General features: G+C 64.0%; 328 protein-coding genes and 4 tRNA genes (1 of these 332 only partly in view). 187 read left to right on the top strand and 145 right to left on the bottom strand.

Translation table 11 applies throughout. From position 1 onward, the window contains the following. Positions 1–373 precede the first annotated feature (373 nt). On the bottom strand, positions 374–1,198 hold the full coding sequence (locus tag ACYVKQ_RS14535; protein WP_460676072.1) for a DUF3667 domain-containing protein: 825 nt from the start codon (positions 1,196–1,198) through the stop codon (positions 374–376). A gap of 79 nt (positions 1,199–1,277) precedes the next feature. Between ACYVKQ_RS14535 and ACYVKQ_RS14530 the strand changes: the two genes are divergently transcribed. The 5 genes from ACYVKQ_RS14530 to ACYVKQ_RS14510 all read left to right on the top strand — a co-directional run bounded on the left by ACYVKQ_RS14530 (position 1,278) and on the right by ACYVKQ_RS14510 (position 5,374). Then, positions 1,278–2,099, top strand: a complete 822-nt coding sequence (locus tag ACYVKQ_RS14530; protein ID WP_460676071.1) for an MOSC domain-containing protein — start codon at positions 1,278–1,280, stop codon at positions 2,097–2,099. 11 nt (positions 2,100–2,110) lie between these two features. Further along, positions 2,111–3,175, top strand: a complete 1,065-nt coding sequence (locus ACYVKQ_RS14525; RefSeq protein ID WP_460676070.1) for a hypothetical protein — start codon at positions 2,111–2,113, stop codon at positions 3,173–3,175. A 1-nt stretch (position 3,176) separates the two neighbouring features. Beyond that, entirely contained in the window at positions 3,177–3,644 is a 468-nt protein-coding gene (locus ACYVKQ_RS14520) for a nucleoside-triphosphatase (protein WP_460676069.1), read from the top strand. Positions 3,645–3,803: 159 nt separating this feature from the next. Then, the gene (locus tag ACYVKQ_RS14515) at positions 3,804–4,607 is read left to right on the top strand and encodes a DUF547 domain-containing protein (protein WP_460676068.1); all 804 of its coding nucleotides are present in this window, start codon (positions 3,804–3,806) and stop codon (positions 4,605–4,607) included. Positions 4,608–4,699: 92 nt separating this feature from the next. Further along, positions 4,700–5,374, top strand: a complete 675-nt coding sequence (locus tag ACYVKQ_RS14510; RefSeq protein ID WP_460676067.1) for a DUF2461 domain-containing protein — start codon at positions 4,700–4,702, stop codon at positions 5,372–5,374. A 206-nt stretch (positions 5,375–5,580) separates the two neighbouring features. Here ACYVKQ_RS14510 and ACYVKQ_RS14505 read toward each other — a convergent pair whose 3' ends face one another. Next, entirely contained in the window at positions 5,581–6,204 is a 624-nt protein-coding gene (locus ACYVKQ_RS14505) for a deoxynucleoside kinase (RefSeq protein ID WP_460676066.1), read from the bottom strand. 161 nt (positions 6,205–6,365) lie between these two features. Here ACYVKQ_RS14505 and ACYVKQ_RS14500 point away from each other — a divergent pair, with 161 nt between their 5' ends. Beyond that, the gene (locus ACYVKQ_RS14500) at positions 6,366–6,806 is read left to right on the top strand and encodes a hypothetical protein (RefSeq protein WP_460676065.1); all 441 of its coding nucleotides are present in this window, start codon (positions 6,366–6,368) and stop codon (positions 6,804–6,806) included. Between the two features lie 103 nt (positions 6,807–6,909). Here the strand turns inward: ACYVKQ_RS14500 and ACYVKQ_RS14495 are convergent, their stop codons facing one another. Further along, a complete protein-coding gene (locus tag ACYVKQ_RS14495) occupies positions 6,910–7,620 on the bottom strand; it encodes a hypothetical protein (protein WP_460676064.1) in 711 nt (236 codons plus the stop codon). Positions 7,621–7,770: 150 nt separating this feature from the next. Here ACYVKQ_RS14495 and ACYVKQ_RS14490 point away from each other — a divergent pair, with 150 nt between their 5' ends. Together ACYVKQ_RS14490 and ACYVKQ_RS14485 are read left to right on the top strand one after the other, a co-directional pair. After that, the gene (locus ACYVKQ_RS14490; RefSeq protein WP_460676063.1) at positions 7,771–8,292 is read left to right on the top strand and encodes a GNAT family N-acetyltransferase; all 522 of its coding nucleotides are present in this window, start codon (positions 7,771–7,773) and stop codon (positions 8,290–8,292) included. 96 nt (positions 8,293–8,388) lie between these two features. Further along, on the top strand, positions 8,389–8,613 hold the full coding sequence (locus ACYVKQ_RS14485) for a CDGSH iron-sulfur domain-containing protein (RefSeq protein WP_460676062.1): 225 nt from the start codon (positions 8,389–8,391) through the stop codon (positions 8,611–8,613). A 106-nt stretch (positions 8,614–8,719) separates the two neighbouring features. On the opposite strand, the gene ACYVKQ_RS14480 is transcribed toward ACYVKQ_RS14485, so the two are convergent. Then, a complete protein-coding gene (locus ACYVKQ_RS14480; RefSeq protein ID WP_460676061.1) occupies positions 8,720–8,980 on the bottom strand; it encodes an acyl-CoA-binding protein in 261 nt (86 codons plus the stop codon). Positions 8,981–9,137: 157 nt separating this feature from the next. Between ACYVKQ_RS14480 and ACYVKQ_RS14475 the strand changes: the two genes are divergently transcribed. The 3 genes from ACYVKQ_RS14475 to ACYVKQ_RS14465 all read left to right on the top strand — a co-directional run bounded on the left by ACYVKQ_RS14475 (position 9,138) and on the right by ACYVKQ_RS14465 (position 11,837). Beyond that, positions 9,138–10,430 (top strand): metal-dependent hydrolase family protein, encoded by a 1,293-nt coding sequence (locus ACYVKQ_RS14475; protein ID WP_460676060.1) that lies wholly within the window; start codon positions 9,138–9,140, stop codon positions 10,428–10,430. A gap of 147 nt (positions 10,431–10,577) precedes the next feature. Then, entirely contained in the window at positions 10,578–11,093 is a 516-nt protein-coding gene (locus tag ACYVKQ_RS14470) for a CinA family protein (RefSeq protein WP_460676059.1), read from the top strand. Between the two features lie 78 nt (positions 11,094–11,171). Next, positions 11,172–11,837 carry a hypothetical protein gene (locus tag ACYVKQ_RS14465; RefSeq protein ID WP_460676058.1) on the top strand — a complete coding sequence of 222 codons (666 nt, stop codon included), beginning with the start codon at positions 11,172–11,174 and terminating at the stop codon, positions 11,835–11,837. Between the two features lie 137 nt (positions 11,838–11,974). Here ACYVKQ_RS14465 and ACYVKQ_RS14460 read toward each other — a convergent pair whose 3' ends face one another. Then, a complete protein-coding gene (locus ACYVKQ_RS14460) occupies positions 11,975–13,012 on the bottom strand; it encodes a hypothetical protein (RefSeq protein WP_460676057.1) in 1,038 nt (345 codons plus the stop codon). Between the two features lie 219 nt (positions 13,013–13,231). On the opposite strand from ACYVKQ_RS14460, the gene ACYVKQ_RS14455 reads away from it, so the two are divergent. The 3 genes from ACYVKQ_RS14455 to ACYVKQ_RS14445 all read left to right on the top strand — a co-directional run bounded on the left by ACYVKQ_RS14455 (position 13,232) and on the right by ACYVKQ_RS14445 (position 16,339). Next, positions 13,232–14,449, top strand: a complete 1,218-nt coding sequence (locus ACYVKQ_RS14455) for a zinc dependent phospholipase C family protein (protein ID WP_460676056.1) — start codon at positions 13,232–13,234, stop codon at positions 14,447–14,449. A 154-nt stretch (positions 14,450–14,603) separates the two neighbouring features. Then, on the top strand, positions 14,604–15,506 hold the full coding sequence (locus ACYVKQ_RS14450) for a manganese catalase family protein (RefSeq protein WP_460676055.1): 903 nt from the start codon (positions 14,604–14,606) through the stop codon (positions 15,504–15,506). 68 nt (positions 15,507–15,574) lie between these two features. Beyond that, entirely contained in the window at positions 15,575–16,339 is a 765-nt protein-coding gene (locus ACYVKQ_RS14445; protein WP_460676054.1) for a peptidylprolyl isomerase, read from the top strand. A gap of 74 nt (positions 16,340–16,413) precedes the next feature. Here ACYVKQ_RS14445 and ACYVKQ_RS14440 read toward each other — a convergent pair whose 3' ends face one another. Continuing rightward, the gene (locus tag ACYVKQ_RS14440; protein WP_460676053.1) at positions 16,414–16,827 is read right to left on the bottom strand and encodes a hypothetical protein; all 414 of its coding nucleotides are present in this window, start codon (positions 16,825–16,827) and stop codon (positions 16,414–16,416) included. A gap of 114 nt (positions 16,828–16,941) precedes the next feature. Here ACYVKQ_RS14440 and ACYVKQ_RS14435 point away from each other — a divergent pair, with 114 nt between their 5' ends. Continuing rightward, positions 16,942–17,367 carry a hypothetical protein gene (locus tag ACYVKQ_RS14435; protein WP_460676052.1) on the top strand — a complete coding sequence of 142 codons (426 nt, stop codon included), beginning with the start codon at positions 16,942–16,944 and terminating at the stop codon, positions 17,365–17,367. Positions 17,368–17,452: 85 nt separating this feature from the next. Here the strand turns inward: ACYVKQ_RS14435 and ACYVKQ_RS14430 are convergent, their stop codons facing one another. Further along, a complete protein-coding gene (locus ACYVKQ_RS14430; RefSeq protein WP_460676051.1) occupies positions 17,453–19,573 on the bottom strand; it encodes a M13 family metallopeptidase in 2,121 nt (706 codons plus the stop codon). A 148-nt stretch (positions 19,574–19,721) separates the two neighbouring features. Here ACYVKQ_RS14430 and ACYVKQ_RS14425 point away from each other — a divergent pair, with 148 nt between their 5' ends. Further along, positions 19,722–20,078, top strand: coding sequence for an MGMT family protein (locus tag ACYVKQ_RS14425; protein WP_460676050.1), 357 nt, complete (start codon positions 19,722–19,724; stop codon positions 20,076–20,078). A gap of 21 nt (positions 20,079–20,099) precedes the next feature. On the opposite strand, the gene ACYVKQ_RS14420 is transcribed toward ACYVKQ_RS14425, so the two are convergent. The 8 genes from ACYVKQ_RS14420 to xseA all read right to left on the bottom strand — a co-directional run bounded on the left by ACYVKQ_RS14420 (position 20,100) and on the right by xseA (position 26,755). Further along, positions 20,100–21,512: a hypothetical protein gene (locus tag ACYVKQ_RS14420; RefSeq protein WP_460676049.1), complete on the bottom strand. Its 1,413-nt coding sequence runs from the start codon at positions 21,510–21,512 to the stop codon at positions 20,100–20,102. Positions 21,513–21,583: 71 nt separating this feature from the next. Then, the gene (locus ACYVKQ_RS14415; protein WP_460676048.1) at positions 21,584–21,997 is read right to left on the bottom strand and encodes a response regulator; all 414 of its coding nucleotides are present in this window, start codon (positions 21,995–21,997) and stop codon (positions 21,584–21,586) included. Next, complete coding sequence (locus ACYVKQ_RS14410; protein WP_460676047.1) at positions 21,994–22,812, bottom strand: sensor histidine kinase; 819 nt, start codon at positions 22,810–22,812, stop codon at positions 21,994–21,996. Before ACYVKQ_RS14410 ends, ACYVKQ_RS14415 begins: the two co-directional genes overlap by 4 nt. Before the next feature lie 235 nt (positions 22,813–23,047). After that, a complete protein-coding gene (locus ACYVKQ_RS14405; RefSeq protein ID WP_460676046.1) occupies positions 23,048–23,752 on the bottom strand; it encodes a hypothetical protein in 705 nt (234 codons plus the stop codon). Between the two features lie 17 nt (positions 23,753–23,769). Further along, a complete protein-coding gene (locus ACYVKQ_RS14400) occupies positions 23,770–24,078 on the bottom strand; it encodes a hypothetical protein (RefSeq protein ID WP_460676045.1) in 309 nt (102 codons plus the stop codon). A gap of 148 nt (positions 24,079–24,226) precedes the next feature. After that, positions 24,227–24,991 (bottom strand): hypothetical protein, encoded by a 765-nt coding sequence (locus ACYVKQ_RS14395; protein ID WP_460676044.1) that lies wholly within the window; start codon positions 24,989–24,991, stop codon positions 24,227–24,229. 21 nt (positions 24,992–25,012) lie between these two features. Continuing rightward, on the bottom strand, positions 25,013–25,249 hold the full coding sequence (gene xseB, locus ACYVKQ_RS14390; RefSeq protein WP_460676043.1) for an exodeoxyribonuclease VII small subunit: 237 nt from the start codon (positions 25,247–25,249) through the stop codon (positions 25,013–25,015). 3 nt (positions 25,250–25,252) lie between these two features. Further along, entirely contained in the window at positions 25,253–26,755 is a 1,503-nt protein-coding gene (gene xseA, locus ACYVKQ_RS14385; protein WP_460676042.1) for an exodeoxyribonuclease VII large subunit, read from the bottom strand. Positions 26,756–26,932: 177 nt separating this feature from the next. On the opposite strand from xseA, the gene ACYVKQ_RS14380 reads away from it, so the two are divergent. The 5 genes from ACYVKQ_RS14380 (at position 26,933) to ACYVKQ_RS14360 (ending at position 34,041) form a co-directional block, all read left to right on the top strand. After that, on the top strand, positions 26,933–27,436 hold the full coding sequence (locus tag ACYVKQ_RS14380; protein ID WP_460676041.1) for a YciE/YciF ferroxidase family protein: 504 nt from the start codon (positions 26,933–26,935) through the stop codon (positions 27,434–27,436). Between the two features lie 206 nt (positions 27,437–27,642). Beyond that, positions 27,643–28,827, top strand: a complete 1,185-nt coding sequence (locus ACYVKQ_RS14375) for an efflux RND transporter periplasmic adaptor subunit (RefSeq protein WP_460676040.1) — start codon at positions 27,643–27,645, stop codon at positions 28,825–28,827. A 47-nt stretch (positions 28,828–28,874) separates the two neighbouring features. Further along, complete coding sequence (locus tag ACYVKQ_RS14370; protein ID WP_460676039.1) at positions 28,875–29,231, top strand: four helix bundle protein; 357 nt, start codon at positions 28,875–28,877, stop codon at positions 29,229–29,231. Positions 29,232–29,279: 48 nt separating this feature from the next. Further along, positions 29,280–32,399 carry an efflux RND transporter permease subunit gene (locus tag ACYVKQ_RS14365; RefSeq protein ID WP_460676038.1) on the top strand — a complete coding sequence of 1,040 codons (3,120 nt, stop codon included), beginning with the start codon at positions 29,280–29,282 and terminating at the stop codon, positions 32,397–32,399. 214 nt (positions 32,400–32,613) lie between these two features. Continuing rightward, entirely contained in the window at positions 32,614–34,041 is a 1,428-nt protein-coding gene (locus tag ACYVKQ_RS14360) for a TolC family protein (RefSeq protein ID WP_460676037.1), read from the top strand. A gap of 111 nt (positions 34,042–34,152) precedes the next feature. Here the strand turns inward: ACYVKQ_RS14360 and ACYVKQ_RS14355 are convergent, their stop codons facing one another. Genes ACYVKQ_RS14355 through ACYVKQ_RS14335 form a run of 5 tightly spaced genes read right to left on the bottom strand, consistent with a single transcriptional unit; the run spans position 34,153 to position 35,536 of the window. After that, complete coding sequence (locus ACYVKQ_RS14355; protein WP_460676036.1) at positions 34,153–34,362, bottom strand: hypothetical protein; 210 nt, start codon at positions 34,360–34,362, stop codon at positions 34,153–34,155. Positions 34,363–34,397: 35 nt separating this feature from the next. Further along, the gene (locus ACYVKQ_RS14350) at positions 34,398–34,670 is read right to left on the bottom strand and encodes a hypothetical protein (protein ID WP_460676035.1); all 273 of its coding nucleotides are present in this window, start codon (positions 34,668–34,670) and stop codon (positions 34,398–34,400) included. Positions 34,671–34,725: 55 nt separating this feature from the next. Continuing rightward, positions 34,726–35,076, bottom strand: a complete 351-nt coding sequence (locus ACYVKQ_RS14345) for a hypothetical protein (protein ID WP_460676034.1) — start codon at positions 35,074–35,076, stop codon at positions 34,726–34,728. A 53-nt stretch (positions 35,077–35,129) separates the two neighbouring features. Continuing rightward, positions 35,130–35,276: a hypothetical protein gene (locus ACYVKQ_RS14340; protein WP_460676033.1), complete on the bottom strand. Its 147-nt coding sequence runs from the start codon at positions 35,274–35,276 to the stop codon at positions 35,130–35,132. After that, entirely contained in the window at positions 35,264–35,536 is a 273-nt protein-coding gene (locus ACYVKQ_RS14335; protein WP_460676032.1) for a hypothetical protein, read from the bottom strand. Before ACYVKQ_RS14335 ends, ACYVKQ_RS14340 begins: the two co-directional genes overlap by 13 nt. Positions 35,537–36,007: 471 nt before the next feature. Here ACYVKQ_RS14335 and ACYVKQ_RS14330 point away from each other — a divergent pair, with 471 nt between their 5' ends. Genes ACYVKQ_RS14330 through ACYVKQ_RS14320 form a run of 3 tightly spaced genes read left to right on the top strand, consistent with a single transcriptional unit; the run spans position 36,008 to position 36,885 of the window. Next, positions 36,008–36,415: a hypothetical protein gene (locus tag ACYVKQ_RS14330; RefSeq protein WP_460676031.1), complete on the top strand. Its 408-nt coding sequence runs from the start codon at positions 36,008–36,010 to the stop codon at positions 36,413–36,415. Positions 36,416–36,468: 53 nt separating this feature from the next. Beyond that, a complete protein-coding gene (locus ACYVKQ_RS14325; RefSeq protein ID WP_460676030.1) occupies positions 36,469–36,693 on the top strand; it encodes a hypothetical protein in 225 nt (74 codons plus the stop codon). Between the two features lie 18 nt (positions 36,694–36,711). Continuing rightward, complete coding sequence (locus tag ACYVKQ_RS14320; RefSeq protein ID WP_460676029.1) at positions 36,712–36,885, top strand: hypothetical protein; 174 nt, start codon at positions 36,712–36,714, stop codon at positions 36,883–36,885. 138 nt (positions 36,886–37,023) lie between these two features. On the opposite strand, the gene ACYVKQ_RS14315 is transcribed toward ACYVKQ_RS14320, so the two are convergent. Then, the gene (locus tag ACYVKQ_RS14315) at positions 37,024–38,559 is read right to left on the bottom strand and encodes a zinc metalloprotease (protein ID WP_460676028.1); all 1,536 of its coding nucleotides are present in this window, start codon (positions 38,557–38,559) and stop codon (positions 37,024–37,026) included. A 406-nt stretch (positions 38,560–38,965) separates the two neighbouring features. Here ACYVKQ_RS14315 and ACYVKQ_RS14310 point away from each other — a divergent pair, with 406 nt between their 5' ends. After that, positions 38,966–40,699 (top strand): T9SS type A sorting domain-containing protein, encoded by a 1,734-nt coding sequence (locus ACYVKQ_RS14310; protein WP_460676027.1) that lies wholly within the window; start codon positions 38,966–38,968, stop codon positions 40,697–40,699. A 120-nt stretch (positions 40,700–40,819) separates the two neighbouring features. Here the strand turns inward: ACYVKQ_RS14310 and ACYVKQ_RS14305 are convergent, their stop codons facing one another. Beyond that, on the bottom strand, positions 40,820–42,097 hold the full coding sequence (locus ACYVKQ_RS14305) for a zinc dependent phospholipase C family protein (RefSeq protein ID WP_460676026.1): 1,278 nt from the start codon (positions 42,095–42,097) through the stop codon (positions 40,820–40,822). 93 nt (positions 42,098–42,190) lie between these two features. On the opposite strand from ACYVKQ_RS14305, the gene ACYVKQ_RS14300 reads away from it, so the two are divergent. After that, positions 42,191–42,943 (top strand): TVP38/TMEM64 family protein, encoded by a 753-nt coding sequence (locus tag ACYVKQ_RS14300; RefSeq protein ID WP_460676025.1) that lies wholly within the window; start codon positions 42,191–42,193, stop codon positions 42,941–42,943. Positions 42,944–43,039: 96 nt separating this feature from the next. Here ACYVKQ_RS14300 and ACYVKQ_RS14295 read toward each other — a convergent pair whose 3' ends face one another. Further along, the gene (locus tag ACYVKQ_RS14295; protein WP_460676024.1) at positions 43,040–43,249 is read right to left on the bottom strand and encodes a heavy-metal-associated domain-containing protein; all 210 of its coding nucleotides are present in this window, start codon (positions 43,247–43,249) and stop codon (positions 43,040–43,042) included. Positions 43,250–43,551: 302 nt separating this feature from the next. Here ACYVKQ_RS14295 and ACYVKQ_RS14290 point away from each other — a divergent pair, with 302 nt between their 5' ends. Next, positions 43,552–44,901, top strand: coding sequence for a hypothetical protein (locus ACYVKQ_RS14290; RefSeq protein WP_460676023.1), 1,350 nt, complete (start codon positions 43,552–43,554; stop codon positions 44,899–44,901). A gap of 75 nt (positions 44,902–44,976) precedes the next feature. Here the strand turns inward: ACYVKQ_RS14290 and ACYVKQ_RS14285 are convergent, their stop codons facing one another. The 7 genes from ACYVKQ_RS14285 to ACYVKQ_RS14255 form a co-directional block, all read right to left on the bottom strand. Then, on the bottom strand, positions 44,977–45,306 hold the full coding sequence (locus ACYVKQ_RS14285; protein ID WP_460676022.1) for a four-helix bundle copper-binding protein: 330 nt from the start codon (positions 45,304–45,306) through the stop codon (positions 44,977–44,979). Between the two features lie 96 nt (positions 45,307–45,402). Beyond that, entirely contained in the window at positions 45,403–45,696 is a 294-nt protein-coding gene (locus ACYVKQ_RS14280; RefSeq protein ID WP_460676021.1) for a heavy metal-binding domain-containing protein, read from the bottom strand. A gap of 224 nt (positions 45,697–45,920) precedes the next feature. Then, on the bottom strand, positions 45,921–46,550 hold the full coding sequence (locus tag ACYVKQ_RS14275; protein ID WP_460676020.1) for a thioredoxin family protein: 630 nt from the start codon (positions 46,548–46,550) through the stop codon (positions 45,921–45,923). Between the two features lie 37 nt (positions 46,551–46,587). After that, on the bottom strand, positions 46,588–47,082 hold the full coding sequence (locus tag ACYVKQ_RS14270; protein WP_460676019.1) for a TlpA disulfide reductase family protein: 495 nt from the start codon (positions 47,080–47,082) through the stop codon (positions 46,588–46,590). Positions 47,083–47,145: 63 nt separating this feature from the next. After that, positions 47,146–47,901 (bottom strand): LOG family protein, encoded by a 756-nt coding sequence (locus ACYVKQ_RS14265; protein WP_460676018.1) that lies wholly within the window; start codon positions 47,899–47,901, stop codon positions 47,146–47,148. A gap of 83 nt (positions 47,902–47,984) precedes the next feature. Continuing rightward, positions 47,985–49,622: a PAS domain-containing protein gene (locus ACYVKQ_RS14260; protein ID WP_460676017.1), complete on the bottom strand. Its 1,638-nt coding sequence runs from the start codon at positions 49,620–49,622 to the stop codon at positions 47,985–47,987. A gap of 31 nt (positions 49,623–49,653) precedes the next feature. Then, a complete protein-coding gene (locus ACYVKQ_RS14255; protein WP_460676016.1) occupies positions 49,654–50,019 on the bottom strand; it encodes a hypothetical protein in 366 nt (121 codons plus the stop codon). A 255-nt stretch (positions 50,020–50,274) separates the two neighbouring features. Here ACYVKQ_RS14255 and ACYVKQ_RS14250 point away from each other — a divergent pair, with 255 nt between their 5' ends. Next, complete coding sequence (locus ACYVKQ_RS14250; protein WP_460676015.1) at positions 50,275–51,117, top strand: DNA/RNA non-specific endonuclease; 843 nt, start codon at positions 50,275–50,277, stop codon at positions 51,115–51,117. A gap of 172 nt (positions 51,118–51,289) precedes the next feature. Here the strand turns inward: ACYVKQ_RS14250 and ACYVKQ_RS14245 are convergent, their stop codons facing one another. Further along, positions 51,290–52,021, bottom strand: coding sequence for a helix-turn-helix domain-containing protein (locus ACYVKQ_RS14245; RefSeq protein ID WP_460676014.1), 732 nt, complete (start codon positions 52,019–52,021; stop codon positions 51,290–51,292). Between the two features lie 164 nt (positions 52,022–52,185). On the opposite strand from ACYVKQ_RS14245, the gene ACYVKQ_RS14240 reads away from it, so the two are divergent. From ACYVKQ_RS14240 to ACYVKQ_RS14005, 48 genes are all read left to right on the top strand, one after another. After that, complete coding sequence (locus ACYVKQ_RS14240) at positions 52,186–52,428, top strand: hypothetical protein (RefSeq protein WP_460676013.1); 243 nt, start codon at positions 52,186–52,188, stop codon at positions 52,426–52,428. After that, complete coding sequence (locus tag ACYVKQ_RS14235; RefSeq protein ID WP_460676012.1) at positions 52,425–52,709, top strand: hypothetical protein; 285 nt, start codon at positions 52,425–52,427, stop codon at positions 52,707–52,709. The genes ACYVKQ_RS14240 and ACYVKQ_RS14235 overlap by 4 nt, the downstream gene beginning before the upstream one ends. A 1-nt stretch (position 52,710) precedes the next feature. Further along, positions 52,711–53,448, top strand: coding sequence for a phage antirepressor KilAC domain-containing protein (locus ACYVKQ_RS14230; RefSeq protein ID WP_460676011.1), 738 nt, complete (start codon positions 52,711–52,713; stop codon positions 53,446–53,448). A gap of 121 nt (positions 53,449–53,569) precedes the next feature. Next, positions 53,570–53,848, top strand: coding sequence for a hypothetical protein (locus ACYVKQ_RS14225; protein ID WP_460676010.1), 279 nt, complete (start codon positions 53,570–53,572; stop codon positions 53,846–53,848). Between the two features lie 51 nt (positions 53,849–53,899). Further along, positions 53,900–54,064 (top strand): hypothetical protein, encoded by a 165-nt coding sequence (locus ACYVKQ_RS14220; protein ID WP_460676009.1) that lies wholly within the window; start codon positions 53,900–53,902, stop codon positions 54,062–54,064. A gap of 65 nt (positions 54,065–54,129) precedes the next feature. Then, complete coding sequence (locus ACYVKQ_RS14215; protein WP_460676008.1) at positions 54,130–54,792, top strand: hypothetical protein; 663 nt, start codon at positions 54,130–54,132, stop codon at positions 54,790–54,792. Between the two features lie 72 nt (positions 54,793–54,864). After that, positions 54,865–55,122 (top strand): hypothetical protein, encoded by a 258-nt coding sequence (locus tag ACYVKQ_RS14210; RefSeq protein ID WP_460676007.1) that lies wholly within the window; start codon positions 54,865–54,867, stop codon positions 55,120–55,122. A gap of 12 nt (positions 55,123–55,134) precedes the next feature. Then, a complete protein-coding gene (locus tag ACYVKQ_RS14205) occupies positions 55,135–55,602 on the top strand; it encodes a hypothetical protein (protein WP_460676006.1) in 468 nt (155 codons plus the stop codon). A gap of 4 nt (positions 55,603–55,606) precedes the next feature. After that, the gene (locus ACYVKQ_RS14200; RefSeq protein WP_460676005.1) at positions 55,607–55,858 is read left to right on the top strand and encodes a hypothetical protein; all 252 of its coding nucleotides are present in this window, start codon (positions 55,607–55,609) and stop codon (positions 55,856–55,858) included. Between the two features lie 187 nt (positions 55,859–56,045). After that, a complete protein-coding gene (locus tag ACYVKQ_RS14195) occupies positions 56,046–56,234 on the top strand; it encodes a hypothetical protein (protein ID WP_460676004.1) in 189 nt (62 codons plus the stop codon). A gap of 3 nt (positions 56,235–56,237) precedes the next feature. Further along, positions 56,238–56,711 carry a hypothetical protein gene (locus tag ACYVKQ_RS14190; RefSeq protein ID WP_460676003.1) on the top strand — a complete coding sequence of 158 codons (474 nt, stop codon included), beginning with the start codon at positions 56,238–56,240 and terminating at the stop codon, positions 56,709–56,711. 74 nt (positions 56,712–56,785) lie between these two features. After that, positions 56,786–58,228: a hypothetical protein gene (locus tag ACYVKQ_RS14185; protein ID WP_460676002.1), complete on the top strand. Its 1,443-nt coding sequence runs from the start codon at positions 56,786–56,788 to the stop codon at positions 58,226–58,228. Beyond that, positions 58,221–58,478, top strand: a complete 258-nt coding sequence (locus ACYVKQ_RS14180; protein WP_460676001.1) for a hypothetical protein — start codon at positions 58,221–58,223, stop codon at positions 58,476–58,478. The genes ACYVKQ_RS14185 and ACYVKQ_RS14180 overlap by 8 nt, the downstream gene beginning before the upstream one ends. Before the next feature lie 4 nt (positions 58,479–58,482). Further along, a complete protein-coding gene (locus tag ACYVKQ_RS14175; protein WP_460676000.1) occupies positions 58,483–59,151 on the top strand; it encodes a hypothetical protein in 669 nt (222 codons plus the stop codon). A gap of 44 nt (positions 59,152–59,195) precedes the next feature. After that, positions 59,196–59,471, top strand: coding sequence for a hypothetical protein (locus ACYVKQ_RS14170; protein WP_460675999.1), 276 nt, complete (start codon positions 59,196–59,198; stop codon positions 59,469–59,471). A 13-nt stretch (positions 59,472–59,484) separates the two neighbouring features. Beyond that, positions 59,485–60,537, top strand: a complete 1,053-nt coding sequence (locus tag ACYVKQ_RS14165) for a hypothetical protein (protein WP_460675998.1) — start codon at positions 59,485–59,487, stop codon at positions 60,535–60,537. Between the two features lie 2 nt (positions 60,538–60,539). Next, positions 60,540–60,707, top strand: a complete 168-nt coding sequence (locus tag ACYVKQ_RS14160; RefSeq protein ID WP_460675997.1) for a hypothetical protein — start codon at positions 60,540–60,542, stop codon at positions 60,705–60,707. A 451-nt stretch (positions 60,708–61,158) separates the two neighbouring features. Further along, on the top strand, positions 61,159–61,794 hold the full coding sequence (locus tag ACYVKQ_RS14155) for a hypothetical protein (protein WP_460675996.1): 636 nt from the start codon (positions 61,159–61,161) through the stop codon (positions 61,792–61,794). Continuing rightward, positions 61,787–62,788 (top strand): Lin1244/Lin1753 domain-containing protein, encoded by a 1,002-nt coding sequence (locus tag ACYVKQ_RS14150; protein WP_460676078.1) that lies wholly within the window; start codon positions 61,787–61,789, stop codon positions 62,786–62,788. The genes ACYVKQ_RS14155 and ACYVKQ_RS14150 overlap by 8 nt, the downstream gene beginning before the upstream one ends. Continuing rightward, the gene (locus ACYVKQ_RS14145) at positions 62,775–63,527 is read left to right on the top strand and encodes a P-loop NTPase family protein (RefSeq protein WP_460675995.1); all 753 of its coding nucleotides are present in this window, start codon (positions 62,775–62,777) and stop codon (positions 63,525–63,527) included. The genes ACYVKQ_RS14150 and ACYVKQ_RS14145 overlap by 14 nt, the downstream gene beginning before the upstream one ends. A 34-nt stretch (positions 63,528–63,561) precedes the next feature. Continuing rightward, positions 63,562–63,759 carry a hypothetical protein gene (locus ACYVKQ_RS14140; RefSeq protein ID WP_460675994.1) on the top strand — a complete coding sequence of 66 codons (198 nt, stop codon included), beginning with the start codon at positions 63,562–63,564 and terminating at the stop codon, positions 63,757–63,759. Positions 63,760–63,798: 39 nt separating this feature from the next. Continuing rightward, positions 63,799–64,179: a DUF4326 domain-containing protein gene (locus ACYVKQ_RS14135; RefSeq protein WP_460675993.1), complete on the top strand. Its 381-nt coding sequence runs from the start codon at positions 63,799–63,801 to the stop codon at positions 64,177–64,179. Positions 64,180–64,216: 37 nt separating this feature from the next. Further along, a complete protein-coding gene (locus tag ACYVKQ_RS14130; protein WP_460675992.1) occupies positions 64,217–64,390 on the top strand; it encodes a hypothetical protein in 174 nt (57 codons plus the stop codon). An 11-nt stretch (positions 64,391–64,401) separates the two neighbouring features. Continuing rightward, entirely contained in the window at positions 64,402–64,689 is a 288-nt protein-coding gene (locus tag ACYVKQ_RS14125; RefSeq protein WP_460675991.1) for a hypothetical protein, read from the top strand. Positions 64,690–64,720: 31 nt separating this feature from the next. Then, on the top strand, positions 64,721–64,897 hold the full coding sequence (locus ACYVKQ_RS14120) for a hypothetical protein (RefSeq protein WP_460675990.1): 177 nt from the start codon (positions 64,721–64,723) through the stop codon (positions 64,895–64,897). Positions 64,898–64,910: 13 nt separating this feature from the next. After that, positions 64,911–65,399 carry a hypothetical protein gene (locus ACYVKQ_RS14115; RefSeq protein ID WP_460675989.1) on the top strand — a complete coding sequence of 163 codons (489 nt, stop codon included), beginning with the start codon at positions 64,911–64,913 and terminating at the stop codon, positions 65,397–65,399. Between the two features lie 12 nt (positions 65,400–65,411). Beyond that, positions 65,412–65,606 (top strand): hypothetical protein, encoded by a 195-nt coding sequence (locus ACYVKQ_RS14110; protein ID WP_460675988.1) that lies wholly within the window; start codon positions 65,412–65,414, stop codon positions 65,604–65,606. Then, positions 65,594–65,854 (top strand): hypothetical protein, encoded by a 261-nt coding sequence (locus ACYVKQ_RS14105; protein WP_460675987.1) that lies wholly within the window; start codon positions 65,594–65,596, stop codon positions 65,852–65,854. The genes ACYVKQ_RS14110 and ACYVKQ_RS14105 overlap by 13 nt, the downstream gene beginning before the upstream one ends. A 305-nt stretch (positions 65,855–66,159) precedes the next feature. Continuing rightward, positions 66,160–66,645 carry a hypothetical protein gene (locus ACYVKQ_RS14100; protein WP_460675986.1) on the top strand — a complete coding sequence of 162 codons (486 nt, stop codon included), beginning with the start codon at positions 66,160–66,162 and terminating at the stop codon, positions 66,643–66,645. Between the two features lie 71 nt (positions 66,646–66,716). Beyond that, positions 66,717–67,178 (top strand): terminase small subunit-like protein, encoded by a 462-nt coding sequence (locus tag ACYVKQ_RS14095; RefSeq protein ID WP_460675985.1) that lies wholly within the window; start codon positions 66,717–66,719, stop codon positions 67,176–67,178. Then, positions 67,147–68,565, top strand: a complete 1,419-nt coding sequence (locus ACYVKQ_RS14090; protein ID WP_460675984.1) for a terminase large subunit domain-containing protein — start codon at positions 67,147–67,149, stop codon at positions 68,563–68,565. The genes ACYVKQ_RS14095 and ACYVKQ_RS14090 overlap by 32 nt, the downstream gene beginning before the upstream one ends. Beyond that, positions 68,553–69,917 carry a phage portal protein gene (locus ACYVKQ_RS14085; RefSeq protein WP_460675983.1) on the top strand — a complete coding sequence of 455 codons (1,365 nt, stop codon included), beginning with the start codon at positions 68,553–68,555 and terminating at the stop codon, positions 69,915–69,917. Before ACYVKQ_RS14090 ends, ACYVKQ_RS14085 begins: the two co-directional genes overlap by 13 nt. Before the next feature lies 1 nt (position 69,918). Beyond that, positions 69,919–70,662 (top strand): phage minor head protein, encoded by a 744-nt coding sequence (locus ACYVKQ_RS14080; RefSeq protein WP_460675982.1) that lies wholly within the window; start codon positions 69,919–69,921, stop codon positions 70,660–70,662. 160 nt (positions 70,663–70,822) lie between these two features. After that, positions 70,823–70,945: a hypothetical protein gene (locus ACYVKQ_RS14075; protein ID WP_460675981.1), complete on the top strand. Its 123-nt coding sequence runs from the start codon at positions 70,823–70,825 to the stop codon at positions 70,943–70,945. A gap of 137 nt (positions 70,946–71,082) precedes the next feature. Continuing rightward, positions 71,083–71,280 (top strand): hypothetical protein, encoded by a 198-nt coding sequence (locus ACYVKQ_RS14070; RefSeq protein WP_460675980.1) that lies wholly within the window; start codon positions 71,083–71,085, stop codon positions 71,278–71,280. Between the two features lie 2 nt (positions 71,281–71,282). Further along, positions 71,283–71,432, top strand: a complete 150-nt coding sequence (locus tag ACYVKQ_RS14065) for a hypothetical protein (RefSeq protein WP_460675979.1) — start codon at positions 71,283–71,285, stop codon at positions 71,430–71,432. A 34-nt stretch (positions 71,433–71,466) separates the two neighbouring features. Then, entirely contained in the window at positions 71,467–71,646 is a 180-nt protein-coding gene (locus ACYVKQ_RS14060) for a hypothetical protein (protein ID WP_460675978.1), read from the top strand. Between the two features lie 139 nt (positions 71,647–71,785). Next, a complete protein-coding gene (locus ACYVKQ_RS14055; RefSeq protein WP_460675977.1) occupies positions 71,786–72,547 on the top strand; it encodes an HK97 family phage prohead protease in 762 nt (253 codons plus the stop codon). Positions 72,548–72,561: 14 nt separating this feature from the next. Further along, a complete protein-coding gene (locus tag ACYVKQ_RS14050) occupies positions 72,562–73,815 on the top strand; it encodes a phage major capsid protein (protein ID WP_460675976.1) in 1,254 nt (417 codons plus the stop codon). Between the two features lie 2 nt (positions 73,816–73,817). Then, complete coding sequence (locus ACYVKQ_RS14045; protein ID WP_460675975.1) at positions 73,818–74,072, top strand: hypothetical protein; 255 nt, start codon at positions 73,818–73,820, stop codon at positions 74,070–74,072. A gap of 2 nt (positions 74,073–74,074) precedes the next feature. After that, entirely contained in the window at positions 74,075–74,677 is a 603-nt protein-coding gene (locus tag ACYVKQ_RS14040; RefSeq protein WP_460675974.1) for a head-tail connector protein, read from the top strand. Then, the gene (locus ACYVKQ_RS14035) at positions 74,677–75,009 is read left to right on the top strand and encodes a head-tail adaptor protein (protein WP_460675973.1); all 333 of its coding nucleotides are present in this window, start codon (positions 74,677–74,679) and stop codon (positions 75,007–75,009) included. The genes ACYVKQ_RS14040 and ACYVKQ_RS14035 overlap by 1 nt, the downstream gene beginning before the upstream one ends. Next, positions 74,999–75,355, top strand: a complete 357-nt coding sequence (locus ACYVKQ_RS14030; RefSeq protein WP_460675972.1) for an HK97-gp10 family putative phage morphogenesis protein — start codon at positions 74,999–75,001, stop codon at positions 75,353–75,355. The genes ACYVKQ_RS14035 and ACYVKQ_RS14030 overlap by 11 nt, the downstream gene beginning before the upstream one ends. Next, positions 75,356–75,856, top strand: coding sequence for a hypothetical protein (locus ACYVKQ_RS14025; protein WP_460675971.1), 501 nt, complete (start codon positions 75,356–75,358; stop codon positions 75,854–75,856). A gap of 27 nt (positions 75,857–75,883) precedes the next feature. After that, positions 75,884–76,324 (top strand): hypothetical protein, encoded by a 441-nt coding sequence (locus ACYVKQ_RS14020; protein ID WP_460675970.1) that lies wholly within the window; start codon positions 75,884–75,886, stop codon positions 76,322–76,324. Between the two features lie 3 nt (positions 76,325–76,327). Continuing rightward, positions 76,328–76,723: a hypothetical protein gene (locus ACYVKQ_RS14015; protein ID WP_460675969.1), complete on the top strand. Its 396-nt coding sequence runs from the start codon at positions 76,328–76,330 to the stop codon at positions 76,721–76,723. A 47-nt stretch (positions 76,724–76,770) separates the two neighbouring features. After that, positions 76,771–77,076, top strand: a complete 306-nt coding sequence (locus ACYVKQ_RS14010; protein WP_460675968.1) for a hypothetical protein — start codon at positions 76,771–76,773, stop codon at positions 77,074–77,076. Continuing rightward, positions 77,054–79,708, top strand: a complete 2,655-nt coding sequence (locus ACYVKQ_RS14005; protein WP_460675967.1) for a tape measure protein — start codon at positions 77,054–77,056, stop codon at positions 79,706–79,708. Before ACYVKQ_RS14010 ends, ACYVKQ_RS14005 begins: the two co-directional genes overlap by 23 nt. Before the next feature lie 2 nt (positions 79,709–79,710). Here the strand turns inward: ACYVKQ_RS14005 and ACYVKQ_RS14000 are convergent, their stop codons facing one another. Further along, the gene (locus tag ACYVKQ_RS14000; RefSeq protein WP_460675966.1) at positions 79,711–80,178 is read right to left on the bottom strand and encodes a hypothetical protein; all 468 of its coding nucleotides are present in this window, start codon (positions 80,176–80,178) and stop codon (positions 79,711–79,713) included. 23 nt (positions 80,179–80,201) lie between these two features. On the opposite strand from ACYVKQ_RS14000, the gene ACYVKQ_RS13995 reads away from it, so the two are divergent. The 14 genes from ACYVKQ_RS13995 to ACYVKQ_RS13930 all read left to right on the top strand — a co-directional run bounded on the left by ACYVKQ_RS13995 (position 80,202) and on the right by ACYVKQ_RS13930 (position 90,411). Then, complete coding sequence (locus ACYVKQ_RS13995) at positions 80,202–83,399, top strand: hypothetical protein (RefSeq protein ID WP_460675965.1); 3,198 nt, start codon at positions 80,202–80,204, stop codon at positions 83,397–83,399. A gap of 70 nt (positions 83,400–83,469) precedes the next feature. Continuing rightward, positions 83,470–85,155, top strand: coding sequence for a hypothetical protein (locus ACYVKQ_RS13990; protein WP_460675964.1), 1,686 nt, complete (start codon positions 83,470–83,472; stop codon positions 85,153–85,155). Positions 85,156–85,158: 3 nt separating this feature from the next. Then, on the top strand, positions 85,159–85,653 hold the full coding sequence (locus tag ACYVKQ_RS13985) for a hypothetical protein (protein WP_460675963.1): 495 nt from the start codon (positions 85,159–85,161) through the stop codon (positions 85,651–85,653). Between the two features lie 4 nt (positions 85,654–85,657). Next, a complete protein-coding gene (locus ACYVKQ_RS13980) occupies positions 85,658–86,050 on the top strand; it encodes a hypothetical protein (protein WP_460675962.1) in 393 nt (130 codons plus the stop codon). After that, on the top strand, positions 86,050–86,745 hold the full coding sequence (locus tag ACYVKQ_RS13975; protein ID WP_460675961.1) for a hypothetical protein: 696 nt from the start codon (positions 86,050–86,052) through the stop codon (positions 86,743–86,745). Before ACYVKQ_RS13980 ends, ACYVKQ_RS13975 begins: the two co-directional genes overlap by 1 nt. 23 nt (positions 86,746–86,768) lie before the next feature. Beyond that, a complete protein-coding gene (locus ACYVKQ_RS13970) occupies positions 86,769–87,047 on the top strand; it encodes a hypothetical protein (RefSeq protein WP_460675960.1) in 279 nt (92 codons plus the stop codon). 105 nt (positions 87,048–87,152) lie between these two features. After that, positions 87,153–87,608 (top strand): hypothetical protein, encoded by a 456-nt coding sequence (locus tag ACYVKQ_RS13965; protein WP_460675959.1) that lies wholly within the window; start codon positions 87,153–87,155, stop codon positions 87,606–87,608. After that, on the top strand, positions 87,598–88,071 hold the full coding sequence (locus ACYVKQ_RS13960; protein WP_460675958.1) for a hypothetical protein: 474 nt from the start codon (positions 87,598–87,600) through the stop codon (positions 88,069–88,071). The genes ACYVKQ_RS13965 and ACYVKQ_RS13960 overlap by 11 nt, the downstream gene beginning before the upstream one ends. Further along, positions 88,068–88,430 carry a hypothetical protein gene (locus ACYVKQ_RS13955; protein WP_460675957.1) on the top strand — a complete coding sequence of 121 codons (363 nt, stop codon included), beginning with the start codon at positions 88,068–88,070 and terminating at the stop codon, positions 88,428–88,430. The genes ACYVKQ_RS13960 and ACYVKQ_RS13955 overlap by 4 nt, the downstream gene beginning before the upstream one ends. Continuing rightward, the gene (locus ACYVKQ_RS13950; protein ID WP_460675956.1) at positions 88,427–88,657 is read left to right on the top strand and encodes a hypothetical protein; all 231 of its coding nucleotides are present in this window, start codon (positions 88,427–88,429) and stop codon (positions 88,655–88,657) included. Before ACYVKQ_RS13955 ends, ACYVKQ_RS13950 begins: the two co-directional genes overlap by 4 nt. Then, the gene (locus ACYVKQ_RS13945; RefSeq protein ID WP_460675955.1) at positions 88,654–89,292 is read left to right on the top strand and encodes a hypothetical protein; all 639 of its coding nucleotides are present in this window, start codon (positions 88,654–88,656) and stop codon (positions 89,290–89,292) included. The genes ACYVKQ_RS13950 and ACYVKQ_RS13945 overlap by 4 nt, the downstream gene beginning before the upstream one ends. A 3-nt stretch (positions 89,293–89,295) precedes the next feature. Next, entirely contained in the window at positions 89,296–89,781 is a 486-nt protein-coding gene (locus ACYVKQ_RS13940) for a M15 family metallopeptidase (RefSeq protein WP_460675954.1), read from the top strand. A gap of 16 nt (positions 89,782–89,797) precedes the next feature. Further along, complete coding sequence (locus tag ACYVKQ_RS13935) at positions 89,798–89,983, top strand: hypothetical protein (protein ID WP_460675953.1); 186 nt, start codon at positions 89,798–89,800, stop codon at positions 89,981–89,983. Continuing rightward, on the top strand, positions 89,983–90,411 hold the full coding sequence (locus ACYVKQ_RS13930; protein ID WP_460675952.1) for a hypothetical protein: 429 nt from the start codon (positions 89,983–89,985) through the stop codon (positions 90,409–90,411). Before ACYVKQ_RS13935 ends, ACYVKQ_RS13930 begins: the two co-directional genes overlap by 1 nt. A 131-nt stretch (positions 90,412–90,542) precedes the next feature. Here the strand turns inward: ACYVKQ_RS13930 and ACYVKQ_RS13925 are convergent, their stop codons facing one another. Next, positions 90,543–90,746, bottom strand: coding sequence for a helix-turn-helix transcriptional regulator (locus tag ACYVKQ_RS13925; protein ID WP_460675951.1), 204 nt, complete (start codon positions 90,744–90,746; stop codon positions 90,543–90,545). Positions 90,747–90,874: 128 nt separating this feature from the next. Between ACYVKQ_RS13925 and ACYVKQ_RS13920 the strand changes: the two genes are divergently transcribed. Continuing rightward, positions 90,875–91,156: a hypothetical protein gene (locus tag ACYVKQ_RS13920; protein WP_460675950.1), complete on the top strand. Its 282-nt coding sequence runs from the start codon at positions 90,875–90,877 to the stop codon at positions 91,154–91,156. Positions 91,157–91,195: 39 nt separating this feature from the next. Next, positions 91,196–91,357 (top strand): hypothetical protein, encoded by a 162-nt coding sequence (locus ACYVKQ_RS13915; RefSeq protein WP_460675949.1) that lies wholly within the window; start codon positions 91,196–91,198, stop codon positions 91,355–91,357. On the opposite strand, the gene ACYVKQ_RS13910 is transcribed toward ACYVKQ_RS13915, so the two are convergent. From ACYVKQ_RS13910 to ACYVKQ_RS13895, 4 genes are all read right to left on the bottom strand, one after another. Continuing rightward, complete coding sequence (locus ACYVKQ_RS13910; RefSeq protein WP_460675948.1) at positions 91,354–91,515, bottom strand: hypothetical protein; 162 nt, start codon at positions 91,513–91,515, stop codon at positions 91,354–91,356. The genes ACYVKQ_RS13915 and ACYVKQ_RS13910 overlap by 4 nt on opposite strands. Positions 91,516–91,530: 15 nt before the next feature. After that, positions 91,531–92,778, bottom strand: a complete 1,248-nt coding sequence (locus ACYVKQ_RS13905; RefSeq protein WP_460675947.1) for a tyrosine-type recombinase/integrase — start codon at positions 92,776–92,778, stop codon at positions 91,531–91,533. A gap of 265 nt (positions 92,779–93,043) precedes the next feature. After that, a tRNA-Ser gene (locus ACYVKQ_RS13900) sits at positions 93,044–93,128 on the bottom strand. Between the two features lie 53 nt (positions 93,129–93,181). Further along, a tRNA-Ser gene (locus ACYVKQ_RS13895) sits at positions 93,182–93,268 on the bottom strand. Between the two features lie 573 nt (positions 93,269–93,841). Here ACYVKQ_RS13895 and ACYVKQ_RS13890 point away from each other — a divergent pair. Both ACYVKQ_RS13890 and ACYVKQ_RS13885 read left to right on the top strand, forming a co-directional pair. Beyond that, positions 93,842–94,330 carry a hypothetical protein gene (locus ACYVKQ_RS13890; RefSeq protein WP_460675946.1) on the top strand — a complete coding sequence of 163 codons (489 nt, stop codon included), beginning with the start codon at positions 93,842–93,844 and terminating at the stop codon, positions 94,328–94,330. Continuing rightward, the gene (locus ACYVKQ_RS13885; RefSeq protein WP_460675945.1) at positions 94,267–100,734 is read left to right on the top strand and encodes a LamG-like jellyroll fold domain-containing protein; all 6,468 of its coding nucleotides are present in this window, start codon (positions 94,267–94,269) and stop codon (positions 100,732–100,734) included. The genes ACYVKQ_RS13890 and ACYVKQ_RS13885 overlap by 64 nt, the downstream gene beginning before the upstream one ends. Positions 100,735–100,824: 90 nt before the next feature. On the opposite strand, the gene ACYVKQ_RS13880 is transcribed toward ACYVKQ_RS13885, so the two are convergent. From ACYVKQ_RS13880 to mltG, 3 genes are all read right to left on the bottom strand, one after another. Next, positions 100,825–101,799 carry a YihY/virulence factor BrkB family protein gene (locus tag ACYVKQ_RS13880; protein ID WP_460675944.1) on the bottom strand — a complete coding sequence of 325 codons (975 nt, stop codon included), beginning with the start codon at positions 101,797–101,799 and terminating at the stop codon, positions 100,825–100,827. 55 nt (positions 101,800–101,854) lie between these two features. Next, the gene (locus tag ACYVKQ_RS13875; RefSeq protein ID WP_460675943.1) at positions 101,855–102,289 is read right to left on the bottom strand and encodes an acyl-CoA thioesterase; all 435 of its coding nucleotides are present in this window, start codon (positions 102,287–102,289) and stop codon (positions 101,855–101,857) included. Positions 102,290–102,370: 81 nt separating this feature from the next. Further along, positions 102,371–103,444 (bottom strand): endolytic transglycosylase MltG, encoded by a 1,074-nt coding sequence (gene mltG / locus ACYVKQ_RS13870; RefSeq protein WP_460675942.1) that lies wholly within the window; start codon positions 103,442–103,444, stop codon positions 102,371–102,373. A gap of 321 nt (positions 103,445–103,765) precedes the next feature. Here mltG and ACYVKQ_RS13865 point away from each other — a divergent pair, with 321 nt between their 5' ends. Beyond that, positions 103,766–104,395 carry an L-threonylcarbamoyladenylate synthase gene (locus ACYVKQ_RS13865; RefSeq protein ID WP_460675941.1) on the top strand — a complete coding sequence of 210 codons (630 nt, stop codon included), beginning with the start codon at positions 103,766–103,768 and terminating at the stop codon, positions 104,393–104,395. A gap of 78 nt (positions 104,396–104,473) precedes the next feature. Here the strand turns inward: ACYVKQ_RS13865 and ACYVKQ_RS13860 are convergent, their stop codons facing one another. Further along, complete coding sequence (locus tag ACYVKQ_RS13860) at positions 104,474–105,394, bottom strand: lysophospholipid acyltransferase family protein (protein WP_460675940.1); 921 nt, start codon at positions 105,392–105,394, stop codon at positions 104,474–104,476. Then, positions 105,391–106,266, bottom strand: a complete 876-nt coding sequence (locus ACYVKQ_RS13855) for a hypothetical protein (RefSeq protein WP_460675939.1) — start codon at positions 106,264–106,266, stop codon at positions 105,391–105,393. The genes ACYVKQ_RS13860 and ACYVKQ_RS13855 overlap by 4 nt, the downstream gene beginning before the upstream one ends. Positions 106,267–106,500: 234 nt before the next feature. Here ACYVKQ_RS13855 and ACYVKQ_RS13850 point away from each other — a divergent pair, with 234 nt between their 5' ends. From ACYVKQ_RS13850 to ACYVKQ_RS13825, 6 genes are all read left to right on the top strand, one after another. Continuing rightward, positions 106,501–107,187 carry a WbqC family protein gene (locus tag ACYVKQ_RS13850; protein WP_460675938.1) on the top strand — a complete coding sequence of 229 codons (687 nt, stop codon included), beginning with the start codon at positions 106,501–106,503 and terminating at the stop codon, positions 107,185–107,187. Between the two features lie 43 nt (positions 107,188–107,230). Then, positions 107,231–109,831: an ATP-dependent Clp protease ATP-binding subunit gene (locus ACYVKQ_RS13845; RefSeq protein ID WP_460675937.1), complete on the top strand. Its 2,601-nt coding sequence runs from the start codon at positions 107,231–107,233 to the stop codon at positions 109,829–109,831. 795 nt (positions 109,832–110,626) lie between these two features. Beyond that, positions 110,627–112,195, top strand: coding sequence for an acyl-CoA carboxylase subunit beta (locus tag ACYVKQ_RS13840; RefSeq protein WP_460675936.1), 1,569 nt, complete (start codon positions 110,627–110,629; stop codon positions 112,193–112,195). Positions 112,196–112,413: 218 nt separating this feature from the next. After that, complete coding sequence (locus tag ACYVKQ_RS13835; protein WP_460675935.1) at positions 112,414–113,484, top strand: M42 family metallopeptidase; 1,071 nt, start codon at positions 112,414–112,416, stop codon at positions 113,482–113,484. A gap of 174 nt (positions 113,485–113,658) precedes the next feature. Continuing rightward, positions 113,659–114,531: a glycosyltransferase family protein gene (locus ACYVKQ_RS13830; protein ID WP_460675934.1), complete on the top strand. Its 873-nt coding sequence runs from the start codon at positions 113,659–113,661 to the stop codon at positions 114,529–114,531. Positions 114,532–114,534: 3 nt separating this feature from the next. After that, positions 114,535–115,347 (top strand): ABC transporter substrate-binding protein, encoded by an 813-nt coding sequence (locus ACYVKQ_RS13825; protein ID WP_460675933.1) that lies wholly within the window; start codon positions 114,535–114,537, stop codon positions 115,345–115,347. A gap of 49 nt (positions 115,348–115,396) precedes the next feature. On the opposite strand, the gene ACYVKQ_RS13820 is transcribed toward ACYVKQ_RS13825, so the two are convergent. Together ACYVKQ_RS13820 and aroB are read right to left on the bottom strand one after the other, a co-directional pair. Then, a complete protein-coding gene (locus tag ACYVKQ_RS13820) occupies positions 115,397–116,641 on the bottom strand; it encodes a 3-phosphoshikimate 1-carboxyvinyltransferase (protein ID WP_460675932.1) in 1,245 nt (414 codons plus the stop codon). 60 nt (positions 116,642–116,701) lie between these two features. Then, positions 116,702–117,739, bottom strand: coding sequence for a 3-dehydroquinate synthase (gene aroB, locus ACYVKQ_RS13815; RefSeq protein ID WP_460675931.1), 1,038 nt, complete (start codon positions 117,737–117,739; stop codon positions 116,702–116,704). Positions 117,740–117,960: 221 nt separating this feature from the next. Between aroB and ACYVKQ_RS13810 the strand changes: the two genes are divergently transcribed. The 3 genes from ACYVKQ_RS13810 (at position 117,961) to ACYVKQ_RS13800 (ending at position 119,422) form a co-directional block, all read left to right on the top strand. Further along, the gene (locus ACYVKQ_RS13810; RefSeq protein WP_460675930.1) at positions 117,961–118,380 is read left to right on the top strand and encodes a hypothetical protein; all 420 of its coding nucleotides are present in this window, start codon (positions 117,961–117,963) and stop codon (positions 118,378–118,380) included. A 30-nt stretch (positions 118,381–118,410) separates the two neighbouring features. Further along, positions 118,411–118,854, top strand: coding sequence for a hypothetical protein (locus tag ACYVKQ_RS13805; protein WP_460675929.1), 444 nt, complete (start codon positions 118,411–118,413; stop codon positions 118,852–118,854). An 85-nt stretch (positions 118,855–118,939) separates the two neighbouring features. Continuing rightward, positions 118,940–119,422: a YdeI/OmpD-associated family protein gene (locus ACYVKQ_RS13800; RefSeq protein ID WP_460675928.1), complete on the top strand. Its 483-nt coding sequence runs from the start codon at positions 118,940–118,942 to the stop codon at positions 119,420–119,422. Between the two features lie 14 nt (positions 119,423–119,436). Here ACYVKQ_RS13800 and ACYVKQ_RS13795 read toward each other — a convergent pair whose 3' ends face one another. Next, a complete protein-coding gene (locus ACYVKQ_RS13795; protein WP_460675927.1) occupies positions 119,437–120,519 on the bottom strand; it encodes a chorismate mutase in 1,083 nt (360 codons plus the stop codon). Positions 120,520–120,677: 158 nt separating this feature from the next. Between ACYVKQ_RS13795 and ACYVKQ_RS13790 the strand changes: the two genes are divergently transcribed. The 6 genes from ACYVKQ_RS13790 to lysS all read left to right on the top strand — a co-directional run bounded on the left by ACYVKQ_RS13790 (position 120,678) and on the right by lysS (position 129,098). After that, positions 120,678–121,877: a proline dehydrogenase family protein gene (locus tag ACYVKQ_RS13790; RefSeq protein ID WP_460675926.1), complete on the top strand. Its 1,200-nt coding sequence runs from the start codon at positions 120,678–120,680 to the stop codon at positions 121,875–121,877. Between the two features lie 106 nt (positions 121,878–121,983). Continuing rightward, positions 121,984–122,352 carry a hypothetical protein gene (locus ACYVKQ_RS13785; RefSeq protein WP_460675925.1) on the top strand — a complete coding sequence of 123 codons (369 nt, stop codon included), beginning with the start codon at positions 121,984–121,986 and terminating at the stop codon, positions 122,350–122,352. Between the two features lie 167 nt (positions 122,353–122,519). Then, positions 122,520–123,488 carry a hypothetical protein gene (locus ACYVKQ_RS13780; protein WP_460675924.1) on the top strand — a complete coding sequence of 323 codons (969 nt, stop codon included), beginning with the start codon at positions 122,520–122,522 and terminating at the stop codon, positions 123,486–123,488. A gap of 221 nt (positions 123,489–123,709) precedes the next feature. Further along, positions 123,710–125,848 (top strand): carboxy terminal-processing peptidase, encoded by a 2,139-nt coding sequence (locus ACYVKQ_RS13775; RefSeq protein ID WP_460675923.1) that lies wholly within the window; start codon positions 123,710–123,712, stop codon positions 125,846–125,848. 246 nt (positions 125,849–126,094) lie between these two features. Next, positions 126,095–127,144, top strand: coding sequence for a hypothetical protein (locus ACYVKQ_RS13770; RefSeq protein ID WP_460675922.1), 1,050 nt, complete (start codon positions 126,095–126,097; stop codon positions 127,142–127,144). A 391-nt stretch (positions 127,145–127,535) separates the two neighbouring features. Further along, entirely contained in the window at positions 127,536–129,098 is a 1,563-nt protein-coding gene (gene lysS / locus ACYVKQ_RS13765; RefSeq protein ID WP_460675921.1) for a lysine--tRNA ligase, read from the top strand. A 649-nt stretch (positions 129,099–129,747) separates the two neighbouring features. Here the strand turns inward: lysS and ACYVKQ_RS13760 are convergent. After that, positions 129,748–130,314, bottom strand: a complete 567-nt coding sequence (locus ACYVKQ_RS13760) for a YtxH domain-containing protein (protein WP_460675920.1) — start codon at positions 130,312–130,314, stop codon at positions 129,748–129,750. Positions 130,315–130,470: 156 nt separating this feature from the next. After that, positions 130,471–130,905 carry a YtxH domain-containing protein gene (locus ACYVKQ_RS13755; RefSeq protein ID WP_460675919.1) on the bottom strand — a complete coding sequence of 145 codons (435 nt, stop codon included), beginning with the start codon at positions 130,903–130,905 and terminating at the stop codon, positions 130,471–130,473. Between the two features lie 264 nt (positions 130,906–131,169). On the opposite strand from ACYVKQ_RS13755, the gene ACYVKQ_RS13750 reads away from it, so the two are divergent. The 4 genes from ACYVKQ_RS13750 (at position 131,170) to ACYVKQ_RS13735 (ending at position 133,261) form a co-directional block, all read left to right on the top strand. Continuing rightward, on the top strand, positions 131,170–131,418 hold the full coding sequence (locus ACYVKQ_RS13750) for a Kazal-type serine protease inhibitor family protein (protein WP_460675918.1): 249 nt from the start codon (positions 131,170–131,172) through the stop codon (positions 131,416–131,418). A 10-nt stretch (positions 131,419–131,428) separates the two neighbouring features. Next, positions 131,429–131,800 (top strand): cupin domain-containing protein, encoded by a 372-nt coding sequence (locus ACYVKQ_RS13745; RefSeq protein ID WP_460675917.1) that lies wholly within the window; start codon positions 131,429–131,431, stop codon positions 131,798–131,800. A 149-nt stretch (positions 131,801–131,949) separates the two neighbouring features. Continuing rightward, positions 131,950–132,807 carry a dienelactone hydrolase family protein gene (locus tag ACYVKQ_RS13740; RefSeq protein WP_460675916.1) on the top strand — a complete coding sequence of 286 codons (858 nt, stop codon included), beginning with the start codon at positions 131,950–131,952 and terminating at the stop codon, positions 132,805–132,807. 1 nt (position 132,808) lies between these two features. After that, positions 132,809–133,261, top strand: a complete 453-nt coding sequence (locus ACYVKQ_RS13735) for an SRPBCC family protein (RefSeq protein ID WP_460675915.1) — start codon at positions 132,809–132,811, stop codon at positions 133,259–133,261. A 63-nt stretch (positions 133,262–133,324) separates the two neighbouring features. Here ACYVKQ_RS13735 and ACYVKQ_RS13730 read toward each other — a convergent pair whose 3' ends face one another. Continuing rightward, positions 133,325–134,899 (bottom strand): M28 family metallopeptidase, encoded by a 1,575-nt coding sequence (locus ACYVKQ_RS13730; RefSeq protein WP_460675914.1) that lies wholly within the window; start codon positions 134,897–134,899, stop codon positions 133,325–133,327. Positions 134,900–135,195: 296 nt separating this feature from the next. Here ACYVKQ_RS13730 and ACYVKQ_RS13725 point away from each other — a divergent pair, with 296 nt between their 5' ends. The 5 genes from ACYVKQ_RS13725 to ACYVKQ_RS13705 all read left to right on the top strand — a co-directional run bounded on the left by ACYVKQ_RS13725 (position 135,196) and on the right by ACYVKQ_RS13705 (position 141,344). Further along, positions 135,196–135,927, top strand: coding sequence for an alpha/beta fold hydrolase (locus tag ACYVKQ_RS13725; RefSeq protein WP_460675913.1), 732 nt, complete (start codon positions 135,196–135,198; stop codon positions 135,925–135,927). Positions 135,928–136,012: 85 nt separating this feature from the next. Then, entirely contained in the window at positions 136,013–136,462 is a 450-nt protein-coding gene (locus ACYVKQ_RS13720; protein ID WP_460675912.1) for a carboxypeptidase-like regulatory domain-containing protein, read from the top strand. A gap of 75 nt (positions 136,463–136,537) precedes the next feature. Next, positions 136,538–138,349: an ABC transporter ATP-binding protein gene (locus ACYVKQ_RS13715; protein WP_460675911.1), complete on the top strand. Its 1,812-nt coding sequence runs from the start codon at positions 136,538–136,540 to the stop codon at positions 138,347–138,349. 340 nt (positions 138,350–138,689) lie between these two features. Further along, positions 138,690–140,027, top strand: coding sequence for a hypothetical protein (locus tag ACYVKQ_RS13710; protein WP_460675910.1), 1,338 nt, complete (start codon positions 138,690–138,692; stop codon positions 140,025–140,027). Between the two features lie 72 nt (positions 140,028–140,099). Beyond that, the gene (locus ACYVKQ_RS13705) at positions 140,100–141,344 is read left to right on the top strand and encodes an adenine nucleotide alpha hydrolase family protein (protein ID WP_460675909.1); all 1,245 of its coding nucleotides are present in this window, start codon (positions 140,100–140,102) and stop codon (positions 141,342–141,344) included. Between the two features lie 170 nt (positions 141,345–141,514). Here the strand turns inward: ACYVKQ_RS13705 and ACYVKQ_RS13700 are convergent, their stop codons facing one another. Further along, entirely contained in the window at positions 141,515–141,940 is a 426-nt protein-coding gene (locus tag ACYVKQ_RS13700) for a tellurite resistance TerB family protein (protein ID WP_460675908.1), read from the bottom strand. A gap of 206 nt (positions 141,941–142,146) precedes the next feature. Here ACYVKQ_RS13700 and yiaA point away from each other — a divergent pair, with 206 nt between their 5' ends. Beyond that, the gene (gene yiaA / locus ACYVKQ_RS13695) at positions 142,147–142,587 is read left to right on the top strand and encodes an inner membrane protein YiaA (protein WP_460675907.1); all 441 of its coding nucleotides are present in this window, start codon (positions 142,147–142,149) and stop codon (positions 142,585–142,587) included. A 105-nt stretch (positions 142,588–142,692) separates the two neighbouring features. Here the strand turns inward: yiaA and ACYVKQ_RS13690 are convergent, their stop codons facing one another. Continuing rightward, entirely contained in the window at positions 142,693–144,831 is a 2,139-nt protein-coding gene (locus tag ACYVKQ_RS13690) for a carboxy terminal-processing peptidase (RefSeq protein ID WP_460675906.1), read from the bottom strand. A gap of 592 nt (positions 144,832–145,423) precedes the next feature. On the opposite strand from ACYVKQ_RS13690, the gene ACYVKQ_RS13685 reads away from it, so the two are divergent. The 6 genes from ACYVKQ_RS13685 to ACYVKQ_RS13660 all read left to right on the top strand — a co-directional run bounded on the left by ACYVKQ_RS13685 (position 145,424) and on the right by ACYVKQ_RS13660 (position 154,544). Continuing rightward, positions 145,424–148,453, top strand: coding sequence for a SusC/RagA family TonB-linked outer membrane protein (locus ACYVKQ_RS13685; RefSeq protein WP_460675905.1), 3,030 nt, complete (start codon positions 145,424–145,426; stop codon positions 148,451–148,453). A 14-nt stretch (positions 148,454–148,467) separates the two neighbouring features. Next, entirely contained in the window at positions 148,468–149,862 is a 1,395-nt protein-coding gene (locus ACYVKQ_RS13680; protein ID WP_460675904.1) for a RagB/SusD family nutrient uptake outer membrane protein, read from the top strand. 159 nt (positions 149,863–150,021) lie between these two features. Further along, positions 150,022–150,705: a hypothetical protein gene (locus ACYVKQ_RS13675; protein WP_460675903.1), complete on the top strand. Its 684-nt coding sequence runs from the start codon at positions 150,022–150,024 to the stop codon at positions 150,703–150,705. Positions 150,706–150,998: 293 nt separating this feature from the next. Then, positions 150,999–152,669 carry an FAD-binding dehydrogenase gene (locus tag ACYVKQ_RS13670; RefSeq protein WP_460675902.1) on the top strand — a complete coding sequence of 557 codons (1,671 nt, stop codon included), beginning with the start codon at positions 150,999–151,001 and terminating at the stop codon, positions 152,667–152,669. Positions 152,670–152,723: 54 nt separating this feature from the next. After that, a complete protein-coding gene (locus ACYVKQ_RS13665) occupies positions 152,724–153,326 on the top strand; it encodes a hypothetical protein (protein WP_460675901.1) in 603 nt (200 codons plus the stop codon). 123 nt (positions 153,327–153,449) lie between these two features. Further along, the gene (locus ACYVKQ_RS13660) at positions 153,450–154,544 is read left to right on the top strand and encodes a lipase family protein (protein ID WP_460675900.1); all 1,095 of its coding nucleotides are present in this window, start codon (positions 153,450–153,452) and stop codon (positions 154,542–154,544) included. A gap of 31 nt (positions 154,545–154,575) precedes the next feature. Here the strand turns inward: ACYVKQ_RS13660 and ACYVKQ_RS13655 are convergent, their stop codons facing one another. Further along, positions 154,576–156,681 carry a sensor histidine kinase gene (locus ACYVKQ_RS13655; protein ID WP_460675899.1) on the bottom strand — a complete coding sequence of 702 codons (2,106 nt, stop codon included), beginning with the start codon at positions 156,679–156,681 and terminating at the stop codon, positions 154,576–154,578. Positions 156,682–156,977: 296 nt separating this feature from the next. Here ACYVKQ_RS13655 and ACYVKQ_RS13650 point away from each other — a divergent pair, with 296 nt between their 5' ends. The 3 genes from ACYVKQ_RS13650 to ACYVKQ_RS13640 all read left to right on the top strand — a co-directional run bounded on the left by ACYVKQ_RS13650 (position 156,978) and on the right by ACYVKQ_RS13640 (position 159,109). Further along, positions 156,978–157,916: a D-2-hydroxyacid dehydrogenase gene (locus ACYVKQ_RS13650; RefSeq protein ID WP_460675898.1), complete on the top strand. Its 939-nt coding sequence runs from the start codon at positions 156,978–156,980 to the stop codon at positions 157,914–157,916. A 107-nt stretch (positions 157,917–158,023) separates the two neighbouring features. Continuing rightward, positions 158,024–158,671, top strand: a complete 648-nt coding sequence (locus tag ACYVKQ_RS13645; protein WP_460675897.1) for a YARHG domain-containing protein — start codon at positions 158,024–158,026, stop codon at positions 158,669–158,671. Positions 158,672–158,845: 174 nt separating this feature from the next. Further along, complete coding sequence (locus tag ACYVKQ_RS13640; RefSeq protein WP_460675896.1) at positions 158,846–159,109, top strand: Kazal-type serine protease inhibitor family protein; 264 nt, start codon at positions 158,846–158,848, stop codon at positions 159,107–159,109. 83 nt (positions 159,110–159,192) lie between these two features. Here ACYVKQ_RS13640 and ACYVKQ_RS13635 read toward each other — a convergent pair whose 3' ends face one another. From ACYVKQ_RS13635 to ACYVKQ_RS13595, 9 genes are all read right to left on the bottom strand, one after another. Then, complete coding sequence (locus tag ACYVKQ_RS13635) at positions 159,193–160,020, bottom strand: enoyl-ACP reductase FabI (protein WP_460676077.1); 828 nt, start codon at positions 160,018–160,020, stop codon at positions 159,193–159,195. A 232-nt stretch (positions 160,021–160,252) separates the two neighbouring features. Next, a complete protein-coding gene (gene recN, locus ACYVKQ_RS13630) occupies positions 160,253–161,932 on the bottom strand; it encodes a DNA repair protein RecN (RefSeq protein WP_460675895.1) in 1,680 nt (559 codons plus the stop codon). Between the two features lie 298 nt (positions 161,933–162,230). Next, a complete protein-coding gene (porD, locus tag ACYVKQ_RS13625) occupies positions 162,231–163,166 on the bottom strand; it encodes a type IX secretion system protein PorD (RefSeq protein WP_460675894.1) in 936 nt (311 codons plus the stop codon). After that, positions 163,156–163,815 (bottom strand): phosphopantothenoylcysteine decarboxylase domain-containing protein, encoded by a 660-nt coding sequence (locus tag ACYVKQ_RS13620; RefSeq protein WP_460675893.1) that lies wholly within the window; start codon positions 163,813–163,815, stop codon positions 163,156–163,158. Before ACYVKQ_RS13620 ends, porD begins: the two co-directional genes overlap by 11 nt. A gap of 142 nt (positions 163,816–163,957) precedes the next feature. Beyond that, positions 163,958–164,506, bottom strand: a complete 549-nt coding sequence (locus tag ACYVKQ_RS13615) for a flavoprotein (protein ID WP_460675892.1) — start codon at positions 164,504–164,506, stop codon at positions 163,958–163,960. Between the two features lie 24 nt (positions 164,507–164,530). Further along, the gene (locus ACYVKQ_RS13610) at positions 164,531–164,872 is read right to left on the bottom strand and encodes a DNA-directed RNA polymerase subunit omega (RefSeq protein ID WP_078014631.1); all 342 of its coding nucleotides are present in this window, start codon (positions 164,870–164,872) and stop codon (positions 164,531–164,533) included. A 116-nt stretch (positions 164,873–164,988) separates the two neighbouring features. Beyond that, entirely contained in the window at positions 164,989–165,840 is an 852-nt protein-coding gene (locus ACYVKQ_RS13605; protein WP_460675891.1) for an outer membrane protein assembly factor BamD, read from the bottom strand. Positions 165,841–165,987: 147 nt separating this feature from the next. Beyond that, complete coding sequence (locus tag ACYVKQ_RS13600; protein ID WP_460675890.1) at positions 165,988–167,721, bottom strand: OstA-like protein; 1,734 nt, start codon at positions 167,719–167,721, stop codon at positions 165,988–165,990. 28 nt (positions 167,722–167,749) lie between these two features. Next, positions 167,750–168,706, bottom strand: a complete 957-nt coding sequence (locus ACYVKQ_RS13595) for a glycerophosphodiester phosphodiesterase (RefSeq protein ID WP_460675889.1) — start codon at positions 168,704–168,706, stop codon at positions 167,750–167,752. A 159-nt stretch (positions 168,707–168,865) separates the two neighbouring features. Between ACYVKQ_RS13595 and tilS the strand changes: the two genes are divergently transcribed. The 4 genes from tilS to ACYVKQ_RS13575 all read left to right on the top strand — a co-directional run bounded on the left by tilS (position 168,866) and on the right by ACYVKQ_RS13575 (position 173,052). Next, positions 168,866–170,200 (top strand): tRNA lysidine(34) synthetase TilS, encoded by a 1,335-nt coding sequence (tilS, locus tag ACYVKQ_RS13590; RefSeq protein WP_460675888.1) that lies wholly within the window; start codon positions 168,866–168,868, stop codon positions 170,198–170,200. Between the two features lie 289 nt (positions 170,201–170,489). After that, positions 170,490–170,912 carry a hypothetical protein gene (locus tag ACYVKQ_RS13585; RefSeq protein ID WP_460675887.1) on the top strand — a complete coding sequence of 141 codons (423 nt, stop codon included), beginning with the start codon at positions 170,490–170,492 and terminating at the stop codon, positions 170,910–170,912. A gap of 346 nt (positions 170,913–171,258) precedes the next feature. After that, the gene (gene mdh, locus ACYVKQ_RS13580) at positions 171,259–172,209 is read left to right on the top strand and encodes a malate dehydrogenase (protein WP_460675886.1); all 951 of its coding nucleotides are present in this window, start codon (positions 171,259–171,261) and stop codon (positions 172,207–172,209) included. Between the two features lie 132 nt (positions 172,210–172,341). After that, the gene (locus tag ACYVKQ_RS13575; RefSeq protein WP_460675885.1) at positions 172,342–173,052 is read left to right on the top strand and encodes a DNA alkylation repair protein; all 711 of its coding nucleotides are present in this window, start codon (positions 172,342–172,344) and stop codon (positions 173,050–173,052) included. A 58-nt stretch (positions 173,053–173,110) separates the two neighbouring features. Here ACYVKQ_RS13575 and ACYVKQ_RS13570 read toward each other — a convergent pair whose 3' ends face one another. The 3 genes from ACYVKQ_RS13570 to mutL all read right to left on the bottom strand — a co-directional run bounded on the left by ACYVKQ_RS13570 (position 173,111) and on the right by mutL (position 177,072). Further along, the gene (locus ACYVKQ_RS13570; RefSeq protein WP_460675884.1) at positions 173,111–174,004 is read right to left on the bottom strand and encodes a rhomboid family intramembrane serine protease; all 894 of its coding nucleotides are present in this window, start codon (positions 174,002–174,004) and stop codon (positions 173,111–173,113) included. A gap of 15 nt (positions 174,005–174,019) precedes the next feature. Then, the gene (locus ACYVKQ_RS13565) at positions 174,020–174,802 is read right to left on the bottom strand and encodes a rhomboid family intramembrane serine protease (RefSeq protein ID WP_460675883.1); all 783 of its coding nucleotides are present in this window, start codon (positions 174,800–174,802) and stop codon (positions 174,020–174,022) included. Between the two features lie 230 nt (positions 174,803–175,032). Continuing rightward, positions 175,033–177,072, bottom strand: a complete 2,040-nt coding sequence (gene mutL, locus ACYVKQ_RS13560) for a DNA mismatch repair endonuclease MutL (protein WP_460675882.1) — start codon at positions 177,070–177,072, stop codon at positions 175,033–175,035. 461 nt (positions 177,073–177,533) lie between these two features. On the opposite strand from mutL, the gene ACYVKQ_RS13555 reads away from it, so the two are divergent. Next, positions 177,534–180,509 carry a glycoside hydrolase family 3 N-terminal domain-containing protein gene (locus tag ACYVKQ_RS13555; RefSeq protein ID WP_460675881.1) on the top strand — a complete coding sequence of 992 codons (2,976 nt, stop codon included), beginning with the start codon at positions 177,534–177,536 and terminating at the stop codon, positions 180,507–180,509. Between the two features lie 263 nt (positions 180,510–180,772). Further along, positions 180,773–181,909, top strand: a complete 1,137-nt coding sequence (gene bshA / locus ACYVKQ_RS13550) for an N-acetyl-alpha-D-glucosaminyl L-malate synthase BshA (RefSeq protein ID WP_460675880.1) — start codon at positions 180,773–180,775, stop codon at positions 181,907–181,909. A gap of 152 nt (positions 181,910–182,061) precedes the next feature. On the opposite strand, the gene ACYVKQ_RS13545 is transcribed toward bshA, so the two are convergent. Further along, positions 182,062–182,595, bottom strand: coding sequence for a DUF7935 family protein (locus ACYVKQ_RS13545; RefSeq protein WP_460675879.1), 534 nt, complete (start codon positions 182,593–182,595; stop codon positions 182,062–182,064). Positions 182,596–182,833: 238 nt separating this feature from the next. Between ACYVKQ_RS13545 and ACYVKQ_RS13540 the strand changes: the two genes are divergently transcribed. Both ACYVKQ_RS13540 and ACYVKQ_RS13535 read left to right on the top strand, forming a co-directional pair. Then, entirely contained in the window at positions 182,834–183,190 is a 357-nt protein-coding gene (locus tag ACYVKQ_RS13540) for a HesB/IscA family protein (RefSeq protein WP_460675878.1), read from the top strand. A 197-nt stretch (positions 183,191–183,387) separates the two neighbouring features. Then, complete coding sequence (locus ACYVKQ_RS13535; RefSeq protein WP_460675877.1) at positions 183,388–184,275, top strand: hypothetical protein; 888 nt, start codon at positions 183,388–183,390, stop codon at positions 184,273–184,275. A 16-nt stretch (positions 184,276–184,291) separates the two neighbouring features. Here ACYVKQ_RS13535 and ACYVKQ_RS13530 read toward each other — a convergent pair whose 3' ends face one another. The 10 genes from ACYVKQ_RS13530 to ACYVKQ_RS13485 form a co-directional block, all read right to left on the bottom strand. Further along, positions 184,292–184,939: a hypothetical protein gene (locus ACYVKQ_RS13530; RefSeq protein ID WP_460675876.1), complete on the bottom strand. Its 648-nt coding sequence runs from the start codon at positions 184,937–184,939 to the stop codon at positions 184,292–184,294. A 92-nt stretch (positions 184,940–185,031) separates the two neighbouring features. Next, positions 185,032–185,511, bottom strand: a complete 480-nt coding sequence (locus ACYVKQ_RS13525; protein WP_460675875.1) for a hypothetical protein — start codon at positions 185,509–185,511, stop codon at positions 185,032–185,034. A gap of 186 nt (positions 185,512–185,697) precedes the next feature. Then, positions 185,698–186,594, bottom strand: coding sequence for a ChaN family lipoprotein (locus ACYVKQ_RS13520; protein ID WP_460675874.1), 897 nt, complete (start codon positions 186,592–186,594; stop codon positions 185,698–185,700). A gap of 132 nt (positions 186,595–186,726) precedes the next feature. Continuing rightward, the gene (locus ACYVKQ_RS13515) at positions 186,727–187,221 is read right to left on the bottom strand and encodes a hypothetical protein (RefSeq protein WP_460675873.1); all 495 of its coding nucleotides are present in this window, start codon (positions 187,219–187,221) and stop codon (positions 186,727–186,729) included. A 95-nt stretch (positions 187,222–187,316) separates the two neighbouring features. Next, positions 187,317–188,651, bottom strand: coding sequence for an ABC transporter permease (locus tag ACYVKQ_RS13510; protein WP_460675872.1), 1,335 nt, complete (start codon positions 188,649–188,651; stop codon positions 187,317–187,319). A 44-nt stretch (positions 188,652–188,695) separates the two neighbouring features. Next, complete coding sequence (locus ACYVKQ_RS13505; protein WP_460675871.1) at positions 188,696–189,646, bottom strand: ABC transporter ATP-binding protein; 951 nt, start codon at positions 189,644–189,646, stop codon at positions 188,696–188,698. Positions 189,647–189,775: 129 nt separating this feature from the next. Next, positions 189,776–190,423: a hypothetical protein gene (locus ACYVKQ_RS13500; protein WP_460675870.1), complete on the bottom strand. Its 648-nt coding sequence runs from the start codon at positions 190,421–190,423 to the stop codon at positions 189,776–189,778. Continuing rightward, a complete protein-coding gene (locus ACYVKQ_RS13495; RefSeq protein WP_460675869.1) occupies positions 190,423–190,932 on the bottom strand; it encodes an RNA polymerase sigma factor in 510 nt (169 codons plus the stop codon). The genes ACYVKQ_RS13500 and ACYVKQ_RS13495 overlap by 1 nt, the downstream gene beginning before the upstream one ends. 143 nt (positions 190,933–191,075) lie before the next feature. Then, positions 191,076–192,227: a molecular chaperone DnaJ gene (gene dnaJ, locus ACYVKQ_RS13490; RefSeq protein ID WP_460675868.1), complete on the bottom strand. Its 1,152-nt coding sequence runs from the start codon at positions 192,225–192,227 to the stop codon at positions 191,076–191,078. A gap of 129 nt (positions 192,228–192,356) precedes the next feature. Further along, on the bottom strand, positions 192,357–192,944 hold the full coding sequence (locus ACYVKQ_RS13485; protein WP_460675867.1) for a nucleotide exchange factor GrpE: 588 nt from the start codon (positions 192,942–192,944) through the stop codon (positions 192,357–192,359). A 241-nt stretch (positions 192,945–193,185) separates the two neighbouring features. Here ACYVKQ_RS13485 and ACYVKQ_RS13480 point away from each other — a divergent pair, with 241 nt between their 5' ends. Further along, positions 193,186–193,533: a hypothetical protein gene (locus ACYVKQ_RS13480; RefSeq protein WP_460675866.1), complete on the top strand. Its 348-nt coding sequence runs from the start codon at positions 193,186–193,188 to the stop codon at positions 193,531–193,533. Positions 193,534–193,548: 15 nt separating this feature from the next. Here ACYVKQ_RS13480 and obgE read toward each other — a convergent pair whose 3' ends face one another. The 5 genes from obgE to ACYVKQ_RS13455 all read right to left on the bottom strand — a co-directional run bounded on the left by obgE (position 193,549) and on the right by ACYVKQ_RS13455 (position 199,625). Further along, positions 193,549–194,658 (bottom strand): GTPase ObgE, encoded by a 1,110-nt coding sequence (gene obgE / locus ACYVKQ_RS13475; RefSeq protein WP_460675865.1) that lies wholly within the window; start codon positions 194,656–194,658, stop codon positions 193,549–193,551. Positions 194,659–194,868: 210 nt separating this feature from the next. Beyond that, positions 194,869–195,492: an adenylate kinase gene (locus ACYVKQ_RS13470; protein WP_460675864.1), complete on the bottom strand. Its 624-nt coding sequence runs from the start codon at positions 195,490–195,492 to the stop codon at positions 194,869–194,871. 80 nt (positions 195,493–195,572) lie between these two features. Beyond that, positions 195,573–196,112: a hypoxanthine phosphoribosyltransferase gene (hpt, locus tag ACYVKQ_RS13465; protein WP_460675863.1), complete on the bottom strand. Its 540-nt coding sequence runs from the start codon at positions 196,110–196,112 to the stop codon at positions 195,573–195,575. A 209-nt stretch (positions 196,113–196,321) separates the two neighbouring features. After that, positions 196,322–198,580: a sodium-translocating pyrophosphatase gene (locus tag ACYVKQ_RS13460; protein WP_460675862.1), complete on the bottom strand. Its 2,259-nt coding sequence runs from the start codon at positions 198,578–198,580 to the stop codon at positions 196,322–196,324. A gap of 130 nt (positions 198,581–198,710) precedes the next feature. Then, entirely contained in the window at positions 198,711–199,625 is a 915-nt protein-coding gene (locus ACYVKQ_RS13455) for a M20/M25/M40 family metallo-hydrolase (protein WP_460675861.1), read from the bottom strand. Positions 199,626–199,799: 174 nt separating this feature from the next. On the opposite strand from ACYVKQ_RS13455, the gene ACYVKQ_RS13450 reads away from it, so the two are divergent. Then, a complete protein-coding gene (locus ACYVKQ_RS13450; RefSeq protein WP_460675860.1) occupies positions 199,800–201,182 on the top strand; it encodes a hypothetical protein in 1,383 nt (460 codons plus the stop codon). A gap of 87 nt (positions 201,183–201,269) precedes the next feature. Here ACYVKQ_RS13450 and ACYVKQ_RS13445 read toward each other — a convergent pair whose 3' ends face one another. From ACYVKQ_RS13445 to asnB, 23 genes are all read right to left on the bottom strand, one after another. After that, on the bottom strand, positions 201,270–202,346 hold the full coding sequence (locus ACYVKQ_RS13445) for a glycosyltransferase family 4 protein (RefSeq protein WP_460675859.1): 1,077 nt from the start codon (positions 202,344–202,346) through the stop codon (positions 201,270–201,272). Positions 202,347–202,394: 48 nt separating this feature from the next. Continuing rightward, positions 202,395–203,537 carry a dTDP-4-amino-4,6-dideoxygalactose transaminase gene (gene rffA, locus ACYVKQ_RS13440; protein ID WP_460675858.1) on the bottom strand — a complete coding sequence of 381 codons (1,143 nt, stop codon included), beginning with the start codon at positions 203,535–203,537 and terminating at the stop codon, positions 202,395–202,397. Between the two features lie 76 nt (positions 203,538–203,613). Continuing rightward, on the bottom strand, positions 203,614–204,360 hold the full coding sequence (locus tag ACYVKQ_RS13435; protein WP_460675857.1) for a GNAT family N-acetyltransferase: 747 nt from the start codon (positions 204,358–204,360) through the stop codon (positions 203,614–203,616). Continuing rightward, positions 204,357–205,307, bottom strand: coding sequence for a glycosyltransferase family 2 protein (locus ACYVKQ_RS13430; protein WP_460675856.1), 951 nt, complete (start codon positions 205,305–205,307; stop codon positions 204,357–204,359). The genes ACYVKQ_RS13435 and ACYVKQ_RS13430 overlap by 4 nt, the downstream gene beginning before the upstream one ends. A 50-nt stretch (positions 205,308–205,357) precedes the next feature. Beyond that, the gene (locus tag ACYVKQ_RS13425; RefSeq protein ID WP_460675855.1) at positions 205,358–206,953 is read right to left on the bottom strand and encodes an ArnT family glycosyltransferase; all 1,596 of its coding nucleotides are present in this window, start codon (positions 206,951–206,953) and stop codon (positions 205,358–205,360) included. Between the two features lie 111 nt (positions 206,954–207,064). After that, positions 207,065–208,270, bottom strand: coding sequence for a glycosyltransferase (locus ACYVKQ_RS13420; RefSeq protein ID WP_460675854.1), 1,206 nt, complete (start codon positions 208,268–208,270; stop codon positions 207,065–207,067). Positions 208,271–208,308: 38 nt separating this feature from the next. Then, positions 208,309–209,208, bottom strand: a complete 900-nt coding sequence (locus ACYVKQ_RS13415) for a glycosyltransferase family 2 protein (RefSeq protein ID WP_460675853.1) — start codon at positions 209,206–209,208, stop codon at positions 208,309–208,311. 31 nt (positions 209,209–209,239) lie between these two features. Then, complete coding sequence (locus tag ACYVKQ_RS13410) at positions 209,240–210,637, bottom strand: lipopolysaccharide biosynthesis protein (protein ID WP_460675852.1); 1,398 nt, start codon at positions 210,635–210,637, stop codon at positions 209,240–209,242. A 24-nt stretch (positions 210,638–210,661) separates the two neighbouring features. Beyond that, a complete protein-coding gene (locus tag ACYVKQ_RS13405; RefSeq protein ID WP_460675851.1) occupies positions 210,662–211,639 on the bottom strand; it encodes a glycosyltransferase family A protein in 978 nt (325 codons plus the stop codon). A gap of 32 nt (positions 211,640–211,671) precedes the next feature. Next, complete coding sequence (locus tag ACYVKQ_RS13400) at positions 211,672–212,823, bottom strand: glycosyltransferase family 61 protein (protein ID WP_460675850.1); 1,152 nt, start codon at positions 212,821–212,823, stop codon at positions 211,672–211,674. A gap of 103 nt (positions 212,824–212,926) precedes the next feature. Continuing rightward, positions 212,927–214,051, bottom strand: a complete 1,125-nt coding sequence (gene gmd / locus ACYVKQ_RS13395; RefSeq protein ID WP_460675849.1) for a GDP-mannose 4,6-dehydratase — start codon at positions 214,049–214,051, stop codon at positions 212,927–212,929. A gap of 188 nt (positions 214,052–214,239) precedes the next feature. After that, the gene (locus tag ACYVKQ_RS13390; protein WP_460675848.1) at positions 214,240–215,241 is read right to left on the bottom strand and encodes a glycosyltransferase family A protein; all 1,002 of its coding nucleotides are present in this window, start codon (positions 215,239–215,241) and stop codon (positions 214,240–214,242) included. A 5-nt stretch (positions 215,242–215,246) separates the two neighbouring features. Next, positions 215,247–215,816 (bottom strand): acyltransferase, encoded by a 570-nt coding sequence (locus tag ACYVKQ_RS13385; protein ID WP_460675847.1) that lies wholly within the window; start codon positions 215,814–215,816, stop codon positions 215,247–215,249. 101 nt (positions 215,817–215,917) lie between these two features. Further along, positions 215,918–216,850 (bottom strand): NAD-dependent epimerase/dehydratase family protein, encoded by a 933-nt coding sequence (locus tag ACYVKQ_RS13380; protein ID WP_460675846.1) that lies wholly within the window; start codon positions 216,848–216,850, stop codon positions 215,918–215,920. Positions 216,851–216,859: 9 nt separating this feature from the next. Then, the gene (locus ACYVKQ_RS13375) at positions 216,860–217,999 is read right to left on the bottom strand and encodes a DegT/DnrJ/EryC1/StrS family aminotransferase (RefSeq protein ID WP_460675845.1); all 1,140 of its coding nucleotides are present in this window, start codon (positions 217,997–217,999) and stop codon (positions 216,860–216,862) included. A 214-nt stretch (positions 218,000–218,213) separates the two neighbouring features. Then, positions 218,214–219,185 carry a glycosyltransferase family 2 protein gene (locus ACYVKQ_RS13370; RefSeq protein WP_460675844.1) on the bottom strand — a complete coding sequence of 324 codons (972 nt, stop codon included), beginning with the start codon at positions 219,183–219,185 and terminating at the stop codon, positions 218,214–218,216. A gap of 38 nt (positions 219,186–219,223) precedes the next feature. Then, on the bottom strand, positions 219,224–220,327 hold the full coding sequence (locus ACYVKQ_RS13365; RefSeq protein ID WP_460675843.1) for a DegT/DnrJ/EryC1/StrS family aminotransferase: 1,104 nt from the start codon (positions 220,325–220,327) through the stop codon (positions 219,224–219,226). A 10-nt stretch (positions 220,328–220,337) separates the two neighbouring features. Further along, positions 220,338–221,309, bottom strand: coding sequence for a GNAT family protein (locus tag ACYVKQ_RS13360; protein ID WP_460675842.1), 972 nt, complete (start codon positions 221,307–221,309; stop codon positions 220,338–220,340). Beyond that, the gene (locus ACYVKQ_RS13355; RefSeq protein WP_460675841.1) at positions 221,291–221,707 is read right to left on the bottom strand and encodes a sugar 3,4-ketoisomerase; all 417 of its coding nucleotides are present in this window, start codon (positions 221,705–221,707) and stop codon (positions 221,291–221,293) included. Before ACYVKQ_RS13355 ends, ACYVKQ_RS13360 begins: the two co-directional genes overlap by 19 nt. Then, on the bottom strand, positions 221,704–223,425 hold the full coding sequence (locus tag ACYVKQ_RS13350) for a hypothetical protein (protein WP_460675840.1): 1,722 nt from the start codon (positions 223,423–223,425) through the stop codon (positions 221,704–221,706). The genes ACYVKQ_RS13355 and ACYVKQ_RS13350 overlap by 4 nt, the downstream gene beginning before the upstream one ends. Positions 223,426–223,571: 146 nt before the next feature. Then, positions 223,572–224,531: a UDP-glucuronic acid decarboxylase family protein gene (locus tag ACYVKQ_RS13345; RefSeq protein WP_460675839.1), complete on the bottom strand. Its 960-nt coding sequence runs from the start codon at positions 224,529–224,531 to the stop codon at positions 223,572–223,574. 50 nt (positions 224,532–224,581) lie between these two features. Continuing rightward, positions 224,582–225,925: a UDP-glucose dehydrogenase family protein gene (locus ACYVKQ_RS13340; RefSeq protein WP_460675838.1), complete on the bottom strand. Its 1,344-nt coding sequence runs from the start codon at positions 225,923–225,925 to the stop codon at positions 224,582–224,584. Between the two features lie 34 nt (positions 225,926–225,959). Beyond that, positions 225,960–227,918: an asparagine synthase (glutamine-hydrolyzing) gene (asnB, locus tag ACYVKQ_RS13335; protein WP_460675837.1), complete on the bottom strand. Its 1,959-nt coding sequence runs from the start codon at positions 227,916–227,918 to the stop codon at positions 225,960–225,962. A 154-nt stretch (positions 227,919–228,072) separates the two neighbouring features. On the opposite strand from asnB, the gene ACYVKQ_RS13330 reads away from it, so the two are divergent. Further along, entirely contained in the window at positions 228,073–228,612 is a 540-nt protein-coding gene (locus ACYVKQ_RS13330; protein ID WP_460675836.1) for an acyl-CoA-binding protein, read from the top strand. 63 nt (positions 228,613–228,675) lie between these two features. Here ACYVKQ_RS13330 and ACYVKQ_RS13325 read toward each other — a convergent pair whose 3' ends face one another. Beyond that, positions 228,676–230,106, bottom strand: coding sequence for an FAD-binding oxidoreductase (locus ACYVKQ_RS13325; protein ID WP_460675835.1), 1,431 nt, complete (start codon positions 230,104–230,106; stop codon positions 228,676–228,678). A gap of 93 nt (positions 230,107–230,199) precedes the next feature. On the opposite strand from ACYVKQ_RS13325, the gene ACYVKQ_RS13320 reads away from it, so the two are divergent. The 4 genes from ACYVKQ_RS13320 to ACYVKQ_RS13305 all read left to right on the top strand — a co-directional run bounded on the left by ACYVKQ_RS13320 (position 230,200) and on the right by ACYVKQ_RS13305 (position 238,260). Further along, positions 230,200–230,805, top strand: a complete 606-nt coding sequence (locus ACYVKQ_RS13320) for a C40 family peptidase (RefSeq protein ID WP_460675834.1) — start codon at positions 230,200–230,202, stop codon at positions 230,803–230,805. Positions 230,806–231,080: 275 nt separating this feature from the next. Then, on the top strand, positions 231,081–234,269 hold the full coding sequence (locus tag ACYVKQ_RS13315; protein WP_460675833.1) for a TonB-dependent receptor: 3,189 nt from the start codon (positions 231,081–231,083) through the stop codon (positions 234,267–234,269). A gap of 208 nt (positions 234,270–234,477) precedes the next feature. Next, positions 234,478–238,020, top strand: coding sequence for a TonB-dependent receptor domain-containing protein (locus ACYVKQ_RS13310; protein WP_460675832.1), 3,543 nt, complete (start codon positions 234,478–234,480; stop codon positions 238,018–238,020). Positions 238,021–238,186: 166 nt separating this feature from the next. Continuing rightward, positions 238,187–238,260, top strand: a tRNA-Ala gene (locus ACYVKQ_RS13305). A gap of 169 nt (positions 238,261–238,429) precedes the next feature. Here the strand turns inward: ACYVKQ_RS13305 and cysK are convergent. Together cysK and epsC are read right to left on the bottom strand one after the other, a co-directional pair. After that, the gene (gene cysK / locus ACYVKQ_RS13300; RefSeq protein ID WP_460675831.1) at positions 238,430–239,353 is read right to left on the bottom strand and encodes a cysteine synthase A; all 924 of its coding nucleotides are present in this window, start codon (positions 239,351–239,353) and stop codon (positions 238,430–238,432) included. A gap of 97 nt (positions 239,354–239,450) precedes the next feature. Then, on the bottom strand, positions 239,451–240,281 hold the full coding sequence (gene epsC / locus ACYVKQ_RS13295) for a serine O-acetyltransferase EpsC (RefSeq protein WP_460675830.1): 831 nt from the start codon (positions 240,279–240,281) through the stop codon (positions 239,451–239,453). Between the two features lie 151 nt (positions 240,282–240,432). On the opposite strand from epsC, the gene ACYVKQ_RS13290 reads away from it, so the two are divergent. Together ACYVKQ_RS13290 and ACYVKQ_RS13285 are read left to right on the top strand one after the other, a co-directional pair. Then, on the top strand, positions 240,433–240,771 hold the full coding sequence (locus ACYVKQ_RS13290) for a cupin domain-containing protein (RefSeq protein WP_460675829.1): 339 nt from the start codon (positions 240,433–240,435) through the stop codon (positions 240,769–240,771). 250 nt (positions 240,772–241,021) lie between these two features. Further along, positions 241,022–243,949: a right-handed parallel beta-helix repeat-containing protein gene (locus ACYVKQ_RS13285; protein WP_460675828.1), complete on the top strand. Its 2,928-nt coding sequence runs from the start codon at positions 241,022–241,024 to the stop codon at positions 243,947–243,949. 115 nt (positions 243,950–244,064) lie between these two features. Here ACYVKQ_RS13285 and ACYVKQ_RS13280 read toward each other — a convergent pair whose 3' ends face one another. The 3 genes from ACYVKQ_RS13280 to ACYVKQ_RS13270 all read right to left on the bottom strand — a co-directional run bounded on the left by ACYVKQ_RS13280 (position 244,065) and on the right by ACYVKQ_RS13270 (position 249,085). After that, positions 244,065–246,056, bottom strand: a complete 1,992-nt coding sequence (locus ACYVKQ_RS13280; protein ID WP_460675827.1) for a peptidylprolyl isomerase — start codon at positions 246,054–246,056, stop codon at positions 244,065–244,067. A 141-nt stretch (positions 246,057–246,197) separates the two neighbouring features. Continuing rightward, the gene (locus ACYVKQ_RS13275) at positions 246,198–247,265 is read right to left on the bottom strand and encodes an MJ1255/VC2487 family glycosyltransferase (protein ID WP_460675826.1); all 1,068 of its coding nucleotides are present in this window, start codon (positions 247,263–247,265) and stop codon (positions 246,198–246,200) included. A gap of 119 nt (positions 247,266–247,384) precedes the next feature. Further along, complete coding sequence (locus tag ACYVKQ_RS13270) at positions 247,385–249,085, bottom strand: LIC_10190 family membrane protein (RefSeq protein ID WP_460675825.1); 1,701 nt, start codon at positions 249,083–249,085, stop codon at positions 247,385–247,387. A gap of 112 nt (positions 249,086–249,197) precedes the next feature. On the opposite strand from ACYVKQ_RS13270, the gene ACYVKQ_RS13265 reads away from it, so the two are divergent. Beyond that, positions 249,198–250,127, top strand: coding sequence for a hypothetical protein (locus ACYVKQ_RS13265; RefSeq protein ID WP_460675824.1), 930 nt, complete (start codon positions 249,198–249,200; stop codon positions 250,125–250,127). 92 nt (positions 250,128–250,219) lie between these two features. Here the strand turns inward: ACYVKQ_RS13265 and ACYVKQ_RS13260 are convergent, their stop codons facing one another. Further along, positions 250,220–250,822 (bottom strand): DUF4136 domain-containing protein, encoded by a 603-nt coding sequence (locus ACYVKQ_RS13260; protein WP_460675823.1) that lies wholly within the window; start codon positions 250,820–250,822, stop codon positions 250,220–250,222. 163 nt (positions 250,823–250,985) lie between these two features. Here ACYVKQ_RS13260 and ACYVKQ_RS13255 point away from each other — a divergent pair, with 163 nt between their 5' ends. Then, on the top strand, positions 250,986–252,449 hold the full coding sequence (locus tag ACYVKQ_RS13255; protein WP_460675822.1) for an FAD binding domain-containing protein: 1,464 nt from the start codon (positions 250,986–250,988) through the stop codon (positions 252,447–252,449). A gap of 158 nt (positions 252,450–252,607) precedes the next feature. Then, the gene (locus ACYVKQ_RS13250) at positions 252,608–254,911 is read left to right on the top strand and encodes a xanthine dehydrogenase molybdopterin binding subunit (RefSeq protein ID WP_460675821.1); all 2,304 of its coding nucleotides are present in this window, start codon (positions 252,608–252,610) and stop codon (positions 254,909–254,911) included. Between the two features lie 187 nt (positions 254,912–255,098). On the opposite strand, the gene ACYVKQ_RS13245 is transcribed toward ACYVKQ_RS13250, so the two are convergent. Next, positions 255,099–256,064 (bottom strand): hypothetical protein, encoded by a 966-nt coding sequence (locus ACYVKQ_RS13245; RefSeq protein WP_460675820.1) that lies wholly within the window; start codon positions 256,062–256,064, stop codon positions 255,099–255,101. A gap of 237 nt (positions 256,065–256,301) precedes the next feature. Here ACYVKQ_RS13245 and ACYVKQ_RS13240 point away from each other — a divergent pair, with 237 nt between their 5' ends. Beyond that, a complete protein-coding gene (locus ACYVKQ_RS13240) occupies positions 256,302–257,267 on the top strand; it encodes an XdhC family protein (protein ID WP_460675819.1) in 966 nt (321 codons plus the stop codon). On the opposite strand, the gene ACYVKQ_RS13235 is transcribed toward ACYVKQ_RS13240, so the two are convergent. The 4 genes from ACYVKQ_RS13235 to ACYVKQ_RS13220 all read right to left on the bottom strand — a co-directional run bounded on the left by ACYVKQ_RS13235 (position 257,264) and on the right by ACYVKQ_RS13220 (position 261,091). After that, positions 257,264–257,782: a hypothetical protein gene (locus ACYVKQ_RS13235; RefSeq protein WP_460675818.1), complete on the bottom strand. Its 519-nt coding sequence runs from the start codon at positions 257,780–257,782 to the stop codon at positions 257,264–257,266. The genes ACYVKQ_RS13240 and ACYVKQ_RS13235 overlap by 4 nt on opposite strands. A gap of 140 nt (positions 257,783–257,922) precedes the next feature. Continuing rightward, positions 257,923–258,465 carry a hypothetical protein gene (locus ACYVKQ_RS13230; RefSeq protein WP_460675817.1) on the bottom strand — a complete coding sequence of 181 codons (543 nt, stop codon included), beginning with the start codon at positions 258,463–258,465 and terminating at the stop codon, positions 257,923–257,925. A gap of 63 nt (positions 258,466–258,528) precedes the next feature. Continuing rightward, a complete protein-coding gene (locus ACYVKQ_RS13225; protein WP_460675816.1) occupies positions 258,529–259,140 on the bottom strand; it encodes a hypothetical protein in 612 nt (203 codons plus the stop codon). 70 nt (positions 259,141–259,210) lie between these two features. Then, the gene (locus ACYVKQ_RS13220; RefSeq protein WP_460675815.1) at positions 259,211–261,091 is read right to left on the bottom strand and encodes an ABC transporter ATP-binding protein; all 1,881 of its coding nucleotides are present in this window, start codon (positions 261,089–261,091) and stop codon (positions 259,211–259,213) included. A 2-nt stretch (positions 261,092–261,093) separates the two neighbouring features. Here ACYVKQ_RS13220 and ACYVKQ_RS13215 point away from each other — a divergent pair, with 2 nt between their 5' ends. From ACYVKQ_RS13215 to ACYVKQ_RS13185, 7 genes are all read left to right on the top strand, one after another. After that, on the top strand, positions 261,094–262,416 hold the full coding sequence (locus ACYVKQ_RS13215) for an MFS transporter (protein WP_460675814.1): 1,323 nt from the start codon (positions 261,094–261,096) through the stop codon (positions 262,414–262,416). Positions 262,417–262,672: 256 nt separating this feature from the next. Next, positions 262,673–263,911 carry a hypothetical protein gene (locus ACYVKQ_RS13210; protein ID WP_460675813.1) on the top strand — a complete coding sequence of 413 codons (1,239 nt, stop codon included), beginning with the start codon at positions 262,673–262,675 and terminating at the stop codon, positions 263,909–263,911. A 9-nt stretch (positions 263,912–263,920) separates the two neighbouring features. Beyond that, complete coding sequence (locus ACYVKQ_RS13205; RefSeq protein ID WP_460675812.1) at positions 263,921–264,703, top strand: hypothetical protein; 783 nt, start codon at positions 263,921–263,923, stop codon at positions 264,701–264,703. Positions 264,704–264,747: 44 nt separating this feature from the next. Beyond that, entirely contained in the window at positions 264,748–266,787 is a 2,040-nt protein-coding gene (locus tag ACYVKQ_RS13200) for a DUF3857 domain-containing protein (protein ID WP_460675811.1), read from the top strand. Next, the gene (locus ACYVKQ_RS13195) at positions 266,784–268,739 is read left to right on the top strand and encodes a DUF3857 domain-containing protein (protein ID WP_460675810.1); all 1,956 of its coding nucleotides are present in this window, start codon (positions 266,784–266,786) and stop codon (positions 268,737–268,739) included. Before ACYVKQ_RS13200 ends, ACYVKQ_RS13195 begins: the two co-directional genes overlap by 4 nt. 354 nt (positions 268,740–269,093) lie before the next feature. After that, on the top strand, positions 269,094–269,627 hold the full coding sequence (locus tag ACYVKQ_RS13190; protein WP_460675809.1) for a hypothetical protein: 534 nt from the start codon (positions 269,094–269,096) through the stop codon (positions 269,625–269,627). A gap of 102 nt (positions 269,628–269,729) precedes the next feature. Then, entirely contained in the window at positions 269,730–273,113 is a 3,384-nt protein-coding gene (locus ACYVKQ_RS13185; RefSeq protein ID WP_460675808.1) for a reprolysin-like metallopeptidase, read from the top strand. Positions 273,114–273,232: 119 nt separating this feature from the next. On the opposite strand, the gene ACYVKQ_RS13180 is transcribed toward ACYVKQ_RS13185, so the two are convergent. The 3 genes from ACYVKQ_RS13180 to ACYVKQ_RS13170 all read right to left on the bottom strand — a co-directional run bounded on the left by ACYVKQ_RS13180 (position 273,233) and on the right by ACYVKQ_RS13170 (position 276,729). Then, on the bottom strand, positions 273,233–273,568 hold the full coding sequence (locus ACYVKQ_RS13180; RefSeq protein ID WP_460675807.1) for a hypothetical protein: 336 nt from the start codon (positions 273,566–273,568) through the stop codon (positions 273,233–273,235). 48 nt (positions 273,569–273,616) lie between these two features. Further along, positions 273,617–275,713: a hypothetical protein gene (locus tag ACYVKQ_RS13175; RefSeq protein ID WP_460675806.1), complete on the bottom strand. Its 2,097-nt coding sequence runs from the start codon at positions 275,711–275,713 to the stop codon at positions 273,617–273,619. Positions 275,714–275,826: 113 nt separating this feature from the next. Then, positions 275,827–276,729: a PorV/PorQ family protein gene (locus tag ACYVKQ_RS13170; RefSeq protein ID WP_460675805.1), complete on the bottom strand. Its 903-nt coding sequence runs from the start codon at positions 276,727–276,729 to the stop codon at positions 275,827–275,829. A 286-nt stretch (positions 276,730–277,015) separates the two neighbouring features. Between ACYVKQ_RS13170 and ACYVKQ_RS13165 the strand changes: the two genes are divergently transcribed. Both ACYVKQ_RS13165 and ACYVKQ_RS13160 read left to right on the top strand, forming a co-directional pair. Beyond that, complete coding sequence (locus tag ACYVKQ_RS13165; protein WP_460675804.1) at positions 277,016–277,627, top strand: hypothetical protein; 612 nt, start codon at positions 277,016–277,018, stop codon at positions 277,625–277,627. A 20-nt stretch (positions 277,628–277,647) separates the two neighbouring features. Next, on the top strand, positions 277,648–278,259 hold the full coding sequence (locus ACYVKQ_RS13160) for a hypothetical protein (protein ID WP_460675803.1): 612 nt from the start codon (positions 277,648–277,650) through the stop codon (positions 278,257–278,259). 78 nt (positions 278,260–278,337) lie between these two features. On the opposite strand, the gene ACYVKQ_RS13155 is transcribed toward ACYVKQ_RS13160, so the two are convergent. Next, complete coding sequence (locus ACYVKQ_RS13155) at positions 278,338–280,617, bottom strand: S46 family peptidase (RefSeq protein ID WP_460675802.1); 2,280 nt, start codon at positions 280,615–280,617, stop codon at positions 278,338–278,340. 144 nt (positions 280,618–280,761) lie between these two features. On the opposite strand from ACYVKQ_RS13155, the gene yidD reads away from it, so the two are divergent. The 3 genes from yidD (at position 280,762) to fbaA (ending at position 283,241) form a co-directional block, all read left to right on the top strand. Next, positions 280,762–280,989, top strand: coding sequence for a membrane protein insertion efficiency factor YidD (gene yidD / locus ACYVKQ_RS13150; protein WP_460675801.1), 228 nt, complete (start codon positions 280,762–280,764; stop codon positions 280,987–280,989). 124 nt (positions 280,990–281,113) lie between these two features. Then, positions 281,114–282,007: an SdiA-regulated/phytase-like domain-containing protein gene (locus ACYVKQ_RS13145; protein ID WP_460675800.1), complete on the top strand. Its 894-nt coding sequence runs from the start codon at positions 281,114–281,116 to the stop codon at positions 282,005–282,007. A gap of 139 nt (positions 282,008–282,146) precedes the next feature. Beyond that, entirely contained in the window at positions 282,147–283,241 is a 1,095-nt protein-coding gene (fbaA, locus tag ACYVKQ_RS13140) for a class II fructose-bisphosphate aldolase (protein WP_460675799.1), read from the top strand. Positions 283,242–283,309: 68 nt separating this feature from the next. Here the strand turns inward: fbaA and lgt are convergent, their stop codons facing one another. The 5 genes from lgt to ACYVKQ_RS13115 all read right to left on the bottom strand — a co-directional run bounded on the left by lgt (position 283,310) and on the right by ACYVKQ_RS13115 (position 288,769). Next, positions 283,310–284,212, bottom strand: a complete 903-nt coding sequence (gene lgt, locus ACYVKQ_RS13135) for a prolipoprotein diacylglyceryl transferase (protein ID WP_460675798.1) — start codon at positions 284,210–284,212, stop codon at positions 283,310–283,312. Between the two features lie 87 nt (positions 284,213–284,299). Continuing rightward, positions 284,300–286,279, bottom strand: coding sequence for an NAD(+) synthase (gene nadE / locus ACYVKQ_RS13130; protein ID WP_460675797.1), 1,980 nt, complete (start codon positions 286,277–286,279; stop codon positions 284,300–284,302). Positions 286,280–286,426: 147 nt separating this feature from the next. After that, complete coding sequence (gene rnc / locus ACYVKQ_RS13125) at positions 286,427–287,176, bottom strand: ribonuclease III (RefSeq protein ID WP_460675796.1); 750 nt, start codon at positions 287,174–287,176, stop codon at positions 286,427–286,429. A 10-nt stretch (positions 287,177–287,186) separates the two neighbouring features. Then, entirely contained in the window at positions 287,187–288,437 is a 1,251-nt protein-coding gene (fabF, locus tag ACYVKQ_RS13120; RefSeq protein ID WP_460675795.1) for a beta-ketoacyl-ACP synthase II, read from the bottom strand. Between the two features lie 95 nt (positions 288,438–288,532). After that, complete coding sequence (locus ACYVKQ_RS13115) at positions 288,533–288,769, bottom strand: acyl carrier protein (protein WP_059067513.1); 237 nt, start codon at positions 288,767–288,769, stop codon at positions 288,533–288,535. Between the two features lie 152 nt (positions 288,770–288,921). On the opposite strand from ACYVKQ_RS13115, the gene ACYVKQ_RS13110 reads away from it, so the two are divergent. Together ACYVKQ_RS13110 and pyk are read left to right on the top strand one after the other, a co-directional pair. After that, entirely contained in the window at positions 288,922–289,350 is a 429-nt protein-coding gene (locus tag ACYVKQ_RS13110; protein ID WP_460675794.1) for an IPExxxVDY family protein, read from the top strand. 323 nt (positions 289,351–289,673) lie between these two features. Then, positions 289,674–291,113, top strand: a complete 1,440-nt coding sequence (pyk, locus tag ACYVKQ_RS13105) for a pyruvate kinase (RefSeq protein ID WP_460675793.1) — start codon at positions 289,674–289,676, stop codon at positions 291,111–291,113. A gap of 245 nt (positions 291,114–291,358) precedes the next feature. On the opposite strand, the gene rpsT is transcribed toward pyk, so the two are convergent. The 3 genes from rpsT to ACYVKQ_RS13090 form a co-directional block, all read right to left on the bottom strand. Further along, positions 291,359–291,619: a 30S ribosomal protein S20 gene (rpsT, locus tag ACYVKQ_RS13100; protein WP_460675792.1), complete on the bottom strand. Its 261-nt coding sequence runs from the start codon at positions 291,617–291,619 to the stop codon at positions 291,359–291,361. Between the two features lie 140 nt (positions 291,620–291,759). Beyond that, the gene (locus tag ACYVKQ_RS13095; protein ID WP_460675791.1) at positions 291,760–292,398 is read right to left on the bottom strand and encodes a DUF4142 domain-containing protein; all 639 of its coding nucleotides are present in this window, start codon (positions 292,396–292,398) and stop codon (positions 291,760–291,762) included. 117 nt (positions 292,399–292,515) lie between these two features. Continuing rightward, complete coding sequence (locus ACYVKQ_RS13090) at positions 292,516–293,235, bottom strand: DUF4142 domain-containing protein (RefSeq protein WP_460675790.1); 720 nt, start codon at positions 293,233–293,235, stop codon at positions 292,516–292,518. Positions 293,236–293,521: 286 nt separating this feature from the next. On the opposite strand from ACYVKQ_RS13090, the gene ACYVKQ_RS13085 reads away from it, so the two are divergent. After that, positions 293,522–294,505, top strand: coding sequence for a YheT family hydrolase (locus tag ACYVKQ_RS13085; RefSeq protein ID WP_460675789.1), 984 nt, complete (start codon positions 293,522–293,524; stop codon positions 294,503–294,505). A 114-nt stretch (positions 294,506–294,619) separates the two neighbouring features. Here the strand turns inward: ACYVKQ_RS13085 and rsmG are convergent, their stop codons facing one another. The 3 genes from rsmG to ACYVKQ_RS13070 all read right to left on the bottom strand — a co-directional run bounded on the left by rsmG (position 294,620) and on the right by ACYVKQ_RS13070 (position 297,203). After that, positions 294,620–295,279, bottom strand: coding sequence for a 16S rRNA (guanine(527)-N(7))-methyltransferase RsmG (gene rsmG, locus ACYVKQ_RS13080; protein ID WP_460675788.1), 660 nt, complete (start codon positions 295,277–295,279; stop codon positions 294,620–294,622). A gap of 155 nt (positions 295,280–295,434) precedes the next feature. Then, a complete protein-coding gene (locus tag ACYVKQ_RS13075) occupies positions 295,435–296,058 on the bottom strand; it encodes an RNA polymerase sigma factor (RefSeq protein ID WP_460675787.1) in 624 nt (207 codons plus the stop codon). Further along, positions 296,049–297,203: a glycosyltransferase gene (locus ACYVKQ_RS13070; protein WP_460675786.1), complete on the bottom strand. Its 1,155-nt coding sequence runs from the start codon at positions 297,201–297,203 to the stop codon at positions 296,049–296,051. The genes ACYVKQ_RS13075 and ACYVKQ_RS13070 overlap by 10 nt, the downstream gene beginning before the upstream one ends. A gap of 199 nt (positions 297,204–297,402) precedes the next feature. Between ACYVKQ_RS13070 and tgt the strand changes: the two genes are divergently transcribed. From tgt to ACYVKQ_RS13055, 3 genes are all read left to right on the top strand, one after another. Further along, positions 297,403–298,533: a tRNA guanosine(34) transglycosylase Tgt gene (gene tgt / locus ACYVKQ_RS13065; protein ID WP_460675785.1), complete on the top strand. Its 1,131-nt coding sequence runs from the start codon at positions 297,403–297,405 to the stop codon at positions 298,531–298,533. A gap of 85 nt (positions 298,534–298,618) precedes the next feature. Next, positions 298,619–299,698: an LptF/LptG family permease gene (locus ACYVKQ_RS13060; RefSeq protein ID WP_460675784.1), complete on the top strand. Its 1,080-nt coding sequence runs from the start codon at positions 298,619–298,621 to the stop codon at positions 299,696–299,698. 95 nt (positions 299,699–299,793) lie between these two features. Then, positions 299,794–300,774 carry a DMT family transporter gene (locus ACYVKQ_RS13055; protein WP_460675783.1) on the top strand — a complete coding sequence of 327 codons (981 nt, stop codon included), beginning with the start codon at positions 299,794–299,796 and terminating at the stop codon, positions 300,772–300,774. 8 nt (positions 300,775–300,782) lie between these two features. Here ACYVKQ_RS13055 and ispE read toward each other — a convergent pair whose 3' ends face one another. Continuing rightward, positions 300,783–301,610 carry a 4-(cytidine 5'-diphospho)-2-C-methyl-D-erythritol kinase gene (gene ispE / locus ACYVKQ_RS13050; RefSeq protein WP_460675782.1) on the bottom strand — a complete coding sequence of 276 codons (828 nt, stop codon included), beginning with the start codon at positions 301,608–301,610 and terminating at the stop codon, positions 300,783–300,785. A gap of 219 nt (positions 301,611–301,829) precedes the next feature. Here ispE and ACYVKQ_RS13045 point away from each other — a divergent pair, with 219 nt between their 5' ends. From ACYVKQ_RS13045 to ACYVKQ_RS13035, 3 genes are all read left to right on the top strand, one after another. After that, positions 301,830–302,471 (top strand): sugar transferase, encoded by a 642-nt coding sequence (locus ACYVKQ_RS13045; protein ID WP_460675781.1) that lies wholly within the window; start codon positions 301,830–301,832, stop codon positions 302,469–302,471. Between the two features lie 5 nt (positions 302,472–302,476). Further along, positions 302,477–303,172, top strand: coding sequence for an acetyltransferase (locus tag ACYVKQ_RS13040; protein ID WP_460675780.1), 696 nt, complete (start codon positions 302,477–302,479; stop codon positions 303,170–303,172). A gap of 117 nt (positions 303,173–303,289) precedes the next feature. Beyond that, a complete protein-coding gene (locus ACYVKQ_RS13035; RefSeq protein ID WP_460675779.1) occupies positions 303,290–304,429 on the top strand; it encodes a DegT/DnrJ/EryC1/StrS family aminotransferase in 1,140 nt (379 codons plus the stop codon). 9 nt (positions 304,430–304,438) lie between these two features. Here the strand turns inward: ACYVKQ_RS13035 and ACYVKQ_RS13030 are convergent, their stop codons facing one another. The 5 genes from ACYVKQ_RS13030 to atpD all read right to left on the bottom strand — a co-directional run bounded on the left by ACYVKQ_RS13030 (position 304,439) and on the right by atpD (position 310,219). After that, the gene (locus ACYVKQ_RS13030; protein ID WP_460675778.1) at positions 304,439–305,629 is read right to left on the bottom strand and encodes a Riean_0653 family protein; all 1,191 of its coding nucleotides are present in this window, start codon (positions 305,627–305,629) and stop codon (positions 304,439–304,441) included. A gap of 332 nt (positions 305,630–305,961) precedes the next feature. Further along, a complete protein-coding gene (locus tag ACYVKQ_RS13025; protein ID WP_460675777.1) occupies positions 305,962–307,083 on the bottom strand; it encodes a trans-sulfuration enzyme family protein in 1,122 nt (373 codons plus the stop codon). A 109-nt stretch (positions 307,084–307,192) separates the two neighbouring features. Next, positions 307,193–308,251: an AI-2E family transporter gene (locus ACYVKQ_RS13020; protein WP_460675776.1), complete on the bottom strand. Its 1,059-nt coding sequence runs from the start codon at positions 308,249–308,251 to the stop codon at positions 307,193–307,195. Between the two features lie 131 nt (positions 308,252–308,382). Beyond that, positions 308,383–308,628 carry an ATP synthase F1 subunit epsilon gene (gene atpC / locus ACYVKQ_RS13015; protein ID WP_460675775.1) on the bottom strand — a complete coding sequence of 82 codons (246 nt, stop codon included), beginning with the start codon at positions 308,626–308,628 and terminating at the stop codon, positions 308,383–308,385. An 85-nt stretch (positions 308,629–308,713) separates the two neighbouring features. Beyond that, positions 308,714–310,219, bottom strand: coding sequence for a F0F1 ATP synthase subunit beta (gene atpD / locus ACYVKQ_RS13010; protein WP_460675774.1), 1,506 nt, complete (start codon positions 310,217–310,219; stop codon positions 308,714–308,716). Positions 310,220–310,473: 254 nt separating this feature from the next. On the opposite strand from atpD, the gene ACYVKQ_RS13005 reads away from it, so the two are divergent. From ACYVKQ_RS13005 to pth, 4 genes are all read left to right on the top strand, one after another. Beyond that, positions 310,474–310,546: transfer RNA gene (locus ACYVKQ_RS13005), tRNA-Gln, on the top strand. A 185-nt stretch (positions 310,547–310,731) separates the two neighbouring features. Further along, entirely contained in the window at positions 310,732–311,661 is a 930-nt protein-coding gene (locus ACYVKQ_RS13000; RefSeq protein WP_460675773.1) for a ribose-phosphate pyrophosphokinase, read from the top strand. Positions 311,662–311,879: 218 nt separating this feature from the next. Then, a complete protein-coding gene (locus tag ACYVKQ_RS12995; protein ID WP_460675772.1) occupies positions 311,880–312,452 on the top strand; it encodes a 50S ribosomal protein L25/general stress protein Ctc in 573 nt (190 codons plus the stop codon). A gap of 88 nt (positions 312,453–312,540) precedes the next feature. After that, positions 312,541–313,107 carry an aminoacyl-tRNA hydrolase gene (pth, locus tag ACYVKQ_RS12990; RefSeq protein ID WP_460675771.1) on the top strand — a complete coding sequence of 189 codons (567 nt, stop codon included), beginning with the start codon at positions 312,541–312,543 and terminating at the stop codon, positions 313,105–313,107. 366 nt (positions 313,108–313,473) lie between these two features. Here the strand turns inward: pth and metG are convergent, their stop codons facing one another. Next, positions 313,474–315,519, bottom strand: a complete 2,046-nt coding sequence (gene metG / locus ACYVKQ_RS12985; protein WP_460675770.1) for a methionine--tRNA ligase — start codon at positions 315,517–315,519, stop codon at positions 313,474–313,476. 214 nt (positions 315,520–315,733) lie between these two features. On the opposite strand from metG, the gene ACYVKQ_RS12980 reads away from it, so the two are divergent. Further along, complete coding sequence (locus ACYVKQ_RS12980) at positions 315,734–316,408, top strand: hypothetical protein (RefSeq protein WP_460675769.1); 675 nt, start codon at positions 315,734–315,736, stop codon at positions 316,406–316,408. Between the two features lie 74 nt (positions 316,409–316,482). Here ACYVKQ_RS12980 and ACYVKQ_RS12975 read toward each other — a convergent pair whose 3' ends face one another. The 3 genes from ACYVKQ_RS12975 to msrB all read right to left on the bottom strand — a co-directional run bounded on the left by ACYVKQ_RS12975 (position 316,483) and on the right by msrB (position 318,444). Next, positions 316,483–316,752 carry a hypothetical protein gene (locus ACYVKQ_RS12975; protein ID WP_460675768.1) on the bottom strand — a complete coding sequence of 90 codons (270 nt, stop codon included), beginning with the start codon at positions 316,750–316,752 and terminating at the stop codon, positions 316,483–316,485. Positions 316,753–316,907: 155 nt separating this feature from the next. Further along, positions 316,908–317,690, bottom strand: a complete 783-nt coding sequence (locus tag ACYVKQ_RS12970) for a DUF3050 domain-containing protein (RefSeq protein ID WP_460675767.1) — start codon at positions 317,688–317,690, stop codon at positions 316,908–316,910. Between the two features lie 196 nt (positions 317,691–317,886). After that, positions 317,887–318,444: a peptide-methionine (R)-S-oxide reductase MsrB gene (gene msrB, locus ACYVKQ_RS12965; protein ID WP_460675766.1), complete on the bottom strand. Its 558-nt coding sequence runs from the start codon at positions 318,442–318,444 to the stop codon at positions 317,887–317,889. Positions 318,445–318,627: 183 nt separating this feature from the next. Here msrB and typA point away from each other — a divergent pair, with 183 nt between their 5' ends. Together typA and ACYVKQ_RS12955 are read left to right on the top strand one after the other, a co-directional pair. After that, positions 318,628–320,436 (top strand): translational GTPase TypA, encoded by a 1,809-nt coding sequence (gene typA / locus ACYVKQ_RS12960; protein WP_460675765.1) that lies wholly within the window; start codon positions 318,628–318,630, stop codon positions 320,434–320,436. 152 nt (positions 320,437–320,588) lie between these two features. Beyond that, positions 320,589–321,866: a hypothetical protein gene (locus tag ACYVKQ_RS12955; RefSeq protein WP_460675764.1), complete on the top strand. Its 1,278-nt coding sequence runs from the start codon at positions 320,589–320,591 to the stop codon at positions 321,864–321,866. Positions 321,867–321,930: 64 nt separating this feature from the next. Here the strand turns inward: ACYVKQ_RS12955 and ACYVKQ_RS12950 are convergent, their stop codons facing one another. From ACYVKQ_RS12950 to ACYVKQ_RS12940, 3 genes are all read right to left on the bottom strand, one after another. Beyond that, a complete protein-coding gene (locus ACYVKQ_RS12950) occupies positions 321,931–322,734 on the bottom strand; it encodes a class I SAM-dependent methyltransferase (RefSeq protein WP_460675763.1) in 804 nt (267 codons plus the stop codon). A 488-nt stretch (positions 322,735–323,222) separates the two neighbouring features. After that, positions 323,223–324,923 carry an SBBP repeat-containing protein gene (locus ACYVKQ_RS12945; protein ID WP_460675762.1) on the bottom strand — a complete coding sequence of 567 codons (1,701 nt, stop codon included), beginning with the start codon at positions 324,921–324,923 and terminating at the stop codon, positions 323,223–323,225. A 241-nt stretch (positions 324,924–325,164) separates the two neighbouring features. Continuing rightward, positions 325,165–325,440 carry an acylphosphatase gene (locus tag ACYVKQ_RS12940; RefSeq protein WP_460675761.1) on the bottom strand — a complete coding sequence of 92 codons (276 nt, stop codon included), beginning with the start codon at positions 325,438–325,440 and terminating at the stop codon, positions 325,165–325,167. Positions 325,441–325,624: 184 nt separating this feature from the next. On the opposite strand from ACYVKQ_RS12940, the gene nagA reads away from it, so the two are divergent. After that, positions 325,625–326,755, top strand: coding sequence for an N-acetylglucosamine-6-phosphate deacetylase (nagA, locus tag ACYVKQ_RS12935; protein ID WP_460675760.1), 1,131 nt, complete (start codon positions 325,625–325,627; stop codon positions 326,753–326,755). Positions 326,756–326,782: 27 nt separating this feature from the next. Here nagA and ACYVKQ_RS12930 read toward each other — a convergent pair whose 3' ends face one another. Further along, complete coding sequence (locus ACYVKQ_RS12930; protein WP_460675759.1) at positions 326,783–327,586, bottom strand: TrmH family RNA methyltransferase; 804 nt, start codon at positions 327,584–327,586, stop codon at positions 326,783–326,785. A gap of 132 nt (positions 327,587–327,718) precedes the next feature. Here ACYVKQ_RS12930 and ACYVKQ_RS12925 point away from each other — a divergent pair, with 132 nt between their 5' ends. From ACYVKQ_RS12925 to ACYVKQ_RS12895, 7 genes are all read left to right on the top strand, one after another. Further along, positions 327,719–329,233, top strand: coding sequence for a sensor histidine kinase (locus tag ACYVKQ_RS12925; RefSeq protein ID WP_460675758.1), 1,515 nt, complete (start codon positions 327,719–327,721; stop codon positions 329,231–329,233). A gap of 61 nt (positions 329,234–329,294) precedes the next feature. Next, positions 329,295–329,714: a response regulator gene (locus ACYVKQ_RS12920; protein ID WP_460675757.1), complete on the top strand. Its 420-nt coding sequence runs from the start codon at positions 329,295–329,297 to the stop codon at positions 329,712–329,714. A 364-nt stretch (positions 329,715–330,078) separates the two neighbouring features. Next, entirely contained in the window at positions 330,079–330,951 is an 873-nt protein-coding gene (locus tag ACYVKQ_RS12915) for a hypothetical protein (protein ID WP_460675756.1), read from the top strand. 106 nt (positions 330,952–331,057) lie between these two features. Beyond that, positions 331,058–331,825: an endonuclease III domain-containing protein gene (locus tag ACYVKQ_RS12910; protein WP_460675755.1), complete on the top strand. Its 768-nt coding sequence runs from the start codon at positions 331,058–331,060 to the stop codon at positions 331,823–331,825. Between the two features lie 34 nt (positions 331,826–331,859). Next, positions 331,860–332,060, top strand: coding sequence for a hypothetical protein (locus ACYVKQ_RS12905; RefSeq protein WP_460675754.1), 201 nt, complete (start codon positions 331,860–331,862; stop codon positions 332,058–332,060). Positions 332,061–332,174: 114 nt separating this feature from the next. Beyond that, positions 332,175–332,444, top strand: a complete 270-nt coding sequence (locus ACYVKQ_RS12900) for a DUF167 domain-containing protein (protein WP_460675753.1) — start codon at positions 332,175–332,177, stop codon at positions 332,442–332,444. A gap of 77 nt (positions 332,445–332,521) precedes the next feature. Next, entirely contained in the window at positions 332,522–333,379 is an 858-nt protein-coding gene (locus ACYVKQ_RS12895) for a ZIP family metal transporter (RefSeq protein ID WP_460675752.1), read from the top strand. Here the strand turns inward: ACYVKQ_RS12895 and ACYVKQ_RS12890 are convergent. Then, positions 333,339–334,031 carry a hypothetical protein gene (locus ACYVKQ_RS12890; protein WP_460675751.1) on the bottom strand — a complete coding sequence of 231 codons (693 nt, stop codon included), beginning with the start codon at positions 334,029–334,031 and terminating at the stop codon, positions 333,339–333,341. The two genes, ACYVKQ_RS12895 and ACYVKQ_RS12890, sit on opposite strands and share 41 nt — an antisense overlap. Before the next feature lie 186 nt (positions 334,032–334,217). Next, positions 334,218–335,576: an ammonium transporter gene (locus ACYVKQ_RS12885; RefSeq protein WP_460675750.1), complete on the bottom strand. Its 1,359-nt coding sequence runs from the start codon at positions 335,574–335,576 to the stop codon at positions 334,218–334,220. A gap of 283 nt (positions 335,577–335,859) precedes the next feature. On the opposite strand from ACYVKQ_RS12885, the gene ACYVKQ_RS12880 reads away from it, so the two are divergent. Further along, positions 335,860–336,583, top strand: partial view of an ATP-binding protein gene (locus tag ACYVKQ_RS12880; RefSeq protein ID WP_460675749.1) — the 5' portion only. It continues 650 nt past the right edge of the window; 724 of the gene's 1,374 nt are visible here — the first part of the coding sequence; its start codon is at positions 335,860–335,862; the stop codon falls past the right edge of the window.

Here is a 336,583-nt window from a genome sequence, read left to right as displayed (position 1 = left end):
GGGTGCTCTGGGCCAACATCGCTCTTTGTCTAAATCGTATTACCTAATCCCCAACACGCTCTAAGTACGTAGATGGCTATCCAGATAGAGTCAGAATTGAAAACATTGATAGCATCGCACCTAGTATTGTATCAATTGTTTTTATATCATTTGGTGTTATAGCAATTGTCAGAGCAGTCAAATCGATAATCAACGAGAAATAGTATCGCGGTTTCAAAAAAGGCGCACCCGCTGCTATTGCGCGGTTATGTACTCATAGTAATTGACGGTAGCCCAGAGGGACCTATAGCGGATTTACGAACGGTGCAGCCCGAGCTACACCGTTCACGAAACGGCCATACGTTTGAGCGCCTGCCTCTGCCGCGGTGCCGGCCTACCCAAACACGTACCAGCGAAAGATGAGCATGTTGACGCCGTAGTTCAGGGTGCCGGCCAGCACACTCGTCAGCAGGGCGCTCAGCAGGGCTCGCCGCCAGTTCAGGCCCAGGCCTTGCCGACCAATCCACAGCAGGTAGCCCACGTACACGGCGGCCTGCATCAGGGCCGTGCTGCTGCCTGGGTCGTGCCCGGCTGCCAGAAACAGGAGCAGCAAAGCCGCTATCAGGTACAACTGAAAGGCGCAACCCACGATGACGAGCACAAAAAACGATTCGGCGTAGTTCAGGCCCCGGCGGAAGTATACGGCCCAGGCCAGCAGGGCGTGCCACGGCATCAGGGCCAGCCACCACACGTTGAAGTACTTGCCTACCACGTAAAAGTACTGACCCACGCGCGCTACCTGCTCGGCCGATGCGCCGCGCATCCGAAAGCCGCGCTGCACGTTCTCGCCGATCTGCTCGTAGTAATGCAGCTGTACCGAGAGTAGCGTGGCCAGGCCCACGGCCAGCAGCAGAAACTGAAACGGGTTGAAGTAGCGCTTGCGCCGGCCGGCCAGGTAGTCGGCCACCACCCGGCCGGGCCGCAGCAGCACCTGCCCCACAAACCCGAACACGCTTTTGTCGGCGTGGGTAAACACGTGCACGATTTCGTGCAGCACGTGGCCCACCGACAGCCGGTGCGGCCGCTGCTGCCCGCACCGGGGGCAATACGGCCCGGCGGCCAGCGGCTCGGCGCAGTTGGGGCAGGCCGGCCCGGGCGTTGCTTCGGCCGGGGGTACGGAAGCAGATGACTCGGCGGGGGCGGGGCTCAGCGGCAGCATAGGCACGGCCGGGCCTGATGAGCGCCGGCCCCGCAGTTTACCGGCTTTCGGACTGCCGCGCAAGCCGTACCTTCGTCGTATGTCCCCCGTTTCCCCGCTCTCCCTCACCGAGCTATACCTCTACCCCGTCAAGTCCCTGGGCGGGCTGCGGGTGCCCGAAGCCCAGATCACGCCCCGCGGCCTGCGCCACGACCGCCGCTGGCTGGTGGTGGACCAGCGCGGGCAGTTCCTGACGCAGCGCACCGAGCCCCGGATGGCGCTGCTGCACCTGGAATACGCCCACAACGGCTTCATCATCCGGCATATCCAGCGCCCCGATCTGCGCCCGTTGCTGGTGCCGTTTGAGGCCGAGCACAAGGGGACGCAGTTCGTCACCGTCTGGGACGACATGGTGTTTGCCTTCCGCGGCCTGCGGGAACACGACGAATGGCTGTCGGAAGCTCTGAATCAGCCGGTGCGCCTGGTGCACATGCCCGAAGCCGCCCTGCGCGAAGCCGATGGCGGCGAGGCCCCCGGCCTCGTGAGCTTTGCCGATGCCTTCCCGTTCCTACTCATTGGCCAGGCCTCGCTCGACGACCTGAACCGGCGCCTGCCCGCACCGGTGCCCATGAACCGCTTCCGCCCCAACCTGGTGGTGGGCGGCGCCGAAGCCTACGCCGAGGACCGCTGGCACGAGTTCCGCCTCGGCGAGCTGACGTTTCGCGGCATCCGGCCCTGCGCCCGCTGCGTGCTCACGACCACCGATCAGCAAACCGCCCAGCGCGGCCCCGAGCCGCTCCGCACGCTGGCCAGCTACCGCACCGTGGGCCACAAGGTGATGTTCGGCATGAACGTGGTAGGCCCGGAGCAGGGCTGGCTGCGCGTGGGCGACGCCGCGGAAGTGCTCAGCTACCACGCTTAACCGGCTCCGCCATGTCGGCCACCGCCCCTGCCCTCACCGCCACCGCCCCGCCCCTGCTGCTGCCGCGCCTGGTGGCCTTGTGGGCGCTGAGCGAGGCGCTGCTGGGCGGGGTGCTGCACGCGCTGAAGCTTCCCGTCACGGGCCTGCTGGTGGGTGGTGCGGCGGTGGTGCTGGTGCAGCTGCTGGGCCATTTCAGCCGGCAACGCGGCACCGTACTGCGCGCCCTGCTCGTCGTCCTGACCATCAAAGCCCTGCTGAGCCCGCACACCTCGCTCAACGCGTACGTAGCGGTGGCGTTTCAGGGCCTGCTGGGGGAGGCACTGAGCTGGCCCCGCGCGTATCCGCGGCTGCGGGGCCTGTTGCTGGGCCTGCTCACGCTGGTCGAATCGGCCGGGCAGCGCGTGCTTACGCTGTGGCTGTTGGGCGGCCAAGCCCTACCCGACGCCTTCAATGCTTTCGTGCAGGGCCTGGTGGGTACGCCCGCCGGCCCCGGCCCTAACTACGCCTTCTGGCTGGTAGGACTTTATTTCGCCGCGCACGCGGTGGTGGGGGCTGCCCTGGGCTGGTGGGCCGGCGGCCTGCCCCGGCGCCTGCCGAGCCTGGTGCAGCGCTACGCCTGGCTGCAGCTGCGCCCCGACGAAGCCACCCCGGACCCTGACGAGCCAGCTAGCGACGAAGCGGCTTCGGCTGCGCCGGGCCGCGGCCGCGTGAGCAGCCTGCTGCTCGGACTTTGGGCGGCAGGGGTATTGCTGTGGCTGGCGGCCCTGCTGGGCTGGCCCCCGGCGGTGGCCGCCAATCAACACCGCTTGGGCGGCCTGCTGCTGCGCTCCTTGCTGCTCTACGGCGGCTGGGCCCTGCTCGTGGGCCCGGTACTCACGCGGCAGCTGCGCCGCTGGCTTATCCGCCCCCGGGGCCGCTGGGCCACCGATCTGCAACAGACGCTGGCGCTGCTGCCGGCCACGCGGCAGCTCGTGGCGCAGTGCTGGCGTCATTCGGCGGGGCACCGCGGACGACAACGTCTGCGCTGGTTTGGCCGGGCCCTGGCCGTCAACCTGCTGCTGCCGCCGCCTTCGTAACGTGGTAATTCACTTGCTCAGCGGCCCGGTGCGCACGGGCAAAACCACCCGGCTGCTCCGCTGGGCCGCCTGCCGGCCCGGAGTCGGCGGGGTGCTCATGCCCACCGATGCCCACGGGCAACGCTTCTTCCTAGACCTGGCCAGCGGCCTGCGCTGGCCCGCCGCTGCCCGCCCGGGCCAGTGGCCGGCGGTGACGGTCGGCCGGTTTCGCTTCGCGCCGGCGGCCTTCCATTGGGCTGGCGAAGCGCTGCGCGGCGCGGCGGCCTGCCCAACAACCCAATGGCTGGTGGTGGATGAAATCGGGCCGCTGGAATTGCGCGGCCAAGGCCTTGCCCCGGCGCTGACGGCCGTGCTGGCGAACAATCAGCAGCCCCCACATTTGGTGCTGGTAGTCCGCGCTTCGCTGGTGGAAACCGTTTGGCGACACTTTCACCTGGAGCGGTGGCCGTGCGTCCCATTCCGGGAATAATTGATAGCACCGTCTTTTATTATTACTATACGACTGTAATATTCTTGGCATAACCACAATTAATCCTTAGTTTCGTGCCGTTCAGCGCTCCGAAAATCAGCCCGTTATGGGAATTGGAAGCTGTACAATTGCTCTTTCTACTGCTCCCCGCACACCGCAATGCCTCGCAACTCCCTACTCTGGTCGCAGCTGCTGCTGTGGCTGGCGCTGCTCACCACCGGCAGCGCCCGTGCCGATAACAACTCCCTGCAGCTGCTGCATCAACCGTGGGACGATCTGCTCAAGCACCACGTGCAAGCCGACGGCCGCCTGAGCTACGCCGCGTTGGCCGAGGACGACGATCAGTTGCGCGGTTACCTGCAGGCCCTGCGCCGCACCACGCCCCAGGCCGATTGGTCGCGGCAGGACCAGGCCGCATTCTGGCTGAACGTGTACAATGCCTACACCGTCTACCTGGCCGTGGAGTATTACCCGGTGCAGCGCCTGAGCGACATCAAGATCAAGACCGTGAGCGGTTACCGCTCCGTGTGGGAAGCGCCCGAGGTGAACGTCGGCGGCACGCTGTACTCGCTCAATCAGATTGAGCGCGAAGTGCTGCCCCGCCTGCTGCCCCAGGACCCGCGCCGCTACTTTGCCCTGCACTGCGCCGCCGCCTCCAGCCCGGTGCTGCTGGCCGAAGCCTACGACGGGGCCCGGCTGGAGGGCCAGCTTCACGAACAAACACGGCGCTTCGTGAACGATGCCGCCCGCAACCAACTCACCGCCAACGCCGTGCAGGTTTCCAGCCTATTCGACTGGCACGCCGCTGAGTTTGGCGAAACGGCCCAGCTCATCGCCTTCCTGAACCGCTACGCCCGCACGCCCGTGGCCCCGACGGCCACGGTGCAGTACCTGCCTTACGACTGGACCCTGAACGCTGCGCCTAGCTCCGGCGTGATGGCACACCAACTTCGGGGCCGCTAATTGCGTTTCTTAGCCGCTGCCACCTCCACGCCTGGCAGCGGGTACTTCTTCTTCGAGAGGCCCGGCAACGGGCCTTTTTCTTTGTTACGGCCGTGACTGACCTTGCCCCCGTTCTCGACTTTCTGCGCCAGCTGGGCGACAACAACAACAAACCCTGGATGGACGCGCACCGCGCCGACTACCAGCGGGCCCGCAAGCTTTACACGGCTTTGGTGGCCGGCCTGCTGCAGCGCGCCCAGCAGTTCGAGCCGGCACTGCTCGCGCTAACGCCCTCGGACGTGATGTACCGCATCAATAAAAACGACCGGTTTCAGCAGAGCGACGAACCCTACAAGCGCCACATGGGCGCCGGCCTGAAGCGCGACGGCCGCCAAAGCCCCTGGGCCGGCTATTTCGTGGCCCTGGAACCCGGCGGCGAAACCTACGTGGGCGCCGGCCGCTGGCAGCCCGACGGCCCGCAGCTGGCGCGCATCCGCCAGGAAATCCACTACAACGCCGATGGCTTTCACAAGCTGCGGCAGGATGCGGCACTGCTACGCGAGTTCCCGCAGGGCCTCGACATGAGTCAGGCCCTGCGCACCGCGCCCAAGGGCTACGACCGCAACGACCCCGACATCGAGTGGCTGCGCCTGAAAAGCTTCTTTGTGTGGCGCTCCTTCCCCGATGAGGAAGTGCTGCACCCCGATTTTCCCGACCGGGTCATCAGCGCCTGGCAGGCCGCACAGCCGCTGGTCGGCTTCCTGAACGAAGCCATGCAGGGCGATTAGGTGCCCGCGGGCCAAATCAGCCAACGCGTCATCCTGAACCTGTGCGAAGGACCTTTCTCGTACCCCGCACCGCTGGCCAAGTCAAACCTCCGGCAATCAACGGCTCCTAAGAAGCGCAGCCCCCAACTTCAGAGAGGTGGGAGCTGCGCTTGTTGCTTAGCAGGAAGTTCGAGCAAGGCCCTTCGCTCAAGACGACGGGTTGGTCCTTAAAACAGTCCGAACAGCTTGCCTTGAATCTTCTCGATGATGATGCCCAAGTCTTCGGGCCGGCTCACGTAGTCGAGCTGGTTGACGTCCACCACCAGCAGCTTGCCCGCGTCGTAGTTGCTGATCCACCGCTCGTAGTGCTCGTTGAGGTTTTTCAGGTACTCGATGCGCATGTGCGTTTCGTAGTCGCGGCCGCGCTTCTCAATCTGCTGAATGAGCTTGGGCAGGTCGGCCTTGAGGTAGAGCAGCAGATCGGGCGGGTCCACCATGCTGATCATCGAGTCGAAGAGCGAGCGGTAGTTCTTGAAGTCCCGCTCGTTCATCAGCCCCGACTCGTTGAGGTTGGCCGCGAAGATGTGCGCGTCCTCGTATATGGTGCGGTCCTGAATCACGCCTTTGCTGGCGCGCTGCAGCTGCTTGATGCGCTGCGTCTGGCGGAAGCGGCTGTTCAGAAAGTACACCTGCAGGTGAAAGGCCCAGCGGGGCATGTCGTCGTAGAAATCCTTCAGGTAAGGATTGTCATCCACGTCTTCCAGGAACACTTCCCATTGAAAGTGGTGAGCCAACTTGTGGGCCAGGGTCGTCTTACCGGCACCGATGTTGCCGACGATGGCGATGTGCATGAGCGGGGCGTATTCAAAATTGAGGCCGACAAAAGTACAGCAAAGCCGGCGGCCGATTATGCTTTGCGCCGCAGAATTGCCTCGCCCCGAAAAACATTGTACCTTATAGATATATGCTGTTGCCGTCTGCTTTTAATTTTCGACTTCCCAAGCTGCACTCCGTGCCCGAACGCGTGCACCAGGTTACCGACGCGCACGGCATTCTGGTGGCCGAATTTCACTTTTTCGCGCCCGAGCGGGTACTGTACATCAACTGGCACGGGCACCTGACCAGCGACGAGGTGATTCAAGTGGCCGAGGCCAGCCTGCCCTGGCACGAGCAGCTGCACCCGCTGGGGCTGCTGAACGACAAACGCGGCACCAGCGGCGACTGGGGCGAGGCCATGAACTGGATCGAGTACGAGTGGGTACCGCGGGCCAAAGCCAGCGGCCTGCGCGCCTTCGCCTACGTCATCAACGCCGACATGCAGGTGTCGTTCGAAAACGCTACGCTCATCGAGCACATCCGCCAACAAGTGGATTTGCGCACATTTTACAGCGTGGGAGCGGCCTGGAAGTGGTTGCGTCAGCACGCGTTTCGGCTCAGCGGGGCCGCCGCGTGATTCCAGCCCGCCGCGCCAGCCCCAAACAGCACGCGGCCTGCCCAAGCATGGGCAGGCCGCGTGGCCACTGGAAAGTGGGGCCGGCATCAGGGCCGACATAGGCTTATTCCAGCGCGTCCTTGGTCTTGCGGGCTTGCTCCAGGGTGCGGAACTCGCCTTGCCACGAGCGAATGCGCAGCCGGTCTTCCACCCCGATCTGCTCGCGCACTTTTTCGTAGCGCTCATTCAGGCGGGTGAGCACCACGCTGGCCTGGGCCCAATCCTCGCTGACCCAGTTGCGACGGTTGGCACGTACGTAGTCGATGAAGCGGCCGTAGAGGTCGGTCATTTCCGTGGCGCGGGCCGTGGCCACGTTCACGTTTTCGCCCAGCATGCGGGTTTGGGTCTGCTGGGCCGTTTCGGGTTCCTTGGCCTGCTTTTCCAGGCGCTGCTGGCGGGCCTGCCAGGTTTCGTAGCGGTTTTTCAGGCCTTCGTACTCGCGCTTGCCCGCCACCGTGAGGCTGTCCACGGCGCGGTCGATGCGGGTGCTCTGCTGGTCGTATTCTTCCTTGATGCGGGGCAGCTCGCGGCGGGCACCGGAGTCGGCGCGGTCAATCTTGTCGTGGACCCAGTCGCGGAAGATGTCCAGGTCACGCTCCACCGAGGTGATGACTTTATCGGAAGTGGAGGCCGGCCGGGAAGTGGTAGCGGGCTTGTTGGCCGGTGCCGGCCTGGGGGTCGTCTTGGCGGGCGCCGGGGTGCTTTGGGCCCAGGCCGCCGTGGGCAGCCAAGCCAGCGCTCCGAGGGCGGCGAGGGAAAACACGATTCGTTTCATAGCGAGCAACGTTTGGAAATGAGCGGCCGCGGGTGGTACTGCACCGCCAACGGCCGGGTCATGGCCCGGCACATTAAATTTCGGGCCAAACCTCCTTACGGCTCGGAAGAACGTTCGTTATTTCGCAAAATTATAGCCTCCTTGCGCCCCATGCCCGATTCCGACGCCGCGCCGATTGCCGTTCAACCCGCCACCCTGGCCGATATTCCCGTCATCATTGAGCTGGCCGAGGCCACCTGGGAGCCCACCTACCGCTTCATTATCAGCAAGGAGCAGATCGAGTACATGTACCGCGTCATCTACACGCCGGCCTCGCTGACGCGGCAGATGCAGCAGGACGGGCACCGCTTTTTGCTGCTGTACTACGATGGCCGGCCGGCCGGCTATGCGTCCTTTAGCGAGCGGACGGAGGAACCCGGCGCGTACAAGCTGCACAAGCTCTACGTGCTGCCCTCGCACCAAGGACTGGGGCTGGGCCAGCGCCTGGTGGCGGCCGTGGAGGGCGGCGCCCGCATGGCCGGCGGCCAGTGGCTGGAGCTCAACGTCAACCGCCACAATCCCGCCCTGGGCTTCTACCAGCACCTGGGCTTTCAGCAGCACCGAGAGGAGGACATTCCAATCGGCCCGTACTGGATGAACGACTTTGTGCTGCGGAAAAAGCTCAACGGCTAAGGCCGCGCGCCGTTTAACGGCTGCAAGCTCCGTTGCACGCGTGCGGCTGCCGGGCTCTTGCACCCTCTGTTTTGCCTTCACCAACTCCTACCGAATATGCCCACGAAAATCACTGTCAATAACAATGGCTCCCTGCGCATCGAAGGCGAAGACTTTCAGATCGTGGACGCCCAGGGCAACGAGTACGGCCTGCAGGGCCGCACGCTCGTAAGCATCTGCCGCTGCGGCCTCTCCAGCAACAAGCCCTTCTGCGACGGCTCGCACAAAGGCCACTTCGAGCACAACGCCGTGGCCTTCGACCTGCCGCCCAAGAAAGTGTAGCAAGCGCTTTCGCCGACGCCAAGGGGGCCGCGACTCAGCCGAGTCGCGGCCCCCTTGGCGTCGGCACCGCCTGCCGCCGCGCGGCGGCAGGCGTGGCGGCTGTGGTTTACGCCTGCTGGAACAGCTGGTTCACCAGGTCCACGTATTCCTGGCGGGCATCGTCCTGCCCTTTGCCGTTCAGGCCGGCCCAGGCATCGTACTTGGCTATGGCTTTGAAGTCGAAGCCGCCGGGCCGGTCGCCGCTCACGTCGCCTTCGGTGGCCTGCTTGTAGAGGGCGTAGAGCTTGAGCAGGGTCATGTTGTCGGGTTTCTTGGGCAGTTGCTGGGCGCGGTCGGCGGCTTGCTGAAATTCTTCCTGGGTGGCCATACAGTGAAATGGTGAGGGGTGAAGTGGTGAGTGGGGCGGCGCAAGGCAGCCCCGGGGCATAAGGTACGGAATGCCGCGAATTTGGTAGGCATGCAGCATTCTTTTAGCCCGTATCTTCCGCCGTCGCTTGCATCGCGGCCTTCCACCGCCAACCCCTATGCGCCGTACTCCTACCCTGCTTCCGCTCCTGGCCGCTATGCTGCTGGCCGCCCCGGCCCTGGCCCAGAAAACCTACCTGCACTGCGGCCGCCTGCTCGATGTGCGGGCCGGCAAGCTGCTCACCGAGCAAACCTTGGTGGTGGAAAACGGCCGCGTGCTGGCCGTGCAGGCCGGCTACACCGCCGCCGGGGGAGCCGACCAGGTTATCGACCTGAAAAACCGCACGGTGCTGCCCGGCCTGATCGACTGCCACGTGCACCTGGAAGGCGAAACCAGCCCTAGCGGTTTTCTGCGGGAATTCACCGAAAACCCGGCCGACGTGGCCTACCAGGCCGAAGCCCACGCCCGCACCACGCTGCGCGCGGGCTTTACCACCGTGCGCGACCTGGGCGGCTCGGGCATCAACGTGTCGCTGCGCAATGCCATCAACCGGGGGTTGGTGCAGGGGCCGCGCATCTTCACGGCCGGCAAGGCCATCAGCGGCACCGGCGGGCACATGGACCCTACCAACGGCTACCGCCTCGACCTGATGGGCGTGCCCGGCCCGGCCGAAGGTGTAGCCAACGGCCCCGATCAGGCCCGGCAGGCCGTGCGCGAGCAGTACAAACGCGGCGCCGACCTGATCAAGATTGCTTCCACCGGCGGCGTGCTGTCAGTGGCCAAGGACGGCTCGGCGCCCCAAATGACGGAAGAGGAAATCAAGGCCGCGGTGGAAACTGCCCGCGACCTGGGCCTGCGCGTGGCCTGCCACGCCCACGGCGCCGAAGGCATGAAGCGCGCCATTCGGGCCGGGGTCAGCAGCATCGAGCACGGCACGCTGATGGACGACGAGACCTTCAAGCTGATGAAGAAATACGGCACCTGGTACGTGCCCACCATCACGGCCGGCAAATCGGTGGCCGACTCGGCGGCCAAATACCCCAACTACTACCCGCCGCTGGTGACGCCCAAGGCCCTGGCTATTGGCCCCCGGCTGCAGGGCACGTTCGGGCGGGCGTACAAGGCTGGCGTCAAGATTGCCTTCGGCACCGACGCCTCCGTGTACCGGCACGGCGTCAACGCCAAGGAGTTTCAGTACATGGTGGAAGCCGGCATGCCGGCGCTGGAAGCGCTGCGAGCGGCCACGCTCAACGCGGCTGAGCTGCTTGGTCAGACGGAAAACCTCGGCGCCCTGGAGCCCGGCAAACTGGCCGACGTGGTAGCCGTGGACGGTGACCCGCTGCAGGACATCGGGACGCTGCAACGCGTGCGCTTTGTGATGAAGCAGGGCGTGGTGCACCGGCAGGAGTAAGTCGGCAGGCAGCGGCGCCGGCTTGCGGCCCTGGCACCGGGCAGCCCGAGCGCGGCCGGCAAAGGCCGACCGGGCCGCGTACGGCGCCAACCCCTGGCCAGCCCCGGCCGTAAGCCCATGGCCGCGCCGCCCTCCTTTTCCTTTGCCATGAAATCAGTCGATGTCGACGCCCTCGTCAAGAAATTCCTGCAGCACAAGCTCACCCTGGCCTTGGCCGAAAGCTGCACCTGCGGCTGGGTAGCGGCGCAGCTGGCCCCGGCGCAGGGCGTGAGCAACGTGTTGCTCGGCTCGGTGGTGACGTACCACGCCGAGGCCAAGCAGCGCCTGCTCGGCGTCAAGAAAAAGACGCTGGAAGAGTACACGGCCGAAAGCCAGCAGATCAGCAACGAAATGGTGGAAGGCCTGCACAAGCAGCTGCCCGCCGACGTGTGCGTGTCCATCACCGGCCTGTTTGGCCCCGGCTCGTCCGAAACGCCCGACAAGCCCGCCGGCACCATCTTCGTCACCGTCCTGATGGAGGGCCACGCCCACGAGTACCGCGAGGTGCTGAAAGGAGCACCGGAGAAGCTGCGCGAGCTGGCTGCCGACTTCATCTACACCAAGCTGGGCGAGCTGCTCGACCGCCGGCAGGCCAGCCCCACGGGCGAGGTGCACGGCAGCTAGGAAGGGCCATCCAAAATATTTTTCCCGCAGCGGGGTAAGCGGCTGGTCCAAACGTGGCTTTTCGCCATTTTTGTGGCTATGAAAGCGAAATTTCTACCCGCTATTTCGGCCGCTGCACTGGTCGTATTCACCACGTTTGGGGCCGTTGCCCAAACCGAGCTACCCACCCGCCCCGACCCGGCCTCGGCCCCGGAGCGCCCGGCCCAGCCCACGCCTTCGGCGCCCTACGTAGCGCCGAAGCTGCCCGGCCATTACCCGGCCAACGCCCTGGGCCTGGAAGTCGGCTGGGGCGCCCCGTACGGCTGGGGCGTGGAGTACGCCCGCATGGTGTCGTCGCACATGGATGTGAACGTGGGCGCCGGCATCGGCGTGGGAGCCAAGGTGGGCGTCGGGGCCCGCTACTTTTTCCGGCCCGAGCGGCCCGTGTCGGGCTACCTGGGCCTGAACCTGGCCCGCACCGGCCGCCTCAGCAACGTGGACGTGACGCTCAACCAGGAGAAGGCCAACTACAGCATGAACCCCAGCGGCGTGCTGCACCTGCGCGGCGGCCTGCGCTGGCAGCCCGGCTCCGTGGGCCTGTTGGCTACGGCCGGCTACGGCGCCCGCATCACCGGCGACCCGGTGGTGTTCAACAACACGTACTACTACGGTACGCCCTCGCAGGAAATGCGCGACCTGGTGCAGATTATCAGTCCCGGCGGCCTGGAGTTTTCCATCGGCGTGCTGTTCGGCCTGGGCCGGTAGCCCCCGGCAATCCACCTGCTTTAACGAATCCATGCCCGGCACCCTTCGCGGTGCCGGGCATGCTCGCTTACGGCCCGTCGTGGCACTCCGGCTTGGGGCTCTGGAGTCCGCAGCAACGGGGGTAGCCTACTGACGGGCTAGCTGGGGCGCGGGCGGCCGAGCACCAGGCGCAGGTTTAGCCGCACGATGTCGCCCACGGAGTCGCAGCGGTCAAATTCCTGGGTTTGGTGGTGTAGGTTCAGCTCCTTTTTCAGCTGGGCTATCTTTTCCGGCTGCGACAACTCTTCCTGGCGCATGCAGTCCACCAGGTCCTTGAGGCGGTAGCGTTCGGCGCGGGCGCGGCGGGCCATCAGGGCGCGCTCTTCCACCTGGTACTGGCGGATGGTTTCGGGGGAGAGCAGGCGGCGCACCAGGTCCACCACCGGGCGGTTGTCGCGGAAGTACTGCGGCAGGTACATGGCTTTGTGCCCCTCGTAGCTTTGCTGGTCGAAGTCGATGGCGCGCACGCGGTACTGCTCGTCCTCGAAGTCGGGCGTCACATCCACGACGTAGTTGTAGGACCGCATGTCGCCGAGCAGGCGGGCAAAGCACCGCTCGTTGAACTTCACGAATTCCTTGGCGATGCGCACTTGGTTGAGGTGGGGCCGGTCGAGACGCGACTTGATGAAGTCGTCGCCGGGGATGCCGGCAATGTGCTCCTCGATGAGCGTGTCGCCGGCCACCAGAAAGTTGATGCTGTTCGGGCTCAGCAGGTGCTCCAGTTCCAGCCCGTACACCCGCGAGGCGTCGGCGCGCTTCACGTAGAAGTAGTCGTAGTTGTCGTTGAACTGGTTGACGATGCGCACCCGGAAGGGGTTCGAGTTGCCGAAGCGGCAGTAATCGATGCGGTCGGCAATGAGGTGCTCGGTGAAGGACAGGTCGCCGTCGGTCTTGAGGCGGGCGTACACCTCCGTCAGGCCCTGGCTGAGCTCCAGCAGCGTGTGCGGCTCGTACTGCACGGTTTCCCAGAGCGTGTCCTGCCCCTGCCGGTCGAGCAGAGCAAACGAGCCGGTATGGCGCAGCAGGTCGGCGTAGGTCACGGGCAGGCGCGTTTCCCGGTCGTACTGGTGCAGGTACTGGCGCAGGCCGGGGCTGATGCGGTACGAAGGCTTTTTCTTGGAAATGTTGTCGTTCATCGGGGGCGGAAAAGGGCGGCGGCTGCGGGCAAGAACGGAAAACTCCGCCGCGCGGATGAGCCGGCTCCGCGGCCGGCGCGGGCTGGGGCCAATTACCTTCGCGTCGTTCGGAAAGCGGCAGGTCGGGGTTTCGGCCGCTGCCTCCCGCGGGGGGTGCTGAAGGGCGTGCGAAAATTCCCGAACTTTAGCCGTCATTCCCTTTCTTCCGGCCTCCCGTCCATGAAAAAAGCATTACTCTCCCTCGCGCTGGTGCTCCTGGTACCGGCTATGTCGCCCGGCTGGGGCTTCTTTGCCCACCGCACCATTACTCAAGTGGCCGTGTACACGCTGCCCGGCAGCATGCAGAACTTTTACTTCCGGCACATGCCGCAGCTGGTGCGCCAGTGCACGGCTCCGGACGAGCGCCGCAACGACGACCCCACCGAGGAGAGCAAGCACTACATCGACATGGACCACTTCGGCGACAACCCCTTCGGGCTGATGCCGAAAGCCTACGAAAAGGCCGTGGCCAAGTACACCGCCGACACGCTGAAGAAGTACGGCACCGTGCCTTGGGTGGTGCTGGAGGTGAAGGACCGCCTCACCCAGGCCTTCAAGGAAGGCGACACGACGGCCATCGTGGCCCTCTCGGCCGACCTGGACCACTACGTGGCCGACGCCTTCGTGCCGCTGCACACCACCGAGAACTACGACGGGCAGCTGACCAAGCAGCAGGGCATCCACTCGCTGTGGGAATCGAAGCTGCCGGAGCTGTTCATTTCGCAGTACAAGCTCGACAGCGAGAAGGCCGAGTACCTCAAGGATCCGCAGGCGGCCATCTGGAAGGTCGTGCAGGAGTCGTACGGCTTCCTCGGGGCGACCTTCGACATCGAGGCCGAGCTGAACAAGAAATTTACCACCGAAAAGAAATACACCTACTCCCACAAGTATGGCAAGACGCGCCGCTCTTACTCCGACGAGTTTGCCAAGGAGTACAACAAGAAGGTGGGCGGCCACGTGGCCTACCGCCTGAAAGGCGCCCCCACGATGGTGGCGTCGTTCTGGTACACGGCCTGGAAGGACGCGGGCAGCCCCGACCTGGACAAGATGATGAAGCCCGGCAAGCTGAGCAAAGACGAAAAGGAGCAATTCGCGGCGCAGCTGAAAGCGTGGAAGGACAATCAGCTGGTGGATCAGAACCTGCTGCTGGCCCTGCAGAAGCAGGAGGCCCGCACCGCTCCGGCCGATGCCGTGGGCTCGGCCGACGGGGACGCCCCCGCAACACCGGCCCCGGCTGCTCCGGCGGCGCCAGCCGCTGCCCCGGCCCCGGCCGATGCCCAACCCGAGAAAGTTAAGGTGAAGCAGAAAAAAGAGGACGGGCCAAAGCAGAAGTCGAAAACCAAGACCAAAAAGGACGACGCCAAGAAGGAAGACGCCAACAGCCCGTTTGGCGACTAGCCCGATTGCACTACGGCCCTGGCACAAAAAAAGCCCCCGGTAACCGGGGGCTTTTTTTGTGCCAGGTCATCGTAACCGCCGGGCTATCCGCGCGTTAGCCTACTGGCCGCATTGTGTTCTGAGTTACTGCATCCACAACCAAAACCCAATTCCTATGATTCATCGAATCGACCGGCTGGCGCTGGAACTGCCCACCCCCAAAAACGCCTCGCCCAACGACGCGGCGGCCGTACAGGAGCTGCTCGGCGGCAAGTACGGGGAAATGTCCACCCTGATGAACTACACCTTCCAGTCGTTCAACTTCCGCGGCCGCAAGCGCCTGCGGCCGTTTTACGAGCTGGTAGCCAGCATCGCGGCCGAGGAATACAGCCACATCGAGGCCGTGTCGTATGCCATCAACCTGCTGCTGACCGGCACCACCAAGCGCGGCCACGACCCGGAGCCCGGGCCGCTGCAAAACGCCGTGGACGCCCGCAACAGCTACCATTTCCTGAGCAGCAACCAGACGGCCGTGCCCTACGATTCGATGGGCAACCCCTGGACCGGGCAGTACGTGCACAATTCCGGCAACCTAAAGCTGGACCTGCTGCACAACTTCTTCCTGGAGTGCGGCGCCCGCGCCAATAAGATGCGGGTGTACTCGATGGTGACCGACCCCACCGCCCGCGAAATGGTGGGCTACCTGCTGGTGCGCGGCGGGGTGCACGTGGTGGCCTACGCCCGCGCCCTGGAGTACCTCACCGGCGTGGAAGTCACCAAGCTGGTGCCCGTGCCCGACCTGAGCAACAAGGCCTTCAAGGAGGCTCGCAAGCACGAAGAAAAGGGGCTGCACCGCAAGCTGTACACCTTCAGCGACGAAGACTACATGCAGGCCGGCCTGATCTGGAACGGCCCGCACCCCGAGGACGGGCAGCCGCTGGAAGTGATAAAAGGCTCGGTGGAAGGCGTGCCCTACCCCGACCTGGAAGAAGAGCCGCAGCTGAACTCACCCGGCGCCGAGGACTACGACCCGGACATGTTCAAGGACATTGCCAAGAAGCTCGGCATTAAACTCTGAGCCGGCCGCAGCGCGTATGTTTGTCCCCCGGACCCGTTGGTGGGTTCGGGGGATTTTTCTTGCCCGCTATGCCCGCTGCCTCCTTTTCCCCTGCCCTGCTGCTCACCGTTGGCGGCCTGGCCTTCGCCACGGCGGCCTGTAACCAACAGCCCGCGCCCGTGCAGCAAGCCAAAGCGCCCGAGTCGCCGGACCGCACTAACCACCCTGGCCCCGACCTTTCGGCCATGCGCGACTCCAACGCGGTGCGCATCCTGACGGCCTACGGGCAACAGCACCCCCAAACCGAGGTGCTGTTTCGCACCTCGATGGGTAACGTGAAAGTGCGCCTTTTCGAGGATACGCCCCTGCACCGGGCCAGCTTCCTGCTGCTGGCCAACAAGGGGTATTTCGACGAAACGGTGTTTTACCGGGTGGAGAAGGGCTTCGTGGTGCAGGGCGGCAACTCCGACCACCGCACCATCCGGCTGGGCAAGTACCACATCCCGCCCGAAATCAAGCCCGGCCACTTCCACCGCCGCGGCGCCCTGGGCATGGCCCGCTACGACGACGAGAAAAACCCCGGCCAATTGTCCTCCTCCCACGACTTCTACTTCACCGTGGGCCAGAAGCTCACGCCCGCCCAGGCCCAATCCATTGCCGGCCGCAAGCTCACGCCCGCCCAGCTCAAGGTGTACGCCACCGAGGGCGGCGCCCCGGCCCTCGACGGCAAGTACACCGTCTTCGGCGAGGTCATCGAGGGCATGGACGTGGTGGACAAAATCAACCAGGTGCCCGTCGACCCCTACAACTGGCCGCTGAAGGACGTGACCATGAAGGTGGAAGTGGTGAAATAAGCCGGCGGCATAAACTAGGCCGCCGGCCCCGTACCGGTACGGGGGCCGGCGGCCCTTTGGTTTAGCTCAATTCCCTAGTCTGCCCGGCGCACCCGTACCAGCCGGGAATGCTGCGGATCGGCCGGCGACTCCCGCTGGTACTCCAGCAGTTCGCGCCGCGTGTAAGCACGAATGGCTTCGGGGGCGAATACGTCCGGGCGGCTTGCGTCGGCATCGGCGCTGGCCGCCGGCTGCCGGGCCGGGTGGGTATACACCGTGTCGCCGCCCAGCCGAAAGACTTGGTAGAAGTAAAACTGCTCAGCCGTACCGCCTTCGGGCACGAAGCGCACCACCAGCACGTCGCCCACCTGCGGGTTGCTGAGGTATTCGGCCGTGCGGTCGGCGGGCGGGGCGGGCACGGCCAGCGTAGTGGTTTCGGCGGGGGCGGTTTCGGTGCCGGTTTGCGCGGGCTTAGTTTCGGACTGGCAGGCGCAAAGCAGAAGAGCCAAGACCGGTTGTATGATGCGACGAGGATGTACCAAAAGAGGAAGTCAGGTTTACCGTTGAGCGACGGGCAAGTAGCCACTTGCAGCGGTAAGTATACGTATACACCCGGTCGAAACATGAGCGCCAAACCCCTTGATATTCCTACGCTGTTGATTCTGCTGGGCATTGCCGGGCTTTGCTGCGTAGTGGATGCCGTCCTGGCCACGGCCTATACCATGTCGACTCAGCCGGGGGCCTTCGCACCGTGGTTGGTGCTTTACCTGTTTTATAGCCTGATGATTGGCGGGTGCGTTTACCTGCTGGCGTGGCCGCTTTTCCAATTCCTGCTCTACCGGTTTCGTCAGCCCAACGCCTCCCTTGCGGCGCTGCTGGGCTTAAGCTTAGGCGTCGTTCTCGTCGCCGCCGGCCTCTTCACGGGTCGACTGCTGCTCACGGATTGGCAGACCGTGCTGCTCGTACTAAGCTTTGTGGGGGCTCAAAGCCTATACGGCTGGCTTTGTTTTCGCTGGATCGAAGCCCCGCACTTGCGCGCTACCCAGTAATAGCCAGCACAAAAAAGGCGGCCCGCAACGTGCGGACCGCCTTTTCAGCCATTTGACCATTTGGCCATTCAGCCGTTTTCCTCCCTTACCACACCTTGGCGCGCTCGGCCTGAGCGCGTACCATCTTGGCGTTGTCCTTGCAGCCGAAGGCGTCGAAGAACTGCGGCATGTTCATCAGCGGGCCGTTCGTGCGGAACTGGGCCGGGGAGTGCGGGTCCGTGAGCACCTGCTGGCGCAGGAACTCGGGGCGGGCGTTGGTGCGCCACACCTGGGCCCACGAGAGGAAAAAGCGCTGCTCGGGCGTGTAGCCGTCGTACTTGGGCACGTTGCCGTTGGGGTACTGCTTCTGCAGCTGCTTTTTCAGCGCCGTGTAGGCAATGTTCAGACCGCCGAGGTCGGCCAGATTTTCGCCCATGGTCAGCTTGCCGTTCACGTACACCGAGTCGAGCGGCGAGAAGGCGTCGTACTGCTTGCCCACCACGGCGGCGCGGGCCTCAAACTTCTCCGCGTCCTCTTTGGTCCACCAGTCCTTCAGGTTGCCTTCGGCGTCGTACTGGCGGCCCTGGTCGTCGAAGCCGTGGGTGATTTCGTGGCCGATGACGGCCCCCATGCCGCCGTAGTTCACCGCGTCGTCGGCCTTGGGGTCGAAGAACGGGGGCTGCATGATGCCGGCCGGAAACACGATTTCGTTCATCGACGGGTTGTAGTAGGCATTCACCGTAGGCGGCGTCATGCCCCACTCCTTCCGGTCGATGGGCTTACCGAACTTCTGCACGTTGTCCTTGTAGGCCCACTCGCGGGCGGCCAGCACGTTCCGCAGGTACGACTCGCGCGAAATGGTCAGCGCCGAGTAGTCCTTCCACTGGTCGGGGTAGCCGATTTTCACCGTGAAGGCATTGAGCTTCTTCATGGCTTCAGCCTTGGTAGCGGCGCTCATCCAGTCGCTTTGCTGGATATGCTCGCCCATGGCCTCCTTGATGTTCTGCACCATCTCCATAGCCTTGGCCTTGGTGGCAGGCGTGAAGGCCTTGTCGACGTAGAGCTGGCCGAAGGCTTCGCCCAGGGCCCCGTCGGTGGCGCGGTTCATGCGCTTCCAGCGCGGCTGCTGCTTTTTGGCGCCCGTTAGCACCTGGCTGAAGCGGAACGACTCATCGGCAAAGGACTTGGGCAAGGCCGAGGCCACGCTGGACACCAGGTGCCAGCGCAGGTAGGTTTTCCAGTCGTTGAGCGGCTCGGCCTTCAGGGCGGCGCTGGCCTCCTGGAAGAAGCCCGGCTGGCCCACGATAACCGTTTTGGCCGAGGTCAGGCCCAGCTGCGGCAGCATGGCCGGCAGGCCCAGGTTGGGGAAGCGCTTGTTGGCTTCGGCCACCGTCATTTTGTTGTAGTTCGCGTTCGGGTCGCGCAGCTCCACGCGCGTTTTCGACGCCTTGGCGAGGCGCGTTTCCAGGCGCATCACGGTGGCAGCGTTTTTGGCCGCGGTGGCCTCGTTGTCGCCCAGCATCTTGAAGGTGTTGGTCAGGTACGTGGTGTACGCCGCCCGGATGCCCTTGGAGCGGGCATCATCCTTCAGGTAGTAGTCGCGGTCGGGCAGCGAGAGGCCGCCCTGGTACAGGTTCACGGCGTACTCGTCGCTCTTCTTGTCGTCCTGGCCCACGTAAGCGCCGAACAGCGCCCCGGTTTGCAGCATCTGAGCGCGCACCAGCTGGTTTTGCAGGCCTTTCAGGTCCTTTACCGCGCTGATGCGGGCCAGTTCCGGCTGCAGGTACTTCAGCCCGGCCGCTTCGATGGCTGCCGTGTCCATGGCCGAGGCGTAGTAGTCGCCTACTTTCTGGGCGTTGGTGCCCTTGGCGGCCGTTTTGTTGGCGGCGGCTTCCTCCAGAATCTGCCGCATCACGGCGTTGTTCTTGTCGGACAGCTCGTTGAACGAGCCCCAGCGCACCTCGGCCGCCGGAATCGGGTTGTTCTTGTACCAGTTGCCCGAGGCAAACTGGTTGAAGTCCTGGCACGGGTCGGCCGACTTATCGATGTTGGCCACGTTCAGGCCGACGCCCTGCGGGAAAGTTTCCGGCGCCGGCGTGGCGCTGGCCGTCGGTTCAGTGGTCGAAGCGGACGTGGCGGTGGTGGTTTTGGAGCTGGAAGCACAGCCCCACAGCGCCAAAGCACCCCAGGCAGCGGCGACCAGCGTCACGCGGTTGCGGTTTTTCATCGGGAATCAGAAAAGCGGTAAGTGTGGGAAATGGAGCGGTAAGGTAGGTACTGAATAGCACTTTTACCGGCTGAACCGTCTTTTCACCCAACCGCGTACAAGCGGGGCAAAGTTCGCCGACGTTTTGCCGGCCCTTACCTTTAACCCGATGAAGCAACCCAACGAGCAGACCCGCAACTTCTTCCAGGATGTGTACGAAGTCGTCCGGCTGATTCCGCCGGGGCGCGTGAGTACCTACGGTGCCATTGCCGGCTACCTGGGCAGCCGGCAGGGGGCCCGCACCGTGGGCTGGGCCATGCAGGCTGCCCACGCCCTGAGCGGCCCCGAGTACGTGCCCTGCCACCGCGTCATCAACCGGCTGGGGATGCTCACCGGCAAGCAGTTTTTCGGCTCGCCCACCGCCATGCAGGAAGCCCTGGAAGCCGAAGGCGTACCAGTAGTCGACGACCAGGTGCGGGACTTTGCGCAGCGCTTCTGGGACCCGAGCACCGAGTTGCAGCCTTAGCCGCCCACGCGCAGCGGCCGCTTATTTCTGCTTTTGCGCCTGCCGAGTGCGCAACGCAGCCTTGCGCACTTCAAAAGCGCCCTCCTTGACGGGCACCATTTTGAGCGCCGGCATGTCGGGGCCTTCCACCCACTCGTAGTACAGCGTTTCGCCGGGGCGGGGCAGCGCCTCCACACACACCTCGGCGGTGCTCCCGATGGGGCGCAGGCACAGCTTAAGGCCGTTGCGCCGGTCCGACCACGCCATGGTTACGCTCGCATTGTCAGGCGTCAGGCCACCGACCACGCGCGTGCCGGCGTACACGTCCACCACGTCGGTGCTGGGTTTGCGGCGGTATACCACTACCTGGCCCTCCTTGCCTTCGTCGGCGAAAGCATCGCGGTTGTCCTGCAGCGGCAAGGCCGTGACCCGGCCGGTAAGCAGGCTTAGCTGATGCTCCTGGCGCCGCCCTGCATCGCCGGTGGCGGCGGCAGCAATGCCCATGCCCACAACCCCGCCCAAGGCCGCCCCGGCCACCATGGCGTCGAGGTCGGGATCGAGGACGCTGGGGGCTTCAAACATATATCCGTTGCCGACGGGCGTCAGCGGGTAATACCGCCGGTGGTGCAGGATGTACAATTCTTGCCCGTCGCAATAGCCCCATACGTTGCGCACGGGACTGCGGGCGCCCTGTTCGTTTACGTAGAACACGTCCACTTCATCGGTTCCCTGCCAATCGGCGCCGGTGCGGGGCGTCTTGCTCAGGGCCACCAGCTTCTTGCCGCTGGGTTCGTTGTGCCGAAATTCCTCGAAGGAGTGGTACACGCCCGGCCGCCGCACCTTTTCCGTCTGTACCGGAAACGGCACCAGCGGCTCCAGTTTGGCCAAAGGAGTGCGGGCCTGCTCGGCCGTGAGTACGGCCACCGCCGACAGCGTGGCCGGGCCGGCGGCTTCAAACTGCTGCAGGCACGCGCGCCACGCCGTCGCCAGATTGGCTGGGTGCTTGCCTGTCACGTCCAGGCCGCGGCTTTCGACGGCCTCCGCCGCCCGCCACAGCAGCTCGTACTGCCCATCGGGGCGCGGGCGCAGCAAGTCGGCCACCACCTCAACGGTGCTTATCTCGGCAGTCGGGGTGAGCCGTTCGTCGATGCTGAACTGATGCACGCGCAACGCCAGAGGTGCGGCGGCCGCCCCCTCGGTAGGCGACAGGAGCCACTGCTGCAGCGCCGGTACCAGCCCGGATTTCAAGTCGGCAGGCGTTCGGGCGTTGTCTAGCCCCGTCCGCACCCAGCCGATGCCGGTGCGGTCGGCGCGGGCGTCAAACACTTCGATGATGCGGCCGCTCTGGAGCGGATTGCCCGGCTTCTGCGCGTTTAACTCAAGGTAATGCCGGTCCTGGGCCATAGTGCCCAATGTGCACAGCCAAGCGCACACCCAAAGTAGCGGCTTCTTCACGCCAACGGGTTATTAAGAAATCAACGTAATAACGGCTCCGCTCGGCATTTGCCCACGGTGCCTTGCCTCCATCAGCAGCCCTGCACGGCCACCACCACCTTGCGCCCAACGGCGGCGTAAATCATGCGCCGCATTTCTTCGGGGCTGGCATTCTTGAGCAGGTAGCCAAAGGCGCCTTCCGTCTTGAGACTATCAATCAATTCCGGCTCGTCGTGCATGGAAATGATGATGACGCGCACCTGCGGGTACTGCACGCGCAGCAGGCGGGTGGTCTGCAAGCCGTCGAGCACGGGCATCTGCAGGTCCATCAGGATAACATCGGGGCGGGCGGGCTGGCTGTCGAGGCGCTCCAGCAGATCCTGCCCGTCGCCGGCTTCAAACAGCACTTCCATCTCGTCGAAACCCGTCAGCAGGGCGCGTAGCCCTTTGCGGAACAGGATGTGGTCATCGGCAATGGCCAGCCGGATCGGCAAAGGTGCACTCATGGGGTAAGCGAAACGGTGAGCGGCGCGGCAGCAGCGGCGGTGGGTTGATTAGCAGGAAGGTAGGCAGCGGGGAAAGAAATCCAAACCTGAGTTCCGGCCCCGGGCGCTGATTCGTGGCGCAGCATGCCGCGGAGCACGGCCACCCGGCTGCGCAGGTTGGTCAGGCCAAGGCCCGTGCGGGTATCGGGGGTAGTCAGGGCTTCGAGGGCCGCGTAGTTGTAGCCCACGCCATCGTCGGCGTATTCGATGGAAAGCCGGTGCTCCCCAAATTCGAGGCGCACCGTAATTTGGCGGGCCTGGGCGTGCTTGAGTCCGTTGCCCAGCAGTTCCTGCACCACGCGGTACACGGCCAGTTCGTGGTGCGGGGGCAGGCGGCGTGGCGCGCCCACCTGCTGAATCAGCACGCGAGGCCCGCCTTCGGGGACGGCGCGCCCCAGCGCTTCGATGGCAAACGACAACCCGAATTTTTGGAGCACGGCGGGCAACAGGTTGCGCGAGATGCGCCGCACTTCGGAAATAGCCTGGTCGAGCATGGCCGTCATTTCCACCGTGGTAGCTGATTCGGGCATGCCGCTCAGGTGCAGCTTCACGATGGAGAGCATGGTACCCACGGCGTCGTGCAGGTCGCCGGCGATGCGGCGGCGCTCCTCCTCCTGGGCCAGCAGGGCCGCTTCCAAGGCCTGGGACTGGGCGTATTCTCGTTCGCGCCGCAGCTCCTCCTGTTGCTGCAACAGGCGGCGCTGGTAGCGCAGCACAAAGCCCACAATGCCCAGCGCCAGCACCAGAAGCACGGGCGTAACCAGGAGCAATGACATGAGCAGTGAATTCATCAACGAAGAAATACGCCAGCCGAAGCGGCCGGCCAACGCGTCAGCAGCAGGCCCGAAGCGAAAAGTAAGGCGTGTACACGATTATGATAGACCGGAGGACCGCGACGCGGAGCCACCCGATGTGGCCGTCAGGAAAGCTAAAAGTAGCTACAAAACAGAGAATTCCCAATGCCTCCGCTGGTAGGTTTCCGCAATAAATCTAGCTCAAACCCGCTCTTGTTCAATTCAGCAACTCGCCCCCGCGGCCTGGGGCATACGGCACCCGCTGCGGCCGCCCGTCGCGCCACAGCGCCAGGGTCATTAGTACCACCGATACCAGGTAAGTAGAGTCGATAACCAAGCCCGTGACCCGGCCGATGAGTTCGTTGCCCGATTGTTTCACCAGGTAGCCCATCACCGAGCCGGCGTAGTAAATGACCTGCGCCACGCTGACCACGAACATGAAGTTGTGCCACGGGCTGCGGCCGCGCAAATCGCTGAGCCACTGCTCGAAGTACGCAAAAGCCAGCATCAGCATCAGCACGACCTGGCAAGTACGCGCCACCTTGTTCTGGTGGTCGAGGCCGGATATCCAGAAGGCATCCAGCAGGGCTACTAGGGTAAAGACCAGCCCGAACGGCAGCAGCAGCCGGCGCACGGCCGGGGCGCGGAGCGCCTCGTAGTAGGCCCAGCCCAGCAGCCACGTTTCCACCAGTACCGTCACGTGGAACAGGTACATGTTGGTGTGTAGGGTGCGGCGGCTCCACTGGTCGACAAACGCCTCGGCAAACCAGAAGGCGAAATAGCCCGTGATGATCTGCGCGGGCCGGGAAAGCGCTGACCAACGCCAGACCCCAATCAACAGTGGCACGACGACCCCGTAGCTGATCAGAAAATTCAGCAGATCGTGAAAATCGTAAACCCAGTTGAGGTCTGGCGTCGGCATGGGGCAAAACTACGCCTTTACTCGCACAACGGGCTAGTTTGGTCGCAGCAGTTGGGGCATTCCTTGCCGTGGTCGCCCACTAAGGCGGTCATGTCCTTTTCTTCCGCATCGGCTGCCACCAGCACTAGGCTCAGGGCCTGCGAGTCGTTGACGCCGAAATAGAAACGGATGCCCATGGCACCGTCTTGGTCCAGCAGTTGGTTGAGCAAGTTTTTGCCGAAAAACACGCCTTTGTTAACTCCCGGATAATCTTCGCGGAACTGGCTGGTCATTTCAATGCCTACCTGCAAATCGATGATGCTTCCTTCGTCGCCGTTGAATGCCATAAAGTGGTTGTTGAAAGGTGGAAATGAGTAAACACCGGACTGCCAATGAGCCCATACAAATATATAGCTATATTGTACAAAACAAGTAGAGCTATAGTTTACCAATTCTGTCAGCAGACAGAAGGGGCGTGCACCGCACGAACTATTGCTAGCTCTCCCGGATTGGTACGGGCCGCCGGCTTTTGCGGCGCAATTGTACAACTCCGATAAGGCGAATTTTCATGCCCGGCAACAGGGGCCGCTGATCGTGGATTATGCCCCTCGTGATGAACACCATACCTGCCAGGCTCACCAGGCCCACGATGCTGCCGCTGGCGCGCTGAATGTACTCTCCGTAGCCCATCGCCCCAAACAAATGTCCCGTTATCGATCCTGTGAAATACAGAGCCAGGCCGACCGTTACCAAGAACATTCCGTCGTAGCGAAGCTGCTGCTGGGGCAGCCGGCGCAGCCAGTGCTCCAGGTACCACAGTAACAAACACAGCATCAGCACCGTTTGGGCTACCCGGCTGTAAATGTTCAGGTTCAGCAGCCCGGTCCAGTAGGTGGCATCAGCCACTGCAACACCCGTATAGGCTACCAGCAGCACCGGAATCCAGGGCTGCAGCCGCGAACGATTGAGCGCCCGATAGTAGGCCCAACCCAGCAACCAAGTTTCCACCAGCGTGTCGAGGTGGTGCAGGTACATGTTGGTATGCAGCACGCGCCGGCTGTACACGTTCAGCGGAGCCTGGGCCAGCCAGAAACCATAGTAGCACACCACCATGCGCAGCGGCTCCGAAAGCCGCGCCCACAAGCGCACCCCCAGGATAAGCGGCACGACAACGCCCCACTCATCCAAGTACCCCACCAAGATGCTGAGGTAACGCAGCCACGACGGCACAGGCGTGGTCAGCAGCACGGACGCGAGCATAGCGGCAGCCGTGAAATAGCGTTAAACGTCGGCCGAATCATCATCGGCTTCTTCCTCGTCCAGCGCATCGAACACGCGGTCCAGGGTAGCCTCGGCGGTGCGCAGGCGCTGCTTGCAGAAGCGGATCAGCTCGGCGGCGCGCTGGGCGCTGGCCGTGAGGTCGTCCACGTCCACGGTTTCGGTTTCGAGGCGGCGGAGCAGGACTTCCAGCTCCGCAATGGCGTCGCGGTAGGTGCGGTCGGCGGGTTGTTCGGGCATGATTTAAGAAAGCGAATCGGGAGAAGCGGCGGCCAGATCGACGACCTTCACCGGCAAAGGCCCCGCGGGCAGCTGCAGCACCAGCACGGTGCCGACCGGCGCCGCGGGCGTAACGGGTTCCAGGCCGTCGGCGCGCACGTAGCCGCGCTGCCCGAGCAGCACCGGATCGAGGGAGGCATGACGGGTGGCGGCGGCGGCCAGGGCCAGGGCGTGGCGGGCGGTGGCGCGCACCACGGCTACCTCCAGCTCGTAGCGCTGGCGCAGAAGCGCCTCGCGGCGGCGCTGGTGCAGCCGCCGAAAGCGGCGCAGCACCGCGCGGCCCAGCTGGCGCAGGTGCTGGCGCTGGCGCTCGGCCCCCAGGCGGGCGGCGCGCTGTAGCTGGTGGCGCTGGGCCGTGAGCTGGCGGGCTTCGCGGTGCAGGGCTTCGCGGGGGCCGTCGGTGGCACGGCGCAGGCGCTGGCGCAGCGCGATTTGCTCGGTGCTCAGGCGGCTCTGGCTAGCCTGCACCAGCTGGCGGCCCAAGCGCTCCAGCCCTGCCCCGTAGTGCGCCAGCTGCTGCAGGCACAGCTCATGAATACGCACGCCGTAGCCGTCGAAGGCCGCCTCCAGCCGGGCCAGGCGCTCCACCAAGAATATAGCCACGGCCGTGGGCGTTTTCAGGGCGGTGTGCGCGGTCAGGTCGGCCACGGCTTCGTCGCGGTCGTGCCCGATGCCGGTAAGGACGGGCAGCGGGAAAGCCCCGATGGCGGCGGCCAGCCCGAAATCGTCGAAGCAGAGCAAGTCGGTGCGCGAGCCGCCGCCGCGGATGATGACCACGGCGTCGAAGGCCCGCCGCTGCCGGCGGATCTGCTCCAACGCGGCCAAGATGCTGGCGGGCGCCTCCTGTCCCTGCATCTGCGCCGGAAACAGGGCTACCTCGAAGGCGTACGGGGCTTCCTCCAACTGGCGCACGAAGTCCTGCCAGCCCGCCGCCGTGGCAGACGAAACGACGGCCAGCCGCTGCGGTGCCAAGGCCAGCGAGAGGCGCTTGTTGCGCTCCAGCAGGTCGCGCTCCTGCAGTCGGGCAATGGTTTCGGCCCGCTGCCGGGCCAGGTCGCCGACGGTGTACGACGCGTCCAGCGCAATGATGTCGAGGCTCAGCCCGTACTGCTCGTGGAAGCGCACCTGGCAGCGGGCCAGCACGCGCATGCCGGCGCGCAGGGCCTGGCCGGTTTGCTGCTCGAAATGCGGACCCAGCAGCTCGTACCGGTTGCGCCAGATGGTGGCCCGCACCTGGGTGCGCAGTTCGGTGCCGCCGGGGCCGGCGGTGGGGTCGGTCAGGGTAAGGTAGCAGTGCCCCGCCCCGAAGCGCGGCAGGGTGATTTCAGCAATTTCGGCCGTTACCCAGTAGGCGTCGTCGAAAGTCAGGGCCAGCACGTCGCGCACACGCCGCAAGAGCTCGGCCAGGGGCACGGGCGCCAGCGGGAGCAGCGGAGCGGTGGTACGACGGGGACTACGGGGGGCCATGCAACCCGCAAGGTACGCAAACCGGCTGGCAAGCTGCACCCGCGGCTGCTGACGAGCTTGTATTGTTTCGGGCTTAATTGGAATTAAACACGAACCTGCCAGCAACGGGCTGCGTAGATAAGCCCCATTGCCGGTGCTCGGCAACTGTCCGCATTACCAACCCAAAACACCATTCCCATGAGCTTTTTCGAAGGCAAGCTAAACTCGCTCGAAGACCTATTCGCTGAGCAACTGAAAGACCTGTACAGCGCCGAAACCCAACTAGTGAAAGCCTTGCCGATGATGGCCCAGGAAGCCAGTGAGCCGCGCCTGCGCCAGGCATTTGAAATGCACTTGCAGGAAACCCAGAACCAAGTATCGCGCCTGGAGCAAATCGGCCGCGGGCTGAACCTCGACCTGGGCGGCCACACCTGCAAAGCCATGCAGGGCTTGGTAGCGGAAGGCAAGGAAACCCTGAGCGAAGACGCCACCCCCGAAGTGAAGGACGCCGCCCTGATTGCCGCCTCCCAGCGCATCGAGCACTACGAAATTTCGGGTTACGGCACGGCTCGGCACTTTGCCGAGCGCCTGGGTCACGCCGAAGCCGCTGCGCTGCTGAGCCAGACGCTGCAGGAGGAACAACTGGCTGACACCAAGCTGAATGATCTGGCCAAAGGCTATATCAACCAGCGCGCGATGTAACTGCCAATAATTTTGCTGGCGGGCAGCCGGCCCGCCTTTCTAAAAAAGCCTGCAACGCGCAGGCTTTTTTTGGGTCAATAGCACTTGAGCGTTGACCGGACTGCAGTTCTACCAAACTTTCTACCGGTTGCTTGCTGTTCCTAGTCGGTTCTGCCCCGCGTGGCGGCGGGACCGGCCTTTTTTGCTTTATCACCGTTTCCTGCATCATGCCCCAAACCGAGCCGTTGACTGACACTCAAAACGTTCACCACGATACCGGCCCCGACGAACCCCGCCGCGGCGGCGCCTGGCGCTGGTGGCTGCTGGCGGTGGCGGTTGTTGCGGCCCTCGCCTTTGTTAAGATGAAGTTCTTCCCTTCCCAATCGGCGGAAGGCGGCAAAGGGGGCGGCAAGGGCGCGGCTGGTGGCGGTGCCCCTGGCGCCAAGGGAGGCGGCGCAGGCGGCCGCGCCGGCGGTGGCCCGGTGCCAGTGCAGGTATACGTGGTGGAGCCCACCAAGCTTACCGATGCCGTGGCGGCTACCGGCTCGGTGATGGCCGACGAGCAAGTGACCATCCGCAGCGAAATCAACGGGCGCATTACCAGCCTCAACTTCCAGGAGGGGCAGCCGGTGAGCAAGGGGCAGTTGCTGCTGACCATCAACGCCGACGAGATTCAGGCGCAGTTGCAGAAGCTGCGCTACAACATCAAGCTCTACAGCGACCAGGAAAAGCGCCAGCGCACCCTGCTCGAAAAGGAATACATCAGCCAGCAGGAGTACGAGCAGTCCAACAACGCGCTGCTCACGGCCCAGTCGGATCTGCGCCTGCTGCAGGCCCAGCTGGCCAAGGCCTACCTGCGCGCCCCGTTCAACGGCGTGGTGGGCCTGCGCTCCGTGTCGCAGGGCGCGTACGTGTCGCCGAACACGCCCATTACCACCGTCTCGCGCATTTCGCCGGTGAAGGTGGACTTCGCCGTGCCGGGCCGCTACGCCAACGCCGTGCAGGTGGGCGACCGGGTGCAGGTGCTCGACGAGGCCAGCAACAAGAAGTACGAGGCGCAGGTGTACGCCATCAATCCGCAGATCGACCCGGCCTCGCGTACCCTCTCGGTGCGGGCCACCTACCCCAACACCAACCGAGAGCTGCGCCCCGGCGCCTTCGTACGGGTAAACCTGCAGATCGGGCAGGTAGAGGAAGCCATTCAGATTCCGACCGAATCGGTGTCGCCGGAAGCCTCGGGCTACCGCGTGTTCAAGGTGGTGGGCGGCAAAGCCCAGCCCCAGCCGGTCAAAATCGGCATTCGTTCCGCGAAAGTCATTCAGATTACCGAAGGCTTGGCCCAGGGCGACACGATTCTGCGTACTGGTATTCTCCAGGTTAAGCCCGGCGACAAGGTTCGAATTAATAATTAATAATTAGAAATTAATAAGTTGACCAATGTGGCAATTAGCGCTGCTTTATGAAACCGGATAATATTATTCTCGAAAAGAGCTACACGTTTTCGGTACGCATCATTCGCTTATATCAGCACCTGGTGCGGGAACGGTGTCCGCTACGCTTGGCGGACCAGATTGTGGGCAGTGGAACGGCTGTTGGGTCGAACGTTGAAGAAGCTGTGGGCGGACAGTCCCGGCGTGATTTTGTCTCAAAATGCAGCATAGCATACAAGGAAGCACGCGAAACACATTATTGGCTCCGGCTGCTTCGCGATACGAACTACCTGACTCTTCGGCAGGCCAATTCTTTGCTACAGGATTGCGAGGAACTGTTAAAAATTCTAACGGCTATCATTCGCTCGTCCAAAGAAAATCTGTAGCGCCCAAATCAGAATTCTTATTTGTTCATTCTTAATTATTGATTGACAATGAGTTTATCCTCCACCAGTATTGACCGCCCGGTGCTGGCCATCGTGATGAGCTTGGTCATCACCCTGTTCGGCATCATCGGCTACCGCTACCTCTCGGTGCGCGAGTATCCCAGCGTCGATCCGCCCATCATTACCGTGTCGGCCAACTACACCGGCGCCTCGGCCGACGTGATTCAGTCGCAGGTGACCGAGCCGCTGGAAGAAGCGCTGAACGGCATCCAGGGCATCCGCAACATGACCTCGACCTCACGCGACGGCCGGGCCACCATCACGGTGGAGTTCGACCTGGAGGCCGACCTGGAAACGGCCGCCAACGACGTGCGCGACAAGGTATCGGGCGCGGGCGGCCGCCTGCCCCGCGACATGGACCCGCCCACGGTGAACAAGGCCAACGCCGACTCGCAACCCATTGTGATGACCTACCTCAGCTCCGACCAGCGCACGCTACTGGAGCTGACCGACTACGCCAACAACACGCTCAAAGAGCGCCTGCAGACGATTCCGGGCGTTTCGGAAGTGCGCGTGTACGGCGAGCGGAAATACTCCATGCGCCTGTGGCTCGACCCGGTGAAGCTGACTGCCCTGCGCGTGAGCCCCACGGAAGTGCAGCAGGCCCTGAGCCGCGAAAACGTGGAGCTGCCCTCGGGCGCCGTGCAGGGCCAGAGCACCCAGCTCACGCTGCGCACCATGGGCCGCCTGAGTTCCGAGCAGGACTTCAACAACCTGATTCTGCGCCGCGACTCGACCTCGCTCATCCGCATGTCGGACGTGGGCTACGCCGAGCTTTACCCGGAGAACGACCAGACCATCTTCCGCGTCAACGGCACGCCGATGGTGGGCCTGGCCGTGATTCCGCAGCCGGGCTCGAACCAGATCGACATTGCCGACGAGTTCAACAAGCGCCTGGAGCAGTACAAGGGCGACCTGCCCAAGGACCTGACCCTGAGCCCGGGCTTCGACAACTCGGTGTTTATCCGCAACTCGCTCAACGAGGTAAAGCACACGCTGTACGAAGCGTTTGGCCTCGTGGTGGTCATCATCTTCCTGTTCCTGCGCGACTGGCGCTCCACCATCATTCCGATGGTGGCCATTCCGGTGTCGCTGGTGGGTATCTTCTTCGTGATGTACCTGTTGGGCTTCTCCATCAACGTGTTGACCATGCTGGCCATCGTGCTGGCCATCGGCCTGGTGGTGGACGACGCCATCGTGGTGCTCGAAAACATCTACTCCCGCATCGAGGCGGGCGAAGACCCGATGGAGGCGGCGCACAAGGGCTCCAACGAAATTTTCTTCGCCATCATTTCCACCACGGTGGTGCTGGCGGCGGTGTTTTTGCCGGTGGTGTTCCTCTCGGGCATCACGGGTCGCCTGTTCCGCGAGTTTGGCATCGTGGTGGCCGGTTCGGTGCTGATTTCGGCGTTTGTGTCGCTCACGCTCACGCCGATGATGGCCTCCCGCTTGCTCAAGCGCAGCGAAAACCACAACTGGTTTTACCGCAAGACCGAACCCTTCTTCGAAGCCTTGACCAACGGCTACAAGCGCAGCCTGCAGTCGTTTCTGAACAGCCGCATCTGGGCCTGGGTGATTGTGGCCGGCACCATCGGCGGCATCTACTTTTTCATGAAGGCCATTCCCTCGGAATTGTCGCCGGTGGAAGACCGCAGCCGCGTCAACATCAGTGCCACGGCGCCGGAAGGCTCTTCGTTTGAGTTCATGGACCAGTACATGGCCCAGCTCACCAAGATCATCCTGGATTCGACCGGCAACAACCTCAGCAGCGTGTTTACGGTGACGGCGCCCGGCTTTGGCGGGGGCGGCGGGCCGAACTCGGGCGTGGCCCGCGTGCTGCTGATCGACGCCGATGAGCGCGCGACGTCCCAGCAAGAGCTGGCCGACAAGCTGAGCCCCGCCGTGAAAAAGCTGAGCGCGGCCCGCGCCTCCATCTCGCAGGACCAGAGCATCGGCGGCGGGGGCGGCGGCGGCTTGCCGGTACAGTTCGTGGTGCAGACGCAGGACTTCGACAAGCTGCGGGAAGTGGTGCCCAAGTTTCTGGCGGCGGCCTCGGCCGACCCCACGTTCCAGTTCGTGGACGTGAACCTGAAGTTCAACAAGCCCGAGTTGCGCGTTATCATCGACCGGGAAAAGGCGCAGAGCCTAGGCGTATCGGTGCAGGACATCTCGCAGACGCTGCAGGCAGGCCTGAGCGGCCAGCGCTACGGCTACTTCATCCGCGAAGGCAAGCAGTACCAGATCATCGGGCAGGTGGCGCGCGAAAACCGCGACCAGCCGCTGGACGTGCGCCTGCTGTCGGTCAAAAACAACCGCGGCGAGCTGGTGCAGCTCGACAACGTGATTCGGCTGGAGGAAAGCAGCACGCCGCCGCAGCTCTACCGCTTCAACCGCTACAACTCGGCTACCTTCTCGGCTTCGTTGGCCAAGGGCAAGACCGTGGGCGACGGCATCGCGGCCATGCAGGCCGTGGCCGACAAAACCCTGGACGACACCTTCTCCACGGAGCTGGCCGGCACCTCGCGCGACTTCTCCGAAAGCTCCTCCTCGCTGGTGTTTGCCTTCGGCCTGGCCCTGGTGCTGATTTACCTGACGTTGGCGGCGCAGTTCGAGAGCTTCAAGGACCCGGCCATCATCATGGTGACGGTGCCGCTGGCCCTGGCCGGGGCGCTGCTGAGCCTGTGGTACTTCAACCAGACGCTGAACATCTTCTCCCAGATCGGGGTGATTATGCTCATTGGACTGGTGACGAAAAACGGTATCCTCATCGTGGAGTTTGCCAACCAGCGCGCCGAGCAGGGCGTGGATTACATGGAGGCGCTGGTGGAAGCGGCCGCCACGCGCTTCCGCCCCATCATGATGACTTCGCTGTGCGCCATCCTCGGCATCCTGCCGATTGCCATTGCCACCGGCGCGGGCGCCCTGAGCCGCCGCGCCATGGGCATCGGCGTGGTGGGCGGGCTGGTTTTCGCCACGGGCCTCACCCTGTACATCGTGCCGGTGATGTACTCGTACTTCGCCACCGCAAAAAAGCGCAAGCACGCCAAGCCCGAGCCCGTGGAAGATACCAGTAAGCACCCCGAGCCGGTAGAATCGGTGCTGGCCTAACGCCCCCTCCCCTCTTGCTGCTTGCGGAAAGAGGGCGCTTGGACGGCCGCTCCAAACGGAGCGCCCGTTTTGAGTTGGTTATGCCGAGCCGTTGAACGGTATGTTGCGGCCCGGAACCCAATGCCTCCATCCTTTCCCGCCCCGCCCTGTTCGGGGCGGAGCATCCGTTTCAGCCTTTAGCTTTCAGCTCTCCGCTTCAGTCCAGCTTCCCCGAATGCACTTCCGAACCCGTTTCTTTTCCCTGCGCGTCCTGCTGCCCCTGACGGCTTTGCTGCTGCCAGCGCTGGCGGAGGCGCAGCAGCGGCCCGTCAACCCGAACCCCGGCGACCAGCTGGCCAAGCCGCAGACCGTGGCTCCGGCCCCGGTGCTGTCGTTGGAAGAGGCCATCCGGCTGGGCCTGGAAAACAACTACGGCATCCGCATCGCGCAGCGCGACGAGCGGATTGCCACCAACAACGTCACCCGCGGCAACGCCGGGCAGCTGCCCGTGGTCAACGGCAACTTCACCCGCAACTACACCATCAACAACGTTCGGCAGGAGTCGTCGGCGCGGCCCGACCCGAGCGTGGCCACGGGCGCACGCTCCAACCAGCTGAACACCAACGTGGCCATGACCTGGACCATCTTCGACGGGCTGGGCATGTTCATCGCCTACGACCGGCTGCGGGCCCTGGAGCAGCAGCAGCGGCAGGTGACGCGCAGCACCGTGGAGCAGACCGTGGCCGCCATCACCGACGCGTACTACGCGGTGGTGCGCGAGTCGGGCCGCATCCGCGCCTTCGAAGAAGCCCTGAAGATCGGGCAGGCGCGCATCGACCTTACGCAGGCGCAGGTGGACGTGGGCGTAGCGGCCAAAGTGGAACTGCTCACGGCCCAGGTGGACTTCAACGCCGACCGCGCCGCGCTCATTCAGCAGCAGGAAGCCTTGGCCACGGCCAAGGTGAACCTGAACAACCTGCTGGCCCGCGCCCCCGAAATCGACCTGGCCCCGTCGGACTCCATCGTGGTCAGCCGCGACCTGCGCAAGGACGAGGTGGTGGCCGGCATTCAGCAGCGCAACCCGCAGCTGCAGCAGGCCCGTCTGGGCGTCGACGTGGCCAACTACGACCGCCGCCTGGTCACGGCCAGCCGCTTCCCGCAGGTGGGCCTGACCAGCGGCTACGGCCTGAACCGCAACGTGAACGGGGCAGCTTTCTTCGGCAACAGCCTGGTTACCAACACCGGCCGCACGCAGGGCTTCAACTACGGCGTGGTGGCATCGGTGCCCATCTTCGACGGCTTCAACCGCCGGCGCCTGGAACAGAACGCCCGCATTGCCATCGAGCAGAGCCAGCTGCAGCTGCAGCAGACCGAGCTGGACCTGAACTCGCAGGCGCAGCAGGCCTACCTGCAGTACCAGAACCGCCTGCAGACGCTGGACCTGGAGGAGGCCAACATTCAGCTGGCCCGCCAGAACGTGGCCATCACGCTGGAGCGCTACCGCCTGGGCCTGCTCACGCCGCTGGCCCTGCGCGAAGCCCAGCGCAACCAGATCAACGCCGAAAACCGCCTGCTCGACGCCCGCTTCAACGCCAAGCAGGCCGAAACGGTGCTGCGCCAGCTGAGTGGACAGCTCGTGCAGGAAGCGCCCAACGCAAAGTAGCCGGGCGTATCTTTCGGCTCTATCCAGCAAAGCCAACCGCCGGCGGCGCGAACTTCCCGTTCGCGCCGCCGGCGGTTGGCTTTAGGCTTCCCGGCGGTTGTTCGGTACAGGCTACTTGTCCATCCGATTGAGCAGATGAATCACGTTTTGTAACTGCTCGCGCAATTCCTTGTCGCGGCGCTCGGCAGTGGCGTAAACCAGGTATGCCTCGAAGCTCAGGCCGCTGCGCAGGGCCGGGTTTTCGGCCACAATGACGCGGTAGTCACGCAGAAATGCTTCCAATGCGGCCGACTTGGCGGTCAGTTCCTGGGAGGTACTCATGGTTGGAGCAAGGTTTCGGAAGTGGAGGTGAAGGGCTAAACGGCAAAATAGGCGGCTATGGCCAGGTGCAGCCGGGATAAGTCGCCCATGGGCAGGCGCACAAATACGGATTGGGTGTCGCGTACATCGGCGGCCGCAGACAGCACGTAGGTCGGCGCGCCCACGCACCAGAGCGCGTACAGCGGCGGGCTGCCGGCGGGGCAGTGCTGGTAAGCGTACACCCGTACGTCCTCCATGCGCCAGCGCAGCGGGTCGCCGGCCGGGGGCTGGTAGGCAAAGCCCACCGTCGAAAATTGGAGCCGGGTCATGTGGGGCAGCAAAAAAACCGGGGCCGGCGCACCAATGCGCCGGCCCCGGTTGGCCCTAGCGGGTGACGCCCTTGGGAAAGCCCAGGGGGCGGCTGCGGGGTGCGTTGGGAATGGCGGCGCCACGGCCTCCGTGTTCGGCAAAAAAGGTTTCCACCTCTTGGCTAAGGCCGGCGGTGTCGTTCACGGCCAGGTCGCGGATGATGTCTTGCTGGGCCAACGGCCAAGGCAGAGCACTCAGGCGCCAAGCCGGAATGCCGAAGGGCAGCGCCACGTACAGGCAGGTGCCATCCTGCGCGGCTTGATCGTGGCGGTACAGCCAGGTGTTGAAGAACGAATGCGACGGGCGGCCTTGGTCGGCATCGGATACCTGACTGAAGCCAAGCGCATTGAAAGGGGATTCCATCATGAAAAAGACAGCTGCCGGGGCAGTGTATGGGAAAGAACGAGCAGAAACGCTGCTCAGCGCCAAGCGTAAATCAAGCCGCCGAACAGCAGCAGCGCGGCCATGAACAGGGCCAGCCACCACCCATCACGGGTGATGCGCGGACGGTGTCGGTGCAGGCGGTCCAGCCGCGCCCGGCGGGCGGCCGCGGTCAGTTGAGCCATGACGAGCACAGCATGCGGAAGCGGTGGGGCTTGAACGAGTTGAAGTAGGGAGCTGGCGAGGAGAACTGCAGCACGTACACTATCGTGACGCCGCGGTGCGGGTTTTGCACCACACGCACGGCGTACACCTGTCCTTCTTCGAGCCAGTCGCCGGTGTGGTCGGCGGGACGGCCGCTGGCATCGATGCAGCGGGCATAATCAATGACGGGGCTTACTTCGATGGCCTCGGCCAGGGTGAGGTTGGCAGCGGGAATAGGCATGGCGGCGGGCGTTACGGGTGCGAACTTCCCGCCACGGGCTTCGTCGCGGGCACTCTTCATTCACTGCACCGGCCCCGGGACGGGGCGTCTGCCACCGCTGCGTTTTTGCTGCGGCAGCCGGAAGGTACGCGAAGCGAAGGACCGCCACCGCACGCGTCCAAGACCAATCCAGCCGGCGCAGCGGCCCGGAGCGGGAGCTACCCGACGCAGCGGCATGACCAGCCGCTGGCTCTGTCTCGTGGCTAAGCCACCGCGCAGCAGCGCATTGCACTGTAAGCCCGCCGATTACCCGGTGGGCGTAAACGCTACGACACAGGCGGCCCTTTAGCTTTTGCGGTGTACGTACCAGCCGCGCGTCCGACTATGTTTTAACCTCGCCGCGAAAAATATACTTGCGGCTCCGTGCCGCAGCCGGCCTTACCGAGCGGTTTCCCGTTGTTTTGCGCACGGGCTGCTAACTTGACCCGTGCCATGCTTCTGCCCTCCTGCTCCATCCAATACCGTTCCGACCTACAGGTACTCGTTGCGCGCTGGCCCGCCGATGCGCCGTTTGCCCAGTTGCAGGCCGATTTCGAAGCCATCCTGCGCGCCGCCGAAGCCCAGCAGGCCGCGCACTGGCTGCTGGACGTGCGCCGCCGCGACGAGCTGACCCCTAATTTGGCCCACTGGACTACCCACGACTTCTTTCCACGCGCGGCGCGGCAGCTGGCTCCGGGTGCGCTGCGCATCGCCGCCCTGGCCTCTCCCGTGCGCCGGGCCGTATACGAGCGCGACGGCGCGCAGCGTGACACCCTCACGTACGGCCTCGACGGGGCCCGCCCCTACCGGCTGCAGCTCTTTGCCGACGAAGGGGCGGCCGTTGCCTGGCTGCGCCCCTGACAGCCCGGCTTCTTGCCGTGGTACCACTTTGCATTCCCCTCTTTGCCTTCTTAATGCCTGCCGCCGACCTATCCACCCTACTGCACCTTCATTTTCGGCCCGATCTGGGCCTGCTCACCGTGCGCTGGCTGCGCGACCCCGCCACCCTGGCCGAAGCCCAAGCGGCGCACCAGGCCATCCTGGACCGGGCCTGCACCGAAGGCACCGGCAACTTGCTCATGGACCGCCGCCGCTCTGTGCCCGACGCAGAAGTTTCTCAGTGGGTGGCCTTGTCCTGACTGCCGGCAGCAGCCCGGTTGCTGCCGCAGTCCCTACGGCTGGCGTCGTTGGTGTCGCCGGAGCTGTGGCAGCTCATCACGACCCAAGCGCCGCTGCGCACCGCCGCCGAAGAAGTGCTTCGTCCCGACCAACCCTACCGGGTAAGCGTGTTCATGGACGAAGGCGAAGCCGTACGCTGGCTGCTGACCTGAGCCCGGCGCCGCCCCGTCCGCCGCGTCGACTGCTCCCGTTCGAAAACCCTGCCCGTTATCGAAAGTCAGCGCCCTCGCGGCGCCTCCGGCTGCTCACCAGAGACGCCGCGGGGGCGCTGGCAGGCCGGTTGCAGTCTCTTACTGCACCACGAAGCGACTCACCCGTACGCCGGCGGCCGTGGTGAGGCGGGCAATGTAGGTACCCGGCTGTAGGCGGCTTACATCGAGACGGCCAGTACCGGCTGAAAGGGACACGGCTGCCAGCACGCGCTGCCCGGAAAGGCTACAGCATTCCAATTGCCCGGCTGTGGCGGCCGCGTAGCGAAGCTGCCCATCGGTCACAAGAGTAGGCAGTACCCGAAACGGCTCGGTCGTCAGCACGGAAGGGGTGGCGGTGCGTACGTCGGAGTAGGTGGTGGTGCCGTCCAGGTCGACTTGACGCAGGCGGTAGTACAGGGTGGCCCCGGCTGGCAGGTGAGCATCGGTGTACGCGTAGTGGCTGCGGGTGCTTGTGCTGCCCTGCCCCGCTACCCGTTGCAGCTCGGCAAAAGCACGGCCATCGGCCGAGCGTTCCACGGCAAAATATGCGTTGTTTTTCTCCTGTGCCGTCACCCAGCGTAGCTCCACGGCGCCACCGCGCGGGGTAGCCGCAAAGCTCACCAACTCCACGGGCAACGGCGTGGCCACGGGCGTAAGGGCCGGCGAGGCCAGCAGGCTGGCGCGAAGTCCGCCGGCCTCGAACAGGGCTTGCACGCGCTGCCGCTGTCCGGCCGTGAAGGCGTTCATGCAGGCGTCGTTTGCGTAGTCCATGAAGTTCATGTACATGTCGCCTTCGGCCGGACTCTTGGAGCAGGAAAGCACCGGCCCATTGGGGCAGCCGTAGTTGGGCAGGCTTTGCGGGGGCGTATCCGCTACGTTGTCGGTACTCTGGCAGCCGCCCTGGAAGGTGTGGTGCAGGTTCAGCCAATGGCCCACCTCGTGGGTGGCCGTGCGGCCCAGGTTGTACGGATTGTACACCCCGCCCGGCACGGTGGAATAGTGCACTACCACGCCGTCGAAGGTGTTGTCGCCGCCCGGATACTGCGCATAGCCCAGCGTGCCGGAATTGAGGTTGCAGAGCCACAGGTTCAGGTACTGCCCGGCCGGCCAGGCGTTCAGCCCGCCAAAGCTGTGCAGCTTTACCCGGTCGCCGGCCCAGGACGTGACGGTGGTCTGCCGCCGCTCGATGCCGGTGGTGGGCCGGCCCTGCGGGTCACGTAAGGCAAGGCGAAACTGCACGCCCACGTTGGAGGCCCGGGCTTGAAATGCAGCCGGCGTATTGACGGCGTCGGGGTTGGTGCGTCCGTAATCCTGGTTCAGCACCTCGATCTGCGCCCGGATCTGCTCGTCGCTCACGTTCTGGGCTTCCGTATTGTACACCACGTGCACCACGACCGGAATGACAACCGGCGTGGCCGCTGTACGGGCGGCATCCTGCTGGCGCTGCGCGGCCCGCGCGTCGGCCTGCTGGTAGGCGTGCCGTTGCGCGGGGGTCAGGCTGGCCTCCCACTCGGCAGGCGAGGGAGTACTGCAGGTACGCTGAGCCTGTGCACGGGGCGCCAGCCAGGCGCTGCCCATGAGTACCAAACCGGCAATTAACGGCGTGAGCTTTTCCCGGAAGTAGAGACGCGTCATGAATTGTGTATTAGAATGTCATAGGCAGCAAAACAGCCCCGGAACGGGCTAGTGAGGATAAAAATTCATAGAGTTCCACTATTAGCAAATATTCTTACGAAGGTGCTGCTTTGCCTTGCCGTTGTCCTATCTCCCGGGCTGAGTACCGGGCGGTTGTGCTGTGCACACTCCTTTGGTGCGCCACGTGGGTTTCGGCATCACCCAGCACTGTGACAGGCGCGGGCGCAACGAGGACAAAAGCGGATTTGGATACACGCCGGCGTCGTGCCTAAGTTCGCAGCACCCCGCCGGCTGCGGCGGTCTGGCCGGCACCCTCCCCGGACTTCGCGCTGAGGCCCGACGGCTAAAGCCACTGGCAGCCTTTGCCAGCGTCAATCAAGCCGATACTTCCCACTCCCTGAATACTATGCTCTTGTTTTATTTCTATTCTTCGGCGGCCCGTCGCTCCCTCCTGCTACTGATTCTGCTGCTGGGCTGGTCGGCCCGCGCCCAGACGCCGTCCTGGCAAGCAGTAGCTCCTGCCGGCGTGGCCTCCGCGGGCAATTCCCTTGTCACGGCCACAGCCACGGATGCGGCCGGCAACGTGTACTTGGCCGGCGAATTCGACGGCACCGTGGTTTTCGGCGGCACCACGCTGACCACGAGCGGCTCCACGGACGTGTTTGTGGCCAAGTGGAGCAGCGCCACGCGCGGGTTCGTGTGGGCGCAGCGCGCTGGCGGCTTTGCCAACGAAGCTGTTACCGGAGTGGCCGTGAGCGGCCCGAACGTGTACCTCGTGGGCACTTTTAGCGGCACGGCCACTTTCGGCAGCGTAGCCCTGACCAGCAGCGGTGGCGTCGACTTGTTCGTGAGCAAACTGACGGATGCCGGCAGCAGCGCCGGCTTTGCCTGGGCTCAGCGGGCGGGCTCGGGCGGGTACGAGTACGCAAAAGCCGTGGCTGTAAGCGGCTCGCACGTGTACGTGGCCGGTTACTTCAGCAGCGCTACCGCCTCCTTCGGTTCCATCGATCTACCCAACGCCGACCCCTGGGGCGCCAGCTACGACGTCTTCGTAGCCAGGCTCACCGACGCGGGCACTACGGCCAGCTTTGCCTGGGCTACGCGCGCCGGCGCGGCGGGCAGCGAGCAGGTGGAGGGCCTGGCCGCGAGCGGCAACGAGGTGTACCTGGCGGGTACCTTCCAAGGCGCCACGGCGAGTTTCGGCGCTACCACGCTCACCAATGCAGGCACCAATAACAGCCCGGACGTCTTCGTGGCCAAGCTGCTGGACGGCGGCACCAGCGGTGCATTTGCCTGGGCCCGGCAGGCCGGTGGCGGCGGCAGCGACCTGGCCCACGCCGTGGCTACGCACGGCGGCGAGGTGTACGTAACGGGTGGATTTAGCAGCGCAACAGCCGCCTTTGGCCCTACCGTGTTGGCCAACACCGGCAGCGGCATTTCACCGGGCGCCGATGTGTTCGTGACCAAGCTCACTGCGGCGGGTGCCTTCGCCTGGACCGTGCAGGCCGGCAGCCCCGACGACGAAATGGCCAGAAGCCTCGCTGTGCTCGGCCCCGATGTGTACTTAACCGGCTACTTCGGGGGCCGCACCAGCCGCTTCGGCTCCACGGTGCTCACCAATACGAGTACCGGCGGCTACAACGATGTGTTTGTGGCCAAGCTCACCGATGCCGGCCCCGCAGCGGCTTTCGTATGGGCGCTGCAGGCCGGCGGCACCGGCGGCGATTTCGCCGGTACGGTAGCCGCCAGCGGCCGCCGGGTATTCGTGACCGGTGTCGTTACGCCCCCGGCCACGTTTGGTACCCTTACCTTACCTGGTTCGTCCCCATCAGGCCTTACCGCTTTCCTGGCCACCATCAACGATGAGGTGCTGGCGGCCGCACCTGCTACTGCCCTGCCCACGCTCAGCGTGTTTCCTAACCCGGCCCACTCCACGGCAACCGTGCAGCTACCGGCGCTGTCCGGGGCCACCACGCTGGTGCTCATGGATGCCCAGGCCCGGGAAGTGTACCGCCAGCAGGTGCGCCTGCCGGCCCTGGGCACGGTGAAAGTGCCCGTACACGGCTTGCCTGCGGGCATGTATCAGGTGCGCGTGCAAACCGGTTCTCAGCTGCTCACTTGCGCCCTGATGGTGCAATAAAACGCTCCGGCTTGTCAACACCTTCCGTCTCCGCTCCAGCGGAGCCGGAGCCGCCGTCCTGACCCGGCAAAGGCGGGCGGCAGCACCCGTCAGCGGGGCTTGTGCGCGGAAGTCCCCGCCTTACCGGGGAACCGGTACAGTGGCCGGTAACGCCAGCGTCCGCAGTTGCAGCAGCGCTTCCTGGGTTTCGGCGAGGGTTTTCTGGTCCTTTTCGTCCGCGGCCCGCGGCAGGTGGGGCGCTCCGTCGAAAAAGGCCAAAATGTTGGACTGCACGGGGGCGCTTACGGCGGCAAACTTGTCTTTAGCGAGCTTGCGCACCCATTCCCCGTAGGTTTCGTCGGCCAAAGCATACTCCCCCACTTTTGTCGGCCGGCCGGTGTCGAAGTCGTAGTTGGGCAGTGCGGCCGGGTGCGTGGCTTGGGCCTCACGGGTCTGCGTGAGGGCCTGGCAGTAGTCGCTCATCACGTCGTTGAAACTCTGTTTGAACAGTTGCTGGGCTTCGGGCGTGGGCAGCTTAAAGGCAAAAGGCCGTAGCGGGCCAATTTTGGGCAGCACCCGAATGATTTTGGACGCGAGACGCGCCCCCAGGCCGGGCTTGTCGTAACCGGTGCCGTACTCCCGCCGGAATTGCCGCTCGCTCAGGTGGTACACGTAGTCGCGGCGACGAGCGCGCGGCTCGAGCTTGCGGATGTTGTCGCGCTCGGCGTGCCAGGCAGCCCGGGCCGCGGTCGGAATGAGTTGGCTGACGGCGAAGCGGAAGGTGCTCACGCTCAAGTCCAAGTCCACCACAATCTGTTTCAACTCCAGGCCGTAGGTCTGTTGAAACGCCCGCTCCAGCACCGACTTGCTTACCCGAAAGCCAATGAAGTCGTGGTAATTATCGGAGCGGTAGCGGCCAGCGGCCAGCTGTACCACGTCGAAGGCAAACTCCAGCTGCGTGTGCTGCACGGGCGCCTCGAAGTAGGTAACGGTGGGGCCAAACCGGGTTCCTAACTCGGGATACACCGAGGGCATGGCGCGGTTGGTGCCTTCGGAGTGGCCCTTGATGTCGGCCACGTAATGGGCCAGCGCGCCGAGGGCGAAGGCGTATTCGTTGCGGTCGTGGGCTTCCACCAGCAGGTTGCGCACGAAGTCGCCGGAGCGCACGTAGTGAGTCAGGTCGGTAAAGAGCTTGGACCCGAGCGGGTAATAGCCCATGTCCTGCACGATGGAGCCGCCATAGGCGTAGCTTTTCGCTTCGATGAACTGCTCGCGGGTGGCACCGGGGTAGCGCTGCTCCAGCAGGGGGCGCAGGCAGCGCCGCCAGCAGGTGTCTACGTTGGCCTGATGGGTGAGCACAGAGTATGCGGCGGCAGGAAAAGGCACCGCTAACAGCAGCACCAGCAGGAATCGGAACATAGGCGGCAACGGAACCGGTGACGGCCCCGAGTGCCAAACGGCAAACCGGCACGGGTCGTTGCCGTACCATCGGCAGTACCCGCTTCTACTTACATGGCCAACCGCTCCCACTTTACCCGCCTACCACTGTACATTTCCCTGGGCATCATTGGCTCGTTGGGCGCCTGCTACTTCCTGTGGCCGGCTTTTCAGGAACAGGTGCAGCAGGCCTGGCAGGCGCTGCGCAGCGGCGAGCAAGAGCAGGTAGCGGCTTGGGTGAAGCAGTTCGGCTATTGGGGGCCGATCGTCTTGGTGCTGGCCATGGTGGCGCAGATGTTTCTCATCGTCATCAACAACGCGCTGCTTATCCTGGTAGCGGTGCTGGCATACGGGCCGTGGTGGGGCTCCCTGCTGGCCTGGGTGGGGGTGCTAACGGCTTCCACCATCGGCTACTGGATTGGGCGAAGCCTCGGTGAATCGTTTATCATCCAGCTGTTGGGAGAGAAGACGGAGCAAAAAGTAGCCGATTTTGTGGACCGCTACGGGTTGGGGGCCGTGGCCCTCGCCCGCCTCACGCCCATCATCTCCAACGACGCGACCAGCTTCGTGGTCGGCATCACGTGCATGGGTTATTGGCGCTTCATCGGCGTGACGGCCGTGGCCATCATGCCCCTGATCGGGCTGCTGGCCTACCTGGGCCAAGACAGCGACCGGCTGAAAACCGGGCTGCTGTGGGTATCGGGTGTGGGGCTGCTCATTTTTGCGGCCTACATCTGGTGGGACAAGCGGCACCACCCGGCCGATCAGCACCCGCAAAAGGCTGGTGGTGCCGCGCCGCCCGACCCCTGCCACAGCCCGGCCCAGTAATGACAGGCTGAACGTGCCGCGCCGCGCGCCCCCCGACGGCGCGGGCTTTACTCTGATTAGAGGGAAGGCCCGCGCTGCCGGGGGGGTACCCGGCCGTTACGCCGGCTTTACCTCGAAGCCTTCCTCTGCGACAGCGGCGCGCACCTGCTCGGGCGTGAGCGAGTCGGAGTGTACGGTGAGCACTTTTTCGGGCGCGGCGGTGTCTACCTGCCAATTGCCGGCGCCAGCCAACTCGTTGAGCACGGGCGTGACGGCGCGCACGCAATTCTGGCAATTGATAGTGGTGGTGAAGCGCAACGTTTTCATGTGGTGAACAGTCAGCAGGTTAGCAGCCCGAACGCCGGACTGCCTGGGTAACAGCAAAGCTAGCGGGGCAGTGCCGCTTCGTCCGTACAGGATTAATCCGGCCGACTTACAATATTTTTGCCCGTTGTTACGCGCCTTTGCCCGCCTGTTGCTGCCCAACACGCGGGCAAAGGCGCCGCGCTTCGCCGCCGGTCTGGGCCGTGGTCGTGGGTGACCGTGGCTCGGGTCGGCGTTTGTTTTTCCACCCAAGTACCCCTTGCATGTTGCAATATTGGTGGCGCGCCGCTGCCCTGCTTCCGCTTTTGGCAGCCGGCAGCCGTAGCGCCCAAGCCCAGGTTCAATCCGAAGCCCAGGTTCAGCCCCAGATTCAGCCGGCCGCGGCCGCGCTGCCCACGTTTTTCCTGAAGGATGGCAAGCTGGCCCTCAACGCCGACGGCAGCCGCTACGTCAAGTTCACCCTGCTCAACCAGGCCTGGGCCCGCTTCAACCAGAGCAACCCCGGCACCACCATCAACGGCACGCTCAAGCCCCACACCACCGACTTCGGCATCCGCCGCTTCCGGGTACAGATGTTCGGCCAGCTCACCGACCGGGTGTTCATCTACTCGCAGTTCGGGCAGAACAACTTCAATTCGCTGTCGGCCCGCAAGGCCGAGTTCTTTCTGCACGACGCCACCGGGGAATACGCGGTGGTCCGAAACAAGCTGGCGTTAGGCCTGGGCCTCTCGGCCTGGAACGGCCTCTCGCGCTTCACCTCCTCCTCCACGGGCAGCATCGTGGGCCTGGATCTGCCGCTGGGCGCCGAAACGGTCATCGACGTAGAAGACCAGTTCGGCCGCAAGCTCGGCGCCTACGCCAAGGGCAAGCTGGGCAAGCTCGATTACCGCCTCTCGGTGGCCGACCCGCTGGCTTTCCAACGCTCCCCGGCGTACAGCAACGGCATCAACCCCGTCGCGAACTTCTCTTCCAAGCCAGCCAAGCTCATGACGCAGGGCTACTTCATGTGGCAGTTTCTCGACCAGGAGGCCAACCTGACGCCGTACACGAACGGCACGTACCTGGGCAAAAAGCGCGTGCTGAACCTCGGCGCGGGCTTTATCGTGCAGCCTTCGGCCATGGCGTACCGCGCTGCCAACGGCCGCGACACGCTTTATAACGCTCTGAAGCAGTTCGGAGTGGACGCTTACTACGACGCTCCGCTGGATACGGCCCGCGGCGCGGCGGCCATCAGCGCCTACGCGTCGGTAATGCACTTGGATTTCGGCCCGAACTACGTCCGCAATGCTGCGCCCATGAACCCGGCCAACGGCACCCGGACCGCCCAGGTGCTGAACGGCGGGGGCAACGGCTGGCCGGCTTACGGCACCGGCACCACGTTTTACGCCCAAGTGGGCTACAAGCTGAAGGACAACCTCGTGGGGTCGACTACCTTCATGCCCTACGCCAGCCTGCAGCACGCCCGCTACGAGCGTCTGCACGGCGCGATGAACTACTACGACGTGGGCGTGAACTGGCTGCTGGCCGGCCATACCTCCAAGCTCACGCTGGCGTACCAGAACCGCCCCATCTTCACCCTGCAGTCCGACGGCAAAGCCGCCCGCACCAGCGACCGAAGCACCGTGGTGGCCCAGTACCAAGTATTTTTCAACTAGGCGGCCGCATCGCCCCCGCCTTGTTGCCCCCGCACACGCCCCCTCGGTGATGCGGGGCCGTGTGCGGGGGCCTGCTTAAGCGGCCATGCCGGCGCGGCAGGCCTCTTCGCAGCGGCGGCAGGCATCGGCGCACGCACGGCAGTGCTCGTCGTGGTGCTGGCTGCATTCCTCGTAGCAGCGGCGGCATACCTCGGCGCACTCGCGCAGCAGGTGCTGGGCGTGCTCGGAACCGCGGGCGACGAGGCGGGCCGTCAGGGCGCATACATCGGCACAGTCGCGGCAGCGGCCGATGCAGGTAGCCATCATTTGCACGTCGTCTTCCTGCAGGCAGGAAGCGACGCAGTGCTCACAGGCGGCCACGCAGGCGTTGAGCGCCGCGAGCAGGAGTTGGTTTTGCTGGTGCATGGTCGTGGGGGTTGGGTAACAAAAAAGCAATACCGGTTTGCTAACATACCCCCATTGTCCCCACCGGGTTGGCTCAGCCACTTCAGCCGATGAGCCTCAGCTTTTTTTCTCCAGCGCCATGTGGCACACCGGGCATTTGCCCGGCTGCTGGCTGGCGCTGCCCTCGCAGCCCATGGGACACACGTAGGTCGTCGAGCCGGTGTTGGTTTGGTCGCCGGTACCGCCTTCGGTGCCGGGGCGCGCTACCTCGTCGGTGGGCTGCTGAATCACGGCCGAGTCGGCCGTGGCGGTGGTCGGCGCCTCGGGCTGGGCGGCTTCGTTGGTGGGCTTGCTGTTGCAGGCCGTCAGAAGGCTGGCCGCGAGCAGCAGTGAGAAGAGCTTGTTGGTCATGATTCAGGAAGCGCAAAGAGCGGGTTGATGTCTGCGGGCAAAGGTACAGCGGGAAGCATAGCGCCGCCGGCCTGCTCGTGCCGGAATCCGCTGCAGGCGCTGCGCTGCTGGTTCCGGCCGTGCCTCTGCTGCCGATTTCCCGGTGCCGAATCCGCCACCCGTGCCAACAACAACGCGCCGGAACTGGCTGAGCTCCGGCGCGTTGGGCTGATCGGCGCGGCTGATTAAGCCTTCTTCTTCCACTTGATGGTGCAACCGATGGCCTTGGTGGCTGACGTCTGCACCGGCTGGCCGGCCACAAGCTGCGTCAGGGCGTCCTCCACGTAGCGCTGCGTAGCGGCTTTGGCGTCTTCGGTGTTGTTGTCGATGGCTCCGATATAGGCCACTTTGAAAGCTTGGCCCTCGCGCTGGAGCACGTACACATGCGGCGTGCGGGTAGCGCCGTAGGTGCGGGCTACGTCCTGTGTATCGTCGACCAAGTACGGGAAGCCGTATTTCTTGTTTTTGGCCCGCTGCTGCATGGCCGCGTACGAGTCGCCGGGCACCACCTGCGGGTCGTTCGGGTTGATGGCCACCACGGGGTAGCCCTGGGCGGCATACTTACGGTGCAGCGCGATGATGCGGTCCTCGTAAGCCTGCGCGTAAGGGCAGGTGTTGCACGTAAATACCACGATGTACCCTTTGGCGGCGGCGTTGTCGGCCAGCGAAACCATGCGGCCATCCACGTTCTTGAGCTTAAAATCGGTTACCTGGTCGCCGACCTGGTAGCCGCCCTCGGCGGCCGGCCGGAAGGCCGTGCTGAGCGTAAAGACCACTGCCAGCAGGCTGAGCAGGGCGAGCAAAGGCTTTTTCATGCGAAGCGAGGGGTATAAAGGGTTGATGGGATTCAGGTCAGGGCGTTTGCACGGCCTTGACGGCCGCCTCCAGCTCAGCCAACGTCAGCGGCTGCTCGAAGCGCTGCCGGTGCTGCCGGCGGTTGTTGAACACCAGTGTGAAGGGCAGCGCGCCCGACCATTGCCGGTCAATCGCCTCAATGTACGCGTTCTGATCGGGTTCATTGAGGAGCCAAACCGCCGATTTCAGCCGCTGCCGCTGCACGAAGGGTCGTACTTTGGCGTCCAGCTTCGAGGCGAAATCCAGGCTCACCAACACCACCTGCACAGGCTTGCCCGCCTGCCGGGCGCGCAGTTGCTCGAAGTGCGGTAGCTCCTCGATGCAGGGCTTGCACCACGTGGCCCAAAAATTTACCACGTAAGTGGTATCGGAGGGGCGCGCCAGCAACTGCTGCAGAGCGGGCAGCTTCACCACGCGCACCTGCTGGGCGCGGGCAGCGGGCAGGGCTATGGTCAGCAGCCCCAGCAGCAACAGGCAACTACGGTTCGTCATAACCCCATAAACAGCCTCCGCCCCCGAGGGGTTGCACGATGCCCCCGGCGGGCCTGCCCTGCGTTATTCACCAAACAGCCGGAACCGCTTTGGCACCTGGCGGGCCCGCAGCTTGAAGCGGTCGACGGCGTGCCGCTGGATGTGGGCCAGCGCCTCTTCCACCGAATCGGTGTACGTGAGCAGTTGCAGATCCAGAGCCGAGACGGTGCCGTGGCGGGCCATTTGCTCCAGCAGCGCGGCCAGCGGGGCCCAGTATTCCCGCCCGACGACGACCACGGGAAAATCAAGGATTTTCCGGTTCTGGATTAGCGTCAGCGCCTCGAAGAACTCATCCATGGTCCCGATGCCGCCGGGCATGATGACGAAGGCGTAGGAATATTTGACCAACAACACCTTGCGCACGAAAAAGTAGCGGCACATCATCCACTTATCCAAGTACGGGTTGGCGGCCTGCTCGTGAGGCAAGTCAATGTTCAACCCCACGGAGCTCCCTCCGGCGTCGCGCGCGCCGCGGTTGGCGGCTTCCATGATGCCTGGTCCGCCGCCCGTCAGCACGGTAAAGCCCATGCGGCTCAGGCCCGCGCCCAACGCCCGGGCCTGCTCGTAATAGCGCGACCCGGCTGGCACGCGCGCCGAGCCGAACACCGACACGCACGGGCCCACGAAGTGCAGGGTACGGATGCCCCGAAAAAACTCCCACAGTACCGCCAGCAGAAAACGTACTTCGGTACGGCGCGACCGGGGCCCTTCCAGAAACCGCCGCTCCTGCTGCCGGTCTTCGGCAGTATCGGCGGCAGGTGCAGCGGCAGGCTCTTTCATGGGTGGCGGCGCAGAGGCCGTAAGCTACGAAAACAACGCAGGCGCCCCCACCAAGAAGCGCCTGCGCATTACCTGCCGGCGGGCTATTGCCCCCCCAACTGCTGCCGCAACTGCTGCACCTGATGTTCCAGGTCGAGGGTGCGGAAGGTCACTTTCGCTTCCAGATCGGAGTAGGCACGCTCGAGCTGCTCCTGCAGGTGTTTCTGCTCGGTCACGTCGGTGTTGGTCCCCAGCCAGCGAACCAGCTGGCCGCCGTGGTCGTGCACGGGCACGGCACGGGTCAGAAACCAGCGGTACTCGCCGTCGTGGCCTCGCAGCGGAAATGTCAGCTCCCAGGCCTGACCGGCGGGCCACGCGGCCCGCACGAAGGTCAGCACCCGCTCCAGGTGCGCGGGGTGGTGCACTTTCTCCCAGCCCCAGCCGCGCATTTCCTCCAAGTTCGTGCCCGTGAAGTCGTACCAGCGCTTATTGTACCAGTAGATGTTACCATCGGGCTGCGCCATCCAGGCCAGCTGGGCCATGTTATCGGCCAGCGTGGTGAATTCCGCCTCCCGCTCGCGCAGGGCCGCCTCGGCGGCGCGCTGCTCCGTCACGTCTTGCATGGCACCGATCATACGCACGGGCTTGCCGGTGGCGTCGTGGGCCACGTGGCCGCGGTCCATTACCTGAGCGTAGGTGCCGTCGGCCCGGCGGTAGCGGTACTCGTCCTGCCAGGTTACGCCGCCGTGGTCGATGGCCTGGTGGATGCTATGCTCCACGCGCTGCGCGTCGTCGGGGTGGATGTGGGCGTACCACCACGCGGCGGTTGGCTCCACCGCTTCGGGCGCATAGCCCAGCACGCGGTGAATGGCTTCGTTCCACGTCACGGCGTCGGTTTCCAGGTTCCAGTCCCAGATGGCGTCGTTGGTGGCCAGCGAGGCCAGCGCGTAACGCTGCTCACTGGAGCGCAGGGCGGCATCGGCCTGCTTCTGCTCATCGATGTCGGTGCAGGTGCCAAACCATTGGGTGATCTGCCCCAGCTCGTCCCGAATGGGCTTGGCCAAGCCCAAAAACCAACGGTAGATGCCGTCCCGTCCCTTGAAGCGGTACTCGATTTCGTAGTCCTCGCCGGTGGCCAGCGAGTGGCCCCACACCTGCCGGGCCCGCGCCTGGTCGTCGGGGTGCAGCAGGTGGTTCCACATTTCGGTGCCGCGGCTTTGCTCCACGGTGTAGCCCGTGTAATCGATCCAGCGTTGGTTGAAGAAAGTATGGAAGCCGGTGGGGTCGGTCAGCCACACCATCTGCGGTATGAATTCCACCACGAAACGGTATTCGTCGTCGCGGCGCTTGGCGGCACTGATGTCGGTGATAGTACCCACGAAGCGCACGGCCTGGGTGCGGGCTGCGTCGAAGTAGGCGCGGCCGGTGGCGCGCACCCAGCGCACCTGCCCGTCGGGGGCTACGGTGCGGTACTCGATGTCGTACTCGCCGAGGCCGCGTGGGTCCAGTGCCTGCTGCACCACGGTATCCGTGGCAGCCCGGTCGTCCGGGTGCAGGCCCGCCAAGAACACGTTATAATCAACGGGTGCTTCGGCCGACAGGCCAAACAGCTCTTTGCAACGGCCCGACCACAGCAACTCGTCCGTGACGGGGTTGAAGTCCCAGGTGCCCACCCCGGCCGCCTCGACGGCGGCCTGCAAGCGTTCGTAGCTGGTGGTGTTGGTCTCAGTGGGATTTACCATGGCATAACGGCGAGCAGAAAAAGTGCGGGGCTCACGGCTGGGTGAGCAGCACTTCCATGCCCGACAGAAAGTACAGGTTGAGTTGGCTTTGGCGGCCGTCGGCCGAACGCCGCAGCCGTGTAATGAGGGCCCGGGTGCTTTGCTCCTGAGCCACCTGGATTTCCAGGTATGGGCGCTGCAGCAGCGCATCGCGCTGCACCGTCCACTGCCCGCTGCGCACTTCCGCATTGGCGGCCTGCAGCTGCAGTTGGCCCGCTTGGAGCCGCATGTGGGTGGCCAGCGCCAACGGGCTGTGCGGGTCGGTCTGGTTCAGCACCCGATCGGCCACGCGCCATTCACCCGTCAGGAAATCGTCCGGCAGTTGCTGCAGGTTGATGTCGAAGAGCAGGTCAGTCATGCGCTGGGCTTGGCGGGAAAGGGAATTGAGGTAGAGCGGGGCACGGAGTTGCAAAGTTGGCAAAGAAACCTCGCATTAACCCGTATTAATACCTAGGCCAATACCAATACATAGCGCCAATAGTTCAACCAACGGCTTCATTGCCGCGATGGCGACGGGAATCTAGCAGACAGTCATCGACTTACCAAGCTCAGGCGTAGACGGCGAAAACCGGGCAATTCCCTGACCTTTGTTTAGTAAACGCTCCGCTTTCCCATGCCCTCTGCAACAATCCGTTTTACCACTGCCGCACTGCTTGCGCTGCTGCTCAACGCTTGTGCTGACGAAAAGCCGGCTCCCGCCCTGCCGGAACACCTGACTATGGGCAACCCCAGCGGCGCCACCGCCGACGCCACAAAGCCGGCGAATTACCTGCTCGACCAACCCCAGTACGCCATGTCGTACCACCGCGACCGGGGCATTCCGAACTGGGTGTCGTGGCACCTGAGCTCGGCCTGGCTGGGCTCGGCCGCCCGGCAAGACGACTTTCGGGCTGATGAAAGCTTGCCCTCGGGCTGGTACCGCCCCGGCGCCAGCAGCTACTCCGGTTCGGGCTTCGACCGGGGCCACATGTGCCCCTCGGCCGACCGCACTGCGTCGGTAGCGGACAACTCGGCCACGTTCCTGATGAGCAACATGGTGCCGCAGGCGCCCAACAACAACCAGCGCACCTGGGCAACGCTGGAGGAGTATTGCCGCACACTTGTCGGGCAGGGCAACGAACTCTACATCATCGCCGGCGCGTACGGGACGGGCGGCACGGGCTCGGCCGGCTACAAAACGACGCTGGACGCGGGCCGCGTGACGGTGCCGCGGCGCTGCTGGAAAGTCATCGTGGTGCTGCCCGAGGGCGCGTCCGACGCCAGCCGCGTGAGCACCGGCACCCGCGTCATTGCCATCGACACGCCCAACGACAACGCCCTGCTCACCACCTGGGGCTCCTACCGCACCTCCGTCGACGCCATTGAACAGGCCACGGGCTACGACCTGCTCTCGGCCGTAGCGCCCGCCGTGCAAACAACTGTGGAAGCGCGCACCGATAGCGGGCCTACCAACTGAGTTTTGTGACCAACGCCAGCCCTGCGCAGCATGGGCATAAAAAAGGCCCGTTCCCAAGCTGGGAACGGGCCTTTTTGCAGAGGAGGAGGGATTCGAACCTACCTCTTTAGCGCATTCATTGTCAGCAGCTTAACTAGTCGGCGCGACGCTGTGTAACCGGATGTGTAACCGGCTACGCTGCGTCGCTGTCCGAATAGTCTACACCGATAGACAGGGAGTGGGCCGAACGTTGGGCCGGGTGCTGCAGCACCACGCACTCAGAAAACAACATCACGTTGCCTTCGGCGGTGCGCGGTGGTAAGCTCACGTAGGCTTTGCCGGTGTTCGGATTCATCCCCGCTGCGAGACTATCGGCGTCGGCCTTTCCCGCGGGTGCCGACTCGGGCTGTTGCGGCGCGGGTTCGGGGGAGTCTTCGTCGTGCGGGAACAGGTACAGGTTCACCTTGTGGATGACTTCGTTCTGCAGCACGTCGGCGCGGCGGCGCTCCCGATCGGCGTAGTCCCAGGCGCGGGCGGCTTCCGCTTCGGCGCGCTCGGCCCGGCGGCGTTCCGCTTCTAGCAGCATCATTACGTCTACCGCGCTGGCCGTGCTGACCGGCAGCATGGTAACGGTGGTTGGCGAGGGGTGGGCGACTTCGGGGTGGGCGTCCGGCTTCGGGGCCGGCGTCAGCTCCCGGCCGTCCCGGAGCATGGAGCCGTTGCCCGTCAGCAACCAGTCGGGGTTGAGGTCGGGGTACGCCAGTATAAGCTTACTGAGCGTGTCGTAAGAGGGGTTGCTAGCGCCGGGCTGTTCCGCCGTGCTAATCGTGGTGACCTTGACGCCGGAGTCTCGGCTCATCTGCGCCAACGTCAACCCCTTGTATTCGCGCCATTGCTGGATGCGCTTACCAGGTGTTGTTTCCATAGGAGACGGGGTTGTGTTGAAACTTTCTTGTATGATTATTCGGATTAATCCGAATAATATCCGTATGTTTACTGATGGATAAACGGTCCTGTTGCCGTTCGTCCGACACAATAGTACGAAACATTCGGAAACATCCTAACATTTCACCATAAAAACACACGCCTATGGCAGCCCACAAAACACCTGGCAGGGACATTTACGACGAGCAACTGGCGAAGCTGGGGCCTCTGCCTCAGTTCTATAGTACGCTGGTGAACATGGAGCGGCAGCGGCAGAAGCTGCCCACCTTCACCGCCGAGCGCATCCGCCGGGCCCGCACGGGCAAGGCCGTGGACTTCGAAGTTTTGGAAGTCCTGCAGAAAGTAGCCGCTGAGTATTCCAAAATTGCTGAACCTGTAGCCGCATGAAGCCGCCGAAGTTTCATGTAGGACAGGCCGTGGTAGCCCTTACTTCCGATTGGCTGGAGCCCGCCGAAAACAAGGCACTAGGCTATCCTCAAGTGCCGCAGAAGAGTGCCCACTACACTGTCTCGGAAGTGTACAGGGCTTTCTATGGGATATGGGTAATCAATCTATCGGGTATTCCCTGCTTGGGGTTTGACGAGCAATACTTCGACCCAGTAGAAGAACACCCCGCCGAAGTCATCGAAACCCTGCTAGAAGAATCATTCACCATCAAAGCCCAGTAACATGGAGGCGCTCATTCCAATCAACAAAAGCGAAGGAGGCAAGGACGTGGTATCGGCCCGCCGGCTACATCATTACTTGGAAGTACCCACGAAGTTCACCGACTGGTGGGCGCGTAAGCTGGCTGAGTATCCGTGCTTTGAGGAAAATGTAGACTTCTGCTCAATTTTGAGCGAAAGCACCGGCGGGCGCCAAGCCACTGACTACGTAATTACCCTCGACATGGCAAAGGAGCTGTCCATGACCGAGAAGAATGAGCAAGGGCGCAAGGCCCGTCGCTACTTCATCGAGTGCGAGAAGCAGCTGCGCGCCGTAGTTGAGGCACCGCGGCCGGCGCTACCTACTACCTATAAGGAAGCGCTGACGGCGTTGCTGGCAGAGGTAGAGCAGAAGGAACGGCTGGAACAGGAATTGGCGCTAGCAGCCCCGGCCATTGCCTTTACCCAGGCGGTATCCGACTCCAAAGACCTGGTATCGGTAGGTGAGTTTGCCAAAACGCTCAACATCAAAGGCGTGGGCCGCACCATCATGTTCCGCTGGCTGCGGCGGGACGGGTACCTGATCAGTGACGGGAGCAACCTGCCGTATCAGAAGCACATAGACGCGGGCTTATTCACTGTCAAACAGCGGGTTCTGGCCCAACGCAGTGAGCAAAACAACCTGCAGGCCCAGACCATGATAACGGGCAAAGGGGTGCGCGTACTGACTGAGCGGTACCTACCGCAAGCCCAAGCCGCTTAGTCGTGTCAAATAAATCCGATTAATCGGAAACATCATGCTTGTTAATTCCGAATAATAGGATACATTTGTTCAACACTTCGGAAATCACTCAACGGCTTCACCCCTCCTACTCCTACCAGCCATGCCCACCGCCTACCGCACCCTGCGCTTCTTCCACAACGCCATGCAGGAAGTCGCCCAAAAGCACGGCTTGGCGGTGCACATGTCGCACGAATGGATTGAGGCGGACGGCACCATGCGACGCAGCTCGACGGTGCGCCTGCCCAACGGGGTGGTGGTTGGCCCGCCGCAGTTCTACACGCCCGACCAACTCGACAAGTTCCTGACGCTGATGATGCCCGCCTTTGCCGGGCAATCCTTCAAGCTAGACCCGGTTACCGGCGTCACAATGGGCGCCTAGCCCCCTACCCTAAAACCACAGCGGCCCCGGTGCCGCCTAACCGCTACCACGATGAACACCGCTGAGATCATCATTCTGTGCATTACTGGCTGCTCGCTTCTGATAATGGCTAACCAGCACGGCAAGCCCAAGGAGGGCAAGAACAACTTCTGGGCCAGCCTCATTGCCAACGCCATTACGCTGGGCCTGCTGTACTGGGCTGGCCTCTTCCACTAGCCTAAAACCACAGCGGCCCCGGTGCCTAACCCTCAACCGCTTCACCCTTCCTACTCCTACCAGCCATGCCCACCGCCAACACGAACAGCACGCGCATCTACCCCACGTTCCGCGATTTTCTACAACGCGAGGACACGTCCCTAAACGGTGTCTCGCCGGAGTTTGCCGCGCAGCACCCGGATTACGCGGCCCAGAACGCCACTAACACCGGCTGCTACGACTGCTCCGGCTGCTCCGACTGCTCCCGCTGCTCCGGCTGCTCCGACTGCTACGACTGCTACGACTGCTCCTACTGCTCCGACTGCTCCCGCTGCTCCTACTGCTACGGCTGCTACGACTGCTCCGGCTGCTCCGGCTTGTCAAACAACGCGCCGCGCGCACTGCCGGCCGTGCCGGTCATCGCAAACATCCACCAGCAGGTCCTGGCGGCAGTGTCCAAGCCCGGGGCCTTGAACATGTCGTCCTGGCACGAGAGCGAGGCGGTGAACGAGGAAGGCGCCTACTGCGGCACGACGCACTGCCGCGCCGGCTGGGTGGTGGCCCTGGCGGGGAAGGCCGGGCGTGACCTGGAGCAGCGCACCTCTACCCTGTTTGCCGCGATGCAAATCTACCGCGCCTCGGCCCCCGGCATTCCGGTTTCGGCGGCGAGCTTCTACGAGAGCAATGACCTGGCCTTGGCCGACATGCGCCGGTGCGCTGAATTGGAACAAGCCGAACGCCCCGCCTAAAACCACAGCGGCCCCGGTGCTACGAACACCGGAGCCGCCAACTCAACCACACACATCAACAGAACACTGCAAATGTACGCACAACCCGCACACCCCCAACCTGGCCCCGGCCCGCAGCTCTGCCGCCTGGAGTCGACTCCCTGCCCCCTGGAAACGGAAGAGGTACGCCGCCGCTACGACTGGCGCGCCGTGCTGCTGATGCCCTGGCACGCCGTGGAAACCATCTACTGGCAGCTGGCCGCCACGGAGCCACGCTACCTGGAAGAGGTGCCGGTGGTGCTCAAAGAAGTGGAACGCGCCCGCGAAGGACGCATGGAAGTAGCCCGCTAAGCCGCTGTACCGATGGCAAAGAAAGTGTTGACTGGTCCGCTGAAGGCTTACGAGGTCTTCTTCTGCGGTGAGCGATATGGAACGTTCGTGGGGCGCTCCGCAGGACAGGCCAAGGCTCGCTTGGCGGCTGACCTCTACGAATGCTATGACAACAACCAGATATGGCCTTACCTGAAGGCCCGTCTGGCGGGGCTAAAGGACGCTGCCTCTGCCATTGAGGCACACGAAGACCGAGGCAAGTACTGGAAGGACACGAAAGCTTTTGCGCGCCTGCAAGCTGAAGCCGACGCCTTCAATGCCAAGTACCCGATAGGGTCAGAAGTACGCCTAGTGAATTGCCATGAAGCCTACTTCTGGCGCGGCAAAACCACTAAGACCCGCACCCCCGCATGGGTGCCCAGCCTATCAGGGGTATTGGTCTCCATCGAAGGAGAGGCTGGAGGCTTTGGGCTCGAATACATCCAACCAGTAACCGCCTAGCCCGATGGACGCCACCCCTACCCGCCGCGACCTGGAGCGCCTGAGCTACGAGGCCGGCCGCGCCGACGCCGCATTCCAGACCGCCCGCGCCCTGCAGATGCAGCTCACCCGTTCGGGCTACCTGACCCTGGAAGGACACGCCGCCGCGCTGGCGTTCCTGCAGCCCCTGCAAGCCGAGGCCGAGCGCACCGAACAAGCCCGCTTGGACTGCTACAACGCCCTGCACCGGGCCCTCACCCCCACGGTAACGCCCTGAGCCATGCGCAATCAGCATCCTGGTGATTGCTTCCTCTGTGGCCGGAAAGTAGCCGCGCAACGTGGACACTTTCAAATTAACAGCAAGCCAGGTGGCGGGCAGATTAAGCCCGGCGCTGGCAAGTGGCTGCTGCGATGCAAGAAGTGCTGCGGGGAAGGGAATGTAAAACCATTAACCACCTAGCCCCATGCAAAGCCCCGCCGAAACCGCCGCCCGCGCCGCCTACACGGCCGCCGCGGGCAAGCCCGAAGAACGCGCCGCGCTCCGGGCCCTGGTCGATACCCAGCAAGCCGAAACCGTGCCCACGGGCGGCTGCTGCGCCCACCTCTCCACGCTGCGCGCCAAACTCTCCGCCCACCTGAAGCCCACCGCCTGAGCCATGAAGCACCCCGCCTACACCCTGCTAGCCGACCTGCGCACCAAGTTCGCGGAGTACTTCACCGAACGGCAGTTGGCCTACCTGCGGGCCATGCACGGCAAGGAAGCGGCCAACCGCATTGCCGTGCTAGCCCAGGCCGCGCTGCGCACCGTGCCCGACTTGGAATCCATGCACGGGCCGGCCGCCACCAACTGGCAACTGATCGGCCTGGAGCAGCTGGCCTCGGAGTACCGCAGCGCCGTGCTGTGGGGCGCCGGCCTGACCAGCGAACGGGCCGACTGCCTGCTGACAGAAGCCCGGTTGATTGACTGCCCGGCCCAGCTGCTGAAGAAATGCGCCGACGCCTGGAGTGCCCGCAACAAGGCCAGCGAAGCCCAAACGGTAGCCAAGACCTACCGCGGCGGCTTCCCCCTTGACCCCAACGAATTACACGCTTCGCTGCCAGACGCAGACGAGCAACAACACGCCGCCTAAGTGAAACCCAAACCCCGCCGACGTGCGGCCGCCGGACTGCCGGCCGCTGTCTGCATCATCCAACTACACACGACATGACTACTGAAGAACTCGACAAGATGCAGGCGCTGGCCGACACGCTGAAGCCTTTTCTGCCGCTTCGACACACCACTTGCACGCCCGAAGCACGCGGACACCGGGCCAGCTACGCCGTCCTAGAGTCGGTACAGACCAGTGACAACGCGCTGAAAATTCTGATGCCCGCAGTCTCGCTCCGTTGCCTCAGCGCAGAGCCCTATTACACGGCCGATGGCGACATCATGGGCTATTCGCCCAGCGCGAATACAACGGCATTTGTAGCAGGCGTTGCCAACGTGGTAAATGCTTTCCCGGCCATCCTCACCGCCCTTCGCGCCGCTGCCCCTTCCCCTGTAGGAGGAGCCGCCGCCTCGGTCGCTGACATGGAGCCGCGTGATTATCTGCATAGCCTGACCGTGTACCCGTTCCGAGACCCCGATGGTGATTTGGTATACAAGGCGGAGGATGTGGAAATAGTGGTAAACCAACTCCTGCAAACCTCCCTTCGCTCTGCCTCCCCTGTACCCGCCCCTGTAGGAGGAGCCGCCGCCCTGCTCTGGGAGGCTGACGAGGAGTTGGATTCGGTGCTGGCTTGCAACATCCCCGAGGCCGACCAATTGGCCTACGAGGCTGAGCTTATGGCGATGCTACGCCAACGGGCTTACGTTCACGGCGGGGTGGTGCTAAGTGAGGCAGACGTACGCATCCTGCTCCGCGCTTACCGCCGCGCCGCCCTTCGCTCTGCCTCCCCTGTACCCGCCCCTGTAGGAGGAGCCGCCGTCCAGGTTACGGATAATTGGTTTGATGGTCCGCACCCCAACCCTTCCCACCGCTTCGTCCTGGGGGTGCGCTACGACCCGCAGGAGCGTACTGTGACGCTGCCGGGCATCCCTGAAATGGTGGCGCGCGTTGGTGATTGGCTGGTAAAGCCTTGGGCGGATTCGCCTTACTGCGAGGTGTGGAGCAACGAGAAATATCAGGCAATCGCGGGCAACGCCTCTACTGATTCGATTGTGCATCTGGTTTCATGCTTTGGCGCGGCCCTACAGACGAAGCTGCTGGCCGCCCGCGAAAAGTATGGCTATCACGCCGACGACTGGCTACAAACCGACTGGGAAGATGAGTGCCGGCAAGGACTGCTGAACCACATTGCCAAGGGCGATCCGCGTGACGTGGCGGCCTACTGCGCCTTCATGTGGCACCACGGGTGGAGTACGGCGGGCTCTGCCTCCCCTGTAGTAGGGGAAGGAGCCGCCGCCGGATCGGAAGAGACTTGGATTAGCGAGATGCGGGCCAAGCTGGAAGAATGGCAAGCCCAAATTAATGAGGCCTATGCCTGCGATAAAGACGCGGCCCACGACGCGGAGGTATACGTGCCTCAATTACTGGGACTTCTCCCCGCCGCCCCGGCCCTCCCCACCGACAGCACCCAGACCGGAGAGGAGGTGACCAATGGCTAAGCTCTCCTACGACCCGCTATTCCTCTACGACGCCACCGCGCCCTACGTGCCGCTGACCCGCAAGCGGATAAAGCGTCACGCCAAAGCCTGCAAGAAAACGGCCTTGCTGAATTGGCTGGCCATCGGCGGTATCGTGGCCGCGCTGCTGCTCACCAGCTGCGCCACCAAGCCACACTTCGAAGGCCAAAAGCGCCGCCACCGCACCCCCTCCTGGGCACAGCAGGACGCCCGCCACGAACAAGCCCGGTAACGACATGGCTAAGAATACAACGACCGATATAGAGCAGGTTGGGGGCGTCGTAGCCCCCGCCTACACGCTCAACAACGCCGCCTCCCTGAAGGCGCTGGCCGAAGAACTGAGTCAGCTGGTGAAGGACAAAGGCATGACGACCAATATCCAAGGCAAGAACTACGTGCACGTTGAGGCATGGACGTTCGCCGGGGTATCCATCGGCCTGCTGCCGGTGGTGGTGTCCTGCGACGACATCAGCCGGCCGGGCCACATGGTAGGCATGAAGGGGCAGGAACGGCAGGAAATCCGCTACAAAGCCACCGTGGAACTGCTGAACGTGCACACCAACCAAGTGGTGGGCCGGGCCTTCGCTACCTGCTCGAATGAGGAAGCCAAGAAGAAGTTCTTCGATGAGTACAGCATTGCCAGCATGGCCCAAACGCGGGCCACAGGCAAGGTGTACCGGCTGCCGCTGGGCTGGCTGATGCAGGTAGCCGGCTTCCAAGCCACGCCGGCCGAGGAAATGGACAACGTGGTGACGCTGCCGCAAGCCATCGGGGAAGTCTTCTTGGCGGATACCGAAGAGGAAGTAGACGCCCTCTGGAGCGCCTATCCGAGCCACCAGAACGCATCTGCCTTTGTGAAGGTGGTGAAGGGCCGCAAGAAGCAACTCGCTCAACCAGCGGCCTGAACGCCCCGCAAACTCCTTATCACGGACGCCATACCCGACCCCTTATGTGCGACATCATCCCCTTAACGATTGTCGGCACCACGGCTGTACCGGCCGTGGAGGCCGACGCCCCGGCCCGCCACCCGCATGAGCTGCTGAGCAGCATTTGCCAGCGCCTCCACAAAGGACGGTGGGATTACAACCCGTCTTTTTACCGCGCTAGTGTGGCGGCGGCTTTGTACGACGTGCTCCCCATCTGGAAGCAAATGCCTATCGACGCCCTCTCATGCCCCGACCCCACCACCGGCTGCGGCTTTTGCAACGACTGCCACACCTCCTAACACCGTCTCCACCATGCCTCATAAGTATACCGACGCCGATGATGCCCTGATCCGGGAACTGTACCCCACGGTGCCCACGGAACAGTTGGCGGCCACCATCGGCGTGCCGGCCACGGCGGTCTGCTGCCGGGCCCAGCGCCTGGGGGTATCCAAGCCCCGCTTAAACACTTGGACCGCAGCCGAAGACGACATCATCCGGGAGCACTACTCGGCCATGACGGCCAAGCAACTGACCGCCCTGCTGCCCACCCGCACCGTGCACGCCGTCACCAACCGCGTGCAGGACTTGGGGCTGACCACCCAAGCCCAGCGCCGCTGGACCACCGAGGAAGACGCGTTGCTGCGGGATAAGTACGCCACCACCCGCGCCTCCAAGCTGGCCAAGCAACTGGGCCGCACCCGCGCCGCCGTCGTCTCGCACGCCAACGACCTGGGCCTGACCAAAACCCTGGAAATGCGCCGCACCTTGACCGGCGGCGAAGGCCGGGGCTGGACGGCGCGCGACAAAGAAGCGCTGCGGCGGTGGTTCCCGGTGCACCAAACCCGGTTTATCGCGGCTTGGCTGAAGCGCTCCTTCGACGCGGTGAGCCGCATGGCGGGCAACATGGGGCTTAGCAAAGCGCCGGGCTTCGTCGTTGACCGCTTCATGCGCAACCCCGTGCCCCCGAAGCCGGCTTTTGTAATGCCCCGCAAAACGAAAGGCGAGCGGCCGGACACTTGGACCGCCCAACAAGATCAGTTGCTGCGTGACCTGTACCCATTCCTGGCCAACTCGCAAGTTGCCAAGCGCCTGGAGCGGAGCGAAAAGGCCGTGATGGGCCGGGCCCAAGTCCTGGGCCTGCGCAAGGCCGAGCCCGCCGCCCGTACCCGTCCCATCCCCAACCGGCGCTACGACGTGGGCTACCTCAACCGGGGCAACGGGGTGAACAACCACAAGCCGCAGGACACCCAACGCGACAGGCGCCAAGCCAGCCAGGTGGCCGACCGCGTGCCGGTTCAGCGCTACGACCCCAAATACGACAAGTACTACACCGCCTGGGTGAAGCCGGGCTCACTCTCCCGCTAGCCATGATCCCGCGCACCCTCAACCACGCGCTGCTCAACGAGCAGCTGAAGCCCGCCACGCTCACCGAGTACCTGAAGCGCTTGCCCCACGACCATCCCGAACGGGTGTACTACCGCACCGCCGCCAACAGGCCGAAAACGGTGGCCGAGTTGCAAGCCTGCGTGAGATAACCCCCCTCTCTCCCTCCCCTGCCTACTTCGCGGGGGCGGGGGAGTCGGGAAGGGGAATGCGGCCGTGTTGGGCCTCGTAGGCGGCGATAGCATCTTCTACTGCCAACCGTCCCCATTCGGTCACCTTCCGCCGCTCTTGCGCGGCAATGTACTCCGCCTTAGCACGATTGGTCTTCGTCAGGCGAAGGTTCAGGGCTTCCGAAAGTGTCTCTTTTGCTGCCATTGTGGCGCGAATGTACGCAAGAAAATACACTGCGTTACACTTGACTAATTGCAACGCATTGCGTATAATTGTAACGCAATGCAAGGTTGTTGCCCTGGCAGGGGCACCCTTGGCATACCGGCTGCGCAACCAGCCGTAGCAACGACTTCACCCGGCCTGCCAGCCGTCACCGAAGCCGCCTTAGCCCTCCTGTTGCGAGTTGGGCGGGCGGCTTCCCTTTTGGCAGACATGAAATTCCTAGAACGCAACCTAGAAGACATACTGTGCTCCAACCCGCACGGCTGCTACAACGCAGGCTTCGAGGCCTACTTCGACTACGCCACCGGCTGCGAGGTGCAATTGATCCGGCAGCCACAGTTTGAGCCTTACGGCATTGGGGATATCCTGATGATTACCCATGCCCCGCGCGATATGCGCCGGGTTACGGTACGCATCATCGAATGCAAGCGCGGCATCATCGGCCTGGCCGCCTACGCGCAAGCCAAGCGCTACCTGACGGCCGCCAAGGTCGCCCTGGCCAGCTTCGTAGCCGAGTGCGTGGCAGTCGGCCGGGAAGTAGAATGGAAGTGCGTGTTGGTGGGCAGCCATGTAGACACCTACGGCGACTTCCTGCATGTGCTGAACAACGATGCCGACTGCGAGGCCTACGCTTATACCCGTGTTGGGGAGGGCGTGTACTTCGAGCGCGCCGGCTTAGACTACCTGAAGCACGGCAACACCTTGCCTTCGGCGCTGGCCGTGTTGAGCAACCGGGCTGCCTTGGGTGCCAAACAGGCCGAAGCAGAGGCAGCGCGCATTGATGCCGAGATGGAGTTGGAATTCCCCCAGGCCTACTGGGATAATCTGCTTGGACGCAATGGCTAGGCCTGCACGTTTAAACGCCGACTACTTCACGCACAACGCCGACCTGCGGAACGACCGGCGCGTGAAGGCCATCCGCACCGCGTTGGGGCCGGCCGGATACGGCCTCTTTCACATGGTTCTGGAGGCCTTGACCGATGCCGACCACACGGCCCTCGATACGTCCGACCTGGAGGTAGAATTGCTCGCGGGCGACTTCGGGGTTTCTGCCACAGAAATCCACAGCCTGCTACAGTTTGCCGAAAAGGTCGGCTACTTCGGCCGCAACGACGCCGGCTTGCTCATCTGCCCCGAGCTCAACAAGTGGTTGGAGCCGGTATTCGAGAAGCGTAACCGGAGCAGAAACCCCACGAAGCCGGAGTTACTGTCACAGACTGCCCCAGCAACCGGGGTTTCTGTCACAGAAATACCACAGAGTAAAGTAAAGGAGAGTAAAGGAGAGGAAAGTAAAGAACATACTTCCTCCCTTCGGTCGGAAGTTCGAAAAGCGCCCGAGCCTTCGCCCGCTCAAAAAAAAATAGCGCCCGAGCCTTCGGCCCCCAGGTTGGAAATACTACCTGATGACTCCGACGCTCAGGCTTCGCGCACCGGGGGGGGCGCGGCCGAACCGCCCCGGCTGCAGTTCCAGGCCTTCGCCCAAAGCCCCTACGCCACGGAGGAAGCGCTGCAGGCCCTGGCCGCTGAACTCAAGCTGCAGGACGTCAACGCCACCTACTACCTGCAGCAGATCGGCCTGAAGGCCGGCCGCGAAGACAACCGCACCCCCGAAGCGTGGCGCACCTACGCCACCCGGTTCCTGACCAACGACGCCAAACACGGCCACCTCGTCACCAACACCATTCCCCTAGACCCGCAACGCCATGCAATCGATCCGCGCCATCGTCAGCCAGCCCGAAGCGGGGCCGCTGCACGTCTCCAAGTCACTCCCCCATCCGACCCCAGCTACGGGTACGGCACCCCCACGGCCCGTACTACCGGCCCGTTTGGAGGAAATTAACCTGACGCCGGAGGAAATCGAGGCCGTGACGAAGCCCGCCGTCGAAGCAGCCATTCGCCAACTGCGCGAAACCAAGTGGCACGACATTGAGCGGGCGCAGTACTGGTGGGACGTCAACCACCCGAAGGAAGCCGCCCGCTACAACCTGGCCACGTGGTCGCAGGCGTACCTGCAGCGGGCGCGGGAAGTGGTCGGCCCGCAGTACGTGGTGGACGAAGGGTTTCGGGACGTGCTCAACCTGCTGGCGCTGTACTTCACCGAGCACCCGGACTTTGAAGCGGCCGGCTACCACCACCGCAAGGGCCTGTTCATCATCGGCGGCGTGGGCGTGGGCAAAACCACGGCCCTGCGCATCGCCGGGCAGCAGAACAGCCGCAAGCGCTTCGGCATCGTCTCCTGCCGCACCGTCGCCAGCGCCTACCAGGAAGCCGGGCCACAGGGCCTGAGCGTCTACGCCAAGCGCTACCCCGGTTCGGGCGTGTGCTTTGACGACCTCGGCACGGAACCGACCACGCTCAAGAACTACGGCAACGAAGTCAGCCCCATTGCCCAGGTGCTGCTCGACCGCTACGACGAAATGCAGGCCGGCCGGTTGGAGGGCTGCGAAACGCACATGACCACCAACCTGAACGCCCAGGAAGTGGAGCAGTTGTACGGTCCCCGCGTGTGGAGCCGCCTGCACGACATGTTCAACTTCATCGTGATACCGACGTCGGTTCCTGACCGGCGCCGGGCCTAGCCCCCTCCCTCCCCCTAACCAGAAGACCAAAACCATGAGCACGGAACCCAACCACCACGAAATAGAGGCACGCGCCGCCGCCAGACGGGCCATCAAGTACGCAGCGGCGTCGGGCTATGCGCGGGGCGTATTACGCGCCCTCTCGCACACAGAAAGCCTGCCGGACGACCTGCACACCGTGGTCGGCGATGCCCTGGACGAACTAGAGCAAATGCTTGACAACATCTCTTAGCCTCTCCCCACTCCCTGACCAGAGACAGAGAAAAGAACCATGAACAAGCCGATCCGCATTCAGCGCAAGAGAATAAAGGGCTTTAAAATGCCCGCTAACACCACCAGTGTCACCCGGCCCGGCAAGTGGGGCAATCCGTTTACTGTCGCTTCGCTGATTGCCGAGGCGAAAGAACAGTGGCTAAAGTTCGGCCAGTCGAACCCTCATCTTATCCTTAATGCGGCTCAGGAGCAAGCCGTAAACCTGTTTCGTGCTGGCATAGAAGGCAAGATCGACAATGACCTGACGCCTGCCGAATACGCACAGTTCGAATGGATGCGGGCTAACCTGCATCAGTTGCGCGGCAAGAACCTGGCCTGCTTCTGCTCGACGGGGTCCTGCTGCCACGCCGACGTGCTGCTAGAATTCGCCAACGCCTAGCCCTCTTCCCCACTCCCTAACCAGAGACAGAGAAACCATGACCCCCATCGAAGAAATCAACAAGCTCCGGGCGCTGCTACTGCCGATTGCTTACCCCCGGCGCGGCACGAACGAAGAATGGATGGACCGTGCCGACTTCGCCGAAGCTATTCAGGCGGCCTGCGAACTGGAAGACCTTGAACCCCTTACTCCCGAAACCGAGGCCCTTTAACCCCTACCACTATGGCACTTGACGCAGTAATCACCGCCGCGACCCGCACCGAGGAAGGTGTAGTAATTGAACTTGGCCCGCGCCCGGCCACTACTTACCTAAACGGCAATGGCGAAGTAGTCTACAGCCCGGCCAGCATCCCAGGCCAGCCCCGCCTGCTGATTCCCGGCGCTACGTGGCAACCGCATGTAGGCGACACGGTGTGGGGCGGAGCCGTGGCCGTCCGCATTGAAAGCGGCGGCATATCCTTCCCTTATCGGCGGGAAGGCTACGGCAAACTCATTCAAGATTGGGCCTAGCCCTCCTCCCCACTCCCTAACCACCGGAGCCATGACCGAAGACCAGAAAGCCAAGGTTGCTGTGATATGGGCCGCGACCGGGAATAGCAAAGGGCACCCCGGCCAGCGCCGTTTGCATATCGATAACATCACCCAAGAAGAGGAAGAGTTGATTCTGGCCTTCCTCCAATCCCTGCAAAATGGCCGTGCACAAGCCCTTCAATCCTGATTTGCCCGCCCCTATGGAACAGACCCCACCCGCCGCGCCGATGAGCGAGCACAAGCCGCTGACTGAGCGAGAGCGATACCCCTACCTGCTGGCCATTGAGCAAGGCGCGCCACGGTTGGGCGAATGGAATTGGCCAGACATGATGAAACGACTTCTTGAACGCTACGACGCGGCAGAGGCCCTGTTAGCCACCACCACCCAGGAACGGGACGCCGCCGTGGAGGCGGCGACGCAGCGCGGCAAAGACCTGCACGAGGCATTAGAGGCCCTTTCGGACATGTATCTGCAATACTGCGGCCCCGGCCCGTTTGGGCACGACTTCATGTCGGCCGGCGAAGGAAGTCAGGACGTGCTTGCCAAGTGGGACTTGTTCCGAGAAGACTGGTCAATTATCAGCCCGGCTTACGACACGGATGTTCCCGAAAAAGTCAAAGCCCTCCTCTCGCCCTCCCTCGACATTGACCTAGACGAATCGCCCGCCCCTTCCCCCGAACAAGCCTAACGACCCGACGCCATGAAAAAGCGACTGAGAAAGAAGCTGGGACGCGGCGAATACGCCAACCCGTACCGCAAGACTCGCCGCCAACGGGAAGCCGAAGCCTTGTTGCGCCACCAGCTGGAGAGTCTCATTGCCCAAATCGGACCCGAAGAATTTGTCCAACGCATCGAATCGTATACCGAAAAACACCCTTTAACATGCTCCCTGTAGACTTCCCCGGCACCAACATCACATTCGCCAAGCCCGGCGACATGACCGACGAGCAGTGTTATGCCCTCAAAGCAATGGTTGGCACAGACGGCAATGGCTTTCCTTACACGCTAACCGCTTGGCAACCGAGCTACGAGGATTTGCAAGCACTGAACGCCGGGCGACCGATCATGTTGCAAATCATTGGCGGCGGCATGCCGCCCGTCGCCCTCTGGACGTACGACGAGGAAACAAATCCTAACGTTTAGCGTCGTGACCGCCGCTGAGTTCCGCGCCCTACAGGCCAAGAAGCCCGCAAAGGCCCGAAACATCCCGCCTGTTGCACGCACGCCCCCTGAGCCGACACCAGACCCGCCCGAAGCAAACCAAGCGCCTGTATCGCCTGAAACCGCCCGGCCCGGTCGCCTCACCGCCTACCTGTCCGGCCACCGCTGGCCCGGCCACACGGCCCGCGTAGTGCTTGACCGCTTCCCCGCCGATGACTGGCCCGCCCTGCTGGCCCTGCTGCACACCCGCTGGCCCGAATTGATTGCCCACCCCAACGAGTGACCCCATGAACTCCCCCCTCCACCCCCACAACCGTTTCCAAGGAGCCCCCGGCATCTCCCCCCACCCCCCGGCCCAACCCGCCCGGGTGGTGGGCGGCGCCGGGCCGGCCAAGCGCACGCACCAGGAAGAGCCGACCCTGAAGGTCTCCAAAGACCGGGACGCGTGGCCCTCGATGGAATTGCTGCGCCGCCTCAACATCGCGGCCGGGCAGCTGCTCGACCTGATTCCGCCCAACCCCCGCTTCGGCCGGCCCTACTGGTTGCTCGACACCCGCCCCCGCGCCGGCGGCTCCCCGCTCACCCACACCGGCAATACCCGCCCCAAGTTCACCATCACCCGCCACTTGGGGCCCCTGCACCTGACCGTCTGCGTCAAGCCCGCCGGCCTGCCCTTGGTCTGCCGCCCGGCCGATACCATTGTGCTGGACCTGAACGCCGGCGGGCCCGAACTGCCCGGAATCTACCGCCTGCTGCCCCGCTCCCCGCGCTAGTCCCTGTCTGGGAAACAACTTCCCCACTGCCCGGCCGCCACGCGCCCGCGGGGTGGGGTAGTTTCGTTGACATGGCAGGGGTAACCACATACACGCAAGAGATTGCAGACGCTATCTGCGAACGGATAGCGCTGGGTGAGAGCCTGCGTCGCATCTGCCAAAGCGAAGGCATGCCCGCCGCTTCCACAGTGTTCAAGTGGCTGAGTGATGTGGACGGATTCTCGGAGCAATACGGGCGCGCGCGGGAATTCCAAGCCGAGACGATGATGGATGAAATCCTGGAAATCTCGGATGATGCCACCAACGACTTCATGACCATTACGAAGGGAGATAACTCCTACGAGGTCGAAAACAAAGAATGGACAAGCCGAAGCAAGCTACGGGTAGACGCCCGGCTAAAGCTTATGGCCCAACTCGCCCCCAAGAAGTACGGCCCGAGGATGTCGCTGTCGGTGAAGGACGAGAACCCGATCCAGCAGCTCACGGACGAAGAACTACTCGATGAAATCCGTAAGCTCGCCCCCAAAGAATAGCGACGGGGGCGGACTCACCGAAGCCTACCTCCAGACCCTGAAGCCGGACGAGAAGCGCCGGCTTTTGGCGTTACTGAAGGAGCGGGCCGGGCGGTGGCGGTTTCAGGCGCGCCCCGAGCAACTGCAGCCCCCAGGCAGCTGGTTCATCTGGTGGATCGACGCCGGCCGCGGCTGGGGCAAGACCCGCACCGCCGCCGAAACCATCAAGGAATGGGCGCTGAATACCCCCAAGGGGCGTTTCGCCTTGGTGGCCGCCACCTTTGCCGATGGGCGCGATACGATGGTGGAAGGGGAATCCGGCTTACTGGCTATCCTGAAGCCCCACCAGCTGCGCGGCGGCTCGGAAGAGAAGGCCTGGAACCGCAGCATTGGGGAGCTATACCTGGCCAACGGCGCGCAGTTCCGCATCTTCAGCAGCGAACAGCCCCGCAAGCTGCGCGGCCCGCAGCACCACGGCGCGTGGTGTGACGAGCTGGCTGCCTGGCAGGATGCCCACCTGGGCATGGTGGACGAAAAGGACCTCACCAAAGGAGGCGGGACTACGTGGTCGAACCTGCTGTTTGGTTTGCGCCTGGGGGCTGACCCGCGCATCATTATTGCGTCTACCCCCAAGCCGGTCAAGCTCATCTTCGACCTGCTGGAGCTGCACAAGAAGCACCCCGAGCGGGTACACATCACCAAGGGCAGCACCTACGACAACCTGGGCAACCTCTCCGAAACGTTCAAGCTGAACGTGGTGGCGCTGTTCGAGGGCACCTCCATTGGCCGGCAAGAGCTGAACGCCGAGCTGAATACGGTGGTTAAGGGCGCCCTGTGGACGTGGGCCATGCTCAACCCCATCCGGGTAGCGGATGATGAACTGCCGCCGCCCGAAGCGTTCAAGCGGGTGATTGTGTCCATTGACCCCGCTGTTACCGCTAACCCGGACAGCGACGAAACCGGCATCATCATTCTCGGCCTTACCCACCCAACCCCGCTGCACCCGCAGGGGCTGGTGTATGTCCTGGACGACGGAAGCGGCGTGTATACCCCCTTGCAGTGGGCCACCACCGCGAACAACTTCTTTGCCAAGTACAACGCAGATGCGTTTGTTGCCGAGGTAAACAATGGCGGCGACTTGGTAGAGTCCAATATACGCCAAGTCAATAAGACCGCCCGGTACCGCGGGGTGCGTGCGTCCCGGGGCAAAGTAGCCCGAGCGGAGCCCGTCGTAGCGCTGTACGAACAAGCCCGCATCCGGCACCGCGCCGGGCTTACAACGCTGGAAACCCAAATGACCACCTGGAGCGCCGGCACCGGCGAAAAGAGCCCCGACCGCATTGACGCGCTGGTGTGGGGCATTACGGAATTAGCACTCACAGAAGAAAAGCAACGATGGGCAGCCTGATCGACCTCACCAAACAAGCCTTTGGGCTAGCTCCCATTGCGCCGACCCGCATGGACCTGAAGCTGCTGCCCGGCACCACCGACACGCTGGGGCGGACCCTGCCCATGTCGGGCCTGTCGGTGCTCGGCACCGGCGGCGTGCAGTGGCTGGGCAGCGAAGGCAGCGACCTGACCCGCAACGGCTACACCAACCACGCCACGGCCTACAGCATCATCAACTACATCCTGACCACCGCGCAGCCGCTGCCGTGGGGGGTGTACCGCGTGAAGGCCGACGACACCACCGAACGCCTCGCCGCGCACCCGCTCTACGACCTGCTCTACCGGCCCAACCCTCGCCAGTCCTGGGCCGAGCTGAAGACGCAGCTGCAGGGCTACCTGCTCACCACCGGCAACGCCTACGTGTACGGCGTGCGCCCGTCCCTGGGCAGCAAGGCTGGCCGGAAGGCGGAGCTGTGGGCCCTGCCCGCGCCCCTGGTGGAAATCGAGGGCGGTGGGTGGATGCAGGAAGTGGCCGGCTACAAAGTCCCCAACGGGCAAGGCGGCTACACGCGCTTTGAGGCGGCCGACGTGCTGCACCTGCGCTACTGGAACCCTGACGACAGCAAGTACGGCCTGAGCCCCGTCGCGGCGGGCATCGACACCATCACGGCAGCCAAGGCCGGGCTGACCTCCCGCGTGCGGCAGTACCAGAACCAGGGGCCGGCCGGCATTCTGTGGGACAAAACCAGCACCGAACCGTGGAGCCCCGAACAGGCCCAAGGGGTGCGCAGCTGGTGGCGCCGCTTCCTGCCCGGCGGCCGGCAGTCGGGGGAACTGCCCATCGTGGGCGGGGAGCTGGGCTACACGCAGCTCGGCCTGAGCCCGGTGGACCTGGACGTGCTGGCGGCCATTCCCCACGACAAAGACGCCGTGGCCGACCTGTTCCGTTTCCCCGGGCAGCTGCTCAACGGCAGCAAGGGCACCACGTTCAGCAACATGGGCGAGGCCGGCGCGGCCCTCTACAGCCGCTGCGTCATCCCCCTGGAAACCATGATCCGGGACGGCCTCAACCGCTGGTTGGGGGCCGACTACGGCGACGGGGTGTACATCGACTTCGACACCTCCCATATTCCTGAGCTGCAGCCCAACAAGGAAAAGCTAGCCGCGTGGCTGGCGTCGGCGTGGTGGGTCAGCACCCAGGACAAACAGCGCATGATGGGCGTGGAAGTGGACGACACCCTGCCCCGGTACCTGGTGCCCGCCTCCCTGGTGGACCCGCAAGCCGTGCCCCCGGCCCCAGACGATGCCGAAGCCCAGGCCGAAGCCGCCGCCAAGTGGCTGGCCCGGCAGCACGTAAACGACTACCGCTAGCATGACGCGATACGAGGCCATTGAAGCCCGCCGCCTCGCCTACGAGCCCCGGTTCGTGCCCCTGATCCGGCGCGAACTGATCCGGCAGGGCGAGGTGGCTGCTGCCGCCTACGAGGCCGGCAGCACCCCCGAGTTGGCCGCGGCCTTGGTGAAGGTCGATGGGCTGGTGGCGGTGCTCTCGGACCTCTACGCGGTGGTGGGCGTGTCCTTTGCCCGCTCGGAGTACGACGCGCTGACGCAGGCCAAGGCCTTGCAGGTGAAGCGCCTTCCCGGGGCCGAGCTGGTGGCGGGCTGGGTGGGGCGCCTCAAGCGGTTCTTCACCGGCGAGGGCCGCACCCGGGCCACGGCGATGGTGGAAACCACCCGGGACGTCATCACGCGCACCATCCGAGAAGCCCAAGCCGAGGGGCTGTCGGTGCCCAACACGGCCCGGCTGCTGCGGGAACGGGTCGCCACCCTGAGCCAGGCCCGCGCCGTGGTCGTAGCACGCACGGAACTGGTAGCGGCGGCCAACCTGGGGAGCCTCATGGGCGCGCAGGCCACCGGGTTGAAGCTCAACATGAAGTGGCTCGCCACCCCCGGCCCGCGCACCCGTGACACGCACCGGGCCGCCAACGGGCAGACCGTGACGCTGGGCGGCACCTTCACCGTGGGCGGGACCGTGCTGCGCTACCCCGGCGACCCGCTGGGCCCTGCCGCGGAGGTCGTCCAATGCCGCTGCACGCTGCAGTACGAGCCCGTATGAACCGCTACCGCTACCCGTTCCCGCTGCTGCCGCTGTCGCACCCGTGGCGGCCCACCGGGTTCGTGCGGCGGTGGCTGGCGTACGAGTATGCGCTGGGCGGAAAGTGTGACTTTGCGTTGGTGGGATTGGGCGCGAACTAGGGTTTTGCGTATATTGGGGTATGGTAAAACGACTCCGCAAGAAGCTGGCAAAGAAGATCGAGGCCCGGGCAGTGGCTGCGAAAATCATCACGCAAGTGCATGATGCAGAGTTTGAACGTGACGTGAATGCCCCGCAAGCCTAAGCCCATGACTGACGAACTCCGCACCAAGGTGCTAGCCGCAGGAGAGCATATGCTTCAAGCCATTGAGCGCGCTGGCGCCGGCGGGTTTCAGGAGGTGGACCGCAGCATGCGCGAGGCAACCCATAAGCTTGTGCCCCGTGGCCCCAAAAAGAAAAAGTAAGCCCGCCGCCGCCAAACACCCGTTCTTCACCCACCGCAACGGGCAGCCGGTGTTTCTGCAGGACATCGACCACGACCAAGCCGCCGCCCTGCCCGGCGCCACCGTCCTGGTGCCCTACATCGTGAACGGCAAGCCCCGCAGCCTGCTGCTGTTCAAAGGACTCTTCCACAACTAGCCATGAAAGCATCCAAGCGTAGCAAAGTCAAGCCAGCCCGTCCAATCGTCATTAGCCTAGACGGCCAGCCCATCGGAGAAGCCAAGCCCGTCACCATCAAAAACGGGCAGGTAGTGGATGATACACCACACACCGTTTACAGCACTGAGTAATTACCGCTTGCCGCGTCGACTCTCTCAACTAGCCATGCACACGACCATCACCCTGCAAGTGCCTCACAACGGCGGGCACGTTGAAATCAGCTTCAAGGTCGCCACCGAAATGCTGGCCCGGCCCGATGCGCTGGGCAGGACCATTGCCGCCGAGGTGGAGCGCGCCCTGGGGAAATACGCCGTGTGTGCCGGTGGCGAGGGCTTCGTACAGTAATCCTCCCTCCCCCAATGAATACCCAGCCCGGCCCACCCGCCGGGCTTTTTCGTGCCCTGTCCGGCCGCCTGCCCTGTTTGGGAAACAACTTGGGCGCCGTGCATAGGCCGCCCGCCCCGCTGCGTGGGTAGGTTTGACCATGCTTTACGCCGTCAAGAATTGTGGGCTGGCCATCAAGGACATCGACTCCCGCCAGGGAATCGTGACCGGCTACTTCGCCGCGTTTGATAACGTCGATCACGACGGTGACATCATCCGCCGCGGGGCCTTTGCCAAGTCGATAGCGGAGCGCGGCCCCGGCACGCCCGGCTTCAACATCAAGCACTTGCTGGACCACAACACGACCAAGGCGGTGGGCACGCTGCTGAAGCTGGAAGAGGACGCGCACGGCCTGCGCTACGAGTCGAAGGCCGGTCGCCACTCCCTTGGTCGTGATTTCCTGCTCATGTGCGAGGATGGACTCATCACAGAACATTCCATTGGCTTCAAGTGGGTACAGGGCAAGTCTGAGCGGCTGGCCAACGGCACGATGGTGCGCCACGAAGTCAACCTACGCGAAGGGTCCAGCCTGCAAGCTTGGGGAGCCAACCGCAATACCCCTCTGGTGGGGGTGAAGTCCGAAGGGCTTACGGCCGAGGAGCGCGAAACCGCGCTGGCCGAAGCCTTTGCCCGCCTGCACAAGTTGCAGAAAGCCCTGAAGGGCGCCTACTCCGACGACCTGTGCGAGCTGATCGAGCTGCAGGCCGCCCAAACGGAAGCCCTGTGCAAGTCTCTCATTGCGGAACCTAACACGTCACTCCACCCCGAAGAGGAGCCGGCCGGCAAGGCCACTTCTGCCGCGGTAGTTGAGCCGACCGATGGTGAGCTACTGAAGCTGTTTAAATCATCCCTCATCAACTAACCAAGGCCAACGACATGCCCGAAGTTGTAGAAGAAATCAAAGCCCTCGGCACGGAGCTGAAGGGCCTCATTGAGAAAGCAAACGGCCAAGCCACTGAAGCGGGCAAGGTTGCCAACGACACCAAGTCCGAGTTGCAGGGCCTGGCCCAAAAGCAGCAGGAGCTGTTGGAGACGCTGAGCAAGCAGCAGAAGGACATCGACGGGCTGGCCCTGCAGGCCAAGCGCCCCAATGGCTCCTTCGGCACGGCCGACAGCCAGAAGTCGCTGTTCGAGGTGTTCGGTGACCGGCTGCAGAAAGCGCAGGCCAACGGCGGCATCCTCAACCAGGCCAAGAATGCCAAGAACGGCATCATGGTGGACGACGAAGCCAACTTCGGCCAAAAGGCCGTAGGCGACCTGAGCACCGCCGGCAACATCACCGGCACGCTGTTCACGCTGCCGCAGGTGCTGACGGGCGTGCAAACTCCGCCGGCCGAAGAGCACATTCGCCAGTACATGACCACCGGCAGCACCAACAGCAACTTGGTGCGCTACGTGCAAGCGCTGCGCGGCGAGGGCGGGTTCGGCATGGTGGCCGAAGGCGGGTTGAAGCCCCAACTCGACTACGACCTGACGGTAGTGGACGCGCCGGTTCGCAAGATTGCCGGCCACATCCGCGTACCGGAAGAAATGGTTGAAGACATTCCGTTCCTGACGACGCTGCTGGCGACGCTGGGCATGGAAGACCTGAAGCTGAAAGAAGATGAGCAGGTGCTGTATGGCACCGGCACTGGCGACAACCTGAAAGGCGTCTTTGCATTTGCTCAGGCATTTAACCCCGGCGCGTTCCGCGTGGTAGCCCCCAACCTGTGGGACATCCTGGTGGCCATGCGCCTGCAGATCCGCAAGCTCAAGTACCGCCCCACGGCGGCCTTCGTGTCGCCGACCATCTACGCGCTGATGCGCGTGGCTAAGGACGGGGAGAATCGCTACCTGTTCCCGATGCTGCAGACCAACCCCAACGGGTCGTTCTCGGTGGACGGGGTAACCATCGTGGAAAACATGGCCTTGGCTGATGGCGACATCATCATGGGCAACTTCCAAACGGGCGTCATCCTGCTGGACCGCAAGCAAGCGGCCATCCGCAGCTACGACCAGGACCGCGACAACGCCATCCGCAACCTCATCACCTTCGTGATCGAGGAGCGCGTAGCCCTGCCGGTGCCGCAGCCGCTCTCGTTCGTGAAAACCACCGTGGACGCTGCCACCACGGCCCTGACCGCCGCTTAAGTATGGTTACGCTGAAAGCACTGGAAACCCTGGCCCTGGAACGGGGCCGGGTTTCCACCGGGCAGGTCTTCCAGCTGCACAGCAAGGAGGCCGCGCAGGAACTGATCGACTCGGGCCGGGCGAAGGCCTCCGACGAAGAGGTAACCTTCGCGCAGCCCGACGCCAAGCCTAAAGCCGGCAAAGCCACCCGCGTACGGCCGGCCGACAAACCGGCTGAAGAGGCCGGGCAAGATTCCACTGTAGAGCCTGCCGAGTAGCCATGCCCAGCGTCATCCGCCTCGACACCACCACGCCCGTCACGGAGCCCGTTGGCCTCTCGCTGGCCAACGTGCACGCCCGCCTGGGCTTGCGGCTGAACGAGGCGGGGGATGGGCCCCACCCCGACGCCACGGCGGAGGAAGGGGCGGAAGTGGCCTACGCCCAGCACCTGCTGCGCGCCGCCCGCGAAGAAGCCGAGAACTTCACCGGCCTCTCCTTCGCGGGCGGCCAGCGGCTCGAATACACCTTCGAGCTCGGGGAAGCCTACCGCATCCCTGCCGGGGCCACCGTGGAAAGCGTGACCGGGTTCTTTGACAGCGTGGACGCCATCGAGGCGTTCAGCGTCGAAGAGTACCGCAAGGGCATCAGCATCAATCGCGAATTGGCTTGGGACTACGCCCTGCTGCAGACCTACACGGTCACGCTGCAAATGCCGGCGGTGTTTACCGCCCCGGCCGTGGTGGTGCAGGCCATCCTGCTGCTGTTTGCCGAGTGGTACAAAAACCGGGAAGTGTCGGTGAACGGGGCCATCAGCGTGGCTACGCAGGTGCAGTGGCAAAACCTGCTCGGCAAGCTCCGGGCGTTACCCGCCTCCTTCGCCTAATGGGACGCGTCAACGCCGGCCAGCTCAACCAGCGGGTTGTCCTCGTCACCGACGCCCCCGGCGTCGTGGACGGGCAAGGCGGCTGGTTGCCGGGGGGTGCGCCCACCGAAACCCCCGTTCCCGCCCGCGTGCGGGCCTTGCGGGGCACGGAGGCGCTGCGCCTGGGGCAGGAGCTGAACGGCATGCTCTACGAGGTCACCATCCGCCACCGGGCGGGCGTGACGGGCAAGAGCCGGCTGACGTGGAACCTGCAGACCCTGGTGGTGCAGCAACTCCAGCCCGCCGAAGACCGGGAATTTCTCACCCTCATCTGCCTGGACAGTGGCCAATAACGTCAGCGTCGCCGTGCAAGGGGTGCCGGGCCTGCTCAACAAGGTGCGCCTGCTCATCCCCAAAACCCGCGAAGCCGTGCGAACGGCGGTGGCGCAAACGGCGCTGCAGGTCGAGTCCGACGCCAAGGGGTTCGCCCCGGTGGACACGGGCCGGCTGCGGTCCTCCATCAAGGCCGACATCAGCGCGTCGGGCCTGTCGGCTACGGTCAGCACCAACGTGAGTTACGCGGTTTTTCAGGAATTCGGGAGTCGCTATCAAGCCGCACAGCCTTTTCTAGGCCCCGCATTCGAGAAGAATCGCCAAGCATTCCTCAACAACCTAAAAGCCGCCGGGCTGAAACTGTAAATGGACCCGCTGCTGCGCCTGGTGCCCGCCGTGCACAACGCCCTGACCGCTACGCCGCTGGCGTGGGGGGCGTCGGCGGTGCCGGTGTACCAGCACCTGAACACGCCCCACGCGGGGCATTACGTGCTGCTCACCCAGCCCACCAGCGTCACGCAGAGCCTGAACCCGTCGTGTCGGCGGTGGTCCTGCACGGTGCTGCTGGACGTGGTGACCCAGTTCGCCGAAGGGCAGGTCAGCACCATCCCGGCCGCCACGGTGGCCGACCAGATTACCGCCCGCCTCGAAGGCCAGCGCCTGCTGCTGCCCGCCGGGTGGGACTGCGGCCCCGGCACGCTGGAGCTGCAAACCCAACTCACCGAAACGGGGGAGCTGCTGGCCCTGCGCCGGCTGCTGCGCCTCCGGTGGGATGTCGCATACCACGCCACGGCGGAACCGGCCGAACCCGGCCCGGAGCTGCCGGTGGGCGTGTTGGGCGGGGCCTTCCCGCTCACTTTGGCTTAATCTCTCACACTCTTTCCGCCTACTGACATGGCTAAAACGATCAACGCGGTAGACGTGGTGTTCTCCATCAAGCGCCCCACGGACACGAACCCGATCATCCTCGGCTGTACGCAAACGGCCACCTTCACCAAGCGCCGGGCCATGGATTCGGCCACTTGCTCCGCTTCGGATGGACACGCGCAGTTCTCGCCCGGCCAAAAGAGCTGGGACGGCAGCGTAACCGCCCTGTTGCGCGACTTCGACAACGACGAAGCCGACGAAAACATCTCCCTCGATGACGTGCTCGACATGCTCGACGAAGGCACGGAAATCACGGTGAACTACGCCCGCAAGGTGGGCGGCCGCCGCTACACCGGCAACGCCTTTGTGTCGGAGGTGACCTACACCCAGCCCGAAACTGGCTCGGTTACGTGGTCGGCCAACCTGACCGGCCAAACCGAACTCCTCCCTGTTACCCCGACCGTCTAACGCATGAGCTTGGCAGCCCGTGGCTTCGGCCACCTATCCCTAGGCGGCGCGTCCCGCCCCTTTCAGCTCGGCTTGTACCAGGCCCGCGCCTTCTGCGAAGCTATGGGCATCGAGCTCGGCGCCTACCGCGAAAAGCTCAACGGCCTCAACCTGTCACCTTCGGCCAGCCTGGAAGACGAACTGGTGTTTCGTGCGTGGATTTACTCGGCCCTGAAAGCTGGCGCCGCGCTGGAGAAACAGCCGTTCGACTTCGATGTGGACGAGGTGTCGTTCTGGGTCGATCAGGCCCCGGTCAGCCAACTGACGCCCTTCTTCGAGGTGCTGAAGGCCCAACAGGACACCGCCCCGGCAGAGGGAAACGCAGCGGGGCAGCCAGCGAAGAAAGCCAAGGCGAAGTAGCAAAGCGCGGCCCGGACGATACCTGGGCCGCGCTTTTAGACTACGCCTTGGGGGAAGTCGGCTTGCTGCCCGACGTGCTGTGGCGCATGACGTGGAACGACTACGCGCGGGCCGTGCGCGGGTACCAGACCCGTCAGGCGCGGGAATGGGAGCGCACCCGCCAATTGGGCGAATGGGTAGCGGCCTTCGCGGGGGTGGACCTGACAAAAGAGCTGAAGGGCAAGCGCCTGCTGAGCCTGCCCACGGACCCGCCGCCGAAGAAAGAGGCAGTGCCCACCGAAACGCCTGAACAATTCATGGCCCGCATGAAGGCCAATAACTTTTACCTGAATGGCAACCCTGGCAGAGCTTAACGTCGTCATCGGCGCCAACATCGATGAGTTCGAGCGGGCCATGGCCGAGCTGGAGCGCGGCGTGGGCCGGGCTGGCCAAGCCGCCAAGGCTGCCGGCTCGGCCCTGACGCAGTACGTGACCCTGCCGCTGGGTCTGCTGGCGGCCGCGTCGGTGAAAGCCGCGGGCGACATTCAGGCATTAGAGAAAGGATTTGCCGCTACCTACAAGGGCAGCGAGGATCTGGGCACCGCCTTAGCCAAAGTACGGGAGCTGGCCAAGCTGCCCGGCTTGGGGCTCAAAGAAGCCCTGCAGGGCGCCACCAACCTGCAGGCCGCCGGGCTTTCGGCCGACCTGGCGCGGCGCAGCCTGGGGGCGTTTGGCAACGCGCTGGCTACCGTGGGCCGTGGCAAGGCCGATCTGGACGGGGTAGGCCTGGCCTTGGGGCAGATTGCCGCCAAGGGTAAGATCAGCGCGGAGGAAATCAACCAGCTGGCCGAGCGGGTGCCGCAGATACGCGAAGCCATGAAGGCCGCGTTCGGCACGGCCGATACCGAAGCCCTGAACAAAGCGGGCATCAAGGCCAATGAGTTTATCGAGGGCTTGGTGGCCCAACTGGAAAAGCTGCCCAAGGTCAGCGGCGGCATCAACAACGCCTTCGAGAATTTAGGCGACGGGGTCACCATCGCGCTGGCCAAGGTGGGCACGGCGCTCAACAACGCGTTCGACATCGAGGGCAAGCTGAACCGCCTGGGCGACTTCATCGGCGGGCTGGCGGATCGGTTCGCCTCCTTGGACCCGGCCACGCAGAAAGCCATCTTTGCCCTGGGCGGGGTGGTGGCTGCCGCCGGCCCGGTGGTGTTTGCCATCGGGGCCATCGGGGCCGCTGTGCCGGCCGTCGTGGCGGGCTTAGAGGTGCTGGGCCTGACGTCGCTGGCGGCCCTCGGCCCGGTGGCCGCCGTGGCTGCTGGCGTCGCTGCCGCCGCGTACCTGATCATCGACAACTGGGAAAGCATTTCGGCCTACTTCACCACCGGGGAAGGCGGCCGGGTGTTTGACGACCTGGCGGCCTCGGTTAGCCGGGCCGTGGAGACCATCGGCGGGGCGCTTGGCTCGTTGGGCGGCTTGTTTGGCGACACGGCGTTCTCCGTGGGCGACATCGGCAAGGCATTCGCTGCCGTATTCCGTTCCCTGGGCGACGGCATCACGGCCGTGCTCAACCTCTTTACGGGGGTGGCGCAAGTCGTGACCGGGCTGTTTCAGGGCGACATGACCAAGGCCGCCAACGGGTTCGCGCTGGCCTTGGACGGCCTCACGCGCCCCCTCCGCTCCCTGTTTGGGCTGCTGCCCACCCTGGCCACCGAGGCGGCGGGCGAGGTAAACAACTTCCTGGAAACCGGGAAGATGGGGTCCGAGAATTGGACCAAAGCCCTAACGGCCAACCTGTTCACGCTCGGCAGCATCACGCAGGCGGCCAAAGACGCCGCCGCCGCCGCCGGTGGGCTGGCCAAACAGACCGGCCTGCTGGCAGACCTGGAAGCCAAGCTGAAGACAGCCAAGCAGCAGCAGACCAGCGCTACCACCGAAAAGGACGTGGCCGCCGCCAACAAGCTCATCGAGTCGCTGGAAGGGCAGATCAAGCGCCTGCAGGAACTTGGCGTCGGCTCCGACGAAGCGGCCAAGGCGCTGGCCAAGCTGCGCGAATCCCTGGCGCTGACGGGCGAGCTGAGCCAAGCGCTGGGCGACGACTACGGCTATGTAGAAGCCCGGCAGTCGGCCCTGGAAAGCGGCGTGAAGTCACTCATCGCCGCCGGCTGGTCGCCCGCCTCCAAGGTGGTGCAGGGCTACGTGGCCGAGCTGCAACGCCTCAACCAAGCGCTGGCCGCGACGGAGCAGATCCAGAGCCGCGTAGCCAAAGGCACGGAAGCGCCGAAGGTGTTAGGAGCGACAGAGCAACTGGCCCGTCAGCGTGATCTGCCTCAGCTTTCACTGCCACCGCTGAACACCAATCAGTTTAGCGACTCTGTTGCCAAAATACCGGGCACCTGGCTCAACTTAACCAGCACCATTGAAGGGCTGGATCTTCCGCCGCTCCCTCCTTTGCCGCCGTTCGACGCTACCAACTTGGCTACCAGCGTGCAAGGGGTTAAGGATATTCTGATTGACTTGGATTCGGTGATTCAGAACGGCTTTGCCGGCGCCATCGGCTCTGCAGCGGAAGCATTCGGGCAAGTACTGGCTACCACCGGCAACATTGGGGACGCTTTAGCGGGTGCCTTCAAGTCGATCCTGGTTGCAATGGCTGACTTTGCCGTGTCGTTTGGCCAGCTGCTGGTTGCCCAAGGAAGCGCTGTACTGCTGGCCCGGTCGATAGCTATCAACCCCTACGGCGCCATTGCGGCCGGCGCGGCACTGATTGCGCTGGGGGCCGCCGCAGGCGCGCTGCTCAAAAAAGGCCCCTCCTTTGGCGGTGGCGGCTCTGCGGTGCCTACCGTGGGGGGTGGCGGCCGGAACGTAGCCGCTGGCGCCCCTACCGTGCAGGCGCAAAAGCTCAACATCAAAGTGGAGTTTGGCGAGGCACAGATACGCATGGAGGGGCAGCAACTGCGCGGGCTGATTGCCGTGTCGGATTACCGCCTGAGCCTGACGAGCTGATGCTACTGCAGGGAGTATTGCACCCGGCCGCCGGGGTATGCTTTGGCGGCCTTCTCCACTTCGCGGAAGGTCAGTTTGTTGGCCGCGTTCTCCATTCCGACAAATTCTGTGGTATACGACACGCGCCCCAAAGTAGCGGCATCAATTACGAACTCCCCCCGCAGGGCCAGCGTGCCGGACTTCGTAGCCAGCGCCACGATGGTCAGCGTTGGGCTGAAGCCTTTCGGCAAGGAGCGCGGGTCGGTGCGAAGTGTGCCCATCTGTTCGTCCAGCCGCTGAATGGTGTACCCCTGCTGCACCAGCACGCGGGCCAAGTTCCTCAACGCCACCGCCGGGCTGTCGGGCGTCTGAACCAGAATCACATTGGCCTTTTTGAACGGCTGATCCGCCACGGTGCCCGGCTTCGGGGCCTGAGCATGAACGCATACCGGCAAGGTGCAGAGGCACAGGAATAAGAGAAGTTTCGACATAGCCCCGCAAGGATAATAAAATCATGCCAGAGAAACTGCTACAGGTGCTGTGCCAGCCCGGCGCCAACCCCGGCGAGTTCACCGAACTGCGCACCTACTACCGCGGCTGGGCGGCCTACGAGCGGTACCGGCAAACCCAGGAGCCCGACGACCTGTACCGCTACGAGCAAACCCCGGTGTTCACCTGCACCCCGGTAGAACCCTACGCGGAAGGCGACGAGGTAGACCGGGGCTGCCTGCCGCCGGGGCAGGGCGGGGCCTACGGCGAACTGGTCATCCTGCGCTACGCGGAAGTGGCCGGCTTTGCCGTGGTCGTGCCCGACGCCCCGGTGCCGAACTCCCTGGAATGCCCGGTCAACTACACGCTGCAGCTGTTCGTGACCAACGTCGTGCAGCCGGACGGGGCCAACGGCTACCTGGGTTCCTTCGACGTGTTCGGCGTCACGCAGAACGACCCGATCACGCTGCTGCTGCCGGGCCGCCAGCCGGTGCAAACCACCTCCAATCAACTGGCGAGCTTCACCAACGTACCGCCCGGCACCTACACGGTGGGCGGGCAGGACGCGGTGGGCGGCACGGCCAGCACCCCGCCCATCGTGCTCGGCAACGGCAGCGCCTCCCCCACCACCCCGCCGTACTGGTTGCGCTACTTCGTCTACGAAGAGCAGGACACCGACCCGCAGACCGGCGCGGTGCTGCGCACCTACTACGAGGCCGGCGGGCGGGCCTACGACAAGGACGGTACGTTCGGCAACCCCGCCCGCACGGTGTACGCCGCCACGTTCGAGGTGAGCCGGGCGGACTACGACGCGCAGCTAGCCCTGCCCGTGGGCGTGCCCCTCTACAGCCGCGACACGCGGGAGCTGGTGGACAGCTACTACCTGACGGACGGGCGCACGTTCCGCGAAGCCCGCCACGACGGGGCCGGCAACCTGCGCTTCACCGACACGGTGCCCGCCGAGGAATCCCGCCGCGGGCAGCTGCGCATCCTCAACATCATCCAGACCGACATCGACACGGCCGGCACGGCCACCGGCAGCCTGTGGGTGGAAGCCGAAAGCCCCGCCCCGCCCCTCACCTACCGCCTGGCCCCGCAGCCCGCGCTGGTGCTCGGCGGCCCGCCCGTGCTGGTCGACGCCACCGAAAACGCCACCGGGCAGTTCAGCGGGTTGGCCGCCGGCGCCTACGACGTGACCGTGCGCGACGCCGCCGGGCAAAGCGTGACGGAAGTGGTGGTGATCGAGGATGCCTACCGGCCCCGGTGGGAGCTGAGCTACGACAACCTGCGCGGTACCGCCAAGCGCATCACCATCTGCCAGCGCGGCTACACCGGCGCGGTGGAGGCGGTGTGCGGCAGCGGCGAGCCGGTGGTGCGCGGCTGGGCCGCCACGGGCACCGACCCGTCCGGCGTGCTGCCGGAAGCCCTGGGGTCTACGCTGCGCTTCGAAGTGCGCACGGCCACGGCCCGGCAGTTTCAGCAGGTGGCGCTGACCGACGACCGCGCCTTCCGCGTGGACCACTACTCGGCCGGCGTGCTGGATTTTCGCGGCTACCTGCCGGTGGTGCTCTACGACGAATCGCTGCTGGGGGCGGGGCAGGTCGTCACCCTGGAGGCGGCGGACGGCCTGGGCGGGCTGCGCGAAACCGCCTACCTCAACCACCGGGGGCAGCCGATGGAAGGCCGCCGGCCCCTGCTGGCCACCCTGCTGCACTGCCTGAGCCGCACCGATACCAACCTGCCCCTGTACTGCGGCATCAACCTGCGGGACGTGCACATGGCCGACGACGCCGACCCGCTGCTGGCGGCCTGGGCCCGCCGGGATGCCTATTATGAAGCCGGCAAGGAAACCGACTGCCGCACGGTGGTGGATGCCATCCTGAAGACTTTTCACGCCATCCTGGTGCAGCGCAACGGCGCGTGGTGGGTGGTGGCCCTGAACGAAATAGCCGAGGAAACCTACGGCCTGCGCGGCTTCGCGCCCAACGGCGAAACCGTGCCCGCGCCCGCCGTGCCCGCGCCCTGGCACATCCGCAAAGCCGGTACCACCGACGCCCCGGGCCGCATCCAGTGGCGCGACGCCAGCCAGCGGGTGCAGGTGCTGCCCCCGACCAAAGCGCTGCGGGTGACCGTCCCTTTGCAGCTGATCGACAACCAGCTGCCCGATGGGACGTTCCAGCAGTGGCGGCCGGACAACTCCGCCCCGGTGGGCTGGACCAACAACGGCGTCTCGCTGAGCAAAGCCCCCGGCGCCAAGGCCCGCACCTCCCTGCTGCGCCTGGGCGTGGGGGCCTCGCTGGCCAACGCGGCGCTGCTCTCCCCCGTCATCGAGCACCGCAGCGGCAGCGACGAAACGCCCGTGCGCCTGACCCTCAAGGCCCGCGTGCAACCGCTGCTGGACGCGGCCGGGCAGAAAGTAGACCCGCAGCCCGTCGCGCAGCAGCGGGTGACGACCCTGGTAGACGGCGTGCCCGCCCCCGACGAACTGGCGTTTGAGTGGACCGCCGGCGAGAAGGAGGATGAGCAGGAGGCGTTTCTGCCGCTGGGTCTGGTGGGCGACACGCTGCGCATCCGGCTGGCCGGGCCTACCTGGAACAACTACACCCACCAGCCCGGGCACACCTACCCCGCCCTGGAAATCCTGGAGCTGAAGCTCACCATCCTGCCCGCGATGGTGGAGTGGCCGGACAAAGACTTTTTCGTGGCCCTGAATCCGCTGCCGGCCTACACCTTAGCGCCGGAATCGGAGCTGGTACACGCCGACCTGCCGCGCCTGCCCACGGTGACGGGCGTAGAAGCGCCGGTCAAGGCGATGGACGTCTTCGCGTGGCGGCACGCGCTGAGCCTGGCGGACGAAACCGCGACCACCGCGTGGATACGCCCCGACGCGGCCGAGGCCGGGCAGCAGGCGCAGCCCCTGCTGGAGAACGCCGCCGCCGACCGCCTGGAGCTGTTGGCCCGGCCGGGGGAGGTGCTGTTGGGCGTGGTGGAAGGCCTCGACGTGTACCGCCTGGGGGTGGGCCACATGCTCGACGCGCCCGACGACACGGACGGCAAGTTCCTGGTGGTGGGGTGCACGCACCAGGACCGCAGCGGCACGGCCGACATCGCCGTGCGCCGGTTGCGGGGCGGCTCCTACACCACGCCGGACGGGCTGCCCGACCGGGTACGCGTCACGCACCTGGGGCCGCGGGTCACGCACCTGGGGTACCGGGTGGCCTGACGCCCTGTTTGGGAAACAACTTGGGCCATTGGCGGCCCCCGCCCGCCTGCCCGCGCGGGTAGCTTTGGGTATGCCTGACGAGAAGTACATCCATGAGTTGCCGGCGGTTGCCGCCGCGGCCGACCTGGCGGGCGCCGTGATCGAAGTGGAGTACGGCACCCAGCGGCCGTTCCTCAACAAGCGCGCATCCATCGGGCAAGTGCTCGAAGCCGCGACCCGGAACCTGCCCGGCACGAACGGGCTGAAGGGCACGCCCAAGTTCGTCCGGTTTCTGGACAACACGACGCCCGGCTACACGGCCGGGGCCTCCACGCTGGCGGGCCTGAACCCGGAAACCCTCTGCCTGCACACCACGGCGCACGTCGATTTCACGCCGGACGGCAACGACGTGCTGTACCGCCTGGCCTACGACCCGACCGGCCCGCTGCTGGTGTACGCGGACGGCAACTTTACCCCGCCCACGCTGCCGGCCCGCTGGGTGCGGCAGGGCGACGCCACGGCCACGGCCGGGGTGGAAGTGTTCAACCCGCTGAGCACCCGCATCCCCGCCGGCGCCCAACGCCTGCACGACCTGAACGGGCGCACGCGCTTGTTCGAGGCCGAGGTGGAGCTGTTGCGGGCCTCCTTCCCCGGCAACCAGATTCCCGCCCCCACCGGCACGGACGCCGACGCGGGGCGGTGGGAGGAAAAGCCGATCGGCGGGCAGGACTACAGCCCGGTGGTCGTAATCGGCTGGCGGGGACTTCAGGCCCTGCTGGGCGCCGCGCAACTGGTGCCCTACAAGTGGTACCGCATCGTGGGCCGCGCCAATCCCGAAACCCTCGGCGGGCCGCTGCAGGTCGTTGAGTACCTGCCGGATGTGCTGCTGTTTGCCACGGATGCCGACCAACTCGCCCCGGAGGCGCTGCTGCTGGACAGCCCGAACTTGCCCGGCACCTACACCGTCGCCACCGACACGTTCACGCCCGGCGGCCCGGCGGTGGTGCAGAGCACGGGCACCAGCACCACGGCGGTCATGAGCCAGGACGCGGTGACCGACCGTGTGCTGAATTATTTCGATGCCGACCGCCGGGGAGCCGACGACGCGGGCAACCCGCTGGTACTCACCGAAGCCGACTGCAACCGTGTGCTCATCGTGGAAGGCAACGACATTACGCTGCCGCCGGCAACAGCTGCCTGCGTGTACAAGCGCATTGGGTTTGTCGGCAGCGGCCTGGTGACCGCCAGCGGCTCGGATATTCTGGACGACAACGGCTCAGTTGCGGCTCTGCGCGTGAGCCAAGGCGCCGAAGTATTCTGCTTTGCCGTGGGGGTGTGGCTGGTGTTGAACAACAGCTCCTACAGTGCCCCGTTCGAACGCAGCTTCGACGTGGCCGCGTTTCGGCAAACGCAGGTGCGGAGCGGCACGTTCGACGCCAACAACGAGCTGACTTCCTCTGCGCCGTTCGCCGTGCTCGGCCAGAGCTTCACCGACGCCAATTACCTCTACGAGTTCCGGATTGGGGTCGGCGGGGACCAGCGCTGGGTGCGCTTTGCCAAGGCGGGCGGCCCCGCGGCCCCGGTCATCGACGTGTACGACGTGCCCGACGCCGTGCGGACGGCGGTCACGGGCGGCGCCTTCACCAACGGCGAACTGCAAGGCGCGCAGCCGGCCGGCTCCGAGGCGGGCATGAAGTTCACCACCGCCACATTTGGCTACGAGTACCAGCGCGGCGCGGCCGGTTCGCTGGTCTGGTGCCGCTATTCCAAAGGGTAAGCCATGGCACTGATCGGCACCAACGGCCACGCTTTCGGAGCGTCCGACACGTACCCCGCCTACGCCGCCCCGCCGCCCTCCGACGTGGCGCAGGCTCCGGCCACGCTCGACCAGGATTCGTTTTTTCTGCGGGTGTCGGACGACCCCGGCATTACCATTGTTAACGCCGACACCCTGCAGGGGCAAGGCCCTTGGAGCCGGGAGGTCAAACCCGACTACGAAGGCGGGGCGGGCTGCTTCAGCACCATCAACGGCAAAGGCGACCGGTTCAAATTCAACGGCGTGCAGTTCGTGTTGTTCGGCTGCATGAACACGCTGGGCGGCTCCTTTTCGGTCACCATCGACGGCGCCCCGGCCGGCACGGGCTCGTGCTACGCGGCCACGCCGACCAAAGACGTGCAATACACCTCTCCGGTGCTGAGCCTCGGCGTGCACGAAGTCATTGTTCTCAAGCTCGACGGCACCTCCATCTACCGCGATACCGTCATCCTCTCGTAGCCCTATGGCCACCCTGAACCTCCACACCTACGCCAACAAGGCCACCGGCGACCCGTTCCCGGCCTCGGAGCGCAACGCCCTGTTCGCCAAGGACAACGACTTGGTCAACTCCAATAACCAGCACGAAACCCGGCTGCTGGCCCTGGAAGCGGCGAACGTGTACCAGCTCACCGCTGACTTCCCCACCGCCGGGGCGGGCACGGTAACGCTGCGCATCCTCGAAGCGGCCTTCACCGGCACGCTCACGCTGTTCAGCAGCAGCAACGTGACCGGCGTCACCTACCAAAAGAACGGCGCGCCGGTCACCTTGCCCGTGGCCGTGGCCCTGAACGACACGATAACGGTATCCGGCACGGCCGGCACGGGCGGCGGCTTCGTCAAGCTGCGCAAGCTGTAATGGCCTACTACGACCAGCACGCCACGGCCGTGTACGCGGCGCCGGAACCGGAGCCCGGCATCGACAAAAGCAAGTACTATTTCTTCGGCACGGCCGGCGGGGCGGGCAACACCGATTTGCTCTGGCTGGACGAATCCGGCAACAACCGCCACCTGACGGCCACGGAAGACGACTACTTCGTGCTGACCACGGACGCGCAGGGCAAGCCCGCTTACCTGGCCTCGGAGGACACGGGCGGCGTGTTCAAGTTCCCGCCGGTGAACGTGCCCAACAACGACTACACGGTGTACATCGTGGTGCGCCCCACCACCTCAGACCCCAATCCTTACCTACTCGACGCGGGCAGCCACTCGCTCAGCTTCGCCTACGGCACGGGCGATTTGGCCCCCTACTTCCGCGCCGGCATCGGCTCGGCCTCGCCGGGCACGGGCGTGCTAAGCGTGGCGCCGAATGAAAAGGCCGTGCTGGCCTGGCGCATGACGGAAGGCGTCGGCGGGCGGGTGTACAAGAACCGCAGCCTGGTGTTTACCGGCGCCTACACGAAGTACCCGCTGCTCTCGCCGCTCACTTTCGGCCACGACTGGAGCACCTACTACGCCCCGTTCCTGGGCTACGCCTACGCGCTCATCATCCGCGTGGGCAACGACACGGACGCAGAGTTCGCGGCCATGCTCGACTACCTCGACACGCTTTAACCTTCACCCTACCCCCTACCTGTATGACGATTGCCGACCTGACCTACGACCGCACCACGCCCGACGCCGCCGGCCTCGTGCTGCCCGTGTCCGTCACCGCCACCGGCGAAGCCCTTGGCGAGCTGCGCTGCACGCTCGAAGGACGGCCCAACCGCAAGGTGCTGCGCTGGAAGGCCTACGAGCTGAGCGGCACTTCGGCCGGCCCCATCTGGCCGACCCGCGACGAAGCCGCCGTGGACCTGCTGCCCCTCGAAGCGCAGGAGGCCGCCCGCACCAGCCTCTCGAAAGGCACCGCCAAATAAGCCGGCAGCCGGCCCGGTGTCCTGCCGGGCCGGCCCGCCTGGTTCCGTTCCCCACCGACACCCCTACCTGCAATCCTTTCTCCACCACCATGATTGCCCGTCACCGTGTTCAAAGACCTCTGGCCCTATTTGGTTCCCTTCGTTTCGTCCATCCTCTCGCTGCTGGTGGGAGTTCGGATCGCCAACCACAACCGGGCCGCCACCGAAACGAAGGAACAGAAACAAGCCCGCGAAGCGGCTGAACGGGAGCAAGCCGCCAAGGTCAACGCCTTAGCGACCCAGGTAGAAGCGCTGCAGAAGGGCTTCGAGGAACGCAAGCGCACGGCCGACGCCGAACGCACGGCCGATAAGCTCAAGTTCGAAGGCGACCTGGCGGCCGTGGCCGGCATCCTCAAGGAGTTTGCCGAAGCCCAGCGTCTGCTGACCGGCGTTGCCACCAACGTGGCCAACCACGAGAAGCGCTTGGACCGACACGACACCGAGTTCGACAACTACCGCGAAGCCTTGGACCTGGTTCGCACCCACCTCAACCAATTCATGCTACGCCGCCATGAGCCCTAGCACGCCCGAGCCCCCGTACCGGCAAGCCCTGCGCGACGTGGCCGCCGACTTGGCGGGCCAGCGCGAGCAGCTGCTGCGCGTGCACGGCACCCTGGCGCTGCGGCTGGGGGACCAGGCCACGCCGGTGGCGCTGGACGGCATCACCTTCGCCCCGATTCCGGGCATTGCCGACATGGAATGGGCCCTGTTGCCGGCGCCGATGGGCGCCACCTACTCACACATGAACGTGCGAGCCATGGCCGGGGCGCGGTCGCCGCGCGTCTCGGTGCCGCACGCGGTGCGGGTGCACGTGCTGTGCGGCGCGCTGCTGTGGTGGCAGGCCAGCCAAGGCCACGAGGCGGGTGAGCCGGCTTACCGGCGGGTGGAGGCCGGGGCGGTGTTGGAGTTGCCCCCGCACGAGGAACATGGCTTCGTGGTGCTCACGCCCTATCTGAGCTACAATGTGTTTTCCCCGCCGCTATGATCCTGAACTGGATATTCCGCTTCATCATCCCGCATTGGGACGTGCTGATCGAGAACCCGGCCACGGGCAAGGCCAGCAGCAAGAACCTGTTCACGGTGCTCGGCTTCTACGTGGCCATCGTGCTGACGGTCTGCATCACGGTGGCCCGCATCCGGGAAGGCAAAGACCCCGATTGGACCGTGATCCTGCCCCTCACCATTCAGGCGCTGGGCCTGACCTCGGCCAAGATTGTGCAGGGCTACCTGAACCGCAAAACAGCCACCGACACCGGCCAACCGCTGGCCGAGCCCGGCACGAACCCGCCGGTGCCCATGCCGCAACCCTATAACCCTAACGCCCCTGTGGGCCCCGTGGAATGAAGAAGCTGATTGCTGAGTTGGTGAAGGCTTACCGCGGCTGGCTGTGGCGGCGCAAAAAAGCAGGGCTCCGGGATTTTCAGCAACGCGCCATGATCGGTCGCCTCATGCTGGACAGTGGGCCAGTGGTCTATACGCCTTCCCTAGTACCGGACTACATGGCGGCCTTCATCCAATCAGCCAAAGACATGCGCCGCTCTCGTGCGCGCTTAACCCGCCTGAAAGCATGACTACCCGCACCCGCAACCGAATAGTAGCCGGCTTCTTTGCCGTTGTCATCCTCGCCCTGTTCGTCATGGCCCTGGCCAGCTGCCGCACCGCCAAGCCCAACCCGCTGGAACAGGATGCCCCGCCCATCGGCGACGCCCGCACCCGGCACACGCCCGACGTGGGCACGGCGCCTCACCAAGTGGATAGCTCCCCTCAAAATATGGATAGCTCCGCCCGAAAAGAGGAAAGCCCAAAGCTCCCCCTGCTGCAACGCCTGTTCGGCGCCGGCAAAACCAAGTACAAGAACACCACCGTGCAGTACGTGGTGGGCGACCACAACAAGCTGCAATCCGCCTCCGACGTGAAAAACAAGGACGGGGCATTCAGTTGGGAGGGCGCTGCCGCCAACGCGGGCAAGGGCGCCAACCAAGCCACCGACAGCTCGACGCTTACCAGCACCGGCACCGGCAACGCGGCCACCGTGCAGGGCGACGGGAACAAGCTGGAGCAAACCGCTACCACCCAGGAAGCGGCCGACTGGAAAGCCACCCTCGCCAAGCCCGTGGGCATCGTGGCGGGCCTCGCCGCAGCGGGTGGGCTGGTGTACCTACTCATCCTGTGGCGCCGGAAACGGGCCGCGCAAAACCTAGCCTGAGCCATGCCCGACATCAACCAACTTCACCCGCTGCTGCACAAGGCCTACACGGAAGCCAAGGCCGAGTACATGCGGGATTACCCGCACCAGCCCCGGCCCATCCTGACGAGCACGCACCGCAGCAAGGCCGAGCAGAACGCGCTGTACGCCCAAGGACGCGAACCGCTGGCCACCATCAACCAGCTGCGCAAGATTGCCGGGCTGCGGCCCATCGGCGCCGTGGAAGCCCGGCGCAAGGTCACCAACGCCCGCGGCGGGCAGAGCGCGCACAACTACCTGCCGGCTATGGCGTTCGACGTGGCTTTCACCAAGGACGACGGCAAAAGCCTCATCTGGGACCATATCCACTTCCACCGTTTCGCCCCCTACGTGACCAAGCATGTGGGCATCCGGTGGGGTGGCGACTGGGACGGAGACGGCAAAAGCTCAGACGAGAAGTTTATTGACCTCCCCCACTACGAAGTCCGTGGCTGGGCGCAGAAAATGTAACCTCAACCCTCTCCCGATGAACCCCTCCAAGCTCTCTGTAGCCACCTTCCTGGCGGTCCTAGCCGCCGAAATCATCCTGTTCTGGTTGCTCGACCTGCCCGAAGGCACGCCCCGTTTCGTGGCGGCCGGCGTGGTGGTCGTCTCCGCGGTGGGCATGTACTGGTGGGCGCGCCGCAAGCCCAACCTGAACGGGCGCAAGTAATGCCGGCCGCCTCCCTCCCCGCCGTTCTGCTGCTGGCCGCCCTGGTACTGGCCGGGGTGTGCGCCGGCTCCGACGCAGACGAAATCCGCCGCAACGAAGACGTGAGCCACCAATGGGGCAGCCGGCAACGGTTGGCCGCCTTGGGCGCTATCGTGTTCGTTGCGTTCTGGCCGCTCCCGCTCGATGGGTGGCAGCCCGTGCAGGTGCTGCTGGCCTTCGCCATGATGTGCTGCGCGTTCGGGTTCTGGTTCGACCTGCTCCTGAACCGCCGCCGGGGCCTGCCGTGGCACTACGTGGGCACCGACCCGCAGACGGCCGGCACCGACCAATGGGTGCGCGCCCGCCGGATTCCCGGCCGGGTGTACCAGCTCGGCAAGGCCGCCGGGGCCCTGGTGCTGTGCGGGCTGCTGACGTGGTGGCTGCGATGAAAGCCAAGCGCAGCACCCGTCCCCGCTTCATGCCGCAGCACGTGCGCCGCGGCTAACGACCCTCCCCCTTGGGGGCGCAGCTCCATCCTCGACTAAGCGCGGCACGCGGTAGGGGGTGGGGCTGTTGGCGTTTAGGAGACTTTTCGGAGCTTGTCTAGCTCGTGCCGCAGGTACATGAACAGCCAGATTTCGGCATCCCCTATGCCGTTGGCTTCTAAGGTTAAGCAAAAGGCGGCTGTCATAGGCCGACGCCCGGAGAGAACTTCTGAGAGTTGAGTAGGGGCAATCTGAGCCACACGGGCTAGCTCTTTCTGGGTAAGCTTAGCCGCCTTCATAGCGGCCCTAATGAGGGGGCCAGGATGCTGGTATATCATTCGCGAATATAGTGAATAAATACGGCATAAATTCATTGAATATGTGAATAAATGCTTTACTTTTGCTAAGTAACTAAGTCACTATGGTCATGCCTGAAACGCCTAACCGCACCCTTGCCTTCGAAATAGATTTTGACTTTGAAGGCGACCAAGCCTATTTATCCAGAGAAGACGATGTGGAAGAGCTTTATGCCCACCTGCGCGCTGTGGTGGCAGGTTCATTCGCGGCCATGGGCACACTGCCTGTTGCTGGCGACATAATTCGGCATGTGGAATCGGCGTGGGAGCATATACACATCACCCAAAGGGAATTTATATACAATTCAGAAGGCCGTATAACCCTAGTGTATACTATCCGGCAGCCTGAATAACAGCCAGTCGCCTATCTTGCCCCTCCTACCCTATTCTATATGAGCCACTATAACCCCGGCGGCTGGTCCGCCACGAAGCTAAAAGTATACGCGGTGCTGCTGGCCTTGGCCGTGGCCGGGGTCGCCCTGGGCCAGTGGATGGGCTGGATTGACATCGACCAGCGGCCGGCTCAGAACAGGCCGGTGGAGCAGCTGCGCTAGCTGCGCGCCCGCCACGGCTCACTGCTGCAGTTGCGCACGAAGGTGGCCACTGAGCCGTCTGCCAGGGTAATCTGTTTGTACACCCCGTTGCCGCAGTAGTTGTAGGTAGCGAGGGAAGCCAGGGCTTCGGCAATGGAGGCGGGGGCGGTGCGGGTCATGGGGCAAAGGTAGGGCTACGAAGCCAGCAACTGCAGCTGCTCACTGAACTCGGCCAAGAACGGGCGCCGGGCTTCCTGCACGCCGAAGACTTCCCCGCCGTACACCTTGGCCATTTCGTTGGTCACCGTGTCGCTGAGCACGCGGGCGTAGTACTTCTCCGTCACGCTGACGGAGCGGTGGCCGAGCACCCGGCTCACGATGGTCAGGCTTACGCCGTCCTGCAGCAGGATCATGCCCGCCGTCTTGCGCCCGACGTGCGTCGTCAGGTGCTTCTGCCAGCCGAAGAGGTAGGCAATCTGTTTCAGCGTGCGGTTGTAGTACTGGTTGCTGGGCACCGGCAGCCGGTCCCCGCCGTACTTGGCCAGCAACTGCAGCGCGGGTCGGCTCATCGGCATCATGGCCCGGCTGTCCGACTTCTGCCGGTCAATCAGCATCATGATTGAGCCGTCCGCTTTGGGGGCCAAGTGTTCGGCCCCGCGGAAGTTGAACATGTCGCGCCACGCCAGCCCGGTAAAGCACTGAAACAGGAACACGTCGGCCACCCGGCGCATGGAGAGGTTTTCGAAATTGTAGAACCAGAGCTTGACCAATTCGCCCGGCGTCAGAAAGATCGGCGCGTCGGGCTGGTCGTAGCGAAACTGAAAGCCCTGCAGCGGGTTCACGTCAATGAACTCCTGCCGCACGCACCACGCCAGCACCGATTTGAGTGTCTGCGTCACCTTCAACGCATAATTCTTTTTCCGCCCGCCCGCCCGCAACCACTGCACAAACTGTTCGGCCCGGCCCTGGGTGAACTCGGCCGGCCGCAACTCCGTCAGCTTGCCGTCCTCCAACCACTGCTCCAGCAGGTTCAGCCGCACCCGGTCGGCTTCGGCCGAAGCGGGGCTCAGCTGCCCGGCCGTGACCAGTTCGCGGCGCTGGGCCGCGTAGTCGCTGAACACCTGCAGAAGCGTAGCCCGGCGGGCCTGCGGCTTCTGGTACTGCAGCACGACCCGTTCGGGCGTGATGTACACGCCCTCCCGCCCGAGCGTGTTGTAGGCTTCCTGCAGGCCCGCCCGAATCTGTTCCAGTTGCCGGTTGTCGGCGCGCACTTGATCGGAGCGCCCTTTGAGCTGCTGCCGGGTGGCGTCCCAATCGGCTTTGTGGCAGCGCACGGTGGTGGCAAACTCGCAGCGGGCCTTATCGACCGTGACGCGGGCCATGATGGTGCCCGGTCGGCTCAAGGCCCGCGTGTTCTTGCGAAACCATAACAGGATGGTCATGTAGTGGCGGTAGAGCATCGTTGCAGTAGGTAGGACGGTGGGGCGTGTTGCCTAATGGTATTAGCATTAGCAGCGTCCTATTTACTACAAATCTTAGCAATGGGTGACGAATGGGATCGTGTGTAACCGCAAGTAATTCCGCGCCACCGGCTGCGCCACCGCGACTACATCAGGTACTACGGGGCTATAAAGCGGGTTTTCAGGGCGTTGGGAAACAAAAAGCCCTGCCGGGGGATTCCGGCAGGGCTGCTGACAACGAGGTTTGCAGAGGAGGAGGGATTCGAACCCCCGGAGGTTTAACCCTCAACGGTTTTCAAGACCGCCGCAATCGACCACTCTGCCACTCCTCTGGCTGGTACTCACAAAAAAAGGCTTTTTCGGCGACCCGGAAAAGCCTTTTTTGCAGAGAGGGGGGGATTCGAACCCCCGATACCCTTGCAGGTATAACGGATTTCGAATCCGTCGCATTCGACCACTCTGCCACCTCTCTGTAGCCCAAATCGAGTGGTTTGGGACGGCAAAACTACTAGGTGGTGTCAGCCCGTGCAAGGCTTAGAAGCACAAATTTTCTTTTCCCTGCCGCGAAACCTCTCACCCGCTTGGCTTTCAGGCGAATATTTTTCGGACGCCGGCCCCAGCGCAGCCGCTCGAAAAGCGCCCGTCCGGCGGCTGCGCGCCCCCGGCGGCACGCTAGGCAACTGCGCTAGGGCCGTAGGCGGCCACCCCCCAGGACGGACTACACCGCGGCCGACCCTGCCCCCGATCCTTGTTGGCCACCTCTTCAAGCTACCAGGCGACCCGGCCGCTAAAAAGGCCTTGGCTCAATGGAAACCGCGCTTGTACGTAACTACATATAAATGGTTATGGCAACTTCGTAAAATCCAGTCATATTCCTCTTAACTTGCAAAAGCATATCCGTGGGGGCCCCAACCGGCCGATTGCTTGGCGATGTGCACCACCCGGCTTGCCGTGACCTTCCAACCCCGTGGCTTACCGCCACCGCGGGCTGGTTGTGCCCATTCCGGCCTTGCCCCAACCTGATTTTCCATCCCTTTCCCTTTCTATGAATCACTTTTACCCGAAACGACGGCTGCCGTCGTTCTTTTTCTGGTGTGGCTGGCTTGTGACCAGCGTCCTGCTGAGCGCGGCCCCGGCCTGGGCACAGCGGGAATGCGGCACGCCCACGCCCACCGAGTGGCGGGCTCAGCTAACGCCCGCCCAGCGGATGGTATACGACCAGGTCACCGCCCGCGCGGAGCAGGCTGCCCGCGGCGGCGCTACCGCCAGCCGCACGGCGGCCACGGGCGTCATCACCATCCCGGTGGTGGTGCACGTGGTGTACAACACCGCCGCCCAAAACATCTCCGACGCCCAGATTCAGTCGCAGATCGACGTCCTGAACAAGGACTTCACGCGCACCAACGCCGACGCCGGCAACACCCCGGCGGTATTTCAGGGCGTGGCCTCTACTTTGAAATCCGCTTTCAGATGGCCACGCGCGACCCCAACGGCAACGCGACCACCGGCATCGTGCGCAAAGCTACTTCGGTGACCTACTTTGAGCGCGGCAGCGGCACGGCCGACCCCAACGGTTACTACGTCAAGCAAAACAGCCAGGGCGGCAGCGACGCGTGGAACACCAGCCAGTACCTCAACATGTGGGTCTGCAACTTCGGGGGGGCCAGCGCCAATTTACTGGGTTACGGCACCTTCCCCGGTGGCAACGCGGCCTACGACGGCGTTGTGATGGGCTACAAGTATTTCGGTGTGAACCCCGCTACCGGCGGAGCTTTTGGCTACGGCCGCACCGCCACCCATGAGGTGGGCCACTGGCTGAACCTCTACCACATCTGGGGCGACGACGGCACGGCCTGCACCGGCACCGACAACGTAGCCGACACGCCCAACCAGGCCGACGAAAACTACGGCTGCCCGACCTTTGGGGCGGCGTCCACCGTTTCGTGCTCCAACGGGCCGAACGGCGACATGTTCATGAACTACATGGACTACACCGACGACCAGTGCATGAACATGTTCTCGGCCGGGCAGAAAACCCGCGCCCGCGTGCTGTTCGACACCGGTGGGCCGCGGGCCAGCCTGCTCACCTCCCCCGCCCTGGGGGCGCCCTGCCCCTGCCCCAGCCTTACCGGCCTCAGCCCGTTGCGTAACGCGCTGGGCGTGGCTTCGGCCAGCAACCTGACGCTGACCTTTTCGCAGGCCATCAGCAATGCTTCCGCCTCCAACGCGGGCATTCGCGTGTTCAGCAGCCAGTACAAAGGCCTGCGCACGCTCAACGGCACCTTTACGGGCGGCGGCAGCAGCACCGTGACTTTTAACCCGGCCGTGGATTTTCGGCCCGGGGAAGTCGTGAGCGTGACGGCCAGCAGCGCCATCACCGGCACGAGCGGCGCGGTTACACCGGCCGGTCACGTGTACCAGTTCACGGTGGCCTCGGGCCGGGCTTCCGGGGCCTTCACGGCCGCGGCTGACGTCGCGGTAGGGACTTCGCCCTACGGCGTGGCCACGGCCGACGTCAACAACGACGGTAACCTAGACCTATTGGCCGCCAATCTGAATAGCAGTACCGTGAGCGTACGGCTGGGCAATGGTTTGGGCGCCTTCAGTAACGGCACCGACGTAACGGTCGGCTCCAGCCCGCGGGGACTGACGATAGCCGACGTCAACAACGACGGCAACCCCGACTTGCTAACGGCCAATTACACGCCCAGCAACGTGAGCGTGCGCCTGGGCAACGGCACGGGCGGCTTTACCTCGCCCGCGACGCCCGAAGTGGCGGTGCTGGCGGGCCCCATGGCCGTAGCGGCCGCCGACATCAACGGCGACGGCAACCTGGATTTTCTGGCAACCAACTACAACAACCCTGGCTACGTGAACGTGCAGCTGGGCGACGGTACCGGCGGCTTCACGTCGGCCGGCACCGCCCTGGCCGCCGCTGGGCCGCAGGGGCTAACCCTGGCCGACCTGAACAACGACGGCGAAATGGACTTGGTCACGGCAAATACGTCGGCGGGCGGCAACAACATCAGCATCCGCCTGGGCAACGGTGCGGGCACCTTCACCGCCCCGACCACCGGCGAATACGCCATGGGCACCAATCCCTACCGCGTAGTGGCCGCTGACGTCAACGGCGACGGCAACCTGGACGTGCTGGTGGCCAACGCGGGCTCCAACAACGTAAGCCTGCGCCTCGGCGACGGTACCGGTGCCCTGGGCGTCCTCTCGAACGTGGCCGTGGGCTCTACCCCTTACGGCTTAGCAGTGGCCGACCTCAACGGTGACGGCAAACTTGACCTGCTGGCTACCACGTACGCCACCGCGGGGGCCGCGCCGGTTCGCCTGGGCAACGGCGACGGCACTTTTAGCACCGCTACCACGCTGGACGTGACGGGCCTGGGCAGCCGCCCTCGCGCCGTGGCCGTGGCCGACCTGAACAACGACGGCGCCGCGGATATGGTGACGGCCAACGAATCGGGCAACAGCCTGAGCGTGCGCCTGGGCGTTCCGGCTCCCGTCCTCAGCAGCTTTACGCCCGCCAACGGGACGGCGGGCACGGTGGTAACCATCACGGGCAACTACTTCACCAGCGCCACGGCCGTGGCCTTCAACGGCACGGCCGCCGCTTCCTTTGTTGTCAACTCCGCCACCTCCATCACGGCCACGGTAGCGGCCGGCACGACGACGGGGCCGATTTCGGTGACCACGCCCAGCGGCACGGGCACTTCGGCCACCAGCTTCTTGGTGAACATGACGCCTCCGGGCAACGCCCTGGCGTTCGACGGCAGCGACGACTACGTCAGCGCCCCAACGGCGCCGACCTTCGGCACGGGCAACTTTGCCATTGAAGCCTGGGTGCGCACGCAGGGCGCCAGCAACACGAACTACGTGGCCGTGGGCAGCGTAGGTGGCGGCCAGGATTACTGGCTGGGCATGAGCAACGGCCGCGGCGCCATCTCGGTGTCGGGCGGCACGGCGTGTACCGGCACCACCCTGATCAACGACAACCGCTGGCACCACCTGGCCGGCGTGCGCAACGGGTCGCAGCTGACCATCTACGTCGATGGCGTGGCGGAAAACACGACCACCAACAGCCTCTCGGCCAGCCCCAGTGCCGCACTGGGCATTGGCTACTTTGCCGGCAGCGGCGGTTACCACTGGCCCGGTTCCATCGACGAGGTCCGGGTATGGAACGTGGCCCGCACCCCAGCGCAGGTAAACACCGACCGCCTGACCATTGCCACCCTGCCGCAGACCGGCCTGGTGCGGTACTACAACTTTGACCAGGGCACGGCCGGCGGCACCAACGCGGGCCAGAATACGCTTCTGGACCAAACCAGCAGCGCCTTCAACGGCACGCTGGCGGGCTTTGGCCTGAGCGGCCCCTCCTCTAACTGGGTGGAAAGCTACGCCATGGCCGTACCCGCGGCCACGGCGGCCACGGCCCTCAGCAGTTCGGGGTTCACGGCCAACTGGACGGCTCCCGCGGTGGGCACGGTAACCAACTACCTGCTGGACGTATCGACCTCCGCCACGTTTGCTTCGGCCATTATTGGCTCGCCCTTTACGGTGGCGGCGGGAACCACCTCGCGCAGTGTCACCGGCCTGACGGCCGGCACTACCTACTACTACCGCGTGCGGGCCGATAAAACTTCAGTAGCCGGCCAAGGCACTCCCTCCAACTCGCAGAGCGCCGCGGTGCCCTGCCCGGTGCAGGCCGTGGCCCAGAACGTGTCCACGGCGCTGGGGGCCAACGGCACGGCGACGATAACGGCCGCCGCCGTCAACAACGGCAGCACGGCCAACTGCGGGCCGGCTGCCGCGGCGGCGCTGAGCTTGTCGCAGACCAGCTTCGGCTGCGCCGACCTAACGCCGGCCAACGTGACCAGCACCCTGAGCTTCGATGGCACGAATGACTTCATCGCCATTGGCAGCAGCAGCCCCGTGCCGGTAGGCAACAGCACGTACACCATTGAGGCCTGGATCAAGCCCACGCAGATGGGCGCCTACGGCATCATCGGCTGGGGCAACTACAACACTACCAACCAAGTGAATGCCCTGCGCCTCTCGCCGACGGGCATTATCAACTACTGGTGGGACAACGACCTAACCGTTGGCACCACCGACTTGTCGGGTGCTTGGCACCACGTAGCCGCCACCTTCGACGGCACCACGCGCAAGCTCTACCTTGACGGCGTGCTAATCGGCCAGGATACGCCCGCGGGCCACGCCGTGCCCAACGCTAACAACCTGCGCATCGGCTCGACCAATAACGCCGAGTACTTCCCCGGCCAGATCGACGAGGTGCGCGTGTGGAACCGGGCCCGCACGGCCACGGAATTGAACCACTACAAGGGCGTGGGCCTGCGCGGCACCGAAACCGGCCTGGTTGCTTACCTGCGCCTCAACGAAGGCAGCGGCAGCACGACGGCCGACGCTACCGGCAACGCCGCCAACCTGGGCACGCTCACCAACGCCCCGACGTGGGCAGCTGCCGGCGCGCCGGTGGTCAATGGTACGCTGGTAATGCTGACCGTAACCGACGTGGCCGGCAACACCAGCACGGCTCCGGCCGTGGTGACGGTGCAGGACAACACGGCTCCGGTGGCCCTGGCACGGAACGTAACCGTCACGCTGGGAGCCAACGGCACGGCCACCCTGACCGGGGCGCAACTCAGCAACGGCAGCAGCGACAACTGCGGCGTGGCCACGCTCGCCGCGTCGCCCAGCTCGTTTACCTGCGCCAACGTCAGCCCCAGCGCGGGCCCGGCCAACCGCTACGCCCTCGACTTCGACGGCACCAACGACCGGGTGGATCTGGGCGCCAGCATCCTTACGGGTGGCTCGTACACCAAGGAAGCCTGGGTGTACGCCCGCGCCAACAACTGCCGCAACATTCTTTCGGCCAACAACCAGCAGCAGCTGTGGGTGCCGGGCGCCCTGAACGCCGGCCACCAGACGTCTTACTCCACCGTGGTAGATCCGGGGGGCAGCTTTCCGCTCAACACCTGGGTGCACGTAGCCGTTAGCTACGACGCCGCCACCTCGACCATGCGCCTGTACCGCAACGGCGCGCTGGTGGCTTCCAACACCGCCGCGCCTACCTACGCCAGCGCCATCCTCTCCATCGGGGCTCACGGCACCACGGGCGGCTGCAACTGGGACGGCCGCATCGACGAGGTTCGCATCTGGAACACGGTGCGCACGGCCGCCGAAATTCAGGCTACCAAAGACGTGACCCTGACGGGCGCAGAAACCGGCCTTCAGGCTTACTACACGTTTGAGGACGGACCCAACGCCAGCACGCTCACCGACGTGACGGGCCACGGCTACCACGGCACGCTCGTGAACATGAGCGCCACCACGGCTTGGGTGACGGCCGCCGCGCCCGCCACCGGCGGCACCCTGGTCACGCTAACCGCCACCGATGCCGCCGGCAACGTGAGCACGGCCACGGCTACCGTAACCGTTTCGATGCCCGTGACGCCCACCACCACCTGGAGCGGCGACGCCAGCACCGCGTGGACCGAGTGCGGCAACTGGAGCTACGGCAAGGTGCCCGACGCCACCACCCACGTGGTCATTCCGGCCGGCATGAGCCGCTACCCGAACCTGACGGCCGGTACGTGGGTTATGGGCAATCTAACCGTAGCCAGCGGCGCGTCCCTTACCCTGGGCAGCGCGGCGGCGCTGGAGGTCCACGGCGACTGGACCAACAACGGCACCGCCAGCCTGGCCGGTGCTGTTGCCTTCCGTGGCAGCGCGGCCCAGGCCCTGGGCGGGAGCAGCCCGAGTTCCTTTGCTACGTTGGTGGTCAACAAGACCGGCGGCAGCACGCTCACGCTGCAGCGCCCCACCTCGGTTACCGGCACGCTCACCATGACCAGCGGCCTGCTGGCCACCGGCGCCTACAGCCTGACGACTACCGGCGCCACGCTCACGGAAACGAGCAGCAGCTACGTGCTGGGCAACGTGGTGAGCACGGCGACGATGAGTTCCGCCGGCACGCGCTACGCCTTCGGCAACCTGGGCGTGGCCCTGACGCCCGGCGGCTTCACCCTGCCCGGTGCCACCACCGTGCGCCGCGTGACGGGCACGGCCCTGGCCGGCAACACCAGCAGCAGCAGCGTGCGGCGCTACTACGAAGTAACGCCCGCCACCAACGCGGGTCTGAACGTAGCGCTGGAATTCGCCTATTTCGATACCGAGCTCAACGGGCTGAACGAAAGCCTGCTGGGCTTGTTCCGCTCTTCCGCCGGCACCAGCGGCCCCTGGCAGCACGTGCCCGCCAGCAGCCGCAACGCCACGGCCAACACGCTCACGGCCACGGGCCTGACGCAGCTCGGCGTGTTCGCGCTGGGCAGTTCGGCCAACCCGCTGCCGGTGGAGCTGGTGGCCTTTTCGGCCGAGCGCCGGGGCGAAGGCGCGCTGCTGCGCTGGACCACGGCCCAGGAAACGGACAACGCCTACTTCGAGGTGGAAGCCTCCGTCGACGGGCAAGCCTTTCGCCCCCTGGGCCGGGTGGCCGGCCACGGCTCTTCGAGCGTGCGCCACGACTACCAGTTCACCGACGCGCAACTGCGACGCCACGGCGTCCCGCTCGTGTACTACCGCCTCCGCCAAGTCGACCTGGACGGCGACGAGCACCTCTCGCCGGTGCGCACGCTGCAGCTGGAAGCCGGCAGCGAGTTGCTCGTGACGGCCTTCCCGAACCCCTCGCAGGGCGCGGTTACACTCCGGGTGCAGCTGCCGCAAGCCAGCGCCACTCAACTGCTGCTGCGCGACGCGTTGGGCCGTCTGCTGCTCACCCAGGCGCTAACGTTGCACGCGGGCACCACGGAGCTGCCCCTGCCCGCGCTGGCCCGCCTGCCCCGGGGCGTGTACTTCCTCACGGTGCAGACGCCCGCCCAGCAACGGGTGATTCAGCTCACACGCGAATAAGTTGAGTCAGGCAACCCCAACAAAAAAGGCGACCCGCTGGGGTCGCCTTTTTTGTTGGGATTAGGCCAGCAGGCGTAACGCAAGCAGGGCTTACCGAGGCTGAGGAAGGGGCTCGGCGGCCGCCGCGGCGCGGGCTTTGCCGCGGCCGGTCACGGCATCCACGCTCACGTTCACCTCGAAGCCCAGAATCAGCGTCATGCACACGAAATCTAGCCAGACCATGAACCCTACTAGCGTGCCAATGGAGCCGTAAAAGTGGTTGTAGCTGTCGAATATCTTGATGTAGAGCACGAACAGAAACGACACGAGCAGGATGAGAATGGTGGCCACCACGGCGCCGGCCGAGAGGAAAGGCCACCGGTCCTGCACGGCGGGTACGTAGTAATAAATCATGCACGTCACGAACAGGAACAGCCCGAGCACCGAGCCGTAGCGCAGCACGGTAATCAGCAGCTCGGTAAGTCGCTCGGGCACGATTTCGTAGTACACCAGCGCGTCGATGATGTAGGTGCCGAAAAACAGACCCGCTATGGCCACCAGCAGCGCCATCGACAACACGACGGTGAGCACCGTGGCAATGACGCGCTTGCGCAGGTAGGAGCGCCGCTTGAAGATGCTGTGCTTTTTGTCGAAGGCGTCGAGCAAGGCCATGATGCCGTTGGAGCTGAGCACCAAGGCCGTGGCAAAACCAAAGGAGAGCAGGCCGCCGTGCGGAATGTTGACGATGTCCTCGATGGTGTCGCGGGTGGCCGCGTACATTTCCTTGGGCATGATGTCGCCCAGAAACTGCAGGATGTCGATGTTCAGGCCCGGCACCGGGATGTACGGAATGAGCGTGAACAGGAAGATGATGGTGGGAAACACGGCCACCGTGAAGTTGAAGGCCATGTAAGAGCTGCGCTTGGTGAGCGAGTCGAAGCGCAGCTCGTAGAGCACGCGGTCCACCACGTCGTAGGCCGAGGCCCCGCCGCGCAGCCGAAAGCCGCCCAGCCACGAGATGAAGCGGCGGTAGGTGCGGCGGCGGCGCAGCACCAGGGCTTTGCGGTAGCGGTCGGGCAGGTCCATCGGGCAATGAACAATGAAGAATGATCAGTGAACAATGCGCGGCCGGCGCAAGTGCCTACTCGGCCGTGACGGCGGAGCTGTCGGCGAAGTACGGCCGGATGCTGTCGAGCACGTGGCCGGGAATGGCGGTGGGCCGGCCGGTCTGCCCGTTCACAAATACCATGAGCGTGGAGCCCTCAGTGAGCAGCTCGTCGGCCTCGTTGTAAATCTCGTACTCAAACAGCACCCGGGAGCCCTGCGGCATTTCGCGCAGCAGCATGCGCACGCGCAGCAAATCGTCGTAGCGGGCGGGGCGCTTAAACTTGATGCGCAGCTCCCCGACCGGCATGCCCACGCCCTCGGCTTCCATTTCCTTGTAGCTGATGCCGAGCTGACGAAAGGCTTCGGTGCGGGCCACTTCGAAGTACGCGGCAAAGTTGCCGTGGTACACGTAGCCCATCTGGTCGGTTTCGGCGTAGCGGACGCGGATGTGAACGTCGGAAGAGTACATGCGTTGTTCGTTGTTCGTTTTTAGTTTTTCGTTGTGGTTTAGCTTTCCGGTGTCAGTGCCAAACAACGAAAAACCCAAAGGTTACTTCATGATACCGCTCCGCGTCAGGGCGGCCTGGTAGCGGCGGGCGTTCAGGATATGCTCCCGCTCGGTGGTGGCGAAGGCGTGGTAGCCGCTGAAGTCTTCGCGGGCACAGAAGTAGTAGTAGTTGTGCTGCTCGGGGTTGAGCACCGCGTCGATGCTGGCGATGCTGGGCAGGTTGATGGGACCGGGCGGCAGGCCGGCGTATTTGTAGGTGTTGTAGGGCGAATCTTTCTGCAGATGCACGTTCAGCACCCGGCGAATGCCGAAGTCGCCGTTGGCGTACACCACCGTGGGGTCGGCCTGCAGCTTCTGGCCGCGTTTGAGGCGGTTCAGGTACACGCCGGCCACGCGGGGCCGCTCGTCGGCGTGCTGCTGCTGCTCGGCCTCCACGATGCTGGCCAGGGTGCTTACTTCGGTCCGGCTCAGGCCCAGGGCCTTGGCCTTGGCGTCGCGGCCGGGCGTCCAGAACTTCTCGTACTCCTGCTTCAGGCGGCTCATCACCTTCTGCGGGGCCGTGGTGTAGTACAGCTCGTAGGTGTTCGGGATAAACATGGTGAGCAGCGCCGTGGTGTCTTTGAAGCCCAGCGAGGCGGCGTAGGCGTTGCTGCGCAGCAGGGAATCAAACTCCTGGGGCCGGGCGGCAAAGCTCTGGCTGAGTTTCTGGGCCAGGTCGCGGCGCAAGCGGATGTTCTGAAAGGTGAGCTTGAGCGGCGACTGGTTGCCGGCGCGCAAATCCCGGATCAGCTGGCGGTTGGTGTAGCCGTCCTTCAACTCGTAGCGGCCGGGCTTCACCAGCTGGTCGTACTTCATGAGCTTGGCCACGAAGTGAAACGACAGCTTATCGATGATGACGCCCGAGCTGTCAATGTTGGCCATTACCGCCTTGTATGTCTGCCCGGGGCGAATCACCACGTAGCTGGGGCGGCCGTTGGTTTCCACGTTGGGCGTGAAGAAAATCTGGTAGGCGTAGTACGAAAACGTAATCAGCAGAATGCCGAAAATGCCCAGCGGATAGGCAAATCGGTTGCGGCGGCGGGTGGCCCGGGCGCGGTACTCGGCGGGAGTTGGCATTGAGGGAAGGCGTTGCAAAAACCGGAGCCCGGGTTCCGCGCAGCGGCGACGGAGCCTGGGCTCCGGCAAAAGTACGGCCTTTGCCCTCGTTCTCCGCGCCGGGGGCTCCGTCCTGCCAACGTCGGGGCGGCAGCCACCGCCGCCAGGAGCCTGTAGCTCGGCGGCGGTTTGGCAGGCTTACCGGGCGCCGCATGGGCCGGCGCCAGCGGTAGTTGCTGAGGCCGAGCGCGTAAAAAAGGCAACTCGGCCGCTGGCTTGCGCGTCATAGAGGGATTGTGTAACTAAGCCGCCCTTCTTCCACATTCAGCCCGACGCTTTGCCATGGCCGCTACCCTGCTGCGCATTCACCCCGATAACCCGCCCCAGAACAAGATTCAGCAGGCCGTAGAGGTACTGCGCCGTGGTGGCATCATCATCTACCCCACCGACACGATTTACGGCCTCGGCTGCGACATCACCAACCAGCGCGCCGTGGAAAAGCTTTGCCGCATCCGCGGGCTGAAGCCCGAAAAGGCCAATCTGTCGTTTATCTGCTCCGATCTTTCCCACATCAGCGACTACGCCCACGGCATTACCACGCCGGTGTACAAGCTGCTGAAAAAAGCCCTGCCGGGTCCGTTTACGTTCATCTTCGAGGCCAGCGCCAAAGCGCCGAAATACGGCGGCGTGAAGCGCAAAACCGTGGGCATCCGGGTGCCGGACAACCCGATCAGCCTGGCGCTGGTGCAGGAGCTCGGCAACCCCATCGTCTCCACCTCCATTCACGACGACGACACCATCATCGAGTACAGCACCGACCCGGAGCTGATTTACGAGAAGTACCGCCCGCTGGTGGATATGGTCATCGACGGCGGCTACGGCAACAACGAGCCCAGCACCGTCATCGATTGCACCACGGAGGACTTCGAAGTCATCCGTCAGGGTGCCGGCGACATCGAGCAGTACCTCTAAGCGGTGAAATAGTGAGGTGGTGGGTTGGCGAGTATTGTTCAATTATACTGAACGTCCTCTCACCAACTCACCACCTCACTATTTCACCGCTTCCCCTCTTTGGTGTTTCCACCGGCGGTGCGACCAGAGGTATTCGGTCGGGCGGGCGCGGATGTCGCGTTCCACGCGCCGGGCAAACGCCTCCGTGATGACGTGCTGGTCTTTGGCCACCGGCGCCTGCCCGTCGTGCAGCTCCTCCACGATGATTTCGTAGTAGCCGCGCCGCTGGCGCTGGATGTTCACGTAGAGCACCGGGCAGCCAAACTGGGCCGCCAGCTTGTCGGCCCCGGTGTAGAAGGCCGTATCCTGGTGCAGAAAAGTGGTCCAATAGGTCTGTTCCGGGCCTCCCGGGCTCTGGTCCGATAGCATGGAGAGGCTGCGCGGCTGCCCACGCAGGCGTAGCATGTCCCGTAGCGTTTCGCGCATGGGAATAAGCCGCGCCCCGGTGTGCGTGCGCAGCTGCCGCATGAAGTGCTCGAAGAAAGGATTGTGCAGCGGCTTGTATATGCCGTCGGCTTTGCCCGGAAACGCCACTGCCCCGGCCGGCAGGATCCACTCCCAGTTGCCAATGTGCGAGCCCAGCGCCAGCACCGTGCGCCCGGCCTCGAAGTGGCAGGTAAACAGCTCGGCGTTACGAATACGTACCCGCCGGGTCATTTCGGCCGGCGTGATGGCCGCCAGCTTGAGTATTTCCACGATGACGTCGGCGAAGTGCCGGTAGAAACCGTTGCCAAGCCGGCGGATTTCCGCCTCGGAGCGCTCCGGAAACGAGCGGCGCAGGTTGTCCAGCACTACGCGGCGGCGGTAGCGCAGCCCGAAACGCATGAGTAGGTAAAAGCCGTCGGCTACGCGGTGTAGCACGGGCAGCGGCAGATGCGCCAGGCCCAGCAGCAGCCACTGCAGCGGACGATAGTACCAGGGAAACGGGGAGGGAACGGACGGTTTGGCGGGGGCACTCATCGGGGCAAAGATGCACCCGCCGGCGCGTACTCATCCTTGGTCCGGTTCAGCTGGGCCTTTTGCGAGGCCAGCACTTTGCCCGCTGCCGTGCGCACTTCCACCGTCAGGGTATACAGTCCGGCCGGCAGCGGCCCGAGCGGAAATTCCCCGGCCACCGGCGTCGGGCGTCCGGCCTTGGCCTGCGCGATGCTGGCGTCGGCATCGGCCGCCGCGCCTTCCGCCGACTCCAGGTGGTAGCGCAGCTTCAGGGCCTGACCCACCGGCGCGTTGTACAGCTCCAGGTAGAAATACAGCTGCTCGGCGCCGCGGCCGTAGTTGCCGGCGGGCGTGCGTACCAAAGAGTAGCCGCCGCGGGTGAAGTTGTTTTGCTCGGTCGTTTTGCCGGCGGCCTTGGCCAGAAATACGATGTCGCTGATAGCCGGAGCCGTCTCGCTGAAGTCCAGCGCCAGCGGCTGCTCTACCTTAAAAGGAGCGGCCGACCTGCGGTACATGTCGCGCAGCTCGGCCCGCACGGTGTACTGCCCGGGGCGCAGCGTCAGGCGCCGCAGAAAGCTCTGCGGATTTTTGATGTCCAGCGTGGTGTCGCTGATAACGGGCGGCTTGAGGGTGATGGTCTCGGCGTGCACCGGCTTGCCGTCGGCCGTCAGTACCTGCAGCACCACCGTCGCCCCGGCTTGGTAAGTGTCGCGGGTGCGCTTGATATAGGTCAGCCCGTTGCCCAAGGCCGTCACGTACACCTCCACTTCGTAGGTATTGCCGGCGGCCAGGGGCCGAAAACGGGCCACATCGAGCAGCAGAGAGGGCGAAGCGGCAGTGGCCGACCACGCGGTCAGCAGCAGGAGCAGCAGCGAAAACAACGGGCGCAGGGGCATAAGCAGGAAGGAAACAGCTGAAGCGGAAGGTAACGCCGCTACAACGCAAAAACGCCGCCGAAGTGCCCGCCGCCGGCAATACTTCGGCCGCTGATGGGCGCAGCCGCGCCGATTTCGGGTCTGTGGCTTCGGCTTCCGCGGTATCGGGGCCCGTTTTTTCGTATCACATTTGCGGCTTCCCGCCGGGCTCCTGCTTCGCCGTGAGCCAGCTTTCCGACTGCCAACCCTGCCACAATGTCTACCGTCCTGTTTGAGCTGCCGTACTGCCCGCCGGCCGCGTTTTTTGCCGAGCTTCTGACGGCCGACGCGCTGGTGCTGGAGCGGCACGAGCACTACCGCAAGCAAACCTACCGCAACCGCTGTCTTGTGCTGACGGCCCAGGGCGTGCAGCCCCTGACCGTCCCGGTCATCGATGGCAACCGCTCCGAGAAAGTACCCATCGACGCGCTGGAAATCGATTACCGTCAGCACTGGGTCCACCGTCACTGGCGCACGCTGCAGACAGCGTACGGCAACAGCTCTTTTTTTGAGTGCTACGCCGACTATTTCCACGACGTTTACGTAAGTAAACCTCCCCGGCTCTTTGATCTGAACCTTGCCTTGCTGCGCCTGATTCTGCGCTGCCTGCGCCTCCCTCTACCCGTGGAGTTTACCACCGAGTGGCACGCTAGCTACCCGGCCGAACGCGTGCTGGACCGGCGGGATTGGCTGACGCCCAAAGCCCTGCCTGACACGCCGTCAGGTGCCGGGCTGCGCGGGAGCTACCGGCAGTGCTTTGGTGCGGAGTTTGTACCCGGCCTGAGCGTGCTGGACCTGCTTTTCGCAGCGGGTCCGGCGGCCGGTTCCTACCTCGTACCAGCCCCCCTTACCGGCGGCGAACCTTCTGCCCCAAGAGCCGGTTTAAGTATTGATGTCCGGTAATGTTGCGTTTGCGCGTATCCGGATTCTTTCTCACCTTATCTGCATGGAAGCGAAATTCTCAAATAGAGTCAAGGAGGTTATCTCCCTGAGTCGAGAGGAAGCCATTCGACTTGGCCACGACTATATAGGCACCGAGCACCTGTTGCTGGGCATGATCCGGGAGGGCGAGGGCACGGCCATTGCGCTTCTGAAAAAGCTCGGCGTATCCGTTGAGGAGCTGAAATACGCTCTCGAACAAGCCACGCGTAACACTGCCACCCAAGGTATCAGTATAACGGGTAGCATCCCGCTGACGAAGCAGACGGAAAAGGTCCTGAAGATTACGTATCTCGAAGCCAAAATCTTCAAGAGCGAAATCATCGGCACCGAACACCTGCTGCTCTCGATTCTGCGTGATGAAGACAACATTTCCTCCCAAATCCTGAGCAAGTTCAACGTGAACTACGAATCCGTACGCGACTCGCTGGATTACCACGGAACCGGTAACACCAGCCAAAACCCCACCTCGGGCCCCTCGGACACCGACGACGACGACAACGACAAACTGTTTGGCTCGTCGAAGGGCGCCGGCTCTTCCACCGCGAAGAAGCCCGGGGAAAAGTCGCGCACGCCCGTGCTCGACAACTTCGGCCGTGACCTCACCAAGCTCGCGGAGGACGACAAGCTCGACCCCATCGTGGGCCGCGAAAAGGAAATTGAGCGCGTAGCCCAGATCCTCTCGCGCCGCAAAAAGAACAACCCCATTCTCATTGGTGAGCCCGGCGTAGGTAAAACGGCCATTGCCGAAGGCCTCGCCCTGCGCATCGTGCAGAAAAAGGTGTCGCGCGTGCTCTTCAACAAGCGCGTGGTGACGCTGGACCTAGCCTCGCTGGTGGCCGGCACCAAGTACCGCGGCCAGTTTGAGGAGCGCATGAAGGCCGTGATGAACGAGCTGGAGAAGTCGCCCGACGTGATTCTGTTCATCGACGAGCTGCACACCATCGTGGGCGCCGGCGGTGCCAGCGGTTCGCTCGACGCTTCGAATATGTTCAAGCCGGCTTTGGCCCGCGGCGAAATCCAATGCATCGGTGCTACCACGCTCGATGAGTATCGCCAGTACATCGAGAAGGACGGCGCCCTGGCCCGTCGTTTCCAGATGGTAATGGTGGACCCGACCACGCCGGAGGAAACCATCGAGATTCTGCACAACATCAAGGACAAGTATCAGGACCACCACCACGTGGTGTACACCGATAAGGCCATTGAGGCGTGCGTGAAGCTCTCGGACCGCTACATGTCGGACCGCTTCCTACCGGACAAGGCCATCGACATTCTGGACGAGGCCGGTGCCCGCGTGCACATCAACAACATCGTGGTGCCCGAAGACATCTTGAAGCTCGAGGAAAGCATCGAGAACATCAAGGTGGAGAAGAACCGCGTGGTGAAGTCGCAGAAGTACGAAGAGGCCGCTCAGCTCCGCGACAAGGAGAAGAAGCTCATCGAACAGCTCGATACCGCGAAGCGCAATTGGGAGGAAGAAACCAAGAAGAAGCGCTACACCGTGAAGGAGGAAAACGTGGCCGAGGTAATCGCCATGATGACCGGCATTCCGGTGAGCCGCGTGGCCCAGAACGAAAGCACCAAGCTGCTGAGCATGGGCGAGGAGCTGAAGGGTAAGGTAATCGGCCAGGACAAGGCCATTGCCCAGCTCGTGAAGGCTATCCAGCGCACCCGCGTGGGCCTGAAAGACCCGAAGAAGCCCATCGGCTCGTTCGTGTTCCTCGGCCCGACGGGCGTAGGTAAGACGGAGCTGGCTAAGGTGCTGGCTACCTACCTCTTCGACAAGGAAGATTCGCTCGTGCGCATCGACATGTCGGAGTACATGGAGAAGTTTAGCGTATCGCGCCTGGTGGGCGCGCCTCCCGGCTACGTGGGCTACGAAGAGGGCGGCCAGTTGACGGAGAAGATCCGCCGCAAGCCGTACTCGGTGATTCTGCTCGACGAAATCGAAAAGGCGCACCCGGACGTGTACAACCTGCTGCTGCAGGTGCTCGACGACGGTATCCTCACGGATGGCCTCGGCCGCAAGGTGGACTTCCGCAACACCATCATCATCATGACCTCGAACATCGGGGCGCGTGATCTGGCCGACTTCGGCGTGGGCATCGGCTTCGGCACGAAGGCCCGCACGGAGAACGTGGACGAGATGATGAAGGGCACCATTGCCAGCGCGCTGCGCAAGACCTTCGCACCTGAGTTCCTGAACCGCCTGGACGACGTTATCGTGTTCAACGGCCTGCAGAAGGAGGATATCTTCAAGATCATCGACATCTCCCTCTCCAAGCTGCGCCAGCGCGTACAGGCCCTGGGCTACCGCATCGAGTTGACCGAAGCCGCGAAGACTTTCGTGGCCGAGAAGGGCTACGATCCGAAGTACGGCGCGCGTCCGCTGAACCGGGCCATCCAGAAGTACATCGAAGACCCGATTGCGGAGGAAATCCTGAAGGCTCAGCTGACTCAGGGCGACGTTATCGAAGCCGACTTCGAGGAAGGCAAGGAGGAATTGACCTTCAGCTCGCGCAAGAGCGACGAGGCTTCTACCCTCGCCAGCGACGAGCGGCCGGCCGAAACGCCGGAGTCGCCGGAAGGCAAGACGGGCGAATAAGTAGCCTGGAGTAAATGAAGAATGGCCGGTTCCCGCGAGGGAGCCGGCCGTTTTTTGTATTAAAGCAATCCGCCCAAATAAGTACTGCTAGCTTTACTCACAAAAGCAGGTGCCATATGCAAGAATCCAACAGTATGAAAACGCAACATGTACTAGTGCTCTTTTCGATTCCACTGGTGCTAAGCATCGGCAGCTGTATTAAGAATTCGACTCAATCAGAATACGATTTTTCTCTAAATGTTGCGGATACTAATCCTATGGTTGGACCGGAGTCCAGTTTCATTGTAGAAACAAGAAATGGCGAAGGTGATGTGTGCGCTGACTTGTACGCTTGCTCCCGTTTTGACACACTTTGGAATAGCAAAGATGCGCTGCCTAGGTTTCGCCGCGTTCCATTAGATACTCTCCATTTTAGTCTTACTCAAGTTCAAACAGATTCAGTTTATCGACTAGCTCGACAAGTGTTTGAGTTACCAACTAGTATATCTGCGCACGACTCTAGTTTGCCTCCACCTATGCATGATTTATGATAATTATTTGAGTGTTTCATTCAGGCCTTATTCCTACTGGGGACCCAAATTCACTTGCGAGAATAACAAGGCAGCATACAGATTGCAACAATATCTGACGCAACTGAAACATCGTCTTCCGTTAAAGAATAAATAGCCTTTGTAACAAGAGGCTGAACAGTATCAGCCAAACCCCACCTTCAAAACCTCATTCGGCTATCTTGTCCCCACAACTTACCTTTGGCCTCCTTTCCCAACTGACCTTTCGCATCCCCTCTCCCACCCTATGTCCGATCCGCACGCCGACCCGACGCTGAGCAAACTCGAAGTACTGGAACAGAAAAACGCCGAGGCCCTGCTGGGCGGCGGCCAGGCCCGCATCGATGCCCAACACAAGAAGGGCAAGCTGACGGCCCGCGAACGGCTGGACCTCTTGATGGACCCTGGCTCCTTCGAGGAAATCGGCAAGTTTGTAATGCACCGCTCCAAGGACTTCGGTCTCGATAAGGAATACTACCTCGGCGACGGCGTGGTGACGGGCTACGGCACGATTAACGGCCGGCTGGTGTACGTTTTCTCCCAGGATTTCACGGTGCTGGGCGGCTCGCTGAGCGAGACGCACGCCGAGAAAATCGTGAAGATCATGGACCTGGCCATGAAGAACGGCGCCCCGGTTATCGGCCTGAACGACTCGGGCGGGGCCCGCATTCAGGAGGGCGTAGTGAGCTTGGGCGGTTATGCCGACATCTTCTACAAGAATACCCTGGCCTCGGGCGTGGTGCCGCAGATTTCGGCCATCATGGGGCCGTGCGCGGGCGGCGCGGTGTACTCGCCGGCCATTACCGACTTCATCCTGATGGTGGAAAACACGAGCTACATGTTCGTGACCGGCCCGAACGTGGTGAAGACGGTAACCCACGAAACGGTGACCAGCGAGGAGCTGGGCGGCGCCAGCACCCACAGCAGCAAAAGCGGCGTGACGCACTTCACGGCGCCCAACGAGGTGGCCATCATTCAGCAGCTCAAGCAGCTGCTGAGCTACATGCCGCAGAACTGCGAGGACTCTGCCCCGGTGTACCCCTACGAGACCCAGGGCGACGAACTGCGCCCCGAGCTGGATAGCATCATCCCTGAAAACCCCAACCAGCCCTACGACATCCGCGAGGTCATCAGCGGCATCATCGACCAGGACTCGTTCATGGAGGTGCACCAGAACTTCGCCGAGAACATCGTGGTGGGTTTTGCGCGGCTGGGCGGGCGTAGCATCGGCATCGTGGGCAACCAGCCGGCGGTGCTGGCCGGCGTGCTCGACATCAACGCCTCGACCAAGGCGGCCCGCTTCGTGCGCTTCTGCGACTCGTTCAACATTCCGCTGCTGGTACTGGAAGACGTGCCCGGCTTTTTGCCCGGCACCGACCAGGAGTGGCGCGGCATCATCACCAACGGCGCCAAGCTGCTCTACGCCTTCTGCGAAGCCACCGTGCCGCGCATCACCGTCATTACCCGCAAAGCCTACGGCGGCGCCTACGACGTGATGAACAGCAAGCACATCGGGGCGGATATGAACTACGCCTGGCCCACGGCCGAAATTGCGGTAATGGGGGCCAAGGGCGCGGCCGAAATCATCTTCAAGCGCGAAATAGCCGCCGCCGACGACCCCGAAGCCAAGCTGCAGGAAAAGGTCGACGAGTACCAGCGCAAGTTTGCCACACCCTACCGGGCGGCCCACCGCGGCTTCGTGGACGAGGTCATCGTGCCTTCGCAGACGCGCCAGAAACTGATCCGTGCTTTCAAGATGCTGGAAAACAAGGTGGACCAACTGCCGCGCAAAAAGCACGGGAATATTCCGCTGTAATTGTTAAAATTGGAAGCCGGAAGCGGTGCCGTTTGCGAAAATGGCACCGCTTCTTTGTCCCTAGCCCACTGACAGGAACGACGCGCACCTGCGCTGTTGCCGGCGCCGCTGTCACTCCTTTCGGTTTGCCGGGCGCGCATTGCGCCTGTTGGGCTGCCCTGTAACCGGCAGCGCCGGGCTCCGTTCATAACTTCCTGCTCACTCACTCTACCATGCCCATGCGTCCCGAGAGCTTTGAATTTCTCCAGAAATACCTGAATACCCACTCGCCCACCGGCTTCGAGAAAGATGGCCAGAAAGTGTGGCTGGACTACATCAAGCCCTATATCGATGAGTACTTCGTGGACACTTACGGCACTGTGGTGGGCGTGGTGAACCCCAAGGCGGAGTATAAAGTAGTTATCGAAGCCCACGCTGACGAAATCAGCTGGTTCGTGAACTACATCACGAAGGAGGGCTACATCTACCTGCGCCGTAACGGCGGCTCCGACGCGCTGATTGCCCCCTCCAAGCGCGTGCTGATTCACACCAAGAACGGGCCGGTGCGGGCCGTGTTCGGCTGGCCGGCCATTCACGTGCGCAAGGTGGAGCAGGACAAGGCCCCGACCATCGAAACCATCTTCCTGGACTGCGGCGCCTCGTCGCAGAAGGAAGTGGAGGAAATGGGCATTCACGTGGGCTCGGTCGTCACCTTCGAAGACGAGCTGATGGAGCTGAACGGCAAGTACCTGGTGGGCCGGGCGCTCGACAACCGCATCGGCGGCTTCATGATTGCCGAGGTGGCCCGCCGCCTCAAGGAAGAAGGCCACACCCTGCCCTTCGGCCTTTACATCGTGAATGCGGTGCAGGAGGAAATCGGGCTGCGCGGGGCCGAAATGATTGCCCACCGCATCATGCCCGACGTGGCCATCGTGACGGACGTGACGCACGACACCCAGTCGCCGATGTACGAGAAGAAAACCTCCGGCGACATTCACTGCGGCAAGGGCCCGGTGATTACCTACGGCCCGGCGGTGCAAAACAACCTGCGCGACCTGATCATCGAAGCGGCCCAGGCCAAGGAAATTCCCTTCCAGCGCGCCGCCGCCACCCGCGCCACCGGCACCGATACCGACGCCTTCGCCTATGCCGGCGCCGGCGTGGCTTCGGCTCTGATTTCCTTGCCGCTGAAGTACATGCACACCACCGTCGAAACCGTCAGCCACGACGACGTGCAGCACGTCATCGACCTGATTTACGAGTCGCTGCTGCGCATCGAGGATAAGCACGACTTCCGCTACTTCAAGTAAGCCTGGCTCACCCCCGGTATGACCCCAGAACGTCATGCGGAGCGCAGCCGAAGCATCTCTACCGCTTCGTCGGATAGTAATTACTATCTGGCAAGATGCTTCGACAAGCTCCGCATGACGTTCTTTGTTGTTTCGTAGCTCCACTGCCCTCTCGTAGGGTGCCGCCCCATCCGCATGATCATCTCCGGCTTTACCATCATCCGCAACGCCGTCATCAACGACTACCCCATTGTGGAAGCCATCCGCTCCATTCTGCCGGTGGTGGACGAGATGGTGGTGAGCGTGGGCAAAAGCGACGACGACACGGAAGGCCTGATTCGCGGCATCGACTCGCCCAAGATTCGCATCGTGCACTCGGAGTGGGACCCTGCCCTGCGCAAGGGCGGGGCGGTGCTGGCGGTGGAAACGGACAAGGCCTTTCAGCAGATTCGTCCCGACGCCGATTGGGCCTTCTACATTCAGGCCGATGAGGTGGTGCACGAGCAGTACCACGAGGCCATCCGCAAGGCCGCCAAGCAGCACCTGCACGACCCGGAGGTGGACGGGCTGCTGTTCAGCTACGAGCATTTCTACGGCACCTACGACTACGTGGGCGACAGCCGCCGCTGGTACCGCCGCGAGGTGCGCATCGTGCGCAACGACAAGGCCATCCGCTCGTACCGCGATGCGCAGGGTTTCCGCCGCAACGGCGAAAAGCTGCGCGTGAAGCCCGCCAACGCCGCGGTGTACCACTACGGCTGGGTGAAAAGTCCCCAGCAGATGCTCACCAAAATCAAGAACCTGGACCAGCTTTGGGCCGAGGACAAAGCGCCTGAAGACCATCCGCTGGCCGCCGCCGAAGCCTTCAACTTCGACGACTACGACTCGCTGCAGCTGTTTCGGGGGACGCACCCGGCCGTGATGCAGCCGCGCGTGGACCGCCAGAACTGGAAAGTCGACATCGACGTGACCCGCAAGCACTTCAAGCTCAAGAACCGGGTGTTGCACTGGATTGAGAAGCTCACCGGCAAGCGCCTGTTTGAGTACCGCAACTACCGCCTGGTGTAGGCCATGCCGCTGCCGCCCGTATTTCCGCCGCTCACCGTGACCGACCAGATGGATCGGCGCGTGGCCGTGCCATTTCCGCCCCGGCGCATCGTGTCGCTGGTGCCTTCGCAGACGGAGCTGCTGTTCGACCTGGGCCTGGGCGAGCGGGTAGTGGGCGTCACCAAGTTCTGCCTGCACCCGGCCGAGGCGCGGGAACGGGCCACCGTCGTGGGGGGCACCAAGAACTTCCACTTCGACAAAATTGCTGCCCTGCAGCCCGACCTGATCATCGGCAACAAGGAGGAAAACTACCGGGAAGGCATCGAGCAGCTGGCCGCACAGTTTCCCGTTTGGATGAGCGACATCGTGACGCTGGCCGACGCCCTGGACATGATGCGGCGCGTGGGACTGATTACAGGCACCAAAACCCGCGCCGACCGGCTCAGCACCGAAATCAGCCAATCGTTTGCCGGGCTGCCAACCGCCGACGCCTTGGTTCCGGCGGCGTATTTCATCTGGCGCCAGCCGTACATGGTGGCCGCGGCAGGCACTTTTATTGACGAGATGCTGCCCGTGGCGGGCTTTGCCAACGTATTCGGGCACCTGGGCCGCTACCCGGAAATCACGCCGGAACAGCTGGTAGCCGCCGCCCCCCGGGTGATTTTGCTGTCTTCCGAGCCCTACCCTTTCCAGGAAAAGCACGTGGCCGAGTTTCAGGCGCTTTGCCCGGCCGCGCAGGTGCTGGTGGTCGACGGAGAACTGTTTAGCTGGTACGGCAGCCGCCTGCGCCATTCCGCAGCCTATTTCCAAACCCTCCGTGCGTTAGCACGCGCTTAGGCGGACGCATTCCACGGTATCCAACTGCCGAATGCGTCCGCCTGAGCCGCTACAGCCGAAACCCGGCCTGGCGCAGCTCTTCCCAAAAAAACGGGTACGACTTGCGCACCACCGCCGGCGCCTCCACGGTGATGTCGCCGCGCAGCGCCAGCGGGGCAAAGGCCATGGCCATGCGGTGGTCGTGGTAGGTTTGCACCGTCTGCCCGCCGACGTGCAGCCGGGGCGCCGACAGGCGGAACATGTCGCGCCCTTCGGGCGCCAGCGCCGCCCCAAACTTGGCCAGCTCCCGTTGCAGCGCCGTGATGCGGTCGGTTTCCTTGATGCGCAGGCTTTCCAGCCCGGTCATGTCGACAACCACGCCGGTGGCGGCGGCCGCCACGGCAATGGTCTGGGCCAAATCAGGGCAGTCGGTGAAGTTCATGGCGACGTGGGATGCCCGCTCAGCGGCCGGCAACTGGCGCAGGCACACGCCGTCGGTCCTGAATTCGGTATGCACGCCCAGCGGCTCCATCAGGCGCATAATGGCCTGGTCGCCCTGCCAGGAATGCCGGCGCAGCCCCGGCAGGTGCAGCGCCGAGCCGGCCGGTCCGAGGGCCACCATGGCGTACCAGTAGCTGGCCGCCGACCAATCGGCTTCCACGGCGTAATCGGCGGGGCGGTACGGGTGGGCGGCCACGTGCACGTCGCGCTCGTGCACCTCTACTGCGGCGCCGAAATGCCGCATCAGCGCAGCCGTCATCAGGATGTAAGGCCGCGAGCCCACTGCGCCGGTTAGCTGCAGGTGCAGCCCCGCGGGCAGCAAAGGCCCGATCATCATGAGCGCCGAGATAAACTGGCTGCTGATGTCGCCGCGCACGCTGAGCGGCGCACTGGGCGCCGGGTGCCAGCCCCGCAGCCGCAGGGGCGGATAACCCGGTCGGCCGGCGTAGTCGATGTGGGCGCCCAGCTGACGCAGGGCATCCACCAGTACTCCGATGGGCCGCTCCTGCATGCGGGCGGTGCCGGTGATGGTGGTGTGGCGGTCGGTGGCGGCTAGAAACGCGGTCAGAAAGCGCATCACCGTGCCCGCGTCTTCGGCGTCCACCTCCCGGGCGGCGGGGTCGGCCAGCAACCGGCGCATGAGCTGCGTGTCGTTGGCCTCCGACAGGTTGGCGAGCGTGCCCCCACCGGCCAAAGCCTGGATGATGAGGGCGCGGTTGCTTTCGCTTTTGGAAGCCGGCAGCGTGGCCGTGCCCCGCAGCGGACCACCGGTCCAGTGCAGCGTGAGAGAATCGGGGAAGTGAGGGTGCAGCACGAGTAAGAAAGCGCGCAACGCCGGTGGCGGCGCGGTGAAAATGAATGAGGAGGTTTCGGGCTACAGCCGGTGGTAATAGCGCAGGCTTTGGGCCAGTTCGGCTACGGTGACGGGCTGATCGTACACGCCCCGGCCAATGCCTTCCAGCAGGGTACAGTTGATGGTGCTGCCCTGGTTTTTCTTGTCCTGGCGGGCCAGTTCGGCAATGGCATCGGTTTCGAGGGTGACAAACTGGACCTTTTCGAATACCGTGAACAGGAATGTTTCGATTTTGTCTAATTCCTCGGCCGTAAGCAAGCCCCGCTGCACTGACAGCCACGCCTCGCAGATCATGCCGGCCGCCACGGCTTCGCCGTGCAGGATGGCGCGGCCCTGCAGCAAGAGGTAGCTTTCCAGCGCATGGCCCACGGTGTGACCGAAGTTGAGCAGCTTGCGCGGGCCGCGCTCCGTGGGGTCTTCGGCCACGATGCGCTGCTTGGTGGCCACCGACTCGCGCACGATGGGCAGCCAATCCTCCACGAACAGGCCCTGCTGCCGCCCCGTTGCGAAGGCCTCGGCATCGGCAATCAGCCAGTGCTTGACGACTTCGGCGTAGCCCGCGCGCAGCTCCCGCGGGTCGAGCGTGGCCAGAAACTGCGGCTCGATGCACACGGCCTCGGGCAGCTGAAACACGCCGAGGTGGTTTTTAAAGCCCTGAAAATCCACGCCGGTCTTCCCGCCGATGGCCGCGTCGACCTGCGCCAGCAAGGTGGTGGGTACCAGTACACAACGCAGGCCGCGCTTGTACAGGGCCGCGCAGAAGCCGCCCAGGTCGGTCACCACGCCGCCGCCCACGCACACCAGCACGCTGTGGCGGTCGAACCCGTACTCGGTCAGCTCACTCCACACCTGCTCGCACGTATCGAGCGTCTTGTAGTCTTCGCCGGCTGGTATTTCGATCAGGCGGTGGCCCGCCGGCAGGTGCGGGTGCAGCGCCGGGTAGCACAGCCGGGCCGTGTTGCTGTCGGCCAGCACCGCCACCTGCGTGGTGCCGGGGCGATTGAGCAGGGCCGCCAGCGCCGGCAACGCGTCCGGGCCCATGTGGAGGTAGTCAGTCATCGGGGCGAAGTTCGGGTTTCTGCGCTTTCTACGTGCAGCGGATCAGTGAATGCAACCTTCCGATTCGGTCCGGCATCATCCGCATAGCTTGGTGTTGCTTCGTCAGGCCATTGCAGCTGACGGGCTTGCGCCTTCCCGGCCCGTACGGACCGGTCCAAGTACTGTACCACCGGCTTCGGGCAACAGCCCCGCCTCACCCAGATCCAAACCTGCCTACGCTTATGAAAACCACTCGTGTTTTGCTTGCCGCGTTGCTGCTCCCGGCCCTTGCCCTCAGCGGCTGCGGGTCTGAGGACGCCCAGCCCAAGCCCACCGGCCTGGTCGGCTACTGGTCGCTTAACCGCCTCGAGTGCTACTGCCCGCCTAATGCGCCCACGCCCAACGAAGCCATTGCATTCGATGCGGCCGGCAACGTGACCGAATATGAAAACGGGCAAATCAAGCACAGCGGCACCTACCAGCTAAGCCAGGGCACGACCAGCTGCGCCGACAACGCGGACCTGGTAACGTTCAGCTGGAGCTCGAGCTTCACCAAATCCAGCTATACCATCGTCAACGACCAGTTGGTGCTGGATTACGGCTTGTGTTTCGACGCGCCGCGCAAAACCTACACGTTCGTGCCCGCCGGCAAGACCAAATAATTCCCCGTTCTACGGCTTACCTATTCATCCATGATTGCACATTCTACCCTCCGCCGCGTGCTGTTGCTGGGAGGCCTCAGCATGGCCATTAGCAGCTGCGAGAAAACCGACGATGCCCTCCCCTACGACCAAGCCTTGATCGGCCGCTGGGAACTGCTACCCAGCCGGTACTCCTACCCCGGCCAACCCCAATGGAAGCGGAGCATGGAATTCATGGCCGACGGCACGGTGCGCTTTTTTCGCAACGATACGCTCTACGAACAACTGCCCTACCAGCTGCGGCGGCCGGGCAAGAACCTCGACGTGCGCCCCGGAGACCGGTGCGTGGCCTTGCGCGGCGACGCCATCAGCCATGTGTACGCCATCCGGCAGGACACGCTCAGCTGGAACTCGCCTTCCTATAAGGATATGACGAACTGCTTCCCCGTGTACGAGCGGTACGCCCGCCCCACCCCCAGCAGCACCGGCCGCTGAGCCAGGCGCCCGCAGTACGGTCTGCTTCGTATGTTGGGCCGCCGTACGCGCGCACGCAGCGCGCCGAAGCGGCCTGCTCACCACCGTGGAAGCTCTGCTGTTGATTGATTGCCAAGTGACGCTGGAGAAATTTGCCGGCAAAGGCGGCTGGACTTACGCCCCGCTGCCGCCCCTGCCCCCCGGCGGTGGCCACTTTGGCACCCGGCCGGTCACCGGCCGCATCGACGAACATCCGCTAGCCGCTTGCCACCTCATGCCGATGGGCCAGGGGCGGCTGTTTTTGCCCATCAATGCGGCGCTGCGCAAGCGTCTGGCCAAGCAGGCCGGCGACACCGTGCGCCTCGTGCTGTACGACGCCTCGCCCGCGGCCGGTATTGCCGAGGCCGATTTTGAGGAATGCCTGGCCGAGCAGCCCGCGGCGCTGCGCCACTACCGCCAGCTGCTGCCTGCCCAGCGCCTGAGCTGGCGCCAGTGGGTAGCTGCCGCGCCCACCGAGGCAGCCCAGGTAGCGCGGGCCGAGCGGGCCCTGGTGCTGCTGGCCCACAGCCCGGCTCTACCGCCAGCCTGAGCCCTACCGCCGTGCTACTCCGGCCGCTGCATGATTTCTGTCTGCTTGCGGATGCTTTCGATGTGAATAAGCTTGTAGAGCTCCGCCACGAATTTTTCGTTGACGCGCAACTTGGCAGCCCATTCCGGCCGGCTCCGAAAGATTTCGTTCCAGCGGTCCAGCTGCAGAATCTTCACGTTGTTCTGCTTTTTGTATTCGGCCAACTCCTCTACCAGCGCCATGCGCCGGGCCAGCGCCTCAATAATGTCCTGGTCGGCCACGTCCATTTTTTGGCGTAGCTCTTCGGCCTTGTTGAGGTAATCGGCGTTGTCGGTGGAACGGTAGCGGTGCTTTAGCTCGCGCAGCATTTCGCCCAGACGAGCCGGTGTTACCTGTTGGGCCGCGTCGCTCCAGGCGTGGTCGGGGTCGGGGTGCGTTTCCAACATCAGCCCGTCGTAATCCAGGTCGAGGGCTTTCTGGGCTACGGGCAGCAGCAGGTCGCGGCGGCCAGTGATGTGGCTCGGGTCGCAGATGAGCGGCAGCTCGGGAAAGCGCGTTTTCAGCTCGATGGGAATGCCCCAGGTGGGCGCGTTGCGGTAGCGCGACGGGGCGCCGGTGCTAAAACCGCGGTGAATGGCCGCCAGGTCGCGCACGCCGGCGCGGTCCAGCCGCTCCAGCGCGCCGGCCCACAACGCGAGGTCGGGGTTGACGGGGTTCTTCACCATCACCGGTACGCCCGTGCCGCCTAGCGCCTCGGCCAGCTCCTGCACCGCAAACGGATTGACGGTGGTGCGCGCCCCGATCCAGACCACGTCCACGCCGTGGGCCAGGGCCTCCTCCACGTGGCGCGGCGTAGCCACTTCCACGGTCACGGCCAGGCCGGTTTCGGCCTGCACGCGCTGCAGCCATTTCAGTCCCTCCGTGCCGATGCCCTCGAAGGAACCGGGCCGGGTGCGGGGTTTCCAGATACCGGCCCGAAACAGATCAACGCCCAGACCGCGCAGGCCGTGGGCAGTGGCCATTACCTGCTCTTCGGTTTCGGCCGAGCACGGGCCGGCAAACAGCAGGGGCTGACCTTTCTGGGCCAAGCGCCGGGTAAAATAGGTATCGATTTCCATGGGAAGGGGACGGCCCCGGCAGCTGAGCTCCGGGGGCTGAACTACCGTTGCCGGCAGGGCGTTGTAGGAGCGCCGACGGCGCATTCAGCTGCTAAACTACGCCTGTGCGTCCGATGTTTCGTGGCTATCTTCGCAGCCCCAATCTCTCCCCTCCCCGCATGCCCGAGCCCCAAACCCACCCCGCCGTTTCGTTCGACAACACCGCTGTGGCTTTCGCCAGCAAATCCGACGGCGAATTGCGCCAGATGTACGCCCTGTTTGCCGCCATGAACAACAAAGGTTTGGTGGATTTCGGCGGCGGCGCGATGAAGAAAGCACTGAGTTGGGGACTGCCAGGCGCCAAAACCGCCATCAAGTACACCATCTTCCGGCAGTTCTGCGGCGGCGAAACCATCGAGGAATGCAAGCCCGTTATTGCCGAGCTGGGCAAGTTCGGCATCGGCACCATCCTCGATTACTCCGTGGAGGGCGAGGGTAGTGAGAATAGCTTTGATCATACCCGCGACGAGTTGCTCAAAACCATCGACTTGGCCGCCGGCAACCCGCACATTCCTTTCTCGGTGTTCAAAGTAACGGGCGTGGCCGACAGCGCCCTGCTCGAGAAGGTCCAGGCCGGGCTGCCGCTTTCGGGCGCTGAGCAAACGGCCTACCAGCGCGCCCAGCAGCGCATCGACGAGTTGTGCCGCCGCGCCCACGACCGCAACGTGCGCATCTTTGTCGACGCGGAGGAAAGCTGGTTTCAGGATACCATCGACGACCTGGCCCGCGAGATGATGCGCCGCTACAACCAGGAGCGCCCCATCGTGTGGAACACCTACCAGCTGTACCGCCACGACCGCCTCGAAGCACTGCAAGCCGACCACGACCACGCCCAGCAGCAAGATTACTACCTCGGGGCCAAGCTGGTGCGTGGCGCTTACATGGAAAAGGAGTCCCGCGTAGCCCAGCAGCGCGGCTATCAAAACCCCATCAACCCCACGAAGGAAGCCACCGACGAGCTGTACAACGACGCGCTGCGCTTCTCCGTCGACCATATTGCGCGCATGGCCATTTGCGCCGGCACCCACAACGAGGCCTCTTCGCGCCTGCTTACCGAGCTGCTGGCCGACGCCGGCCTGGCCCCCGGCGACGAGCGGGTGTGGTTTGCCCAGCTCTACGGCATGAGCGACAACCTGAGCTACAACCTCGCACACGCCGGCTACAATACGGCCAAATACGTGCCCTATGGCCCAGTGGAAGCGGTAATGCCTTACCTGCTGCGCCGCGCCGACGAAAACACAGCCATTGCGGGCCAAACCAGCCGGGAGTTTCTCCTTATAAAGAATGAAATGACGCGTCGTAAAAATAAAGCGCGCTAACAATCAGCGGCATAGTTGTTGATTACCGGCCCGTTGCGTTGGAATTGTACAACGCAACGGGCTTTTTTGGTATTTTAACCCCTCTCTCCGACCCTCTTCATCCCTCATGATTACTCGCGTACGCCGTTACCTCATCCAATACTCCCGGCACCAGTCTGGCACGGTCAGCTACCTCACGGTAGTGCAGGACGCGGAACTTGGCTTAAACCTGGACATTTCGCACGAAAAGGCTCGTCTTAACGAGCTGCTGGCCGAAATTTCCGAAAACGAATACGCTGCCGGACGTCCCATCCTGAGCAGCCTGGTGAAGGTAGAAGGCTCCAAAGGCCAAGGAGACAACTTTTTCAAGCTGTGCGAGCGGCTGGGCCTGGGGCCCTGGCGGGAATTGAAGCAAAACCCAGAGTTTCTGCCCAAGCTGCGGGCTGACTGCCGCGAGTTCTGGCGCAACGAGGAAAACTTCGCGCAATTCTCCTAGCACAGCTGGTGAGGTGGTTGGGTCTAAGCCGGACTGGGTTTTGTACCAGCGGATGTAACCCGGATGGAAGCGCTGCCGTTAAGGTAGCCAAACGAATGTAAGCTCAACCCTCGGGCTACACTTCGCCTTACTCCTTCCCTTTTCACCCAACCACAACCTCACCTGTCATGAATACCGACAATAATTCCAACTTGGGCAACACGCCCGGCACCGGCTCTTCGACTAATCCTGCTAACCAAGGCACGGGCGCTGGCGCCGGCTACGGTAGCGAACAGCATTCGGGTAGCGGTTCGATGGGCTCGTCGGGCCTGAACTCGAGCAGCAACGCTTCGTCGGCCTCGCAGGTCGGTGCTGGCACCGACCAGAGCACAGGCACGAACTATAATTCGGGTTCGTCGATGGGCAACAGCAATATGGGCTCGACCTCGTCGTACAGCACCCCGCAGAACAGCGTGGATCCGGACGATAAGCACCACGACTACAGCGCTACGCAGAAGGGCGGCCAGATTGCTGGCACCCCTGGTGCCGTAGTGGGCCGCGGCATTGACGCCGTGCAGAACACCGCCGGCGATGCTGCCCGCGCTGTATCGGGCAACGACCAGACCTACGGTTCGAGCAACCAGTCGGGCCGTTACCTGACCTCGACTTTCCGCGACCGTGAATCGGCTGAGCGTGCTTACTCGTCGCTCTCGTCGCGTGGTTACACCAAGGACGATGTGAACTTGCTGATGTCTGACGACACCCGTAAAACGCACTTCGGCGACAATACTCCCGATACGGAGCTCGGTAACAAAGCCATGGAAGGTGCCGGCGTAGGTTCGGCCATTGGTGGCACGGCTGGCGCCGTAATCGGTGCCATTGCTGCCATCGGTACTTCGGTAGCTCTGCCGGGCCTGGGCCTGATCGTAGCCGGTCCGCTGGCTGCTGCACTGGCTGGCGCCGGTGCCGGTGGCCTGACGGGTGGCCTCGTAGGCGCTCTGGTAGGCTCGGGCATCCCCGAAGAGCGTGCAGCTGAGTACGAGCACGACATCAAGAACGGCGGCATTGTGATGGGCGTGCGCCCGCGCAGCGAAGACGATGCCCGTCACTTCCAGGACGAGTTCCGTCGTCACAACGGTGACCGTATCCACTACTAGCCCCGAGCTAGGAAGCATACTGCCGAACTTTTAGGTTTGGCTATCAAGACCTCCCCGCAACCGGGGAGGTCTTTTTTGCTTCTATAAGCTACAAGCTATTTCTTGGGCACTATTGCCCGGTGCGGCTGGTTAAGCTAAAGAGAATGGGCTGGTTTTTGACTACACCCATTCGGTGCGGCTTTACGTACATTTAAGACCACTTTTTTCCTGCGTCTCTGCCCATGTCATTCCTTCGCCTGAAAATAGGCCTGTACACGGCTGTCGTAATGGCCGTGTTCGTGCTGGCTTCCTACAAGCTGTACCGGGGCACCGGCGCTCCGGCCCCTGAAAAAGAAGAAGTGCTCATCAAGGCCATGCTGCAGGGCCTGAGCGCGGCTCATTACCAACCCGAGCAGATCGACGACAACTTCTCGAAGCGCGTATTCGACCTGTACCTGAAGCGCATCGACTACTCCAAGAAATTCCTGCTGCAATCGGATGTCGCCCAGCTGCGCAAGTTCCAGACGGATATTGACGACCAGGTGAAACGCGGGTCGCACGAGTTCTTGGAGCTAAGCACGCAGCTCGTCGAACAGCGTACCAAAGAGGTGCAAAGCCTGTACCGCGAGCTGCTCAGCAAGCCCATGGACTTCACGGTGGAGGAGTCGTTTCAAACGGACTTCGACAAGGCCCAGTACGCCGCCGACAAAAATGCCCAGCGTGACGAGTGGCGCCGCTACGTGAAGTATCACACCATGACGCGCCTGGCTGAAATCCAGGACGAGCAAGCCAAGCGCGACCCGAAGAAAGCTACGGAGCCGGCCCTGACGGCCGTGCAGATGGAAGCCGAAGCCCGCAAGCGCGTGCTGAAGTATTTCGACGAGCAGTTCAGCGACCTGATGCAAAACGACGCCAACGACCGGCTCGCTCTGTGGGCCAACACTATCGCCAACACTTACGATCCGCACACGGAGTACTTCGCGCCGAAAGACAAGGAGTCGTTTGATATTGCCATGACCGGTCGCTTCGAAGGCATTGGCGCGACGCTGCAGGAAAAAGACGGTCAGATCAAAGTGGCCGACATCATCCCGGGCTCGGCTTCGTACCGCCAGGGCCAGTTGAAAGCCGGCGACATCATCCAGCGCGTAGCGCAGGGGGCCGCCGAGCCGGTAACCATCGAAGGTATGCGCCTGGACAAGGCCATCAGCTTTATCCGCGGGGCCAAAGGCACGGAAGTACGCCTGACGGTGAAGAAGCCCGACGGCAGCACGCAGGTCATTCCCATCGTCCGCGACGTGGTGGTGGTGGAGGAAACCTACGCGCAGTCGGCCGTTATCAACGAGGGCGGCAAAAAAATCGGCTACCTGCGTCTGCCTACTTTCTACGCGAACTTCAACGACGAGAAAGGCGGCCGTAGCTCGGCGGAGGACGTGAAGAAGGAACTGGAGAAGCTCAAAGCCGAGAACGTGCAGGGCGTGGTATTCGACCTGCGCACCAACGGCGGTGGCTCGCTCACCGATGCCGTAGAAATGGCCGGCCTCTTCATCGACAGCGGCCCCGTGGTGCAGGTGCGCTCGGGCCAGGGCTCGGCGCAGGTGCTCAACGACCGTGACCCGCGCGTGCAGTACGACGGCCCGTTGGTGGTGATGGTGAACAAGTACAGCGCCTCGGCTTCCGAGATTCTAGCCGCTGCCATCCAGGACTACAAGCGCGGCGTGGTGATGGGCTCTACTAGCACCTACGGCAAAGGCACCGTGCAGCGTATCTTCAACCTCGACGATGCCCTTCCGGCGGAGTTCAACGCTATCAAGCCTTTCGGTTCGCTGAAGCTCACGACGCAGAAGTTCTACCGCATCAACGGTGGCTCGACGCAGTTCAAAGGCGTGGTGCCGGATATCATCCTGCCCGACGCTTACAGCTACCTCGACCAGGGCGAAAAAGATTCGGACTATCCGTTGAAGTGGGATGAAATCAGCCCCGCCCGCTACCGTACCTGGCAGCAGGCCCCGCAGCTTGACAAGCTGAAAACGGCCAGCAACTCGCGCGTGGCGACCAGCCCGAGCTTCAAGCTGGTGACCGAGATTGTGGAGCGCATGCGTAAGCGCAAAGACGACACCAGCGTCTCGCTGAAGCTGGCTACGTACCGGGCCGAACAAGAGCAGGCCAAGGCTGAGTCGAAGCGTTACGATGATCTGCAGAAGGCCGCTACGGCCCTGAACATTGCTCCGCTGGCTGCTGACCTGCGCACGGTGCAATCGGATACGGTGCAGCAGAACCGCCGCCGCCGCATGTCGAAGAACCTCGTGAAGGACATCAACCTGCGCGAAGCGGTAGCCGTGGTAAAAGACCAGATCGATGCCCCGCAGGTAACGAAGCGCTAGGCAGATCATAGCTTTAGCAAAAGCCCCCGCCCCATCCGGTGCGGGGGCTTTTTTATGCTTTTTAGCTAAAAACAACTCGCAATATGGGTAACACCTCAGCACAGCGACCGGAGCTTATTTTGCCGCCCAACATACTTAACAATAGTTTATGCAAATCATTGATTATCAGTATAATATTTTTCAGTATTACATACCAATTTTTTTAGCAAATCGGCACTTTATCCGGCATGGTGGCGTTGAGCAGATATGATGACGAACAACGAACAACTGACCGACAACGTCCTGCAATTGCCGGTGTCCGACGACGCACAGCTTCAGCATGATGAGGCATGGCGTAAGTCCATCCCGGCGCAGGTGTTCTTGAATTACTTCTTTGCCCTGAGCTACCACATCCGCGAAGCGGATGACGCTACGGGCGGGCTGCAGCACCTGCCGTTTTTCCGGGCGCATCAAGCGGAGCTGACGGATGCTGACCGTGCCGCTGTGGAGCGCTACCTGCACAGTTGCTGGAGCACGGAGTATGCGTTGCGCGCCACCGCTGAGCTTGGCGACGACGACTACCTACGCAACGCGCTGCACTGGACGTTCCCGCAGGCTTATCACGCCGTTACGGCCGGGATGCAGGCTTTTCTGCACACGGCCGGGGTGCGTACCAACAATCCTTCGCTGATCCGCCGCGAAGTCGGTCGCTTGGTCGTCCGCAACGCCTACCCGCGTCCGGTTGCGTTCTATGCAGCCGGTTCGTACGGTGACTTCAGCATCCACCGCTTGCCGCTGGCTGGCTACAAAGCCGGGCTGCAGATTGCCAGCAAGGCCATTGACGCGCAGGCGCAAATCGGGCAATTCCTGCGTACCACCCGCAAGCAGAAAGCCATGATCGTGCGCCAGCAGGTGCAAGCCAACCCCAGCACGGCCATTCGCAGTCAGAAAACGGGCCAGCCGCTGGAAAAATGGACTGCCCAACACTGGCAGCAAATTACCTGGCGCTTGGGCTATACCACCATCTTCGATCTGCTGGGCCGTCTGCGCATCTCGCAGACCAGCCGCGAGATTGAACGCTACGTGGAAGCCGACATCGACTTCCGCCTGTTTCACCAGTCGTTGCTCGACATCGTGAGCTACCTGAATGGCATTCACGAAACCTACGTGGCCAAGGCCTTGGGGCTGGAGCGTTACCAAGAGTTGGTTAACAATCTGCCCAAGCACCTGCAGCACGGCTTTGTGGAGGAGCGCCTGCGCACCCGCATCGAGCCTACGCTAGCTGAAAACAGCTCGCAGCTCGGCATGGCTGCCTAACCCGACTCGCATTCTATACACTACTGCATATACACGTAACCGCTGGCCCACTGGGCCGGCGGTTTTTGTTTAATGGCTAGGCGGTATCCTTGCTCAAATGAGCATCAAGCAGCCTTTCGTCCACCGGTAAATGCCGCTCAATCCCTGCCTCCGAAAACAGCCCTGCCAGCGTCCGCAACTGTTGACTACGGGCTTGCGCGGGTTAGTTAATAGGCGCATGGGCTAAAACACGCTGCTTCATTGCGCCGGCATTGGTTCGGGCCGCTCATCCTGATTGCGCGTGCGCTGTTACGATCATAGCTCCGGCTATATCACCATTGCCTTGCCGCCATCTATCTTTGCAGCTTGACTTTCCCGGCCCGCAGTGGGCCTTGTTTTTAAGCCTTGCGCCATGCACCACCTTAGCGAACAGGAGATTATTCGCCGCAACAAGCTCGACGAGCTGCAGAAGCTCGGTATTGAGCCTTACCCGTCGGAGCTGTTCGATGTGAACTTCTACGCCCAGGAAATTCACGATAACTACCACCCGGAGCTCAACAACTTTCAGGACGTGAGCTTGGCTGGCCGCCTCATGTCCATCCGCGTGAAAGGCAAAGCCTCTTTTGCGGAGCTGCAGGATGCGTCGGGCCGCATTCAGCTCTACATCAACCGCGACGAAATCTGCCCCGGCGAGGATAAGGAATTGTACAACACCGTCTTCAAACGCCTGGTGGACCTGGGGGACTTCGTGGGCGTGACCGGCCACGTCTTCAAGACCATGGTGGGCGAAACGTCGGTACACGTGACGGGCTTCAAGCTGCTGAGCAAAGCGCTGCGCCCGTTGCCGGTCGTGAAGGAGCGCGTAGACGAGGCAACGGGTGAGAAAATCACCTACGACGCCTTCACCGACCCGGAGCAGCGCTACCGCCAGCGCTACGTGGATCTGGTGGTGAACCCGCACGTGCGCGAGGCTTTCGTGAAGCGTACCCAGTTGGTGCAGGCCATGCGCAATTACCTCAACGACAAAGGCTACCTGGAGGTGGAAACGCCCATCCTGCAGCCCTTGTACGGGGGAGCAGCTGCACGCCCCTTCACCACGCACCACAACACGCTGGACATGACGCTGTATTTGCGCATTGCCAACGAGCTGTACCTGAAGCGCCTCATCGTCGGCGGCTTCGACGGCGTGTACGAATTCTCGAAGGACTTCCGCAACGAAGGCATGTCGCGTTTTCACAATCCGGAATTCACCCAGATGGAGCTGTACGTAGCCTACAAAGACTACTACTGGATGATGGACCTGGTGGAAGAAATGGTGGAGCGCGTCGCCCTGGCCTTGCACGGGCAAACCGAGGTAAAAGTGGGCGAAAACGTCATCAACTTTCAGCGTCCCTGGAAGCGTTTCACCATGGCCGAGGCCATTGAGCACTACACCGGCTTCAACATCGACGGAAAGAGCGAGGAGGAACTGCGCGCCGCCGCCAAAGACCTAAAAGTAGCCTTGGAGCCGAGCATGGGCAAGGCCAAGATTATCGACGAAATCTTCGGGGAACACGTGGAGCCCAAACTGATTCAGCCCACGTTCATTACCGACTACCCGGTGGAAATGTCGCCGCTGGCGAAGAAGCACCGCTCGAAGCCGGGGCTGGTAGAGCGTTTCGAAGCCATCTGCAACGGCAAGGAAATCTGCAACGCTTTTTCCGAGCTGAACGACCCCATCGACCAGCGTCGGCGCTTCGAGGACCAGCTGGAACTCGGTAAGCGCGGCGACACCGAAGCCATGGTGCTCGACGAGGACTTCCTGCGCGCCCTGGAGTACGGCATGCCCCCCACCGCGGGTCTAGGCATCGGCATCGACCGCCTCTCGATGATCATGACCAACTCCAACTCCATCCAAGACGTGCTGTTTTTCCCTCAGATGAAGCCAGAGCAGGCGGAAAAGAAAACGGATAAAAGTGAAAAGCCGGTAGAATAACCAGTGGAAGGCGGGCCCTGCTGAAATGGCTTCATTCAGCAAGGCTCGCCTTTCAAGTAACCTCCCTAAACGTCGAAAGCCCCTCGTGCTAATAAAGTGCACGGGGGGCTTTCTTCTATTAATCAGTCACCATTCCGGTCGGTACAAATCGAAGAAGCTTGCGATGGACAGCGTATGATTTTACTGCGAGGTTGTTTGACCAGATCCTTGCAGAAGCTCCACGGTCGGCAATTTTACTCCGAAGCGTTTATCCGACTTTCTTTTTAACTGATTACACTTTCTTTAACGCCAGCGTTGCCATAAGGTTACGCTGTAATGAAAAATTTTAAAGGTCGCTGCCTCAGTGGTAATGGCGGACCGATTGGGGGCGACAGTCGAAAGGCCTCGCACCAAGTAAATGGGTGCGAGGCCTTTCTTATAGAATTGTCTTAGCTAATTCGGCCGATCAGGGTATCTGAAGAAGCTTACTCAAAAACTCGGCTGATTTTACTGTCCAGTTGTTTAACCAATCTGTGCAGAAGCTCAACCTGCGGGCAATTTTGCTTCAAATGCTGATGCAGCGACTTGTCCAAGTCAATTCCTACCTTCTTTAACGGCGATGTTGCCGCAAGGTTACATGCCGAAGAATATTTTTTGGTGGCTGGCCGTCTTAGCTACCGACGCCGCTGCCACCACCGTTTGCGCCACTGGCATCACCTCCTGAGGCACCGCCTGTCGTACGCGAGGAACTAGCCGTGGAAGCGCTGCCGCCGGCCGAGGAGCCGCCAGCACTGCCCGAACTGCTGCCACCGGCAGAGTTCGAGGCGCCACCGCCCATGGCGCTGCCCGAACCAGCACTGCCGCTACCCGAGCCGCTACCGCCGTTGGTGCCACCGCTGCGGCCCTGGCTACCGGAACCGGATTGCCCGCCGTTCGCACCGGCGCTGCTTCGTCCGCCCTTGCTGCCGGAGCCGCTCATGCCGGCCAGCGCATCTTCGGCTCCCGAACGGTCGGCGCTGTCGCCGCTGCCCGAGCCGCCACCGCCTTTCAGCGCGTCCAAGCGGGCCATGCCGTCCTGCAGCAGCTTGTTCAGGTCGTCACCAAACTTACCGAGCGACTTGCCCAGGTTCTCACGCGTGGCTGTTCCCGTTTCGGGAGCCATCAGCAAGCCCGCTACAATACCAGCGCTGGCACCGGCCAGCAGGGCAAGGATTACTTTACCGCTGTTGTCTTTCATAAAAAAACAAGGTGTTTTAGGGTGAGGGGGAAGATGCTAGCGGCCGCGTGGGCCGGTAGGTTCCTAACGGGAATATGGGGGGAAGGTTATCACAAAAAACGCCCCGTACCGAGCGGGTACGGGGCGTTTCAGGAAGTAGTGCAGTGGTAAAACCGCCTACAGATCGTTGAGCATTTTTACGATTTCGCGCTTGCCCTTGCCGAGCTTTTCCTGCAGGCGGCCCACCAGTTCGTCGGCAGCACCTTCGGAGTACTCCAGGTCTTCGTCGGTCAGCTGAGCGTACTGCTGCTTCAGCTTGCCTTTCGAGGTGTTCCAGTCGCCTTTCAGGTTCAGGCTGGAGCCGGCGCCGGTTACGCCCAGGTCTTCCAGCTTTTCCACGAGCGTCTTGAAGGTACCGTCGAGCTGCGTGCCGAATTTCGACAGCTGGTCGCCCAGTTCGCCGCTGTATTTGCCGGCGTAGTTTTTCAGGTTGCCGCGGGTAGCGCTGCCTTTGTCGGGTGCAATGAGAAGACCGGCGACGATGCCGGCGCTGGCACCAGCCAGCAGGGCCAGCAGAACTTTACCCGAGTTGTTGTCTTCGTTGTAAGACATGGTGAAGGAGGATGTGGTTGGAGGAAAGAGTCAGAGTTGAAAATCGACCGGCCTATATATCCGGCGGCTGATTTGCCTGCCTATACGAAAGGTCCACTGTCGGGTTGTAAGACCAAGGTCCGAACCCAATACCAGCACGGCCAAATATAGATCAAAAACAATATTACCAGCAGCAGTTCAGCCCTGAAAAAGTGGGGGTTAGCCTATAAGTATACCCACTGGAATAGTTTACCCGTATTTTTCGGCCTGACCATCCCCTTTCCTATGCTTTGCCGCTTCCTGCTGACCGTGCCGCTGCTCGCGCTGCTGAGCACCGGCTGCCACCGGGCCTCCGCCCCCACTGCCGCTGCCGCTGCCTGCATTGATGAAAGCAAAATCCGGCGCGACGCCATGTGCACCATGCAATACGAGCCGGTGTGCGGCTGCGACCAGAAAACCTACGGCAACGCCTGCCAGGCCACCAACGCGGGCGTTACCCGGTTCACACCCGGTGAATGCCCGGGCAAAAACTAACTTTCCCGACATGTCTGAAAAACGCTATATCCTGAACCCGGCGCCCTTCGTGGTGCCCACCACCGACGGCAAGCTCATCGAGGAGCATGTGGGCCTGGCTAGCACCGGCACCGGCCAGTACAGCCTGGCGCACATGGTGGCGCCGCCCCAGTGGAGCGAGCCGCACCAGCGCCCGGAATTCGACGAAATCACCATTGTGGTGCGCGGACGCAAACGCTTCGAAATAGACGGCGACGTAGTGGAGCTGGCCGCCGGGCAGGCGCTGCTCATCAAGGGCGGGGCCCGGGTACGCTACTCCAACCCGTTCGGGGAAGAGTGCGAGTACTGGTCCATCTGCGTGCCGGCCTTTAACCCAGGCACGGTGAACCGGGAAGAGGAGTAAACTCTGTCCGGATAGCGGCCTACCGGCTTATCCATTGCCAACTGGACGGTTCCTGTATCGGTTGCCGCACCCGGTTGCACGGATAAGAGTGGTTCAGCTTACAAGGGTTGTAGCTACATTTAGCTTGCTACAACCCTTTTGCCTTATCTATGGATCAGCGCATCATCAACCTCTTCGACGAGTACACCCACCGCCCGCTCACCCGCCAGGAGTTTATGCGGCGCCTGGTGCAGCTCACCGGCAGCCTCGCGCTGGCCACCACCGCCCTGGGTGTACTCGATCCGGGCTACGCCGAAGCGGCCACGGTGCCAGAAGACGATAAGAACCTGGTTACGGAAAACGTGGCGTGGGCCGGCGACGGGGCTACCATGCAAGGCTATCTGGTGCACCCGAAAGGCAAGAGAAAGCGCGGCGCGGTGGTGGTTATTCACGAAAACCGTGGCCTGACGCCCCACATCAAGGACGTAACGCGGCGCGTGGCCAAAGCCGGCTACCTGGCCTTAGGCGTGGATGCCCTCTCCCCTTTCGGCGGCACGCCGGCCGACGAGGAAAAAGGCCGGGAGCTGATTGGCAAGCTCGACACGGGGCAAAACCTGAACAACTACCTCAAGGCCCTGGACTACCTGCGCACCCGCCCCGACTCGAACGGCAAAACCGGTTGCGTGGGCTTCTGCTGGGGCGGTGCCATGGCCAACCAACTGGCCGTGCACGACGCGAAGCTGAACGCAGCGGTGGCCTACTACGGCCGGCAGCCCGACGCCGCCGGTGCGGCCAAGATCAAGGCGCGCATGCTGCTGCACTACGCCGGCATGGATGAGCGCGTGAATGCCGGCATGGCGGCCTGGGAAGCGGCCCTGAAAGCGGCAGGCGTTCAGTACGAGCAGTTCGTGTACGAGGGCGTGCAGCACGCTTTCAACAACGACTCCTCCCCCGCCCGCTACAACGAAGCCGCCGCCAAGCTAGCCTGGGAACGGACGCTGCGGCTGTTCAAGGAGCAGCTAGGCTAGCATGGCCCGCCTGGTACTGACGACCCACATATACGCTTCCATTGAGCGGTGCTTCGACCTAGCCCTAGACGTAGGCCTGCATCAGCAGTCCACGTCCCAGACGCGGGAACGGGTAGTAGCCGGGCGCAGCTCCGGCCTTTGCGAGCTGGATGACCTTATCACTTGGGAAGCCCGGCACCTGGGCGTTCGGCAGCGCTTGACGGTGCAGATAACCGAGTTGCGGCGGCCGTATTTCTTCCGGGATAGTATGCGCAAAGGAGCTTTCCGCAGCCTGGAACACGAGCACATTTTCGAACCGAAAGAAGGCGGCACGCTGATGACGGACGTGTTTGTGTACACCGTGCCGCTGGGGTGGTTGGGGTGGCTGTTTGACCGCCTGTTTCTGGCCGCTTACCTGCGCCGGTTTTTGCGGCAACGCAATCATTTCCTGAAGCAGTTAGCCGAAGGCGGATAGCCACCCCCACTTAAAGTAAAACGCCCCGCTGATTCGACTAATCAGCGGGGCGTTTTACTTTTTTTACTGGCCGGCTTGCGACTTGGCCGGTACCTGCGGCAGCGGCTTGCGCGGCAGCTTCTGGTCGCGCATGGCGGCGTGGTACACGAAGGAGGCCACGATAACCGACGCCTGCTTCAGGTCGTCGGGCTGCAGCCGCTCGTAGGTGTCCATGTTGGTATGGTGGGTGCGGGTGTTGTAGTCCAGCCCGTCCTGAATGAACTGGAAGCCGGGCAGCCCGACCGCGTCGAAGGCCAAGTGGTCGGTGCCGCCGGTGTTGCGGGGCGTGACGGTGGTGGCGCCCAGGTCGGCAAAAGGCTTCAGCCATTCGGTGAAGATGGACTGCACCTGCTCGTTGCCCTGAGCGTAAATGCCGCGGATTTTGCCGGAGCCGTTGTCGAGGTTGAAGTACGCGGCCAGTTTTTCGTGCTCGGGCAGCAGCTTCATGGTGGCCGGGTCGCCGAAATGGTTCTTCACGTAATTGCGCGAGCCGTGCAGGCCCTGCTCCTCAGCGCCCCACAGCGCCACCCGAATGGTGCGGCGCGGCTTCACATTCAGGGTTTTCAGGATGCGCGCGGCTTCCATCATCACCGCGCAGCCGGCGGCGTTGTCGGTGGCGCCGGTGGCGGCGTGCCAGGAATCGAGGTGGGCGCCGAGCATGACCACTTCGCTCTTGAGCTTCTTGTCGGTGCCGGGAATTTCGGCCACCACGTTGTAGCCCTTCAGGTCCTGGGTTTGGAAGCGGGTTTTGGTTTCCAGCTCCAGCTCCACCGGGATGCCGGCTTCCACCAGGCGGATTAGCCGCAGCTGGTCTTCGGGCGCCATTTCGATTTCGGGCAGCACGGGCTTGGCATCGGCCGCGTAAGGGGCCCCGTTGGAGGTGAACAGGGTGCCGTGCGAGCCGCCCCGGGTGCTGAGCACGGCGGCCGCGCCCTCCTGCATAAACAGCTCCGTCATCTTGGTGCGCAAGGCCAGCCGGGCGCGGTAGGCGGTGCGGGCGGCCTCGTCGTTGCCTTCGCGGGCGGGACGGGCTTCCGCGGGGCCACTCATCTTCTGCAGCTCCTCGTCGGTGTAGCGCTTGGCGTCGGCCGCGAAGGTGGTTTTGGGCTCGGCGGCCACTTCCGTCAGCATGATCTTGTCGTGCAGCTGGCCTTTGTACTTGTCCAGGTCGGCCTCCGAGGCGGCTTTCACCAACACCACCTGCTTTTTGAGCAGGCCGTTGGTGCCCGGCGTCCAGGCTTTGGGCACCCCGATCATGGCATGGTAGTAAGGCGCCGCCATGGCTACGTACGACTTCTCAATGTCCCAACCGCGGCCGAAGTCGCCCCAGGGCTCCACTTTCGAATTCGCGAGGCCCCAGAGGGCCATCTGCTTCTGCGTCCACTCGTTGGCGCGCTTCAGGCCATCGGATCCGGCCAGGCGCGGCCCGCACACGTCGGTCAGGTAAAAGGCCGTTTGCATAACCTGGGAGCGGTTCAGGCCTTCGTCGCGGATTTTGGCCACCACGGCCTGATCGACTTTCTCGGTGGGCTGCTGGGCCAGCGCGGGCACGGCGGCGGAAAAACCGCAGGCAAAGGTCAGGTAAACGAGTTTCAGCATGGAGCGGAAAGTATAACCGCCGCACGGTGCGGCTTTCGAATAAACACAAAAACAGACAAGCTTGCGGAAGAGGCGTTGCGCCGGTCCTGCGGCTCGTCCCGTTTTGGGTCGTGCGGGCCGATGTGCACGACGGGACTATATCCGGGTCTACAGCGGCCTTCCCAATATGAGCCCGGCTTGGTCGTTGCAAATTATTTATATATATTATAACCTCAGTACTACGCGAAGCTTGTATGAATGTCCTGAAAAGGAACAATGTGCATGTAGCCGGCCACGGCAGCCAAACGCTACTGTTTGTGAATGGCTTTGGCTGTGACCAGACCATCTGGCGCTACATCCTGCCGGCCCTGGCCCAGCAGTACCGGCTGGTGCTTTTCGACCACCTGGGCGCCGGCCTCTCCGACACCTCCGCCTACGACCCGGTGAAGTACCAGTCGCTGGAAGCGTACGCGCAGGACGTACTGGCTATCTGTGCGCACCTCAATCTGGAGGACGTAACCCTGGTGGGCCACTCCGTCGGGGCGACCATCGGCACGCTGGCCGCCATTCGGGAGCCGGCGCGGTTCCAGCGCCTGCTGCTGCTCTGCCCCTCGCCTTGCTACACCAACGAAGCCGACTACTACGGCGGCTTCGAGCGGCAGGACCTAGAAGACATGCTGGCGTTCATGGAAAAGGATTTCGTGGGCTGGGCCGATTCCTTTGCCCCGTTCATCATGGGCAACCCCGAACGCCCCGCCCTGGCCGCCGAGCTCATCCACAGCTTCTGCCAGAACGACCCGGACATTGCCAAGCAGTTTGCCCGCGTCACCTTCCTCTCGGACAACCGGCCTGATATGGCCCGGCTGCGCACGCCCTGCCTGCTCGTGCAGTGCGCCGAGGACATCATCGCGCCCCCGGAAGTCGGCGACTACCTGCACGAAGTCATTCCGGCTTCTACCCTGGTCACGCTGCCCGTAAGCGGCCACTGCCCGCACATCAGCGCTCCGCGCGAAACGCTGGCGGCCATGGAGGCTTACCTGGCTGCTTAGGGGTATGGAGAGTTTTGTTTTAGATTCAGCTAAGCTAAGCATGACATTTTAGAGGCAGTTCCGACAAAATTCCAACGCGCGCTTCATGCTGAGCCGAAAACTCATACTAATCACAGCTGGTACTTTGACGTTTGCCTGGGCAAGCAGCTGCCGTCGTTCTCAGTCTCCGCGTCCTTCTTCTCTACGCGCCGGTGCTGGTCTTACCAGAACGGTTGTCACTTCTCCAGCTGGACAGGCAGAACTGAGAATCACCGCTTATTTTGATACCACTACTGCTTGGGTGAATGGCACCGTTACTGACTCAACTACAAAGCAGCCAATACCCGCAGCATCTGTAACGCTCCGGCACCTGCTCACAAACCAGGTTGAAAGTGCCGTATCAGATGCTCAAGGCAAATTTGTGTTCCGCCATATACTTGGCCCTTATTGGAAGTTGACTGCTCAGGCGTCACAGTACACATGGTATGAACTTGACACCTTAAAGCTAGGTGGCGCCGAGTTTGATCTAAGGATTAAACTCATTCCCAGAAAGTAGCTTTCCACTTCAAGAAGCGGATAACCCCACTCCCACCAAGCTCGTCTAAGCGGCTACCACCTTTTGTAGCTGCCCATGAGTCTTTGGGAAATCATCAAACGCCTCTTTCCCTACGTGCTGCCCTACCGCACGCTGGTCATTGCCACCCTGCTGCTCACGCTGGTCGGCTCGCTGGCCGCGCAGGTCAACCCCTTTGTGCTGCGCTACACGGTGGACACGGTGCAGGGGCTACTGAACCGCAGCCTGGGCCTGGCCGAGGGCATGCCGCTGCTGCTGATCGTCAGCGCGCTGCTACTGGGCAAGGAGGTGGTAAACACGCTTATTCAGTTCGGACAGAAGTTTTACGGCGAGAAAATCCGCATCAACGTGTCGGGCACCTTGGCCCAGGACGCGGTGCACCAGGTGCTCAGCTACCAACTCGGCTTCTACGCCGACACCGGCAACCAAACCGGCAAGCTGCAGACGCGCATCGACCGGGGCGTGGAAAGCCTCATGAAACTTGTGCAGAATTTTTTCATCGACATCCTGCCCCTGTTCGCCAATGCCATCGTGGCGCTGGTCATCATGTTCACGGCCAACGTGTACGTGGGGCTGGTGGCCGTGGCCGTGCTGCCGGTGTACTTCTGGCTTAGCTACCGGCAGGCCGACAAGCTCAACGGCACCCGCCGGGCACTGCGCAGCCTGCGCGAGCAGAAAAGCCAAGGCCTGGTAAACCTCATCGATTCGGCCGTGGTCATCAAAAGCTTCGTGCGCGAAGACTACGAGGAGCAGAAGCAGGCCCAGGCCCAACACAGCCTGCAGCAGGCCCAGCTGCAGACGCGCAAAACCAACTTCCTCTACGACGGCCTCAAGACCTTCACCGAGCAGATCGGGGTGGTGCTCATCATCATCCTGACGGCTTATTTGGTGCTCGACCGGCAAATCAGCATCGGGGCCATCATGTTCCACCTCCTGCTGTTCAACAACGTGTCGGCGCCCATCCGGCAGCTGCACCGCATCTACGACGAGATGAATGACGCCCTCACCTACGCCGAGGGCTTCTTTGACATCCTCGACGCGGAGGGGGCCACCGAACCCACCGGCCGCGTGCAGCCCACCCACTTGCGGGGCACTTTCGACATCTGCAATGTGGACTTCACCTACCCCAGCGGCACCCAGGCCCTGCACGATGTGTGCCTGCGCATTGAAGCGGGCAAAACCACCGCCCTGGTGGGCCTCTCGGGCGCGGGTAAGAGCACCATCATCAACCTGCTCTGCAAGTTCTACGCCCCCGACCGCGGCCAAATGCTGCTCGACGGCCGCCCGCTGGCCGATTACGACACCCACGCGCTGCGTCAGCAGATTGGGCTGGTGCTCCAGAAAAACCACATTTTCAAGGGTACCATCGAGGAAAACATCCGCTACGGCGTGATGGACGCCACGCTGGAGCAGATTCAGGCCGCTGCCCGGCAGGCGTACTTGCACGAGCAGATCATGGAGTTGCCGAAGGGCTACCAGTCGGACGCGCAGCAGCTTTCCGGCGGGCAGCAGCAACGCATTGCTATTGCCCGGCTGTTTCTGAAAAACCCGCCCATCATCTTCCTCGACGAGCCCACCGCCTCGCTCGACGCCATTGCCACCGAGCAGATCAAAAACTCGCTCGACGCCATCAAGCAGGGCCGCACGGTGGTCATCATTTCCCACAGTCTGGCGCAGATTGTCGATTCCGACTGCATCTACGTGATGAAGCAGGGCCGCATGGTGGAAAGCGGCACCCACGAGCAACTCTACGACCTGCGCGGCACCTACCGCGAGATTTTCGACGCCTCCGCCCGTAGCCTAAACATCGAGAAGCTAGCCAAAGTGCTGGTAGATGACGGTGACGAAGTGGGAGATACGGCAGCGTGAGAAGTTTCAGGGGAGACGGCCACGGGCGCCATAGCGTACCACTGGCCTTGTCGCATGCAAGGCCACCCGCGTGAGCATCCCTGAGGTGCTTACCAGTGCACCGCGTGCTATGCGACTGTGCCCTTCTTTCTAGTTGCAAATCAAGATGCGCTGTCCTTAAGCTTAGCGGCCTAGACTGATTATTATAAACTATCCGACATTTAATTTAAACTTGCAAATTAAAAATTACATCTAAACTTTAATTTGTATAACAAATTCTTGGTTAGTAACATTGAGTAAGCGCCGGCAAGTCCAGTAGCAGATTATCCTGCTTGCCGACTGTATTCATTCATCGGCAGTTATGAAAGAGCGTTTCACGGCTTACGCGGCTTATCTATTGCTGTTTACGCTTTGCGCCGCTGCGGCCGCAGTCATACCAACCACCGCCATTTCAGAGGATATTCTGTATTGGATCAACTGGTCTGGCTACATGCAGCAGCATGGGTTTGGCCACACCTATGATTTTGCTGACAACAACTATAACCCATTCTTTCAGTACGTTCTGCTCTTCTACATCCGCCTGATCAATGGCCAGGGCATCGCTGAACACGTTTACCTCCTGAAAATTCTGACGTTGCTGTTCGACTTCGGCGCCGCCGTGCTGGCGGCTACCTTGCTGGCAGGCCGCCGCCAACTGGCCCTGGCTCTGCTGCTGCTACTCAACCTGGGGTATCTCTACAACACCTTGGTGTGGGGACAAGTAGATTCTATCTATACCTGCCTGCTCTTCATCGCCATCGTGCTGGGCTTGCGGGAGCGGCCCGTGTGGAGCGCGCTGTTCTACGTGTTGTCCGTCAACGCCAAGCTGCAGGCCTTGGTGCTGCTGCCGGTGCTGCTGCTGCTCTGGCTGCCGCTGTGGGCGCGCACGCCGCGGGCCCTGCCGTGGACGGTACTGGCCGCGGTGGCTCTGCAGGCGCTGCTGGTGCTGCCGTTTGTGCTGCCCCACGGCCTCGGCTACCTGACGCGCATCTACGCCAACACCTTTGGCTCCATTGAATACTACCCCGTGGTGTCAATGCACTGCTACAATCTGTGGCACCTGCTGCTGTGGAAGGAGCACAAGGTATGGCTGATTCCAGACTCGTTGCAGCTGGCGGGCATCACCTACCGCCACTGGGGCATAGCCATGTTCCTGCTCTCCTCGGCGGTGCTGTTGCTACCGCTGGCGCTTACCGCCGTGCGCCATGCCCTGGCCCGGCAGCGCTTTGCCGCGGCCGACTACGGGCTGCTGTTTCTGACAGCTGGGCTGGTTCCGATCCTGCTCAGCTACTTCAACACGCAGATGCATTCCCGCTACGTACACCCCGGCATCCTGCTGCTGGCCTGCTACGCTTTCGTAACGCGCCGGCACGTGCTTTTTCTGCTGGCTTCTGGGGCTTACTTCCTGAACCTGACGGCGATGATCAACATCTTCACCGTGTATGACCTGAAGCTTTCCTGGAACCCCTGGTTCAACTCGCGCTTCGTCGCGGGGCTCTACACCCTGGTGGTGGCAGGCGGCCTGCGCGAACTGTACCGACACTACAGCCCGGGCCCGGTGCTGAGCGCGCTTCTGCGGCGCTGGCCGTCGCTGCAAGCCCCGGAAGAGCCGGCTCCGCCCGGCCATCAACGCGTTCTTTCCAACCGGAGCACCTCGTGAGGACTGCGGGCCTTAACGCCCCCGACCCACGCCCTGGTTTTTTATCACCCCCACTTTTCGCTTACCTCTCCCATGACCGCAACTACTACGTTGACCAAACCCGTTCTGGCAGCGCCGCTCCGGCCCGCTGCCGAGCCCCAGGCAGAGGCCGCCCCGCACCCGGGTTACCAGCAGTGCCCGCGGTGCATCATGGACACGACGGTGCCGGGCATCCGCTTCGCGGCGGCCACGGGCGAGTGCAACTTCTGCGCCCTGCACGACAAGATGGAGCGCGAAAACCCGCTCGGGGCGGCCGGCGAAGCGTACGTGCGGCGGGCGGCGGCGGAGATGAAGCGCCTGGGCCGGGGCCGCAAGTACGACTGCGTGCTGGGCGTCAGCGGCGGGCGCGACAGCTCCTTCACGCTCTGGTACTGCGTCGCGCAGCTGGGCCTGCGCCCCTTGGCCGTGCACTTCAACGACGGCTTCGGCAACCCCGTGGCCGGCGAGAACATGGTCAAGGCCTGCCGCCGCCTGGGCGTGGAGCTGCGCACCATCACCTCCGACTGGCGCGAGTCGCGGGACCTGAAGCTTGCCTTTTTGAAGGCCTCCACCCCCGACATCGAGGAGGGCACGGACGTGGGCATCGCCACGGCCCTCTACGGGGTGGCGGCCAAGGAGGGCGTGCGGCGCATCGTCATCGGCCAGTCCTTCCGCACCGAGGGCATCTGCCCGCTGGCCTGGAACTACCTCGACGGCAAGTACCTGAAGGCCGTGCACCGGCGCTTCGGCGCCGTGCCGCTGCGCCCCTGGACGCCCACCGACCCGGGCTTCCACCTGGACGTGAAGGAGCTGTTCTACTACACCGTCTGGCGCGGCATCAAGACCGTCACGCTGCTCTACCACGTGCCCTACGTGCGCCGCGACGTGGACGCGCTGCTCGCCCGCGAGCTGGGCTGGCAGAACCCGGGCGCCCACTACTTCGACGACCTCTACCAGAGCGTGATTTACTACCTGAACCGCGTCAAGTTCAACATCGACCGGCGCCTGTTCAACTACTCGGCCCTGGTGCGCTCGGGCCAGATGACGCGCCCGGAGGCGCTGGCCAAGTGCCGCCACGTCAACCCCATCGAGGACGAGCAGGTCATCCAGCTCTGCATCAAGCGCCTGGGCCTGACCCGCCCCGAGTTCGAGCAGATCGTGCGGGCCCCGGTCAAGAGCTTCCGCGACTACCCCAACAACTACGCCCTGATCCGCCGGCTGCGCGGCCCCATCTGGCTGGCCAGCAAGCTGCGCCTGCTCCCCGAGTCCGCCTACGACAAGTACTTCAGCTGCAGCTAGCCGGCGCGGGCCGGTGGTGCTCGGCCCCTTTGCCCCTGCCGCCGTACCGAATCGAAAACAGCGGCCCCATACGTCTTCGTGCGTATGGGGCCGCTGCCGGCGGGTAACTGTCAGCTGGGCAAACCCCTACCCGGCCAGGCCGCACGTGGGGTAGTCGCGCCGTCCGGGTTTCAGCTTACGGTAGGCGGGTTGCGGCCCGGGTCGGGCGCGCCGCCGGCGAGCTGCGTCACCATATCATCCAGGATCTGCTTGTTGTAGCCAATGCGGTTGGCGTACTCCAGACAGAGGCCGTACTCGCGCGGGTCGATCTGGCCGTCCTGCAGCATCATCTGCACCAAGGTTTGCAGCTCTAGTGTGCGCTGCAAGCCGTCGTTGGCCACCACAAAGCTCAGCACGCTCAGGTTGTCGGCAATGGGGCGCACGTCGTCGTAGCTCAGGCCCAGGCGCTGGCCGATCTGCAGCAGAAACTGGCCTTCGTCTTCCTGCAGCCGACCGTCGGCGGCGGCCAGCAGGACCAGGTTTTGGAAGAAGCCCAGCTTTTTTTGCTGGGTATCCAGCATCTGCTCCAGGGCGTGGGTGGTTTGCTTGGTTTGCATGGTTCGCTAAAGTCAGATTGAAAAGTCAGCCCCGCACGGGGTTTTTCATTCAACGACCACTTTAACGGAAGGTTGAGACCTGCCCGCCCCCAAGGTTAATGTCTGATTGTGGTCAATGATGTACAGCTTCGCGTATGCATCCCTAGTAATATTGGGCAGTTAATTTTTCGCGGGTTACAGCACACGCGGCCCTTCCCCTTTTTGCTATGAACCAACAGCCTTCCACGGCCTTCGTCGGCGCCTCCTGGGCCGCCTTGCTCATCGGCATGCTGGCCTACAACATCGGCCTCTGGAACGCCCAGATGGCCCTGAACGAAAAAGGGTACTACTTCGCAGTGCTCATGTACGGCTTGTTTGCGGCCATTTCGGTGCAAAAGAGCGTGCGCGACCGGTTGGAAGGCATTCCCGTTACCAACCTCTACTACGGCATCAGCTGGCTTTCCACCGTGCTGGCCATCCTGCTGCTGATTGTGGGTTTGTGGAATGCTACGCTGACGCTGAGCGAAAAAGGATTCTACGCCATGTCGTTTACGCTGAGCCTGTTCGCCGCCATTGCCGTGCAGAAAAACACCCGCGACAACCAGCGTCCCAACGGTGGTGCCACGCCGCGGGTAGAGGAGCGGCCCCGAGTGGAGCAGGAGGTTTGATAACGCACTGCTTGCTTCCCGCGAAGTCCAGCAGTGGCCATTAAGCAAACCGCCCGCGCAGAGCAGCTCTGCGCGGGCGGTTTGCGTTTGGAGCCCTGACGGCTGTTACAACTCATCCTGGAGCACGGCTACGGCCTCGCGCAGGGTCAGGTCTTTGCGCAAGGGCTGCACGAAGCGCTGAGCGCGGCTGGTCTGGGCGCTGTCGGCGGTGGCGGCGGCCAGCGGCGTGACAGCCAGCACCGGGGCCTGCTGCTGCAGATTCTTGTAGCGCTCGGCGGCCGCGTGGGCCAGCTGCTGCTCGGCGCGGTAGGCCGTCAGGTTCAGCGTTTCGCGGGTGTTCTGCTGGCGCTTGGCCATGTCCTGCACGGCGCTGGTGAGCAGCGTGAAGGCCGCGTTGGCAGCCACACGCTGGCGGCTGGCGGCGGCCAGCTTGGCCAGGGGCGGCGCCCCGGCCCAGGGCGTAAAGCTGGCGGGCGCAATTTCGTCCCAGGGCAGCGGGAAGTCGGTGTCCTGCTCGCCGTCGGCCAGGGTGCTGTAGGCGTCGGGCACCACGATGTCGGGCGTGACGCCCTTAAACTGCGTGCTGGAGCCCGTCACGCGGTAGTATTTCTGAATGGTCATCTTCAGCGAGCCGAAGGGCTTGAGCGCCGCCAGCTCGGGGTTCATCATGTCGTCGAGTTCGAACACGCGCTGCACGGTGCCCTTGCCGTAAGTCGTGTTGCCGATGACCACGCCGCGCTTGTAGTCCTGAATGGCGCCGGCCAGAATTTCGGAGGCCGAGGCGCTGTAGCGGTTCACCAGCACCACCAGCGGACCATCGTACAGCACTTTGGGGTCCGGGTCGCTTACCACCTCGGCGGCGCGCTGCCGGCTTTTGACCTGCACCATGGGGCCGCCCGGCACGAAAAGGCCGGCCATTTCGGCCGCGTCCTGCAGGGAGCCGCCGCCGTTGAAGCGCAGATCGAGCACGACGCCCTGCACGTTCTGGGCCTTGAGTTTTTCCAGCTCGGTGCGCACGTCTTCGGCCGAGTTGCGGCCGCCGTTGCGGTTGAAGTCGGCGTAGAAGCTGGGCAGCAGGATGTAGCCCAGCTTCTTGCCGCCCTCGTTGATGACGGCCGACTGCGCGTAGGTTTCCTCAAGGATGACCACGTCGCGGATGATGGAAATGACCTTGATGCTGGCGTCGGGCTTCTTCACCGTCAGGCGCACCTCCGTGCCTTTCTTGCCCCGGATCATCTGCACCACCTTGTCCAGGCGCATGCCTTCCACCACCACGGGCTCGGCGGCGCCCTGGGCCACGCGCAGCACCACGTCGCCCACTTTCAGCTCGCCCTGCCGGTGCGAGGCCGAGCCGGGCACGATGTAGGCCACCACAATCTGCCCGTCCCGCTCGCTCATCTGGGCGCCGGTGCCTTCGAGGCGGCCGGTAATGGCCAGGTCGAAGTTGGTTTTGTCTTTGGGCGCGAAGTACTCCGAGTGCGGGTCGAAGGTGTTGGCAATGGTATTGGCAAACTCGGCGAGGCGGTCGGCCTCGTCGGTCTGGCGCAAGTCGTTGAAATACTCGTCGTAGTACTTCAGCACCTGCTTGCGGGCCTCGGCCTCCAGCTGGGCGGGGGTGCGCACCGGCGCCGACAGCGTGGCCTCGGAGGGCTTGGCCCCGGCGGCGGCCAGGGCTTTGCCCGGCTGCTTGCCCTGCTCGTCCATCAGCTCCGAGACGCGCGTCATCGTCTGGTACTTGAGTAGGCGGCGCCAGTAGTCGCGGCGGGCGGCCGCGTCGGCCGGGTAGCTGAGCTTCTCGGGGTCGGTTTCGATGGTTTCGTCGGCCGTAAACGCAAACGGCTGGCTGAGCAGCTCGCGGTAGAGCACCTGCACCTCCTGCTGGCGCTGGTTGATGAGCTTGGTGCTCAGGTCCAGAAACTCGCTGCGGCCCTGCTTCACCTCGTTGTCGATGCCCGTTTCGTAGCGCTGCAGCTGCTTCACGTCGGGCTGCAGCAGGAAGCGTTTGCTGCCATCCAGACGCTTGAGATACAGCGAAAACACGCGCCGGGAAAAGTTATCGTCGAGGGCGCCGGGCTGCACGTGGGCCACGGCCATGCCCTGCGTGACGGTGCCCAGCAGCACTTGCTTTTTCTGCGGCGGGACGTCGGCCGGCGCCGGACGCGAAGTGAACGAGCCGGGAATGGTGAGCAGAAAACCCGGCAGCAGCACCGAGAAAAAGCCTAGGGAAGAACGAAAAGGCGCCATATGCAAGGTGCGGGAGAGGCGGGTAGAATCGAACAAAAAGAATGAGGGCGGCGGCTGGGATGGCCCGATGGTGCTCAATCGAAGTGCCTTACTCGGGGCCATGTGCTTATCAAGACACCACTTGCCAACCCCAAGTTGCACCTTTTCGACGCGACTTCCCTCTTCCCTCCATCACATGATTTTCATGCCAAGCCCACCGGGGCACACTGCCGCGTATTCACTTCGTAGACCGGAAGCGGCAGGAGGCAGCGCACCCGCGCGTTGGACGCGTTGGCACGATGCGAGTTGACCGCCGCCGTGCGACGAGCCAGGGTAGTCTGGCGAAATGGCGGTCCGCGTGGATGTCCCCTACGGCTACGGCTTTTTTCTGATCAGCAGTTCTATTAGCAGCCGCCCCAGAGCCCGGGCGTTCAAAACCGCAGGTTTCTTACCATATCGAGGAGCCACTTTTCCTGGTATTGTTCTATGGAATAATCGAAATCCAAGGCTAATTTCAAGAACATTGCACAGATTGTAATTTATAAATTAAAAATATCACTATACATATGGATTATGGGTAATTTCTGGTCTCACTCACCAACCCCATATCCATATGAAGACACTTATACCAGGCCTGCTGCTGACAGCTATGGCCCTGGCGCAACCCGCCACCGCGCAAAACCGCGAGGTTAGTGGCCGGGTGACCGACGCGGCCAGCGGTGAGGCCCTGCCCGGCGTGACGGTGCTGGCCAAAGGTACCTCCATTGGGGCCACGACCAACGCCAACGGCGCTTACTCCATCAGCGTGCCTGCCAGCGCCACCACGCTGCAGTTCAGCTACGTAGGCTACCGCACGCTGGACCGCCCCATCGACAACTCGGGCACCGTGAACGTGTCGCTGAGCGCCGATACCCGCCAACTGGACGAAGTGGTGGTATCGGGCTTGGCCACCAACGTGAAGCGCTCCAACCTGGCTAACTCCGTGGCCACTATTTCGGCCAAGGAGCTGACCGGCATTACGCGGCCCGTGACGGTGGACGCAGCCATCAACGGCAAGCTCGCCGGGGCCAACATCTCGCAGAACAGCGGGGCGCCCGGCGGGGGCCTGTCGGTGCAGCTACGCGGCATTTCCACCATCTCGGGCAGCTCGCAGCCCCTCTACGTCATCGACGGGGTATACGTGAACAACGAGCAGGTCGGCAACGGGGCCGGCTCGCCCTCTTTCACCGGGGCCTCGGCCTCTACCACGCGCACCACGCAGGACCAGACGGTAAACCGCCTGGCCGACCTGAACCCGAACGACATCGAGAGCATCGAGGTGCTGAAAGGGCCCAGCGCGGCGGCCATCTACGGCACGCGCGGCAACGCGGGCGTCATCATCATCCGCACGAAGCGCGGCCGCGCCGGGCAGACACGCATCAACCTCAGCCAGGACATTGGCATTGCGCGGGCCTGGCGCCTGCTAGGCAAGGAAGACTGGACGGAAGAAAAAATACGGCGCGTATTTACCGGCCAGACGGCCGAGGATGAAGTGGCGCTGTGGCGCAGCCAGACGGCGGCCGGCAACATCTACGACTACGAGGAGGAAATCTTCGGCAACACCGGCGTGCTCACCAACACGACCCTGAGTTTGGCCGGCGGCAGCGACAATACCAAGTTCTACGTGTCGGGCTCCACCAACAACGAGTCGGGCATCGTGGACCGCACGGGCTTCCAGCGCAACTCCATCCGCGCCAACGTGGACCAGCGCATCGGCAAGCTCATCGACGTGAGCCTGAACACGAACTACATCAACTCGCAGAACCAGCGCGGCTTCACTGGCAACGACAACAACGGCATCAGCTACACTTATTCGCTGGCGGCGACCCCCAGCTACCACGAGCTGCACCGCCTGCCGAACGGGCAGTTTCCCGACGCGCGCACCACGTCCGACAACCCCTTGGCCGTGGTGGCGCGGGCCGTGAACGAGGAGACCACCAACCGCTTCATCCTGGGGCTGAACACCACCGTGCACCTGCTGGAAAGGGAAAACACCTCGCTCCGCTTCAATATCCTGGGGGGCACCGACTTCTCCAACACCCGCAACTTCCTGCACCTGCCTTCGGACATGCAGTCGCAGCGCGACCTGGCCAACCCAGGGGCCTCGCGCCTGACCAACACCAACGCCTTCTTCACCAACCTGCAAGGCGCACTGGTGTACGACTGGCGCCTGCTGGACGGCGCCCTGCAGATGACCACGCAGGCCGGCACCGTACGCCTGACGCGCAAGTTCAACCAAACCTACAGCCAGGGCATCGGGCTGCTGCCGGGCCAGGAAAGCACCAACACCGGCTCGATCATTACGCAAAACGCCTTCGAGAGCGAGCAGACCGACGTGGGCGTATTTGCCCAGCAGGAAATCAACTGGCGCGACCGGATCATTGTGACCGGCGGCATCCGCTTCGACAAGACCAACACGGCCGGCGACCCGGACAAGTTCTTTCCCTTCCCGAAGGCCTCGGTAGCCGTGAACGTGGCCAACTTCGACTTTTGGACGCTGGACGTGGTCAACGTGATTAAGCCACGCTTCGCCTACGGTCAGACCGCCGGCGTACCGCCCTACAGCGCCATCTTCAATCCGTTGCAGCCCATCGGGGCGGGCACGCAGCTGGGCTTGATTCAGCAGATTTCCATCGGCAACTCCAACGTGGAGCCGGAACGGGCCTCTGAGCTGGAGGCCGGTCTGGACCTGGGCTTCCTGGAAAACCGCATCACGCTGGAAGCCACCGTGTACAAGAAGAAAGTGACGGACATCCTGCGCCCCTACACGCTGGCGCCGAGCACCGGGGTACAGCAAGTGGCCGGCATCGGCGACCTGTCGCAGACCGTGGGCGCTTTCCCGGTGGGCGACCTGGAAAACCGCGGCATCGAGCTGAGCCTGGGCGTGACGCCGGTGCGCTCGGCCAACCTGACCTGGACGGCCACCACGCAGTTCTGGCTGAACCGCAGCGAGGTCACGCGCTCGGTGATTCCCATCAACACGGTGGGTCTGGGCTTCGGCAACACCTTCGGCCGCAACCTGTGGGCCGAGGGCCAGTCGCCCTCGCGCTGGTTTGGCACACCCGCTGACCCCAACGGTGTGCTGAGCCTTACGCGCTACGAGGATGCGCAGCCGCGCTTTCAGGCCTCGCTGCTGAACACGATGACCGTATTGAAGGGCTTCGACGTTTCGTTTCTGCTGCATTGGCGCCACAAGGGCTACATCAGCAACCTGAGCCGCGTGCTGCAGGACGAAGGCGGCACCACCGAGGACTGGAGCCAGCCCAGCGGCGAAACCGATGCGCAGGGCAACCCGCTCACGCTGGGGCAGGCCCGCCCCCGCCGCACGGCCCGCGAGTTCATTCAGGACGGGAGCTACGTGCGCCTGCGCGAAGCGTCCATCTACTACACCATCCCGGCGGCGCTGCGCACGCAGCTGTTCAGCACGTACGTGGCCAACATTCGGGTGGGCGTGTCGGGCTACAACCTGCTGACCTGGACCGACTACGTGGGCTACGACCCGGAGGTATCCAATTTCGGCAACGTAGCCAACGCTGCCCTGGTGGACGTGGGGTCGTTTCCCAACACCCGCCGCATGTTCTTCCACGTTGCCCTCGAATTTTAAGCTCCACCCCTGCCATGACTAGTTTGCTGACCTTCTTCGCTCAGTCGCTGCGCCGCTACGGGGCGGCGGCCCTGCTCCTACTGCTGCTGCCCGCCTGCGCCTACTTCGAGGCCCCCGCCGTCAGCGACCCCAACAACGCCGACGTCTCGGACTTCGTGAACAACCCCACGCGCCAGCAGGTACAGGCCCTGGCCTCGGGCACCGAAGCATCGCTGCGCCTAGGCTACCAGGGCCAGGGCCCGTACCTGAACGTGACGGGCACGTTCGGCCGCGAGGTGGTGGTGCTGGCCCAAAACGAATCGCGCTGGTACACCGAGCTGCTGGGCAGCCGCCCGCTCGACAACGCCGCTTTCTACAATTCGGCCTATCCGGACTTTGCCCGGGCCCGCCGTGCAGCCCAAATTCTGCGCGAATCGGCCAGCACCTCGGTGCTGCTCTCGGCCGAGGAGAAGCAGGCCACCCAAGGCTTTGCCCACACCATGGAGGCCCTGACCAAGCTTTACCAGCTGAACCTGCAGGGCGAAAACGGCATCCGCATCGACGTGGAAAACCCCTTGCGGCCGGGCCCCTTCGTGACCTACGAGGCAGGCCTGAACCACATCCGTGACCTGCTGGACCAGGGCAACACCGAACTGGGGACGGGCAGCGGCACGGCCTTCCCCTTTACGCTGACCACCGGCGGCTTCGCGGGCTTCAACACGCCGGCCACGTTCCGGCAGTTTAACCGCGCGCTGGCCGCCCGCGTGGCCGCCTACCGCCGGGACTGGGCCGGCGTGACCACGGCGCTTGGGCAGTCGTTCTACAACGAAACGGCCAGCCTTACGCTTGGGCCTTCCATTGCCTACACGCCCGGCCAGCCGTTGGACACCGGCAACCCCTATTTCCAAGCGCTAAACGCGAACCCAGCCACGCTGGTGGTGGTGCAACGCTCTATTTTGCAGGACACGGTGCGCCTGACCACTACCGGCCGCGACAACCGCGTGCGGACCAAGCTCGGGCGGCGCACCACGCCGCGCAGCCTGGGCGGCATCAACGGCACGCACCAACCCACGGTATACCCCAACAATACGGCCCGCATTCCGATCATCCGGAACGAGGAGCTTATCCTGCTGGCGGCGGAAGCCGCCATCCAGCAGAGCCAGCTCCCGGAGGGGGTACGCCTGCTGAACGTGATTCGGACCCGTTCGGGCGGAGTGGGCCCGTACACCGGTCCGGTTACGCAGGCGGCGCTGATCGATGAGTTGCTGCTGCAGCGCGAGTTTTCGCTTTTCTACGAAGGCCACCGCTGGGTCGACATGCGCCGCTACAACCGCCTCGGCCAGCTGGACCGAGAACTGGCTACCCACCAAGTATACCCAGCCATGACGCGCCCCTTCGCCGAAGTGGCCTGGGACGCTTCCAACCCGTAAGCGGGCAGATGCGGCGGGCCGCTGCGGGTAGCACGCACCATCCACCGCCGAAAAATCCGGGCTGGTACGGACTTCATGACGTGCCCCCACCTCATACCTTGCGCCCGGTCCGGCAGTAGTCGGGCCGGGCTATTTTTTCACCATCCACCGCTACTTATCGTGCCTGCTTACCCGCGCTATTTCGACCATTTTTTCGCTACGCAACGCATTTCCCGCTTCCGCTTCAGGGCCTTGGGCAATTACGCGCTTACCCAGTTGCGCGAAGCCAACCTGAGCGCCGCTTTCGCGCCCCACGCCGCCGAGCTGCAGGCGGCCCTCAATGGCTTTGAGCCCGACCTGCTGCGCGGCATTGCGCACGCGCCGGCGGGTGGCACCACGGCGTTTCGGGTGGCGCGCAAGCAATGGCTGGCCTTCGTGGACGATGCCATGAAGGACTACGTGACCCCGCGCCTACGCAAGCTGCCTGTCTATGCCGAATTTCGCCAGTATCGCAAAAGTCGGTTGCGTGCCCTGGATCATACTACCCTGCTGCTGCATTCCCGGACCTTGCTGAACCTGTACGAGTCGCATCAGGCAGCTTTGCACGCCGAAGACTTATGCGCTGACGCGCAGCGCCTCTTCCGCCGGCTCGCGCACGCCGACGAAAGCCGCACCATCGCCGAGGCCATCAGCGACCAGGCCCGCATGGCCCGCTCGGCCGATTGGTTGGCGCTGGCCCGTGCCCTGCGCCGCTTCAAGGCCCAACTGGAACTGCACTTCGATGACCCGGCCGAGGTGTACCGCTTCTTTGACCTTACTGCAGCCCAACCGGCGCCGGCCCGGCTTCTCGTAGCGGTGGGCTGAGGTTTCGGCGGCCGGCAGAAGGAGCTTATGCAATTCGGCATCGGGCTGCAGCCAGTGCGGGAACCGCTTTCCCGCTCGTATGCAGCTTACACTTGGCCTGCTCCCCTTCCGCATCCGGCTCCTGTTGGCCCAACCAACGCCCATTATTACCCTTAAGGCGTTTGACTACAGCAGCTGCCACAGTACCGGGAGCTGCTGCTCACGGGCAGCTGGTACGTGTATTGAGCCAGCGAAGTGCGTATGTTGCGGGCGCCCCGATGGGCCTTGCTCCACCCCCTCTGCCTTTCTCTCCGATGACACCTTCCACTTCCACCGCTGAGGCCGACGTGCTCATTATCGGCGCCGGGCTGGCGGGCCTGGTAGCCGCCTGCGAGCTGACTGAAGCCGGCCGGAGCGTGCTGCTGCTCGACCAGGAACCCGAGCAAAACCTGGGCGGTCAGGCCTTCTGGTCGTTTGGCGGCCTGCTGCTGGTGGATTCGCCCGAGCAGCGCCGCCTCGGCATCCGCGACTCCTACGAGCTGGCCTGGCAGGACTGGTTGGGCACGGCCGGCTTCGACCGCGCCGAGGACCACTGGCCCCGCCGCTGGGCCGAGGCCTACGTGCAGTTTGCGGCCGGCGAAAAGCGCAGCTGGCTGCGCCAGCGCGGGGTGTCGTTTTTTCCGGTGGTGGGCTGGGCCGAGCGCGGCGGCTACGGGGCTTCCGGGCCCGGCAACTCGGTACCACGCTTCCACGTGACCTGGGGCACGGGACCGGGCGTGGTAGCCCCCTTCGTGCAGCGCGTGCAGGAAGCCGCCCGGCGCGGGCGGCTCACCTTCAAGTTTCGGCACCGCGTGAGCGAGCTGCTGGTGGAAGCCGGCGCGGTGGTGGGCGCCAGCGGCGAGGTGCTGGCCCCCAGCGACGCCGCGCGCGGGCAGAAAACGTCCCGCGAGGTAGTCGGCGACTTCCGCTTCCGCGCCCAGGCCGTCATCGTCACGTCGGGCGGCATCGGAGCCAATCACGAGCTGGTACGCCAGAATTGGCCGGCCCGCCTCGGCCCGCCGCCCCGCCGCATGCTCGCCGGCGTACCCGACCACGTCGACGGCCGCATGCTGGGTATCACGGCCCGCGCCGGGGGGCGCATCATCAACCCCGACCGCATGTGGCATTACACCGAGGGGCTGCAGAACTGGTCGCCGATCTGGACCAACCACGGCATCCGCATCCTGCCGGGGCCGTCGTCGCTGTGGCTGGATGCCCGTGGCCAGCGCCTGCCCGGGCCGCTCTACCCCGGCTTCGACACGCTGGGCACCCTGCACCACCTCATGCAGACCGGCTACGATTACTCGTGGTTTGTGCTGACGCAGAAGATTATCCAGAAGGAATTTGCCCTGTCGGGCTCGGAGCAGAACCCGGACCTGACCAACAAAAGCGTGCTGCAAACCTTCGGGCGGGTACGCGGCGGGGTGCCGAAGCCGGTGGCGTCGTTTGTGGAGCATGGGGCCGACTTCGTGGTGCGGCGTACGCTTCCCGAGCTGGTACAGGGCATGAACGAGCTGGTGGGCGGCGAGCCGCTGCTCGATGCGGCCGCCATCGGGCACGAAATCCGCACCCGCGACCTGCAGCTGACCAATAAGTTCGGCAAGGACGGGCAGCTGACGGCCATCCGCGGCGCCCGTGCCTACCTCGGCGACCGGCTGATTCGCACGGCCAAGCCCCACCGCCTGCTCGACCCGGCGGCCGGCCCGCTCATCGCCGTGCGGCTGAACATTCTCACCCGCAAAACCCTCGGCGGCCTCGAAACCGACCTCGACAGCCGCGTGCTGGGCGCCGACGGGAAACCGGTGCCGGGCCTGTACGCGGCGGGCGAGGTGGCGGGCTTTGGCGGCGGGGGCATGCACGGCTACCGGGCGCTGGAGGGCACGTTTCTGGGCGGCTGCATCTTTTCGGGGCGGGCTGCGGGCCGGGCCGCGGCGGGCGCGGTATAGCCCCTGGCTTCTTAACTTTGGTTTTCTTCTGGTCTATCCCCTATTGCTTACCCCATGCGCTACGCGTCGATCTGTTGCTCGCTTCTGCTGCTGAGCGGCTTCTTAAGTAGGTGCGGCAAAGAGGACCCCAAGCCCGCCTCTACCCTACGCCTGTTCGTCAACGGCGCCGAAATCCAGGACGAACAGGTGAAAGCGCAGTTTGTCGCGCATCGGCCCAGCTATGCCCCGCCCCAGCCCGGGCCCAATGACTACATTCGGCAGGTGGCACCCGACACGGTCGTGTTTGCCCCTGGTACCATGCGCTTTTCGGTGCAGCGCACCGGCACGCTGTGGCTGTTTTACTCGGTGATGCGGACGCAGGTGCCCGACGACAACGTGCTGGCGGGCCTGCTCCGCTACAGCGCACCCGTCGTGCCGGTACCGGCCAGCACTGGCTTTTTATCTATGAGCCAGGAAGTGCGCGTGGGCCGTGGCGAAGCCAGCCAGCTGAAGCTTGCGCAGCTGCGCTACTGGCTGCGGCGCGCCACCTACGGCGGCGGGCACCGCGAAATGTCCGGCGTGCTGGCCAACGAATTCAACCCGGCCGTAATTTCCTTGCTGCGGGCCGGCGACACCCTGGCCGTGCAGGAAAGCACCATCACGACCACCGTACGTTAGGCCAGCGCAGCTGCCAGGTCGCGCGCTGGAAGCTAAACAATCCCCAGCGTCTCCGTATTTCAGCAGCGAACCACTTGCCCACTTCGGGGCTTTGTTGCCCCGCGGGTTGCCTGTATGCGCTGCATGTTCACTTTTCTGTTCTTACTTCTACTGGGCTGGCTACCGGGCGCACGGGCCCAGCAGGCCCTGCAGCCGGGCTTCGACAAGGCCGAGTACCTGGAACTGCTGCGCCTGCACGCGCGCATGGCCGACGACTCTGCCTTCTGGCGCGGCATTGCGCCGCCCCGCGAGTTTCGGCGCGTGTACCGCTCCCCGGTGGTGGGCCTCGACAACCGCTGGGAGCTGTGGCACAACGGCCGCGGCACGGCAGTGGTTAGCCTGCGCGGCACCACCATGCGCACGGAAAGCTGGCTGGCCAACTTCTACGCAGCCATGCTGCCGGCCAAGGGCGAGCTGCGCCTGAGCGGGCAGCGCAGCTTCCGCTACGAGCTGGCCGAGCACCCGCAGGCAGCCGTGCACGCTGGCTGGCTGCTGGGCATGGCCCTGCAGGCCGACGACGTGGTGGCCCGCCTCGACTCCTGCTACCGCCGCGGCACCCGCGACGTTATCCTGATGGGGCACAGCCAGGGCGGCGCCATCGGTTTTCTGCTCACGGCCCACCTGCGCCAGCTGCAGCGGCAGGGTCGGCTGCCCGCCGATCTGCGCCTGAAAACCTACTGCAGCGCCGCGCCCAAGCCCGGCAACCTCTGCTTCGCCTACGAGTACGAGGCCCGCACCTACACCCCGCGGGGCAGTTGGAGCGTGAACGTGGTAAACTCCGCCGATTGGGTACCCGAAACGCCCATTTCCATTCAGACGCTGGCCGACTTCAACCCCACCAACCCCTTCGGGAATGCGCCGCAGCTGCTGGGTCGGCAGCCGCTGCCGCAGCGCCTGGCCCTGGGCTACGCCTTTCGCCGCCTCGACCGCCCCACGCGGCGCGCCCAGCGCACGTATCAGCGCTACCTGGGCACGCTCGTGGCGCGGCAGGTGCGCAGGTACCTGCCCGACTACCAGCCCGGTACCTACGCGGCCACCAATAACTACGTGCGCGTCGGGCCCACCGTGGTGCTGCTGGCCGATGGCGCCTACCGGCAGCGCTACCCCGACGCCCCCGATAAGGTATTTACGCATCACCTATTCCAGCCTTACGTGTACCTGGCGCAGCAGCTACCGTGAGTGGCGCCAGCCGCTCCACCACTCCCCTGGCTTAGATCATGGGGGTAATGGCCAGTCCGGGCAGGGTAATGACGAACTCGGTGCAGACATCCGGCTCGGTGTGCACCGTGAGCGTACCGCCCAGGCTCTGCACGATGTCGCGGCTGAGGGCCAGGCCCAGGCCCAGGCCTTCGTCGGCGGGCTTGGTGCTAAAGAACCGTTCGAACACGAGTGGCTGCGCCGACTCGGGAATGCCCAGCCCGTTGTCGCGCACCCGAATGCGGACCTCCTGAGGCCCGGTACGCTCGGTAACGAGCGTGACCTGCGGCACGTACTCGGCTTGCTCGTCGACGCCATCGGCTAGGCGGCGACGCTCCTGCACGGCGTAAAAGGCGTTGGCAAAGAGGCTGATGAGTACGCGGCCCAGGTCGTGGCGCACCACGTTGACGGTGCCCACGGCCGGATCGAGGCGCGGCAGCAGCGCGGCGTAGAAATGGCGGTGTTTGGCGCGCACGTCGTGGTAGGTCAGGCGCAGGTAGTCCTCGGCCAGGGCGTTGAGGTCGGTGGGCTGCCGGGTGCTGGGCTGCGTACCGCCGTACTCCAGCATGCCCAGCACGATGGAGTTGGCCCGCTGGCTGTGCTGCCCGATTTTGGCCTGGTAGCGGGCCAGGTTCAGCAGCATCTCGTCGAGCATTTCCAGGTCGGTGGGCAGAAAGTCGCCTTTCAGCATCTCGGCGCGCAGCTCCTGGCTCAGCTGCTCGCTCACGCCGGCCAGGTTGCGAATGGCCTGCGTGGGCTGCTGTATCTCGTGGGCCACGCCGGCCATCAGCTCGCCCAACGACGCCATTTTCTCGCGCAGCACCAGCTGGTGCTGGGCTGTGCGCAGCTCCTGCAGCATCTGCGCCAACCGGTCGCGCTGCGTGGTCAGTTCCTGCTTCTGCTGGTTTACCTGCGCGTTCAGCTGCTGCAGCTGCCCATTGGCCTGCCGTTGCCGGCGGTTGAAGTAGCTCAGGGCCAGTACCAGCAACGCGAGGCCACCCAAGCCGCCCCAGAGGCCGTAGTTGCGCAGCCGGGCGGCGTACTCGGCCCGCTCGTCCTCCAGCTCCTGCAGGCGCTGCTGCTCCGCGAAACCAATGGCGTCGAGCTGTTTGATGCGCTGCGGGTTGTAGAGGCTGTCGGCGGCCAACTGCTCGATGCGCATGTACTTAAGCGCACTGTCGTTTTGGTTGCCGGCCGAGAAGACGTCGGCCAGCAGCCGGCTCGTGCGCACCACGCCTACCACGTAGGGCAGCGTCTGGCCCACCAACAGGGCGCGCCGGGCGTAGTAAATGCTGGAGTCGCGGCGGCCCTGCTGGTGGTAGAGCTCGGCCAGGTACTGGTAGGCACGGCAGGCGCTGCGTTGGTCGTTTTCGGGAAAGGAGGCCTGCGCGCTGCGCCGGTAGTAGCCGATGGCCGCTTGCACCTGCCCGCGCGCGGCGGCCAGCAGGCCCAGCTCGCGCAGCACGTACGGCAACGGATTGCCCCAGGCGCTCTGGCGCAGGGGATGCGTCGGGGCGGCCAGGGCGCGGGCCGTCAGGGCGCGGGCCTGGGTGAGAAAGTAGTCGGCCGAATCGAGCTGGCCGCGGCCCACGTAGGTCGAGCCCAGGTTGGTCAGCACGCTCACCACCTGCGAGGGGTCGGCCTGGGGCAGTTGGGCGTACAGCTGCCGCGCCCGGAAATAGTAGCTCAGCGCCGGCCGGTAGTCATCGAGGGCCTGGTATAGCAGGCCCGTCTGGTTGAGGGTACGGGCGGTGCCTTCCAGGTCGTGGCCGGCCTGGTGGAGGCGCAGCGCCTGCAGGTCGGTTCGCAGGGCTTGGGGCAGGTTGCCGCGCTCGGCTTGCAGCAGCCCCAGCCGCGAGAGGCAGCGCCCGGCGCCCTTGGCGTAGCCGATGCGCCGGGCCAGCTCCAACCCCTGCCGGGCATAGCGTTGTACCGAGTCGTAATGCGAATAGCGGAACGAGGCGCTCAGATCGGCCAGCAGCAGCACACGGGTGGTGTCGGCAGTGGCGCGCGCCAGCGACCGGCGCAGTGCGGGCGTTTGGGGGCTCTGCCCGGAGGCGAAAGAAACAGACTCCAGAAAAATCGATAGCCCGACCGAAAGCGCGCGGCAATACTTCATGCCTGAAAATTAGGCAATACAGGCCACTCAATCAGTCAACGCCCATAGTTGCCGGCCGCCTCTTTCCCGGCGCCGGCGCGCCGGGTGGCGCAGCCGCCGTGGCCGCGGCATGAAGCCAGCCAGGCCCGTCAGCGGATAACTACCACGACGTGCGGCCCGTTCAGCAGGCAGTGCCCTGCGGAGTGGGCACCACGCCGGAGTTGCCGGAGTGGCCGTATGACCACGCGCCGGCGCTCCATCCGTTCAGCGTGGGGCAGCAATCGAACTTACCGGCGCGGCCCCTGTTCCCCCTGCCCATGCACCTGTTTGTCTACTCCCTGCTCGACGACGCAGCCCGCGCGTACCTGCTGGCCGGCCTGCCCGCCGACATGACCCCGACGTTTCGCTCCGACCTGCCCGACGAAGCCGCTCAGCGCGCAGCCTTTCAACAAGCTCATATTCTGCTGGGCAACCCGCCGCCTGCTTGGTTTGCCGCAGGAGCACCGCCCCGCCTGCGGTTCTGGCAGATTGATTCGGCCGGCTTTGAGCGGTACCAGCACCTGCCGCTGCAAGTACCGGTGGCCAACGTCGGCGATTTTTTTGCCTGGCCCTGCGCCGAAACCATCGTGGCCGGCGTGCTGGCGCAGTACCGCCACCTCAACGAGCTGGCCGTGCTGCAGCACGCCGGGCAGTGGGCGGGCGCGGCCGTTCGCAAAAAGCTGCGCCTGCTGCGCGGGCAGCGCGTGCTTATCCTGGGCGCCGGCGCCATTGCCCTGGCCGTGCGCGAGCAGCTCTCCGGCTTCCGCTGCCAGGTGCAGCTGCTGGCCCGCACCAATGCGCGGGCCCAGCTTCACTCCCGGGCGGAGCTGCTGGCGGCCCTTCCGTACACCGACCTGGTCATCAACTGCCTGCCCGGTAGCGCGGAGGGCTTTTTCGACGCTGAGCTGATCGGGGCCATGGCCCCCGGCAGCGTGTACGCCAGCGTGGGCCGCGGCAACACCACCGACGAGCCGGCCCTGATAGCCGCCCTGCGGGCCGGCGCCCTCGGCGGGGCCGTGCTCGACGTGACGGCGCAGGAGCCCTTGCCCGCCGACCACCCGCTGTGGACCATGCCGCAGGTGCTGCTCACCCAGCACACCGCCGGCGGCCAGCCTCATGAAGATGCGGGCAAGGTCGATATTCTGCTGCGCAACTGGGACCGGGTACGCCAGGGCCTGCCGCCCGAAAATCTCGTGCAGCTGGCCCGCGGCTATTGAGCTTGGGAGGGCGTAGTTGGCCGGCTCCACCCGCCCCCAGTCGTGAAAATCTGATCATCCTGCCCCTACTGACCCTTAGCCTGCCCGGCCGCGCGCAGCCAACCGTGGTGGGCGTTGAGCTGATTGACGCCAAGGCCATCCGCAGCTGGGTGGAAAAGGATGCCCGAGCCTACGCCGGGGTTTATCACTTCGGCCTGTCGGAGGCCGAGTCCGATTTTGTGCTTTGCGTGGAGCCGGGGCTGATTACGGCGCAGATTACGGGCGGTCAATGGTCCGAGGACGGGAAGCAATGGCTGTCCAGCGTCCAAAACCTGCGGAACGTGCGCATCGTCGGCAATAAGCTTACCGCCGACCAGCTCAGCGGCGACTTTGTTCGCTTTCGGGCCACCGACGGGGCCGTCCGCACGGGGCTGCGCGTACGCCAGCCCTGGAGCCCGTCCACGGAAAAAGGTGCCGTGGAAGTCGGCCCGTGGTCCGCTGCGCTGGCCACGCACTTCGACATGGACTTCGGGGTTGCTTCGTTCCGGCTGCTAACACCGGCCGATCTGCAGGGACTGAGCAAGCTGGAGCTGACGCTGATGCGCAACGGGGTGTTTGCGCGTTACGGCCTGCGGTTTGCCCCCGGCGGCGCTATGGACCAGCACTTTCGGCGGCAGGATTGGTACACCCCGCAGCACCACGACGTGGCTGCCTTCCTCACCGAAATCGAGCGGCGCAACGTGGCACTGATCCGCCAGCGGGAAGCCGCTCTTTAAAGCCCCGGGCACCGAAAGCTCCGTGCGGTAGCTGCTGGCCGCGGCTGCACCTCCGGCTTCGTGAGCGAGGCCGCCGACCTTTTATATTGGGCCGGGCGCCGGCAGCTTGTATCCGGATATATTCCTATTATATTGGTAACGCAATATTTTTCCACCTTCCACAACCAGTACCCTATGAAAACCGTGAAAACCTTCGCTCTGCTTGCCCTGCTGGGTCTGGCTTCGGCCTGCAGCAAGGAAGAGGCTGCCCCGGCCGCCGCGCCGACCGCCGCGTCGACCAGCAACGTGAAAGTCGACCCCGGCTACGACTGCCTCGACGTGTACGATCCGGTGTGTGGCAGCGACGGCAACACCTACAGCAACGCCTGCTACGCCCACCGGGCCGGGGTAACGTCCTACACCCGCGGCGCCTGCGGCGGTGGTGGCGGCGCCATCTAGCTCACGCACTTCACGCCCATTGCATCATAAAAACGCCCGGCTCCGCGAGGAGTCGGGCGTTTTCGTGCGGCAGGCGCTCAGACTTAAGCTTCCTTGGAGGCTTGCGTAACGACTTCCACCATAGCTTCCGAGATGCCCGTGGTGCTGAAGCCGCCGTCGTGCATGAGGTTCTGCATGGTCACGAAGCGCGTCAGGTCCGAAAACAGCGACACGCAGTAGTCGGCGCAAGCTTCAGCTGGGGCGTTGCCCAGGGGCGAGAGGCGGTCGGCGTACTCGTAGAACGCGTCGAAGCCGCTGATGCCGGTGCCGGCCGTGGTCTTGGTGGGCGACTGGCTGATGGTGTTCACGCGCACCTTCTTCAGGGTGCCCAGGCGCTGGCCGTAGCTGCGGGCAATGCTTTCCAGCACGGCTTTGGCCTGCGACATGTCGGTGTAGTCGAGGAAGGCGCGCTGAGCGGCGATGTACGACAGGGCCACCACCGAGCCCCACTCGTTCAGGGCATCCTGCTTCTCGGCTACGTGCAGCATCTTGTGAAACGACAGCGCCGAGATGTCCAGGGTTTTCTGGAACCAGTCGTAGTTCAGCTCCCCGTAGTGCTTGCCCTTGCGGATGTTCGGGCTCATGCCGATGGAGTGGAGCACGAAATCTATCTTGCCACCGAGTTGCTCCACGGCGCCGCTGAATACCTTTTCCAAGTCTTCGACCACCGTTGCGTCGGCCGGGATGATGGGGGCCGAGCACAGTTCCGACAGCTTGTTGATTTCGCCCATGCGCATGGCAAGGGGCGCGTTGCTGAGCACGAACGTGGCGCCTTCCTCGTGGCAGCGCAGGGCTACTTTCCACGCAATGGATTGTTCGTTGAGCGCGCCGAAGATGATGCCGCGCTTACCGGCGAGCAGGTTGTTGGCCATAAAACCGAGTTGAGTCGAGTCGTCGAAGGGAAAAGGAACGGGCAAAAATAGGAGTTCGGGCCGAAGTGCGGCCCGAATGAAAGAACGTCACTCCGCGCTTGCCGGGGAATCCCGCGTGCAAGCGCCAGGTGGTTGACGTCTCGTCAGACGAAAACAGTACCACCGGACGCCCGCACGCAACCGCCCTCGACAAGCGCGGAATGACGTTCTATCGGACGCTTTCCCTAGCCGCTTATGCCGCCACCAAGTCGCTTTCCCCGCGCAGGGCCAACAGCTCCCGCGCACTCTGCACAGCGTTTTCGCTGGGTCGGGCGCCCGAAATCATCTGCGCGATTTCGCGGATGCGCTCCTCCTCCGTCAGGCGGCGAATGCGGCTGACGGTACGGTCGGCGCGGTCTTCCTTGTAGACGAAGAAGTGCGTGTCGCCGGCCGCGGCCATCTGCGGCAGGTGCGAAATAGCCACCAACTGATGCTTCTTGGCCATTTGCTGCATCATGCGGCCCACTTTCACCGCTATTTCCCCGCTGATACCGGTGTCGATTTCGTCGAATACAATGGTGGGCAGGGCGGTTTTGTCGGCCAGCAGGTACTTCACGCACAGCATGAGGCGCGAGAATTCCCCGCCCGAGGCGGCCTTGCTCAGCGTCTGCGGCTGGGCGCCTTTGTTGGCCGTAAAGAGCAGGCTGATGACGTCGGTGCCGGATACGGCGGGCTGCCCGGCGCTGTGCTGCACCAGCAGGCGGGCGTTGGGCATGCCCAGTTCGGCCAGCAGTTCGGCCAGTTCCCGCTCGAACTGCGGGAAGGCCCGGCGGCGCTGTTCGGAAAGGTGGGCCGCGCGCTTGTTCACCGTGGCCAGCGCGCCCTCGGCGTCGCGGCGCAGGCGGCTGATTTCCTTATCCAAGTTCAGCACCGAGCCCACTTTGCGCTGCAGTTCGTCGCGCACGGCCAGCAGGGCGGCCACGTCGCGTACCTGATGCTTGCGCTGCAGGTTGTAGAGCACCGTCAGGCGCTGTTGCAGCTCGTCGAGGCGCAGCGGGTCGGCTTCGGTGCGCTGCTCGGCCTGCTCGGCTTCGTCGGCCACGTCGCGCAGCTCAATCAGGCAGCTGTCGACGCGCTCCTTGAGCTGCCGCGCGGCCTCGGAGTAGCCGGCCACCTGCCCGAGCATGAGGCTGGCTTCCTTCAGCGCCCCGACAGCACAGTACTCGCCCTCCGAAAGGCTCTGCAGGGCATATCCCAGCTTGAGCTTAATTTCTTCGGCGTGCTCCAGCTGCTTGATTTCCTGTTCCAGCACGTCCTGATCCTCGCCGTCGAGCTTGGCGTCTTCCAGCTCGCTGAACAGGAAGCTGTGGTAGTCGAGCTCCTTGTTGGCTTGGGCCACCTGATCTTCCAGAGCCTTCAGATCGGCCGACAGCTTGCGGTACTGCCGAAATGCCGTGGCGTACTGGGTGCGCGTGGGCACCAGGCCGGCGTAGAGGTCGATGAGGTTGAGCTGAAACACCGGGTCGCCGAGCAGCAGCGTATCGTGCTGCGAGTGGATGTCCATCAGGTTCGCCCCGATCTTGCGCAGCGTTTCCACCGTCACCGGCGTGTCGTTCACGAATGCGCGCGACTTGCCGGTAGGCGCTATTTCGCGGCGCAGGATGCACTGCGCGTCGTAGTCGAGGTCTTCGGCTTGGAAGATGTCCTGCAGCTGGTAGCCTGAAATATCAAACTGCCCCTCAATCACGCACTTACGGTCGGTATTGAAGAGCAGCTTGGAGTCGGCGCGGTTGCCCAGCAGCAGCCCAATGGCCCCGAGCATGATGGATTTGCCGGCGCCGGTTTCGCCGGTGATGATATTGAGCAGGGCCGATGGTCGAAGCTCCAGGGATTCGATCAGGGCGTAGTTCTGAATGCGGAGGTCAACCAGCATAGGAAGCGTTGGTTGCGTGAGGTGAATAAACTAGCCAACCCCGCACCCCGGTCAAGCCGGCGCGGATCAGCCGTTTACAAACCTACTAAATGATTTAGCACAACCGCAAGCACCTCCCCCAACCAACTTAGCACCTTGCTAACCTAATCCGCGTTGCTGCCCCCTCCCGCTGCGATAAATAATTTTTGCGCTCTGCCGCCGGTAGCATGTGTTAGCCCTGTTGCCGAGTGCAGAAACTTCCCAGCACAACGAAGCCCGCGCCGAATGGCGCGGGCTTCGTTGTGCTGGGGCATATCAGCTATTTGTTCTGCACTATCACCTGGTACTTGGCCGAGTTGGTTGGGTCAACTTCCTGCAGCAAGGCCAGCACGCCCTGCTTCTGATCAGCTGAAGTGCTACCGCGGTACAGGTTGGCGAGGTCGTCGGCCTTGGCTTCGAAAAAGGCTTTGATCAGCGTGGAGCCGGGCCGGCGCTGGGCCGCTTGCTGCACGCCCTGCAGCGCGGTAAAGATGGCGGTGCGGGCTTCCTCCGGCTTCTGAATGAACACGTCCAAGCCCTGCCGGTAATAGGCGTACGAGGCCGTGCGCAGGGCTTCCAGCTGTGGGTCCTGCAGGCCGCTCAGCAGCCAGTAGCGGCTGCGCTGGTCCCGCTTGCCGCTTTCGCGCCAGCCCTCGTCGCCGTCCTGGTTCTGCACGGCCGCCTGCATGATGTTGCGGGCCCGGTCGAAGGTGCGCGAGCCGCCCAGCGGAGCGAAGCTGTCCTGATCCATGCCGATGATGGTCAGGGCGTAAAAACTCAGCAGAGAGGAGAGGTTGTTGACGTAGGAATTCTCCGAAAAGTCGAGGGGCTGGCCGGGCAGGTAGGTGAATTTCCACGTTTCAGCGTAGGTCAGCAGCGTACTCTCGAAGCTGGTGCCGTACACCGGGCGCCGGCTGAATATGCGGGCCGTGGCCTGGTACTGCCCGTTGGCCGGAATGGCCGTGATGCCCACGTAAATCGTGCAGTCGATGCGCTCCGAGGGCTTGTACACGTCGTTGGTCCAGCGGCGGCTGTTGATGAAGTTGCGAATGTCCGTCTCCATCGAAGTGAGCAGTTGCCGGTCGGTGATGGTCACGTTCTCGGCTTTCACCTCCACTTTGGCGTTTAGCTCCTGAGCCACCGCGCGGCGGCCGGTCAGGGCCGTGAGCGAAGTCAGCAGAAGGCCAAGCCAGAGGAAAGTACGGTTAGGCAACATGGGGCTGGAGGCGGGCTAATATGGCAGAAACGATGTCGCGGGCTACGTCGGCTTTGGGCTTCAACTCAAAAGTAGTGACCTGGTCGGCTTCCACGAGGGTAATCTTGTTGGTGTCGTGGCGGAAGCCAGCCCCCGCGTCGCGCAGGGAGTTCAGCACCACCAGGTCGAAGCCCTTGCGCCGCAGCTTATCCTGGGCGTGGCGCAGCTCGTCCTGCGTCTCCAACGCAAAACCCACCGAAAATTGTTCAGGCCGCTTGGTCTGACCCAGCGTAGCGGCGATGTCGACGTTCTTCACCAGCTCGATGGTCAGCGTCTCGTCCGTTCCATCGTCGCGCTTCTTGATCTTCTCGGCGGCCACGGTGCGGGGGCGGTAATCGGCTACGGCCGCGGCAAACACCCACACGTCGGCCTGCGGCGCTACGGCGGCGGCGGCCTCGTACATCTGCTGGGCCGTTTGCACCGGCACCACCCGTACGCGCGGGTGACTGATGGTCTGACTCGTCGGGCCGCTCACCAGCGTCACCTGCCAGCCTTTTTCGGCAAACTCCGCCGCCAACGCAAAGCCCATCTTGCCGGTGGAGTGGTTGCCAATGAAGCGCACCGGATCGATGGGCTCGTAGGTGGGGCCGGCGGTGAGCAGAACGCGCATAGGGCAGAACGATTAAATCAGGCTGTCATGTCGAACTTGTCGAGACATCTCGCATGCTGATGCCCGATAGTAATCCTTTCGCTTGAGGAGAAGTTTACCCGGGCGAGATGTCTCGACGAGCTCGACATGACGTTCAATGAGATTAAGCAGCAAAAAACGCCTCCAGCACCCGCACAATGTCTTCGGGCTCGAGCATGCGCCCGGGGCCGGTGAGGCCGCTGGCCAGCTCGCCGGCAGGCGAGTCGAGCACTTGCACGCCGTCCTGGCGCAGCTGCGCCAGGTTGCGCTGGGTAGCCGGATGCTGGTACATGTCCAGGTCCATGGCCGGGGCGACGAGCGTGGGGCAGCGCGCCGAGAGGTACACGGCCGTGAGCAAGTTGGGGCACAGGCCCTGGGCCAGAGCCGCCAAGGTGTTGGCGCTGGCCGGCGCGATGAGCAGCGCATCGGCCCAGAGGCCCAGCTCGACGTGGTTGTGCCAGAGGCCGCCGGCTTCGTCTTTGATGAAGCCCTGCAGCACCGGCCGCTTGGCCAGGGTAGCCAGGGTCAGGGGCGTCACAAAAGCCGAAGCCGAGGGCGTCAGGATAACCTGCACCTCGGCTTCGGCTTTGATGAGCAGCCGCACCAGGGCGGCCGACTTATAGGCGGCAATGCTGCCGCTTACGCCCAGCACAATGCGGCGATTGGCCAGCATAACGGCTTCGGGCTGGATGGTAAATTACTCGGCTTTCTCGGCCGTGGGCTCCTCCAGCTCGGGCGTGCGGAAGGTTACTTTGCCTTCCAGGAACTCCTCGATGGCCAGGTTCGTGGGCTTGGGCAGCCGCTCGTAGTGCTTGCTGATTTCGATCTGCTCGCGGTTCTCAAACACCTCTTCGAGGTTGTCGACCGTGGTAGCAAACTCCGACAGCTTGCCGTTCAGCTCTTCCTTCAGCTTCACCGAAATCTGGTTGGCGCGCTTCGAAATGATGGCAATCGACTCGTACACGTTGCCGGTTTCGTTGACGAAATCCGACAGGTTGCGCGTAACGATGGAAGCAGGAACGTTGCTCGGGACTTTCATAGGATGTGAATGGTCAAATGGCTGAATGGTTAAAGTGTTAAATGGCTGAATGGCCCCGAACGGGCCACTGCAGAACGACCAGCCATTTAGCCGTTAGGCAATTTAACCATTTAAAATCAGTTGGTGGCGGCCGGGGCAGCGGTGTTGGCCGCGCCAGTGGCCGCCGGGTGCTCCTTCAGGAAGCGCTGAGCCGCGTCGTAGTACGCCTCGGCCTCCTTCAGGTTTTTGCTTTGCGGGAAGGCGTCCACGAAGGCCTGGTACAGGGCCACCGTCTCCAGGTAACGGTCGCGCTGTTTCTCTTCCACGCTTTCCTTGGCCAGCTCGTGCTGCGACACCACGCGCAGGTAGGCAGCCTCCTCGCCGTACACCGACGAGGGGTACTGTTGCTGGAAGGTATTCAGGGCCACCACGGCCGACTGGTAGTAGCGCAGCGAGTAGTAGAGCTTCGCGCCTTCGAAGGCCTTCACCTCCATCTTCTTCTGCAGCTCGTTGGACATGCTCTCGGCCTCCGAGCGGAATTTGCTTTCCGGCCGGCGGTTCAGGAAGTCCTGGATGGCGGCCACGGCCTGTACCGTGTTGGTTTGGTCCAGCTCATACTCCGGCGAGTCCTTGAACAGCGACTTGGCGTGCATGAACTCGGCTTCCTCAGCGAAGGGCGAGGTGGGGTACACCGTCGCAAACTGGTCGAAGTAGTAGGCGCTGAGCGTGTAGTTACGCTGGCGGAAGTTGGTGTGGGCGAAGTAGAATTCGGCCTTTTCGGCTTCCGGGCGGCCCTTCAGCAGCGGAATCAACGGCTCGAGCAAGGCACCGGCTTTGTAGTAGTCGTGCTTGTTCTCGTAGTAGTCGATGGCCGCGGTGTAGCGCTTGCTCACGTCGGTGCTTTTCAGCAGCTTTTGGTAGGAGCTGCAGGCCCCGAGCAACAGGGTGCTGAGCAGCAGGGCAACAACGTGGAGACGGATTACGGACATAAGGAGGGCAAAGGTAAGTATTTGGGGCGGGCGGCGCAAAGCCGCTCAAGGCCAGGAGGCCGGGCAGCCGCCAAAGGTTGCGCCCGGGGCTAACACGGCGGCCGCGCGTTTAGTGCGCGGCCACCCGCCAACGCTGGCTGCGTGCGTTTAGCGCCTGGGCAGGGCCGCGGCTGGCTTGGCCGGGACCGGCTTCGGGGCAGGCTTGGGCACCGGTTTGGCTTTGGCAGGCGCTTTCGGGGTCGGTTTGGCGGTTTTGCCCCTGGTCGGCGCTTTGGTCGTTTTTGCTTTGGACTTGGCTTTCGGCTTGGCTTTTTTCAGCACCGTGAAGTGCTTGCCCAGCACCTGCCGGCGCGTCGGCTTCTGGGCGATGAGCCACTGAAAGCCTTTGAGCTTTTCGTCCTCGGGCTTTAGCTCGTGGGGCGGAATAAAGCTGGCGTCGGGGTTGGTCAGAAAGCTGATGGTCTGCAGCTTGCTCTCGGCGAAGCGCAGCACCATGTTGGCCGACACGGCCTTGTTCAGGCCGGTGGTAGCCGTGTCATTTTCAAGGGCGTAGTAGAGGCTTTCGGCGTTGCCGAGCACGTTCACCTTGCGCAGCTTGCTGTCCTGAAAGTACGCCACCATGTTGCGGCCCTTCACCTGGTTGAAGTTCAACAGCGTGTCCTGGCCCACGATAAACGAGTTGGCGTACAGCCGCATCTGGTCGATCTTCTGCCGCCGCAGCCGGATTTCCATCGAATCGGCCGTGAGCTGGTTTTTGTCGTTCCACAGCACCGGATTGGTGTTCAGGTAAATGACGGAGTCGCGGCGGTTGTAGGTGAGCGAGTCGCAGCGGCCCTGCAGCTCCCCGCGCCAGATCTTCACTTTGCGGTAGGCGTAGACGATGCCGGGGTCGGTTTCCGAGCGGGTTTCCACGTTTACCAGCGTGTCGGCGGCCAGGTAGAGCGTGTCGCCGTCAGCAATGTTGCGCATCACCGGCGAGCCGTACACCTTGGCCTTGCCCAGCCCGCGCCAGTAGCGTCCCACGTCGCCGCGGATAACCACGTTGTCCTTCTTGGCGGTCATCGACACGTTGCCGGTGGCCACGCCGTACTGCCGCGTCTCGTCGTAGATGAGCTTGTCGCCGCCGAGCAGGTAGTTGGGCGTTTCGATCTTGGCGTTGCGCTGGAAGTCGGATACCCGCGTACGGGTGTTGTACGTACCCTTCTCGGCGTAAATGTTGCCCTGCTTGCCCACGATGCGCGTCGGGCCGAAGAAGTAGGCCACCTTCGACTGCGTGTTGTACTGCAGCGTGTCGTTGGTGATGGTGTAGTCGCGCGTGACGAGCTTCACGTTGGTGCGGAAGCTGAACACCTGGGTTTCGGTGTTGTAGTAGCCGCGCTGCGAGTCCAGGGTGTTTTCGGGGTCGGTGAGGTGGCCGCCGGAGCTGTAGAACGCCGTTTTGCGGTTCAGGTCGTAGTCCAGCGTCTGGGTGGTCAGCGTCATGCGCGGGTCGCGCATCACCACGTTGCCGGTCATGCGGGCCGAGCGTTTGTCGCCGTCGTAAAAGCCCCGGTCGCCGGTGATGGTGATGGTGTCGTTCTGCACCACGCGCACGTTGCTGAAGGCCTCGATGGCGTTGCGGTCGACGTACTGGTAGGCCGAGTCGCAGTACAGCAGCGCGTCGCCCTGCCGAAAGCTCACGTTGTTGATCAGCTTGCGGATCTGCTGGCCGTTGAAGGAGCCGCCGAGCAGCACGCCCGCGCCGGGCAGCAGCTCGATGCGCTGGCCCTTGGGCGGCGTCTGACCCTTGGCCGCGGGGCGCGTGGGAGTGGGCTGCTGGGCCTGCGCCAGGGGCGCGGTCAGCAGCGAGAACAGCAGGAATACGAGAATTCGGAGGCGCATGCGGGGCAAAAGTACGGAACCCGCCGCCCTAACGCATGCGCGCCGCGTTTGGTGCGCCGCCCACGCCCGGCCGGCCCTCGGTGCCGTGGCGTGCAGGTGCCCCGAGCAGGCGCAGCAGCGCTGGCACGTTGTCGACTTCGATGGCATCGGGGCGGCAGGCCAGCAGGCGCCGGATGGCCCTAGGCGAGCGGCCTCCGAACACCACCACCTGCAAGCCCTGCCGCCGCGCCTGCGTCGTGCGCTCCGGCGTGATGACGTACTTGGAGAGCACCACCGCCTCCACGCCAGTCTGCCGGGCCAGCGCCAGCCGCTCGTCGAACCGGTCGGTGATTTCCAGCCCCAGTGCCGCACCGGGCAACTCCCGCCGCAGCGCCGGCAGCGACTCCGCGTGCTCGGTGAGCAGCAGCAGGCGCTCCGTCGGCACGCGGTGGCGGCGCAGCACGCGGCCCAGCGCCCGCACCAGGGCCGGCGAGCGAACGTAAGGCGTTGCGGGCGTGGCGCCGTCGTGTTCGTGGAGGTCGAGGTGGAGCAGCGGGAACGAGGGGCGCTGGGCCAACTCGGTCAGCAGCTCGTCCAAGGTGGCTATTCGTTCGTTTTGAAACCAGTCGTAGGGCCAGCCGCCGCGGTAGCGCAGCTGCGTCAGCTCGGCGGCCGGGCGCTGGCTGATGTAGCCCGTGGCGTCGGTGCGGTTGGTCAGGTCCAGGTCGTGGTAGAGCACGGGCACGCTGTCCTGGCTAAGCTGCACATCGATTTCGACGCCCGCCGCGCCGCGGTCCAGGGCCTGCCGCACGCCGGCCAGGCTGCTCGGCGGCAGCGGATTAAACGGATTCAGCGGCGTGAAGAACCCCGACCCGGCGTGGCCGAGCACCTGCGGCCCGCTCCCTATGATCTGACGCGCCGCGCGGCGCTCCGGCCGGGCGCAGGCCGCCAGCAGCGTCAGCAGCCCCAGCACGCCGATAACAACGCTTAGTCTACGTCTGCGCATCGCCCACCACTTCGTTTAAGGCTCATCCCTCGCGCGGCTGCGGCCACAACCACTACTGCCTGTACTGTTTAAGGCCGGAGCGGGTTTTGGACCGCCAGGGGCACCGGCTTTGCGCGGGCCGCGCCCTACCTTTGCCGCGGCCATTTGCCTTATTGCTATATGCTTCCCGACCTCGTCCGCCGCTTCGTCACCGAACACCAGCTTTTCGACCCCGCCACCGATCAGGTGCTGGTCGCCGTCAGCGGGGGCCTCGATTCAGTGGTGCTGCTCGACGTGCTACACCGCCTGGGCGTGGGCGTGGCGGTGGCCCACTGCCACTTCGGGCTGCGCGGCGAAGAGGCCGATGCCGACGAGGAATTCGTGCGCAAGCTGGCCAAGAAGTACGGCCTGCCCTACTTCGCCGAATTCTTCGACACCAAGGGCTTTGCCCAGCAGGAGGGCCTCTCCACGCAGATGGCCGCCCGGGTGCTCCGCTACCAGTGGTTTGAGCAGGTGCGCCGCACCCAGGGTCTCGACTACGTAGCCACTGCCCACCACCAGCGCGACGCGGCCGAAACCATGCTGCTGAACCTCACGCACGGCACCGGTCTCGCGGGCTTGCACGGCATCCCGGTGCGCCAGGGCCGGGTGGTGCGCCCGCTGCTGAGCGCCGCCAAGGACGACCTCTACGACTACCTGGTGGAGCACCGCCTGGTGTGGCGCGAGGATGCCAGCAACGACAGCACCCTCTACCAGCGCAACCGCCTACGCCACGACGTGCTGCCCGTGCTCCGCGAGCTAAACCCCAACCTGGACCAGACCCTGCAGCATACCTCCGAGCGCGTGCGCGGGGCCGAGCTGCTGGTGCAACACATGGTGGCCCAAGCCGCCCAGCAGGCCCGCCGCGACGAGCCCGAGGCCGTGTACTTCAATATAGCCGTGCTGCAGGCCACGCCCGCCACGGCCGTGGTGCTCCACGAGCTGCTGCGGCCCTTCCACTTCTCCTGGCTGGTGGTGAAAGACATCGTGGAGTCGCTGCGCGGCATTTCGGGCAAGCAGTTCGAGTCGCCCACCCACCGGCTGGTGAAGGACCGCGACCAGCTCGTCATCACGCCCAAGAACCTGAGCAGCTTCGGCACCTACCAGTGGCCCGAGGGGCAGGCCGAGCTGGCCGTGGAGGGCCTGCGCCTAACGGCCACCGAGCACCCGGCCGCGGGCTTCCAGGTGTCGCGGCAGAAGGACGTGGCCGCCTTCGACCTCGACAAGCTCAAGTTTCCGCTCACGCTGCGCCGCTGGCGCGAGGGCGACTGGTTCATGCCCATCGGCCTGAAGGGAAAGAAGAAGATCAGCGACTTCCTCATCGACCAGAAAGTGCCCCTGAACCTCAAGGACCAAGTGCTGCTGCTCACCGCCGCCGACGGCAAGGTGGCCTGGGTGGTGGGCCAGCGCCCCGACGACCGGTTTAAGGTGACCGAGGAAACGCAGCGCGTGCTGCAGGTGCGGCTGAAGCGGTAAGCGGCGGGGTCTGGTACCGTCTTCACCAATCGCGACTCCCTCGTCCATGTAGAAACGCAACCTATTGCGTCCCTACAAGAGCTGCAATATGGCCAATTAAAGCACGTAATGCTCGATGTATCCCTATAAAACCGAAAGCATTTATTTACTTACCGCTGCCCACTATTCTATGCCAATACTTACGCTGGTCAATAATAAACATAAGCACATTTTGAAAATAATTCAAAATGTGAGTATCATTTGTTTTTCTATATGTTTCCTATTATTCGCGCTCATCAATCCGGACAACGTGGAGCACATTTCTGCAGCCGTATTCATTACAGGGCTGGCCTCGACTGTTCTAATCATACTATCTAGTGTCGCGCTGCTGTACAACCGCAAAATCGGCACCGCAAGTATCAACGATTCGCATATCGACTTATGTATTAATGATAACAAAATGCATTTCCACGTTGAGGAAATTAGCTTCGTTATTGTATCCAGAAGCAGGAAGCTTTTGAGCCCGGATAGCTTACACAAGCTCAATTTCTCCTCAAGTTTTGATAATTACATCGTAATCAATACTACCCAGTCCAAACACGAGTTTATTATCAACAGAAGCAACAATCACATTTTCCAGCAATTCAAAACAACGATTCGCAAGAGCAAACCAATTCTGCTTTGCAACACCTCGGAATTATTGAACCAATTGCTTGACAACAGCTATGCCTGATCCGCTCAGGATCTGCACCAACCGTTGCCGGCGTGTGCCGGCCGTTGTGGCCTGCTTGTGCGGCTTTGCCAAGGTCCACCGCAGATTAGCTAGGCTTGCGCCCAACTCTGCCGCTGCTGCGCACACCCCTGCGACGGGTAAACACGGCAGTTCCCGGCTACCTACTCGTGCCAGCCGTGCTGATCGGCCTGCTTAGCGTGCGCGCTGCCTTGCGGTGATCAACTGGCCTTGAGCGCACCCAACTGACGCTCGGCACCAAAAACTCCCGTCGCATTGCCCCGCCCTATGCACTTGCTGCTTACCTTGCAGACCAGAAACCCGTTTTCAAATTCCCAACGACCACCCCATGAAAGTAACCGTTGTAGGGGCCGGTAACGTAGGCGCCACCTGCGCTGACGTACTCGCCACCCGCGAAATTGCCAACGAAGTAGTGCTGGTTGACATCAAGGAAGGCATTGCCGAAGGCAAGGCCCTCGACATCTGGCAGAAGGCCCCCATCATTGGTTACGACACGCGCACGGTGGGCGTCACCAACGACTACGCCCGCACCGCCGATTCCGACGTGGTGGTCATCACCTCGGGCCTGCCCCGCAAGCCCGGCATGAGCCGCGACGACCTTATTTCCGTCAATGCCGGCATTGTGAAGTCGGTGACCGAGCAGGTGGTGAAATACTCGCCCAACGCCATCATCATCGTGGTATCGAATCCGCTGGACGTGATGACCTACCAGGCGCACCTGACCTCGGGCCTGCCCCGCGAAAAGGTGTTCGGCATGGCCGGCATCCTCGACACGGCCCGCTACCGCGCCTTCCTGGCCGAGGCCCTGAACGTGAGCCCCAAGGACATTCAGGCCGTGCTGATGGGCGGCCACGGCGACACCATGGTGCCCCTGCCCCGCTACACCACCGTGGGCGGCATCCCCGTCACCGAGCTGATCGGCAAGGCTGAGCTGGACGCCATCGTGCAGCGCACCGCCGTGGGTGGCGGCGAACTGGTGAAGCTGATGGGCACCTCGGCTTGGTATGCCCCCGGCGCCGCCGCGGCCCAGATGGTGGAAGCCATCGTGCGCGACCAGCGCCGCGTGTTCCCCGTGTGCATCGAGCTGAAGGGCGAGTACGGCATCGACGGCGTGTACCTGGGCGCTCCGGTTATCCTGGGCAAGAACGGCATCGAGCGCGTGATTGAGCTGCAGCTCAACGACGACGAGAAAGCCCTGCTGGAAACCTCGCGCGGCCACGTGAAAGAGGTAATGGACGCGCTGGACAACCTGGGCAAGACCCAGCCGGCCAACGCCTAAGCAGCTTTAGTTACCGCAGCCTTTCGGGCCGCTCCGCAGTTGTGCGGGGCGGCCCGTTTGTTTTCGGTTTGGCCCAGGCCATCGATGACCATACATTGCTGCGTCGCTCATCACCTACGCCATTCCCTAACCATGTCCATTGCCTCGGCCACCGACCTGCTGGCCCGCATCCACGCCCTGCACGACCCCGGCCGGGCTGAGCTGGTGGCGCGCTTCTTCAAGACCGGTCCCGGCCAGTACGGCGAGGGCGACCGGTTTCTGGGCCTGTCCATGCCCCGGCAGCGGGAGCTGGCCCGCGAGTTTCGCACGCTGCCGCTCGCGGAAGTGGAGCAGCACCTGGTGCGCAGCCCCTGGCACGACTGCCGCTCCATCGGCCTCATCATCTGGACGCTGCAGTTCGCCAAAGCCGGCCCGGCCGGGCAGCAGGAGCTGTACGAGCGGTACCTGGTCAACCGCCGCTTCGTCAACAACTGGGACCTGGTGGACATCACCTGCCCCGCCATTGTGGGCGGCTACCTGCTGAAGCGTGACCGAAGCCCGCTCTACGCGCTGGCTGCCGAAGACCACCTGTGGAGCCAGCGCATGAGCATCGTCTCCACCCTCGCCTTTATTCGCCAGGGCCAATTCGCCGACACCTTCGCCCTGGCCGAACAGCTCCTCCCCCACCGCCACGACCTGATTCACAAGGCCGTGGGCTGGATGCTGCGCGAGGTGGGCAAGCGCAACGAGGAAGCCCTGGAAGAATTTTTAACCGACCACGTCCGGCAGTTGCCGCGCACCACGCTGCGTTACGCCATTGAGCGACTCGCACCGGCGCGGCGGCAGCAGTACCTGCACCAATAACAACGCGGCCCGCCGGAGTGCTCCGACGGGCCGCGTTGTTGAAACTCAAGGCTGCCCCTTATTGCTGGCTGGCTTTGAAGAGCTTTTGCTTTTCCTCTTTGGAAAGGCTCTCGTAGCCGGAGCGGGAAATCTTCTCCAGAATGCGGTCGATTTCTTCCTGCGCGGGCTGGGCCAGACCACCGCGCTTGGCCGTGGCGGTGGCAACTTCCTGCGGGCTGCGGTGCGACACGCGCAGCCGCGGCCGGCCGTGCAGCAGCGCGCTGATCCACTCGCCGGTGGCAATGACCGGGCGGCCCAGGTCGCGGCCGCGCTGCAGCTGCCGGATGTACACGTAGCCGAGCAGCGCCCCGCCGAGGTGCGCCAGCTGCCCGCCGGTGTTGTCGCCGCTGATGCCCGCAATGGAGATGACCACCACCACGGCGGCGATGTACTTAATGCGGACCGGGCCGATCAGGAACAGGTTGAAGGTGTAGTCGGGCAGCAGGGTGGCGGCGGCCACGATGATGGCCGTGACGCTGGCGGAGGCGCCGTAGAGCATGGCCGAATGCTGGCGCATAGCGGGCAGCAGGTTGTAGCAAGCCAGGTAAAAGACGGCCCCGGCAATGGCTCCCAGCACGTAGAGGCTGATCAGGCGCCGGTCGCCGAGGTACTCACGCACCAGCGTGCCGAACCAATACAGGTTCAGCAGGTTGAAGAGGATGTGAAAAAACGAAAACTGCGTGAAGCAGTACGTCAGCAGCGTCCAGGGCCGCGTCAGGAAGGTCAGCGGCTCCGAGGGAATGGCTATCCACTCCAGGGCCAGCAGTTGCCCGTCGCGGTTGCCGGTGGCCAGGTATAGGATGGCCCGTAGCAAGTTCAGCCCCACAAACACCAGCACGTTGATGACCAGCAGCTGGTTGAGGGCGTTGTCGCGGCGGCTGAACGTGGCTTGGATATCAGCAAGAATGCTCATGACGTGGGGGTGGGATTAGTAGAAGCGCGAGCTGTTTCGTTCCCAGTATTTCAACAGCAGGAACCCGAACAACATTCCGCCCAGGTGGGCGAAGTGGGCCACGTTGTCACCGGGGGCGCGCTGTACCCCGCCGTACAGCTCATACAGCCCGTACAGCGCGACGAAATACTTGGCCTTGATGGGAAACGGGAGAAAGAGCAGCATCAGCTCCGTGTTGGGGAAAAGGTAGGCAAAAGCCAGTAGAATCCCGAACAGCGCCCCGGAAGCGCCCACCATGGGCACGTTGCTGCTGGCCTCGTAAATTTCGTCGATGGTGCGTACGGCTCCTTGTAACAGCTCGGCGTTGTTGGGATTGCGCCGCAGCTCGTTGGCTACCAGCCCGTAGCCGCGCGCGTCGGGCATGTAATCGTGGAAGAAGTCGCTGTATCCCACCGCCGTCGGGGCCTGCACGAAAGCGTTGCGGGCCTCGCTCATCTTGCTGAGCTCGTACTGCCGGATGCCCGAATACAACACCCCGGCTCCTACCCCGCAGATCAGCCAGAACAGCAGGAAGCGCTGTGCCCCCCAACGCATTTCCAGCATGGGCCCGAAGGAGAACAGGCCAAACATGTTCGACAGCAGGTGACCAAAGCCCGCGTGCAGAAACATGTACGTCAGGTGCTGAAACGGCAGAAAGTTGGCGGACGTCCACGGGTAAAGCGCCAGCAGCCGCGGCAGATTGCCCAATGCCCCCTCGAAAATCAGCAGGGCAACGTTGATGAGCAGCAGGTTGCGCACCATCGGGGTGAGGTTGAACATAAGGCGCAGGTAAGGGGGTGGTTTTTTGATGGGCCGGCCTTGACAAGCCGAGTAGAACCGAGCCGACACAGGGTGGTCCCGCAGCCGGATTTTGCTGCTTACGGAGATTGGGCCAAGCCGACTTAGCTCACCGGTGGTTTGACGGTGCAAGGTACTGTCAAACTCCAGAACCGCTTTGCGGGCCGTTACGGCCGTAAAAATGGGGCGGTTCGTTCCCAAACCGCTGCCGGCTAGCGGCTGAACAAGCCCTGCAGCTGGTCCATTTCCAGCATCACCAGGGTCCGCTGCCCGTCGGGCGTGTAGCCGGGCGTCTGGCAGGCAAACAGCCGGTCGACCAGCGCGGTCATTTCCAGCTCGCTCAGGCGGGCCGGAGCGCCGGCGGCCACGCGGCGGGCCAGGGCGCGGGCCAGCTGTTCGCTGCGGTCGAGGCGGGCGCGGCCCACGGGCATGCGAAACTGCTCCAGCAGTCCTTCCAACAGCTCTTTTTCGTTGCTGCGCGGCGGCACTTCGGCGGGCAGTGCCTCCACCACAATGGTATTCGGGCCAAACTCCTGGAAGCGGAAGCCCAGCGCGTGCAGCTCGTCGGCGACTTCGCGCAGCACGGCAAAATCGGCGGGCGTAAATGCCACGGTGCGCGGAAACAGCAGGGCCTGAGCGGCGCTGCTTTCCTGGGCGGCGCTGCGCTGGTACTGCTCGTAGAGGATCCGCTCGCGGGCGGCCACCTGGTCGATGAGCATCAGCCCGGATTTCACCGGCACCAGCACGAACTGCTGCACCTGCACGGCCCGGCGGCCCGGCCCGGCGGCTTCCAGGCCCGCGCTGCCGGCCGAGCCGGCGTGCGTGAGCGGCAGCTCCGGTGCGGGGGCAGCCACGGGCGCGTTGGGCAAGCTGGGCATGGCCGGCGCCCCGCCGGCCCCCGCCAGGGGCGCCACCGGCAGCAGGGGCAGCGGCTCGGGCTTCGCGTTCGGCACTTCGGCCTCCAGGTCGTCGAGGACGCCGGGCTGGCTGAGCGTGCGGTAGAAGTCTTCCAACGCCTTGCGCGCCTGCTCGGTCGGGCGCGGCGTGAGCGGCTTTTCGTCGGCGGCGGGGCGGGCCGACGCGTCGCGGGGCGGGCGGGCGGGCGTAGCGGCGGCGGCCATGGCCGCCGCGAGGGCGCCGCCCTCGCGGCCCCGGTCGGCGGTATCCGGGTCGTCGTCGGCAAACTCCGAGCGGGTGCTGGAGCGCATACCGGCCAGCGGGGCAAAGTTGATGTTGCTTTCGAAGTCGAGCGACGGCGCCATGTTGTGCAAGCCCAGGGCCTGCTTCACGGCCGCGCGCATGATGGCGTACACGGTCTTCTCGTCCTCGAACTTGATTTCCGTCTTCGTCGGGTGCACGTTGATGTCGATGGTCTTCGGGTCGAGCTCCAGGAAGAGCACGTAGAACGGGTGCGTTTCCTTGGGCAGCAGGCCCTCGTAAGCGGCCAGCACGGCGTGGTTCAGGTACGCCGAGCGGATAAAGCGGCCGTTGACGAAGAAGAACTGGTCGCCCCGGCTTTTCTTGGCCGACTCCGGCTTGCCGATGTAGCCCTTCACCGAAATGAACGGCGTAACTTCCTCCACCAGCGCCAGCTGCTCCTTGTACGAATTGCCGAGCAGCTGCACCACGCGCTGGCTGAGCTTGCCGGCGGGCAGGTTGAACACCTCCAAATCGTTTTGGTACAGCGAAAAGCTCACCCCCGACTTCGACAAGGCCACATGCTGAAACTCGTCGAGGATGTGGCGCATCTCCACCGCGTTGCTCTTGAGAAAGTTGCGGCGCGCCGGCACGTTGTAGAACAAGTTCTTGACGGCGATGCTCGTGCCGTCGGGGCAGGCCGTGGGCTGCTGCTTGACCACCTGCGAGCCTTCCACCAGAATCTGCGTGCCGGTGTCCTGCTGGCGCAGCTTGGTCTTGATTTCGACCTGGGCCACGGCCGCAATGGAGGCCAGCGCCTCGCCGCGGAAGCCCAACGTGCGAATGCGGAACAAGTCCTCCGTCGTACGAATCTTGCTGGTGGCGTGGCGCTCCAGGCTCATGCGCGCATCCGTGGCCGACATGCCCGAGCCGTTGTCGACCACCTGCACCAGCTGCTTGCCGGCCTCCTTCACGATGAGCTGGATCTGGGTGGCGCCGGCATCGACGGCGTTTTCCAGCAGCTCTTTCACCACCGAAGCCGGGCGTTGGACCACCTCGCCGGCCGCAATCTGGTTGGCGAGGTATTCGGGCAGCAGTTGAATGATATCGGACATGGCGCGGATACGAACCACCCCGGGGGTGGCGTTTGTTGTCACAGTGGGCAAAGGTACGGCAGCCGGCCGTGCCGTGGGACTATATAGCGGCGGTTTGGCACCGGCCCAGCCCCCACTGCAGGACCCCTTCCGCGCCGGGCGCGCAATGGCACTTTGCCCGGAGCCGCGTCGGAACATTCCCGGAACCTGCCGCCGCACGGAACCCCGAAACCCTCGGGGCTGTAAATGGCATGACATTCGCACTCAATCCCTCACCGGAAATAATGCGTAAGTTTGTGGTCAGCTTTTGCTTGCGGGCTTCGGTCCGCGGGCTGAGCCGGCCGCCGTCTTCCGGGCTTCGGCCGGTTATTTCCGCTCCGCGTGTCAGCGCCCTTCCCCGGTGGCTTCGGCTCCCGCCGAAGGGCGCGGCCACAGCCGGCGGGTCTGACCATTTTATCATACGCGACACGACTCAGAGGCCAATGGGCAAGGATTTTCGGATTGGACTGGTACTGCTGCTGTTGGCCATTACGGGTCTGGTCGTGTCTTCGTCGGCGCCTTACCGGGACGGGTTGCGCCCGGCTTCTGTGGCCGAGCAGCAGTGGGTGGACTCCGTGTTCAACTCCCTCTCTCCCGACCACCGGCTCGGGCAGCTCTTCATGGTGGCCGCGTACTCCAACAAGGACCGTAAGCACACCAACTACACCGAGTTTCTCGTCCGCGAGTACAACATCGGCGGGCTGATGTTCTTGCAGGGCGGCCCGCGCCGACAGGCCCTGCTCACCAACCGCTACCAAGCCACGGCCCGTACCCCGCTGCTCATTGCCATGGACGCGGAGTGGGGCCTGAACATGCGCCTAGACTCCTCCATGCACTTCGCCAAGCAGATGACGCTCGGCGCCATGGACGACCCGCAGTACGTGTACCAGATGGGCCGCGAAATTGCCCTGAAGCTGCGCACCCTAGGCGTGCACGTGAGCTTCTCGCCGGTGATGGACGTCAACTCCAACCCGAACAACCCGGTCATCGGCAACCGCTCCTTCGGCGAAAACGAGGAGCAGGTCACCAAGCTGGGGCTCAGCTACATCCGCGGCCTGCAGGACCACGGCGTAGTGGCCGTAGCCAAGCACTTCCCGGGCCACGGCGACACCGACGTGGACTCGCACATGGCCCTGCCGGTCATCAACACCGATATGGCGCGGCTGACCAACGTCGACCTGTTTCCCTTCCAGAAATCCTTTGAGGCGGGCGTGATGGGCGTAATGGTGGGCCACCTGTACATGCCCCTGTTCGACACGGTGCGCACGCAGTCGGCTACCATCTCGCGCAACCTCGTCACGGGGCTGCTGAAGGAGAAGATGGCCTACCGCGGCCTCGTGTTTACCGACGCGCTCAACATGAAGAGCGTCTCGAACCTGTACAAGCCTGGGGAGCTGGACGCGCTGGCGCTGCTGGCCGGCAACGACGTGCTGCTGTTTTCGGAGGACGTGCCCATGGCCATCCAGAAGATCAAGCAACTGGTGGCCGACAACCGGATAGCTCAGGAAGACATCGATTACCGGGTGCGCAAGATCCTGCGCGCCAAGTACTGGGCCGGGCTGAACCGCCTCAAGCCCGTCGACGTGCCGAACCTGATGACCAACCTGAACCGCCCGCTGAGCCGGGTGGTGCAGCAAAGCATCTACCAGCACGCCACCACCGTCGTCAGAAACGAGGACGACCTGTTGCCCTTTGCCCACCTCGATACCCTCAAGCTGGCTTCCATCACCATCGGGGCGCCCAACGGCAACGAGTTTGGCAAGACCATGCAGCGCTACATGCCCTGCTCCACCTACGCCGTGCCCAACCGCTACGCGCCGGATTCCACCTTTGAGCGCCTGCTCACCAAGCTGGAGCCCTACAACACGGTGGTGGTGAGCCTGCACAACATGAACAACACGCCGGCCCACAACTACGGGCTGGGCGACGGGGCGCTGCGCTTCATCAAGAAGTTGCAGGAAAACAAGCGCTTGAAAACCGCCGTGGTGGTGATGGGCAACGCCTACGCCCTCAAGTACGTGGAAGACGCCCGCACGCTGGTGTGCGGCTACGAGGACAACTTCGCCTCCCAACTGGTAGTGCCGCAAATCCTGTTCGGCGCGCTGCCTGCCAAAGGCCGCTTGCCCATCACGGTCTCGGAAAAGCTGGTGGCCGGCGTGGGCCTGCCCACCGCCGACTTCCGCCGCCTGCGCTACGAGACGCCGGAAGCCGTGGGCCTGGACTCCAAAGTGCTGGCGCAGATCGACAACATTGCCACCGAGGCCATTGCTTACGCCGCCACGCCCGGCTGCCAGGTGCTGGTGGCCAAGGACGGCGCCGTGGTGTTCGACAAGAGCTACGGCTACTGCACTTACGACAAGGCCCTGCCCGTCACGGGCGAGACGATTTACGACCTGGCCTCGGTGTCGAAAGTGGCGGGCACCTTGCAGGCCATCATGTGGCTGAAGGACGAGGGCAAAATCAACCTCGACAGCAAAGTCTCCGAGTACCTGACCGACCTCAAAGGCACCAACAAGAAGGACATGACGGTGCGCGATGTGCTGCTGCACCAGGCTGGCCTGAAAGCCGGCATTCCGACCTGGGAGCGGACGGTGACGCGCACCGGCGGCCTGAAGCCGACCTTCTACGCCAGCACCCGCACCGACGACTTCCAGCGCGAGGTCATCCCCGGCACCTACGTGGCCCGTACCGCCGAAGACTCGGTGTGGACGTGGATCAAGCGCAGCTCGCTGCTGCCTAAAACCAAGGGCGGCTACCCTACGGAGTATTCCGATCTGAGCTTCATCATTCTGAAACGCTTGGCGGAGAAAACGCTCAACCAGCCGCTGGAAGCCTTCCTGCACCAGAACTTCTACGCGCCGCTGGGCCTGAACACGATGACGTACAATCCGCTGCAGCGGTTTCCGAAGTCGTGCATCGCGCCCACCGAAAACGACACGTACTTCCGCCACACCCAGCTGCAGGGCACCGTGCACGACCAGGCCGCGGCCCTGATGGGCGGCGTGGCCGGCCACGCGGGCCTGTTTTCGAACGCCAACGACTTGGCCGTGCTCATGCAGATGAACCTGCAGAACGGCCGTTACGGCGGCAGCCGCTTCTTCAGCACCCCGGTGGTGGCCGAGTTTGCCCGCTCGCAGAGCGCCACCAACCGGCGCGGCCTGGGCTGGGACCACGGCGACCCCAGCAAGCCCGAAGGCCCGACCAGCAACCTTTCGCCCGCGGTGACTTTCGGCCATACCGGCTTCACCGGCACCTGCGTGTGGATGGACCCCGAGAACAAGATCCTGTACATCTTCCTCTCGAACCGGGTGTACCCGGATGCGGGCAACAACAAGCTGCGCCAGTACAACATCCGCACGCGCATTCACGACGTGATTTACAAAGCCATTCAGACCGACGCCGACAAAACCAAAGGCTAAGCTATCCGCATTGGTTGACTTGAGGGGGAGCCTTTTCTATGTGGTGTGAAACAAGCAACCCCTTGACCGGCGCGCTGTCCCTGACCAGGACAGCGCGTTCTTTTTTGGTGCTGGCCGAACGCTAATCCAGCGCGCCGGTTGTGCAGCAGGTTCCGCACCAAGCGCCGCATCATTCTTCGTGCTATTTCAGCGGCTTTCCCCAACTTGCCGCCGCTTGCGCGGTTTAGCAGCTACCTCCCTTCTCTCTTTCCCAGCCGCCCCGTATGAATATCGGCATAGTCTGTTACCCCACTTTTGGCGGCTCGGGCGTCGTCGCAACCGAGCTCGGCAAAGCCCTGGCCCAGAAAGGCCACCGCGTCCACTTCATCACCTACAGCCAGCCGGTTCGCCTCGATTTCTTCAACGAGAACCTGTTCTACCACGAAGTTTATATTCCCCCGTACCCGCTGTTTCAGTTTCCGCCTTACGAGCTGGCACTGGCCTCGAAGATGGTCGACATTGTCCAGAACGAGAAGCTCGACGTGCTGCACGTGCACTACGCCATTCCGCACGCCTCGGCCGCGTACATGGCCAAGCAGATCCTGCGCACCAAGGGCATTCAGATTCCGGTCATCACCACCCTGCACGGCACCGACATTACGCTCGTGGGCAAAGACGCTTCGTACGAGCCAGTAGTGACGTTCAGCATCAACCAGTCGGATGCCGTGACGTCCGTATCGGCCGATCTGAAGGAGGAAACCTACCGCTACTTCGCGGTGGAAAAGGACATTGAGGTCATTCCGAACTTCATCAACCTGGACCGCTTCAAGAAGCAGCGCAAGGAGCACTTCCGCGCCGCCATTGCGCCCGAGGGCGAAAAGCTGCTCATCCACACCTCCAACTTCCGCGAAGTAAAGCGTGTGGACGACGTGGTGCGCATTTTTGCCGGCGTACGCGAGCAGATGCCGGCGAAGCTCCTGCTCGTCGGCGACGGCCCCGACCGCCCGCGCATCGAAAAGCTGTGCCGCGAGCTGGGCCACTGCCAGGACGTGCGTTTCCTGGGCAAGCTGGAAGCCGTGGAAGAAGTGCTGAGCGTCTCGGACCTCTTCCTGATGCCCTCTGAAAAGGAGAGCTTCGGACTCGCGGCCCTGGAGGCCATGGCCTGCGAAGTGCCGGTCATCAGTACCAACGCCGGCGGCATTCCCGAGCTGAACCTGCACGGCGTCACCGGCATGGTCAGCGAAATCGGCGACGTGGACGACATGGTCCGCAACGCCCTGTACGTGCTCGACGACGACAACTTGCCGCGCTTTAAAGCCTCTGCCCGCGCCCGCGCCGAGGAGTTTGCCGTCGAAAACATCCTGCCCCGCTACGAAGCCTGTTACCAACGCGCCATCGACGTGGTGCTGGCGGGGGTGTAAAGCTGGTTTTCGTTGTTTGTTCTCCGTTTTTCGTCCCAGACGTCCGGTGACGTAAAGCGGCAAGGGCGGCCCCGGAGGTGCACTCCGGGGCCGCCCTTGCGTTAGCAGCCGTTTGCTCAAACAACGAAGAACAAACAACGAATAACGCCCGCCTAAAACAACCCCACGGCCTCGCGCTTGACGGCGGCAATGGCCTGGGTGGTGGAGTCAGCCTCTTCGTTGATCAGCGTTTCGAGCACGCGTTTGGCCAGCTCCGTGCCGCGGGCCTGCTGCTGATTGGGCAGGCCCTGATACGCCTTGTTGATCATGGTTAGCACGTTTTCCTTGGCCTGGCGCACCTGGGCCCAGGCTTCCGGGCTCATATACAGCTGCTGGGAGAGGTTGTGCTCGTACTCGGCCCGAATTTCCTGCACCAGTACGCGGTGGTACTCGGGCGCGGTCTGCCCGGCCGAGCTCAGGCGCACCATTAGGTTGTTGGGCGTAATGCGCTCCAGCAGCAGGATAATCCGCTCGTAGGCCTGCAGGCGCAGCGGCAGCGTGGTCTTGCTGTTTTCCAGGCGCAGCTCGATCAGGCGGCGCTGCTGCTCTTTTTCCAGGTGTTGTTTGAGCAGGAAATGAACAGTGCCAGCCACAATCAGCGCGGGCAAGGTGATTTTGAGCAGGTCGATGATCAGGGAAGAATCCATGCGGGCGGTAGCGCGAAGTTCCACTTCGCGCCGGACGTGAGGTGAGCAAGCAGGTGAAAGGAGCGCCGCGCACCAAGTGGAACTTGGCGCTGCCAAGCGGCCGGCAAAGATATACGTGAACCGGATGCGCGGGGCTACTGTTACGGGAATGATACGGCGAATCGCGGGCGGACAGTATCTTTGCAGTCCGGGCGGTCAAGCCCTTCCTACCGAAGTTCCTACGCAACAACTTTCGACTATGGCAACTGCCACGGCTTCCACCAAACTTGCCCCCATCACGCTCACGTCCCGCGCGCTGGAGGAAGTAAAGAATATCCTGCGCGAGAAGAACGTGCCGGCCGAATACGGCCTGCGCGTGGGCGTGCAGGGCGGCGGCTGCTCGGGCCTGAGCTACCTGCTCGGCTTCGACAAAGCCAAAGACCAGGACGAAACCTTCGAGCTCGACGGCGTGCTGCTGATCATGGACAAGAAGCACGCGATGTACGTGATGGGCATGGAAGTCGACTTTCAGGACGGCCTGAACGCTCGGGGCTTTACCTTCAGCAACCCCCAAGCCAAGAGCACCTGTGGCTGCGGCTCCTCGTTCTCGGCCTAGCCGAACCCGCGAAGCGAAAAATTTGGCCCCGGTAACCTAAACGTTACCGGGGCTTTTTGCTACCCGTTTTTCTTGCCGGCCCTTCTTTCCCGGGCGAGTCACCAATGGATAAAATTCGGACGTGTCCGGGTACTACTTAAGTCCTTTTCCGTCCGCACCGGTGTATACTGCGGCGCTTTTTTGCGCCCTCCCCTGCCATGCGCCTGTTTACTTTCTGGGTTCGCCGCACCCAAAACCATTACGCGCCGGGCGGCCGGCTCTACCACCTCATTGCGTACGCCGGCAGCGACACGAGCCTCGCCGATGCGCAGCGGGCCGCCGATGAGCAGCTGCGCGGACGCATCATGCGCCTGGACTGCGGGCAGCGCCTCAACAACTACCCCATCGGCACGGCGCCCTTGCGCGAAGCGGTGGAGCAGCGCTTGTTCGGGGCCGACGGGCAACTGACCGGGGCCGTTACGCGCAACCGCTATGGCAGTCCGGTGCTGAACACCACGCGCATGATGATGCTGGACGTGGACCTGGATAACCTGCGGCCTCAGTGGCTACCGCGGCCGCCTAAAAGCCCGTGGCAAAGACTGCAGGAACTGTTCCGCGGCCGGCCCCGGGTACCCGCTGCCCCCATTCCGGAGCCGCGTGCAGTGCTCGACGCGAAGCTGCAGCAGTGGCTGGAGCAGCATCCAAACTGGAACTTTCGCCTCTACGGCACCCGCCTGGGCTTCCGGTTGCTCGTGACGCACGCGCTCTTCGATCCAAACGGCCCAGAAGCCGACGCTGTATTTCGGCAGCTTCCGGTGGACCCCATTTACGCCCGCCTGTGCCGCAGCCAGGCCTGCTACCGCGCCCGCCTCGGCCCGAAACCCTGGCGCATTGGCCTGAAGCGTCCAGCCCAGGTATTTCCCTTCGAAACCGAAGCTGAAGCCGCCGCGCAGGCCCGCTGGGAGCAGCAGTACGCCGACCGCAGCCGGCAATACGCGGTGTGCGAGCTGCTGGGCAGCTTCGGCAGCGGCTACGTGTGCCCCGAAGCTGAGCCCCTGCTGGCCCTGCACGACGCCGCCTGTCTGGGACTACGCCGGCTGGCGTAGCTGCCTCTCGGCAACCTTAGCTTGGCGCGCTGAAGCTATACGGATAGCCGATTTCCTGCAGATCGGCGGCCAGTTGGGTCCAGTCGCTCAGCTCTTCGTTGATGCCCTGCACCACGGCCTTGGTCACGGGCTGCCCGGCATAGACGTGGGCCACGGCGGCGGGGTCGAGGAGCTTGCGGCCCGTATCCTCCACAAAGTACTCGTTGGCCCAGGCTACGTAGGTTTCCGGGCGGGCGTCGAAAACGGCGAGCAGCTCCTCCGAGCCGTCGTCGGCGTTTTCCTCGATGGTGCCCGTCTGCCAGCCCTGCGCAGGAGTGTACCACAGGCAGAAAGTGGTGCCCAGGGAAGCCACCGGCTCCCCGAACAGAAATTCATCGAACGCCGCCGGCAGACCGCGGATGACCCGCCCCTTGTCGGGTTGCTCGACCTCGTGCGCGTAGCCATTGATGCAGCAGCCCTCGGGGCGAAACAGCACCAGCATTTCGTCGCCCTCACCGTTGCGCATCTCAAACAGCTCCTCCCCTTCACCCCAGGCCGGGTTGTAGGAATAGTAGCGGTACTCCCATTCCGGGGAGTTGATAGCGTCGAGCACGGCCAGGGACTTGCACAGGCGTTTTAGCGCCTCGGCATCGGGTAAGGCAGCGAAGTTTCGGGTTGATATCATAAGGTGGCTGAGGGCTTGCTGGAGGCTGCGTTGGAAAGAAGGTACGTTGGCAAGCTACGGCTGGCCGGCGGAACAAGGTTGCTCCGGCGCGCCTAACTGCTGGCCTGCTGCCACGCTTTTTCCAGCTGCTCCCTGGATTGCTCCACGGCGTACCACGTCGATATATCCCATTCATCCGGGTATTCGGTGGACTTATGGCGCGGGCTTTCAGCCAAGATGTAGTGGAAGTAGAACTGTTCTCCTTCCCGCAGTTGGGGCACTTGCGTCCTGAGCCCGGTTTCTTCGATGGTTGTAATGATCAGCTGGTAGCTGCCCAGGGCCGAAGCCAACCGTTGGGGTATCCAGAGGTCCGCTTCAGCCCGCGAGGCAAACCAGTCTTCGTCCAACGCCCCGATGTGCACTTGGTGCGTGTCATTGGCGAGTTCAATAGCGGTCAGCCACTGTCCGGTATCTGCCCCGGTTTCTACCGCTGGTGTAGGGGCAACCAAGCCAAGGGAACAGGTCAACTGCTCGGGTACGGCGTTTAGCTTCTGCACGTAAAACGCCCAGGCAGTAACGCCTGATACCTGCATTCCACCGGGTAACCAGTCTACGGGTGGATGCAGCCGGCGTAGCCTTAGCTCGTGTCCCACAGTCAGAAGGCGCGTTTCGTCCCCGTGGGCCTCCAAGTGCCCGAAAGCCACCGAAGAGTCAAGCTGCAGGGCTATTCGGCCGACTCCGGATGGGTACTGCTCTTCCCACAGGCAGTGCATACCGCCTCAGTAGGTTTTGGTCATGTCAGCCGGCACCACCAGCACGTAGTCGGCCTTTTGCACGTGCTCTTTGTCGAGCTTGCCGAGCTGCTCCTGCGTCACGGTGCTGATGGTGCGGATGCGCAGCTGCGGTTCGGATTGGCGCAGGTACCACACGATGCCGTCGTGGTTGTCGGAGTGGTAAGAGCCGTTTACATGCAGCAGCAGCTGGCCGGGCTGCCGGTTCTGGCGGATAAAGTAAGCCATGGTGGCGTCCTTCAGGGCCTGCGCCTGAATGATGTTTTGCACGCCAGCGGCGTGGGCGACATCCGAGCCGAACATCCGGCGCATGTTCTGGTAGCCGGGCAGCTCGTAGTCCACGGTGATGGGCAGCGGGGCCACCCAGGCTTTCTCGGCGGCGGGCAGCGCCTCCAGGGCCGCGAGGCCGCCGCGCGCTACCTGCTGGGCGTAGCGGCGCGGCACGTTGGTGCCCACCACGCGCAGCTTTTGCTGCCGGGCCAGCTCCAGCAGCGGCCGGTAGTCGGTGGCATAGTTGGGCCAGGGCCGGCTCTGCTCCTCAAAGGCTTTGGCTTCCAGCTCGCCCACGTTGTACTGCTCCACCAGGGGCTGCACGTCGCGCTCAAACATTTCCAGGCCCAGCACCAGTTGCCCGGCTTTGCGCCGGGCCAGCTCCTTCAGCACCTGCAGCTCCAGCCAGTGGGCCATGGGGTCGTTGTGCTGCTCCCCGAACAGCACCACGTCGGCCCCGGCCAGGGCTTTTACCATCCGATCGAAATCGACGGGCTTGCCCTCGGCGGTGAACAGGCGGTAGGCGGGCAGGTCGTCGGCGGGGGTGGGCGGGGCGGCGGCTTGGGTGGTTAGGGGCAGCAGCAGGACGAGCAGAAAGGCAAGCAGAAGGCGCATGGCGGTAAAGATATCACCTAGGCCGAACGGGGCGGAGGCCGGTTCTTTTTCAGCAGCTGAAAAAGAACCGGCCTCCGTTGGGGCCCGATAGCCGGGCTGCGGGCGACCGATCAGGTAGCAGTCCCCGCCGACTTAGTCGTCCCAGTCGCTGCCGCTGCTGGCCAGAACGGCTACTCCCAAGTATGGCATGGCGTAAGGAGGCGAGGCGCAGTTCATGCTGCGCGGTGAATCGCTGTTGAGTTCCACCCGGTCTATCACGAGGCCATTCACCAGCATTTCCATTCGCAGCCAGCTGTTGGGGCCGGGGCGGGTGGCATTGTTGCAGGTTACGTTGCGCATGAAGATTTTAGCATCCACAACGTCGTACCAGCCAAATTCGCCCAGGCTATAAGTGCTATCGGCGAGCAGGGCATAGGTATCCTGGCCACTGGGGCCGGGGCGGAGGTTGGTGTTCGGATTGAGAACGGACGAATATTCCATGCCGGCGCCGAGACCTCCCAGGTTTTCGCCCTTTACCCGCAGCTCGATTTTGTACCGAAGCTTGCCCTTGAGCGGGTCTTTCTTACAACTTGTCAGCAGCACCGTCAGGGCCACCAGCACCAGCGAATAGCGCAGCAGTAGTTTCATAGGTCCAAAGGTAACGGATGCAGCACCGGCCACGGCACCAAAAAAAGGCCGCTTCTGACTTTAGAAGCGGCCTTTTTTGCGGCAAGAACCCTAGCTTATCCTTTGTAGAACAGCCACTTCGACAACTCGCCGTAGGTGATTTTCTTCCCGTACATCAGAATGCCTACCCGGTAGATACGGCCGGCAATCCAGATGGCCCCCACAAAGCCCGCAATGAGCAGCGCCATCGACAGCAGCAGCTGCCAGGTGGGCACGCCGCCGAAGGGCAGGCGCATCATCATGGCAATGGGCGAAGTAAGCGGGAACATCGACATCCAGAAAGCCACCGTGCCGTTGGGGTTAGTCGTCAGGATGGCCTGCGACACCACGAACGTCAGCACCAGCGGCATCGTGACGGGCATCATGAACTGCTGGGTGTCGGTTTCGCTGTCGACGGCCGAGCCAATGGCACCGAACAGGGCGCCGTAGAACAGGTAGCCGCCCAGGAAGTAGAACAGGAAGCAGCCGGCCAGCAGCGGCAGGTTCAGGTCGGCGCTCTGGAAGGCCTGCGTGACTTTCACCATCACGTTTTCCTTTTTGGCTGCGTCGTCCTGGCCAGTACTGGGGCGCATCACGGCCGTGGTGCGGTCGGCGCGGTCCTGGGCCACCTTGTCGGGGCTGATGGAGCCGGCCATGACGGAGCTGATGCCGAAGGAGAGCAGCACCCACAGCGCGAGCTGCGTGAAACCCACGGCGGCGATGCCCATCACCTTGCCCATCATCAACTCGAAGGGCTTCACCGAGGAAATCACCACTTCCACGATGCGGTTGGTTTTTTCCTCCATCACGCCGCGCATGATCTGCACGCCGTAGATGAAGATGAAGATGTAAATCAGGAAGCCGAAAAAGTAGGCCACGGCCGTGCTGATGCCCGTGCTGGAGCTTCGCTCGCCCTCGTCGCTGAGGCTGACGGTCTTCAAGTCCACGTCGGCCTTAAGGTTGTCGAGCACCGCGCGGTCGATGCCGGCCTGCTGCAGGCGGCGGTTTTCAATGGCCTTGTTGGCCGCACGCCGGATATCGTTTTCCAACGACATGCCCAGGCCCTTGCGTGAAAACACTTGGAAGCCATCGGGGTTGCTGAGGTCCATCTTGGGCACGTACAGCAGCGCGTCGTACTTGGCCTTGTTGAACTCGGCCTTGGCCGTGACCAGGTCCGGCGACACGCGGGTGAAGCTGATGTCGTCCTGGGGCTCGGGCAGCTTCTCGGTGAAGAGGCCGCCGGCGTCGGCCACGGCCACCACCTTGCCGCTGTCCGACATTTTGGCGATGAGCACCGGCACCGCGAACAGGGCCACGGTGAGCAGCGGCCCGATCAGGGACATGATGATAAAGCTCTTTTTGCGCACGCGGGTGAGGTATTCGCGCTGCACGATAAGCCAGATTTTGGACATGGGTTGGGTTGACGGGAGTCAGTTATCGGTTGTCGGGCCGCGGGCTACGCCAGCACCGAATCGGTTTCGGGCACGTAGTCGGGGTGGGTTTCCTGCACCCGCCGGATAAAGATTTCGTTGATGCTCGGCACCTTCTCGCGGAAGGCGTGAATCTCCACGTTGCCGGGCCCGATCAGGTAGCGCAGCAAGTCGTTGGGCGTGCCGTGCACGATGCGGATGCGGTCGTAGAAATGCCCGTTTTCGCGTTCCTTGTGCTCGATGACCTCGAAATCGGGGTGCATCACCATCAGCCGGCCGCGGCCCTCCACCTCGTAGGTCTGGGTGCGGTAGGCGTCGCGCACCTGGCGTACCGGCCCGTCGAGCACCTTCCTGGAGCGGTTGATCAGGGCAATATGGTCGCACATTTCCTCCACCGACTCCATGCGGTGCGTGGAGAAGATGATGCTGGCGCCCCGGTCGCGCATGGCCAGGATTTCGTCCTTCAGCAGGTTGGCGTTGATCGGGTCGAAGCCCGAGAACGGCTCGTCGAGGATGACCAGCGTCGGATCGTGCACCACCGTAGCAATGAACTGCACCTTCTGCTGCATGCCCTTCGAAAGGTCCTCGATGTTCTTGTCGGCCCAGCTTTTGATGTCGAAGCGCTCCAGCCAGCCCTTGATTTTCTGGCGGGCTTCCTCCTTTCGGATGCCCTTGAGCTGCGCCAGGTACAGCAGCTGCTCGCCCACCTTCATCTTCTTGTAGAGGCCGCGCTCCTCGGGCAGGTACCCGATCTGGCCGATGTGCGAGGGATTCAGCTTTTCGCCGCGGAACAGAATCTGGCCGGAGTCGGCGCCCGTAATCTGGGTGATGATGCGGATGAGGGAGGTTTTGCCGGCGCCGTTGGGGCCCAGCAACCCGAAGATGGAACCCTCGGGCACCTCCAGACTCACCCCGTCGAGGGCGGTGTGGTTGGCGTACTGCTTGCGTACGTCGATGGCCTGTAAGATTGGTTTCACGGCTGTTGAAGGATTGGTTGCTACTGCCAAGGTAGCGAGTGCGCGGGCACGGCGGTATAGGCGCGGCGCTATTCTTAGACCAACGGTCGTTTCACGGGCCTGAACCGGCTGAAACCTGACCCGAACGGGCTAGCGCTGCAACTCGTGCAGCACGCCTTCCAGCTTCTGCAGGTGCCGGCCGTAGCGCCGCTGCTGCCTGGCTGCTTCCGCCATCACAATGGCCCCCAAGCCCAGTACGCCGAGCACTGCCAGGGCCGTCCGCGACCAATCAATGGCCTCGCTGAACGGGTGGAGCACCAGGCGGTGGCGCAGCACGAAGCCCACCCCCAGCACGAGTGCCACGGCGAAAGCGTAGCCCACGCGCTGGTGCAGCTGCAGCAACTGAACCAACTGCTGGGTCTGCCGGTGCAGCTGCGCGGCCAGGCCGGCGGCGGGCGCATCCTGCTGCATCTGCCGCAGCAGCCGCACCCGGGCGTACGTGTTCCAGACCGTAAACACCAGCATCGCGGCAAACAAGGCCAGCAGCAGGAAGCGGCTGCCGTCCTCCCCGAAACCGGGCTTTGCGGAGTTGGAAAAGAGGTTGATAAGATTCGGAATGTTGATGATCATCACCACTCCTAACATGCGCAGGTCGCGCTTGGCATGGGCGGTCATCTGGCTGATGGGGTTGTCGGCGGGGTTGGCGAGCATGGCTTGTAGTTTTTGGTCGGTGAGCGGAGGGGCCGTCTGGTCAGCGGGCTGTTGCTGCCACTGGCGGCGCAGGTCGTCGAGTTCCATCAGGCCGGTTGGGTGAGTAGTTGGCGAAGCTTGTCTTGCACGCGGTGCATTTTCACGCGCACGTGGTTTTGGGTGATGCCGAGGATATCGGCCATTTCCTCGTAGCTGCGGTCTTCGAGGTAGAGCAGCACGAAGGCCTTTTCCACGTCCGTCAGCCGCTCGATGGCCTGGTAGAGCAGGGCCAGGTCGTCGGCATCCGGCCCGTCAGGGGGCGGCGCGACGTAGGGCGCGTCGGGGTCGAGGGGCCCGGAGGCCGGGTGGCGGCGGCGCCGCAGGTCGCTGATGGCCACGTTCAGCGCCACCCGGTACAGCCAGGTACTGACTTTGGCCGCGCCCGGCCGGTACTGGGGCCAGGCCCGCCAGAGCTGGAGCACCACGTCCTGGTACAGGTCCTGCCGGTCGGTGCTGCTGGCCGGGCAATACAGCCGGCACACGCGCCACAGCAGCGGCTGGTATTTGCCGATGAGGGCAGCAAAGTCGGTGGACAGCGGCGGAGTAGCGGGGCTCATGCGGGGCAAGGTTCGGGCAATTAATCGCCGAACCCACGCGGGCATTACAGCCTCGCCCGAAAAAATTAATCTTCCCAGCGGCTGGCACACAAAAAAGCCCGCTCCGAATGCCGGAGCGGGCTTTTAAAGGTGGTTCTGCTGACTTACTGGAAGTACTCCTTCACTTTCTCGAAGAAGCCCTTCTCGTTTTTGCCGGGGCTGGGCGTGAAGTTGGGCGAGCTGCGCAGCTTCTCCAGCGCGGCGCGCTCCTCGTTGGTCACCACCTTGGGCGTCCACACGTTGATGTGAATGAGCTGGTCGCCCTTGCCATAGCCGTTCAGATCGGGGATGCCCTTGCCGCGTAGGCGCAGTATCTTGCCGGCCTGGGTACCCGGGTCGATTTTCACCTTCACCTTGCCCTCGATGGTGGGCACTTCCAGCGAAGCGCCGAGCGCCGCGTCGATGATGGAAATGTACTGGTCGAGCACCACGTTGTTGCCGTCGCGCTTGAGCAGCTCGTGCGGCTCCTCCTCGATCTGGATGAGCAGGTCGCCGGGCACGCCGCCGCGCTCGGGGTAGTTGCCCTTCCCGCTCATCGACAGCTGCATGCCCTCGGCCACGCCGGCCGGGATGTTGATCGGGATGATTTCCTCGGCCAGCTGCCGGCCTTCGCCGTGGCACACGTCGCACTTGCTGGTCACCACTTTGCCCTCGCCGTGGCAGGTGGGGCAGGTGGAGGCGCTGACCATCTGGCCGAGCATGGTTTGCACCACGCGCTTTACCTGGCCCTGGCCGTGGCAAGTGGCGCAGTCGCGCACCTCGGTGCCGTTTTTGGCGCCGGTGCCCGAGCAGGTGTTGCAGGCCGTGTACCGCTTCACCTTGATTTTCTTCTCGACGCCGTTGGCCACTTCCTCCAGGTCGAGCTTGAGCTTGATGCGCAGGTTGGAGCCTTTGCGCACGCGCCGGCCCTGGCTGCGGGCACCGCCGCCGAAGAAGCTCTCGAAGCCACCACCGCCACCGCCGAAGATGTCGCCGAACTGCGAGAAGATGTCCTCCATGCTCGGGCCGTGGCCGTTGCTGGCCGCGCCGCCCACGCCCTGGTGACCAAACCGGTCGTAGCGGGCGCGCTTCTGCTCATCGGACAGTACTTCGTAGGCCTCGGCGGCTTCCTTGAACTTGTCCTCGGCCGTGGGGTCGTCGGGGTTCTTATCGGGGTGAAACTTGATGGCCACCTTGCGGTACGCCTTCTTGATTTCATCCCCCGACGCATTCTTAGCTACGCCCAGAATTTCGTAATAATCTCGCTTGGTCGACATGGTCGGTACTGTACTTGGCCGTCATGCTGAGCCCTACGAAGCATCTCTACTGATAGTAATTTCTATCAGGCGAAGCGGTAGAGATGCTTCGCTAAGCTCAGCATGACGTTCTGTTGTGTTCGTTCTGCCCTACTGGCCCAGCACCACCTTGGCGTGGCGGATAACCTTGTCGCCGAGGTAATAGCCCCGCTCGACTTCATCCACCACCTTGCCTTTCAGCTCTTCCGAGGGGGCCGGAATCTGGGTAATGGCCTCGTGCAGCTCCGGGTCGAAGGCGCCGCCCTTGGTTTCCATGGGCTGCAGCCCTTTCTGCTGCAGCGCCTTGCTCAGCTTGCCGTGAATGATGTCGATGCTCTCGCGCACCACGTTGGCGTCCTCGGTCGTTTGCGTGTGCTGGCGGGCGCGGTCGAAGTCGTCGAGCACGGGCAGCAGCGCGGTCATCAGCTCCTGGTTGGCGGTTTTGAACAGCTCGGCCCGCTCCTTGGTGGTGCGGCGCTTGTAGTTCTCAAACTCCGCCGCGAGGCGCAGGTACTTGTCTTTCAAATCAGCCACTTCCTGGTCGGTACGGGAGGCGTCGGCCGTGGGCGCGCCACCGTCGGTGGAAGGGCCATTGCCTTGCTCGTCAAACATTTCGCCGGCTACGTGCTCGGCGGTGTTGCCAGCCGCGGTGTTTTGCTCCTGCGGCTCGTCGGGGTTCGGGAAAGTTGCGTCAGCCATTCCTTACGGTAAGTATTTCAGGGTATGGAAGTTCAGTTTAGGCGCAAGCGCCAACTCAAGGAGTTTGCCAAAGCCCGGATAGGTGACATAGTGGCACGGAAACCACCAGGCCGGGCGGTTTAGTTCAGACAAAGTAACGCGGTGTGCCCAGGCTACCCGTCCTGTCAGACTTGCTGGCGGAAGGCAAGGCCGCGCAGCCAACGGGCGCTACCTTGCGGCCCGGCCCTATTACCCACGCCCCATGCCCGCCGTAGCTCATCAGCCCGTAGCCAAACGCCTCCTTCTGCCGGGGTTGGTGCTAACCCTGCTGCTGGCCGCCGTCTGTTGGTACGAGTGGCTGGTCATCGGCGTCGTGGCCAACCCAGCCACCATCCGCAGCTACATGTTCGGCTCCGAGGCCATGGTGGGCGAGGGTGGCCCCCACTACGCCACGGCTGAGCAGTACGCCCGCACGGCGCTGCGCGAGGCCCTGCTGTTGACGCTGGGCGCCGGGGCGTTTGGGCTGGCCCTGAAGCGGCGCACCGCGCTGGCTGCGGTAGCCGCCTACGGTTGCCTGCTCCTGGCCTTGATCCTCAGCCACCTAAGCTAGCGGCGGTTCGGCGGTTTAGTCGAACTGGTCTTCCGACAGCTCCTCGTCGCCGTCGAACTCGTCCTGAGCGTCGTCGCCGGCGCGTTTCTGCGTCCAGATGCTGTGGCGCAGGGGACGCGGATCTTCGCGCCGGGCTTCCTGAATCTGCTGCCAGAGCAGGTCCTTCAGCGGCTGAATGTTCTTCTGCGTGATGCTGGAGATGAACACATGGGGCACGTTTGGCGGCAGCGTGGCCTCGATTTCGGCTTCCAGCTCCTCGTCCAGCATGTCGGCCTTGGTGATGGCCAGCACGCGGCGCTTGTCCAGCAGGTCGGGGTTGAACTGCTCCAGTTCGCTCAGGAGCACCTGGTACTCGGCGGCAATGTCGGGCGAGTCGGCGGCAATCATAAACAGCAGCGTGGCGTTGCGCTCGATGTGGCGCAGGAAGCGCAGGCCCAGACCCTTGCCTTCGGCCGCGCCCTCGATGATGCCCGGAATGTCGGCCATCACAAACGACTGGTAGTCGCGGTAGCCCACCACGCCCAGGTTGGGCACCAGGGTGGTAAAGGCGTAGTCGGCAATCTTGGGCGTGGCCGCCGACACCACCGACAGCAGCGTGCTCTTGCCCGCGTTGGGGAAGCCCACTAGGCCCACATCGGCCAGCAGTTTCAGCTCCAGCACGTTCCACACTTCCTGGCCCGGCTCGCCCGGCTGGGCGTAGGTCGGGGCCTGGTTGGTGCTGGACTTGAAGTGGTCGTTGCCAAGGCCGCCGCGGCCGCCGGGCGTCAGGATGACTTTCTGCCCTTCCTCGGTGATTTCCGCCCGGATTTCGCCGGTCTCCGCGTCGCGGGCAATGGTGCCCAGCGGCACGTCCAGGATGATGTCCTGACCCTGGGCGCCGGTGCGCAGGTTTTCGCCGCCGTTTTCGCCGTGGCCGGCAATGACGTGCTTTTGGTACTGCAGGTGGAGCAGCGTCCAGAGCTGCTTGTTGCCGCGCAGGATGATGTGGCCCCCACGGCCGCCGTCGCCGCCATCGGGGCCACCCATCGGGCGACCTTTGGCGCGGAACATGTGGTGGGAACCCGCCCCGCCGCGGCCCGAGCGGCAGCAGATCTTGACGTAATCGATGAAGTTATTGGAAGCCACTGGCGAAGGGAGAATAACGAAGGAGGAAGGACGCCCGGGCTGTGCAGCCCGGCTCATCCCGAAAAACTGTCATCCTGAGCGCAGCGAAGGACCTTCTCAGGACAGAACGAGGTAGAAGAACGTCGTTCCGGCGTGATAAGGTCCTTCGCTGCGCTCAGGATGACAGAAGATGTCAGATAGCCACTGCTAAGGGCAACGGCTTCCGCAAAGTTACGCTTTTACCTCGTCAGCGGCCTGCTCACCGTCGGTGACGGTAGCCGGCTGGTGGCGGTCGATGAGGCCGCAGAGCTGCCCGAAGATGTCATCGATGGCGCCGATGCCGTGCACCGAGTGAAATTTTTCCTGCCGGGCGTAGTACGAGGCCACCTGCGCAGTCTTGGTGTTGTACTCCACCACCCGGCGACGAATGAGCTCTTCGTTCTGGTCGTCCGGGCGGCCGGAGGTTTTGCCGCGCTCCAGCAGGCGCTTCACCAGCTCGTCTTCGGTTACTTCCAGGGCAATCATGCAGGAAATGCCCGTGTCGTAGCGCTGCATGAGCGCGTCGAGGGCTTCGGCCTGCGGAATGGTGCGCGGAAAGCCGTCGAAGATAAAGCCACCGGCGTTCCGGTTGCCCGCCAGCTGCGTCTCGATCATGCCGATAACCACTTCGTCGGGCACCAGCTCACCGGCGTCCATGAGTTTCTTGGCGGTCAGGCCCAGCTCGGTGCCCTGGGCAATCTGCGAGCGGAGCAGGTCGCCCGTCGACAGGTGCACCAGTCCGTAGCGCTGGATCAGCTTTTGGCTTTGGGTTCCTTTGCCGGCGCCGGGCGGGCCGAACAACACGATATTAAGCATGAGGCGAGGAAGCGGGGAGGTGAGAGAAGCGGGGGTACGAAAGTAAGATAAGAAAGATTGGCCAACCGCAGCAGCGGGTGCTACAGCGCGCGGTACAGGTCGCGGTAATTGCGGCCCAGGCCGTCGTAGTCGAGGCCGTAGCCCACCACGAAGTCATTGGGAATGGCCAAGCCCTGGTACTTGATCGGCAACGGGTGCTGCAGGCATTCGGGCTTGATCAGAAACGTGGCCACCTCCAACGAAGCCGGGCGCTGGGCGCCGAGTTGCTCCAGGAGCATTTTCATGGTGTGGCCCGTGTCCACGATGTCTTCCAGGATGACCACGTGGCGCCCTTCTACGGGCTCCTGCAGGCCAAGGATTTCCTTGACCTCGCCGCTGCTGCTGGTGCCCTGGTACGAGGCCACCCGGATAAAGCTGATTTCGCAGTCCACGGTGACTTCCTTGAGCAGGTCGGCCGCGAACATAAACGAACCGTTGAGCACGGCGATGAACAGCGGGGTTTTGCCGGCGTAGTCGCGGTTGAGTTCGGCCGCCACGGCGCGCACGGCGGCGGCCAGCTGGGCTTCGGTCAGGTAAGGAGTAAACTCTTTGTTGTGCAGCGAGATGGTAGCCTGGGGCATGCCGGGGAATAGGGCCAGGTGCGAAAGTGCGGCGAAGGTACGACAAAAAAGAGCAGCCCCTCCGGCGGACGGCGGGGCTGCTCAGTGCTACAGCGGCGGTTCGGCAGTGTACTTAGGCTTAATTCGCGCTGAGGGACAACACCTTAAAGTCAAATTCCTTGTAGCTTAAATGTAGTAGCCACACGGCACCGAATCGGGCTTCTATCCTGCTAATCCACCTGTTTCAGTAAGGTAGTCAGCACAATGCGGGCGGCCTGCTGGCCCAGCTCGGTATAGCGCACCTGGGGCTGCACCACCGGTACCACCTGCTCGGTGGTCGGGCGCTGAGGCCGGGGCGCCACGCCGCGATCGATGACGGAACCTTCGCGGGCGATGTGCGGGGCAATGACCAACGACACGATGCTCATCAGCTTGATCAGGATGTTCATCGACGGGCCGGAGGTGTCCTTGAACGGGTCGCCCACGGTGTCGCCGGTCACGGAGGCTTTGTGGGCGTCGGAGCCCTTGTACTCCATCTTGCCGTTCACCATCACGCCCTTTTCGAAGGACTTCTTGGCGTTGTCCCAAGCGCCACCGGCGTTGCTCTGGAACATGGCCATCAGCACGCCCGATACCGTCACGCCGGCCAGCGTGCCGCCCAGCACTTCAGGGCCAAAGGCGTAGCCGATGATAACGGGCGAAATCAGGGCAATGGCACCGGGCAGCAGCATCTCGCGGATGGCGGCCTGCGTGGAAATGGCCACGCACTTCTCGTACTCGGGCTGGCCGGTGCCCTCCATGATGCCGGGAATCTCGCGGAACTGCCGGCGTACTTCCTGCACCATGGCCATGGCCGCGCGCCCGACGGCCGAAATAGCTAGCGCTGAGAAGATAAACGGAATCATGGCCCCGATGAAGAGGCCCGCCAGCACGCGGGCGTTGCTGATGTCGATGGCGTTGATGCCGGCCGTGCCCATGAAGGCGGCAAACAGGGCCAGCGACGTCAGCGCCGCCGAGGCAATGGCGAAGCCCTTGCCAGTAGCGGCGGTGGTGTTGCCCACCGCGTCGAGGATGTCGGTCCGCTCGCGCACTTCCTTGGGCAGCTCGCTCATTTCGGCGATGCCGCCGGCGTTGTCGGCAATGGGCCCGAAGGCGTCGATGGCTAGCTGCATGGCGGTGGTAGCCATCATGCCGGCGGCGGCAATGGCCACGCCGTAGAGGCCCGCAAACTCGTAGCTGAGCACGATGCCGGCCGCCAGCACGATGATCGGCATGACGGTGGACTCCATGCCCACGGCCAGACCGCCGATAACGGTGGTGGCGTGGCCGGTGCTGCTCTGGCGCACGATGCTGAGCACCGGGCGCTTGCCCATGGCCGTGTAGTATTCAGTAATGATGCTCATCAAGGCACCTACGACCAGGCCCACGGCCACGGCCCAGAACACGTCGGTGGCCGTGAAGGGCGCCGAGCCCAGGCGGGCCATGCTCAGCGTGCCCGAGGGCAGCACGTAATGGATGATAAACCACGAGCCGATGGCCGTCAGAGCCACCGAAATCCAGTTGCCCAGGTTCAGGGCTGCCTGCACGTCGCCGCCTTCCTTGACGCGCACGAATAGGATGCCAATCAGCGAAAACACGATGCCGAGGCCCGCAATGACCATGGGCAGGATGATGGGCGACATGCCGTTGTAATTGTCGCCGGCGGCAATGACTTCGCGGCCGAGCACCATGGTGGCCAGGATGGTGGCCACGTAGGAGCCAAACAGGTCGGCCCCCATGCCGGCCACGTCGCCGACGTTGTCGCCCACGTTGTCGGCGATGGTGGCGGGGTTACGCGGGTCGTCCTCGGGGATGCCGGCTTCCACTTTGCCCACGAGGTCGGCGCCTACGTCGGCCGCTTTGGTGTAGATGCCGCCGCCCACGCGGGCAAACAAGGCAATGCTTTCGGCGCCGAGCGAAAAGCCCGTCAGCACCTCCAGGGCGCGCTCCATTTCGGGGCCGTTGGCCGAAGCTCCGCCCACGAACATCTGGTAAAACACGATGAACAGGCTGCCCAGGCCGAGCACGGCCAGCCCGGCCACGCCCATGCCCATCACCGAACCACCGGCAAACGATACGTTCAGCGCCGTGGAAAGGCTGGTCCGGGCGGCTTGCGCGGTGCGCACGTTGGCCTTGGTGGCAATCTTCATCCCGATGAAGCCGGCCACGGCCGAAAACACAGCCCCGATGATGAAGGCAATGATGATAACCGGGCTGGACCGCTCGTTGCCGAAGCTCAGAAAGCCCAGGAAAGCGCAGGCAATCAGCGCAAACAGGGCCAGCACGCGGTATTCCGCTTTTAGAAAGGCAATGGCCCCGTCGGCGATGTGGCCGGCAATGGTGCGCATGCGTTCGTCGCCAGCGTCTTGTCGGGCCACCCAGCCGGCGCGCAGCGCCGTGTACAGCAGGGCCAGCACCCCCAGGGCGGGAGCGAGGTAGAGAATGATCATAAAGCGGTGTTAGGAGGTTGAGGAATGATTTGGGGAGAGCAAAGGCAGCTTGTCGCTTGAAAAATAGAGCTTTTAGCTACAAGCCCAAGCTTTTCGGCTCTCCCCCATCAAATTCCCTTCTCCCGACACCTTACAATTCCTGCATCAGCCGCTGGTACAGGCGTAGCATGCTATCGATATCGGCCTTATGCACCTGTTCATTGGGCGTGTGCACGTGGTCTTCGGGCGCGCCCACGAAGCACCAGTCCCAGGGCTGCGCGCCGTGCTGCAATTCTTTGCCATCGGAGCCGCCGCTGCCCTCCACCTCCAGCTGGTACGGAATGCCCGACGCCGCGGCAATGCGCCGGATGCGCTCCACGTAGGAGCGGCGCGGGATCAGTGAATCGCGCAGGGAAATGACGCAACCCTGCCCCGCGTGTACACCTTCGGTGACCCAGGTGATGTCGCACACCAGGGCCTGACGCACGCCGTACTGCTCGTAGATGCGCTTGGCCAGGTACTTCACCGAGCCCCCGCCGTGCTCCTCCCAGCAACTGAACGCCACCACGCCGTGCTCCAGCGTCTCGCACAGGCGCAGGGCCGTCCACACGCCGAGGCGGTTGTCGAGGTAGCAGCTCTGCACGGCCTCGTCGGTTTCGCGGAAGTCACACTTAAAGGTGAGCTCCGTGCCGCGTTCGATGTCGCGGTGGTAGTCGTAGCCCAGGGCGCCGGTTTCCGCATCCACCGTCAGGGTGCACTCGATCGGGCCCTGGCTGTCGCGGCCCACCAGCTGGTAGCCCGCTTCCACGTCGGGGCCGCCGATGCGCACCAGCTGCCGGCCGTAGCGCACGGTGAAGCCGATGGAGTCGATGTGGGCGAAAACGGCAGTGCGCGGCTCGCCAAACACGAGTAGGATGCAGTCCTGCAGATCGTCGCCGGCCAGCACCTGCGGCTGCACGCGCCAGCCGGGAGCGTGCTGGTGAATGTAGTGCAGTAGGAATTCGGTGAGGGGCGCTTCGTGGCCCGAAGGGGCCGCAATTTCGCACAAGGAGCGGAGCAGTTGCATGAGGCAGAAAAGGGGTTCGGGCCAATATCCGACCTAAATGGCATATTTTAGCTGATCCGTTTGGCGATGGAACGCTTCCTGTCGTCTGTGCCGTTGGGGCACGGCGGACCCTTGCCCGCGGCGTTGACCCCGCAGTTGCCTCGCCTTCAACGCCTCCCCTAGCCGACCTGCCCGATGCTGCTGACCATATTTCTATCCATCAAGGATGTCTTTCTGACGCCGCTGTACCTGGGCCTGTTCTACGGCCTGGCCATCCTGATCCGGCCGAGCGTCACGAACGTCTACACCCGCAAGTACTTCCTGCCGGGCCTGACGGTCAAGTTTGTCGGCGCCCTGGCCCTGGGCCTGATCTACGAGTTTTACTACCACGGCGGCGACACCAGCGGCTACTGGGCCGAGGCCGACCGCGTGTACCAGATTTTCGGCAACAGCTTCTCGGAAGGCTGGCAGCTGATGACCACCGGCGTGGGCGACACGAGTCCGGCCACCATGAAGTACGCCGACCGCTTCACCTGGTTTACGCACGCGCCCACCGAAGACTTCGTAGTGCGCTTCTGCCTGGTGCTGGCCATGCTCTGCTTCAGCACCTACAGCGTGATGGCGCTGATGTTTGCGGCCCTGAGCTTCAGCGGCATGTGGGCCATGTACATGACCTTCATCAAAGTACGGCCGGCCATCTATAAGGAACTGGCTTACGCGGTGCTGTTTATCCCGTCGGTGTTTTTCTGGGGCTCGGGCGTGATGAAGGACTCGCTGTGCATCGGGGCGCTGGGCTGGGTGTTCTACGCCTTCTACCGCGGCGCCATCGAGAAAAAGAACGTGCTCCGGTCGCTGATCATCGGCGTGCTGGCGGCCGTGCCCATCGTCGAAACCAAAGTGTACATCCTGCTGGCCTTTCTGCCGCCGGCGCTGCTGTGGGTGTTCAACGAGAACAGCTCGCGCATCAAAAACGCCAGCCTGCGCATGGTGGCCAAGCCCCTGCTGATCGGGGTTGGCGCGGGCCTGGCATTCTTCGCCGCCACTAACCTGACGGAGGGCGACGACCGTTTCGACGTAGACAAAATCGGCGAGCGAAGCAAAATCACCGCCGAATACCTCTACATCACCAGCGTAACGCAGGAAGGCTCGGCCTACAACATCGGCAAGCTCGACGGCACGCTTACCGGCATGCTCAAGCTCAGTCCGCAGGCCATCTTTGTGACGCTGTTTCGCCCTTTTCTCTGGGAAGCGCGCAACCCGGTGATGCTGCTCTCGGCGCTGGAAGCCCTGGTGTACCTGGGCTTCACGCTGCGCACGCTGTACCGGGCGGGGACGCTGCGCGCCCTGGGCATCATCAGCACCACGCCCATCCTGACCTTGTGCTTCGTGTTTTCGCTGATTTTCGCCGCTTCGGTGGGCATTTCCAGCAGTAACTTCGGCACGCTGGTGCGCTACAAGATTCCGCTGCTGCCCTTCTACGTGTGCGGCCTGCTCATCACCGAGGACATCAGCCGGGCCACGCAGCCGGGCCGGCGCCGCGTGGCGGCGCCGGCCACGGCCCGCCGCCTGGCCGCCTGAGCCACGGCGCCACTGCGTTAATCCTCCTTCAAAAAAGGCCCGCCCGGAACATTCCGGGCGGGCCTTTTTGCTTTGTGAGGCAACGGGCTAGCTGAACAGGTTCAGGAAGTTCGGCGTGTTGGCCTTGACGGAGTACCGCTCTTCAATGGTCTGGCGGGCGGCCTGGCCCAGGCGGATGCGCAGCTCCGCGTCGGTGAGCAGCTGGCGCAGGGCCTGGTACCATTCCTCGGGCGTGTTGCACACGTAGCCGTTGTGGCCGTCCTGCACCACCTCCGCGTTCATGCCCACCGGCGACACCACTGCGGGCATGCCCAGGGCCATGTATTGCAGGGCCTTGAAGGCGCACTTGCCCTTGGCCCAGGGGTCGTCTTCCAGCGGCATCAGCCCGAAGTGAAAGCCCAGCAGGTCGTCGATTTCCGTGTCCTTGCGCCAGGGCACGAAGCGCAGCGACTTCAACTCCTGGGGCAGCTCGGGCGCTTGATTCGAAATGACGCGAAACTCGAAGTCCAGCCCTTCTGCTTCCAGCCGCGCCAGCACGGGCACCACCGGGTCGAGGTACTTCATGGTGGAGTGCGTGCCCGTCCAGCCGATGACGAGGCGCCCGGGCGCGTGCTGGTCGCGCACGCGGTTGTGGTGGTGCTCGGTATCGATGGTCGTAGGGTTGACCACCGTGCTGGGGTTGAACTGCCGGGCGTAGGAGGCCAGGTAGGCGTTGCCGCAGCTGTTGCGGTAGGCCCAGCGGCAGATGCTGTCCACCTTGTGGTGGTACTTCAGGCCGGCGGCCACGCGGTTGGCCTCCGAGGTGTTCGGAATCCAAATGGCGTCGTCGAAGTCGTAGATGACGCGCTTGCCGAGCACCTTGGTCAGCACCCACTCCAGCACGGGCGGCCCGAGCGGGGCGGCTTCGCGGTGAATGAACACGTAGTCGTAGCCCGGGGCCGTAAAAAGTAACCCCAGGCGGCGGGCGTAGCCGCTCAGGATGCCGCTCACCTTGCGCAGGGCGTGGCCCGGCTTGTAGAGGATGGCCCAGGTGCCCTCGCTGATGAAGGGCGCCATGCGGTACGAGTGGCCGTGCTCCGTGAGCAGGCTGAGGTACTGCTCGAAGCGGAAGCGCTGCGAAGGGGCCCGGCCGGGCGGATACGGAACAACGAAGAGGATGCGCACTATGCTAAAGGCAGTTGCGGCGCCGGGGATGCCGGCGCCGCAACTTGCTTATCGGGATTGGTAGAAGTTGAGAATGGCCTCCGTCACGCGCTCCTGCTGCTCGTGGCTGAGCTCGTAGTAGAGCGGCAGGCGCACCAAGCAGTCGGTGTAGTGGTCGGCCCAGGGCAGCTCGCGGCCGTCGTGCTTATCGGCGTAGAACGGGCTCTTGTGCAGCGAGAGGTAGTGGAACACGGGCAGGATCTGCTGCTGGCGCAGGTGGTCGATCAGGCCGGTGCGCTCCTCCAGGCTCTGGCACACGAGGTAGAACATGTGCGCGTTGTTGGTAGCGTAGTCCGGGATGACCGGCAGGCCCACGCCCTGCTGCTTGAGCGGGCTCAGCGCCTGCTCGTAGCGCTGCCACACGTCCTTGCGGCGGGCCTGAATGGCGTCCATGTGCTCGATCTGGGCCCAAAGGAAGGCTGCAATGATGTCGGAGGGCAGGAAGGAAGAACCCATGTCGACCCAGCCGTACTTGTCCACCTCGCCGCGGAAGAACGAGGAGCGGTTGGTGCCCTTTTCGCGGATGATTTCGGCGCGCTGCGCGAAGCGCGGGTCGTTGATGGCCAGCATGCCGCCCTCGCCCGAGATGATGTTCTTGGTTTCGTGGAAGGAGAAGGCCGCCAGCTCGCCCAGGCTGCCCAGGGGCTTGCCTTTGTAGTAAGAATCGATGGCCTGGGCCGCGTCTTCCACCACGAAGAGGTTGTGCTTGTCGGCCACGGCGCGGATGGCGTCCATGTCGCAGGCAATGCCGGCGTAGTGCACCGGCACGATGGCGCGGGTGCGGGGCGTCACCAGGCTTTCCAGGGAGGCCGCGTCGATGTTGGGATTCAGCGCGGTGCTGTCGGCAAACACGATTTTGGCGCCGCGCAGCACGAAGGCGTTGGGCGTCGACACGAACGTGTAGGACGGCACGATGACCTCGTCGCCGGGCTGCAGGTCGAGCAGGATGGCGGCCATTTCCAGCGCGTCGGTGCAGCTGGTGGTCAGCAATACCTTGTGGAAGCCGAATTTCTGCTCGAAGAAGGCGTGGCAGCGCTTGGTAAACAGGCCGTCGCCGGAAATCTTGCCCGAGCGCACGGCCTCTTCGATGTAGCTGGTTTCCCCGCCGGAGAGGTAGGGCTTATTGAAAGGGATGGTGGAAGGGTTACTCATCGAAAAGACCAAACGGGGAAACGTAACGCGGCCGCAAAGGTAAGCACCTTCCAGCCACCGGCCAACGTGCCGGTTATCAGAGCCAGAGGTGGTAGATGTGCTCCACCTGCCACGCCGCGAAGCCGCAGCGCTGGTAGAAGCCGCAGGCCGGCTCGTTGTCGAGCTGCGTGACCACCTGCAGCTCCGCGAGGCCCCAGGCGGCGGTGCGCTGCCGGGCGGCGGCCACCAGCTGCTGCCCGATGCGCTGCCCGCGGGCCGACGTGTCGACGGCCAGCAGGCCGATGTCGGCGCGGCCGTTCTTCACGCCCAGCGTGAGCAGGCCCAGCGCCGCCACCTCCGGGCTGCCCTCCCCCACCCCGTCGAAGACCAGCACTTCGCGGGCTATCTGGTGCGAGAGGGAATTGCGCAGCCACAGGCCGTAGAGGCCGGTGAACACCTCCGGGGCGAAGTTCGGGTCGAGGCGGAAGCGGGAATACTCGCCGCTTTGCAGGGCCAGACTCTCGAGTTGAGGCGTCCAGGTAGTGGTATCGTGGATGGCGGCGGGCACCGGCTGCTGGCTTTCTTCGCCGGCTACGGGCATGCCGAAGGTCACTTTTCGGTCGGCCAGCCAGGCGCCGGCTTCGCGGGCGCTGGCGTTGCTGAGCGCGTCGTCGGGGTCGGCCACGAAGTAGAGCAGGCGCAGGCCGGCCTGCCGGGCCGCTGCCACTTGCTCCTGCAGCGCGGCGGCCGTCAGCTGCGCGGCCGTCAGGCGGCCCACGCCGTAGCCCATGTAGTCGGTGTCCCAGGGCAGGGGCAGCACGGTGTTGGGGGCGGCAGTGCTCATAGCGTAGTCGGGGCGGCCGTGTCCTGGTCGACCAAATAAATCGGGCGGCTTTTCACTTGCTCGAAGGTTTTGCCGATGTAAAGCCCCACCATGCCGAGCACGGAGAGCAACAGGCCGGAGAAAAACCAGATGGAGATGATCAGGCTGGTGTAGCCAAGCACGAGAATGTTGCCCGTCAGGAAGCGCACGAAGGTGACCAGCACCATCAGAAATGAGGCGGCCGACACGAGCAGTCCCAGCTTCACGGTCAGGCGCAGGGGCTTGTCGGAGTAGGCCAGGATGATGTCGAGGGCCAGGTTGACGAGGCGGCGAAAGTTGTAGCTACTCGTGCCCTCGGCCCGCTCGGCGTGCACCACGTTTACGGCGCCGGTGCGAAAGCCCACCCAGCGCACCATGGTGGGGAAGTAGCGGATGCTCTCGCGCAGGGAAATCACCGCGTCGATGGCCTTGCGGTGGTAGATGCCGAAGTTGGCAATAGCCGGGTCCTGCTTGGTGTCGGTCAGGTAGGAGAGCACGCCGTAGAAGGCCCGCGAGAAAAAACGCTTGAAGAAGGTATCCTGGCGCTCGGCGCGGCGGGCAAACACGATTTCGGCCGGCGTCTGCTGCGCGTACGCCAGCAGGCCCGGGATTTCTTCCGGTTGGTCCTGCAGGTCGCAGTCCATCACCACCACCCACTCGCCGCGGCTGTGGTCGAGGCCGGCGGTGATGGCGCGGTGCTGGCCGAAGTTGCGGCTCAGGCGCACGCCGCGCACCCGCGGGTCCAGCGCCGCCTGCGCCGCGATGCGGCCCCAGGAGTTATCGGGGCCCCGGTCGTCGACGAGAATAATCTCGTAGTTGCTGGTGATGGGCTCGAGGCTGGCCTTGATGCGGCGCACCAGCTCATCGACCATGCTTTCGGCCCGGTACACGGGGCTCACGACGGATATAAAGGGCAGCGCGGAAGACAAATCAACAGGCAAAAAAGGTGAAGATTAGGAGAGCAGCGCGGCGGGCCGCGTTAGACCGCCGGCGCGGGTTCGGCGCGGCGCGGGCGCACGCCCAGCCGCACGAGCAGTGGATCGGCCAGGCGGGCCAGCACCAGCGTAGCCGGAATCAGCAGCAGCACGTCGGCCTGCAGCAGGTAGCGCATCTCCAGGTTGCGCATCACGAAGCAAATGAAGAGGAACATGGCCCCGGCGTAAATAGCCACCGGCCAGAGGCCGCGGTTGCGCCAGAACACCACCAGCCCCACCACGCCGAGCACCACCAGCAGGGAGCGGTACGCGAACAGCACGCGAATGGCCAGGGCCTTGGCCCCCACAATCTGGCCGGCCGTGTTCGATTTGAAGAAGGCCTTGAACAGGTTTTTCCCCGGCACGCCCAGCCAGTAATCGGCCGGATTGCGCCGGGCATAGCTGGCTTTCAGCTCCTGAAAGCCGGCGCTGATGGCCTCGTTGCAGTTGTGGTTGCGGTAGAACAGGTACGTGGGGTCGTGCATCATGAAAGCCGTGTCGCGGTACACCGTGTAGATGCTGCGCGTCGCCGACTTCTGCTCGGTGTAAAGGCGCGGAGCGTTGGCATCTGCCCCGGTCGCGGCCGCGGCTTTTTCCTGCTCCAGACCGTAGATGGTGCTGTTCGTCGCCTCGCGCTGCATGTAGAAGCTCGAGCCGCAGCGGCGGGCCATAGTGACCAGCTCCTGGGCGCGAGCCGCTTCCTGGGCGTCGGCAAAGACCTTGGCCGGAAACGGCACCGGGCCGGTGCCCTTGGCTACCTGCTCAATCCACGGATTTTCGTCGTTGGTCCAGCAGTGCACCCAGCTCCGGAAGTCGTCCAGGTCGGCCTTGTGGCTGGCGTAGCCGGCCGTCTTAGGCTTGAGCGGAATGATGCGCCCCGACACCAGGTAGTTGCGCACCGGCCAGCCGATGTACAGCAGGCCGAAGCCCACCCCCACCAGCACCGCTGCCCGCCACGCCGCCGCACGGCGCAGCCCGCCGTGCGCCCACACCACCCACAGCATGGCAATGGGCAGAAACAGCCCGAGGTATTCGCGAACGAATAACCCCACCGCCACCAGCAGGCCCAGCACCAGCGCCGCGGCCGTGCTGCGGGAATAGCGCAGCAGGGCGTAGAAAATGAGCAGCGTCACGTCGGTGGCCAGCAGCTCGGTATACACCATCGGCACCCAGAAGATGATGAACGGGTACGAGGCGTACAGCGCCGCGCCAATCCAGGGCGCGGCGGCCGAGGCCGGGGCCAGCCGGCGCACAATGCCGAACACCAGCAGCACGGCCAGGCTATCCAGTATTACCTGCGACCAGGCCGTGGCGTAAATGGCGGTGCCCGGCCCGAAAATCAGGTAGTGCAGGCCGTAGAACATCGGGTAGCCCGGCAGGCGGCCGAAGGTCGCATCGGGCTCCAGGTAGTCGAAGGTGTAGCGGCCGTGGTCGATCAGGTTTTCGGCCGCCCACATGTAGGAGGTAGCGTCGCCGAAGGAATAGCAGGCCGGCGCCGGCAGGCCGTAGTAAATCGGCGCGCCGTACACGGTGAACAGGGCCCGCAGGACAAACGCCCCGAATACGATCAGCGCCAGGCCTTGCTTTTTAGATAATGTCATGGACGAAAAGGTGAACCGCGGGTTGCCGGCCTTGTTCATCGACGACGGCAGACAGGAGTCAAAGTTAAGGACGGACTACGGGAATCGGCCACCGATGGCTGAATCCGGGCGCTACGCCGGAAAAAAGGCCTCGTAGGCTTCGCGGGCGCGGGCCACCGAGCGGTAGCGCAGGGCCAATTCCCGGATGGCGCGGCGGTGCTCCGGCTGCGCCAGCAACGTGCGCATGCGTTCCAGCGCCGCGGGCACGCTGTCGGGCCGGCTCAGGTCGAACACGGCGCCGCCCTGCTCCTGCTCCACGATGGCGCTGTCATCGCCCACGCCGGGCGAGAGGAGCACCGGCAGGCCGCTGGCCCAGTACTCCCCCACCTTGATGGCCGAGCAAAACAGGCGGCAGGGTGCCGGTCGGATGGTGGCGAAGGCAAAATCGGCGGCCGAGAGGTACTGCGGCACCAGGTGGTGCGGCGCTTTGGTCACAAACACGCGCTCCGGCCCCAGCCCCACGGCAGCCAGCTTGCGGCGCACTTCGTCTTCGGGCTGCGGGGTGAGCACGATGAGGCGAAACTGCGGCCCGAAAAAGTCGGCCGCCGAGCGGAACAGGGCAAAGGCTTCCTCGTCGTAGTAGATGTCGCCAAACTTGCCGACGTAGATGCCCACCACGGCGGCGGGGTCGGTGAAGCCGAGTTGCTGCCGCACCTGCTGCCGGGCAACGGGGTCGTAAGCGAAAGCCGGCGCATCCACCGAGCAGGGCACGGTCACGATTTTCGCCGCCGGCACGCCCTCCCGGATCAGTTGCTGCCGGTAGTTTTCGGCGACGGGCATCAGGCCGCTGGCCAGCTGCTTCTGCCGCTTTTCCCAGTAGCGCTGAAAAAGGTAGCGCGGATCGTAGCGCTTCCATACCCCCGACTCCAGCATGTAATCGGCGTGGGGCTCGAAGGACTCCACGTAGAACGGCAGCTTGGTGCGCTGCCACACCAGATAAGCCAGTGCACCGGCCGGCGCGCCGCGGGCCAGCAGGAAATCGGGCTTGAAGGCCAGCGCTTGCGCCACCAGCTCTTTGGGGAAACGCGTGAAGTCCTCTATTTTGTTGAGAATCACGTTGCCGGCCGGGCGCGAGCGAAGCGGCTCAAACGTCAGGCGCGGGTCGTTGAACTCCGCGGGCAGGCGCAGGTCCGCCTGCGCTTCCGCCCCTCGTTCGATAGTCACCAGGCGGATGGCCGCCACATCGGGGCGGGCCAGCAGCAGCCGCAGGTGGGGAAACACAGTGGAAGTGGTCAGCCCGTCGTTCAGGCCCCAATAGCTCAGAAATAAGATACGCATCGCGGAAATCAAGCAAATACCCGGCTTAGCCAGCCGGCTTACCCTTTGAGCATGCCCACTACCCGCGGCCCGAGCAGGGTACGCAGCAGCAGCATGGCCACGGTTTTGGCTGGCAGGCCCACGGCCGCCTGGCGCGTGTAGCGCAAGGCCTGGGCACGGTGCCCGTCGGCGTAGGCGTGGATGGCGCAAAGGTAATACACCCGCCCCAGCAGGCGCCGGCGCTGCTCCTCGCTGAGCTGCAGGTGCTGCTGCATCCAGCCGGCCGCCAGATCTAGGCGCCGGATCAGCCCCTGGTTGTCGGCGCGCATGGAACGCTGGTCGTGGTCGTTCATGGTCACCGTCACCGCGTCGAGCAGCTGCACAGCGTCCTGCTGCGTGTTCTGCAGCATAAACATCCAATCCTCCACGGCTGCGTAGCGACGGTCTTCCTCGAAGCGGTGCAGCCGTGGGTTCTGACGGCGCACGCACACGTTGCAGGCCAAGGCATTGCCGCGGATAAAGTCGTCGAAACCGAGCGGGCCGGCCGGCAGGTTGGCCGTGTCGCTGGGGTGGCGCTGGCCGTTGCGGTCGAAGTCGTACTTGGTGGCAATAAAGTTCGGCCGGTTCAACGCCTCGATGCCCTGGCGCAGCGTGGCCAGGTGATTCGGGTGCAGCAGGTCGTCCGAATCCAGGAAAATGACGTACTCTCCGGCCGAACGGCTCAGACCGTAGTTGCGCGCGGCCCCCCGTTCGCCGTTCGTTTTGGCCCAGTAGCTCACGCGCGGATCAGTAGTGAAACGGCGCACCACCTCGGCGGTATTGTCCTTCGAGCCGTCGTCCACCACCAATACTTCAAACGAAGGCTCGGTCTGGTCAAGCACCGACTGCAGCGTGGCCGCGATGAAATCGGCTCGGTTGTAGGTGGGAATAACGATGCTGAAGAAGGGAGAAGCGGGCATGCGCGTCGGCGGTGAGGAAGAAACAGAAAGCTTAAGCCAGCAGCCACTCGGCCCCCATACGGATGCCTTTGAGCATCAGCAGCGTAGCACCTACAATGGCAATGGTGCGCAGGGCAATGCGGAAAATCGGCAACTTAAGCAGGTGCAGAATCTGCAGGTCGATCAGGAAGGTGGCCAGCAAGCTACCCAAACCGAACAGCAGCAGGGCCAGGTTCAGGTCGTGGCTGAGCAAACCGATGCCCAGCCCCGCGGCGCGAAACGCGAGCAGGAAAATGTTGCTCAGCAGGATGTAGCGCTGCTTGTTCATCACCGTGTAGATGGGCGCCGTGGCCTGCGACATGAGCTTGAACACGTAGTAGTAGCCCAGGTAGCCGGTGTACACGCCCGCCATTTCCCAGCGCGCCCCAAACACGAATTTGAAGAGGATGTCGCCGTACACGGTGATGATGCCGAAGGGAATCAGGCCCAGGTACAGCATCTTGTTGTACAGGCTCAACGTGAGACCCGGCAGGCGCTCCGGCTCCGTGTTGTAGGTTTCGGTGGCTTTCTGCCAGAACACCGGCAGGATGGCGTTGCCGATCAGGTTGATGGGAATTTCGAGCAGGCCCACCGAAAACGAATACAGGCCCACCGGCGTGGAGCCAAACCCCGTGGTCAGGGCGAAGATGGGCAGTTGCGTCGACAGCACGTTGATGAAGCTGGCGGGCAGGAAATACAGCGGAAACTCGCGGTACTCCAAGGCCACCTCCTTTACGCCGCGCCACGAGAACGTGCGCCAGAGCGTGCCGAAGGAATGCCGGATGGAGCCCGTGACCAAGCTCACCGTGCTCGTCAGGCGGTTGAAAAACTCGCCCAGCAGCAGTCCTACCACGCCGCCGCCCACCCACAAGCCGTAGCCGATGGTGAAACCCCGGCCCGCCAGGGTGGTGGTGATGTCCACGCTGGTGCGCTTGATGAACTGCTTTTCGCGCAGGTACCAGCCGTTCATGATGTTGTTCAGGTTGAACAGCAGCAGAATTACCGGCAAGGTGTAAAACCAGCTGCCCAGCGCCTGCACCTTCAGGTACTCCAGCACGGCCGGCCCGCCCACCAGCAGCCCGCCCGCCAGCAGCAGGCAAGTGCCGAAGGCCAGCAACACGGTGAGCTGCACCAGGGAGAAAAACTTCTCCTGGGTTTTGGGCTGCAGAAAGGCGGCCGTGTACGTGAGCGTGGCCACCATGCTCAGGTTGCTGGCCAGGGAATTGAATACCGCAAACTGCCCGTAGGCCGCCGGCGGGTAGATGCGCGACATCACCGGCGTCAGCAGAAAGCCAATGGCCGTCACGGCCGCCGACCCGGACAGGGTAACGGCAAAATTTTGGGCGAACGAGCCTTTCCGCAGCAAGGGCTGCAGATTGTCGCGCACCAGCTGCTGAATGCGTTGCTTCAAAGGAGTAGCGTAAAGCACTAACCGCTAGTGCGAGAAAACCTTGCTGATTTCGGAGCCGCGGTGGATGAACTTCACCTCCCGGGAGGCGTTATGCGCGTCCAGGAAAGCATCGCAGACGCGGAAGGCGGCCTCCAGCGGGTCTTCGCCGGGCACCGGCTCGTAGCCCGTCGGGAAACGTTCCGGGTCCTGGTATTGCTGCCAGCCCATGCGCTCGAAGAAGGCACGCTTGGCGGGCCGAATCGGGCGTTTGGCCGCCTCAATGGTCTCGCGGAGCACCGCCCCGACGCTGCGCTTGGCCGGCTTGGTGATGAAGAAGTTGAAAATCCGGTTGTACTCCGCCGTACGCGCTTTCACGCTCATGCGGTTGAAGTTGCCGTTGGGGTTGCTGATGTGCATGCTGAGCACGGCGGTGCTCCAGGCAATGTTCACGTTCAGGCTGGTGATGCGGTAGATAAATTCCAGGTCCACGAGCACCACGCCCGTGTAGAGCATGCCCGTCAGCGGGAGCACCGAGCGGCGGATCAGCAGCGGCAGCCCGATCATCCAGAACGGCTCCTTGTGCTCAAACCAGCGCTGGTAGTCGCGCGCCGGATCTTCCTTGACCCGGGCAAAGCTCATGTCCTCGGTCAGCAGGGCGGCGTTGTAGCCCATCAGCACGTCCACTTCCTTGTGCTGCAGCATGAAGTCGGCCGCCTTGCGAATGGACGGGTAATGGAACGCGTCGTCGTCCGTGATGAGTTTGATCAGCTCGCCCTTGGCCATGAACATGCACTTGTTGAAGCCGTGGGCCTCGCCTTTGTCACGTTCCGACACGAACTGCTGGATCTGCCCGGCCTCGTACAGCTCGCGCAGGTACTCGGGCGTGCCGTCCTTGCTGCCGCCGTCGGCCACCACGATTTCTTCGTCGGGCTGCCGGGCGGCCACCAGCCGCTTCAGCACCTGGCGCAGGTAGGGCAGCTTGTTGTACGTCGTGATGACATAGGAAATGCGGTAGTCTGACACAGCGGAAAAAGCAAAATGAGGGTGAATCGATGTTACTGCGGCTGGCACAGCGGCCGGATGACCTGCTCCACCAGGGCCGGATCGGCGGTGATGTCGGCGTAGTTGTGCTCCACGTTGGGCGGCGAGCCCAGCTTGGAGGGCACCACCGAGTACGTCACCCCGATGCTGCTGGCCATCGACAGGTAGCTGGGGTTGATGTAGGTTTCGCTGAGCATCTCAATGGCATGCGTGCCGGGGTTCATGAACAGCACGTTGGTCATGTTGGCCCCGTGGATGCCGATGAAAATGGCCGTTTCGTACATGGTGCGCACCTGCTCCACAAAGCTCATTTCCTCGAAGTACACCGTCTCGAAGCCGTAGCGCTGGAGCACGGCTAATACTTCGGGCTCGTTGGTGAGGTGGCGCCACTGCTGCCGGTTGCGCGACACGTACACGCGCCGGGTGGCGCGCCGCGCCGGGTCCAGCTGGGCCTGCAGGCTGCCGATGACCGCGTCGTGGACTTCTTTGGTGAGCGAAGGCACCATGAAGCCGTGGCGGCCGGGCCGGGCCGGCATCCACAGGTCGCGTACGTGCACCAGCTCACCGGGCTGGATGACGAAGGTGCGCGCGAAGCCCAGCGCGCTGACGGTACGCGTGATGTATTCGGGTGGCTTGGGGCCGGGCAGTAGCACCACGCAGTCGGGCTGCAGCTTGCGCAGCAGGGCCAGCCGCGGCAGCACCTCCGCAATCCAGTGAAAGTAGTTGCCCGACCAGCTGTCGTAGGCCAGGCCCACGGGCCCGGCTTCCAGTTCGGGCACCCGGCGGCGCTTGAGCTGGCGCAGCAGAAAGAAGCCGGTCAGCTCCGTTTCCATGTGCGGCTGCGGCAGGCTGGGCACGAACACGCGCAGGCCTTTCACCACCGAGCCGTGCCAGGCCACGTTCACATCCTGAATCCGGTGAATTACCTGCCGGAAGTTGGGCGTGACTTCGGCAAACGTCTCGTGGTAGGTGCGGGTGAAGTCGGCCGGCACCATGGCGGTGTTGGCCGGCGCCGGGCATTGGGCATCGGTCGGAATGGGCGCCAGCTCGTGCTCCTCCGCGGTGAGCGGCGAGCTTACGGCTTGCCCGACAACGCCTAAATAACGGTCAACAACTCGTTTAGCCCGCTGGTAAGCAGTGGGCCGCGGGCGCGGTGGGGTTGCCATTGCAACGGTTATTATACATTATCTGCACCCGACTGGGGAGCCGGGTGCAGACAACGGAAACTCAACAGGAGGTATGCCCGGCCGCCAAGGCCGCGGCGGCAGCTTATTGGTGCTGCTCGTGCTGCCAGTATACTTTGTGGCCGCCTTTCAGCAGGTAAGCGTCGCGCTTGAAGAGGTCCACGTCGGCCGATACCATGTCCTTCACCAGGGCCGGCAGGTCGTACTTGGGCTCCCAGCCGAGCTTCTGCTTGCACTTGGTGGGGTCGCCGATGAGCAGGTCCACTTCCGTCGGGCGGAAGTAGGTCGGGTCGACTTCCACGACTACCTGGCCAACCGGCACCTGGTACTCGGGGTTGTTGCAGGCTACCACAACGCCCTTCTCGTCCACGCCTTCGCCGGTGAATTCCAGCTCCACGCCTACTTCGGCAAAGGCCATCTTCACGAAGTCGCGCACGGTGGTCGTCACGCCGGTGGCAATGACGAAGTCCTCCGGGGTATCCTGCTGCAGGATGCGCCACATGGCTTCCACGTAGTCTTTGGCGTGGCCCCAGTCGCGCTTGGCGCTCAGGTTGCCGAGGGCAATGTTCTTGCGCATACCCAGCACGATCTGCGCCACGCCGCGGGTGATTTTGCGGGTCACGAAGGTCTCGCCGCGCAGGGGCGACTCGTGGTTGAACAGGATGCCGTTGACGGCAAACATGCCGTAGGCCTCGCGGTAGTTCACCGTAATCCAGTAGCCGTACATTTTGGCTACGGCGTAGGGCGAGCGGGGGTAGAACGGCGTGGTTTCCTTCTGGGGCACTTCCTGCACCAGCCCGTACAGCTCCGAAGTCGAAGCCTGGTAAATCTTGGTTTTCTTGGTCAGCCCCAGCAGACGCACGGCCTCCAGGATGCGCAGCGTGCCGATGCCGTCCACGTTGGCCACGTACTCGGGCGTGTCGAAGGACACCTTCACGTGCGACATGGCGCCGAGGTTGTAAATCTCGTCGGGCTGCACTTCCTGAATGATGCGGATCAGGTTGGTCGAGTCCGTCAGGTCACCGTAGTGGTTGGTGAGCTTCGGATTCTTATTTCCCTCGTCGTCGGTGATGAGATGGTCAATGCGGTCGGTGTTGAACAACGAAGAGCGGCGCTTGATGCCGTGCACCTCGTAGCCTTTTTCCAGCAGGAATTCAGCCAGGTAAGCGCCGTCTTGACCCGTAATACCGGTGATGAGTGCTACTTTCATAGGGGGGATGTTGGGGCGACCATGTTGTCCGGCCGCTATCAATTCGTGGAAACCTAGGGTGTTTGGAGAGTCGTGATGGTTGCCGGGTGGCCGGCAGTGCCAGCCCGCCGCGGGTATTGCGGCCGCAAAGGTAATACACTAAGCGTTAGCGGAACCTATTGTGATTCAGCCAACTTTGAACTAAGGGCTTAGCTGAGCACCTTGGTGAGCTGGTCGGATTTAAAGAAAAACTCCGTCGGATGGCGGGCGTTGTACTCGGCCATGAAACGGTCGCATACGTCAAACGCGGTGGCAAGTTTCGCGGCCGGCTCAGCGGGCACGGCACCGGTGAAGCCGGTGGGCATGCCTTGGTTGCCCTGGTACTGCTTCAGACGCAGCAGGTCGTAGATAATGCGCTTGGCCGGGCGAATGGGCTTTTTCAGCGCGTCTATCCAGCCGGACTTGTGCTTCACGTAATCCCGGAAACTGTCGCTGATGCTCTTGTCGTAGTAAAAGCGCATGCGATTGGCCTCCTGGGTGCTGGCGTTGGCGGCCTTGCCCTGGTTCATCACCCGGAAGTTGCTCTGCGGATTCTCGATGCGCGTGCTGAGCATGGCCGAGCTCCAGGCAATGTTCACGTTCAGGCTGGTGATGCGGTACGTGAATTCGGTATCCACCTGCACCACGCCGGTGTGAAACAGCCCCGTCAGCGCCAGGGATTTGCGCCGGATAATCAGCGGCAGGCCAATCATCCAGATGACGGCCTTGCTGTCCAGCCAGCGCTTGAAGTTGTCGGCTACGTCGTCGTAGAGCGTGGCTTGATCCAGGTGCTCGAGGTGAATCAGGCCGGTGTTGCCCGACAGCACATCTACTTCCGGGTGCTGCAGCATGAAGCTTTTGGCTTCGCGGATGGCCGGGTAGCAGAACGCGTCGTCGTCGGTGACGAGCTTGATCAGCTCGCCCCGGGCCATGAGCATGCACTTGTTGAAGCCGTGGGCCTCGCCTTTGTCACGTTCCGACACGAACTGCTGGATCTGCCCGGCCTCGTACAGCTCGCGCAGGTACTCGGGCGTGCCGTCCTTGCTGCCGCCGTCGGCCACCACGATTTCTTCGTCGGGCTGCCGGGCGGCTATCAGGCGCTCCAGCACCTGTTGCAGGTAGGGCAGCTTGTTGTACGTGGTCAGCACGTACGATAAAGTGTAATCGGCCATGCTGCTTAGTAGCCCAGTTGCTTGGCGTATTCGAGCATCTTCTCGCGCGGACGAATCTTAATGGGCCGGGCAGGCACGCCCACGTACACCGTCCAGGGCTCAGTGTCCTTGGTCACCAGCGAGCAGGCGCCGATGACGCTCCCCTCCCCGATCGTGACGTTGGGCATGATGACCACGTTGGTACCGATGCCCGCGAAGCGGCTGCAGCGGATCGTGCCGAAGTCCACCGTGTCGCGGAATTCGTCGGGTACCGTCACGCTGGTAAAACCGTCGCCCATGAAGCGGTCGGAACCGCAGATCAGGCGGCTGCCGGCGGCGATGGTCACGAAGTCTTCTACGATGAGCTTGCTTTGCGCCCCGCCGATAATGGTCAGGTACGGCGAGAGATGAATGTAGTCGCCGATTTCGGCCGCCGTGGTCAGGTACACGCCCGAGTCGATGGCCACGTGGCTGCCCACCGAGACCAGGTGCGGCCGCCGGATTTCGACGTTGGCGCTGATGAATACGTCTTCGCCGCAGCTTTTGAGCAGCGAGTGGTCATATTGAGCCGAAGCCAGCGGAGTAGGAGCAGCCATGCGCGGAAGTAAGGGTAAAGTGAAAGCCATACGCGCGGTTGAGCGGGTGCAGGAAGCGGCGGGCTACGCCGCTCCCCACACCCGCTCAGCCGGGCATTCAGTTAGTAAGGGAAAACCGACTCGTAGTAGGCAATGGTCTTGGCAATGCCGTCCTCGAACTCGGTGAACTTGAAGTCGGGGAACACCTGGCGGAAGCGGGTGTCGTCCATCACCTTCTTGGGGGCCCCGTCGGGTTTGCTGTGGTCCCACACCACTTCGCCCTGGTAGTCGAACTTGCTCTGGATGATGTCCACGAGCTGCTTCACGCTCAGGCCGTCGTTCTGGGCCACGTTCAGCACCTGCTCTAGGCCGTTGCGGTCGGGGCGCAGCAGCACCTCCCACACCACGCGGGCGAAGTCCTTGGCGTACAGCCACTCGCGGATGGCCACGCCCGTGCCCCAGATGGGCAGCTCGGGCTGGCTGATCTTCTCGGCCTTCACAAACTTGGAAATCAGCGCGTTCAGCGCGTGCGCCTTGTTCGGGTCGGTCGAGTCGTACGGGCCATACATGTTGGGCGTGAGCAGGTTGATGCTGCGCACGGCGTACTGCATCTGGAAGCACTCGGCCGCGGCCCACAACAGGCGGCGCGTGGCGCCGTAGCTGAGCACCGAGCGGTGCAAGTGCCCGTCCCACCACTCGTCCTCGCGGAAGAGGTCGGCCTTGGCCGGGTAGGCGCAGTTGGCAATGGGGTTGATGACGATGGCGCGCGGGCAGGCCTGGGCCACGGCCTCGTACATGCCCAGGATCATGCGCGTGTTGTCGGCCACCACGGTGGCGGCCCGCTCCGTCACGTAATTCAGGCTGCCCACGTGGGCGGCGCAGTTCACGATGAAATCGGGGCGGTGCTTCTGCAGGAAGGCGGTGGCCTGGGCGGTGTCGCGCAGGTCCAAGCCGGTGCTCAGCGAAGCCTCCACAGGCTCCACGCCGTTTTCGCGCAGTACTTCGACCACGTTGCGCCCGGCAAAGCCATTGGCGCCAAATACTACTACTTTCATAAAGGGGTATTACCAGCCTTGTTTGATGGCACCCACGATGTACTCCACCTGCTCCGGGCTCAGCGCGTCGTGCAGCGGGATGTGAATCTGGGTTTCGTCGAAGCGGCGCTGGTTGACCAGCTCGTCGCGCTTGCCGCCGAACAAGGTGTTTTTGTCAATGCCGTCGTGCACCACCGAAGAGGCAATGCCACGCGACTTCATGGCCCGAATGAACTCCAGGCGGTTTTCAACGTGGAAACCGTACAGCCACTCGGCGCTTTCGCGGTCCGACTTGTGGTCGAACAGCTGCACGCCGGCTACGCCCTGCAGGCCCTCGTTGTATTGGCGCACCAACGCCCGGCGCTGGGTCATTCGTTCCTGGAAGTCTTCCAGATTTGCCAGGCCCAGGGCCGCGCCGTAGTCACTCAGGTGGTACTTGTAGCCCACGTCGGTCAGGTCGTACACCCGCTCGCCGATTTCGGACACGGGCGAGTTGGCGCGGTCGATGCCGAACCAGCGGCGGCGGAATACTTCGCGGGCCACGTTCGGGTCCGGGCAGCACAGGGCGCCGCCGTCGCCGGTGGTCAGGTGCTTGATGGCCTGGAACGAGAAGCAGGTGTAATCGGAAATCGAACCGATGGCGCGGCCTTTGTACGTGGCACCGGGGGCATGGGCCGCGTCTTCGATGACCACGAGGTTGTGCTTGCGGGCAATGGCGTGAATCTCGTCCATGTCGCAGGGGTAGCCGCCCCAGTGCACGGCCATGATGGCCTTGGTACGCTCGGTGATGCGCGCCTCAATGGTCGAGGGGTCGATGTTGCCGTTTTCGTACTGAATGTCGGCAAACACCGGCGTGGCGCCTTCCTGCACAACGACCAGAGCCGAGGCAATGAAGGTTTGCGGCGAGAGGATGACCTCGTCGCCGGGGCCGATGCCGGCCACCACCATGGCTAGGTGCAGGGCGCTGGTGCCGCTGTTCAGGGCGGCCGGATTGGCCATTCCCAGCTCGGCCGTCAGGCGCGTTTCAAACTCTTTAACCAGCTTGCCTTCGCTGAGGAAGGTGGTGGTCAGGACTTCCGACACGCGGCGCTGGGCCGAGGGATGCACGAAAGTGTTGAAGATGGGAATCATGGGCGCCGAAGATGCGCCGGCGGGAGTTCTATCAGCCATACGTCTGCTAAAGCCGGAATGAGCCCGCAAAACTACACCGAAATTTGCCAACTCAGGCTGTCGCCGCCGTTAGTATCTGTCAGAGACCGAAGCCCAACAATAATCCGTACGGTGGCAAGCGCAACGCACCCAAGGGCTTCGTTACGCTTGCCCCCGTACGGATTAAACCCAATAATTTGTTGCTAACGTGCTGATTACAGCTCCTTCCCAACCGCTACTCTACCAAATCGCGGTGGGTGTTATTGACCAAGTTGCCCGACTCGTACACGTCTTTTACCACGTACAGCGGCCGCTTGCGGGCCGCGTCGAGGCCCCGCCAGACGTACTCGCCGATGACGCCTAGGGCAACCATCTGAAAGGCCGACACGAAGAGCACCACGACCATCAGCGTAGTCCAGCCAGCCGGCTCATCCGGTCCGATGAGCTTCAGCAGGATGACGTAGAATCCGTACAGCGTGGCCACGGCGCCGAGCACCAGACCCACGGCCGAAATAGCCCGCACCGGCACAAAGGAAAAAGCCAGCAGTGAGTCGATAAGCAGCTTGATCTTTTTGCTGAGCGTCCAGCGCGACTTGCCTATTTCGCGCTTGCGCCGCACGTACGGAATGTTCACGTAGGCAAAGCCCAGCCACACCATCAGGTAGAACACGTTGGAGTTGCGCTCGTGCAGTTTGAGCACCTCTTCCGCCACGTGCCGGTCGAAAAACACGAAGTCGAAGCCCCCGTCCGGGATGTTGCGCAGCGCCAGGTGCTTCATCAGCCAGTGAAAGGTCTTGGCCAGCACCTGCGAGAAGCCTTTTTCCTCGCGGTCCTGCCGGTTGCCGATAACCAGCTTGAAACCCTGCTGCCAGTAGCCGTACATCTTGGCCATCAGCTCGGGCGGGTCCTGCATGTCGGCCGTGATGACGGCCATGCAGTCGCCGGTGGCGTGGGCCATGCCGGCCACGATGGCGTTGTACGAACCCACGTTGCCGGCCAGGTCCACGATGCGGATGCGGTCGGGGTACATCTGCTGCGCCCGCCGCAGCGCCCCCAGGGTATCGTCGCCCGAGCCATCATTGACGAACACGTACTCGAAGCTGACTTCGGCCGGGAAATTGGCTTCGTTGGCGACCAGCTCGCGCGCCGTCACGGGGATGTTTTCCTCGTTGAAGTAGCAGGGAATGATGACGGAAAGCTTGGGCATGGAAAGCAACGCTAAGAGCAAATGAAACGAACCCGGCGCTACGCGCGGAAGCTGCGAATGGCCGCTGCTATGGCCACGACCTGCTCCTCGGTCATGCCCGGCCACATGGGCAGGCTCAGGCAGGTCGCCGCCAACTCTTCGGCAATGGGGAAAGCGTCCACAGGCAGGTTCAGCGCGGCGTAGGCCTGCTGGCGGTGCGGCGGCACCGGGTAATGAATCAGGCTACCGATGCCTTGGGCGGTGAGGTGCTGCTGCAGCGCGTCGCGGCGGGCGTGGTGCACCACGTAGAGGTGGTACACGTGCGTGGCGCCGGGGGCCGTGTGCGGCAGCCGCAGCCCGTCGATGCCGGCCAAGTGCTGATCGTACCAGGCAGCCACCTGCTGGCGCTGGGCGGTCCACTCGGCCAAGTGCGGCAGCTTCACGCGCAGCAGGGCCGCCTGCAGCTCATCAAGGCGGGAGTTGTAGCCCACCACTTCGTTGTAATATTTCTGCTGCGAGCCGTAGTTGCGCAGCACCCGAATTTTCTGAGCCAACTCCGCATCGGTGGTGGTCACAGCGCCGGCGTCCCCTAAGGCTCCCAGGTTTTTGCCGGGATAGAAGCTGGTACCGTTTGCGTGGCCGAAGCTGCCGGTAAGCCCGCCGTCGAAGGCCGCGCCCTGCGACTGGGCATTGTCTTCTACCACGTACAGCCCGTGTTTCGCCGCCAGGGCCATGATTTCCGTCATGCGGCAGGCCTGTCCGTAAAGGTGCACGGGCATGATGGCCCGGGTACGCGGGGTGAGGGCGGCTTCGATCAAGTCGGGATTGAGGTTGCTGGTGGCCGGATCGGGCTCCACCGGCACGATGGTGCCGCCAACCTGCGTCACGGCCAGCCATGTCGCGATATAAGTGTTCGAGGGCACAATAACCTCGTCGCCGGGGCCAACACCCAGTGCCCGTAAGGCCAGCACTAGCGCATCGAGGCCGTTGGCTACGCCCACGCACTGCGTCACTTGGTTGAAAGCCGCGTACTCCTGCTCAAACTGCTGCACTTCTTGGCCCAGCACGTACCAATGCGAGTCGTAGACGCGGGCAAAAGCAGTGGCCATGTCGGCGCGCAAGGGAGTATGCTGGGGCCCAAAGGCCAAGAATGGTACGTTCATGCGGGTAAAACTAAGCATAGCACGCCAACACGTGGCTGGTGGCGCCGAGCTTGAAGCCCAGCTTTTCGCTGGTGCGAAACACGGCGCGGTTGGTGGCCTGGGTGGTCATCAGCACGTAGCGGTGGCCCTGGGTGCGGGCGCGGTGCACGGTTTCGCCCACCAATTTCACGTGCCAGCCGCGGTTGGCGGGTCCCACCGCCGTGAGCAGCACCCGCGACATGCCAGCGCCCAGCACCGCGGCATCGGCCTGCAGGTCGCCAATGGCCAAGAAAGAATCTAGCGGCAGCCCAGGCTCATCGGGCACCAGCACGGCGTCGGCAAAGCCGGTGACGGCGGCGGCGGCGTAGCGGGCCAGGTAAGCATCGGCCCGCTCCGGCCCAAACCACGGATCGGCGTGGTAGCGGTCAAAATCATTGCGCGCGGCTGCGGATACGGCGCCTACGCGTTCGGCTTCGTCGGGCCGGGCCAGCCGCACCGGGTGGCGGGGCTGCCCAAAGTCAGCTACGGCGTCGTGGTAATAGGTCAAGCGGGTTTCTACCAACTGCCAGCCGGCGCCGGTCAGGGCTTGCAGCAGCGCCAGGTCTTCGGCCGGTACGATGCTGAACGCGTAAAAGGAACCCCGGGCGGCCAGTTGCTGCCGCAAGGCGCTGGCCGCCGCGCTCAACGCAGCCGGTCGGGCACCGGGACCAAACAAGCCGGTAAATAGCCGGTAAGTTGGCGTGCCGAAGTAGTCGGAGTCCCAGCTCAGGTGGTTGAGCAGCCACTGCCCCGGACCGTACTCGGGGGCAAAGTCCCATACCTCTTCCCCCGCTGCTTGGCCGAAGCGCGCGGCAGCGCCCCTACCAAAGCGTTCCTGCTCAGCAGCGGCCGCCGGCTCGGGCAGCCGCAAGAAGAAATACGGTGAGTAATATGCCAGCGCGTCGGCGCGGGCCGCTACCAAGGTCGGCTGCGGCGCCGACGCGCTTACTTCCGCCCCTGCCATATCTGTTTGAATTGCTCGTAGCTACGGATGTAATCGGCTTCCTCGTAGGAGCTGGAGGCCAGCACCAGCTGCACCGCCGTGTGCGAGTACTGCATGGTATGCCAAGCGTGGGGCGGTACGTATAGCCCGACGTGCGGGTCTTCGAGGCGAAACGTCTGGATTTCTCCATCGGGCAACTCCGTGGTGACAACGATGCGCCCCGTAACTGCGATGAGCACCTGTTCGGTCTGGTGGTGTGCGTGGCGGCCCCGCACGATGCTTTCGGGCGTGTAGTACGTCCAGAACAGGCGCTTGATAGCGAACGGCACGTGAGCCTGCATCGAATCAGCTACCGAGATGTAGCCGATGGTGGGGTCGCCCAACTTGGGGAATTCTAACAGATGCGGGTTGGGCTTCATCGGAGGGTTATCGAGGTCGGAGCAGTGTTTTCCGACCGTAAATAATAACGACGTGGCAAATTTGCAGCGGTGAGCAAGCGGCTGTCAGCGGCCGGCTCCAGGCGCAGCCGCTGGCCAGGTGGCAGGGCCAGCCGATGATTGAGGTAATGCTCTAGAAAGGGGGCAAAATCCGGCAGCAGCAGCCAGGTGGTGCTAGGCCGCTGGTTTAGTTGCTGCAGGGTCAAAGGCAAGTCGCGCGTACCCGTCAGCACCTGCCGCAACCGCGGCTGCGAGGGGTCGAAGGCGTTCCAACCCGTCAGCGACATGATTTTGTAGAAGGCCAACAACTCGTAGCTGGCAAAGGGAGAGAGGTGCACGAAGGCGCCGTGCAGCCCTTGCTCCACCACCACTCCGCGCCCGGCTTCGGCACGCAGCGCTTGTAGGTACTCGGAGTGCAGCTGCTTGTTGCGATTCAGGCGCTGCCACAGCTGGCCATTAACGCCCAGCCACAGGGCCAGTACGGCCAACGCGCTTCCCAAGGCCCAATGCCGCTGCACCGGACGCAGGCGCGGCCAAGTGAATTCGGGCAGCAGCAGCCCAAACGCCAACACCAGGTTGACCAACGTGTACACCGTAACAATGGACTGCAACACCCGCAGGGGCAAATGAGGCACGAGCAGCAAGAACAACCCGGCAAAGCCCACTTGATAGGTCCAGAAAACCAGTACCGGCCAACTGCGCCATTGCAATCGGCCTCGCCGCAGTGCCTGCCCTACCGCCAACCAACAGCCCAACACGGCCAGCAAGCAAGGGTTCAGGCGCAGCAGCAGGCTACCCACGGCTGTTACCAGGGAATCGCTGTAGCTTTCCACATCGAGGGGACTGGCCACTGGTCGCGCACAGCGCTGGAAGAAGCTTTGGTTCAGCAGCAGCGTATCGTTGATGCCTTGGTGCGGAATCAGGCTTTGGTAAGCTAGGCTGTCCTGCGCATTGTGCACCGACAGCTCGGTGGTGCGGTAATCGAACAGGTGGGCGCGCTCCAGATCCATCTGCCGGTAATAGTCGGCCGTCGGCGGCGCCGTCAGGCGCTGCAGACCGGTCAGCGTCAGCAGCAGCACGCCGGCAAAAGCCACCGTCTGCGTGCCCCGGCGCCGCCCCTGCCACAGTACCAGCGGCAGCGTCAGGCCCAGCCCCAGCTCTGCGGCCGCGGGGCGTACGCCCCAGGCCGCAGCCAGTGCCAATCCGGCCCAGACATACGTGGTAGTACTTGCCCGACGGCCACCAGCTCGCGGCGCAAACAACAGCAACCCAGCAGCGGCCCCCAGCAGGATGGCCGGGCGCGTGAAGTTGATTTGGACGGCGTGAAGAAAATACGTGGCGGCCCAGAACGCGACTTCCACCAGCAGCAGTTCGAGGGGGCGCAGCCGCTCGTTGCTCAGTTCCTCCAGCACGTAGAAGGAGTTGACCAGCGCCAAGTACAGCAGCCCATAGAGCATCAACGCGTACCACGACACGGCGGGCAGCGCCATATATAGCGCGGCCAGCAGTTGGCTCCAGCCGTGCAGGTAGAGGTGCAGGTTGGCGACGGGCTCGGGTCCGCTGATGCCGCGCAGCAGCAGGTCGATGATGAGGTCGTCGTTGGATTCGTAATGAAATCCGCCCATCAGCCCCTGCAGGCCCATCAGCACGGCTGGCAAGCCGAAAATGCGCGCCCACTTCTTGCCGGAGGAAACTTCCAAACGACTATGCTCGCCTTGCTTCATCCGTTATCCATAGGTGGGCGGCGCCGAAAGCAGTAGCACTTCCGGCGCCGTCCAGTATATGAGCAATGATGTACCGTCGGTTTTTTCGGGCGGCGGCCGAAAACGACGCTGTACCGGGCCTGTTAATTCAACCCAAGGCTTTGCTGAAAGTACTCCAGCGTGCGACGCAGGCCTTCGGCCCGGTCTACCTTCGGCTCCCAGCCCAGGATTTCCTTGGCCTTGGTGATGTCCGGCCGCCGTTTCATCGGGTCGTTTTCGGGCAGCGGGTGGAACGAGGGCTTAAACTCCACGCCGGTCAGGCGGGCAATTTCCTCGCCGAATTCGCGAATGGTGATTTCTGCCGGGTTGCCAATATTCACCGGCAGGTGGTAATCCGACATGAGCAGGCGGTAAATACCGTCCACCAGGTCGTCGACGTAGCAGAACGAGCGCGTCTGCGACCCGTCGCCGAATACCGTCAGCGCCTCCCCTTTCAGGGCCTGGCTCAGGAAAGCCGGCAGTACGCGGCCGTCGTCGAGGCGCATGCGCGGGCCGTAGGTATTGAAGATGCGCACGATGCGCGTCTCCACGCCGTGCACATTGTGGTAGGCCATGGTAATGGCCTCTTGGAAGCGCTTGGCTTCGTCGTAGCAACCGCGCGGGCCCACCGGATTCACGTTGCCGTGGTACTCCTCCACCTGCGGGTGAATGTCCGGGTCGCCGTACACCTCGGAGGTGCTGGCGATGATGATGCGCGACTTCTTCACCCGGGCCAGGCCCAGCAGGTTGTGCGTGCCCAGCGAACCAACCTTCAGGGTCTGAATCGGAATCTTCAGGTAATCGATGGGCGAGGCCGGCGAGGCGAAGTGCAGGATGTAGTCGATGTTGCCCGGCACGTGGACAAACTTCGACACGTCGTGGTGGTAGAACTCGAAGTCCTTCTTGCCGAACAGGTGCTCGATGTTGGCCAGGTTGCCGGTCACGAGGTTGTCCATGGCAATGACGTGGAAACCCTCGGCCAGGAACCGGTCGCAGAGGTGCGAGCCGAGGAAGCCGGCGCCGCCCGTAATCAGTACGCGTTTCTTTTCGGAGCTATTAGCCATTAGCGGTAGCTGGTTGAGAAGATAAGCCGGAGCCCGCAGGCCCCGGAAAGTTATTGAACCGCCGGCTCGTTGTGGTGCGTGCGAATGCCGATGCAGTGGTAGGCAAAGCCCTCCTGCTCCATTTCCTTCGCGTCGTAGATGTTGCGGCCGTCGAACACCACGCGCTGCTTCATCAGGCGGGCCACCACCCCAAAGTTGGGCGAGCGGAACTGCGGCCACTCCGTCACCACCAGCAGGGCGTCGGCGTCGATGAGGGCCTCAAACTGGTCCTTGGCGTAATGGATCCGGTCGCCGAGGCTGTGCTGGGCCTCCTTCATGGCCACCGGGTCGTAGGCCGATACCGTGCAGCCGGCTTCCAGCAGCTTCTCGATGATGACCAGCGAAGGGGCTTCACGCATGTCGTCGGTCTTGGGCTTGAAGGAAAGGCCCCACACGGCGATTTTCCGGCCGGCCAGCTCGCCGCCGAAGTGCTGGTGCACTTTGTTGAAGAGCACCGACTTCTGGTTGTCGTTGACGCTTTCCACGGCCTTGAGCACCTGCATGTCGTAGCCGTTTTCCGAAGCCGTTTTGATCAGGGCTTTAACATCCTTGGGGAAGCAGGAGCCGCCGTAGCCGATGCCGGGGTAAATGAACTTGTTGCCAATGCGCGCGTCGGAGCCGATGCCCAGGCGCACCTTGTTCACGTCGGCCCCCATGATTTCGCACAGGTTGGCAATGTCGTTCATAAACGAAATCTTGGTCGCCAGCATGGAGTTGGCGGCGTATTTCGTCATCTCGGCCGACGGAATGTCCATGAAGATGATCGGGTGCCCGTTCATCAGGAAAGGCTTGTAGAGGCGACGCATCACTTCTTCGGCCCGCTCCGAGGCCACGCCCACCACGATGCGGTCGGGCTTGAGGAAGTCGTCGATGGCGGCGCCTTCCTTGAGGAACTCGGGGTTGGAAGCCACGTCAAACTCGATGTCGGCGCCGCGCTTGGCCAGCGCCTGCTCCAGCTCCTTGCGCACCTTGGCGGCCGTGCCCACGGGCACGGTGCTCTTGGTCACGATAACGCCGTAGCTGTTCATGTGCTCCCCGATGCCACGGGCCACAGCCAGCACGTACTTCAAATCGGCCGAGCCGTCTTCGCCGGGCGGCGTGCCCACGGCGATAAAGGCCACGTCGGCATCCTGAATACCTTCTGCCAGCGAAGTGGAGAAGTGCAGACGGCCGGCTTCCACATTGCGGGTAACCATTTCCTCCAGGCCCGGCTCGTAGATGGGCAGGATGCCTTGCTTGAGGTTGTCAATCTTCCGCTGGTCGATGTCGATGCAAGTCACATCGATACCCACTTCGGCAAAGCACGTACCCGTGACGAGGCCCACGTAGCCGGTGCCTACAACTGCGATTTTCATATGTTACGAGGGAGCGTGTGTCGGAATAAGGAACTTACTGGACGAGGCGCGAAGTCGCCGATTTGGGCGCGGGCGCGGTTGAAGCGGGCGTCATGTAGCGTTTCCACCAGTGCTGGAACACGATGAGAGCCCAGATGCGGGCGTGCACGTCGCCGGGGTTGCGTGAAAATAGTTGCTGCTTCAATGCGCGCACTGCCTCCACCGAAAAAATACCCTGCGCTTCCACGAAACCGTCGGAAAGCAGATCGTCTTCGATGAGCGGGCGCAGTTCGTTGCGGAACCACTTGAGCAAGGGCACCTCGAAGCCGTGCTTGGGGCGCTTGTACAGCTCTTCGGGCAGCATGGGGCGGAACGCGTCCTGCACAATGCGCTTTTTCAGCTGGGCGTTGATTTTGCTCTCGACGGGCAGCGAGAAGGCAAAGTTGACCACCTTGTAGTCCAGGAACGGGCTGCGCACCTCCAAGGAGTTGGCCATGCTCATCAGGTCCACCTTGGTGTTCATATCGTAAGGCAGCACCAGCCCCATATCCGTCAGCAGCACCTCGTTCAGGTCGCCGTCGGCGTGGATGTTCTCCAGGATGTCCTTGCGGCGTTTCTCGGCCAGCTTCTTGTTCACTTTCCGGCGCGCGTCGGGGCTGAGCAGGTTGCGCGCATCCTTTTCGTTGACGAAGGTGGCCCAATCCCAGTAGCGGTCCTTGGGGCCGGCGAGCATGCCGCGCGAGAAGCGCTGGAACTGCCGCACCTTGTTGCCAAAGTAGGAGTTGCGCGACTTCGGCAAGGCGTCCCAGAGCAGGTTCAGGCCCGTTACGGCCTCGGCTTTCCAGTCGGGGTTGCGCACCTGCCACTCGCCCATGTGCTTGTTGTAGCCGGCAAACATCTCGTCGGCGCCGTCGCCGGAAAGGGCCACGGTAACCTTCTCGCGGGTGCGTTTGCTGAGAATGTACACGGCCAGGGCCGAGGAGTCGGCAAACGGCTCGTCGAAGTAATCGAGCACGTCGAAGAGGTGCTCGTAGATATCGTTGTTGGTCAGCGAAAAGACCGTATGCTCGGTCTTGTGCATTTTAGCCACCAGGTTGGCGTACTTCGTCTCGTCGAAGAACGGCTCGTCCTTGAAGCCGATGCTGAACGTGTTCAGGTGCGGCGTGTGCTTGGCGGCCAGCGCCGTCACCACCGAGGAGTCGATGCCCCCGCTCAGGAAAGCGCCCAGCGGCACGTCGGCCACGAGGCGGCGCGCCACGGCCGCATCCATGAGCTCCACCAGCTTGGCCTGCTGCTGTTCGTAGCTGAGTTTGTTCTTGGCGGTTTTCTTCGCGTCGTAGGGAATCTTGTACCAGCGCTTGCCCACCACCTTGCCATCGGCCTTGATGAAAAGGTAGTGGCCGGGCAGCAGCTTCCTGACGCCCTTGAAGATGGTAGCCGGGCCGGGAATGTAGTTCAGCTGCAGGTAATGGCTGAGCGCGGCGTAATCCAGCTTGCGGGGCACGCCCAAGGCCAGCAGCGACTTCATCTCGGAGGCAAACATGAGCTTGTCCTCGTCGCGGTACACCAGCAGGGGCTTCACGCCCATCCGGTCGCGCGCGATGAAGAGGGTATTTTCCTCCTTGTCGTAAATGGCCAGGCCGAAGAAGCCGTTGAGCTTCTTCAGGAAGCCGCGGCCTTCGGTGATGTAGAGCTTCAGGATAACTTCCGTGTCGGTGTGCGAGCGGAAGGTGTAGCCCTTCTTCTGCAGCTTGGCCCGCAGCTCGCGGAAGTTGAAAATCTCGCCGTTGAAGACGATGGTATACCGCCCCGACTCGTCGGTCATGGGCTGGTTGCCGTCGGCTGAAAGGTCGAGAATGGCGAGACGGCGGAAGCCCAGGCCTACGCAGTCGTACACGAAATGACCCTGGGAGTCGGGACCCCGACTTACAATGGCGTCGGTGGAGGCTTGCAGCCCCGCCAGCGACGAGCGTCCTGGATCAGAAAAAGCGAAGAGTCCGGTGATTCCACACATAATTGGCGGGCAAAGGTACGAAGGTTCAGGACTTGCTCCCGACAAACGGGCCCGACTTGCCGGCCAGGCCCTTTGCGCAACCAAAGCTAGGCAGCGGCAGTAGAGTTCCTATCGGCCCGTCCGATTATCCCACTGACCCAAACACCCCCTCCCGATGAACCTCCAGAATCAATTAAGCCTGCAACAGGAATTTGAAGCAGCCGTGTCGCGCGTCAACGGCTTGCCTGGCGACCAGGCGGCCGCCCACATGAACGAACTGTACGGCCTTTACAAGCAAGCCACCGAAGGCGACCACGACACCGAGCGCGACGTGGTAGGCGACGACTCGCCCTCCAATCCCAGCGGCGACCCGGGCATGTCCCAGGCGCAGTGGGACTCCTGGAGCAAGTTTAAAGGGGTACCCGAAGACGAAGCCAAACGTCAGTACATCCAGAAAGTAGCCGAAATAGCCGGCCCCGTTGGCGAGGCTACCACTACGCTTACGGGCATCGGGCAGCCCGCTACCAGTTCGCAGGTTAGCGCCGGCTCCCAGGTCGGCAGCGGCGACCGGGTGGGCGGCAACGAGGCGCCCGCGCCCGGCACGGCCAAAGCCCCATACGAAAACGCCGGTGGGCAGTCGATGGGCGGCCTGCGCGGCGACATCAACGCCGGTGCCCCGTACGGCGGCGAAGATCAGCTCAAGACGCAGCAGTAGCCAGCGCACGGCTGCTCGACAGTAAAAAAGCCCCGGCTCCCACAGCCGGGGCTTTTTTAGGGCTTAAAAAATCTTGCCGGGGTTCAGGATGCCGTGCGGATCGAACACCTGCTTGATGCCGCGCATCAAATTCAGGTTTGCTTCCTTGAGGGCAATGCCGATGTAGCCTTTCTGCACCAGCCCGATGCCGTGCTCCCCGGAAATGGTACCGCCGAGGCGCACGCACAGCTCGAAAATCTCGCTGATGGGCTGGCGCAACCCCACATTCCACATCTCATCGTCTAGGTCGCCGCGGATGATGTTCACGTGCAGGTTACCGTCGCCGGCGTGGCCGTAGCACACGCTTTTGAAGCCGTACTGCTCGCCCAGGGCCTTGACGCCTTTAAGCAGGGTGGGCAGTTCGGCGCGGGGTACCACCGTGTCTTCCTCCTTATACACGGAGTTGTAGCGCACGGCATTGCCGATGTTGCGGCGAATCTTCCACAATTCGTCCTTCTGCGTGGCGGTGTCGGCCAGCAGGATTTCGCCCACATCGTAGCGCTCCAGCACAGCATATACCTGTTCGGCCTCCTTATAGAGCTGCTCCAAGTCCTGCCCATCGAGTTCGATGAGCAGGTGGGCGCGCACGTCCTCGGGCAGCGTGAGGGGAATCTGCAGGTAATCCGACGACCAGACAATGGCCTCGCGCTCCATAAACTCCATGCCCGAGGGGATGATGCCCGCCCGGAAAACGGCCGATACAGCCTCGGCCGCCTGCTCCTCTCGCCGGAAGGGCACCAGCATCAGAATGTTTTGCTGCGGGTACGGCAGCAGGCGAAACACCACTTTGGTGATGATGCCCAACGTGCCCTCCGAGCCCACCATGAGCTGGGTGAGGTTGTAGCCGGTGGAATTTTTCAGGGTGTTGGCGGCCGTCCAGATAATCTCGCCCGTCGGCAGTACTACCTGCAAATTGAGCACGTAGTCGCGGGTGGTGCCGTATTTCACGGCTTTAGGCCCACCGCTGCTGTGGGCCAGGTTGCCGCCCAGGAAACAGCTGCCCTTGCTAGCCGGATCGGGCGGGTAAAACAGCCCGACTTCCTTGACCGCGTTCTGAAACGCCTCGTTCACCACGCCCGGCTCCACGGTGGCCTGCAGGTTGCGCTCGTCGATTTCCAGGATGCGGTTTAGGCGCTCGGTGCTGATGACCACCCCATGATGGGCGGGCAGTGCCCCGCCCGAGAGGCCCGTGCCGGCGCCGCGGGGCGTCACGGGCAGGCGGTGTTCGTGGCAGAGGCGCATAATAGCGCTGATCTCTTCGGCGTTGGCGGGGCGCAGCACCACGTCGGGCCGGAAGGCGAGGTCTTCGGTATGGTCGCGGCCGTAGCGGGCGTATTCCTCGTCCGCCAAGCTGGTAGGCGTCAGCACGTGGGCCGCCCCTACGATGGCTTCAAAGGCAGTCAGCAGTTCCGGCGTGAGCTGCCCAAACCGGATTTCTTCAAGTAAATGACTCATTCACGTATCTTTGTGCCGATGCGGAAAACGTTCCCAAAGGTACGGCATTCGATGTGGCCCACCCGTTTGTTGGCGCCATCACTCATTGCCGGGTTGCTCCTCCTGGCCAGTTGCGGCGGCACCAAGAAGCTGAACTACCGCAACGGGCGTTATTACTCGGCGCAGGAAATGGCCCGCATGCGCGCCGCCGACCGGCGCGGCGCGGGCAGCAGCAAAGTCAAAACCAAGACCAAAACGGCGCGCATGAGCAGCGGGGGCCGCAAGATCGTGACGCGCGGGCCCAAGCGCAGCAGCAGCCCGGCGTCGGCCAACCGGCAAATAGCCACCGTTATCGAAACCGCCCGCTCTTACCAGGGCACCCCGTACAAATTCGGCGGCACCACCCGCCTCGGGATGGATTGCTCGGGTTTGCTGAACGTGTCGTTTGGCTCGGCCGGCATTCAGATTCCGCGTTCTTCCAACGAGCAGGCGGCCTGGGGCGACCCGATCAGGCCGCAGGATCTGCAGACGGGTGATTTAGTATTTTTCGGAGCTTCGCCTGGCAGCAACGCCATTACACACGTGGGTTTGGTTACGGAAGTGAGTCCGGAGGGTGTGCAGTTCATTCACTCTTCCACCTCGTTAGGCGTCGTGGAAAACGCGCTGGAAAGCGACTATTACCTGAGCCGCTTTATTAAAGCGGTGCGTCCTAAGTTGTGAATTTCCGTCGTAGCTTTGCCAAGCTTTTGGTCTGGCCGTACCCTGCTTGCCTTTCTGCGAGACGTAACGGTTCAGTAATACAAGTTGCCTTTTCGTGCAGTAGCTTTGCGCCGTTTTTTGCCTCGCTTCTCCCGCTTCCCCTGTCCTTTCTGACGTCTTTTTCCTGCGGCTCCCCGCCGGTTGAGTAGGCCCCTTTTGCGGCTCCGTCCGGCATTCACCCCAGGCTGAATCTTCGCTTAAGCACACCGTTTCCGTTTTTACCAACGCACTCACTCATGAGACACAAGTTTATTCACCACCTTCTGGCGCCGACGCTGGTAGTAGTTGCGGCTACTCAGAGTTGGGGGCAAGGGGCCACCACCTCCTCCATGGGTGGTACGATTACTGACAAAGCGGGTGAAGGCCTGCCGGGAGCGACGGTTATAGCCATCCACACGCCGACGAACACGCAGTACGTGGCGCCGACCAACTCGGAGGGCCGCTACAACATCCAGAACATGCGCGTGGGCGGGCCCTACACGGTGCGCATCACCTTCGTGGGCTACCAGGAGGTCACGCGCGAGGGCCTGTTCCTGACCCTGGGCCAGACCCAGCGCCTGGACATCAACCTGAGCGAGGCCACCACCCAGCTGCAGGGCGTCGAAATCGCCGGCCGCCGCGACCCGGTCATCAACGCCGGCCGAACCGGCGCCGAAACGTCGGTGTCGGGCGAGCAAATCCAGCGCCTGCCCACCCTGAACCGTAACCTGCAGGACTTCATCCGCGTGTCGCCGCAGGCCAACGGCGGCGGCAGCTCGTCGATCGGTGGCTCAAACAACCGCTACAACAACATCACCATCGACGGGGCCGTGAACAACGACGTGTTCGGTCTGTCCGGTAGCGGCACCCCCGGCGGTAACGCAGGCAACCAGCCGATTTCGCTGGACGCCGTGCAGGAACTGCAGATCGTGGTGGCGCCCTACGACGTAACGCTCGGCAACTTCACCGGCGGTGGGGTTAACGCCGTAACGCGCTCGGGCACCAACGACCTGTCGGCTTCGATCTACGGCTTCGGCCGTAACCAGAACTCGATTGGCAAGAGCGTAACCGAGCCCCGCACCAAGGCGTCCGATTTCTACAACTACCAGACGGGCGCCCGCGTCGGCGGCGCCATCGTGAAGGACAAGGTGTTCTTCTTCCTGAACGGAGAAATCTCGCGTCGCAACGAGCCGCTGGCCTTTGTGCCCGGCACTTCCGCGTCGCGCATTGATCAGAGCGTTCTTACCCAGATTGCCAACCGTGCGGCTTCCCGTTACAACTACGACGTAGGCGGCACCGAGCTCAACCGCCGCACCGAGAGCAACAAGCTCTTCGGCCGTCTGGACTTCAACCTTTCGCAGAATCACCAGCTGACGCTGCGCCACAACTTCGTGGAGGGCTTTGACGACAACATCTCGCGTAACTCCACGCAGATCCGTTTCGGCAACAACAACTTCCAGAACAACAACACCACCAACAGCAGCGTGGCCGAGTTGAACAGCCGACTCGGCAACTTCTCGAACAAGCTGCTGGTGAGCTACACCCGCATCCGCGACAACCGTACGACGGATGGGGCCCTCTTCCCCACGTTCGAAATCAACCAGTCGGGTAACCGCTACACGTTCGGCACGGAGCGCAGCTCGGGCTTCAACGAGCTGGACCAGGACATTGTCGAATTCACCGACAACGTTACCCGCGCCGTAGGCAAGCACACCTTCACGCTGGGCACGCACAACGAGTTCTTCAAGTTCCGCAACCTGTTCATCAACAACGGGGTGGGCTACTACCAGTTCAACTCGCTGGACGACTTCCTGAACGAGCGCCCCAACCGTCTGCAAGCCGCTTACGCCACCAACAACAACGGCGAAGCGACCTTCAGCGCCATGCAGGCCGGCGTTTACGCGCAGGACGAATACTCGCCGCGTGAAAACCTGCGCCTGACCCTGGGTGTGCGTCTGGACGTGCCCTTCTTCTTCGACGAGCCGGGCCTGAACCAGGGCGTGACGGACCGTTTCGGGAGCAACATCAGCACCCAGAACACGCCGAACGGCCAGCTGCTGTGGGCCCCGCGCCTGGGCTTTAACTGGGACGTTAACAACGATTCGCGCGTGCAGGTGCGCGGTGGTACCGGCGTATTTACCGGCCGCGTACCGTTCGTGTGGATTTCCAACGGCTTCACCAACAGCGGCCTGATTCAGGGTGCGGTGGATGCCCGCCCGGTGACCACCGGCACGCCGCCCAACCAGACGACGACCTACCCGGCCATCGTGACCGATCCTGCCCTGATCCGCACCACCTTCAACGCGGTGCCGACGGCTGAAATCAACGTCATCGACAAGAATTTCAAGCTGCCGCAGGTGTGGCGCACGAACCTGGCCGTGGACTTCCGCCTGCCGGGTGACATCGTCGCCACCGTGGAGGGTATCTACTCGAAGACCCTCAACGACATCTACTACAAGAACATCAACCTGGTGGCCCCGACCGGCCGCCTGGCTGGTCCCGACCAGCGCCCGGTGTATCCGTCGGCTCGTCAGATCGACACGCGCTACACCAACGTACTGCAGCTCGACAACACCAACAAGGGCTACCGCTACAACGCGACCGTACAGCTGCAGAAGCAGTTCACCAGCGGCCTGAACACCAGCCTGGCGTACACCTACGGCATGTCGAAGGAAGTAAACAGCGGCGCCAGCAGCACGGCGCTGTCGAACTGGCAGTTCAACCAGGTGCAGTCGGATCCGAACAACCCGGAGCTGGGCTTCTCGCGCAACGACCAGCGCCACCGCGTGCTGGCTACGGGTGGCTACACCCTGCGCTACGCCGGCGACAAGCTGGCCACGAACTTCTCCGTTATCTACGAAGGCCTCTCGGGCGCGCCGATTGCGTACGTATACGGCGCCGGTGGCCGCGACCTGAACAACGACGGCGGCTTTGCCAACGACCTGATCTACATCCCGCGCAACGCCAACGACCCGAACGAAATCGGCATCGTTAGAACGCCGACCCCGCCGGGTGGCACGCCGGACCCGCGCACGGTGGAAGAAATCCGCGCGCAGCTGGAGGCGTTCATCTCGAACGACCCCTACCTAAACAGCCGCCGTGGTCAGTACGCCGAGCGCTTCGCTGCTCGCACGCCCTGGATGCACCAGGTAGACGTGCGCGTGGCGCAGGACTTCAACTTCACGGCCGGCGGCAAGAAGAACACCATCCAGGTGAGCTTCGACATCCAGAACGTAGGCAACCTGCTCAACAACGAATGGGGCCGTCAGTACTTCGTGCAGAACAACGCCGTGGAGCTGCTGCGTCCGGAAACCACCGGCGTCAACGTTCGCCCGACGTTCTCGTTCCCGGCAACGTTTGCCGCCAACGGCAACCGCGGCTACGACATCTCGGCCTTCGCTTCGCGTTGGCAGGGTCAGCTGGGCGTGCGCTATATCTTCAACTAAGCGCAGCTTAATCTTCAGGCAAAAGGGCGGGGAAATTTCCCCGCCCTTTTTCTTTTGCCGGCTCAGATCGATTCCATCGTTGCGTTATTCACACGCTCAGAATCAAGCAATTAAAATTTAATTAAAATTACAGGCGAGACTTAACAATTCCATAAACCCGGCTGCTGCGGGCTGCGGTAGCTTTGCATCTGCTTTTTGCCGTTTCCCTATGAAAAAACAGTACTTACCACTCCTGCTGGCCCCCACCCTGCTGTTGGCTACGACCACGCCGGGCTGGAGCCAAGGGGTGACCACCTCCTCCATGGGTGGCACCATCACCGATAAAGCCGGCACGGGCCTGCCGGGAGCGACGGTTATAGCCATCCACACGCCGACGAACACGCAGTACGTGGCGCCGACCAACTCGGAGGGGCGCTACAACATCCAGAACATGCGCGTGGGCGGGCCCTACACGGTGCGCATCACCTTCGTGGGCTACCAGGAGGTCACGCGCGAGGGCCTGTTCCTGACCCTGGGCCAGACCCAGCGCCTGGACATCAACCTGAGCGAGGCCACCACCCAGCTGCAGGGCGTCGAAATCGCCGGCCGCCGCGACCCGGTCATCAACGCCGGCCGCACCGGCGCCGAAACCACCGTCTCGCGCGAGCAGCTGCAACGCCTGCCCACCCTGAACCGCTCGTTCGATGACTTCACGCGGCTTACGCCGCAGGCCAGCGGCAGCGGCGGCTTCGCCGGGCGCAACGGGGGCTACAACAACGTGACCATCGACGGGGCCATCTTCAACAACTCCTTCGGCCTTTCCTCCACCGTGGGCGGGCAAGCCAACGCCCAGCCGATTTCGCTCGACGCCATCGAGCAAATCCAAGTGAGCATTGCCCCGTACGACGTGCGGCAGGGCTCGTTTACCGGTGCGGGCGTCAACGCCGTGACGCGCTCGGGCACCAACACTTTCGCGGGCTCCCTTTACGGGTTCTACCGCAGCCAGGACCTGGTGGGTGACAAAGTAGGCGACTTTGAGCAGGCGTACCCGAAGTTCGACCTCAAGAACTACGGTTTCCGCTTCGGCGGCCCGATCATCAAGGACAAGCTGTTCTTCTTCGTCAACGGCGAGGAGGAAACCCGCACCGACCCGCCGACCGGCAACTTCACGGCCAACCGGGAAACCACGGCGCCGGCCGCCGGCTCCACCGTGTCGCGGGCCTCGTTCAACGACCTCTCGACGCTGCAAAGCTTTCTAAGCAGCAAGTACGGCTACAACGCCGGCCCCTTCGAGAACTACGACCTGCGCACCTACAGCCGCAAGGCCACGGCCAAGCTGGACTGGAACATCAGCGACCAGCACCGCTTCAGCGTGAAATACAACTACCTGAAGTCGTACCGCGACGTGAACCCCTCCAACTCCGGGGCGGTAAGCAACACGGCCACGCGCGCGCAGTCCCAGTTCGGCCTGCCCTTCTTCTCGTCGTACTACACCATCAACAACAACCTCAACTCCCTGATCGGGGAGCTGAACAGCACTTTCGGCTCGCGCTCCTCCAACAACTTCACGGTGGGCTACTCGGCCTTCCGCGACTTCCGCGAAAGCCCGGGTGGCGGCTCCTTCCCGCTGGTGGACATTGGCGACGCGACGGGCCGCACGGCGGCCGGCGGCGCGCTGAACGCGACCAACACGCTCACGTCGTTTGGCTACGAACCGTTCTCCGCGTTCAACATCCTCGATTCCGACGTGTACCAGCTTGGTGACAATTTCACCATGTACCTGGGCAAGCACAACGTGACGCTGGGCACTTACAACGAGCTATACAAGTTCCGCAACGGCTTCGCGCCCAACTACTACGGCGCGTACGCCTTTAACAGCCTCGACGACTTCTACGCCGCCGCCCGTACCGACGAGGCCCCCAACGGCTACGTGCGCGTCAACGGCGTGCCGGTGCCCAACACCGCTGCGGGTGCCACGCTGGGCTACGCGCAGCGCTACCAGCTGCAGTACTCGGCCCTGCCGGGCGGCTTCCCCTACGGCGTGACCAACGCGGCGCAGGTAGGCCTGTACGTGCAAGACGAGTGGAGCCCGCTCGACAACCTGAAAATCACGGCCGGCCTGCGCGGCGACATGCCCATCATCTACTCCGACATCGAGCGCAACGCGAATGCGGCCAACCTGACCTTTCGCGACGGGGTGAAGCTGGAAACCGACCGCCTGCCCAAGACGCGGGTGCTGTTTTCGCCGCGCGTGGGCGTGAACTGGGACGTGAACAACGACCGTAAAACCCAGGTGCGCGGCGGCACAGGCATCTTCACCGGCCGCGTGCCCTTCGTGTGGATCAGCAACCAGGCCAGCAACAACGGCGTGCAGTTCGGCTCGTTCTCGCGCACCGGCGCCCAGGTGTCGGACGCGCGCAACGTATTCAGCCCCAACGTGAACGCCTACCGCCCCGACCCCAACGGCTCGACGCCGCTGGCCAACACATCCTACAACCTAGCCGTCACCGACCAGGACTTCAAGTTTCCGCAGGTGTGGCGCACCAACCTCGCCGTGGACAAGGAGCTGTTCGGCGGCATCGTGGGCACACTGGAAGCCATTTACACCAAGGACGTCAACGCGGTGTACCACCAGAACGTGAACCTGCCGCAGGCCGTGGGCACCTCCAAGGGCGCCGACCAGCGGCCGATTTTCTACACGTTCGGCACCATCAATACCTCCGGCGCCAACGCGGGCCTTTACACCACGGCTCCGGTGGGCACGGCCCCGAACGCCCAGCCCAGCCTGATTGCCAACAACCGCATCTACGGCGGGCAGGGCGGCGCTTCGGCCACCAACCCGAACATCTCGGATGCCATCCTGATGAAGAATACCAAAAAAGGGTATTCGTACTCGCTGACGGGCCAGTTGCAGAAGTCGTTTGACAACGGCTTCTTCCTGAGCGCGGCCTACACCTACGCCGATTCGCGCTCGGTGAACGACGGCGGCTCCATCGCCCAGAGCATCTGGCGTGACCGGAGCGTGTCGGGCGACCCGAATGCGGACGTGCTCAGCTACTCGCAGTTTCTGGTGCAACACCGCGTCATCGGCTCGGCGTCGTACCGCCGCGAATACCTCGGTCACCTGGGCACCACCCTCTCGCTCTTCTACGAGGGCGCCCCGGCCGGCCGCTTCAGCTACCTCTACGGCGGCGACATGAACGGCGACAGCCAGAGCAACGACCTGATTTACGTGCCGCGCGACCAGAGCGAAATCCTGCTGCGCGACATTCCCTTCACGTTCCGCAACGCCCAGAACCAGAACGTGGAGTACGCCCGCTACACCGCCGGCCAGCAGTGGGCCGACCTGGACGCCTATATCCGCCAGGATAAGTACCTGAACGAGCGCCGCGGCCAGTACGCCGAGCGCAACGGCGGCGTGCGCCCCTGGCAGCACCGCTTCGACGTGCGCCTGCTCCAGGACGTGTTCACCAACATCGGAGCCAGCAAAAACACGTTGCAGCTGAGCATCGACATCTTCAACGTGGGTAACCTGCTTAACTCGGACTGGGGCACGTTCCGCACGCCCAACCGCACCGGCCTGCTCTCGTTTGCCGGCTACGACGCCCAGGGCCGCCCCAACTTCACTTACCCCTACCTCTCCAACCCCGTGCGCAGCGCCGACGGCAGCGTAACCGCCGGCCGCCCGCTGAACGAGACGTTCCGCAACGATACCGGCGGCTTGGGCTCGCGCTGGCAGGGGCAAATAGGCTTGCGCTACATCTTTAACTAAGCCAACCAGTTAGGCTAGCAAAACGGCCCGGGAGACTTTCCCGGGCCGTTTTTATTTTCGCCGGGCGCAGATTTTTTAGCGTTTTTTTTGCCGGCGTGCTTGCAGATTTGAAAACGCGCTGTACTTTTGCATCACCAAACGCAACCGGCGAATGGTTCCTGAAAACGGGGGATTAGCTCAGCTGGCTAGAGCGCTTGCATGGCATGCAAGAGGTCATCGGTTCGACTCCGATATTCTCCACTCCTGTTTTTAGATTAGCCCCAAGAAGCCCGACCCTCTAGGTCGGGTTTTTTGTTTGGTGCTGGTTCTGCCAGAGTTTATACATCAGCTCCTCCAGCAAACACAAGGGCCCCGGCTTCCAGGAGGAAGCCGGGGCCCTTGTGTTTGCGCTTTGCAGTAGCCGGGCCGCTTATACGAACAGGCCGTCCACGGAGAGGTACCGCTCGCCGGTGTCGTAGCAGAAGGTGAGCACGCGGCCTCCCTGCGGCACTTCGGCCAGCTTCTTGGCCACGGCGGCCAGCGACGCCCCCGACGAAACGCCCATGAAGATGCCCTCTTCGCGCGCCGCGCGCCGCGCGTACTCGAAGGCTTCGCCCTGGCTTACCTGGATGACCCCGTCGAGCACGTCTTGGTGCAGGTTGGAAGGGATAAAGCCCGCGCCGATGCCCTGAATGGGGTGAGGGCCCGGGGCGCCGCCGCTAATGACCGGCGAAAGCTCGGGCTCCACGGCAAACACCTTCATCTGCGGAAACTGCGGCTTGAGCACTTCGGCCACGCCGGTGATGTGGCCGCCTGTGCCCACGCCCGTGATGTAGTAATCGAAGCCCTCGGGGGCATCCTGCAGAATTTCCCGGGCGGTGGTTTCGGCGTGCACCTGAATGTTGGCCGGGTTATCGAACTGCATCGGAATCCAGGCGCCGGGCGTGTCGCGCACGATTTCGTGGGCCCGCTCGATGGCCCCCTTCATGCCTTTCTCGCGCGGGGTCAGCTCCAGCTGCGCGCCGTAGGCGGCCATCAGCCGGCGCCGCTCGATGGACATGGACTCGGGCATAACCAGCGTCAGTTGGTAGCCCTTCACGGCGGCTACCATGGCCAGTCCCACGCCGGTGTTGCCGGAGGTCGGTTCCACAATCAGGCTGTCGGCGGTGAGCAGCCCGTCTTTTTCGGCCTGCTCAATCATGGACAAGGCAATACGGTCCTTGATGCTGCCGCCGGGGTTGGCGCGCTCCAGCTTCACCCACACTTCCACATCGGGGCGGATGGAGTGGAACAAGCGGTTCAGGCGCAGCAGCGGCGTGTTGCCGATGGTGTCGAGAATGGAATTGGCTTTCATGGAGAGTGAATGGTCAGATTGCTCAATGGCTCAATGGTTGAATGGCTGGCCGTTCTGGCGAATCGTTGAACGACCAGCCATTCAACCATTGAGCTATTTAAATGGAAAACGTAAGGTCGGCGGTGGGGTCCTCCACGCGCGTCACGTAGAGCTGCGCCCGGTGGTAGACGCGCGAGTGCGACGGTACGCTCTCGGTCAGCCACACGTTGCCGCCGATGATGCTGTGGCGCCCCACCACGGTGCTGCCGCCCAAAATAGTGGCTCCGGCGTAAATCACCACGTGGTCTTCGATGGTGGGGTGACGCTTTTGGTGGGCCAGCTCTTTGGCCACGCTCAGCGCCCCGAGCGTGACGCCCTGAAACAGGCGCACATGGTCGCCGAGCACGGCCGTTTCGCCGATGACGATGCCCGTGCCGTGGTCGATGCTGCAGGAGCGGCCGATGCGGGCGCCGGGGTGAATGTCGATGCCGGTGCGCTGGTGGGCGTACTCGCTGAGCAGGCGCGGCAGCAGCGGCACCTGCCGCTGGTACAGGGCGTGGGCGAGGCGGTGCAGCCCGAGGGCGTAGAAGCCGGGATACGTGCAAATGACTTCTGCCAAGTCCTGCGCGGCCGGGTCGGCGGCCATGATGGCGCGGGCATCGAGCAGCAGCAGCTCGTGCAGCACGGGCAGGCGGGCAAACAGGTCGGCGGCCAGCTCAACGGGCGATACGGGCAGGCCCGTGACACTGGTCAGCAGCGCCTGCAGCTGCTGCTGCTGAAAATCAAGCCTAGCGGCCACGTCGGCCGGGTCGGCCAGCCGTTGGCCGGTACGCTCGGGAAAGAGCAACTCCAGCAGCTCTTCGGCCAGCAGGCACAGCTGGGGCCCGGGCAGGGGCGGCGGCGCCGAGCGGTGGGCATCGGCCAGGGTGCGGAAAAACGCGTCGGTCATGGCAGGCATGGGTTGGGGCTTGACGCCCCGCCGGAGGGGTTCAACCGCTAAGCTGGGGAAAAGTTGGCGGCCGCGGGCTACAACCGCTACCGCGCTGCCTGCGTTAGGCTAAACAGAACCCGCATTTTCCACGACCCAAACATCCCGTATCATGGCCGACACGACCATCACCAAAGTAGACTCCCGCTTTTCTCCCCACGGCCCGGACGGCCAGAAGTACCTCGCCTCGGGCACGCACGTAGCCATGCGCCTCTGGGAAAACGAGCAGCCCAACGACGCGAAAGAGGCCGTCAGCCGCGCCTACGAAACCGTAGGCTTCGTTATCAGCGGCCGCGCCGAGCTGCACCTGGAAGGCCAGATGGTGCTGCTGGAGCCCGGCAACTCCTGGGTGGTGCCCAAGGGCGCCCAGCACAGCTACCGGATACTGGAAAGCTTCACCGCCGTGGAGGCCACTACGCCTCCGGCCCACGCGCACCAGCGCGACGAGTAACGCTCGTAGGCCCCCTCAGGACAGGCTGCCCGAACTTGGTTTTGGGCAGCTTTTTCTTTGTTCCATAAAATTACTTAAGTATATTGATATCAACTTATTAGCTATAATTTTTCAAAGTCATTATCACCAATTATTGGGGTACAAGGGCCTGCAGGCTGGTTGTGGGCAGCAGTGGGGGAAAAAGCGCCGGGGCTACGTCAACCTAGGGCCGGGCGGTTACGTTTTGGGGGCACACATTGATTTTCTTTCTATGAGACCAACCATACTTGCTTTGGGATTTGCGCTGCTGGGCTTCGGGCCGGCCGGCGCCTGGGCTCAGACCTCCCTTTACGTCAACGACAATGCCACCGCGGGCGACGTGTATACCTCGGCCCCCGGCAGCGACGCGAGCGGCAACGGCTCGGCGGCGGCCCCGTTTGCCACCGTCAACCGCGCCTTGGCCGAGGCCACGGCCGGCGCCACCATCTTCATCGACGCGGGCAGCTACCAGCAGACCATCGTGCTCAACAAGGCTGTGAGCCTGCAAGGCGCCGGCGACTCGCTCCGCAGCCCGGGCAGCGCCACCATCTTCCGCGACGGTCCGCGCGCGCCCGATAACGTGTACAGCGGCACGCCGGCCTTGCAGTTGCTGGCCGGTGGCACGGCCGCACAGCCCATCCGCATCAGCCGCATGAGCCTGCGTCGCTACGATTACGGCATCATTGGCTCCTTCACCGGCGACCCGCTGCAGGGCGTGGTGTTCGAAGACCTCGACATTTTCAAGTGCTACCGCCAGGGCATTGAGCTCGGCGGCAACGTGAGCGACCTGACCTTCCGGCGGGTGAGCATCCGCTTTACCCGCATTCAGGGCGAGCCGCCCATCAGCACCAATAACTTCGGCCGGGGCTTGTTCTTCAACGGGACGGACTTCGGGGCCGACAAGCGCAACCTGCTCATCGAGGACTCCGCGTTTGAGCAGAACCGCCGCGCCGGCATCGACGTGAACGAGCGCGCCACTTCCAACCTGGTGGTGCGCCGCTGCCGCTTCTACGGCAACCTCGGCCCGGCTCTGGCCCTGCTGAAAGTGGCCGGCCAGCGCGACGCGGGCGGCACCTTCACCACCATCGGCGCCCTGATCGAGGACAACGTCATCAGCGACAACGCCAGCAACGGCCTGGAGCTGAAAGCGTGCACCGGCAACGGTCTGGGCAGCGGCCCGGGCTCCTTCGTGGTGCGCAACAACCGCATCACGCGGGGCTTGAACCAGCCCACGGGCCTCGTCAACGACAACGCGGCGGTGGCCGTGGTCGACCGTGACCGAACGGTAGCGGACCGGCCCAGCTTCAACGACGACCTGACCACCAGCGGCCTCTGGATCGAGGCCAACGCCATCCGCGGCTACCGCTCCACGGCCTTTTCCCTGTTCAACCGCAGCGGTTTCGGCATCGTGCTGGAGGGCAGCAACCACCAGGTGCGCCACAACGTGGTGACGCGCTGCCAGTTCGGGGTGCAGATCCAGGACCGCCCGGGCACCACCGAGGAGCAGCTCACCCCTTACTTCGACATTGCCCGCAACGAGCCGCTGACCTCCAGCGGCATCATGGTGCAGGAAAACCTGATTGACTCCTGCGACGTGGCCGGCGTACGCGCCATCAACCTCACCAACCCGGCCAACGTGTCCCTGAACTGGCTCGGCGGCACCGCCCCGGCCGACATTCGCGGCGCCGCGGGCACGGGCGGGCGCGTGCGCACCCTCACGGGCAGCTTCGCGGAGGTGTCCTCGTCGGCGCCTTCGGGCCGGCTGCAGTTCAGCCCTTTCCTCAACAGCGCCGCCGACGTATCGGCCGCGGTGGGCTTTCAGCCCGACCTGAGCTTCCTGAACGTGGCCGCCAACGTGCCCGACGCGGCTCCGGCCGGCAATCTGCAGGAAGCCATGGCAGCCATTACCGACGGTGGCACCATTCAGGCGGAAGGCGGCAGCTACAACGAGGCCGTGACCGTCACCAAAAACGTGACCCTGACCCAGGAAAACCCCGCCTTGACGGTGAGCAACCTGACCCTGAACGGCGCCGGCAAAGCCCTGACGCTGGCCGTGCCGCTCACGATCAGCAGCAGCCTCACGCTCACGGCGGGCCTGATCAACAGCTCGGCAACGAGCCTGCTGGTCCTGGTCGACGGCAGCACCAGCAGCGAAGGCAACGCCGGCAGCTACGTCAACGGGCCGATGCAGAAAGCGGGCAGCACAGCCTTTGTGTTCCCCATCGGCCGCGACGGCGTGTGGGCACGCCTGGGCATTTCGGCGCCCACGGCCAGCAGCACGTTTACCGCCGAGTACGTAGCGCAGGCTTTCCCGAACCAAGCCGCGGAAGCTTCGCTTACCAACGTGAGCCGGGTAGAATACTGGAACCTGGCGCGCGCCGCCGGCAGCGGCAACGTGCAGGTGCGCCTCTACTGGGAAGATGGCGGCCGCAGCGGCATCAACTCGCTGGCCGAGCTGCGCGTGGCCCGCAACGACGGCAGCGTGTGGGTAAACGAAGGCAACGGCGGCACGACGGGCTCCCCGGCGGCTGGCTCCGTGGCATCGGCGGGCGCAGTAGGCGGCTTCGGGCCGTTCACGCTGGGCTCCATCAGCCCCATCAACCCGCTGCCCGTGGAGCTGACGGACTTCCGGGCCGAGGTGGAGGGCGAAGGCCGCGTCCGTCTGCACTGGACCACGGCGCAGGAACGCAACAACCGCGGCTTCGAAATCGAACGGGCACTGAACGGACAAAGCTGGAAAACCATCGGTTTCGTGGCCGGACACGGCACGACCACGCGGGCCCAGCGCTACAGCTACCTCGACGCGTCGGGCCCCACGGATGTGGTGTATTACCGTCTGCGCCAGATCGACCTCGACGGCCAGTGGAGCCATTCGACGGTGGTGGCCGTACGCTCGTCCGTCAGCAAGAAAGGCCAGCTGGCCCTGTTCCCCAATCCTACGGCCAACGAGCTGACCATCCGCCTGGCCGCCCCGGCTACCGGCGAAGCCACGGTGCAGGTGCTCGACGCGGTGGGCCGCACGGTGTGGACGACCACCGTACCCGTGAACGGACAAAACCTGCAGCTGCAGCTGGCGGGCCACGTGAAACCTGGCCTGTACGTGGTGCGCGTGAGCGGCAAAGGCCTGCCCACCGGCGCGCAGCCGCTGCAGGTGCAGTAACCACTCTCCAAGTACCCACGACAGCGGGGCCGCCGAATCAGTGATTCGGCGGCCCCGCTGTCGTTAGTGCCTACAAACCGTTGAGCGCATTGGCTCGACGGCCACCAGGCTGCCGTTATCGGGCGGAGGCGCGGCTGTTCCCGAGCAACTCTACCTTGTCGATCCGGTCGCCGATGTCGAGGCGGTGCACCACGTCCATGCCGCTTTCCACCACCGCGAAGATGGTGTAGCGTCCGTCGAGGTGGGGCGTGGGGCTGTGCGTGATAAACCACTGGCAGCTTTCCGTGTCCTTGCCGGCCGAAGCTAGTCCAACCGCCCCGGCGCCGTAGCCGCGGTCAGCAAACTCGGAGCGCAGGGTATAGTCGGTACCGCCCCATCCATCGCCGCGGGGGCAGCCGCCCTGGGCCACGAAGTTGGGCACCACGCGGTGGAAGTTCTTGCCATTGTAGAAGCCCTGGCGCGTGAGCTGCACAAAGCTGGCCACCGAGCCGGGCGCTTCTTCCACCAGCAGGCGCAGCACCACCGGCCCGCGCGAGGTGCTGACGGCGACGCGCTGCCCGGCCGGAATGGTTTCGACCAGCTGCCAGTCGATGGGATGCTGCGCCGCTGCGCTGGGCGTGGGCGTCGGCACGGCCTTGTTTTCGAGGTAGTCCAGGGCCTGCTGCAGCGCCTGCCAGGCTTCCACGTCGCGGGGCAGGCGGATGCGCTGCTGGGCAGCGCGCAGCAGCGCCAGGTTACGGAAGTCGCGGCGCATCTGCAGTTTTTCTTCCTTCAGCGCCCCCGCCGCCGTACCGATCAGCGCCACGTCGTCGCTACTGATGGCCCGCTCCAGCGTCTGCACGAACAGCGGCTGTTGACCGGCCGGGAAGTCGGGGCGGCTGCGCAGCGCCACCAGGGCTTCGATGCCGTAGGTGCTGACCACGGGCGACTGGCCCGGGGCAAAGGTGGCCTGCTCCACGAAGGCAAACGCGGCGGGGTCTTCGCCCAGGGCCTTGAGCAGAAAGGCCCGCTCGTAGGCATCGGTAGCGGCGGCGTAGCGCTGCTGAATGGCCGTGCGGATGCTTTCTTTTTCGGCCCCGGAAGCGTGGTGCAGGGCCGCGGCCAGCAGCACCGCGCGCGGGCGCCAAGCGTTCAGGCGGGCAGCTTTGTCGAGAAATAGCCGGCCGGTTTCGCCGGTGGCGTGGGTCAGAAAAAACTCAGCGGCCGTTACGGCTACCTGCCCTTGCGCGTCATCGAGGGCCGCCCAGGCAGCTTCCTTTACGGGCACGTACATGCCCGCGTTCATGGCGCGCAGGGCCGCTACGCGCACCCGGTAGTCGGCGTCGCGGCGCAGAATGCCGGCTAGCGTGGGCGCCAGGCCGGGCGCTTTCACCTTGCCCAGCGCCGCCGTCGCAGCGGCGCGCACGGCGTAGCTCGGGTCGGTGGTGGCCGCCGCAGTGACGGGCGCTTCGTAAGCCGTCAGGTCGAGGCGCGGGGTGCGGGCCAGCGTGTGGGCGGCAGCCAGGCGGGCGCCCAGCGGCTGCGTTCGGCTTAGCAGGCTCACGGCACGGCGCACGGCGGCCTCGGACGTGAGCCCGCGCAGGCCGGCACGGTACAGCCCCCAGGCCTGCCCGATGCTCAGCAGGGTATCGGCCGGTGTGGCCGAGGCGGGCAGGCGCAGCAGCAGCGGCAGCGTCTCGCGCCCCACGCAGCGGCCCAAGGCCTCCCATTCGTAGCGGCGGGCGCGGGCGTCGGTTTCGGTATTGATCTGGCTGGCCAGGGGGCCGGCGGCGAGGCTGTCGGCGGTTTGCCCCAGGGCAAACGCGGCGGCGGTGCGCACGTCCACGTTGGCGTCGGACAGAGCGCCAAGCAGGTCGGGCAGCGCGGCGCGGTCCTGCACCGACGCAAAGGCCAGGGCCGCCGCCTGCCGGTAGCGGGCCTTGGGATGCTGCAGGAAGGGCCGCAGCGCCTGGGTCTGGCGCTGGTCCTGGGCCGTGGCTATGCGGCGCAGGGTGCTGTCGGCGGCGAATTGGTTGAGCGGCGTATTGGCGGCTTGCGGAGGGCGGCTGGTGGAGCAGGCCGCGAGCAGCAAACCGAGGGCCGCGAGAGCGGGAAGGGAGCGGGTCATCGTGGCGGAAATTAGGCAAACCGCGCGGGATGCGCACACAGCTGCCCAATGCCTGCGGCACTTCGCTCCAAGACGAATGCGCGGCGCCTTGCTGACCACATCCTGCTCAAACCATTGCGTTCGGCTCGTAAGTAGGTCGAATCAGGAAACGGGCTGAACGGTATCGAGCACCGCAGCCAACTGCCGAAACAGTTCCTCGTTGCCCTGCTGCTGGTACTGGCTCAGCGCCTGCTCAAACGGCGTCAGATCGTACAGAAACGCCTTCAGGTTATCCGCCGTCAGTGCCGGAAAGTGGCGGCCGTAGCCCAGCTTCTCCACTTCGGCCGCGTTGAGCCACTGCTCGAACTGGGCCGGAATGGGAATGGCGCAGACGGGCTTGTGCAGGTACACGGCCTCGGAAATCAGCGAGAAGCCGCCGTTGGTGACCACGGCGCGGGCCGAGGCCAGGTCCGCGATGAAGCCGGCCTCGGAAAACGGGCGCAGCAGCACGTTGCCGTGCGCTTCGTCGCGGTTGAAGCCGAACACGCGAAACTCCTGCCCGGCAAGCTGCTGCAGCAGCGGCACCAGGTCGCGCTGGTTGGTGCTCGACTGGTACACCAGCACGTGCTGGCCGCGCGTGGGGCGCTGGGCCACGATTTCGGGCCGGATGATGGGCGGCACCAGCGTCGTGTCGGGCTTGGCGACGGGCGGGCGAAAGAACGTGGTGACGAGGTAGTGCCGCGACCGGGGCAGCTTGGCCCGCACGATGCCGCGGGCCAGCTCGAAGTTGCCGCGTTCCTCGCGCGGAATAGCCACGTCGAGCTGGGTGCGGCTGATGACCTGCATGTTGTCGATGCTGACCACGGGCAGGCGCTGCGTCTTGGCGAAAAAGTAGCTGAACGACTCGAAGTCGGAAATGACCAGATCGAAGCGGCAGCAGTCCGTCAGCAGGTCGCGGTAGCGCTGAAAGTTCAGCTGCAGGCTGGCCGGCGCCGAGCGCAGCGTAAAGCCGGCCGTGCGGCTTTTCGACACCGCTAGTTCCTTGTAGGCCAGGTGGAAGCCCCGGATTTCGCGCACCCGGCCGGGGAAGTTATCGGCCAGCAGCTTGTAGGCCCGGCTGCTGCTGACCACCTGCACCTCGTGGCCCTGCTCCAGCAGGTGGCGGATGATGACTTTGCTGCGGGTGGCGTGGCCGAGTCCCTCACCGGGGACGCCGTACAGGATATTCATGCGGGGCAGTTGGGGAAGTATGGGCTGGCAAGTAACGAACTGTCGGGCGGAAGCCGCGGCCCCGCCCGCAGCCATTGCTTCGCCCTTGCAATGGCACAGCGGACCAAGCCGCCTCCCCCCTACTCCGTGCGCCGAAACCCCTCGGCCAGGGTGCGGCCGCGCAGGCGCAGGCCGGCTTCGGTGCAGTGCGCGCAGGGCAGTGGAGCGCCCCAGCACTGGAAGCCCTCCCGGGGCACGCGCACCCAGAGGCCCGGCGCGACCGGCACAGCCACCGTAGCGGGCCGTGGCGGCGGCTCGGGCCAGAGCATGCGGCGGGCAAACGGCGCCGGCGCCTGGCGCAGCTGGTAGAGCGGGTCGCGCAGGTTGTGGAGCACCCAGAGCAGCAGCAGCACGGCCGGCACGTAGCGCAGCCGCCCCGCCTGGCTGGGGCCGGGCCAGCGCGGCCCCAGCCAGGGCCACAGCGCCGCCACCAGCAGAAAACCGGCTCCAAAGCGGTAATCAGGGGCGGCCACAAACCAGAACACGCTGCCCAGCCAAGCCACCAACCAGCCGCCGGCCCAGCCGGCTTCTTCGGCAGTGCGGGCCCGGCGCCAGCGCCACGCGGCCACCAGCGGCGAGGCCAGCCCAGCCACCACCACGGCCCCGGGAAAGCCGATCATGGGCGCCCACCAGTTAGGCCACCATTCCCACAGCGTCTGATTCGGCACCGCGTACGGGCTTTGGGCGGAGTTGCGGGCCAGGTTCACAATCATGTTGTGCTCCATGCGGGCGTAGGCCAGCGGCAGCTTCCAATCGACGGCGAAGAAATCCAGCGCCGGCAGCGGGTAAATCAGGTAGCCCGACAGCACCACGTTGCGCGCCAGCCAGGGCAGGGCCAGCAGCAGGCTTAGGCCCAGCGGCAGCAGCCAGTGCCGTAGCGGGCTGGCCGCCCCGCGTCCGGCTGCCCACAGCGCGTAGGCCGGCAGCACCAGCACCGGCGCGGCCGACAGCTTCAGCGTGACGGCCCAGGCCGCCAGCAGCACCAGCACCAGTCGCTGGGCTTCGGTGCTGCGGCCCGGCGGGTGCTGCGCATAGTAGAGAAACAGCAGCACCAGCAGCGCGGCCGTGGTGCAGTCGGGCGTCACCGACGAAAGCCAGACCTGAAACGAGTAAATCAGCAGCAGCAGCAGCAAAGCCGGCGCCCACACCCGGCGGGCATCGAGCAGCGGGGCGCGCAGGCCCGCCACGAGGGCCCGCACCGCCACCGCGGCCAGCAGCAGGTACACGTAGGCGCTGAGGGCGTACACCGGGCCATCGGGCGAAGGCACCCGAAACATCGCCAGCGGCAGGTAGATGCTGGAGTTGAAGGCCAAGCGCCCGTGCAGATTACCCAAGCCCGGCACGGCCGCGTAGCGCTCCGTCCACTGCAGCGTTTGCAGCTGGTAGAGGCCCACGTCGTAGTTGATGGGCCGCTGGGCGGCGAAGGTGAGCAGCCAGCCCAACAGCAGCAGCAGCAGCAGCGCGCCCACGCGTTCGGCCGGCTGCCAGCGGGCGGGCCACTCCCGGCGCAGTGCCGCCAGCCAGCGGCGCCGGTTCAGCAGCAGGCAGGCCAATACCCCCAGCCCGGCTACGCCCTGCGCCAGGGGCCCCACCGGTGCCAGCAACGACCAGCCCTGCAGCGCGGCCGTGAGCAGGGCCAGGCCCGTCAGGCTCAGCCACTCGGGGGCCGGCAGTTGCTCGGCGCCGGCTACGCCCGCGCGGGCCGCCAGCCGAAAGGCCGCCGTGCCGAGCGCGGTAGTGACGGCGGCAGCCAGCAGCCAGACAAGCAAAACGGTGAGCATACGGCCGCAAAGGTGCCGAAAACGTACCCGCGCGCCAACAGTCGTGCAACACCGGCCCGTTTTTTGGATATTGGCGGATTATTTCCTCCTCCTTGCTCTCCAGCCCCCCTTTATGCAGTCCTTTTCTTCGCTGCGCCTGCTGCCGCTCGCGCTGCTGTTAGCCGCCGGTGCGTGCACGGCACCGCGCTCCATTATTTCTTCCGGCAAGGTTACGCCGCAGGGCCAGTTCAAGGTTGGCGGCAACATAGGCTTCAACGTCGGCACGGCGTCCATCGGCAAAATCACCGGCGCGGCCAAGGACCTGGCCAAGCAGGCCCTGGCCCGCGACACGATTCGCTACGAAGAGGGCTTCGATAAGATTCAGGCTGCCACGCTGGCCTACGTGCTCGACCCCACCGTCGCCACCTCCGACCTCTACGTGCGCTACGGCCTGCTCCGCCGCGTGGATGTGGGCTACAAATACTCGTTCGGCGCCCACAGCTTCGACGCGATGTACCAGTTTATGGGGCCGCTGGGCACGCCCGAAAAGCCCGAGGGCCAGCCCGGCGCCGCCTACGGCAGCGTGGGCCTGCAGTTTTCGACCCAGAATGCCAAGCTGCCCAGCATTCCATTCCTCGAAGACACGGAAAGGATTCTGGGCTTTTCGGCGCGCCGCATGGACCTGCTGGTGCCCGTCGTCTTCAGCCATTCCTTCGGCCCCGAGGAGCAGATCGGCAACGTGTCATACGGGGTGGTGTACAGCCACACCTTCCTGAAGTACGGCTTCGAGCCGGGCAAGCTCTTCAATTACATCCCGGGCTCGAACCGCGTCACCGACCGGATTCCGAACCTGGTGGCCCGCCGCGACTTCGGGGCGCTCGGCGCCTTCGTCAACATGAAGCTGGGCTACCGCTATGCTTACGTGCTGCCTGCGCTGGCTATTTACTACCAGAATTTCGGCACCTACGAGCTGCTAAACAACAAGCAGACCAAGCTTAAGGGCGTCACGTTTATTCCCACGCTGGGTTTGCAGTTCCGCATTCCGGCCGGCAAAAACCGCTAAGCACCCGCCAGATCCGTCCTTTACGCACAACGCCCTTCCAAACCTGGAAGGGCGTTGTGCGTCTATTACTCCCCTTGTCTTCTGGTACCGGCTCAGCGCATCGGGGCTTCCTGCTGGTAGTCCTCCGACAGCACCCGGTAGCGGTCGAAGATCGAGCGCACGGCCCGGCGCATCACGATAGATGCCTGCGCGCCCTGCCGGGCCGTGACGTTAGAGGCGTAGCCCTGCCACACCGCGCGGCCGTTTTTGTGGTCGATGAGGGTAATGAGCAACGTACCATCGTTGAGCAGGTAGCGCACGCGGTCGTAGCCCTGCCGCTCGTCAGCGGGCGTTTCGTCGCTTTCCACCTCTTCTTTGCGCATCCACTGGGTGAGTTCGGGTTGGTTGTAGCCGGTGAAGCGCATGGCGCCGTCGAACACGCGGTACGAAATCAGCAGGTCGGGGCGGCGCGCGTTCAGGCGGTAGCCCTGGGCACGCAGGTGCGTCTGGATGGCGTCGCGTACGGTTTCGTCGAGCACGGCCCCGCTATCGGCCGGCGCGCCGGCTTCCACACCCTGCAGAAAGGCGAAGGTGCGGTAGTGACGAAAGTTGCCGGCGTAGCTGTAATCGGACTCGATGCGCCCCTCGCGGGCGGTGAAGCAGCTGCTAAGCAGCAGAGCTAAAAAAGCAGTGGCAGCCGTAGCGGTGGGTTTCATAAGCAAAGCGCGGGCAAAAGGCGTTTGAAAGAATTAGAAGTTACTCATATTTCTACGTACGGAAAAAATATAGCCGTTGATTCTCAAAGTTTAACCTGCCGCCCCGGCTCCCGGCAGCCGGATTTGCTATCTTGCTTGTCCGCCCTTTGGCGGCGCTTCAGCCATGCTCCAGTTTTACCTCAACGACCAGCTCGTGCGCCCCGACCACCGGGCCGGCAGCACCCTGCTCGACTACGTTCGCTACCACCAGCACCTGACCGGCACCAAGATCGGCTGCCGCGAGGGCGACTGCGGCGCCTGCACCGTGCTGGTGGGCGAGTTGCAGCCCCATGACGGCACGGTGCGCTACCAGTCCATGACCAGCTGCCTCACGCCGCTGGGCAACGCCCACGGCCGGCACATCGTCACGGTGGAGGGCATCGGCCAGCCGGCCGGCGGCCTCACGCCGGTGCAGCAGGCCATCGTGGCCGAAGGTGGCACGCAGTGCGGCTTCTGCACCCCGGGCTTCGTGATGTCGCTGACCGGGCACTGCCTGGGCGGCGCGGCCGCCGCGGAGGCCACCCGCGCCAGTATCGACGGCAACATCTGCCGCTGCACGGGCTACAAGTCGCTGGAGCGGGCCGCCGACCGCCTCACCGCTCAGCTGCTGGCGCGCGACGCGGCCCCGGAACGCCTGGCCTGGCTCGTGGCGCAGGGCTTCGTGCCGGCCTACTTCGCCGAGGTGCCGGCCCGCCTGGCCGAGCTGCGGGCTGATACGGTGGCCGACGTGGCGGCCCGCACCGGCGGGCAACTGCCCGCGCCGGGCGAAGGCGCTTCGGCGGCGTACCTGCTCGGCGGAGGCACCGACCTGCTGGTGCAGCGCGCCGACGACGTGCTGGCCGCCGAGGTGCAGCTGCTCTACGGCCACCAGGAGTGCTGCTTTATCCGCGAGCTGCCCGATGGCCGCCTGAGCCTGGGCGGCGCTACCACCGTGGAAGATTTGCGCGGCTCGGCTTTGCTGCAGGCCCGCTTTCCGCGGCTGCGACAGCACCTGAAGCTGGTATCGAGCACGCCCATCCGCAACATGGCCACCGTGGCCGGCAACTTCGTCAACGCCTCCCCCATCGGCGACCTGACCATCTTCTTTCTCGCCCTCGACGCCGCGCTGACCCTGCAGGACGCGGCCGGCCGCACGCGCCAGCTGCCCCTGCGCGAGCTGTACCGCGGCTACAAGCAGCTTAACCGCCAGCCCGACGAGCAGCTAACCGAAATCAGCTTCCGGCCGCCGGCGGAGGGCGAGGTGTTCAACTTCGAGAAAGTCAGCAAACGCACGCACCTGGACATTGCCAGCGTCAACAGCGCCGCTCGTTTGCGCGTGACTGGCGGCGTCATCCAGGAAGCGCACCTGTCGGCCGGGGGCGTAGGGCCTACGCCGCTGTACCTGCACCACACCTCCGAGTGGCTGGCCGGCCAGCCACTGAGCGCGGCCACGCTGCGGGCGGCGGGAGAGCGGGCGCAGGCGGAAATCAGCCCCATCAGCGACGCCCGGGGCACGGCCGAGTACAAACGCCTGCTGCTGCGGCAGCTGCTGTACGCGCACTTCCTGGAGCACTTCCCCGAGCAGCTGACGCTGGCCGAGCTGATTTAATCTTCGTTTTTCGTCGCTCGTTGTTTGTTTTTCGCCGCTACTGGCCCCTGGTGACCTGGCGGCTTTCGGTTGCGGTGAGTTGTGCCCGCCCCGCTGCGTCTTGTGCAGTAAGGCCCCGCGCTTCCGGCCGAAAAACGAACAACGAAAACGCCTTGACTATGCACAACCTCGACGCTGCCGGCCACGTGCGCGGCGAATCCCAATACCTCGACGACATTCCGGTGCAGCGCGGCACGCTGCACGCGGCCGTGTTTGGCTCGCCGTTGGCCCACGGCGTCCTCAACGGGCTGCGCCTCGACGCCGCCCGCCGCGCCCCCGGCGTAGTGCGCATCCTCACCGCCCAGGACATTCCCGGCGACAACCAGATCGGGGGCATCGTGCCCGACGAGCCGCTGCTGGCGGAGGGCCACGTGCATTTCCAGGGCCAGCCGGTGGCGCTGGTGCTGGCCGACACCGAGGCCCAGGCCCGGGCAGCCGTTCGGCTCATCGAGGCCGACATCACACCGCTGCCGGTCATCACCGACCCGCGGGTCGCCCAGGCCCAGGGCGAGCTGATCGTGCCGCCGCGCACCTTCCGCCTCGGCGACCCGGCCGCCGCCTGGGCCGATTGCGCCCACGTCATCGAGGGCACGGCGGAAAGCGGCGGGCAGGAGCACCTCTACATCGAAACGCAGGGCGCTTACGCTTACCCCACCGACGGCGGCGGGGTACGGGTGCACTCCTCCACGCAGGGTCCCACGGCCGTGCAGCGCCATACGGCGCGGGTGCTGGGCACGGGCATGCACAAGGTGGAGGTGGACGTGGTGCGCCTTGGCGGCGGCTTCGGCGGCAAAGAAGACCAGGCCACGACCTGGGGCGCGCTGGCCGCGCTGGCCGCCTACGTGCTCCGCAAGCCCGTGAAGCTGGTGCTGCCCCGCCATGACGACCTGCGCATGACCGGCAAACGCCACCCCTACTCCTCCGACTTCCGGCTGGGCCTCTCGGCCGACCTGAAGCTGCTGGCCTACGAGGTGACTTTCTACCAGAACGCCGGCGCCGCGGCCGACCTTTCGCCGGCTGTACTGGAACGCACCCTGTTTCACGCCTGCAATACCTACTTCATTCCGAACGTGCGGGCCACGGCCTACAGCTGCCGCACCCACCTGCCGCCCAACACCGCTTTCCGGGGCTTTGGCGGGCCGCAAGGCATGTTTGTCATCGAATCGGCCATTGCGCAGGCGGCTGAGCAGCTGGGCGTGCCGGCCTACGAGATTCAGCGCCGCAACCTGTTGCAGGACGGGCAGGTGTTTCCCTACGGGCAGCGGGTGGAGGACTGCAACGCTACGCTGAGCTGGCAGACCGCCGACCGGCAATTTGAGCTGGAAAAGTGGCAGGCCGAGGTGGACCGCTTCAACCAGCAGCACCACGACCGGAAGCGCGGGCTGGCGGTGATGCCCATCTGCTTCGGCATTTCCTTTACCAAAACGGCCATGAATCAGGCCCGCGCGCTGGTGCACATCTACACCGACGGCTCGGTGGGCGTAAGCACAGGGGCCGTAGAAATGGGCCAGGGCGTCAACACCAAGATGATTCAGGTGGCCGCCCGCACGCTGGGCGTCAGCCCCGGCCGGGTGCGCCTCGAAACCACCAACACCACCCGCGTGGCCAACACCTCGCCCTCGGCCGCCTCGGCCACGGCCGACCTCAACGGCAAGGCGGTGGAAATGGCCTGCCGCGCGCTGCGGGCCCGCCTGCTGCGCCACGCCGCCGACGAGCTGAAGATGAACTACGAGGGCCTGGAAATCCGCGACGAGCAGGTGCTAGATGCCGGCCGCCCCGCCGACTCGGACTGGGAAAAGCTGGTGTCGTCGGCGTACTGGAAGCGGGTGAGCCTGACGGAAAACGCCCACTACGCCACGCCCGACCTGTGGTTTGACCCGGCCCAGGAAAAGGGCCACCCCTTTGCCTACCACGTGTACGGCACGGCCGTGGTGCAGGCCACCGTCGACGCCGTGCGGGGCACCTACGCGGTGGACGCGGTGCGCCTCGTGCACGACTTCGGCCAGAGTTTCACGCCCGGCATTGACCGCGGCCAGATTGAGGGCGGGCTGGTGCAGGGCCTGGGCTGGATGACGATGGAGGAGCTGATTTACAACGCGGATGGCCGCCTGCTCAGCAATGCCCTGAGCACCTACAAAGTACCCGACCTGTACAGCGTGCCCCCGGTGCTCGACGTGGAGTTCTTGGAAACGCCCGGCCACCCCAACGCCATCCTGCGGGCTAAGGCCGTGGGCGAGCCGCCGCTGATGTACGGGCTGGGCGGCTACTTCGCCATCCGCAATGCGGTACGCGCCTTCCGCCCGGATGTGCGCCCGGCCTTCTCCGCCCCCATCACCCCCGAAAAGGTGCTGATGGCCCTGCACGGGCCGGCCGAGGCAGTGGCGGCCCCGCTGGCTCCGGCCTCCGCCGCGGCCGCCAGCTAAGGAACCAGCCGCTGCTGGGTGAAATGTGAACGTCCTGCTGAGCCGGCGCCTACCAGCTTAGCAGGACGTTCTGGTTTTCTCCTTGCCCACACGCTCTGGCGACTGGATTCATCTAACGCACAAGCCCCGTTCGGCAGCAGCTACCGAACGGGGCTTGTATGTTGATCAGCCCATGCCTTGCGCCCCGCTAAAACCGGCGGGTAAGCGTTAGCACCCCACCCGAGGGCTCGGCCGGGGATGAGTAGCTGTTTACGCCCAGGGTAGTGCGCGGGGCCGGGGCTTTGGGAGCCAGCAGATTCCAGGCCCCGAGCGCAGCCGTGGCCGTGCCCAGCCCGATGTTGAGAAACGACACCGCCTTCTTGGTTTCGTTGTAGCTGTGCCCGCCGTAGGCCCGCGACTCGTCGTCGATTAGGACGATGGTGCCCAGCGCGGCCTGGCCCAGGCCCGAGGCCAGCCCGGCAATGGCCAGCCCCTTGCCGGGAATGGCCTTGAGCGCCCGGCCGGCGTTGAGCACCGCCAGCGGCGCGTTCAGCCCGCTCCACGCGGCCGTAGCCGCCCCGTAGCCACCCGATACATAGTTTTCGGTGGGCGGGTTGGGCCAGTTGTACGTCGGCTGAATCATGGCGCACTCCTCCAGCGTGAGTCCCGACTGCCCCACCCAGGCCAGCAGCGCGGGCGTGCGCATGTCTTGGATGTAGTCGTACTGGTGCGCGGCGTTTATGCGCTCGGCCAGAGCCCGGCCGGCCGATTGCTCCACCAGGTACCCTACCGCGCAGATGCGGCCGGCATTGTCGATAAAGCAGGGACGCCGCTCGTTGGGGTACGCTTCGTTGCGCGGAAACACGCCGGCCGTACGGTAGCGGTGCAGATGGTCGAGCAACCGGGCGCGGCGCTGCCGCTGCGCCTGGGTCATCTGGCGCACGTCGCGGGCGCGCAGCAGCTCTTCCACGTACGCCAGGTGGGTAGCGATGCGCGTCTGCTCGTTGTCGGTGGCGCGCGGCTCGTGCCCGTAGCGGGTGTGGAAGCTTGCATTGCCCAGCACGGGGTTGATCCGATCAGCGGACCTGGTACGCGTGGCTTCGGCGGGCCAGAACAGCCAGCCCAGGCCAAGCAACAGCAGCGCCAGGGCCGCGGGGCGTAGTGAAGTGCGCATATAGAATGCTTGTAAGAAGGGATGAAAAAGAGCTGTAGGCCACAGTCGACGGGGCACCTACTGCTGGAAGAGCCCGCAGCCGCAGCCAGCGGTTGCATGGCTCGCCGCCGATTTGAGCCGTACCGCACTACTACTCAAGCCAGACATCCTATTTTACGACCATAAAATGCTTTCTTGCAGGTGGATTCACCCACCACCTTGGACCTTCTTAGCGCCTCTCCCCCCGTTCCACGCGATTTGCTGGTATGGCAGCACGCCATTGCGTGTCTGCGGGCCGGCATTCCTGCTACCCTGCTGCTGGTAGTGAGCAGCAGCGGGTCGAGCCCGGGGCGGCAGGGCTTCAAGATGAGCGTGGCCCCGGGCAGCATGGCCGGGTCCGTCGGCGGCGGTATCATGGAGCACAAGTTTGTGGAGCTGGCCCGCAGCCGCATGCACGAAGGCCAGACGCAGGTGCTGATCCGGGAGCAGATTCACCGGGGCGAAGCCGCCCACAACCGCTCGGGCATGATCTGCTCGGGCCAGCAAACCCTGGTGCTGCTGCCGCTGAATGCCGAGGCTCACCTGCCCGCCCTGCGCCTCGTAGCCCAGGCCTTACAGCTCGACAGTCCCGCCTGGTTGCAGCTCACCGCCTCCGGCGAGCTGCGCGTCGACACCTCGTTGCCGCCCCCGGCCCTGGGTTACCACTCAGACGATGAAGGCTGGCGATACACCGAAATGCTGGGCTTCCGCGACCAGCTCATCGTTGTGGGGGGCGGGCATGTGGCCCTGGCGCTGTCGCGGATAGCGGCGACGCTGGACTTCCGCCTCACCGTTCTGGATGATCGGGCCAACCTGAACACCTTGCAGCTCAACCCGTACGCCCACGAGAAGCGCACCGTGGACTACGGCCGGCTGGCCCAGGAAATTGCCGAAGGCCCGCACCAGTACGTGGTCATCATGACCTTCGGCTACCGCACCGATGCGGTGGCGCTGCGGCAGCTGCTGACGCACCGCTTGGCTTACCTGGGCGTAATGGGCAGCGAAGCCAAAATAGCGGCGCTGCGCCGCGAGCTGTGCGAGGAGGGCTACGGCACCGATCAGCTAGCCCATGTGCACGCGCCCATCGGCCTGCCCATTCACAGCCGCACCCCCGAAGAAATTGCGGTCAGCATCGCGGCTGAGCTGATTCGCGTCCGCAACGCTCCGTTCGCTGCCGGGCGCTAGTTGGCGCTCTGCAGCAGGGCGCACTCCTCGATGGTCAGCCCCGACATGCGTACCCAGTGCTGCAGCTCCGGGTGGCGGATGGTTTCGATGCGTTCGTGGCGGTAGCGGCGGTCAAGGTCCTGCACCAGCTCGCGCCCGCCGGTTTGCTCCATGAGGTAAGCCAGGGCCCCGGCGCGGCCGCTTTCGTCGAGCAGGCTGGGGCGGCTGCCAGCCGGCCGGGCCTCGTGCTTCGGAAACCGGCCGGCGGTGCGGTAAGTGTGCAGCAGTTTCAAGGTTTGGTAGCGGCGGCGGCGCAGATGGCTGGGCAGGCGGCGGGTGCCTTTGTGGCGCAGCACGTCCTCGGCGTATTCGAGGTGGGCGGCAATGCGTTCGTGCTCATCGACGGCGGCCGGTGCGTAACCTACCGTGGAAATATAGGCGCCACCGCCCTTGCGGGCAGTGGCCGGATCATGCTGGCAGCCCGTGCCCAGGAGCACGGCCAGCAGCAGGCTGGCGGGGATAAAAAACGGCTTCACGGTGGGTAAGGATAGTAGCGCATAAGCGGCGGCCGGGCTGCGGGCAACACCCCGTGGCTGACGCCTCTACCCCCCATGATCCTAAATTAACCTCGCAGGTTGCAAGAACCTGTAGATTTTCTTAGTCACCGCTGGAATCCTCAGGGTATCAGGTGCATCGGCACCGATTCGGCCGTGTACACTTCGCCATTGCGTAGGCGCAGGCGCCATACAAAGTGTTGCGTGGAGGGCTGCGCCGGCCCGTGCGCCAACTGCAAAGACCAATCGTTGAGCGGTAAGTTGGCCAGGCGCGTACCGCCCACCGGGCTCGTTAGCAGTAGGTCGTTGAGCGGGGTGCCGGCCGGGTGCTGCGCGTCGTAGTCGTAGCGGCTGGTGACGGTCAGCGAGTCCAAGGCTTCCGTAGTGCCTTTGTAGCCGGGCTCTGCCGGGCTGCAGGCCACCGCGGCCGGCACCAGGCCGGCTGACGCGTAGAAGCGCTTCTGCAGGGTAAAAAGCAGGCGAAGGTCGGCGGTGCGCACCGATTCGCCGGCCCCCACGACGCGCCCTGCGCTGGTAGCCACCAGGTCGGTGCCTTCCACGTCAAAGTAAGGCAGGGCGTCGCCCCGGCCGCATTTCTCGCCGGTCAGCAGGTCGCAGGCCGGCAGGCCGACCACTATGCCGCTGAGCAAAAGCCATTTTCGCATGATTAAGGGTAGTTGATGGAGTCGCGAGGAATCAGGTGTCGCAGGCCGGATGAGTTACCTTGTTCAGGGCTGCACCGCCAGCACCGGGGTTTCGGCCTCGTACACTTCCCCGTTGGTCAGGTGGTAGCGCAGGCGGAACTGCTGCGGCCCGGCCTGCGCGGGCGGCACCGTCAGCTTGCAGCGCAGCCCGCTCATGCCCTCGGGGCTGGACGGGGTGCCTTGAAGCTGGCTCAACAGCGTGACGGGCGTGCCAGTGCCGGTATGGGGCAGTAGCTGCACGATGTCGTTGAGGGGCGTGCCGGCCGGGTGCCGGGCATCGTAAGCGTAGCGGCTGCGGATGCTCACCGAGTCCACCTGCTCGGTGTATTCCGGCTGGATGCAGTCGGCCCAGGCCACAAACCCGCCCCGGGCCGGCGCGGCCCCGTAGCGCCGTTCCCGCAGGTTTATGGTCAGCAGCAGGCGGCTGGCCTCGATGCTCTGCCCGGTTTCCAGGACCATAGAGCTGGTGCCCAATGGTTCCCGGTAGGCTTTCAGCTCCACGCCTTCCACGTCGACGTAGCGGTGGCCGCCGCCGCAGTAGTATTTCTGGTCGCCAAACAGCAGCTCACAGGCCGGCAGAGTGAAACCCAGCAGGGCGGCCAGCAGGCTAATTTTAAGCGCGGATCGGGTAAACATGGCGGATAACAACGGTTGACTTACCAGTGGATGCCCGTTTCGGCTCACGGCGTTGCATCCGCTCAGGATATTATTGGTAGCCGGCGGCTTGCAGCCGAAACAGCTCGGCGTAGCGCCCGCCCCGGGCCAGCAGCTCCTCGTGGCTCCCGATTTCGACGAACTGCCCGTGCTCGATGACCAGGATGCGGTCGGCCATGCGCACAGTGCTGAAGCGGTGCGAGATGAGCACGGCCGTTTTGCCCAGGGTCAGGTCCTTGAAGCGCTGAAACACCTCGTACTCGGCGCGGGCGTCGAGGGCGGCGGTGGGCTCGTCGAGAATGAGCAGCTGCGCGTCGCGCATATAGGCGCGGCCCAGCGCAATCTTCTGCCACTCGCCGCCGGAAAGGTCCACGCCGCCGTTGAAGCGCCGCCCGATCATCTGCTCGTAGCCCTGCGGGAGCTTGGCAATGACGGAGTCGGCCAGGCTCTGCTGGGCGGCCTGCTCGATGCGCGGCTGGTTGTTTTTCTCCTCGATGCGGCCCACGGCCAGGTTCTGCCCGGCGGGCAGCTGAAAGCGCACGAAGTCCTGGAAAATGACCCCGATTTCCTGGCGCAGCTCGGCCGGGTCGTACTCGCGCAGGTCGTGGCCGTCGAGCAGGATGCGGCCCTCCGAGGGGTCGTAGAGGCGGGCCAGCAGCTTGACGAGGGTGGTTTTGCCGGCCCCGTTTTCGCCCACCAGCGCCAGCTTTTCGCCGGCGCGCAGCTCAAAGCTCAGGTGGCGCAACGCCCATTTCTGCGCATTGCGGTACTTAAAGCCCACGTTGTCGAATGTAAACCCTTGGCGGATGGGCCGCGGAAACGGCCGCACGGCCTGGCCCTCTTCGGGCCGGCGGATGCGGGGCTGCAGGTGAAAGAAGTCGAAGAAGTCCTGCAGGTACAGCGCGCCCTCGGCCACCGAGCTGAAGCGGCTCAGGATGCCTTCCAGCAGGCCGCGCATCCGGGCGAAAGAGCCGGCCAGGAAGGTGAGCTGGCCGATGCTGATCTGCCCGCCCGCCGCTTGGCTGATGATGTACACGTAGGCCGCGTAGTAGCCGGCCGCCCCTACCCCGGCGAAGAACGTGCCCCAGCCCGCCCGGCGAATCACAAGCGACTTATTCTGCTGGTAGAACTGGTCGGAGAGCAACCGAAACCGGTCGATGAGGAAGCCGGAGAGGCCGAAGATTTTGACCTCCTTGGCCGTGTCGTCGGAGGCGCCGGTCTGGCGCAGGTAGTCCAGTTCGCGGCGCTCGGGCGTCCAGCCGTGCACCAGCGAGTAGCTGCGCTCGTTGAAGTGCGACTCGCCCAGGAAAGCCGGCACCACCGCTACCAGCAGCAGCAAAAGCAGCCAGGGGTTGAAGGCTGCGAGGCCCACGGCCAGGAACGCCATCGTGATGAAGTCCTGGGCCTGCGAAAGCACCTGCGCCATGAGCACGGTGCGCGAGAGGGTCTGGCGGCGGGCGCGCTCCAGCTTGTCGTAAAAGGCGCTGTCCTCAAACTGGTCCAGGTCGAGCTCGGCCGCGTGCTGCATCAGGCGAATCGAGGTCTGGTTGGCGAACAGGTCGCCCAGCAGCGAGTCGAGCAGGGCCACGCCGCGGCCCAGCGCGTCGGAGAGGATGGCCAGGCCAAACTCCAGGGCCACCAGATCCAGCACCGGCGCGAGGCTGCTCTCGGCGGCGGGCTGTCGGCTGAGCAGCAGCACCGCGTCGAGGATGAGCTGGGCCACGTAGAGCATGGCCACCGGCAAGGCCGCCCGCAGCAGGCGCAGCGCCACGTTGCCCAGGGTCAGGCCGGGCGAGGTCTGCCAGATCAGCCGCAGAAATTCGGGCAGGTTTTTCAGCGCCGAAAACCGTTCCCGCACCGTCAGGGCGGGTTTGCCATCGGGCCGCGGACGCTTGGCCGATACGCGTTGGAAAAGATTCGTCCAGAAGCTCATAGGTGCAGGGCTTACGCACACGCCGCGCCAATGGCCGGGCCGCGCCGTTTTGGCAGGGGCGCCGGGCGCCGCGGCGGGCTCCGAAATACCGGGCTACCTTTGCCGGGCCATCCGCGCAGCGCTTACCCATGTCCACTCCTGCTTCCCCCGGGAAGGTTTACACGGCCGGTTTCTGGCTGATGTGCCTCTCGTCCTTCCTGTTTTTTTTGAGCTTCAATCTGCTCATTCCGGAGCTGCCGGACCACCTGACCGGCCTCGGCGGGGGCGAGTACAAGGGCCTGATCATCGCGCTGTTTACCCTCACGGCGGGCATTTCGCGCCCGTTCAGCGGCAAGCTGGCCGATACCGTCGGCCGCATTCCGGTGATGGTGGTCGGTTCGCTGGTATGCTTCGTGTGCGGCTTCTTCTATGTGTGGGCCACCACGGTTTTTTCCTTTCTGCTGCTGCGCCTGCTCCACGGCTTCAGCACGGGCTTCAAGCCCACCGGCACGGCCGCCTTCATTGCCGACATCATTCCGCTGGAGCGCCGCGGCGAGGCCATGGGCCTGCTGGGCGTGGCCGGCACGCTGGGCATGGCCGTCGGCCCCATGATGGGTCCCTACGTGACGGCCGCCTTCTCCCTGAACGCGCTGTTCTACGTATCGTCGGGGCTGGCGCTGCTCTCGGTGCTGGTGCAGGGCACCATGACGGAGACACTGCCCGTGGCCCAGCGGGAGCGGTTTCGGTGGAGCCTGCTGCGCATCAACTGGCATGAAGTGCTGGAGCCGCAGGTGCTGGCCCCGGCCCTGGTGACGCTGCTCTGCCTCTTTCCCTACGGCGCCATCCTGACCGTGGTGCCCGACCAGAGCCGCGTGCTGGGCTTGACGGGCGCCCAAAAAGGCCTGTTTTTCACCTGTTACACGCTTTCCACCTTGGTCATCCGTCTGCTGGCGGGCCGCGCCTCCGACCGCTACGGCCGCGTGCCCGTGCTGCGCATCTCCTCCGTGGCGCTGGTGCTGGCCTTGGTGGTGCTCACTTTTGCCCAGGGACCCTGGCTGTTTCTGGCCGGGGCGGTGCTGTTCGGGCTGGGCTCGGGGCTGAACTCGCCCACGCTCTACGCTTGGACCATCGACCTGAGCCACCCCGAGCGGCGCGGGCGGGCCGTCAGCACCATGTACATCGCGCTGGAAATCGGTATCGGGCTGGGGGCGCTGCTGGCCGGCTGGCTCTACGCCAACGAGCCCGCCCGCTTGCCGCTGGTACACGCGCTGAGCGCCGCCGCGGTGCTGGCGGCGCTGCTGTACCTGCTGCGGCAGCCCGCGCACCGGCCGGTGCAGCGTGCCTAAGCAAGCCGACCACCGAGGCGGATCCAGCAAAGTTCCCTATGGGAGAACGGGGGATTAGCGCAGCACGCAACGTGCTGGGTGCGCCCCGGTCCAGCGGGCCTAGGCAGCCTGCCATGGTGGCTTCAAGCGGTGGATATCTTTCATTGATTCCTCCTAAATATCCCGGCTGGCCTATTACTTTTAGGATACCGAATATGCGCCCAGCCGAGAATTAGCGGCGTCAGGGCTTATTTGGCTTGTTTTCTATTGCTTTCATATGCGATTCTTGTGGTTCCGCGCCGCCCTGCTGGGGCTGGCCGCTACGGCTGCCTTAGGCGCGGCTGCTCAGCCCGAGCCGGTGAAATTTGGCAAGGTCGACGCCTCTTCGTTCGACCCAAAGCAGTATCCCAGCGCCGCCGACGCCCCGGCCGTGGTACTCTGCGACTACGGCACGTCTCGCGTGGAGGGCGCCCAGGACGGTTTTCAGGTGGTCTTCGACCGCGTCACGCGCATTTTGGTGCTGACCAAGGCCGGCTACGAGCAGGCCACGGTGCAGATTCCGCTCTACCACCGCGAGGGAAACGAGGAAAAACTCAGCAACCTGCGCGCCTGCACTTACAACCTGGTGGGCGGTAAGCTGGAAAAGCAGGCCCTCGACCCCAAAGACCCAAAGGCCGTCTTCCGCGAAAAGCTCGACGAGCACCTGAACCTGCGCAAGTTCACGCTGCCCGGCGTGCGCGAAGGCTCCATCATCGAGTACGCCTACACGATCAAGTCGGACTTCGTGTTCAACCTGCAGGACTGGAGCTTTCAGCGCGACATTCCGGTGGAGTGGAGCGAGTACCGGGCCGTGCTGCCGAGCTTTTACCAGTACAAGCAGATTCCGCACGGCTTTTGGCCCTACGCCGTGAAGGACTTCAATGTAGTACCCTACCGCACCTCTTACCGCGCCTCCCAGCAAGACCACTACGGCCGCAATGGCGACGAGAAGGTTTCGACGCTGAGCACCAAGGCCGTGAGCTGCCGCTGGGCCATGCAGCACGTGCCCGCCTTCCGCGACGAGCCGTTCATGACGGCGGCCCGCGACTACCTGGCGGGCATCGACTTCGAGCTGGACGTGATTCAATTCGATGTGGCCCGCCCGCACCAGGTCACTTCCACCTGGGAGAAGATCAGCGAGGAAATGCTCAAGGACGAGCAGTTTGGCCAGTGGCTGGAGCACCGCACGCCCCTCACCGCCGCCGCCGAAGCCCTCACGACCAGCCACCCCGACCCGGCCGCCCGCGCCGCGGCGGCCCTGGCCTTGGTGCAACAGGCCGTTCGCTACAACGGCGAGGAGCGGCGCTACGCCGTCAGCCCGGTGCGGCGCGTGGTGGAGCAGCAGCGCGGTAGCTCCGCCGAGCTGAACCTGCTGCTGATCCGCACTCTGTGCGACGCGGGCCTGAAAGCCGCGCCGGTACTGGTGAGCACCCGCGCCCACGGGCAGGTGCAAACCGAGGTGCCGCTGCTCAGCTAGTTCAACTACGTGGTAGCCTTGGTGCCGCTGCCCTCGGGCCAGGACCTGCTGCTCGACGCTACGGAGCCCGCCGCGGCCGCGGGCACCCTGCCGCTGCGCTGCCTCAACGGGAAGGGCCGCCTCATCGGCCCGGGCGGGCGCTGGGTGTCGCTGACGCCGACCCAGAAACACATGCGCCTGACCAACGCCCGCCTCAGCCTTGACGCGGCGGGCCAGCTCCAGGGCCGCCTGTACCGCGAATACGCCGGCTACGCGGCCCTGGCCGAGCGCAGCCAGCTGGCTTCGGCGGGCGAAAAAGACTACCTCGGCGCCGTGCAGCGCCAGTACCCCGACTGGCAGCTGGCCCGCGCGGCCGTGCAGCAGGCCGCCGACCCGACCAAGCCGCTCATCTTCGAGGCGGACGTGACGCTGCCCGCGGCCGCAGTCGCCGAGCGCCTGTACCTGCCGCTGATGCAGCACTTCACCGAGCGCCAAAACCCCTTCCAGAACGCGACGCGCACCTTTCCGGTCGATTTTGGCACCCAGCGCGAGGATATCACCACGGTAACGCTGGCCCTGCCCAAGGACTACACCGTGGAGGAAATGCCCAAAAACGTCGTCATCGACCTGCCCAATGGCCACGGCCGCTACAGCTTCGAGGCCGTGCTGCGCGAGAACGTGCTGTTTCTGAACAGCCGCCTGCAGCTGCGCAAGACCGCGTACCAGCCCGGCGAATACGCCGCCCTGCGCGAGCTATACACCCGCGCCTTGGCCAAGCACACCGAGCCGCTGGTGCTGCGCCGCACGCCCTAATTCAGCTTTTATCCCCGGTTTTTCCATCCTCATTTCCTCTTTCTATGGCCCACACTTTACTCCCGCGCCTGGCGCTGGCGGCCGGTCTGGTCACCGTTTCTCTCACCGCTTTCGGCCAGGCCGAACCCATTAAATTCGGCAAAGTCGAGGCCAAGGAATTCGACAAAGCCGCCTTTGTGGGCGACTCGGCAGCCAACGCGGTTATCCTCTGCGACTACGGCCGCTCCCGCTTCGATATCGGCCCCAAGGGCGAGTTTGTCGTCATCTTCGAGCGCATCACGCGCATCAAGATCCTGAAGAAGGGCGGCTACGACTGGGGCGACGCCAGCGTGGTGCTCTACCACAAGGGCAGCGAAACGGAAAAGCTCAGCTCCCTGCGCGGCTACACCTACAACATGGGCGCGGGCGGCGTCATCGAGAAAGCCAAGCTGGAAAACAGCAGCGTCTTCACCGAGGAAATCGACGCGAACCACACCCGCCGCAAGTTCACGATGCCCGCCGTGCGCGAGGGCTCGGTGGTGGAGTACGCCTACACCATCACCTCCGACTTCTGGTTCAACTTCCAGGACTGGACCTTCCAGCACCCGATTCCGACCCGCTGGAGCGAGTACCGCGCCGCCATCCCGGAGTACTTCGACTACAAGCAGCTGTGGCAGGGCTACGAGCCGCTGGCCGAGCAGGAGCACACCGACGGCAGCACGCAGTTTACCGTGCGTTGGCAGGGCGAATCGACCTTTGGCGGCCGCACGCCGGGCGGCAGCGAAACCGTGGTGGCCCAGGTGAAAAACCACCGCTGGGTAACCAAGAACGTGCCCGCCCTGCAGCCCGAGCCCTTCATGACGACCCCGCGCGACTACGTCACGCAGATCAACTTTGAACTGGCCGGCCTGAAGTGGCCCCAGCAGCCGTACCGTAATGTGAGCGGCACCTGGGAAAAGATGCAGCAGGAGCTGCTGGAAGCCGACGAGTTCGGCGGGCAGCTACGGCGCGGCGGCTTCCTCAAAACGCAGATAGCGGCCCTCACGGCCCAGTACCCTAATACCGCCGAACGCGCCGCCGCCGTGCACGCGCTGGTGCGCAACAACGTCAAGTCGAGCGGCGACGGGCTGTTCAGCCAGGCCGGCATCCGCAAGGCCTGGGAGCAGCACCGCGGCAACGCGGCCGACGTGAACCTGCTGCTCATCGCACTGCTGCGCGACGCGGGCCTGAAGGCTGACCCGGTCATCCTCAGCACCCGCGACCACGGCCGCGTGGATACGTCCTTCCCGATGCTGTCGCGCTTTAACTACGTGGTAGCCCACGTGCAGCTGACCGACAGCACCCGCCTGCTGGCCGACGCCACCGAGGAGTTTGCGCCCTTCGGCATGCTACCCGCCGCCTGCCTAAGCGGGCAGGGCCGCCTGATTCAGGGCCAGCAGCAGGGCAGCTGGGTTGCGCTCAACTCGCCCTACCGCCACGTGCGCTTCCGCTCGGCCCAGCTGACGCTGGACGAGCGCGGCGCCCTGACCGGCAAGCTGCGCGATGAGCACGGCGGCTACATGGCCCTGCAGGAGCGCGCCGACCTGCGCCAGCAAGGCGAGAAGAAATACGTGGAGAACCTGCTTAAAACCCAGGAGGGCTGGAAAATCGACAAGTTCGCCTTCCAGAACGCCGACGTGTTAAGCAAGCCGTTCATGCTCGACCTGGACCTGCGCGTGCCCGCCGACGCCGAGCAGCCGCAGGGCACCATCTACCTGAACGTGCTGCGCGCCGTGAGCGAAGCGGCCAACCCCTTCCGCCTCACCGAGCGCCGCTTCCCGGTGGACTTCGGCGCGCGCCGCGAGGAAACCAGCATGGTCACGCTGACCCTACCGGCCGGTTACGTGGTGGAAGAGTTGCCCAAAAATGCCGTGGTGGACCTGCCCGACGGCGGCGGCCGCTTCTTGTTCAGCATCACGCCCGTGGGCAATACGCTGCAGATCATGAGCCGCATGACGCTGAACCGCAGTATGTACCTGGCCGAAGAATACGCCGGTCTGCGCCAGTTCTACGAAATGATGCTGGCCAAGCAGGCCGAAAAAATCGTGCTGAAGCGTAAATCATGAGTTACTTCCTTTCCCGTGCCGCTTGCCGGGCTACCCTGGTGCTAGGTGGCGGGCTGCTCCTGAGCCCCCCTGCGGCCCACGCCGGCGCCGACCCGCGCTGGCCCGTCAGCCAAATTCCGGCCGGCCTGCGCGAAAACGCCCACGTGGTCATCCGCCAGCAGGACGACATCATCACCGTGAAAGCCGCCGGGCGGCTGGTGCACACCGTGCACGTGGCCGCCACCGTGCTCGATGAGCAGGGCGAGCGGTGGGGCGCGGCCGTGGTGGGCTACGACAAGCTGCGGCAGATTACCTACCTGCGCGGCAACGTGTACGACGAGGCGGGGCGCCTGATCCGGGGCCTGCGTGCCGCCGATACCAAGGACTACAGCGCCAGCGACGGGTTCAGCCTCTACACCGACAACCGGGTGCGCGTGGCCGACCTGCGCCAGTCGCGCTACCCCTACACGGCCGAGTTCGAGTTTGAAATCAACTCCACCAACACGCTGGCTTTCCCGGCCTGGAGTCCGCAGGAAGAAGAAAACCTGAGCGTGGAGCACGCCACCCTGCGCGTGGTGACGCCCGCGGAGCTGCCGCTGCGCTACCAGGAGGAGCGCCTACCCACCGGCAGCAGCGCGGCCAAAAGCCAGCAGGGCAGCCAGCTCATCTACACCTGGCAGCTGACGCGCCTGCCCGCCGTGGAGCGCGAGCCGTACAGCCCGCCGCTGGCCGAGCAGGTGCCCACCGTGTACACGGCCCCCACCGCTTTCGAGGTGCAGGGCTTCCGCGGCGGCCTCACCAGCTGGCGCGAGCTGGGCGAGTGGGGTTTTCAACTCACGCAGGGCCGCAGCCAGCTGGCCCCCGAAACCGAGGCGAAAGTGAAGGCCCTGGTGCAGGGCGTCACCGACCCGAAGGAGCGGGCGCGCCGGGTGTACGCGTTTCTGCAAAGCTCCACCCGCTACGTATCGGTGCAGCTAGGCATCGGGGGCTACCAGCCCTTCCCGGCCAGCACCGTGTCGGGCACCGGCTACGGCGACTGCAAAGCCCTTTCCAACTACTGCCAGGCCCTGCTGCACGCGGCCGGGGTAGAAAGCTACAGCGCCTGGGTAAGCGCCGGCCGCGAGCGGGCCGCCGTGCGCGCGGGCTTTCCCAACGACCAGTTCAACCACGTCATCCTTTGCGTGCCGCTGCCCAAGGACACGGTGTGGCTGGAGTGCACCTCGCAGAGCGAGGCCTTCGACTACTTGGGCTCGTTCACCGGCGGGCGCCACGCCCTGCTGCTCACGCCCCAGGGCGGCCGACTGGTGCGCACGCCCTCCTACGCGGCCCTCGACAACCGGCAGTTCCGCCGCGCCGAGGTGCAGATCGACGAGCAGGGCCACGGCCGTGCCACGGTGCGCACCATCAGCACCGGCGAGCAGCAGGACGAGCTGGCCCAGATGCTGCACCAATTGCCCGCCGACGAGCAGCGTAAGCAGGCGTACAAGCGCCTGCCGCTGGCGGCCGTCACCATCGAGCAGAGCAGCTGGCAGCCCAACCACCGCGGCGCGCAACCGGCCGTGACGGAACGGCTCACGCTGGCCCTGCCGAGCTACGCCTCGCGCACCGGCCGCCGCCTGTTCCTCACGCCCAACCTGCTGAACCGCATGCCGCCGCCCGCGCCGCGCGTGGGCGCCCGGCAGGCCCCGCTGCAGCTGCGCATGCCCTTCGTGGACGCCGACACGGTGCGCTACAAGGTGCCGGCCGGCTACAAGCCCGAATCGGTGCCGGCGCCGGTGCAGCTGCGCACGGCCTTCGGCAGCTACGAAGCGCAGACGCAGGTGCTGCCCGACGGCACGGTGCAGTACACGCGCCGCCTGCAGATGCCCGCCGGCCGCTTCGAGGCCAAGGACTACGAGGCCTACGAGGATTTCCGCCAGCGCATCAGCAAAGCCGACCGCGCCCAGCTGGTGCTCGTGCACCCGGAGTCGTAAACAGCAGTATTCCGTAGCCGAAGCGTTTCGAGCCTATCGAATCCTGCACCAGAGCCCGGCTGCAATGCGAAAGCGCAGTCATCATGTCCTGATCATGGTGGCTGCGCTTTCGCATTTCGCGCCCGGTGCTTCTGCTTGGGGAAGTGCACGTCGGAGCGGCCATCGGTGAGCAGCACAGCCAGCCGGCAGGCCGCTCCCATCTGTTTTGTTAGACGCGGGAAAATCGACCCCATCCCATTGATTAGCAGCAAAATTACCCAAGCCAGCAACCCTGGCCCGCGTCGATGGTCTATGCCTTAGCGGCCTGTATCCCTTCTGCGGGCCAGCCGGCGCGCCGTTTGCTACCTTCCCGCCATGCTCTTCTCCGCTCTTTGGCTGCCCCTGCTGCTGGCCGCCGCTACCGGTGGCCCGGCCACTCCGCCGCCCGCCGACTTTTGGACCGAGGTATCCGCGGCCGCGCGGCGCAAGCTCGGCGCCCCGCGCCTGCCGGCCACGCGCTACCGGGTGTTCAAGCTGAACCTGGCAGCCACCCAACGCTTCCTGAAGGCCGTGCCCGCCGAAGGTGCGGCCCCTACCCTGCTCGTGGTGCCCCTGCCCGACGGCACGAAGCGGCAGTTTCGGTTGCAGCGCTCGGCCGTGATGCACCCCGATCTGGCGGCCAAGTTTCCGGAGCTGCAAACCTTCGCCGGGCGCGACGCCGCGGACCCTACCGCCGAGCTGCGCCTGGAACTGACGCCCGCCGGCCTGCGCGCCCAGCTCATCGGCTACGGCCGCACCAGCTTCGTGGAGCCCTACCGCCCCGGCGATACAGCGCACTACCTCTGCTTCGACAAAGCCGACCTGCCGCCGGGCAGCAAGCAGTGGTCGGAGCCGCCTAACCCGCGCTAAAGTTCTGACCGCAACCGCTTCCGAGGCCCGCGCAAAAGCCGTAACTTGGGGCCTCTCAACCAGGTTTTTCCTTTTTCTCTACACCCACTCTTTTCACTGCCTATGCGCACACATTCTACCCCGAACGGCGCCCTGCGGGGCGCGCTGCTGGGTGGCTTGCTGCTGACGGGCCTGGCCACGCCGTTTGCTGCCTCCGCGCAGCGCGTGCTCTGGGCCGACGCCAAAGCTGAGCAACTTCCCGCGGCCGCCCGCCGCACCACCCAAGCCCTCGACCGGTACCGGGTGGTCAGCATTCAGGCCGCCAACCTGCGCGCCGCGCTGGCCCAGGCGCCCGCCGAAGTAGGCGCGGGTGCCCGCCGCTCCGCCACGGTGGTGTCGCTGCCGCTGCCCGACGGCACGGCCGGCCGCTTCCGCGTGGTAGAAACCCAGGTCATGCACCCGCTGCTGGCCGCTAAGTTTCCGCAGATCAAGACCTACGCCGCCCAGGGCATCGACGACCCGACGGCCGTAGCCTATTTCGACATCTCGCCGGCCGGCCTGCACGTCATGATCCTGGCGCCCGGCAACACCATTTTCGTGGACCCCACCGCCGACGGCGTAAACCACTTGGTGTTCAACAAGCGCGACATCAACCAGGCCGCACTCGTGCGCGGTATCTGCGGCGTCAACGAATCGGCGGGTGCGGCCCAGCGCTTGGCGCCCACGCAGAACACGCCTTCGGGCACGGCCAGCCGCTCCGGCACCGAACTGCGCACCTACCGCTTGGCCGTGGCCTGCACCGGGGAGTACGCCGCCACCAAGGGCGGCACTGTGGCCGGCGCCCTGGCCGGCATCACCTCCTCTGTGAACCGCGTGAGCGGGGTGTACACCAACGAGTTGGCCGTGCGCTTCCAGCTGATTCCCAACAACAACCAGCTGGTTTACCTGAACGCGGCCTCTGACCCGTACACGAACAGCAGTGGTGCCACGATGCTGGCTGAAAACCAGACCACCATCGACAACATCATCGGCGCGGCCAACTACGACATGGGCCACGTGTTCAGCACCGGCGGCGGCGGCATCGCCCGCCTGGGCAGCGTGTGCGTGGATGGCAATAAGGCTTCCGGCGTAACCGGCTTGCCCAACCCCACGGGTGACGCGTTTGACATCGACTTCGTAGCCCACGAGATGGGGCACCAGTTCGGCGGCAGCCACACCTTCAACTCCATTGCCGACGGCAACTGCACGGGTCCGTCGAGCACCTCGAACGGCACGCGCAGTTCTACTTCGGCCTTCGAGCCGGGCTCGGGCTCGACCATCATGGCCTACGCCGACATCTGCGCGCCGAGCAACATCCAGGCGTACTCAGATCCGTACTTCCACACCCGCAGCTTCGACCAGATCGTGGCGCACCTGAACGGCAACGGCAACTGCGCCGTGCGCACGGCCACCGGCAACACCGCCCCCGTGGTGGACGCCGGCCCGCGCTACGTGATTCCCAAGGGCACGCCCTTCGAGTTGACCGGCTCGGCCACCGACGCCAACAACGATGCGCTGACCTACTGCTGGGAGCAGTACAACCTGGGCCCGGGCGGCGCGCCCAACGCCCCGGTGGGCAACGCCCCCATCTTCCGCTCCTTCCTGCCTACCACCAGCCCTTCGCGCACCTTCCCGCGCCTGAGCGACCTGCTCAACAATACCCAGACCATGGGCGAGTTGCTGCCGAGCTACGGCCGCCGGCTGAACTTCCGCCTCACCGTGCGCGACAACCGCGTAGGCGGCGGCGGAGTGGACTACGACACCGTCTCGGTACCGGTTATCGACGCGGCCGGCCCTTTCCTGGTGACGGAGCCCAACACCAACGTGACTTGGCGCGCCACCGTGGCCCAGCAAGTAACTTGGAACGTGGCCAACACCACGGCGGCCCCCATCAACGCCGCCAACGTGGACATTCTGCTGTCGGTCGATGGCGGGCAGACTTATCCCTACACCCTGCTGGCCGGCACGCCCAACGACGGCAGCGAGCAGGTGACCGTACCGACGACGGTGCCCGCCACCACGCAGGCCCGCCTGAAGGTGAAGGCCAGCGGCAACGTCTTCTTCGACATCTCGAACACCAACTTTGTGCTGCAGGTACCCACGGCGCCCGGCTTCTTCCTGAGCAGCGCCTGCGGCACCACGGCTCCGGCCCCGATCTGCCCCGGCGGCGCGGTGACCTGCAACGTGACCGTAGGCCAGCTTCTGGGCTTCACCGGCCAGGTAACGCTGGCGGCCAACAACCTGCCCGCGGGAATGACGGCCAGCTTCGGCACCAACCCGGCAGCAGCCGGCAGCTCGTCCACCGTCACGCTGACCTCGACTGTTGCGACGCCCTCCGGCACCTACACGATCAACGTCACGGGCACCAACGGTACCCAGGTGGAAACCCAGCCGATTACGGTGGTGGTACGCCCCGCCGTGACTACCGCGCCCGCGCTGACGGCCCCGGCAGCCAATTCGCTGCGCGCCCTGCCCCAGCCGCTCTTCCAATGGTCGGCCATCCAGACCATCAGCTCCTACGACTTGCAGGTGTCGACGGACCCGAACTTTGCGGCCGGCACGCTGGTCATCAACCAGACGGGCCTGATCAACAACCAGTACACGGCTACGGTGGCCCTCACGCAAAACGTCCGCTACTACTGGCGGGTGCGGGGCCTAGCCGATTGCGGCGCGGGTCCGTGGTCGAACCAAGGCGTCTTCGCCGTGGGTCGTCAGCTGTGCATCCCGGTGCCGTTTGCCGCCACCGACGTGCCGCAGACCATTCAGCAGACGGCTTCGGCCCTGGCTAGCTCCTCGCTCACCATTGCGCCTGGCACCGACCCAAACACCCAACTGGTGGCCGGCGACGTGATCAGCGCCGTGCGGGTACGCAACGTGCGCATCACCCACCCCAACGTGGGTGAACTGGTGGTGTCGCTGAACGGCCCGGGCAACCGCCGCATCACGCTGGCCTCGGTACCCTGCTCCGGCACGGCCGACCTGAACGCCAACTTCGACGACGCGGCCCCGGCGCTTACCTGCCCCGCGAATACGGGCGGCACCTACCGCCCGGTAAACAACCTGGATTCCTACCGCGGCCTTTCGCCGTTCTTTAACTGGACGCTGCTCGTCTCGGATCTGATGGTCGGCAACGGCGGTGAGCTGACCGGCTGGGGCCTGGAAATCTGCACGACCCGCGACGCGCTCGTCGCCAGTGGCCGCGAAACCCAGCAGCTGCAGGGCGTGTCGGTGTACCCGAACCCGAGCACCGGCGCCTTTGAGCTGAACGTGGACAACGGCGTGCGCGGCACCCTGACCGTGACCGTGACCGACGCCGTCGGCCGCGTCATCATGACCAAAGAAGTGATCAAGGGTACCGGCCAGTTGCACGAGCGCGTTGACCTGAGCTCGTTCAGCCGCGGCATGTACCAGCTGCACCTCTCGCTGCCCGGCGGCGGTACGTCCGTCGAGAAGCTGATGAAGCTGTAAGCCGCGTCTGCTAAGTAGCATGCAAAAGAGCCGCTGCCCTCGGGCAGCGGCTCTTTTTGGTTCAGCACCGGATTTCGACGGTCGGAACCGACCTCTTTTCAGAACCTGGTGGCTCGCCTTCAGCTTGCGCTGTCACTGGCACGGGCTGGATTTAGCAGCCCCGCCAGGCCACCTAAGGCAGCTGAACCGATAGCGGTAAGCGCCTGCGGCGCTTCACCTCCCTGCGCGCTCATCACGCAAATACAAATGACGCTGGTAACGACTACCGCCCCCAGAATCCAGATAGCGCAACGGTAGGTCCACCGATCCGCGGTACTCGGATTATTTTTGCGCAACTCGTCGATCAAAAGTCTTTTCTCGTCCGGTTTCAGGTTTGTGTCCTGCAGCACAATTTTCATCAGTTCGCACAACGACTCGCTAGCCATTTTTCGTGGGTTAAAGGAATTTTGTAGCATGAAATAGATGCTGCTCGCACCGGCAATTCAGGCCTCTAGCCGCCAGAACTACAGGGCCACCCGCAGCTGGGCCTTGACGTCGCTGCGCTCCGGACCCTGGATTTCATCCAGCCCCGAGCCAACGGTTTTCTGGTTGCGGTAGCGCGTGTGGGCGTAGCGTAGCCATAGCGTCAGGCGGCGGTTGATTTTGACTTCGGCCAGGGCGTAGTAGCGGGTGCCGCGGCCGTACAGGGCCGGGATAGAAAAGGCGTAGAGCACGTCTTGCTCGTAGGCGTACTGGCGGGTGTCGTAGTCGTCGGTATCGAAGAGGGCGTAGCGGGCGGTGAGGCGCAGGCGCTGCCAGGGCTGCACCGTAGCGTCCTGCGCCAGCAGGTAGCCGGTGCGCACCGGTCCCCGGTCTTCGCGGTAGCGCACGCCCTGCACGCGGGTGCGCAGGCTCAGGCTCGGCGTGGGGCTAGTGTCGTAGAACAGCAGCAGCGAGCGGCGCAGCACGGGCTCGGGCATGGGCATGGGCCGCGTTCCGGCGGCATCGTAGGCTTTTACGCGGGTGCGGATTTGGGCGTAGAGCTGGCTGGTTTTGGTGGGCGAAAACGCCACGCGCAGCAGCCAGTCGTAGCCGGTGGAGGGGGCGCCCACCTGGTAGCGCAGCCACGGGAAGCGGAACTGATCGTAGTAGGCCGACAGCTCCCAGCGCGCGATGGGGCGCACTTTCAGGCCCAGGTACAGCCCGCTTTCGTTGATGTTGCGGGTGTTTTCGCCCAGGGCGTTGCCGTAGAGCGTGTGAAAGTCACGGCTATAGTGGCGGTAAAGCACGGAAGCGTCCACGTCGGAGCCCAGGCTGGCCAGCAACCCGTTGACGGTGCCCACGCCGCCGCTGCGGCTGCGGGCCGTTTCGCCGAACAGGCTCACGTTGCGCCAGCCGTAGGCGTAGTGCGCGCCCACGGCCAGGTTGTGGCGGCCGCTGAACTCGTACTGGTTGTAGGGCTCGGCTCGTTTCTGCAGGGGTTGGCTGAAGAGGGTGTTGACGGCCGTCAGCCCCAGGCTCAGGCGGCCCGAGCCGGGCGCGAACGTCAGGTCGCCGCCGGTCACCGTTTCGCGCAGGCTCTGGCGGTTGGCCAGCTCCGTGGGCGTGCGGTGAAAGCCGGTGATGATCAGTCCCGAAGCAAACTCGTCGAACGCCGCGTCCGGCTCGTCGGCGCCGCGCAGGGTGGCGTCGATGCGCTTGCGCGAGGCGAAGCCGGTCAGCTTCAGGGCCGGCACCAGGGCCACGGTAGCGGCGGCACCGCGGAAAAACGCAGTTTCGAGCACCGAGGAATACGGCCGCACGCCCACGTTGGAGCGGCGCAGCGTGGTCACGGTTTCGGCGCCTTTGCCCACCTGCAGACCCGAGGACAGCAGCAACCCCTGCCCGAACTGCAGCTGGTAGTCGCCCACCACCACCGATTTCAGCCGGCCGCGGTCGAACAGCCCGAAGTGCGCCGTGTAGTAATCGAAGCCGTAGCGACGGGTACCGGGGTCCCAGCGAAACTGCTCCCCGGCGTCCTTTTCGGCTGCGAAACCCACCGAGAAGTCGCGGGCGTGGCTGGTGCGAAAGCGCACGAGCAGCTTATCGGGCGAGCCGAGGTAGCGCGTGGGCACGTCGCCGGAGCCGTTAGGCGTAGCGGGCGTGTATCCCTTGCGCTGCTGCAGCACCCGCTCGTAACGCAGAAACAGGGCGTTGTTGTCTTCTTGCCAGATGCGCTGCCACAGCGGGCCGCGGGCGGCGTTGGCGTCCGGGGTGCCCACCGTCACGAAGGGCGCCAACCGGTAAATCGTACGCAGATCGAAGCCGCGGATGCTTTGCAGCTCGTACAGCGCCAGCAGCGGACCGGCCTGCTCGCGGTGCTCCAGCAGGGCCGTAATCTGCGGCGGCGAGAGCAGCAGCAGGGAACCCATTTCCTCGCGGCCGGCCGTGTTCAGGTTCAGCGGCGTCTGCAGGTACTGCAGCAGCGTTTCGTAGAGGTCTTCGTAGGGCACCTGGTCGCTCTGCGGCTCGGCAAACAGCTCCTGCAGCAGGCGGTCCAGGTCGGGGCGTGGGCGCGGGTAGTCCTGCACCTGAGCCCGGACCGGGCCGCAGAGCAGCAGGGCGGCGGCCAACAACGTCACCTTCCGGAGGGCCTCACCCCCCGGCCCCCTCTCCCTAAGGAGAGGGGGAGCCGGATGGTTTATTTGGGGCCCCGCGCCGGACAACGGGCGCGGGGCGCGGTTTCGGCGGGGCATCATGGCTGGGCGGCGGGCTGAGGCTGGGGCGCGGCTGCCGGGGCCGCATCGAAGCGCAGGTTCAGGCTCAGGTGCTGGCTCAGGCCGAGCACGTTGTGGTAGCCGGCTGCGTAATCCAGCCGCAGACGCCCGAAGCGCAGGCCCACGCCGCCGGTGGCCTGCTGGGTGAGCGTGGCCACCCCGGCGCGCACGGCCACGGCTTCCAGGAGCTGGTACTCCAGGCCGGCTTTGAAGTCGGCGTCCTGCTCCACGTCCTTTTCGGTTTCCACCAGCAGCAGCACCTTGGCCGACGGGCGGTAACTCAGGCCGGCCTTGAGCACGGTGGGCACCCGCTCCTGCTGGTACTCGGCCAGCTGGGCTTGGTTCAGGTTGTAGAGGTAGGCGCCGAAGGTGAGCTTGTTGGGAATCACCTCGGCCTGCCCGCCCAGCGACAGGGCCACGGCACGGCGGCTGCCCAAGCCCTCGATGCTGACCTGCAGCACGTCGGCGCGGGCGCCCACGCTCACCAGCCCCAGGCGGTAGCCGTAGCCCAGGCCCACGCGCTGCTCGCTGTAGAGCTTGCCGCCGAAGCGCTGCAGCTCCACGCCCAGCACGCCGTGGCGGGCGGCTTTGGCGGTGCTGCTCTCGGGCTGCCGGCCCAGCGGCACGGCGGCGGCCAGGGCGGCGTTGCTCAGCTCACGGATGAAAAACTGGTTGCCGGCATACACGCCCACTTCCGGGCGGATGAGCTGGCCCAGCCCGGCCACGTTGTTGCCGAGGGCCCACGCGTCGCTGAGCGTGACGGAAGCATTGCCGAGGGCGGCCGCGCGGCCCCCGCGCAGGCCGGGGCCGTTGCCCTGGGCGAAGGCGGCGGCCGGCGTCAATAGCAGCAGGTAAATAGCGACAGAGTAGCGTTTTAGCATAGGCACAACCCTTATAGGCAGGTTAGGCAAATGTATCGGTTCGGGCTGGGGCAGAGCGCACTCCGGCGGAAAAAATAATTGCGCGTGCCAGGCGGAAGCGGACCATCCGCTATCCGTGCCGCGGGCGGCATCTAGCTTGCATTATTCCGCCAAGTTTCTATCTTTCCTCACGAATACAGCATACCCGAATTACCCTACCCCGCTTCCGCTACACCCGTGTTTCGTTGCTGGCACCTGCTTCCGTCAGATGCTGGGTCTTATTGTCGCCCAATCCGCTTTATTTCCGATGCCACATTCTCGCAATCTATTATTAGCGCCGCTGGCCGCGCTGCTGGCCGGCTGCAGCTACGTGGTGGACCCGAAGGGCGAAACGCGGGTGGAGGGCCGGGCCGTGGTGGAGGCCACCGGCCAGCCCGTGCCCTTCCCCGAGCTGCGCCTGGTGCGCGCCGGCCGCGGGGCGGTGGGCGGCAGCCGCCTGCCCGACGTGTTCCACGGCGACGCGCAGGGCCGCTTCAGCTTCCGCTTCCAGGGCGAGGAGGGCCAGCGCTACGACCTGCAGGCCACGGCCCCGCCCGGCTACCTGGCCCTGGTGCAGCCCGAGGTGCGCGGCGGCCGCCGCAACCGGGACCTGCGCCCCAGCTGCGTGGCCCCGGCCTGGGTGCGCATCCGCCTGCTCGACGAGCCGCCCCGCACCCTGGCAATGGTGAATGTTACTGGCTATTTGGGCCAAGATTATCCTATTCGTTACCCGCGCGACACTACTTATGTGCGGCAGATTTTGCCTAAAGACCCGAATGTTTTTTTTGCTTTTATCACCACAAATGGCATCTCAACAACTCAGCAGCAGGCGCTTTTTCCATCCATTATGGATACGGTAAGCGTGACTTTCCGCTTCTAAGCCGCCCTCCGATGTGCTCCATGAAACTTGCCTGCTATGGGCCGCTGGCCGCGCTGCTGGCCGGCTGCAGCTACGTGGTGGACCCGAAGGGCGAAACGCGGGTGGAGGGCCGGGCCGTGGTGGAGGCCACCGGCCAGCCCGTGCCCTTCCCCGAGCTGCGCCTGGTGCGCGCCGGCCGCGGGGCGGTGGGCGGCAGCCGCCTGCCCGACGTGTTCCACGGCGACGCGCAGGGCCGCTTCAGCTTCCGCTTCCAGGGCGAGGAGGGCCAGCGCTACGACCTGCAGGCCACGGCCCCGCCCGGCTACCTGGCCCTAGTGCAGCCCGAGGTGCGCGGCGGCCGCCGCAACCGGGACCTGCGCCCCAGCTGCGTGGCCCCGGCCTGGGTGCGCATCCGCCTGCTCGACGAGCCGCCCCGCACCCTGGCAATGGTCGGGGTTACTGGGTATCTATCAGGTCAGTTAGACCGGGAAATCCGCTACCCGCGCGACACGACCTACGTGCGGCAGTTGGCGGCGTTTGAGCCCAATACCATCACGTGTTTCATTTACGTCAACGGCGTAGAGCAACCGCGTCAACGCCAGAGCTTCACGCCTGCCTTGTTGGACACGGTAAACGTGACCTTTCGCTTCTAGCTTTTCCGGGCTTCATCAAAAAGCCCCGCCGCTGCTTCAGCGACGGGGCTTTTCACATGTAGACCACAGCGGCCGGGCTTACTGGCCCAGCGTAGCCGCGTCGGCTTTTTTCTTCTTGGTCTTCACCTTGATTTTCTGCGACGATTTGCCTTCCGATGCGCCTGGCGCATCAGCCGCCACGGCGCCGGGGTTCGGGCCGTTGTCGACCAGCGTCATCTCGTCCACGATGTGCTTGGCGCCGCCCAGCTTCTCGATGCACCAGAGCACGTAGCGAATATCGGCGTTGATGCAGCGCTTCAGGTCCGGGTCGTAGGCCAGGTCGCCGGTCATGGCTTCCCAGTTGCCGTCGAAGGCCAGGCCGATCAGCTCGCCGCGGCCGTTGATGACCGGGGAGCCGGAGTTGCCGCCGGTGATGTCGTTGTCGGTGATGAAGGCCACGTGCAGCGTGCCGTCCTTGTCGGCGAAGCGGCCGTAGTCCTTGGCCTGCAGCAGCTGGCTTTGCTTGGCCGGCACCACGAACTCGGGGTTGGTGTTATCCTCCTTGTCCAGAATGCCCTGGGCCGTGGTGAAGTGGCTGTAGCGCACCGCGTCGCGGCTCTGGTAGGCGCGCACCGAGCCGTAGCTCAAGCGGATGGTGGAGTTGGCGTCGGGCGAGTACACCTTGTGGGCGTTCTTCTCGCGCAGTGCGGCCACGTACAGGCGGTTGGCGCGCACCAGCCCGGCCTGCAGGCCCTGCGTCTTGGGCAGGATGTTCTGCACGTAGTTCTGGTAGATGGACTGGTAGGTCCTGAATGCCGGGTCGGCTTCCAGCTTGGCCAACGTGGGCGCGGCCAGGAAGGCCTCCAGCTTGGCTTTCGAGGTCAGGAACGAGCCGCCGAACACGTAGTCGGCGTACTTCGGCATCGAGCCGCCGTACTGCTTCTGCACGGTCTGAAACACCTCGGGCTGCTGCTCCTTGGGCACGTCCTGCAGGTACAAGCCCAGCAAGGCGGCAAACACTTTCTGGTCGGTGGCAGCGCTGTAGTCCTTGTAGTGCTCGGCCACGGGCTCCTGCAGGTCCTTCACGGCCTGCTGCACGGCGGCTTTGTCGGTGCCTTTCAGGGCGTTGTAGAGCGGCAGCAGGCGGGCCGAAAACGCAATGATTTCGGTGCCGAAGGCGGCTTCGTTCACGTACTGGGTGCTCAGGTTGTACTGGCGCAGGCCTTCGTAGGCCTTGTTGATGTCGTCGAGCACCAAGCCGTACTGCTGGGCGCGGGCCGGGTCGGTGGCAATCCACTGCAGCAACGCGGCTTCTTCCTTGCGCTTCTGGTCCACGGTCTTGAGGCGCTTCATGCCCTCGTTCTGCCCGATGTAGTACTTCCAGTAGTTGGCAATGTTGGCGTACTTCGAGGCGTACTGCAGGCGCAGGGCCGGGTTGCGGTCCATGTCTTCCTTCCAGAGCTTGAGGCGGGTGTCGCGCAGCTTGATGCGGGCCGGGTTGGTCTGGTCCAGGGTCAGCTGCAGGCCGGCGGCGGGCAGAAAGCGCTGCGTGCGGCCCGGAAAGCCGAACACCATGGCAAAGTCGCCTTCGCTCACGCCCTGCAGGCTCACGGGCAGGTGCTTTTTGGGCACGTAGGGCTGGTTGCCCTCCTGATAGCCGGCGGTGGGCTTGTTGTCCTTGTCGGCGTACACGCGGAACATCGAGAAGTCGCCGGTGTGGCGGGGCCACATCCAGTTGTCGGTGTCGCCGCCAAACTTGCCCACGGCCTCGGGCGGCGTGCCCACCAGGCGTACGTCGCCGAAGCGCTGGTACACGAAGAGGTAGTACTCGTTGCCGCCGAAGAAGTCGCGCACGTAGGCCACGTACTGGCCGTTTTCCTTGGCCGCGTTGCCCAGCTCGCGCTGCCGCTGCTGAATGGTGGCCATACGGGTGGCCTCGGGCGTCTGGGGCGTGATGCCCTCCAGCACTTTGCCGGTCACGTCCTCCATGCGCACCAGAATATCCACGAACAGGCCGGGGTTTTTCAGCTCGTCCTGCTTGGTGGCAGCCCAAAAGCCGTTCTGCAGGATGTTGTTCTGGGTGGTGCTGTGGCTCTGGATGGCGTCGTAGCCGCAGTGGTGGTTGGTTAGCAGCAGGCCCTGCTTCGAGACGAACTCGCCGGTGCAGAAGCCGCCGAGCTGCACGATGGCGTCCTTCAGCGAGGCGTTGTTGACGTCGTAGATTTCCTCAGCGGTGAGCTTGAGGCCTTTCTTCTGCATGTCGGCCTGATTCAGCCGCTTCACGAGCAGCGGCAGCCACATGCCTTCGTCGGCGCGGGCCGCGGCGGGCAGCAACAGCAGCGCCAGCAGCAGGCCCTTCAGCCAGGTACGGTGGAACATTGAATGGGTAATAAGTGAGTGAAACGGTGGAAATTGCGCCGGGCAACGCCGAACCAAACTTACGAAGGCCAGCGTTGACAGCCTAACGCCCGTTCGGCGCGCGGCCGTTCCGCCCGTTCGCCCCTGCTTAACCATTTGCCTGCCGTGTCCGCGCTGTTCAAATCGTTTTTTCTGGCCCTGGTGTGGGTGTACCGCCACCTGCTTTCCCCGCTCAAGCCGGCCACCTGCCGCTACACGCCCACCTGCTCGGCCTACGCCACCGAGGCCCTGCGCCGCCACGGGCCCTGGCGTGGCGGCTGGCTGGCCCTGCGCCGCATCGGCCGCTGCCACCCCTGGGGCGGCTTCGGCTACGACCCGGTACCGGAGCATTAGCGGGATGCAGGGTGGTGCCGGCCGCGCCGTGTTACGCCCAGGTTACCTCCCCGCTCGTTCTTCCGTATAACCCGCAGACCTGGCTGCGTCAGCAGTTGGGCTTTTTTCACGGAAGCTTACGAATATGAACCGACTATGCGCGGGGCTGTTGGGCCTGACGCTGCTGGCCTCTTCGGCCTGCTCCGAAGCTCAGAGCGACAACAAAAGCCACAAGGGTGAAGGCAAAGGTGGCGGCGGCAAAAAGGCCAAGACCTCCATCATGAATCCCGTGGCCGGCCTCACTAAACTGGGCACGCTGCCCGCCGAAGTGCCCGAAAGCTCGGGCCTGGCCAAGGGCCCCGAAGCCGGCACGTACTACACCCACGGCGACCACGGCACCACCCCCACCCTCTTCGTGGTGCGCGACAACGGGGAACTGGTGCGCCGCATCGAAATTCCGGGCATCGGGCAGCAGGACTGGGAGTCCTTGGCGCAGGACAACGCCGGTAACCTCTACATCGGCGACTGCGGCAACAACAGCAACGACCGCCGCGACCTGACCATCTACCGCCTGAACCCGAGCGCGCCCGGCCAAGTCACGCCCATCAAGTTTCGTTACCCCGATCAGCAGGCCTTCCCGCCCGACAAGCAGGACCGCAACTTCGACGTGGAAGCCACGCTCTGGCACGGCGGGCAGCTGTACCTGTTCACCCGCAACCGCGCCCGCGGCAAGGTGTGTAAGATTTACACCCTGCAGGCCAACGGCCCGGCCGAGCAGACCGCCAAGCTGCTGGGCACGCTCACGCTGCCCGGCGAAGTCACCGGTGCCGACCTCAGCCCCGACGGCAAGCGCCTCGTGCTGATGGGCCGCGAGCAGCTGTTTATCTGCGACGTGCCCGGCGGCAACCTCACCAAAGCCCAGCCCCGGGCGGTGGAGCTGCCCGGCGCGGGCCAGACCGAAGGCGTGGTGTTCAGGGACAATAACACCCTCACCATCAGCACCGAGCAGGGCATCTTGTACCGCTACGACCTCCGGTAGCAAACACGCCTGGGCTCTATTTCGCGCGGCGAACGGCGCTTGGCTCCCGAATGATTGGGACCGGCACCGTTCGCCGCTTACTTTTGTTTATCCCTTGACCCAGCCGCCCGCGGGCGGCGCTTTCCCCCACTTCCACAGTATGAGCAGCACTGCCGTATCCACCCTGCGCGCCGGCGTCCTCTTCGGCGACGAGGTACAACAACTGTTTGACTACGCCAAGGAGCAAGGCTTTGCCCTGCCGGCCGTAAACGTGACCGGCACCGACACGGTGAACGGCGTGCTGGAGGCAGCCCGCGAGCTGAACTCGCCCGTTATCATCCAGTTCTCCAACGGCGGCGCCCAGTTCTTCGCAGGCAAAGGCGTGCCGAACGACCAGCAGCAGGCCAGCATTGCCGGCGCCATTTCGGGCGCCCAGCACATCCACCTGATGGCCGAGCTCTACAACGTGCCCGTCATCCTGCACACCGACCACGCCGCCAAGAAGCTGCTGCCCTGGATCGACGGCCTGCTCGAAGCCGGCGAGAAGCACTTCGCCCAGTACGGCCGCCCGCTGTTCTCCTCGCACATGCTCGACCTCTCGGAGGAGCCCATCGAGGAGAACATCGAGATTTGCAAAGAGTACCTGGCGCGCATGGACAAGATCGGCATGACGCTGGAAATCGAACTGGGCGTGACCGGCGGCGAGGAAGACGGCGTGGACAACTCCGGCGTGGACTCCTCCAAGCTCTATACCCAGCCCTCGGAAGTGGCCTACGCCTACGAGGAGCTGAGCAAGATCAGCCCGCGCTTCACCATCGCGGCCGCTTTCGGCAACGTGCACGGCGTGTACAAGCCCGGCAACGTGAAGCTGCAGCCGGTTATCCTGAAAAACTCGCAGGAGTACGTGAAGGAGAAGTTCGGCCTGCAAGACAAGCTGCCCATCTCGTTCGTGTTCCACGGCGGCTCGGGCTCCTCGCAGGAGGAAATCCGCGAAGCCATCAGCTACGGCGCGGTGAAGATGAACATCGACACCGACCTGCAGTGGGCGTTCTGGGACGGCATCAAAAACTTCTACCAGAAGAACGAAGCCTACTTGCAGGGCCAGATCGGCAACCCCACCGGCGAGGACTCGCCCAACAAGAAGTACTACGACCCGCGCGTGTGGCTGCGCGAGGGCGAAAAGACCTTCGTGACCCGCCTCAAGCAGGCCTTCGAAGACCTGAACGCCGTGAACCGCCGCCCCTCGGGCGAATAAGGCTCCGCACGCCGACCCACAAAAAAGCCCGCTGGCAGTGCCAGCGGGCTTTTTTGTGGGTCGGCGGCTTAGCGCTTCATCTGCACCGGCAGCGGCTTAGCGGCATTGGTTTCCAGGTGCAGGTCGCGCGGGGCGTCTTCCGGGCGGCCGGGTCGGTTCTTGGCCGTCAGCAGCACCCAGAGGCCCACGAAGATGAGCGGAATGCTGAGCACCTGGCCCATGTTGAGCGGCGCCAGCGCCCAGGTGCTTTCGAAGCCTTCCTGGTTTTCCTTCAGAAACTCCACGAGGAAGCGGAAGGAAAAGAGCAGCGTAACGAACAGGCCGAAGAGCAGGCCGCGCGGGGTGTTGGCCTTCATGCGGTTCCAGAGGCCATAGAGCAGCACGAAGAGCACCAAGCAGAACAGCGCCTCGTAAATCTGGGTGGGGTGGTGGAGCTCGTTGGGCACGTTGCTGAGCTCGTGGTGAATTTCGTTGTAGCGCACAAACTTGAAGGCCCACGGCACGTCGGTCTGCTTGCCGATGATTTCCGAGTTCATCAGGTTGCCTAGGCGGATGCACATGCCCCCGGTGGCCACCACGATAACGATGCGGTCGAGCACCCACAGGTAATCGAACTTGTTGTTGCGCGCAAACAGCCACACGGCCAGCAGAATGCCCAGCGTGGCGCCGTGGCTGGCCAGCCCGCCCTCCCAGATCTTAAAGATGTCGAGGAAGTGCTCCGGCGTGAGGTAGTAGTCCGGGTCGTAGAAGAGCACGTGGCCGAGGCGGGCGCCGAGCACCGTACCGAGCAGCATGTACACGGTAATCACGTCGACCCAGTGCGAACGGACGTTTTCCTTGGTGTAAATGCGCGTCAGGATAAACGAGCCGATGATGAAGCCCGCGGCAAACAGCAGGCCGTACCAGCGGAGCGTGAGCGGCCCGAGCTGGGCCAGAATGGGCGAAACGTCCCAGGTGATGTAAGCGAGCATAGGCGCGAAGGGCACAAAGAGTTGGGCAAAAGTAGGCATTGCCCGCCAGCGGCCGGAAGATACGCGGAATCGGCTACTGCGCGCGGCTTACAGCGCCCCTAGCTCGGCCGCAAAACCGCCGCTCAGGATGGGGAAGCGCAGCCAGGAGCGCGGGTCCAGGTTGTAGTCGTCGAGGTGGAACGAGGGCGCGTACCGCTCGCGCTTCCACTGGTTGCGGCTCCAAAGGGTGTAGAAGCGCTTCACGTAGGTCTTGAGCAATTCCGGGTCGACGTCCGCGCTCAGCTCGGCCTCCAGGCGCGTGAGCACCTGCTGCGGACTCAGCCGCTCGTAGAAGGCCAGTCGCTCGATGCGGTTGAGCAGCGGGTAGGGCATCAGGTCCCGCTCGTCGGTCTGCTGGTCTTCCAAGGGGCGCAGCTCGGCCGTGGGCGCGAGGTTGTTGACGCGGTGCAGGCCGGGGTAGCCCAGCTCCGTTTCGGCCCATACCAGCCACTGCTTCACGAAGGCCTTGTCGACGCCGGCAATGGGCGAGATGGAGCCGGCCGTATCGCCGTCCATGGTGCAGTAGCCCACGGCGGCCTCCGAGCGGTTGGAGGTGGTGATGAGCAGGCAGTTGAGCACGTTGGCCAGCATCCAGATGCTGGGGGCGCGCACCCGGGCCTGAATGTTCTGCAGCGTCAGGTCGTCGGTTTTCCAGCTCAGCGCCCGCCCCAGCGCGTGCTCGATCTTGCCGGTGTAGCCCTGCACCTCCTGGTCGATGTCCCAGTGCATGAACACGGCGCCCACGTTGTCGGCCACTTCCAGGGCAGAGAGGTAGGTGTCGTCGGAGGAGTTAACGGTGCCCTGGTAGGCGCAGGTGAGCAGCCGGCGCGTGAGCTGCTGGTTGATGCTGCGTTTCTCGTTGCCGGTGGTCTGCACGCCCGGGTGCGAGGCACCCTGCGTGCGCCCGGCGTCGATTTCCCGGCGGCTTTCTACCAGCGGCCCGCCCGGCAGCTGTCCGTACTCCACCGCAAAGCGGATTTCATCGTCGGAAAACGCGCCCGCCTTGCGCATGAAGCCTTCCACGCCCAGCTCCAGCACGCCCAGGCGCACCAGCTCGGCCACGCCCACGGCGCACATGCACGAGTCGGCCCCGCCGGAGAGGCTGAGCACGAAGCCCTTGCTGCGGGCCTTGCGCAGGTAATCGAACAGGGCCAGGCTCAGCGCCTGGTTCAGCTCGCGGTACTCGTCGGGCGTGGGGAGCGGGGCAATGTCCTGCGTGAGCGGCGGCTCCACCGCGAAGTCCACGTCGGCCCATTCCAGGTCCACGTCCTTGTAGCTGAGCAGCTGGTTGCGCTTGATGAGCTGCCCGTTGCGGGCAATCAGGATTTCGCCGTCGTAGGTGATGCGGCCGGCCTCGTTGCCGAGCAGGTTGGCGTAGAGGTACGTCACCTGGTAGTCGCGCGAGGCCTTGAGCACCAGCTGGTAGCGCACATCGGTCTTGCTCATGGCGAAGTGCGAGGCCGAGGGGTTCACGATGAGCTGCACGCCGCGGGGCTTCAGCCGGCCGGCGGGGCGGTCCGCCGCCGGGCGCCACGCATCCTCGCAGATTTCAAAGCCGAACACCACGCCGCGGTGCTCAAACACCAGGTCGCCGATGGTGTACTCCTCGCCCCCAAACGTAAACGTGGCCGTGGTGCCGGGGCGCCAGGAAGTGAAGAAGCGCGGCTCGTAGTGCACGCCGTCGTTGGCCAGGAACTGCTTGGCCGCGAAGCCCAGCACCTGCTGGTTGCGGATGACGCAGGCCGTGTTGTAGGTCTGCCCGTTGAGCCGCACCGGCACGCCCACGCACACCACCATGTTGGGGTCGGTGCAGCATTGGCGCACCGTCTGCAGGTGCTGCAGCGCGGTTTCGCTCAGCCACTCGTGTAGAAAAAGGTCCTCGCAGCCGTAGCCCGTCAGGCACAGCTCGGGCAGGCACAGCAGCTCTACTTGAGCGTCCTTGGCCTGTTGAATAGCCTCACAGATGTTGCGCAGGTTGTTTTCCCAGTCGATTGGCGTTTGGTTCAGGGCGGCGCCGGCGAGTCGCATAAGCAGAGCGGAATGGATGAAAATCGTCCTGCAAGTAACTCCAAATAGCGGAGCTGGGTTGTGTGTCGGCCTTCAAAGCAGTAGCGCGGGCCTTAGGGCCCGTGCTACTGCTTTGAAGGCCATTGTAGCGGCTATGCGCCCGTGGGCTTACACCCCCAACGCCGCTAACGCCCGCTCGGCCGCCTGCTGCTCGGCCTGCTTCTTGGAGAGGCCCATGCCCGTAGCCACGGCCTCCTCGTCGAGGAGCACGGTGGCCGAAAACTCCATCACGCCGCCGGTGCGCTGCTCGCCGTTCAGCTCGTAGCGCACGGCCTTGCCCTGCCGCTGCGCCCACTCGATGAGCTTGCTCTTGAAGTTGGCCGTGGTCGAGGTCAGCGCCTTCACGTCCACGTAGGGCCGGATCAGGCGCTTGAGCACAAACTGCCGGGCCGCTTCGTACCCATGGTCGAGGTACACAGCCCCCACCAGGGCCTCCAGGGCGTTGCCGTTGACGGAGCGCGAGCGGGCCGAGCGGCTCTGGCCGGGGTCGAGCTGCACCAGCGCGTCGAGCCCCAACTTCAGGGCCAGCTGGTTCATGCTTTCCCGGTTCACGATGCGCGAGCGGATTTCCGTCAGGAAGCCCTCCGGCTCGTAGGGAAACTTCAGGAAGAGGTACTCGGCCACCACCGCGCCGAGCACGGCGTCGCCCAGGAACTCCAGCCGCTCGTTGGACAGGTGGCGCGTCTGGCTTTGCTGCCGCACCAACGAGGCATGGGTAAACGCCAGCCGGTACAAACGCACGTTGCCCGGCGCACGGCCCGTGACGGAGGCAATAGCCTGCCGAAACTGACGGTCGTGGCCGAGCAAACGGCGGAAAATACCAAACAGCGGAAGCGTACGCCCGCTACGCTGTACCATAAGCGAAAAGTTAGTCGCGGAACTTACCAAACACCACCGAAGTGTTGTGCCCGCCAAAGCCAAACGTGTTGCTCAGGGCAATGTTTACCTCTCGCGGCTGTGCCTGGTTGAACGTGAAGTTCAGGCGCGCGTCCAGCTCGGGGTCGTCCGTGAAGTGGTTGATGGTCGGGGGCACCAGGTTGTGCTGAATGGCCAGGATGCTGGCCAGCGCCTCGATGCCGCCGGCCCCGCCCAGCAAGTGGCCGGTCATGCTCTTGGTGGAGCTGATGTTGAGCTTGTAGGCATCTTCGCCGAACACCTTCTGAATGGCCCGCACCTCGGCCCCATCGCCGAGCGGAGTGCTGGTGCCGTGGGTGTTGATGTAGTCCACCTGCTCCGGGCTGATGCCGGCGTCACGCAGGGCGTTCTTCATCACCAGCACCACGCCGTTGCCGTCGGGGTCGGGCGCCGTAATGTGGTAGGCGTCGGCCGACATGCCGCCGCCGAGCACTTCGGCGTAGATCTTGGCCCCACGGGCCTTAGCGTGCTCGTACTCTTCGAGCACCAGCGCGCCGCCGCCTTCGCCGAGCACGAAACCGTCGCGCTCCTTGTCGTAGGGGCGCGAGGCCAGCTCGGGCGCGTCGTTCCGCTCGCTCATGGCCTTGATGGCGTTGAAGCCTCCCACCCCGGCCTCGGTAATGGCGGCTTCGGAGCCCCCAGTCACCATTACATCGGCCATATTCAGGCGGATGTAGTTGAAGGCCGCAATGATGGAGTCCGACGACGAGGCACAGGCCGAGGTCGTGACGAAGTTCGGCCCGCGGAAGCCGTGCTTGATGGAAATGTTGCCCGACGAGGAGTCGGCAATCATTTTCGGGATGAAGAAGGGATTGAAGCGCGGCGTGCCGTCGCCTTTGGCAAAGGCCACGCACTCCTCCTGGAAGGTGCGCAGGCCGCCGATGCCCGAGCCCCAGATAACGCCGACGCGGTCCTTGTCGACGCCCTCGCTGATGCCGGCGTCGGCAATGGCCTGGTCGCTGGCAATAACGGCAAACTGCGAGAACAGGTCCATTTTGCGGCCCTCTTTGCGCTCGAAGTAGTTATCCGGGTTATAGCCCTTCACTTCGCAGGCAAAGCGGGTTTTGAACTTGCTGGCGTCGAAGCGGGTGATGGGGGCCGCCCCACTCACGCCACGCGACAAACCGTCCCAATAAGCGGCAACGTCGTTGCCGAGCGGGGTAATGGCTCCGAGACCAGTAACAACAACTCTCCGTAACGCCATAAAAGGGGTGCGAAGGGGGAAAAACGGGGGAAAGAAAAACGGCCGGCACGAGCCGGCCGGCAAAGCGGTGGTGCTTTAGCTAGGGTAATCGTGCCTTATTTGGCGTGCTCTTCCAGGTAAGCAATAGCTTGGCCCACGGTGCCGATGTTCTCCGCCTGGTCGTCGGGAATGCTCACGTTGAACTCCTTTTCGAATTCCATGATCAGTTCAACCGTGTCCAGCGAGTCAGCGCCGAGGTCGTTGGTGAAGCTGGCCTCCGGCGTTACTTCCGACGGCTCTACGCCCAGCTTATCAACGATGATGCTTTTTACTTTTTCTGCGATTTCAGACATTTCCGTGGGGTTTAAAGAAAACTCGGCCACAAATAACACCATCTTCCTCAACATAATCAAACCGGACCATTGCAATTGCCCTGCCCGGGGCGCTGGTTTAGGCCCTGCAAGTGCGTAGTTTTACGCCCGTTGACCCGATTCTGTGCTGGCCTATGAAAACCTTGACGCTCGACTGCGACTACGATTGCGACTTCGACCTGTTCGGCGTGGTTTCGTCGAGCCGGGACCATAAGCTAGCCTGGACGCTGAACCGCGCCCTGCGCCTGCGCCTGGTCAAGCAGCAGGACCTGATCTACGACCTGCTTACCCGCGGCCGCCTCGTCATCAGCAATTACCTGCACGCGACTGAAACGGCCACGCTGCGGCTACTGCGCAACCGCTCAGTGGACCCCTCACCGCTGAAAAAGCCCTTCCTGGCCCCCGATATCAAGGAGTACGACTACCTGATTCAGGTGGAGAACGGCACCGGCGTACTCGAAGCGGAAGAGCTCATGAGCCAGCTTTCGGCCCTGCCCGAGGTACAATACGTCTGCCGCTTCGACCCGAATACGCTTAAGTTCAAAGAAAACTTGCTCTTTTAAGGGCGCAAACCCTGCCGTGGCACCGGCCACGGCTTAGCCGAAGGACCTTATCACGCTCGAACGACGCTTCCCACCGTCATTTCGCGCGCAGCCAAGGCTCTCGTGTACCTGCTTTAGGATCAACCCAGTAGGCTTTCTCCCCGCAGAGCCGGCTGGGCCTGCAAGCCTTGGTGCCCGACGAAGCCCGCTCTGCTGCGCATGACGGCTGGAACTGCCCGTTTCGCGTAATAAGGTCCTTCGGCTGCGCCTCGGCCAATTTCATAAAAAAACGCCGCAACTAATTTTGCGGCTTCCGCCCCGCTGCACAACACCCCATCGACTATATGGAAAATCGTCCCGGTTTCAACAAAACCAAAATCGTGGCCACCGTCGGGCCGGCCTCCAATACCTACGACAAGCTGGGCATGCTCATCCGCGAAGGCGTGGACGTGTTTCGCCTGAATTTCTCCCACGGCAAGCACGAAGAGCACTTGGCCGTGATTAACCTCGTGCGCCGGCTCAACAAGGACCTGCGCACGCACGTGGGCCTGCTGCAAGATTTGCAAGGTCCCAAGATTCGCCTCGGCGACGTGGAAGGCGGCTCCTTCGAAATCAAGCAGGGCGAGCAGATTACGCTGGTGTGCGGCGAGCAGGAAATCAGCCGCCCCGGCCGCATCAGCACCATCTACCTGGGCCTGGCGCGCGACGTGAAACCCGGCGACATGATTCTGATCGACGACGGCAAGATCGAACTGCGCGTCATCAGCACCGACCGCGAAACGGAAGTGCTCTGCGAGGTCATCTACGGCGGACTGGTGAAGCCGCGCAAGGGCATCAACCTGCCCGACTCGGAGGTGTCGGCCCCGTCGATGACGGAAAAGGACATCGAAGACCTACACTTCGGGCTGGCAAACGACGTGGACTGGATTGCGCTGTCGTTTGCCCGCCGCGCCGAGGACATCCGCTTCATCAAGCAGATCATTGCCGAAAGCGGCAAGCAGGCCAAGGTGGTGGCCAAGATCGAGACGCCGGAAGGGCTCAAGAACCTCGACGAAATCATCGCCCTAAGCGACGCCATCATGGTGGCCCGCGGCGACCTGGGCGTGGAGGTGAAGATGGAAGAGGTGCCGATGGCGCAGAAGATGATCATCGAGAAGTGCAACAATGCCGGTAAGCCGGTGATTGTGGCCACGCAGATGATGGAAAGCATGATTACGGCGCCGCGCCCGACGCGCGCCGAAACCAGCGACGTGGCCAACGCCGTGCTCGACGGGGCCGACGCGGTGATGCTCTCGGCCGAAACGGCCGTAGGTGCCTACCCGGCCGAAGTAATCCGCTCGATGGTGGGCACGATTATGAGCGTGGAAAGCCGCCGCGAGTCGCTCTACCACCATTGGTTTCCGATCAACCCATCGTCGCCCTCGTTCATGGTCGACAGCGTGTTGTCGGCGGCCTGCCACATGGCCAAGAACACGGGCGCCAAGGCCATTACCGGTATGACGCACCGCGGCTACACGGCCTTCCAGATTGCCAAGTACCGCCCCAAGGCCAACATCTTTATCTTCACCGACAACCGCAGCCTGCTCACGACTTTGAGCCTGATCTGGGGAGTGCGCGGCTTTTACTATGACCGCATGGTGAGCACCGACAACTCGGTGGCCGACATCAAGTACATCCTGACCACCACCGGCCATTTGGAGAAGGGCGACGTGTTCATCAACACGGCGTCCATGCCCATCGGGGAGAAAGGCAAAACCAACATGATCAAGCTGAGCGTGGTATAGCACTGCGCTATTCCGCCGCTTACGAAAAGCCCGTGCTGAAGCTCAGCGCGGGCTTTTTTAGGTTCAACGCGTGGCTTTAGCTGCCGCCTTGCTTGCGCAGGCCGAAAATCGGGCCGCTTTTTAAAGGCCGGTAATGCACAAGAGCCGCCGGCTTGGGGCAACGCACCCAACTGCTTAAAACGCGCAAAGGCCCCGCGCCAGAAGCGCGGGGCCTTTGCCAGAACTACGACGTAACGCTCGGCTCCTTAGGCGGCAGCCAGCGTGTTTACGTATTTCGACAGGCTCGACTTGTTGTTCGCAGCCTTGTTCTTGTGGATGATGTTCTTTTTGGCCAGACGGTCCAGCATCGACGATACTTTCTTCAGCAGCTCTTGAGCTTCCGAGGCGTCGGTGGTAGCGCGCAGCTTCTTAACGGCCGTGCGGGTCGATTTGGCTTGGTAACGGTTCAACACGCGCTTGGCTTCGTTCGAGCGAATGCGCTTCAGAGCCGACTTATGATTTGCCATGATGCGAAAAGCGGAAAAACAGAGGTTCTGTCGAGGTTCTAGTCAATTGGGTTGGCAAAGGTAGCCATTGCACCCGAAAATAGCAAACACCTTGGCGAAGAAATGCCTGTAAGTCCCGGCACCGCGTATAGGCCCGTTCTTTAGTCAACCTGCTTTTCCAAGGCATCGGCCTGCTCCAGATGGGTGCGCAGCAGCGGCAGCATCTTGGCCGCCAGCGCCTGCACGGCCGGACTTTCGGCCTTTTTGCTTTTCGCTTCGACCATGACGATGTCCAGCTTGTGGGCCGTTTCCATCACGTCCATGTACCGCTCGTCGAAAGCGCGGCCCGACTTGCCTTGCAGGCGGTCGATGAGTTGCTGATGCATGGGCGTAATGGCCGCTGAGGGCTTCACGCCCAGTTGCGTCGCCACGCTGGCCAGCTCCTGGCTGGCCGTGGTGTGGTGGTCCACCATCATCTGCCCAAACTGCCGGACCGCGTCGGTCGATGCTTCCTGAGCGGCTAACCGGCCGAGTTGCATCTCCAGCTGGTTGCTACTGGCTGCGGTCAGCAGGAATTCAGCGTCGGAAAAGCCGGCCAGGGCCTGGGCAGTAGTAGCGGGAGTATTGTCCGCCGTGCCCGGGTCGTAGGCGCCCAGTACCTCCGAGCCTTCGCCGGGCGGGCGGCTGGCCGCATCGGCCGCTGAGGCAGCTGTGGCGGTGTCGGCATCGGGATTGGTGCTGGTGCAGGCGGAGCCTAGGAGCAGCGAGGCCGCGAGCAGCGGCAGCATGGCGCATTTCATGGGTATCAGGTGGTTGTGGAAGGAGTGCATACGCCGGTTACTCAACCGTAGTTGGTGACGTACGCACTCCGGTCAACCGTGTTCCCGCGTCCATTGCAGCGGCGGCCCGTGCCGCCGCTAGTCTACTTTCTTCTCTAGCTCGCTGGCCATGGTGCTGTGGGAGCGCAGCATTGGCAGGTTTTTCGAAGCAAAAGACTGCACGGCCGGAGTTTGGGCGCCTTTGCTTTTGACTTCGAACATGGCAATATCCAGCTTGTGGGCCGTTTCCATGGCGTCCATATAGGCTTCGTCGAAGTCTTTGCCTGACTTTTTCATCACCTGATCATACATCGTCTGGTGCACCGGCATCAGCGCGGTGGGCATGCTGATGCCGAGCGGGGTTGCCACGGCTTTCCAGTTTTGCGTGGCCTTGCCGTGGTGGTCCACCATCATCTGCCCAAACTGCTTGACGTTGGCGTTCGTGGATTTTTGGGCCGCCAGCTGCCCCATCTGCACTTCCAGCATGTTGCTGCTGGCTGCCGTCAGCATAAACGTTGGGTCGTCCATGGTGGCGAAGGTGCCGGCAAAGGCGGTCAGGTCGCTGGCTATGTCCGTGGCGCTGCCCGAGCTGGTGGCGGTGCCCGTGCTGCTGACGATGCTGCCACCCGAGCCGCCGACTACCTCCGTGCCGGTGCCGCTGGTACCGCTGGTGCCGGTAGCCGAAGAAGAAGCGGCGTTGGACGACGAGGCGTCGATGGGGGTGCTGCCGCCCGTGCTGGCGCTATCGGTGGTGGAGGAAGAAGTGCTGCAGGCAGTGGTGAGCAAGGCAGCTGCCAGCAAATACGAGAGGGTTTTCATGGTGCTAGGTCATTTGGTTGAACGTCAGGGGTATGGTACGATAGTTATTCCGTGCTTGTTGGTATTTTATCAACATCAACCAATAGACTATCAAGCTATTACCTCAACAGTAAGCGCTTCTTTACTTCGTCAAGGACTGCCTGCGCACCCATCGGCACTTCCAGCCTGACGTTGGCGTTTAGCAAGTAACGCGCGGTGCTGGCCAGTCCAATGGTATGCATGCCGAAAGAATTGCGTATCTTCTACAGCCCCCGTTGTTCCGCCTCCCCCTACCCTGCCTGCAGCTATGCCACTCGTCACCGACTCCCGCTACCGGCCGCCGTTTTACCTGTTCAACGGCCACCTGCAAACCATCGTCCCCAGCCTGCTGCGGGAGGTGCCCGAGGTGCAGTACCAGCGCCAGCGCGTGGAAACGCCCGACGGCGACTTTCTCGACCTCGACTGGGCCCGCACGGAGCACGTCACCGATACGCTGGGCATCATCTCGCACGGCCTCGAAGGCGACGCCGGCCGCCCGTACGTGCGCGGCATGGCCCGGGCCCTGAACCAGGCCGGCATCGACGCGCTGGCCTGGAACTACCGCAGCTGCAGCGGCGAGCCCAACCGCCTGCTGCGCGCTTACCACCTCGGCGACACCGATGATTTGCACTTCGTGGTGCAGGAAGCGCTGCGCACTGGCCGCTACCGTCGGGTATTTATGACGGGCTTTTCGGCGGGCGGCAACATGACCCTGAAGTACCTGGGCGAGGATGCGGACCGCGTGCCGGCCGAAGTGGAGCGCGCGGCCGTGTTTTCGGTGCCCACGGACCTGAAGGCCGGCTCCGAGCACATTTCGCGGCTGGAAAACCGCATTTACCTGAACCGCTTTCTGAAAACGCTGCGCGAGAAAATCCGCCGCAAAGCCGAGCTGCTACCCGGGCAACTGAGCGTGGAGGGCTTGGAAGAGCTCAGCGACTTTCCGCAGTTTGACGATCGGTACACTGCCCCGCTGCACGGCTTCAAGTCGGCCGATGAGTACTACGAGCGCAGCTCCTCCGGCCGCTACCTCGATGGTATCCGGCTCCCCACGCTCATCGTCAATGCGCAGAACGACCCGTTTCTGCCGCCGGCCTGCTTTCCGCGCGCGGCGGCCGAGCGCAGCCCGTATGTATTTCTGGAAACGCCCGAAGCCGGCGGCCACGTGGGCTTTGCCGAGGGGCTGCCCTCCGATGGGCAGTATTACTCCGAGCGCCGCGCGGTGGAGTTCCTGACGGCGGCGGTGCCGGCGTAATAGCTGTCCAGCCCGGCGCGGCTGCCGGCTACACCAAGCCTGCTAAAACAAGCAGCCCCACCCGTAACCGGGCGGGGCTGTTTGTTTTAGCGCCGTAAAGCAGTAGTCAGCGCCTTACACGTTGTTGGTGCGCTTGCCACGGGCCAGGGCTTTGTTGGCCGGCACAAACACGACTTTCTTCGTTTCGAAAAACTCCTCGCTGAAAAAGTCGCTGAGGTTGGTGACCTGCGCCACCAGCCCCGATTCTTCTATCTCTTCGGTCAGGTCGCCGCCCTTCAGGTAATAGAGGCCGTGGGTTTCGCTGGCGGCGGCGGTGTTGGTGTAGCGCTGGGCAATCCAAGGGTGAAAGTTGGCAAGGCGCGTCACGGCGCGGCTCACCACGAAGTCGAACTTCGGGCGCACCTGCTCGGCCCGGATCTGCTCGGCTGTCACGTTGTGCAGCTTCAGAGTATGAGCCATGTCCTGCACGGCTTTGATTTTCTTGCCGATGCTGTCGATGAGGTGAAACTCGACCTCGGGAAACAGGATGGCCAGCGGCAGCCCGGGCAGCCCGCCACCGGTGCCCACGTCGAGCACCGAGGAGCCGGCCGGAAACTGCACCACCTTGGCAATGGCCGCCGAGTGCAGGAAGTGACGCTCGGCGAGGTTGTCGACGTCGGTGCGGGCAATGAGGTTGACGCGCTCGTTCCAGAGGCGGAACTCGCGGTCCAGCAGTTCGAACTGTTCGCGCTGACGCGGCGTGAGGTCGGGAAAGTAGCGGAAGAGGATTTCCATCGTCGGGCAAAGGTAAGGCGCCGGCGGCCGGCTGTCATCGTGCGCCCGGCAAACCGCCGGCAGGCAGGCGCGCTGGCCGAGGCATCGACCCACCACCAAACCATGAGGCCCCGCCGAACTAAATCGGCGGGGCCTCGTGCAGGGAACCAGCTAGGCTAGATGATTTCCTTCTTGTTCTTTACCATGTCATAGAGCAGCTCGCGGGCGCGGTGCAGCTGAGCTTTCACGGTGCCGAGCGGGGCTTTCAGCTCCTGCGCGATTTCCTCGTAGCTCAGCTCATCGAAATAGCGCAGCGTGACGAGGCGCTGGTATTTATCGGGCAGCCGCGACACGACGTGCTGCATGATTTCGATTTTCTGGTTTTTGATGGCCGACTCCGCCGGGTTCAGGTTGTTGTCGCGGAAATCGATGGTGATTTCGTCGCCGTTGTCAATCTTGATGGCCGAGTCGATGGACATCGTCTTGATTTTATTCTTGCGAATAAAGTCAATGCAGTTGTTGGTGGCGATGCGGAACAGCCAGGTGCTGAAGGCGTACTCGGGGTTGAACTTGTGCAGGTTGCGGAACGCCTTGGCGAAGGCCTCGATGGTGAGGTCTTCGGCGTCGTCGGGGTTGCGCACCATCTTGAGCACCACGTGGTACACGGGCTTCTTGTAGATCTGCATCAGCTCGGCGTACGCCTTTTCGTCGCCCTTTTCCACGGCCGAACGAATGAGCTTAAAGTCGTGCTTGGCCTTGGCCGAGAACTGCTTCTGGAGTTCCTGATTATTTACTTCCATCGGGAGGGGTTGCGGTAGAGCACTAACGAGGCTGTCAGGAGAGAGTAGGCAAAAAAATACCCCGCGTCCAGAATCGGTATCAACCACCAGGGTTGCCGGTCGTGGAGGCGGCGGCTGGCCTGCGCGTACGTAGCAACGACGGCCGAGGTTCGGACGCCCCACACTGCCGCCAGCGCTACCCACTCAGGTTCAGGCACTACAAATGCCGCCAGAGTTCCAAGGTAAAAGAAGCCGTTAGCTAAGATAAAGGTTCCAATCCGAACCCGGTCGGAAAAACGGTAGCGGGTGCCGGCCGACAGGTGCCGGCGCTTCTGCCGCCACCACTGGCCCCAGCTGCCGGGCGCCTCGCTAACGGTTTGGGCCTCAGCCGCCGTAACGACGGCCGCGCGCCGGCCCAGCTGCACCGCGTCCTGCACCAGCAGGTCGTCGTCGCCGCTCAGGCGCCGGATGTGCGAGGCAAAGCCCTTGGTGGCGAAGAACGTTAGCTTGGTGTAGGCCAGGTTGCGGCCCACGCCCATGTAGGGCTGGCCGCGCTCGGCGAAGCTCAGGTATTGCAGGCCGGTGAGCAGCGTTTCGAAGCGCACCAGCTTGTTGAGCAGGCCCGGCGTTTCGGCGTACGGGCTGTAGCCGAGCACGAGGTCGGCCGGGGCCTGGATAGCGTTTTGGTCGAAGCCGCGGGCCATGTGGCGCAACCACTGGTTGCTGGCGGGCAGGCAGTCGGCGTCGGTAAAGAGCAAGTAAGGGTAGCGGGCCACCTTGATGCCGAGCGTGAGGGCGTACTTTTTGGGGGCGAGGCCCTCGGGCGTACTGCCGATGGTCACGAGCCGCACGTTGGGATAGTATTGGGTCAGCTGCTGGGTGAAGAGGCCGGTATCGTCGTTGGAGCGGTCGTCGACGAGCACCACCTCGAAGGTGTCGTAGTCCTGCTGCAGCAGCAGGGGCATGAGCTGCCGCAGCTGCTCCAGGGCGTTGCGGGCCGCCACGATGATGGACACCGGGTGGGCTTGCTCATGCACCGGGGCCGGCTCCACGGCTTCAGGCACGCGCCGCAGGGCGAAGGGCAGAAAATAATACGCGACGTAGACCAGCTGCACCAGCACGCTGAGCACGAGCAGCCAGGAAACGGGCGAGAGGTGGAAGGGCAAGGTGGGTACAGCTTATTTCAGCCCGCAAAGGTAGCCGGCCGAAGGGCTCGGGTGGTCATGCGAATCACGCGAAGGCGCAGAAGGATTGGCGGGCGGGCCCACCGGCCGCCGTAGCGCGCGAGGAAGGAATGCGGCGCATTGCGCGCAATGCCGGCCGGTGGGGTTACCTTTGCGGCTTGTTTTCCCGCTGCTTACGCGCATGACCTTCGACCTCGTCGCCCACGACCCGCAGAGTAAAGCCCGCGCCGGTGTGCTCACCACCGACCACGGCACCATTGAGACGCCCATTTTTATGCCCGTGGGCACGGTAGGCACCGTCAAAGCCGTGCACCAGCGCGAGGTGAAGGACGACGTGCAGGCCCAGATCATCCTGGGCAACACCTACCACCTGTACCTGCGCCCGGGCCTCGACACGCTGCGGAAAGCCGGCGGCCTGCACCAGTTCAACGGCTGGGACCGACCTATCCTCACCGACTCGGGCGGCTACCAGGTGTATTCGCTGTCGAACACGCGCAAGATTAAGGAGGAGGGCGTCAAGTTCCGCTCCCACATCGACGGCTCGCAGCACCTGTTCACGCCCGAGGGCGTGATGGACATCCAGCGCGTCATCGGGGCCGACATCATCATGGCCTTCGACGAGTGCACGCCGTGGCCCTGCGAGTACGACTACGCCCGCCGCTCGCTCGACATGACGCACCGCTGGCTCAAGCGCTGCATTCAGCGCATCGACGAGACGGAGCCGCTCTACGGCTACGAGCAGCAGCTGTTTCCCATCGTGCAGGGCAGCACGTTCAAGGATTTGCGGGTGAAGTCGGCGGAGTTTGTGGCCGAGCAGGGCCGCGCCGGCAACGCCATCGGCGGCCTGAGCGTGGGCGAGCCGGCCGAGCTGATGTACGAAATGACGGAAATCTGCTGCGACATCCTGCCGGCTGATAAGCCGCGCTACCTGATGGGCGTGGGCACGCCGGCCAACATCCTGGAAAACATTGCGCTGGGCGTGGACATGTTCGACTGCGTGCTGCCCACCCGCAACGCCCGCAACGGCATGCTCTTCACCACGCAGGGCATCATCAACATCAAGAACAAGAAGTGGGAGCAGGACTTTTCGCCCATTGACGCCGAACTCGGCGGCTACGCCAGCACGTTCTACTCCAAGTCGTACCTGCGCCACCTCTTCCACGCCGGCGAATACCTGGGCGGCATGGTCGCCTCGGTGCACAACCTCACGTTCTACCTTTGGCTGGTGCGCAACGCCCGCGAGCAAATCCTGGCCGGTACCTTCCGCGAATGGAAGGAACGCATGGTGAAGCAGTTGATGATACGGCTTTGATTCAATGAACAATGAACAATGAGCAATGAACAATGTCGTTCTGTCTGCTCATTGATAATTGCTCATTGTTAATTGTTAATTGACAATGCTTCGGCTACTCGATAAATACGTCCTTGGCAAGCTGCTCACCACCTTCTTTTTCACGGTGGTGGTGCTGGTAATGGTTATCTGCGTGATTGACTTCACGGAGAAAAACGACGATTTCATCAAGCACGACCTGGGGGCCTGGCAGATCATCACGGAGTATTACCTGAACCTGTTCCCCTACTACGCCAACCTGCTCTCCCCCATCACCGTGTTTATCGCCACGGTACTGGTGACGGCCCGGCTGGCGGCGCGCACCGAGATTGTGGCCATTCTGGCCAGCGGGGTAAGCTTTCGGCGCTTTCTGCTGCCCTACGTGATGGGCGGCACGCTGATCGGCGGGGCCATCTTCGGGCTGATCGGCTGGGTGATTCCGTTGGCCAACAAACCGCGCGTGGCCTTCGAGCGGAAGTACGTGAAGAACCCTTACCGCTTCCAGGGCCGCAACGTGCACATCAAGATCGGGCCGAAGGACTACGCCTACCTGGAGAGCTACGACAACTCCTCGAACGTGGGCTACCGCTTCGCCATCGAAACCATCGACGGCACCCTGCTCAAGCGGCGCCTGCAGGCCGAGGCCATCAGCTGGGACACCACCAAAAAGGTGTGGCGCCTCACGCCCCAGACCGTGCGCACCATCCGCGACGGCAAGGAAACGCTGAAGACCTACCCGGCCCGCGACACCACCCTGAACCTCTACCCGAAGGACTTCGCCAGCACCTTCAAGCTGCAGGAAACGCTCACCACGCCCGAGCTGAACCGCTTTATCCAGGAGAAAATCGACCGCGGCGCCGACGACACGGAAATCTACCTGGTGGAGAAGTACGAGCGGCTGGCCTACCCCTTCGCCATCGTGATTCTCACCGTCATTGGGGTGATTATGAGCGCGCGGAAGTCACGCAACGGCGTGGGCGGGCAGATTGCGCTGGGCTTCGTGCTGGCGTTTATCTACATCGGCTTCGTCATCCTGAGCCGCAACCTGGCCCTGGTGGGCGGCATCAGCCCCATCCTTTCCGCCTGGGTGCCCAACCTGGTGTTCAGCACCATCGGGCTGGTGTTGTACCGGTTTATTCCCCGATAAATTGTCAAATGGCGGCATGGCTAAATGGCTAGCCGTTCTGGCGAATCGTTGGACGGCCAGCCATTTAACCCTGCCGCCATTTAGCCATTCAATCCATGCTCAAAGACTACCTCCGCCTCCACTTCATCGTGTTTTTGTGGGGCTTCACGGCCATTCTGGGCAAGCTGATTTCGCTGCCCTCGGTGGAGCTGGTGTTTTACCGCACGCTCATTGCCTGCGTGGGGCTGGCCGCGCTGATGCAGTTTCGGCAGCAGCCGCTGCGGCTGCCCACGCGGCAGGCGCTGCAGCTGGTGGGCGTGGGCGTATTGGTGGCCGCCCACTGGATTACCTTTTTTCTGGCCGCCCGGCTGTCGTCGGTGAGCGTGTGCCTGGCCGGCATGGCCACCCTGGCCCTATGGACCTCGCTGCTGGAGCCCTTATTGCTGCGGCGCCGGGTGCGCCCCTACGAGGTGGGGCTGGGCCTGCTCACGCTGCTGGGCCTGTACGTGGTGGCGCAGGCCGTGCACGGCGCCCCGGCAGGGGCCACAGCCGCGCAGGAAGCGCAGGAGCGCGGGCAGTTGCTGGGCCTGATGGTGGCCATTCTGTCGGCCGGCATCGGGGCGCTGTTCAGCGTGCTCAACGCCAAGCTCATTCAGCAGCAGCCGCCCCTGCGCCTCACGTTCTACGAAATGGCCGGCGCCTGCCTGAGCATCGTGGTGTTTCTGGTGGCCCGGCCGGCCTTCGGCGGCGAGCTGCCCCAGCTCAATCCCACGCTCATGGACTGGGTGTGGTTGCTGCTGCTGGCGGGCGTGTGCACGGTTTATGCGTTTTCCAGCTCGGTGGAGCTAATGAAGCGGCTGTCGGCCTTCGCCGTGAACCTGAGCATCAACCTGGAGCCCGTCTACGGCATCATCATGGCCGTGCTGCTGTACTGGTTTGGCGTGCCGGGCTTCAGCCAGGAACGCCTTTCCACGGGCTTCTACCTCGGCACCGTGCTCATCCTGGCCAGCGTGCTCATCCACCCGCTGCTCAACCAGTGGCAGCTGCGCCGCCGCCAGCCCACCGGTGCCGAAGCAGTAGAGCTGGTGGAGCGGTAAGCCGGCCGCTACAGACTCCCGTCCCAGACCAAGTACTCCGCCGGCAGCGGCATTGCGGGCGGCAGCTCCTGCCCCGGCCACAGCCCGAACACCGCCGAGCCCGAGCCCGACAGGCTGGCGTACGCCGCCCCGGCCGCGTACAGCTGCTGCTTCAGCTGCCCGAGCAGCGGGTACTTCGGCGCCAGCGAAGCCTCAAAATCGTTGACCACCGTTTCGCTCCACGTCTCCACCGGCCCTGCCAGGGCCTCGCGCAGGGTGTGCTGCGGCGCCTGGGGCGTTACGCCGGCGTAGGCTTCGGCCGTGCTGATGTGCAGATTGGGGTAAACCACCTTGCAGGCCGCGCCGCGCAGTTGCGGCAGGGGCAGCGGCGTCAGCTCGTCGCCGCGGCCGGTGGCCAGGGCGGGCTCGTTGCGGATAAAAAAGGCGCAGTCGGAGCCGAGGCGGCGGGCGTAAGCCTCCAGCTGCTGCTCGGTAAGCGCAAGGCCGAGCACCGTGTCCAGGGCGCGCAGGGCAAAGGCCGCATCGGCCGAGCCCCCGCCGAGCCCGGCGCCGATGGGCACCACCTTGTGCAGGTGCAGCTGCACGGGCGGCACCCGCGGAAAGTCGGCCTGCAGCAGCTCGTAGGCCCGGCGGCAAAGGTTGGTGGCCGGGTCGCCGGGGATGGGGCGCCCCGTGAGCGTGAGAGCAGTGGCCGCGCCGGCCGGCGCGGCCAGCACTTCCAGAGCATCGGACCAAGGCAGCGGCACCATCACCGTTTCGAGGGTGTGAAATCCGTCGGGGCGGCGCTCCGTGATGTGCAGGCCGAGGTTGAGCTTGGCGTTGGGGAAGACGAGCATGCCGCAAAAGTAGCGCGGTTGGCGCGCCGTAGCACAGTCGTAGCGCGGCCTTCCGTCCGCGTCCGCAGATAGAGTAACTCTGCGGATCCGGACAACGGTCGTCGCAACGAGCAAGACTACTAGCTGGGGACGCGGACGGAAGGCCGCGCTACAGCCACGCTACGGCAAACAACCGGTTCCGCCTGACGACGCCTTAACTTGCGGCCTCACCCCTCTCTCATGCCCTCCGCCACCTCCTGGTACCTGGCCTGGGGCAAGCGCGCCTTCGACGTGTCGCTGTCCGCCCCGCTGCTGCTGCTGGCGCTGCCCGTACTGGCGCTGGCGGCGCTGCTGCTCGCGCTGCAGCCGGGCCGGGCCAGGGTGCTGTTTCGGCACCCGCGCCCGGGCCGGCACGGGCGCATCTTCACGCTCTACAAGCTGCAGACCATGACCGAAGCCCGCGACGCCACGGGCCGGCTGCTGCCCGACGCGCAGCGCCTCACGCGCCTGGGCCGTTGGCTACGCGCCAGTTCCCTCGACGAGCTGCCCCAGCTCTGGAACGTGCTGCGCGGCGACCTGAGCCTCGTCGGGCCGCGGCCGCTGCTGGTGGAATACCTGCCGCTGTATTCGCCCGAGCAGGCCCGGCGCCACGCGGTGCGGCCCGGCATCACGGGCTGGGCGCAGGTTAACGGCCGCAACGCCATCAGCTGGGAGCAGAAGTTCCGCTACGACGTCTGGTACGTCGAGCACGTGTCCTTCGCGCTCGATTTACGTATTCTAGCCCTGACGGCCGCCCGCGTGCTGCGCGCCCACGGCATCACGGCCGCCGGGCAGGCCACCACCGAAGCCTTTCGGGGCTCGGCCTCTTCTTTCCCTGAGTAAGCTGCATGACCCAACTCTTCTTTTCCGATTACGAAGACCCCGATTTCACCGGCGTACGCCCCCTGGTTATCGTTGGCGCGGGCGGCCTGGGCCGCGAGGTGCTGATGCTGGTGCGCCAGATCAACGAGGTGGAACTGCGCTGGAACGTGCTCGGCTTCTACGACGACCAGCGCCCCGCCCACGACCGCGTGCACGAGCTGACCTGGCTGGGCACCATCGCCGACCTGAACGCCGTGCCCGAATCGGTGTACGTGGCCGTCGCCGTCGGCAACAGCCAGCAGCGCGCCGCCGTGGTGGAGCGCCTGACGTCCGCGCGCCTGCACTTTGCCACGTTGGTACACCCGTCCGTGACGCTGCGTCCCTACCAGTTCGTGCAGTTGGGCGCGGGCTGCATCGTGTGCCAGGCGTGCATCTTCACCTGCGACATCCGCCTGGGCCGCCACGTACTCGTCAACCTGGGCTGCACCGTGGGCCACGACGCGGTGCTGGAGGATTTCTGCTCGCTCATGCCGCACGCCAACGTGGGCGGCGAGGCCTACCTCGAACGCGAGGTGTACCTGGGCACCAACGCCACCGTCATCAACCAGGTGCGCGTGGGAGCCCGCAGCATCGTGGGGGCCGGGGCCGTGGCCGTGCGCGACCTGCCCGCCGACTGCACCGCCGTGGGCGTGCCGGCCCAGGTTATCAAGCAGCGCGGCTAGCACCCCAAACCACCGAACTTGCGCCGCCCGTACATCTTCCGGGGACGCGCCCCCTGTTCTGCCCCTTGCTTCACTGCCCGCTGCCGCCCTGCGGCCGCCGGCCTTCCGCCCTCCCCGATGCGTAGCGACGACCACGACCGGCTTTACCTCTCGCCGCCCCACCTTGGCCGCCACGAGCTGAACTACCTCCACAAGGCCATCGAAGACAACTGGGTGGCCCCGGTGGGCCCCAACCTCGACGGCTTCGAGCGCGACCTGTGCCAGTACACCGGCGCGGCGCACTGCGTGGCGCTCAGCTCGGGCACGGCCGCCATTCACCTGGCGCTGCGGCTGCTCGGCGTCGGGCCCGGCGACGAGGTGCTGGTGCCCTCCTTCACCTTCGTGGCCACGGCCAACCCCGTGCGCTACCTTGGCGCCGAACCCGTTTTCATCGACAGCGAAGCTTCCACCTGGAACCTGTGCCCCGAGCGGCTGCGCGAGGCACTGGAAGACCGCCGCCGGGCCGGCAAGCGCCCGAAAGCGCTGATCGTGGTGCACCTCTACGGCATGCCCGCACGCCTGACGGAAATCCTGGCCGTGGCCACCGAATACGAGGTACCCGTGCTCGAAGACGCGGCCGAAGCCCTCGGCTCCCGCTACCGGCAGCAGCCGCTGGGCTCGTTTGGCGAGCTGAGCGTGCTGTCGTTCAACGGCAACAAGATCATTACCACCAGCGGCGGCGGTGCCCTGCTCACCCCCAATGCCGACTGGGCCCGCCAGGCCCGCTTTCTGGCCACCCAGGCCCGCGACGCGGCCCCGCACTACCAACATTCCGAGCTGGGCTACAACTACCGCCTGAGCAACCTGCTGGCCGGCATCGGCCGCGGGCAGATGGAGCTGATCGAGGACCGCGTGAAGCGCCGCCGCGAGATTTACGCGCTCTACCACGAGCTGCTGGCTTCCCTGCCGGCCGTGCAGGTGGGCCCGCCCGAACTCGCCGACGTACGCGCCAACCGTTGGCTGACCACCATTCTGCTGCAGCCCGAGCACACGGAGCGCACGCCCGAGGAGCTGCGCCTGCACCTGGAAACGCACAACATTGAGGCCCGGCCGCTGTGGAAACCCCTGCACCTGCAGCCGCTCTACGCCGCGGCGGCCATGTACGGCGGCCACGTCTGCGAGGACCTGTTTCACCGCGGCCTGTGCCTGCCGTCCGGTTCCGCCATGACCGACGCCGACGTGCGGCGGGTAGTGCAGGCGCTGCGGGAAGTACTGTAGCGACCCCGGCTAGTGCCGGCGCAGCCAGGGCCCCGGCTGATACCGCACGTCGAAGCGGCCGGCGCGGAGCGGCAGCGCCTCGCTCCGGCCGTGGCGCCGGTTGTATAGGTGCCCCTCGAAGGTGCCCGACACCACCCGAGCCACCGTATCGAAGCGGGTAATCGTGACGCGCACGCGCTGCAGCTCGGTGCTCACGTAGCCCGTATCATCGGCTGCCGGGCGCGTCTTGTGCTGCCACAGGCTCATATAGGGTCCGAAAGCCGTGTGCGAGCTGGTAGTGTCGGGCCCGAGCACGTACATACCCGGACCGCGCAGACCGGGCAGGTTCAGGTAAATGTTGCGCAGCTTTTCGCCCACGCGCATATACGCCGACACCTGCAAGGTAAAGCGGCGGCCTGGGCGGCGGTCCAGGTCTACGTCGAGGCTGGCCATGGCGCCGCGCTGCCGGCAAAGTCCGGCTTCGAAAACCGGTAGAAAGTCGCGCCACACCTCGCCGCCGAATTGGCAGCCGGCGGTGCCGGCCCCGATTCGGGTGGCAGGCGGCAGCGCCAGACGTAGCTCGCCGCGGCGGAGCAGCCTGTCGAGGCGGACCCGCTCGGTCTGGCAGCGGCGCTCAGCGGCTTTCAGCGCATCCAGCAGTTGCTGCTCGTCGTCGTCGAGGCTAAACTCCCGCGCCGGCTTCTGCACCGGCGTCCACTGCTCGTAACCCGGCGGCACGGCCGCGGCGTGGCCCCGGATTTCCAGCTCCACCGGCGTCACCCACCGCAGCAGCGGCGTCACCGGCGTCAGCCGTACGTGGCGCGACTCCTGGCTTGCCTCGGTGAGCGTCCACACCGTGCGGCGCTGCGAAACCAGCAAGGATTGCCCGCGCCGGAAGTACACGTACTTCGTTTTCCAGGTACCGGGGCTGGTGTCAGTGCCGAGGAAAAACTGGTGGGCATAATGGGCAAACATCCAGCCCGGCGTGCCCAGCGGCCCGAGCAGCAGCAGCGATACGCTCAGCCCAACGCCCACGCCCAGCCCGCCCCACAGCAGCACCGGCAGCCCGCGGCCCCACCCGAAATGCCGGGTCGCGGGAAACACCAGCAGCCACAGCCCGACGTGCAAGCCGCTCACTACCGTCTGGTTGGTAGTTTCGAGCGAAGGCAACGCCACGAGCAACGTGCCCGCCAGACACAGCAGCCACAGCCACGCCAGCACCGCTCGCAGTCTACCGGCCGTTGATTTTATACCAATTACCGCCGCCGGATAGCGCCGCCCCAGCAGCCTAGCGGCGAAGTACCCCAATAATACTGCCCCTATCAGCAGGTATACCATAATGACGGCTAGGCGAACTTGGTAGCTTGGATATTATTACCAAGGCGCTGAGGATTGCAATGGGTTGATTGGCAGTTGAAATTCGGTAGCCGTGGTAGGCAACTTAGCTCAAAACCTAGTATAATGGGTTTATTAAGTTCATTCGTCGGCACAAAACCCGCGTTGAGTAGTACAAAGTTGGTCGCAGTGGTATAACCCGACTCCTTTTTTTCGAATTAGCTCAGGGCCTGCTGCAGATCCGCCAGCAATTCGTCCACGGGCTCAATTCCCACCGACAACCGCACCAATCCGATGGTGATGCCCAGCGCCTGCTGCTGCTCGGGCGTTAGCGCGCGGTGCGAGGTGCCCAGCGGATACGACAAGGACGAATCGACCCCGGCCAGGGACGGGGCGAAGGGGAAGCGCTGGGTGCGCCGCATGAAGTGGCTCACAGCTTCCTGGTCGTCGGCCAGCTTGAAGGAAAGCATGCCGCTAAACAATCCTCCGCCCTGCTCGGCGGCCAGCGCATGCTGCGCGTGCGTAGGCAGGCCTGGGTAGTACACCGACCGCACGGCCGGGTGCTGGCTGAGCATGGTAGCTATGGCCAGGGCGTTGTGGCTGTGCTCCCGGATGCGCAGGCGCAGCGTCTTGAGGCCGCGCACAGCCAGCCAGCTTTCCATCGGGCTCAGGGTAAGGCCATAAAACACGCCGATCTGCTTGAGCCGGGCCGCTACTTCCGGATCGGCCGCCACGGTCACGCCGGCCGTCACGTCGCTGTGGCCGGCAATATACTTGGTCACGCTGTGCAGAGTGATGTCGGCCCCCAGGGCCAGCGGCCGGGTCAGCAGGGGCGTGGCGAAGGTATTGTCGACAACCAGCTTCAGTCCCAGCGCGTGGCAGTGCGCAGCCAAGCGGCGCAGGTCGGCCACGCGCAGCAGCGGGTTGCTGATGGTTTCGGCCAGCAGCAGGCGGGTGGTCGGCTGCACAAACGACTCCAGCGCGTAGAGCTGCTCGAAGGGCACGTACGTCACCGTGATGCCCATGCGGCTTAGCTCGGTGTTGAGCAGCGCGGCTGAGCCGCCGTAGATGTCGGCGGCGCACAGCACATGGTCGCCGGCCTGGCAGTAGGCCAGCAGCGCCGCGAAGATGGCCGCCATGCCCGAGGACGTGGCCACGGCTCCCGCGCCGCCCTCCAGCTGCGCTACCGCCGCGGCCAGTTCGTCGGAATTGGGGTTGCCGTTGCGCGAGTAGAGGTAGCGGCTGGTCGGGTCCTGGAAGTATTGTTCCAGCTCGTCCAGGTCCTGAAACTTGAAGACCGACGTCTGGTAGATGGGCGTGATTTTCGGGTGGATATCCATGCGGAGCAAGGCAAGGCGGCCGGCGAAGGGCGCGCAGGTGAAGGCTGATGCGTTGGAAGTGCAAGCTACGCCTGCCCGATGGTTTTTAGGCGAACGGCCGCGGCCGGGGCTACTGCTCGCCGGTAATGCGGGCGGCCCGGTTTTCGCGGCGAAACACCTCCATCAGCACCAGGAAGTACGACACCAGCAGCGGCCCCACCACCAGCCCAATGATGCCGAAAATCTCCACGCCCAGCACCAAGCCCACCAGCGTTACCAGCGGGTGAATGTCGCCCATGCGCTTGGCCAGCACGATGCGCAGCAGGTTGTCCACGTTGATGATGACCACCACCCCCACCAGCAGAATGCCGATGGCCCGCCCTGTTTCGCCCTGCGAAAACTGGTACAGCGCCGCCGGTCCCCACACCAGGGGCGTGCCCAGCACGGGCAGAAAGGCCATGAAAAAAGCCACCACGCCCCAGAACAGCGGGTCGGGCACCTGGAACAGCAGCAGCGTGAGGCCCGTCAGTACGCCCTGCACCAGCGCCACCAAGGCCTGGCCCAGCACGTTGGCATTCACGTTGTTTTTGAGCGACTCGCCCAGCTCCGTCATGGTTTCGCTGCGGAAGGGCAGGTAGCGGCGCAGCCCGAGCAGGAAGTAGGTTTCCTGCATAAACAGGTAGTACATCGTGAAGAGCATCAGGCCCACCACCACCAGGAAGTTCAGCGCGCTGCTCGCCAGCGTCGGCAGCCAGCTGCTCACGCGGCCCGCCACCTGCTGCAGCAGCTGCCGCACGTTCTGCTGGGAGGTTACCTGAAAGCCGGTAGCCTGCTCCAGCTTGTGCACCGCGTCCAAGATGCGCTCCGGGTGCCGGGCAAAGGCCACCAGCCGGTCGATCAGCAGGGTGCTCAGCGCGTAAAAAGGAATCACCAGCACCACCACCGTGACCAGCAGCACCAGAATGGTGACCAGGCGCCGGTTCCAGCGGCGGCGGTGCACCAGCGCCACCCACAGCGGCCGAAACACCACGAACAGAATGCCCGCCGCCAGAAAAGCCGTCAGGTACTGCGCCAGCCCCATCACCATCAGCCCGCCCAGGCCCAGCAGCGAGGCAATCAGCAGGACGTGGCGCTGCCGGGGGGTGTAAATGTTTTCGATGGCGCTGAAGGGGTCCGGGAGCTGCGGCATGCGGAAAGCAATGGAAAACGTACGACGCCGCAACGATACGACAACGGCGCCTTGCCGACCGCGCCAGGGCATAAAAAAAGCCGTTCCTGCCGGGGCGGCAGGAACGGCTTGCGTACGCGGCGTAGGCGGGCTTACACCAGCACCGACTCCGCCAGTACCGTAACGTTGTTGCGCAGCACTTCCACCACGCCGCCGCTCACCTGGAACGACTCGCGGCCGGCCGCGCTGGTCACGCGCAGCTCACCGGCCTGGAGGGCGGCAATCATGGGCGCGTGGTTGTTGAGCACTTCAAACTGGCCGGCAGCGCCCGGAAATACGGCCGAAGAGACTTCCCCCTCGAACACCTTCCGGTCCGGCGTGATGATTTCTAAACGCATATCGTTGATTGTTTAATTGTGAAGTGTTGATTGTTGGATGTTCAGAGACTTTGAAACAATCAACACTCCACAATCAGCAATTAAACTATCGGGCTTCAGCCAGCAGACGCTCACCCTTGGCTACGGCGTCCTCGATGGTGCCCACGAGGTTGAACGCCGCTTCCGGCAGGTGGTCGTACAGACCGTCGATGATGCCGTTGAAGCCTTTGATGGTGTCCTTGATGTCCACCAGCACGCCTTTCAGGCCGGTGAACTGCTCGGCCACGTGGAAGGGTTGCGAGAGGAAGCGCTGCACGCGACGGGCGCGCGATACCACCAGCTTGTCTTCTTCCGAGAGTTCGTCCATGCCCAGGATGGCGATGATGTCCTGCAGTTCCTTGTAGCGCTGCAGAATCTCCTTCACGCGCTGAGCCGTGTTGTAGTGCTCGTCGCCGATGATGGCCGGGTCGAGGATACGCGAGGTCGAGTCGAGCGGGTCCACGGCCGGGTAGATGCCCAGCTCGGCGATTTTACGCGACAGTACCGTGGTGGCGTCCAAGTGGGCGAAGGTCGTAGCCGGCGCCGGGTCAGTCAAGTCATCTGCCGGTACGTACACGGCCTGCACCGAGGTGATGGAGCCGCGCTTGGTGGAGGTGATGCGCTCCTGCATGGTACCCATTTCGGTAGCCAGCGTGGGCTGGTAACCTACGGCCGAGGGCATACGGCCCAACAGAGCCGATACTTCCGAACCAGCCTGGGTAAAGCGGAAGATGTTGTCGACGAAGAACAGGATGTCGCGGCCGGTACCGGTGCCGTCGCCGTCGCGGAAGTTTTCGGCTACCGTCAGACCCGACAGGGCCACGCGGGCACGGGCTCCGGGAGGCTCGTTCATCTGGCCGAACACGAAGGTGGCCTTCGAGTTGGTCATGCCCGCCACGTCTACCGCGTCGAGGTTCCACTCACCTTTCTCCATGCCGTGCATGAACTCGTCGCCGTACTGTACGATGCCGGCTTCGATCATTTCACGCAGCAAGTCATTGCCTTCGCGGGTACGCTCGCCCACACCGGCAAATACCGACAGACCCGAGTAGGCCTTGGCGATGTTGTTGATCAGCTCCTGAATCAGTACGGTTTTGCCTACGCCGGCACCGCCGAACAGACCGATCTTACCACCCTTGGCGTACGGCTCGATCAGGTCGATAACCTTGATGCCGGTGAAGAGGATTTCAGTGCTCGTGGAGAGGTCCTCGAAGCGCGGGGCCGAGCGGTGAATCGGCAGCGAGCCGGTAGCCGAGGGCTGGGGCAGGCCGTCGATGGCCTCGCCCACCACGTTGAACAGGCGGCCGAGCACGGCGTCGCCGGTCGGCATCTGGATCGGGGTGCCCAGGTCACGTACCTCGGCGCCGCGGGTCAGACCGTCGGTCGAGTCCATGGCAATGGTGCGCACGCGGTCCTCGCCCAGGTGTTGCTGGCACTCCAGGACTACGCGCTGGCCGTTGTCTTTGATGACTTCGAGGGCGTCGAGAATGTTGGGAAGCTTGGAGCCTTCACCCGCGAAGCTCACGTCCACGACGGGGCCGATAACCTGGGTGATTTTGCCGGTATTCGCCATTGCAGTTCTTTATAGGGAGAATGAGAGCAGTTTCAGGCCGCAAAAGTACGGACCATTCGCCGCATGGGCAAACCGGCTCGGCCGTGAAAAAGTGCAGAAACTTTTCTGGCTGAAAATCACCGCAAAAAGGCCGTTTCTAAGCCCCTTGAGGGGCTTTCCTCAAAAATTTTTTTCGGGGAAAATTTGGAGGCCGCCAAAACAGCGGTACATTTGCAAACCCAAACGGCACAACCACTGGTTACCGCAAGGGAAATTGTCCGATGGTGTAACTGGCAACACGCTTGATTTTGATTCAAGAAAGTCCAGGTTCGAGCCCTGGTCGGACAACAAAAAAGGCGCTGGCCCCCTCTTCGGAGCGGAGTCGGCGCCTTTTGCGTTTTCCGGTGCTGGCGGTACGGTCCACGCGGTAGCTGCGGCAGCGGCCCCGCCGGGCCGCCGATCCAAGGCAGTGCGCGCGGCCGCTTCGCGGTTCCGGTGTCTTGGTTTGCTTACCCCCTAGTCCCCTTTCCCTCATGGCTTCGCAGGTCAAAATCTTCTCCGGCACCACTTCGCGCGAAGTGGCCGAAAAAATCGCCGCCGCCTACGGCACCCAGCTCGGCGACCTCACCATCCAGCGCTTTTCCGACTCGGAAATCGGGCCGAGCTTCAACGAGAGCGTGCGCGGCTGCGAGGTGTTTCTGATCCAGAGCACCTTTCCGCCCGCCGACAACCTGATGGAGCTGATGCTGATGGTGGACGCGGCCAAGCGCGCCTCCGCCCACAAAGTCAACATCGTGATGCCCTACATGGGCTACGCCCGGCAAGACCGCAAGGACAAGCCGCGCGTGAGCATCGGCGCCAAGGTGGTAGCCGAGTTCATTCAGAGCGTGGGCACCGACCGCCTGATGACCTGCGACCTGCACGCCGGCCAGATCCAGGGCTTCTTCGACATTCCGGTGGATCATCTCGACGGCTCCACCATCACGGCGCCTTACATCCGCTCGTTGAACCTGGAAAACCTCATCTTCGCCTCGCCCGACGTGGGCGGCGTGGTGCGCACCCGGGCGTTTGCCAAGAAGTTCGGCGCCGAAATCGTGGTCTGCGACAAGATGCGCCTGCGGGCCAACGAAATTGCGTCCATGCAAGTCATCGGCGACGTGACGGGCATGAACGTGGTGCTCGTGGACGACATCGTCGACACGGCCGGCACTATCTGCAAGGCCGCCGATTTGCTGCTGGAGCGCGGCGCGGCCTCGGTGCGGGCCGTCATCACCCACCCCGTGCTCAGCGGCCCAGCTCACGAGCGCATCCGCAACTCCTCGCTGGTGGAGCTGATTACGACCGACACGATTCCGCTGCGCCAGGAAAACCCCAAAATCAAGGTCATTTCGGTGGCCGACCTTTTCGCCCGCGCCATCCACAACGTGGTGTCGCACGAATCGATCAGCTCGCTCTTTATATAGAGGAGTTCTGATAAATCTTCTGTCATCCTTCGCGTTGCTTGCTCAGGATGACAGAAGATTTGTAGTTCCGCTATCCTTGACCTGCACATATAGTTGCTCCGCGCTTTTCAATCCCAACTTAACCGCGTACCTTTGCGGCTCCTTCGGCTGCACTGGCCGGGCGGAACAGTTTCATTTCAAGGTCTTTAACCGGACCACACTTTTTCAACACCAGTATTATGAAAAGCCTGGAGATTGTAGGGTTTAAAAGAGCGAATCTCGGCAAGAAAGAGGCCAAGCGTCTGCGCCTGGAGTCGTACGTACCGTGCGTGATGTACGGCGGCGAGACGCAGGTGCACTTCCACGTGCCGGCCATTCTGTTCCGTGAGCTGCTGTACACCCCGGAGGTGCACATCGTTGATCTGAACATCGAAGGCGACACGTACCGCGCCATCGTGCAGGACGCCCAGTTCCACCCCGTGAACGAGATGCTGCTGCACGTTGACTTTTTGCAGCTGCAGGAAGGCAAAGAGGTGAAGATGGACGTGCCGATCAAGTACGTAGGCGTTTCGCCGGGCGTGCAGCAAGGCGGCAAGCTCGTATCGAAGCTGCGCAAGCTGAAAGTAAAGGCCCTGCCCGAGAACCTGCCCGACTTCGTGGAGGTGAACATCGGCGACCTGGGCCTGGGCAAGTCGATCAAGGTAAGCAAGGTGGAAACCACCGGCTACCAGATCCTGACCAACCCGCTGTCCCCGATTGCGACCGTGGCCATCCCGCGTGGTCTGCGTGGCCAGCTGCAAGCTGAGAAGTAATTTCTTCGCGTTTCGCGCAAGAGAAAATCCTGCTTCGCCTCGCGGCGGGGCAGGATTTTTTACGTTTGCGCCCCAGTAAGACTTCTGTATGAAATTTCTGATCCTCTGCCTGGGCAACATCGGGCCGGAGTACGCGGATACGCGGCACAACGTGGGCTTTATGGTGGGTGACTACCTGGCCCGCAAATTCGAGGCGGCGCCCTGGGTGCTGGGCCGGCACGCTTTCACCACCGAAATCAAGCACAAGGGCAAAACCTTCGTGCTGGTGAAGCCCACCACCTACATGAACCTGAGCGGCAAGGCCGCCGCGCACTGGCTCAGCACGCTGAAGCTGGAAAAGGAACAGATGCTGGTGGTAACCGACGACCTCGCCCTGCCCTTCGGCAAGCTGCGCCTGAAAGGCAAAGGCTCGGCCGGCGGGCAGAACGGCCTGAAGCACATCCAAGAGACGCTGGGCACCGACGAGTACGCCCGCCTGCGCTTCGGCATCGACTCCAGCTTCAGCAAGGGCCGGCAGGTGGACTATGTGCTCAGCCCCTTTTCGGCCGACGAGCAGATTGACCTGCCGCTACGCCTGGAAAAAGCCGCCGAGGCGGTGCTGGCCTTCGGCACGCTGGGCATTGAGCGGGCCATGAACGTGGTGAACGTGAAGTAAATCCTTTATGCAAGTCGACGTTGAGGAATTAGCTTTTCTGTTTCAAAGAGCCATTGTTTATCTCGGAAGCATCAGTGCGCGCTTTGACCTAGAAACAGATTATTATGCCCTCGTCCCGACGGAGAAGTGACAAAACCTGGAACATCCTCAACCGGTCATAGGCTCCCTATTTGATGATGCAGCCGAGCTCAAACGAGTTCTTGTAGGCGAAGCACCATTTGCCGCCGTTGACTTGGATCGGTTGACTGCTCTCCTGCGAGCTTTAAGCCAAACGGTTGCGCCGATCTAATTCAACCAAGTTTTGTCAATATAACGCAAAAGCCCCGCCGTATGCTTACGGCGGGGCTTTTGCGTTTCTGAGTAGAGCTACGCCACGAACGAACCAGGCCGCACGGGCTGGCCGGGCTGCATCAGGCTGAGCTTGCCGTCGGCGTTTTCGGCCATCAGCAGCATGCCCTGGCTTTCGATGCCCTTGATTTCGCGCGGGGCGAGGTTCAGGAGTACCAGCACTTGCTGGCCCACCAAGGCCTCGGGAATGAAATGTTCGGCGATACCCGAGACGATGGTGCGCTGGTCAAGACCGGTATCCACGGTCAGCTTGAGCAGCTTTTTGGTCTTGGCGACCTTTTCAGCTGCGAGGATGGTGCCGATGCGCAGATCCATGCGGCCAAACTCCTCGAACGACACGTTTTCCTTGGCCGGCTGCACAGGCGTGTTGGCCAGCTGATTGGCTAGTTTGGTGTCGAGCAGCTTCTGCACCTGGGTTTCCACGGTCTTGTCCTCGATTTTGTCGAAGAGCAGGAAGGCTTCACCGAGCTGGTGACCGGCGGGCAGGGCGCGGGAGTTGCCGGCCGTGGCCCAAGAGGCTTTTTCGGTGTTCAGCATGCGGCCGAGGTTGCCGGCAGCTTCGGGCAGAAACGGTTCCAGCAGCGTGACAAGGCTGGCAGCCAGCTGCAGGGCCACGTGCAGCACGGTGCCGGTGCGGGTCTCGTCGGTCTTGATGAGCTTCCAGGGCTCCATGTCGGCCAGGTACTTGTTGCCCAGGCGCGTGAGGTTCATCAGCTCATTGAGCGCGTCGCGGAAGCGGTAGTTTTCAATCAGTTCCCCGATGCGCTGCGGGAAGTCGGCCAGCTGGGCGAATACTTCCTGGTCGGCGGCGGTCAGCTCGCCGGCGGCCGGTACCTGGCCGCCGAAGAACTTGTGGGTGAGCACCACGGCGCGGTTCACAAAGTTGCCGAGGTTGGCGACCAGCTCGTTGTTGTTGCGCGCCTGGAAGTCCTTCCAGGTGAAGTCGTTGTCCTTGGTTTCGGGGGCGTTGGCGCAGAGCACGTAGCGCAGCACGTCGGCCTTGCCGGGAAAATCCTGCAGGTATTCGTGCAGCCACACGGCCCAGTTGCGCGAGGTCGAAATCTTGTCGCCTTCCAGGTTTAGAAACTCGTTGGCGGGCACGTTGTCGGGCAGGATGAAGTCGCCGTGGGCCTTGAGCATCGCCGGGAAGATGATGCAGTGGAACACGATGTTGTCCTTGCCGATGAAGTGCAGCAGCTTGGTGCCCGGGTCCTGCCAGTACTTCTGCCACTCGCCGTCGGGCAGCAGGTCTTTGGTGGCCGAGATGTAGCCGATGGGCGCGTCGAACCACACGTAGAGCACCTTGCCCTCGGCGCCCTCCACGGGCACGGGCACGCCCCAGTCCAGGTCGCGGGTGACGGCGCGCGGGTGCAGGCCCTGGTCAATCCACGATTTGCACTGGCCGTACACGTTGGTTTTCCAGTCTTGCTTGTGGCCTTCGATGATCCACTCGCGCAGCCAGGGCTCGTACTGATCCAGCGGGAGGTACCAGTGCTTGGTTTCGCGCAGCACCGGTTGGTTGCCGGAGAGCATGGAGCGCGGGTTGATGAGCTCCGTCGGGCTCAGCGAGGAGCCGCACCGCTCGCACTGGTCGCCGTAAGCGTTTTCGTTGGCGCAGGTAGGGCAAGTGCCCACAATGTAGCGGTCAGCTAGAAATTGCTGGGCTTCTTCGTCGTAGTACTGCTGGGAGGTTTGCTCGGTGAACTGCCCGGCCTCGTACATCTTGCGGAAGAAGTCGGAGGCCGTTTGGCGGTGCGTGTCGTTGGAGGTGCGCGCGTAGATGTCGAACGACACGCCGAAGTCTTTGAACGAGTCGCGGATGATGGCGTGGTACTTATCGACCACTTGCTGGGGCGTGACGCCCTCCTTCTGGGCGCGGATGGTGATGGGCACGCCGTGCTCGTCGGAGCCGCAGATAAACTTCACGTCGCGGCCCTGGGCGCGCTGGTAGCGCACGTAGATGTCGGCGGGCAGGTACACACCGGCCAGGTGGCCGATGTGCACCGGGCCGTTGGCATAGGGCAGCGCGGCCGTGACGGTATAGCGTTGAGGAACAGTTTGCATCGGGAAGGAAAACAACGAAGGCCGCGCGGCACCGGAGCCGGCAGCCAAACAAATTCAAATTTGAAAGCGCAAAGAAAGGACGATTGGGCTACAATTGCGGCGTTCAGCCGGTTACGTGGGCGCCGGCCAGTGCAAAAAACTTAACATAACGGATTGATAACAATTACCTTGATTTACGCGTCAAACAGCACAGGTTGTTTAATCCCACCACATCATGGCCGCTACCCCTACGAACACTCTACCGCTGGCAACCCAGCCGGAGGCAAAACCTGGCAAGAAAATGAGCAAGAAGGAACTGAGCAAAACCGAGCGCAAAGCCCTGAAAGCCGAAGAAAAAGCGGCCAAAGCCCTACGTAAGGCAGCCTCTCTGGCGGCGGCCCACACCAGCATCGACCTTCCCATCGCGGAGCCACAGCTATCGAAAAAAGAGCAGAAGCGCCTCGCCAAAACGGCCGCCAAGCAAGCGCAGAAAGACCTGGACCGGCGCCTGAAAGAATTGGTGAAGCGCGTCCGGCAAGAAACCAAAGCCCGAATCCGGGAGGTGGTAGCCGAAGCTACCGCACGCTTGGAGCAGGAAACCCATCAACTGCTGGAAGAGGCCCTGGGAACCACCATGCCCACGTCGCAAGAGAGCGTCAAGGCCGACCCAGCGACGTCCGCAGCCCCGCAACCGGCCGCTGCTGCCGCCCCACGCACCACGGCACCCGCCCGCAAGCCAGCGCCGCGCCGCCCGGCTACTGCTGTACCGGCAGCGGCACCGGCAGCAGCCCAACCCGCGGCCCCGTCCCGGGCCAACCGCTCGCGTACCTCAGCCGCCGGCCGCAGCCGCTCAGCTAACACCAATGCCACGGCACCGGCCGACACCACACCAGCCGTCAACGATATCTAGCCTGCCCCCCACGACAACGCCCCGGCCACCCGTTTCGCACGGGTGGCCGGGGCGTTGTCGTGGGGGGCAGGGTCTTAGGGCCGCCGCAACGAATCCGTTCCCGTAACGCCGGGGTTGCCCTGAATGCGGCGCATGCGCTCCTCCTGGGTGGTGTTATTCGGGTCGTTGGTATTTACCGATTCGATGCGCTGCCGGCCGCCGGAAGCGGCTGCCTGTTCGCGCACCTGAGGCACCCGGCCCGGGGTAGCATCGGGCGTGGCGCTGCCCGTGCCGACCCCGCGGTTGTAGGCGGCCTGACGGTCGGCGTCCGAATTGATTTCGGCCGGGGCACGGTCGGCTTCCAAAGCGCTATCGGAGGAAGTGCAGGAAGCCAAGGTCAGCGGTAGCAGCGCGGTGGTGCAAAAGACAAAACGGCGTAATGAGTTCATGAGCGGCTGGGCCGGCGCCTGAATGCGCCACCCCTACCCTGCTGAACGCAAGTGCCGCGCCGATGTTTGCCTTAACCGGCCGGCACCGGCAGCGCAGCCCGGATGCCATCCCACAGCGCAACGCGCGCCTCCATGCACTGGCGCGCGACCGTGGCGGCCTGCGCCCACTTCGCTGCCTCGTCGGCGCACAGCTCGCGCACCACCTGCTGGGCCAGCGGGGCGTGCGCCTGCTCGTCGAGTTCGATGTGCCGGTCGAGGTAGTAGGTAAATGTATCCAGCTGCCCGGGGAAACGCTGACGCAGGTCGTGCACGAGGTGACGGAACATGGCCGGAATCACGTCTTCCCGGCCGAAAGTAAAGGCGGCGGCCACCGCGTGCGGCTGGCCCGACCGCACCACCGCGAAGGTGTGTTGCACGAAGGTCCGCACGCTGGCCGGAGCCCCGGCGGCCTCCAGACCAGCCTCGACGCTGGCCCCGGCTGCCAACGCATCGAGCAGGCGCTGCACCGGCGCGGTATCAGCCCCGCACTCGCGCATGGCACGCAGGTACAGCTCGAAATGGCTGGTGGGCTGCCCCTCCGGATCGACATCGGTTTCCTCCTCCAACACGATTTCGTTGATGAGGCGGCGCGTACTGGGGTTGCCGCGCGGCACCCAGGGCACCGTGGTGCACGTCAGTTCGCGCTGCAGGGCTTTGAGCAGCGACATGAAGTCCCACACGGCAAAAACGTGGTGCTCCATAAATACGCGCAGGTCATCTAGTGAGTGCAGCGACTGGTATACCGCGTGGTCAAGCAGACGCTGACGCGCCGGTGCCAAGCTGGCTTGTAGGGTACTGATGGGGTCTGGGGTCATGCGCAACGGGCAACAGAAGAAACTGAGACAATCGGAACCGCAAAATTGCTGCAGCCGGACTGCATAAACGCACCCGACGGGCAAGGCGGATTGGCCCCGGGCCCAGGGCTGGCATCACTCCGGCTTTCGCCGAGCGTTATGGGATAAACCCGGGGCTGCGTCACGCAAATACCAGTTGCCGAAAACGGCGGCTGGCTTATTTGCGCTTTTCGAACACCATTCCGTTGCCGTCCATGCAGTAGCGCAGGCCGGTAGGCTTGGGGCCGTCGTTGAAAACGTGCCCAAGGTGACCACCGCATTTAGCGCACAACAGCTCGTCGCGGCTCATGCCGTACGTGTTATCGGTGGTTACTTTCAGGCTTTCGTTGGTGGCCGGCGCCCAGAAGCTCGGCCAGCCCGTACCCGACTCAAACTTGGTATCGGAAGTAAAAAGCAGGTTGTGGTCGGCGGCGCAGTAGTAGTTGCCCTTCGCGTGGTTGTCGTGGTACTTGCCGGTAAAAGGCCGCTCGGTGCCCTGCTGGCGCAGGATGTAGTATTGATCGGGTGTGAGCTGGGCCTTCCATTGCGCGTCGGTTTTGCGAATGGGAAACTCGTCGGGCTTGCCCGTCGCGGGTTGGGCCTGGGGGTATTGCTGGGCCGAGGTCAGCTGAACGGGCGCCGCCGTCTTGTCGGCAGCGCCGGACTTTTTGTTTTGGGAGCAGGCTGGCAAGGAGGTCAGGCACAGCAAGCTAAGCAGCAAAGAAGAAATTTTCATGGGAGCGATAAGCCGGGTTCTTTCACCGGCCAAAGTGCGGAACTAGCAGCAGAACGCGGCGGTTTGGGGATTCGTTCGTCCTACCTACGGAGCTAAGCACCAGTACGGTTTGCTCTGAAACATTAAGGTTAACAAGCATTTGCGAGGAACATTCCGTACCTTTGCACCCGCAAAACCGCTCTCATGCAGAACATCCGCAACATCGCCATTATCGCCCACGTTGACCACGGCAAAACCACGCTCGTGGACAAGATCATTCACGCGTCGAAGCTCTTCAGTGAGCACCAGCATTTCGACGACCTGATCCTGGACAACAACGACCTGGAGCGTGAACGTGGCATTACCATCGTTTCGAAAAACGTATCGGTTCGTTACAAAGACGTTAAAATCAACATCATTGACACTCCCGGTCACGCCGACTTCGGCGGCGAGGTGGAGCGCGTGCTGAAGATGGCCGACGGCGTGCTGCTGCTCGTCGACGCCTTCGAAGGGGCCATGCCCCAGACCCGCTTCGTGCTGGGCAAAGCCATCGACCTGGGCCTAAAGCCCATCGTGGTAGTCAACAAAGTCGATAAGGAAAACTGCCGCCCCGACGAAGTGCACGAGCAGGTGTTCGACCTGATGTTTAACCTCGGCGCCACCGAAGACCAGCTGGACTTCGTGACGCTGTACGGCTCCAGCAAGCAAGGCTGGATGAGCACCGACTGGAAGCAGAAGACCGAGGACATCACCCCGCTGCTCGACGCCGTTATTGCCTCCATCCCGCCGGCTCCCTTCTACGAGGGCACCCCGCAGATGCAGGTGACTTCGCTCGACTACTCGGCCTTCGTGGGCCGGATTGCCATCGGGCGCGTGCAGCGCGGCATCCTGAAAGAGGGCTCGAACATGAGCCTGATGAAGGCCGACGGTTCCGTGAAGAAGGTGAAGATCAAAGAACTGCAAGTATTCGAAGGCCTGGGCAAAGCCAAGGTAGCCGAAGTGCAGGCCGGTGAAATTTGCGCCGTAACGGGCATTGAAGGCTTCGACATCGGCGACACCATCGCCGACGCCGAAAACCCGGAGGCGCTGACCCGCATCAGCATCGACGAGCCGACGATGAACATGCTGTTCACCATCAACAACTCGCCGTTCTTCGGCAAGGAAGGCAAGTTCGTGACCTCGCGTCACCTGCGCGACCGTCTGTACAAGGAAACGGAGAAGAACCTGGCCCTGCGCGTGCAGGAAACCGACCGCGAAGACACCTTCCTGGTGTACGGCCGCGGTATCCTTCACTTGTCGGTACTCATCGAAACGATGCGCCGCGAAGGCTACGAACTGCAGGTAGGCCAGCCGCAGGTGCTCTACAAGGAGGACGACAACGGCAACCGCCTGGAGCCCATCGAACACCTGGTGGTGGACGTGCCGGAGGAAACTGCCGGCAAGGTTATCGAACTGGTGACCATGCGCAAGGGCGAACTGACCATCATGGAGCCCAAGGGCGACCTGCAGCACCTGGAGTTCAACATCCCGTCGCGCGGCCTGATCGGGCTGCGTAACAACGTGCTGACCGCCACCGCCGGTGAGGCCATCATGAACCACCGCTTCCAGAGCTACGAGCCCTACAAAGGCCCGATTCCCGGCCGCATCAGCGGCTCGCTCATCTCGATGGAAACCGGTGCCGGCACCGCCTACACCATCGACAAGATGCAGGACCGCGGCGAGTTCTTCGTGGATCCGGGGGAGGAAGTGTACGCTGGCCAGGTTATCGGCGAGCACACCCGCCCGAACGATTTGACCATCAACATCCAGAAGGGCAAGAAGCTCACGAACATGCGTGCTTCGGGCTCCGACGAAAACGTGAAAATCGTACCGAAGCGCCAGTTCTCGCTGGAAGACGCCATGGAATACATCCAGAAGGATGAGTACCTGGAAGTGACGCCGAAGTCGATCCGCATGCGCAAAATCCTGCTCGACGAAAACGAGCGTCTGCGCTCGGCCAAGAAAGCTGACTAAGGTTTCCTGCTTGTTTTTAGAAAAAGGCGCGGCTTCGGCTGCGCCTTTTTTGTTTGGCCAAACGGCACCACAAATCTGCTAAACAGCATAAAATAGGCTTAATACTATATAATTTTGCTGCCTGATTCGCTCCTCTCCTTCCGCCACTTTGCATGAAGAAAAGCTTACTCCTCCGGTATCTTTTACTCCTCACCACATTCACGAGCGCCGTTTACTCGGCGCAAGCCCAAGGCATCGGCATCGGCACCACCCAGCCCGACGGCGCGGCGGCCCTCGACGTTAACTCCACAAACCGGGGCTTTCTGCCGCCACGCATGTTGCAGAGCCAGCGCGGGCAGATCCCCGTCACGGCCCAAAGCGCCGGGCTGCTGGTGTATCAAACCGACGGCACGCCGGGCTATTATTACTACACCGGCACGGGCTGGATTCAGCTGGGTGCTCAGGGCCCGGTAGGTGCTACGGGGGCCACAGGCCCGCAGGGTTCCCAAGGGCCGCAAGGCCCACAGGGACCGGCCGGCGCGCTGGGGCAATACGGCGACGGATCGGCGGGCGCCTTCAACATCGCGACGGGCAACACCCTTGATCTGACTACCACCAGCGGCTTCAATTCGCTGGCGGGGCGGCATCACCTGCAGTTTACCACCCTCAATATCTCCGGCAATCTGATTGTACCCAGCGGGACGGTCATTCGCTGCACCGGCGATGTAACCATCACCGGCACCATCACCGTGACCAGCGGGGCCGAAGACAACGGTAACGGGGCCCCGCACCCGGGAGTAGCCCGTTCTGCTCCGGGCACCATTACCGGCGGAATCGGGATGAGTTCGGTTTCGGCGGCCGGTCTTACATACGCCCCGGTGGCTGCTGGCGGCGCTGGCGACCGAACGCTCAACGGCACGGGCGGAGAAGGCGGCGGCTCGATTGCCATCGTGGCCCGCGGCACCCTCACGCTGGCAGCCGGGGGCAGCATCAATGCCAACGGCAACAGCGCAACTAATACCGCTACTACTGGTGACGTAGGCGGCGGCGGAGGTGGCGCTGGGGGCATCGTGCTTCTCGCCGCCCAGGGCAACCTCACCGTGTCGGGAAGCATTCGGGCAAACGGCGGCGCCGGCGCGGGTGGCATCAACACCAACGGCGGCACCAACGGTGCGGGCGGGGGTGGCGGCGGCGGCGGCGGCATCATCCACTTGATTTCCAGCGCCACCGCTTCCGTAGCGGGCACGCTGCAAGCCAACGGCGGGGCAGCGGGCACCGACGCTTTCTCGACGACGCAAACGGGCGGCTCCGGCGGCGGTGCCTGCGGCGGCAACGGTGGCAACGGCGGTGGCAGCTTGGTATTCAACGGTACCGCTTCGGCTGCTCAGGCGGGCGGGGCGGGTTATGTCATCCGCACGGTGGTACCCAGCCCGGAGTTGCTCATTCGGTAATTTGCCGGTCTCGAAGACGCCCAGGGCGCGGCTGCGGCCTCGCTCTGGGCGTTTGTATGCAGGGTTACCGCTTGCGCAGCAGCCACACGTCTTGGCTGGCGCTGCCGCCGTGGCGCTGGCCGGGCAGGTGCTCCAGCACTTCGGCTTGCTGCCCAAACAGCTTCTGCAAGTAGCTGGGCGGCTGGAACGCGGCGAAGACGCGGTGGCCCTCGTCCACGTTGCTGCGGACGACGAGCTGCCCCGCATCGAAAGTGGCGCGCTCGACCTCGGTCATAATCTGGTGAAAGGCGGCGCCGTGGGTGGTGAACAGCAGTACCCCGCCCGGGCGCGTGACGCGCATCAACTCGTCGTACCAGCGCTGGTGGGCGGCAGCGGAAAGGTGGGTAAAAATGGAAATGCCGTACACAGCGTCGAAGCTATTGGCCGCGGCCTGCAGGGGTGGATTCAGCTCGTTGAGCAGAAAGCTGATGCCGGGCAGGTTTTCGCGGCACCACTTGATGGATTGCGGGTTGTAGTCGGTGCCGGAGTAGCGGCAGCCACGGTTTACTACTTCGGGCAGGTGGCGAACGACGCGACCGGGGCCGCAGCCCCAGTCGAGGATGTGGGCGTTCTGCAGTTCCAGGTGGCGGCCCAGGTGGTCGCGTACCCAAACGGCCGTGTCGCGCCCTCCTTCGTAGTACTTGCGGTAGTTGAGTTGAAAGGACTCGTACATCAGGTAATCCGGCGGCAAGACCACGTTCGGATGGGCTGCCCGCCAGGCCTGGTTCAGTTGCCGGTTGCGGTAGCGCATGAGCCCGTAGCGCAGGCGGTCGGCGGCGTGCATGAGGCCCGCTTGGCGGAGCAGATTGGTCAGCAATCCTTTGTTCATCGCCGCAATATCCCCTTTTAGCACCCGGGATAAAATCGACGCGCCGTTTTTTCCGCTTCCACTCGCTGCGGCCACGACGCCCACATTTTCGACGAGCAGGTGTCAGTGCTGAATTTCACGGTGCTTGCGAAACCGGGGTGCGGCTTCCGGCCGCCGCCGGGGTACGCGCAAGGGTATTACCAGCCCCGGAGACTACCGCCCGAAGCCGGTGGTGCTTGGTCACCGACGCGGAAAAAAACTTGCTTACCAACGCCAAGCCCCGCCAAGCCTGGCTTGTTCTGAACTGGGGGTGAAGCACTGGCCACTACTGGTCAGGTCAGCCACAGCGAACGGAGCTGTGCCCGAGCGAAATTTCTGTCAACACCGGACATGAACGACGCGTTGCGCCTGGCACCAGCCTTTTCGGCTTGCCAACGAGGAAAGGGCTTGCCGGATCAGGTCGACCTGATCCGGCAAGCCCTCCCAGGGCAATGCGGCAGCGGCAGGGCTTATTGCACCTGTAACTGCCGGCTTTCTGACTCGCCTCCGCTGGTCACCCGCAGGGTGTAGAGCCCGGCGGGCAGGCTGCGCACGTCGAGTAAGAGGTCGGCATCGGTGCTGCTGTCGGCCACACTCAGTTCGCGCACGGCGTGCCCGAAGTGGTTGTAGAGCACCACTTGCGCCCGGCCCCTGCCGGGCAGCCGCAGCGTCAGCTGCTCGCTCGCCGGATTGGGGTACATGCGCAGCGTGCTCCAGTCGATGCTGCGCCGGGCAAAGCGGTACGTGGTGCCCGCCAGAAAGCCCGCCCGGCCGGTGGTCGTGAGCGTGGCCGCGCCTGCCCGCACGCTGCCCTCAAAGTAGCCGCCCAGATACACCTGCGCCTGCAGCGAAGCCCCGCCGGGCGCGACGGCCAGGCCCTGCGGCGCGCTGATGCTGCCGCTGGAAACGGGGTCGATGCTGGTTAGCATTTGCGCGTCGCCGTCGGGCTCGTACGTCAGCAGCCGTAGCGAGGAGCCCGCGCGGGTTCGTGGCGTGGCGTAGGCCACGAGGGCCTGCTGCAGCAGGGGCAGCGGCGAGAGGTTGGCCACCTGGATGTCTTTGAAATTGCCGGCCTCTTGGACGTTGTTCACGATTCGCACCCAGTCGGGGGTGCCGCCAGCGTCGAGTCGCGCGACAAAAGCGCCAACGTTGTTGCCCGTGTTGGGGCTGAGGTAACCGAATATCACGTTGGTGCCCGGGGAAGCCAATCCGGCGACAAAGCTGTTACCCAGGGCATCAACAGCTATGGATTGGGCTTGGTTGTCTACACCGGCACCACCGTTTCCCTGCCGGGCCCAACTCATTGCCCCGGTGCGCTGATCCAGCCGCCCAACGAAGGCCGTGCTATTCGCCCCCAAGCCGTCGAGCTGGACGCTGCCCCACCGCAAAGGCCCCACAAAGCGGCCCACCACGTAGCATCCGTGCTGCGCATCGACGCCGATGTCCAGCCCCGCAGCGCTAAGCGGGGTGGGGGCGGAGGCCCCCCAGCGCGTGCGGCCGTCGTAATCCAGGGAGAAAATCATCAACTGCCGGCTGCCCAGCACCAGGTCGTAGCCATCGTCGAAGTGGACGGTGCCAGAGGTTTCCCCGGTCACGTAGCTATTGCCCCGCAAATCGGTGGCGATGCCGGAGCCGATAACTGGCCGGATACTGTTACCGGCGCGACGTGCCCAGTCGACCTGGCCCCGCGGCAGCAGTTTGAGCACCAGCACGCTCGGAAAGTTGGTCACGTCGGGACTGGCTACGCCGAAGCTGGTCAGGGCGCCGCCGCCGGTGTTGCGGGTGATGGTGCCCACGAAGCCGGCCACGACGTAGGCCTCGCCGGTGAGCGGGTTCACGCTGATATCGTGAGCGGTGGCGGAGCTTTGGTAGCGCACGGGTACGGCCGAAGGTTCCGGCCCGATGCTGGTGGCCCACACGGCCCGCCCCTGCGGGCTGAACTTGGCCACCAGCACATCGGTCGTGTTGCTGCGGCTGGTGAGGCTGGTTTGCCCCAGGGTGATGGTGCCGCGAAACTGGCCTGTAACGTAGGCGTTGCCCGCGCCATCGGTGGCTACGGATTTCACTTCGAAGGGCTGCACATCAGCAAAGCGCCAGGCAATGGTTTGGCCCTGGCCGGGCAAGGCCGCGCCCAGCACGGCCCACAGCAAGCAGAATAAGCGTACGTTCATGTCCAAACAAAAAAGCGGGTAGCATTGACACGTATTTATCCATCAATCAGCGCTTTATCTTCACGCCGCGCAAAACCAGCAGCCACTGATGGGCTTTGCAACCGGATGCCGTCGACGGCACATCGGCCGCAAACATAATAACATACCAATAAATAATATTATTTAGTTAATACGAAATATTACCTACCTGGCTGGGCAGCAGCGCCGTTGCCGAACCAGCCCGCCCGGCTGCCCAGCTGGCTTAGCGGCGTACCTCAAACCCATCGTAGCCCTGCACCGGCCCGGGCTGTGCCTCCACCTTCTCCACCCGCGCCAGCGGCGGGCCCTGCCGGCACCACTGCGCCAGCGCGGCCAACGCTTCACTCGTGCCTTCGGCTTCGATGGTGACGGTGTCGTCCGCGTTGTTGCGGGCGTAGCCGTGCAGACCCAGCCGGTCGGCCTGCTGCTGGGCCGATTGGCGGAAAAATACGCCCTGTACCCGGCCGTAAATGCGGAATGTGCGGTGTTCGATGCTCATGGGCGGCGTTGCTAAAGGTGGTATCAGCCCCGATACGGAAGTAAGCCGGTGCGGGCTGCAACCCAACGAAAGTGCCGAAATTCGGGCCGGCCATCAGCATGCGGACGCCGGGCCACGGCCGGTTGGCGCCGGCATTCGTAGGTCCTGTCGGATTTCTCGCTACTTGCTACGTACCCCTTCCTCCATGCGCTACGCCCTTATCAATGGTCACCTGTACACCGGTGCGGCCTTGCTGACCGACCACGCCGTACTGATACAAGCCGACCGCATCGAGGCGGTGCTGCCCGCAGCCGAGCTGCCCGCCGGGGTGCCCCGCCACGACCTGCACGGCCTGCGCGTGGCTCCTGGTCTCATCGACCTGCAGGTGTACGGCGGCGGCGGCGTGCTCTTCTCCACCCACCCTTCGGTGGCGACGCTCACGCGCCTGGAAGCAGCGCTGCGCCAGCAGGGCACCACGCATTTCGTGGCGACCATGCCCACCAACGCCCCGGAAGTGATGCACGAGGCCATGCTGGCCGCCCGCGCCTACCACGAGGCCACGCCTGGCACGGGCCTGCTGGGCGTGCACCAGGAAGGCCCTTACCTAAATGCGGCCAAGCGCGGGGCGCACCGGGCCGAATTTGTGCGGGCACCTGATCTGGCCGAGGTAGAAGCATGGCTGGCCGCCGCGCCCGGCCTGCTGCGCCTCGTGACGATGGCGCCCGAAGTAGCCACCCCCGAGGCCGTAGCGCGGCTGCGCGCGGCGGGCGTGGTGCTCTCAGCTGGACATTCCAACGCCACCTTCGCTGAGGCGCAGCGTGGCTTCCGGCAGGGTTTTACGGCCGCCACGCACCTGTTCAACGCCATGTCGGCGCTGGGAAGCCGCGAGCCGGGCCTGGTGGGCGCCGTGTACGACGACGCGGCGGCCCACGCCAGCATCATCGCCGATGGGCAACACTGCGACTTCGCGGCCGTGCGCATTAGCCACAAAATCATGGGTGAGCGGCTGTTCCTGATTACAGACGCGGTGGAGGAGAGCCCCGAGGGCGCCTACCAGTTCCGGCGGGCCGGCGACCGTTTCGTGGATGCGCAGGGCACGCTGGCCGGCTCGGCGCTGAGCATGCTGCAGGCCGTGCGCAACTGCGTGGAGCAAGTGGGCCTTTCCCTGGAAGAAAGCCTGCGTATGGCCACGCTCTACCCCGCCCGCGTGCTGGGCCTAGAGCAGCAGCTGGGTCGGTTGGCACCCGGCTACGAAGCCGCGCTGTGCGCCTTCGACGCGGACTTCGTGCCGCGCGCCGTGGTGACACATGGCGCGCTGCAATGGCTGCCGACGTAGCCGCTCAGGCCTCGCTGATGCCAGTCCTTAGTTGCTGCGCTGCCGTACGGCCTCGAAGGTGAGCACCGCCGTGGCCGTGCTCACGTTCAGCGAATCGATGGTGCCGCGCATGGGAATGATGATGGTTTCGTCGCAGGCAGCCAGCAGCTCGGGCGTGAGGCCGTCGGCTTCGGTGCCCATCACCAGGGCCGTGGGGCCGCGGAAGTCGTAGTCGGTGTAGGGCCGGGCCGTGGGCGTGAGGGCGGCGGCGTAGGTGCGGATGCCGTGCTGCCGGCACCAAGACAGCAGCTCCTCGCGGGAGGTGGCCACCACCGGCACCGTAAACACGCAGCCGATGCTCGAGCGGATGGCGTTGGGGTTGTAGAGGTCGGTGCGCGGGTCGCACACGATGACGGCGTCGGCCTGGGCCGCGTCGGCGGTGCGGAGCACGGCGCCCAGGTTGCCGGGCTTTTCCACCGCTTCCAGCACCAGCAGCAGCGGGTTCGGGGGCAGCTGCAGGTCTTGCAGGCGGCGCTGCGGCGGGCGGGCCAGGGCCAGCACGCCGTCGGAACCTTCGCGGTAGGCTACTTTTTCGAACACGGCCCGCGACACCTCAAACCACTCCGTGTCGTCGGCCAGGGCTTGGCGCAGCTCGCGCTGCCCGGCGGCGGGCAGCAGCTCGGGGCACACGTACACGGTGGGCACCGGCACGCCGGCGGCGCGGGCCACCGTCAGCTCGCGCAGGCCTTCCACGATGGTCAGGCCCAGCTGGCGGCGCTCGGCGGATTTCTGCTGCAGGCGCAGCAAGGCCTTGATGCGCGGGTTCTGGGGGCTGCTGATGGGGTCGGGCATGGCAAAAGGGGCGACGTCCGACGGACGAGGTCGGGCGCTGGCGGCCGCGAAGATACGCCAACGCGGCCGGGCCGGCTGGCGTATCTTCGCGGCCGCCGGCCCGGGGCGGGCCGGCCCGGCATTCCTTCTTTGATGGCCATTCAGACCCAAACCAAACTGTACATCGGCTTCGCCATTGCGGCGGGCGTGCTGCTGCTGACGGCCGTGGCCTCGTTCGTGAGCATCCGGCAGCTGCGCCTGCGCACCCTCTCGGTGGAGCACAGCTACCAGGTGATGCAGCAGCTCAAGGACGTGGAGCTGCGCCTGAAAGACGCCCGCTCCGGCGTGCGCGGCTTTCTGCTCACCACCGATTCCACTTACCTGGACACCTACACCCGCACCCGCACCCAGGTCAAGGAACGCTTCGACGAGGCCAAGTGGCTGGTACAGGACAACCCGCCCCAGCTCATGCGCCTCGACACGCTGGAGGCCATGCTCAACGCCGAGCTGCGCCTGTTTGCCGAGCTGACGCGCCCCAACGCGGCGCTGTCCCGCTCGGCCATTCAAACGGCCCTCGACACGGACCGCCAGAGCATGCGGGCCATCGAGCGGCTGCTGAGCAGCATGCGCACGGCCGAGCTGGGCCTGCTCTCCGAGCGCAGCGACGAGCAGGACACCTACGAAAGCCTCACGCCGGCCGTGATTCTGCTCTCGGCGACGGTGGCCGTGGTCGTCACGCTGTGGCTGTTTTGGCGCGTGGGCGTCGAAATCAGTGCCAACGACCGGCTGCGGGCCGAGCTGGCCGCCACCAACGCCAGCGTGGCCCAGCGCATCGGCATCATCGAGCACCTGGCCGAACAGGTGGTGCAGGGCGACTACAAAGTCAAGATCAAGGACAAGGAAAGCGACTCGCTGGGCAACCTGGCCACCTCGCTCAACCGCATGACCCAGACCCTGGACGACACCTTTGGGGCCCTGGAAAAGCGCAACCGCGAGCTGGACCAGTTTGCCTACGTGGCCTCCCACGACCTGAAGGCCCCGCTGCGCGGCGTGAGCACCGTGGTGAAGTGGATCGAGGACGAGCTGGGCCACGAACTCTCGCCCAAGATGCGCGAGTATTTCGGGCTGATGAAGGGCCGCCTCACTCGCCTGGAAGACCTCATCAACGGCCTGCTGGCCTACGCCCGCGTGGGGCGCACCCAGCAGAAGCTCGAGGAAGTCAACGTCGAGCGCCTCGTGCACGACGTGGCCGACCTGGTGGTGCCGCCCACCTTCGAGCTGCGCCTGCCAGAGGCCCTGCCCACCCTGGTCACCGACCGCCTGAGCCTGCAGCAGGTGTTCACCAACCTGCTGAGCAACGCCGTGAAGTACCACCACACGGGCCTGGGCATCATCACCGTCGGCTGCCGGGAGCTGAAGAAGGAGTATGAGTTTCGGGTGCAAGACGACGGGCCGGGCATCGCGCCGGAGTACCACGAGAAAATCTTCCTGATGTTTCAGACCCTGCGCGACCGGCACACGGCCGAAAGCACCGGCATCGGACTGAGCATCGTGAAAAAAATCATCGACGAACAGCGCGGCCGCATCCGCGTGGAATCGGCCGCCGGCCAAGGGGCCACGTTCGTTTTCACCTGGCCGAAATCGGAAATAAAAACGCCGGTGGCGTAGGGCCGCCCGGCAACTGCCGCCCCGTTTGTGCGTACCTTTGGGCTTGCCTATGGATGATGCTATGCGTTCGGTTTTGCTGGTAGAAGACGACTTTTTCGACACGATGACCGTGCAGAAGTCGTTTGAGAAATTCAACGTTCCCCACAAGCTGTACACGGCTTTCAACGGCCTCGAAGCCTTGGATCTGCTGCTGGGTCGCAACGGCGCCGAGCCCATTCGGCCCCTGCCCGAGGTCATTCTGCTCGACCTGAACATGCCCAAGATGAACGGGCACGAATTCCTGACCGAGCTGCGCACCCAACCCGACCTGCGCCACCTGCCGGTGTACATCACCACCACCTCCGAGATGGACATTGACCGTTTGCAGGCCGACAACCTCGATGTGCAGGGCTACATCGTGAAGCCCATCGACTTTGAAAACACGCGCGACATGGTGCACAGCATGAACCTGCTGGAAACCTTGCTCAAGCCGGAAAATTAGCCCGGCCCAGCGCCCTTTCCCAAACCGACAGCCGGCCTGCCCGTGCTGTCGGTTTTTTTATGCAGTAGCACGTGGAAGGGTTTTTGCTAGCTTGAGCCCGCCACGGCACCGGGCCTGTTTTGTAGCAGCGCCCGCGGTGGGCGCGGAAGATTTCGGGCGTGGTAAGCCGCACGTCGCCCAAGCGCCGTAAAAAGCCCGGCGGACGGCGGAACGTCTTACCGGGTGGCCGTCGTTTCTGGCTTCAGTACCAGCACGCTGGAAATTGTCCCTTGCCGTTGTTCTTTTGTCGGCGTGGGGCATGCTGCCGCCCTGCTTCTGCGCGTTTTCTTCGGTACCCGATTGTTCCGCTTACGCCTTCTCTACCATGACTATCCGTCCGCTGTTGCTTGCTTTCGGACTGAGCGGGGCACTCTTGGCCCCCGCCGCCGCGCAAGACACTCCTACCCAACTCAACACGCCCCCCGCCGCGCCCGACACCGTGGCGCGCACCGCGCCCGCGCAGGCCGCCCCGGTCCCGCAGGCGCCCCAGCCGCGTTACCGCATCGGCCTGATCAACGGCGCCGTGTACGCGGCCGACGACGTGGAGATGCGCCAGCCGGCCATCGGCCGCTCCTACCTGCTGGTCAACGGCCAGCAGCGCTTTGAGCTGGACCAGATCAAGTTCTACCAGGACGAGACCGGCCACTACATCCGCACGGCGCTGCCCGGCTCGCGCCGGCAGGCCACGCTGCGCCGCGATAAGACCGGCCGCATCAGCACCTACTCCATCACTTCGCAGCAGTACGCGCCGGGCGCTTTTGGCGGGCCCTGGGGCTACGGCCCCGGCTTCGGCTACGGGCGCTTCGGCAGCCCCTACGGCTTCGGCGGGCCCTACGGCGGCTACCCCTACGGCGGCTACCGCACAGTGAAGACGGAATACTTCAGCAAAGACGGCGGCCCGATTCAGGACATGAGCTTCCGCAACCTGAGCGTAGCGCTTTCCGACAACGCCGGCAGCGCCGAGCTGCTGCGCGACGTGGCACGTCTGCGTCGCTTCAGCACGGCCGGCTACGTGGTGGGCGGCGGCATGATGTTGGCTGGCATGCTGAACACGTTCAGCGGGGCCAACCGCATTTCGCCGCTGGTATTCGTGTCGGTGCCGGTGCTGCTGGTACCCACCCTGCTGAGCGGCTCGCAGTCCAAGAAGCTTAAGCAGGCCGTGCAGCTGTACAACTACGGCAACGCGGCGGCCCGTTAACCCGGAGCTTTTTTGATTCGCCTTGGCTAAGCCGGTACCCGCCACGGGTACCGGCTTTTTTACGTCTGCCCCAACCGCCGCCCGCGCCGCTGCGTTTGCCGGTATTGTGTCCACCTCCCCTACTTCCGCACCCGCTGCGCCCGCTGAGTTTGGGGCCCGCCAGGCCTTGGCCCTGCTGGCCCACGAGCGGCTGTGCGCTCTTTACGGGGCGCCGTTCCGGTTTTTCAGCGTGAAAGACCCGCTGAGCGAGCTGGTCAGCGCCATCCTTTCCCACCGCACCCGCAACGCCGACTCGCACCAGGCCTACCAGCAGCTCACGGCCGCATTTCCCACCTGGGCAGCGGTGCGCGACGCGCCTACCGCGGCGGTGGAAGCGGCCATTCACCCCTGCACCTGGCCCGAGCAGAAGGCACCGCGCATGCAGGCCATTCTGCGCGAGCTGACGGAGCGCCTGGGCGGGCAGCTGGACCTGCCGCAGTTCAGCCAACAGTTGACCGAGCTGCCCGTGCCCGACGCCCGGGCCTGGCTGGAGACACTGCCCGGCGTGGGCCCCAAAACCAGCGCCGCCACCCTGCTGTTCAGCACCCTGCGCCGCCCGGCCATGCCCGTCGACAGCCACCACCACCGCGTGGCCCAGCGCCTGGGGCTGATTGGCCCGAAGGTGGGCACGGAAGCTTCCCACGCCCTGCTCGAAGCGCTGCTGCCGCCCGGCTGGGACGCCCAGCAGGTGTACGACCACCACGAGGCGCTGATGTTTCACGGGCAGAAATGCTGTTACTTTCGGAGCCCGGCCTGCGGCCGCTGCGTACTGCTGGATGTGTGCCCTACCGGCCAGCAGCTGCGCAGTACAGCCCCCGCCCCGGCACCGCAGTAGCAGCGCATCCATTTTTCGCCATCATCCCCCAGCCATGAAACCTACTTACGGCGTGCCGGCCCTGCTGTCGGCCATCATTCCCGGCCTCGGCCAGCTCATCAAAGGCCAGATCCTCAAAGCTGTGTTTATCTGGGTGATGAGCGGCGTGGTGGGCTTTCTGCTCTGGTGGACAGTGGTCGTGCCGCTCGCCCTCTGGGCGTGGAACGTGTACGACGCGTACAACTCGCCCGCGTAGCGGTGAGTTGGTGAGTTGGTGAAAGGCCTATGGGAAATGCCAGCGTTAGTTGTGCCTTTTGCGGAATTTTGCACGCTGGCTGCACGTCAACTCACCACTTCACTATTTCACGCCATGGCCACGCTGCACCTCAGGGCCAAACCCAACGCCCGCCAAAACGAACTGCTGCAGGCACCCGACGGCAGCCTGACGGTGCGCCTGCACGCGCCAGCCCAAGACGGCAAGGCCAACGACTGCCTGCTGCGCTTTCTGGCCGAGGTGCTGGCCGTGCCCCGCAGCAGCCTGACGCTGCTTAGCGGCCACACGGCCCCTTTCAAGAAGGTTGACGTGCCGGGCCTGACCGACGCGGAGCTGCGCGCGGCCCTGGCGGCTCATCGGAAGTAGCGGCGGCTACGTAGAACCGGGAAACCAATCGGTACGGGCCGTGGCCTTGCCGCTACGAGGCTTCACGCACTATGCACATGGTATTTCCCACTTGGCTACTGGCCGGTTTCTGGGGTCTGGTTTCGGGCTCGGCGCTGCTGCTAGGGGCAGCGGTCGGCTACTTTGTGCACGTGCCGCAGCGGCTGATTGCGGCCATCATGGCTTTTGGCAGCGGTGTGCTGATTTCCACCCTCTCGCTGGAGCTGATGGAGGACGCCTACGCCCGCGGTGGGTTTAACGCCACCGGCCTTGGTTTTGTAGGCGGCGCCGGCGCCTACACCCTGGCCAACTGGCTGCTGGCCCGCTACGGCGCCAAGCACCGCAAGCGCTCCGGCCACCACCAGGCCCAGGAGCGGCAGCAAGTGCAGGCTGGCACCACCGAGGGCAATGCCGCGGGCGACGACAACGGCATGGCCTTAGCCGTGGGCGCGCTGCTCGACGGCATTCCCGAAAGCATCGTCATTGGGCTGAGCATGCTGGCCGGCGGCGCAGTGAGCACCGTGGCCGTGGCGGCCATTTTTCTCTCCAACCTGCCCGAGGGCCTGAGCAGCGCCGCCGGCATGAAGAAGGCCGGCCGCTCGGCCCGCTACGTGCTGCTGCTCTGGGGCGGCATCGCGCTGGTATCGGGCCTGTCGGCGTGGCTGGGCTACGCGGTGTTCAGCCAGTTTTCGGCCAACGTGGTGGCGGCTACCACCGCCGTGGCCGCCGGGGCGGTGCTGGCCATGATTGCCGACACGATGATTCCCGAAGCCTTCGACGTGGCCCACAACTTCACCGGGTTGATTACGGTACTGGGCTTTCTGGCCGCGTTCTACCTGAGCAAGCTCGACCAAGACGACCCGAACGCGCCGACGGTTATCGAGCACGTACGGCCCGTACAGCCGGTCGACCGCTAAGCCCCAGGGCGAAAGCCAGGCCGCCGTTGAGTGCCACGATGCGCAGGGTGTATTCCAGGATGAAGATTATCCGAATCAGGTCGGTGTCGTGACGCAGCAGCGTTTCCAGCACGTACACGAACACGGTGCCGGCGTAATACACCACCACGCCCACGCTGGCCACAAACATCGGCGCCTGCGTCAGCGGCTCCCGCGGCGGGTCGCTGAGCACCTGCTCGAAGTAGGCCACGACCAGCCCAACCAGCAGCACGGCCTGTCCCGCGTGCAGGTACGGGCCGTTGCCGACGCGCCAGTCCATGAACCATACCGTTTCGACGAGGCCGCCCAGGGTGAAGGCCCCGAGCAGCCAGGGCACTGCCCGGCGCCGCCGGCCGGTGAACGTGTGGTAGTAGGCGCCGCCGAGCAGCACGGCTTCCAGCCACACCTGGCTCCGCAGAAACAGCAGGTTGTTGTGCCACACGATGCGCCCGTATTCGCACAGCCCGCCGAACAGCAGGGAGCCCAGCAGCGCGCACGCCCACAGGCAATGCTGCGCTGGCGTCAGGCGGCGCCGGTTCACCAGGCCCACTGCGGCCGGCAGCAGCGCCGCGACGACGCTCCACACGTTTAGCTGCTTGGAAAGGGCGACCAACCACTCGGAGGATATCGTCATCTAGCCTGAAAGATAGGCCCCGGCGCGACACGCCCCAAGCCCGGACGGCGGACCCGCCCAAAAACGAAAAGCCGCCAGTTTCCCCTCTGGCGGCTTTTCTTCCACTTCACTGAACCTCCCCCCTGGTCCGCGCCGTGGGTGAACAGTCAGCCCCGGACGGCGACTGACGGCGCGAAGTCAGCTTGGCTAGTGCACCGGCGCGGGCGTAAGCTCCTTGCGGTAGGTGCGCTCAAATTCTTCGTCGATGTGGTACGTGGATTCTTCATGCTGGCTCAGGTCGAGGCCCAGGTCCTCGTCGGCGGGCTTTACGCGCAGGGCGAAGAACCGACCGGTGACCTTGAGCAGCACCCAGGCCCCCGCGAAGGAGTACCCCACCACAATCAGCAGCCCCAGCACATGGTTGCCGAACACCGTGACCGTGCCGTGAATCAGCCCGACCTTGTCGGCAAACACACCGGTGAGGAGCATGCCCACGATGCCGCCCAGGCCGTGGCAGGGAAACACGTCGAGCGTGTCGTCGATGCTGGTACGCGAGTTTTGCCAGTGCACGGCTGCGTGGCTGATCAGCGCCGACACCACCCCGAACAAAATGCTCTGCCCGTAGCTGACGTAGCCGGCGGCCGGCGTAATGGCCACCAGCCCTACCACCGCCCCCACGCAGGCCCCCACGGCCGTGGGCTTGCCGCCGCGCACGATTTCAACCAGCAGCCAGGCAAACAGCGCCGCCGCCGAGGCCAGGTTGGTGTTGACAAAAGCCGTAACGGCCAGCTCATTGGCCCCCAGCGCCGAGCCGGCATTGAAGCCAAACCAGCCGAACCACAGCAGGCCGGTGCCCAGCATCACATAGGGCACGTTGGGCGTCGAGAAAACCGCCTTGCGCTGGTGCGTGGTGCGCGGGCCCAGCACCAGGGCGCCGGCCAGCGCGGCAATGCCGGCCGAGATGTGCACTACCGTACCGCCCGCGAAGTCCAGCACGCCCCACTGACGCAGAAAGCCTTCGGGGTGCCACGTCCAATGCGCCAGCGGGCAGTAGATGAAGAGGCAGAAGAGCACCATGAACGCCAGGTAGCCCTTAAAACGCACGCGCTCGGCAAAGGAGCCCGTTATCAGGGCCGGCGTGATGATGGCAAACTTCAGCTGAAAGGCGAAGTAGAGGATGAACGGAATAGTAGGCGACAGCAGCGGGTGCGGGGCCGTGCCCACGCCGCGCAGCATCAGGAACGTGCGCGGGTCGCCGATGAGGCCGTGCCAGGAGTCGCCGTAGGCCAGCGAAAAGCCCACGAAGTAAAACACCAGCGAAATGACGCCCAGCGCGACGAAGCTTTGCAGCATGGTGCTGATGACGTTTTTGGGGCGCACCATGCCGCCGTAGAAAAACGAGAGGCCCGGCGTCATGATCAGCACCATCGCCGTGGCCGTGAGCATCCAGGCTATATCGGCCGCATTGAGCGAGCCGGGCGCGGCGGCCGGGTGCTCGGTGGGGGTAGCGGCGGCCACGAGTGCCGCCAGCAGCAGACCACCCAGCGCGATACGGGCTACCGACAAACGGGAAGGATTAGAGGAAGCCATACAGCCTTGATTTTTCAGGGGCTAATTTACAAATCAATACAATTTTTCAGTAGTACCCCCTTGTAAAAATATGAATGAAATTGAAATTATACTTCGTTTTCATCTTTACCTCCCTGCTAAAACAAGCCCCCGTTCTCAAAACACCCACAACTTATGTACGGACGCTAGCAAGTCGGCTGCGCTGAGTATGGAGGCCGCTTGGGCGGCTGCAAACGCCCTGAAACGCGTAGCTTGCGGGTAGAACACGTTTTTTCGTTCGATGTCGACCCTACCCAATCCCGCCGACCTGCAGCCCTTGCTCGACGCACTGGCTTTTTCGCCCGATAATCTTCCCCTGCGCCGGCACGTGGCCGCGCTGCTGCGGCAGCTGGGCCGCCTGCCCGAGGCGGAGGAACATTACCGCCTGGGGCTGCGCCAAGCGCCTTCCGACGCTGATCTGCAGCTCGGGCTGGCCGAAACCTACGCGGCCCTGAGCAAAACGTCGGCGGCGCTGGTGGTACTGGAAGAGCTGCTGCACACCGAGCCGGAACACGCCCGCGCCCACTTGCTGCACGCGCGCCTGCTGGCCCGCGCCGGCGGTCCGCCCGACGAAGCCCGCCAGGCCTACCAGCAGGCCCTACAACTCGACGCTGGTCTGCGCGACGCGGAGCTGGACGAGCAGCTGGGTCTGCGCCCGGCCGCGCAGCCCGCCGGGGGCGGCGGCCCCGCGGAGTACACGGCCAGCGTCTCGCCGCTGGGCCTGGACGAACGCGCCCTGTTCGCGGGGCTCGAAAAGCCCACCATCGACTTCAGCGCCGTGGGCGGCATGGAGGCCGTGAAGGAGGAAATCCGCATCAAAATCATTCACCCGCTGCAGTACGCCGACCTCTACAAGGCCTACGGCAAGGCTGCCGGCGGCGGGCTGCTGCTCTACGGCCCGCCCGGCTGCGGCAAAACGCACCTCGCACGGGCCACGGCCGGAGAAGTAAAGGCGTCGTTTATCC

The sequence above is a fragment of the Hymenobacter coalescens genome, assembly GCF_054783195.1.
Note: the sequence above shows the minus strand (reverse complement) of the source record. Positions and strands in the feature narration are given on the sequence as shown.

What these genes read in the sequence shown, in the direction of transcription:
- ACYVKQ_RS14535 (WP_460676072.1), bottom strand. Translation starts at nt 1,198, where the DNA reads ATGCTGCCGCTGAGCCCCGCCCCCGCCGAGTCATCTGCTTCCGTACCC.
- ACYVKQ_RS14530 (WP_460676071.1), top strand. Translation starts at nt 1,278, where the DNA reads ATGTCCCCCGTTTCCCCGCTCTCCCTCACCGAGCTATACCTCTACCCC.
- ACYVKQ_RS14525 (WP_460676070.1), top strand. Translation starts at nt 2,111, where the DNA reads ATGTCGGCCACCGCCCCTGCCCTCACCGCCACCGCCCCGCCCCTGCTG.
- ACYVKQ_RS14515 (WP_460676068.1), top strand. Translation starts at nt 3,804, where the DNA reads ATGCCTCGCAACTCCCTACTCTGGTCGCAGCTGCTGCTGTGGCTGGCG.
- ACYVKQ_RS14505 (WP_460676066.1), bottom strand. Translation starts at nt 6,204, where the DNA reads ATGCACATCGCCATCGTCGGCAACATCGGTGCCGGTAAGACGACCCTG.
- ACYVKQ_RS14495 (WP_460676064.1), bottom strand. Translation starts at nt 7,620, where the DNA reads ATGAAACGAATCGTGTTTTCCCTCGCCGCCCTCGGAGCGCTGGCTTGG.
- ACYVKQ_RS14490 (WP_460676063.1), top strand. Translation starts at nt 7,771, where the DNA reads ATGCCCGATTCCGACGCCGCGCCGATTGCCGTTCAACCCGCCACCCTG.
- ACYVKQ_RS14485 (WP_460676062.1), top strand. Translation starts at nt 8,389, where the DNA reads ATGCCCACGAAAATCACTGTCAATAACAATGGCTCCCTGCGCATCGAA.
- ACYVKQ_RS14480 (WP_460676061.1), bottom strand. Translation starts at nt 8,980, where the DNA reads ATGGCCACCCAGGAAGAATTTCAGCAAGCCGCCGACCGCGCCCAGCAA.
- ACYVKQ_RS14475 (WP_460676060.1), top strand. Translation starts at nt 9,138, where the DNA reads ATGCGCCGTACTCCTACCCTGCTTCCGCTCCTGGCCGCTATGCTGCTG.
- ACYVKQ_RS14470 (WP_460676059.1), top strand. Translation starts at nt 10,578, where the DNA reads ATGAAATCAGTCGATGTCGACGCCCTCGTCAAGAAATTCCTGCAGCAC.
- ACYVKQ_RS14465 (WP_460676058.1), top strand. Translation starts at nt 11,172, where the DNA reads ATGAAAGCGAAATTTCTACCCGCTATTTCGGCCGCTGCACTGGTCGTA.
- ACYVKQ_RS14460 (WP_460676057.1), bottom strand. Translation starts at nt 13,012, where the DNA reads ATGAACGACAACATTTCCAAGAAAAAGCCTTCGTACCGCATCAGCCCC.
- ACYVKQ_RS14455 (WP_460676056.1), top strand. Translation starts at nt 13,232, where the DNA reads ATGAAAAAAGCATTACTCTCCCTCGCGCTGGTGCTCCTGGTACCGGCT.
- ACYVKQ_RS14450 (WP_460676055.1), top strand. Translation starts at nt 14,604, where the DNA reads ATGATTCATCGAATCGACCGGCTGGCGCTGGAACTGCCCACCCCCAAA.
- ACYVKQ_RS14445 (WP_460676054.1), top strand. Translation starts at nt 15,575, where the DNA reads ATGCCCGCTGCCTCCTTTTCCCCTGCCCTGCTGCTCACCGTTGGCGGC.
- ACYVKQ_RS14435 (WP_460676052.1), top strand. Translation starts at nt 16,942, where the DNA reads ATGAGCGCCAAACCCCTTGATATTCCTACGCTGTTGATTCTGCTGGGC.
- ACYVKQ_RS14430 (WP_460676051.1), bottom strand. Translation starts at nt 19,573, where the DNA reads ATGAAAAACCGCAACCGCGTGACGCTGGTCGCCGCTGCCTGGGGTGCT.
- ACYVKQ_RS14425 (WP_460676050.1), top strand. Translation starts at nt 19,722, where the DNA reads ATGAAGCAACCCAACGAGCAGACCCGCAACTTCTTCCAGGATGTGTAC.
- ACYVKQ_RS14415 (WP_460676048.1), bottom strand. Translation starts at nt 21,997, where the DNA reads ATGAGTGCACCTTTGCCGATCCGGCTGGCCATTGCCGATGACCACATC.
- ACYVKQ_RS14410 (WP_460676047.1), bottom strand. Translation starts at nt 22,812, where the DNA reads ATGTCATTGCTCCTGGTTACGCCCGTGCTTCTGGTGCTGGCGCTGGGC.
- ACYVKQ_RS14405 (WP_460676046.1), bottom strand. Translation starts at nt 23,752, where the DNA reads ATGCCGACGCCAGACCTCAACTGGGTTTACGATTTTCACGATCTGCTG.
- ACYVKQ_RS14400 (WP_460676045.1), bottom strand. Translation starts at nt 24,078, where the DNA reads ATGGCATTCAACGGCGACGAAGGAAGCATCATCGATTTGCAGGTAGGC.
- ACYVKQ_RS14395 (WP_460676044.1), bottom strand. Translation starts at nt 24,991, where the DNA reads ATGCTCGCGTCCGTGCTGCTGACCACGCCTGTGCCGTCGTGGCTGCGT.
- xseB (WP_460676043.1), bottom strand. Translation starts at nt 25,249, where the DNA reads ATGCCCGAACAACCCGCCGACCGCACCTACCGCGACGCCATTGCGGAG.
- xseA (WP_460676042.1), bottom strand. Translation starts at nt 26,755, where the DNA reads ATGGCCCCCCGTAGTCCCCGTCGTACCACCGCTCCGCTGCTCCCGCTG.
- ACYVKQ_RS14380 (WP_460676041.1), top strand. Translation starts at nt 26,933, where the DNA reads ATGAGCTTTTTCGAAGGCAAGCTAAACTCGCTCGAAGACCTATTCGCT.
- ACYVKQ_RS14375 (WP_460676040.1), top strand. Translation starts at nt 27,643, where the DNA reads ATGCCCCAAACCGAGCCGTTGACTGACACTCAAAACGTTCACCACGAT.
- ACYVKQ_RS14370 (WP_460676039.1), top strand. Translation starts at nt 28,875, where the DNA reads ATGAAACCGGATAATATTATTCTCGAAAAGAGCTACACGTTTTCGGTA.
- ACYVKQ_RS14365 (WP_460676038.1), top strand. Translation starts at nt 29,280, where the DNA reads ATGAGTTTATCCTCCACCAGTATTGACCGCCCGGTGCTGGCCATCGTG.
- ACYVKQ_RS14360 (WP_460676037.1), top strand. Translation starts at nt 32,614, where the DNA reads ATGCACTTCCGAACCCGTTTCTTTTCCCTGCGCGTCCTGCTGCCCCTG.
- ACYVKQ_RS14355 (WP_460676036.1), bottom strand. Translation starts at nt 34,362, where the DNA reads ATGAGTACCTCCCAGGAACTGACCGCCAAGTCGGCCGCATTGGAAGCA.
- ACYVKQ_RS14350 (WP_460676035.1), bottom strand. Translation starts at nt 34,670, where the DNA reads ATGACCCGGCTCCAATTTTCGACGGTGGGCTTTGCCTACCAGCCCCCG.
- ACYVKQ_RS14345 (WP_460676034.1), bottom strand. Translation starts at nt 35,076, where the DNA reads ATGATGGAATCCCCTTTCAATGCGCTTGGCTTCAGTCAGGTATCCGAT.
- ACYVKQ_RS14340 (WP_460676033.1), bottom strand. Translation starts at nt 35,276, where the DNA reads ATGGCTCAACTGACCGCGGCCGCCCGCCGGGCGCGGCTGGACCGCCTG.
- ACYVKQ_RS14335 (WP_460676032.1), bottom strand. Translation starts at nt 35,536, where the DNA reads ATGCCTATTCCCGCTGCCAACCTCACCCTGGCCGAGGCCATCGAAGTA.
- ACYVKQ_RS14330 (WP_460676031.1), top strand. Translation starts at nt 36,008, where the DNA reads ATGCTTCTGCCCTCCTGCTCCATCCAATACCGTTCCGACCTACAGGTA.
- ACYVKQ_RS14325 (WP_460676030.1), top strand. Translation starts at nt 36,469, where the DNA reads ATGCCTGCCGCCGACCTATCCACCCTACTGCACCTTCATTTTCGGCCC.
- ACYVKQ_RS14315 (WP_460676028.1), bottom strand. Translation starts at nt 38,559, where the DNA reads ATGACGCGTCTCTACTTCCGGGAAAAGCTCACGCCGTTAATTGCCGGT.
- ACYVKQ_RS14310 (WP_460676027.1), top strand. Translation starts at nt 38,966, where the DNA reads ATGCTCTTGTTTTATTTCTATTCTTCGGCGGCCCGTCGCTCCCTCCTG.
- ACYVKQ_RS14305 (WP_460676026.1), bottom strand. Translation starts at nt 42,097, where the DNA reads ATGTTCCGATTCCTGCTGGTGCTGCTGTTAGCGGTGCCTTTTCCTGCC.
- ACYVKQ_RS14300 (WP_460676025.1), top strand. Translation starts at nt 42,191, where the DNA reads ATGGCCAACCGCTCCCACTTTACCCGCCTACCACTGTACATTTCCCTG.
- ACYVKQ_RS14295 (WP_460676024.1), bottom strand. Translation starts at nt 43,249, where the DNA reads ATGAAAACGTTGCGCTTCACCACCACTATCAATTGCCAGAATTGCGTG.
- ACYVKQ_RS14285 (WP_460676022.1), bottom strand. Translation starts at nt 45,306, where the DNA reads ATGCACCAGCAAAACCAACTCCTGCTCGCGGCGCTCAACGCCTGCGTG.
- ACYVKQ_RS14280 (WP_460676021.1), bottom strand. Translation starts at nt 45,696, where the DNA reads ATGACCAACAAGCTCTTCTCACTGCTGCTCGCGGCCAGCCTTCTGACG.
- ACYVKQ_RS14275 (WP_460676020.1), bottom strand. Translation starts at nt 46,550, where the DNA reads ATGAAAAAGCCTTTGCTCGCCCTGCTCAGCCTGCTGGCAGTGGTCTTT.
- ACYVKQ_RS14270 (WP_460676019.1), bottom strand. Translation starts at nt 47,082, where the DNA reads ATGACGAACCGTAGTTGCCTGTTGCTGCTGGGGCTGCTGACCATAGCC.
- ACYVKQ_RS14265 (WP_460676018.1), bottom strand. Translation starts at nt 47,901, where the DNA reads ATGAAAGAGCCTGCCGCTGCACCTGCCGCCGATACTGCCGAAGACCGG.
- ACYVKQ_RS14260 (WP_460676017.1), bottom strand. Translation starts at nt 49,622, where the DNA reads ATGGTAAATCCCACTGAGACCAACACCACCAGCTACGAACGCTTGCAG.
- ACYVKQ_RS14255 (WP_460676016.1), bottom strand. Translation starts at nt 50,019, where the DNA reads ATGACTGACCTGCTCTTCGACATCAACCTGCAGCAACTGCCGGACGAT.
- ACYVKQ_RS14250 (WP_460676015.1), top strand. Translation starts at nt 50,275, where the DNA reads ATGCCCTCTGCAACAATCCGTTTTACCACTGCCGCACTGCTTGCGCTG.
- ACYVKQ_RS14245 (WP_460676014.1), bottom strand. Translation starts at nt 52,021, where the DNA reads ATGGAAACAACACCTGGTAAGCGCATCCAGCAATGGCGCGAATACAAG.
- ACYVKQ_RS14240 (WP_460676013.1), top strand. Translation starts at nt 52,186, where the DNA reads ATGGCAGCCCACAAAACACCTGGCAGGGACATTTACGACGAGCAACTG.
- ACYVKQ_RS14235 (WP_460676012.1), top strand. Translation starts at nt 52,425, where the DNA reads ATGAAGCCGCCGAAGTTTCATGTAGGACAGGCCGTGGTAGCCCTTACT.
- ACYVKQ_RS14230 (WP_460676011.1), top strand. Translation starts at nt 52,711, where the DNA reads ATGGAGGCGCTCATTCCAATCAACAAAAGCGAAGGAGGCAAGGACGTG.
- ACYVKQ_RS14225 (WP_460676010.1), top strand. Translation starts at nt 53,570, where the DNA reads ATGCCCACCGCCTACCGCACCCTGCGCTTCTTCCACAACGCCATGCAG.
- ACYVKQ_RS14220 (WP_460676009.1), top strand. Translation starts at nt 53,900, where the DNA reads ATGAACACCGCTGAGATCATCATTCTGTGCATTACTGGCTGCTCGCTT.
- ACYVKQ_RS14215 (WP_460676008.1), top strand. Translation starts at nt 54,130, where the DNA reads ATGCCCACCGCCAACACGAACAGCACGCGCATCTACCCCACGTTCCGC.
- ACYVKQ_RS14210 (WP_460676007.1), top strand. Translation starts at nt 54,865, where the DNA reads ATGTACGCACAACCCGCACACCCCCAACCTGGCCCCGGCCCGCAGCTC.
- ACYVKQ_RS14205 (WP_460676006.1), top strand. Translation starts at nt 55,135, where the DNA reads ATGGCAAAGAAAGTGTTGACTGGTCCGCTGAAGGCTTACGAGGTCTTC.
- ACYVKQ_RS14200 (WP_460676005.1), top strand. Translation starts at nt 55,607, where the DNA reads ATGGACGCCACCCCTACCCGCCGCGACCTGGAGCGCCTGAGCTACGAG.
- ACYVKQ_RS14195 (WP_460676004.1), top strand. Translation starts at nt 56,046, where the DNA reads ATGCAAAGCCCCGCCGAAACCGCCGCCCGCGCCGCCTACACGGCCGCC.
- ACYVKQ_RS14190 (WP_460676003.1), top strand. Translation starts at nt 56,238, where the DNA reads ATGAAGCACCCCGCCTACACCCTGCTAGCCGACCTGCGCACCAAGTTC.
- ACYVKQ_RS14185 (WP_460676002.1), top strand. Translation starts at nt 56,786, where the DNA reads ATGACTACTGAAGAACTCGACAAGATGCAGGCGCTGGCCGACACGCTG.
- ACYVKQ_RS14180 (WP_460676001.1), top strand. Translation starts at nt 58,221, where the DNA reads ATGGCTAAGCTCTCCTACGACCCGCTATTCCTCTACGACGCCACCGCG.
- ACYVKQ_RS14175 (WP_460676000.1), top strand. Translation starts at nt 58,483, where the DNA reads ATGGCTAAGAATACAACGACCGATATAGAGCAGGTTGGGGGCGTCGTA.
- ACYVKQ_RS14170 (WP_460675999.1), top strand. Translation starts at nt 59,196, where the DNA reads ATGTGCGACATCATCCCCTTAACGATTGTCGGCACCACGGCTGTACCG.
- ACYVKQ_RS14165 (WP_460675998.1), top strand. Translation starts at nt 59,485, where the DNA reads ATGCCTCATAAGTATACCGACGCCGATGATGCCCTGATCCGGGAACTG.
- ACYVKQ_RS14160 (WP_460675997.1), top strand. Translation starts at nt 60,540, where the DNA reads ATGATCCCGCGCACCCTCAACCACGCGCTGCTCAACGAGCAGCTGAAG.
- ACYVKQ_RS14155 (WP_460675996.1), top strand. Translation starts at nt 61,159, where the DNA reads ATGAAATTCCTAGAACGCAACCTAGAAGACATACTGTGCTCCAACCCG.
- ACYVKQ_RS14150 (WP_460676078.1), top strand. Translation starts at nt 61,787, where the DNA reads ATGGCTAGGCCTGCACGTTTAAACGCCGACTACTTCACGCACAACGCC.
- ACYVKQ_RS14140 (WP_460675994.1), top strand. Translation starts at nt 63,562, where the DNA reads ATGAGCACGGAACCCAACCACCACGAAATAGAGGCACGCGCCGCCGCC.
- ACYVKQ_RS14135 (WP_460675993.1), top strand. Translation starts at nt 63,799, where the DNA reads ATGAACAAGCCGATCCGCATTCAGCGCAAGAGAATAAAGGGCTTTAAA.
- ACYVKQ_RS14130 (WP_460675992.1), top strand. Translation starts at nt 64,217, where the DNA reads ATGACCCCCATCGAAGAAATCAACAAGCTCCGGGCGCTGCTACTGCCG.
- ACYVKQ_RS14125 (WP_460675991.1), top strand. Translation starts at nt 64,402, where the DNA reads ATGGCACTTGACGCAGTAATCACCGCCGCGACCCGCACCGAGGAAGGT.
- ACYVKQ_RS14120 (WP_460675990.1), top strand. Translation starts at nt 64,721, where the DNA reads ATGACCGAAGACCAGAAAGCCAAGGTTGCTGTGATATGGGCCGCGACC.
- ACYVKQ_RS14115 (WP_460675989.1), top strand. Translation starts at nt 64,911, where the DNA reads ATGGAACAGACCCCACCCGCCGCGCCGATGAGCGAGCACAAGCCGCTG.
- ACYVKQ_RS14110 (WP_460675988.1), top strand. Translation starts at nt 65,412, where the DNA reads ATGAAAAAGCGACTGAGAAAGAAGCTGGGACGCGGCGAATACGCCAAC.
- ACYVKQ_RS14105 (WP_460675987.1), top strand. Translation starts at nt 65,594, where the DNA reads ATGCTCCCTGTAGACTTCCCCGGCACCAACATCACATTCGCCAAGCCC.
- ACYVKQ_RS14100 (WP_460675986.1), top strand. Translation starts at nt 66,160, where the DNA reads ATGAACTCCCCCCTCCACCCCCACAACCGTTTCCAAGGAGCCCCCGGC.
- ACYVKQ_RS14095 (WP_460675985.1), top strand. Translation starts at nt 66,717, where the DNA reads ATGGCAGGGGTAACCACATACACGCAAGAGATTGCAGACGCTATCTGC.
- ACYVKQ_RS14090 (WP_460675984.1), top strand. Translation starts at nt 67,147, where the DNA reads ATGAAATCCGTAAGCTCGCCCCCAAAGAATAGCGACGGGGGCGGACTC.
- ACYVKQ_RS14085 (WP_460675983.1), top strand. Translation starts at nt 68,553, where the DNA reads ATGGGCAGCCTGATCGACCTCACCAAACAAGCCTTTGGGCTAGCTCCC.
- ACYVKQ_RS14080 (WP_460675982.1), top strand. Translation starts at nt 69,919, where the DNA reads ATGACGCGATACGAGGCCATTGAAGCCCGCCGCCTCGCCTACGAGCCC.
- ACYVKQ_RS14075 (WP_460675981.1), top strand. Translation starts at nt 70,823, where the DNA reads ATGGTAAAACGACTCCGCAAGAAGCTGGCAAAGAAGATCGAGGCCCGG.
- ACYVKQ_RS14065 (WP_460675979.1), top strand. Translation starts at nt 71,283, where the DNA reads ATGAAAGCATCCAAGCGTAGCAAAGTCAAGCCAGCCCGTCCAATCGTC.
- ACYVKQ_RS14060 (WP_460675978.1), top strand. Translation starts at nt 71,467, where the DNA reads ATGCACACGACCATCACCCTGCAAGTGCCTCACAACGGCGGGCACGTT.
- ACYVKQ_RS14055 (WP_460675977.1), top strand. Translation starts at nt 71,786, where the DNA reads ATGCTTTACGCCGTCAAGAATTGTGGGCTGGCCATCAAGGACATCGAC.
- ACYVKQ_RS14050 (WP_460675976.1), top strand. Translation starts at nt 72,562, where the DNA reads ATGCCCGAAGTTGTAGAAGAAATCAAAGCCCTCGGCACGGAGCTGAAG.
- ACYVKQ_RS14045 (WP_460675975.1), top strand. Translation starts at nt 73,818, where the DNA reads ATGGTTACGCTGAAAGCACTGGAAACCCTGGCCCTGGAACGGGGCCGG.
- ACYVKQ_RS14040 (WP_460675974.1), top strand. Translation starts at nt 74,075, where the DNA reads ATGCCCAGCGTCATCCGCCTCGACACCACCACGCCCGTCACGGAGCCC.
- ACYVKQ_RS14035 (WP_460675973.1), top strand. Translation starts at nt 74,677, where the DNA reads ATGGGACGCGTCAACGCCGGCCAGCTCAACCAGCGGGTTGTCCTCGTC.
- ACYVKQ_RS14025 (WP_460675971.1), top strand. Translation starts at nt 75,356, where the DNA reads ATGGACCCGCTGCTGCGCCTGGTGCCCGCCGTGCACAACGCCCTGACC.
- ACYVKQ_RS14020 (WP_460675970.1), top strand. Translation starts at nt 75,884, where the DNA reads ATGGCTAAAACGATCAACGCGGTAGACGTGGTGTTCTCCATCAAGCGC.
- ACYVKQ_RS14015 (WP_460675969.1), top strand. Translation starts at nt 76,328, where the DNA reads ATGAGCTTGGCAGCCCGTGGCTTCGGCCACCTATCCCTAGGCGGCGCG.
- ACYVKQ_RS14005 (WP_460675967.1), top strand. Translation starts at nt 77,054, where the DNA reads ATGGCAACCCTGGCAGAGCTTAACGTCGTCATCGGCGCCAACATCGAT.
- ACYVKQ_RS14000 (WP_460675966.1), bottom strand. Translation starts at nt 80,178, where the DNA reads ATGTCGAAACTTCTCTTATTCCTGTGCCTCTGCACCTTGCCGGTATGC.
- ACYVKQ_RS13995 (WP_460675965.1), top strand. Translation starts at nt 80,202, where the DNA reads ATGCCAGAGAAACTGCTACAGGTGCTGTGCCAGCCCGGCGCCAACCCC.
- ACYVKQ_RS13990 (WP_460675964.1), top strand. Translation starts at nt 83,470, where the DNA reads ATGCCTGACGAGAAGTACATCCATGAGTTGCCGGCGGTTGCCGCCGCG.
- ACYVKQ_RS13985 (WP_460675963.1), top strand. Translation starts at nt 85,159, where the DNA reads ATGGCACTGATCGGCACCAACGGCCACGCTTTCGGAGCGTCCGACACG.
- ACYVKQ_RS13980 (WP_460675962.1), top strand. Translation starts at nt 85,658, where the DNA reads ATGGCCACCCTGAACCTCCACACCTACGCCAACAAGGCCACCGGCGAC.
- ACYVKQ_RS13975 (WP_460675961.1), top strand. Translation starts at nt 86,050, where the DNA reads ATGGCCTACTACGACCAGCACGCCACGGCCGTGTACGCGGCGCCGGAA.
- ACYVKQ_RS13970 (WP_460675960.1), top strand. Translation starts at nt 86,769, where the DNA reads ATGACGATTGCCGACCTGACCTACGACCGCACCACGCCCGACGCCGCC.
- ACYVKQ_RS13960 (WP_460675958.1), top strand. Translation starts at nt 87,598, where the DNA reads ATGAGCCCTAGCACGCCCGAGCCCCCGTACCGGCAAGCCCTGCGCGAC.
- ACYVKQ_RS13955 (WP_460675957.1), top strand. Translation starts at nt 88,068, where the DNA reads ATGATCCTGAACTGGATATTCCGCTTCATCATCCCGCATTGGGACGTG.
- ACYVKQ_RS13950 (WP_460675956.1), top strand. Translation starts at nt 88,427, where the DNA reads ATGAAGAAGCTGATTGCTGAGTTGGTGAAGGCTTACCGCGGCTGGCTG.
- ACYVKQ_RS13945 (WP_460675955.1), top strand. Translation starts at nt 88,654, where the DNA reads ATGACTACCCGCACCCGCAACCGAATAGTAGCCGGCTTCTTTGCCGTT.
- ACYVKQ_RS13940 (WP_460675954.1), top strand. Translation starts at nt 89,296, where the DNA reads ATGCCCGACATCAACCAACTTCACCCGCTGCTGCACAAGGCCTACACG.
- ACYVKQ_RS13935 (WP_460675953.1), top strand. Translation starts at nt 89,798, where the DNA reads ATGAACCCCTCCAAGCTCTCTGTAGCCACCTTCCTGGCGGTCCTAGCC.
- ACYVKQ_RS13930 (WP_460675952.1), top strand. Translation starts at nt 89,983, where the DNA reads ATGCCGGCCGCCTCCCTCCCCGCCGTTCTGCTGCTGGCCGCCCTGGTA.
- ACYVKQ_RS13925 (WP_460675951.1), bottom strand. Translation starts at nt 90,746, where the DNA reads ATGAAGGCGGCTAAGCTTACCCAGAAAGAGCTAGCCCGTGTGGCTCAG.
- ACYVKQ_RS13920 (WP_460675950.1), top strand. Translation starts at nt 90,875, where the DNA reads ATGCCTGAAACGCCTAACCGCACCCTTGCCTTCGAAATAGATTTTGAC.
- ACYVKQ_RS13915 (WP_460675949.1), top strand. Translation starts at nt 91,196, where the DNA reads ATGAGCCACTATAACCCCGGCGGCTGGTCCGCCACGAAGCTAAAAGTA.
- ACYVKQ_RS13910 (WP_460675948.1), bottom strand. Translation starts at nt 91,515, where the DNA reads ATGACCCGCACCGCCCCCGCCTCCATTGCCGAAGCCCTGGCTTCCCTC.
- ACYVKQ_RS13905 (WP_460675947.1), bottom strand. Translation starts at nt 92,778, where the DNA reads ATGACCATCCTGTTATGGTTTCGCAAGAACACGCGGGCCTTGAGCCGA.
- ACYVKQ_RS13890 (WP_460675946.1), top strand. Translation starts at nt 93,842, where the DNA reads ATGAATCACTTTTACCCGAAACGACGGCTGCCGTCGTTCTTTTTCTGG.
- ACYVKQ_RS13885 (WP_460675945.1), top strand. Translation starts at nt 94,267, where the DNA reads ATGGCCACGCGCGACCCCAACGGCAACGCGACCACCGGCATCGTGCGC.
- ACYVKQ_RS13880 (WP_460675944.1), bottom strand. Translation starts at nt 101,799, where the DNA reads ATGGACCTGCCCGACCGCTACCGCAAAGCCCTGGTGCTGCGCCGCCGC.
- ACYVKQ_RS13875 (WP_460675943.1), bottom strand. Translation starts at nt 102,289, where the DNA reads ATGTACTCTTCCGACGTTCACATCCGCGTCCGCTACGCCGAAACCGAC.
- mltG (WP_460675942.1), bottom strand. Translation starts at nt 103,444, where the DNA reads ATGCCAACTCCCGCCGAGTACCGCGCCCGGGCCACCCGCCGCCGCAAC.
- ACYVKQ_RS13865 (WP_460675941.1), top strand. Translation starts at nt 103,766, where the DNA reads ATGGCCGCTACCCTGCTGCGCATTCACCCCGATAACCCGCCCCAGAAC.
- ACYVKQ_RS13860 (WP_460675940.1), bottom strand. Translation starts at nt 105,394, where the DNA reads ATGAGTGCCCCCGCCAAACCGTCCGTTCCCTCCCCGTTTCCCTGGTAC.
- ACYVKQ_RS13855 (WP_460675939.1), bottom strand. Translation starts at nt 106,266, where the DNA reads ATGCCCCTGCGCCCGTTGTTTTCGCTGCTGCTCCTGCTGCTGACCGCG.
- ACYVKQ_RS13850 (WP_460675938.1), top strand. Translation starts at nt 106,501, where the DNA reads ATGTCTACCGTCCTGTTTGAGCTGCCGTACTGCCCGCCGGCCGCGTTT.
- ACYVKQ_RS13845 (WP_460675937.1), top strand. Translation starts at nt 107,231, where the DNA reads ATGGAAGCGAAATTCTCAAATAGAGTCAAGGAGGTTATCTCCCTGAGT.
- ACYVKQ_RS13840 (WP_460675936.1), top strand. Translation starts at nt 110,627, where the DNA reads ATGTCCGATCCGCACGCCGACCCGACGCTGAGCAAACTCGAAGTACTG.
- ACYVKQ_RS13835 (WP_460675935.1), top strand. Translation starts at nt 112,414, where the DNA reads ATGCGTCCCGAGAGCTTTGAATTTCTCCAGAAATACCTGAATACCCAC.
- ACYVKQ_RS13830 (WP_460675934.1), top strand. Translation starts at nt 113,659, where the DNA reads ATGATCATCTCCGGCTTTACCATCATCCGCAACGCCGTCATCAACGAC.
- ACYVKQ_RS13825 (WP_460675933.1), top strand. Translation starts at nt 114,535, where the DNA reads ATGCCGCTGCCGCCCGTATTTCCGCCGCTCACCGTGACCGACCAGATG.
- aroB (WP_460675931.1), bottom strand. Translation starts at nt 117,739, where the DNA reads ATGACTGACTACCTCCACATGGGCCCGGACGCGTTGCCGGCGCTGGCG.
- ACYVKQ_RS13810 (WP_460675930.1), top strand. Translation starts at nt 117,961, where the DNA reads ATGAAAACCACTCGTGTTTTGCTTGCCGCGTTGCTGCTCCCGGCCCTT.
- ACYVKQ_RS13805 (WP_460675929.1), top strand. Translation starts at nt 118,411, where the DNA reads ATGATTGCACATTCTACCCTCCGCCGCGTGCTGTTGCTGGGAGGCCTC.
- ACYVKQ_RS13795 (WP_460675927.1), bottom strand. Translation starts at nt 120,519, where the DNA reads ATGGAAATCGATACCTATTTTACCCGGCGCTTGGCCCAGAAAGGTCAG.
- ACYVKQ_RS13790 (WP_460675926.1), top strand. Translation starts at nt 120,678, where the DNA reads ATGCCCGAGCCCCAAACCCACCCCGCCGTTTCGTTCGACAACACCGCT.
- ACYVKQ_RS13785 (WP_460675925.1), top strand. Translation starts at nt 121,984, where the DNA reads ATGATTACTCGCGTACGCCGTTACCTCATCCAATACTCCCGGCACCAG.
- ACYVKQ_RS13780 (WP_460675924.1), top strand. Translation starts at nt 122,520, where the DNA reads ATGAATACCGACAATAATTCCAACTTGGGCAACACGCCCGGCACCGGC.
- ACYVKQ_RS13775 (WP_460675923.1), top strand. Translation starts at nt 123,710, where the DNA reads ATGTCATTCCTTCGCCTGAAAATAGGCCTGTACACGGCTGTCGTAATG.
- ACYVKQ_RS13770 (WP_460675922.1), top strand. Translation starts at nt 126,095, where the DNA reads ATGATGACGAACAACGAACAACTGACCGACAACGTCCTGCAATTGCCG.
- lysS (WP_460675921.1), top strand. Translation starts at nt 127,536, where the DNA reads ATGCACCACCTTAGCGAACAGGAGATTATTCGCCGCAACAAGCTCGAC.
- ACYVKQ_RS13760 (WP_460675920.1), bottom strand. Translation starts at nt 130,314, where the DNA reads ATGAAAGACAACAGCGGTAAAGTAATCCTTGCCCTGCTGGCCGGTGCC.
- ACYVKQ_RS13755 (WP_460675919.1), bottom strand. Translation starts at nt 130,905, where the DNA reads ATGTCTTACAACGAAGACAACAACTCGGGTAAAGTTCTGCTGGCCCTG.
- ACYVKQ_RS13750 (WP_460675918.1), top strand. Translation starts at nt 131,170, where the DNA reads ATGCTTTGCCGCTTCCTGCTGACCGTGCCGCTGCTCGCGCTGCTGAGC.
- ACYVKQ_RS13745 (WP_460675917.1), top strand. Translation starts at nt 131,429, where the DNA reads ATGTCTGAAAAACGCTATATCCTGAACCCGGCGCCCTTCGTGGTGCCC.
- ACYVKQ_RS13740 (WP_460675916.1), top strand. Translation starts at nt 131,950, where the DNA reads ATGGATCAGCGCATCATCAACCTCTTCGACGAGTACACCCACCGCCCG.
- ACYVKQ_RS13735 (WP_460675915.1), top strand. Translation starts at nt 132,809, where the DNA reads ATGGCCCGCCTGGTACTGACGACCCACATATACGCTTCCATTGAGCGG.
- ACYVKQ_RS13730 (WP_460675914.1), bottom strand. Translation starts at nt 134,899, where the DNA reads ATGCTGAAACTCGTTTACCTGACCTTTGCCTGCGGTTTTTCCGCCGCC.
- ACYVKQ_RS13720 (WP_460675912.1), top strand. Translation starts at nt 136,013, where the DNA reads ATGCTGAGCCGAAAACTCATACTAATCACAGCTGGTACTTTGACGTTT.
- ACYVKQ_RS13715 (WP_460675911.1), top strand. Translation starts at nt 136,538, where the DNA reads ATGAGTCTTTGGGAAATCATCAAACGCCTCTTTCCCTACGTGCTGCCC.
- ACYVKQ_RS13710 (WP_460675910.1), top strand. Translation starts at nt 138,690, where the DNA reads ATGAAAGAGCGTTTCACGGCTTACGCGGCTTATCTATTGCTGTTTACG.
- ACYVKQ_RS13705 (WP_460675909.1), top strand. Translation starts at nt 140,100, where the DNA reads ATGACCGCAACTACTACGTTGACCAAACCCGTTCTGGCAGCGCCGCTC.
- ACYVKQ_RS13700 (WP_460675908.1), bottom strand. Translation starts at nt 141,940, where the DNA reads ATGCAAACCAAGCAAACCACCCACGCCCTGGAGCAGATGCTGGATACC.
- yiaA (WP_460675907.1), top strand. Translation starts at nt 142,147, where the DNA reads ATGAACCAACAGCCTTCCACGGCCTTCGTCGGCGCCTCCTGGGCCGCC.
- ACYVKQ_RS13690 (WP_460675906.1), bottom strand. Translation starts at nt 144,831, where the DNA reads ATGGCGCCTTTTCGTTCTTCCCTAGGCTTTTTCTCGGTGCTGCTGCCG.
- ACYVKQ_RS13685 (WP_460675905.1), top strand. Translation starts at nt 145,424, where the DNA reads ATGAAGACACTTATACCAGGCCTGCTGCTGACAGCTATGGCCCTGGCG.
- ACYVKQ_RS13680 (WP_460675904.1), top strand. Translation starts at nt 148,468, where the DNA reads ATGACTAGTTTGCTGACCTTCTTCGCTCAGTCGCTGCGCCGCTACGGG.
- ACYVKQ_RS13670 (WP_460675902.1), top strand. Translation starts at nt 150,999, where the DNA reads ATGACACCTTCCACTTCCACCGCTGAGGCCGACGTGCTCATTATCGGC.
- ACYVKQ_RS13665 (WP_460675901.1), top strand. Translation starts at nt 152,724, where the DNA reads ATGCGCTACGCGTCGATCTGTTGCTCGCTTCTGCTGCTGAGCGGCTTC.
- ACYVKQ_RS13660 (WP_460675900.1), top strand. Translation starts at nt 153,450, where the DNA reads ATGTTCACTTTTCTGTTCTTACTTCTACTGGGCTGGCTACCGGGCGCA.
- ACYVKQ_RS13655 (WP_460675899.1), bottom strand. Translation starts at nt 156,681, where the DNA reads ATGAAGTATTGCCGCGCGCTTTCGGTCGGGCTATCGATTTTTCTGGAG.
- ACYVKQ_RS13650 (WP_460675898.1), top strand. Translation starts at nt 156,978, where the DNA reads ATGCACCTGTTTGTCTACTCCCTGCTCGACGACGCAGCCCGCGCGTAC.
- ACYVKQ_RS13640 (WP_460675896.1), top strand. Translation starts at nt 158,846, where the DNA reads ATGAAAACCGTGAAAACCTTCGCTCTGCTTGCCCTGCTGGGTCTGGCT.
- ACYVKQ_RS13635 (WP_460676077.1), bottom strand. Translation starts at nt 160,020, where the DNA reads ATGGCCAACAACCTGCTCGCCGGTAAGCGCGGCATCATCTTCGGCGCG.
- recN (WP_460675895.1), bottom strand. Translation starts at nt 161,932, where the DNA reads ATGCTGGTTGACCTCCGCATTCAGAACTACGCCCTGATCGAATCCCTG.
- porD (WP_460675894.1), bottom strand. Translation starts at nt 163,166, where the DNA reads ATGTTGCCTAACCGTACTTTCCTCTGGCTTGGCCTTCTGCTGACTTCG.
- ACYVKQ_RS13620 (WP_460675893.1), bottom strand. Translation starts at nt 163,815, where the DNA reads ATGCGCGTTCTGCTCACCGCCGGCCCCACCTACGAGCCCATCGATCCG.
- ACYVKQ_RS13615 (WP_460675892.1), bottom strand. Translation starts at nt 164,506, where the DNA reads ATGCTGGCCAATCGCCGCATTGTGCTGGGCGTAAGCGGCAGCATTGCC.
- ACYVKQ_RS13610 (WP_078014631.1), bottom strand. Translation starts at nt 164,872, where the DNA reads ATGAAAGTCCCGAGCAACGTTCCTGCTTCCATCGTTACGCGCAACCTG.
- ACYVKQ_RS13605 (WP_460675891.1), bottom strand. Translation starts at nt 165,840, where the DNA reads ATGTCCGTAATCCGTCTCCACGTTGTTGCCCTGCTGCTCAGCACCCTG.
- ACYVKQ_RS13600 (WP_460675890.1), bottom strand. Translation starts at nt 167,721, where the DNA reads ATGCGCCTCCGAATTCTCGTATTCCTGCTGTTCTCGCTGCTGACCGCG.
- ACYVKQ_RS13595 (WP_460675889.1), bottom strand. Translation starts at nt 168,706, where the DNA reads ATGCGCAGACGTAGACTAAGCGTTGTTATCGGCGTGCTGGGGCTGCTG.
- tilS (WP_460675888.1), top strand. Translation starts at nt 168,866, where the DNA reads ATGCTTCCCGACCTCGTCCGCCGCTTCGTCACCGAACACCAGCTTTTC.
- mdh (WP_460675886.1), top strand. Translation starts at nt 171,259, where the DNA reads ATGAAAGTAACCGTTGTAGGGGCCGGTAACGTAGGCGCCACCTGCGCT.
- ACYVKQ_RS13575 (WP_460675885.1), top strand. Translation starts at nt 172,342, where the DNA reads ATGTCCATTGCCTCGGCCACCGACCTGCTGGCCCGCATCCACGCCCTG.
- ACYVKQ_RS13570 (WP_460675884.1), bottom strand. Translation starts at nt 174,004, where the DNA reads ATGAGCATTCTTGCTGATATCCAAGCCACGTTCAGCCGCCGCGACAAC.
- ACYVKQ_RS13565 (WP_460675883.1), bottom strand. Translation starts at nt 174,802, where the DNA reads ATGTTCAACCTCACCCCGATGGTGCGCAACCTGCTGCTCATCAACGTT.
- mutL (WP_460675882.1), bottom strand. Translation starts at nt 177,072, where the DNA reads ATGTCCGATATCATTCAACTGCTGCCCGAATACCTCGCCAACCAGATT.
- ACYVKQ_RS13555 (WP_460675881.1), top strand. Translation starts at nt 177,534, where the DNA reads ATGGGCAAGGATTTTCGGATTGGACTGGTACTGCTGCTGTTGGCCATT.
- bshA (WP_460675880.1), top strand. Translation starts at nt 180,773, where the DNA reads ATGAATATCGGCATAGTCTGTTACCCCACTTTTGGCGGCTCGGGCGTC.
- ACYVKQ_RS13545 (WP_460675879.1), bottom strand. Translation starts at nt 182,595, where the DNA reads ATGGATTCTTCCCTGATCATCGACCTGCTCAAAATCACCTTGCCCGCG.
- ACYVKQ_RS13540 (WP_460675878.1), top strand. Translation starts at nt 182,834, where the DNA reads ATGGCAACTGCCACGGCTTCCACCAAACTTGCCCCCATCACGCTCACG.
- ACYVKQ_RS13535 (WP_460675877.1), top strand. Translation starts at nt 183,388, where the DNA reads ATGCGCCTGTTTACTTTCTGGGTTCGCCGCACCCAAAACCATTACGCG.
- ACYVKQ_RS13530 (WP_460675876.1), bottom strand. Translation starts at nt 184,939, where the DNA reads ATGATATCAACCCGAAACTTCGCTGCCTTACCCGATGCCGAGGCGCTA.
- ACYVKQ_RS13525 (WP_460675875.1), bottom strand. Translation starts at nt 185,511, where the DNA reads ATGCAGGTATCAGGCGTTACTGCCTGGGCGTTTTACGTGCAGAAGCTA.
- ACYVKQ_RS13520 (WP_460675874.1), bottom strand. Translation starts at nt 186,594, where the DNA reads ATGCGCCTTCTGCTTGCCTTTCTGCTCGTCCTGCTGCTGCCCCTAACC.
- ACYVKQ_RS13515 (WP_460675873.1), bottom strand. Translation starts at nt 187,221, where the DNA reads ATGAAACTACTGCTGCGCTATTCGCTGGTGCTGGTGGCCCTGACGGTG.
- ACYVKQ_RS13510 (WP_460675872.1), bottom strand. Translation starts at nt 188,651, where the DNA reads ATGTCCAAAATCTGGCTTATCGTGCAGCGCGAATACCTCACCCGCGTG.
- ACYVKQ_RS13500 (WP_460675870.1), bottom strand. Translation starts at nt 190,423, where the DNA reads ATGGAACTCGACGACCTGCGCCGCCAGTGGCAGCAACAGCCCGCTGAC.
- ACYVKQ_RS13495 (WP_460675869.1), bottom strand. Translation starts at nt 190,932, where the DNA reads ATGAGCCCCGCTACTCCGCCGCTGTCCACCGACTTTGCTGCCCTCATC.
- dnaJ (WP_460675868.1), bottom strand. Translation starts at nt 192,227, where the DNA reads ATGTCGACCAAGCGAGATTATTACGAAATTCTGGGCGTAGCTAAGAAT.
- ACYVKQ_RS13485 (WP_460675867.1), bottom strand. Translation starts at nt 192,944, where the DNA reads ATGGCTGACGCAACTTTCCCGAACCCCGACGAGCCGCAGGAGCAAAAC.
- ACYVKQ_RS13480 (WP_460675866.1), top strand. Translation starts at nt 193,186, where the DNA reads ATGCCCGCCGTAGCTCATCAGCCCGTAGCCAAACGCCTCCTTCTGCCG.
- ACYVKQ_RS13470 (WP_460675864.1), bottom strand. Translation starts at nt 195,492, where the DNA reads ATGCTTAATATCGTGTTGTTCGGCCCGCCCGGCGCCGGCAAAGGAACC.
- hpt (WP_460675863.1), bottom strand. Translation starts at nt 196,112, where the DNA reads ATGCCCCAGGCTACCATCTCGCTGCACAACAAAGAGTTTACTCCTTAC.
- ACYVKQ_RS13460 (WP_460675862.1), bottom strand. Translation starts at nt 198,580, where the DNA reads ATGATCATTCTCTACCTCGCTCCCGCCCTGGGGGTGCTGGCCCTGCTG.
- ACYVKQ_RS13455 (WP_460675861.1), bottom strand. Translation starts at nt 199,625, where the DNA reads ATGCAACTGCTCCGCTCCTTGTGCGAAATTGCGGCCCCTTCGGGCCAC.
- ACYVKQ_RS13450 (WP_460675860.1), top strand. Translation starts at nt 199,800, where the DNA reads ATGCTGCTGACCATATTTCTATCCATCAAGGATGTCTTTCTGACGCCG.
- rffA (WP_460675858.1), bottom strand. Translation starts at nt 203,537, where the DNA reads ATGAGTAACCCTTCCACCATCCCTTTCAATAAGCCCTACCTCTCCGGC.
- ACYVKQ_RS13435 (WP_460675857.1), bottom strand. Translation starts at nt 204,360, where the DNA reads ATGAGCACTGCCGCCCCCAACACCGTGCTGCCCCTGCCCTGGGACACC.
- ACYVKQ_RS13425 (WP_460675855.1), bottom strand. Translation starts at nt 206,953, where the DNA reads ATGACATTATCTAAAAAGCAAGGCCTGGCGCTGATCGTATTCGGGGCG.
- ACYVKQ_RS13420 (WP_460675854.1), bottom strand. Translation starts at nt 208,270, where the DNA reads ATGCGTATCTTATTTCTGAGCTATTGGGGCCTGAACGACGGGCTGACC.
- ACYVKQ_RS13415 (WP_460675853.1), bottom strand. Translation starts at nt 209,208, where the DNA reads ATGCCCGCTTCTCCCTTCTTCAGCATCGTTATTCCCACCTACAACCGA.
- ACYVKQ_RS13400 (WP_460675850.1), bottom strand. Translation starts at nt 212,823, where the DNA reads ATGGCAACCCCACCGCGCCCGCGGCCCACTGCTTACCAGCGGGCTAAA.
- gmd (WP_460675849.1), bottom strand. Translation starts at nt 214,051, where the DNA reads ATGAAAGTAGCACTCATCACCGGTATTACGGGTCAAGACGGCGCTTAC.
- ACYVKQ_RS13390 (WP_460675848.1), bottom strand. Translation starts at nt 215,241, where the DNA reads ATGGCCGATTACACTTTATCGTACGTGCTGACCACGTACAACAAGCTG.
- ACYVKQ_RS13385 (WP_460675847.1), bottom strand. Translation starts at nt 215,816, where the DNA reads ATGGCTGCTCCTACTCCGCTGGCTTCGGCTCAATATGACCACTCGCTG.
- ACYVKQ_RS13380 (WP_460675846.1), bottom strand. Translation starts at nt 216,850, where the DNA reads ATGAAAGTAGTAGTATTTGGCGCCAATGGCTTTGCCGGGCGCAACGTG.
- ACYVKQ_RS13375 (WP_460675845.1), bottom strand. Translation starts at nt 217,999, where the DNA reads ATGGCTGATAGAACTCCCGCCGGCGCATCTTCGGCGCCCATGATTCCC.
- ACYVKQ_RS13370 (WP_460675844.1), bottom strand. Translation starts at nt 219,185, where the DNA reads ATGCCCAAGCTTTCCGTCATCATTCCCTGCTACTTCAACGAGGAAAAC.
- ACYVKQ_RS13365 (WP_460675843.1), bottom strand. Translation starts at nt 220,327, where the DNA reads ATGAACGTACCATTCTTGGCCTTTGGGCCCCAGCATACTCCCTTGCGC.
- ACYVKQ_RS13360 (WP_460675842.1), bottom strand. Translation starts at nt 221,309, where the DNA reads ATGGCAGGGGCGGAAGTAAGCGCGTCGGCGCCGCAGCCGACCTTGGTA.
- ACYVKQ_RS13355 (WP_460675841.1), bottom strand. Translation starts at nt 221,707, where the DNA reads ATGAAGCCCAACCCGCATCTGTTAGAATTCCCCAAGTTGGGCGACCCC.
- ACYVKQ_RS13345 (WP_460675839.1), bottom strand. Translation starts at nt 224,531, where the DNA reads ATGGCTAATAGCTCCGAAAAGAAACGCGTACTGATTACGGGCGGCGCC.
- ACYVKQ_RS13340 (WP_460675838.1), bottom strand. Translation starts at nt 225,925, where the DNA reads ATGAAAATCGCAGTTGTAGGCACCGGCTACGTGGGCCTCGTCACGGGT.
- asnB (WP_460675837.1), bottom strand. Translation starts at nt 227,918, where the DNA reads ATGTGTGGAATCACCGGACTCTTCGCTTTTTCTGATCCAGGACGCTCG.
- ACYVKQ_RS13330 (WP_460675836.1), top strand. Translation starts at nt 228,073, where the DNA reads ATGAACCTCCAGAATCAATTAAGCCTGCAACAGGAATTTGAAGCAGCC.
- ACYVKQ_RS13325 (WP_460675835.1), bottom strand. Translation starts at nt 230,106, where the DNA reads ATGAGTCATTTACTTGAAGAAATCCGGTTTGGGCAGCTCACGCCGGAA.
- ACYVKQ_RS13315 (WP_460675833.1), top strand. Translation starts at nt 231,081, where the DNA reads ATGAGACACAAGTTTATTCACCACCTTCTGGCGCCGACGCTGGTAGTA.
- ACYVKQ_RS13310 (WP_460675832.1), top strand. Translation starts at nt 234,478, where the DNA reads ATGAAAAAACAGTACTTACCACTCCTGCTGGCCCCCACCCTGCTGTTG.
- cysK (WP_460675831.1), bottom strand. Translation starts at nt 239,353, where the DNA reads ATGAAAGCCAATTCCATTCTCGACACCATCGGCAACACGCCGCTGCTG.
- epsC (WP_460675830.1), bottom strand. Translation starts at nt 240,281, where the DNA reads ATGACCGACGCGTTTTTCCGCACCCTGGCCGATGCCCACCGCTCGGCG.
- ACYVKQ_RS13290 (WP_460675829.1), top strand. Translation starts at nt 240,433, where the DNA reads ATGGCCGACACGACCATCACCAAAGTAGACTCCCGCTTTTCTCCCCAC.
- ACYVKQ_RS13285 (WP_460675828.1), top strand. Translation starts at nt 241,022, where the DNA reads ATGAGACCAACCATACTTGCTTTGGGATTTGCGCTGCTGGGCTTCGGG.
- ACYVKQ_RS13280 (WP_460675827.1), bottom strand. Translation starts at nt 246,056, where the DNA reads ATGACCCGCTCCCTTCCCGCTCTCGCGGCCCTCGGTTTGCTGCTCGCG.
- ACYVKQ_RS13275 (WP_460675826.1), bottom strand. Translation starts at nt 247,265, where the DNA reads ATGAATATCCTGTACGGCGTCCCCGGTGAGGGACTCGGCCACGCCACC.
- ACYVKQ_RS13270 (WP_460675825.1), bottom strand. Translation starts at nt 249,085, where the DNA reads ATGCTCACCGTTTTGCTTGTCTGGCTGCTGGCTGCCGCCGTCACTACC.
- ACYVKQ_RS13265 (WP_460675824.1), top strand. Translation starts at nt 249,198, where the DNA reads ATGCAGTCCTTTTCTTCGCTGCGCCTGCTGCCGCTCGCGCTGCTGTTA.
- ACYVKQ_RS13260 (WP_460675823.1), bottom strand. Translation starts at nt 250,822, where the DNA reads ATGAAACCCACCGCTACGGCTGCCACTGCTTTTTTAGCTCTGCTGCTT.
- ACYVKQ_RS13255 (WP_460675822.1), top strand. Translation starts at nt 250,986, where the DNA reads ATGCTCCAGTTTTACCTCAACGACCAGCTCGTGCGCCCCGACCACCGG.
- ACYVKQ_RS13250 (WP_460675821.1), top strand. Translation starts at nt 252,608, where the DNA reads ATGCACAACCTCGACGCTGCCGGCCACGTGCGCGGCGAATCCCAATAC.
- ACYVKQ_RS13245 (WP_460675820.1), bottom strand. Translation starts at nt 256,064, where the DNA reads ATGCGCACTTCACTACGCCCCGCGGCCCTGGCGCTGCTGTTGCTTGGC.
- ACYVKQ_RS13230 (WP_460675817.1), bottom strand. Translation starts at nt 258,465, where the DNA reads ATGCGAAAATGGCTTTTGCTCAGCGGCATAGTGGTCGGCCTGCCGGCC.
- ACYVKQ_RS13225 (WP_460675816.1), bottom strand. Translation starts at nt 259,140, where the DNA reads ATGTTTACCCGATCCGCGCTTAAAATTAGCCTGCTGGCCGCCCTGCTG.
- ACYVKQ_RS13220 (WP_460675815.1), bottom strand. Translation starts at nt 261,091, where the DNA reads ATGAGCTTCTGGACGAATCTTTTCCAACGCGTATCGGCCAAGCGTCCG.
- ACYVKQ_RS13210 (WP_460675813.1), top strand. Translation starts at nt 262,673, where the DNA reads ATGCGATTCTTGTGGTTCCGCGCCGCCCTGCTGGGGCTGGCCGCTACG.
- ACYVKQ_RS13200 (WP_460675811.1), top strand. Translation starts at nt 264,748, where the DNA reads ATGGCCCACACTTTACTCCCGCGCCTGGCGCTGGCGGCCGGTCTGGTC.
- ACYVKQ_RS13195 (WP_460675810.1), top strand. Translation starts at nt 266,784, where the DNA reads ATGAGTTACTTCCTTTCCCGTGCCGCTTGCCGGGCTACCCTGGTGCTA.
- ACYVKQ_RS13190 (WP_460675809.1), top strand. Translation starts at nt 269,094, where the DNA reads ATGCTCTTCTCCGCTCTTTGGCTGCCCCTGCTGCTGGCCGCCGCTACC.
- ACYVKQ_RS13185 (WP_460675808.1), top strand. Translation starts at nt 269,730, where the DNA reads ATGCGCACACATTCTACCCCGAACGGCGCCCTGCGGGGCGCGCTGCTG.
- ACYVKQ_RS13180 (WP_460675807.1), bottom strand. Translation starts at nt 273,568, where the DNA reads ATGCTACAAAATTCCTTTAACCCACGAAAAATGGCTAGCGAGTCGTTG.
- ACYVKQ_RS13170 (WP_460675805.1), bottom strand. Translation starts at nt 276,729, where the DNA reads ATGCTAAAACGCTACTCTGTCGCTATTTACCTGCTGCTATTGACGCCG.
- ACYVKQ_RS13165 (WP_460675804.1), top strand. Translation starts at nt 277,016, where the DNA reads ATGCCACATTCTCGCAATCTATTATTAGCGCCGCTGGCCGCGCTGCTG.
- ACYVKQ_RS13160 (WP_460675803.1), top strand. Translation starts at nt 277,648, where the DNA reads ATGAAACTTGCCTGCTATGGGCCGCTGGCCGCGCTGCTGGCCGGCTGC.
- ACYVKQ_RS13155 (WP_460675802.1), bottom strand. Translation starts at nt 280,617, where the DNA reads ATGTTCCACCGTACCTGGCTGAAGGGCCTGCTGCTGGCGCTGCTGTTG.
- ACYVKQ_RS13145 (WP_460675800.1), top strand. Translation starts at nt 281,114, where the DNA reads ATGAACCGACTATGCGCGGGGCTGTTGGGCCTGACGCTGCTGGCCTCT.
- fbaA (WP_460675799.1), top strand. Translation starts at nt 282,147, where the DNA reads ATGAGCAGCACTGCCGTATCCACCCTGCGCGCCGGCGTCCTCTTCGGC.
- lgt (WP_460675798.1), bottom strand. Translation starts at nt 284,212, where the DNA reads ATGCTCGCTTACATCACCTGGGACGTTTCGCCCATTCTGGCCCAGCTC.
- nadE (WP_460675797.1), bottom strand. Translation starts at nt 286,279, where the DNA reads ATGCGACTCGCCGGCGCCGCCCTGAACCAAACGCCAATCGACTGGGAA.
- rnc (WP_460675796.1), bottom strand. Translation starts at nt 287,176, where the DNA reads ATGGTACAGCGTAGCGGGCGTACGCTTCCGCTGTTTGGTATTTTCCGC.
- fabF (WP_460675795.1), bottom strand. Translation starts at nt 288,437, where the DNA reads ATGGCGTTACGGAGAGTTGTTGTTACTGGTCTCGGAGCCATTACCCCG.
- ACYVKQ_RS13115 (WP_059067513.1), bottom strand. Translation starts at nt 288,769, where the DNA reads ATGTCTGAAATCGCAGAAAAAGTAAAAAGCATCATCGTTGATAAGCTG.
- ACYVKQ_RS13110 (WP_460675794.1), top strand. Translation starts at nt 288,922, where the DNA reads ATGAAAACCTTGACGCTCGACTGCGACTACGATTGCGACTTCGACCTG.
- pyk (WP_460675793.1), top strand. Translation starts at nt 289,674, where the DNA reads ATGGAAAATCGTCCCGGTTTCAACAAAACCAAAATCGTGGCCACCGTC.
- rpsT (WP_460675792.1), bottom strand. Translation starts at nt 291,619, where the DNA reads ATGGCAAATCATAAGTCGGCTCTGAAGCGCATTCGCTCGAACGAAGCC.
- ACYVKQ_RS13095 (WP_460675791.1), bottom strand. Translation starts at nt 292,398, where the DNA reads ATGAAATGCGCCATGCTGCCGCTGCTCGCGGCCTCGCTGCTCCTAGGC.
- ACYVKQ_RS13090 (WP_460675790.1), bottom strand. Translation starts at nt 293,235, where the DNA reads ATGAAAACCCTCTCGTATTTGCTGGCAGCTGCCTTGCTCACCACTGCC.
- ACYVKQ_RS13085 (WP_460675789.1), top strand. Translation starts at nt 293,522, where the DNA reads ATGCCACTCGTCACCGACTCCCGCTACCGGCCGCCGTTTTACCTGTTC.
- rsmG (WP_460675788.1), bottom strand. Translation starts at nt 295,279, where the DNA reads ATGGAAATCCTCTTCCGCTACTTTCCCGACCTCACGCCGCGTCAGCGC.
- ACYVKQ_RS13075 (WP_460675787.1), bottom strand. Translation starts at nt 296,058, where the DNA reads ATGGAAGTAAATAATCAGGAACTCCAGAAGCAGTTCTCGGCCAAGGCC.
- tgt (WP_460675785.1), top strand. Translation starts at nt 297,403, where the DNA reads ATGACCTTCGACCTCGTCGCCCACGACCCGCAGAGTAAAGCCCGCGCC.
- ACYVKQ_RS13060 (WP_460675784.1), top strand. Translation starts at nt 298,619, where the DNA reads ATGCTTCGGCTACTCGATAAATACGTCCTTGGCAAGCTGCTCACCACC.
- ACYVKQ_RS13055 (WP_460675783.1), top strand. Translation starts at nt 299,794, where the DNA reads ATGCTCAAAGACTACCTCCGCCTCCACTTCATCGTGTTTTTGTGGGGC.
- ispE (WP_460675782.1), bottom strand. Translation starts at nt 301,610, where the DNA reads ATGCTCGTCTTCCCCAACGCCAAGCTCAACCTCGGCCTGCACATCACG.
- ACYVKQ_RS13045 (WP_460675781.1), top strand. Translation starts at nt 301,830, where the DNA reads ATGCCCTCCGCCACCTCCTGGTACCTGGCCTGGGGCAAGCGCGCCTTC.
- ACYVKQ_RS13040 (WP_460675780.1), top strand. Translation starts at nt 302,477, where the DNA reads ATGACCCAACTCTTCTTTTCCGATTACGAAGACCCCGATTTCACCGGC.
- ACYVKQ_RS13035 (WP_460675779.1), top strand. Translation starts at nt 303,290, where the DNA reads ATGCGTAGCGACGACCACGACCGGCTTTACCTCTCGCCGCCCCACCTT.
- ACYVKQ_RS13025 (WP_460675777.1), bottom strand. Translation starts at nt 307,083, where the DNA reads ATGGATATCCACCCGAAAATCACGCCCATCTACCAGACGTCGGTCTTC.
- ACYVKQ_RS13020 (WP_460675776.1), bottom strand. Translation starts at nt 308,251, where the DNA reads ATGCCGCAGCTCCCGGACCCCTTCAGCGCCATCGAAAACATTTACACC.
- atpC (WP_460675775.1), bottom strand. Translation starts at nt 308,628, where the DNA reads ATGCGTTTAGAAATCATCACGCCGGACCGGAAGGTGTTCGAGGGGGAA.
- atpD (WP_460675774.1), bottom strand. Translation starts at nt 310,219, where the DNA reads ATGGCGAATACCGGCAAAATCACCCAGGTTATCGGCCCCGTCGTGGAC.
- ACYVKQ_RS13000 (WP_460675773.1), top strand. Translation starts at nt 310,732, where the DNA reads ATGGCTTCGCAGGTCAAAATCTTCTCCGGCACCACTTCGCGCGAAGTG.
- ACYVKQ_RS12995 (WP_460675772.1), top strand. Translation starts at nt 311,880, where the DNA reads ATGAAAAGCCTGGAGATTGTAGGGTTTAAAAGAGCGAATCTCGGCAAG.
- pth (WP_460675771.1), top strand. Translation starts at nt 312,541, where the DNA reads ATGAAATTTCTGATCCTCTGCCTGGGCAACATCGGGCCGGAGTACGCG.
- metG (WP_460675770.1), bottom strand. Translation starts at nt 315,519, where the DNA reads ATGCAAACTGTTCCTCAACGCTATACCGTCACGGCCGCGCTGCCCTAT.
- ACYVKQ_RS12980 (WP_460675769.1), top strand. Translation starts at nt 315,734, where the DNA reads ATGGCCGCTACCCCTACGAACACTCTACCGCTGGCAACCCAGCCGGAG.
- ACYVKQ_RS12970 (WP_460675767.1), bottom strand. Translation starts at nt 317,690, where the DNA reads ATGACCCCAGACCCCATCAGTACCCTACAAGCCAGCTTGGCACCGGCG.
- msrB (WP_460675766.1), bottom strand. Translation starts at nt 318,444, where the DNA reads ATGAAAATTTCTTCTTTGCTGCTTAGCTTGCTGTGCCTGACCTCCTTG.
- typA (WP_460675765.1), top strand. Translation starts at nt 318,628, where the DNA reads ATGCAGAACATCCGCAACATCGCCATTATCGCCCACGTTGACCACGGC.
- ACYVKQ_RS12955 (WP_460675764.1), top strand. Translation starts at nt 320,589, where the DNA reads ATGAAGAAAAGCTTACTCCTCCGGTATCTTTTACTCCTCACCACATTC.
- ACYVKQ_RS12950 (WP_460675763.1), bottom strand. Translation starts at nt 322,734, where the DNA reads ATGAACAAAGGATTGCTGACCAATCTGCTCCGCCAAGCGGGCCTCATG.
- ACYVKQ_RS12945 (WP_460675762.1), bottom strand. Translation starts at nt 324,923, where the DNA reads ATGAACGTACGCTTATTCTGCTTGCTGTGGGCCGTGCTGGGCGCGGCC.
- ACYVKQ_RS12940 (WP_460675761.1), bottom strand. Translation starts at nt 325,440, where the DNA reads ATGAGCATCGAACACCGCACATTCCGCATTTACGGCCGGGTACAGGGC.
- nagA (WP_460675760.1), top strand. Translation starts at nt 325,625, where the DNA reads ATGCGCTACGCCCTTATCAATGGTCACCTGTACACCGGTGCGGCCTTG.
- ACYVKQ_RS12930 (WP_460675759.1), bottom strand. Translation starts at nt 327,586, where the DNA reads ATGCCCGACCCCATCAGCAGCCCCCAGAACCCGCGCATCAAGGCCTTG.
- ACYVKQ_RS12925 (WP_460675758.1), top strand. Translation starts at nt 327,719, where the DNA reads ATGGCCATTCAGACCCAAACCAAACTGTACATCGGCTTCGCCATTGCG.
- ACYVKQ_RS12920 (WP_460675757.1), top strand. Translation starts at nt 329,295, where the DNA reads ATGCGTTCGGTTTTGCTGGTAGAAGACGACTTTTTCGACACGATGACC.
- ACYVKQ_RS12915 (WP_460675756.1), top strand. Translation starts at nt 330,079, where the DNA reads ATGACTATCCGTCCGCTGTTGCTTGCTTTCGGACTGAGCGGGGCACTC.
- ACYVKQ_RS12905 (WP_460675754.1), top strand. Translation starts at nt 331,860, where the DNA reads ATGAAACCTACTTACGGCGTGCCGGCCCTGCTGTCGGCCATCATTCCC.
- ACYVKQ_RS12900 (WP_460675753.1), top strand. Translation starts at nt 332,175, where the DNA reads ATGGCCACGCTGCACCTCAGGGCCAAACCCAACGCCCGCCAAAACGAA.
- ACYVKQ_RS12895 (WP_460675752.1), top strand. Translation starts at nt 332,522, where the DNA reads ATGGTATTTCCCACTTGGCTACTGGCCGGTTTCTGGGGTCTGGTTTCG.
- ACYVKQ_RS12890 (WP_460675751.1), bottom strand. Translation starts at nt 334,031, where the DNA reads ATGACGATATCCTCCGAGTGGTTGGTCGCCCTTTCCAAGCAGCTAAAC.